Raw genomic sequence first — 461,373 nt, forward strand, 5'->3', positions numbered from 1 at the left:
GAGATCCAGAACATTCGGTATAACCGAAACTTCCACTTGATTGAAAATATCGAAGCAGGACTGATGGATTTCCTAGTTTTCCGAATGCTGCTACAGCCCCTTGTGGAGAATAGTATCTTCCATGGTTATAACGGAGGGGGAATTGAGGGGCCAATTACGATTCATGCGTACAGGGAGGACAGCATCGTCATCATCGAAGTTATTGATCAAGGAGAGGGAATTCCAGCTGATAAAATAAAACATATTTTAATCTCAGAACCGAGTGAAGAGGAAGTAAAAAGGAAAAGAATCGGACTGAATAATATTCATGGGCGAATAAGACTCCACTACGGAGATCAATTCGGGCTGGATATCATTAGCATACCTAAGGAAATAACCCGTATACGCGCTGTATTCCCGGCAGAATTGCCAAAAGGAGATGCATAATGGGGAGAGACTATACCTGCTTCATTGTTGACGATGAAGACCTGATCATTCAGCGATTGGAATTGTTTTTTAATGAACTCTCTCATAGGGATCGACGATTTGTTCTGGTGGGCAAAGCGAATAATGGGCTGAATGGGATCGAGGAGATCATAAAACTTAAACCGGATATCGTCATATCCGATATTGTAATGCCGCGTATGGATGGCATCTCCATGATTGAGGAGCTCAAGGCAGAGCTCCCCCATACCCAATACATACTTCTGACCGCCTATTCATCCTTCGAATACGCTCAGCGGGCGATTCAAGCCAACGTATTGGAGTACATTGTAAAGGTTCCGCTGCGGGAAGCCGATTTGAATCGAGCGTTGGATAAGGCAGCCGGAATTTTAAATGAGTTTGAGAAAAAAGAGGCGGAGTTTCACTCATTAAACGTATCCGTGCTTGAAAATAAATACAGAGTCCGCAAGCAATTTTTTAACGAATTGATCCGAGGTGAAATTCCTTCTCATCGGGCATCGGATTTTGCCAATCGCATGCAGTTTCATTTCTTTCAAGCCAACTATTGCTGTTTCATCGTTGAAATGAATACATATGAAAGTTTCCGAAACGAATACGCGGCCGCAGATCAAAACATCTTGAAGTATGCGATAACAAATATCATCGAAGAAACGGTGATGAATGGTAGCAGTGGCGTAGCTGCGGATCTGTCCGATAATCGTTTTATTGGCTTTTTATCTTGGGAAAATAACCGCAGTGATATGGAAACAGAATATGCTTGCCTATCCTTGGGAGGGCAGATCATCTCTCATTTGCATCAATATTTGAATAAAAGGGTGTCTGTCGCTTTTGGAAGTCCACACCGAGGCTGGGAATCGATCAAACAGGCGTACACGGAAGCTAAAAATGTGAGTGAGGATTTCTATTATCATACCGAAAAAGTTGTAAAAACACCGATGCATCGGTTCCAATACCATAATGACAAAAAAGCAGATTTTCAACAGAAGCTGGCTGATTTTCTTATACGCCTGAAGAGGAAGATTTCCAAGGAAGAGCTGGACAATGCACTTGCCGATCTGTCGCAATTTGTTACGGACCATAAAATCCACAAGTCCATCATGGCGCCAATGATTAGAGATTTGTACAGAGACATTACCGTAAAATTTAAATCGGGGAATAAGATGGCCACGGAAGTTCCAGACTTCCCCATGGAATTTATGGCTTTTCAGGAGCAACTCGCCTATATTGGCGACTTCACATTCGAATACGTGCATGCGGGCCAACTATTACATCGTGCAGAAATTATGAGTGCAATGCATTATATAGAGACAAACCTGAAACAACGTTTAACGTTGGAGGCAATTGCCGAGGAAGTGAATTTAGCACCATCGTATTTTAGTAGCTTATTCAAAAAAACAATGAACGAAGGCGTGATCAGCTACATTAACCGTAAAAAAATCCATCTCGCCCTCGAGTTGTTAAACGTTCGAGATTATTCATTATTAGAATTGTGCGAGGAAGTAGGCATCGTCAATGAAGGGTACTTTTGCAAACTTTTTAAAGAATATACGGGGGATACACCTAAGCAATATCGGATAAAAATGACACGGTAGGAATTCAAATAAGGATACAAAAAAATGTATGATTTTTTCGCGAAATCCTGTAAAAAAAAAGGGGGCAAAACCATTACCATGATAGGAGCATCTAATCATGGAGGTTATCAAAATGGAGCTTATGAAATCAGATGTAACCGTCATAGGTGGAGGAATTGCCGGGATATGCGCTGCCATTGCTGCCGCACGCCAAGGTCTGCACGTTTCACTTATTAATGATCGACCGGTTCTGGGGGGAAATGCGAGCAGCGAGGTCAGAGTTCACATTAACGGGTCTGCATATCTCGGAAATAGTCCATCCTATTATGCTCGCGAAGGCGGGTTGGTGGAAGAACTCAAACTAAAGATCTTTCATTATAATCCGTTATACAACAAAAAACTTATGCTTTCACTTTCGGATACGGTCTTGCTTGACATGGTGTATGATGAGCCCAACATTTCTCTATTTCTGAATACATGTGTGCATGAAACGGGCATGGAGAACGGCAGAATTCAATGGGTGGAGGGCCTTCAATTGGCTTCCGAAAGAAAATTTCGTTTTGAAAGCCCAACCTATATCGATTGCTCCGGTGATGGAATTGTTGGATACCAAGCAGGTGCTCACTTCCGATGGGGAAGAGAGGCGAAGCTTGAATACCAGGAGGAGCTCGCTCCAGAAGTGGCAGATCATTACACGATGGGTGATACGATTCTGTTTCAAGCCCGTGACGTAAACTATTCCGTTCCTTACAAAAGGCCAGGCTTTGCGTATGATATTACGAAGCTGGAGTTTTTTGATAGTATCAGAAAAGGATTAAATCATCGATCTTTTCCAAGGAAAATCAACGGGCTTGGCGGATTGTGGTGGCTGGAATACGGCGGACATATGGATATTATCAAGAATAATGAAGACATCGCATTGGAACTGCGGAAATTGGTATACGGGATATGGGATTATATCAAAAATAGCGGTGAGTTTGATGATGTAGACAACCTTATCCTGGATTATGTATGCCCGATTCCGGGAAAGCGGGAGTCGAGACGTTTTATAGGGGAACACATGCTGTCTCAGAACGATCTTACAGAAAAGACTCATTTCGAAGATGCGGTATCCGTCGGAGGTTGGTATATGGATCTGCATGCAAATAAAGGCATCTACGATGAAGGGCCGGCTACCGCGTGGAACTTTGTGCCGGGATTGTATAATATCCCTTTTCGCAGCTTATTTTCAAGCAATATTCCTAATCTCATGTTCGCTGGCCGTAATATAAGTGCTACTCATGTGGCTTTTGGGTCTACAAGGGTGATGGCAACTTGTGGTTGTATGGGGCAGGCGGTAGGAACGGCTGCTGCGTTATGCGTAAAATATGATACAGACCCTGCGGCCATCGTCAAAGCGCATATGGGTGAGCTTCAGGCGCAGTTGCTTCGCGACGGGCAAACAATTGTAGGGCTTCAAGAGCCGTTAGATCCTTATTTCGCAGACGGATTAACGATTCGTGCCTCGTCTCAGCGAAGCTATGAACAACTTCATACAACCGAAGAGATCTCCTTGGAGAAAGCGTTATGTTTGGTCTTGCCGATTCAGACACCCGTGGTTGAAAGCGTGCAGATCAAAATCAAAAATAGATCCGAGCATTCGGAAACATTGCAAGTGAAGCTGTTTGGTGGGGATCGAAAGGAAAACTATATTCCCACCAGCGAGCTGAAGGGCTACAACTTGGTGATTTCAGCGGGTCACGATGACTGGATTACACTGGACCTCAACTGCAAGAAGCCAGAAGACGACAAAATCTACATCGTATTGGAAGGTACGGCGAGCCTTGCCGTGTATGGCAATGAAGAGAAAATGACTGGAGCGGTGAGCTTCCTTTATAGACCGGAAGAGCCATCCAGGCTGAAGAAACTTAATAAGAGCATTTGCTTCAAGGATCTGCTACCATCCCAGGATATGTATAATCCCGCGAATGTCGTCAACGGCTTCTCCAGACCTTATGGTCTGCCGAACGGCTGGATTTCGGAACGTACGGAAGGACAGGAATGGTTGGAATTTGGTTTTGCAAGCCCCAAGAATCTGGATGAAATCCATCTTGTTTTCAATTCGCAGCTGAATTTGGAGCATTTCGATGATCCAATCGAGTCGTTGATTCAAGGTTATGATGTGACTTTAACTTTGGAAGATGGAAGCGAGAGTGAAATTAAAGTCCGTGGGAATTATCTTTCGTTGAACAAACATCAGGTGTTTGCACAAGGTGTAACCCACATCCGGTTTGATTTCTGTGCAACGTATGGTTCGCCTTATTATGAAGTGTTTGCTGTAAAACTTTATGCTCCTAATAACGCTAAGTGAGGGCGGGTGAAGTCGTGATGAAGGAATTTTTCCCACGAAGAGGGCTACCTAATGTCATTCAGAAGTTGGAAAATGGAGAAACCGTGACCATCGTTTATTTCGGCGGTAGTAATACACGTTCGAAAGGATATAGGGTCATGACGGCGGATTGGCTGCGAGGGCAATATCCCCATGCCGATATCCACGCTGTGAACGCAGGCATTGATGGGACAGGATCGGACCTCGGCTGCGCCCGTTTAGAGACAGATGTGCTTCGTCATCAGCCTGATCTCGTATTTGTTGAATTCGTTGGCAACGATGGCGGAGTGCCCGAATCCAAAGCGCGGATCGAAGGCATTGTCCGACAGATTCGCAAGCGGAGCTGGTTTACCGATATCCTGTTTGTATATACGGTTAAGGAGCGGGACTTGACCTCATTTCAATCCGGCGAGTACCAGAAGGGCGCTCTTATGCAAGAGGAAGTCGCCGACTATTACGGCATTCCTTCCATTCATCTGGGCGTAGCGGTCAGTCAATTGGTTTCGGATGGAAAGCTTATTTTTACTTCAAGAGCAGACGTGTCCATCCACGGAGCCGTTATTTTCACGCATGATTCGATCCATCCGACGATTCCCAAAGGACATCAGATTTACACCGATACAATCACCCGGTCGTTTGAGAAAATCAGAGAACTTCGAGATCACGTGGGAAAAGTCGAACATCACTTGCCGCAGGACCCCTTGGTCCCGGCCAATCCTTGGGAGTATGCAACCATGTTGCCACTGGATCGTCTTACTCATTTTTCCGCAGGGTGGTCTTACATGACCTCTGATGATTTTCCTTTAGTGCGTGAGTATGATTGGTTGTTCCCCGGATTATGGCGAGCAGTTGATGCCGGAGAGGCGATCACAGTGGAGTTTGAGGGAACCCACATCGGCTTATTTGATATCGGGGGGCCGGATTCTGGCCGATTGAAGGTGTCGGTGGATGGAGGAGAACCCTTCCTTATTGATCGATTCACGCTCTACAACGATCATAATAGAAATCAATATATTTTCTTGCCGGAGCTACCAAATGGGAAACATACAGTTCTCTTCGAGATCGATCACGAGAAAACTGACAAAGCGGCCGTGTTTGAGGCAAGTGGCAATGAACGAGGTATGGAACATGTTCGGCAACATCCAGCTTGGTATGATCAAACCGTCATTCAGCTTGGAAAGTTGTTATTGGTGCAGCCGCCTTTATAATTGATAAGTCCTCTTGCAACACTTGGAAGACCTATATTCTATCTGACTGCTACTGAGCAATCAATTAGGATGTAGGTTTCTTTTTTTACTTAAAATCGTATAAGAAATTCTTAAAATGAAAGAAATATCACCGTAATCTAACATGCTAAGATAAAAACGACAGAGCGGGATTAGGCAGAAGGGAAGGTTAAGTGCTTTTTTACGATCATTAGAGCAAAAGGTAACTCATTTTTGGAAGCGTTATCATTATGAGGAGAGGCTGTGAATTGTATGGTCAAAAGGAAGCTGTTTTTCTTCATCGTTTTCATGTTGACGGTCGTAGTTCCTTCCAGCCTGATCGGAATAAGGACCGCTTATGCGGAGACCTTACCTTATCAGACGATTATCATCGATGACGGGAGTATCAAGATCAATGATGTTGTGACACCTGATGCGGGTAACGAGAACAATGGATATGCGGCTCCAAATTGGACTACAAGCACAGGGGTGAAGGGGTATGATCTTTCCAGCACCAAATATACGAGTACAGCAGGCAGAAAGATAACATGGAATCCACGCTTGGAAGAAGGAACCGCGAAAATATCGTTCTATAAGCTGGATTGGGCGGATAAGGCTGATAGCAATGTAAAAATCGAAATTGTTCATAATGGAACAACGGATGTAGTCTTTATGGATCTAAGACCCTCATCTGGCGCTCCAGCAGGGTGGGTTGATTTGGGAGAGTACTATTTTTCTGGAGTTGGTGAAGAATTCGTTCAATTGACCCGTTCTACCGGCACCACAAACACGATCCTTACACGCGCGGATGCGGTCAAGTTCGAAGGGAATATAACGCAGAAAGAGCCACATAAGACAATCATCATTGATGATTGGAGCCTCACAATTGATCAGGTCGTTACGGTTGATTCCGGCAACGCTAATAACGGATTCTCCGCTCCATATTGGAGCACAAGCGCGGGAGTGAAGGGATACAATAATTCAAGTTCCAAATTTACAGACGCTGTAGGTAGAAGCATCACCTGGAATCCACGCTTGGAAGCAGGGACGGCGAGAATATCGTTCTATAAGCTGGATTGGGCGGATAAAGCAGATAGTAATGTGAAAATTGAGATTGTTCATAACGGGATTACGGATGTTAAGTTTATGGATCTAAGACCTTCGTCAGGTCCATCGGTTGGATGGGTGGATCTGGGGGAGTATGAGTTTAGTGGTGATGATAGCGAATTTGTCAGGCTGACTCGAACACAGCCTTCTACGGGTACAATTATTACGCGGGCTGATGCAGTCAAGTTCGAGGGGAATATCCGTCAACAAGCACCACCGCTCCCCCCGCTAAGAAGCCGTACCTTAGCGAATCTCAGTTACACAGAGAAAGGCAGCATCGAAAATGCGAACTATAAGGCAACCTTCTATGAGGCAGCATGGGATGAAGGTAAATCCATCGTTCGTGACATGTTCTACAAAAACACGGAGACAGGGAACTGGCTTCCAATCAATAATGAATCGGAAAGACTTGAGGAACAATGGGTTCTATTGGACGGGAACGCGGGCAGCCGAACCAATTACTACGATACGATGAACAAACGCTGGATTACATTCGACGAGGTCCATTTTCCAGACAGCCAGACGGCGGTATTAACCGATTCTGCGCATGGCAGTGATTACGATTTTGAAGTGAACTGGTCCATGGCAGGGGATAAACCAGATGTTTCTTTTGCCTTTACGCCTCGCCGCGACGGCAATTATGTGATTGGATATCAGTCCTTCACAACAGAGGCAGTCTCGGGCATCAATGAAGTGTTAAATGGATTCCGGTCACATGCCAAAATGGTAGGTACAGTGGAATCAACAAGTTTAAGAGAGCTGAGCGCTCCGATAAGCCTGGTTGAGAAAAATGATGGTGCGGGAAATCCATTAACGTATGGCGTATTTGTACCTTCGGCAGAGCTTCCGGTTGAATTTGAACCGACGGGAGGTGTTACGAAACAACGGCTTGGCATGAGCCTGGTTAACAACGAAGGCAGCGTGCAGCCAATTCTGTATGCGCCTCAATTAGGGACTTATTCGCAAATGACCGCAGAAAACACCTATCAATTTCATATGGGGCTAATCGCTCAAAAAAGCAATCTATATGAGTCCTACGTGGATATTCTTCGCAATGAGTACGATTATTCGGCATACCGGAAAAATGTGTCAGATCAATCGCTTACTGATGCGATGTTTAATATGATCGATTTGCTTAAAGTTGAGCCACAAGGGGACGACTCTGTGAATTATGTCCCATCACCCAGCGGGTGGTGGAGCCGTGCCAAGGGTTTTATTGATATCGAAAACGAGGATAGCGTCCGAACAAGCTCAAATGCGGTTCTTTTGGGAGCTTATTATTTGACTGGAGATGACCAGCTTTACGATACGAGAGCACTACCGTCCGTCCAGTATGGCGTATCACGAAATGGTATCGGTTGGTCGCCAACGCAGAAAAAAGTATACGGTGTGCCTTCGTTATGGAAAATGGCTACTCTGCCGTTTGATGTTTCAAGTGTCACCGCTGTTCACCAGATGATGGGAACTACAGCTGGTATTGGGGCGCTGGCACAGGAAGAATACCTCGTACGTGACCCGGATCAGAAAGACCGCGGGCCTGTTATTCAACCCCTGATGATGTATCGGATGACGGGAGATGCGCAGTATTTGCAAGCTGCGAAGGATGCAGCCGACAGTTATATCACGCAACATATCGATACGCCAGCATCCGTCGATGTGAGTAAAAATGAGTTCATTTATTATTATAGCAAGCTGTGGATGGAGATCTTGGAGCTATATGAGGAAACTCAGGATCCCAAATACTTGGATGCCGCCTATAAGGAAGCCAAACGCTATGCAACAATGTTTGTTGCTCGTCCAGTTCCTGAAGGTAACGTTACGATTCCTCAGCCGGAGACATATAATTACGCCGAGTCGTTCCATTGGCCGGAAAGTGGTAAATTTCAATATCCAAGACTCAAGCTTCCCGAAGATATTGCCGGAGGTGTTCAAGCGGAGCGTTGGCTTGTTTCACCGAGCGGATTGACGTTTGAAGCAGGAAGTACAACCGGTTATTATCGGATGAATGCTCAGGAAGCTCCGTTCATGCTGAGATTGTCGCTCTATACAGGGGATGAACTGCTGCAGGATATTGCTCATAATGCGGTTATTGGACGATATTCCAGTTATCCAGGTTATTATTATAAAGGCTTCGCCGTTAGCCAACTTGAACCGGACTTTCCTCTGGAAGGCCCAAGCGGGGCTACATCCATCTATTATCACCATATTCCGGGGCAACTCGGGCAAACGATGGATTATTTGATCAGCGAACAATCATTGAAATCAAACGGGAGCATTACGTTTCCTTCCGTATTTGAAACGAATTTTTTATGGTTCAAATATCACCTTTATGGGAATAAACCAGGTCAATTTTATGGTAACTCCGACGTTTGGCTTTGGATGCCCAAGGGGATTATTAAGACCAACCATCCTCAATTGAATTGGATAACGGGTGAGAGCGGGGATAAATTCTACATCGGATTAAGCAATGCATCGTCTGAAGAAGTTCAGACTCCGATTGAATTGAATGAACAGATCATTGGATTCAACCCGGCACAGGATTATACCGTAACGATCATCCGCGACAATGGCACACCAGAGCAAACGGTAATGAGTGGCGGAATCATTCAAACCACGGTTTCAGGCAAGGGCATCACCGCGATCATTGTAGAAGGACTTAACATTAATGTGCCGCTGCATCAGGTTAGAACGGCTGATACATCGGGTGCAAGCTATTTCTTTGATACCCACAGTCCAATTGATGCGGTTAAAGGCATGCTGATGGTTAAGCCCGACGAAACGGTTTATGATGCTTATGTGCAGGCCAAAACGACAAAACCAGCGACAATCCATTATTCCTTGGATGGCGGGGCCACGTACACGACCATCCCAGATACGATATACCCGATGGAATGGTCGATACGAGTGAATGATTTATCCCAAACTTTCACGTATTACGTGGAATCGGAGGGGAAACAGACCCGCAAGCGGACACTTTATCTGCCGGATCAGGTTTCGGAAACTCCAGTCCAACCCGATGGGCAGGATAGTTCAACCATCATCGTGGATAATACGGAGGCGGAGACAGAAGGCGTCTGGATAAGGGATACGACAGCTAACGATTATTATTATGATAACTATGTGTATGCCAAATCTACGACCGGCACAGCAACAAGCAAAATGAGATGGCGGCCTGAGCTGCCGGAAAGTGTCACTTACAGTGTGTATTACAAGATTCCGCAAATCACGGCTGCGAGTGAAAATTGGGCAACAAATGCCTCATTTACCGTTTATTATAGCGGAGGCTCCGAGACGGTGACAGTTGATGAGACAACAGCGAATGGTACTTGGGTGCACCTGGGGGATTATCCTTTTGTTGCAGGCGATAGCGGGTACGTGGAATTAACCAATAAGGCCAACAAGTCCAGAGTCGTTGCCGATGCAATCATGTGGGTGGACCCAAACAGGATACCGCAATTGGAGTCTGCTGTGATCCTGTCCGATCGGAACGAGCTGCAGATGACTCAAACCGCACAACTGAGCGTAACCGGCTATTTGGATAACGGTTTGATCGGTGATCTAACACATGCCGATGTACAGTATTTCGTTGATCGTACGGATCTGGCTGAAGTGAATAGCAGTGGGGTGTTGACCCTTCTTAATCTCGATGGGAACACGGATCACATTGAGGTATGGGCTACGGTCACGATTGACGGTGTGACCTTAACCACAGCACCTTTGAATATCACGATCAGGGACCTAACGGTTATCGTGGACAGTACAAATACAACAGGGTTATACACGACAGAAGGGTCGTGGAGCCAAAGCAATTTAGCCGGATACAAAATTGGGGTTAAATCCCGCTATTCAACAGTTCAAGGATCATCAGCAACGTGGAAAGGCGAGTTTCCAGAGGGGAAATATACGGTCTCGATCTACAAACTTGTCCATACGACAGCAAACGATAACAATGTCAAAGTGGAAGTGAAACATAAAACGGGTACCGAGGTCACCTATATCGATGCAACGGCCGGCTCATCGGGTTGGGTTAATTTGGGAACGTTCGACTTTACGGGTGACGGTAGCGAGTATGTCCGGTTAACCAGAGTTTCGCCTACCACGGTAGACCCGCCAACGCTTCCTGCGGATATGATCTATACGAGGGTTGACGCAGTTATGTTCGAACGGCATTCCGATGATTCGGAGCAGCTTGCCAATGAGCCGCCAGTTGAATCGACACTTTCTGAATAAGGGCAGTGATTTATGAATGGAAGTGGAACAACGGTAAGTGATGTTATACAAATTATTGTAAAATAACATAAAGAGCCGAGTGGATCAAAACGATCCATTTGGCTCTTTGTGTCCAAGTGCAAGAAAGTGTGGTTACAAGGGAAGGCAGTCGGCCACCTTCCTCTTACCACCCATTAATCACTTAAGTTTGCCAAATCCAACTTTTTTGGATGCTCGTAAAAAAATTGCCGCGTTCAGATTATGTTTCGTCACACTCAAAACGTTTCTCTAGACCCACACAAATCTTCAATGGTACCATCATACACGTGCTTGAATTGAAGATTGCAGGAGGATATCATGTGGATCAACTTAAATACGATAATTTAAAGCTGGGGGAGCGCGGAGCTATCATCAGCATTATCGCCTACATATGTTTGACCGTATTAAAACTGATCGTTGGCAGTATGGCCGGATCAGAAGCGCTCAAGGCGGATGGATTAAACAATGCCACCGATATTGTGGCCTCAATAGCTGTACTGATCGGTTTGAAGCTTGCCCAACGCCCAGCCGACACAGATCATACATATGGTCACTGGAGAGCAGAGACCGTTGCGTCACTTGTTGCTTCTTTCATTATGATGGCAGTAGGTTTACAAGTACTGTTTCAAGCCATTGGTTCTGTGTTTCAGGGTAAACATGAATCTCCGGATATCATCGCTGGGTACACAGGCATTTTCTGCGCAGTTATCATGTATCTGGTCTATCGCTATAACAAGAGACTTGCTACTCGTATTAAAAGTCAGGCAGTCATGGCTGCAGCTCGAGATAATATCTCCGATGCCTGGGTGAGCACCGGTACGGTCATTGGGATCGTGGGTTCCCAGTTCGGCCTCCCATGGCTGGACCCTGTAACGGCTGTCATCGTAGGTTTCCTGATCTGCAAGACCGCTTGGGACATTTTCAAGGAAGCCACACATCATCTGACGGATGGTTTTGATGTTGAACTGATTCAGGAGTACAAAAAAACGATTGCCGGAATTGACAGCGTAGAGACAGTTAAAGACGTGAGAGCGCGGAACTATGGCAATAACGTTGTAGTGGATGTTGTCATAACAGTTGATGCTGAGCTGGATCTTCAACAAGCACACGATATCTGTACAGACGTAGAGAACGAGTTAATGGAGGAACATGACGTATACACCGTTCACGTTCATGTGGAACCTGATACGTTGGAAGAGTGCATTTGATAGCAAGTTTATATAAGAGAGACTCAGCAAAGGAAAAAAACCAGTGAGCTTTACTCATTCACTGGTTTTTTGCTGATTTCAATTGTTCATCACTAAAAGAATACGCGCGTTATTTATCCCATACATGACTATCTCGGCAAATTGTAGGTAATCAGATTGTTATATTTATCCGCATGTTTCTGTTCGTCCAGGATGATTCCCCACACCGTGTCTTTATATATGCCATAAGGGAGACCAAACCATATTTTTCTATACTTTTCCACGGCGGCCAATTCACCCTGAAACGCCTTTTGCAGTCCGGCAAGATAAGAGGTGACCGTCTCAACCGGCTCACTGCTTACGCCCGTAATCTCCTGACCTGTCAGATCCTTGTACATGTGGCGGAACATTTGATTATGTCCGCGTTCATCATTGCGGATGCTCGTGATGATGGCAGCCTGATTGGCATCAGGTGACATCTGAATCAGTGAATCATAGAATATCTCATCATTTCTTTCTCCTTGAACAGCCGTTTTGATTAATTCAAGTGCTTCGGCTGATGATGTTGCCCATACCGGAGTAAAAGTGTACCTGTAACCATACGGATATGCCACATACATTACGAATCCCTCCAAGACAAATATGAGTTAAGATATGCACGTATGCCCATCAGCGTTAACCCATATCATCTGCCCTGCCTTATTAGTGGAAAGCTTCAGTAAAACTTCACTTGGTATACCTCAATATTTTACTGTAACCATAAGCAAGAACAAATGGCAGGAGGTATGACAAAAAGGTCCAAAGAATGTTCCATCCATTAAAATAAATGACATGCCCCATTATTTTGGCAACCCATTCGATTAATGTCAGCGACAATGATGCAACAAGAATCGCCAACCATGGCTTGGCGCCTTTTTCTGAAATCATATACATCATCAGGCAACCAGCGATCGGATAGACTCCAAGATCCATTGGAAGAGCAGCCAAGGATTGATTATGAGTATTCGGCAGAATATTCCAGAAGTAATTAAACCCGATATTGTTGATGGATGCTGAAATAGCCACACCAAGTGGATAATATAGAATAAGGATTGTAAAGTTCCGACGCAGAATCCATACACCCAATATAATGGGAATGACCATACCCAACAGAATGTTTCCTAACATGCCATTTTCCTCCAAAGCTTTGTTACTTCTGTAGTTTCACTATAAGCCGCATCAGCATTTATCGGATTTTTCTCACTTCAATACAAGTGGTGTTGTATAAGGTAACCAACTCCATGGGATATAATGCATATTAGCAAATTCGGAATAGGCGTACGCCTTACTCGAAGTGAATGGACAAGTTTCGGTCATGAAAAAAGAAAAGTATAGAACGGCTACGGTTAAGGATGTTCATAAAAAGGTAGAGTGGCATATCAATAAGGATTTTATGAAAAAAATCCCTTCTCTTCGGATGAAAGAAGAGAAGGGATGATCCTAAACTATTGAATTATTGTCGAATTATTGGTGCTTGCTGAGAATATCAAATATGATCTTGGCATTATCTGTGTTGTCGATCAAACCGGCGAAGCGATGACTTGCCGGACCGTAGGCATAGACCGGAACATCTTCACCTGTATGTCCACCTGTTGTCCAGCCGGTAAATGAACGGTTATCAATAATCGCTTCAATAGCATTATCAATCTTTGTTACATCCGCAGTTTGGGCTGCTTCTTTCACCGATTGAATCTCTTCAGGTTTCAACTCCAGTTTCAGATAACTTTTCAGTGTTTCTTCAACCGAAGCACCTTTTGCAATTTGTGCTGCCATGAAGTCAGGTGTACGCAGTGCAGCTTTGATCGGGTCTACGAAGAAGTTGTACTCTCCGTCTTTTCCAAGCGTAAGTCCACCTGTGGAGTGGTCGGCAGTAGCTACGACAAGTGTTTCACCGTCTTTTTTGGCAAAATCAATAGCTGCCTGAAATGCTGCTGCGAAATCATCCATTTCACTCATCGCACCAACGATATCATTATCATGTCCTGCCCAGTCGATCTGGCTGCCTTCGACCATTAGAAAGAATCCTTTGTCGTTCGAACTGAGGCGATCAATCGCTGTATTGGTCATCTCAGCCAATGATGGAGTTGCAGCAGTACGATCAATCAACTTGTCCAGACCTCCGTCCGCAAACAGTCCAAGAACTTGTTGATTCTTATCAGCGAGGAGAGAGGAACGATCCGTCACATAGCTGAATCCGGCCTTCTGGAACTCCTTCGTCAGGTCACGACCCTCGCGTACAAAATTGGATTTCCCTCCACCCAGAAGTACATCCACCTTATGCTTGCCATTAATCAACTCATCATAATAATCGTCCGCAATAGCATCCATATTTTTTCGACTGATATCATGGGCACCAAATGCAGCTGGTGTGGCATGAGTGATCTCCGACGTAGCCACGAGTCCGGTGGCTTTCCCGTTTTCTTTTGCCTGCTCAAGTACGGTTTTGACCTCCTTCTGCTCAGGGTCAACCGCAATGGCCGCATTGTAGGTTTTCACACCCGCCGACATGGCCGTTGCTGCGGAAGCGGAATCCGTTACATTTTGTTTATCATCATCCGGATAGGTCATTTGTGCTCCAACCAGATAAGGGTCGAATACGGTTTTATCCATGCCCTTTGTCGAAGGATCATCTTTCATATAACGGTAGGCAGAAGTATAAGAGCTCCCCATGCCATCCCCAATGAGGAAGATGATGTTCTTGATTTGTTTTTTCTCCACACTTACAGCTTGAACGGCACTTGCTTGTCCTGCAGACAAGAGAGTAGAAGCCGATACAGCCAGAGTCAGCGCTACCGCTGGTAATACTCTTTTGGATAATTTCACAATGATTCCTCCTCGTAATATCTCAACAACAAAAATGAATGCATGAATCTATATTCATTTGTTCATCATTAAGAAGATTAGCATTTATATGTAAATGAACACCAAGAACTTTGTTTACCAGAGGTAAAATAAACAAAATAAAGGGGATGTGATAATTCTTTGCAGGAGGAGCAAGTCAAACATTCCAATCAGGGCAATATATTTCCGGCGAAAAATTCACATGATCTGCAACATACGAGATTATAAAAATATACTCATTCTACTGTTTTTGAAGTATGATACAACATAAGTAGAACGCTTTCATTTTTATATTACTGTTAATATAAAATCAATTTCATTTTCAGGAGGCTCTTTACCATTGACCAAAACAACTCCAAAATATGATGGGTATCTCTTTGTACATTTTATTGGCGAACAACCAGACGGAGAGCAGGTTTATTTCTCCTATAGCGAGGATGGCCTTCACTGGAAGGATCTTAATGGCGGCTCACCTGTGCTGTTTTCAGACCTTGGAGAAAAGGGGGTACGGGACCCGTTTCTGGTTCGTTCAGTCAAGGATAATAAATTTTATCTGATTGCTACGGATCTCCGCATCGCAAGCGGCAAAGGATGGACTCATGCCGTTAATGCCGGGAGCCTTGACGTAATCGTATGGGAATCCAGCAATCTCGTAAACTGGTCATCCCCATGGAACGTTACACTAGGTGTTGAGGGCGCTGGATGTGTCTGGGCACCAGAAGCTGTGTATGATGAAATGGCAGATGAGTTTCTTGTATTCTGGGCTTCTGCGACGCAGGAACCACAGGAGCAAGAACGAAAACAAAAAATATACAGCGCTCGTACAAAAGACTTTCGTACGTTTTCTGCATCAGAAAAATACATTGAGCGGGATAATCATATTATTGATACAACGATTCTTCCTGCGGATGGCTCTTATTATCGATACTCCAAGGATGAAACAACCAAAAACATACGGGTAGAAAAAGGAGACTCTCTCGACAAAGGGGCATTTGTTACACTTCAAGCTCCGGTACTGGAGGCTATGGCAGGTGTGGAGGGACCTCAAATCTTTAAATTCAATGACCGGGAGGAATGGTGCCTGATTGTTGATCGATTTGCTGAAGGCAAGGGTTATCTTCCTCTGCTGACTACAGATCTGGGAAGTGGAGAATTCCGAATCGTCCCTGATGGTGAATTCGATATGGGAACGACTCAAAAGCGGCATGGAAGTGTCCTGCCAATCACAGCTGAGGAGTGCAGCCGGCTTCTCGCGGCTTTTGGGGATGGTCATCAGGTGCTTCCCGGACAATATGCCGATCCTGATGTCGCACAGTTTGGGGATCGTTACTATATGTATCCGACAACAGATGGTTTCGAGGGGTGGTCGGGGACACAGTTCAAAGTGTTTTCTTCTTCTGACTTGAAGCATTGGCAAGATGAAGGTGTTATCCTTGATCTGGGAACAGAGGATGTCGCCTGGGCAACCGGTAATGCCTGGGCACCGGCAATAGCCAACCGTAACGAAAAGTTCTATTTTTATTTCTGCGGCAAAATGCTGAACGGCGAGAGTGCCATCGGCGTTGCTGTAGCAGATACACCGATTGGTCCATTCCTGGCCGAGTCACAGCCTTTAATCACAATGGAGCAGTTGAAACGTCTGGGCATTACTATGGGCCAAGCTATTGATCCCTCCATCTATGTCGAAGATGATGGAAGACCGTATCTGCTATTTGGCAATGGACATGGTGCCATTGTGGAGCTTGGTGAAGACATGATAAGTGTCGTTGAGGACACAATGAGCAATCTGGCGGGCTTGCATGATTTTCGTGAGGCGGTTACCGTGCTGAAGCAGGGTGGACTATACCACTTTACGTGGTCCTGTGATGATACAGGCAGCGAAGACTATCATGTGAATTACGGTACGGCAGAGCAGTTATACGGTCCAATTACCTATCGATACCCAATCCTGAGCAAAAATGTCGAGAAGGGCATGCTGGGCACAGGGCATCACTGTATATTTAATGATTCCGAAACAGTTCAATACCGGATTGCCTATCACCGTTTTGTCACGCCACTATCCAGATTCTCCTCTGGAAAGGGTTATCACCGCGAAATATGTATGGACCCGCTTCTTTTTGGTAAGGACGGACTGATTCAGCCTGTTATACTCTAAAATAAGCAATTCAATTGAATCGCTATTTAATGAAGGCTTGATACAGCATGAATGCCTGTCAAATGTCGCTTTTAGCGGTTTTGGCAGGCATTTTTATCATCCACCTGGAACAAGCAAAGCCGTAGGGTTGAGCGAGTATGCGACTTATTGAACGCATTCAATCCAGAATACATTTGACAGGCGAATCAATAAATCGTATTATTACGATATAACGATTTAGGAGGAATACTTTTGAACACTCCCGCTTTTGACAGTAATAACATTAAACAGTTCGATGAACCAGCTAATCTGCTGAAAGCTTTGTCTCACCCCATTCGTTTATGCATTGTGCGGGGACTGATGATGAAAAAAAAATGTAATGTTTCTTATATGCAGGAATGTCTGGATCTTCCCCAATCAACAGTCTCACAACACCTCCAGAAACTTCGCAGTGCAGGTATTGTTGCTACGGAGCGGAATGGTCTTGAAGTGAACTATGTGCTTGCCGATCAACGGGTTGAACAGATTATCAAAACTTTATTTGAAAAGGATGATTGTGAATCATGAGCAAAAGAGTACTCATTGTTGGCGGTGTAGCTGGAGGTGCATCTGCAGCTGCACGCCTTCGCCGTCTGGATGAACATGCCGAGATTATTATCTTTGAGAAGGGACCCTATATCTCATTTGCCAATTGTGGTTTACCTTATTATATAGGTGGCACAATCGATGATCGAGAGCGTCTGCTGGTGCAAACGCCAAAAGGGATGGCAGATCGCTTTCGTATCGATGTCCGTACAAGAAGTGAGGTCGTAGCTATTGATTCGCAGAAGCGAGTGGTTAAGATACAATCCCAGGAGCGCGGTGCATATGAAGAAAGTTATGACGAGTTGATATTGTCACCAGGTGCAAAACCGATCATTCCCGATCTGCCGGGTAAGGACAATCCGCTAATTTATACCGTACGAAGTATTCCAGATATTGATCGGATCAAAGACCAAGTAAGTTCGTCTAACAACAAGTCTTCGATTGTCATAGGCGGTGGATTTATAGGTGTGGAAATGGCTGAGAATTTAAAGGAAGCTGGTCTGGATGTAACGCTGATTGAGGGGAACGCACAAGTACTCACACCCTATGATACCGAGTTAGCAGCCGCATTAGCACAGGAAATGGAGAATCATGGTGTAAACCTGCTGTTTTCCAAACGTGTTCAGGGATTTCATTCCCTGGAGCAGGGCATAGGGGTTGAACTTGCCGATGGTCATGTGTTGACAGCTGACATGGTTATTCTTGCGATAGGCGTAACGCCGGACACCTATTTTTTGAAAGATAGCGGCGTTTCGCTGGGTGCACGTGGACATATTATCGTAAATGAAGCCTTGGAAAGTAGTGTGCCACATATCTATGCTGTTGGAGATGCCATCGAAGTAACGGAAACCATTCATGGTACGAAGGCAACGATACCACTTGCCGGACCTGCCAACAAACAAGGCCGTATTGTTGCCGACCGTATCGCAGGGCTTCCTTCTACCTATAAAGGGACACAAGGTACGTCCATTATCAAAGTATTTGGAATGACCGCAGCTACGACAGGCAGTAATGAAAAAACACTACAGCGCCTGGGCGTGGACTATCAAACCGTTATCGTACACCCTGCTTCTCATGCATCGTATTATCCGGGTTCAAGCGCAATTACTCTTAAACTGCTGTTTACTCCTGAAGGCATAATTTTAGGCGCACAAGCAGTCGGTTATGATGGAGTGGATAAACGAATTGATGATATTGCTGTAGCCATTCATTTTGGAGGACATGTCCGGGATTTAACAGAGCTTGAACTGTGTTACGCGCCTCCTTATTCGTCTGCCAAAGATCCCGTGAATATGGCTGGATATGCAGCAGAGAATATGATTACCGGACGTGTTCAGACGTACACCTATAATCAACTGGCTGATCGTCAGCCGGGGCGGTCGATACTTCTGGATGTACGCAGTGAAATTGAGCATCAAAATGGTCATATTCCGGACTCAATCTCTATTCCAGTTGATGAGCTTCGTCAACGTTTAGATGAATTAGACCCATCCAAAGAAATTTGGCTATACTGTCAAGTCGGCTTACGTGGTTACACTGCTTCGCAAATTTTGCGTCAGCATGGTTTTAGTGTAAAAAACTTGAGTGGTGGTTATAAAACATACCGTCAAGCCCAGTTTAAGCCTGCTACATTTACTGCTGCAAAAAAAGACCGTCCTGAACCTGTGGAAAAGGAGTCTATTCCCACTGACTCAACACAGCCGCAACGTATTGATCATGAGTTGAACGTGTGCGGATTAAGTTGTCCTGGTCCGCTAATTCAGGTTAAGCAGAAAATGGATCAACTCTCGAACGGGGAAACACTTCGCGTGAAAGCTTCCGATCCAGGATTCTATGAAGATGTCAAAGCATGGGCGACAATGTCGGGTTCCACAATCTTGCAGTTGGAAAGACTGAAAGGCGGTACGATTGAGTCTGTCATTGCTAAAAATACAGCACAACCCGTATCCGATGCCCCAATCAGCGATCCTGCCAGCACGATGGTTGTTTTTAGTGGTGATCTGGACAAAGCGATCGCTTCACTCATTATTGCAAATGGGGCAGCAGCCAGTGGACGGAAAGTAACCCTATTTTTCACTTTTTGGGGATTGAGTATTATTCGCAAGCAGCAGTCGCAGAAGTTATCCAAAAATATGATCGGCCGTATGTTTGATATGATGTTACCTCGCGGGAGCCAGAAGCTTGGCATGTCTAAAATGAATATGCTTGGAGCAGGCCCGAAAATGATCCGTGGTTTGATGAAAAAACATCATGTGCCGTCGTTGGAGGAATTGATTGAGAGCGCAATTGCACAAGGAGTAGAGATCGTTGCCTGCCAAATGTCCATGGATTTAATGGGAATTCAGCGTGAAGAATTAATAGACCAAGTCAAAATTGGTGGCGTAGGTTACTATCTTGGACAAGCATCACAAGCCAATCATAATCTGTTTATTTAAAAAAATTAGTAATGCTGAGCAGGATAATTGAATGCGTACCGAGAGAATGCCACGATGAGTGGCATTTTTTTGTTCAAAAAAAATGAACGTTTCATTCAGAAACGGTTCTTTGACTTACATTTAACAGCAACATAGAGTGATGACAAGGACGGTGGTTGATTTAGCTAGGCAAATGAGAAGCATATACACCCTTGACTTTCCCCTGTACGGGAAACTATATACTCGCATTATGTTAAAAGATTGGAGATGATATGTTGTTCAAAATCAGTGCGTTTTCCAGGCTAAGTAGGGTCTCATTAAAAACACTGCGTTATTATGACCAGATTGGCATACTTAAGCCGAGAAAGGTAGATCACGATACAGGTTACCGTTACTATTCCGCAGATCAGCTTCTCGAGCTTAACCGAATCTTCATTTATAAAGAATTGGGGTTCACGTTGCCACAAATCACACAGCTGTTACAGGAGCATATTACATTGGAGAATATTCAAGGCATGTTTAAGCTAAAAAGAAGCGAAATTCAGCAGATTATCGATACGGAACAAGCCAAACTCGTCCGGATTGAGGAACGCATGCAGCTTATAGAGGAAGAGGGGCACGTCGAAACTGGACAAGAAATTCTAATCAAAGAGGAGGGTGCTCGGCAGTTTCTTTTTCAGACAGGGTGTGGGAGGGAAGAGGAGATCCCGAGTTTATTTCGTCAGTTTGATCAGTCATTAACAAAAGAAATGCGCCAACTGATTGACGGTCCTCAGGTTGTTTTGTGGAAAGAAATCGCAGGACAAGAGGAAGAGTTCGAGTTTGAAATAGGTTACTTCTTAACCTGTGATCTGCGCTCACCTCCCGACCCATTTCAACTGCGGACTCTTCCTGCCGAGCCCATGATGGCCACCATAGCTTATCGTTCCAATGCCACCTTTGCCTGTAAAGCCTGTGTTCATCTAGCTACATGGATTGAGAAGAATAACTATCAGATCAAGGAGAACGGAGCTGGTAGGGAATTATATTTACCCTTATCTCAAGAACAAGATGTACAGTTTATAGAAATACAAATTCCAATATTAAATAGATAACTGAAGAATAGATAACTGAAGAAGACGGAGTGGATTAAAGTGAAAAATAAATGGATTATATATATCTTGGCATTGGCTGTTTTTCTGATCGGAACCCTTGAATACATTATTACAGGAGTCATAGAAATGATCGCCTCAGACTTGAGCGTATCTACTTCCGAAGTGGGTTTACTGGTGACTGTATTCGCTCTGGCAGCGGCCATTATCGCTCCGATTCTCATTGCAATTACAATAAATATGGATCGCAAGAAGTTACTGTTGTCCGCCCTCAGTGTGTTTATTGCCAGCAACGGACTTATGCTTGTTGACCTTTCTTACGAAACTTTACTATGGGTGCGAATTATTCAAGGGGCTAGCGGAGGAGTGGCTACCGTAGTAGCAATGGCCGTATCGACACGACTGGTTGAAAAAGAAAAAAGGGGCAATGCCATCGGCATCATTTTGATGGGGCTAAGCAGTTCGCTAGTGCTCGGTGTCCCATTGGGCACATTTTTTAGTGAAATGTTTGGATGGAGAGTTCTATTTATATTCATTGGATTGTTAAGTGTTCTTCCATTACTTATTATCTACAAAAAGGTTCCGGCAATCAAAGAGGAAGAAAAGATCACCCTCAGAATGCAGCTCTCCATTTTGAAAAATCCACTCATTCTGACTGCCTTGCTTATTACATTATTGTATATCGGCGGCTATTCGACACTGTTCACGTATATTACGCCTTTCTTGCAAGCTACATCCACTCTTTCTATGACCGAGATAAGCGGTGTTCTGTTTCTCGCGGGAATTTGCAGCTTTGTCGGATCAAAAGTGGGCGGACAATTGGCAGATGCAAAGGGATCAAAGTTTACAATTTGTCTAGGCCTTCTGTTACAAGGCGTAACTCTTCTTTTGTTTGCTCTAGCTGGAGTTAATCTTATCATGTTAATCTTGGTTTTAATGATTTTTATGTTAGCAACGTGGAGCATATCTCCGGCCCAGCAACTATATCTGGTTACACTGGCACCTCGTAATCCCGACATTGCCCTTAGCGTAAATACGTCATTTATCCAATTTGGTTTTGCACTGGGATCTGGATTAGGTGGGATTGTGATCAGTCGTACATCTGTCCTGTACTTAAATTGGTTGGGGTTTGGAGCTGTAAGCATTGCTTTACTTCTTGCCATCTTACTATTTAAGAAATCGAGAAGCAGGACTGGAACGCCAGATCCAGTGTAATTTCAGTGATGGGTAATTCTTGCTTATGAGTAAAATAAAAAGAGGATCTCTTCAGCATTCACTGCTCAAGAGATCTTTTTGGTGTATAACAAGGTTATAACGAGAATCACGTGTGATTTGCGTATCACAATATGATAATTGATCAATCATGCTTGAGAATATGTCATTGCATCATACAGTCTAAAACCTTAACTTAAAATGACAGCAGAGAACGCTAACAACCTCGATGACGTTTATACCGATTGGATGGCTAAGGTATGTGTAAACGCGTATTGGACAGAGTGGGAATTTTTCCATAGATCTAAGTACATCCCCCTTAAAAGTGAGATTTATATCCCAAATCTGTTAAGTCAGCCGGGACACCTTCACGTCGTTTATGAAACTGTTTAGGCGAGGAACCGGTCATTTGTTTGAACTGCCTGCAAAAATGCTCGACATTACGGTAACCGCATCGATCGGCAATCTCTGCAACCGTATACAAATGATGTCTGAGATATTCTTTGGCCAAACGTATTCTGCTATGAATAACATCCTCCATACACGAGAGGCCAAACGATTTCTTGTACATCAACTGCAGGTACCCCGGGCTGACGTTTATGATCTTCGCCATTTCTGATATTGTCCAAGGATGGCTGGGACGGTTATGAATTGCCGTTCGAAGCTTCAACAGAGGATAGTGCTGAGGACTAATATCCTCTTGGACACAAGACTCAAGCAATTTATTGAACAAGGTTCGCAGCAGACAATTGATGGATGATTCCCGGTAATCGTTCTGAAAAGAATGCTCTGCAACAAGCAATTGGAACAGCTTATGACAGTATTCCGGATCATCCAGTGGGAAAGGTGTGCCTGGCGGAAGGGAGGTATCGGTTACAAACGGTTCATCACTTTCAAAACGAATCCAATCATTTATATAGCGCTCTGAACAAGCCCGATAATATATTTTTTGATACGGTTTGAAAAGTACAGCACAATGAGCCGGGTATTCCTTAAGTTGTCCATCAACCCAAAACTGGGCAGGGGTCTGTGTAATGACTAATAACCAGGCATCATGCCCTTCAGGGATATCAAAAACAAAATGATTCTGATGTACCGCGTCACATTCAACGTAAAAAATAGATGTCATGGTTCTTCCCCTTTATATTTAAGTTGTAGAAAAGAATAACCCATACACTACTTAAGCTATTTTCTATTATACGAGAGTTATCTTTATTTCATAGAACGAATGTACTATTACAATTATATGAGGAGTGTAGCTGGAATGAACAAGCAGGGGTTCAACCCATATCTTCCATCCTGGGAGTACGTACCTGATAGTGAGCCTTATGTATTCAATGAAAGAGTGTATGTGTATGGTTCACATGACCGTTTTAACGGACATGCCTTCTGTCTGAACGATTATGTATGCTGGTCTGCACCCGTGAATGACCTGGGGAATTGGAGAAATGAAGGGGCGATCTACCGAAAAACAGATGACCCGTTGAATCCGAATGGCCATATGTGCTTGTATGCACCAGATGTTACGCTGGGTCCTGATGGGCGGTATTATCTGTATTATGTGCTGGATAAGGTACCCGTTGTTTCGGTGGCTGTATGTGATGCACCTGCCGGTAAATATGAATTCTACGGTTATGTACAATATGGCGACGGCACTCGTCTGGGTGAAAGAGAAGGGGACGAGCCCCAGTTCGATCCCGGCGTGATGACTGAAGGACAGCACACTTATCTGTATACCGGCTTCTGTGCGGCCGGAGACCAATCAAGACATGGCGCGATGGCCACGATGCTAGGTCCGGATATGCTGACGATTGTGGAAGAACCCATATTCGTAGCACCGAGCGAGCCTTACAGTGAGGGCAGCGGTTATGAGGGCCATGAATTTTTTGAGGCGCCTTCCATTCGGAAGAGAGGTGATACCTACTATCTGGTGTATTCTTCTATCGTTATGCATGAATTATGTTATGCCACCAGTCGATTTCCAAATAAAGGATTTACATATCAGGGCGTCATCGTAAGCAACTGTGATCTCCATATCGACTCCTACAAACCTACTGACAAACCCATGTATTATGGAGGCAATAACCATGGCAGCATTGTGGAGATCAACGGAGACTGGTATGTCTTCTATCACCGTCATACCAATGGGGACGCATTCAACCGGCAGGGCTGTATTGAGAAGATATCTTTTGCAGAGGACGGCAGCATTCCTCAGGTGGAAATGACCTCCTCTGGTCCAAGTGGGAGACCGCTTGAAGGAAAAGGCGAGTACCCCGCATATCTTGCATGTAATCTTTTGACCAAAGATGATCAGAAGTACACTGGAGGTTTTGGAGCAGGAGCCTGGCTGGACAGCCGCTTTCCAAAGATCACCCAGGATGGTAGAGACGGTGATGAAGAAGTCGGATATATCGCCAATATGGTTGAATCCGCAACGGCAGGTTTTAAATACTTTGATTGCCGAGGAATTCGCCAGGTCTCGATCAAGGTACGGGGATATTGTCACGGGGTATTTGAGGTCAAAACCGCATGGGACGGTCCTGTCCTGGGTACAATCCCGGTACATTTCACCAATCATTGGAAACCCTATTCAGTCGAGATGACCATTCCGGATGGTATACAAGCTTTGTATTTTACGTACAGAGGTTCTGGAAGTGCAAGCCTTGCATCATTTATTTTAGCGTAATCCTCAAACACATGATCTAAGCAATCCAGACAAAACAAAGCAGCTGCTGGTCATCCAGTAGCTGTTTTGTTGACCGATCAGCCTATGCGGCTCAGATAGTTGGTTTTTTTATGATTAAACTTTTAGTCATCCGCATCGTTGGCTTCTCCGGCCTGTTGCGAATGGCTGCGATATTCGCTTGGCGCGATGCCTGTCCACCGCTTGAACTGGCGGCTGAAATGCGCATTGGTCTTATAACCCAGCATCATCGCAATATGGTCTATGTTCAAGTCGGTTTGCTTTAACAGCCGCTGCGCTTCGTTCAGAAGGGTTTCGGATAGAAACTTGCGTGGAGCGATGCCGTATACCTCCCGAAAAATACGATTAACCTGTGACGGGCTTATGCTCAGCGATTTGGCAATGTCCTGAATCCAGGTTCGATCGCTCTCCTGAATTTCCCCGTGAAGATGGATATACCTTACCGAATCCTCAATGTGCTCAGCAATCTGATGGGCAATGGTTTCTTTTCTCGACAACGTAACGGATGCTTGCTGAGATAACTGACCGACCAGGGAACCGAGCAGTTCAAACACGGCGGCGTGTACCTTCATTTGTTTGGAGGAAGATAGCGAGCTAGACAAATGCTCTGTAGCCAAACTATACAAGGTAGACAGGGAAGGGGAGAGCCCCAGAGCCAAATTCGAATTTGCCGGATAATAGATGTCTTTGCAACGGTTAAGTTCTCTGCAAAAGGATGTATCGTGTATGCTGAAATGCACAGAAAAATAAGTGAACCCCTCTGGTCCGGCTCCGGTGCAAGAGTGGGTCATACCAGGCCGGATGAACAGAAGGTCGCCAACCGACTGCCGATAAGACTGCCCGTTGACAACCATGTTCATCTGCCCGTCCATCATCCAGTGCACTTCATACATTGAATGTTCATGAGACGGATAAGTCCAGCTGGAATCTACTTTTCTTGCATGCAGCCCCAATAATTGAAAAGACATGCGAACATCGGGCAGACGCCCTAAATACACAGCATCCAAAAGCTTGGTCACAGCAAACCAACCCCCTTGTACTATTCTATATACCAACATCCTGTCATCGGATTGTCCTCGTAAATTATCTTTAGTTTAATGGATCTAACCTCATCTTAACAGAAAAAAATGCGTGAAAAGGGTAAATCGTCGGAGTGATTAGAACATCGTCATGAACCATAGCGGGTGCTATGGTAGTATTATCAACCCGATGGGGAAAAATGGAGGCAAGCTTGAATGAGAATTATTCGATTTCTGGACGGACAACAGAAGTGGCTGGCAGCCGTTACGGATGATGAACAAGCGTATCGTTTGCCACAAGCAGATTTTATGACTTTGATCTATCAAGCAAGAAAGCAGGGGATTTCTCCAGTTCAACTTGTTGAAAGCGCTTTTAAACCGTTAAACAAGTTAACTGACGATTGGACTTCCTTACATCTACTCACTCCATTGGAAGCTCCGGAAGTATGGGCCGCGGGTGTGACTTATCAGCGCAGCCGGGAAGCGCGAAATTATGAAGCAACGGAAGGCAAGCTGGATGCAAAGACCTTTTACGATAAAGTTTACGATGCCGAAAGACCGGAGATCTTTTTTAAATCTACAGCAGCCCGCACCATCGGGCCCAATGAGGCTGTCACACTTCGCAGCGATTCCAATTGGCAGATCCCGGAGCCTGAGCTGGGGTTGGTGCTTGCCGCGGATGGCAGCATTGTGGGATACATCGTTGGTAATGACATGAGCTGCCGCGATATTGAAGGGGAGAATCCGCTGTATCTACCGCAAGCAAAAATGTGGCGCAATTCCTGCTCGATAGGGCCAGCCATTCGTCTAGCGGAAACGGTGCAAAATCCATATGCGTTCAACATCGTCTGCGAAATATATCGCGAAGGTGAAATAGTTGTCAAAAGCGAGGCAAGCACAAGTGAGTTAAACCGAAAACTCGATGAGCTGGTCTCTTTTCTGGCCAGAGATAACGATCTCTTTGACGGTACGGTGTTATTAACAGGCACAAGCATCGTGCCACCCAATGATTTTACACTTGCACCCGGGGACCGCATTGAAATATCCATTAGCGATATCGGGACACTTATTAATCCAGTCATTTCAAACTAATGTACAAGGAGGATGAATGCAATGACCACATTTCAGGTAGAGCAGACATACAGCAATTACATTAACGGAGAATGGGTGAAGGCGACATCCGGTGAAACCGAACCGAGCATCAACCCGGCGAATCGGAAGGAGGTAGTTGGCTACGTACCCACCTCAGGCGTAGAGGATCTGAACCGGGCTGTTGCAGCCGCGAAGGAAGCAGCAAAAGATTGGCGGAGGTTATCGGGCGCGGAACGCGGAAACTATCTATTTCAAGCAGCCAATGTGCTGGAACGCCGGGCCGATGAAGTTGCAGAGGCGATGACCAGGGAAATGGGCAAAACACTCCCAGAAGCTAAAGGAGAGACACTGCGCGGTGTAGCAATCTTAAGGTATTACGCCGGAGAAGGCATGCGAAAAACCGGGGATGTCATTCCATCAACGGACAGCGAAGCACTGATGTTTACGACTCGCGTACCCCTTGGCGTTGTTGGGGTTATTGCTCCTTGGAATTTCCCGGTAGCCATTCCGATTTGGAAAACGGCTCCGGCCTTGATTTACGGCAATACGGTTGTGTTGAAGCCTGCTCAGGAAACTGCGGTCACTGCGGCTAAAGTAATGGAGTGTTTTGAAGAGGCGGGCATTCCGGCAGGCGTTCTTAATCTGGTATGCGGCAGAGGCTCAGTGATCGGATCTGCACTTGCTGAGCATCCGGATGTGGGCGGAATAACGTTCACAGGTTCCAATGAAGTGGGCAAACGGGTCGGCGGCGCAGCACTGGCACGTGGGGCCAAGTATCAACTTGAAATGGGTGGGAAAAACCCGATTATTATCGCGGCTGACGCTGACCTGGATTTGGCTGTGGAAGCCACGATCAGCGGTGGGTTGAAATCGACCGGGCAAAAATGTACGGCCACCAGCAAGGTCATTATTGAACGAAAAGTATACGATGCCTTCAAAGAAAAGCTGCTCTCGCAAATCCAGGAAATTCGGCTGGGTGACGGCATGTCTTCTGGAAGCTGGATGGGTCCATGTGCAAGCGAAGGACAGCTCAATACCGTGCTGAGTTATATTCAAAAAGGCCAAGATGAAGGTGCCGTTCTGCTCACTGGTGGAAAAAGAGGGGACGGTCCGGGATTAGAAGAGGGATTCTATGTGCAGCCGACCGTATTTGAAGGGGTCGAATCCCATATGTCCATCGCCCGGGAAGAAATTTTTGGCCCGGTTCTGGCCTTGATTGCGGTAGATTCCCTGGAGGAAGCCATCGAAGCGGCTAATGATAGCGATTATGGCTTGAGTGCTTCCATCTATACACAGAACGTCGGAGCCATGTTGTCTTTCATCCGGGACATGGATGCAGGACTGGTCAGAATTAATGCAGAAACAGCCGGCGTAGAGCTGCAGGCTCCGTTTGGCGGAATGAAGATGTCAAGTTCACACTCCAGAGAACAGGGGCAAGCGGCTATCGAGTTTTTCACGGCCATCAAAACGGTCTTTGTGAAGTCATAAACTGTGGGAGGCTATCATGTACGAACAGATTACGTCGATTATGGGAGAGACCGCGTCCAACTGCTTCGATATCATAGCACATGCTCCAGGGGCTGCCGGACGTCTGCCTTTAACGGATGATTTGCTGCGGAATGCTCCAAGCGGCGACTTGTTTGGCATGTCCCAGAATGTTGGAATGGGCTGGAAGCCCGGGGAATTGAACGGAAAACAATATCTGATCTTAAGTACGCAAGGTGGCATACGCAATGAAGATGGCAGCCCGGCAGCACTCGGTTACCATACGGGTCACTGGGAGGTCGGCCTGCTGATGAAGGCTGCCGCAGAAGAACTGTCAAGCCGGGGAGGAATCCCGTTTGCTGGATATGTCAGCGATCCGTGTGACGGCAGATCTCAGGGGACAACCGGCATGTTTGACTCGCTTCCGTACCGGAACGATGCCGCTATGGTATTTCGCAGACTGATTCGCTCGCTGCCAACACGTAAAGGCGTGCTTGGTGTCGCCACTTGTGACAAAGGCCTTCCAGCGATGATGCTCGCGCTTGCCGGCATGCCGCAATTGCCTGGCGTAATCGTTCCCGGTGGCGTCACACTTCCGCCTACCGATGGAGAGGACGCCGGTAAAATTCAGACCATCGGTGCACGGTACGTCAACGGGGAACTTTCTCTGGAAATGGCGTCGGATTTAGGATGCCGAGCTTGTGCTACACCGGGAGGAGGCTGTCAGTTTCTAGGTACCGCGGCTACAGCCCAGGTTGTAGCCGAGGCAATGGGTATGACAGTGCCACATGCCGCGCTTGCACCTTCCGGGCAGCCGATCTGGTTTGAAATGGCGCGCCAATCGTCACGTGCACTCATCCATATGGAGTCTCAGGGGATGAGGATGGCAGACATCGTCACGGATGCATCCATTCGCAATGCGATGACCGTCCATGCTGCGTTTGGAGGATCGACCAATCTGCTTCTTCACATACCGGCGATTGCCCATGCAGCGGGTTTAACCGTACCCACGGTACAGGACTGGATACAGGTCAACAAAAATGTTCCGCGGCTGGTTAGTGCCCTGCCAAACGGACCGATCTTTTATCCGACCATACGTGTCTTTCAGGCAGGAGGTGTACCGGAGGTCATGCTACACCTCAGACAGCTTGGTCTGTTGGATGAGTCTGTACCAACGGTTACAGGTACTTCATTGGGTCAGGTACTGGACTGGTGGGAATCGTCGGAACGCCGTCATCTCATGCGGAAGCAGTTAAAAGAGCAGGACGGCATCGATCCGGACAGTGTCATCATGAGTGTAGAACACGCTCAGCGGCTTGGAATCTCATCGACTGTAACATTTCCAACCGGGAATATCGCTCCAGAAGGTTCTGTCATCAAATCCACCTCTATTGATCCTGCTGTGCTGGATGAGCATGGCGTATACCGTCATCGTGGCAGAGCAAAGGTGTTTACCACCGAACGTGAGGCGATCCATGCGATTAAGACCGGAGGTATTCTGGCTGGCGACGTTGTTGTGCTTCTCGGGCGAGGTCCATCGGGAACCGGGATGGAGGAGACGTACCAGCTTACATCTGCGCTTAAACATTTGCCTTTTGGCAAATACGTGTCACTGATTACGGATGCCCGGTTCTCCGGTGTTTCCACCGGAGCGTGTATTGGTCATGTTGGCCCCGAAGCGCTGGCAGGCGGACCGATTGGCAAGCTGCGGAACGGAGACCTGATTGACATCGAGGTTGATCGTAACACACTGGAGGGTAGCATTAACTTTGTCGGAGAAGGAGAGCTGGCGTTTTCGCCGGAAGAAGGTGCTCTCATCCTGGCACAAAGGCCCTTCCATCCGGATATGAGACCTGATGAAGCTTTGCCGGATGATACAAAGCTCTGGGCTGCATTGCAATCGGTCAGCGGTGGGACTTGGAGAGGGAATGTATATGATGTCGAGCGGATCATAACCGCCCTGGAAGCCGGCAAAAAAGCGCTAGGCTGGTACTGATATCCACCTTTCTTATATCTGTTGTTGTACAGATCATCACTTTCATACCGGAGGTTTCTTCCATGAATAAGATCCAGAAAATGATCACCAATCCCATCCTTCCCGGTTTCCATCCCGATCCGTCCATCTGCCGAGCAGGGGAGGATTATTATATCGCTACTTCCACCTTTGAATGGTTCCCTGGTGTACGGATTCACCATTCTCGGGATCTGGTTCATTGGCGACCCATCGCTTCTCCGCTGACTCGTGTAACGCAGTTGAACATGGAGGGCAACATTAATTCCGGAGGCGTATGGGCACCCTGTCTTAGTTACGACAACGGTGTGTTTTACCTGATCTACACCGATGTTAAAAGCCGGGTAGGCGCTTTTAAAGATACCCACAATTACCTTGTGACAGCAACGGATATCGAGGGCCCTTGGTCCGATCCGGTGTATCTGAACAGCAGCGGTTTTGATCCTTCCCTGTTTCATGATGAAGACGGGCGTAAGTGGCTGGTCAATATGATATGGGATCATCGTAAGGGCAAAAATCGGTTTGCAGGCATCGTTCTTCAGGAATATTCCGTCCAGGAACATAAGCTGATCGGACCGGCCGTTAACATATTTAAGGGAACAGAATTAGGCCTGACCGAAGCACCCCACCTGTATAAACACAACGACTATTATTATCTCATTACGGCTGAAGGTGGAACCGGTTATGAGCATGCGGTTACCTCAGCACGTTCCCGTACGTTACAAGGTCCTTATGAGGTCGATCCTGCCAATCCGATCCTCACTTCATACGGCAGACCGGATTTAGCTCTGCAAAAGGCAGGCCACGGTAGTCTGGTCGAAACGCATACCGGCGAATGGTACATGGCTCATCTGGTCGGACGACCCGTTCAGCACAAATATTGCATTCTTGGACGTGAGACCGCACTTCAGCCATGTACGTGGAGTGAGGACGGCTGGCTGAGACTTGCGAGCGGTGACCGATATCCGGAGGTTCAGGTGCCTGCACCGATGAACCAGTCCCATCCGTTTGAGCCGATTGTTGAAATGGATCATTTCGATCACTTTGAGCTTCGGCATGATTGGAATACACTTCGCATTCCACCCGATTCGACTTGGCTCAGCTTGACGGAACGCCCCGGTTACTTACGCTTGCACGGCATGGAGTCGATGAGTTCAACGCACAGGCAAAGCATGATCGCACGGAGACTTCAGGCCTTGGAGTGTGAAGCCGAGACGTGTCTGGAATTTGCGCCGGACCATCCACAGCAAATGGCAGGATTGATTTTGTACTACGATACCCAGGACTATCTCTACTTACGTGTAACTTATCATGAAGAGAAAGAGCACTGCCTGGGGATTATTCAGTCCAAATACGGGGTATACGACGAACTGCTGGAGGATATTCCGCTAGATTCGGTGAGCACGCTCCGTTTAAAGGCTGTGGTGGATCAAGATCGCGCCCGCTTTTATTATTCGTTAAATAGTGATTCATCCTGGAATACAGCAGGCGAGTGGGTTGATATCACACATCTGTCCGATGAATCTCCGGAGTATATCCGGTTTACGGGAACCTATATCGGTCTTTGTGTGCAGGATCTAGGTGGAACCCGAAAACATGCCGATTTTGATTACTTTAAATATAAAGAAACAAAGCATGCAGCTGGTGTATTGGAAAACATGTGACGGTCTTTTTGGAAGGAGCAGAGGACCATGAAATGAAATTGGGTAGTATAGCAGCAGAATAGAGGAATACATGCTCACAGAAGAAATGGATGATGGGATAGTGCGGGGCGGTAAGGCTGCGTGGAATTGTGACGATTCTGCTGGGGCTGGACTTCGAGACACTTCGTACATTAACATAGATGGAGTGAGTCAATGATCGGTACAGTAATGTACCGTTTTTTTTGTGTTTAGAGAGATTGTTTTGAGATAGTACTTGATAGAGGTGATCAAGCATGAGTGATTATTCGAAAGACAAACCGTATACAAGCTCCCGATCTGATATTCAAAATGTTCTGCGTGATTCTCGTCTGCCTGCTTTGATCTGGGGTATTCTGATTTATTTTTCTGCATTGTACTCCCAGCTACCGATGTTGCCCACATGGTTTGAATTTATGATGTTTACAGCTCTCATTCTGGTTCACGTTCTGCTGCATTGGTATGCAGGATACGTTGTCGATCGAAGACCCTGGATTTATTTTGTGACACAAGGATGTATTGTCTGGGGGTGTGCGTTATTCATGCCTAATGCTCATTCTCTCATTTTTGTAAGTCTATTGACGGCTTTGGCCGGTCAGAGTATTGGCGTATACGCTCAACGGATGAAGGTGCTTCTGGTATGTACCTTTTACTGTACCTTGTTTTCTGTCTCCCTGGTTTGGCTCGGGACTACCGAGGATTTGCCATCTACAGTACCATCGCTCTTCTTCATCATGTTTTTCGTAATCGGCTATGCTGCTTTGTTCTATAAACAAGTTCGTGCCAAATTGCGGACCCAGTCGTTTTTACGTGAGTTGGAACGAGCGCACAGGAAAGTTGAGGAGCTAACGATTGCCAATGAACGTCAAAGGATGGCCCGTGATTTACATGATACCTTGGCACAAGGGCTGGCAGGTCTCATCATGCAGCTTGATGCCGTAGATGCGCATTTAGAAAATGATAATAACCACCGTGCCCACGAGATTGTTCAGTTGTCAAAAGCCCAAGCCAAGCGCACGCTTTCAGAAGCGAGAAGCGCAATTGACGACTTGCGTTCGTATTCTGCAGAGGTCATAAATATTTCTAAAGCGGTGAAGGAAGAGGCTGAACATTTCTCACAAATGACAGGGATTCGTATTGTCACTCGGTTATCGATGCCCCATCTGGTGGTGCCGAAGTTGATCTTCGAACATAGCTTACATATCATCCGAGAATGCTTGGCCAATACAGCTAAATATGCTAATGCTACGAATGTAGAAGTCGTGGTTGCTGCGCGGGAAAACGAAATCGAGCTAAGCATAACGGATGACGGAATAGGGTTCGATACCAACCTCATCGAGAAACAATGCGGTAGTTATGGTCTAATTGGCTTATATGAACGAACCCGAATTATGGGCGGGGAGATCGAAATTGAAAGCGGAAAGCAAGGAACCCAAGTTTCTGTTCGCATCCCATTACAACAGGAGGAAACCAACGTATGACAATCAAGATTCTTATCGTGGACGACCATTTCGTCGTTCGGGAGGGACTTAAGCTGATCCTGGAAACCAATCAAAGGTACGAGGTAGTTGCAGAAGCATCTAACGGTATGGAAGCGATTCGATGGGTAGATACTTACAAGCCGGACATTATTCTATTGGATCTAAACATGCCTGAAATGGGTGGCCTTGATACCATGACAGCGCTCAGAGCTAAAGGAATGGATATACCGATCATTATTTTGACTACATATAACGAGGATGAAATGATGATCCGCGGGCTGGCTTTAGGTGCTAAAGGGTATTTGCTAAAGGACACGGGAAGAGAGATGATATTTCGTTCGATTGATGCAGCGATGCGGGGAGAAACGTTGCTACTTCCGGAGATCAGCGAGAAAGTATTTGCTCACAAGACATCAGAAAAGGCGAAAGAATCATCCTCGACGAGGATATCTCTCACAGACAAAGAGCTAATCGTGCTTCAAGCAATTGCCCGTGGCTCTCGAAGTAAAGAAATCGGCTTTGATATGGGCATATCCGAACGGACTGTAAAGACTCATTTAACGAGTATCTACAATAAATTGGGTGTGGATTCGAGACCGCAGGCCGTCGCCGTCGCGGTGGAGCGTGGAATATTGCATTTATAATCTAACATTTCATAGATTTGCCCGATCGTACACTGGGGACTTGCCCTTTTGTACGATTTTTTATTTTTCTCCTCCGTTTATGATAGTTGCATGAATACAAATTGGAGGAAAAATGATGAAAAAAAGACTGACAACGATTCTGGCAACTGTTATCTCACTGACCATGCTATCCGCCTGCAGTAGCACTAGTAGCGGGACTTCCACACAGGAGGAAATTCCGAAACCTGAAAATAGCGTTGCTTCCGCACAGAATGAGTTTCCGAAACCGATGGGAAGTTATACGGTCGGGCGTACACAGATGGACTTCAAGTACACAGCATCAGACCATTCAGAAAGAGAACTGACGGCATTATTTTTCTATCCGTCCGACAGTAATGAGGGCAAGCCGACGGCAGAATATGCATTTCCGGAGTTTCATTCACTGAGGGATAAGCTTTTGGTTAGATTAGGGGGCACAGCGGGTGGTGAGCAGCTTTTTGATTCCAATTTCAAGACGTGGTCTTACGACGATCTGGCCTTGTCTGAAAAGGAAAAACAATATCCGGTTTTATTCTTTGTTCATGGCGCAGGCGCTTACCCACAGCAAGGCACTTTGTTCGCTCAAGACCTGGCAAGTGCTGGCTATATTGTGGTATCCATTGGCCATGCCGAAAGTGGTGTGTACAAACTTAAAGATGGACGAACGGTTGGGTTGTCAGAGAAATTTATGGACGAAGTAACGAAATACGGAATGGAAGCGGCCACCCTAACACCACCTGAAATTGTGACTGAGAAGCTTGAGGAAGAAGAAGCTATTGAAATTGCTCGCAAATTAACTTCGGCGCCTGAAGCAGTCAAGTTTGCAAAATATGCCGTTTTACAGAGCGAGGATATTCGATATGTTGCAGATAACTTGTACAAAATGAATACAGGTGACATGGAATCCATATTTAAAGGCAGATTACAGCTTGATCTCGGTATGGGTGTGTTCGGACATTCTTTTGGAGGAACGACAGCGGCAATTGTTAGCCGTGACGATGACCGATTTGTCGGCGCTGTAAACCTTGACGGTAATATGTTAGGTGCCTTGGATAGCGATTTTAAGAAACCTTTCATGCAGCTTAGCACCGTGCTAGCCTATAACACGAATGCATTTCTCCTTGAATCCAACAGTAAGGACACCTACTTTGCCATTATTGATAATGTAGTCCATGGTGACTTCTCCGATTCCTTGTTTACAACTACGGATAAAAAATCCAGAGGAACCCGAGACGCGATGGAACAGCGCAACATCATCACTTCTTATACAAAGGCGTTCTTTGATAAATATATGTTGAAAAAGGATACGGATATTGACAGCCTTACCTTTGACGGCGTAGAGATGATTAAGAAACCTCAAAAGCCTTAGTATTGATTTGCCTGGAGTTTTCAGAAGGGGTAACGAGAGAAGAGGGCGGACGGATTTAACCGCACGAGATTTAACTCCGAACTCTTGAAACCAAAATGGTAAAAAGACCATACGTTCGTGGAAACGTTAAGGTCTTTTTATCGTTTTGAACAATCGAAGAATTCTTAGCCTATTTGTTCAATACTCACAACCGTTCTAATGGGTGGCGAGGGTTCTAGTTGGTCAAAGCCAGCAGTGATTCTTACTCTTTGCCCTACTTCAAATGTTTCATATGTTTCTCTATCGACCAAATAATACGAAGCTTCCTGGTCTTGTGCTAGTTCTATAAAATCCTCAAGATTTCCATTCTCCAGGTCTTCCTTACTTATATTTTGTAGTACAAGAAATTTGTACTTGTCATTTTCATCTGTTTTAAATACTACAGTGCCATCGAAAACTGGATAATTCTCTTTCTCATCCTTGTTAGAACAGCCCGCAAGTATAATCATACTAATGAATATAAACAATATTATTTTTTTCATAATAACCTCCTTGATTCCCCTTGCTTTTAAGTATACCCTATATAAAAAAAGCAAATTATTACTAAAAGGTAATTCATACGAAAAAAGTATGAAACATGGCATGAGGACCCCTTTAAATAAATAGTTCCTAGAGTAGAAAAAACTAAAAAGAGGTCACGATGATGGATATCCTAAAATGGATTCAAAGCTGGTATTATGAAAACTGTGACGGAGATTGGGAGCATTCATACGGTGTGCGAATTGATACGGTGGATAATCCTGGTTGGTCTGTCGAAATCGATTTGACGGATACCTATTTAGAAGATGCGCCATTTGATTCGATTGAAGAAGAGAGAACTGAAGAAGATTGGTTCTACTGTATCGTGAGAGATGGAGTGTTTCACAGTGCAGGGGGAGCAAAAAATTTAGAAGAGATGCTTAATTGCTTCAAAAATTGGGCTTCAAGTTTGGATAGAAGTTAATAATGCACTTACCATCGGGAGTAATCTAAGGAGAGAACCAGATGTATCTAAAAGGATTCAATTTGGATTTACCGTATATTGTAGATGATGAAAATATTGAATCTATAATGAAAAAACAAAAATGTGAGTACAACGAAGCTACGAAATTAGATTATGCGTTGAATTGGAAATGGAAAAGACGCTCTTTTAGTTTGGAAACTCGCTGTATTACAGCGATGTATGAACGTCTGTTGGGGAAATACAAAACGAAAGATTGTTGGAAAGTCCTAATAGAGTGTGTAGAAAACATTACGGATGAACGTATTGTTAACGTTTCTGGTGTGTGTTCGGTACCGATCCAATTTAGTTTGAATGACTTTAGTGGAAAAAATGAGTTGGAGAAAAAAAAGGCTACGCTTCGCCTGCTAATGGAAGGCATAGAGAAACTTGCTCTAAGTAAAAATTGGGATATTGATCCGTTTAAGGAGATAGCTTTGCAAATAGAGGAGTTAGATTATGTAAATGAATGGACTTGGAAAAAAGACGTGAAGAGCCCTAATAAAAAGTACAATGCTAGAGTCATTTGTCATCATAATGTAGATAGCATGGATATATTCCTATCTATTTTACAACGTGATGATGGTACGCAAGTACATTTAGAGAAGGTCATATCAGAACAACCAGATGAATTTGCCTATGCTGAACATCTAGGTGAACTTACATGGATATCTGATTTTGAAGTTGCTTTAATTAATAAAAGAGGTACTGAAAAATTTTCTGCAACCCTAGAACATTAATTATTTTGCCTCTAGAAAACATTGTCGAATCCTCTATTAAGAAGACTATAACAAAATCTGCAGTAAAAGCAATCAAAAAGGGAACGTCGTCTGCCGCAAAGAAAATGGGATGGTCAGGAAAACAAGTTAGACTTACAGAGTAGCAAATGATGATAAGGTTTCAACTTCATTGCGAGGTGAAATCAAAAGTGATCTAAATATAATATGAGCAAGAAACACAAAAATGTAAGAGTCCTCAGGGGATACCAATGCAGCATAAACGTGGTTACAAGGTAAGAAGAGGTTACGAAAACAGTGTTTAAAATATTCAAAAACTATAAGATGTAATACAGATACGATATCAAATGAAAATGATAAAACATGATTAGGAGGAAATATGAATCAAAAAGAATTGGAATCTGTTATCAATCGCCCTGCAAATATTCGTTATGAATACTTCATCAAAAAAGTAGTAGATACAGAGGAAGTGTGGGGTCTTTATGAGAATGGATGGTCAGTTACTGAAGATGAGAAAGGCAACAAATCACTTCCATTTTGGCCTAAAAAAGAATTCGCGGAGTACTGTGCAACCGATGATTGGGAGATTTATTCAAGTGAACGTATTGATTTGTACGAATTCATAGACGAATTTCTGCCAAACTTAAAGACAGAGGGTTACAAACCATCAATATTCTTTAATAAAGTTGATTCTGCTGTACTAGATGTCGAGATACTAATTGAAGATTTGAAGGCAGAACTCGAAAGATATTAATCTCATTTGGACAAATTTAAGCTACGGACAATACCATTGTGTCATCTCCGATTGGACAATAAATAATTGTGATTTGTGAAATTGGCTATTCAATAAGGATTGCTGTGATGCATATAAGGTAACATATAGTCCCATTAGAAGTCGCTAATATAGCGACTTTTTATGTATGCATCTAATTTAATCAACTTACTCGAGATCATGATTCAAACGTGTTACCGACATAATGAAAAGAGTGAATATGCGTTTTGGTGAGTTCAATCACGTTTTTGATAAATGCCTCGCGTGACTCACGATATCCGCTTAATATCCAATTGTTCAACAGCCCAAAAAAACCGTAGGCGGTATAGTATTTGAAATAGTCCATGTTAACTGGCGAGTTGTTGATCGTCTCAAAGACAAATTGCTCCTGATAGATTTTGAGTATGGTTTGTGGAAAGCCTGTATGTAAACCAGGTAACGTATCATCGTATTGAATCAGTTCGAAGAAGTCACGGTGTTCGTAGATATAATCCACGATTTGAAAAGATTCGGCATCCAGCTTGTTTGTTGAAACCTTTTGACCGTGCCAATAGGGTTTACCTACTGCGCCCCTCAATCCTTCGAGTGTCATACTCAACAACTCTTCGGCGAGAATATATTTATCCTGGTAGTGTAAATAAAACGTGCTGCGATTATAACCCGCCTGATCAACGATGTCTTTGACAGAAACACCATGGAATCCTTTTTTCTTAATGAGCTGAATCAGAGCAGTTTTTAGGTGCTCCTTGGTTCGATTACGATGTTGAGATGTCACAATAAGTTCATTATTCATTCAAGAAAACTCCTATAAATATAGACATAGTTTTATAAAGTGTCTACGAGGTAGACACTTGGTCACATCTTAATGATTGGATTGTTACAATTTTAAGCATAGAATTAGTTTTGTAAACATCATATAGCACTATTTATATAGGCGCTATTCAAAATATTATACTGGGGGATTTATTCATGGGCAAACTTCAAGATAAAGTTGCAGTCATCACAGGAGGAGCATCCGGGATTGGTGCAGCGACAGCTCGCTTATTCGTTTCCGAAGGAGCTAAAGTGGTCTTGGTGGATCTGAATGAAGAAAAAGGCAAGGCGTTTGAGCAGGAACTGAAAGCGCTTAAAGCAGAGGCTCTTTTTATTAAAGCAAACATAACAAGTGAAGAAGAGGTTTCTGAGATTTTCAAACAAACCGTAGAAGCATTTGGTCAAGTCGATATCGTATTCAACAATGCGGGAATTGGACGTGTTCATCCGACGCATGAGCTTGATTATGCCGAATGGCGCAATACGGTCAATGTTGATCTGGACGGCGTATTCTTGGTCGCTCGTGAATCGATCCGCGAAATGCTGAAAATTGGCGGAGGCACAATCGTTAACACGGCGTCCATGTACGGATGGGTTGGTTCGCCTGGTTCAGCAGCCTACAATGCAGCTAAAGGCGGCGTTGTGAATCTGACTCGTTCACTCGCGCTCGAGTATGCTGAGCAGAATATTCGGGTGAACTCCCTTTGCCCAGGCTTTATCGATACACCGATTATCCCGGAAGAGAGCAAGCAAGCACTTTCTGCGGCAACACCGATGAAACGTCTGGGTCAAGCAGAAGAGATGGCCAAAGCCGTTCTGTTCCTAGCTAGTGACGATTCTTCATATATGACAGGAAACAGCTTGATCATAGACGGAGGATACACCGCTCAATAATTGCAGCAATTGTCGAAGCACACAAGAAAGAATATAGTTCCATTAAAAGTCGCTATTCTAGCGGCTTTTTTTATTGTATTGGTATAAGAGCAGTTCCCGAGCCAAGGACATCTAGCAAACAGCGAGTTTAGCTACTCATAATAGATGGCCTCATAAGGAAACTCTAACTTATTCAAACGATATTCTTTGGGAGACATGGACATATATTGACGAAAAACTTTGCCGAAGTAGCTGGGACTCTCAAAGCCGCAATGTTGGCCAATTTGAGAAATCGGAAGTTCCGTTGTGCGGAGTAGCCGGATTGCAACCTCAATGCGTCTGTCTTTGAGATAGGCTAACGGTGATGTTTTCTCGGATTTCTGAAATAACCTGCACAAATAGTGTTTATTGATATCGCAATGGCTGGCTAGAAGATCCAACGTCAATGGAGATGCATAATTCTCTCGAATGAACTTTTTACATTTCTCAATTGTTGTTATGGAAAGGGCACCGATATCCTTCTCCGCATCCCGACTCGTCTGTACCAGGATAAGCAACCACCGATAGACTTGCATGGACAAGCGATACTTGTCCGTAACTTTCTCTTGATGAATCAAATTGATAATTTGCCATAACTCTTGAATCAAGGGAGAGTCCGCGTTTCGTCGAATGACATGTCCCTCATTATCATGCATCATATCCCAAATTCGGTTAGCTTCATCCCCGCGAATGTTGATCCATATAAATTCCCATGGTTCGTTGTTCTCTTGTTTATAGTAATAGCAATGTTCTCCTGCGATTTTGACAAGTAGGGCATGCCCCTTCGGTAAAGGGAGCGTTTGATTGTCAATATCCAGATAACCCTGGCCATTAAGCGTGTATTGAAAAACGACGTGCCCCGGGTCCGGTCTATCATCACTTGGACAACAATATTCCTCGCTAGAAACGATCTGCCATCCAATAGAGTCCAGTGTCATGATTGATGTATCGTCATTACGAAAAGCATAAGAAACCGTATGAACCATCGTTTCATCTCCTTCCTAAAAAAGTCAATTATCTTATATAATACGTCACATTTTTTAGATTGTCTGTCTTTTTTTAGACCTGTAAGATAAATGTAAGCGGTAACATAAAAAGGAGGTGGCTGTAAATTGTGTTCATATGACAACAAGCTGGGCAGGATCGAACTGATGATTCTAAAAATGAATTTTTAGATAAGGAGGAGTTAATCGAATGATCCGAAGAACTGTTTCCATCCAGAAATCGATGTTTGTATCTTTTTTAGCACTCCTTATGGTTATTTCACTGGCTGTTCCTCCGGCACCGATGCGTGCAGAGTCATCATCAAACGGCCTGCCGGGTCGCCAAGCAGAATACCTGAACCGGAGTTTGGTTGCGGTTCTTGTAGACAACGGCGTTTTTTTAAGCTGGAGGTATTTAAACAACGACCCAGATGATATCGCTTTCAATATATATAAAAATGGAACCAAAGTGAACGCATCACCCATAAGCGATGTGACGAACTATGTGGACACCACTGGTTTCGACAGCTCGCAATATCAGATCTCCACCGTTATTGAAGGCAAAGAGCAGATGCAGCCGGAGGTTGTATCAGTCTGGCATAACGATTATCTCCCTATCCCGCTCGATAAACCGGCCGATGGCCGGACTAAGGATGGTGGAACTTACTCCTATTATGCAGGAGATGCTTCCGTAGCTGACTTGGATGGGGATGGCGAATATGAAATTGTTTTCCTGTGGAGTCCGAGCAATTCCAAGGACAATTCGCAGGCCGGTTATACCGGCAATGTCTATATCGATGCTATCAAACTGGACGGCACAAAGCTGTGGAGAATTGACCTGGGAGTCAACATCCGCGCCGGAGCGCATTATACGCAGTTAATGGTGTATGACCTCGATGGCAACGGAAGGGCTGAGGTTGTTGTCAAGACGGCGGACGGCACAAAGGATGGCCAAGGCACAGTCATTGGTGATGGCACGAAGGATTATCGCAACGACGGCGGATACATATTGTCAGGTCCAGAATATCTCACACTGTTTAACGGTGAGACTGGCGCGGCTGTATCCACTGTGAATTATGATCCGCCAAGAGGCAACGTCAACGATTGGGGTGACGGCTATGGCAACCGTGTAGATCGGTTCCTTGGCGCGATTGCTTATCTGGACGGTACGAAGCCAAGTGTCGTGATGAGCCGGGGTTATTATACCCGCACAGTGCTTGTTGCTTATGATTATGTTGGCGGGGAACTCGTCAAACGCTGGACGTTCGACACAAACGAAGCAGGATCACAATATCAATCACAAGGCAACCATAATCTAAGTGTGCTGGATGTCGACAAGGACGGCAAGGACGAAATTATGTTTGGCGCCTTGGCCATTGACGATGACGGCAGCTTGCTGTACAGCACCGGACTCGGACACGGTGATGCTATGCATGCCGGCCAGCTCAATCCGAACCGGGAGGGCTATCAGGTCGTAAGTGTGCATGAGCATTCGGATGCGGCATACGGACTGGAGATGCGCGATGCGGCAACAGGTGAAATCCTTTGGGGTGAGAAAACAGGTTTTGACACCGGTCGCGGGATGTCGGCGGACATTGATCCGAACTATCCGGGTTACGAATCATGGGCCACGACCGTTACCAACGGGCAAAGTGTCCCAGTAACCAATACTTATTCAGCTGCCGGAGAGGCTATCTACACTGTGGACGAAGGGCCCAAAACCGCCAATTTCGCCATCTGGTGGGATGGAGATCTTCAGCGGGAGCTATTGGACCATGAGTGGGATAATAGCACAGCCAAAGGAATTCCGCTCATCTATAAGTGGGATTACCAAAACAAAAAGCTGAATGAAATCTTCCGGGCAACCGGTACGTTAACGAACAACCATACCAAAGGCAATCCGGCACTTCAGGCGGACATTCTGGGCGACTGGCGTGAGGAGCTTCTGCTGCGGAGCGAAGATAGTTCGGAGTATCGTCTCTACACAACGACCATTCCTTCAGACTATCGCATCCCTACGCTGATGCAGGACCCTGTGTATCGACTTGGCGTAGCCTGGCAAAATGTAGCCTACAACCAGCCGCCTCATACCGGCTTTTATCTTGGAGCGGAAGCTACAGCATTCCCTAAAGCCGATCTGGCGCTGACTCGCGAAGCTGAAATGCCGGAGCCGGTCTACCGCTTTAATTTCGGTACAGAGACTGCGTCAGGAAGTACGAACATACAGGATACGCTCTACGCACAAGATCCGGGATACGGCTTCAAGGATACAAGTGGTGTTACGGTAGGGGCAAACCAGGTTTCGGTCGCGGCAGGCACGACATTTGCCGTTGATCTGCCCAATACAAACTATAAGGTGACGCTGCGATTGGGCAATGATGCAAATGACTCGAACGTTGGAGTCAAATCCGAATTCGTCCAGAAGCTCGCCGTAACCAATGTGACAGCAGGAGCACCACTGGAGTATTCCTATGATATTGCTGTGGTGGATGGACAGCTCGATCTTATATTCACGGGTACAGCCATAGACATCCAAGACGTCATCATCGAGAAATATCCAGAGAAAGCGGCTGGTGCGGCAACAACGATCTATATGGCTGGTGATTCAACCATGCAATCTTATAGTGAAGCGCAGGCTCCTCAAGAAGGATGGGGCCAGCAGTTCGGACGTTATTTCTCCAATGGGGCAGTCGTCGTGAACGATGCGATCGGTGGCCGAAGCAGTAAATCCTTTATGGTAGACGGTCGTTTGGATACAATCCTGCAACGAATTAAGCCGGGGGACTTCTTCTTCATTTCCTTTGGTCATAACGACGCTAGTGCAGGGATACCGGACCGGTATGCATCCCCTGAGGATTATAAGATCTACTTAACTCGTTATGTAAACGGTGCCAAACAGCGCGGCGCTACACCCGTATTGCTCACTCCGGTTGGACGCAGAGATTTCAACACGGTGACTCAGGAGTTCAACGTCAGCTTCCCAGCATACGTGCAGGCTGCCAAAGAAGTGGCAGAAGAGCTTGACGTGCCGCTGATTGATCTGAGCAAGTTAAGTATTGCGTACTACGACAAAATTGGTAATACAGCTACGGAAAAAGTATTCCTATACGCTAATCCGGGTGAATATCCGAAATACCCGAATGGAATCAACGATAATACCCATTTCAGCAGCTATGGTGCACAGAAAATTGCCGGACTCGTTGCTGGTGCAGTCAAAGACATGGAGCTGAGTATCTCATCACTGGTCATTGACCCAGATATTACCGAGCCAGAACCAGAGCCAGAAACCCAGCTCTATGAGGAGGATTTTGAAGGCGACGCTGCCAACTACCAGTATGCGATGGTCAATGCTACGGGTATCGCAGGAACCATGGCGGGAACGGTAGTTGAACAGTCCGGAAATAAGGTACTATCCGTCGCGGGTTCCGGATCGGGCAATCGGGCCAAGGTATTCCGTCTGTTTGATGCCGTGAACGGCGATCAGGTGAACGTGAACTTTGACTGGCAATCCGGTAATGTGAGTGCATATCCATCAGAAGGTCACCTCACAATACAGGATTCTAACGAAAATGCCCTTTTCACGCTGTTTACCAAAACCGGAAGCACCAAAATTCATTATTATGTCGGTGCATATAATCCGGACTACGGCGCGGGTGATACAGCCATACCTGAAGGGGGAACGGCTACAGATATTTCCAAGAACCAGTGGGTCAATGTGGATGCTACCGTTAATTTTGCCGAGAAAACACTTGATCTGACATTAACGAACCTAGCGAATCCGACACTTACACAAACGATTCAAGATATCCCACTGAGTTCCGCCGCATATGCGGACAACGTCAGATCCATGCGGTTCCTGGGCACGAGAAAAGGCGGTGGAGGCACGTTGAACTGGACTACCCAGATCGACAACGTGCGAATTGAAGGCACTCAGCTCTCTTCAGAGGGTGGCGATCAGACTGCATTGATCGCTCTGTATGATGAGATCAAAGCACTAGATCTGTCAGATTATACAGATGCGTCGAAGGCCGTGGTGAACCGGGCTTTGGTAGCTGCGGAAGCCATTTTCAATACGGAAGCTACCCAAGCTCAAGTTGACCATACGTTTAACATGTTAACTGTTGCGAAGGATTCTTTGACAAGTGAAGCGAGCGAAGAGATAAACGAATACAAATTTGACTTTGGTTCTGGTGGCGCAGCCGACGGATACATTAAAGTAGATGCCAAAAGAGCATACATCGAAGGCAACGGGTACGGCTTTGCTGATACTGCACTGACCAAAGATGAGAACCGGGAAACCGGAGATTTGCTTAAGGAAGATTTCACACGAGTAAATGGTACCTCTTTCCTGGTGGAAATGGAGCCGGCGAATTACCGGGTAACGATGACCATCGGAGATGCAGAGGAATCAACCAGCGCAAATGTCGTTGTAGAGCAGATGACAAAGCTGCCGCTGACAAGCATTGCCAAGGGCGAATTCAAAGAAATCACGTATGACATTGCCCTGATCGATGGGGTGTTTAACTTCAACTTTACCGGAAATGCACCGAAGATCAATGCGATGAAGCTGGAGCGCCTGCCAGATCACAGTGCAAGCGATAAACCGGTTATTTATCTGGCCAGCGATTCGACTGTGGCCAATTACGCGGAAAACTATCGTCCGCAAGCAGGCTGGGGAGAAACATTGGGTGGATATTTTGATCCAAATGAAGTCAGTATTGATAACCGGGCAGTTGGAGGTTTGAGCAGCAAAACCTTCCTGGTCGGTGGATATCTTAACGATATTTTACTCGACATTCAAGAAGGCGATTATCTGTTCATGCAGTGGTCTCATAACGATTCCACACCTTCACGTCCAGAGCGTTATCTGACACCAGAGCAATTTAAGGTATATCTGAAAGAATACATTAACGGTGCTCTGCAGAGAGGGGCAATTCCAGTTCTGGTCACGCCAGTGAATCGTCGTGATTTTACCGGAGAAGTGCTGAACAAAAGCTTCCCGGAATACGTACAGGCGATGAAAGAAACGGCGCAGGAAACGGAAACGCTTATCATCGATCTGAACCAAGCCAGTTGGGAGCATTTCCAGGAGCTTGGCACTGAAGGAACCAAATCGATATTCATGTGGGTAGGCACAACGGAAGACAATACACATTTGCAAATGAACGGTGCAATCAAGGTTTCTGAACTCGTGGCACGTCTTGTGAAGGAATTGAATACTCCGCTATCTGATTTTGTCACGCTGGAAGGGGAATCTCCGGAACAGAAGGCTCCGCATACTACGGCAACTGTGGAAGGAGAATCGCAGAACGACTGGTATACTTCTCCAGTCCAAGTAACCTTCACAGCAAGCGATGAAGATTCCGATATCGAAGGGACCTATTATCAAATCAATGGTGGCGAAACGGTGAGTGGCACACAGTTGACCCTAACTGAAGAAGGTACACATACCATCACCTACTGGAGCGTCGATGTTGACGGTAACAAAGAGAGTGAACAGTCTTTGTCCATATCCATTGATCTCGTACCTCCAACCATTGAAATTCATGGTCAAACCGAATACACCATTGATCAGCATGTGGAAATTGGCTATACAGCCTCCGATTCGGTATCCGGTGTGGAAGAACCGGAGGGTGTGCTTCTCGACACTCCTGCGTATACACTGGAACCCGGCCTGAACCAGGTTACGGCAACGGTCTCCGATTTGGCTGGCTGGGAACAGACGGTAGAATATCGTTTTGGCGTTATTGCTACATTCGACAGCCTGATCAATCTGACCAACGTCTTTGCAGATGAATCGACTGATCCTAATGCTGGTGTTCTTGCTGATCAGCTCACAAACACGTTGGAGCAGGCCAAACAGGCAGCAAACAATCGTGAAGGAGCAAAAGCGCGTCAATTGCTTGTATCCTACGGTAATGACGTTCAAGCAGCTAGAGGAACCGTATTTACGGATGAGCAGGCAAGTGTGCTGATTAAGTGGGAGGAATGGCTCCATCAGACAACGCCACTTGCAAACGGTGCCCCAGGCACTCCGGTGTTATCTGATAATAATGGTTACGACACGGGGCTCAAAGACGGCGACTACACGATCACGATGAATCTATGGTGGGGTAATAACGGCAATCAGTTCAAACTGTATGAGAACGGTGAATTGATTAAAGAAATTTCTCTGGTCGATCAATCCCCGTCCGCCCAATCTGTTCAAGTTGATATTACTGGAAAGAAAAATGGCACCTATATCTATACTGGAGAATTGATCAATGCACTGGGTTCAACCATGAGTGTTCCACTGACAGTCATCGTCACGGATGCTTCCCCGGGGCAAGCTGTTCTGTCGAACGACAACTGGGACGGTGACGGCAACTATAATGTCACAATGAATCTGTGGTGGGGAACAAACGCAACCGAATACGAACTTTACGAAAATGGTGTATCGATTGACACACAAATGCTGCAATCTCATTCTCCTGGTGCACAGTCTGCGGTTACCTCAATCTCTGGAAGGGTACCTGGAATCTACGAGTATGAAGCTGTACTTCGTAATTCTTCAGGGGAAACCAGATCACACAAATTAAATGTGACGGTACGAGAGTAGACTGAAATGTTCGAGCATTCCATTAACAAGAAGTGATACAACTGAAGTAAGGTACGCATACAAAAGTGCTATTCCTCATCATTTTGAGGAGTAGCACTTTTTATATATGCACAGTATGAAAGCGTTTGACTTATTTGAATATCAATCTATAATGATGAAAGGAAATTGGACTTGGACAGGATACAGACAGCCTGTCCGCTTGAATGTATATTCAGAGCAAGCTTCCATACGCAGGAGGCTTGCTGTTTCATTTTCAGAAGGAGAATAGGTTCCCATGACACTTAAAAAAAGAATATTTTTACTGTTCTTTCTCAGTGCGTTTATCCCCTTTATCAGTATATTTGCGATTTCTTATTATACGATCGACTCCATTTTCGCAAATAAGATCGATGATGGTATCCGTAGCAATTTACAGCAGGTGACATCCTCATTGGAGAATTCCATCACCAATCTGAATCATGTGACGCAACAATTATCTTACAGGGGTACTTTAGGCAAAAGAATGGATGAATTCTTGAATCCGTCCTCCGATATCTTCGAACTGATTGAGGCCAGGGACGAATTAAAAAACGAGTTAAGTGTTGTGACCTTCACCAATCCTAATATCGGATTGACCCTATATTACTTTCAAAAAGAAGGTACTACTCAGTTCGGCAACTTTCCGATTAAGGATCGTTTCTCTCCTGAGTCTCTGCCTGTGCTCTTCCAAACCTATGGCATTAAGTACTATGGCCCCCATATGAGTATGAACCGATTTGATGATCAACTCGTTCTGTCTGCTATGCGCAAAGTGCAACTATCCGAGAGGAACGACGTGTTCATTTACGTAGAATCAGGCTTTCGCCTCACTCAAGATATCTTGGGCTACAATCAATACAACGGCGCATTATCTCATCTCATCCTGGATGGTGAGGGAAACATTGTGTACAGTGAAATACCGGAAGCCATGAAGGTAGGGGAGAATTTCTCCAGCTTAACAGTAGATCCTGCCAAAGACGGGATATCCCGCGGGTATCACTGGTTCAAGGAGGATTCCTCACAGAAATGGAGTGTCGTATCGGTCATTTCGCAGTCTCAATATCAACAGGAGAAAAACCAGTGGTTGCTTCAAATTTTGCTGGTCGCTTTATTTTTCCTCGGCTTTACCGTGTTTCTCGCTTGGCTTCTGTGGAAGATGGTCTACAAACCACTCGGTCTGTTTCATTCGGAGATCAATGGAATGTCCAAGAATCCACAAACAAAAGGGAGCCGAGCTCGCACTCAGATTCCCGAATTTGATTTTCTGTTGGGTGAATTTTCGAATATGCAGCATCAGATTGGTGACCTCTTCAAGGAAGTTCAGCAGAAAGAGAAGATTCGTGCAGACCTGGAAGTGGAAAAGCTACTCTATCAGATCAACCCGCACTTTCTAATGAATACGCTCGATACGGTACACTGGTTGGCCGTCATGAACGGACAAGGGGAGATCGACAAGCTGGTACAATCGTTGAACAAGCTGCTCTATTACAATCTAGGCAAATTAGGGCAAGTATCCACTATGGAAGAGGAGATCGATGCCCTAAGACAGTATCTAATTTTGCAGCAAATTCGCTATGACTTTGAATTTGACGTCCGCATTACTGCAGATGAACAAGTACTTCAAATTCCTGTGCCCCGCTTTATTCTGCAACCGCTGGTTGAAAATTCGTTATATCATGGATTAAGTGACGAAGGTTTTATTCAGATTGAAGTGACATGCACTTCAACGTTGAACATTATGATACAAGATAATGGTGCAGGTATGACTGAGGAAACCATTCATAATCTGCTGAACAATCGTGAAGCTGAACAACAAAAAGTAGGGATGGGCATCGGTCTCAATTATGTTCACCGCATGTTAAAGGCACAGTACGGGGACCAAGCACAACTGGTGATCGAGAGTGAATTGGGAACAGGGACAAGCATACTGCTCGTATTGCCTATTAAAGGAGAAGATATCTCGGCATGATTAAGGTATTGATTGTAGATGATGATAAGCTGGTACGCAAAGGCATTAGCTCTGCGATGCCATGGAACGAGTTCAACATGGAGGTTGTAGGAGAGGCCAGCAACGGGGCGAAAGCGCTGGATTTCCTAAAAACCCAACCAGTCGATCTGATGCTAACGGATCTTGCGATGCCCGTCATGTCAGGGATTGAACTGATGCGAGCTGCGAGGCAGCTCTATCCAGAACTTCATATTGTTGTGTTAACACTGCATCAGGATTTCGATTATATCCAGGAAGCGCTAAGACTCGGAGCCATCGATTATATAGCCAAAGTGCAGCTGGAGAAAGAGCAATTCGAACATGTTCTGCAACGGATTCATACCCGAATTAACGGGTTGACAAGCACGATAAGAAAGATGCCATCGCTGGATGAAATCAATGTCCATTATCGAAATGTGTATGCACTTGTTTCACAGGATCGTAAATCAGAGCAGAAGTGGCCAATGGAGCTAACTGCGCATGAAGATGAGATTAGATGGGAGGTTGAGCGTAATAGCTGCATGTGGGCTGCACCCCCGTCCGAAGAGGATCAACTATTTCATCAATTGAAGGAAGGCCTGCATCACGTTCCCCAGTGTACGTTGTTAGTTTTGTCTGATGTACAAGAGCGAACATGGTCGCAAATCAAAAACTGGATTAGGAATTATACAGAGACGACTTTATTCTATGCGTACAATCCCAATAACCAAGTCATTACCATTTCCATGAATGAAGAAGATACATTTTCAAAAGAACCGCAGGATGAGGACCTTGACCGGATTAAACAAAGTTGGTTCCAAACCCCATGGACCCACCATGACAGTTACTACAATCAACTCATTGATCAGTTTATATCCTTACGATTACATAAAGGTCAGTTGATGGGATTGCTGTACTCAATCGTGATGGAATGGAACCACCTTTTTGCCCAAACTACGCTTGGAAGAATCGCGATGATCCATTCTTTCGAGTCTTGGTACGAGGTTGAAGAATGGATCAAACAGACTGCTGCAAGCATTCGCAAGGCTGATGAACAGACTTCGTACTCACAGGAAATCATCGATGCCGTGAAAAAAGCAGTGATGATCGTGCAGCAGGATTTGGAACAGGCCTATACAGCTTCAGGTCTCTCCCAACAACTCAATATCAGCCGAAGTTACTTCAGTCAATGTTTCAAAGATCTGATGGGGAAAACCTTTAATGAGTACTCCCGCTTCATCCGGGTAGAGAAATCCAAAGAGTACTTGCTCAATACGAATAATACGATTTTCTGGATTGCGGAGCGAGTGGGTTATACGGATGAAAAATATTTCAGCCGGATTTTCCGCGAACTGACAGGTCTTCTGCCAAGCGAATATCGGCAGCTAGGTAGAGGAAATAAATAGCCGACAGCTTCCTGTTTTAGGAGCTGCCGGCTTTTGTTTTGATCGAGAAGAGGGGTAGATAGACAAATGTTAGTCAGTAGGTAGGGTAAATGATCACAAGTTAACCATACTTCATCATACGGACTGAAAACTGTAACCATTTCTCTATCCAAACGGACGTGTAATCCCTATCTCGATTGGCCTTCACTTCATTTTATAATGAAAGCGCAAACAAATATATTGAACATCAGAATAAAGGGGAATCGAACTAGATGAGAACAAAATGGTCTATGAAAAGCAAACGGGTGACAAAGCGTCTGGCCGTGCTGTCCATGTCCGCCTTGATGGTTGCAGCCCTAGCGGCATGCGGAGGCACTTCCAATCCTCCTACTGCAGAGGAAGCAGGCAAATATGAGGTAACGCCTGGAGATCCGTTCAGTGCCTATAAAGACGAAATTACCGTAACCATGGGACGGGTAACCACAGCCAACCCAAAACTGCCGACTGGTGATACCTATGAGAACAACGCATATACTCGGCTGGTCAAAGACACGTTTAACGCTCAGATTACAGATCAATTTGAAGCCAATGGTGAAGATTATAGTCGTCAAGTATCGCTTGCCATCGCATCCGGGGAATTGCCTGACATGATGCGTGTTGATTCCAAAGATGAACTGAAAGAGCTGGTGGATAACGACCTGATTGAGGATCTGACATCCATTTACGATCAATATGCCACGGATAATATCAAGCAAATGTACGATTCCTACGACGGCCGAGCATTAGACAATGCAACGATTGATGGACGTTTGATGGGACTTCCGGCGACTTCCCTGGATTCCGCACCAACGATGGTTTGGGTCCGTCAAGATTGGCTGGATCTGCTGGGGATTCAACTTGATGCAGATGGAGACGGCGCCATTTCGCTGAATGAGGTGGAGCAAACAGCACTGGAATTCCTGAAAAGAGATCCTGGTCAATCCGGGAACCCGGTAGGTATTCCATTTGTGAACACGATGAATACAACAGATTATAATGGCTCTGCTTATACGATGCTGGGTGTGGCCTCAACCGAGGGAGCCTTCCCGCAATATTGGATGAATGGTGAAGACGGCAAAATCGTGTATGGTTCCACAACAGAAGAAACGAAGAAAATGCTGGGTACCATGGCGGATTGGTTCAAGAATGGTATTATCGACCCGCAATTCGGAACCCGCACGTTTGATGATATTACCGCACTCTACGCCAATGGCCAAAGCGGTATTGCCTTTGGACCGTGGCATATCCCTGACTGGGGACTGATCAGTGCAAAACAGATGGATAAAAATGCGAAATTCTCGGCTTATACGCTGGAAGATGCAGACGGCAAGGTCAACGTGGCGCATGCCAATCCATCCAATCAGTTTATCGTGGTGAGAAAGGGTTATGAACACCCTGAACTGGCCGTTAAGATTGTAAACCTGTTCTACGATAAACTGGCCAATGATAAAGATGCCGCAACAACCATGCCGGAAGCTGCCAAATATCAGGAGACCGGGGTAGACGGATCTACGAGACCTTTTAATATCGAAGTCAACTCGGCTACATCGCTGCTGGATGATTACTCTGATGTTGTTCGAGGAATCAAAGGAGAGATTTCCCTGGATGAGGTTCGCACTACCGAATCGAAGAACAATATCGGAAGCATCAAAACCTATTTGAGCGACATGGATACGGATGATGTGACTGCTTGGTCAAAATATCATTCGCGGATCAACGGAGTGGGACTAATCGACAAACTGACACAAGAAAGCAAATTTGTATGGATGACACCTGCTTTCTCTGGCACTACACCAAGCATGAAACAGACGTGGGCCAATCTGACGAAGTTGGAACAGGAATCGTTTATCAAAATCATAACGGGTTCAGAATCGCTCGATTACTTCGATACATTCGTGAGCAACTGGAAGAAACAGGGTGGTGATCAAGTCATTCAGGAAATTGAAGACGAGATCGCATCGAAACAATAATATCCATGAAAAGTGGAAGGGCTGCGATACGCAGCCTTTCTTCAACGAAAGGGGTTCATCCATGAAACAGGGGAATTTGAAAGCGCGAGGGCGGCTCGGCCCAGGTGCCATGTACCATATGATGATGATTCCGGGCATTTTATTTTTGCTTGTATTCAGCTATGTTCCAATGGTCGGTATCATTACAGCGTTTCAGGATTATATACCGGCCAAGGGCATGTTCGGCTCTGAATTTGTAGGCTTGAAGCATTTTATGTATATGTTCAAGCTGCCGGATATCGCGCAGGTCGTCAGCAATACGTTGGTGATTGCGATTGGCAAGATTCTGCTCGGAACGATGATGGCCATCATTTTTTCCGTTTTATTAAATGAAATTCGTATCAAATACGTTAAAAAATCCGTGCAGACGATTGTTTATCTGCCACACTTTCTATCCTGGGTTGTTCTGGCATCCGTCGTTGTCAACATGTTCAGTCTGGATGGTATTGTGAATCAAATGTTGGCATTTTTTGGCCTCGAAAATATTAATTTCCTTGGCAGTAACACCTGGTTCCAGCCACTGATTATAGGAACTGATGTATGGAAAGAATTTGGTTACAGTTCCATCGTCTATCTGGCTGCCATTACGTCCATTGATCCCGGTCTGTATGAAGCGGCAGGAATGGATGGAGCCAGTTGGTGGAGAAAAGTATGGCATATTACATTGCCAGGCATGCTGCCTATTATTCTGCTCATGGGCGTAATGAGCTTGACCAACATTCTGAGCGCCGGTTTCGATCAAGTCTATAATCTGTATAACCCGGTTGTCTATGAGTCAGGCGACATTCTGGATACTTATGTCTATCGGATCGGTCTTGTTGGGCGACAGTATAGCTTCGGTACAGCTGTTGGTTTGTTCAAGTCCGTAATCGGCATTGTTTTGCTCTTGTCTGCCAACCAGTTAGCCAAAAAATATACGGATCGAAAAATATTCTAAGGAGGCCAAACCTGTGTCCTATTCTGCAAACTTCAAAGATCGAATTGGCCGGTTTGTCATCTATGCCATCGTCATCGTGCTGGCATTGGTCTGCCTTCTTCCGTTATGGAATATCGTCGCCATTTCATTCAGCAGCAGCGAGGCGGTATCCGCAAATGCAGTAGGTCTCGTTCCGGTCAATTTTACAACAGCGGCTTATACCAAAATTATTGATGATGCACAGTTCTGGCGTTCCTTTGGCATATCTGTTCTACGTGTCGCGCTTACTCTTGTGCTTAACATGATTTTGATTATTTTAATGGCTTATCCGCTATCCAAATCGAAGAGGGATTTCAAAGGCAGAAACATTTATATGAATATCATGATTTTTGCCATGTTGTTTAGCGGAGGCATGATTCCGAGTTACCTGCTGATCAAAAACCTGGACATGCTGAATACGATATGGGCACTCGTTCTGCCAGGCGCTGTCCCCATATTCAGTGTCATTCTCGTGATGAATTTCTTCTCCGCTGTACCTAAGGCGCTTGAAGAAGCAGCATTCATCGATGGAGCAAATCCCATTCAGGTCTTGTTCAAAGTGTATGTCCCTGTGTCCATTCCTGCGCTGGCGACAGTCGCCTTGTTCAGTATCGTGGGTACATGGAATGACTTCTTCAGTGGTTTGATCTATATGACCAAAGTTAGCAATTACCCGCTAATGACCTATATTCAGTCCCTTAACGTGAATATTGCCGATTTGCTTCAAGCTGGCACCAATTCCAGTGAACTCAGCAACCTGACTGAAATTTCGAACAAAAACCTGAACGCAGCCAAAATCGTAGTTGCTGTTATCCCGCTATTGCTGATTTATCCCTTGCTGCAAAAATACTTTGTGACTGGCATTGTCGTAGGATCGGTCAAAGAATAGCCTTAGAAAGGTTGAATGGAACATGGAAAATAAAAAATGGTGGAAAGAAACTGTTGTATATCAAATATATCCACGCAGCTTTCAAGATCGAAACGGTGATGGAATCGGAGACTTGGAGGGCATTGTGTCTCGATTGGATTATTTGCAGCAACTCGGCATTGGTGCGATCTGGTTATCACCTGTCTGCAAGTCTCCTCAAGATGATTACGGATATGATATTTCAGATTATCAGGACATCGATCCGATGTTTGGGTCTTTGGAAGATATGGAAACGTTAATTCTTGAAGCCAAGAAACGAGACATTCGGATCATCATGGATTTGGTGTTGAACCATACCTCGGATGAACATCCCTGGTTTCTAGAAGCCAAAAAAGGTAAAGACAATCCTTACCATGACTACTACGTCTGGAGAGATGGTGTTGAAGGAACGCCTCCGAACGACTTGGGGTCTACCTTCAGTGGTTCAGCCTGGGAATGGGTGCCTGAGATCGGGCAATATTATTTGCATCTTTTTTCCGTAAAACAGCCTGATCTCAATTGGGAAAACCCCAAAGTCCGGCAGGAGATATACAACATGATCAATTGGTGGATCGACAAGGGTGTGGGTGGTTTTCGACTTGACGTGATCGACTTAATTGGTAAAGAACCGGATTTGAAAATTACGGGAAACGGACCTAATCTGCATAAATACATCAGGGAACTGAGCAAGGAGACGTTTCAAAAAACAGAAGACCTGCTTACGGTTGGAGAAACATGGGGCGCCACTCCGGAAATCGCCAAACTGTATAGCAACCCAGACGGCAGTGAATTTTCAATGGTATTCCAATTTGAACACATCAGTTTGGATGAACAAGAAGGCAAAGGAAAGTGGGATCTTAAACCTTTGGATGTGATGGCATTAAAAAAAGTGCTGTCCAAGTGGCAAACGGAGCTCAAGGGTGATGCTTGGAACAGTCTGTTCTGGAATAACCATGACTTGCCTCGAATCGTATCACGTTGGGGAAATGATGGAGAATTCAGAGTTGAATCAGCTAAAATGTTGGCTACCCTTCTTCATGGCATGCAAGGTACGCCTTACATATATCAAGGTGAAGAGCTGGGTATGACGAATGTTCAATATGCGATCGAGGATTATCGGGATATTGAATTACTCAACTTTTATAAGGAAAGAATGGGGAAAGGTTATCCTGAACAAAGCGTGATGGAGTCGATCTACGCCAAGGGACGTGATAATGCACGCACACCTATGCAATGGGATACTTCAGATAACGCGGGTTTTACACAAGGGGAACCTTGGATTACGGTGAATCCAAATTATAAGCAGATCCATGCCGAGGAAAGTTTGAATAATCCCGAATCCATATTCCATTATTACCGGAAGTTAATTCAATTACGAAAAGATCATGAAGTCATTGTATATGGTGATTATGAGCTGATCTTTCCAGAGAACCCAGACGTGTTTGCATATACCCGAACGCTGAACGGTACGACAATTCTTGTGGTATGCAATTTCCAGGGATATACGACTGAACTTCCCCTTCAGGAGCAATTGACAGGGTCCCATCGGCTTTTGATAACTAACTATACAGGTGAACTCTCGGAGAGCGAATTACGTCCATATGAAGCCAAGATGTACCTTATCCATGATTAAAGCATAATACGTTATATAATGTTCAGTTCTCAAGAAAGAAGGATTGTATTCAATGAAAAGAGTATGGTGGAAAGAAGCAGTAGCTTATCAAATCTATCCGAGAAGTTTTATGGATTCCAACGGAGATGGGGTTGGTGACATCCAGGGGATCATATCTAAACTGGATTATATTCAAGATCTCGGTATTGATCTGATATGGATCTGTCCGATGTATAAGTCACCTAACGACGATAATGTTTATGACATCAGCGATTACTGTTCCATTATGGATGAATTCGGCACGATGGCGGAATTTGATCAATTACTGTATGAAGTTCATCTTCGCGGCATGAAACTCATTATGGACTTGGTGATCAATCATACAAGTGACGAACACCCGTGGTTTATTGAATCCAGAGCTTCGCTGGATAACCCCAAACGGGATTGGTACATCTGGAGAGATGGGAAGAATGGGGACGAACCGAACAACTGGGAGAGCATCTTTGGCGGTTCTGCTTGGGAATATGATGAAGTCTCCGGACAGTACTATCTCCATCTGTTCTCCAAAAAACAACCGGATTTGAATTGGGCAAATAAAGAAGTTCGGAAATCCATATATGAAATGATGAATTGGTGGCTGGATAAAGGGATTGATGGTTTCCGTGTGGATGCAATCAGCCATATTCACAAAGAAGAGGGCCTCTTGGATATGCCAATCCGAGAAGGCGTCAAATACATCTCCTCTTTTGAAAAGCATATGAATGTGAAGGGAATCCAGAGTTATCTGCAAGAAATGAAAGAGAACACATTATCCAGATATGACGTCGTGACTGTTGGGGAAGCAAATGGAGTTAAGGTAGAGGACCAAGAAGATCTGCTGGATTGGATCTGTGAAGTCAGAGGGAAATTTAATATGGTCTTTCAATTCGAACACCTGGACCTTTGGAAAAACAGTACAGACAGGCAACTGGATGTTCCCAAACTGAAAAACGTCTTGACCAAGTGGCAAAAATCACTGGAAGGCGTCGGCTGGAATGCTTTATTTATTGAAAATCACGATCAGCCTCGCAAAGTTTCATCTTGGGGAAATGATACGGAGTATTGGTATGAAAGTGCCACAGCACTTGGAGCCATGTACTTTTTCATGCAAGGCACACCTTTCATATATCAGGGGCAAGAGATAGGCATGACAAACGTGGCTTACCCATCCATAGCGGATTATAACGACATAGCCGATCGGAATTTATATCAGATCAAACGCGAAGAGGGGATGTCGCATGAGGAGATCATGAACATCATCTGGGCTTCGAGTCGCGATAACTCCAGAACACCGATGCAGTGGTCTTCGGCCAAAGAGGCCGGGTTTACCAGTGGAACACCATGGCTGAAGGTGAATGACAATTACATTAATATTAATGTAGAGAAACAACTCCAGGAACCACGTTCTATTCTTCAATTTTATAAAGAAATGATTCAGCTGCGAAAAGAGCACGATACGCTGACTTATGGGATCTATGAGCTTCATATGCCGGATCATCCGAGTGTATATGCATATACACGTACACTGGCAGATCAACAGGTGCTGGTAGTAATCAATCTTTCTGAACACATGGTGGAGCTTGAGGAAGATGAGCTTGGCCTCAACTTCTCAGAGATCTGGCTTACCAACTATGAGAATGGCTTGCTGCCACTGGTGTTGCGACCGTTTGAAACTATTGTTGGATTAAGCGATATAGTAAAGTAAAGTAGGATACGTAAAAAGAAAAAGGCGCCTATATCATTCAGAAAATGATATAGACGCCTTTTATTGTTGTATAACCACATGAAAATTAGCTGCGAATATTCGTTTTATTGATGGAGAACATCCGCGTATTCGGAAATACGTTCGAAACGTCCCTTGGCAAACGGACATAGAGGTAAAATCTTAATACCGTTTTCCCGCGCGTATTCCACCATAGCTTTGATAAGTTCATCGCCAAGCCCTTGTCCTCGGTAAGCATTTTCTACCAAAGTGTGATCAATTATGTATAGCTCTGGACTCGAGATTACATAGGTCATCACCGCAGCAATGTCACCGTTATCTTGAATAAGGAATCTTTTATTGGCAGGTTCATGTTCTACGTTATGCATGTTCATCCTCTTTCTTTGTTGAATATTCACCGTCCAGAAGCTTATACGTCAATGCTCCGCTTGGACATGTGTCAATATGCCGGGCAATGGCCTCCGAAGTGTCACCATCAGGATCAACCCAAGGACGCTTGCTTAAATCAAAAACAGCAGGAAGGCCCTTTACACAAATACCGGAATGAATGCAAACATCCGAGTTAAACATAACCTCGATATCTTTACCGTAATATAATTTCTCTTTAACCATAATGCATTCACATCTTTCACTGTTGAGTTTGAGTTTGTTTACAGATCGATATCCCAGGCATCCATGGTAAGTCATGTCTGGCAGGCTCTTAATGTTCGAATTATAAATGAGGAATCATTATTAAGTCAACGTGACGAATCTCCTAATTCGTTGGTGGAAGCTGCTGATCAGAACCCTGAGTCCTCCGAAAAATTAACGCTCCAAGAAAGTTACGTTTCCGGCGGCGATTCTAAATTGTCATCTAACAACACCCTTAATGAGATTGGGAAATTATTTAGTGACTTCGATCTGAAATTGATCGGAATATGATTTGAGGTTGCCTGCAAGACCAGCGAGTTCCCCGGAGATGTTCGACAGTTCGTTTGCCGATCGCTGCTGCTCCACAGCACTAGCCGTGACTTCTTCGGCCATGGCTGAAGTTTCCTCGGTTGCGGAAGCAATATAACTGAGATTCTGTTCCAACTCCTGACGAATAGAGTGCATGTCCATCGTCCGGCTGTCTAAACTCTGAGCCAACTCATGCACTTCGGTCGATAAGCGGCTAACCTGTCCAAATGCCTGGAGACAATCAGCGATCTGTTTCTCCTGTTCTTTAACAGCTACCATATTTGCATCAAAATGACTGCCCATCCGATGTATCTCTTGAACAAATGAACCCAGGATCTCATCAATCTCCTGGATCGAACGTTCGGATTGTTGAGCGAGCTGTCCCATTTCCCCAGCAACGACTGCAAAGCCTTTACCCGCTTCTCCAGCTCGGGCAGCTTCAATTGAAGCATTCAGGGATAGAATTTGAGTTTGTTTTAAAATGTTGTGAATTTGACCGCTAATAGAGGAAGCGAGTTCGGATTGAGTCGTCAGAGACCTGGAAATATCCTGTTGATGCTCAACACGCTTGGCATTCTCTCTGCCCTTCTCAAGTAGAACCTCATGTTCACGTGTAACTTGTACTTGAACAGAAGATAGCTGCTCTGAAGTATAAGTAAACTGTTTCACATATGAACCTACTTCATCCATTATTTTGCCCAGATTCTCTGAATGCTGGACGGAGTGTTCTGTCTCTTCAGCCTGTTTCATTGAACCTATGGCAATCTCCTCAATCGCTCTGGAAAGTTCTTCGCTCTGACGCTGGTTTGTCTGAGCGGTTTCCGAAATATCTTTTGATGACTGCTGTAATGTATTTGATCCTTGCTGTATTCCCATCAGAATGTTCGTCAATTGGGCAACCATGATGTTAATCAAATCACTAATGTCACCGAGTTGATCATTGGACATATGTGTGGATACGACTGTAAGATTCCCATCAGCAACCTGCTCGAGACTTGACTTAATATCGCGTACTTGTCTAAGAATACCTCGTACTACGAATAACATCATGACCAAAGAAAGAATCAGTACAACCACAAAAATCGGGATTATGGTCCGATAAGCATTATTCACAGATGTCGCGGAGACTTGACTCACTGCTTCAGCAGAAATATCAATGCCCAGATAGCCAATGACAGTACCTTGCGAATCCTTGATTGGTGTAAAGGAGGACAATAGCTGTCCCCAGGTTGGATCATCTACAATGCCTGTTGTGACGACTTCACCACGTAACAAGCGTTCTTGAATCTGGGGATTGAATTCCATTGCAGTGCCGTAAGGACTATACTCTGTATCATTCCAATCCGCTCCATCCACGGTGTAAATCCACCCGTCCGAAGTTTTGTTATACATATAAACATACAAGGCTCCCGATTGAAGCCTAACTTTAACGAGTTCGTCCCTAAGACTTTTATATTCGTTGCTCTCCTCTGAAGCAGTAGAAGATAATGTCTTAATTAATTCCGACTCCTGACCTAGTTGAGAGGCGGTATTCACAGCCAGCTGCTGATTGTTATGCTGCATGGTCATTAATGATGCATTTTCACTGGAGTCGATGGTGGCCCATATGATTAGACCGCCCATGGCCAGTAGCGGAACCAGAATAATCAAATACAGTTTGAACCTTAAATCCATCTTTTTTTTGCGAGTCTGTCTCACGTACGGTTCCCCCTTGGATGTAATAAAGTAAATATGGTTATTCGTATAACCCCATACTATTTATCGTAATATTGAAGGGGGAAATGAAGACTAACACTAAATTTGTATATACATATACGTAGGAGAATATGATCATTTGTAGTACCAGTGCACTCAACCCGAATGTAGAAGTTACGTCTTGCATCAAGAAACGTTGTCATTAACCAAAAAAAGCTCCACCAGCTTTATGCCAGTGGAACGCTTAATTTTTCTCTAAGACATTCTGTTCAATATACAAATATACTCATGGATGCTCATTGCAGAAACGGTCGATATAATCGGAACATTGCCCAGGTTCATCTTCCATAACGAAATGACCTGCTTTGGGAATGACATGCAGGCAGGCATGGGGAATATCCTGGACAAGCCTCTTTGCATAAGCGAGGGGCTGCCATTCATCTTCTTCCCCCCATAAAATTTGAACGGGAACCTTCAGCTTGGGTAAATCTGTTCCATAGGATTCAGTATATTTTGCATTATAGTGAGCTACCTGATGGGAGAAAAAAGAGGCTTTGCCCAATGAACCTGCATGAGGTTCCAGATATGCATCCAGTGTATCGCCAGTCATAAGCTCTTTATTATACACTGCCATGGGTAATTGTTTCTTTAGCATGGTATCAAAATCAGCACGGGGCATTTGTTCAACCTGTTCAAGCTGTTCTTCAATAATTTTCTTCCAGGTTGGTGAGGGCCACGAATCATAGCTGGGCATGTTGAGTAACGTAAGCGATTGTACACGCTCAGGTTGTTCCTGAGCCAGTTGGAGGCCAACAATTCCACCTAGATCGTGGGCTGCGACATGTAAACGATCCATTCCAAGTTCGTCTAAAAGCTGACTGAACAGCGTATATTGTGCTGCCACAGAAGTATCTGCTTCGAGTGGTCTTTCGGATGCTCCATATCCCAGAAGGTCATGAACGTAGACTTTGTATCCTTTTTGAACCAGAGCGGGTATTACTTTTCTCCATTCATAGCTATAAGAGGGTGTTCCGTGAAGGAGCCATATGGGAGAGCCTTCTCCGTATTGCTCATAAGCGATTCGATATCCATTAATCAAGATGGATGACGTTGCTGCTGTTTGCATAGTGATTACTCCCTTCCATAAACGATTGAGATTAAAAATGAAATGGGCTCTTAATGAGCTACATTGAATATAAACGATTGCTTTCCATTAGTTAAATTGATAGTTTATATGTAAACGATCAGTTTTAATGATGTTAAAAAGAAGGGAGCCAATGATGGAAATACGTCATTTGGTCACATTTATTACAATTGTGGAACACGAGGGATTTACCAAAGCTGCTGAACATCTTGGATACGCGCAATCTACAATTACATTGCATATTAAGGCGTTAGAAGAGGAGATTAACTACCCTTTATTTGATCGAATTGGTAAGCGGGTTATTTTAACGGAGACTGGGAAAAAATTGTTGCCACATGCCCAAAAAATGCTTGACCTGTATCACATGATTAAGGAAGTGACTGCTGCACAAGGGGAATTAACGGGTAATATCGTGATCAGTATTGGGGAAACGTTGTTGATTTATCGTTTTCCACCTATTATTGAGGAATTCAAAAAATTGCATCCTCATGTCAATATCGAGTGGCACCAATTAGATTCCGTATATTATAAAGAGAATTTGATGCAAGGTAAAAGTGATATTTCCTTCATGCTGGGGACAGAGGTGCATGACCCCAATCTGTACAGTGAGAAATTGGCTGAGGAGCCCATGATGCTGCTGTACCCCAATTCATTTGAGCTACAACGGGACATTGTACGAAGCAATTTACTTTTTACCGAAAGAGGTTGCGGTTATCGCACATTGTTTGAACAATGCATTGAAGAGTATCAGATTGGGATTACTTCCAATATTGAATTCTGGAGTATTGAAGCTGTGAAACAGTCGATATTGAGCGGCATGGGCATATCCTTGTTACCTCGAATTACGGTAGAGAAGGAGCTGAAGGAGGAAAAACTTTCAGGTCAGCAGTACAAACAAAATCTAGCTACACAGTTGCTGTATCCCAAAAACAAGTGGATCTCTCCCCAAGTAGAAGCATTTATTGAGATCGTTAGAAAGCATGCCTCCCTCTGGTGAGCTCATTTCAACTGTCCTTTATAGCCTACCACTGAACCGTTGGATTGCTTCCTCGGTCACCGGCGTGAAGAGATTAACCAGATTACCGTCAGGATCGCGAAACAGCACAGCACGATTCCCCCACGGCATTGTGGTAGGTTCCTTTACCCACTCATCGACAAACGGCTTCAAGCGCTCGTATTCGGCATCAACATCGTGGACGTGGAACTCAATAATGACAGTACGATTGTTGGCTGCCACAGCGGAACCAGCGCCAAATAGTTGCACCGTCTGGGAGTGGCCGATCGCTAGAGTGCACGATGGCATAACGAGTTCGGCAAAGACAGGTGCAGGGCGTTCCGCCGAAACACCCGTGATTTTCTCATAGAACTCGACGAGACGATCCACGTCATCAGTAATGATACGCAAAGAAGCAAAATTCACGAGATATCATCCTTCCTATAATAAGTAATACATTTTGGACCAAAAACACTTCGCATTTACTTCTACTCCTTTACAATTGCTTACTCCAACTATACAAATACACTACTGACAACAGTATGTCAGTAGTGTTTTACGAAGAAACCACCGTCCACTAGCCATCATTCTATAGAACGTATTAGAGTTTCAAAGTGAGGGTAAGTGCTAAAAATCGATTGTACTTGGTGGTAAACAGTGTTACTCTAAAAGTCTGTGTTCGACAATATATTTAATATTAGCCACCAATTTAGTTGTAAAGAAAGGTAACACTATGATAAAAGTTGAAAACCTATCCTTCTCATTTCCACAAAAGGAACTATATAAAAACATTTCATTTACGTTTGAAGAGGCACAACATTGTGCTTTTATCGGAACAAGCGGCAGTGGAAAAAGTACATTGATCGATATCCTGATGGATCCGGAACGATATTTGTTCGAGGGCAAGTTAGAGATAGACCCCGATTGCAGAATCGGGTATGTGAGTCAGTTTTTGCAAGTAGATAAAACAAAAGAAATGACCGTTTTTGAATATATCGCAGAAGAATTCATCAAGATACAAGATGAAATTACAGCAATTTATGCGGAGATGGCCACCACATCGGATATGGATTCCCTGATGGAAAAGCTTCAATTGGCTTTGGATGCCTTCGAAGCGATGGATGGGGATAATTTCGAAAAAAACATCAATAAACAATTAAACCTTGCCAACCTCATGAAGCTCAAAGATCTTAGTATATCAGCCGTAAGCGGCGGGGAATTCAAACTTATTCAAGTGATGAAGGAAATGCTGAATCGTCCCGACTTCATGATTATGGACGAACCCGATGTATTTTTAGACTTTGAAAACCTGAACGCGCTAAAAAAATTGATTAACACCCACAAGGGAATGCTGCTGGTCGTTACGCACAACCGGTATCTGTTGAACCATTGTTTCAACAAAATCATACACCTTGAAAACACAGAGCTCCAAGAGTTTGACGGGCGATATATCGATTATAACTTCTCACTGCTTCAGTCTAAGATCGAACTGCAAGAAATCGCAGTTGCTGAAGCTGAGGAGATTGAGAGATACGATCACATCATCGACAATCTTAGAGAGATCGCCACGTATAATTCGGAAGCCTCCAGAGGAAGAGCGTTAAAAGCCAGAGTCAAGTTTCAAGAGAGATTGGAAGCACGTCGAATAAAAGAACCCTTTGTCGATATCAAACAGCCGAATATCCGTTTTGGGATTGATAAGGAAATGGAAGATACCGTTGTGGTTAACGTCAATAACTATAACGTTTCCTTTGACGAGTTGCTTTTGGAAAATGTGAACTTTGAGATCAAATCAACAGATAAAGTAGCCCTGATCGGTCCTAACGGTACCGGGAAAACGACATTACTTCGAGAAATCTTTAAAAACAATCAGGATTCCATTGAAATAAATACCGATGTTAAAGTGGCCTATTTATCTCAGGTTCAAGGCGAAATGTTAAAAGATTCGAATACCATACTAAATGAATTCATTGATTCCGGCTTTCAAACGTATGATGAAATTAGATCATATCTTCCAAACTATGGCTTTGAAGGAGAAATCCTTGATCAAAAGATTGAATCTTTATCTGGTGGAGAAAAAAACATGCTTCAATTGGCTAAAGTTTCTGCCAGTCAAGCCAACGTATTGCTCCTAGATGAACCGACAAGCCATCTGGACATCTATACACAAATCGCATTGGAGAAAGCCATTGAAGACTACAAAGGTGCGATTATCATGATTTCTCATGATTTCTATTCGGTTGTAAATGGTATGGATTATGTTTTGATTATCGAGGACAAAACGATTAGTAAAATGAGTATAGAAGAATTCAGACAGATGATTTATACGAGTCATTTTAATGAAAACTATCTAGAAAATGAACAAAAGAAAAAGTCTGTTGAAATGAAAATTGAATTGGCTTTAAAAGATACTAATTTTGAACTTGCAAAGAGTTTGGTTGATGAGCTAGAAAAGCTGATTAAGTTGCTTTAGACAAGGTGAATATTCCATAAATCTAAATCCCCCTGTATGTGGATTAATCCGCATACAGGGGGATTTACTTCTAGAAACAGCTAAACGAGCTGATTCGCTGCAGATCAATGCCGGTGTATAGCCAGAAGAAGCCATTCCAACGGAAGCCAGCCACCGAATTTCTACCTACAAATACCGGGTACATCCAGAAGCCGGGACCACGATCCGGCCAAATATATGTGTAACGAAACAGGCAGCCGGATATGGCTCTTGGATCTACCGCATATAACGAAGCGGGTTGCTGTGGAATGAATGATGGTGGCGGCCCTGTAGGTGCCTGCACGCCTTGTGGTCCGCCGCCTCCACCCCCGGGGAACGATGGCGGACCAGGAAATCCGCCGGGTCCTCCTGGTCCTCCGGGACCCCCAGGTCCGCCAAACCCTCCACCAGGTCCAAAAGGAGGTAAAAATGTCATATCACATCACTCCTGTTCATTAGTCTAATGTATTGTATGTAGGCAATTGAGCAGGGGAATGGGTGAAAGCCTATAAAAGGCCGCTAATTTGGTCATAAGCTTGTCAGCTAGATAGTAAAAAAGACAACAGAATTTGCCCAAAAGATATTATGTTTTATTAAATCCAACAAGGAAAAGCAAGCGTACCACGTCCTGATTGTACATTGGATACATTTTCACCGTTTATAAATTGGATAAAGACAGAAAGAGACCGCACTATAATAGTTACGGTCTCTTTCTACTTATTTTAAGTATGTTTTTTTATGAAGTGAAGTAATGTTTGTCCTAATGTAGTTAGAATTACGCCCTTACCTTCACATTTTGGACAAGGCACCATTTGGTCCTCCTCATTAACTTGCTTTTCGCCATTACAATGAGGACAAGAAAGTTCTAAATCATCTGTTGATATAACGACCGACACCTTTTAGCACCATCCTGTCATTTAGATTTAATGTGGTGTAAATTCAATTCGCTTTTTTTATAGTAGCTAATGTAGGATTTTTTTCAATATGTGCTGATATAACATGGGTGTAAATATGTTGCAGAAAAATGTCGAATAAAGTGATTGCTAACTAATTTATTGTGTGATATTATGATCCAGTAAACGTTTACATCGATAACGAATTGAATATTAGCAGTGTTTGGCTGTTACTGGTAAAGCAGGCATGACCAAAATGATTTTGCATTTTCCTTATGTGAGTAGGGGAAGGCATATCGTTTTGGTCTTTTTTATATCCAAATTCAGAAATGAGGCATTGGTATGGATTATCGCAAGCTGGGACAAGAGATAACGGAATTGGTTGGGAAGAAGGATAATATCGCTCGGCTTACGCACTGCGCAACTCGACTTCGGTTCGAACTGCACGACATCTCCAAAGCGGAGACAGAAAAACTCAAAGCACTTCCAGGTGTCATTACTGTTGTGAACAATGGTGGACAATACCAGGTCGTTGTGGGCAATGAGGTGCAGCAGGTCTACCGAGTTATCACTCAGCAGATGGGTTCAGCTACCCGAAGTGCGGAATCCAAATCGGATTCTGGCAAAAATAACGGACCAAAACAAAAACAGAGCTGGATCTCCAGATTCATCAGCGTGATCTCAACAACATTTACTCCGGTAATTCCGGCAATCATTGGCGCGGGTATGATCAAAGCCATATTAGCCGTACTTGTGCTGACAGGCCTCGTAACGACGGAAAGCCAAAACTACTATATCCTTAATACCATTGCGGACGCGGCTTTTTATTTCATGCCTATTCTGCTGGCTTATGGAGCTTCCATTAAATTTGAAACTAGTCCCATTCTGGCGATGACAGTTGCCGGCGTGTTGTTACACCCGGGATGGAGCGCCCTGATGGCGGAAGGAAAAGACGTGTTTTTCATCGGTGTGCCAGTTCGACTAACCGATTACGCGGGCTCCGTGTTGCCGATTATTATCGTCGTTTGGCTCATGTCTTATATTGAACGTTTCGCGGATCGGGTATCGCCCTCAATGATCAAATTTTTCACGAAACCAATGATTGTACTATTGATTACAGCACCACTTGCATTGGTGGCGATTGGGCCTTTCGGAACGTACCTGAATGATCTGGTTGCGATGGGTGCAGAAGCGATTAATGCCAGAGCCAGTTGGCTGATCCCTTTGTTAATGGGAACTTTGCAACCATTCCTGATCGTAACAGGTACCGCATGGGCCATGACGCCGATTGCAACTAGCCAACTGACCAAAAATGGATATGAAATGATCAACGGTCCCGGAATGCTCGCGTCCAATATTGCTCAAGGTGGGGCCACCCTTGCTGTAGCATTGAAAACAAAAAACAAAAAACTGAAACAGCTCGCTGCTTCATCCGGTTTCACCGCTGTGCTGGGTATCACGGAACCATCCTTGTACGGTGTAACGCTGAAACTGAAGAAACCCTTAATTGCCGCAATGATCGGTGGTGGTGTAGCAGGGATATACGCTGGTCTGACCGGATTAGTACGTTATGCCTTCGTGTCTCCAGGGCTTGCCGCGTTACCTGCATTCATTGGCAGCAATCCGATGAACATCGTTCATGCCATTGTGACTTGTCTGATCGCTTTTATCGTTACCTTTGCTCTGACATGGATCATTGGTTTTGAAGATCCAGTGGACGATGAAGAAGAAGGAAATACCAACGTTAACGATGACAAGACACTTTCCGGGCAGCCTGTTCAAGACAACAGCCCAAGCACACAGTCTTCTACAATAACAAATGTTAATGTACCGAGCCAAAATGAATTACGCCCACTTACGATCGCCAGCCCGATGCAAGGGGAATTAGTCCATCTAGACCGTGTACCAGACGATGTCTTCTCTTTGGGATTACTGGGTAAGGGTGCTGCCATTATTCCTTCCAAAGGAGAACTGTATGCACCAATCGCAGGTGAAGTTACGGCTTTCATGGACTCCAAACATGCGGTCAAATTAAACGGTTATGATGGAGAAGAGGTGCTCATTCATATTGGAGTGGATACCGTCAACCTAAAGGGGAGACATTTTGACTCTTCCATTAAAGTAGGGGATCGCGTACAACGGGGGGACTTGTTGATCCGCTTTGATATCGATGCCATCAAGGCAGAAGGGTATGAAGTCATAACCCCGATCATTATCGCCAATTCGGAGCGTTTCTCGGATATTAAGCTGGAGAAGCAGAATCCTGTGGAGGTTGGAGCAACCATTATCCACCTTTCGTAACAACCGTAATATGGTCCCGTCATATATCATGATCAACTTTTAAAATGAAGGAGTGCTTGAGATGTTATATCAACAGATCAAACCATTCCCCAATGAATTTCTGTGGGGAGGGTCTACCTCGGCCTATCAAGTGGAGGGAGCCTGGAACAAAGATGGCAAAGGCCTGTCCGTCATCGATATGTGTGATCATCCGGCTGGAACCGCCGATTTCACGGTTGCGAGCGATCACTATCACCGATTCAGAGAAGACGTGAAGCTTTTTGCAGAGCTGGGCCTCAAAGCATATCGTTTTTCAATTGCATGGACTCGAATCTTGCCTTCAGGCACAGGGGCTGTTAATGAGAAGGGACTCGATTTTTATCACCAATTAATTGACGAATTGCTGCTCCATGGTATTGAACCCATTGTGACCATGTACCATTTCGACTTACCCTACGAGCTTGAGAAAACCGGAGGGTGGAACAACCGGGGGACGATCGATGCCTTCGTCGAGTATGGGCGTATCTTGTTTGAACATTACGGGCATAAAGTGAAATATTGGTTGACCATTAATGAGCAAAATACGATGATTCTCCATCCAGGTGCTATTGGTACACCAAAAGGCGGACGTCTGCCTTCCAGTAAGGAACTGTATCAGCAAAATCATCACATGTTTGTAGCTCAAGGCAGAACGATGCGACTATTTCATGATATGCTCCCGCAAGGCAAGATTGGTCCTGCATTAAACATGACTTCCATGTACCAGGCAACTTCCAAACCAGCAGATGCAATCGCTGCACATAACTGGGAGACGATTCGTGGATGGGGTTTTCTCGACTTATCGGTGTGGGGACAGTATAATCCATTATTCTGGAGTTATTTACAGGAACGCGGCATCGAGCCGGTTATTGAGCAGGGTGACATGGAAGATATCCGGTCTGGCCGCCCCGATCTGGTAGCAATCAACTACTACTCGACGGCAACCATTGCCGCCAGTATGGGCGATGCGTCGGATGTTACAGCTCGTGCAGGGGATCAGCAAATTATGCTTGGTGAGCAGGGAGTATACCGGGCGGCGGAGAATCCTTATACCGAAAAAACAAAATATGGTTGGGTCATCGACCCGGTTGGCCTAAGGCTGACATTGCGTAAGGTATGTGAACGGTATGGTCTCCCTATTCTAATTACGGAAAATGGCATTGGAGCCCCGGATGTACTTGAGGCAGATAACACCATTAACGATACGTACCGGATTGATTTTATCGAGAAACATCTGGAACAGATCAGACTGGCTCTAACAGATGGAGTAGATGTGATTGGTTATTGCCCTTGGTCCGTTATTGACGTGGTAAGCACACATCAGGGGTATGGGAAACGTTATGGAATGATCTATGTAAACCGCGGTGAACAGGATCTGAAAGACTTGAAGCGTTTGAAGAAGAAAAGCTTCTCGTGGTATCAAGAGGTCATTAAACAGAATGGCAGATGTATCGGAAATTCGGATCAGACGGTCACGAAAGAATAAAGGATCGTGATGAATGCATGAGAGTAATCAAAATATTAAATAACAGCTTGCTTCTGACCAAAGATGAACAGGGACAAGAGATGATTGTCATGGGAAAAGGGTTGGCATTCAAAGGCAAAGTCGGCGAGCGACTCGATGAAGAGCATATCCAGAAACGATTCATTCTGCAAAATAATCCGTCTGCCCAGGCTTACGTACGAACCATCGAAAACATGCCAGAAAAACATGTGAATGTCATAAACAAACTGATTACCAATGCAAAAGAAAAGCTGTCTCTTGACGATCAAATCTTCTTTACGCTTATGGATCACTTGTCATTTGCCATTGAACGATGGAAAAAAGGTGTAGCATTACAGAATCGCATGTTATGGGAGATCCAGAGGTTTCATCCTGTCGAGTTCGAACTGGGGGTTGAAGCTGTTCATATGTTGAATCTAGAATTGGATATTGAACTACCGGAAGAAGAAGCAGGGAATATCGCTTTTCATTTCGTGAATGCCCAAACACATGAGCAGAATATGGAGCGCACGATGCAATCCGTTAAGATGTTAAAAGATATTTTTAACCTGATACAATACACCTTTGATATGCAATTGAACAAAAACTCCATCCATTATGTGAGACTTGTCACACATTTGCAATTCTTCATCCAGCGTTTACAAGAAGGACGTCTGGGCAATTCGGCGAAAGATTTTATATTTCAGCACATGGTGAAGGAGCATCCGCTTGAATACAAATGCGCGGAGATGATTAAAACCTACGTGCAGAATATGCTGGATATCTCCATATCAAACGAGGAATTATTATATTTGATGATTCACATAGCTCGAATTGTGCAGGAGGATCAGGGTCACGAGGGACGATTATAAAACAAAGTTTATATGCCTGTTAGTGAACAGAAAAAAGATACTTTCTAACGATGACCGTTTTCTCGTATTTTATCGGGAAACGGTCTTTTATTTTTGCAAATATGTAGCGGTTTTTTGATATCCCTTGCGAACGAACTCCAGCTTCCTAAACCCACATAAGATTACCAAGTGATAACATTTTATTGTAATTATTGTAAATTTGTTATATGTAAGCGCTGTCTAAAGAGCTATAATCTATTTATCTGGATGTTAATCCGTTCAGAAATACTTAGACCAAATTAAGAGGAGGAATTGTATGAAACGGTTAGGCCAATGGAATATAACGGCCTTGGTTCTTGTGCTGGTACTCGCCATGCTTCCATTTACGAATGTCTCACATGCAGCCAAAGCAGTTACGGAAGTGGAGGGAGGTCATTTGAGCACAAACTTTGAAGACGGTACACTTCAGGGATGGACTCCACGTGTCGGTAGCGAAAGGCTGACAGTGACACAGCAGGAAGCACACGAAGGTCAGTCCAGCATGCTGGTCGCCAACCGTGAGCGTTCCTATCATGGACCGATGTTATCCATGAAGGATCTGCTTAAGCGTAACCAAGAGTACGAAATTGCGGCATATGTAAGACTTACTCAGGAGCCCACCACGGATCAAACACTACAGCTCACCACATATAAAAAAACAACTTCCGAAAGCTGGAACCCAATCGGTAGCGTGAAAATTGCCAAAACAGAATGGAATACATGGCACAAGATCACCGGAAAATTTCAGTATAGCGATGATCCCACTGAATTGAATTTGTTCATCGAAACACCCTACATCTCTGAAGATAGCGTAGATACGTTATCGTTCTATGTGGATGATGTATCATTTACTCTGGCCGAGCAACTGGAGATTGAAGAAGGTATTCTGTCTCTGAAGGACCTGTATCAAGATGATTTCCCCATTGGTGCAGCGGTGTATCGCTGGCAGTTGGAAGGCGCATACGGACAACTGCTCACAAAGCACTTTAACAGCTTGACCGCAACCTATGAGATGAAACCGAAGTACATGTCTCCTTCCGAAGGTGTTTATGAGTTCGAGGCAGCCGATCAATATGTTCAGTTCGCCGAGGAGCATGGTATGGGCGTACGCGCACATGCGTTGTTGTGGCATATTGATGCAGCAGAGTGGATGTTCAAGGATCCTCAGGGTAACCCTGCGAGTCGAGAATTACTACTTGCCCGGATTCAGGATTACGTTGAAACCGTCATGACCCGATACAAAGGTAAGATCTATGCCTGGGATGTGGTAAACGAGGCGATTGCGGATAGCAATGGTGATGCCAACGGTTTACGTAAAAGTCCCTTTTATGAACTAATTGGTCCGGATTATATTGAGAAAACCTATGAATTCGCTCGTGCAGCCGATCCGAATGCCAAATTATATTACAACGAATACTTCACGGAAATCCCTGAGAAAAGAGAGCATATGTATCAGTTGGTCAAACGACTGAAAGAGAAAGGGCTCATCGATGGTGTGGGTTTGCAATCCCACTATAACCTGGAATCCCCGCCCATCAAGGAAATTGAAAAAACGATCAGCATGTTCGCCGAACTTGGATTGGATATTCAGATCACGGAACTGGATGTGGATAGCGGAATTCCATTTGGTGAAGAGATGTCCGATGAAGTTGCAGTAAAGCAGGCGTATCGATATAAGGAACTGTTGGATTTGTACAAAAAACACAAAGACCACATTTCTTCAGTTACCTTATGGGGACTCCAAGATGAGAAGTCTTACAACAACCAGGCTATGCTGTTTGATTCAGCCCTTAAGGCCAAAAAAGCATACTGGGGACTTGTGGATGAATCCAGCTTGCCTGTGTTGACACAGAGAGCCGTCTCACTTTCGGGTAAACCGGATATCAAAAAACAGTCACAAGATCCGCTCTGGAACAAAGCGGTGTCTACTCCACTGAAGGGTGACTCTGCGGGATCAGCCAGTTTCCGCACCTTATGGGATCATAGTAACCTGTATATCCTCGTGGATGTTCAGGATGCGAAGGCAGATGTGAATGACAAAGTAGATATCTTTGTTGATCTCAATAATGGCAAGACCACTTCATATGAAGTAGATGACCGACATGTAATCATTAAGCGGTCGGGCAAAGCTGAGGGCGTGGAGAAGCGTTCATATCGTGTACGCGAGACCAAAGCCGGATATCAGGTTGAATTGTCCATTCCGTGGGGTGGTATCCAAGTCGGATCAGAATATGAAGCCGGATTGGATATCCGTGTGACTGATGGCGGTTCAAGTGGGACACAACCTTATAATCCACTGTACTGGAATGATCGAACACAATCTCAGGAACAGGATACAAGCAAATACGGCGTGATTCAGCTTGCCCCTATGCCCAAATCTGCACAAGCTGTACAAGGGATTGTTCAGATTGATGGGAAGAAAGACACATCATGGAATAAGGCTGCACCGATTGAAGTAAACCGGTTGAACCAAAGCGAAGGTGCAGAGGCAGTGGCTCGCGCAATGTGGTCAGGTGAATATCTATACCTGCTGATCGACGTCACTGATCCAAACATCATCACAGATAGCATCAACCCATGGGATCAGGATTCGGTTGAGATTTTCCTGGACGAGAATCACCAGCGCACACCGTATTTTCAATATGATGATGCCCAGTTCAGAATCAGTGCAGACAATGTAGGAACCTTTGCAGGGGGTGCCTCACCTGGACGCCTTGTAAGTGCTGTGAAGAAAACAAATAAAGGATATCTCGTAGAAGCCCGAATCCAGTTACATTCACTGACGCCCAAAACAGGAAATGTTCTCGGTTTCGAGCTTCAAATTAACGACAACCAGGGCGGAGGTAAGCAGAGCGTAGCCAAGTGGAATGATACGACCAATGAGAGCTGGAGAAACACTTCCCAGTACGGAATACTCACTTTTGTCGGAAAGAACAAACTCGGACATTAAACCATCGGCAGTAGTTGCAAGAATAGAAAACATCATAACAGTGGCTAAAACTCAACCATTGTTGTGATGGTTTTCATCGTTTACATACGTCACCAAAGGTGATGAGGGGCGATACAATCTGCCTTGACTATATTTAACAGCCCTTGATATACTAAATGGATGTTATTTTTTCTTTTATGGGAATAAGAAAGTAATCAACTACATACAACCGTTTGCGAGGGAGCCTTAACCGGCTGAGAGGGTGTTAAACCGACCTTACCTGACTTGGATAATGCCAACGTAGGGATGCAACGATGAAACACTGTACTTGGGTAGCTCATGCGAACCCCCTTGTTTTAGTGTATTTGTCTGCGAAACATCCTATGGATGTTTCGTTTTTTTGTTTTTAATACGTACATTATGAATTGGAGGAACACATGTTGACTATTTCAGAGAGACTATATCAGGCAGCACAGCCCGTGTGGAAGGAATGTCTCGAGCATCCCTTTGTTAAAGGAATCGGAGATGGTTCCTTACCGGTTGAACAATTTCGTTATTATTTGCTGCAAGACTACTTGTACCTGTTCGATTATGCCCGTGTATTTGCACTAGGTATCGTCAAGTCGCACGACCCCAAATTGATGCAGTTTTTTAGTAAAAACGTAGATAACATCCTGAATGGTGAAATGAAAATTCATCGTTCTTATATGGAGCGATTAGGAATTACAGAGGATCATGTGTTCCAGGTAAAACCTGCACTGAAAAATGCAGCCTATACTAACTATATGCTCTCTATTTCCCATGCGGGTGGCATAGCAGAAGTACTTGTATCCATTCTGGCCTGCTCATGGAGCTATGCGGAGATTGGTCAAGTCCTTGCTCAAAAGCCAGGTGCAGCTGATCATCCTTTTTATGGAGAGTGGATCACAGGATATGCTTCCTCTGAATACAACAGCAACAATCAATCCCTAGTGACGTTAACGGATAAGCTATTAGAAGGCTGTAGCGAGGGAACGTACCAACGGATGGAAGATATTTTCGTGATGTGCAGTCGCTTTGAGCTTGATTTTTGGGAGATGTCATGGAGGTTGGAGCCTTGAGTTCACTAATAGTTAATTCAATTAGCGAGCAGCGTCCATAAACAGTCTCAGGATGAAAAATAAGTAGATTTAAGTAAAGGAACGCTTGTATATGCGTGTTTCGTGACGATGCCAAAAAAAGGGCGGAGTGTATCCGCCTTTTTTATTGTTGAAATTCTTGACACAGGAACATTTTGTTCACTGAAGTCTCTAGCTAAAATCAAAAAGGGTGTCAGGACGGAATGTTCATAGCAGTCTGAATATTTTTCAGATCGAGCTGAATTTGCTCTGCAATATGGTAAGGGTGGTATAAGCCATGCTGCACCATGTAATTTGATATCTTTTCATGAGAGTCTATGGCTTCATCGAGCTGTTTCATCAAAATTTGTTTGATTTCGGGGGTGGCACATTCGGTCACAGCCATGGCGTAGTTTCTGACACCGCTCTTGGCGTTCATCAAAAAATCCATTGCGATCACGTCATCGGTCAGCGTATTAAGACCAGTCATGTGTTCTAATATTGGGTTCATTTTTTTATCTCCTATACAGTCGCTTTAGACAGCACTCCACCGAGCTCCTGAAGCTGCTGTTGTGATAATGTCGCATCTTGTTGCAAAATTTGCTTGAGCTCCGGGTCGGTTACCAGAGCTTGCATGGTCTTGGATTTTGTCATGCAAACCGTCTTGAACGCAGCTATTTCATGCACCTCGAGCATCTCATGCAAAGCGTATGTGGAATCCATTCAGATTGTCCTCCCATGTATCAATTCATATTTAAGGCTTTAAGATGACTTTAATGCAATCGTCCGTTTTTGTATCGAACACTTCATAGCCCCGCTTGGCCTCGCTGAGCGGAATGACGTGCGTAACAATGTCCCCAGGGTCCACTTTGCCAGACGTAACCAACTCGTACATGTATGGCATGTAGTGAATGACCGGAGCTTGTCCGGAACGGATATTCACGTTTCGCTGCATGATGTCACCGAGCGGGAATCCGTTATAACGTCCGCCGTATACACCAGTGACTTGAATGGTGCCACCTTTGCGGACAGCCTGAGATGCAATGATAAATGCACTCATGGTGCCGCCTTGCAGTTTCATACCGCTGGCTAGAAATTCAAGATCGCTCATCTTGCCGTCCATTCCTACCGCATCAATCACGACATCGGCGCCGCCTTTGGTCATTTCCTTGAGAGTGTTCCCAATATTCTTATCCTGTTCGAAGTTTACGATTTCCACATTGTTTGTTCGCTTTGCATGCTTTAAGCGGTAATCGACATAGTCGACGGCTATGACCCGCTTAGCTCCTTTCAGCCAGCAGAACTTCTGGGCCAGGAGTCCGACCGGACCGCAGCCGAGCACGATGACTGTATCACCATTCTTAACGCCGGCGTTATCTACGCTCCAGAATGCCGTCGTCATGGCATCGGCGATCAAGCTTAGCTTTTCGTCCGGTTGTTCGCAGTTTTCAGGGATCTTAAAGTGGGTAAAATTGGCAAATGGGACCCGTAAATATTCGGCTTGCCCGCCGGGATATCCGCCGGTCGTTCCGGAGTAGCCGAAATATGCGCCCATATCCCCGTGTTCGTTTGAATTGTCACATTGGCTTTCCAGCTGATTTTTGCAAAAAAAGCATTCTCCGCATGCGATGTTAAACGGAATGATCACACGGTCACCTTTTTTTACCTTGGTCACGCCAGGACCTACTTCTTCTACGATCCCCATCGGCTCATGCCCGATGACATAGTTTTCCTGAAGGTTAGGGATCATCCCGTGAATAAGATGAAGGTCAGAACCGCAAATGGCGGTACTGGTGATCTTTACGATCATATCGTCCGGTTTCACAATCTTCGCATCCGGCACCTCTTTGACCACGACATTTTTAACCCCTTGATACGTTACCGCCTTCATGCTTTATGTCCTCCAATATGTTCATCTGGGGTCCGATCAAACATCCCTTTACGTGACGTATCACCCGGGAACAGATTCATCTGCCCGATCATCACCGTATTTTTCGCCGAAAGCTGATCGAGTTGGTACTGTTCGTTCAACTCATAAGGATGAAACCATTTTTTGCGCATCATGAGCTCCGAGATTTCTTGGTGCATTGCAATCCCCTGCTTAAGATGAGTATGCAGCAGGGCTCTTACATCCGGTGAAGCCGTTTCCGTCAGGGCGATGGACAAATTACGTACACCCTCCTTGGCACGAAGAAGGAAGTCCATGGCAAAAGTCATATCTGCCATTTCCGGCATATTCAATGAATTAATCGGATCTAAATAATCGGTATTCATCTGAGTTCCCCTTAATGTGTTATAGGTGTCGGATTATTTGGAACGGGTGCTTGGAAAGGAGCTCTTGCGTAGATTGCTTGCAGCTCAGCGATCTGTTGTATGGATTGAGTTACGTCTTTCTGCATTAAGGCTTTTAGCTCTTGGTCAAAGACCAGGCCTTGCATAAGTTTCGACTTAGCGATGCAGAGCGTTTTGAAGTTTAACGCTTCATGCAGTTCCATCGATTCGTGCGGCGCTAGCGTTGGATTAGCCATTCAGAAATGATCCCCTCCTTTTTCATCAAGATTAGATTTTCCAATGCATCGGATCTTATACTAATATGGATCACCGGAGAGGTAAGATCCGAATATTCCCATACAGTCGCAGGGATATAAACAAAATCTCAATCCCATACTTATTTCTGTTTAAATGAATGATCTTACTCATGGAAGGAGGAGTCACGGTGCCCAATAAAAACAAAATTGATCTAGCAACCGAAAACGCAAGAAAACCAGCAGAAGATGCACTTAACTCGAGTGGTAGTAATACGCTGGAGCAGCATGCATCTAACGCGGTTTCTGAGGTGCAGACGGCTTTAAATCAGGCAATAAGCTCGTTAAGTGAATCTAATGTGGCAACAAATTCACAAGCGTTGGAGATTGCCAGGCAGCAATTGACCCGAGCAGAGGAATTTTTAGATCAAGCGATAACTTCAGCCAATGCATTAGGTTTACCGGACCAACAATAAAACCTTTTTGGTACTGATAAGCTTGGCAAAGTTTTGCGTTGACGATCGGAGGAAGCATTTTTCCTAGAGCACATATAGTTAACGTCAACATGCTTCGGCTTACGCCGAAGTTTTTTTGTATTTTTAAATGTATCGGACAATTTCAAAATCGAGGTAAAAAAAGAATGATTAAGGGCCAGGCATTAGAAAAAGTCTTGAACATAATTATAGGTAATATCTATTCAACTATGTTGAGGAGGACATCATACAGCCTATGTTACCTATGGAAGAATATTTTGGTAAGTTAGAACTCGTTCATTCCTTTTACGGGGCTATGCCTACAGGCGTTAGTGTATCCGAGACCGGGCGTACCTTTATTTGCTTTCCAAAATGGGGAGATGACGTTAGATTTACGGTAGCGGAAATTGTTGATGGTCAGATGCAACCTTATCCTAATGAAGAAACGAATTTGATCAACCCATTGAATATCGTTATGTCCTTCATCAGTGTCCAAAGTGTTGTTGCAGATGGAAGGGGAACCCTGTGGGTACTTGACACGGCTGCACCAAACTTTTCAGAGCCTATTAAAGGCGGCGCAAAATTAGTCGCGGTAGATTTAGAAACAAATACAATTAGAAAAGTATATACATTTGCAGATGATGTAGTCTTGCCGACAACGTATCTAAATGATGTCCGATTTGACTTTCGTGTAGGAAAAGCAGGTTTCGCATATATAACGGATTCTTCTTCCAATGGTCCAGGCGCTATTATCGTCGTAAATTTAGAAAACGGAAATGCGTATAGACGGTTGCATGGAGCAAGCTCGACCTCACCCGATCCATATTTTGTGCCAAAAGTGGAAGGTAAAATTTTGATGAATCGAAACGCGGATGGTTCGACATCTCCGTTTCGATTGGCCTCTGATGGTATAGCCATTTCCCCTGATGGAAAAATGTTATTCTATTGTCCATTAACCAGTCGCCAGCTATACTCGATCTCAACAGAATCGTTAAGAGACAGAACGATACCGGATTTTAAGTTAAGTGATCTTGTGCAGTATTGGGGAGAGAAGGGCGCATCTGATGGGATGATCACGGACGCTAAAGGAAACGTTTATGCTGGAGATTATGAAAACGATAGTATTCGAAAGATATTGCCGAATGGAATCATGGAAACCATCGCCCATGATCCCCGAATTTTATGGCCAGATACGTTTTCTATTGGTCCGGATCAATACTTATATGTGATTGTGAACCAATTACATAGGCAGGCGAGATTTCATTATGGAAGAGACCTGCGACAAAAACCGTACATTTTACTACGTTTGAAAATTGATGAATTACCTGCTCCTACCTTTTGATATACATCCCACTTTTCAAAGCAGATTTTAATAGCAGATTATTCAGTTCATTTTGCGGGACCGTAGGCCCTTTATCTAAGGGCAATATAGTAATTCTAATGAACTTAAGATAGGGACAGGTATCAGTTGATGCCTGTCTTTTTGTTTTTTGTCGCCCAAGAGGAAAGCCGGAGACAGATACAAAGGGTAGGGTACCATAATACACTCATTCGATTAAGATTAATCTGGTAGCATGTTGTTCCCGATATTGCTGTTAAACTACAAATTGCCGGTCGTATGATTTTTCGATTACAGGACAAGATATTAACCTTATCACCATTTTATTACTTTGATAAAGGAGACGACCATGGTTGAAAAACACGAGCCTCAAATGAAAAATCATCAAAAGTCTACATGGCTTGATGATTTAAAACAGATATTAAACCATATGGAAGATGCCGAAATCATTGAGCACAAAATAGGTACGAGTGCTTCAGTCCATCTTTTATTTATAAAAACGTTAATAGATCAAGAGCGTTTAAACGAGGCGATTATTCAGCCACTTCATCAATCAGGCGGAAATTCGCTTTCTTCATGCATAATCAATTCTGATGTTTCAGAAGTTATATCGATCGAAGATGCTGGGCAAAAAATAATGCAAGGATATATTCTTCTATACGATTCAGTCAACGATCAATGGCTAGGCATACAGTTGGAAAATCCTCTTGGCCGGGCAATTGAACCTTCCCAAACGGAAACGGTTATATATGGAGCGAAAGATAGCTTCAGCGAACAAATCGATAATAACATTACAATGTTGCGCAGACGTTTGCCTATAACGACATTAAAAACGGAAAGCTTCACTATAGGATCACTGAGTAAAACAAAAGTTGTGTTAATGTACATAGACGGAATAATTAATCCGGAATTTGTTTCCCTTGCAAGAGAGAAAATTGAAAGTGTGGATTTCGATCAGTTTTTAGACTCCGCACAGCTTGCAGCTTTTATTGAAGATCATAACCATACGGTCTTTCCCCAGTTTCTACAAACGGATCGGCCGGATGCCTGCGCCTTCGCCTTAGGTGAGGGTAAGCTGACTTTATTAGTCTCCAATTCACCGTTTGCTTTAATTTGTCCCATTACATTATTCCATCTATTCCAATCGCCAGAAGACTACTTCCTTCGTTGGCCGGTAGCCAGTTTTTTACGTTTAATGAGGTATGGAAGTTTTATTATTTCTTTGACGATGATTCCTTTTTATGTTGCGTTAACGACATTTCATTACCAAATGGTTCCGCTGCCGATTCTCTTCGTATTATTGGAATCGAGAAGCAAATTGCCCTTTACTCCGTTTGTGGAAGGAATTTTCATGATCGTAACGCTGGAAATCATCAAAGAAGCAAGTTTGCGAATGCCGACCAAAACCAGTCAAACTCTAGGGGTTATCGGTGGTATTGTCATTGGACAAGCGGCTGTAGAGGCAGGCTTTGCAAGTAAAGTATTAATTGTTTTGATGGGTATATCCGCTATTGCTTTCTTTTTAGTTCCCAATTATCAAATGACAAAATCCATGGTTCTGTTGCAATTGCTTCTTCTTATCCTTGCATCGTTTCTTGGGCTGCCAGGAATCGTGGTCGGGATAATCGGCATTCTTGCGCATCTCCATGCATTAACGTCATTAGGTCAACCTTATTTAGCGCCGCTTTCACCTTTTTATGGGAAGGATTGGATTGACCTCTTTATTCGCGGGCCTTTGATTTGGATGAAAACGCGTCCGCATAATCTAAAACCACTACAGAAATGGCGACAGGAGAAGATGAAGAAATGAAGACTTTATCCCTATTCAATCAAACTTCCACCCTTGGCGGCATCCATTTCCTTTTATTAGTTAATCGAACGCAAATGCATTATTTTATTTTAATCATGCCGGTTTATTTGGTTCATTCCTATATGGTTTGGGGAATTGTCGCCTTGGGGCTACTGTCCCAACTTAATTTGATGATGCTATCCAAATGGTTTACTTCCAGTTATGCATCGAAAGGCTATCAAGGATTTGTACAGCTTTTTGGGAAACGGGCGGTTCAAGTTTTCGCAATACTTGGTTTTGTAATAATACTGTTAAAAATTTCAATCATCACACTGGGTTACGTTGAAATGCTCCATAATTTTATATATCCATCAATGAATAAAAAGTGGCTGATCCTAGTTATTCTTTCGATCAGTTTATTTGTGGCTTCACATGGCATGGAAAAAACATTGCGTTTTGTCGTTATCGCCTTTCTTTGCGGGGCGTGGATCTTAATCATGTTTATTCCCTTTTTCTTTCCAACGATTGCAAATTACCGCGATTTGTATCCTCTAATCCCCACCGAATGGTCAGGACATTCATGGCAGGGCTTGTTGTTTATTTGGTCGGCATTTTCCGGTCCAGTATATTTGGCCTTTATGGTTCCATGGTTAAGCTCCAATAAAAAAATATCAAAATATCTTGTCATTGGAAACATGCTGACGATTATGGAATATTCATTATTGTTCATTGCTTCGGTATTGTTTTACGGTTCAAACTTTTTAAGCAAGATCAACTTTCCGGTAGTATATATGGGAAGTTACATTCAAATGAGTGGTTTAGAACGAATCGATTACATCCTTATCTCTTTCCATATGTTTAATTATGTATTTGACATTTCAATTCTTTTGTTGTGTTTATATGGAGCTGGAAGAGTCTTTATGAAGAAAATGAACAAAAGCACAACTCGGATCGGATTATTGTCGAGTTGGTTTGTCATTTTGATAAGTATTATCATAATGGATCAATGGTTATGGCAAACGGTTCCGGGTCAAAAGATGTTACTGAACATTCAAATCTGGCTTGGTGCATTCATTTATTTACTTGTTCCTACGATCCTTTTCACTATGGTTAAACGAAAGGAGAGTGTGTAGGCATGATACCATACAAGCATTATGGTTTATTGGCGATTGTAAGCCTTATGTGGATGACCGGTTGCTCTTCTCCATATGCCGAGAACAATATGATCGAAGAGATCGCTCCGGTAGTTTTCTGGTCGGTTGACAAGGGAACGGAGGGAAAGTTTAAAATCAGCACTTTAGTACCACCACTCATCAAAGAAAAAAAACGATTTCTCTCCAAGGAAGTTGATCTGTTAAAGCAGGGAGGCAAGGAGTTTAATTTAATTTATTATCGGGAATTAAAACAGGGGCAGCTGCGAATGTTATTAATCAATGAGGAACTGGCCAAAAAAGAAGGCATTGAAAAGCTGATCAATACGATATTGGTTGATCCCGATATTTCAATGCGTGTCTATTTATTGATTGTCAGAGGAGATTTTGATGAATACATAAAAAATCAATTGACGAAGCAAGAAAACCAAGATTATTTTCTTTATCGGATGTTAAAGCATTACGAGGAACATAACCAAGGTGAAATGAGCATTGTCAATATTCATCAATTCATGAAGATGTTATATTCCCCTCTTAAGGATCCGATCCTGCCGGTATTTCATGCGGATAAGAACAATTTCAATTACGTAGGAACGGCCTTCTTCCGAAATGATAAAGAAGTAATGGTTACTCAAGACGTAAGTGATGAAATTTTTCAACTTCTGGATAACGATCATTTCTTAAAAGTCTTGGCCATTCCAAAGTTATCTATCAGTTTAGGACGTGTTCGATCCAATATTCGCATGAATCTATCGAGTGATTATTCATCCTTGTCTTTACGTGTGGGATTGAAAGGAAGAATTGAGGAATACCAGGGAGAAAAGAATATTCAAAGCGAGGAACAATTGGAACATTTAATTCATGAGATTGAGGTATACCTTGAGGAACAAACATCAGAATTATTAAAAAGTATGCAACGGTTGAAAGTGGATCCCTTAGAGGTCGGAACACATTCACTTAAGCCGTTTTCTAAAGAACTAACGGAAGAGCAATGGTTAAAATATTGGGACAATATGAAAATTAATGTTGACTTCGATATCAAAATACAGCCTTTGATTAATGTTGAACGGCTGTCGTGATTTAAAAGATGCCCCCTACATGATCAAATACATCATTGTGGGGGCATCTTTTTGTTCAAATCATGTACAAAGAGAGCTTATTACTGCAGCCCGTGGCGGACAAGCCATTTGGATATCTTTAGAAAATGGAAAGTCTAATGATCTTATCGTCAACAATAACAAAATGATAATCCAATAATAGCGGATCGGGTAGACCCGTCTTATCGTAGGTACCATCCAGCTTGCATGTTAACACAATTTCATCACCTATTTTTTTGGCTTTTGTTGGCTCTAACGTTACATTCGCCGCGAAATGGTTTTGATCACTCCATTTCCGAATCGCCTGTTTGCCATTTCGCTTTTTTCCTTCATCCATCACAACGGCATTTTCTGAAAAACAATCTACAAATACTACTGGGTCTGGCTTGTTAGATGCAGTAATGTATTTGGCAATTACAGACGGTAAATGATTGAGATCCATATTGTTCTCTCCCTTTATTAATTAATTATTAGACGGTAGGGATAGTTCCCCCATCTATGACATATTCACTACCTGTAATAGATGCTGCTCGGTCTGAGACCAGAAATGCGACCAGCTCAGCGACTTCTTCAGGAAATCCTGGCCGACCAATTGGAATACCTCCGAGTGAAGTCATAAGTTGTTCAAGGGCACTTTCTCGACTTCCGGTTTCAGTTGCGATCCGATCAATTAATGCGTCAGCTGCTTCTGTCTGAATAAACCCAGGAGACAACGTATTTATGCGAATTCCTTGTGGGGAAAATTCATTTGATAATCCCTTGCTATAATTAGCCAGCGCGGCTTTGGCAGACGCATAAGCCAATGTAGTTTCATATAAAGGCAAACGTCTCTGGATGGAAGTGAAATGAAGAATAACGCCTGAATTATTTTCTAACATAAGTGGAATTAAGCCACGATCAAGTCGAACTGCTGCGAGTAAATTCCAATTTAATGTATGAAGCCAATCCTCATCACTCAATGCAAGTGCGCCTCCTGGTGGTGTCGTTGATCCACCTACGCAATGGACGATAATATCGATACCTCCAAGTTGCTCTTTTACTGCTGTAATTATTTGCTCTACACCTTCAGGTGTGGCGACATCTGCTTGCACAAATTTGACCGAATTTGGCAAGTCAGCAGATAGGGAACGGGCAGTAGTAAGAACTGTAGCTCCGCCGTTTGCAAGTCTTTTCACAACTGCTTGCCCCATTCCCTTTGTTCCTCCGGTTACAAGCACCCTTTTACCTTTAAATTCTGATACAGAGAACTCAAATTCTTTATGCATAACTATTCCTCCTAGTGATGGTATTCGATGATTAATTTGAAATTGCTCTGTCTCTAAACCTTAATGTGTTGTTCGAGAGGAGCTAGAACTAATACTACACTTGCTACTTTCATAACGTCCAATTTATTATAATAATAGAAATGATGAATATTATTAATATATGGAGGGTTGTTTTAATGGAACTTACACAATTGGAATACTTTATGACCGTTGCACAGCTTGAACATATGACCTTAGCCTCCAAAAAACTCGGTATTACTCAGCCAGCGTTAAGTCATGCAATTGCCAAGCTTGAAAACGAGATAGGAGCTCCTTTATTTGAGCGAAATGGACGAAATATTAAGCTGAACCGAAACGGTACTATGTTCTCTAAATGGATTGGTAGAGCCCTACATAATATTGAAAATGGTCTAAGAGAAATCGAAGAGTGGTCCAATCCGGATACTGGTGTGATTACGTTGTCTTATCTAAATATTCTCGGTGTTGAATTGATCCCTAGCCTAATTCGAAGTTATCAATTGAAGTATCCCAAAGTTCGGTTCGAATTGACACAAGGGAACTTAGGAGATATTGATGAACATCTGGAGCAAGGATTCTCGGATATTATGATTACATCGAGGGAATCTACTTTGAATAATCATCACTGGAAGACGATTAAAAATGTTCCTTTATACATTGTTGTTCCCTCCCAACATCGTTATGCAGCTTGTAGCGCTCTTAGTTTGGCAGAGCTGTCTGGCGAGCCATTTATTGGATTGAAAAACAATTGTGGATTAAAAGCAACGATCATATCCCGGTTCCGACATACCGGATTTTTTCTTGCTTCGGCTTATGAAGCGGAGGACCTGATCACTGTAGCCGGTTTTATAAAGTCGGGTCTAGGTGTATCAGTACTACCTAAGACGTTGGGGTTGATGTTAGATGAATTGGTCTGGATCCCTATTATTGATGAAGGATGGTACTGGGAAATAGGATTAAAGTGGAGAGATGATCATAATATTTCCCCAGCAGCGAAAAGGTTTATTGAATATGTGGATACTTTACATCAAGGAGAATGACCGTCAAATTTTTTAGTTTTGAAAAGAAATTCTGAGAAAACAATCATACTTTATTGTATTTGAACACAAGGAAAAAATCCTTTTACAATCATTGGCAGTACGTTATAATACAATCACCAGGTAGATTGCCCAACAAAAAAGTGAAATATTGTAATATCTAGTCACACCCGGCTCATCATAGTTCTTTGAGCCGCATAACACAACATAATAGATATCGGAGGAATGGTTATGGTCAAGAAGAAAATTTCCACAGCCCTCAGCGCAGCTTTAATTGTTTCTATGCTGGCTACTGGCCTAATAGTCACTATCCAAGGTAACACAACGTTAGAGGTAGCGAAGTCAGCAGGGGATAAAAAGGTTGAAGTTGTTAAAGCATAAGCGAGCCGTTAATTTATTTAGAACATGTTAAGAGACAAGAGCATATTCCTATTGAAGTCGCTATTTTAGCGGCTTTTTTTGTTTTATCGGTAATATTAGGTTTAATACTAACGATATTTTGCTGAACAAGTAAAGAGAAGTTTAGATACAACCTTTTTTTACATTTGTAAACCAATGGGTTTGAAATAATAAAGAAATGATTAGATTAACTTAACTAAAAAATTGTTATTTTCTATAATCAGCCATAAATTGTGCAAATGTAAACCAAAACATATATATACATAAAAAATAATGTTCATTTATACAAAAATACTTTGACAAATGAAAACAGGTGGCTTATTTTGTTAATAAGGAATGCATATTACTTCTTTGAGATTTTAAATAGCCTTAAGGGAGCGTGAATAAAATTAAAAAAGTACATCTATCAGGTGAAAATAATATCAGCAAAGGTCCAGAAAACTTTATTTATAAAAATGAATATAGACCGCAAATACATTATTCCCCTAAGGAAAATTGGATTAACGATCCTAACGGAATGGTTTATTACGAAGGAGAATATCACCTTTTCTACCAATATACTCCCCATGATACGCAGCCTGACTTCGGCAGAATGCATTGGGGGCATGCAGTAAGTAATGATTTAGTACATTGGGATGAACTTCCACCAGCCATCTCGCCCGGGGTAGATGGAGCGATCTTTTCGGGAAGTGCGGTAGTCGATAAGAACAATACAAGCGGATTCTTCAACGAAGCAGGATCAGGATTGGTTGCAATTTATACTAATAATGATAACAGCACTCAACCCGGTAAACCGCAGGTTCAAAGCATCGCTTACAGCAAGGACAAAGGTAGAACCTGGACAAAATATGAAGGTAACCCTGTTTTATTCCCCACGGAGACGCTAGACTTTCGAGACCCAAAGGTATTCTGGCATGAAGAATCTTCAAACTGGATAATGGTTCTTGCTGTTAGCGACCGTGTAGAATTTTACACATCTTCGAATCTTAAGGATTGGTCTTATGCAAGCGGTTTCGGTTCTGATATTCCGGGCATCCATCGTGGAATTTTTGAATGTCCTGATGTTTTTAAACTCCAAGTGGATGAGGACCCTAATACCACTAAATGGATTCTGACACTAAGTGTCGGAGATAGAAATGGCGTAAATCCAAACGATTCAGAACCACCCGCAGGCGGTTCTGGCATGATGTATTTTATAGGTCACTTTGATGGTAAGGCTTTTACACTAGATGAAACATTGGAATCATTCGATACAATCCAATGGATAGATTACGGATCTGACTTTTACGCGGCCGTGACCTGGGACGGTATCCCGAATGAGGATGGGCGAAAGATTTGGGTCGGCTGGATGAATAATTGGCGTTATGCTTCCACTCTTCCTTCTAAAGAATGGCGTGGTCATATGTCCATCCCACGTGAGATTCAGCTCAGGACGTATTCGGAAGGACTTCGCTTAATTCAAGCACCCATAACTGAGTTAAATCAACTCAGAAAATCAATTCTGTCTCTACAAGACATTACGATTAAACCAGATATGAACGTTTTGTCTGCTGTTTCTGCTGCAAAGATGGAAATTATTGCGGAATTCGAAATCGGTAATGCAATAGAATTTGGGTTCAAGGTGCGAAAGTCTTCCTCTTCCAACCAGGAGACAGTCATCGGATATAATGTCTTGGATGAGGAGTTGGTTGTCGATCGAACGAAGTCAAACGCTGTTGATTTCCATCCCGATTTTGCTGCAAAACACAAGGCCCCCATGAAGCCAGAGCATAAACGGATACAGTTGAGCATCTATGTTGATTGGTCAAGTGTAGAGATCTTTGGCAACAATGGGACAACTATCATTTCAGACACGATTTTCCCCGACTTGGGAAGTAGAGGGCTGGAACTCTATGCCATTGGCGGAGAACTAAAGGTCGTGTCGCTTCAAATCAATGATCTCGTAAGCATTTGGGAAAATCAGAGTGTTTAGAATTTAGTAATGGCTTGATTCCCCTTAATGGTTACTGCGCGGTTTTGGGCAACCAAACTGAACTGGTTGTCCAAAACCAATTAAATTTGAACCAACTTCACAATATTATTAGAAAAGAGGGTATGGAATGAAAGATAAATCTAAATTCGCAATATGTCTTCTGATGGCAACGGGATTAACTCTGACTTCAAACGGTATTTTTACATCTAAATCAATTGCGGCTAGTGCTGTACTTGCTGATCAGGAAACAAATAAACAGGCAAAGGAGGAGCTTGATATTTTTGAAAGCGCATCCAAATCGAATACCAATCTGATAGGCTGGCAAGTGAAAGGAAAAGGTGGATTAGAGGATACTTCAGAAGGAATCTTGCTGACTTCACAGCCTAAAGAAAATGTAATGGCCATCTCAGAGACAGTGTCCGATGATTTTATCTATGAAGCTGATGTCATGATCAGGGATACGAAGGCGGATGCAACATTGTTGTTTCGATCTAATGAGGATGGATTTAGCTCGTACATGCTACAAATCGTTCCGGAAGCAGGTCTGATTCGGTTAAGAGATGCAAAAAATGGAGATGGGAAATTAAAGGAGGAGCGTAAAGTTTCTGTTGAAATGGGGCAAATCTATCATCTCAAAGTGAAGGCAGTGGGTTCCTCGCTAAAAGTATATTGGGGCAATCAATATAAACCATTAATTGATGTTCAGGACATTTCGTATCAAAGCGGACAGCTTGGACTCCATGTATGGGATGGATCCGCCTTGTTTTCGAACATCGTGGTGAGCGATCTGAAAGGTAATTTGGGGACGGTGATTTCTAACAAGGGAAAATGGCAGCCTGATATCAACGGCAAAAGAGGGACGGTAGAACAGGGGAGTATAGCACAGCAAATCTATAACAAAGAGGCGACTGATATGGTTTATGAAGGGAACATTACCCTTCGTCCTGATTCTATTGCAGCTCTCGCATTTCGATCTTCAACCGATGGAGCTGAAGGATATGAAGCTACTCTTACGAAGGAAGGAGATCAGGTCCGTGTAAGTTTGACGAATACAAAAGGAACAGTAATTGCCAGTTCGCAACGTACTTATCCGAGTCAGATGGGAGCCAAACATCATGTGGAAATCAAGGCAAAAGGAGATCGAATTCAGGTCTTCCTGGACGGATACACTACGGCCGCGATTGACGTGAAAGATTCAACCTACAGGAGTGGAAGTACCGGAATCGTCGTAAAAAAGGGGACGGCTTACTTCCAGGATACTTATGTGACGGAACTGAGCCAATATTACAATGAGATATATCGTCCACAATATCATTACACGCCAATACGTGGTTCAGCGAGTGATCCGAATGGACTTGTCTACTTCGAAGGAGAATATCATCTCTTCCATCAGGATGGAGGAACATGGGCGCATGCGGTAAGTAAAGATATGCTGAACTGGAAACGGCTTCCGATTGCACTTCCCTGGAATGATCACGGACATGTCTGGTCTGGGTCGGCTGTTGCGGATATGACAAATGCATCTGGTTTATTCGGAGATTCAGGAGGCAAGGGCCTTATTGCATATTATACTTCCTTTAATCCAGATAGCCCGAATGGGAACCAGCGTATAGGTCTGGCTTACAGTAAAGACCAAGGTCGTACTTGGGAGTATTCGAAGGAACGCCCGATTGTGATCGAGAACCCGGGTAAGAGCGGAAATGAAGCTGGGAATTGGGATTTCCGCGATCCGAAAGTGATCCGTGATGATGAGAATAACCGCTGGGTTATGGTTGTGTCCGGAGGAGATCATATTCGTTTCTACACGTCAGCGAATTTACTTGACTGGACATTGACAGATAATTGGGGATATGGGGATTACGTACGCGGAGGCGTATGGGAATGCCCGGTTTTGTTCCAACTTCCGGTAGACGGAACGTCACAGAAGAAGTGGGTTATGATGATCAGTACAGGAGCGAATCCCAAAACAGGTGGATCAGATGCCGAGTATTTTATCGGTCATTTAACAGCTGATGGTAAATTCGTGAACGATAATCCGGCGGGTAAGGTGTTAAGAACAGATTTTGGTAAAGAATTTTACGCTTCGATGTCTTTCGCTAACATGCCTGATCATCGCACAGTGATGATGGCGTGGATGACGAATTGGGACTATCCGTTCGCTTTCCCAACGTCCAATTGGAAAGGTGAACTAACCATTCCGAGAGAAGTATCATTGGTAACAACCAAAGATGGAATTCGGATGGTGCAAAGTCCAATCGAAGAATTGGAATCACTGCGTAAACCTTTGTATTCTGCTTCTAACAAGTCGGTGAGTCCTTCTTCCGGGAATCTGTTAAAAGGTATTATTTCAGGTGCTTACGAAATTGAAGCTGAAATTGAAATCCCTAAAACCAGCACAGTGACCGAGTTTGGCTTTAACATTCGTGAAGGTGCAAATCAGAAGACGGTCGTGGGTTATAAGGCAAGTGATAGTCGTATGTTTGTGGACCGAACTGCATCCGGTGAAACGGATTTTTCTAATCTTTTCAGTAAGAAACATGAAGCGCCTACGCAAATGGAGAATAATCGGATCAAGATGCGTATTCTTGTGGATGAATCTTCTGTTGAAGCCTTTGGTAACAACGGCAAAGTCGTCTTTTCAGATGTAATATTTCCGGATCCTGCTAGTAGAGCGATGAGTTTTTACGTGAAAGGTGGGAATGTGAACGTTGTTTCCTTGAAAGTGCATCAGCTTCAATCTGTCTGGAATGAGGACATTCCTTCAAAAGCTCAAATAAAGATGGATACGAGCGTTCGGGAACTGGGGGTAGGCGAGTCGGATACACTGGAGGCGATGGTCGAGTACGGACCAGGTCTAGGCGTTCAACCGCTTAAGTGGAATTCCAGTAATAACGAAGTAATAACCATAGATTTGGTAGACAATTCACATGCAGTTATTAAGGCAAAAAAAGAAGGGGAATCCACAGTCACTGTATCTACTCCGAATGGTAAAGCTTCCAGTAGTGTGCTCGTTAAAGTCTCAGGTGGCGAGTTCCGGACAAACCTGAGTGGATGGACTAAAGATCTGTCTGCTGCTTCATGGTTAGTTAGTGAATATGGGATTCGTGGTAAATATTTTAGCGATGCGAATTATATTGCCAAAGAGAAGGCTGGGAATTTTACGTATGAAGCAGACATGTTGCTCGGTGAAACAGGAGGGGCAGGTTCTATTTTGTTCAGGGCTAGCGAAGATGGTCGCAGTGGTTATTATCTGAATCTAGACCCTAACATGAAGGCCATTCGTCTGTTCTATAAAATCAATGGAGGATTTGAAGAACGTCAGGTTCTTGCAAAAGTACCAACGTTCATTCAGCCAAATCATACGTATAAGGTGAAAATAGAAGCGAATGGTCCGCATATTGTCGTTCACGTGGACAGTCAAAAAGTGATAGATATCATGGATGGTACTTTTGCAGAAGGCCACTTTGGACTGAATGTATTTGGCGGCTCCGCATCTTATCAGAACGTCAATGTGAGCAACGGTGAACCTGCAAACATCACCAAGTCCAGTCTTATAAATGCCGCAACACAGAAATCCATTTATACCGTGAACCTTGTCAACGGGGAGCCGGTTACCTTGCATGATGCAAGTGCAGCTTCCATCCAGAAGTGGGTATTTGTTCCGACAGGTGACGAAGCAGGTTCGTATTCAATTCGTACTACGGCCGGTCAGACACTTGATCTGGATATAGGGCAAAACAAACTTCAGCTGTATCATTACTTAGGGTACAACAACCAGCGTTGGGTCCTTCACGAGAACAAAGACGGATCCGTTCATATTACTTCAGCTCATCATCAAAAAGCATTAGAAGTATCGGAAGATGGGACCGAACTCTTCCTAAGTGAACTGAATCCATCACTTGATCGACAAAAGTGGATATTAACGAAATAATAAATTTATTCCATGATGGCGTATCTCATAGATATTCCAATAAAGAAATGTCGTGGGACGGGAACATGTTCAATTCAAGTCGCTATTATAGCGGCTTTTTTCTTTTAACGAAACGAGAGGGATCAATCATATATTATATTTTTTCCTTCTTCACTTAGTTTTCTCAAAGATGTAATCATGTGATTAATCTCTTCTTCAGAGTGTCTTTCCCATGAAGCTAATTCAGCTATTATTTTAAGTGGCGATTTAGATCGATATGAACGTGTTGGGTTTCCAGGAAACTTTTTATCAGTTACGTTTGGATCACTTTCAAAATCTCCTAAAGGTTCTACAATGTAGATTCTTTCTTTTGCATTAGATCTTGCCAATTCAGCACCCCATTTGGCAGCATTTAATGTTGCAGTAAAGTATATATGGTTAGAATTTTTTTCTTGGTAATTTGATAAGAACTGTGGTTCTAATAAATCACCAATTTGCAGTTCTGCTTTTGTACCATGAAAAAAAGGACCTTGGTCTATGATCACTTTTTTGTCATCCATAATGATCCACCTCTTTTTTAGTTTTGTATTTAGCAGTATAGTGTAGGAATTTCAAAAAAAACAGTCTATAAAAACATAAAAAATAACGGTATAATTTAAGTAGAGAGAACGATACTGAGTCCAATAACCCAAGTTTAAGAAAGCAGCCGATCAGCGTGATCGGCTGTTTTTGTTTAACTAACGAGCAGGTTAAAAGATAATCCGTTCAAGGCAGGTCTCTGTCCTGGATTATAGAGTAATGTTGTAATGTCAGAGAATATAGTTGATAAGCATTATCATTCATGATATATTGTTAACCAATAAACTAAATATAAGAATTTATTTAGAATAACTCTATTTTTAAAAGAATATTTTTGTTTACAAGTAAATAAGGAGCGATCAAAGAATGATCTCAAAAGATCGAACAAAACAGTTGCTTTATGACCAATTTATCCGTTTTTTACATGTGTATGAGAACCACAAGGATACAGAAATCGAGCATTTCCTAAGTATCGCCCAGCGTGAAAGCATCGAGAAAATCCCTCAGCATTTGACCGCGGTTCATATGATAGATTGCATAGGCAAGCATGAGCCAATTAACAACACGGGTATTGCCGAGGCAATGAATTTGTCCAAAGCAAGTATCACCAAAATTGGCAACAAACTGCTCGAGGAAGGATTCGTCAAACGTACGAAAATGAACGACAACAAAAAGGAGAGCTATTTCCGGTTGTCACCGCAAGGCAAAAAGATCTTTGAACTGCATGAACGTCTGCATATACATGAGGCTGAGCGCTTCTATCGTACTCTCGACAAATATTCGGAAACGGAGCTAAAAGTAATCCATCAATTTCTTCAAGACAGCAGTATAAATATTGAATCCAGATAGAACAAAGGAGAGTGAAGCATATGAGTCTGGCGGAATTGATCAGGGAGCGCAGGAGTATTCGTAAATGTAACTCTACGCCGGTGGACCAGGAGTTGGTTGTTGAACTACTGCGTAAGGCTATACGGCTTCAACCATTTGTTGAGTCTGGCTCATGGCGTGTAGTATATGCCGGAACTCCAGAAGCACGCAAACGGTTGGTGGACTGCATGCTGGAACAGATGTCACAAAGCAAGCTCGGCAAGTTGATTCCAGGGAAACTTCTGGATGTTTTTAAAAAGAGATTTACCGATATTCCTGCCCACGTCATTGTTATGTCGACTGTAGGACCGAATCGTCTGACCAATGACCGCAATTATGCGGCTGCCTGCGGGGTGATGCAGAGCTTCCAACTGCTGGGCTGGGAACGAGGGTTAGGAATGTTGTGGGATACAGAGTCCATGATTCAGCATGAAGGGTTCTTCAATGGAATTGGCTTACGTGAGGATGAAAGATTTGTTGGTATTCTTCATATAGGGTATTACGACAAAGCGCCAAGAAGTCGGAAAAGAACACCAGCCGAGCAGAAGTGGACCGTATTGCGAGGACAGTTTACATAGAAGAGGAGGATATGAAAATGAAATTGTCAGATTTGGAAGGAGACATGGACGGTCCGAGTGCGTTTTTGGATCAACCGGTATCGCAGGATCTAATCCTTGAGTTGCTCAATCATGCCGTATGGGCGCCAAATGATGGCCTCCGAGAGCCGTGGCGATTTATCTTTGCTGATAACCGGTATGGGGACATCATGCAGGGATTACAGGAGCCTGCCCCTGCATATCTTCTGGTGTTGGTGAAGGAAGAGGCGGATCAATATAAGCGGGAAGAGGACTTTGCAGCTGTCTGCTGCCTAATTCAGAATTTCCGCTTGCTGGCTCATGAGCAAAGTCTGGGTGTGCGCTGTACCTTGCATGACTGGATGTACGACCCGAGCCGTACTGAAATGTTTGGTGTACTAAGTAACGAGCGCATTGCTGCGGTTCTGGAATTGGGATACGGTGCAAATCAGTGGAAAGGAAATACGAAGTTACCTGAGACTCAACTTCATTTTGAACTGCTGTAAGGTGGGAACGATGGGATGAGACTCCAAATGGAAAAAATTGTTTTACAATCATTGTCAGTACGTTATACTACAATCATTAGGTGAATTACTCAATAAAAAAGTGAAATATTGTAATTTATTAGTCACCCACGGCTCGTCATCGTCTTGAGCCACTTATTACATAATAAATATAGGAGGTATGATTATGGTCAAGAAGAAAATGTCCACAGCACTCAGTGCAGCTTTAATCGTTTCTATGCTGGCTACTGGCGTGATAGTCGCTATTCAGGGTACAACAACGTTAGAAGTAGCGAAGTCAGCAGGGGATAAAAAGGTTGAAGTCATTAAATAAAGCATACGTGAGACCTGCTAGAAAGTTAAAAGAACCTCATCTCGGTTAACCCGGCTGAGGTTTTTTTCTGTATCATTAGGCATTGAAAAAATGCAGACCTAAGTCCGTGAACGCTTGACCACCATTTACCTTGACGCAAAGTCCAATCTAATGTATACGGAACTGGAAATGACCAACCAGGAAAAACGGCAATCCAAGCAGTCACAATTAGTTACTTACTACAAAACACCAGATAACGAGTATTAACAGCTCAACATTACGAGAGGTGAGGGAACGCTTAACGCAGGGAAAGATATTAACACTTGGTACCGATTTAACCGTTGGCAATAAAAGATCATACTTCATGAACTTGAATACCAACTTAAGCAAAATCATAAATAGTGGGACAGTTCGAATCAATCTGTATATTGGACCTCTGTCAAGAAAGTGGACACTTACGCTACGGATCTTGCGGTAAATTGCTGTGCAAAACGGGCAGGGGAAAGGTACCCCTACACCAAAACATCATAATTGATTGAGCTTGCTTTCAGGCTCCTCACCATTTTCTACACGTCTTATATTCTTTATAAAGAACTCATATCTTGTTTTATGAAATTTCCGACCATCAGGCATTCCTGCTGTATGGGGAGTAAGTATCACATTACCCAGATTCCGGAGCTCGCTGTCAATCGGAAGCGGTTCAGATTCAAACACATCCAGGCATGCGCCTGAAATATCCCCGTTTTTTAATGCATCAATCAAGTCTCTTTCGTTGACAATGCCTCCGCGGGCTGTATTGATAAAAAGAGTGGTATTTTTCATTTTTTTGAATGCCGCTTTGTTGATCAGCTGTTTGGTTTGCTCATTCAAGGGTACATGTACACTGACTATGTCCGATGTACTTACAAGAGTATCGAAATCCGTCATTTTCACAAAACCATCAGATTGTACAATGGCATTTCTCGCATACGCCAGCACATTCATGTCAAAAACCCTGGAAAACGCAGCTACTTTTTTTCCAATAGCACCCAAACCGATAATCCCAATCGTTTTGCCCTTTAATTCACTCCCTGTATAGTCCAATTGATTTTCATCCATCTTGTTTTTCATGAAAGTATCAAGAAACGGTATGTTTTTATAATAAGACAATATCAGTGCCATGACGTGCTCGGCCACTGCCTGTGCATTCACTCCTCCAGCATTGGCCACCCAAATGCCGCGCTGTGTACAGGCAGGGACATCCACATTATCAAATCCTGCACCTGTCTGTACCAATTTTAATTTTTTTGCGTTAGAAAGCAGACTGTGATCCACTTTAATATGTTCAGGAATGATTACTTGGCAATCTTCAATATGATGCAGCATTTCTTTTCCGGGCGGAACAATTACAACGTTCCAGTCTTGCGGAAAACACCTTGCAATATTTGATTTTGAGGTCTCGCTAAAATAGCCAACGATGAGAATTTTCATTGCTAAACCACCTTTCATAAGCTATACCATTCTTCAAATAAAATCGTTGATGCTCGTCATTTTATCCTTTTAATACAATTTTATCAATAAAATCTCATCACGTTCTATTGAACGGGAATGGAAAAGAATCTAGATAAACAATATACTAGCTATATAGTTTTTTTTGTTGAGGTGAATAGTTCTAATGTCATTCTGTTGTGGATCGTCATACTCGGAATTGGTGGAGGTTTCGCCTTTAGTTTGGCCATGATGTTTTTCGGGTTGCGTACTGAAAATGCGCATCAAGCAGCGGAACTATCTGGCATGGCCCAATCGATCGGATATCTTCTTGCCGCAATCGGTCCAGCCCTTATAGGATATCTGCACGATGCAACAAATAGTTGGAACCTGCCACTTTTCATTCTTCTTGGGGCTTCGGTGTTACTCTTTGTAGTTGGTATAGGAGCAGCAAGTAATCAAAAAATCAATACCATGAAATAATAAAAAGCCCGCAATGACGCGGGCTTTTGTTAGTTTTAACATCAAGTATACATTACCTGCCGGAAATTTCATTCAACGAGATTTCTTGTTCCTCCAGCAGTCGTTTCAGCTTTTGGCGCTGCCGTTTTTCCTTCTGACGGCGCTCTTTGTCCTCAGCCTTTAGAGCCTTGAGCAGGGAGAAACACATACCGATAAGGACAATAGCGAACGGCAATGCGGTTACAATGGATGCCGTCTGGAGGCCAGTTAACCCCCCGCTGATTAGCAGTACTACCGCGATGGAGGACTGCATAATTCCCCAGGTTAATTTCACTCTTGTACTTGGGTCCAGTTTGCCATCTGAAGTGAGCATGCCCAGTACAAAGGTAGCTGAATCAGCCGACGTAATAAAGAAGATCATGATCAGCATTGTGGCGATGAATGCCACGATCGTGCCCAAAGGCAGCTGCTCCAGCATAAGGAATAAAGCGGTTGTCGTATCTTCCTTGACAGCCTCCGCCAGATGAGCGGCATTGAACAATTCCATGTGAAGTCCTGTTCCGCCAAAGACGGAGAACCAGATAAATCCGAAAAGACTTGGAATAACCATGACGTAAATTACAAATTCCTTTATGGTTCTTCCTCTGGATACCCTTGCGATAAAAGTGCCGACAAAAGGAGCCCACGAGATCCACCATGCCCAGTAAAATAACGTCCATGCTCCAATCCAGGTTTCTCTTGAGAACGGCGTCAGTCTCAAACTCATGTTAATAATATTCTGCATGTAACTGCCCAAGGTTGTTGTGAATGTGTCAAATATAAAAGAAGTCGGTCCAGTCACCAATACAAACAACATCAATAACAAAGCTATAACGAGGTTGACGTTGCTCAGAATCTTAATACCTTTATCCAGACCGGAGGTTGCCGAGATTAAAAACAGTACGGTTACAACGATGATAATGACAACCTGAGACAGAGTCGAGTTAGGAATACCGAATAAGTGATTCAGACCCCCGCCGATCTGAAGAGCACCCAATCCAAGCGAGGTCGCAACACCAAAGATGGTGGATATGACCGCCAGAATATCAATAACCTTACCAAGCCAGCCAGCAGCAAGACGCTCACCGATCAGAGGAATAAAGGTGGAACTGATCAGCCCTTTGTATCCTTTCCGGAACTGGAAGTAAGCAAGTGCTAAGCCGATGACGGTATAGATAGCCCAAGGATGCAGCCCCCAGTGGAAAAAGGAATAACGCATTGAAAGTATGGCTGCTTGCGTTGTTTCGGGTACCGCCCCCTCAGGTGCAGATAAATAGTGGGACAGCGGTTCAGCAACTCCCCAGAAAACCAGCCCAATGCCCATACCTGCGCTAAACAGCATGGACAGCCAGGAAACCGTAGAATACTCCGGCTCATCATCGTCATCCCCAAGCCTAATACCGCCAAATCGGCTGAACGCCAGATAAAAAGCAAAGATCAGGAAGAACAGTGTCGCTAGCAAATAAAACCAGCCAAAATTCTGAATAGAGAAGTTGTAGGCAACATTAGCCACATCCGCTAGCTGATCAGGAGCGACGGCTCCCCATATTGCAAACAGTGCAACGATGATAATTGTGATTGTAAATACCATGATGAGACCTCCATTATGTAAGCTTCAGCCAACTGTTTCCTTAGTATGTGCTAGTCTAACTTGTAATATTTCGAAAAGCTAGCTGTTGATAAATTAAAACAAACCGCCATGTAATGAAACACTCAGCGGTTTGTTTTGATCTTGCCTGAATAATATATGGCCTATAATCTCTTGTTAATCTGAGATATTGTATCATCTCATCTAACTAGTTTTATTCATTTATGAAAAGAAATCTGAAGAAGGCTGACTGTCATTGTAAATTTACAGATCCTTCAGATTAAATTGCATGCGTGTAAGCATGTCGGTCATCATTGCAACTTCTTCTTCACTGAAATCCAGTATCATCTGATGAAGAAACTGGTTTCGATCCTGCTTGAAATTGGCGATATGCGTTAGCCCTTGTTCTGTTAACCGGACGAAGGTTTCCCGATGATCGTCAGGGTTTCTTCTTCGTGACACCAAACCGTCTGCTTCCAGTTGCTTCAAATGGCGTGTAACAGCAGCACTGTCAATATGAATGGCCTTCTGCAAATGGCTTTGTGTAACTTCTTCATGAAGATAGAGATGATACAGCAGAACGTATCGTGAGGAACTGATCCCCGTACAACGTTCAAATTTAGGTTTCAACTGATTGCTTATATTTTTAAGTAATATTAATAAGGTTTCTTGTTCCAGCGAACAATTCATGTTTGCCCCTCCTTGAATGGTGCAGAATGTCTTGAAAAGTTTCATGTAACAAGGGCAGATTGCTTCCAAGACATTCAGCAACTAAAGGCAACTATATCACAATGTGGAGAATACTCGCACTATCGCTTTGAATCATGCCCAAAACGTGGTCTCTTCGGCTGGCATACGGTAGGAGGTGTATCCCTCGCTTGCAGCTTTTCCAATTGTCAGTAGCATGACTGGTACATAGCGTTCTTTATCCAAGCCAAACACTTCAGCAATTTGATCTTTTTCATAACCACCGACTGGATTGGTGTCATACCCATGTGCACGGGCAACCAGCATCAATTGCATGGAAACCAGACCGGCGTCAAGCATAATGACATCGTTCATTTCAGCATCGGACATGTTGTTATAGATCGGTTTGAATGCCTTCAACTGAAAGTCCTTAACATCTTGTGGCATTAAGCCATGCTCAACAGCTTTTCCATAGATGTTTTCTGCATAATCGAAGTTGTTTTTGTCCGCAAACACGGCAATGACAGCAGAAGCTTGAGCGACTTTTTCTTTGTTAAAGCGAGACAGTGGGACGAGTTTTTCTTTTCCCTCTGGAGTATCCACCACAAGGAAGCGCCAAGGCTGCATGTTGATGGAGGAAGGGGCAGTGCTAGCTTCATTGATGATTTGAGTCATTTCTTCCCTGCTGATTTTTACGGATGAATCGTATGTCTTAATGGAGCGGCGTCCATAAATAATTTCGTTAAAATCGTTTGTTTGTTGGTATGGTTTCATAATAGTTACTCTCCCTTTATATTTTGTTGAGCTATCAATGTTTGACTAGTCAATTGTTGATAAGTCAAATATAAACGAAAACTAAGTCCATCTCAATAGTTTTTTTTATGTAAAATCATAACAATAAAAGCAACATTTCCAACGATTCTAACTTAACTTTTGCATAATTTTATCCTGGTTGTTTAAAAATGAGTAAGGGTAATATGCATGAACCCCAGTGACTAGATACAAATAAATAATCGGGAATAACATGTAAAAGGATATTAGCTTAGAGGAGTGATACAAAAATGAAAGCAGTTGTGATTAATCAATATGGAAGTAAAGAAGAGTTAGTTGAGCAGGAAGTGAATAAACCGAGGGCAGAAGCCAATCAAGTGGTTGTAAAATTAGAGGCTACATCCATTAATCCAATCGATTGGAAATTAAGAGAGGGTTACTTAAAAGAAATGTATGATTGGGAATTTCCTATTATCTTAGGCTGGGATGTAGCTGGGGTCATAACTGAAATTGGTTCAAACGTTACCAAATGGAAAGTTGGGGATCGAGTATTCAGTCGTCCTGATACAACACGTTTCGGTTCGTATGCTGAATATACAGCAGTTGATGAGCACCTTCTGGCAAAACTACCTGATTCAATCTCATATGAGGAGGCTGCGGCTGTACCTTTGGCTGGTTTAACAGCATGGCAGGTACTGTTTACTCATGGCGATCTAAAAGAAGGTGAAACTGTACTTATTCACGCTGGAGCTGGTGGTGTAGGTATGTATGCCATTCAATTAGCAAAACATGCCGGCGCTCATGTTATTACAACAGCAAGTGAAAAAAATCATGAACTTCTTTACTCGTTAGGTGCTGATCAGGTCATTGATTACAAAAAGGAAAACTTTGAAGAGATTCTAAAAGATATAGATTTAGTGTTTGACACGATGGGTGGAGAAGTAGCTGAGAATAGCTATAAGGTGCTTAAGCCAAATACCGGAAGACTAATTACCATTGTTGGTGAACCCAATCATGATACTGCTAAGTCTCACAATGTATTAGCAAAGGGGATTTGGCTACAGCCAGATGGTGATCAATTGCAGAGAATGGCAGAGCTGATGGAAGAGAACAAGATAAAGTCAATTGTAGGGGCAACATTCCCGTTTAGTAGACAGGGGATTTATGATGCACATGCTTTGAGTGAAACTCACCACGCTGTAGGTAAGATTGTCATTACATTTTAAAAAAGAAGACTGGGAAAAACCGCTAAACATTAAAATTGGCATCTGTCGAGGGACAAAAACATATTCCTATTAAGTCGCTATCTTAGCGGCTTTTTTATATTATCAGTACAAGTTCGTGTCCCGAGCCAAGGACAAGAACTTGTACTGATTGTGATTTAAAAGATTTATGTAAGCAAACTTTGCGTCTCTTTAATAAAAGCGGCGATAGCAGGAGAGATCGCTTCCAAGGAGGGGACTGCTAATCCTATGACACGGTTAATGGAACGGGTAACGGTTTTACCAGGATATTAGCTGGCACAGCCGGTAGTATCATCGAAGGCAATCGTATGGCTAACGCCCGATTGGCTGGTATTTTTCATTTTACACTCGAAGGGCAATTCATTATCATGGATTCAATAGAGCAGATGGAGGTGGGTCACGACGATGATAAATTTGCGAGTCGTTCATTTTATACTGACAGGTTTCTCCATTCAAGTTGGAGAATTCGCGCATGTAACCCTTGAAGATTATTTGCGCCTGACCGAGAATTGGGGGGATGTTCATGATTGAACTGATCAGACACGTTATGGAAGACATGAACAAGCAGCTTGACCGTATCGAGAAGAGTTTGAACTTGCTGAATGATGAACTCATTTGGATAAGAATAAAGGGCTCCATGAATAGCGTCGGTAATCTTTGTTTGCATTTGGCAGGTAACGAATATCAGAATTTCGTTAGCGCGATCGGCAACAGACCGTTCATCCGGACGCGAACCCGTGAATTCACGAAGGACGGGGGAATATCGAGAGAAAAGCTGATTCTTCTTCTTCGGGAAACCAGAAAGGAATCGGAAAATGTTGTAGCTGCGTTATCGAACGACGATTTGTCCCGAGAGGTTATCATTCGCTATGACCGTGAGGATTGGAACCGAATGCATCGAACGAATAGGTGTACTGAAGAAACCTACGATACAAGAGTAATCGGTCGTCTGCTTATCCAGGTATCGGCACACTACGGGTATCACGCAGGACAGATCGTTGTGCTTGCCAAGATGCTGCAAGATACGCAAGAACATGTCACGGGTCAGTACCATTGAGGAGGGCATAGATGGTCATGATCAGACTTGAACCGTTCAAACATCCCGATTCGACAAGAATGGTTCTAACGAACTGGAAGTCGAGAAAACGGAGGATAAGCTTCTGACGAAAGTCCACGCCAACGTGAATCCAATGCTGATGTCCCATGCGATCGCCAACCTTGTGGACAATGCCATCAAATATTCAGGCAGTCCATCGCTAATCGAATTGAAGTTGGAACATACGACAAGCGAGATAGTTATACGGATACGTGATCAAGGTATCGGCATCGAGGGCGATGAGCTGGAGAGAGTGCAGGAACGTTTTTACCGGGCGAAAAATGCAAGCACATCGAACGGTTCAGGTCGATGTAAAAGAACGAATACCCTTTAAAGTCGCTATTTTAGCGGCTTTTTTTGTTGTGAAGAAAAGGCACAAGTGCTTTCGTGGCACAGAGAAGTGGATGACCAAACCGTTGAAATTGTCGGTCTATAGGAGTGAGAGAAGGATTAGGATATAAGGAATGCAATTCTCTCCTGTTCCTAAAACGTAAAGAAAGCGGGGTGAAATAAATGGCCATTTTATCAACTGGACCGATTGAGAATAATCCGGTCAGTGGTGTAAGACCAACACAACAGCTGACCATTAATATTGATAATAGAAATTTGGTTACGAATGCAATTGTTTTGATTCAGGGTTATTACCTAAACGGAACCAGAACGGAATATATACTCGAATTAATTAGCGTAAATCCAAATCAAGCCATAAAAAAAGATTATTTTGCAAACCTAGACGTATTTGAATTTGTCTTTACAACGAGTGGTTTAGCAGAACAACAAGTAGAAATTTCAGTTTGGGGAAAAAACTCCATGGGACAGCTCGTAACGCCTCACCGTATTGTATCTTCAGAATTGTTAGAAGACAATGGAGCCACGGGAATCACAGGCTCAACCGGCGCAACTGGGGCCACGGGCGTAACTGGAGCTACGGGGAACACAGGTTCAACCGGTGCGACTGGGGCAACGGGCGTAACTGGATTAACTGGAGCTACAGGGAATACAGGCCCCGATGGAGGTGCAACTGGAGCAACGGGCGTAACCGGAGCCTCAGGCATCTCAGGCGCAACCGGCGAGACAGGAGCCACGGGCGTAACCGGAGCCTCAGGCATCACGGGCGTAACCGGCGAGACTGGTGCAACGGGGGCAACCGGAGCCACAGGCATCACGGGTGCAACCGGGGAGACTGGTGCAACGGGGGTAACGGGAGCCACAGGTATCTCAGGCGCAACCGGCGAGACAGGGGCAACGGGGGCAACCGGCGTAACGGGAGCCACGGGCATCACTGGCGTAACCGGGGAAACAGGGGCAACGGGCGTAACCGGAGCCACGGGCATCACGGGCGCAACCGGGGAAACAGGGGCAACGGGCGTAACCGGAGCCACAGGCATCACGGGCGTAACCGGGATCACAGGTGCTACTGGGGAAACTGGTGCAACCGGCGTAACGGGAGCCACGGGCATCACGGGCGCAACCGGGGAAACAGGGGCAACGGGCGTATCTGGGGCCACGGGGATCTCAGGTACGACTGGGCAAACAGGCACAAGTGGGGCAACAGGTGCAACGGGCTCAACTGGGGCCACAGGGAGCACAGGTGCAACCGGGGCAAATGCCACAATACAAAATGGATTATTTAATGTTAGCGTACCTTCTGTTGCAAATGCGACAGCTATTTCGTATACGACTGTATTTATTAATGGCACTAACATATTACACCCAACAAGTACTACCTTTGTACTGGCATCAGGGCACATTTATTTGGTTTCGTATACGTTTAGAGGAACGAGTTCTGTAATTGGGAACGTTACGGTTACACCAAGAATTAATCTCGTATTTCAAAGTCGGTTTTCAGGGAGAGCAGTTACAGGAACTTTAGATGCGAATGTAAGTGTATCGGGTACGTTTTTAGCTGATGCTACTTCAACTGCGCTTACAATCGATTTTCTTTATAATGGGTCAGCAACAGCTACATCTACAGATGGTTCTGTTTCAATTATTCAGGTTCAGTAACTGGGTGGAAAATGAGAGCATAAATTTTGTTAGTTTAAAACCAAAGGAGTGGAGGTGGATGAATATTTCTGCCTCTAATCATTTGGAAAAAAGGAGAATAAAATTTTATGGCTATTTTATCAACCGGACCGATTGAGAATAATCCGGTCAGTGGTGTAAGGCCAACGCAGCAACTGACAATTAAAATGGATAATCGAGATTTAATCAATAGTGCCGATGTTTTGATTCAAGGATACTATCTAGACGGAGCTCGAAACTTATACGTAAACGAACTCATTAATGTGAATCCAAATGAAGTAATAACGAAGAATTATGATGGGAACTTTAATGCTTTTGAATTTGTCTTTACAACGAGCGGTTTAGCAGAAGATCAGACGGGAATCTCGGTTTGGGGAAAAAATGTAGAAGGGCAACTTGTAATTCCCCATCGCATTGTATCTTCAGAATTGCTAGGTGCAAATGAAGTAACAGGACCACCAGGAACAACGGGAGCTACGGGATCTACAGGAGCCATAGGACCCACTGGGGCTACAGGAGTTACAGGAGCAACAGGAGCCCAAGGTACGATTGAGCCTAATGCGACCATCGTGGGAGTAGAACCCAATGTTAGCTCTCAATTTAACGAATTAAGAACCAATGAAAAAACGCCAATTATTGAGTTGACTTCTGTATATGGCTTATCCAACCTAAGAGACATTGTTTTAACATTGGGCGATGCTACAGTCGGAAGTAATAATACGGAATTTCAATTAACTACAACTATATCCGGATCTGACATTGCTATCCTTCAAAGCTCGGAGAGAGGAAGGTATGAATCAGGCTTAGCGGGAGAAATAGGAATTGGTACTCGTTTACCAGCTCCACCGACAGGGACCCAAGTGGTCAGATGGGGCGCTTTTGACGATCAGAACGGCTTATTCTTTGGACAGAGCGTAGCGAATGGAATATTTGTAGCGATCAGAAGAGCAAGTGTTGATACTATTATTCCTCAAACATCTTGGAATGTGGATAAATTAGATGGAACAGGTCCGAGTGGCGCGACGCTTAGTTTATCTAAAGGGAATATATTTCAAATCGTATTTACATGGTATGGGTATGGAGTAATCGAATTTAGAGTTGTCATCCCTGATCCTACAACTTTAGCACAAGAAGTAATTATCGTTCATCGCTTTTCCCCCAATGGGCAAACCAGTCTGGCCGATCCTAATCTTCCTCTACGTGCGGAGATCTTTAATAATGGCACAGAATCAGAACTCAATTTATTCGTTGGAGGAAGACAATACAGTATATTGGGTAAATATAATCCCGTTTTCAGGGTTACTTCCGAAAGGAGAACTGTAACTGCAACAGGGTCACTCACACCAATTTTGTCTTTCCAGAGAAAGACATCCTTCCCGCCAGGTTCAGGTAGGGCAAATTCAGTGAGTATCAAATTAGAAAGTATTGATCTTATAACTACAGATGATATTTACTATCAGATCATATTAGGCGGAACGATTAATGGAGGCTTCGTAAACTTTCCAACAGCAACGACTAATATTCCAACTTCGGAAACAGCTCTTCTAATCAACAACACACTAACGACAATAGCGGATGGTCAAGTCCTATTACAAGGCTTAGTAGCCGGAGTTGCGGGAAGTGTCAGAATATCAGCTTCTTCTTCATTATTGGATTTCCAATTACCTGACTCTGAAATTGTGACTTTAGCCGTAGGAAATTTAAGCGGGGGTACTAATCCTGTTACTGCCACCTTTAGTCTTACTGAAGAATGGTAAAAAGTAATAGAAAAGGAGGGATTCACTTTTCCCTTTCTGCGAAGGAGGAACTATCTTGTCAGATATTATTATCTCGAATATTGGTCCGAATATAAGTTCGCAATTCGATGAGCTGATTGTATCGGAAAAAACCCCAATCGTGGAGTTAACATCTGCATATGGTCTATCCATTCTAAGAGATTCCGTTACAACCACTGGGGATGGTACGGTTACCAATGATGCAACGGAATTTAATCTAAGCAATACCACTAACGGAACAGATTCGGCCATTCTAGAAAGTGTATTACGAGGTAGATACGAGCCAGGATTCGCAGGAGAGGCCGGAATCGGCGTTCGAATACCTATACTGCCGATAGGCAATCAGATTGGAAGATGGGGATTCTTTGACGATCAGAACGGGGCTTTTTTTGGAGTAAATAGCACAAATGTATTCGTGGTCATACGGCGAGGAGGCTCCGATACAACATTTCCTCAAAGTTTATGGAATGTAGACCGATTAGATGGAACAGGTCCGAGTGGAGCGACGCTTAGTTTATCTAAAGGGAATATATTTCAAATCGTATTTACTTGGTATGGATATGGAGTAATCGAATTTAGAGTGGTCATCCCTAATCCGTCGACTTTAGCGCAAGAGGTAACTACCGTCCATCGATTCTCTCCAACAGGTCAAACGAGTTTTATTGACCCCAATCTTCCATTAAGAGCACAAATCGATAATAACGGAACTGCAGAAGCTTATACCCTTTTTGTAGGAGGAAGACAATATAGTATTATCAGAAAATATGATCCTACCTTTAGAGTCACTTCGGAAAGGAGGAGGGTTACCAATCTCACATCAACACTAACACCCGTCCTATCATTTACAAGAAAAGCAATCTTCCCTTCGGGATCAGCTAGAACGAACTCTGTTCAAGTGGATCTAGAAGAAATAAACATTATCTCATCCGTAGATCTTAGTTATCAAGTACTTGTGGGTGGAACTCTCGACGGAGCATTTATTAATTATCCAACAGCTACAACGATCATTCCCGATAGCGAAACAGCTCTGTTGGTAAACAACTCTTCTACGACGATTACTGGGGGGGAAGTCGTTTTTCAAGGAATTACAGGAGGCGGAACAGGAGGAAACAGGATATTAGCTTCTTCAGAACTATTCGATTTCACGCTTCCTGAAAATCAGGTCGTAACATTAGCTGTATCAAATATTGGTGGGGCAGGCTCAAATATAGTTGATGTGGTATTTAGTGTTGCTGAGAGCTGGTAAAACCTCAGGTCATAGTGAAATACATTAAATGTTGGAAAGGGGTAAGAGAGAATGATTTTATCCACCGGTCCGATAGAAAATAATCCTGTTAATAGTGTAAGGCCGACACAACAGTTGACGATCAAAATAGATAATCGCAACTTAGTCGATGGCTCAAATATCTTGATTCAGGGTTATTATTTGAATGGAACAAGAACACTATATGTACTTGAGTTAATTTCTATCAATCCTAATCAAGTCCTAACCAAAAATTATTATGCAGACTTTAATTCTTTTGAATTCGTCTTTACAACAAGCGGTTTAGCAGAACAACAAGTTCAAATTTCAGTTTGGGGTAAGGATGCTGCCGGACAGCTTGTCTCGGCGCATCGCTTAGTAGCTTCTGAACAACTTGACGAAGCATAAGAAGCAAGATAAACGGCGGGCTGAGTTAGATAAAACAAACTCGTCAAAGCACTTTAGAGAAGAAATGAAGAGGATGGTGGATCTGTCTTTTGGCTCAATGGATGAAATCAGTACAAAAATAAAAAAAGGACCGTAAGTGTTCATCTTCCATCGATGAATGCTTTCGGTCCTTCTATGTTTATCCTGCACTAATGAATGACGGGATCGGTTTTCGCCTCTCTATGTTAACGTCTTCGGAAGGCTCCGCCGCGTGCCAGAGCGAAAAAGATGAGCAGGGCAATAATCGAGCCAACAATGGCGGGAATAATATGAAATCCGCCAATCACCGGCCCCCTTGGTCCCAGCAATTCCGTTCCTAACCAGGAACCGATAAAACCCGCGATAATGTTCCCAAGTACACCGCCCGGTACGTCCCGCCCAATTAAGTTGCCGCTTAACCAGCCAATAAGTCCACCAACAATGAGTACCCAGAGCAGATCCATGGATTGTTCTCCTTTCTTCGGGTTTATTACAAGTTATGTTGGGTTCGTTGGAATATACCTTATCTTCCTGTTGGTGGAGGAATCTAAAGCGCCTGTGCTAAGATGGGTTAATAATTGATTAAAGCTGGTGAAAACAAGGCTAGATAGGGGTGTACAGTTGAAGAAAATCCTAGTCATTGATGATGAAATTGCAATTCGAGATTTAATTGAGCTTGTACTGAGAAGAGAAAACTACGTCGTTCAAACGGCTGAGAACGGTAAAATAGCCTTGCAGCTGCTGGATACTTTTCAGCCGGATCTGGTGGTGCTTGATTTAATGCTGCCTGACTGCTCTGGATATGACCTGTGCAAGGAAATCACCGGGAAACGTGCCGTTCCTGTGATCATGCTCTCTGCCAAAAATGAGGTAATCGACAAGGTGTTGGGACTAGAGCTAGGGGCGGAAGATTACATGACCAAACCTTTTGACAATCGTGAATTGCTCGCTCGGATCAAGGTCATTCTGAGAAGAAACGAGAGCAAGGAGGAATCAAGTGAAGGAACAGAAGTGAAATCTACACGCATCATTCATGAAGAGCTGACATTTGATCTGGAAAGCCGCAGGGTGCTAAAAAACGGTGTACCCGTGTCTTTAACGGCCAAAGAGTTTAAAATTCTGGAAACGTTACTCAAAAGGCCAGACAAAATCTTTACCCGGGATGAGCTGCTGCAGATCGGATGGGGATATGATTTTATGGGAGACAGTCGCAGTGTGGATATGACCATCATGCGATTACGGAAGAAGCTGGAGGATAACGCGGACGAACCGAAGTATGTCAGGACGATCTATGGATTTGGCTATCAACTTGGAGGTGGCGAGGCCTGAAGTATGCAACCCGGTTACTGCTGAATTATTTATTTTTCTCCGTGCTGTCCTTTGGCATCATCATTTTTGCGGTGAATAAAGCCATCGATTACTACAGCTTCATTACCATTGAGAAACAGATGATGGAGAAGGCGGATCTGTCCGAGTTGTCCTTCCGTGAGGTGTTATCTCAGCATAGGTCATCTTCAGGAGAGCCCCAGACCAAGGAAATTGTCAGACTCGCTCTGGAGAAGCTGAAAGCTTCAGGCAAGGAAGTACGTATCTATGACAGCTCCAAGCAGTTGCTGGGCTTGGCTGTGGATGGCATCATCATTAATGATGGCAAACCTCTTATTTTCGAAAAGAATATTGAGAAAGCCCTGAGCGGCAGTTATGCCTACACCGTAACGGAAGATCATCTGCTTTATTTCGCGACGCCCATTCAGGATCAATTCTACGAGAACGCTTATGTGTATGAGTTCGTGGAGGACATTTCCTACTTTTATGCGATTATGGATCAAATCCGTTATATCCTGTTTGCGGGTGCAGGCGGATTTATTGTACTGATTACGTTATCCAGTCTGTGGATTGCCCGCAACACAACCAAGCCGATTAAACTGTTGCTTGACGCTGCGCAAAGTTTCTCTAGGCAGGAGTTTCGGAGAGTTCATCTAAACCGTAAGGATGAGCTGGGCATGCTGGCAGATGGACTGGATTCCATGGGGCGGCAGCTTCATGATTACATTCAGTACCAGAGGCAATTCGTCTCCAACGTATCTCACGAGTTAAAAACACCCTTGGCAGCCATTCGTGGTTTCTCTCAATACTTGGTTGAAGGGGAGAACGAGGACAAGGAGTTACAAAAAATCTATGCTCATCTGTTGCAGGAATCAGATCGGCTGACGCGCTTGATTAATGAACTGTTGTTGTTATCCCGATTCGACAAGGCTGGTTCTAACGAACTGGAAGTCGAGAAAACGGAAATAAACGAACTGATTCAGCAAGTCGCAACGAGTATGGGTGCCAAGGCCAAAGATAAAGGAATTGAGATTATGGTTAGTAAAGTGGAGGGAGGATCAACAGATGGAGGTCTGACAAAAGTCTACTCCGATGTCAATCCCATGTTGATGTCCCATGCCATCGCCAATCTTGTGGACAATGCCATCAAATACTCAGGAAGTCACTCACAGATTAAAGTAGAGATGGAGCATACGCCAAGTGAGGTGGTTATACGGATACGTGATCAAGGTATTGGTATCGCGGGCGATGAGCTGGAGAGAGTACAGGAACGTTTTTACCGGGCGAAAAATGCTAGCACAGCGAACGGTTCAGGTCTTGGGCTTTCTATTTGCAAGGAGATTGTCGAGCGGTTTAATGGTTATATTGACATGGAAAGTCAAATCGGGGAAGGAACAACCGTTACGATTGTGTTGCCCCGTGCGGAAACACAATCGTAAATAATTAACGTTACAAGATTGGTACATTTCTGTTATGAGACTAACAAATGTTTTATTTATAATCACTTCATAAGAACAAATCACACATTTATGGAGGGATCATGATGAAATTGATAAACAAAGCAACAGGTGTTATCGTACTAGGTGCTCTACTAACGGTGGCATTAGCGGGCTGTCAGTCCAATGATGCTACGCCCCCAGCAACCGGACAGAACACAGCGAATGAACAAAGCAAAGGCGAAGGAGCAACAAATGCTAATGCTCCTGCTTCCGAAAGTTCTGAAGAAAAGGGGACTGAAGCTATTAAGGAAGGTTCGATGGAGAAGGAAGGCAATGTGGTGCTGAAGGAGCTTGCTTTTGTCTATAATGAGCACACCATTGCGATTTCGGATACAGCGAATGAAGATCAGATGGAACAGATGCTGGGCAAACCGGATAACCTGAAATCTCATACGTACAGTGCCGACGATGGAACAAACATGGATACGTTAATCGGTTTTACAGAAAAGGTCTATACGTATCCTGGTCTGGAGATTAAAACAATCAGTATACCAGAGGGAAAACAAGACTCCATCTTTCATATCGAAATCACAGATCCCAAGTACGCGACAGTGCGAAACATTAAAGCAGGAGATAGCCTGGATACACTCAAAAACGCCTACCCTGAGGGGAAACTGCTTGGTGATGGAGCCCCTAATGAGGAGGATGACTTCCGTTACGAGCCATCCAATTATGTGGATGTGATGTCGTTCCATATCAAGGATGCCAAGGTGGAGAGCATTCAGATCTACAGCCTTCTGGACTAATATTTAGGAATCGATGTTGGTAAGCCATTCATACGATTCACCTTTTATACCTGAATAAAAATGAAAAGTTAACCCTCATACTCCTGAAAAGGAGCATTGAGGGTTAACGTAGTTTTAGGACTTTTAAATTAAGCGCTGCTTGGGCAAATGCAGAATAACGTTGAATTGATCACCATGAATTTCGATTTTGATCTCCCCGCCGTGCAGCTCAACGATACTTTTCACAATGGACAGCCCTAGGCCGGAGCCTTCTGTCTGGCGGGATTCATCTGCTCTTTTGAAACGTTCGAACAACTCTTCCGCAGCAAAATCAATCTCATAAGCAGCAGTATTTTGAATTTTGAATAGCACCAGATCATCAGACTCATCCAAATAAATATAGATTCTGGTTCCCGGAAGCGAATATTTCTGCGCGTTGCCAATTAAATTTTCGAATACACGCCAAATTTTATTGCCGTCCAAATGTGCATGGATCGGGAATTTCGCAATCCTCTCCCGAATCACAGGCGACGCTTGTCCCATACTGGTGTTGGACTCGGCAATTGCCTGTGTCAACAATGTCGCGACATCGACGTACTCAATATCCAGCTCTACTGTACCACTGGCCATCTTTGAGATTTCGAACAGGTCTTCAATCAACAGCTTCATCCGTAGCGCCTTCCGGTCCAGGGTTTCAATATAGGATCGGGTGGTCTCTGTAGACAGATTTTCTTTTTTTAATAAATCAACATAGTTGATAATAGAAGTAAGTGGGGTCTTCAAATCATGTGATACGTTGGTAATCAGCTCTGTTTTTAACCGTTCGCTCTTCATTTGATTCTCCAGCGCGCTTTGATACCCGGCTTTCATATTGTTAATATAACCAGCAAGCTTGGATAGATCATCCTTGCCGGTATCCTGAATTGTGTTTTGAATATTTCCTTCGGCAATCTCTTTGCTCCCGTTGATAATGGCGATGAATCTTCTAAGCTTGGAAAGTATATATGGAACCAAGAACAACACGTAGAGCAACAAATAAAGTAGAAGCCACCCCTGTCCGTAATATGTGACTGCCTGCCAAATACAAATGCCGGCTATCGCGGTTAGCAAAAGCATCATGATGAGGCCAAACGTTAGTCTCCCGTTTTGTAAACTGGCTCTAAGACCGGTTCTCCAAATATGAAAGTAATCCATCAGCAGACTGCCATGCCAGAAGGAACGCCTACTATGGGGTGCCTTAAAATAAAGAAACAGTCTGCTTGCCAGCAGGCAAAGAATAATTAAGGCAAGCAGTGTCTGGATATAACTTGAAGTTGAATAGCTCAGACTCAACCCCGTGTATGAATACCTGTTTATGAGTACGAGGCTCCATAGAATCGCGGCGACAATGATGACAATAAGGTCGATTGGAACCTTCCGATCGGCTTTATTTTTTCTCGATTTTGTATCCAATTCCCCATACCACCTTTAAATATTTTGGGTCTTTGGGATTGATTTCAATTTTTTCACGAATGTTTCTCACATGTACGGCAACCGTATTCTCTGAAGTGAAGATCAGTTCATTCCACACGCGCTCATAAATCTCTTCGATTGAGAAAACCCTACCCTTGTTCTCCATCAGCAGCTCCAAAATTTTGTATTCTTTCGGGGTCAATCTGACGTCCTCTCCATCTATCTCAACAGTCTTCGAGCTTTTGTTCAGCACGAGTCCTCTTACTTGAATGAGCTCATCCCCGTTTGACTGGAAGGAACCTAAATTCGTAAACCGGCGCAGCTGAGATCTGACTCTAGCGATCAGCTCTAGAGGATTGAACGGCTTCGTAATATAGTCATCAGCCCCAACGTTGAGTCCCAAAATCTTGTCGCTATCTTCTGACTTGGCGGAAAGCATAATGATCGGTATATTTTTGTTTTCACGAATTTTAAATGTCGTTTTAATTCCATCGAGCTGTGGCATCATGTTGTCCATGATAATAAGATGAATGGTTTCTTGTTCAAGAATTTCCAGCGCCTCCAATCCGTTAGAGGCAGTTAATACATCCACATCTTCGCTTTTCAAATAAATAACAAGCGCTTCTCGAATTTCCGGTTCATCGTCTACAACAAGAATGTTATTTATAGCCATTAATTCTCACCTTCATCACGATATTTCTTATATTTACTAATCCGGAACTCATGTATCCCGAAAATTCAACATGGCCGGGGGGAGCGTCTGCAAGCATCAGCTCCGCTGGTGATTCTTCCTGATCCGTGTAAAATCCATGCACCCCGAACCTGGACAGAATCTGCATAACCGGTCTGCTGTTGACGGTGTGAACATAGCTTTTTACCCCAAACTTATGTAGTGTTGGAACTAAATTGGGGTTTAGATACACACGGTATACAGGCATGGCAACCGCTGTCAGTTGTTTGTCCCTTACGAATTCTACAATACTTTCGGCGGAGGCGCCAGTTTTGTAAAGTGAATATATTTTGTTTGGAAAGGGGTGGATTCCCATAACCGTGTCATACATTTCCGGGCTGAAAATTTCAGGTATAATCCGGTTGAGCAGTGCAGGATCCGTACGTTGAACCTCATTGACTAGATGCGCAAACTGCTGCTGAATTTGCTCTTTGCTGCCTGCTTTCGTATCCACAATTAAGTCAAAATCAGGATATTGCTGCATCAGCTGCAGTATGTCCGGCAGTGTAAGAGGGTGGAATCTTCCCATAATAAGCGAGTTTTCAAACTGAAGCGTTGTTACGTTTCGTCCGCGATGAGCGGCCAAATCCGGCTGTAGCTTCTGCGACCAATCATGTCTGGCTACAAGTTTCCCGTCCGTCGTCTGCACCAGATCAACCTCGAACAAACGGTACCCTCTATTGTAATTGGTTATAAACGCCTCATAAGAATTGGTGTAGCTAGCCCCGTTAACTCCACCAAATGCATGTGCAATAAGCCTATTCTCCTGCCAGCCGCTGGTGCCAAATGTAGAGTCCGGCTGATTCTGACCTGTCCTAACAAGCCCCCAGTTGAACCAGATCATTCCTGCCGTAATGACTATGAGTAAGGTTAACATCATCGTTTTCTTCATTCGTTGTGCTCCTTCGTTATCCCGATGTAAGACATACTACAGGACGCAAATGAAGAAGGAGTCGTATAAAAACGAAGGAATTTATGAAGTTTTTACATTTCACTACCAAACGAGATTTCTTCACTGAAGAGAAGACATTCACAGTCACAACTTTCCGCCTAGTCACGCCCACCGTATGACCCCGAATGAAATGAAATTGGTACTTCAGAGTTTAAGAAGAGTTTTTTTGGTAATCAACAAGTATTAACAGATCTGAATTTTCAATTTGAAAAGGATAAATTTATGGCCTTACCGCTGGCAATACTACCAACTCTCTGAACACCGATGCAAACATCACGATGTTAAATAATTATTATCGCTTGTTTGATGCATCTCGCACTGACGATCGGGCTATGAAGGACTTGTTATCCCTGTTCACGCAGAATGCTGAAATTGTTTCAAACGGTAGCAGTCGTACAGGATTCGAGGTGGTTATTAAGACTTTTTATGAATACAATAAAGACATTAAACATATGTGGGATGCATGGGTTCTTCAGCCCGACGGCAGTTATCGAACTAACTGGGCAGTATGCGGGCAAGCAGTAGATGGCACGGTGTATGCGAAGGCGGGTATAGATATTATGCGTGTGAACGAGTCAGGGCAGATCGTGTATCTGAAGAACGTGCAGACGACTGAAGATGCTTACAATGAATATAACTCGTAAGATGAATATAGGTGGTTGTTACTTCATAGGCCTCTGGTAAGCAACCATTGCTAGTTTGCTACATAGTAACCCATTTTTTTGATCAGTAGACATAATTTTATCGACTTATATTTTAGATTCACAGCATCTGTGGCCTTCAACCGAACTATCCTAAAACTAAAGAAACCGATGGGACTTTACATAAGTAAAATGCCCATCGGTTTTTATTTTATCTCAACAATAAGATACCTTCTTATTCTGGTGGTGAAAATAGGTCAGGCTGGATAACTTGGCTAGGTACGTCGCGTAGAGTGAGCTTCATGCTAGTCTAACATGATTTTCTCGTTAACCATTTGATAGTAATACTCATCCATCTGTCCTGCCGTAACATCTTCTTCAAGATGATATATCCACCACGTGACAAGTAAACTAATGACCCCTGAATGATATTCGGCTAAGAGTTCTATGGGGGGTGAAAATGGTTTACCTCTTCTTTTTAGTTCCAGAAAATCTCTTCTGGATATATCTCCGATATAGTTTTTGAAAAAGTCAGTAAATCCCTTGTCATTCTTCTGGTTTTGAACAATCGGCTCCAGTAAATTCTCCAACATGAATCTAGATAGGCTTTGCAAGGGCTGCCGAAGCCGATCTTCTATACTCATTTGTAAATAATCCTGAAGAACCCACGTGAGGGTAGCGGATAACAGCGCAAATTTATCCTCAAAATGTTTGTAAAACGTTGTACGGTGAACCATCGCTTTATCACATATCTCATTAATCGTGATATTGCTGAATAGTTTGCCTTGCTCAGATAACAGATCTCTAAAGGCCGTAATTAACAATTTATGAGTCCTGGCAACTCTTAAATCAAGCTTTTTTTCATTGATTTTCATCTACACCACTTCCATATCGTAGTTTAACTATATGCCATCGCTATATTGATTCTTACTATAAAAGAAATTTTGATTATATATTGGTATTATAAGTAATATTTTGATTGATCTACAAGTGTAGATTAAAATCTAATTTCTAGAAAGGATGAATCTTCGGTGTCTGACATGAAAAAAGCTGTGGTGATCGGAGCAGGGATTGCTGGATTAATTACTGCAAGAATGTTAGCCGATTATTATGAGGAAGTATGTGTGATTGAGAGGGATGAATTCCCTTCGGAGCCAAATAACCGGCAGGGTGTACCTCAATCTTTTCATCCACACCGTGTACAACCACGCGGCGCGCTGATTATGGAACATTATTTCCCAGGTTACAATGACGAATTGATAGCATTGGGAGCGATCTCTTCACACGATGAGAAGCTTATAGTTACTAATCGATACGGTACATTAGTTAACAAGGAGGATCCTTCTTCATTCAAAATTGCATCGTGCAGCAGAGCTTTGCTGGAATGGGTGCTGCGCAAACGACTCCAGGACATTTCTCATGTAAGCATCTTAACCAGCTTGGAAGTTACCGGGCTAATGGTCTCTGAAGATCAGCACTCCATTACAGGAATTTACACAAAAGAAAGAAAAGGAGAGAAGCGAGAAGACCAACTTCCAGCGAATATGGTTATTGATGCCTCTGGTCGTTCCTCCAAATTGATCAGATGGCTTGATAAATTAGGGTTGAATGTGCCGGAGCCGGAGGTGCTGAAGGTATCTCTTGGTTACAGCACTCGTTATTACAAAATAAAATCCTCTATTCCAAATGAATTCGTGATGTCTGATTCAGATCCTGAGCAAGGTATTCGTGCAGGCATATTTACGCGCATTGAGGATGATATCGCTGGACTCATTCTTTTCAATGCTGGAGGGGAGGAGTATCCTTCAACTCAGCCAGAGGAGTTTCAAGAACAACTCAAGCATCTATTTGCTTCAGATAAAATTGTGGAGTTGATGGAACGGTTGGAGCCTGTGCAAGGGCCGCGCGGATATCGTATATCCGAGTCTATTCGTCAGCATTTTGAACTCATGGAAGATTGGCCATCTGGTTTACTCGTCCTTGGTGATGCATTTTGCAGCTTTGATCCAATTCATGGACAAGGCATCACCGTTGCTGCGATCGAAGCTGAGACTATAGGGAAATGTTTGGAAGCACAGCGCTTGCATCCCGATCCGCAGTTTGAACGGAACGTATTGCTGCGTATGCAGCAGGCCATCGATCCGGCTTGGTGGCTTAGTTCCGTGGCTGACCTGCGTTGGAGAGGGGTAGAACATGGTGGGCCTTATGAACTGAAAGGAGTAGATTTTGCTCAGAAATATATCAACTTATTTACGAAGAAAGCGATGAAAAAAGCGGATCAGGAAAAAGATAACCATCTCTTTTTTATGCAATTCCTGATGAATGCTTTGATCCTTCCTCCAAGTGAATATTTCAAAGCGGATGTCCTGGACATGATTTTGAACGACAATGGTTCAGAAGAAGAAATGGAATTAAGAGCAGCGCTTCGTGTCCAGGATCCGGAATTGTACCAGCAAAAATTAGATGAGGTAATTCCATTATTCCAACTGGACTATGATGAAGAGATTAAGAAACTGCTGGAAACTCTTCAGCCTGCGATGAGCTAATAAAACAACTTAAAAGCTGTATGTAGGGGTGATTACAACCACCACAACTAATAGTCGAGAAACCCAGGTGATTCATAGACCTTGGGTTTCTTTCGTGTTTGAATGAGGACGTACAATTGAATAACGAGGTGACGCTGCTCGCAAGTGAGGAGGCTGCACCCTGTTTGACCGGAGCCATTCCGCTTATTAAAAGTAAAGTTACCCTCGAGCTAGCATGCAGCAATCCTTTGAAACACTGCGTTACTTTTATGTTACAAATGTGAATCTGTGATACCTTGAACTAAATACGAAATAACATATATTTTATGAATTAATCTATGTAGCATAAGTTGTGCAAACAAATACATGATAAAAAAACCGATAAAGCGGGATTCGTTTTTTATCCAGATCAGCTGAAGGTTTAAAAGAAAGGTGGGCTTACCAAATGAGTCAAACATTTCAATTTCCTAATGGTTTTTTGTGGGGCGGTTCCGTCTCTGCGAACCAAATTGAGGGTGCATATCTAGAGGACGGGAAAGGACTATCCATTTCGGATATCATGCCGCACGGCATTCAGACACCTCCAACAACAGAACCAACAGAGGAGAATATGAAGTTAATCGCAATTGACTTCTATCATCGATACAAGGAGGACATTAAACTCCTTGCCGAAATGGGTTTCAAAGTTTTCCGCACGTCTATCGCCTGGTCCAGAATCTTCCCCAAAGGGGATGAACTTGAGCCAAACGAAAAAGGCCTCCAATTTTACGACAACCTTTTTGACGAGTGCCGGAAATACGGAATTGAACCTCTAGTTACGATCTCTCATTATGAGACTCCTCTACATCTCGTTAGGGAATATGATGGCTGGGCGAATCGAAAAATGATCGGTTTCTATGAACGGTATGTGCGAGCCATTTTCGACAGATATAAAGACAAAGTGAAGTATTGGCTTACATTTAACGAGATTAATTCTATTCTGGAACACCCGTTTGTGGGCGGCGGGATTAACACGCATGCGGATCAACTTAGCAAACAGGATCTGTACCAAGCGGTTCACCACGAGTTTGTTGCAAGTGCTCTGGCGGTTAAAATAGGGCATGAAATTAACCCTGATTTCAAAATTGGTTGTATGGTCATTGCTATGCCGATTTACCCATTGACTCCTGACCCTAATGATATGATCAAAGTGATGGAAGCTGATCATAAGAATACAGGTTTCACGGATGTCCATGTGCGTGGTTACTACCCAGGCTACATGAAACGTTATTTGAAAGATAACGGAATTACCATTCATTTTGAACCTGGCGATGAAGAAATTCTGAAAAATACCGTTGACTTTATTTCCTTTAGCTACTACCAAAGTAGTTGCGAAACGGCTGATCCAGCCAAGCAAATTAAAGGAGAAGGAAACCTGATTGGTGGTGTTCCTAATCCGCTCTTGACCGCGAGTGATTGGGGCTGGCAGATCGACCCTCAAGGCTTAAGGTACATCATGAATGCGATGTATGATCGTTATCAGAAGCCATTATTCATCGTTGAAAATGGATTAGGAGCCGTAGATGAACTGATTACGGACGGAAATGGTAATAAAACCGTTATTGATGATTATCGCATTAAATATTTGAAGGAGCACTTGCTTCAAGTTGCTGAAGCCATTCAAGATGGTGTTGAATTGATGGGATATGCATCATGGGGTTGTATTGACTTGGTTAGTGCAACAACTGCAGAGATGAAAAAACGGTACGGATTCATCTATGTGGATCGTCATGATGATGGTTCAGGAACATTGGAACGCTATCGTAAGAAATCCTTCCACTGGTATAAGGATGTCATTCAGAGCAACGGGATCAGCTTGTTTCGTGAATAGCGACAGCTGCTGATGTTGGAAATACGTTTATTACAGATTAGCGTACAGGCCTACAGAATAAATTAAGAAAGGGCCGCCAGTCAGCGGCTCTTTCTTAATTTAATATTGATATTTGAACGATTAGGGAGCAGAATATGAGAAAAAAAATGTTTTTAATAATTGCATTATTTGTTGCTACATTGAATTTGCGCCCAGCTATTAATTCTATATCTCCGCTGCTAGATACGATTCGGGAAGATCTGGGGATGAGCGCTGCACTAGCCAGTTTGCTAACTTCTATACCTGTACTATGTATGGGCGTATTTTCACCTTTTGCCGTCAAAGCAAGTGGGAGATGGGGAATAGAACGAATCATTGGATATTCCCTGATTGTGGTGGGAATCGGAATAGCCACTCGGCTATTTACACAGTCTACGTTCGTTTTACTTTTATCTGCATTAATCGTAGGTATCGGGATCGCTTCGATTGGCCCGTTAACTTCAGGTTTTATTAAAAAATATTTTCCCGATCATGTTCCATCTATGATTGCACTCTATAGTATTGCAATCACTGTAGGGGCTGCGGTCAGTTCAATGGTATCCATTCCTTTAGAAGCATACTTCAATTCTTGGCAGATAGCAGTAGGAGGGTGGGCAGTAATTGCCTTTGTAGCAGCGATCATTTGGTGGATCATGGTGAAGCCGCGATCTGAATCTGCTCATGTGAGTGAACGAAAAGAACGTCCGCAAATTAAACTTCCCTGGGGAAATAGAAGCGCATGGACGCTTACGCTTTCATTTGGATTAATGGCTATGTTGTTTTATTCTTTTACAGCGTGGCTCCCGTTAATGATTCAGGAAATGGGGTATAGCAAATCCTATGCAACGCTTTGTCTGACCATATTTGTTGTCATCCAAATCCCAATTAGTTTTGTACTTCCTGTATTATTGAAGAACTTTCCTTCAAGAAGAGTATGGATGGTTGGTGAATCTCTGTTCATGATTGTTGGTTTGATTTTATTGATGATGAATTTCATACCGATGGTTTCCGTTGTACTCTTTGGAGTTGGAGCAGGGGGCTTGTTCACTTTAAACCTGATGTTACCGATTGATTCTACAACCAATGTGAACGATGCAACTTCCTGGTCAGCGATGCAGCAATCTGCCGGGTATGTTATTGGAGCGATGGGTCCAATATTGCTGGGTTGGATTCATGATGCTTCCAATAGTTTCACACCTGCTATGATTGGAATGATTGTGATCATCATCCTAATGATTATGACGCAAATTGCAGCAACACGAGGAAAAAAAGTAATGGAAAGCGTCTAACGTAGTCATCCCATAGAGAGTCATTAAGACTGAAAAGAGAGCCTAGAGGGCTCTCTTTCTGGTGCGTGTTTATAAAAAGATCGAGTTCTCTCTCATAGCTCTAATTCTGTATTTACCATTTCTTTGAAAACCTCTCGTCCCAGCCATTCTAAAAGGAACGCAACAGGAACCTGAGTGGTGATGTTAGTGGATTCATAATACTCTTCTTTTACATAATAAGGGATATTCACATCTGATATTTTAGCCATGGTGGATTGGCGATTGTTTGTTATCGCCACAATTTTATTTTGCTCCTGCTTGATCCGTTGGAGATAAGGTAGAACATACGGGTTTTCACCTCGCGTAGATAATGCAATCGTAACGCTGTCTTTTTGCATTTTGATATGAACAGGATAATGAGGATCTTTTATGTACACGGAGCATATCCCTAGATTTGAGAAAAATCGGGCTCCATACTCACCCATTATTCCGGAGCTCCCGATACCAATAAAAATAACGCTACTGGCATTAGCAATTAACTTTGCTGCCGTTTGAATTTTTTCCTCCAATTCAGGAGCTTGAGAACGTTCAAAAAACTCATACACTGCATGATGTGGACTTTTCAACTCCTGCTTCGTTAGTTTACCCTTTTGGGAAATGAGCATCTTAAGTTTTACTTTAAATTCCGAAAATCCCTCACATTGATTCTTTCTGCAAAATCGCATAATGGTGGCTGTAGATACATGAGTTTCATCAGCCAGCTCTCTAATCCGCATGTACGCCACTTTTTCCATGTTCTGAGAAATATAGTTATATAAAGATAGTTCCAATTCATTATAGGATGAGATTTGTTCACTGGTGAACATGGATATGCACTCCCTTAGACCATAATAAAAATAATAGGTAACCTGCTTAGGCAGTATACATTACCTGTATTCAAAAAACAACACGTTACATTTTTGTTACAAAAATCATTTCGTGTCAAAGGAAACTAAACACTTAAACAATATATATTTTCTTCTCTGTTCTGAGTAACATGACGTTATAACATATGTTTCGCACTTCCATTATAACTGGCTAACGCGTCCATGGTCAGAGAACGAAGGTGGCAACGAATAAACCAACCTACCCTTAACTAGTTCTAGTTTCAAGCTTGTTGAGCTTCCTTAGTCTGCTTGAGAATGTCACAATAGCTGTCATATGAAAACATAATGAGTTTGTTTTGCCATCCTCAAAAATTTAGCTTTACTACCTTAATATACGTCGAAGGAGCCTTACATCATGGATAAACAACAATTGTCCAAAGATATTCTCAAACTGGTTGGTGGGGAAGAGAATATCGATCAAGTTACGCACTGTATGACTCGACTCAGATTCAATCTAAACGATAACAATCAAGCAGACAGAACAACGTTAAAAAACACACCTGGCGTTATGGGTGTAACGGAAAACGGTGGACAGTTTCAGGTGATTATTGGCAGTGAAGTTTCCGAAGTGTACAAAGCACTAGTGAACAATATGAGCATGAAGCCTAACGCAGAGAGTGCTCCAAAAGGCGGAAAGAAACAAAGGAATCCGATCAGCGCATTATTTGATTTCATATCGGGCATGTTCACGCCAATCCTGCCAGCAATTGCTGGCGCAGGTATGATCAAAGGGATCGTGTCCATTCTGGTGGCTCTTGGTTGGATGACAAATACAAGTTCAACCTATATCATTTTGTCTGCGGTTGGCGATGGCGCATTCTACTTCCTGCCCATTATTCTGGCCATTAGTGCTGCGAAGAAAATGGGGAGCAATGTTTATGTAGGTGCTGCACTAGCGGCTGGTCTCATGCATCCAACCATTACAGCGTTGCTTCAAGAGGGTAATACTTCGTTTGCAGGCATTACGGTTATTGCCACATCCTATGCATCATCGGTTATTCCCATCGTCATTGCAATCTGGATCGCTGCTTACGTGGAGAGAGCGATTGACCGCATCACTCATTCTTCACTGAAACTGATTGTTGTACCAACTGTTACGTTACTCATCATGGTACCACTAACCTTGATCGCGATCGGTCCACTGGGTGGCATTATTGGAAACGGTTTATCTGGGGGTATCCGATGGTTATTTGATAACGCATCCATTTTGGCAAGTATCTTGATTGGTGGCACAATGTCTGTGCTGATTATTACAGGCATGCATTATGCACTGTTGCCGCTTGCAGTTGGTTCGATTGCAACACTTGGTTACGATTTTATCGTTCCGTTAATGTTCGCAGCTAATATGGCCCAGGGTGGTGCTGCATTTGGTGTGGGCTTCAAGTCTAAAAACACCCAAACCAAATCACTTTCATATTCTACAGGACTGACCGCTCTTATGGGAATTACGGAGCCTGCCATGTACGGAATTAACATGAAATTCAAAAAACCATTTATTGCAGCGCTCATTGGGGGCGCAGTCGCTGGGGCGTTTCTGGGAACCTTTTCTGTTAAAGCCTATTTCATTAGCACTGTAGGTCTTCCGGGAGCTGCCTCATATGTCGGTCCAGACATTAGCAACCTGCTCTTTGCACTGATTGCTGCTTTAATTGCATTCGTTGTAGCTAGCGTAATTACTTATTTTCTGGGCTTCCAGGAAGAGTTACCTGCACCATCAGCAACGTCTGCAACTATACCTGTAGTAGCTGAAGACACTAAATTACAGGATGAACAAATATTCAGCCCTATGAGTGGGGAAGTTAAGCCACTTAGCCTGGTTCCAGATCCTGCTTTTTCAGAAGAAATGATGGGTAAAGGATTTGCCATTCAACCTTCAGAAGGACGTGCAGTTTCCCCAGTTAACGGCACAGTATTCTCTGTTTCTAAGAGTGGTCACGCTATTGGTCTCGTAAGTGATCTTGGCGCAGAGATGCTGATTCACATCGGGATTGATACGGTAAAGCTGAAAGGCCAATTTTTCTCGCCCAAGATTCAGGCAGGAGCAAAAGTATCCGTAGGTGATCTATTGATGGAATTTGACCGTGAAGAGATCGAAAAAGCGGGTTACAATATGATTACCCCGGTCATTATTACGAACATGGTTCAATATACCGATGTCCAATCGGCTGGGCGTACCACAATTAATGAAAAAGAATTGATGTACACAGTCAAAGCCTAATTTGGTGTTATTAATAGCGGCAGTGATTCCAAGTTATTTCTGGAACGCTGCCGTTTTTAAATAAAATAAAACACTGCGTTACTTTTGAGTAACAAATGTGATCTCATGTTAATTCAAACTAAAATGCCAAAATGTATATATTTATTTGAATAATAAAAGTAACATAAGTTTTGCAAAACAAAATTTATTACAGACCGATAAGTAGGAATACTCTGAATATGGAGAAATCTCTTACGGAGTTAACACTGAAAGGTGGAACACACAAATGAGTCTAACCATTCGATTAGCGGATGTTTTAATGTGGGAAGGTCTTTAGCTACTAATTCAATAGAAGGGTCTTATATAGAAAATGGTTTTGTCCCAGATGAGTGAATGTAGAATATTTATTTTAGTGAATAGTTAATTAATCTATTTTTCTAGAAATACAGAAATAAGAAGGTGCAATTGTTGAAAAATATGTGGAAAATATATTTATTAGCTGTAATTAGTTTTCTTAATGGCGCATCAGAGTATGTTATTGCCGGGATCCTAGACAAAATTGCTGAATCTAGCAACATTTCAGTTTCTTCTGCTGGACAGCTAATTACAGTGTTCTCTATAGCATTTGGCGTAGGTACTCCTTTTTTAATTGCTTTCACATCTAAATTAGACCGAAAAAAACTCTTAGTTTATGCATTAACTGTATTCTCTGTTATTAACATTTTAATTGCAACGATAACAGGATATGAGATGCTTATCGTAGCTAGAATTATTTCAGCACTTAGTGCCGGTGTTATTCAGGTTACGCTCCTTACTCTTGCTGCGGTTTTGGCTGATCCAGGAAAGCAAGGCAGTTCAATTGCTACAGTTATTATGGGAAATAGTACGGCATTAGTTATCGGTGTACCCATAGGTAGGGTTGTAGCTTCCCATTATGATTGGAACATCATATTTATTGGTCTTGGAGTAATAGGACTTATTCTCTTATTCCTAGCGCTGCTGATCATACCCAAAGTAGTTGCTGAAGAAGTTGTTCCTTTGCGTGATCAGTTTAAATTCATCATGCAACCGCGTATCGCAGCAGCGTTACTGATTACGTTCGTGTGGTTAGGCTCATATTCCATTTTATTTACGTACATTTCACCGTATCTCCTTGATATATTTAGTATGAGTGATCAAGGTGTAACGGTAGCCCTGTTTATATTTGGTATCGCTAGTGCTATTGGTTCCAAAATAGGAGGACTCAGTACAGATAAATGGGGCACATTCCGTACACTAGCTGGTGGCATGGTACTCCACGCCACTGCATTACTGTTGTTCCCGTTTATAGGCCAATCCATATTTCTTCTATATATATTACTTATTTTCTGGGCAATAGCAGCCTGGTCCTCAGGTACGCCGATCCAATTCCAGCTTATAAGTCTCGCTCCCGCTGCTTCAGGCATTGTACTTAGTTTGCATAGCGCGATTGGACAAGTTGGAATGGCTGCCGGAGCTGGTATCGGGGGTATTGCTGTCAACCACAGTTTGTTGAACTACATCCCATGGATCGGTGCGCTTGCCCTTGTGATTGGCATCGTAACAACGTTGCTTGATAACTCTCTATCTAAAAGAAAACAAACGAAAAAATCTTTGCAATAAATAAACACTTGTATCATCTTCGTTTGTTACATGCCTCTTAACGATGTATAAAACCTTCTATAACAATAAGAAAGCAGCTGACCCAAGTGATCAGCTGCTTTCTTTGTTTTATAATTCATAACTCATTAACCCAATGATAGTAGGTCCAACTGCACCAAAGTTTGATGTGATGGGATTAAGTTCGCAGCGAATGAAGCCGTAGACACGATCTCGTCAAGCTTATCGACGGTTTCCGCATACATTTTATGTACCGATTGAGGCGAGTACTAACCTCCAAGCCTTGTTACACCACAACTAACAATTCTCAAATTTGCATCTTTCATCTGATAATAGGAAAGTATTTATTTCATCGTATAGCAAAGTAAATCAACTGGAAGAAAATTATGTCGAGTTATTTAGAAGCATTTTTTATTTGGTCAATCATTAGGACTTTCGCATTCCATTCTCTAAATACAAATGAACAACAATCCTTAGCGGCAAATTTTCCAACAGTTATTGAAAACTATTTTAGGAAATATCTTAAAGGAGAAATTTTTTTGTTAAACTAAGGAGTAGGTTAGTGTAATTTCCCGTTTTAGATAACGTTATAATATAAACAGAGTTCAAGACATGAATACAATAAATGGAGGGGTAGGATTGAACAAGTATGTGTTACATATAGTTGCAAGTGTAGTTTGCATATTGTTACCTGCTGTTGGTCTCTTATATGTTTTGTGGGATAGCCACCAACCTAAAATAGGACCTGTAGGAGACGGAAAACCAAATTATCCTTCAATATCTCAATGGATATCTATTAGCTCTTCTTTTATTCTTGGAGTAGTTAATTTACCTCTTTCCATAATTCGATATAGACAAAAGGCTAAAGAAGATATTAAGAGTTAATGCTTTATTACGCTAACGTAGAAACTATAATTGAATAAGCGACGAAAATGAAGCTGCCTGTGTTAGACCGGCTGCTTCATTACGTTAACGAGCAGGATAGATGAATTTTGTGAATATACGCCAGGTATGCGAACGATAAAAACATAAACTTTTAAGATTAAAAGCATGCTACAGTCTTCAGAATCGCAGAAAAAAGAGGTCTAACCCGCCCGAATTTTATGGCTATCAGCCCTTCGATGGTGAAGTACCTTCATGTACAAGATACGATTATTATCCATTAAACCGGAAGGAATATCTCTTACATATCTTGAATCACGATAAATCTGAATTAAAGCTGGAGGCGAATGAGATGTTGGAATTAGAGTTTACGACTATAGAGGAGTGGGATGAAGCATTGTGGGCGCGGATGGAGCGAATCTATCATGAGGCTTTTCAAAGCGGCGCTAAGACAAAAGCGATTCTGCGCAGTATGCTGGACCGGAAGATTGGTTATTTACACACAGGCGTGCATCATGGAGAAGTGGTTGCGATGGCTGTTACTGGACTGGAGGGGAAGGTTGCGGACCGCATCCTGATCATCGATTACCTCGCGGTTGAACAGAAGTTGCGTGGGTGGGGCATAGGGACCTGGATGCTAGAGCAGCTCAGAGCCTGGGCGTTAAGGGAGCACCGGATCAAAGGTATGATTATCGAGGCGGAGTTCGGGACAACAGAGGCTCATCAGGAACGCATACAGTTCTGGCAACGCAACGGGTTCATCCTAACCTCCTATGTCCATCAATATAGAATGGTGCCAGAGCCGTATCAGGCAATGATGCTACCACTGGATACAAGTACGCATGTGCCTGATGATGGTGAAGCACTGTTTCGTTATATCAATGCTTTTCACAAGGTTGCTTACCGGAAGAGTTAGACCGCATTCAATGGACCTGCAGGAAAATACCGTAGAGATTAGGATGTAAAATGATCAGTTCTTGACTGCATGGTCAATAACTGATACATTAATCCCATGAGCAGACCAAGAGAATTTGATGTCGATCGTGTATTACACCAGTCTATGGAAGTGTTCTGGAATCAAGGCTTCAAAGCAACTTCTTATGAGGACCTTACGCGTACTACAGGAGTCAAAAAGCAAAGTTTGTACTGTGTTTTTAAAGACAAGCGATCGTTGTTTCTGAAGGCGCTGGCAATTTACCGTGAACAGGTTATAGCGAAACTGAAAGAGATTGAAGCCCTGGATTCGTCTCCCGTTGATAAACTGGATACCTTACGATATTCCCTTTTAGACGATGAAACTAGCTGCCAAGGGTGTCTAATTGTGAATGCATCACTCGAATTCGGAACAGATGACGAGCAGGTCACACGCGAAGCTGAGCTCATGGCAGAAGAGATTCAACTGGTATTAGAGAAGATCATAAGTAGTGGCCAGAAACAACAGTTAATTTCCAACCGGTATACGAGTATAGAGCTTGCATCTTATCTAAATAACACCATTCTTGGTGTGAGAGTTATGGAGAAATCAGGTTCATCCCGTGAACAGATCGAGACGGTTCTGCGTACTTCATTTGGCATGATCATGTCTTGATCTTTTTTTTGTGAAATTCTTGACTACGAAGTCAAAAATAATTGAAGGCGGATTAATACACCACGAAAGCTTGAAGGAGGTGGGGCTTTTCGAGAAAAATCGTGTATTGATTCATTTGGAAATAACGTCTAGCTGTTAACCAGGCTGATTGCTGTTTAACATCTCCTAGGTCAATTTATATAAAAAAAACGAAATATGTGGAGGTTATTATGAATTATTCTCAATCCGTAGAAGCATTGTTCCAACCTATAGAGTTAGGTCACTTGAAGTTATCCAATCGGATCGTGATGGCGCCGATGACGCGTCAATTTTCTCCGGAAGGTATCCCGGGTTCGAATGTTGCGGGCTATTACCGCCGCAGAGCAGAGAACGCAGTGGGGCTTATTGTGACAGAAGGGACAATAATTAATCATCCGGATGCATCCAATCAAGCCAATGTGCCGCACTTTTATGGTGAAGCTGCAATGAATGGTTGGGCACATGTTGTATCTGAAGTACATGAAGCTGGTGGTCGAATTATTCCACAGATCTGGCATATGGGAGCCAAAGGTCATGTTAATGATTATTCGGAAGCTGAGATTGCTACAATCGTTCAGGAATTCGCAAAAGCAGCCTCAGAAGCGAAACGCGTTGGGTTCGATGGTGTTGAAATCCATGGAGCACACGGCTATCTGATCGACCAATTCCTGTATGAGAAAACCAACTCTCGTACGGATCGTTACGGTGGAGATATGATGGCTCGCACACGTTTTGCAGTTGAAGTGATTGAGGCTTGCCGTAAAGTAGTGGGATCGGAATTCCCTATTGTACTGCGTTTATCTCAGTGGAAGACAGATGATTATCAGGCTAAATTGGCTGAAACACCGGAATTACTGGAGCAGCTTCTCGCACCGTTAGTTCAAGCTGGAGTCGATATCTTCCACTGTTCCACACGCCGTTTCTGGGAACCGGAATTCGAAGGGTCTGATCTGAATTTTGCTGGATGGACCAAAAAACTGACTGGTAAACCGACAATCACTGTTGGATCGATTGGTCTTGATGGTGACTTTACAAGTCTGTTCACAGAAGGTAAAGGCGCAAGTAACGCCAGTATCGAAGGATTGGTACAACGACTTCAGAATAATGAGTTTGATCTGGTTGCTGTAGGCCGTGCTCTTCTAGTCGACCCTGAATGGGTTAAGAAAATTCAAGAAGGACGTACTGATGATCTGGTTCCATTCACAAGAGAGGCGATGACTGTACTTACTTAATTGTAGTTATAATCCTTAGGAATATGTATTAATCAAACACACCTTCAAGATCATCTTGGAGGTGTGTTTGTAATGGCAACCAGAGTGAGTTATCCGGTGGAACTAAAGATGAACGCCATAGAGATGAGACTGGCAGAGGATGCAAAAGAAACATCGGAATAAGGTCCTCAACTTCATTATTGCTGGTTCCTTAATTTCTACATCATCACTCAACAACACCACTGCTTGGGGGGAGCTCTCCCTCCGAAAGATCAACGCTTCTCTTCACTGAATTCCCAATGCAAGTGACGATCTATTCATTAGCGCTAAGTGACAACAAGTGTTTTAGATTGTCATCAATAAATTGATTATCGGCACTGTTGATTCCACGACCGGCAAAATGGCCCCAGATCGATTGGATTGGTTTCAAGACAGCATTAGGTATACGCTTAGCTTCGTATTCATTATCGGCCGCTGTGCAGAAGAGATCCGTGCTTCCCGGCATGATACAGGCATAAGCTTTTATGCTCTGAAGTGCTTTATCAAAGTCTCCGTTATAGGAGGGGGTTGCACTGATATCTGCATGTTGTCCTGTCCATAACATGGCCAGAACATTATGCGGATCCATATTCATAAAGCTATATTCCCAAACACCAGCTACAAAATCCTCCAATGTGTCAAATCCCATCTCACGGTATAGCTCTTCTCTATAAAATGCATGTGATAGTCCCCATCCCGCATACACCCGACCAACGGCACGCATGTCTGTAGAACTTAGTTGGTTTAATTTACTTGAGTCGAAGCCGACTGCGGATAGCAGTGAAGCTTTCACGCCTTTCAGGACCACAAATGTGTGAGGCCAAGGTTTGGCGATGCCTCCGAAAGGTGCAATTCGTTCAACCATCTCCGGGTAACTTGCCCCCCATTGAAATGCCTGAATGCCGCCCATCGACCACCCGACGACGAGAGCAATCTTTTCAATACCGAATTTTTCGGTCAGCAGTTGGTGCTGGAATCGAACGTTGTCATAGATGGTTACCTGTGGAAAGTTAGCCCGATCGAATGGAGGAGGCGTGTTACTGGGAGAGGAAGAGAGCCCATTGCCCAGCAAATTGGGAACGATAATAAAATATTTCTCTGGATCCAGTGCCATCCCGCTGCCAATGAGCCATTCATTCTGAATATGCTGATCTCCAAAAGCCGTTGGATAGACAATAACATTGTCTTTCTGTTCATTTAATTTTCCGTAAGTTTGATAAGCGAGATAAGCGTTTGGTAACGTCACTCCTGATTGTAAGAGTACATCACCCAAATTAAAAATTTCATAATCCATCGTATAATTGCTCCCTTCAAAATGAAACACCACAGGTTCACTGTGATCTCTTGTACTCAGTATAGAGCTGTGATACTCTCAATAAAAGTGAATAGAATTCAAGATAGTATTCAATAAAATTGAAAGATGAAGGAGGGATCATTGGATGGAATTGCGTCAACTGAATACGTTTTGTACGGTTGCAAAAACATTGAATTTCACGCGGGCAGCAGAAGTGCTGAGCTACGTTCCTTCCAACGTCACGATGCAAATTAAAGCATTGGAAGATGAGCTAGGTGTTCGCCTCTTTGATCGGTTGGGCAAGCAACTCGCGCTCACAACTGCGGGTAAACGCTTTTTAACACACGCCCAAGGCGTTCTCGAAAAAATGGACGAGGCTCGTAGTGCTGTCCATGATAATGAAAAACTAAGTGGAACCTTAACGATAAGTGCGAATGAGGTTATTTGCTCTTATCGGCTTCCACCTGTCTTCCAACGGTTTCGTTCGCAGCATCCGGGAGTTCGCTTAATTTTCCGCTCAGTTCCGAATCAAGAGCTCAAGCAAACGCTCTTTGAGGGGACCACGGATATTGTTTATATGTTGGATGAACCCATTCGCTCGAGTGGACTTTCCGTGGAACCTTTGCTGGAAGAACATTTCCGATTGTTAGCTGCTCCAGATCACCCACTCGCCAAACGAACTGTGCTGCAATTGGAAGATTTTCATGATGAAGTGTTCCTGACAAATGAGAAGGGTTGCCCCTATCGAACGATGTTTGATCGGTCATTTGAGAAAGAGGGCATTGATAGCATTACATATTTAGAGTTTCAAAGTGCTGAAGCCATTAAACAATGTGCAATTTCAGGAATCGGTATTGCCTTTCTTCCTGAGATCGTCGCGGAATCTGAAGTTGAACGTGGAGAACTTGTTGTCCTCCCCTGGCAAATTCCGGACTTGCAGGTATATACACAGATGTTGTGGCATAAAGACAAGTGGCTTTCACCAATGATGTTATCTTTTATAGAAGCAACCAGGGTAGTGTTTGGTTCACAGAATGAAAATAAGACCGTATAGCTTATGTATGAGACATCAAACTGTTAAGCACAGTAAAACGCTGTTGAAAGTGAGGAGACATTATTTATGATTCCATTAGTATATGACCAGATTAACCATTGGGGAAAAGACGATGAATTTTTCCTTGCATTGTTAAAGAGATTACAAGTAGAATCTATAGCTGACCTGGGCTGTGGAACAGGAAGATGGACTACTCATCTTGTTCCGTGCGGTTATAAAATTACCGCTATAGATCCCAATGAAGAAGCGATTGAAATAGCGAGAAGTAAAGATAATTCTGAAAGTGTGGAATGGATTATAGGTGATAGTGCGGATTTACAAACCAATACCTATGATGCGGTAATTATGACAGCGAATGTTGCACAGGTATTTCTTACAGATGATAGTTGGAAGCGAGTAATCTCAGACGTATTCCGATCCCTAAAAATCGGGGGTCACTTTATTTTTGATACAAGAAACCCTTTGGTAAAAGGATGGGAAGAATGGGAGAAGGACAAAACTCCTGACTTAGCTAAAGATAGACTAAGCGGAGATCCTTTAGAAATTTATACAGAATATGAAGGGTTTGAGGGAGATACTTACACTTTCTATGAAATTGTAAAAAATACTAAAACAGACAAAGTGTTAGTGCATGAAAAAATGCAGCTGAGGTTTCGAAATCAAGAAGAATTCGATGAGTCGCTGAAACAAATCGGTTTTTCAAAAATTAAAACATATGGTGATTGGGAATTCAAACAAGCAAATTCTGAGAATAGATCGTTTATTTTTCATTGTGTAAAATACTAAAATAACTACAAACATGCTTCATTCAAATCCATTCAATGAAATTTGTTCATATATGATGAACTGGAGTATGATGGGGGAAGGCATTGCTGATAATTATCATATAATCAATGCCAAGTATAGAGTGTAATTTGATATCGGTCTAAAGCTTTTGGACCCGGCTATACAACACCATACTTCCTTGAAGGGGGACATCTGTTTTGGATGAGCAGTTTCTAGATTTATTGGCCGAGAAGTATGATACGGAAGAAAAAATCATAACAGAGATCATCAACCTTGAAGCGATCTCCAATCTCCCGAAGGGAACCGAGCATTTTGTCAGTGATTTGCATGGGGAGTTTCAGGCTTTTCAGCATGTACTACGAAACGGTTCGGGTACCGTCAAAGAGAAAATCAAAGAATTATTCCGGGAGGTTTGGACGGATCAAGAAATCAATGATTTTGCGGCGTTGGTTTATTACCCGGAAGAAAAAATACAGCTGGTTATAGGGGAACTGAGCAATAAACAGGCTTTGAACCAGTGGTATAGACTAACAATTGAACACATGCTTAAGCTTATTTCTTATGCCTCTTCCAAGTATACACGCTCAAAATTGCGTAAAGCTCTGCCGGAGCAATATGTATATATTGTAGAAGAGCTTCTATACAAGACGGATTCGACCAACAATAAGGATCCTTATTACGAGGAAATATATCGGCAAATTATATCCTTGGGCCAGGCGGACAATCTCATTATCGGCCTTGCTTATACGACACAGCGCCTGGTGGTTGACCATCTTCATGTAGTTGGAGATATCTATGACCGGGGGCCGTACCCCGATAAAATTATGGATACGCTGATCAACTACCATTCTGTAGACATACAGTGGGGGAACCATGATGTCCTCTGGATCGGAGCCTACGCAGGTTCTCTGGTCTGCCTTGCGAATATTATTCGGATCTGCGCCAGATACGATAATCTGGACATCATTGAAGATGTATACGGAATCAATCTGCGCCCACTGCTAAACCTGGCGGAGAAATATTACGAAGACAATCCGTCCTTCAGACCTAAGTTACAGGCTGGACATAATGTATCGGAGCAGGAAATTCTGCAGATCACCAAAATTCACCAAGCCATTGCCATGATTCAGTTTAAACTTGAAAGCCCGATTATCAAGAGACGCCCATACTTTAATATGTCTGAAAGACTTTTGCTGGAGCAGATTGATTACGACAACAATGAAATCAACATCTGCGGTAAAACGTACCACCTAGAAAACACCTGTTTTGCAACCGTAAATCCGCAGAAGCCCGAACAATTGCTTGAGGAAGAACGCCAGGTGATGGAAAAGTTGTTGTTTTCCGTTCAGCATTCCGAAAAGATGGCCAGACATATGAATTTTCTCATGAAAAAGGGCAGCCTTTATTTAAAATACAACGGGAATTTGTTAATCCACGGCTGTATTCCTTTGGATGAAGAAGGAAATATGGAAGAAATGCAGATTGAAGACAAGACATATGCGGGCCGTCAATTGCTTGATGTTTTTGAAGATTATTTACGTTACGCCTTTGCGCATCCGGAAGAGACAGAAGATCTGGCGACGGATATGGTATGGTACATCTGGACAGGAGAATGTTCCTCGCTCTTTGGAAAGAGAGAAATGACCACTTTTGAACGGTATTTTATCCAAGATAAAGAAGCACATAAAGAGAGAAAGAATCCGTACTACCATTTACGTGAAAATGAAGATATCTGTCGAATAATCTTGCAGGAGTTTGATTTGAATCCAGATCATGGACATGTCATTAACGGGCACACGCCAGTCAAAGAAATTAGTGGAGAGAGCCCTGTTAAAGCAAACGGAAAAATGATCGTGATTGACGGCGGTTTTTCCAAAGCCTATCAATCCACAACGGGCATTGCCGGATATACCTTGTTGTACAATTCCTTTGGCATGCAGCTCGTCGCCCATAAGAAATTTAATTCAAAAGAAGATGTGTTATGTAACGGAACGGACGTGTTATCTCTAAAAAGATTGGTGGACAAAGAACTGGAGCGGAAGCTGGTGAGGGAAACCAATGTCGGGGAGAAACTGCTGCGGAAAATCTCAAATTTGAAGGATCTACTAGAATATCGCTACATGAAATGAAACGATTGCTAAAAGTACACATTCGGATCAACCGTTTGAGTGCAATATGACATAGACGCTCGTATTGGGCAGGGAAGTAATAATACCCTGCCTGTGCGAGCCTTTCTTTTGTAACATGCGATTTAACAACAAACTTTATGACTTAACAGTTGAACTAACGACGGATTTTCAATTGGTGGAGGGAGAAAGATATGGACTACAATTCACGGAATGAAGCGGTTTTTGAGACGAAACGGTTCCGTAACTGTACCATAGCGGCGGGTCGTCGTCATACCGTTGCTCTTAAATCTGACGGAACAGTAACAGCTGTGGGTGATAATAAATATGGTCAATGTAAGGTAAGCGATTGGTGCGATATCGTCGCAGTTGCGGCTGGTAATGTTCATATGGCTACGAACACCGGTAATGCACATACAGTTGGTCTTAAATCTGATGGTACGGTAACAGCTATAGGTTGGAATAAGCATGACCAATGCGATGTAAGCGATTGGCGCGATATTGTAACCGTTTCGGCAGGTTGGTGCCGTACGGTTGGGGTTAAATCAGATGGCACCGTGGTTGCGGTGGGGCGAAATAATGAAGGGGAATGCAACGTGAGCAACTGGCGCGATATTGTATCGGTCACGACGGGTGACTGGCATACAGTCGGTTTAAAAATAGACGGAACGGTAACAGCAGTTGGTAACAATAAGTATAACCAATGTAGCGTAAACGACTGGGGCGACATATTGGCTGTTTCGGCGGGGTATCTTCATACGGTTGGGCTCAAATCGGATGGCACGGTATTGGCTGTGGGTAGAAATAATAATGGCGAATGCGATGTAAGCGAATGGCGCGATATTGTAGCAGTTGCAGCGGGGAGTTATCATACTGTTGGTCTTAAGTCCGACGGTACAATGGTTGCTGTGGGTTCGAATAAACATAACCAATGTGATGTACGTGGCTGGCACGGAATTAGAGCTGTTTCGGCGGGGTGTGCCCATACGATTGGACTGAAATCGGATGATACGATGGTTGCTGTGGGTGATAATGATTATGGACAATGTGATGTAAGCGGATGGAGTAACATTCAACCATAAATAAAGGAATTTTATATCGTGGGACAAGATCATGGTCCCATTGAAGTCGCTATTTTAGCGGCTTTTTTGTTTTATCGGTCCAAGTTTTATTCCCAAATCAAGGACAAGAACATGATCCGATTACCAATCAGCGTATAAATAATCGGTTCTTCTCTCCATAATTCATTGATCTAACGAGAAAGATAGTCCATATAGGGTATGGGGGTATAAAAATATGTTGACTAATATAGGGTAGGGGGGTATTGTATTGTACAAGAGCTTGATGAGACCTGAAAAACTGGCCTCGAGAGTTTAGCCCATCGTTTAGGTCAAACTAAACCAAAAAATCACCCACAAGAAGGGACGAAATAAGATGAAAAACATTGTTTTGAATGTACAAGGTATGAGCTGCCAACATTGTGTAAACTCCATCGAAGGTGCTCTGAAAGAAATTGGAGTGAGTGGCAAGGTGAACCTCAGTGATGATTCGGTTGAAGCGACGTATGATGAAAATCAAGTCTCCTTGGAGCAAATTAAAGAAGTTATTGAAGAGCAAGGCTACGAAGTAGCGTAAGTAATGGACGATGAGGGGAGTGAGTTATTGTGGCAACAGCAGCGGCTCAGACAAAACAGTCGAGTATACAAATTACAGGTATGACCTGTGCAGCTTGTGCAAACAAAATCGAAAAAGGCCTCGGTAAGATGGACGGGGTCACATCAGCAAATGTTAACTTTGCTTTGGAAAAGGCGAGTGTAACGTATGATCCCACGAAAGTGGAAATGAAAGAACTTGAGGAAAAAATCAAAAAACTTGGATATGGTTCCGTATCAGAGGTTGCGCAATTCAATCTTGAAGGCATGACCTGTGCAGCATGTGCGAACAAAATTGAAAAGGGCCTGAACAAATTGCCCGGCGTGACTAACGCTTCAGTAAACTTCGCCATGGAAACGGCTCGAGTTGAATTTTCTCCTGGTGAAGTTTCCATCGAAGACATGAAAGACAAGGTAAGAAAACTCGGTTATACAGCGATCGTCAAACAAGACGGTACCAGTAACGGTGCAAGTGACCATCGTGCGAAAGAACTGAGTAATCAAAAACGGAAATTACTGATTTCGGCGATTCTTTCCTTGCCGCTGTTGTGGACTATGGTAGGTCACTTCTCGTTCACTTCATGGATCTATGTACCGGATTTGTTTATGAATCCGTGGTTCCAACTAATTCTGGCTACACCAGTACAATTTTATATTGGTAGACAGTTCTATGTGGGTGCGTATAAGGCTCTCCGAAACGGGAGTGCCAACATGGATGTTTTGGTATCACTTGGTACCTCTGCAGCCTACTTCTATAGTTTGTATTTAACCATTCAATGGTCAAGTATGGCTGACGGGATGCATCATGGTCCATCCCTCTATTATGAAACGAGTGCGGTCCTTATTACACTGGTTCTTATGGGTAAATTGTTTGAATCACTTGCGAAAGGCCGAACATCAGAGGCTATTAAATCACTGATGAGTCTGCAGGCGAAGACGGCATTAGTGGTTCGGGATGGCAAAGAACTTACCATTCCAGTGGATGAAGTCATTGTAGGAGATGTTGTGCTTATTCGTCCAGGAGATAAAGTACCTGTAGACGGAGAGGTGCTGGAAGGAATTTCATCTGTAGATGAATCCATGCTTACGGGTGAAAGCCTTCCAGTAGAGAAAAAAGTCGGAGATGCTGTGATTGGAGCTACGATTAATAAAAACGGTATTCTTCGGATCAAAGCAACCAAAGTAGGTAAAGAAACCGCTCTTGCACAAATTATTAAGGTTGTTGAAGAAGCTCAGGGATCAAAAGCACCAATTCAGCGGGTAGCCGATGTGATCTCGGGCATATTCGTCCCGATCGTTGTAGGGATTGCAATAGTTGCTTTCGTGGTTTGGTACTTCTGGGTTACACCAGGCGATTTTGCAGGTTCGTTAGAAAAAGCAATTGCGATTCTTGTTATCGCATGTCCTTGTGCACTTGGACTTGCAACCCCAACATCCATTATGGCGGGGTCTGGTCGTTCGGCTGAACTAGGGGTGTTGTTCAAAGGCGGGGAACATCTGGAACAGACACATAAAATTGATGCGATCCTTCTGGATAAAACCGGTACTGTTACAAAAGGTAAACCTGAATTGACTGACGTCGTCGCTCTTGGCAATGAAAATGAATTCCTGAAACTTGTTGGAGCTGCAGAGAAAAATTCTGAGCATCCACTTGCAGAAGCCATCGTTGTGGGCATCCAGGAACGAAATATCGAACTACCAGGAACTCAATCCTTTGAAGCATTTCCGGGTTTCGGAATCCAAGCAATGGTTGAAGGTAAACAACTGCTCGTGGGTACACGTCGACTGATGGAAAAGTATAATATCGATGCAAAAGCAGCTTATCATTCGATGTCACGTTTGGAAGAAGCAGGGAAAACTGCGATGCTGGTTGCCATTGATGGTCAATATGCAGGTATGGTCGCTGTGGCAGACACAATTAAAGAAACGTCGAAAGCTGCAGTGAGCCGTCTGAAAGAAATGGGCATTCAGGTCATTATGATTACAGGTGACAATGAACGGACGGCAAAAGCCATCGCTGCTCAAGTAGGTATTGACCACGTTCGTGCAGAGGTCTTGCCTGAAGGAAAAGCGGAAGAAGTTAAAAAACTTCAGTCTCAAGGTAAAAAAGTGGCCATGGTTGGCGATGGTATCAATGATGCACCGGCTTTGGCAACTGCAGATATTGGTATGGCGATTGGTACGGGGACAGATGTAGCGATGGAAGCAGCTGATGTAACACTCATGCGCGGCGATCTATCCAGTATTCCTGATGCTATCTACATGAGTCGTAAGACCATGCGCAACATTAAGCAAAACTTGTTCTGGGCACTTGGTTACAACACTTTAGGCATCCCTATTGCAGCTATCGGTCTGTTAGCACCATGGGTTGCAGGCGCAGCGATGGCCTTGAGTTCGGTATCCGTCGTTCTGAACGCCCTGCGATTGCAACGCGTAAAAGTACGTCACTAGTCAAAGTACTAGAATAGGAGCGAACAAAATGATGAGGAGGAGTAAAAAAATCATGCTAATGTTAACCGGTGTTTTAGCTTTCGGTGTGTTGTCTGCTTGCGGAACCCCTAAAGAAAGTGCACATACAGATGGACATGGTGGTATGAATCATACTGAGATGAATTCTGAAACTGAAGGTGCGAGTCATGATCATGCAAGGCCTCATGCTGATTCAACAGCAAGTGCCCTTAAAGCCTCGTTCTCCTTTGCATCAGATGTGAAGGCCAATGAAAATTCGCATCTGACAATCCAAATCACGGACGCCGATGGTAATCCGGTTAATGAATTTAAAATGGTTCACGAAAAACGAATGCACCTTATCGTGGTGAGTAAAGATCTTTCTTACTTTAATCACATTCATCCTGATTATAAAGGCAATGGAAAGTTTGCGATTGAAACTTCATTTCCAGTCGGTGGCGAATACAAAATCCTTGCCGACTTTGTTCCAAAAGGTGGAGCGAGTACTGCACTCAGTGAATGGGTGAACGTTGGGGGACAAGAAAAAGCCCAAAAGCCTGTTCAAGCGGATTCCAACCTTGTAAAAGAAGTGGATGGTAAAAAAATCGAACTTTCATTGAGTACCAAAAAGGCCAACAACGACGTAAATCTGACCTTTAATATCATGGATGCGTCAACGAACGAAGGGATCAATAATCTGGAACAATACCTCGGTGCTGTAGGTCATGTTGTTATCCTTTCTGAGGATGCAGAGCAATATCTGCATGTTCATCCAACAGAGGAAAAGGCAACAGGTCCAAAAGCGGAGTTTATGACCTCCTTCCCGCATAGCGGAATCTATAAAATCTGGGGCCAATTCCAGCATGATGGGGAAGTCTTTACAGTACCTTTTGTCGTAGATGTAAAGTGAGTAGAGAGGTATGAGCATGGGAGATCAAATTAAAATAGCGATTAGTCCAGCAATCCAACTTGGTGGAAGCTTATTCACTCCAGAGCAACTAGTTAAAATTGGCGAAATTATTGGTCCCGATTCAAAAGTGGAAATGACACCTTTTAAGCAACTCTACGCAGAAGTATCGATTGAACAACGAGATCATATCACAAATGAACTTGAGGATCACGGTCTTGAAATAAACCCTGCAGGATTTGTAACCAAAAGTCTGATCGCTTGCAACTTTTGTAGAGGTGCAGAAGAAACAGGCTTGGAAACAGCCAAAAATTTAAATCAGGCCATTTCCGGTATCGATACGCCTACACCACTCAAGATTGGATATGCTGGATGCGCCTTAGGCACAAGTGAACCGTTGATTAAGGATATTGGGATCGTAAAGATGCGCGATAAGTTCAATGTTTATGTTGGTGGCGAGTCGAAGGGGCTTAAGCCCTCCTTCGCCAAGCTGCTACATTCCGGATTAACGGAGGATCAGCTTATTCCTTTCGTTACCGCAATTGTTGATTATTATAAGATGCATGCAAAAGGCAAAGAAAAGTTCAGCAAATTCGTTAATCGAATGACACTGGAAAACTTGAAGTCTAAGACGCTTGAAAGGGGGTGAAAACAGTGAAAGAAGCAACTGTAAAAATTCAAGGTATGTCTTGCCGTTCTTGTGTATCTAAAATTGAAGGTGCAATTAGCGCTCTTGGCGCTGAAGGCCACGTTAATTTTGAACAAGGAACAGTAGAACTTCGATTTGACGAATCTAAAGTTCAAATCGCTGAAATTGAAGAAGCGATCCGTAAAAAAGGATATAACATCGGAGCGTAATATATATTGAAATACAAGGGAGAGTAATTGGGCATGACGGAATCCATTCAGATTTATTCAATCCCAACCTGCAGCGATTGCAATTATGCTAAACGTTACTTTAAAGAGCATGAGCTTCCCTATACGGATTACAATTGTGAAGAAGATGCCAAGTACGCTGAGGAAGTCTGGAAGTTGACTGGAAAACAGGTTGTTCCAACCATTGTCATTGGAGATAAGGTGTTTGTAGGCTTTGCCGAAAATCTAACTGAAATCAGCGAGTTAGTTAAATAACTGTTAGGACCCCGGTCAACTTCCGTCCGGGGTTATTCTTAATAAAAATATACCTTTGACTGATATATCTTTGTAGGAGTGGAGGGTATAATATGCTTACAAAATGCAGTAGATGGTTGCCCAACCGATTCAATCTTGGTTGATGACAAGCCGTTCTCTTAGCACGTACCATGATACTTCTTGCTCCCTTTACATAGGGTAGGGGGGGATGGTAATGTGTAATAAAGGAGTTGATCTACATGGATGATACGATACTTGAGGACGCCTCATGTGACCATACATCTTCAAACGAGCGGAAAAGCCATCATTCGGAGAGTACAAAGCGAAAATTAATTAGCCGGTTGAATCGGATTGAAGGGCAAGTGCGTGGAGTAAAAGGAATGATTGAGAAGGATACGTATTGTGATGACGTGTTGCACCAAATTGCCTCCATTCAATCCGCGTTGAATGGGGTAGGAAAGCAGCTTTTGGAACATCATATGAAGAGCTGTGTCATTGAACGCATTTCAGAAGGCGATCACAACGTTTTGGATGAACTGATGATCACTGTAAATAAGTTAATTAAGTAAGCTAGGATAGGGGAGATATCCTCTTGTTTTATTCAGGCAAATGCCCCATCAGTACTTCAAATGACCATATTGACAAATCTAACACCTTCCACTAAGATAATCGTACAAGTAAATAATGAATATAATCAGGATTGTTACTGATCAGCAGGCAAGACCGATTAATATGCAAACATGTAGAGTATAATTACCATGTGTGCACTATTAATGGTCTTTTTTATTTGCTAAATTCTGTTAACGTTTCATTTTAAAAGGAGATTCGTATGAAAATCACGCGAATTATTAATAATAATGTCGTCTGCGCTGTAAATGAGAGACGCCAGGAAATGATGCTTCTAGGAAGTGGCATTGGTTTTCAGAAGAAAAAAGGAGACGATGTGGACACAGAGAAGATTGAGAAAGAATTTTTCCTGAAGTCCAAAAATGTAACTGGCAAATTATATGCCCTGCTCGCGCAGATTCCGATGGAGTACATCCGTGTGTCCGATAGTATTATTCAATATGCCAAGCAGTCCTTGGATAAAGAGCTGAATGAAAATATATATTTGACGCTAACAGACCATATTAACTTCGCCGTATCACGCTATAAACAGGGAATGAACTTCAACAATGCGTTATTGTCTGAAATTAAAGCATTCTACGCCAATGAGTATCGAGTGGCTTTGAAGGCTTTGGATATGATTAATCAAGAATTCAACATTACGTTGCCTGAAGATGAGGCCGGCTTTATTGCGCTTCATATCGTCAATGCAGAGCTCGGATCTGAAATGGAAGATACCATGAAGATGACACAATTGATTCAAAAGGTCTTAAATATTATTCGTTATCAGTTCAAAATTCACTTTAACGAAAGCTCCCTTCACTACTCCAGACTGATCACGCATCTAAAGTTTTTTGCCTATCGTCTGTTTAACAATACGGTGATGAAAAGTAATGATAACGATTTCCTCAATATTATTAAAGAAAAATATAAGCTAGAGTACCAATGTAGTCTAAGAATTGCGCAGTTGATTCGGGTAGACTATGGGAAAGAATTAACCGAAGACGAATTGGTGTATTTAACTGTTCATATCAAAAGGGTGACTGATGAAGAAAGGGATTGACCCATCATCGCTCCATAATGACTATACTAGGATTGTTACTGGTGATGCAGGCAAGACCTAGAGTTCCATCGTGTATAGAGCATATCTATATTCGATAGAACTCTAGGTCTTTTTTTGTAGAATAATGCATTGAAGGGGGAACAAAAATGAAACATGAACAAACGGCTACCGACATTCTAAAACTTGTTGGTGGTGAAAAAAACATTGAAAGTGTTACACACTGTGCTACCAGGCTGCGCTTTAACTTAAAAGACGAGTCGATTGCAAACAACGAAGCACTGAAAAACGTACAAGGAGTTGTGGGCGTTGCCAGTAGTGGAGGTCAGTATCAGGTCATTATTGGTAATGAGGTCAACAACGTCTATAAAGCCCTTGCGCAGCTAGGGAACTTTACAAGCAAGAATGATGCTCCAACTGTGAAAAAAGGAAAAGTTTCTACTGTTCTGGACACGATTTCCGGAATCTTTACACCCATCCTACCGGCGATGATCGGTTGTGCCATGATTAAGGCAGTTCTTCTTATTTTGAAAACCTTTGATCTCGTTGACCTTGACGGTCAATTTAATACGATTATGACTTTCGTCGGGGATGCGGCTTATTACTTCTTGCCAATGCTGCTCGCTTGGAGTGCTGCTGTTAAACTTAAAGCTAATGTGGGTTTTGCGTTAACCATTGCGGGTATCTTGTTACATCCTAGCTTTTCGGCATTGATGTCTGCAGGTGAGCCTGTTACGTTCTTGGGTCTGCCTGTCACACAAGCGACGTATTCTTCTTCCGTTATTCCAATTATTCTAGCTGTATGGATCCTGTCATATGTGGAACGATTTGCTGAAAAGTATTCTCCTTCCGTGATCAAATCCATTTTGAAACCTTTAGTTGTAATCCTTGTTATGGCGCCTCTAACATTAATTATTCTAGGACCATTGGGTGCGATTGCCGGTAACTACCTTGCTTCTGCTGTATCCTATGTCAATACACACGCAGGATGGTTAGTGTCTGGTATTATCGGCGGGGCATTCCCATTCCTGATTCTGACGGGGATGCACTATAGTTTGGGACCCGTTGTCCTCACTGCTTATGCACAGACAAAAACCGATGGCATTGTTGGCCCAGGTATGCTCGTACACAATATAGCTCAAGGTGCAGCTGCGCTCGCGGTCGCATTAAGAACCAAAAATAAAGCATTTAAACAAGTTGCTTACTCTACTAGCGTAACTGCGCTGTTAGGAATTAGCGAACCTGCATTGTTTGGTGTAAATCTACGGTTAAAAAAACCACTGATCGCTGTTGTCATTGGTGGTATTGTAGGCGGAATATACGTTGGCTTGTTCGGTGTAGCTCGATCTGCTCTAGGCATTGCCGGCTTGGCTACGTTACCAGCATTTATCACTGATAATCCATGGAACCTAATCCATGCGGCAATTGGTCTGGTCATTGGCTTTGTTGTTACCTTCTTGATGACGCTTATTTTAGGATTTGAAGATGTGCCTGAGGATGGAGAGGATCAACGAACACCAGCCAATTCATCTTCAACAAACCGTGTGCCTGTTGTTAGTGTTTCTGAACATGTACTCACAGCACCAATGACTGGTCGAGTTCTAGAGTTATCAACAATAAAGGACGAAGCCTTTGCAACTGGAGCTATGGGAAAAGGGATCGCCATTGAACCTACAATTGGAAAGCTTGTTTCACCAGCCGATGGTGTCATATCCGCGGTATTCCCTACCTTCCACGCAATGGGTATTAGCTCGAATAATGGCGCTGAACTCCTCGTTCATATCGGCATGAACACGGTGAAGCTGAAAGGTGAACATTTCAAGGTGCATGTACAAGAAGGTGATGAAGTAAAAGCTGGGGATTTACTTATCGAATTCGATACAGATGCAATAGCCGCCAAAGGTTATGATCTGACTACACCTATTATTGTTACGAATTCAGATGACTTTACAGATGTAATTGGTATAGATAAACCATCGATTACGATCGGGGAAAAACTAATTAAGATCATATAAGGAGGAATTTCCAATGAAGAACACAACCGTATTCCCAGACTCTTTTATGTGGGGCGGCGCAACAGCGGCGAATCAATACGAGGGTGCCTGGAACATTGATGGTAAAAAAGCAAGTACAGCAGATATGATGACGGGTGGAACGCATACTATTCCAAGACGGATCACTAAACACATTGAGGAGGGTGTAAACTATCCTTCCCATGAGGCAGTAGACTTTTACCATCATTACAAAGAAGATATCCGTCTGTTTGCAGAGATGGGATTTCGATGCTTCAGAATGTCCATTGCTTGGTCCAGAATATTCCCCAACGGGGACGATGTAACGCCAAATGAAGCAGGACTTCAATTTTACGACAAGGTGTTCAGTGAACTGAAAAAGTATAATATTGAACCTATCGTTACGATCTCACATTACGAAGCTCCGTTTGCGCTAACAGAGAAATTCAATGCCTGGGCTTCCAGAGAGATGATCGACTGCTACGTACGGTATTGTGAGACCATTTTCACCCGTTACAAGGATGTCGTGAAGTACTGGATTACATTTAATGAGATCAATAGTTTAATTGTTCCAGCAGGTGCATATATAGCAGGGGCATTATTAGTTGATGATAGTGGTGTATTTAACAATACGGTTGTGGATAGTACGCAATTAAGATTCCAGGCTTTACATCATCAATTTATAGCAAGTGCAAAAGCTGTCAAACTTGCTCATGAGATTAATCCGGCGCTCCAAATCGGTTGTATGATTAATTATAGTCATGGTTACGGAAGTACATGTAAACCGGAAGATATGTTGAAGGCTCTGAGAATGGATCAGATTAACAATATGCTGAGCAGCGACGTGCAAGTTAGAGGGGAATACCCTGACTTTGCCAAAAGATATTTTAATGAGAACAATATTCAGATTGAGATGGCAGAAGAAGACGTAGAAGTGCTAAAACAAGGCTGTGTTGATTTCTATAGCTTCAGCTACTACAAGTCTCATGTAGTGGGTACCCGCCCAGAAGGTGATGAGACCCAGGGGAATGTCTTTGGTGGATTCAAAAATCCTTATTTGAAGGCAAATGATTGGGGATGGCAAATCGATCCAGTTGGACTTCGTTACGTACTCAATCATGTGTACGATCGGTATAGAATCCCTATAATGATCGTTGAAAATGGTCTGGGAGCGGTTGATGTCATCGAAGAGGATGGCTCTATCCATGATACGTACAGGATCAATTTCCTGCGAGATCATATCGAACAAATGAGAGAAGCTATCCTCGATGGCGTTAATCTTATCGGCTACACGGCTTGGGGTTGCATCGACATCGTTAGTGCCTCAACTGGCGAAATGGAGAAACGCTACGGATTCATTTATGTAGATAAGGATAACGAGGGCGGAGGTACCCTGAAAAGAAGTAAAAAGGACAGTTTCCACTGGTATAAAAAGGTGATTGAATCCAACGGGGAAAGATTGAATTAGGAAATATAATTTGCAATCGAACGAAAGATGATCCAATCTTTAAATTCCATCAAATAGACCAAGTACTTATCACTTTGTGAGACAAGTACTTGGTTTTTTGTGCATCAATAATAAAACTAAAAATTAATTATTTGGATGACTAAAGTGGCTGACAATATCCAGTCTACAGTTCATTATGGTGTCCTAGGGTTTTCAAAATCTAAATATAAATATTTACCTCTTGCATAAAGAACATGTGTTCGGTCTATAATATATACAAACATACGTTCTTAAAAGTACAGGAGTGATTACAGTGTTGACTAAGCAACGAACCATTATGCTCATTGATATGCAGAGCTTTTATGCTTCAGTCGAAAAGGCAAAAATGCCTCAATACAAAAATAGACCATTAGCTGTTGCGGGAGACCCCGCAAGACGCTCTGGAATTATCCTTGCCGCTTGTCCACTAGCCAAAGCGAAGGGTGTGTCTACCGCGGAACCACTCTGGCAGTCTCTTCAGAAGTGCCCTGAACTGATCATTGTGAGACCACACATGCAAGAATATATCGAAGTATCCACTCAAATCATGTCCATTATTGAAGAGTTCACCGATCTGGTCGAACCGTACAGTATAGACGAATTATTCGCTGATTTTACAGGGTCTATGCATCTATTCGGTAATGATCCAGTCGATTTGGCCAAGCAAATTCAAGACAAAATCTATAATGAAACAGGCGTTTACGCGAGAGCTGGCATTGGTGAAAACAAAATCATCAGTAAATTATGCTGCGATATAATCGCTAAAAAAGCAGAGGGGGGCATTTTCCGCTTAAAAAAAGAGGAGTTACACCTCCATATTGGAGATAAGCCCATCCGCGATATGTGGGGGATAGGCTCAAGAATGGAAAAACATCTGTGGAAGATGGGGATCCGAACCATTAGAGACTTGGCGAATACGCCTCTTTCCAAATTAAGAAGTAAGTGGGGCGTTAATGGAGAAGTCATCTGGCGAGTCGCAAATGGACTCGACAATTCGCCGGTAACCGTCAACACGCACAGTACACAAAAAGATATCGGAAACGGAATGACCTTGCCTAGAGATTTCACAGAGGCTTGGGAGATCGAAGTGGTTATTCTCGATATCTGCACAGAAGTATGCAGAAGAGCCCGCCAAAAGGGACTGATGGGTAGTGTCGTGTCCGTAAGTGTGTCTGGAGCGGATTTTGACCACCCCACTGGTTTTCACAGGCAGGTTAAACTGTCTGATCCTACAAACATAACCATTGATGTATGCAAGATAGCCAAACGCATATTTCATCAACACTGGGATAGGCAACCTGTGCGCCGTGTAGGCGTGTCCCTGTCTCAATTATCCAACGCGGATACATATCAACTATCTTTTTTTGATGATCAAGAACAGAAACGGGCCATTGATCAGGTGATGGACGACATTAAGGATCGATTTGGCGACATTGCCATTCTACGAGCAAGCTCCATTACGGCTGCGGGTCAAGCGATCGATCGAGCATCTAAAATTGGGGGGCATTATAAATGAGCAAAAAACTGGAGGCCAATGGATTATGGGAATCGAGCCGCATGATGCTTCCACAACATAAAGAACGGATTATACAGCATCGTACTCAAGTTCATTATCTAACGAAACCGCTGATCCATGAAGATGAGTGGGAGATTATTACACAAAATATAGATATGTCGCTCAATTATACATTGCAAGCCACCTTTGCAATATTTACTGAGTCAGGCAATCGGTATATACACGGGATCGTCACTTCAGTCAGTACCTTTGGAAAGAAAATCAAAATTGAAATGGAGAATGGATTTGAATGGGTCGATTTTGATCAATTGGTCGCTGTAAAACTTGAAGAAGGAGGCGTGTAAAGTGCGACAGACTTTGGAGGAACTTTCACTCGTAAAGAGGGTAGTGGAGCTCCCTTATCTGTTAGGTGCTCTGGAGGTAGATAAGCATAAAATATACGCTTCAAACTTCAAAATGAAATCTGTGTATGTTGACTACCTGGACGGTACCCAAAAGAAAATAGCTTTAGAAATGTACAAATCAAAGCAAAGGCTAAAGGAACATCATATAAAAATCATAGATGAAGTGAGATCTGAGCTGAGTTTAACGGTAGATTATTCCGTAAGAGGTTACCTTCATAAAATGACACTATTGTGGAGCAAAGTGAAAGTGGATGTAACCTTAATGCTTACCGAACATATGAACGTTGATATTACTGAATTGCCCACATGAACATAGAAAATAAGAGTCTAACTTATGGGTGCGGCAACAAATACGAGCAGATCTTTCGGTAAACCGGGAATCACAAAAAAGATAAATAAAGAGGCAGAGTAAACTATGTTTGGATGTCAAAGATAAAAAACTTCATTATTATAAATCTGCCCCTGTATTCAGTAAGGACATTCAAAAGAAAAGCCACGAAGGAGGAGGAATAGCAGCAGGTTTAAGACAGTCGAGAAATCAGTAGGATGCCCAATTTCCCGGTTCGCTTGTGGGACGTAATTTTCAAGTCGTCATTTCAAGTAGCATGAGAAATTTTAAGATAAAACTCAAGAGGAGAAGTGGGCGTAAAAGTAATTGAGGGGATGGTAGCGTCATGCCAATTGAAATCAAAGACATTGTGTCTAAGAAAATATTAAGTGAAGTAAAAGGTTATCTAGATATTGGTTTTACTCATTCACTAAATCCCTATACGGGTTGTGCATTTGCTTGCGAATACTGTTACGTCAGAGAAATGCCTATTCAAAAGTTTAAGGATATTCCTTGGGGATCGTGGGTGGATGTCAAGAAAAATGCAGCAGAAAACTATCTAAAGGAAGTCTCTCTTCTAAGACGTAAAAATAAACCCATAAGTATATTCATGTCATCAGCCACAGATCCTTATCAACCTGTAGAGCAGAAGGCAAACATTACAAGAAGCCTGTTGGAAGAAATGGATAAAAACCCACCAGATTCACTTCAAATTCAAACTAGAAGCCCGCTGGTTGCCAGAGACCTTGATATACTGCTGAAATTAAAGGAAAAATGTAGAATTATGGTTTCAATGACAATCGAGACAGATCGCGAAGACGTGAAACGAATTTTTTCGCCCTATGCTCCTGGAATAGATTTACGAGTTAAAGCCTTGAAAAAGATAAATGATGCAGGGATACATACACAAGTATCTATTTCCCCTGTGCTACCTTTTTCACCTAATTTCGCTAACATGTTACAAGGCATAACTGATCGAATTTGGATTGATACGCTATTGATTGGTGATGGTCAAATGGGGATGAGATCTAAGCGGTTAGGGATGCCACAATTATTTGAGGCGAACGGCTGGGAGAAATGGTACGAGAAAAGAATTCATCTGAAAGTCGAAAAATATTTTAAGGCAAGGTTTCCATCTGAAATTATTCATGTATCCAAAAACAGTGCATATCCATTTTGATTTTAAATAGCCATTCATTTAATGAGGATCTTGCCCGTTTTTTCTTCATGCAATAGAAATATTGCAGAAACTGGTGTTCGAAGATCAACTCTCTCATACGAGTCAATGGAGGACGTATGAGTCCTCCATTGATTTAACTTGAAGATGTAGAGGGATTCATTCTATTTTGAAATGACCGTGGAGTAACAATTTGACATCATTCACTCTGATGAATATCGTTTGGAAGTTCATCATTGAGTTTCTGGTACCCGAGCCCCCATGTTTCCATAGAGAATATAATTGGCTTCAGTGAATTTCCTAAATCACTTAAGCTGTATTCGACTCTCGGAGGGACTTCTGCAAAAACAGTACGAATGACAATTCCGTCCTCTTCCATTGAACGTAAATTTTCAGTGAGAACCTTTTGACTGATCTCCGGGATACTTTTACGAAGTTCTCCGAATCGATGAGTTCCCTTCAAAAGATCCCTCATAACCAATAACTTCCACTTGTTACCTATCAATCCAACTGTCGTTGCGACGGGACACAACGGCAACTCTTTTTTTGAAATCACTACATTATCACCTCCAATAGTTACTATTAGGTTCCTATATAACAAAAAGGTGCCTACTTTCAAAACAATACATTGCTTATATTATAATTCTGTCGATGAAAAATCAAATGAAAGGAGGGGAGTTTGCAAGAGAGTTTATGCAACTGAGTGACTATTTTTTGAATCATATGTTAACGTTCTTGAATTCTTGGAGACAGCATTTAGAGATCAGTTTATTGGCTCTGCAACCTAAAGATAAAATACTAGTTACAAAAAGGTTCCTATGCAACATTAAGGTGCCTACTTACCAATTATCTAAAGTAGAGATAAAATTTTAATGAAGGCATATGCTCACGAAAATAGAAAGGGGTTTAAATATGACGATTACAGAAAACAAACAATTGATGTATCGTTTCACGAACTTCATTAATACGGCAAGCAAGGAACTTGCTGAAGAATTGATTTCTCCAGATGCTGTTTTTTATGTACCTATGCAAAAAGAACCAATGAATGGTCCAAGTGGTTATCTCTCCATAATTCATATGATGAGATCTGGTTTTTCCGATATACAATGGACTGTTAAGGAGCTGGTAGCAGAAGAGGAACTAATAGCAGCTCATTTTGTCATGAAGGGCACACAAGACGGAGAGTTTCTCGGGTTTCCACCAACGAGCAAAAAAATCGAAGTAAATGCAATGAATTTTTATCGGATCTCTAATGGCCAAATTATTGAAGAGTATGGTCAACCCGATATGCTTGGCTTGCTTCAACAAATAGGGGCAATTCCAAAAGCATAATTAGATTAAAGTCGAAGAGGGACTGCATTTTTGCAATCCCTCTTCTTAGTGATTTTACAATTAGGAAATATAAACTACTAGTTTTAGCCTAGTTTTTGCGAACCATTGAACCACACGGATTTGATTGACAAAGTATCTGAAATATTAGTGATCGGATCACCGTTTATGAGAATAAGATCAGCACGTGCACCTTCGGTAATCCGGCCACGATCTTGTAGACCAAAGCAACGGGCCGGTTTGGAAGTAGCCGACTGAAGAGCTTCGATCGGAGTGAACCCAGCCTTCACCAGCAGCTGCATTTCGTGGTGAACACTGGCCCCATGAGCAAGGCCACCAAGGTTCGGAACGGGAACCGGTGCGACATCCGTCCCTACAAGAATATCAACTCCGGCACGGTGAAGATCCATCACATTTTTAAAGCTGTTCTCCATGTTACCTTGTGGGAATGTATTGAAGCTTGAGTTCAAGATATCGATCCAATCCGGACTTAATTTGGAATGAACTCGTGGATCATTAGCCAATTCCGATGCCGGATTACCAATAATCGATGAATTTAACACCAAGCACGGTGTAACAAAAGCTCCAGAATCTGCTATGGATTTAACCAATTCGGACGTGTACTCGGGTCTGTCGATAAACAAGTGCCCCAAACCGTCGACTCCAAAATCGATGGCTGCTTTCGATGAAAGAGCCGTCAAAACGTGGGCAATGACCAACTTATCGAACTTGTGGGCTTCAGTAACGGCTGTTTTTAGAATCTCGTCACTTAGAACAGGCAGGCCGGGTGCACCCATAACCGTTCCCTCTTCAATCATGATCTTAATATAGTCAGATCCATTCTCCACTTGGGTATGCACATGTTTGATCGCTTCTTCAACCGTTGTCACTTGAGGTATTTCGTCGTGATCGTGAGCGTAGGCGGCCAACATTGCTTCCCGGTCTTCCTCCGATAACTTCTGTAGTTCCTTTAATACGAATTCAGGTATTTCATCTCCATCAGGTAGTAATTCATCTGGGTGCCCACCAGGAGCGGTAATCGCTGTACCAGCAGATCGGACGTCTGCGATGTCATCGACATTTTTTAGCTGAATTTCGCGCCCTCTTTTCGTAAAATCGCCGTTCATTTCGAGTTCTGTTGTAACACCGAATTTTAAGGCATCTCGTAATCCGCCAATTGAGGTATGGACATGTGCATCAATCAGACCAGGTATTAATGTCGCATTTTCTCCATCGATAATTGTTGCATCGCTTGGGATGTCTCCGCCCACTGAAATAATGGAACCCCCTTTAATGACAATATGTCTGGGAGCAATAATCTGATATCCATCAAAGATTCGTACATTTGTAATCGCCGTAATTTCTTCTAACCCAGCATTTTGATTTAATTTCTCCATCATAACTCCTCCTAATGTGTTTGTGTTTCAACACTTCGGAGTATAACTGTTAGATATCTAACAGTCAATAGTCTAACTTTTGTTTGACAAGCCTACTGGGATCACTGTATATTTTAGCTACTTACAATTAGATTCCTAACAATTACAGAGGGGACGATGGACGGTCATGCATTCCCGAGAAGATACGCCTTATATGGAGTTGTTTCAAATTATCGGTCTTAAGTTAAAGAAAAGAGCGGATGAGAGTATAAAAGAGCTAGGATTAAGTTCTCAACAAGGAAAAGTAATCGATTATATTTATGAGAATCAAGATAATCATATTATTCAAAAGGATCTTGCAGATCGGTTTCATCTGCGTGGGGCAAGCGTTACAAGCATGCTTCAAGGTCTAGAGCAAAAAGGTTTCATCGAACGTAAAATCCCAGCCAATAATGAACGGCAAAAAAATATTTATGTATTACCAAAAGCGGTTGACTTGATTGAAGACTTCAATAACTCATTTCAAAAAGTGGAGGATGAAATCGTTCAAGTCCTTAATGACGAGGAGAAGCAAATCTTAAAAAAATTACTGATCAGAATTAATGAACGCATATAATAGACGGGCAGGAGAGGTAACTGGTGGCCATAGAACACTGATGACATTGATTTCTCATCAGGAATTATTACTTACAATGGAACGGAAATCTTGGATCAAGAAGATATTTTTCAAGTCAATACTGCATCGTTTGAAAATCTTTCTATTTAAGGCGGTATATTAATGAACAAACTTGAAATTAAAATATCTAACTATAATCCCAAGTATGCTGAACATACAGTGAAAATGTGGAGAGATAGTAAGGAACGGGCAATTGGTCAGGCTGAAACCCATAGCTTCGAAAACCATCTATATTTTTTAAATCATATACTATCTAAACAGTATCAAATAGATTTAGCGTTAATTGATGAAAAAGTAGTTGGAATGATTGCCTATAGTGAAACTGAGATAAGCCAACTTTATATTCATATTGATTATCAAGGGAATGGAATAGGGCGAACCTTGCTTAATAAAGCAAAAGCACAAGCAAATGGAAAATTAACTTTATATACATTTGAAGTGAATAAAAATGCCCAAAGATTTTATGAGAATAATGGGTTTGAAATTACTGATAGAGGACAAGAAAATGAAGAGAATTTACCTGATATACGATATGAATTGAAGTTGTAAAAATCGAATATAAAGTTACATTCAAAAAAGTGAACAGTCTGCAGGTTAGCTGGATGCTTGACCACCCAACCAATTCACTGGAAATGTAATCCCATGTATTTATCTTGACAGTAATTGAGTCTGACTCGTAATATTTGAAGTGGAGATGTAGGAAAGGGGACTCGTCGGACAATGTGGACTTCCTTGTAATGGTTATCTAAACTGGATCGCACGACTTGGTGTTTTGGTTATAACCACACACCTGGTTTGTGATGCCGATCCGCAATCATTCAAGGGACGCGAGGAACCGTTTGAATCAAACCCGGGCGCGGATACTTGATGTATCCGCTTTTTGTTATACCTAGGATAATTCCATCTCCAATGAAAAATGGTTTTCTCCCTCCCTTATTAAACGGAGGTAATAAAATGACCAAACTATACGGAAAAACCGCTATTGTGACAGGCACAAGCCGCCCCGGAGGTATTGGAACCGCTGTCTGCCGCACGTTGGCACAAGAAGGCGCTAATGTGTTCTATACCCATCTGTACGATTACGATAAAACAGAGAATCCGGGGGATGCTGACAAAAACTGGCCGGATCTCTTTGCCGAAGAACTTCGCTCCTATGGCGTTAAGGCAGCGCATATGGAGGTCGATCTTACCGATCCCAATTCTCCAGCGCAACTGCTTGATGCATGCCGATCGGCTCTCGGGCTGCCGACCATTCTCGTCAACAACGCTACCTACAGTGTAGCAGCTGATTTCCGTCAATTAAATGCATCATTGATCGATGCGCACTGTGCCATGAACATTCGAGGTACATTCATGCTATCGGCCGAATTTGCGCGTATGCTGGAGGTTGAATTGGCCGTCCATCAGGACCTTTGCGGCGGCCGGATCATCAACCTCACGTCCGGTCAAGGTAAGGAGCCGATGCCTGGCAATCTCGCTTATGCCGCAACAAAAGGCGCTGTCTCCACCTTTACCGAATGTCTATCTGCTGAACTGGCTCCGTTTCACATTACTGTGAATGCGGTTGATCCCGGGCCTACTGACACGGGTTGGATGTCAGAAGAAGTGAAAAAAGCTTTGCTACCGGAATTTCCGATGGGCAGGATCGGTCTTCCTGAAGATGTATCCCGTCTGATTGCTTTTCTGGCAAGCGACGATTCCCAATGGATCACCGGACAAATCATTCATTCTAGAGGTGGTTTCTAATTTCCATAAAACCAAAGGAGGCCGCCGATCAACAGGATCGGCGGCTTTATTCGACTACCGGGTGGATACTATGCTTTGTGAAGAAGATGATGCAACGGTGGCGAAAGAAGCTTTACGTCAATACCCAATCAATTGGGTAAAAACTTGTCGTCTCCGCCTGTTAACGTCTTCGAAACGCTCCAGCGCGCGCCAGAGCATAGAAAATCAAGAGAGCAATGATCGACCCGACGATCGCGGGTATGATATGAAATCCACCCACCACCGGCCCCCTCGGTCCCAACAGTTCATACCCTAACCACGATCCAACAAAGCCAGCAATGATATTTCCAAGTACGCCTCCTGGCACGTCCCGTCCAATCAGATTTCCGCTTAACCAGCCAATTAGCCCACCGACAATAAGTATCCAGATTAAATACACGAATTGGTCTCCCTTCCATTGATTTATTACAAGTTATGTTTCGTTAGGGGGAATGTTGCGGATCATCTGCGAATCGACCACTAAACCATTTCCATTTTAATCCAAGGGTAGTAAAATCGGTTGTACCACCACTAGTATGAATGCTGTTGCAGATGGGGAAGGAGATGGCCAGTATAGAAAGGAGGCGCTCAGGTGTTTATGTTTCGAAGTCCTTTTATTACAGCCTTGTTGATGATGTGTCTGATGTCAGGCTTGACTGCTTGTTCTGAGTCAGAGCAAGCGGAAGATAAGGGTGCTTCGACAAAGGCTGACTTCACGGAGCAGATACAGAGCCTTAATCTGAATCTGGAAGAACCGTCATGGAAGCTGGATACCACCCCCGTGAATCTAACGTGGTTCGTTGGAGCCGAATGGTACGGGCACACTTGGGGTGAGAGCCTGACTTCCAAATATGTCACCCAAAAAACAGGGGTCAATATCGAATTTGAAGTATCAACTGGTGAACCAAGCGAGATGTTATCACGAATGTTGACGACCGGTAGTCTGCCGGATCTGATAACCATCGGCTCCTGGGAGAGTGCGGTTAACAAACTTCGGGAGAGTAATCTCGTCTATGCCCTGGATGAGCTAGCCGACCAGTATGATCCTTACTTTTACAAGGTAGCAGGTGATGGTGCTCTACAATGGTATCGGCAGGAAGACGGCCATACCTATGTCATTCCCAATGATGCGTACAGTCCCGAACAGATGCGTTCAACCGGCTTGACGGGAGCGAACCAAACCTTTCTCGTACGTAAAGATCTGTATGAGTCGATGGACAAACCGGACCTTACCACACCGAAAGGTTTTCTAAATGCATTGCAATTGCTGAAGAATCAATATTCTGTTTATAAAGGCCAGCTAATCAGTCCGTTCTGGGCACAGGGGAATGCATCCTATGGGATGACCGAATATTTGCAAAATCTGCTTGCGATCCCCCATGAACAGAACGGTAAAGTATACGACCGAATGACAGATCCGGATTATATTGAGTGGCTGAAAACATTTCGTATCGCTTACGAGCAGGGCCTGATTAATGTTGATTTTCTGGTCGACTCCAGTGCACAGGTGCAGGAAAAAACCAACCATGCCCAATATTTTATGATGATTCGGGAATGGACAGACATATCGGACCTCAATTCGAAATTGGAAGTCCTTACGAATCAGAGTTCATACTATATTGCTGTAGATGGACCCCGGAGCAGCAGGGGAGAATCCGCGAAACTGTTTCCTGGCAGCATGGATGGCTGGATGGTTACGATGATTAGCAAATCCACGGAAAACCCTGAACGGGCCATCCGATTTTTGACCTATCTGGCCAGCGAAGAAGGCCAAAGGGATATATTTTTGGGCAAAGAAGGTGAAACCTGGGCGATGAAAAACGGCAAACCGCAGTTGACTGCGGCGATGGTTCAGTTGTATGACACGGATAGGGAGCGGCTGGAAAAGGAATATGGCATTATGGATACCTACTGGATGCTGCGAAACCCTGCTTTCGTTAACAAGTGGAGACCAGAGAATGCCCCATCCATTAAGCAAATGGAGGAGTTCGCCAACCAACAGGCCGATCTGGACAGCGGCATCTATAAGGGACTAGATCCTATAGGGGATTCCGATATCGCGTTAGCCTGGTCACGTATTTCTCAGAATTGGGAAGAAGTACTGCCAGAACTGATTACAGCGAAGGATGAAGCTGCCTTTGACAAAATTTTTGAAAATTTTCTGATACGCCGTGTGAACTATGGCTTTAACCAAGTAATGGAATACTGCCAGGCTGGACTGGAACTGCGGAAAACCAAGATAGCCAGATAACCATTCCCTACTACATCGTTAACTATCAGCTAACTAGTAATATATGGTATAACCAAGGTGGTGAATACATCAGAATGAAATACCTTCTAACGAGATTGAGGAAACTTTATCGCAATGCCCGTATATCCCAAAAGCTGTTTCTGGCATTTAGCCTGATGATTACCATACCTGTTATTTTGATATCCTTTGTGTATATCCGCATGCAAGAAACCCAGCTATATAAGGATGCTATGGCAACGGGCAACAGCCACGTTTCATGGCTGAATGAACAATTGCGCAGAAGAATGGACATGATTGAGAACGCTTCCAATACAGCCCTTACTCAAAAGTCATTTGTGGATTTTATTCATTCCAATATGCTTGTGGATGGACTGCGTCTGGTGAAGTTTAAGCAAAACCAGTTTGAGCAAATGCTTAATATCATTCAAAGCAATGCGATGATCAGTGAGCTTAGCTTTTACGTTGATAACCCAAACTTGTATGAAATCTGGCCTGAAATCTATCATTATAAGAAATTTTGGCCGCAGGATTATTGGATAAAGCTACGGGACGAAGGTGGTGCGGCTTACCGTTTATTTTCTTTTAGGGATGGTGAACACACATTATCCTACTATCGTCTGGTTCGCCTTCAAGGACAGGAACAAAAACGCCCTAGTATTATGGAAGTGCGAGTCCCGCACAGCATGTTTTTCAGCGACCTGCTCCAAGAGAGCAAGGGGGACTTCTTTTCGGTGTTGATGAACGCAAGCGATCCTCCCCAGTATGTTTACAATCCCCAGCATGAGTTTTCTGAGAAGTACGGGCAGGGGATGGAGGAGATCCTTGGCAGTATTCATCACCAGCTGGATATATTGCCGCAGGAAAGCCCGCTTCAGGTTAAGGTGGGAAATCAGAGCTTCTATGCATTGTATCGATACATCGCTCCGTTGAACACTTATGTGGTCGAGATTGCTTCCCATCAGGCATTGATGAAGGGGCCGCGCAGTTGGTATGTATTTGTGGTAACGATTACATTATGTGTATTGCTGCTGATTATGCTACTCGTATCCCAAACGACACGGCGTATTTTCCGGCGGTTGGACAGCGTACTGGTATCCATGCGTCAGGTACGGAAAGGCGAGCTGGATGCAATGATTGATACAGGCCTTGATGAGAACGAAAGAGGGGATGAAATCGATGAGGTGGCGGTGAATTACAATAAAATGTTACATGAGGTCAAACGTCTAATGACACAGGTCGTGGATAAGCAGTTAATTGCCAAAAACGCACAGTTGCACTCCCTGCATTCACAGATTAATTCTCATTTTTTATATAACGCCCTGGAATCGATCCGTATGGTGGCAGAGGTACAGAGGCAGCCTGCTATAGCCAATTCATTGGTGTCGTTGGGCTCCCAACTACGTTACAGCATGCAGTGGCGTAGCGATACCGTTGCTCTTCGTGAGGAGCTTGCCAATATCCAAAGTTATATTGAATTTATCAACTTTATGGAAGGTGGCAGTATCGTTATGACGGCGGATCTTCCTCAGGAGATACTTCGCTATGCCATTCCCAAGATGTGTATGCAGCCCATCGTTGAAAATGTAGTTCATCACGGGGCACCTTCAGGCGGCAGGGTAACTATAGAGATTACCTTTTCTGTGGAGAATGACAGTCTGCTTTTCATTAACATAAGAGATGACGGAAAGGGGTTAGAGCCTGAGATGTTACACCGTCTTCAGGCAGTACTGAGGAGCGAATCGGATACACCGATGGTTACTAGCAGGAGCGGACTTGGTTTGGAAAACGTGAATAAGCGATTACAGCTTCATTATGGCAAGAATTGCGGTCTTTGGATTGATAGTGTTCAAGGTGCATATACCTGTGTAACGATACGCTTGCCTTGGGAAAATGTAAATCTTGGAGGGTGGTAGAGCATGATTAATCTCCTGATTGTGGACGATCAAAAACACATTCGTGACGGCCTGCAGGCCATGCTGCATCAATTTCCTCTGGAGCTGAACAACATATACTGTGCCGCGAGTGGGATTGAGGCGCTGTGCCTATTGCGGCAGCATTGCATTCACATCGTTATTACCGATATTAGGATGCCGGATATGGATGGGTTGGCACTCATGGCTCAAACCAAAGAGGAATACATGGATGTGGAATACCTCATTATCAGCGGTTATAGTGATTTTACATATGCCCAAAAAGCGATCGGGCTCGGGGCAAAGGGTTACTTGCTCAAACCTTTGAAGCGCGAGGATCTGCAACATTCCCTGGAGCATGTATGGCAAGAGATCCAGACACGGCAGGCACTTACGCATAATATGCAGCGTGTATCCCGTCTTGCCCAAGAGACCGATCGTAAAGAATTAAGAATGTTTATGCAAGGTGCGTTATGTGATGACGCATGGATTCTTCAGATTGAGGAACAACATGATGCGTTATGGCGTAATTATCGTCTAGCCCTGCTTCGGGAAGAAGTTTGCATTAACCAGGCCGGAGCCAGCAGCGCCCATAGCATGGAAGCCATTGCTTATCGTGTGTTTGGCAGACAAGGTTGTATTTGCCTACAACATCGCCCATACCTGATCCTTGCGGTGGATGCGTCCATAGATCCAAGTGTTTTGCCTGCAGCACTCAAGGAAGGAAAGATCGATGCCATAACAGCCATGACTAACCCGATTCAGGGGTTAAAAGAACTACCCGACAGCTATACCCAAGTGCTTGAGCTCTATCGCCACAGTTACCTGTTTCCTGATCAGTACAGTATCTCCCCAGCACATATTGAGCATATGGAACAGCAGTGGCAACTGCCCTATGAAGACTTATATGAACTGTTCCAGTCGGTTGGAACAGATAACAGCGGAACAATTACTCAGGGTATTTCTGCAATATTTCACAAAAAGGTGCTGCAACGTTATCCTATTCGCTATACCCAACAGCTCTGCGCCGCCACCGTTCAGATGATGGAGGAATACGAACGAGTTATCCACCCTTATATGGGGGAAGAAGTGCTGGATCTTGAATCCTTGCGTAATCTCTTTGATTATCAAGGGATGCGTGAGTATATACAAGCACTGCAACAGCAGCTGCTTCGGTTGAATCAGTTATATTATGACTATAAGTGCAGCTATCGCCATTCGCAGGATCTAAATGAAGCTATTCGTTTTATACACGAGAGTTACCACAAACCGCTGGACCTCGCGATGGTATCCAATCATGTATCGCTTAATTATGCTTATTTTTCAAATCTGTTTAAGAAGAATATTGGTAAAGGTTTTGCTGAATACCTACGAGATGTGCGTCTGGATAAAGCGCGGCGGCTTCTCGCCGAAACCGATCATAAAATTGTGGAGGTGGCTGCTATGGTTGGATATGAAAGCTACAAAAGCTTTACACGCGCGTTCCGACTTGTGATGCAGATCCAACCCACAGAGTACCGACAGATGATGCGGCAGAAGGCAGATTGAATCAAAAGCCAAAAAAATGGGATACCACAAAAACAATTGTACCTTTTCAGCGAATTAACCTATTCGATAGAATAAAGATATCCCTTCATGTAAGCGATTTCCTTAATGCACATGGATTGGGAAAAGCTATTATTCTATTAAAGGAGGATAATTATGAAACCATCTCACTTTACGGCGAAACGGTTTATGAAAAAGGTACTCGGTATGTTCCTTGTGGTTGTGATGCTGGCTAGTATTGGCATACTGCCAACTTCAAAGGTTCAGGCAGCGGGAACTACCGTAACCTCAATGGAGTACTTCTCACCAGCAGACGGGCCTGTTATTTCTAAATCTGGGGTTGGCAAAGCCAGCTACGGATTTGTTATGCCTAAGTTCAATGGAGGCTCCGCGACATGGAATGATGTTCACAGTGATGTGGGCGTTAATGTAAAAGTGGGAAACAACTGGGTTGATATCGACCAGGCAGGCGGTTATATCTATAACCAAAACTGGGGGCACTGGAGCGATGGCGGCTTCAATGGTTATTGGTTCACCCTCTCCGCAACAACCGAGATTCAACTGTACTCCAAAGCGAATGGTGTTAAGCTGGAGTATCAACTTGTATTCCAAAACATCAACAAAACAACCATCACAGCGATGAACCCGACACAAGGTCCACAAATCACAGCAAGTTTCACAGGCGGTGCAGGCTTTACATATCCAACGTTCAACAATAATCCTGCGGTCACTTATGAAGCTGTTGCGGATGATTTGAAGGTGTATGTCAAACCTGTAAACAGCAACACTTGGATTGATATTGACAATAACGCAGCCAGCGGCTGGATCTACGATCACAATTTTGGCCATTTCACTGATGGCGGAGGTGGGTACTGGTTTAACGTAACGGAGTCGATCAATGTCAAATTAGAATCAAAGACTTCTTCGACTAATCTTGTTTATACCATTACGTTTAATGAACCTACAAGAAATTCATATGTCATTACGCCATACGAAGGAACAACCTTCACAGCAGATGCGAATGGTTCCATTGGGGTTCCGCTTCCCAAAATTGATGGGGGCGCGCCAATCGCCAAGGAACTAGGCAACTTCGTATACCAGATTAACATCAATGGGCAATGGGTGGATTTGAGTAACTCCAGCCAGAGCAAATTTGCATACTCCGGTAATGGGTATAACAATATGTCCGATGCCAATCAGTGGGGTTACTGGTCCGATTATATCTATGGTCTTTGGTTCCAGCCAATCCAAGAAAATATGCAGATCCGTATCGGATATCCGCTGAACGGACAGGCGGGTGGAAATATTGGCAACAACTTCGTCAACTATACCTTCATCGGCAATCCAAATGCCCCGCGTCCGGATGTATCTGATCAAGAGGATATCTCGATCGGAACGCCAACCGACCCGGCAATCGCGGGCATGAACCTCATTTGGCAGGATGAATTCAACGGAACTACGCTGGATACAAGTAAATGGAACTATGAAACAGGATATTATCTTAACAACGATCCCGGTACTTGGGGATGGGGAAATGCAGAACTGCAGCACTACACAAACAGCACCCAAAATGTATATGTACAGGATGGAAAGCTGAATATCAAAGCCATGAACGACAGCAAATCTTTCCCCCAAGACCCGAATCGGTATGCACAGTATTCTTCGGGAAAGATTAACACCAAGGATAAACTGTCCTTGAAATACGGCAGAGTCGATTTTCGTGCCAAGCTTCCTACAGGTGATGGTGTATGGCCAGCACTGTGGATGCTTCCAAAAGATTCGGTATACGGCACTTGGGCTGCATCAGGAGAAATTGATGTTATGGAAGCGAGAGGCCGTCTGCCTGGATCAGTAAGCGGTACTATACACTTTGGTGGACAATGGCCCGGGAACCAGTATTCGGGCGGCGATTATCACTTCCCGGCGGGGCAAACTTTTGCCAATGATTATCATGTATACTCGGTAGTCTGGGAAGAGGACAACATTAAATGGTATGTAGACGGCAAGTTTTACTATAAAGTCACTAACGAGCAGTGGTATTCCGCAACTGCACCGAATAATCCCAATGCACCTTTTGATGAGCCGTTCTACCTCATTATGAACTTGGCAATCGGTGGAAACTTTGACGGCGGCCGTACCCCGAACGCCTCCGATATCCCGGCGACGATGCAAGTGGATTATGTACGCGTGTATAAAGAACAGTAATAAGAACAGTAATTTGCGATTTCGGATACAGCGAATGAAGATCAGATGGAACAGATGCTGGGCAAACCGGACCTGAAATCTCATACTCTAAAATAGGCTTACGACCGATTCCCAATATTTCTACCTGGGAATCGGTCGTTTAAATTTAGACTTGATACTGTAGTTCATCGGCTGCAACTCTTGTCGAAGGACAACATCATTAGGAGGAAATATGAATCAGAAAGAATTTGAATCAGTCATCAATCTCCCTGCAAATATTCGTTATGAATACTTCATCAAAAAAGTAGTGGATTCAGAAGAAGTGTGGGGGCTTTATGAGAATGGTTGGTCAGTTACTGAAGATGATAAAGGTAATAAATTACTTCCATTTTGGCCTAAGAAAGAATTCGCGGAATACTGTGCAACTGATGGTTGGGAAATTTACTCAAGTAAAAGTATGGATTTGTACGAGTTCATAGACGATTTTCTACCCAATTTAAAAAAAGAGGGTTTTAAACCTTCAATATTCTTAAATAATGCTGATTCTGCTGTATTAGAAGTCGATATACTAATTGAGGATTTAAAGACAGAACTTGAAAAATACTAACTTAAAACCTCAACGAAGGAGTTTGGAAAACCGTGAAAAATAAGAGACGTAAACGAATAAAATTGGGTGATATCTACGCTATACCTCTGCCTAACGGTAAGTTTGCCTTTGGGAGAAGGCTTAAAGATGCCAGCATTGCAATCTATAATGTGATAAGTGACACGATAGAAGAGATACCTCAAGAAGAGGAATACCAATTTATCGTGGGTGTATATGATGATGTACTGAAATCAGGTGATTGGCCGGTCGTTGAGAATCGTCCGTTCCCGAATGAAGAAGAGGCGTGGCCCCCACCTGCCTGTATCATTGATAGGATATCAGGAGGGTATGAAATATATCATTTGGGAGAGATTAGACCTTCTACTCGCGAAGAAAGCGAAGGATTAGAGATTGCGGCTGTTTGGGAAGCCCATCATATTGTTGATAGAATAATGGGAGATGATAAGTGGCACCGAGACCCGAATAAATAGTGTACGAGTATACCATCTTTGGTTCCAGAGTATCAGGTGTAGCGGTTTGAACAGCTTTTTCACTTTCCAATACAAACATTAAATCACGGCCTACATACGTTTCTATAGGGGTAACACCAAGCGCTCCAACCATTTGCTCTGTTAAAGTAAACTCTTCTCGCATCTTATATAAACAAAATCAACCGAGCAAAGCCCTCCTTTTACAAAGAGGACTTTGCTTGTTTTGCATTCAGAGGTAAGTAACAATGCAAAGTTAACTTGACACATAATGCAAAGTGAACTATGCTAAAAATGCAAAGTAAACATTGCAAGGACGTGATCACTTGAAGACAAGAATTGCAGAACTGCGTAAGCAGCATAAGCTGTCACAGGAAGAGCTGGGACGAATTGTTGGTGTTACCCGGCAAACCATCACCTCTCTTGAAAGGGGAAAGTATACGGCTTCCCTTATTCTTGCTTACAAAATTGCCAATTTTTTTGGACTCGCCATTGAAGACGTTTTTGATTTCAGCGAAGTGGAGGAAATGTAAATGGACAAGTACAAGATTAAAGTAAAAACTCGCAAAAACGTACTGTCACTGGTAGCGGCTGCTACCCTATTGATCTATGTAGGACTTATATTTTACCGAGGTGGACTACCCGATTTACCTAGTTTTATAAAGGGATTTCACACAGGAGCTTTTATCGGGGTTGAAGTGGCCGTCGCTTTTTTCCTCGTCAGGTATATAAAAGCCAGTAATAATGAAGCCGAGCTGAAGAAGCAGTATATTGAGGAGAATGACGAGCGGAGTGTAATGATACTCCAGAGAGCCGGCACACTCAGCACAGCAATCATTCTCATTGGTATGGGCATTGCCTCCGTGATCGCCGGTTTCTTTAATCCCTTGATATTCTATACCTTACTAACTTGCTTATTATTTGTTTTAATCGTATTTTTTGCACTGTGGATGTTTTATGCGAGAAAAATTTAAGGTTTAGATCAAAGCAGTGGAGAGAGGTGAATGTTTACCGGATATCGATTTACGGACAGGTTATTTTCGGTATATGGTATTATTTGTTTGATGGAGTAAACTAAAGCTTGAGACAAACATCAGTCAGTGTTTTCCAAAAAAAAGGTAAGCATAACGATCAAAGTTTTAAAAGGGAGTGAACTATATTAATATACAGCATCCCTATTTACGACAAATTCAGCTTAAGCGGCAACAAGTACCCACCTATAATCGTTACCCCTTTGATTTGGCAGTCATTCGAAACCTAAATACTCTTGATTTCCACCCCAAGGTAACCTATATCGTAGGTGAAAATGGAATGGGCAAATCAACACTGATGGAGTCCATTGCTGTCGCATGGGGATTTAACCCGGAGGGTGGGACGATCAACTTTTCCTTCTCAACCCAGGCTACTCACTCGAACTTATATGAATATATACAATTGATTAAAGGTCCGCGACGCCCGAGGGATGGCTTCTTTTTCCGGGCAGAAAGTTATTATAATTTAGCCACAACGATCGATGAGTTGGACAGTCAGCCTTCATTCGGTCGCCCTATTCGCCCTATTAAAGATTCGTACGGTGGCAAGTCCTTGCATGAGCAATCGCACGGAGAGTCGTTCTTTTCCACTTTCATTCATCGGTTCGGAGAGAATGGATTATATATACTGGATGAGCCTGAGGCTGCACTGTCTCCCCTTCGCCAAATGGCGATGCTGACACGAATCCATGAACTTGTTTTGCAAAACTCTCAATTTATAATTGCGACCCATTCCCCAATCCTTATGGCATATCCAGATTCGATTATTTACAATCTAAAGCCAGATGGTATCGAAGTCCAAGTATTGGAAGAAACCGACCATTATATGATTATGAAAGAGTTTGTGAATAACAAGGATAGGATGCTCAGAGAGTTATTCGAGTAAGCTAAAGATTAATTCCACTGCTATCCTATAGAATCTAAAAGCTTAAGAGAGATCGTTACAAAGAAAGCGATCTATTGTCGAGATTAAGCTAACGAGAAACGTTAGCTTAATCAAACTTAATAAGGCATCAAATTGATCATCTGCTGATTTCAACTAGCGGACTGACAACAGGGATCGTTGCAGAAATGCTAACGATCCTTTTTTGTATATGTTTACGTATGAGTATTTAAATCACGAAAAAGGGCTCCTCCGTAGATTAGGACGCCCCAAGTGCAGGTCAGCGATCACGTACCTGGATATAAAGGGAAAACAGTGGGTGTTGCCCAACAAAGTGACGTTTTTATTTTTCACAGTCCGATCGGTAATTTTGGTGATGCTGAGTATCTACATGCTGTAAGCTTAGTAGAAGTGACTTTGTAGAACCATTCGAACGCTCTACAAAGAGAAACAACGGGTCGAACAGGAAGAACGGTACAACTATATTGGACTTTTATGGAGAAATAAGGATATAAAGCTACTGCTTCTATATATTTTAAAACAGAAGATTCTATTTTTTAGCATGGGTGCTTGTAGGGGGGGGATGCATGTTTCATTATTTTCTGAAGATAAGCAGAAACATTGTTAGGATTGCAACTGCGAAGCATTCGTCCTAAATCGAGGAAGTATAAATATACTATTCTCTATTTTCATCATCTAATCGCCGACGAAATATCAAAGCCGAAACAGCAAATATAATAAAAGATAATGTTGAAGCAGCAGTAACCATCTTCAACACACTTCCTATCGGGGGGTTAAACAACAGAGCAATTGAGATGATTAAAACAGCACCTGTTAAACCCATTCCCAAAATCGAGATCGCTAAAATCTTGTTCATCAAATCACCTCACAGGTTGAAATAGAGTTTCTCATTGCATAATAATAGTTTAATACATGATGAATTAGTATAGAATGTAACAAAAAGTATAGCAAAGATTTAGTAGCGATTGCTTCCGAGAATGGGGAAGCAATCGCTATGTTTTTTTGCAGATTTTTTTATTTTTTTGTCCGCCACATGTGTACAAAAAATAAAAATGATGATACATTGAATTTAGTTTATTTCCTTTTATAACAGGGTTTTTTCGAAGAATACTGTGTCTCCTGTACGAGGACATGCGTATATCGAGGAGGGAATGGAATGTCAAGTCAAGCATTGGACCAATTTTTAAGTTCGAACATCGAAGATCTAAAGACTAAAGGTCTATATAACGTCATTGATACGCTGCAGGGTGCAAATGGTCCTGTTATTCGTATCAACGGAAAGTCCTTAATCAATTTGTCTTCCAATAACTATTTGGGACTGGCAACAGATCACCGCCTGATTGATGCTTCAGTTAAGGCGTCGCAGACATACGGGGCAGGCGCAGGGGCTGTGAGAACAATTAATGGTACGATGGATCTTCATATTGAGCTTGAAGAAAAACTGGCCCGTTTCAAAAAAACGGAAGCCGTTATCGTGTATCAATCGGGATTTAACTGCAATATGGCTGCTATATCCGCGGTAATGGACCAGCATGATGCGATTTTATCAGATGAGCTGAACCACGCTTCGATTATTGATGGCTGCCGCCTGTCGAGAGCCAAGGTGATTCGCTTTAAGCATTCGGATATGAATGATTTAAGACAGCAGGCGAAAGATGCCAAGGAATCCGGTCAGTACCATAAAATTATGGTCATCACCGACGGGGTTTTCTCCATGGATGGTGATATAGCAAAGCTGCCTGAAATCGTGAAAATAGCAGAAGAATTCGATCTGATTACTTATGTGGATGATGCCCACGGTTCTGGCGTTCTCGGAGCAGGTGCGGGAACCGTGAAGCATTTTGGATTGTCCGACCGCATTGACTTTCAAATTGGTACTCTTTCCAAGGCGATTGGCGTTGTCGGCGGTTATGTGGCGGGTAAAAAACAACTGATCGAATGGTTGAAGCTGAGAAGCCGTCCGTTTCTGTTCTCGACATCGCTACCTCCGGCTACAATCGCTTCTTGTAGCGCTTCTGTCGACATTTTGATGAATGACAAAGAGCTGATCGAGAAGCTGTGGGAGAACGGCAGTGATTTGAAAAATGGCTTGAGCCGGCTTGGATATGATGTAGGCCAAAGCGAAACGCCGATCACACCTTGTATCATTGGCGATGAAGTAACCACCCAACAGTTCAGCAAACGGCTTTATGAAGAAGGCGTTTACGCCAAGGCAATCCTGTTTCCGACGGTTCCGAAAGGAACCGGAAGAATACGCAACATGCCGACAGCTGCCCATACCAAGGATATGCTCGATCAGGTGATCTCCGTTTATGAGAAAGTTGGCAAGGAAATGAAGCTGATTTAGCTACATTCGCGGGAGTACATTTCGGGAGGAATGTCTTATGAACAAGATTTTGGTGACCGGAGCACTGGGCCAAATCGGTTCTGAGTTAGTTGTTAAATTACGTGAAATTTATGGTGCGGATCACGTCATTGCTACGGATCTCAGGTCATCAGCCCACGAAATTACCCGATCCGGGCCATTCGAGCTGCTGGACGTGACGAATGATAAGGCGATGTTCGAAATCGCCAAGCGGTACGAAGTTGATACCGTCATCCATTTGGCTGCGCTGCTGTCGGCTACCGCAGAGGAGAAACCGCTACTTGCCTGGAATTTGAATATGGGTGGATTGATGAATGCACTTGAAATATCCAGGGAGCTCGGCTGCCAATTTTTCACTCCAAGCTCCATTGGATCTTTTGGTCCTTTGACTCCGAAAGACAATACCCCTCAGGATACGATCCAGAGGCCCAATACGATGTACGGCGTGAACAAAGTGTCCGGCGAACTGCTTTGTGATTATTATTTTCACAAATACGGCCTGGATACTAGGGGACTGCGATTCCCGGGTTTGATATCTTATATGACGCCTCCCGGCGGAGGAACGACGGATTACGCCGTGGAAATTTATTACGCAGCCGTGACGGCTGGCCGGTATACATCTTATATCGCCAAGGACTCAAACATGGACATGATGTATATGCCGGATGCCCTGAACGCTATCATCGATTTGATGGAAGCGGATTCTTCCCGGTTGATGCACCGAAATTCATTTAATGTCACGGCAATGAGCGTGGATCCGGAGGCGATCGCTGCAGCGATTCGGGATGAGCTTCCCGGCTTTATCCTCGATTATGACGTTGATCCGAAGAGACAGGCGATTGCCGATAGCTGGCCGCATTCCATTGATGCAACGGCAGCGAAAACAGAATGGGGATTTCATGCTCGCTACGACTTGAAGGCCATGACGAAGGATATGCTTTCACATCTAAGCGAGAGACAAATGCTTCGCAAGGCTTAAAGTTATTATGAATTCGATCGAAGAGTGACATCGCTAAAAAAAGCAAGAAAGGGGAACTTATAAAAACAAAAACAGAACGAAACTGTCGAGGGACAAGAACATTGTTCCATTAAAGTCGCTATTACAGCGGCTTTTTTTGTTTTAAGGACAAGAACATTGTGTCATTTCGAATTAGGTATCTATCTAAATAGCATCATGATGAAGATCATGTGGCAAGAAAAAAGCACATGAATTTAAGAATTCGCGTGAATAACGATTTTTTTATTAGAAATAACGTTTTTCCGGTAAAGACCAATCAATCTGCGCCAACCATCGGGACGCGAATATGTGCTTACGAACTCGTCGATGTCGGTTTCGTAGATTGCTCTTGGTATCTCACGCTCATGCTTAGGAACACGAATTGTGGCTTCTTGGCAGAGGTAGTAATTCAAATGTTCGTGTCCAAATATGATTGTCATGTGGATTCATGACAGGCTCATGGTACTTGGAAGCGTTGAGAACGCCGGAGTAAGGACAGTACCGTTATCTTCGTATCTGACTGCAAACATTATTCTATGCCTGCCTAGTTCTGACAGATCTAAGCAGGGAGTCGAGCCAGATCAGATTCGGCAAGAATAGCCTTTCTGTTCATATCATACTAGTTTATTATCAAGTATCCTTCAGCAAGTCAACCATGTTAGAATAGTGAATTTCACTCAGTTGCTCGATAAAGTTATCTACCCTGTAGTTCTCCGGTTCAACTATCCAGAGACAAATTACTCCTACCAATCCAGATATCATGTATTCGATGCCAATTTTTATCTTCTCATCGTGGCGATGATCGCCGATTCCCGAAAAAATGATCGTTTTAAAAGCCTCTTTCAAGTAAACGGAGAAGTTTGGATAAATATTTTGAGTGATCATTGTCTTAAAAAATATCATATTGGCTTCAATATCGTCGAAAATCGTTTTTAACATGGTAGCAAACATATCTTTATCCATCTCATGAATTGAACTCACTTCCAGGCTTAAGCAAGCATTTAAACTCTCCACGTTTTCCTGAAATAACTTCTCCATGAATTGAGGTTTATCTACATAGTGCAAATAAAATGTGTTGCGATTTATCATCGCTTCTTTGGCAATGTCCTGCACAGTAATTCGTTCATAGCCTTTGGTTTGTACTAATCTCAGAAACGCTTCTTTAATGGCTTTCCGCGTTTTGAGAATGCGCAGATCCACTTTATCTTTACCCAATTCGTACTTCCCCTCCATAAATAATAGTCGGATTTATCAAAAGTGATGTTTAATTAACAGATTGAACAATATCAACCATTGAGTCGTTTAAGTGTACGTTTTACAATCAAAACTGTCAATTGAACTCACTAACTCATTCATAAAAGGAGAATCATAAATGAAAACACTGGCGATTATTGGTGCAGGTAAGGGATTAGGATTATCTATTGCGAAGAGCTTTGGCAAGCGCGGCTTCCAAGTGGCATTAGTTGCAAGAAATGCTGCAAAACTGCAAGATATGGTGGATGAACTGAAAGCGGATGGTATCGAGGCATCTTATTTCGTAGCAGATATTTTTAACAAGGAACAGATTGCACAGGCTATGACCAACATGAAAGAAAAGTATGGTCAGATTGATGTGTTGGAATTCAGTCCAACAGCAGGCAATTATCCTCCCACTTCTGTATTGGAGCTAACGGCGGAGAACGCCAGGGACGCATTTGAGGCGAATGTGGTTAGTGCCATCCATGTCGTCAATGCTGTTCTCCCTGCTATGCTCGCCAGGAAAGAGGGAGCCTTGCTCTTTACCTCAGGATTATCCGCCATGTACCCTGTGTCCATGATGGGGAATATCGGTATTGCTCTTTCAGGGTTACGCAATTATGTTGCTAATCTTCATACTTCATTGTCTGCTCAAGGGATTTTTGTGGGCCACCGCTCATTAGGTTTATTGATCAAGGAGTCAGGTACCGGCGCAATTAATGATCCGGATGTAATTGCAGAGATGTGGTACCAGGCCTATGTAGAGAAAAACGTATGGGAAGAAGAGTATCCTGAGGGGGTTACCCCCGAAACCATTCTGTTTTAACATTGGTGATGATTTCAGCAGGTCATAACATACAGTTGTAACCAAGTAGATGAGCTTGAGAACTAGGCATATATTTTGTGCTAAGAGACGCTTGAAAGAGATGAAGAAGTCGCTAATTTAGCGGCTTTTTTGTTTATCGGTACAAGTTCTTGTCCCGAGTCGAGGACAAGAACTTGTACCGATTGCCGATTAGATAAACACCTAACTAAGTTTCATGCAATTTCATTTAACAAATGTGTAGGAAAAATAAACTAATTGTCCAGTGAAAATATAGTATTTTCTTAGTGTTTAGGTTAAAGATAAGTCCCTGTTTAAGCACTACATGCTACACGCGTAGGTTCTTTAATAAATGATTGGAAATGGAATATAAAAAGGAGGACGTAACCCGCGAAGGCGCGGAGGGCAGTGCTTAGACTTTCATGAATAAAAGAGGTGTCTGGGGTATTATATGTAATTATGGGTTATGAAATAAATGGATTATTTGAAAAGAAAATGGGGGAATCAAAATATGGAACGTAAAATTCAACTAATGGAAACCTACGTAAATATCGACTTTGGAAACTCACCCTTTTTAAAATTAGATAAAGGGTTGCAAATTCCATACTCTTTAATCGAGGGAATAACAACAGGTAGACCAATACCCAAGGCTTTTAAACTATATGGTGCTTTATTAGGAGAAAAAAGAAATGGGTTATTTAGATCAAATGGTGGTTATCAACTCCACTTTTTTGAAAATGAGCTTGAAACTCTTCATTTAGATTTGAATAGCTTGAAAGTTGGTATGTTCAAAATATCAAAGTTGATCATTGGTGTTGAAAATCCTGAAGAAATAAGTGAAAATATTTCCGAAAGAGTGCAGTGATAATAAAGGAAAAGTGTATTACGAACGTGAGACGGTGGAACTTCGAGAAAAAAGCTTACGAGCTCAAAAACTTGTGAAGACATATAATGGTTGCGATCCAGAGGAGAAGAAATAATATGTGCGACAAGACAACGCAAAAAAGATCACTTCATTGTAGAATATAAGAATTATGAGATGGGCGGGAATTGTACATTTTTTCGGGGGAAGTTCTTTATTATGTGTACTAGGAAAGAATAAGCGGAGCTTATACAATAACATTAGAGATTGTAAACGCTTGCTTTTAATTCTGAGGATGCAATCAATGAATTACCGTAATCCCGTATATGAAGGATTCTATTATTCCAATACCAAAGGAGATGCCTTATGAATCAACAACAACTACCTAAGCCCCACCAACCGCTCGTAACCCACATCTTCACTGCTGACCCGTCCGTCCATGTCTACGAGGGCAAAATCTACATCTATCCTTCCCATGACCTCGATCATGACGAGCCGAGCAACGATAACGGCGACCAGTATAAAATGGAAGACTATCATGTCCTCTCGATGAACAACTTCGATTCCCCGGTGGTTGATCACGGCGAAGCGTTGCATCTGAGAGATATTCCGTGGGCCTCCAAGCAGCTCTGGGCACCAGATGCCGCTTATAAGAACAATACCTATTACCTGTTTTTCCCGGCACGGGATCATGACGACATCTTCCGTCTGGGTGTGGCAACATCAGAGTCTCCGGCAGGCCCATTCATGCCGCAACCGAATTATATGGAAGGCAGCTTCAGTATCGATCCGGCCGTATTGGTGGATGACGACAATCAGTCATACATCTATTTCGGCGGACTCTGGGGTGGCCAGTTGGAGAAATGGCAGACCGGCAGCTTCGTGCCAGATGCAGAAGGACCTGCTCCTGACCAGCCGGCGCTTGGACCGCAAGTTGCACTGCTTAGCGACGACATGCTGTCCTTCCAAGGCAAGCCTGCCGAGATATCGATTGTCGATGAAGACGGGAATCCGATTCTGGCTGGGGATGAGGAACGGAGATATTTTGAAGGCCCATGGGTGCATAAATATAACGGCTATTACTATCTGTCCTACTCTACAGGAACCACGCATAAGCTCGTATATGCGATCGGCAAGAACCCGATGGGACCATTCACGTTCAAGGGCGAGATTCTCTCTCCGGTTATCGGCTGGACAACCCATCACTCCATTGTGCAAGTTGAAGACAAGTGGTATCTGTTCTATCACGACAGCTCCCTGTCGGAAGGCGTCAACCACAAGCGCTGCGTTAAATATTCGGAGCTGAACTACAACGAAGATGGAACGATCCAGAAGATCAATCCTTATCCGGGTGCGGAGTAAGTTAGCTGGTTAGCGGAAACAGATAAGATTACAATATAAGGCATAATACATGAGGCAGCTCCTGACGGGGCTGCTTTTTTGATAGGAGGAGGATCAGTTGTTTCACTCAAACTTGGAGAAAATCTCTGCTGAACAAAGAATACTTCAGCAGTATACTGATTGAATTAATAAATTTATCTTAATTAAACATAAAGCCTTCTTTCCTTCGGAGAGAAGGTTTTTAGTTTAATTAGAATTTTGTTGACACATATAATATCCTAATGGCTTTATCCAGTTGAATGCGTGAAGCGCGTGTCGACGAGTTTTAGTAGGGAACTTCTTTTCCTGTGGAGGGACAAGAAAATAGTCCGATTAACGATTAGATGAGTATCAAAATAAAAAAGCTATATAGAGGAGAGTGGGCTTTAACTTGGGTCAGTAGCGCTACAGGGAAATACTTAACCCATAGAAAGGGATGAAATAGTTGTTTACTTAGATACTTATTGTGTCTTATAATTTTCACAAAGATACAAATCGTATCCTAAAAAGTTTGTATCGCACAAGTAATGTAAGGGTGCTCGCATCTTGGTTCCAGTCGGTTCCAGTTTTTGTAGAAAGAGGGGATGACCGATGGAAACGAAAAAAACGCCTTGGCAGGCACCGGAATTAGAGGTGCTGGATGTGCAGCAAACGATGGCTGGCTATGGATTCAGGCAAATTGATTGGATCGAAGAACATGATGCAGACCTATATGATCCATCGTCCTGATGATCATACTTCAAATTGAAAATCGTATTCTTGCTCAAAAGGTCGCCTGTGGGCGGCTTTTTCGATGCTCAGATGAGGGACAAGAACATTGTACCATTCCAGACCAAGACGACTATGATTGATATTGAGCAGCAGCTAAATAAGGCGTAGCCAGCCTCCTGTTGATGTAACATTCGTTCGAATACGTTGCGAAATTCGTTACGTCGCTCGACAAACATTGTCCAATTGAGGCCTCCACGAAAAAATGATTTCTCCAAAAACGGCTTATACAGACAGTTCATAATATATAACGGAACCTGTTCTTTCAAATCCAGTGGTTGAAACACATGTGATACATCATCGTAAACGGCTCTTCTTTTGTCAGCTTCAAATGGACGGAGGTGAAGGAGTCAAAAAATACTCTTCTCTAAATACGATTGAATTGTGCATGATCAGATTCCCTTCGCTTCGTAAGTCATTTGGAAGGAAGCATTGCTTACGGACAGTATGTCTGTATTTTTCGGCGCATTCAACCATATATTGGATTCGTTTATTATGTTAAAGAGGTTCTACACCATTTATAGCGTTGTGAGAGGGGAGTGATCATTTTGAATACTTCTAAACAAATGATGTCTCATAATTCCAATGATCGTTTTAGTAAACTTGGAATTTATAGCGTCCAAAGTGTCTTTATTATTCTGTTCTTGCTGTTAACCCCTATCTACTATTTGAACAAATGGGACTTTAAACGTCACAAAAAGCGGAATCCTTTCTACACCAGTAAATTGGTTCGATTGCAAGAGCGTTATCCGATTTTCTACGAATTGGCCATGTACGTTCAAAATTTTCCTATTCCTCGTAATGTTTACAAAGTTTTACCCCCTTTAAAGGGCGATGTTCTTCAGGTGGGCTGTGGTACAGGTTTATTGAACAAGTATCTTCGCAAGCAGAAGGATGTTCGTTTTCTTAACATGGATCCGAATATAAATGCTCTAAAACTTGGAAAGAAGTGGGGAAGGTTTAATTCTTATATCCATGCTTTCATTGATAAACCGACTTCTTTACCTGATCATAGCTGCGATATGATTTTGTTTGCAAGAAGCTTTCATCACATTCGCTATCACAAAAAAGCCTTCATAGAGAGCTGCAGACTGTTACGTGACGGTGGATCTATCATTATTGCGGACCCGGTTGTTCTCAAGTCTCTTTCAGGTTCTGTAACGGACGGTGGTTATATGGCGAACTCTTCGATTGATGGTGTGATTTGGAGATTTACCAAAGAAACATTAATTACTCACATAGAGCGCTGTCTTCCTCCTGAATTAAAGATAGAATCAGTAACCGAAACGAGACAAGTGCATGTAACGAATTATAATTTATTTGTACCTCAGACAGATATCGTAGTGGTACTGCGAAAAAGGGAGGCTGTATACAATGACAACTAAATTTATTTATGGTGTTTGAAATCTGCAGCATTATTCAATGTTTATCCGTTGCTCAGCCAGAAACATGTCTTGCGGATAATATAGCTAAAGGTATCTCTCCACAGAGGTGCCTTTTTTTGTTTTTAGGAACCAAGTCTTGTCCCAAGCTGAAGACAAGATCATTGTGTAGGCTGCAACGTTTGTCGTGTCAAGGGAAGATGAGTTGCACGGGAATAACGGCGTTCTTAGGAGAATAGATATCATCCATTTGTTCACGTAACAGCTTTACGGCTGTTCGTGCCATTTCCTGTTCATCCTGCTGCACATAAGCTACGCCTGAAAGATGTGGATTATCAAAAGATAGCAAGTCGATATTTGAGTGAACGTTCAGAAGACTGATCGCGGCGGATGTAAGGCGTGCTGTTTCTTCAGTCAAGGAAAAGGCTGCCGAAATTCCACTGTGGTTCTGCAAGAAGTTGCTTACATAGTCCAATGCTTGCTCGCTGCGTAGAATGTCGAGAGGGATGTGACACCACAAGCTCTTGTCAATCGAGATGCCTTGATCTGTGTACGCCTGCTCAAAGCCGAGCGTGCGATCCTCGACGGCTGTATTGGCATTTTCAGGTGAGATGAGCGCAATCTGCTGATGACTCTTGGATAACAAATGGGATACAGCTTTATACGCACCGCCGTAATTGTCGGATGTAATGGTGTACGTCTCAATGTTGCGCAGATAGCGGTCGATGAACACACACGGGAATTTATCGAGCGACAGACGCAGTAATGATTCGTTATACTTCTCATCTTCTGTTGGAAAAACGATCAACCCCTTCACACCGAGCTCCGTTAGTGTACGAATGACGTTTGATTCGATAGAGGAGGACTCGCGCGTGATGCTTAGTACCATGCTGAGGCAGGCTTCTTGTAGGAAGTGTTCCGTGTAGTCAACGAGCTTCTGAATGACACGGGTTCTCATCGTCGGAATGATGAAGCCGATGAGCGGCATGGAGCACGCGCTGCTTGGGGATGGCGAGAAATTGATGCTAGAAACAACAAGACTAGAAGAGACGAATGAGCCTTTGCCTTGTACGCGTATAATTAATCCTTCGTCAGCTAGTAGGGTTAGGGCGTTCCTGACGGTTATTTTACTTACTCTGAATTCGTCCATTAGTTCTTGTTCAGAAGGAATGCGGTCCGTTGGCCGAAGCTGCCCTGATTTAATTTTCTGTATAATATTTTCTCGAATTTGTTTGTAGAGCGCCAGCTTTTTCAAAGAGTAGCATCTCCCCATAAACTTTATGATTTTATAATCAATTGGTTATATAAAGCTTATTTCATATATATTATAATACGGCTTGTAAAGCGCTTACAATATGGAATCTGAGAAATTGTTGCGAAGGGGTCTTTTCTTTGAAAGGTTAGAATTATGTTAAGGATGGTGGTGCCAAGATGGGTTGTAACCGCTTAAATTAACAGAACTAACCAGTCAGCCGACTTTTCAAATGCATAACAAAAAAGAGAGGATGACGAACAAATGAAAAAACGCAGTGCTTTAATCTCCATCGTTACTCTCCTGATTATGTCACTTGTTTTTACTGCATGTGGTAGTCCTTCTGGTTCAAAAACGGAAACACAACAATTAGGCGCTAATGCCGGTGAGAATGCAACAGAATTATCATTTTGGACATTCGCAGATTTGCACGGCAAGCATTTGGATAAAATGCTGGGGTTATGGAACCAACAGAACCCAGACAAACAGATTAAGTTGAATGTAACGGTTATGCCTTACGATGATATGCACAACAAGCTCTTATTGGCAGTTACAAGCGGAAAAGGTGCTCCTGATATCGCGGATATTGAGCTTGGTCAATTCCCTAAATTCTTGGAAGGTGACAACGTTCCCCTGGAATCTTTGAATGATGTATTTGCACCATACAAAGACGTTGTTGTTCCTTCACGTGTCGAGATTTACTCCAAAGCCGATCAGGTTTATGGCTTTGATTATCACGTAGGTGCTACGCTTGCTTTCTACAACACTGAAATTCTCGAACAAGCAGGTGTTGACTACAAGACAATCAAAACGTGGGAAGATTACAAACAAGCAGGTATCAAGGTTTACGAAAAGACTGGCAAGTACTTAGGTACTGCTGATACATCAGCTTCGTGGCAAGCATCGCTGCTACTAGCTCAGCAAAATGCCGATTTTACAGATGAAAATGGTAATCCAAAAGTGAACTCGCCTGAAATGATTAAAGCGTATGAAATGTTAGTCGATCTGCAGAAGAACAATGTTATTCATACGATCCCTGGCGGACAACCCGACACAGAAGAAGCAAAAGGTGAATATAACAAAGGCAACTACGCAAGTGCATTGATGCCTGAGTGGTACATGTCCCGCTTTGTAAACGAAATGAAAGACCTTAAAGGTAAGTATGCAATAGCTCCATTGCCTGTATTCGAAGAAGGTAATCCTCGTTCCGTTGGCTTAGGCGGTACTGGCACAGTTGTTACTAAGAATGGTAAAGACGTTCAGTTGGCAAAAGAATTTGTAGCCTTTGCTAAGCTTTCGAAAGAAGCTACTACAGAAATCTGGAATACACTTGGATTTGACCCAATCAACATGGAAGTATGGAAAGATGATGCAGTTACGAAAAACCCTGAAAATGAATACGTCCAATACTTTAAAACAAATGCATTTGATACGTTGAATGAAATCAAAGACGAAATTAGAGCGATTAAGTCCGTTAAAGCTTCACCAACCATCGGCAATATATTCAATACGGTTACTTTGAATGCTATCTTTGAAGATGGCCAAGACGTGAAGGAAGCGTTGGATGAAGCACAAGCAGCAATTGAACAAGAATTGAAATAAATATAATAAGTAAATGATTTGATTAAACCTGTCGGCAGGTACAGTGGTCGGCAGGTTTAACCATAGTCAAGGGAGATTGAGAATATGATAAAGAAATTTGTATACTCTCAAAAAGTTGCACCTTATGTTTTTGTATTGCCATTTATACTCATATTTTTGATATTCTGGTTTTTTCCGCTTGTAAATTCATTCGTAATGAGCTTTCAAGATAGGATGCTGGGACAGGATCCTAAATGGATTGGTGAAGCAAATTATTCGAAATTACTTACTGATAAAGTGTTTTTGACATCTATTAAAAATAGCGTTGTGTACATGTTAGGAACCTTAGTGCTGTTGATTCCTTTTCCCATGTTATTCGCCGTTATGATCAACAGTAAGTTAATGATGGGAAGAGAGTTTTTTAAATCTTCTTTCTTTCTCCCTGCATTGACATCTGTCGCAGTTGCGGGTACCATTTTCCGCCTTACATTCGGTGAGATGGAAGGTTCATTAATGAACAGTTTCCTAGGTCTATTTGGTGTAGAGCCTATCAAATTTTTGAAAGACGGAAATTGGAGTATGGCAGCACTGTTAATCCTCGCATGTTGGAGATGGACAGGCGTTAATATGCTTTACTATCTATCGGGTTTGAAAAGCATTGACAATGAATATTATGAGGCTGCTTCAATTGACGGTGCATCTGCTTGGCAGAAGTTTAGAACGATCACAATGCCATTATTGAAGCCGACCACGGTATATGTTACAACAATTAGTGTTTATGCAGGTTTAGCAATGTTTACCGAGAGCCTGATGATGTTCAACGGTAACAAATCACCCCAAAATATTGGCTTAACCATTGTTGGATATCTGTATAGACAAGGGATTGAGCAGAATAAGCTGGGTTACGCAGCTGCAGTTGGTATCATTCTGTTAGTCATTGCTATGGTTATCAATTTAACGCAGTTAAAATTTAGTGGAATGTTCAAAAAGGAGGAGGATTAAAGTGGGCAGAAGTCAGACGAGGAGTGATTTCATCTCTAGAATAGTAATTATTTGTTTATTCATTATACTATTCGTTATAATTATGATCCCATTCTACGCAGTGGCCCTATCTTCCTTTAAACCAGGTGAATCATTAGTTAGATATGGTCTTAACCTAAGTTTGGATTTTGAAATCATGAGTTTTGATAATTTCATCTTTCTGTTTACTGGAGAACATGATTATTTTGTGTGGTTTTGGAACAGTATGATTTTAACAATCGTTCAAGTGATTTTAACACTTTTTGTAAGCGCATTTGTTGCATATGGTTTTGCAGCATATCATTTTAAAGGTAAGAACTTCCTCTTTATATGTGTTTTACTCATTATGATGGTGCCTTTCGAAATACTGCTGGTTCCTTTGTACAGCCTAATTAATGATTTGGGAATGGTGAATAGCTATTCGGCAATCATTCTGCCCGGTATAGCCAATGCCGCGACAATATTTTTCTTCAGGCAATATCTACGAAGCATACCCAAAGAGATTATTCAATCTGGGCGGGTTGATGGTGCAAACGAGTATGCGATTTATTTCAGACTAATTATGCCGATTATGAAGCCATCGTTTGCAGCAATGGCCATATTGAATGGTATGAATAGCTGGAATAATCTATTGTGGCCATTCATGGTGCTCGGAGATCAGAGTAAATATACACTTCCAATCGGTTTGAAAACGTTGTTAACTCCTTATGGCAATAACTATGACTTATTGATCGTGGGCTCCTTCTTCTCCATCATTCCAATTTTCATACTATTCATTGCTTTTCAGAAATATTTCATAGACGGTATGACTGCAGGCGCTGTTAAAGGGTAATCTATATTATGATGAAACAGGTGATAAGATGGAAATCCAACTACGAGCGTCACACGACATTCAACCATTAATTGAACAGAGAGCTGATCCTTTTATTTACAGACATTCGGATGGTTATTATTACTTCGTAGCATCCGTTCCGGAGTATGATCGGATTGAAATCCGTAGAGCCCAGAACCTTGAGAAGCTTGTTACATCAACTCCTGTAGTGATCTGGAGAAAGCGCGAGAATGGTATCCTTAGTGCCAATATTTGGGCACCCGAACTGCATTTTATTGATGACAAATGGTACGTGTATTTCGCTGCCGCATACACGACGGAAACGAATGAAGGCTTGTTCGACCATCGGATGTACGTGCTAGAGAATGAAAATGACAATCCGCTCGAAGGCAGTTGGATGGAAAGAGGGCAGGTTCGTACCGAATGGGAAAGCTTCGCCCTCGATGCCACTACCTTTGAGCATAATGGCAGCCGTTATTACGTATGGGCACAAAAGGATCCGAATATTGAAGGTAACTCTAATCTGTATATATCTAAAATGAGCAATCCGTGGACGTTCACTGGGCCGCAAACGATGATTTCGATGCCGGAATATGACTGGGAAATCATTGGTTATAAAGTAAACGAAGGCGCGGCATTTCTTCGCAAGGATAATCGGGTATTCCTCTCTTACTCGGCTAGCGCCACGGATTTCAATTATTGCATGGGCTTACTTGAAGCCGATGCGGATGCTGATTTGCTCGATGCCAACTCATGGCGCAAGTCGCAAACAGCGGTTCTCTCGACAGATGAGAGCATCTCAATGTATGGTCCCGGTCATAATTCCTTCACGGTGTCAGAGGACGACGAAGAGACGCTATTTGTGTTTCACGCAAGAACGTACAAGAACATTATAGGAGATCCGCTGTACGATCCGAATCGCCATACATTTGTGACGGAGCTTTTGTGGACGGCTGACGGCAGACCCGATTTCCGCGGTTCTGTTGCAGCACTTGCACGTTCTTTACAATGAACGAGTGTCCCAACAAGGTTGGTTGATGGATTTGAGTTCGTTTATCCAACTTGCCAAAGAGAGACAGTTAGAACATCGAAGGCACCCTACTGGGTGCCTTCGACTTCGCTCAACAGATAATACTTCGAACAACAGTTCTGACTAACGACTTGAAATATCTAGGGGAACAAACAAATGTATTGTCTAAAGAAATTGAGGCGAGTTATGGAAGAAGTTGCAATCTAAAGATTCGGGAAACGATAGCTCAATAAAACCGAGGATAGGGCAGGTTATAATCAAACTGCTTAGCAACTTTTTTTGTTTTAAGGAACCAAGTTCTTGTCCCAAGCTAAGGACAAGAACAAACCGACCAGATTTACACATGATAACGGCATCATTTCGATAATAAATCTTTTACCATTAGATAATGCGGAATTCCATCTTCCATAAATACATCGGAAGTAGTCTGGTATCCTAGCTTGTGATAAAATCCCTCTGCATGTGTCTGTCCGTGTAATTTAACTTTGGATATTCCTTTATTTTCTGCAATTTCTTCCAGTGATGTAACGATTAATTTACCGAGACCATATTCGCGATAAGGTTTTAAGATACATATTCGATCTAATTTACCTACGCCATCTCGAATAATAATTCTGCCTGTTCCGGCGGGTAGTTCATTAAAATAGACCAGGATGTGCTCACACTGTCCATCTAAATTATCATAATCATCAAACTCATCTTCAATTGGTACATTTTGTTCTTTCACAAACACTTTTTCTCTTATTTGAAAAGCGATGTTGAGCCCCTCAATTGAGTCTATTTTTTTTGATTTCATTTCTTATAATCCTTTCAGAAATTCATTTTCTAATTAAAAACAAATTAAACATACTTTTAGAATGATTATAAACGATATTTTTTTGTTGTAAATACAACAAAAAAAGGAGGAGCTAAAGGACTACGACAGATCATTAAAGACTCCTAGATACCGAGTGTTAAATTACCAGTTGCCTTATCATTTGTAGTGAGCGCTTGAGTGTACAACTCAATGATTTTTAAAGCATACGGCAGGAATTGATGACCATACTGAGTAAGAACGACTTGTTTACCCAAGCGATCAAAGCTAGGTTTTCCAAGTTCAGTTTCCAATTCTTTAATATGCGTTGTGACAGAAGACTGAGCATAACCTAGTTGATAAGCTGCTTTCTTAAATCCCCCTTTTTCAACGATGGTCTTTAAGGTAATTAGATGACGAAGTTCCATAATCACATCCTTAATTAATTGCTCTTAATAGGAGGTTTTATTATGATTTTAATTGAACTTTGGAATCATTATAAGGCAGATAAACGAATTCAAGGGTTGAGCCCTCAAGATGTTGGTTTCTGATCTAGGGGATGTCGATATTTCGGGAGTAACTCTAAATCTCCTGAAGGAATACTTAGCAAAGCAATCTGATCGTCTAAAACCAAGCAGCCTAGGGCACGGTATCCCTTTTGTACGTTCCTTATTTTGCTTTGCACATGAAGAAACCTATCTATCTAGCAATCCTTCTATTAAACTGCATGAGCCAAAACATGGAGAAGCGGGTATTTAAGTTTTTGATGGAAGAAGATGTGATTCATTTAAAGATCTCTTGTCAGACCTTACGGGAAGGAGTTTAAATTAAAATAGTATGCCTTCATAAACTGTTAAGAATTGCTCTCTATAATTCAAACTGTAAGCATTAAAACAAATTATTAGGAGGGCATTAATATGAAAAGAAAGAGTTTGAAGTGGGTTGGATCAACAGCATTATCACTTGTACTGGTAACTAGCATATTACCAGTGGCAGGGGCGACTGGTGTGTCTAAAGTTAATAGAGTTACGGAAGTGAATGGAACTGTGACTACAAAAAGTGAGAAAAACAATGTATATGTAGAGAGTGAGTTCGCCACGCTAAAAAGAGTTGTATTGACACAATCTGAAGCTTTTATGCACTTCAATTTTGATGATTTTCCAGAAGGAGACATGCCTATGCCTGAAGGAGGCATGTCTATAATGAATACGGATCCGGCAGAGGCACAGAAAAAGTGGGAAAAAGAGCGTGAAGATCTTAAAAAGGTTCTTGAAAAATACGGGGTTGAGGTTCAACGTCCACGCCTTTTAAATGAAAAAGAAAAACAACTAGGGGCTGTGAAAGATGGCATTACAGGTGGCGAAGGAGTAACTAATTTCTTTGTCAGAGATCCATTCTTCACAATCGGAAATCATCTAATTGAAGGTTCATTTAAATCGGCTTACCGGAGACTTGAGGTTTTACCTGTTAGAAGTATTCTGGATAAGGAAGCAGCCCAAAATAACGTTCCGCATGTAGCTGTCCCACAACCAGACGTTTCTAAAGGAATCAACTCTGCTGCCGGTCCTTACCTTGAAGGTGGAGATATCCTCGTGTATGGAAAGACTGTATTTGTCGGTAATTCTGGTCTAGCTTCAAACAAAGCCGGTATTGATTGGCTCAGAAACTATTTGACACCATCAGGTTATAAGGTGGTTGAGGTGAAGCTAGAACCTGGCACATTGCACCTGGATTGTGCTATCAGTTTTGTAAGAGATGGATTAATGATTGTTAGCATGGATTCGTTAGCCAATGGGCTCCCAGAAGAACTTAAAAATTGGGACAAAATCGAAGTGAGTTACAAGGATGCTCAAGATTTGGCAGTAAATGGATTGCCAATCAGTAGCAAAGTATATGTTACGGACATTGCATTCAAAAATACAATTGGAAAAGAGCTTGAGAAAAGAGGAATCAAAGTAGAATATGTTGATTACGAAATTTCTCGTTCTTTCGGCGGAGCTTTCCGTTGCAGTACACAGCCATTGCTCCGCACGGATAGCTAAAAGTTAAATCAAGTATGAGGTGAACTATGACAAGCCGGATTTTAGTGGTTGAAGATGATCAGGAAATTCGTGATCTGCTACGTATGTCTCTTGTCCGTGAAGGTTATGAAGTAACAACAGCTAAAGATGGAGAACAGGGAATTGAATTAGTAAATGAGTCATTGGATTTGGTGATTCTGGATATTATGATGCCTGGAATAAACGGACTGGAGGCTTGTATACGAATCAGAGAACGATACAATGTTCCTATTCTTTTTCTAACTGCTAAATCCGGAACTTTGGACAAAACGGAAGGTTTGCTTGCCGGTGGAGATGATTACTTAACTAAACCTTTTTCTGTACAGGAGCTTCTGGCAAGAGTTATTGCTTTGTTGCGTAGGTATACGATTTATCAAGATAAAAAGGATTATGGCGAAACATTTCTTATCGGAGGACGCTTAAAAGTAAGTGAACAATTTAACGATGTATGGAAAGGCAGTCAGAAGATTGAGCTTTCCGATCTGGAGTACGGTCTACTTAAACTGTTGATGACCAGAAGAAATAAAATTTTCTCTGCCCAAAATATTTATGAGAGTATTTGGAAGGAACCTTATTTCTACAGTTCAAATAATACGGTAGTAGTACACATCCGAAAATTACGATTGAAAATCGAAGAAGATCCAGCAAAACCAGCGTATATCTTAACGGAATGGGGAAGAGGTTACCGTTTTGGCCACTCATAAACTTACAATAACTAAAAAGTTGACTGTTTTAATAATTATTGCTCTCACCATAAGTGTTCTTTGTTTTTTACTTTTGCAGTCCATAAGCAATCGGGTTATGGATCATTATTTTACTTCTGATGAGCGTTTAAAGTCCGAATCTCAAGTTTACGTCCAAAAATTTTCAGAATATGTTTCAGCAAACGATCTGTCAACGACAGATCGTATTGCGTTTTCAGACTGGATTAAAAGTCAGAAGAGTAATTTATTTTTATACGTATTTCAGAACCAGGTGCTTCAATATGATTCCTTGTACCATGCTGATGACGAAGGAGCATATGGAAGTCAGCCTGAAACTGATTATGATCGACGGAACTCTTACCCAGTACAATTTAAGGATGGGACAGGTAACGTTTCAATCTATGGATTTTATTTTTCTCACTACTATAATGTGGCCTACATGCTTGAAATATTGCTGTCCGCAATGTTATTTATAACCATTGTTTTATTAGGAATACGTAGAGGGATCAAATATTTACGCACAATTAATAATGAAATTCATATCCTTGAAGGCGGCTCATTAGACTATTCTATAACGGTACGAGGGTATGATGAATTGGCGATGATTGCGGAAAGTATAGAGGAACTACGTAAAGCATTTTTAGGCAGGTTAGAAAGGATAGAAAATTTGCAAAATGAGAGTAGAAATCTTGCAACCGAAATGTCTCACGATATGCGTACGCCACTGACATCTCTCATCATGTATTTAGAGTTTGCCCGTAATACACCAGAAGATTTATGTGTAGAAACAAGGTATCAAATCGAGAGTGCGTATCAAAAGGCTCTCCAACTTAAGAATCGTACAGACGATCTGTTTTCATATTTTTTATTAGATAAAGAGAGGGAGGCAGACTTAGTAACCCTTTCAGTTCGGGAATCAATTCATGATGTATTGTCAGATATTACAGCTGTACTTCGAGCGGAAGGATTTCAGGTACTTGTAAATGCCTCCCCTACGGATGTCATAATTATTGTGGATATGGAAAATATTGGACGTGTATTTGATAATTTTCTGTCGAACATACTAAAATATGCAGATCGAGAGCAAAAAATTAATTTATTTACTTATATAGAAGATCATCATTTTGTGATTTGTGTAGAAAACAAATTAAAAATAAAGAATGAATCTGTAGAAAGTTATAAATTGGGTGAAAAAATCATAGAAAAAGTTATGCATCGGATGATAGGACAATTCTCTTCATCTGAAGATCAAGAGAATTACAAGATTATACTGAAATTTAAAATAAGTCGAGCTTTTAATTAGCTGCCTAAAATTGCATGTAACGTGTTTTCGTAGATCTATCACGTTGACTGTATTCAATTCGTTCGACGATGAAGTTATGCGGGGGTTGTTACGACAAAACGGGTAATTCTGTTGGAAGAAGGTACAGCAGAGATGAAAGGGCTAATGGGCAGTAAAGGGGCTCAACGAAGCGAGCACTGGAAATCTGCCATAAGATCCAGCCACAACTCATGTTCACCTTTATAATTGGACTGATGAAGTGAAAGAGCTGAAGGTACTGGCCCATGCTGAGCGATCGACGACAGGATGCCCTGACATCACGAGAATCAACATTTTTCCAGCCCATTCCAAAATGAATTGTCGAGGGACAAGAACATATTCCCATTGAAGTCGCTATTTTAGCGGCTTTTTTATTTTATCGGTACAAGTTCTTGTCCCAAGCTAAGGATAAGAACTTGTACCGATTGCCGATTAGGTGTATATCTAAATAATCAGCATATGCACTTATTTGTGAACAACTATAAGAATAATGTTACATTAATTAAATCCAAACCCCCGAGTTAGCTGTCTATATAACAGGAGGTGAACGACAATGATCGATGCACAGCAACAAATCAACGCCGCACAAAACGGAGATCACGATGCCTTCGTATCTCTTATAAAGGATCGAACGGATAAGCTGCACCGAGTGGCTCGCCATTATGTACGGGAGTCCAAAGATGCGGAGGATATCGTTCAGGATGCCCTCGTTAAGGCTTATGAGTCACTGCAAACGCTGCAGCAAGCCGAAGCGTTTGAGAGCTGGCTTACCAGAATTGTGGTGAACCGGGCGCTCAATCATTTGAAGAAATCCAAGCGTGTTTACCTGAGCGAAGACCCGCAGGCGCAAGAGCCATTGGTCGTTAATGATATCGATCAAACCCTGGATCTGGAGCGTGCATTGGCCAGTCTGAATCCGAAGCTGCGTCAGCTCCTGTTCTTAAAATATAAGAAGGACCTGACCCAACAGCAAATCGCCCATCTCCTGGATATGCCATTAGGTACTGTAAAAACACAATTACGGAAGGGGCTGGAACATTTGCGCAACGAAATGGCTCAAGATTTTCTCGAACGAGACCTGGATACATTACGCCTGCAGTTAAGACAACAGGCAGAGCACCAGTTTGCCGTTTCACCGGATTATGATCTGATCGTCAATGACTATCAAGAGAACACCGGGAGGGGAACAGGGAAGGGAGAAGCGGGATTCTTATGGGTTAAAACGGGGAGTGATGACGCCGTTTCTGCCACGCTCTCCAGGGACGGCAACTTGCTGGACTATGCCATTTCCTGGGCCTCATTGGACAACGAGACACGGATATCTGAGGAGGAGCTCAAACAGCAGGCAGAGCAATTCCTGGAAGATCATTATCCCGGCGCACTGCGTGATTTTCCGTATTGTGAGATGGAGTGGATGGAAGGGATGTTTGTGTACACACGACAGCAGAAGGCGATGGGGCTGCCACTTCCTGAGACGGGATGCCTGATTATGGTTCATCCCAGCGGTCGCGTGGTCGGATTTAGGTACTTTGGAACCGTTCCAGGGCCAGCACTCCCAACCATGATCACACCAGAAGAGGAACAGATGGCGTGTATGAAGGCGAATTTTTTGCTACATGTGGAATATTGCGTATTGGACAAAGCCGTGTACACGGATGGTGACGATCAGGTCCATCTTGTTTACGCCCCCCGAAGTAGAGGACTAATCTATACTGCATCATCACAGGAGGAAGTTCCGACAGCCTATAGGGCAGAAGCTGTCCCCTCTGACCCAAGAACTCTGGACGAGTGGCCAGGTGAGTTCCCGCCCGCACGAAGCCTAGAAGAGTGGATTGGCGTAAACAACGACCAATTTCAGTTAGTACAAGACGACAATATTGGCTCGAACACCAAGTTGATGGTGTGGAAGCAACAGAATGAAGAGCGTCCAGCCAAGAATGACCGGTCTTGGAAGGCCTATTGGGCTGATCAGATGGAGGGAGCGGTCAAGGCGCGAGTAGACAGCCAATCCGGACAACTGATTGACTTTGTTTCGCATGGTAAGCCAGATCAACTAGCTCCATTAACCTGGGATCGAGACGCATGTATAGAAGTAGCTATGGACTATGTCCGAGGACTAGCAGCTGAAATGTTGCCGTATCTCAAGCTTCTAACTGAAGAGACCGACGACGAAGATAGTTTGGAAATCATTCGCTTTGGTGTATATGTTCAAGACGTATCTGTCAGGGATGAATGCTATCAACTAGCTGTTGACCGCTCTAATGGGAGGGTCAAAAGTTTGATGTCCCCCTCCATAGGGCCAGAACAGTTAAAGAAGCTGGAGACCGTGCCTTCATTTGATTACCAGACAGCTATCCTCCGATGGACGGCACAGGCCAAGCTGCGTCTGCAATGGGAACGGATGCACAATGCTAGGGCGGAAGAGGCCCCGTACGAACTAGTGTATCAAATGATTGGTAGCGAGCACGAGCGGACGCCCGAAGTGCTTGATGCGCATACGGGGAAGTTATACGAAAATACTTTTTACTGACAAACAAAAACATCTAGCCCGAAACTAAGGGCTGGAAGGCATTCAAAAGCCTGCGGACGTAGAACAGCATTTTAAAAATAGACGTTTAACACAACGTTCTATCATATTAATTGTGTCCATTGAATTTTAAAAACGCCGAACTCGGAATATGAGTTCGGCGTTTTAGGTAGATTATACGATGGAGGGGTGGGAGTTAAATGTCGAGGGACAAGAACATCGTCCGATTGCCGATTAGATGTGTACTTAAGTAAAAAGTACATAAGCCCTCATTAGTACCAAATAATTTTATATAAGAACATTCACATTAAAATATATTACTTATGTAACATTTCTCAAAGAAAGACTCTTAAATTATAGTCTCTTTTTTGTCTCAGACTCTCAATAAAAACAGGTAGTTATCTGGATAAACTTAATTGAGCGAGTAAATGAAATAATAATTGCTTCTCGATCGTGTATGCGATATATTGCATATAAGAATAATTGTAATGAGGATGAAAAGAATGCCAATACCTAAAGATTTTTCCTTACCAGTCCGTATGTCCGCAAAAGAAAGAGCGTTTTCTCAGATTCAGCGATGGATCATTGATGGAACACTGCAACCAGGTGAAAAGCTTATTGATGCGGAAATGGCTGAATCGCTTGGAGTCAGCCGGACACCGATTCGGGAGGCATTTCAGTTACTCGAAGTTCAAGGCCTAGTGTCCATGCATCCAGGAAAAGAAACAAAAGTAACGAATATTGAGAAAAACGATATTTTTAAGATGTATTCAACGATGGCTGCTCTTCAGGCCTTAGCTGCTGAAATTACCGCCAAAATTATTGTTCCAGAACAGATTGAGAAACTAAGATCCATAAATTTGGAATTCGCAAGTTCCATTAAGAATGGCCAAGTTTATCAGGCTATGGAGGTGGATGAGCAATTTCATAATTATATTGTGGAGCTCTCAGATAATCCTTATGTAGCTACATTTAATACATCTCTTCAGATTCACATTAGGCGATTTAAATACGTATTTTTAAAACAACCTATTACGGCTACACTAGCTTCAGTTGAAGAACATGATCAGATTATTAAAGCTTTTGAAGGCAAAAATAGCAACGATGCCCATAATTTAATGAAACAAAATTTTATTCGACCGATGCAGGAACTGAACGAAATACTTTGAAATGAGGGAAGAAACATGGAAAATAAAAAAGATCTTCGCATTCGAAGCAAGGTAATCAGTGAAGGTGCTAACCGGGTACCGAACAGAGCGATGCTGCGTGCAGTTGGATTTCAAGATGAGGATTTTAAAAAGCCAATGATCGGAATAGCAAGTACGTGGAGTGAAGTAACACCGTGTAATATGCACATCAATGATTTAGCGGTGCAAGCTAAGCGGGGCGCACGTAATAACGGCGGTGCCCCACTAATTTTTAATACGATTACCGTTTCTGATGGGATCTCGATGGGGCATGGCGGGATGTTGTTCTCGCTACCAAGTCGGGAAGCTATAGCTGATTCGATTGAAATTGTGACCGGAGCCGAGCGTTTTGACGGCGTTGTTGCAATCGGTGGGTGTGACAAGAATACGCCTGCATGTTTGATGGCTATTGGACGGATGAATATTCCTTCTGTTTATGTATATGGAGGAACCATTCAACCTGGTAATCTCGACGGTAAAAAAGTGGATATCGTTTCAGCTTTTGAAGCCGTTGGGCAATATCAAGATGGAAAAATAACAGATGAACAATTGCATAAGGTCGAATGCAGTGTTTGTCCAGGTCCAGGGGCTTGTGGGGGGATGTATACCGCTAATACGATGGCCGCAGCTGCAGAAGCAATGGGTATGTGTTTGCCTGGTTCTTCTTCGACATCAGCTATCTCAGCGGATAAAGCATTGGAATGCGAAGCAGCCGGTAAGCAGGTCATCTCACTTCTTGAACAGGAAATCTACCCAAGAGACATTATGACGAAGAAAGCATTTGAGAATGCGATCACCGTTGTTATGGCTCTAGGGGGATCAACCAACGCATTTCTCCATCTGCTAGCTATTGCGCACTCCGTAGAAGTGGATTTAACCTTGGATGATTTTGAACGAATTCGCTTGCGTGTTCCTCATTTGGCAGATCTGAAGCCAAGTGGTCAGTATGTCATGCAGGATTTGAATGATATTGGTGGTGTTTCCGGGGTAATGAAGCTATTGCTCGCTGAGGGATTACTTCATGGGGATTGCCTCACCGTAACTGGTAAAACGTTGGCGGAGAATTTAGCGGAAGCTGCTCCACTACAGAATGATCAAGAGATTATACGTCCACTCAATAATCCGCTTAAACCAAATGGACCACTGGTTGTGCTTCGAGGAAACCTAGCTCCTGAAGGCGCTGTTGCCAAAATGTCAGGCATGAAGATACAACAGTTTTCCGGACCGACAAAGGTGTACGATAGCGAAGATGAAGCGACAGAAGCGATCATGAATGATGAAATTCAAGAAGGGGACGTATTGGTCATACGCTATTGTGGACCGAAGGGTGGACCAGGTATGCCTGAGATGCTTTCCGTTACAGCACTCATTGTAGGGAAAGGTCTCGGTGGGAAAGTTGCTCTCATAACAGATGGTAGGTTCTCGGGTGGCTCGCATGGATTTGTAGTCGGCCATGTATCCCCTGAGGCACAAGTAGGTGGACCGATCTCTTTGCTCCAAAATGGAGATATTATCACCATTGATAGCGACATTCAGGAAATTAAGGTTGAAGTGCCAGAAGAAGAGTTGGCCGCTCGAGCGCAAGCTTGGGTACAACCGCCACTGAAAGTGAAATCCGGTGTACTTGCCAAATATGCTAAATTAGTTTCCTCTGCTTCAAGAGGTGCAGTAACAGATTTGATGGAATAGACAAATTAAACATTGATGCTACATATAAAATGGGAGGGGAGAAGCTACTACAACGAATGCATGAAGCGCGCTAAACAAAAAAACGCCAGCTTTAGAGATCAAGAATGTCGCAAGAAAAAGATGAAGAATTTAGTTTCATCATTTGAAAATGAAGTACACCCCCTAGAATAGACATTGGAAAAACCTCTGAGTTTAGCGATGAAATTCTAGGGGGTGTATTTTTGCTTGTACCGTTTCTCGACTTTCATTAATTGGGGGTTCGCTACGAATAGCAAGCAGGTTCCGGCTAGTGCAGGAATGTTTGGATGGTCTAAATATACCTGTCGAGGGACAAGAACATGGTCCCATTGAAGTCGCTAATTTAGCGGCTTTTTTATTTTATCGGTACAAGTTCTTGTCCCAAGCAAAGGACAAGAACTTGTACCGATTGCCGGAATTGACAAGAACATAGTCCGATTGCCGATTAGATGAATATCTAAGTATTCAGGTAAAGGTTTTATTGGGACAAATACACACTATACAATTGTCACATCACGATGAAGCAACAGCGTTTCTGAGGGTAAACACAGGCTGCCAAGCATTAAAAAAGCGAAATTTCGTAATGAAACTAGCTGTTGAAAGACACGAACTTGTTCCCATTTCCGATTAGATAAATATCTAAGTGTAGAAGCGAGTCTCTTTTGAGCGATTAACAGACTACGGGTTGGATTATGAATAAGAGACCAGCTTCAACGCTAGGAGAGACTTCCACTTGAACTGTAATCCCATTTGAAATAGATAAAACAAGTTCGTTAACAAGCACTTTAGCAAAGAAAAGGGGAGGAAGCCGAATGTGATTTTGGATCAAGGGGCAGATACCGTACTTAGTGCTGATTTGTCATTGTTAGGGACAAGAACTTGTACCAATTGGGCATATTAACTAATTTTTTTAAGAAATCAAAAAATGTTAATTTACGGAGCAAGTTGAGTGTGTGATAACATTGGTTTAACTTATGCCTGTTGGTGAACCAGGTGGACCTAATCTTGAACCAGGGGTTGATTCACTGGATCATCCTGCTTCTGTAAGCGAGAGATTTTTAGAAATTGGGAACAATGTATTTATGTGTTACAAAAAAGAAGACACAGGATTTGTAAAAATGCAAAATCCCAATATTGATTATGGAGGCGGACTAAAAAGTATTGCAACAGCTCTTAATGGTGACAAGGATATTTTTATACGGTTTTCTTCTTTAATCCCAATAGAAAATTGATGGAGTTAAATGGTAAACAATATACTGACGATTTAAAGTCGTTTAGAATGATACTTGATCATGTGAGACCGGCTCTTTTCTAATTAATGATGGTGCGGAGCCCGCTAATAGTGATGCAGGGTATATAACAAGAAGGTTATTATGAAGGGCGATTAAAAAAATAGGTATACAAGGAAGTTTTGTGGGTGAGTTGTCTGAAGTTTATATAGATGAAGCAATAGCTGTATGAAGAGTAGTTAGTGAACTCTTCTACAAGGTCGTAAGACGCCGACATCATTTAATCCACTCATGGATTGATGATATGAAAGACCGATTACAAACGTTAGAAGAACAAAAAGCATTATTGGAAGAACTCAAAGCATCGATACCTGATTCGATCACGCAAATTTTCAGTTTGAATACCAAATACAAGACCTAAAGGCTAAGTTAGAACGAGTAACCGGCAATAAGTTACCTTATCGATGTGCACAATGAGCAAACATCCGAATCATCTAACTCTGGGGAATTGTGATTTTTGACAGCCATAGTTTGGAAAATGAAACCTTGTCCATACAAAACCATAATGGTTATTGTTGGACAAGGTTTCTTCATATTTTCTTATATGGAGCTTACGATTCGTACAGATAACAAGAAGCTAGAGGGATAAGCTAACAGGACGTCGGCAACCCCAATATTAATTGGGTTTGTTTAATATCTTTAGTTTTATAACTGATCCTGGACTGGAAATGTCTGAAATAACTAATCCCGAGTCACTGTTATTCCACAACCTACTTGAAGGATTAGTACTCCCAGAAATAACTACACCATCTTTCTCGGAATATAGATCAGTACCATCACCAGAGTTAACGTCATTTTCCAAGTCGGAATTACCATCTGCTTGTAGAAGTGCACATTGATAATGTCTATTGGAGCTACCTGTCTGTAATTCATTAGAACCTAAAGTATCACAGTGATACACAGCCAGACCACTGGAAGGGAGATATTTATCTAGATTTAAATTTGTGCGATTTTCTAAAATAAAATATTCATTCTCGCTATGCGTACTATACATGCAAATTGTGTTATATTCACCATGCTTTATGGAAAGTTCTCCGTTTATCTCATTAAGATTAATAATATTAGGAGCCCACCCTACAAGCTCTCTTAGATAAGAACAAACTGGAGAGGGGGTATGACCATTATCTAAATGATTACCTGAACCCATTAGACAATACATGCCAATACCACTGCTCTTGATATTGTCTCCATCACGTTCACCATAATCATACATATCAGGGAAACGTAAAAGTAAATGGCCTGTCTCATGACAGAATGTCCCAATACTTAGATCACTTTTATTCCTCCCCATACTTGTAAGCATATATAAATCAATTTTATATCCATTGTAGTTTAAATTAGCATTACCATTGTGGGGCCAGAGGTTCCCTTCATAACTTGTTCTGCCCGCATATAAAAAGTTGATGGAGTCTACAATTTTAGAATTAGTTGAATCAACTGCAGAAAGGTCAACATTGAGATCATTTATTATTATATCTAAAGCATCTTTCACAAGAAGATTACGTTTATAATACTCTACTGTATTAGGCAAGGTTATAGGTCCAATAACCGTGTTTTTATAGTCGAGTTGGTTAGATGATATAATTTTGAAATATTCATTTACCGAGCAATAATTTCCATTCTCCTTATAATTCTCTCCATTTAACATCTCATTAATATCGTCGCTGGTGACAGTAGATTTGAGGTCTTGGAAATCAACGAGTACTGTCAACCCATTAATATTCCCTTTAGCGAGGGACCTTCCTTCGAGAAGTCCCTTATTTGGCCCTAAAGTTTTATTCGTATTGTTTTCATGTGGATTACTTTCACTGGAAATAAGTTCATTGTATTTTTTATTGAATTTACCATTTTTTACAACAGAATTTTCTAATAAGTGCACTTCTAAATCAGCTGGTGGAGGAGAAGTAATATCTATTCCATTTGAAGTCAGAGCACCATTTACCAAGGAAGCATAACAAAACTTTTGTAACTTATCATCATATATAGCTGTATAACCCTCCAGTGACTCATACCGCGCGTAAAACTCATCTCCATACACTCGAAGTTTTATTTCATTATTGTTCTGTGTAAAAGTTAAAATCTCACCATCTATGTAGCTCATCCAAATCTTACCTCCATAAAATTAATTTACTTATATGGTTCTCCATCTAAGAACATTTATTCTTAGTAAAATTAGTTATTACAGTTCCACTAACGTCTTTGTGTTTCCTCATCTATAAGCGCCATCAAAATTCAAATTTTCTTGACCTTTGTCAATTTCACCACTGCCAACAATGTATAATTTATGATCTGTTTATTAATAATAATTTTGCGAATATATTGAATTAGGAGGATGGATAAAAACTGAAAAGATGGCATCACGATTAAAGCTATCTTATAGTACTACTAAACACTTAGAGGAATGGAACAGCTTAATTTGGGTTATCCACATTTGAAATAGCAAAAAAGGATAAAACATACGGATGGACAGTCAGAAGAAAATTTCTTTGTGAAGGTGGTATACAACTGTGGCGATTTTAATTAGAGAATATGATGCACGATTGCGATCAATGACAATTGATGCTGATCCAGATAATCCAGAGAATTTTGTTACTGATGATTATATAGATTTTGGTGTGCCTATTAAATCATGTTGGACCGCATTAAACACTTTCAGTATTGATTTGCCTAACTACAAAGATGAGTCTGGAAAAATAATAAACATTTCAAGTAGCAATCTGACTGTAGGATTGCTTGTAAGAGAAATAAATAACACATTTGCTAGGATCAATACAGTAATTTCAATGAGATCACCTGAGCTAATTGAGAAAAAGTTAAATATTACAGGGCTAGTTAGTTATATCGCTTTTGCAGAAACAGTCGATTAAAAAACACAGTTTCCGTTAGATGTCTCTAGATTAAATGACGGTTATGATGGCACGCATATACGTGCCATCAATGAATCGCAGCTTTTTCTAGGCAACATGAATTCGTCAAGAGGAACTTTATAAACCCAAGTTGCACAGGATCTTCCTGAATCTGAATTAAGCAATGCAAAAGTATTCAAGTGGTTTTGACATAAATCTAAAACTCATTGTGAAGCTTGATTTTAAATTTAATAAGGAGGAACTTACTATGGCAAAACTTAAACAATTTGATCCACCTGCTTTTCTGGAAGACATGAATGAAGAACAAAAGAATCAATGGAGTGATTACATATCAACAAGATTTGACGTGTGCATTTCAGAGGTCGAATCCGAAGTTGGAGTCGGAAAATGTCAATTTTACAACCCTGTAAAGATAGATACTCCAGAAAATTACCTTACCAAAACAATCCGTTGGAAGGCATTCCCAAAACTGATCGCGGACAAATATCAAGATAATTGGGAGCTAGCTTATAAAGAAGCAGAGGAGACGTTAATTCAGAATGGAAAGTATATTTATCGCCCACAGGATGAATATTGTGAATGGCATGTAGAACGTGATGAACAAACGGGTAGGCTCAAACGTGTGACGTTTACATGTGAAGGAGAAGAATATTGGAAGTCCCTGGATCAAGATAAAATTGTAGAACTTTACAATCAATATATAAAAAATGGAATCTCTAAAGAAGAGTTATTTATGAATGAAGAGTATAACCCTTACAATGCATGGAATACCGAAAAAGGCAAGATGCATTTAACTCATGAGTCCAATACACTTTCAGCTGAAATTAATATCGCTGCCCGTGCTACTGTTCTCCGAATAAAAGACGGCAACGAAATAAAGGCATATGATGAGTTGATTGAGTGTAGTGACTATGGAAACGCAGGACGTGCGAGCGATCCACTTATTGGGGGTATCATAAATGATTTCGCACGAGATAAGTACTTTATAACCATACAAAATCCTGTTGCTCTATATATTGATGATTTAGATACAAATGGGTGGAAAACTAAGTCTGGTACCGATCCAAAAACATATTGGAAAATAATCAGAGGACAAGATGGATCTAGTGGTGAGGAAGTGCTAGGAGTCAGGGCGGTCTATGAAATTCCAGATGGAGAAGAAGTTTTAATTGACGATAAACCGATTCGTTACGGTGGTCAGGTTGCTCGGTTCATTGATATTAAATTAACGGGCATTGTATGCCGTAAAGGCGAGGCAGACAATGTGCAGCATCAGTGTCCAGGAAATACAGCTGCAGTAGCTGAAATGATGATACATCCAACAGATATGCAGCGCAGTAGACGCAATTAAATTATGAAAGGTTGAGATGGATGGTAGAGCAATCTGAACCGGTCTTGGATATACAGGATATCCAAGGAAATATTTTAGCCGGATTTAATAAAGACTTTCAGAACTTTCTATTTCTCAAGATCATCCAGCCTCAGCAGACTAAAAAGTGGTTGAAGGAACTTCTACCCGAGATTTCCTCTCTGGAGGAAGTTTTGCGTTTTAATAATTTATTTAAGTCGATGCGTGAAAGACTTGGTGGTCGAGATCCACAAGGACTAACATCAACCTGGATAAATGTCGCATTCACTTATGTTGGACTTGAAAAACTAGTTCCCGATGAATCAGTACATTTTACAAGCGAAGCTTTTAAAGATGGCATGCCGAGAAGATCTCTTGGAGATCGTTTGAACCCGGAACAATGGGAATATGGAGGATGGAACAACTATCCAGACTTTGTACTAATCGTTGCTAGCGATAATGAAAATTTTTTGCAAGAAAGAGTAAACACTATAAAGAAGATGATTTCCGAAAATGTAGGACTTCGCTTAATTCAAGAAGAAGTAGGACGAGTTCTACCAGACAAGCCAGGGCATGAGCATTTTGGGTTTAAGGACGGGATCTCGCAACCAGGGGTAAGAGGGCGAATCTCTGATGGTGATCATGATTACCTGACTCCAAGACTCATTGACCCTGATGAAAAGAGATCTCTTTCATTCTCGAAACCAGGAGAACTGCTCATTTGGCCAGGGGAATTTGTATTTGGATACCCAGCACAAGGAGCAAGGCCTCACCCTGATGATGATATCCAACCCCTACTCAAGGGACCTGATATGTACATTAATGTACCAAAATGGGCTCGTAATGGTTCATATTTGGTTTTCCGACGATTACGCCAAGATGTAAAAGCATTTCAAGATTCTTTAAAACAAATTAAAGTGCAGACCGGACTATCGGAGGATCTCATTGGAGCCAAATTAATGGGACGATGGCCAAGTGGTGCTCCTATCATTCGTTCTCCAGAGCACGATCAAGAAAATATAGGAAAGGATGCGTATGAAAGCAATCACTTTTCATACAATGAAGTGGAGCCCCCAATCAAAATGAGTAAGGAAGTAGGCGGACGAGTAATAAGTGGCGCAACGAACGATAGACTTGGAGGAATATGCCCTTTTTCAGCACATATACGTAAAGTCAATCCTCGGGATATGGGTACTGATTTAGGTTCTGCAGAGCAAACACTACTTAGACGCATTATAAGAAGAGGTATTCCATTTGGAAGATCGTTTAATGAGGTGCCCGAGGAAGAAAGAGGATTATTGTTTATTTCATATCAAACATCCATAGAAAGACAGTTTGAGTTCTTGCAAAAAACTTGGGCAAATAATAAGAAAAATCCTCCGGGCTCTGAAGGAGAAGATCCTATAATCGGACAAAATACATCAACTGATCGGAGTAGAACATTTGTATTAGAGCACAAAACACTAAATTTACAAGAGTTTGTAACGATGACAGGTGGGGGTTACTTCTTCCAACCTTCAATTAGTGCAATTAATGAGATTATCACTAAACACGTATAAGGTAATAGCAACAACTTTAAAGCAAATTACTGTTATGGTCGTTCACCTTAACCTGGTAATGGTCGTTTATTGTCGAGGGACAAGAACATTGTCCCATTGAAAGTCGCTATTTTAGCGGCTTTTTTATTTTATGGGTACAAGTCTTGTCCCAAGCTAAGGACAAGAACTTGTACCGATTACCGAAAAAGACAAGAACTTGATCCGATTGCCGATTAGATGAATACCTAAACATTGATCATATGCACTTAAAACCGATCAAAGTTCAGACATAATTTTTGACGATGATGGATCAGGGGAAATTGCTGATATTGTTTCTATTAAAATTGATATGCAGCATAGAAAAATTATATTTCATCTTTATCATTGTAAGTATTCACACGGAGAGCATCCCGGTTCTCGTGTCTCAGATCTATATGAAGTTTGCGGCCAAGCTGAAAAATCAATTGTTTGGAATGATAATGTATTAGAAATAATACAAAGAATGATTGAAAGGGAAAATTCGAGACAGAAAAGCTATGGTGAAACACGATTTGAAAAAGGGAACTTACAAACTTTAAATATGTTAAAAAAGATGGTGAGAGCTGGTTATGAAACAGAATTTGAAATTTCTATTGTCCAACCAGGAGTATCAATATTAGCGATCACAAACTCTATGAAACAAATTATCCTAGCAACAGATACTTATTTAAAAGATACGTTTGGTTTACGTTTGACATGCTTTTTTAGTAATTAGTTGGATATTTGTGGCTTACAAAGACATAAAAAAGAGCGTGCAACTGTAAGGAGTTGTACGCGTAGTTTATATTTTATAGGATTAGAACCGTTTAATATATACAACTGGGTAGTAGAATTTTTAGGTTTAGGACAAGCTGGACTTAGATGGCTTAATAAGCCAAACCCATAATCCTTTCTAATTAGAAAAAGTCTATAACTTGCGAAATAACTGCAATCTCTAAAGGTATCAACATTCAAAACTGTCTCTCCGATATAAGGAGTAATAAAAATTGGAGGTATAAACATAGCTTATGAGAATCAATGCAAAATCTATACTACTCTTTCTTAGTATAATTCTCTTATTCTGTGCGTGCTCAGAGAAAGCAAGTAGTAGTCTCCATGTTGAACTTTCCGTAAAAGAAGATTTCGATAAGGATAGCCGACTCCTTTTCACCGGCACCACTAATTTACCAAATAGAATGAAACTTGTTTTATCTATAACAGGTGAAGATGGATTCTCAGCTCAGAAAGAAGTTGAAGTCAATAATGGTAAGTTAGAAAGTGAGTTGATTTCTAATAATGGAGCAGGGTTAGTTCCTGGAAAGTATAGCCTTCAAATCACGTCTCAAGCAGGTATCATACAACCTATTTCAGTTCAAAACATAATTGGTAAACAAGGTGAGAATCTTGAGGGTGAATTTGTTTTGTCCCAAGAGACTCTTGGAAAAATGATCGGATATACGTATTCTTTTAGCACGAGTGATTCTCAGACCGCAGCGACCGAGAGCGAGAAGGTTTGGGATGAGTTAAATGGCTATTTAGCCACAGGACAATACGCTCTCATAACGGAGTTTATTGATAAGATCCAAACAACAGATCAGGATCTCCAGATGATGTATCACTTTTCAAAATATCATATCTATGGCCAAGCTGGAGATGATAAAAAAGCATTAGAGTCCTTATATAGCATCCCTAAGAACTATAAGGGTCGAAATGAGGATTTGATTAATTACTACAAATATTTAAATGATTTTTACAAAGATGAATCTCCTTTTAGCTTTAATGATTACGTAGCACTCTACAGAAAAAACCGAATTACCCCAACCTCCTTCGCATATTATGCAACTAAAAGTGAACAATTCGGTGATACTAAAAACAGTGATGCTGACACAGTTTACAATTATATGATGAAGGAGTTCGATATCTTAACGGATTACGGAAACAATTACGTTCCTGAAATACACGATCCCATTATACTTGAAAGAGCTAGTACACATTTTGGAATGACATTGAGTCAAGTAGATGAGATTTTTATGAATCGAGCAATGCAATTACCGTAATTTGTAGCAAATCACAAAAACGAGATCTTCTTATGTGAAGATCTCAAATGTTATAGCTTTAAAAAGTGGAATGTATGAAACACGCGAAACAAAAATCTGCCAGCCATAGGATCAAGGATGTCGCCAGCAAGATTGTGCTGAGAGAGGATTAAAGGGTGTCGAGGAACAAGAACATAGTCTCATTGAAGTCGCTATTATAGCGGCTTTTTTTGTAGAGGGACAAGGACATTATTCCATTGCCGAAAAGGACAGGAACTTGGTGTCATTTCGGATTAGATAGTAATATCGAGGATGGTTTACAAATAGGCCATCTTGGACTGTCACTAAGGTAGATAGGTGATATCCGTCAGAAGAGCGAGACCAGGGATTCTTTTCATGCAGTCTCTCTATAAAAGGTTAGGTAATGTTAGGTGCTCCTGAGCCGCCTTAACCATCCGTTTGAATGGTTTGGGTTTCAGATGAAGACAGACCAAACCGAATTTCTTTATCAATCTGCGAATTCGTTTGAGATTATACACGATACCAAACTCATGATGAGCGTCATTTTGCTGGAACGTGAACCTTTCTTAAAACCTGGGCGATGAAAGGCTCTCTTCACCCATTTAAAGACATCTTCATCGCGCTGAGCCTGCTTTAAGCGTACCATCTGCTGCTTGAAGATAACGATAGTAGCCGGATCTGGAGACCCCTAAAAGCTCACAAAAGTACCGGGTCATCCGCTTCAAACCTTGGCCTACGGCTTGTTAACAGAGTTCAAAATCTTGATTTTCATAATACTACGATCACAAATTCTATCTATAACCTTGAAATATATGGTATTGTTGTACTAGAAATTAGAAGGAGGGTAGACCTAATGGACTATATTATTTTTCTGCTGATTATTGCTGCAGTTTTTGTGTTGTCTATATTAATTCTCATCTTGTCGAGAAAACAAAAGACTATCGTTGTATTTGATAAGGAGGATTACGATCTAAGAGATATCACTTTAGGTGATATTGATAGGATGGGTGACGGCTCAGGTTTTGAAATGTACCTATACAGATTATTAATCGAGCTAGGCTACTCCGGTGTATATAAGACTGTGGGTAGTCGTGACTTTGGAGCTGACGTAGTTTTTACTGATCCGGATGGAGTCAGAAATGTCATCCAAGCCAAAAGATACGCTGTAGAAAATCCGGTAGGCATTAGTGCCGTTCAAGAAGTCTTCTCTTGTATGAGATACTATAAGGCCAAAAAAGCGGTTGTCATTGCAACAACCAGATTCACAGATTCATGTGAAATGCTGGCAGGTATCAATTATGTGAAATTGATTGATCGAACTGACTTATCCAACATTATTGAGGCCTTCAGGGCTGGTGACACCCTTGAAGCACGTAAAATAATCGAAGCGGAACCCAGAAGGTTACTTGAATCCTGGTCAGAGACAAATTCAACTACGCTGCATGAAGTTCGTAAGGATTACAAGGCCGAGAAGTATGTAAAAAAAGTGATGAGTAAATGAGAATATATATTATTATCCATGGGAAGAGGAGGAAGGGATATTGGGAAAGTTTATAGCGTTTAAGTTGAATAAAGGTGACTCGTTCTATTTAGAAATAAGAGTACATAATTAAAAGAAATCGGTAATGGTAGATGGTGGAGATGAATCAGAGTGGCTAAACACTTCAAAACATAGTAGGTAAGGATAAAGTAAATGCTACTGTGTGCACACACAAAGACAGTGACCATGATAAGGGAATAATAGCAATCTTAGAAAGTATCAGCTGTGATGAGGTTTGGTTGCCATCAGAATGGGGAGATGTACTTAATCATTTCACCAGAAGTAAATTGTCAGTACAGCCGGCATCACGAACCCTGATCCTTACCGGGTTAAACTCTTCATGGCCAAACTCACATACCCACGATGCTCAACGATGAGATTCTGCAGTTACATCGTTCGGTGAAATCCTTTTATTTTTCTTTGTATCCCACTCTGCAGCTTTGTGGCTATGAGAAATCGAAAAGGAGACGTTTGTTTGTGCTGACAAAGTATATTCACTCCTAGTAATTGCAACTTTTAGTCAATCATTCTCTTCTCTGATCCATAAGTATAGGTGAGTACTTGAAACTTTAACAAGGGTTATGTTTCATCAGTTAAGTAGCCGATAATATTTATTATATATGATGTATAGCAAGTAAACTATTGGAAAAGTGGGGTATGTATATGAAACGAATAACAAATGAGAACTTTTATAAAGCTGATGAACTTTTTAGTTATTTTGTTAAGCCCAATCTACAGACAGGTGAAGAACAAAAAATTACGGAGAGTCACTTGATAGAGTTGATCGATAAGCTTGATCTTAATGAACATATTGTTCCAGACATAAAAGAGATGTTAGAAGTATCTAAAGCTCTCTTTGCCTACGGTTATTTATATTGGAGTTTCCTGACACTATCGCTGGATCAAGCATTTAAGGCTTTTGAGGCTACCGTTGCTCATGTTCACGAGAAGGTCTATGGATCAAATTACTCTGAAGGTAACCGTGTGACACTTTCAGCTATGATTGACAGATTGTCTAAGAGAAGAATTATAGATACTGAACAAAAGTATAAATTCCATAACATAAGAAAATTTAGGAATATGCAGGCTCATCCATCTTTTCAAGCGCAGCTTGGGTTGCCTTCCTATGATGTACTGAAAAATCTATGTACAGAAATAAATTCCTTATTTCTTATTTTACATAATCGTAGTCTTAGTGAGTAATTAAAGCTGAGTTAAATAAAGAGGAGAGATCTGGGTCACATGGTCACGCTTATAACTGATTTTAAGTTTTACTGGTAAATGCGAAACATACAAGCTGAATATGTAATGGAGGAGAATAGATGAGTTATCTAAGTGAACAAGATTTCAGGAGACTTTGGAAAAGTGCTCTCATATCCGTTGACACATCTGCATTGCTTTTTTTACAAGAATGTAATTCACCGCTTTCTAAATATGCAATGGACACTCTACTTTTTATTGAAGATCGTATTTGGATTCCTTCCCATGTTGCTAATGTTGAGATGGATCCCCAACTCAATTATACCGGTGAAATAACTGGTTCAATTAGAAGTCTAAATAATTTTGATAGGGAGTTCGATAAAACTATCTCGGCCATAGATGAAAAATTTCAATCGCTACACAAAAAACTAGATGAACAAGGTCATGAGTTGCTGTCAGATTTAATTGCTGAAATCGATATAAATAAAGTTTTGTATGATGCAATCAGCAAGTTCAAATTAAATGTAGCTTTATCAACCGAAGAGAACAAAGATTTCCTTCAATCAAAATTGGTACAAGTATTCCAAAAGTCACTTTGTTCTAGAACTAGCACTGGGTTTACTGACGAAGAGGTCTCAGATATTGAACAAGAAGGTACCATACGATATGAAAATAGTATCCCGCCAGGATACAGTGATCGAAACAAAGCCACAAATAAATTCGGGGATTTAATCATTTGGAAGGAATTATTAAAAAAGTCCAATGAAGAAAAAAAACCTATTTTGTTTATAACAAGAGATAAAAAAGAAGATTGGTTCAAACTAACAGATAACAAGATTGTAGAAGTACGAGAAGAACTACGTAAAGAGATGGAAGCGAACAATGCCGAAGTGTTTGTCATATACTTCAATGATTTTATTAAAATGAGTCTTGAATTTGTAAGCAGAAACTTCGAGGAACTACAGGAGAAAGTTGATAATCAAGAATATGAATTAGCTGAGCAAATAGAAATTTATATTAACGAAAATATGCACGGAGAAATTGAAGAAAAGCTTACAAATATAGAAAGTATCGAATATAATTCAGACTTTATTGCAGTGGATGTGGTTGAAGATATAGAGATTAATAATTATATGAATGATATTGATGATGAAATAGTGATTATTAATTGTAAGGTGAATTTTACTGTATATGTTGATCATAATTATTATGTTGGTAGTAGAGAACCTAACATTGAGCTTCCTAGTGTAATAAAATGTCAGGTAGATGCAAGGGTTTATATTGAAATTTTTTCTGGTACACATAACGATCAAATTAAATTAATTGATATTGATTCACCTTACATTGAACTGGATGAAGTTGAAGTGATCAGTTCAACTGATCCGCTAGGTCATGATGAGGATTATGATGATGCATTTCAAGAAGATACAGAACCCTACGAAGACCAGGAACGTACTGATGAACTTGAGGCAGAATTTGAACGAAATAAGGAACAAAAAGAATCAGCTTTTGCCAATGAGGAACACATTAGCGTGGAAGAAATTGAAGCAGATCTTGAAGAACGTATTCGACAAAAAGAAGCTCAAGATGACTACGAAGAGAGGTTACGGGAAGAAGAAGAATAGTTTCTATTCATAACCCAGAGAGTTCTTTTCCGATATTAGATGCTAAAACTCCATTAGTAATTCATTCAGTACAATTGAAGCAAGAGATTCATTAAAAACTAATACAGCGGGCATCACATGTTAACTGATGTATTCACATTTCAATTTTCACTTCAGTAGTAATCTTAATTACGTGTATCATTCTTTGCTTGAAAGGGAGAGATCTATATAAAGTTGCCGTTTATAAATCAGTATTTTCTGAACAATACTTATCAACCTATTATTAGGAGGATGTTTTAGCATTTATAAATGGAATTAATCTCCTTTTGATAATCAGCTGCTTCAGGCCACCCCTCATTTATCAGTCTTATATTTATAACTAGGGATGACTGATAGTGAGATTCTTATGTATTCCAGTGTCTTCGTTTCTATTTTTTCATTAGCTTACTGATCGCAAGATAAAAGAAGTTCATAGGAAAGTTTCGTTATTATATGGTTTAGCTACGTAACACGTATCTCTTTGTTGATAATAGGCATAGGGATAAGGCACATGAAGACTAATCATTGGTCAGTTAATTTGGCAATAATATATTTGATTCTTATTTCGATTGTTAATATAAGCATCTCAATTTGGTCGTCTATTGAATTTAATCAGATAACACAAAATTTCAACGAAGCATCAAAAAATTCAACCGTCACTCGAGAAGCTGATTCGTTAATTAAAACGGCTGCGAGTGCTCTTATTTACATTTTGCTAAGCGGATTTGCGATGTTATTTACAACTATTGCATTGTTATTTCCAAAACGCATGATGGATTTAATTGAGAAGGTAGTTGATGACCCTGATGCTGACTTTGATTCGATTTATAAATTCAGATTAGTAATGGTTCTAGCTAATAGCAGTATTCTCATATTGGATTTTTATGGAATAGTCAGTGCATTCAAATATCTGTAAACCTTTATGTCAATATAGCAGATGTATTTGAATTTTAGGCTCCAGTTCACTATTCAGGCGTTCAAAGTGAAAACGAGCAACACTCATAGAAAACACCTAGTTTCCTAGGTGAAGGAACTAATTGTTAAATAATAGTAGTATCCGAACGGAACTATACTAATATGGGAGTGAACCGTATGGAAGCACCAGCGACTACAGGAACTGTTTTTTTTGAGAATAAGGTTACTATTTTATTAAACAATATAGGTCCAGATTTAACTCAAGTAATAGCGGGTAATCTATTGAGCCATGAGGGAGAAATACTCATTGTCGATTATTATGGAAAACCAAAGAAATCTACAAATCCCAAGATCGAAGTCTGAACATGACATCTGTGTCAGTTAATGTTTTGTTTACTTCGTTAATGGAGCACACTAATTATAATTACCTCGTAATTAATGGAGTTGAAAGGTTAATCAAATCCTTTAATGGAGATGGATTATTTATAAGAAAAATCGCAAATCAGCGAATTAGATTCTTTCAACAACATCAACTTGACTGGAACTGGCTGTCGAGTTTTGTAAAAAGGCTAGGTGATTTGCTAAATGAAAAGAAAGCTATTGTTTGTCTTTATGTAGAAGAGGATTGATATTCAAAAGAAACTGCTTGAGGAAATGCAAACTGTATACATATGTACAAAATACGAGTTTTGTGAAACAGTACTAATGATTTAAAAGCTGTACAGTGATTTTTACCCCTGTACAGCGAATTCTTTATATTTTTCGAGTTAATCCCAAACTACTTCTGTTCCTGCTACAAAGTCATGAATCGCACGTCGATCCTCACGCATACCGACCATAAAAGCACTCACAATAACTCCGATACCCAAAGTTAATACGTACACAAGTCCAGCTACAACAACTCGCATCAGCATCGTACCAATTTTTGGCGGTTCGTGTGTATCGTATTGGCGGATTCGAATTCCACATATACGTTTGCCTATGGTTCGACCATACCAGTAAACTGGTAATAAAATTGAGTATAACGCACTAAGCAGTTTGGCAATCGGCTCATCCGTATCAAAGTTGCCCGTCAGCACACCTGCAATAATCACTAACGGAATTGAAATAATAAGACTATCCAATACACCTGCTCCTAATCTAATCCAAAAACCTGCTTTATACAAAATGCTTTCCTCCAAACTACAATTTTAAACTAAACGGCTAATTTACTTCATGAACTCCCTTCATTAAAATATCTAACTTTATGTACACAACTCAAATAGTATAACAGAAAATTTTACCTTTTTACGATAAAACTCCTATTTCATTTTACTTGCACCCTTTGTGAATTTTACAACAAAATATCGAATTAACTTAACCGCTGACCATGATCACTATTTACTCTTACATAATCCTTTCTAATCATGATCACTATTTACTCTTACATAATCCTTTCTAATATTGTATTTAGCTACTGAGCCCCCAATGAAAACACCATAATAATTATGTAAACCAAGAAAGCTACTCAACATTTGTTAAGTAGCCTTCTGTTCGTTCTGCATCTGCCCTCTTCGCCAAATCTTATTCTCTAAAAAAGCATAGACTAAACCGGCGATGGCAAATATCCATATCGATGTCATTCGGTTCAGATGGTATCCATTCACGAAATATGGATTGTACATGAGATCAAAAACCCACAGCCCGCCCCATCCAAACCCAACCATATAGATGAAAGTTCTCACCATAGGAAAACGTACATATTTCCGCAGCAGCCATGAGATCGGGCTAATAATAACAACATAAAAAGCGACTAAATAGTGACCGAATCCCAGGATAAGCGAAAGAATATATATTACTCCCCCTGCATTGCGTAAGCCGTAATACTCTGTCGTTGTAATATGGTACCCTTCAACCCTTTCAAGAACGAGATATGCAGTCAAGCTTATACCTATAAATATAAGTCCTAATACCATGTACCGTTGAACCGCGTTCACCAACATCAGATCACCCCAATGTCTAAACGCAGCCAGAACCGCTCAAGTTACATGATTTCGAACAAAATACACAATTCCACAATTACATAGGCGTTATTAGGTTCTGTTAAATGTTAAATTTAATCTATCGTTTCAATGGCTCTAATCCAACGACTACTTCTTACTTCTGACCTTCCAGAATCATCGTACCCAAACGGTCCATAAGCTCCATTCTCCCCATCGCTGTGTACGAATAATTATAATTATCGACATTAGAGATTTTATAGATCTTTTCATTCTTCACTGCGTTCATGTTATTCCACACCTTACTATCGACCATCTTGTTCTCACTATTCTCCATCAATAACAGACGATCCGGATTAACGGTAGCCAGAGCCTCCAGTGCGATCTGTTTACCGCCCCAGCCCTCTGGATCAGGGATACCCTCTGTGCGCTTCTGGCCCCATTCACCGTATAACATCTCAGCTGCCCCTTTATTGGAATAGATGACCAGGTTGTTTGGATATGTCTCAATTACGGCAAAGGATTCACCATGTACAGCCGCCTCCAGCTTTTGTTTCCACTCTGCAGATTTCGCATCATACTTGGCCAGATATTCATCTTTCTTGCTTTCTTCTCCAAACGTATCTGCCAAGAATGTCAGGCGTTCTCTCCAATCATAGTAAGAGTAAGGCAATGCAATTGTAGGTGCAATTTTAGATAAAGTTTCATATTGATCCGTGTTAAAATCCTTTCCCAGAATAATCAGGTCCGGATTAGCACCCGCTATAGCTTCAATGCTGAACGGTGAACCATACCAGCCCAGATTAACGGTATCTGCACTCAGTTGATCCTTAATGGTTGGAGTGATTTCCTCCGGGTTACCGTAATCCGCACTCATCGTTGCAACAGGTGTTTTCCCAATGATCAATAGCTCTTCTGTAGAACCGGATAGATCAACAATACGTTCTGGATTCAAAGGGATCGTAATTTCTTCTCCATTCGGGTTGGTAATCATTTTGGTCGTTGCTTGTGTGGTTCCCTCTGAGGAGCTCGCCACTTCATTGGTGGTCTGGGTCGTTCCACAGGCCGCCAAGGTGAGCATACAGCATAGTGCAATCCATACAGGAATTCGTTTAAACATCGTCGTCATTCTCCTTTTATGTCAGTTCAAGAGCTACATCAGGCTTATTTACTTCATTAATCTCATCGAACTCATGATCCGTTCAATTTTACATGCCAGCCTTCTGCATCCTGTTGTAATTGCCACAACCGAGCGTAGATGCCTGAGTGATCTAACAAATGCGCATGCGTTCCTTGCTCTACGAGCTGACCTTGGTCCAATACAAAGATCTGATCGGCATTCTGAATGGTCTTTAATCGGTGCGCAATCAAAATAACCGTCTTGTCCGCGACCAATTCATTAATCGCTTGCTGCACGGCGGCTTCGTTCTCCGGATCAAGTGAAGCTGTAGCTTCATCGAGCAATACGATTGATGCATTTTTCAACAAGGCACGTGCAATGGAAATCCGTTGCTTCTCCCCACCAGATAACGTCGATCCACCCTCGCCAACGAGCGTATCGTACCCTCGAGGCAGACTGGAGATAAACTCATGACAACAAGCTCTGCGTGCTGCTTCCTCAATCTCGAATTGCGAAGCGTCTTTCTTTCCTACACGAATGTTGTTGCCGATCGTATCCTGGAACAGATACACGTCCTGGAAGACCACAGAGATATCCTGCAACAGCTTCTCGGGGTTCATCTGATCAACGGGTCTGCCACCAATGCGAATGGTTCCTTGCTGTACATCCCAGAAGCGGGCAATGAGACGTGTGACTGTACTCTTACCACTACCGGATGGGCCAACCAAGGCAGTAATGGTATGCGGCTCAATCGTAAAGGACAAGTCTTTCAACACAGGCTGCTGGTCATCATATCCAAAGGTCACCCGGTCGAATGAAATCGCCTGATTGGGCTGTACATCTCCCGTTCCTGCCATCGGGGCCTCCTGCTGCACATCCATAATGCGTCTTGCACTATATGCAGAGTACCGCATCTCCCCATAACTCATCAGTACAACCGTTAACGGTTCGAATACCTTTGTACCTACCAGCAAAAATAACAGAAATACCGGTAGGGACAACTCACCACCAGCAAGCAAATAACTGCCCACTAGAATCATCCACGTCATCCCTGATCGTGCAAGCAACATCGCGCCCATGATCATCGGTCCCATAATACCTTCTAACCGAATGGAAGCTGATTTCAATTCGTCAAAAGAACGACGCAGCCGTTCAAAACGTTTGCCCCCCATATTGTGGGCCTTAATCTCACGAATACCGCTCAGATACTCCTGCAGCCGATTGGCGGCTTCGTTTTTGGCTCGAACATGGTTCTCACTCAGTCGTGCCTGAATCGAATCCGTAAGCCATAACAGAGCCACACCTAAGGGAACCGCAACAAACATGGCTACGGCCATTCTCCAATCCACCAACAGAAGTCCGCCAAAAGCAAGTACCGGAAGCACAATCGCGCTGATCAGCTGCGACAGATTGTGAGAGATCGTATGCTCGACCTGACCATAATCACTCAGGATCAGGTTCGTCAGATCCCCAGGATCACGTTTTCCGAAGAATCCCAGCGACAGATGGCGAATATGTTCGGCCAGCTTTAACCTTCCTGAGGCCGCGAGGCTGTATGCTGCCCGATAGGTCTTGTCATAGAGCGAAGCATAAGCCACATACTCCACCAGAAGCCAGGCAAACAGGATGCAGCATACAACCCACATTCGGTTGATATCCAGTCCTTTGTCTGGTTCAGCGAAAGACTTATAGATCGTATTGAATATATCCACAAGCAGCACCGCAGGAACAATCTTTGCAATCCCGTCCAGAATCGCTGCAATTACCGAAGGTAGCAGACTACGCGGGTTACCCCCAGATATATTGTATAAATAATTCTTCATCGTCCTGCACCTCCAAGCTTCCAGGAAGCCGCACTGATATGGGCCTGCCACATGTGCTCATATACTCCGCCTAATGCACGCAATTGATCATGTGTCCCACGCTCAGCAATTGTCCCTTGCCGGATCACAAGAATTTGCTCTGCTGCACGAATCGTTGTTAGACGATGAGCAATAATCAGTACCGTTTTGCCTTGAACCAATTGGGCCAGACCTTGCTGTATCTTGTGCTCATTCTCTGCATCCGCGTAGGCCGTCGCTTCATCCAAGACCAGAATGGGAGCATTTTTAAGCAGTGCTCGTGCAATTGCAATTCGCTGTGCTTCACCGCCAGATAGATACGTACCGCCTTCTCCGATTTTGGTGTCATATCCGGCATCCAGTTTCTCAATGAATTCATGACAGCAAGCAGTTTGAGCCGCAGCTATAACGTCCTGTCGTGAAGCTGATGTATTGCCCATCCGAATATTTTCTTCAATTGTATCGTAGAACAGATGTACATCCTGAAATACAAAGGACACGGTATCCATCAGTTTCTCCGTACCCATCTCCTGAATCGGAATTCCACCAATCGTAATCTCACCTTCCTGTACATCCCAGAAACGAAGCAATAGATTCGCAATGGTGGACTTTCCTCCACCAGAAGGTCCGACAAGTGCGGTCATCTCTCCTGCGTTGGCTACAAAATCAACCTGATCAAGTACAGGTTTATATGCTTCGCTCTCCTTACGTTCATAAGCAAAAGATACCTGACGAAAGGCAACCTCATATGTATCCGGAACTTTGGGCAACTCAGGTTCTTGTACAACCGACTCGGCAAACACCGATTCTATCCGTTTCTGTCCTTCCACAATCTCTCGCATCCCACTACCCAGATACATCAACTTCAATAACGGAGCAGATAGACTCGGGGTAATGATTAGAAACAGAATAAACGTGATCGCAAACGACTGATTGCCTGCATTTCCACTCGACAGCAGAATACCCAACGGAACGATGAAGGTAAATAACGAGATCATGATTACAAAAAACAGCCCGTAGGATGTTTTACACAAATCAGTTATTTTCAACGAAATATCCCGGTACCGCGTCACCGCCTGTTTAAACGTTAGAAACGAATCAGCTGTAATGCCAAATACTTTCACCGCCGGCATACCTCTCACGTATTCAACACCCGTCGCATTCATCTCTTCGATGGCAAGTTGAAAATCACGATAAGCCTGACGGCCTTTTTCGCTGCGGAAAAGGCGACTTTGGAGCCAGAACCCTATTCCAATCGGAACCAAAAGCGTCAGCGCCATGCGATAATCGAGCCAGAACATATATCCCAAGAGCATCAGTGGAATAACGATCGCACTTACCAGGTCCGGCAACTGATGGGCGATAAATTTCTCGATTTTCTCCACACTGACTTCGATGATCTTCTTCAGCTCACCGGTTGCCGTCCGGGTGTGATACCCCATGGGTACTTTGGCAACATGCTCCGCAAGTCTCACTCTGAGCTGGTACAAAATGTTGAACGCAGCAATGTGTGAGCACATCCCCCCGATATAGAGCGCAACAAGCCCTGCAATGAGGGCTACGAATGCGACGATCCCCCAATAGATCAACAAATCTTTGTCCATGGCAGAGGGTTGCCCCGCATGCGTTAGCAGTTCCTCGACGATCTTATACACTCCGACAAAAGGAACAATCTGCAACAGACTCGACAGGGTCGAGAAGATACTTGCTGTAATCAGCAGACCTTTGCGCTCCTTCGTTACTTGCATTAGTCCCGACACTTCAGATGTGTTGTTCATCTCACCCCTCCTGATATTAATAATCATTCTCAATATAGCTCAGTGCTATATACGCACATTAATATCTCATAGAGCCCTGAATGATCACTACCTCTTCACGGAGCAATAATACCTCATCACGGATTATTGTTGTCTCACAGCATCTTATAAGCCCTATTGGACATATGACCTCGTCGCGTAACTTGAGAATGACTGGTGAAGTATTTACATTCTCGCCAAGCAAAGAAAATTGTTGTTGGAGAAAGTTTTCGTTTTTGATTGTATAGATAAATATGACTTCTTTGATCTGTAACTCCCGTAATATTTTCCATTTCGTATGGATAAATATGTGAAGGAGTTACTTACATCATTTAACTGCCGCCTATTGAACTCAACTATAAGTATGTTATATTAAATTTTATAATGCTATAACAGACAAAAGGAGTGATGCAATGCAATCGCCAGTATTAACTATTGGAGAACGGTTAAAAGAAATACGAGCAACGAGAAATCTTACACTTGAAGATGTTTCTAAACTTACTGATGTAAGTAAGCCTATGCTTGGACAGATTGAAAGAGGACAGTCTTCACCAACGATTACAACTCTTTGGAAAATCGCAGTCGGCTTAAAAGTTCCTTTATCTTTATTATTGGAAGAGCTAGAAGATGAGTGCAGTGCGGTTGATATACGGTCCAAAGACGCTATCATTGAAAATGATGGAAAAATGAGAGCATTTCCTGTTTTTCCTTTTGACCCTACACGTAACGTTGAAATATTCTATATCGAATTTGATCCTGGGTGCCACCATCCATCTGAAAGGCACCTTGAAGGTGTGGAAGAATATGTTTTTGTGCTACAAGGTATGTTAGAGCTGGTAGTCAACACAAAAAAAATTGTTTTAAAAGAAAATCAAGCACTCCGCTTTCGTGCTAATGTTTTTCATTCCTATAATAATCCCTATCAAGAACCATGTGTCATTTACAACATGATTTTTTACCCAAGAACATAGGCAAGTTTCATCTATGATCTTCTAGAAAATATTTTAAAATGAGGTGTGATGATTATGGCAATTGAAAAAGTAAAAGATTTTTTTAAACAATATGGTATGGATTCTGAAATTATCGAATTTGAAGTATCTAGTGCAACCGTGGATTTGGCTGCAACTGCATTAGATTGTGAGCCAGAGAGAATCGCAAAAACACTTTCTTTTATGGTGAATGGACAAGCTGTTTTAGTAGTAGCCGCCGGTGATGCAAAAGTGGATAACAAAAAATTCAAAGAGTATTTCAAAACAAAAGCAAAAATGCTTTCTCCTGATGAAGCCATTGATATGGTTGGTCATGCCATTGGAGGTGTTTGTCCATTTGCTATTAAAAATGAGGTTTCTGTTTGTCTAGACATATCTCTAAAACGTTTTGAGACAATCTATCCAGCTTGCGGGAGTAGCAATAGTGCTATTGAACTTACCATAAAACAATTAGAAAAATACTCTAGTTATTCAGAGTGGATTGATGTATGTAAAGGATGGAATGATTGATTTATAGTAGTTCTATATGGGGTAGCGCCAACATTTTGACTGTTATATAAGCTAAGCATCAGCGGACATTTGCTTAAAGCAGGAAAAATTCGCTGTCTTTGCGCCTTAACGTCCCTAGCGTATATTTTCGTTAAAATGTTGGCTGTACCCTCAATCACTCATGGAAAGCTTTCCAGAACGAACCTTCTGTATTAATGATGTCCTTGATCTGGACAAAAGGAATCGTAAACGTTGGAAACCCTGCCGCATAGGGAGCGATGTCATATGGATTGAAGTAGAGATGTAGAGCATCCGCTGTGACAAAAAACGGCTGATCCGCACTAATCCCCGTATAGGTGTCCGGAAACACATACGAGTATTGAGGATCATTTTTGATCTGATCCCCCACAATCTGGCTCAACACTTTTACATAGTCACTATTCGGTTTAAATAAATCCTTCAACTCATACAACTGACCATTCGTCAGATTAATGATTGCATAGATCATCGTAGGCATACCATGCGCTGCACCAGCCGGGTAGTTATAACCTGTGAGTTGCAGTTGTAGCAATTGCTGCTGATAAAACGTTATATCAAAATCACCTGTATACGTATAATCCAGCTGCTGATCGGCAGGGATCGGTTTAACTTGGGAGAGTTGCTTCAACTTGGCATTCAGCGCAATTTGCTCCGCTTGGTTCGTTAATCCCTCCACCTGCGGATAATATACGAGATAGTCCCTGTTCGGCTTATATTTCTCTTCGCGTACACGGTACGGCGGATGAAGTGGAACGATTGTATTTTGCCGCCAGATGATCTGTCCGGCCCGGTTCACATACGATAAGCGCTGGTCTACATAGGCCTTAATCAGATCTGGTGCCACGACCTCCAGCGTACCCGAACCTTCTACATGTGGATACCCAGCGGCAGGTCTTCCACTCAGATCCAGCAGATAGGTTTGTCTGCCATCCGATGCGGAAGCAAGGCCATTTTTGTAATTGCCTACTTCGCGATATAGGAACTCCGTAAGTCTTCTGCCATTGGTATCTGCAATCGCGTATACAGAGCCAATATACGGCTGCTCCGGATTAATTGCTTGCCCTAGCGCATAACGATGCTCGCCTAGTTCGCGGATGTCATTATAGGCGGGTTGAATGATAAACGATCCCTCCGTATTAATAACACCGTAGATCGATTTGTAGTCCTCTGCTGTATTAACGATCGCTTGCCCGTTGTTAAAAGGAAATGCCGATGAAAATTTGGGCTGAATACGAATATTACCCCGTTCGTCGATGTACCCATATTTGCCCGAGCCCTCTTTTTGAAAAGCGAGCAGTCCATCCCCTAGTGGTCCCACATAGGCATATGGATACGTTGCGAGCCGATGTCCATTGCGATTAATGAGTGCATATTCATTGTCCTTAATCTGCACAACCGCTTTACCATCTTGAAAATCATTCGCAGAAGCGAACTGTGCAGGTATCACCTCATTGCCCGACGCATCCAAATAACCATACCGACTCACCGATCCATCTGCCTGACCAGGATTAGAATCGTAAAATAACGCTCGACCGTCGTTCATATTTGAGATATACGGGTACGCCCGTTTGGTCAGGACTGTACCTTGTTCATTAATCATCTTAAATCCTTGAGAATCAATTGTTATCGCCCGTTCTTCGGAAAAGGAATTGATGGAATCGTATACAGGTTGAACGACATACTGCCCCTGAAGATTAATAACGCCGGCACGACCGTCCTTCACAACCACAGCCAATCCATTCGGCTGAAACTCTTGCGCGTCATCCAGAACCGGCTCAAGCCGAATGTGGCCTTGGGAATCCATATACCCCGAACGCGTCCCACTTGTGGTTCGAACGGAGACTGGATATAACCATGTCGTTACCCGGGCATGGCTTATAGGGACCATCGCCTGCTTAATTTTCTTTTCCAGCTCTTGTAGTACCTCTCTGGAAGGATACGCTTCCGGGAAGCTGAGTGCCTTCTGAACTGAAGCGAGAGCTGCCGGATACTGGCCCGCGTGGTACTGAGCATCCGCAAGGTAATACCAGTAAAAGATATAATCAGGATATTGCTGGGTTAGTTTCTCGTAATATTGCACCACTTTTGGATAATAGGTTGCATATACGTCCGGTGCAGGAACCCATTTCCCATTCTGCCATCGGATAATCTCCACACGATAGGCTTCACCTGTGTCATGTATCCAGAGTGCAATCTCCACTTTCCCATCTCGACCATGCGGACCAGGCATATCTATAATCTCTGCATAGCTATAGTATAGATCGTCAGGCGCCAGATCTTTGAGCCCTGATTCGGTCCACTCATATACGGCAAGCTTAGACCAAATAGAACCAATCCGCCAACCGATAATGAGATTGTTCCTTGCCGTTGAAGTTACAGGGGCTGCAGTCATTAAAGTCACCCCATACCCCAATCCCTTAATTAGTGCCATCTTGATCCAATGTCCTTGAACAAATTTCAGAATGAGCAAATACAGCTCACCATTCATCTGATAGACTGCAGCAATCTCCGGCATACCGTCACCGGTAAGATCGGCCGCATAGATCGCTGGATGTTGAACAGGTTTATCAATAGTGACGACCGTTGCGCCAGCCGGAATGTGTTGATTCACAATTTGCGTTAACAGCGGTTCGCTCATGGACATCTCAGTTTCCTCCCTTATGACCGCATTCGCCTAATGGTATGCGTCATAAATCGGGATATGACATGTAATTCATTTTATATAAGTAGAACTAAAGAATATTCTCACTTACCACTCCGATAACAGAACAACCTTCTGATTGCACTTATCCCCAGATTTTTAATTCACTTTTCATATTATCTATCTTGCAAAGTTACTTTCTCTCCATTGATTAGCAGGTAGCTCACATCATTCACCGGAATGGTCTTAGGGGATATCCACTTAATGAGATCCTGATCCAGCTGGAGGAAACCGGATGCGCCAGTCAACTTTGTACCATCCTTCAGGTGCACTTCAATACTCAGATCCTCCATCCGAATCATACTCAGTGCCTCACCTGTAAGTGTGACACCAACCGGGGAAAGAGTAACATTTGCCTGTAAGCCTCCATTTGTATCAAGCTGAATGTTTCCTGTTTTACTCAAAGCATTTTGACTCAAGTTAAAGGTCGTTTTCCAATTTCCCTGCACAACTTCACTTATGCTCGTAAAGCTGCCTTGAATTCTCAGCTTATCTAAATTGTCAACAGCAGACAGATCATACACAAACTCCTCATAATCTCCTCCATACCCGACCCCATCTTTCATATAATGTCCATAGCTAATGGAATATTGGGGAATATCGAGCTTTTGACCTTGCTCATCCGTGAAGTAGAAATATCCATGATTATACTCGCCTATCTCATTATTCGGATTAATCTGAATGTGTAACTTGCCCTCCACAAAACCTATATTGGAAATATGCATCCAATCAATACCGGAAACGGGGACATTCGTTACATCCTGATGCAGTACCGGAATTGGATCATTTTCCAATTGAAAATCGGTTTTACCTCCCAAGCCACTTATACGATCTTGATCCACGATATCATAGTTATTGTTTTGCTTTTCTTGTAACAACTGCTCCCAGTCCACTTGTACGTTGTAACCATCTTGTCGAGATGCACCTGACATCAGCGTATTAATCTGAACGGTAATCCGATTTTTGCTGACTTTTCCTTGAATGAGGAATCGGACAATAGCCGTTTTGTTCGCATCATCATAATGAATAATCTGAGCGTTGTTTGCATTACCTCCGGTTACTCTGTAATCATATACATCCAGTGTATCGTCAATGCGATGACCCGTCAGATCCGATAATGAAACATAGATTTCCGTTGTATCTCCGTCCCTGACAGCACCTATAACCTCCATTCGAATCCCTTGATCTTCACTCACCTGATGAACAGGCTGAAGAATGCCAATCCGATCTGCACCTAGAAAATGAAGAATAGAAGGCAGGTCAATGATGCCCACCGATGCAGCTGCACCTGTAACAAGACATAACGATAACGCAGCGGTTACAGGAATATAGATGGCTTTGCGATACTTTTTTCTTTTATTCATGGACTTCTTGGTCTGTGCGGATGGATCGGATGGATATAATACAGGTGGATAAAATGATGAATCTGATCTCGTAACGGTTGGTGGTTCATTCATCGCCATTTTATCATAGAACAACTTTTTAATATTAAAGAGGTTCTGCTCAGTGAATTCTTTTTCGGATTTTCGCATTTGATCGCCTCCTTTATTTCCTGTTCATCCACCATGTCCTCAATCGTTGCCTGGAGCGATAAAGCTTGTTATGGACTTGCCTAACGTGTAGGGACAATGCTTCCGATATCTCATGGGGTCTCTGTCCTTCATAAAACCGACGTTTCATAATCTCCCGTTCCGGTTCTGGAAAAGATTCAATCATTTGATTAAGTTCCGTATACGTCTCTTTACTGATCATCTGAACCAACAAATCATCCGTTTGCACCGAATGAATCTCCTCTTCATATGTAAGCTCAGTTCTTCGATTAAATTTCCGGTAGCGATCAATCGCTTTATGTTTTGTGATTGTTGCAAGGTAATTTTTCAGGCTACTTCGCCCAGACTGGAATGCATCCGGATTCTGCCAAAAAGCAAAAAATGTATCTGCTACGCATTCTTCAATCTCTTCTGTCGATGCATGATGTAGGATGGAATGAGCAATCTTCCATAACAAACCTGCGTAGTGGTTCATCACCCATTCCATGGCTTCAGGATCACGATTCGCTACTGCCTTCCGTATCTGTTCTTCTTCCACGATTAGATGTCCCCTCCCTTCCATGCTCATATGATCACGAGTGCTCGTGTTGATCCGTGCTTCCTACCTATATTCGTTTGGCAAATGACTTTTACTTACTCCACGATAAAAAAAGATTTGCAGTGACCTTGTGGTCTTCTACAAATCTTTTTTTATCCTATAATACATCTTGTAATACATCTTGTTTATTACATCATATCGCTCTCATGGGTCTTCGCTTGGAATACTAACCAATATTACGCCTCTTCTTGCACACTCAATTGTACATATTGGGTGAGACGACAATACTGAAATAACAGCAACTCTTCATTACCTTGTCCAAGAGCCACGCTACGCCCTTCCTTGATGAGGTGATTCAACAACTCATGCAGGAAACTCATCTGCAACCGCAAGGATTCCGCTGCGAGCTGCTCAAGTACCTCAATATCTCGGATCGTAAACTGAGATAACCCGCGCAGCAGCAACTCTTCTGACCAGCCGTTAATTCTCTGCATGAACTGATTATATTCTTCCAAGTCTGCCCATCCTCCCATTACCGATATCCAGTTTCAGACTGAGCACCGTTTTGCCCTTCAGGAAACTGATTGGGCTAATCCGTTTTGGTTCCACACGCACAAAGGCATAGAAGTGTTCAAGCGATTGGGAACCATATCCTGACTCCAGTCTTTGGATCATCGCCTGCCAGTCAGATGAATACGGGAGAGTGAGTGCCAGTCTTTCCCCTTCGGTATTCTCAACCGTCAGGACAAGCTCCTGCGTTTGTTTGACAAAGTTATGGTCCACGATTCGAGCAACTTTGATTACAGCCAATCGTTCTTTGGGAGCAGCAAACAAGTCGAACGACCGCGATTCCTCTTGAAGTACAGTCGTTACATCTTGCATGGTTTTGCCCAGATTCAACGTTTCCACACCCGTTCGTGGCAAAATCGCAAGCTTGGCACCTTCCCCGGAAGAGATCCGGCGTTCTTCATTCACTTTAACTGAATGGAATTGAACTTCTTCACCGACGAACTGGCGAAAGGTCAGATTAGGTAGCCATGGTGTGAATGCACCATAATGCTCTGTATACGAGAACTGCTGATCATCATAATATACAGCACGTACATCGCTATAGGTGTAGATTTCCTCATCATCGAAACAATAGAAATAATAGGTGATTCCACGGAAACCGGATCGTGTCTCCCACGCGTCAGCTCCCAGTCCATACAGATGAAGTGAAGGCACCGTATAGTATTTACTTCGAAAACTGCCAATGAGCTGACTCTGCTGAATGGCAGACACCTTTTCTTCTTCAAGAACCTGGAGTGCAAGATACAGCTTGCTTACCCGATCCAACATGGATTGCATGGAGAAACGTATATGTCTGTTGAAAAACAACTGTAGTTCTCCTTGAATCCCTCGTAAACTGCGTTCTATGTCAGGCAGGTTGCCACTATGAGCTGCAATTGCCAATGTCTCCAGTTGTGCCATATAGGACTGAGGAAGGCGGGCCAGTCCCGTCTTCAACAATCCTGCCAGCATAACCCGACATTCCTGCACTGTCTGAAGAGAGAACTTGGCCTCGTACACCCGTCCACTTAATGCATCCCTATCATCCAGACCTTTAAAGTTCCGGTACCGTAACAAAGCTTCAAGCTTGGCCATTTTTCCGGCTGTCTGCTTCACCTTACATAGTGCTTTTGCAAGGTTCGGTTCCTCCGTAAAAGACACCTCGATATTCTGGGTGGTCAGATGAACCGTAAGAAGTGAATCTTCAATGATCTTAATTTCCTCTGGGTATCTCAGTCGGAAAACAACTTCCTCAATCATGGAAGAACTATACGATTTAATTAACACGGTAAGGTCAGACTCCGTCATCCAGCGGAAGCGAGACTCGATCTCACGTGATACTGTATGCGGAATTTCGCTTGGATCGTCCACATTTGATACTAAGTTTGATGCTGATTCTGTTACTGATACGTTTTTTGGTACGTCCAACGGATCATTATCCGATATCCCTGAGTCCTTATCCAGCGCATGCTTCTCGTCTGCATTCATTGAATCCTCTGCCGTATATTCCCGTTGATCATACAGAATTGCAATAAGCACATGCTTGCAGATATGATCGGCCGGGCAGGAGCATTCCCAATGATCCAGCGTATTTTCAAGCGTACATTGTGTCCCGTCACTGAGCTGACAACTCACAGATGATGCATTCCATGTGTACGTTACACTTACACCATTGTCCAACTCTTTCAAAGACCTTTTGTACAACCCCTTGTTGGCATACCGAATCAAATAATCCTCCGTACACAGCTTCGAAAAAATCCGGAATTTTTCCTTGAATCCATTCACGTCATCAACGCCCCGTTGCTCTCAGAATGTCGTAGATCGTTTCACTGAACACGCGACCTGGAACGTTGCCTAGAGCAATGGATTTGTTGTCACCATAGTAATAATATTGCTTGTTATTCGGTTTGAAGAAATGAAGGGATTCCAGGGTAATGTCATCCAATCCCTCGTAATACGTGATGCTCGTACCACTGAACTGCAATTCCGCAACAAGATCTCCGTACTCTTTATAAAATTCATGATACCAGCCGCCGTCCTGAGCCGGTCCTTTGATCCAGCCGTATTTCTCCAGTGCTTTGGGGAAAGCCGTTGGTGAGAAATCAGACTCGGGCAGTTGATCGTATTCATTCTTCGTTTTATCCTCATCTTCTGGCTGGTGAATCTCACGATTCAATTGCTCGAATGGCTGCTTGATCTCGTAATCCTCCAACTGCGTTGTCCAACCTTCAAGCGTTGCCTGATCCAGTTCCAACGGGTGTATAAGTCCCACTTGCGCATCCGAAGGCAGATCGACCTCATCTTCATCCACAGAATTGAAGGTGCCGTCCTCCATATAACGGAAGGTGCTGATCAGAGCGCCATCCTCATACGTTCCCCAGATCAGACCAACAGCAAATTTTTGCATGATTACATTTTGTACAAACAATGCTTTCCACTCATCGGCAGACCACAGACGTTGCTTGGACAATGACTCTTCCAGACGCTGCGCCTGAATGTTAACCATGGATTTGAGATCTTTTTTCAGCTGTGTGAAACGTGCCTTGGACTGCGCTGCCAATTCAGGATCATCTTTCTGTGCAGGAGCAGGCAGACTCTTCACGGATTTGCCCGTTTCTTCATTTAAGACAACGACTTGTAAGTCTCCATTGACCTTAACCAGGAAGGAACGCTCTCCGTAACTCAGCTGCATGGTTCCTTTTTCATCAAAACCAAGTGTGGTGACCAGCCGATCCTCCAGTTGTTCCGAGGTAAGTCCCATATTATCGGCTGCAAGTTGCAATGCTTCTTCTGCTGCACCTTTCACCTGACGGTTCTTCACGCCACGTTTGATCTTGTCAATCGCCATAAGAGCGGATGGATCTTTCAGATAAGCGAGCACTTTTACAGCATCTGCTGCAATCGCGCCACGACTGTTTTCTGTCCATTCCTTAATTTGCGGAGCCAGAATATTCACAATGTGAATATCGCCAAAGAGTGCTGATACATACATCACCCATTTCTCTTTTGCAGGAGCACCTTCCTGAATCCAGACCTGGAGCAGTTCACTTGCAAAACGAGCGAGCGATGCCTCACTTACGTAATCTCGTAATTCATTCAACCGTTCATTAGGACCGGATGTATGATCCAATGATTGGACCAAAGCATACTGTTTAATCCGGTCATCTAAAGGCTGATTGTCTTCAATACGTATCAGTGAAGGGAGATCTTTCAAGGACAACCAGCTCAGTCTCGACAACTTTTTGGCATCCGCCTGATCAGCGAGTGCAGCATGGGCATACTCTGGACTTAGATCTGCGGTATCTAGCAGAATTTGGATCAAGCTCTTCCAATCGTCGGACTTCTCTTTCTTCAAAAGTTCACCGTACAGTTCCTTGCTGTTTTCCAGACTGCGGATTGCAGTCAGAGCCATTTCTTTGATCGCCACTTTTTTCTCCGAGAGGTATATGAGCGTATACAAGTCCTGATCAGGAATTCGGTTGAATTCCGCTAACGCCACGCCGTTGGCCTTTTTGGAAGAATCCTGCAATCCGGCACGAATCGCTTCGGCCAATATTTTCTTCGATAACTCATCACGCTGTTCAAAGGTAATCTCCAGAATTAAAATGCGTGTATCTGTTGGCAGTTTCTTGTACTGTGTCAGTGCATAGTCCAGATTCTGCTGAATGATTCGGCGGTATTCGTCATGCGGCATCGATTTGTATCTGTAGTCGGTCATGCCATTAAGTGAGATCAGGCTGGTTAGCAATTTCTCACGTTGCACCTCAGGGTCTTGCCCGTAACGTTGAAGCAGTTGCTCTCCACTAAAAGCGTATGAATTGTACATGTCCGAGATAATATCCAGTGTCCAATCGGGATGAGTGGTCAGGATTGCGAACCTGCGCATCGCCTCCGAATCCAAGGGCAGAAAACTAATACTAATGAGGTTGTGAACACGCTTCTTATCCCGATTCAGTTGATTAAACAACCCGCGACTATTTGGGTCCTCCCAATATTCCTCCAGGGTGTTTTCCCCACTTAAGTATCTTGCAATCGCAAGTCCTTGACGTCCCCCGTCCAAAGGATGCCGAAGAGCGTTAAATACCGCTTGCTCCAGTGACCCCTCCGCATTAGGCAATGTCAATCCTTGATCCTCCATGAATTTCTGAATGCAGAGTTTGAGGAATGGCGGTTTGATAATCTCGTATGCTCGAATCGCTTGTTCAGGACGATTCGCGATCGCGGATTGTAACATGTTCCAAGATACCGTGTACGAATTAAGCTCGTCCCGCAACATTTCAACCAACTGATAAGGTTCATCCAGAGGCACAAGTCCAGCAAGTAGATCATTTGGACTCTTGGCTCTAGGGTCCATACTCAGCAAGTAACGGCGAACTTCAAGTGGATAAATCTCATGTAATTGATGTACTGTGTGAAGCAAAACATGCCCAATCTCACTATTTGTATCAAGGAACCGTTGTTTACCTCCACTAATGTTAATCAGGTACAACAAGGCACCACTCACAAGTACCATTGTTTGATGGAATACTGTGTTTGAACATTGCTCTTTTGAAGAGAAAGACGTATTGGGATACAGTTCAGCTATGAGCTGACTACGCTTCTCCTTGAGGAATTCATCCTTCAATTCTTGGGAAGATCCGTTATGCTTTCCTTGAATATTACTGACCACTACAGGTTCAATCAACGTATGTAACTCGTCCCGCAACTTATCTGCATCATTAGCCATTACATGTTGAAACAACACTGGTAACGATTGAACAGAAGATTGAACCTCTGCAAGATGAGAAGCCGTGTCACTGAGTCTTGAATATAATTGCAGCAGCATTAATGCATTAATTACATCCCGGTAATCCCCTTGACTGTCCGCTTTTTTGGAATCAAAAAGCCACTGGGCACGCTTTAATTTACTCTTTAATTCAGTCAAAATTTCGTTCTCGCCTGCAAACTGTTTGATTTTCTCCAACCGAGACAACAATCCATCCATGCGATCAGCGCTTTTGCTCTTCCCGCTTAATCCATAAGCTTCGGAGTCATTTCCCATACAGACAGTAAAGGCATCCGTTCTCCATGAATTTCTTTTGGAATAATTGGATTCCAGATATATCACAATAGCCCCGGCACGGTAAAAGATATCTCCGTCGTCTTTTTTGGCAAGCTTCATGAGCAGATCAATCGTTTGATACACATAATGACTCGAATTTCCCAACATATCCGGGAACTTGTCTGTCGTTCCCAAGACGTAATCAATAATTTCGGAGCTTCGATCTGTTTTTAATGAATACTCGTTTGAACAAGTTACTGCGAATTTCTCCACCAAAGTTTCAACTGCGCGGTCTGCGGTAAGCATTACACATTCCTCCTTGAATTTAAGTGATGATCTCGCCAATCCAATCCGCGAGTTCGTTAGGCGTAATTGCTGCTACATGTGCCCCCATATTGGTTAATGTCTGTGCGGCATGTTTGTTATAGACTGAATCCCCGTTAAAATCGAGCGCGGTGAGAACCAGTAGCTTGCATCCTGCATCGATAATATCTTTACAGGCTTTATACATTTGCGCTATCGGGTACCCTTCCTCCAGATCACTGACCAGAATAAAGATGGTTTTGCCTGGATTATCGATTAACGTCTCGCCATATCGCAACGCTTTCGTAATATGTGTCCCCCCACCGAGCTGTACATTCATGAGCACGTCTACGGGGTCTTCCAGTCTATCGCTCAGATCAACAACCTGCGTATCAAATATGAATAATTTCGTGCGAAGCGCATTCAAGCGGTAGAAGATGCTGGCCATCACCGAACTGTAGATGACTGAATCCAGCATACTGCCACTCTCGTCCACACCAATGATGATGTTCCACTTGTTATGGGGCTGGATATTCCCGTCGAAATATAGACGATCAATTACAAACCTGCGCTTGTTTTTATCGTAATTCTTCAAATTCTTGGTGATAGTTCGCTTGAAATTCAGATTGCGCAAAGATCGTACTGAACTCGAGGTATAGCGACTGCGCTTGCCCATGATACTCGCTCGGGTCTGAGATTCCAGCTTACTACGCAGCTCTTCAACCACGGTTCGCACGATATCCTTGGCGCTCTTTAACACCTCACCTTTCATCCGTCCTTTGAACTGCATAATGTTCTTGAGCAGATTCATGTTGGGTTCAAGGGATTCAAGCAACTTTTTGTCCGTTAACAATTCTGTCAGCCCATAACGATCAAGCGCCTGTTTTTCCAATATTTCGACCGTTGGTTTGGGGAATAGATCCCTGACCTTGTGCAGCCATTTCGGTACAGTCAGGTTAGACGCACCGCGTCCTCCCTCTTTTCGATAACCTTGTTCTTCACCGTATTCACGGTTATAGAGATACCCCAGAATCTCATCGATTTCCGTATATTGAAATTCAGCAGAAGTGTATTGGTCTGTATTACACAACCCTTCTTCCGCCGATTCACCGAGAACCAGACGCCATCGATTTAAAGTTTCAGCAGAATGTTGATCCCCTCGTTTGCTTCCATCCGGATTGGAACTTTCATTGATTTCTCCGGTTTCGTCCGTTGTCCGATTCGCTTCATTCATATTAGCTTCCATGCAGCAAACTCCTTTCGAAGCGCTTCATCCCACGTCTTGGACTGAATCAGCATCTGTTCATCGACCGCAGGCCTCAACATCTCCTCTGGTTCAACCTGATGCAGACTCGCCACCCGCTCCGCAATCAAGCCCGTCTCCATGGGTGTAAAGTAGGTGAATGCCAGCCTTAATTCCGGTACCATACTGATGAAGTCGTCGTAGGATAACTGTTCAATCAAATAATTCAACTCAGACAACAGCTGATCTTCATATAAAAAAGCGTCACGTGCTACAGTGAATACTCCCTGTAAAAAAAGTGCCGTTTGACGGGTCTGATCCGGTGTACCATGGATATACCCGCGAGCACGATCAACAATCTCATCCCTGGGCCTGTCACCGAGCCCTGAGGAAATAGCCACACACACACCCTCCAGCTGAGCCGGAAGCTGCTGATCCGACAGAAGCTCATTCAGATGTATTCGGAATGTCTCATCCTGAAAATACCCCTCTGATGACTCCGCGAGCATAGCTAACAGCTTCAATCCCTGAATAATGGCTTCATGTTCATCCGAATTGGCTCTGGAGAGCTGTAACAACTTGTCCACGGCGTTTCTATAAGCTTCGGATACCAGATCAGGGAGATGTTGCTCGTCAGATAATCCCAGCAACCTGCGGTGTTGATGAATTCGGTTCAAGATATGCAGACTGTTACATAAGGATAGAAAATTCCCGTCGGTTCTCAGCGCCGAGCGCACCTGTTCATAGAGTTTCATCGCTGTGTCTTGAAGCCCCATGAGCAACGCTTGAAGCATGAGTCGGGCAAGTTCACCGCTATGATGATCCGGTATTTCTTGCATCTGTTCTTCCATTTTGCGTGTGGCTGCTCCAGCAAGTGTTCCGCCATAGAGAGAGTTTTCTATCAATCTGGCTTCAATACGGGATGAGTACATATAAACCCAGGTTTCGCGAACAAGATTCATATCACGCTCTGCGATCCAGTCCGGCCCCGATTGCCGTTTCGCAAATTCCGGAACCAGATAGGTGATGCATTGAATCAATTGGCTTATCTGACGATGCTCCGGTTTCGCATACAGATCCAGCACTTTCTTGTGTTGACCTGTTGTACGAATCTGCAGTTTGTACTCTGTACAACGCGCCTTGAAGTCCTCCACGATGGGAATACTGAATGAATTGGGAGCCACGCTTCCAATGACGTCTCCAGTCAATAACTGCTGCAGCTCTTGCAGCGGTTTATCGGTCGCCAAGGTAAGCTCCCCCTTCACAAAGGAAGAGAGTGCTGCATCCATCAACTCATAGACGCCGCCTTCCCTTTTACCCCGAAGCCCGGCAAGACCTTGAATCATGCTGTACGCCTCAATCGCATCACTCGTTGATACATGTTCGTGACCATCCCGTAATTGGCGCATCAGCCGGGATAACAAGTCCAGAGCCGTTAGATTATACGGTGTACTCTTTTTGCGAAGCAGCTGGTTCCAGATCTGATCATAATAATTCACATAAGGCATGCCGCTCGCATATCCATTGAGCCGATCCGCCTCAGCAAAGGTATAGACCATCGGGTACATTTGTTGGTGAACCGTATCTGGATTAACCGCACTTTGTTGAGACGTTCCTGGTTTACCTTGTCCATCCAAACGTTGGTCTGTATGTCGTTTATTCATTTCTGGCTGTTCCAATTCCGATTCATGTTTCTCTGACATCAACAGTCCATACGTATGAAACCCACCGGTAATGACAAGCACACGGTCATGCTCCTGCACCGCTTGTTGAATATGTTGTTTCATATGTGCTTCTCTTGCCAGATCACCTGAAGACTGTAATCGTTCCGTGGAATAGCACATTCGGGATAAAGTACAATACGTGAATACATCCTGCACGAATGCCTGAGTGGATTTTTCCAGACCACCAATTTCAAACACCTTTTCCCACAATTCATCAAAACTGCGACAGTTTGTTTTTTGGCATAATCGGTTAATGAAATCAGACCCCGCAAGCAAGGTTTCGTCCTGAATAGAGATCTCCTTTTGTTCTGTCTGGCCGGATTTGGATGCACGATTGGAGAAGTGTTGATAGTCCAAATCAATAAACTTCGCTGGAATGTCCAGCCGTTTTGCTTCTTTCAAAGCTACATATTCAGGCGAATACCGAAGCATCGGATAATAGCAGGCTTCTCTCTCTAGTTCACTCTCATAGGTATAGTACAGACTGACAGGAGGTATCGTTGCCTCATCACTCAGCACTGAAATTAATGGATTACCGCTCTCCGGTCCTTCGATCAGAATGATATCCGGCTTGTACTCCCCAATTAATCGTAACAAGTGATACGAACATGCAGGGCTATGGTGTCGTATTGGATAATAGACCGTAGGATTACTTAGGTTATACACCTGGGATTCGAACAAGGATTGTAACTGATCAACATCAGGGTCCAGAACTGCTGTTAACCGATCCATTTTCTCTCCTCATAATAGTCCTTCCACATTCCCTCTTCTCTGGAACGCTCTTTTACGACCTTGGAGAAGTAGGTTTTGAGAATGGACAGATCCTTGTCGTTTTCCTTTGCAATGGTCCCTAGCATATTCTGCACCAACCGATCCAGCCCAATAGCTTTATCTTCGTAATAATAGGAAGTCATCGCACTCTGAACATAGACAGACACCGCTTCCGCCGTACTCATGGATGCTTGAGGGGTATCGAGCTTGTATCCTTCCCGTGTCATGCCGGTGCGCAGTTCCATGAATGTTGTAGCCAGCAATTCAACCACATCCGGGTTAATTTCAATATCAATTCCACTATGTAACAACAGGCTTCGTGCCTGGGATTCAATGATTTTAGCTTCCATCTTTACGTTATGAATGGGCTTGATTGTTTCAAAATTGAAGCGACGTTTCAATGCACCGCTCATTTCGTTAACACCTTTATCCCGAATATTGGCTGTAGCAATGACGTTAAATCCCGGTTGGGCAAACAGTACACCACCATCCAGTTCAGGAATGCTCATGACCTTGTCACTGAGAATACTGATCAGACTATCCTGCGCTTCAGCCGGACAACGTGTAATCTCTTCAAAACGGGTAAGAATACCTTTCTTCATGCCGTTATATAACGGTGATGGCACAAGTGCCGCTTCCGAAGGGCCTTTATCAAGCAACATGGCGTAATTCCAGGAATACTTGATCATATCCTCTGTTGTGCCTGCTGTACCTTGAATCGTGTTTAGACTGGTACCGGAGATCGCTGCGGTCAGCAGTTCGCTAAGCATGGTCTTGGCTGTCCCGGGTTCTCCCACGAGCATTAATCCTCGATTGCCTGCCAGAGTAACCACTGCCCGTTCAATTAACACGTCATTGCCATAGAATTTGCGGGTAATCGGGATCTCTTCTCCATTTAATAACGCGGGCTTATCCCTGCCAATAATAAAATCGCGCACATAGGCGGGAGATAACAGCCAGTTCGGGGGACGTTTCCCCTGATCTTCCTCTCGCAGCGCGCGTAATTCAACCTCGTATAATGTCTCGGCGGGTGGTTTAAGCATCTCCATCGTCAAGGTGTCTCCTCTCACATAAACAGATCGTATGTTCTTATTCCTATCATTTTATCACAGCACTCCAGCAACTACCCTGTAAAACGATAAAAATGGTTGAAACGTCCTTCTTATCAGCACTCTTCCTAAGTCCATGGACATAGCCTCTAGCGCAAATATGAAGGTGAAACATCCTTACAACCGTGCCAACACACTGGTTTCGGATCCGAATCAGCATGCTTATTACCCATGTATACGCATTGTAGGTCATATGACCTTAGGATTCATTAAACTTTCGATCATGTGTTTCAACCAAATGAAGCCGATTATTACAAAGAAGACACAGGCCATCAGCAGCCTGTGTCTTCTTATATGTCCAAATTTCACCCAACATCTATGAATTTTGATCGAAACGAACCAATCTCTCAGAATTCCCTACTTACATTCTACGCCCGCATGAAGCGGAATACAGCTCGTACCACTCATAACGGGTAAGCTCAATATTTGTTGCATCACGACAGGCCAGAATACGTTCTGGTCGAATCGAACCAATGACAGGTTGAATCCCTGCTGGATGCTTCATTAACCAAGCCAGTACAATAGACTCCGGTGTAACTCCACGCTCCTTAGCCATTCGATCAACCAATTGAGCCGTATGCTCAATCTCAGCCCGCTGTCCCTCAACTACCCTGCCAGTAAATCGCCCTTGAGCAAGGGGACCCCAAGCTTGCAGTTGAATATGCTCTGCCTGACAATATTCCATCGTGCCATAGGGAAACACGTTGTCTCTGGCTTGAGGACGATTTACCGTCACACCAGCCTCTACGAATCCGATTTTGTCCAGACTCATCTCCAGCTGGTTCACAATCAGAGGTACTTTACTATGAAGCTGAAGAAGACGAATCTGTTCAGAACCCATGTTGGACACACCAAAATGGCGCACTTTACCGGAATGATGCAGCTCAGCCAGTGCTTCTCCAATCTCTTGCGGATGGGCAAGTGGATCAGGACGATGTAACAGCAAAATATCCAGATAATCGATTCCGAGCCGTTCCAGGATACCGTCCACACTCGCCAGGATATGTGCACCTGAGGTGTCATAACGCTGTGGCCCTTCATCATCACCCACAAGACGTATACCACACTTCGACTGTATAATGATCTGTTCACGCAAACCGGGAGTTTCCGATAAAACTCGTCCCAAGACATGCTCTGCCTTACCACGTGTGTAAATATCCGCTAGGTCAAAGTGATTAATGCCTATTTCGATAGCTGCTTCTACAGCTCGATGACCTTCTACGACAAGATCTGAAGTAATGGGGAGCCCATCCCATTCACCCCCAAACCGCATACAGCCAAGAACCATTCGACTTGCCGGAATCTGGTGGTGATGCAAAGGAAGTTGTGCGTAAGACATGTCAGCGTTCACCTCATTTTCATTTTTACCAAGCATAATAACCGATTCTCTCTACCATGTCTTCTTCCATCTTCCTCTATTTTCCTGCTCTATCATCCATATGAAGAAAAAACAAGGTTTCAAAAGCTTGTGTATTGAATATATAGAGGGTGCAGGTATTATGCAGGAATATGAGAGGAGATGCTGCATTTGAATCCGAATGAATCCAACGAGTCCTCAAAGCCAGCGTTTTTCACGAAAGAATTCACGCATAACCCTTACCCGGTATATGAAATGTTAAGAAAAGAGGAGCCTGTTTTCAGACTCATGTTTCCTCACGGGGAATTCGGCTGGATTATTACGCGATACGAGGATGCAGTCCGGATCCTGAAAGATCCTCGCTTCAGCAAAGATATGGTCCGACGTTACGGCGCTGACAATCAAAGCATCTTCTCCAATAATATGTTGTTCTCCGATCCGCCGGATCATAAACGTCTTCGGGGACTTGTGCAGAAAGCATTCACACCCAAACTGGTCGCAGACATGCGGAGCCATATTCAGGACATTGCTGATGAACTGCTGGACAACCTCCCGTCACAGGAAAAAATGAATCTGATCGATGACTTTGCCTTCCCGCTGCCCATCATTGTCATTAGTGAAATTCTGGGAGTCCCTCTTGAGGATCGTGACAAATTCCGCATCTGGTCCAATACGATAATTGATGCTTCCATAGCCGAGAGCGCCGAGCTGTTTGAGCAGCATGCCAGAGAGTTTACGGATTACCTGACGGCCTGGTTTGCGAAAGTTCGCCAAGATCCCGGCACTGATCTGATCAGCCAGCTCGTCATTGCGGAAGAATCCGGGCAGCAGTTAACTGAACGAGAACTGCTTGGCGTTGTCTCCTTATTAATTATTGCCGGTCATGAAACAACCGTGAATCTGATTGGAAATGGGATTCTCGCCCTGCTGGAGCATCCGGAGCAACGCGAACTGCTCATCAACCAGCCCGAGCTTATTCACAATGCCATTGAAGAGATGCTTCGCTATAATGGACCGGTGGAGTTCAGCACATCCCGCTGGGCTCTGGAAGATATTGAATTCCGTGGACAACGTATCGCTCAAGGTGATCTTGTCATTGTTGCGCTTGATTCCGCCAACCGGGACGAACAGCAGTTTAAGGATGCTGATATTTTCGATATCACACGCGAGAAGAGTTCGCATCTGGCTTTTGGCAAAGGCATTCATCTCTGCCTTGGAGCACCGCTTGCTCGTCTGGAAGGTGAGATTGCAGTCAGCACACTTCTGAATCGTTTTCCAAATATACAGCTTCAGGCAGATGTGAATGAACTGGAATGGAGACCAGGTATGAATGTTCGTGGTGTCAAGGAAATCCCGGTTCAACTAAAATAATGGCTAAATATGAATAAATGAAAGTGAGGCACATTACATCATGGAAATGAACACCTTGGTATGGATCGTTTTGCTGCTTCTGATCTTTGTGTTACTGGTCAGAGTCACCAGCCTGCAACGCAAATTAAATGAATTGAAAAGAGATGTCGAGCGTCTGGAGAACGGTTCAACCGGCAGCGTCCGATCCGACTTCAATTACACCTTGTCGCCGAAGGAAGCACCTCCTTCCCATACAAGCCAACCAGCCCAAACGGATCTGGATCAGGAACTGCTTACACTTATACAACAAGGGAAAAAAATTATGGCGATCAAACGACTGCGTGAAGCCAGAGGTCTTTCGTTGAAGGAAGCCAAAGACTATGTTGATTCTCTGGATCGGTAATATACAACTCACATAACTCTCGGGGGAAGTTACTCCAGACTTTCGGCTGTTAACACAGACGCAGTAGAAAGTATGGAATCTTCGTCCGAGAGTTTACTTTTCAAACAACATATGCTACTGTTATTTCTATATTACTAGAAATAAGAAATAAAGACGAAAGGACCGATCATTATGCAATCAAACTCAAATGAGATTGAACAAGTTGTCAAAATTCATAAAGCGCTGGGCGAACAAACACGCTACAAAATCATTCAGATTTTATCGGGCGAAAGCAACCTGTGTCCTGCCGATCTGGAGAGCCGCCTTGTTACGGTTGCCCTATCGACTCTGTCTCATCACCTGAAACAGCTGTCCGATTGTGGTCTGCTTACATCGCAAAAGAAAGGTACGTATATCTACTACAGCCTGAACACGGAGACCGCACAAAAGTTTGTTCCCTATCTGCTAAATAAATAAAAAAATTTGAGTCATATTTCTATATAATTAGAAATATTGAAACAATGTACAATATTTATTAGTAGAACTAGGTCACCTAAGTTAACGCTTATGCCATTATTCATTATCTAAGTTGTAGCATTACCATTCGCGCAGATGGGTTGCATTCAGAGCATTCATGTCTTGTTCTATCGTCTTTATTTCTATATTTCTAAAAATATAATAATAATCAGAAAGAGGTTATGTTTCCATGTCTTCTACGCTCAAAATCTATGTTCTTGCCTTGGTCAGTTTCCTTGTGGGAACGTCCGAATATGTCATTGCCGGCATTTTGGATCGCATTGCAGATACCATGAATATCTCTTTAATCGCTGCCGGACAGCTCATTACGATTTTTTCACTTGTATATGCGCTAGGTACACCTGTCATTATTGCATCGACTTCACGCTGGGACCGTCGCAAGCTGTTGTTATACTTCCTCGGTCTATTCGTTGTGGCTAATGTTCTTGCTTACCTGTTGCCGGGTTATGGACTGTTCGTCGCAGCACGAGTGTTGATGGCTTTAGGCGCGGGTGTTGTTGTTATCACGGCATTAACGGTTGCTTCCCAAATAGCGGCGGAGGGCAAACAAGCTAGTGCAATCGCCACAGTAATCACTGGATTTACGGCTTCTTTGATTGTTGGCGTTCCGCTCGGAAGGCTTGTGGCTGCATCTTGGGATTGTTGGCGTTCCGCTCGGAAGGCTTGTGGCTGCATCTTGGGATTGGAAGCTTGTTTTTGCCGGTATCGCTGTTCTTGGCGTTCTCGCCATGCTGGTAATTGCGGCCGCCATTCCGCCTTCCAAAGCAGAAGCGCCTGTTCCGCTGAAGAAACAACTGTCTTTGCTCAAACAGCCACGAATTGTTTTGGCACTGCTGGTGACATTTTTCTGGTTAGGTGGTTATTCCATTGCCTACACGTACATTTCACCTTACCTTGTATCCGTTTCAGGAATGAGCGAAGCACTACTCAGTTCAGCTTTACTCGCATTTGGCATAGCAAGTCTGATCGGTTCAAAAGTTGGAGGGTTCAGTGCTGACCGATTGGGTGTCAAACGAACGCTGATCACAGGCATGACATTGCATATCGTAAGTCTGGTCCTGTTGAATATAACAGCAAGCTCTCATCTCGCTGTCTTCCTTGTTCTGATTTTGTGGTCTTTTGCCGCCTGGTCTTCGGGTCCAACTCAGCAATATAACCTGGTCACCATGGCTCCGGAATCCTCTGGCATTATGCTAAGTCTGAATAGTTCGGTTATGCAATTAGCCATGGCTGCCGGCGCAGGTATTGGCGGAATCGCGGTCAGCAGCGTTTCATTATCATCCATTACCTGGATTGGCGCTGTCGGGGTTGCTGTTGCCGTCATCATCGTTATAGGCTCGTATCGTTCAGGATCTGCGAAAAGTACACACACCGATACATCTCACAACGCTGCCTGATATGAGTTCGTAGTATAAAAGACAAACCAAAAAGAGAGGCACTGTATGCAAACAGTGGCCTCTCTTTAACCATTTTAACGGCTATTCTATTACCGATAAGCAGAACTCTTATTGGGCCGTAACTGCACCATCGATCGGATATACTGCACCATTGATATAAGGCGCTTCATCTCCAAGCAGGAAGGAAACCAAGTTCGCGATCTCTTCCGGTCTGCCCAGACGTCCGGATGGAATGCTGTCAACAGTTGCCTTGAACACTTCAGGATTGTCTTTACCGAACTGAATGACCATCGGTGTCTCAATTGTACCTGGTGCAATCGCATTTACACGAATGTTGTCCTTGCCATATTCAATCGCAGCTGTGCGGGTCAAGCCCACTACGCCATGTTTGGTTGCTGCGTATGGTGCAACTGCGGGTACACCAACAATACCGGCTGTGGAGGCCGTGTTCAGAATGGAACCCCCACCTGTTTTGAGCATTTCAGTAATTACATACTTCAACCCGTAGAATACACTTCTCAGGTTAATATCAATAATCTGGTCAAACTGCTCAATCGTATGTTCAATCAGCTTAATACCAGGACCTGCAATACCTGCATTATTAAAGAACATGTCGATTCGTCCGAACTCTTCGACTGTTTTTTTCACATAATTCTCAACTTCAGGTGCTTTACTTACATCTGCTTGTACAAAAATAGCTTTACTTCCCAGCTTCTCAATCTGCTTAACCGTTTCAAGACCTGTCTCTTCGACAAGATCCACAACGACAATGGATGCACCCTTCTCAGCCAGCTTCAATGCTGCTGCTTGGCCCAATCCACTTCCTGCTCCAGTAATAATGGCTACTTTTCCTGCGTGACTCATGTTGATCTCCTCCATGTATGTGTGTCATCTTGTGATTGGATCGATGAATACGATATGAAACGTACTTACATGCAATGATGCAATATGTAGGTCAAAAATGGCATAAAACCTTCCTGACTTTACCTATTCTAATAGACTTTCGATATAAAAACAAATCATATAATATGTATTCATACTATATCACTTGTCACATATTCAGCATTTTTATTGAAGGAGCATACAACTATAACGTCTTGTTGCATGCTCCTCTTTTACATATACAATACTTTTTAAGTCAGTATCTCTACAACTTCAAACGGTGCATATCCGCTTTTTGAAACACTTTAACGCAGCAAATTCGTTTTTGCCAATTCAATAATTTCGTCCCCTCGTCCGTTGAGCACGGCTTTCATCATCCATAAGGTGAATCCTTCCGCCTGTTTGAACTCAATCTTCGGAGGTAAGGACAATTCCTGACGATTCACCACCACGTCAATCAACACAGGACCTTCATGCTGAAGCGCACGCTGTACAGCTCCTTCGAGTTCATCCGGATCCTCAACCCGAATACCTTCCATGCCCATGGCTTGAGCAACCATCGCAAAGTTGGGATTGACAAGCTCTGTTCCCGATTCCAGGAATCCGGCAGCTTTCATCTCCAGCTCAACAAAACCGAGTGCTCCATTATTAAACACCACAACTTTAATCGGCAGATTATGCTGTTTCAATGTCAACAGATCACCCATCAGCATCGTAATACCGCCATCACCCGACAAAGAGATGACTTGTCTGCCCGGATCAGCGACCTGAGCACCAATGGCCTGTGGCAAAGCGTTTGCCATCGTACCATGACTGAATGAACCGAGCAGTCTGCGATTACGAGACATCTCGATATAACGGGCCGCCCATACTGTCGGAGTACCGACATCACAGGTGAAGATAGCATTTTCAGCTGCGGCATCACTAATGACCTTGGTCAGGTACTGCGGATGAATGGGCTTTTTACCCGGTTTTCCAACGGCCAGCTCGTCCAGATCTTTGCGTACTTTCACATAACGATCCACACTTTTACGCAGATGTTTGTCACTGTGTTCTTCTGTTAGATAAGGAAGTAAAGTTTCAATGGTCGCTTTCACATCCCCACATACGCCGTAATCCAGCTTCGTGCGCCGACCCAGATGGGAAGATTGAATGTCGACCTGAAGGACTTTTGCATCTTCGGGATAGAATTGACGATATGGGAAATCCGTTCCCAGCATTAATAATACATCACAGTCCATCATGGCATGATAACCGGATGAATACCCAATTAGACCCGTAAGACCCACGGAATAGGGGTTGTCATACTCCAAATATTCCTTGCCTCGTAGTGCAATAACCATCGGGGATTTCAAGCGATCACAGAGCTGCATAAGGGGTTCCCGAGCGCCCGCGCAGCCTGCACCGCACAACAACGTAATTTTTTTGCCTTGATTCAGATACTCCGCCAGTTTCACGAGTTCCGGCTCAGAAGGATGTACCACGGGGTTGGTTGCGTGATACACATGCTCAGGTACAGGAAGATCCGCTGCTTCAAGTCCTGCTACATCCCCCGGCAATACAACGACGGACACACCCGAACGTGCAACTGCTGTCTGAATGGCCATCGTCAGAGAACGCGGCATCTGTTTGGCTGTTGTAATGACTTCACAATAATGACTACATTCCTGAAACAGATACTCCGGATGGGTCGCCTGAAAATATTCACTGCCAATCTCGTCACTTGGGATATGTGCAGCGATAGCGAGTACAGGAACACGATTGCGGTGACAGTCATACAGACCATTAATCAGATGCATATTACCAGGACCACTGCTACCTGCGCAGACAGCGATACTTCCACTGACCTCAGCGTCCGCCCCAGCAGCAAATGCAGCTACTTCTTCATGTCGTACATGAATCCATTCAATCTTCCCAGAACGACGAATGGAGTCGAGTACCGCATTCAAGGAGTCTCCAACAATGCCATATATACGTTTGATGCCAGCGTTCAATAAGGATTCAACCAGAACGTCCGCGACTGTTTTTTTCATAAGTGATGGGTCTCCTTTAATTGCTCATTTTGATTATGTTTCCACTCGGTTAATATACCTATTCTTATACCCCAATCTTTCGAAAACCGAACCAACTCAATATGTATGTCTGGATATATGAAACAAAACCAGCCCCTTAAACCTTTATTCCAGCTATAGCAAAATGCCAAAAAATCCGCTTGTCGAATGACAAACGGATTACGGTTAAACTCAGTTAATTCATTTTTATGTGAAATCCCCGAATTCAATCAGACACTAGATAGCAGGCATCACATTGCCACCACTAACCGGGATATAGGCACCTGTGATAAATGAGGACAGGTCCGAAGCGAGAAAAGCTACCGCATTGGCGATTTCCTGATCTTCACCCCTGCGCTTCAGCGGCACGGTACGCGTATATGCCTCATCATGTCCAGGCTCACTGGACCGATCACGTTCACTAATTGTCCATCCAGGTGCAACCTGGTTTACGGTAATCTGATACTCACCAACCTCCTTGGCAAGTACGCGATATACACCGTCCATTCCACGCTTACCAGCGGTGTAGGCCGATTGATGAGCGAAATTTTGCATCGCACATTCTGTATTGATACCAATGAAGCGACCGGCTCTGACGTTTTGCATATGCGGTATGAAAGCTTTGGCAAGATACACACTTTGCATGACACAGGATTCAAACTGGCTCAAGTAATCTTCAGGAGACTGTTCCAACACCGTTGTCCATTCATATTGAATGACCGCATTGGCAACAACGATATCCACTCCGCCGAGGACAGACTGAATCTCATCACGCATCCGAAATGCTGTATCCCGCTTTGTAATATCTCCCTGTACAATAACAGCCTGACGACCGAGTGCTTCAATCTCACCTTGAAGCTCCCGAGCCTTGGTATCATTATTTATGTAATGTAGAGCCAGATTGGCGCCACAGGCTGCCAACGTGCGGGCGATGACTCTCCCCAGCTGTCCGGTTGCGCCTGTAACCAGAGCCGTTTTTCCTGAGAGATCCAATTGCATAACAGCGAAAACCTCCTTGAATCCATTTGGTCGAAAACGATTTCGGAAATATGTTACTTTTGTTCATTAATTACGCATTATTCAGAGAGATATACAGCATTGTTCAATGCTGTATATGGTAGTTCAACTTTTTCCCTATATGTGGAGACTATTAATTATGATGTTGAATGAGATCAATTTCCTGGAAGCGACTGACTTCCTTTTCCCAACGCTCTTCTACATATTGACGGTGAACCGGGTGATTGTTATATGCATCATACGCAGCCTGATCCACAAAGACCATCGAGAAACTGTAGTCAAACTCATTCTTCTCACTTACCTGTTTCAGAACCTGAAATTGCTCTACCCCAGGAATGACAGCCAGTGCATCTGAACTTTCCTTCAAAAAGGCTTCGGCCTCCGGTGTATCTTTACCCGCGTAAAGTGTAAACGTTACCATATGTGTGATGCTGCTCATCTCTATTTCCTCCTCCAATATGTTCGTACTCGTTTCCTAGTGTACATCCGAATGTGTTGTAAGCGCAATAATTGGTTGAATTAATTTTTAATGTACACAAAAAAACCTCAGGACAAATCCCGAGGTTTTTTTGTAATGTATGGACAAACTTATTTGGTGATGTTGTATTTACGGTTAAATTTATCAACACGGCCACCGATATCCACGTTTCTTTGTTTACCAGTGAAGAACGGGTGGGATGCGGAACTAGTGTCCACACGGATTACTGGGTAAGAGTTACCGTCTTCCCATTCCATAGTTTCGTTAGAGAACTTCGTGGAAGAACTCAGGAATTTGAAATCAGCACTTGCATCGTAAAAAATTACGAGTTGTGTCTTTGGATGGATGTCAACTTTTGGCATAATCTATTTACACTCCTTTAATATGGGTACTTCTTTAGAATCAAACTACATTTTATTATACTCTTTTTTTGGACAAAGTACCAGCAGGTTTTGAGGAATAGCTAAAAAAAATATGATATCTGTGATTTTGCACCTAATCAGGTGTCACGCCGTCCCTTTCTCCAGTACATTCAACATGTACTCCAAAGCCTCCAGTTCATCCCTGCCTCTTGTCTGTAATCTGACAACACTACCATATCGAATGGGTAGTAACGCCATTCCAAGCAGGCTTTTGACATCTACACGATGCTCATGCTCAGACTCCATATACGACAAAATAATATCCGAGGAAAAACGCGACGCTTGAGAAGATACCGACATCAAATCATCCCGATGAAAATCAGCGTGTATCATAAATTCATGTACTCTCACAACCTTCAGTTCCTTTCGCTAAGTACTTATTCACCAATATGGTGTGTATCCATTTATATATTAAAATCTTCATGAATTATACCATGTTATGGGAGCTTGACCCATACTTTTTTGCAAAAAAAACAAAAAAAGAGTCCTGAACCGCAGGACTCTTCCAGGTTGTTCTTACATACCATTCGGATATACCATGACCTTCAGACTGCCGCTTTTATTGTGTAATGCACGCTCCATCGCTTGCTGTGTCTCTTCGAGTGAATAACGATCTGTAATCAGGGACATCACGTCATGCTGGCCGGAGCTCAGAAATTCAATTCCTGCCGGATAAGTATTGGCATAACGGAATATGCCATAGATATCAACTTCATTGTCCGCAATAAATGGAACATTGAGTGCGATCTCGTCCTGTGCAGGCAGGCCCACAATCGCAAGTTTGCCTCCACGTCGAAGTGAATACAGAGCAGATTGTAACGCCTTTGGATTCCCCGCTGTTTCCCATGCGGTATCAACACCCACACCACCTGTTAACTCGCGAATCACAGCCAGCGCATCTTCATTCCGCACATTAATGGTATGAGTGGCACCCATGCGGCGAGCTGCTTCCAGCCTAACTTCCTCCAGATCCGTTACAATGATCTTCTCTACACCGAAAGATTTGGCAGCAGCCACAGCCATGAGTCCAACGGGACCCATACCCATAATCGCCAGGGTTGTACCCGGAGCCAACTTGCTGCGGCGTGCAGCGTGAATACCAACAGAGAATGGCTCGTTCATAGCTGCTTCCTCATAAGACAGATGATCCGGGATCGGGAATACCATATCTTCACGTATCACCATGTACTGTACAAATGCCCCATCCACCGGAGGGGTCGCTAGAAATTGTACATCCGGACACAGGTTATAACGACCTTCCTTGCATGCCGAGCAACGTCCGCAAGTCACCCCAGGCTCAATAGCAACTCGATCCCCTGTTTTCAGACGGGATACGTTCGAGCCAACAGCAGCAATGATCCCCGCACACTCATGACCCAGAATGATCGGTTTCTCCACCACAAATCTGCCAATGCGCCCATGTTCAAAATAATGCACATCCGAGCCACATACCCCGACAGCCATTACCTGGATTAACACCTCATCCGCTGCCGGTTGCGGGACGGGTTGTTCCTCAATAATAATGTGTCCTGGCTCTGTCATGATAGCAGCTTTCATGGTCTCGGGCAGTTGATGTTGTCCCATACGGTTCTCCTCCTCATGTATGTCCATGCTGTCTATTGTACATCAAAGAAAACAAGGTATCTTCTTACTTCCTTCCTAATTACCAAGTTCATCTGCATCCGCAATTCCACTCAATAGATAGTTCGACCTTGTTCATCCGCTATGCCGCTCTTGCGATAGAAGTACGTATTGATCATGTCCCGCCATTCCTTGGCATGTTCGGCCTGATTGTCCTGTAATGAAGCAACTTTGCTGAAAATGACTGGGTCGATTTTACCCTCCAGCCCTCTCCATGTCTCGGCTAACGCCTCTGCCTGCGCAACACCTTCAAAGTGTGTATCATAAATATGCTGAATGACCGTTTTACCCGAATGCAGAACATGGGTGTATGGCACGTGATGGAAAAATAAGATCAGCTCATCCGGACAGGTGTCTACGGACTCATAACGATCAGCATTCTCAGGGTGATACTGTGACGTGTATCCTGTACCGCTGTTCACGGTTCGATCTACACCAATGCCATGACAATCGGCAAAGTGATACGTTCCCCATTTGGAATACTCGTATCCATCTACATTCGGCCCGTAATGATGTTCCGGGTTAACCATCCAGCCCACACCGAGAGGCGCCGTATAATTCTCATAGATATCTAGTGAAGTCAAAAGCATGCCCGTAACTTGCCGCACAACTTCGTCTTCATGTCCAAAAGTGAGTCTCACCCACTCATCGGCAATCTCTTCCGCGGACAGCTCCGGGTTCCACGCAAGTCTTCCATATCCATATAGATTCGCCTGCGCGAGTGGATGTCCTGTCCAACAGGCATCTGCACCAATATTGGATACTGCGGCGAAGCCACTGTATGGTCGTTTATACAGAGAACCGTCCGCGATTCGCTTGATCTCTGAACCTTCGCCTTTGGCGTATGTGTCAAAGTCCAATACTTCTTTCCACTGGGGAACCAGATAACAGAGATGACGTTGTTGCCCCGTATACTCCTGTGTGATCTGAAATTCAATCACCTGATTTGTATTTTCCATGGCGCCGAACAGCGGGGATACTGCCTCTCTCACCTGAAAGTCCATCGGCCCGTTTTTGATTTGCAAAATGACATTTTCGGCAAAACGCCCGTCCAGCGGCTTAAAGTGGTCATAGGCTGCACGTGCACGGTCAGTGGAACGATCCCGCCAGTCCTGCTTGCAGTTATAGACAAAGCAACGCCAGATGACCAATCCACCGAATGGCCGAAGGGCTTCAGCCAGCATGTTCGCACCATCGGCATGATCACGGTTATACGTGAACGGTCCCGGACGATTCTCGGAGTCTGCCTTGATCAGGTAACCGCCAAAATCCGGAATCGCTGCGTACACCTTGGCCGTTTGAATGTTCCACCATTCCCGTACCTGCGCATCCAGCGGATCAGCCGTACGTAATCCACCAATCTCAATTGGACTTGCGTAGTTGGCGCTAAGGAACAGTCGAATACCATACGCTCTGAATTCAGCGGCAACCTTCGCCACATCACTAAGATAACGTTCCGTCAGAAACAGACTCTCACGGCGGTGTACATTGACGTTGTTGATCGATATGGCATTGATTCCCGTGGAAGCGAGCAAACGTGCGTAATCCCGGATGCGTCCCAAGTCCAGCGTGAATTCCCCGTTATCATAGAAAATGGATTCTCCTGCGTACCCACGCTCAATGCTGCCGTCCACGTTATCCCACTGATTAATCATCCGTAGCGCATTGGTTGGCTGCTCTGTAATGAAGCTCCACTTACTCACAGCGTCATCCGCCTTACTTGCAATTCCTTGATCCATTGTCAGTTCCCGAAGCAGATGGAATGCACCATACAACACACCTTGAGGAGTCTCTGAACCAATGACCAGTACACCCTCGGTCTCGTTCTCACGAATGATGTACCCTTCTCCTTGAACAGTTGAACGCTCTGTCTCACTGAACGACCCAGCCACGGAATCGCTCCCTGTCCAAGTGCCGATTCGTATTGCGGGAGCGGAAGCGAGATTGTCCCGTTCATTTTCCTGAGCATCAGACAGATGACTGACCGACGGTTTCACGCCATATAACCTCTCCAGTCCCCGTGAAAGTTCGGTCAGAGCTGTTGTGATCACTCCATGGTTCTCTTCCGCCAGTATAAGTTTGCTCCATGCAGGAGCCGTCTTTTTGGTAAACTCATTCGCTCTTGGCAATTCAGAGTGATACCCCAGCCACGCATCGTACTGTGGACCCGACAAAGCAGATTGAACGACGGATTGGCTCATTGTACCGCCTCCTTGCTGGCATAGATCTGCCCAAGGTGATTCCCTTTTCCTTCGAGTAGCCATAGGATCGACGTTACACCACGCGGATAGTACTTGCTGCCAACTGCCACACCAGACAGGATCTGATCACTCCAGCACCAGTAGGATTCCTCCGGATGCAGCAGCCAGTTGACATGAGCCGCGTCTGCAGCCTTGCCTGTCTCATTCCATTCCACACCCAGCAGCTCTCTAGCGATAAACTGGGACAAATAGATTTTGCTCAGCCACGAGTTATTGCTTGTTGAGGACAGTTTCCAGCCTCCATCTTCGAACAGACATGTTCCCGGTACAAGAACCGTCTTCAGATGAGTTTGGAGTGCTTTCAGATAAGGTCCAAAGCGACCATTGACATCCAGTGCTGCTTCACAGCCTGTAAAGTACGGGAACACCAAACCTTCAATCGCCGGAATGATTCGAGAATCATTATTTTCTGCAATAACAGCTGGAATGTAGCCGCCATCAGTCAACTGTGCAGCAATACTGGCAGCGCAGCGATCCGCTTGAAGCCCTGCTTGATGGGACAGATCGGCCAACTTCTCAGTTGCGAACAGCTTCTCCAATGCAACATAGACCGCCCAACATTTACCCGCCAGATAGATATTATTGCGAGACTGACCAAGTGACACATCCAGGCTGTCGTAAGTTGTAATTTCCGCTCCACCTTGGGTACGGCTGCTATCCAGACCCATCAGACCGTTACGCTGCTCTGCGTCGGGATGGTCCCGATTAAGCATGCTTTCGAAGCAATCTTGGATAACAGGCAAGATGTTTTTCACAAAAGCTTGATCCTGTGTCTGTTCAATGTATACTGTCGCGCAGCAGAGCCAGTTCACCAGCTCCTCGTGGCTCATCTGTGAGAAACAGTCGTCAATGCCAACCAGCTCATATGCCGAGTGTCCAGGGCGTGAGAACACATTGGCAACACCAATATCATGGGTAAAGGTGATTCCGCCCGGATATAACTTCTCTTCCCCCGGGAAACGAACCTGATCCGTATAACTGTATCGTTTCACAAACCACTCCAGCTCATTACGCACCGTCCATGGATTCAAGGCAAGCTCGAAGTACAACTGATCAGCCGTCAGATCAAGTGTGTTCATCATCCGATACTCCCCTTCGTTCACCACCCAGAGTGGCTCACCATCGGCATCCAGCAGTTGAGTACTGGCATAATAGCTGTGAATGGAATGAGCAAGCATGAATGATTGATCTTCGGTCAAAGCAGTCGATCCAAGGCGCTGTTCAACCTCTCCACAGGATGCAGTCAACTCACTGAAGCGTTGAAGTGCATACTCTCCTGCTGCCTGAATATCGGAGAAGTACCGCGTATACCAATACGTTGTGTCCATTCCGGTCGTCACAATGCCCCCGCGATAGAAACATACTGCGAATTGATACGTACGTTTCTCTCCAGCCGGAACCTCCATCAGTAGTGCAGCGGTTGAGCCAAGTCCAAATGCCAGATTCTCCCGATGTTTCTCCTGCAACAGTTTCTCCAACGTAAATCCGCGTGCGGGCCACAGTCCGTCATCTGCTGACATAATCGCTGTAAGTCGACCTTGTCCCACACCTGTGATGGAGCCACCTTCCGGTCCTCCAATCAGACGCATCGCAGAGTACGGATCATTGCCCTGATAGCCAAAGTAGGCTTTGCGGGATTGTTGACCTTCCGTATTGTCAATCGTCATCTCAACCAATACGGCAGGTACGAGTGCATCCATTAATTCTTCACGATCCCCATTCGTTGGATCAGGTACTGGACGTACAGGCGAGTAGATACGGAACGTCAGATCTCCAGCAGTCCACGTATCCGTACCTGAGGTAAATTCACGGGTAATATCTTCATCGCGAAAAGCCGTAATAAGAGGTTGTGGAACTTTGGTCGCTGTTGTCGACGCAGTGTCCCCATTCTCCAACTTCTCTACATCATAGCGGCTGCTCTCATCCTCGGAAGCTTCATAAAAAGGAAGCGCCTGATAATGGTCGCCATCGCGAGATTGTAATCCAATATATACATTCTGGTCAGCCGGCTTGCCGAGTTCAAGACCCAGCCCGCCTTTGGCTCCTTTGTAACCCAGTGTAAAACTCGCAAAAGCACCAATCGGTGCGTGATGTGCATTATAAAAGATGGATTTGGACGTATTCATGAATCATAACCCCTCTCAGAATGGTTGCATACGTTTTCATTAGCCCCATCCTAACACGTGGTTCCACCTCCGACCATGATCAAATCAATCGGATATTTACCCAAATCAAGCTGATAGACTATAATAGATTAAAGCGGTTACACAAAAAAATTCCATTAGATATACGTGCGTAATCAAAATCACATTTTTTGAACAACCTCATATGAAGGGGGATCTTCCATGTCTTCAACGTATTTGCCTCCTACTTTGGGAGAAAGTGTCCATGAAGTTTTTTATCCAGATGTACAAACAACGGTCAATCTGTTTGCCATTCATTTACGAAGTGTGGGTATGGACTGGGATTATCCGGCACATGAGCACCCTCAATATGAATTGAATTATGTCACGGAAGGCGAGCAACGCATGATGGTGAATGGTACCCTATACATTCAAAAGGCTGGCGAACTGCTCCTGATTCCTCCGGGAAGCATTCATTCCAGCCAGAGCCATAACGGCAAGGGATTCACGTATTTTTGCATGCATTTTGACATTGATGATCAGTTGTTCCTATCGTTGCTGGCGCGCATCAAACAAGTGCGATTTAGTAGCGATAGTCCGGTTACACAGCAGATTGAGCCGGTTCTGCGCAAATTGATGTCATCTGCGGATGATGAAACAGCAAATACGATGGTACAGCGTATGCAGCTGCAATCTGCGGTATTTGAACTATTTGGCCATCTGTGGGAGGCGGTCTCGAAAGAGGCAGCTCACTGGTTTACCGACGGACACGAGAAGATCGAACTCGCCCACCAGATTCGTAATCGGTTGCAAGGCCTGATGAGTCAGCAATTCAAACAGGGACACGAGTCCAACGGTCACTATGGCATTGATGATATTGCAGCAGAGCTGGGCATCAGTTCTTCTCACTGTAATCGCGTGTTCAAGCAGGTGTTTGGTCAGTCTCCACGTGCTGTATTATCCCAGTTGGTTTTGCATGAAGCGAAGCTTCTTCTGGGCAATCCGAAGCTGTCCGTTCAAAATATTGCCGTCATGCTTGGTTATAAGGATATTGCCCATTTCAGTCGTCAATTCAAGCGCTGGTCCGGCATGTCACCCTCCCGTTACCGACAGGAACAGCCTGCTCTGGAATAGGTCCAGTAGCAGGCTGTTTGTCTTTCTTATTTATTTCAACAAACGCTTAATCAGCTTCAGCTTGTTATCATACGGTGGATACAGAATCGGCAGATTCAATTTGGTGCTTTTTTTCAGTACACTTTTGAGATGAGAGAAGGTTTCGAAGCTGTACTGCCCATGATACGAGCCAACACCAGAATGACCAACACCGCCAAACGGCAGACGTGGATTCGCTACATGCGTGATGGTATCGTTAATGCAGCCGCCTCCAAAAGAAACTTCGCGCAGCACTTTGTCCTGAACCCGGGTGTCGGAAGTGAACAGATACAAGGCGAGTGGTTTCGGCCGCTTTACGATTTCTACAATGGCTTCATCCAGGTTACGATAACTAATGATCGGCAGAATCGGTCCAAAAATCTCATCTTCCATCGTTGCTGCATCCCAGGACTCCGCATCAATCAGTGTAGGTTCAATGAAGCGATCTTCCTCATCCGAAGCTCCCCCATATATCACTTTGGCCTGATCCCGCTCAATCAAAGTCGTCAGACGTTTAAAATGTCCCTTGTTCACGATTCGCCCATAGTCCTTGTTGTGCTGGATATCCGAACCAAAGAAAGACACGATTGCTGCCTTCATCTCTGTAATTAACGGTTCCTTCACGCGCTCATGCACAAGTAAATAATCGGGTGCGATACAGGTCTGTCCTGTATTGAGCAGTTTGCCCCATATAATGCGCTCAGCTGCTACTTTGATATCCGCCTGTTCATCAACGATGACCGGACTTTTGCCTCCCAGTTCTAACGTAACGGGAACGAGATTTTTGGCAGCTGCCTCCATCACAATCTTACCAACCGGTACACTGCCTGTAAAAAAGATATAGTCGAATGGCGCGTTAATCAGCGCTGTTGTTGTATCTTTTGCACCATCGAGCACTTGTACGTATGCCGGTTCGAACACACTCGCAATCATTTCACGTACAACAGCGGACACCGCAGGTGTATTCTCTGACGCTTTGAGCACGGCTGTGTTACCTGCTGCAATAGCACCTACCAATGGTTCGATTAAGAGTTGAAAAGGATAATTAAACGGTCCGATAATCAGAACCGCCCCGTAGGGTTCGGGTATGATATAACTTTTCGAACCAAGGAGTGCCATTTGCGTTTTCACTTTAACGGGTTTCACCCATTTATTGACTTTACGAATGGTGTGTGTGATGCTATCCATCATAAATCCGATCTCGGTTGTGTAGGATTCAAACTCACTTTTGCCCAAATCCTGATAGAGAGCTTCTGTCAGTCTGGATTCGTACTTTTGAATGGCCTGCTTCAGTTGGGTCAGACGGGCAATTCGAGCTTCTGCCGATCTTGTGGCCCCGGAACGAAAGAACTGTCGTTGCTGCTCTAAAATCTGTTCAACTTCCTGACTGGTTACTTCCTGTATAGTCGTTGTCATATATACATACTCCTCTATTCATTATTGATCAAGCGTTTAAACTTACGAACCTATAAGGCACATGCAAAAGCATGTTTTATCACGATTAATCTACAGACACTCTTCTTCCAAAGCAGCTACCAGTTCCTTCAGCAGTTCCACCGATGCATTCAATGAAGCCGAATAATAACGCTGTGTGCCCTTCTGTTCCACAGATATAAGCCCTTTCTCTAACAACAGCTTGAGATGATGAGATATGGCTGGCCGGGATAGGCTGGATTGTTCGGTAATTTCATTCACCGTCATTCTGCCCTTCTCGGTGAGTGTCAGCAAAATGGATTGACGATGGTTGTCACTTAACACCTGAAATAACGGAATACAGGTTTGAAAAACGCTAATTGCTTTTTGTCCCATGGTTTCACCTCTATACTATTTCTTCTTCATTGTTTCTACGTCTATTTTATCTGTTTGATGTCTGTTGGTTTAAACATTCGAACCTAATGACTGAATTGTACTCTTTAATCACTTGAACTGCAAGTGAACCATCAACTAAATTTAATATAATGCTTATAAAGCGCTTCCATACTACCATACAAGTATGGTAGTATGTCATTGAAGGAGTTGAAGTTGTGGAATATACCCCAAAGTTATCATCCAAAGCCGGTTTGTTGCCTGTTGCGAGCAATATGTCTTCCATGAATAATAAGCAATCTTACTCAACGCGAGATGTCGTTTACTTCACGCTGAAACAACTCATTTTGAGTTTGAAAATGCCTCCGGGAACAGCTATTTCTGAGAAGGAAATTTCGCTGGAGTTCCAGGTAAGCCGGACACCTGTTCGAGAAAGTTTTGTAAGACTTGCACAGGAAGGTCTGCTGGAAGTGTATCCACAGCGTGGCACATACGTCTCTCTGATTCAGGTCGATCTCGTTGAGGAAGCACGGTTCATGCGTGAACAGCTCGAACGAGCCGTAATCAGGCTCGCCTGCGAGAACTTTCCGAACGAACAGATGGTCGCTCTTGAACAGAACCTTGCGTGGCAACAGGAATGCAGGGTCAAACCGGATGATGAACGAATGTTCCAATTGGATGAGGAATTCCATAGCACTCTTTTTGCAGGCTGCAACAAAAGCAACACCTGGACTGTTATCCAGCAGATGAATGTACATTTGAATCGAAGTCGCATGTTACGCCTGTCCTCGGACCACCAGTGGGATCACCTGATTGAACAGCACCGGTCTATGGTCAAGGCCATTCAGCAGCATGATGCCGACACAGCAGAGCGACTGATGCAGGAACACTTGCATTTAACTGTCACCGATTTGGCTGTCCTGCAGGATACATATCCGTCCTATTTTCAATGACTGAATTTTTCTTCCTACTATTCATGATGAGGTGAACGTGATGAGAATGGTTTTTCGCTGGTTCGGCGAAGGCAATGATACGGTAACGCTGGATCATATCCGGCAGATTCCGGGTGTTGAAGGTATTGTGTGGGCACTGCACGATGTTCCTGCTGGCGAGGAATGGCCAATGGACAAAATACTCGCTGTCAAAACAGCAGCAGACAAGGCCGGGTTACATCTGGATGTCGTTGAGAGTGTGAACATCCATGAGGATATCAAGTTGGGCCTGCCATCAAGGGATAAATACATTGCGAACTATATTAAAACAATGGAGAAACTGGCTCAAGTTGGTGTGAAGGTCATCTGTTACAACTTTATGCCGATCTTCGACTGGCTTCGCACGGATATGCACAAGGAAATGGAGGATGGCTCAACTGCCCTCTTCTATGAGCACAGTAAACTTGCAGATATAGAACCTCTAGAACTCGTTCGACGCATTACGGAAAACTCCGCACTCACCATGCCAGGTTGGGAACCGGAACGATTGCAGTATTTAACAGGTCTGTTCGAAGCCTACAAGGATGTAACCGAGGATCATATGTGGGAGCACGCACGTTATTTCCTGCAAGAGATTATGCCTACAGCCGAACGGCTGGGGATTCGAATGGCCATCCATCCAGATGACCCGCCATGGCCAATCTTTGGATTACCAAAGATTATTACAAGTCAGGAGAATGTTCGGAAATATTTGAATCTTTATGATAGCCCTTACAACAGCGTGACACTATGCAGTGGCTCTTTGGGAGCGAATGCTGATAATGACATTATCGGGATGATACACGAGTTCAAGGATCGGATTCCATTTGCCCACATTCGTAATGTCAAAATCTACGAAAACGGCGACTTTATTGAAACGTCACACCGCAGTCAAGATGGAAGCGTCGATATTGCGGGGGTTGTTGAGGCTTATCATGATATCGGTTATGAAGGTTATGCAAGACCCGACCATGGTCGTCACCTCTGGGGAGAACAGTGCCGACCTGGTTATGGACTCTATGACCGGGCTTTGGGGATCATGTATCTCTGGGGCGTCTGGGATTCCCTGCAAAGGAGGGCAAAAGCATGAGTGAACACCAATATGAACGCTCATCTCGTCTTGAAGGCAGAACAGCTGTAATCACCGGAGGTGCTGGAGTATTATGCCGCTCCATGGCGGAAGAACTCGCTCGGCACGGTGCAAGTGTAGCCATCCTGAACCGCACGGTGTCCAAGGGACAGGAAGTTGTATCTGCGATAGAAGCTGCCGGTGGCAAAGCGATTGCTATTGCCTGTGACGTAACCCAGGCCGATAGTGTGCAAGCAGCGGCAGATGCGGTGCTGGAACAGCTCGGACCATGTGATATTCTGATCAATGGCGCGGGTGGCAATAACGCCAGTGCCAACACCACGAATGAAATTTTCAGATTGGAAGATCTGGAAAAGAACGATGTCACTACATTTTTCGATGTAAGTGTAGAGGGATTTCGTCAGGTGATGGATTTGAATTTTGTCGGTTCTCTCATCCCTACTCAGATCTTTGCAAAACATATGATAGAGCGCGATGTTCCCGCTACTGTCATAAACATTTCTTCCATGAGCGCCCCATCGCCCATGACGAAAGTTCCTGCGTATAGCGCTGCGAAGGCAGCCATTAACAACTTCACGCAGTGGCTCGCCGTTCATCTGGCCGAATCCGGAATTCGTGTCAACGCTATTGCACCCGGATTTTTCCTGACTGAGCAAAACCGTAATCTATTACTGCAACCAGACGGCTCACCAACGGAACGTTCCAGTAAAATTATTGCTCATACACCCATGCGCCGCTTTGGCAAACCGGAAGACCTGCTTGGCACATTGATGTGGCTTGCGGATGAAAGACAATCCGGCTTTGTCACTGGCACAGTCATTCCGGTAGATGGCGGATTTATGGCGTATTCCGGTGTATAAGGATTAACGTGTAAATGAATCAGTTCAACTAATATAGAGAATTTATAGAGACCGAAGCTTGGGATACATACCCAGGTTTCGGTTTTTTGCGTTCAAGCATAAGATCCTCCAGCATAGGAAAAGCTTGTTATAATACCTGTTCGAAAGCAAACTTTTTAAACAACCTCTTAATACAGCTACGGTGAAATAAAGGAAGGTGATACATACATGATGGAAGAAACATGGGTTGTTGCTGTACGGTCTATTATTGCCTTTCTGACCCTGATCATCTATACAAGGGTACTAGGAAAGCAGCAGATGGGTAACTTGACGTATTTTGATTACATTAACGGCATTACAATTGGTTCCATTGCGGGTACGTTTGCAACCGATCTTTCGTCCAAGGCGTGGATTCATTTTGTGGCCTTGACCATTTTCACAATCATTACGATCATCTTTCAGTACATTACACTGAAGAATCGAACCATCTCTAAACTAATGGACTCTGACCCCACATTGATCATCCAAAACGGTAAAATTCTTGAACAGAACCTGAGTAAAATGCGAGTCAAATTTGATGAATTGACCATGATGCTGCGGCAAAAGGATGTATTTGATATTACGACTTTGGATTATGCGATTCTGGAGCCGGATGGTAGCCTCTCGGTTGTTTTGAAACCTGAGAATCAGCCTGTAACCGCCAAAGATATGCATATGCACCCGCCCAAGAGCAAGCTGATGACCGAGATTATCATTGATGGCCTGCTGATTAAGCAAAATCTGGAGGAAAGAAACAAAGATATCAACTGGCTCAGCGAGCAGCTTAAGAAACAAAAGATCACGATACAGGATATTGCTTTTGCCGCCATACTGCCCAATGACAAATTGTATGTTGATCTGTTCAAGGATAAAATCACCGAAAAAATCGATATGGGCGATTATGAGGGGCCTTTCTAAACTCTTCACATCAAGGAGGCGGTTGAATGAAAACGCGTTTCTGGCTGTTATATGTGCTTCCGATCTTCCTCATTCTTGTGTTCGTTGCAATTATGGCTAGCGGATCCTTTCTCAAAAAGCCCTTTGGCACCGATGATCGCTTGCTTGAATCTATACAAACGTTAGAGAAACAGGTTGAGAGCAAAAAATGGACTGAAGCCAAGTCTCAAGTTGATTACGCAATGAAGGCCTGGGATAAAGTCGTTAACCGCATTCAGTTCAGTGTGGAACGTGAAACGATATATGATATTCTGGGCACGCTTGCTCGGATCAAGGGCGGCGTTGCGGCAGAGGATGATAAGGCGATTATGGAAGAGATTTATTACTTTTATGTGTTATGGGATAATCTTGGAGATTAGGTTCAATAATCTTTATTATCAGACTTTAATATCAGATGTAAGTCCAAAAAGAAAAGGCACTTTCCTTTCATAAAGAAAAGAAGTGCCTTCTTTGCTTTTATATAACTTTATATCCGTTACGCTCTTCGTAATCCCCGAGACCGTGACGATCGCGAAGTACCTTCTTTGCGGAAAAAGAGACTGAGTGCTCCCTTGGCACACCATAGTGCAAACAAAGCAAACAGCGTTCCCCAGAATAGCGCCGGAAGGAATGTCTGCTGAGCGAGATTCGCCGCATCCCCTGCCCGTGAAGGTTGAGTCCAGGACATCAGTCCAACGTATACCGCACTAACAACCGACTCTTCCAGCGTAAGAAACGCCAGTAACAGATAATAGAACTTCACGATCTTGGCGCCAAAAATCATAATGACAACGTTCAGTACGATGAACCCGGTCAGCCATAACATGCCGAACTCCCCTCTTACATATAACAGGAGCGACACCAGAGCGACAGCCGTCATAATACCAAGTCCCCACATGTGCAAGCCTTTGCGGTATAAGTAAAACAACAGTAAGGCGAACAGAGATGCACTGATATATCCCGCCAGAGAAACCAGGATCGATCTGCCTGGCGTCAGCATGGAAGAGTAAGTTACACCACTATGATCAGCGTATAATTCAATGCGCAGCACTTTGCCGGACAATACCAGTGTCATTAGTGCATGACCGAATTCGTGAATCATCGTATCCAGGTTACGGAACAAGGACGAAAATGGGATGAATCGTGTAAGAAAGACGGAGCCTAGTAGAAAAAGTATCGTTTTGACCCACTTATTCAATCGTGTTAAACCTCCCTTACCTTCAAGTAAACAAGCCTATTCTTTATACTACGCTTTTTTCACTCGATTCGTTTCGGCTTCCGAACTGTAAGGCACAGTGCTCCATCCACCAGCAGAAGCTCCGATTGTGTCCAATGAAAAAAGAAGATAGATCATAGCGGCCCTTTTCGGCCTCTAGCGTAACGAGCAGTCGATTCCGCATCCGACGGAGAGCATAGTGCACGAATTGATCTGCAACCTCACTTTGTATCAGGGTAACATAAGCATAAAGGGAATGATCGACAGGTTCATCAAGCGGACTCACCCCTGCACATGAAAATTCCGTCCTCACGCCCGCACTCTGAAGTATGGACAATGTCTTCACAAGCTCGGCATCAACTTCAACACCGTTCCAAATCTCTGTTTTCTTCGCGGATACCGTATGTTTATCACGTTCCGTCCAGTGCATCAGCTCCAGCTTACGCCGTCTCCACAGATGGGCAGGCTGTTCACTTAACAGCAATTCATGTTCCTCATTTAAATTCATGCAATGCGTCCTCCTGTTCTCCTCGATCCGGTCACCTTATTCAACAAAGCAGAGAGCACATCACTGTGCTCTCTGCTTTGCAAAAAGGCAAAGGAATGGCGGTCCATTCCTCAGCATGTTGTATTATTGTACCTTTTTCGGTGAGAGGCATCAAATCGATCTTTTATTATTCGTTCAGCGCCAGTTTCAGAGCCTCCAAATTTTGTCTCATCACGCTAATGTAGTCCATTCCCGCCGCAATTTCTTCCTCGGTGAGTCCCTCTATCGGGTTCAGTACAGCCGTTTTGGCCCCCACTTCACTTGCGATCGTCTCAGACACTTTGGATGAAACCAGTGTTTCGAAGAAAATCGTTTTCACCTGATGCTCTTTCGCAAAATCAATGACAGATGCCATCTGTGCTGCCGAAGGTTCTTGCTCAGGAGACAATCCTGCGATGGGCACCTGTTGCAATCCATATTCCTTGGCAAGGTAGCCAAATGCAGCGTGTTGTGTGATGAAATCTTTGCGTTTGCTATCCGTCACAGCCGCCTTGAAGTCCTGATCCAGTGACTCCAGTTGAGCAATGTAAGCATCTGCATTCTGCTTGAACTGTTCAGCATGTTCCGGGGCAGCCTGCGCCAAACCAGCTTCAATATTGCGCACTTCCTTTACAGCCAATGCAGGTGACAGCCACACATGGGGATCGAGTCCACCATGATCATGTACATGTCCTTCTTCTGCCTCGGCGTCATGATCATGATCGTGTTGTTCTTCAGCAGTTGCTTCATCTGCATGATCGTGGTCATGTTCTGTTGCCTCTGAATCTTCATGATGGTGATCATGCTCTCCACCTTCAAGAAGGTTGATGCCCTTGCTTGCTTCCGCTTGAATGAGTGAAGTGTTACTCAGACTTCCGGTGACCTGATCAATCCATGATTCCATACCGGCACCGTTGTATACAAGCACATCCGCTTTCTCAATGCTGGCAATGTCCTGTGGTGTAGGCTCCCAATCATGGGGCTCCATTCCTGCTGGAACGAGTGTATGCACATCGGCCAGATCACCTGCCACGTTTTTGGTGAACTCATACATCGGGTAGAAACTGACCTGCACGTTTAATTTTGCTGCTTCACTCTCGACTGGAACGGAAGTGCCCGTCGAAGCTGTATTTGTATCAGAAGCGGATTTTTGTCCGCAGCCTGCGACGATAAGTGTAAGACTAAACAACAATCCGAGCGTAGCTTTTTTACTGAATTTCATGTGATGTATTCCTCCTAGAATGGTTGACCAGAATGACGTGCTGTGATTTCGTTTCTTTACGGTGACGCTTGCGGTTGTATCGTGCAATCAGCTTTTGCGCTGATATTCCAGTCAATAGGAAGACCAACAGGATGAGAGCAATCGTTCCTCCCGGTGGTGTATTTAGATGGTAAGATGTTGTCAGTCCGCTAAAAATACCGATTACCCCCGTGATTACCGCGACGATCATCGCTGCTGTAAAACTGCGAGACACTCTTAGTGCCAAGGCAGCAGGCAATACAATAAGAGCAGAAACCAGCAACACACCAACGATGGGCATGGCTGAAGCTACAGTCATTCCTGTCAGAATGGCAAATGCAAACGATAAACCTCTCACCTGAACGCCTCCAATGGAAGCTGTCTCTTCATCAAACGTAAAGCTATAGAGCGGTCTTCGGAGTAAGATGAAAAAAAGTAAACCAATGACACATACTCCCGCCATCATCCACAACTGCATATCGCTAACCGCGACAATAGATCCAAATAAGTATGAGCTGAAGGTCTTGGACAGATTGGTTTTGAGACTCATCAATACCACAGCAAGAGCCAGCCCCGAAGTCATGATGATCGCCACAGGTACCTCGCTGTAGGTTCGGTAACTTCGCCGCAGTTGTTCAACCAGTAAGGCACCGATAATTGCAACGGCGAATCCGCAGATCACCGGGTTAAGATTCATGACTGAACCGAGCGCCACCCCTGCGAGTGAGACATGGGATAACGTGTCTGCCATTAGGACCTGCCTCCTGAGCATCAGATAAACCCCGAGAATTGGAGCGATGACTCCAATCAGTCCACCTGCCCAGAAGGCACGTTGCATGAATTCGTACTCAAACACTGCCATTCCTCACTTTCTTGCCGCTCCAGAGTAATCGTACGATCCAATCGATTCCCCATCTCTTCCAGTCCGTGAGTAACCATAATAATCGTTAACCCATGAACATCAGCATAGTGGCGCATCAGATTGTAAAATCCTTCACGGCTGTGGCGGTCCATTCCCGTTGTTGGCTCATCCAGTACCAGAACTTGCGGTTGCCCAGCCATAGCTCTGGCAATACAGATCCGCTGCTTCTGTCCACCAGACAGCTCACCGACGCGTGTATTCCGATATTCCCACATGCCAACTTCCCGCAAACTGCGTTCAACGATGGCATCCTGCTCTGCTGTGAATCTGCGGAATAATCCCAGCCTGGTGTAACACCCGGACCGGACCAGTTCATTCACCGTACTGGGAAATCCACTATTAAACGATGCCACCTGCTGGGGCACATAACCGATATTGGACTTGTTCCCACGTTTCAACTGCGGACTCATATGTATCGTGCCGCTCCAGGGCTTCAATAGCCCCAGCAGCAGCTTTAACAGGGTTGTTTTGGCAGAACCATTGGGACCTGTGATGCCTATGAACTCTCCCACATGGATATCCAGCGACAGTTGATCAATGACCGGCTCTTTGCCATATCCAAATACAACATCATGCATGGAGGATAGTATCATGCCTTTCCCTCTTTTCGTAAATATTACGATTTAAAAATAACAAAAAAATTTTATCTGGTTTCCCGGTGGATCGTCATTTTCTTCAAACGTGGGGAGTACTTCTTCATCTCAAGTCTCTCTGGATGGTTACGTTTGTTCTTGGTTGTTGTATAGTTGCGGTCCCCGCACTCGGTGCAGGCTAAAGTTACAATGACTCTCATGGTTGTTGCCTCCTCTTATTTAATCGTAATTATTACTATTTAATGATATTAGTCTATGGCTTTTCTTTTGTCAACTCTATATCTGTTACAGTAAAATTTTGTATGCACAATATAATTTCATATGATATACTGCTTTGGTAGCATTATACTTTACCTACGGAGGAACTAGATGAAGATCAAAAAATCAACTTTTATTGGGTCATTGGTAGCATGCAGTTTGGCTTTCGGTGCCCTGGGTGTAGCAGCTTCAAACGGAATTCAAGATATTGAAGCAGCACTCGACAGCAATATTAGCTTTAAAGTAAACGGTCTGTCTTGGACACCCAAGAATGAAGCTGGAGACAAACTGAATGCACTGGTATATGACGGTGATGTATACTTGCCTGTAAATACCACAGCAGAAGCACTCGGAGCCAACGTATCTCTGAATGTTAGCAACAAAGTTGTAAGTATCACTAATTCAGGTAACAGTAAGTCTAGTAGTTCAAGTAATAACAGCAGTACAGGTACCAAAGGTTCTGAAGATTCAAGTAAACCAAGTAGTTCAAGTAACTCAAGCACTTCTGGCTCAATCAAGATGACTGGAACTGACGCTCAGATGATAGTCAAATTGCAGAAAGAATCTTTAACATTGATCAAAATGTATGGTAAAGCACTTAAAACAGGTAGCACTAGTGAATTTGATAAATACATAGATGCTAAAGTTATTGAAAATCCCGAGATCGACATTTTTGATCTGGGTAAGCAATCCCAGAAAGATAAATTTAAGACTACAGTCAAAGGTATCATTGCAGCAAATGATAAAAAAACGCTGACTAAATATGCAGATCAGTTGATTAATGTGAAATCAGCTGATTTTAAAGTGATTGCAATGGATGATAAAACCAAAACAAGACACAGTTACAAAGCCATTTATTATCCACAAGGATGGACGGGTTCCTATGGAGTGTACCTTACCTTTGTGTTTAGTCCGCAAAAAAGTGGCAACGGTGATTTTTATCTTGGCGATTTGTACTTTAGCTAAAGTCATTAATGCAATATAATCATTGATCTTCAGGGGCATTATTGCACTTGAAGATCTTTTCTTTTCACTTCAACTCCACGCTGGAAAAGGATCTTTCAGTTCACGCCAGTTCATCAACATCTCCTCCTCTGTAAGAAGGGTCTCATCCAATGTACGTTCGATCTCCGCCCGGTTCATATCGATGCCGATAAATACTAATTTGGTTACCCGGTCATCCCACTCATCATCCCAGTCCGGTATGCTTGGCAGCGTGTCGCCAAAATGAAGTTGCCTTTCCTCCTCACTCATCGCACCTACCCATATTCCTGCTGGCGCAAGCTGCTTCGATGTGCCTGCATGACTGAAAGAGATCGCCATATGGTTTCTTGTCGCCAGCCACATCAGACCTTTGGATCGCACGATGTTATCTGGCCATTTCGCAATCCAACGCAGTAAGCGTTCCGGGTGGAATGGACGTTTACGATGATAGACAAATGAATGAATTCCATATTCTTCAGTCTCCGGCGTATGTTCCTCTTTCATTAATTCGCGGATCCAACCCGCGGACTGGCTTGCTTTTTCAAAATCAAAACGTCCCGTATTCAATATCTCTCTCGGATCAATCTGCCCATGTGTTGTTCGAATGAGCTTGGCTTCCGGCTGCATGGCGTGTAGTGCCTTCTCAAGCTTCGTCAGTTCTTCCTCCGATACCAGATCACACTTGTTCAGAATCAGCACATCACAGAATTCCACCTGATCCGTCAGCAGATGAACGATTCCGCGAACATCGTCCTCCCCCGCTTCCTGTCCACGATCCTTCAGTGTTTCTTTGGAATAAAAATCACGCCAGAACTGGGCAGCATCAACAACCGTAACCATCGTGTCGAGACGGGTGAATTTCGTCAAATCAATGCCGAGTTCCTCGTCGATATACGTAAACGTCTGCGCAACAGGTACCGGCTCACCAATCCCAGTGGATTCAATCAATATGTAGTCAAAAGAACCATCTAGCGCCAGCCGCTCGACTTCTTTCAGCAGATCCTCCCGCAATGTGCAGCAGATGCAACCATTGGACATCTCTACAAGCTTCTCATCAATGCGCGATAATCCTCCACCATCTCGTATTAAACCCGCATCGATATTAACCTCACTGAGATCATTGACGATGACAGCAACACGCATCCCCTCACGGTTATGAAGCACATGATTGAGAAGTGTCGTTTTGCCTGCACCCAAATATCCACTCAGTACGGTTACTGGAACCCGCTGTTGAACCTGTTGATCTGACATTTCTGCTTCCTCCACTCTGTTTAAGTTGTAATTTTAATCGTAATTATTACTATTAAATAAGATCAATCCGAACTATACGCAGTTTTCTTTTAGTTGTCAACTCTAATATGATGAAGAATCTTGATTAATCGTAAAAATGTTGATTAGAACATAGGAATGATGTATGTTGCTGCACGTACAAGCATATATTTTAGCAAAGTCCTAGTTGTGGAGGTCTGTTTCATGAAAATGGCAGCCAATTTGAAGCTCCTGTCCTTCCTGATCCCTTGTGCATTTCTTGTTCCCGTGTTGATCACAATGGCTCCAGACCTGAAGGAAGCATGGAACAGTGAAGCTTTGCAAAATATGAAAACCGTATTCATAGGTATTTTCCTTGAAGCCGCACCTTTTCTGCTCATGGGTGTACTATTGTCCTCGCTCATGCAGTGGTTCGTATCCGAAGAAATGGTCCGCAAACTCACACCCAAGAATCCGATCGGCGGTGTGCTGGTTGCAGGACTACTCGGTATTATTTTTCCCATCTGCGAATGTGGCATGATCCCGGTAGTAAGACGGTTGATGCACAAAGGCATGCCAGCCTATATCGCAGTGACATTCATCTTGAGTGGTCCCGTAGTCAATCCCATCGTATTTACCGCAACCTTGCTCGCCTTTCCCTCCCATCCTGAGATTACCATTGCCCGCATGGGACTGGCCTTTGCTGTAGCAGCTTCCATAGGCATGCTTGTGTATGTGTTTGTTCGTCGAATTCCCCTTCGGATGCCAAAAGTCGCAGCGACAGAGGTTAAGACGCATCCTGGTTTTAAAATGGCGCAACCTCACGCGCACGCAAATGCACATGATCACAACCATGTGAAAAACTGGCGCAGCTTCTTCATTCACGCCGGAGACGAATTTGTCGATATGAGCAAATATCTGGTGATCGGTGCCTTGATTACAGCCTGCATCCAGACATTCATTAGCCGCAGCGATCTGATCTCACTTGGTAATGGTCCTGTTGCCTCCTATGTGTTCATGATGGGATTTGCTTATGTACTGTCTCTCTGCTCCACTTCTGATGCTTTTGTGGCTTCTGCGTTCTCACATACATTTGCACTGGGGCCGCTGGTATCCTTCCTTGTGCTTGGTCCAATGCTGGATTTCAAAAGCACCCTGATGCTGCTCTCCACCTTCCGTACCCGGTTTGTTATTGGTCTAAGTCTAGCCATTATTACGCTTGTCTTCGCCGGCTCGTGGTTGATTAACCTGCTGGTATAAAGGTTGAGCAACATACTTCATGACCTGAATGGTTAATCCCATGAACTTTCATACTGACTATGAATAGAGATGAGGTGATGATTATGAACCACACTATCTATACAATGAACAAACCTCCTGTTCCAAGGTCACACGTCATCCAATGGCATAACCTGATCCGTGCAGGCTGGATCGGCGGGGTGGCAGTGTACATTATTCACTTGAATTCAAGTGATTCGCTTCATTATTATCTGGCACCCACGATGCAAAAACTGCTGCTATGCTGTCCTGTTCCCTTATTGTTTATTGCTGTTATCATGGCCTGGCATGGACTGTTCAGTAGTAACGAGGTTCATTGCGATTGTGAACATCCACCTCCTTCCGGTTTCCTACGCAGCTCGTTGGTATATGGTCTGATTGCCATACCCTTATTGCTGGGGTTTCTGTTACCTGACCGGGCTCTCGGCAGCTCCATGGCTAGCCAAAAAGGCATGTCTCTCACCTATGCCCCTCCCGAGATTCGTCGCAAAGAACCCTTACCGGATCCTATAACGCAATTAACTGTACAAGATCTCACACAACAAACAACGGCTGTTCAGTCTGCATCAGCTACCAAAGTACAATTCGTCCCTCCAGATGAGTACAGCCGCGAATTCGCTGAGTTGGCAGAGATATTGTATGTTGAGCCCGTCATTAAAGTTTATCCCGAGATTTTCTCTGAAACACTCGGGACAATCGACATGTTCCAGCGACAATTTGCAGGAAAAGATATCTCGTTAACCGGGTTTGTCTACCGTGACAAAAGCATGGATCATGAATCACATTTTGCACTGGGACGATTTCTCGTCATGTGCTGCCCCGCTGATGCGGCCCCCTTCGGTGTAATGATTCACATGCCCGACGCGGATAGCTTTCCTACAGACAGTTGGGTACAAATCGATGGCAGCATAGGCTCTGCACAGGTGAACGGTAAGGATACGATTGAGATTCGGGCCACAAAGGTGACACCTGTATCTGAGCCATCCACGCCTTATATTTATACCAACGCGGATTCGGTGATGGCGTATGATAAGCTTAATAACAATTAAGAAGAACTGATAGGCTATAAGAAACCTAAAATAATGAAACAAAAAAACACACTATACATTTCATAGTGTGTTTTCAAGTCTTTATTTGGTGAAGCTTCCCAACCACTCATTCCAAACTTGCTTGTTGGATGGTTTGCCGGAATCATTTAATTTCATATACTCCAGTAGCTGGTCCAGGTTATTCGAATGATTAATTCGGTATTCTTGTATGAATTGCACCATGGCTTTATATACAATAAGATCAAGCGGTGAATAAGTAGGCGTGTCATTGTAACTTCCCTCTCCATTACCATTCCCACCTCCATTAACCGGTTCTTCTGGAGGTGCCTGAGTTACGGAATCCGCCTTTGTAAACGTGCCTGTGTCTCCAATATATGTAGGATAACTAATGGCGATTTCTCCTGTTAAACTGTTTCCGACCCGACCAATGTTTGGTTTTTCGAGAGTTGTTATTACACCTTGGTTATTAACGATTCCTTTAAGGGCGGGAAGGGTTAGTCTCGTTGGGAATTCTTCAGGGAAGGCTAACGGTTCATAACGCGTGTAAGGATGCTGATGCAATCCAAAACGAGGCTGTACCGTTTGATATGTAGGCTTGATACCTAACTCCTTCACCGCTTCGCGATAAGCCACAAGCGCGTTGGGAAACTTCTTTTTTAATAATGGGCTGTCACTCGGAATTGTATAAGGTTCATTAAAATTTATATTTATTGCTCCATGATAATCTATCTGAACTCCTCTAAGGAAAATATCTTTACCAAACGCATTTTTTATGAATCCTAAGTCTCGATAAAACCCTGTATCAGCCATTCTGGCATCAGCAATTGAATTCATAATAACCGAATTAATTGTAGCAACTGTATCTATTTTATTGTTTGAAGCATTAATCAGGGCTCCTGCACCGAAGTATTCATTCCATTTTTTCACCAAATAAATCTGCGCATCTGAGGACCATTGTAGACTGTACTTTCTATTGGTACCCCATAAATCGCCGTACCCCTGAATGGAGGACGTAATTTCTAATTTTGTAGATGTATCTGCATCTTGCCATGCCTGTTGTCCAAATTGATGAACTTGCTCCATAATAACGGGATCAATACTTGTTGCATTTCCCGCTGCTGCTAGGAGTGCTGTCCCCCCCATTGCATGATTGCTCCCGCTTCCAGTTCACCATAAGCAAAGTTTGAATTGGCTGCCTCTGCTTTAAATTGAACTGTCGCTACAAACAATAAAATGAAAACGTTCAACACAATAAATGTTCTTCTAAATAATGTTTTCTGAAAATTCCTAAACAACTTAAATTCCTCCTAAAGTATGTACTTGCTTAAAAACCTAACATTTTATCCTTTTTAACGAGTGGAATTTAGCTTTCTTGAGATGCCTCGTATCTCAAAAGAGCTATTATTGATGATCATTATATTAACCTGATTCCTACCCTCCTCAAAAGGAAAAATATAACTTAAATATTATCTCAAATATTGAAGTAAGAGTAAATATAATCTCACAAAATATAAGGTTCATATCTAATATTTCGTATATAAAAAAGCCCCAAAGCGATGGATTACATCGCTTCGAGGCTTTCATGTTCAGTCAGACATGAGATTACATCTCGTCTGCTCGGAATGTATTATTCCGTTACGATATCATGAACCAATACAGGAGCATCGGCATGATCCGCAATCGTAATGTTTTCTTTGATCTTCGCGATGACATCTGCTACGTCTTCACGATTGGCATGGATTGTAACGAGGGACTCACCAGCTTTGACTGGATCACCGACTTTTTTGTTCAGCATCAGACCAACCGCGAGATCGATCTCGGACTCTTTCGTTGCACGGCCTGCGCCGAGTAGCATTGCTGCAGTTCCGATTTCGTCAGCGACGATTCCGGCAACATAGCCATCTTTGTCTGCTGGAACTTCAACCAGATACTGTGCTTGAGGCAAGCGCTCTGGATGATCCACAACCGAAGCGTCTCCGCCTTGGTTTGCCAGGAAATCTTTGAATTTCTCCAAGGCTTTACCGTTCTGGATCACTTCTTTCAATTTCTCCTCAGCGTGCTCCAAGGAATCTGCCTTGCCAGCAAGGAATACCATCTGACGTCCAAGTGCCAGACACAGTTCTTCCAGATCTTTTGGACCTTTACCTTGCAGTGTGAGGATGGCTTCTTTTACTTCAAGCGCGTTACCAATCGCCAGACCCAGTGGTTGGGACATATCGGAGATAACAGCCATCGTTTTACGGCCAACATTGTTACCGATGCTTACCATGGCATGCGCCAGTTCTTTAGCATCTTCCGTTGTTTTCATGAATGCACCAGCACCCGTTTTAACATCCAACACGATCGCATCTGCACCTGCTGCAATTTTCTTGCTCATGATGGAGCTGGCGATCAGTGGGATGGAGTTAACGGTAGCTGTTACGTCACGCAGTGCATAGAGCTTTTTGTCTGCAGGCGTAAGGTTACCACTTTGTCCGATAACTGCAACCTTGTGTTCGTTTACGAGACGAATGAACTCTTCTTTTTCAAGCTCTACGTGGAAACCAGCAACGGATTCCAGCTTGTCTGTTGTACCACCCGTGTGACCAAGTCCACGTCCGGACATTTTGGCAACCGGAACATCCAGCGCAGCAACAAGTGGAGCGAGTACCAGTGTTGTTGTATCGCCCACTCCTCCTGTGGAGTGCTTGTCTACTTTGATGCCTTCGATAGCGGACAGGTCGATCGTTTCACCCGAATTCACCATCGACATCGTCAGATCGGCGCGTTCCTTGTCTGTCATATCTTTGAAGAATACCGCCATCGCCCATGCGCTGACTTGATAGTCCGGGATTTCTCCTTGTGTGTATCCTTGAACAACAAAATCAATCTCAGCCGTTGTCAGTTCTTTTCCGTCGCGTTTCTTAGCAATAATGTCTACCATTCTCATGATGATCTCTCCTTGTGTGTGTATTGATTGTATTGAACACTTTGTTGTTAGTCGTTACGGCTCCGGATCGTTCCTTAGATCGCTGTTGTCTCCAAGTTTTTTTGATTCCATTTGTAATGGAGAAAACTCGGAGACAAAGGCGAACGCTTCGCTTCTTCAGAATCGATTCCGGTTCCTTCACTCCGTGCTTAAAACAAAAGTTTCGATTAAAATCAAATGATTATGAATAACAATTACAGTGTGATTGCTGTGTCCAGGGCAACTACCATCATGTCGTTGAACGTTTTTTGACGCTCTTCGGCAGATGTTTCTTCGCCTGTCAGCAAGTGGTCACTTACCGTCAGGATGGTCAGTGCGTTAACACCAAACTTGGCAGCGATGGTGTACAATGCTGTTGTTTCCATCTCTACGCCGAGTACGCCGTGTTTCATCAACTTCTCGGTTACGGAACGGTCATCGCGGTAGAAAGAATCGGAGCTGAATACGTTACCGACGTGAATTTTCATACCTTTAGCTGTTGCACGGTCATATGCTTCTTTCAGCAGGGAGAACGTAGCAATTGGTGAGAAGTCATATCCACCGAATACGTGTTTGTTCATGCTGGAATCTGTACATGCTGCTTGTGCAAGGATGACGTCACGTACATGTACATGCTCCTGCATACCGCCACAAGTACCCACACGAATCAGGTTTTTTACGCCATATTCGCTGATCAATTCGTTAGCATAGATTGCGAAGGACGGAATTCCCATCCCTGAACCTTGCACCGAAATCCGGTGTCCTTGATATGTACCTGTGTAACCGAGCATTCCACGAACTTCGTTGTAACATACAACATCTTCAAGGTACGTATCTGCAATATATTTCGCGCGTAAAGGGTCTCCTGGCAAAAGGATCGTTTCTGCGATATCCCCGGGTTTTGCTCCAATATGTGTACTCATGAATGAATCTCCTCCAGTTATACAAATTAGTCTATTATGATGGCAGGACCGGAGCAGCCGCAGCTACTCCGACCTCCCCTATCCAGTTTTTGAAAAAGTTATTTCAAATCTTTCAGGAAGCTGGTGCCGTATTCCGGCATTTTCACTCCAAAGTTCTCGGCTACGGTTGCGCCAAGGTCAGCAAATGTGCTGCGCAGATCAAGCTTTTTGCCCTCGCTGAAGCGCGGAGAGTAGGCAAGCAGTGGTACATATTCACGTGTATGGTCTGTACCGCGGTATGTTGGATCGTTACCATGGTCAGCTGTGATCAGCAGCAGATCATCATTGGTCATTTTGGCAAAAATCTCTGGCAGCCGTGCATCATAGTCTTCAAGTGCCTGAGCATAACCTTGCGGATCACGACGGTGACCGTACAGGGCATCAAAATCAACCAGGTTCAGGAAGCTGAGTCCAGTGAACTCTTCATCCATCGTTTCAGACAACTTGTCCATGCCATCCATGTTAGAGACGGTACGAACAGCCTTAGTTACACCTTCGCCATCATAGATATCTGCGATTTTACCCAAAGCAATCACATCAAATCCGCTATCTTGCAGTTCATTCATAACCGTACGACCAAAAGGTTTAAGCGCATAGTCATGACGATTTGCAGTACGTTTCCAGTTACCCGCTTCACCTACAAATGGACGTGCAATAATGCGGCCGAGCATATACGGATCTTCTAGTGTAATTTCACGGCAGAACTCACAGATCTCATACAGCTCTTTCAGTGGAACAACGTCCTCATGTGCTGCAATTTGCAGAACCGAATCCGCGGATGTGTAGACGATGAGCGCGCCAGTTTCAACATGCTCTGCACCCAGCTCATCCAGAATTTCCGTGCCGCTGGCCGGTTTGTTACCAATCACCTTGCGGCCCGTTTTCTCTTCAATACGCTGAATCAACTCATCGGGAAAACCATTCTCGAACACACGGAAAGGTGTATCAATGTAAAGACCCATCAGCTCCCAGTGACCTGTCATAGTATCTTTGCCTCTGGATGCTTCCTGCATCTTGGTGTAATACGCTTTTGGTGCATCCGCTACAGGGACACCCTCGATCTCTTTAATGTTGGACAGTCCGAGACTGGCCATGTGAGGCATTTTCAGACCTCCGCGTTCACGTGCAATGTGACCGAAGGTATCTACATCAAAATCATCAAATTCTGCTGCATCCGGCGCTTCGCCGATCCCTACAGAATCCATAACGATCAGATGTACTCTTTTGAATGTTGACATAATCTAAGCACTCCTTCCAATAATCCGGTTTACAAGAACAGTCCAGTAATGATCGCTGACAGCACGCTGACAAGCGAAGCACCGTAAAGCAGCTTCAGACCGAAGCGGGCGACCACATTACCTTGCTTCTCATGGAGTCCCTTCACCGCACCAGCAATGATACCGATGGAGGAGAAGTTGGCGAACGACACGAGGAAGACAGATACGATACCCGTTGTTCTGGCAGACATTGCAGTCTCCTTCAAATTAAGCATAGCTACGAATTCGTTGGATACCATTTTGGTTGCCATAATACTTCCTGCCTGAATCGCTTCTTTCCATGGAACACCCATGATGAAGGCAAATGGTGCAAACACATAACCAAGTAGCTCTTGGAACGAAATGCCAAGCACCGCGCTGAAAATTCCGTTAACAAGTGCAATCAAGGCAACAAAACCGATTAACATCGCAGCTACGATGATAGCAACTTTGAATCCATCCAGGATGTATTCGCCGAGCATTTCGAAGAAGGACTGTTTCTCCTCTTCCTGTACTTCCAATATATCTTCTTCCTCTGTAACCTCATAAGGATTCACAATCGAAGCAATGATAAAACCGCCAAACAGGTTCAGTACAAGAGCTGTAACCACATATTTCGGCTCGATCATGGTCATATAAGCACCAACAATCGACATCGATACCGTGGACATCGCCGAAGCACACAAGGTGTACAGCCGATGTTTTGGCAACAACCCAATTTGTTTTTTTACAGAAATGAACACTTCAGATTGCCCCAATACAGCCGAAGCAACCGCGTTATATGATTCCAGTCTGCCCATTCCGTTGATTTTGCTTAATACCAGACCAATATATTTTATAACAAAAGGCAAGATTCGGATATACTGCAATATACCGATAAGGGCGGAGATGACAACAATCGGCATCAATACGCTGAGGAAGAACGGTGCCCCCCCGCTTTCGGCACCTACAGTAGTCAAACCCCCAAATACAAATGCGATACCTTCATTCGCATAGTCGAGTAAACTTTTAAATACGGTCGCGAAACCGCCAATTAAAAAAGTACCCACTCCTGTATTCAACAGAGCATAAGCTAGTATAACTTGCAAAACAATCATGATAGCCAGCGGCCGGTAACGAATCTGCTTTTTGCCGTTGCTTGCGATATAAGCCAGTCCAAAAACAACGAGTAAGCCGATAATGGCAATTAGAAATTTCATTTGATTTCTCCTTTGAAGGTAGTTAAGCCGGATGTGAAAATTCAGCTCAAAGGTTTTTCATGCATGTAATGAAATAAACCTTTCAGAAAACAAGTAAAGCGCTTACAATAAATTCGTTTTATATCAGTTTTCAGGCTAAAAAAATAAAAAGGCTTTTTCAGGCTTGAACCTTGTTCTCCATATTAATGATTAACATGAAGAACAAGATTAATCCCGTGAGGCAAAGCCTAGATGTTATCTAACGAGTCAGATTACAACGAATTAGTAAGACGATGAAGACTGTTCGCCCTGCATAATCTTCACGCCAGAACTAGCACCGATACGAGTTGCACCCGCTTCGATCATTTTTTGCATATCTTCCAGGCTACGTACGCCACCGGAAGCTTTAACGCCAACATCAGGACCTACAGTACGACGCATCAAAGCGATATCTTCTGGCGTTGCTCCACCTGTGGAGAAACCTGTAGAAGTTTTAACAAAATCAGCTCCAGCTCGCACAGCTGCCTGACAAGCACGTACTTTTTCTTCATCCGTCAACAGACAAGTTTCAATAATAACTTTCACCAAAGCTTTACCCGCAGCCGCTTCAACAACAGCACGAATATCTTGTTCAACGAAATCATCTTTGCCATCTTTCAAAGCACTGATGTTGATGACCATATCGACTTCAGTTGCACCTTTAGCAATCGCATCTTTCGTTTCGAAAGCTTTTGTCTCCGATGTAGATGCCCCCAAAGGGAAACCAATAACGGTGCAGATATCTACGCCAGAACCCTGCAACTGCTCAGCTGCATAAGCAACCCAGCCTGGGTTAACACATACGGAAGCAAACTGATATTGCTTTGCTTCTTCGGTTAACTTGGCCATTTCACTTTGCGTTGCGTCCGCACGAAGCAACGTATGGTCGATCATTTTAGCTAATTGTGGTGTAGTCAATTGAATCTCTCCCTTATCTGAACTAGTTATTTTCTATACCCTTACACTAACATGAACATATGTAAAAATCAACTTGAACTTTTGTTCATAGTTACACTTGCATTTCTTCTTCGTTATATTTTCTTCCTAAAAAAGCAAAACATCCGCCCTTTTTGCGTGGCAGATGTTGTCATCCATATTCATTTGAAATTAAAATCGAAGTAATGCCTGCGCTGTGTACTGATCCGTGACCAGAATATTAGCGTAATGACCTTTGAGCGCGGCGTGTATGGCTTCAATTTTGCGTTGTCCCCCGGCGACAAGGATTGATTTTTCCTTATTTCTCAACTCGGCTAGATCAATTCCAACGGTTCTGCTGTTAATCTCTTCACTGATCAACTGACCTTCCGCGTCGAAAAAGCGTGAACAAATGTCACCTGCACCGGAGTTCATCAGCAATTGTTGCTCTTCTTCATTGAAGTAACCGAGCCTGAACAATAATGCATCTTCCTTCACAGTACCCACGGTAAACAAAGCAATATTGGCCTGTCTGCCGAGTTCCACGATTCTGCCGATATGTCGATCCGCTTCCACCATGTTTTTTACTTCAATGTTGTCGAAAATAACAGGCAGCGGCAGATACCTTGGTACCGTATGGAATGCCTCAGCGAACAAATGAACAATCTCAGCGGCATACGTATTGACATGGGAGTGGCTTACGCCCCCCTTCAATTGCACGACTTCGACACCTTTAACCTGCTTGGGACGAAGCTGGCGTGCTACAGCATGCATGGTTGTTCCCCAAGTCACCCCGATAATATCTGCATCCTGAACCGTCTCTTGAAGATAATCCGCTGCTCGTTTACTGATATGCTTCTGTATTTCCTCATCACTCTTCAACGGGGTAAAACACACAAGTGCCGTATCCAGATCATATTTTGACTTAAGTTCTCCGGCAATGATGTCGATATCCTCCAGCGGGTCCATAATTTCAATCCGGACATATCCACGATCTTTGGCGTACTGAAGTAACCTTGATACGGTTGGACGCGACACGCCCAACCTTGCGGCAATATCCTGCTGGCTATAATCGGACTGATAATACAATTTCGCTGCTTCAATGCTTAATCGTTGCTTCTCCAGGTCCATTCCCATGTGCGCTCATCTCACTCATCCTATTGTCTTTGGAAAATAAATACTCGTCCTGTATATTATACATGGATTGAGTATCTGGTCACTATAAAGCATCCAATTCAGTATCATGATCAATCCATTCATATCTTTTCTGACGTATAAAACAAGGGAAACGATGCATACTACTTCGGTCGCTTCATCGTTGCCAAGCTTACTTCACCCCATTAATCGCACAGAGAGGAAGAACTACATGTCTACCTTATTGTATATTACTGCCCATCCTCATGATCATGAAACCTCCTTCAGTATGGCTACAGGTAAAGCGTTTATTGATGCGTATCGTGAAAGTCACCCTTCTGATGAGGTTGTTCACCTCGATCTGTATCGCTCGGATATCCCCCATATCGATGCGGATGTCTTCAGTGGTTGGGGCAAACTGCAATCGGGTAGTGATCTGACTTCCGAAGAGCAGACCAAAGTAAGCCGTTTGAATGAACTGTCGGATCAATTTGCCTCAGCAGATAAATATGTTTTTGTAACCCCGATGTGGAACTTCTCGTTCCCTCCTATTCTGAAGGCTTATGTGGACTCGATCTGCGTAGCTGGCAAAACATTTCGTTATACCGAACAAGGTCCTGTCGGACTGCTGTCTGATAAAAAAGCACTGCATATTCAGGCTCGCGGCGGCATTTATTCCGATGGCCCAGCGGCTCAGATGGAATCCGGTCATCGTTACTTAAGCATTATCATGTCATTCCTCGGTGTGCCGAAGCTTGATGGCATTTTTGTTGAGGGGCATAATCAATATAAAGATCGTGCAGATGAGATCAAGCAACAAGCTATCGAACAAGCACGCACTTTCGCAAAACAGTTTTAATAGAAGTAGTTCAAAAAGTCCGCTTTTGATTACGAAGGATGCCTAATGGCATCATCAGCATCGAATATGGAATTCAGCCGAAATGTCCGTTGCTCACGTAGTTTTCCCTACGCTCCGCTACTCCATTTCTAGCTTCATCCCATCTTCTCGGTACTGAAAACCGACCTTTTTGAACACTCACTAAAGTGTAGTAAACAATAAAGCAAAAACAAAACCCGCGTGCGACCTAGGGGATGATCCCAGGAGACACGCGGGTTTTCAATGTATAATCAACCTAGAGCTTACTGATGTCCAGCACTGGCACGGCTCATGGTTTCAAGTTTACGTGTGATCGCATGACGGTCTACTTTCAATCCCCAGATCATTTCAATAATCTGTTCTTTCTCCTCAGGACTGTCGGCATGCTTCAATTGCATTAACAGATCATGCATTTGTTCATTAATGCCTTCAAATTGAATCCATAGATCCTGTCTTACCTCTTTGGAATCCAGATGATGATTCGCATCGACTTCTTCCTTCAATGCTTGCAGAATAGCATCTTTCCATTCGTCATCACCTAGCTGTTTCGCAATGTTCAGGAGATCCAGATAATCGTCAACAAGAAGTGAGTTCAATTCAGCATGTGTTTTCATCGTTTATTGCATCCCCTTTTCGTCTATTTACCAAGTATTATACTCGGTATTTCAGGATATGCAATAGCTGTCGGAAAAAGTTGATTTATGTAGCCCGTCCCTTCAACCTGTGAACAAGCAAATTACACAAGACAAAACCGCTCAAAACATACACACCGATCATCCCCACAATGCCTATCCACCCAAGATGACTGTAAAGCAGTCCACCTCCTGTTCCACTTACGCTTGAACCAAGATAGTAGAAAAATAAATACAACGCATTGGCTTGAGATTTGTGCTGATTGGCCACAAGTCCAACCCAGCTGCTTGCGATGGAATGACCGCCAAAGAAACCGAAGGCAAACAGGGCGAGTCCGATAATTTTGACCCAAAGCGCTGGATGAACGGTACAGACTGCACCAGCCAGAATAATTCCCAGCGCGATTCCAAGCACATGTGACCTGCCGTACCGATCTGCCATCCTGCCCATCCAGGTACTGCTGACTGTGCCCATCAGATATACTACAAAAAGACTTCCAACGATAGACTGGCTAAGATGATAGGGTTCACCCGTTAATTCAAAACCGATATAGTTGAACAGGGTCACGAATCCCCCCATCAGGAGAAAACCGAGTCCATACAGGCATAACAGCCTTGGATTGCGACATTGCGACCACAAAAGAGGTATTGGATTTTTGAATCCGGGTGCAGCTTTGACAAAATGACGGGATGGCGGGATAACAAGCCAAAAAATAACGGCTGCACACAGTCCAAGAATACCAATGAACCCCACAGCAGCGCGCCAACTGAACCAATCTGTCACCACACCGCTGATGAAACGGCCGGCCATGCCTCCGATCGAATTGCCGCTGATATATAGGCCCATAGCATAACCAAGACTTCTAGGTTCAATTTCTTCTGACAGATATGTCATGGCTATCGCTGGCAACCCCGCGAGTGCCACACCCTGGAGAATACGAAGCAGAAGAAGCTCCGTATATCCCGGGCTGAATGCGCTGAGCAAAGCAATAACAGAAGATATCACCAGTGCCGCTGTCATTATAAAGCGTCGGCCCACCGAATCAGATAAGGACCCGATGAACAGCATCGTCAGTGCCATGGCGATCGTTGTAACGGATAACGTAAGACTGGCGTGTGCCGGCGTAATTGAGAATGCATTGCTAATCTCAGGCATCAGGGGCTGGAGGCTGTAGAGCAAAGCAAAAGTGACAAAACCTCCGGCGAACAGTGCAAGGCTAATGTTACGAAACGTCTTAGTTCCCTGCTGAATCATGGATGTTCCAACTTTCCCAGTAAGAAAGCTTCTTGGATCGACTGTGGTCTGATCGCCGGTCAGCGAAGCCTTCCATCTATCGTTATTTAGTGAACAATTTCCGCTCCATATGGGTCAGAAACTCATAACCATCTGGCGTTACAACAATTGTATCCTCGATTTGGAACCCACCAGCACCTAGCTCGTAATAGGGTACCTCAACACATAACACCATACCGGACTCCAGTATCCGCTGGTCACCCGGGGAGAGGGTTATATCGTCGTACAGTTCCAACCCGATGGCATGTCCGACATGCTGACGTCGGTAATGCGGAATCCCCTCACGCTGTACGCGAGATACTGCCGCATGGAATACTTCCGACGCCTTGACGCCAGGGCGCAGCGTTTCAAGTGCCGTCTCCCATCCACTTTTGACCGCAGCAAAATGTTTTTTCATCCAAGCGGTAGGTTCCCCTGCAACAACCGTGCGGCCCGTATCTCCCCAGTATCCTTCCAGCTGCAGGCAAAGATCGAAACGGACCTGATCTCCAACCTCAATCATATGAAAATAATTTTCGATGAGTGGTAGCGCACTACGTGGCCCTGCCCCTACCGCTGTCATTGCCGGAGTTCCACCCGCTCTCATCACAGCCAGACGATAATGATCGGCAAGTTGCTTCTCATGAACACCTGCTGCAATCAGGTCAATTAGTTCCTGCTCAATCCGTTCATTTAATTGGGCAGCCTGACGAAGTTGCTCGATTTCGAAAGGTGTCTTGACCAGACGGATTTCTCGGAACAACTTATATGCGGGAATTACCGGTCTGTCAGGAACCTCCTCCTTGATTCTAGCCAGAATATCGGGAGCGATCCGCATCTCATCGATTCCAATCGGCTGATCTTCGATCTCAAGCTGTTTTAATGCAGCCTTGAGTGCTTCAACAGGACCCGGATGAATAACCGTCGTTTGCAGAAGAGAATAAAAGAGATCAATGTCGTCAGTGGAAGGTTTGCCTTCAATTGAACCTTCCACAAAGAAATCACTGTAGGCAAATATATCTACCCCCGTAATACCGAACTGGGCTACAACGCCTAACCGATTCGTTGGAATGACGATACAAGGCTTAGCAGATCTGTCGGCAGGTAAAACCGCATAAATCTGCATGGTCCAGTTGCTTGCACGCAGCTGGGACCCGATGACATACTGAATGTTCTCTGGAGTTGTTGCGATCAGGGCGCTTAGCCCCTGAGTTTTCATCACTTCTTCCGCCCGGTCCCTGTTCAGACTTGAGCTATGGGATAGATGCTGTGAATTATTCATTTTGATCCAGTCCTCCTTTTGTTTTCCTGCGACCAAACAAACTTTCAAGTCCTGGTACAGAGCGCAACACTAGTTTAATCGTCATAAACAGAGCCAGCGCAAACGCGATCAGAACTACAGACACCACGGCTATCGTTGGGTCCTGCCATTTCTCCATATACAGGAATAGCTGTATTGGCAACGTGTAGCTGTCCTGACGGAGCAACAACAGTGCAGCCTCGACCTGATCAAAAGTGAAGACAAAAGCGATTGACCCTGACAGAAGCAGGGATAGTCGGAGCTGTGGCAGCGTAATTGTGAAAAAAATGCGTATCGGCCCAGCACCAAGGTCCGCGGCAGCTTCCCGATGAGCCGGGTGCAGATTGGCTAACGCACTGCCAACAATAGTGAGCACAAATGGCAGCACAATGACCGCTTCACCCAAAATAAGTGCAAACAGTCCGCCTGCAATATGCATTTTTGAGAATAAAATCAGGTATGCAGTACCCAGCGTAATTTTTGGCATAACCATTGGAGATACAAAAAATGCCCTTAAGATACCAGAGCCCGGGAAAGGGTATTGCACGATTGCTAACGCAGCAAGCGTACCTGTAATCAAAGCCAGCAGAACCGCCCCTGTAGAAGCAATAAGGCTGTTCTTGAATGCATCGAGAAACTGGGTCTGCTCACTCAGATTGGCATACCACTTCAAGGTTAGACCTTCCGGGGGAAATTTGCTGGCTGAACCTGAGCCTACAGATGTCAACATAATCATCAGCAGTGGCAGCAGCAAATAAATCGCTACGGCACCCACAAAGATGTAGAGTAACAGCTTGGTGCCCCTGTTCGACTTAACCATACGCCTGACCTCCCTTGCGGGAACGACGGAACATCAACGTTTCTGCTCCTTTATTCACAAGCAACGAAACAACAATGGAAGACACAAGTAAAAACAGGCTGGCAACCGCAGCCATCGGCCAGTTGGTGTCCAAGGTTCGCTGATATATAAATACCGGAAGTGTCATGACTCTTCCCCCGCCGATCAGCTGAGGTGTGGTGAATGCGGTGAGACATAGCGTGAACACAATCTGCACCCCGCTTGCAATGCCTCTTGCCGATAAAGGCAGGGTAATGGTCAGGAATGTTCTCCAGCTGCCCGCCCCCAGATCCTGAGCAGCTGCCTTTAAGGAAGCGTCACTTTGGGACAGTACATTTAGAATCGGAAAGACCATAAATGGCAGGAAAATATGGACAAGGGCCACAACAACACCTGTCTCGTTGTATATCATGCTGAATCCTTCCTCGGTTAGCCCCAGACGGATGAACAGCCAGTTCATGAAGCCCTGTTTGGACAACAAAAGCTGCCATCCGTAAGAACGCACAACGGCACTGACCAGTAGCGGAAGAAACGTGAGCAGCAGCAACAATTGCTTCATGCCAGGCTTCTTTAGACCCGCAATGCAATAGGCCAGCGGATAGGCAAGCAGAAGACTCCATAGCGTAACCTTGAAGGCAATGCGAAACGTTGTGCCAATCAGCTTCCAATAATAAGGGTCGGACAGAAACGCACGATAGGCCCCCCAATCCCAGCCCCGAATAAGCTTTCCATTCTCATACATATCAAAGCTATATCTGCCAAAGATCAGCAACCCGCCCAGATACACGATGCCCATCAGAGCAAGCGCAGGCAACAGAAGCAGCAACCGGGTTACCCATGTGCGGTTTCCAAAGGAATACAGATTCACGATCCGTTCCGCGATCCGGTTCATATTCTTGCCCCCTGTACACGGTCATCAATGGGTTCGGATAACAAGAGCGCGTCCTCTGGATCAAAGCCAATTTGTATTGGCTCACCTGGACTATAACGTGAAGCTCCCCGCTGATGCAGCACACTGGCCTGAACCAGAAAACCTTCAGCAATCTGCACACTGTATCGAATATTTGCTCCGCCATACACCGCTTCAATCACGTGTCCATCCAGCTTGTTCAGGCAATGAGTTGCATCTTCTCCAAGTCGAATATACTCATTGCGGATTGATAAGGAATGTCGTGCTCCCGCTTTCGGTACAGCATTGCCATCACTGACTTTCACCAGCAATGGCTTGCCGAAGCATTCCACCCGAATTCCATTCACATCATGTCCCAGTAATTCCGTCTCAAAGAGATTGGTATCTCCAATAAACTTGGCCACGAAACTATCGGTCGGTCTTTCATAGATTTCATCAGGGGTTGCGTATTGCAGCAGCCTTCCATCGCGCATAACGCCAATTCGGTCAGACATATTCATGGCTTCGCTCTGATCATGCGTTACAAAGATAAACGTTCCGCCGAATTCACGCTGGATGCGTTTCAGTTCACGCTGCATATCGAGACGCAGCTGCATGTCCAATGCAGAGAGAGGTTCATCAAGCAGTAGCACTTCGGGTCTGTTGATCAGTGCGCGAGCAATGGCGACGCGTTGTGCCTGACCCCCGGACAGCTCGGATACAGCACGCCTGCCATAGTCTCCGAGCTGGACCAGATCAAGCATTTCACCTACCTGCCGTTGGATATCGACTTTTGGTAACTTCTTCACCTTTAGGCCATAGGCAATGTTGTTGAATACATCCATATGAGGGAACAGCGCAAGCTGCTGAAAAATCATATTGCTATTGCGTCCATAAGCCGGGATGCCAGTAACATCCCGACCTCCCAGCATAATGGTGCCCTGATCCGGCTGCTCAAGTCCGCCAAGCATGCGCAGCAGTGTTGTTTTGCCACAGCCACTCGGACCAAGCAAGGAAACGAATTCACCCTTTTTCACTTGGAGTGTTACTTGATCAACGGCGGCTCGCTTACCATAAGTCTTCGTGACTTCCCTTGTTTCAATGGATATGGTCTCTTGTCCGCTGCTCATCTCTGATTCCCTCCCATCCATTCCGGGTTCATAACAGAACCCGGAATTATTGTGTGCCTGGCAACAATCCTTTTATTGAAGTTTTGTTTTCACGAGACGGTCCCATAGTTCTTTCCAGGAAGAGCTGTTCTGTGCAAGCACATCCCAGTCTGGATTAATACCATTACTTTGCGTTTCCACGGAGAATGAAGGATCATCCTTGTACTTGTCCGGAACTGCAGCTGTCGTACTGGTTACTGGCGTACCCGTTGCTTCTGCATATTGTGACAGCGCCTCCGCGCTCAACAACTCGTTAATAATTTCATTTGCAACACGTGCCTGCTCAGGTGTTGAGCCCTTCACTACCTGAAGTGTGTATGGGAAGGAGATGGCACCTTCACTCGGATACGCTACGGCAAGTGGAGAACCACCATCAATCCATGTCTGTGCAACCTGTGCACTGAATGGGGCAATGAGCGCATCACCTGACTCCAGGAGTGCCTTCAGCTGATCATTGGATGAAACCAATGTGCCAATCTGGTCACTACGATCTGCCCAGAACTGGAAGGCTGGCTCGGGATTTTCATAGGATGCGCCAATCTCTTGACCTTTGGCAGCAATAAGTGGGGAGATATAGGAATAGAACATATAGTCCCAGAGCGCAGTTTTCCCTTTGAACTCCTCGTTATCCCATAGATCGTTCCAGCTGGTAGGCGGCGTTTTCACCAGGTCTTTGTTATACACCAGGGCGAAGCTTGAAACGCCCCAGACCACACCTTTATTGTCTGGCTTGTGGAAGGACTCCGGAATATCCTTAATATTGGTCACAATGCTGGTATCCAGTGGCTCCCACATGTCATCATTCAATCCTTTTGCCGTCGCATCTGCATTGAAGTAACCGAAGTTAACAATCGGATTGTTGGCATCAGCCTGCTTGCCTGCAACCATCTTGGGGTACATTACCGAATTGGAGGATTCCTCAAAGGTGACTTCAACGTTGGGATGTTCTTTCACATACTCGGCAACCACTTCTTTCGGAACGACATCCTGATTGGAGCCAGCCCAGATAAACATCGTCAGCTTAACTTTGTCTCCGCTTGCTCCTGAAGAGTCGCTCTCTCCGGCAGTATTACTTGAGCTGCCTGCTCCACCGCAGGCGGAAAGCACCAATGTACCGGCCAGTGTCAGAGAGGCGAGGCTGAGAAAGCGTTTTTTGTTGGATTTGAACATGCAAATTCCCCCATCCATGTAGTTGGTTTTACCGATAAGACAGAACTAGATAGTTTCCATATACTTGATCAATGCAACCCTATTTGCTGGCGTAAACCTTCCATAATGTCGGATATCTCCCGTGGATCTACAGATAGGGAATCCTTATACTTCTCCTCTACAACGCCCATGGTCTGACGCTTCAGGTAGTCTCTTAGTGCAAGCGGAGCATTCAGCAAGGCCTGATTCAGTGTTACCTGCATCTCATCGCTCCATATGTCTTCAAATTGCTCCCGCGCCTTGCCAAAGGCGAATTCCTCCTGCTGCCGTGGTCGCTTGGCTCGCATTTGTTCGGTATCGCTCTCGTTCAGCTCCAGGCCGTCAATCACAACACCATATAACTCAAGAGCTTTCTCCGGGGATACCAGCCCACTTCTTACATCCTCCAGAACTAGGCGTGGTTCACGTTCAAGTGGATCACCATATCCGCCTCCGCCTTGCGACAGGAACGTAACCGTTTCTCCAGGTTGAAGCAGCAGCTCATCAATTCTTCCCAGATGATGCTCACTTGCACGTCCAGCATTAAGAATCGCTTCTCCATGTGAACCTACGCCACCACCGAGCCTGCCCCAGGGCTGGAACTCCATACGCTCCATGTTTCTGGCCGTCATCACGGTATCCGGTGTTAGAATTCTGACACATAAATCAATTCCGCTTCCGCCACGGAAGGTTCCTGCACCCGCCGAGTCAGCACGAAGACCATAATGCTCAATCAACACAGGCATCTCGGATTCCACCGTTTCCGCAGGAATATTCCGAAGATGACCGACCGCAAAATCCATGCCATCAATGCCGTCTTTCATCGGCCTAGCTCCCGAACCTCCGCAGATCGGCTGAATTACGCCCACCTTTTTCTTGCCATCGGATGCATCTGTCATCGCCATCATGACGATGCAGGCTTGTCCAGCTCCTGCCGCGGGAACCATACTGCCCTGAGCTTTCCCCAGTGCTCCCGTGATAACGTCCATCAGCCGGATAAAGGTCGCAGCACGTGCCCCAACTGCTGCCATCGGCTCCGGGTTTAGTACGGAAGCAGGCGGCGCGTAATTTCGCACCATACGAATCATGCCCGAATTCCAAGGAATGGTCGGATCGAGCGTACGGAAATAACGAATGAGTGCGGGCACCAGCATGTAATGGCCCTGTTGGTTGTGGGTAGGAATGTTGAATGAAGCCCTAACCTGAGGATCGGTGCCGCTAAAGTCCAGATGAATGTCACTACCTTCAATCGTCATCTTGCAACGCAACCGAATAGGATATCCTCCTGGTCCTTTCTCCAGATAGTCCCAGAAGTCATAGGAACCGTCCGGGACATCTTGCACGATAACACGTGCCTTCAGCTCGGCATATTCCAGCAAATGTTCGATGCCCTGCTGGATTTTTCCCACGCCATATCGTGCAATGAGTTCCTCAAGCCGTTGCTCTCCCCGATTCAATGCAGCCATAAGCGCTTTGAGATCACCGAGATTTTGCTCCGGAATTCGGCTGTTGTCCATAAACATTCGCAGGATCTGCTCGTTGAGAACACCAGCTTCATACAGCTTGACTGGTGCAATTCGAATGCCTTCCATATGAATATCGTAGGCGCTGGGAGATACGCTCCCCGGTACCTTGCCGCCCACATCGGATGAATGGACAAAGCACATGCCGTAAGCAATGATTCGCCCTTCGTGAAAATAAGGCTTGATGAGATGAATGTCTGGAAGGTGTGTGACCATGCCTTTGGTGGAATAAGGATCATTACATATGACGAGATCCCCTTCTTTCCAGTCTTCTATACTGTTAATGGTCGCAGCAGCAGGGATGCCCAGGGACAGATTGTAACCCGTCTCCAGCGGCGATCCGAACGTTTCCCCGGATGGAGTTAAGAGGTAGGTTCCAAAATCGCCAGTTTCTTTGACAAAAGCGGTGAATCCTGTGCGCAGAACAACATTTGCCATTTCTTCCACGGCAGCTTGAATTCGATTGTTAAAAATCTCAAGAAAGACCTTGTCACCGATCATGCTTCCACCTCCCCAATCACGTTCCCATGCACATCCCGGTATACCTTATATCCTGGCGGAATAAAGATCGTTGTATCATATTCCTCCACAATAATGGGCCCGGGGATGGGGGCATCCACCGATGGAATTTGTCCCCTTTTCAGTACCTTGGCAATCTGCTGTACATGGTCAAAGGTGATGAGCCTTTCTTCCGCTACACTCTCATCAAATGGCAAATTTGCCGGATCTACCGTGTTATGGGTAGGTAAAACACCAACAATGGTTGCTCTGAGACTTACAAACATGACCTCTGCCTCTGGCTGACTAATGCCAAACACGTTTTGGTAAGATGTATGGAATTTAATCCCTGCCTTCTTGGGATCTTGAATTTCTTCCAATGTCAGCGTGACCTCAAGATCAAAGGCCTGTCCCTCATATCGCATATCCGCACTGTACAGGCAATAAATATTGTCCAGCTTGACACCACCACGGGCTTCCTCATCTACCCAGCTACGTCCCAGGTTTTCCAATTCAGCAAAAAGAGAGCTTAATTCACCAGACTCCAGAGTCTGGGTACTTTTGTGTAACGTATGAACGAAATCATTGCGGAGATTGGCAACCGTGCAGCCCATGGCACACAATGTTCCCGGAGATGGCGGGATCAACACTCTGCCGATACCTACCTCACGTGCCATCAGAAAAGCATGCATCGGGCCGGCTCCACCATATGCGAGCAACGTAAAATCGCGGGGATCAACGCCCTTGCGAGCCATGAGGGGAGAAAACTGGGCGTACATATTGGCAGTTGCCACATCAAGAATGGCTTGTGCAGTCTGTTCGGCATTCAGTCCAAGCTTCTCTCCCAGATTGCCCAGAGTACGCTCTGCAAGTTCGGGATACAGACGCATTTGTCCGCCAAGGAAATGGTCAGCATGCAGGATACCGAGCTGTAGATAGGCATCTGTGGTTGTCGGCTCTTCTCCCCCGCGCTGATAACATGCCGGACCGGGATTGGCTCCCGCGCTGCGCGGTCCAACCTTGAGTACGCCTACGGAATCAAGCCAAGCAATTGAACCACCACCAGCCCCAATCGCTGTTACATCAACAGCGGGAATGATGACAGGAAAGTCTCCAACCTTGTTCTCAGAAGAATAACTCGGTTCTTTGTCAATAAGGGCAACATCAACACTTGTCCCACCCATGTCAAATGTGATGACCTGATGAATGCCCGCTCGTTCAGCAATATGGGTCGCGGCGATTACACCGGAAGCAGGCCCGGACAGAAGCGTACGTACCGGCTCATTAGCCGCTCTGGCAGCCGTCATAATTCCACCGTTGGACATGGTTGACAGCAAGTTGGCTTTGAGGCCGTATGCCTGGATCCCTTTTTGCAGACGCAGGAAGTAAGACCCCATCCGTTCACCTACATAAGCGTTCATGGCCGTTGCGAGTGTTCGTTCGAACTCACGCTGTTGTGGCCAGATGGCGCTGCTTCGGCAGATGAACAGTTGCGGATAACGTTCCCTGATCAGATCTTCCGCAAGCTGCTCATGAGCGGGATTCACATAAGCATGTAAAAAGCTAATCGCCAAAGCGGTAACGCCATCCTCCACCAGCTCATCCACCGCTTGCAACAGTTGTTCCTCATTCAGTGGCTGGAGTATGCCCCCACTCGCAATGACCCGTTCATCGATTTCCTTAACGTGATGTCTCGGTACTAGTGCATCGGTCTTGTCACCATACAGATTGGTTGTATCCTCAAGTCGCAACCGGCGGATTTCAAGAATGTCACGGAATCCTTTAGTGACCAGCAGACCTGTAACTGCGCCATTTCGCTCAATCAACGTGTTGACGCCAAGCGTTGTTCCATGCACAAACAGATCAATCTCATGAATATTCACGCCACTCGCCTTTAACTGATCAAGTGCGTTAAAAATCGCCTGTTCAGGAGCTACTGCAATCGATGGCGTTTTCAGCGCCGCAATCACCCTGCCCTGATGGTCCATCACCAGCGCATCCGTGAAAGTACCTCCGATATCTATGCCTAGACGGTAGATTGTGTCCACAAGCTCAACTCCTTTATCACCGGGTCTGTTTCTAAGGAATGTTATTGGTTTTGCATGGCGAAATAACGTTTGACATCATCGATCATTTGGTTGATATGATTCACCATTGCCGCTTCAGCCTGCTCCGGAGAGCCCGCTACAATAGCATCCAGAATCTGCTGATGATCCACAACTAATTCGCTTCCTACTCTCCGGCGAATATACGCGGTTTCCAGAAAATCGCGGCTTGTCTCCCATACCAGTTCAACGGCGTGCAGAAGAATTTGGTTTTGCGCAGCATAAGCCAGCAATCTGTGGAACTCCCGGTCCTCCTCGTATGGTATAATATTCTTGGAAAGCAATTCATGCTGGTTCGCAATCGATGCTTGCAACAGTACTATGTATTCTTTCGAGGCACGCTGTGCTGCGAGGGAAGCGATCTCCCGTTCAAGAGCCCTTCTGGCAACGAGAACATCTAGCAGAGCCTTTTCCCCGGAATGGTTCAGCATCTGAATTAACTGTGAATTCACGCTTTGTTGCTGCAAATCTTTTTCCAACGTCTTCATTCGATCCAGACCATGTTCGGTCAAAGTTCTTCCCTTTCGACCTTCCAGAACTGTAAAACCTTCAACATCCATCTCCATAAGTCTTCTTCCGATGGTTGCCTGACTCAGACCATACGTTTTGCCCAAAGTATGAACCAACGTACTGGCCCCGATGGGAGCATTAGCGTCTCGAAGCTGCTTTAGCAGTTCGTATTCCAACTCCATTTCGTTTAGCTCAGGACCCACTGATCTCACCCCTCTTAGATACTTAATTGTTTTTTAATCTTCTTCGTAGTTGTTACTCACTGATGATTAACGTTAGTATACCTTGCAGACATCATAATTTCAACAATTCTCATCGAAATAGTGCGAATTATTCCCTCAGCTATACTGTGCACCTTTTCAATTCAAAATCAAAATTAAAAAAGAGCATTTCACATCCTTTATTCCAGCGTTTATCTGGAGGATGCAATCTGCCCTTAACGTAGCAATCTTTTAAGATCACAAATGTAATCATTAATACTCAAATCAGGTATCAGGACTTGAGTTGTTGCAATAACTGCACACGGTAGGCTTCACTTTCAAGCGATTGAATTTCCTTATATTCTTCGGCAGTAAGCACTTTGGGTTCCCCGGCTACTTTGGCGATCATATATACTTTCGCACTTTCTTCCACCACCTGAGTGCGGTAATAGGCTTCGCGGAGGTTTTTACCGGTCGTAACCAATCCGTGATTGACGAGAATGAGTGCCGTATGTTCTTCTACCTTTGCTGAGACTGCATCGGCAAGTAGTTTCGTCGTTGGTAGAACATATGGAACAAATCCGATATCACCTACCAAGGCGGACTGATCAGGGAACAAGTGTGGCAATTCATCGAAAACGAGACTAAGTGCGATCGTGTATGCCGGGTGCGTATGCACAATGGCTTGGATATCAGGATTCACACGATAACTGTACAGATGCATCAATACTTCGGAAGATGGACGTGTTGATCCCGCACGAGTCTCTCCTGTCTCGATATCAATGGCGATCCATTCGTCAGGCTCCAGATCCTCAAGTGCATAACCACTCGGAGACAACAACATTGTTCCCCCAGAGCGAGCGCTCAGATTCCCACCGGGTCCTACCACCAACCCTTGGGCAACTGCTCTACGTGCATACTTCGTCAACTCTTCCCTTACTTGCTGTTCAGACATGTTGCTCACCACTCCTCATACTTTTCTTTTTAGCATTTTGCGTCAATGCTCATTGCATTGAATCTGTTCATTACCTTTTGATTTGATTCAGACTTTGGTAGTTTTCATAAGCTTCCTGCCACAGCTCTGTATCCTCAGGCTCATAGGTCTCGGGGGAAAAGGAAGCAGCCATGACCTCCCGTACCTCGGCCAAGCTACTCACTTCTCCATGCGCAAGGAATTGCAGCATGCAATTCCCGGCTGAAGTCGCCTCTGCCGGGCCTGCCACTACCGGGACACCGGCTGCATTGGCTGTAAACTGGCATAATAGTCGATTGTGCACACCGCCACCAACCATATGAATGACACGAGGTCTTGTACCTGTAATCAACTGCAATTCATCCAGCGTCTGTCTGAATTCCAATGCAAGACTTTCCAGAATGCAGCGCACAATCGCTCCAGTCGTTTCAGGCACAGTCTGTCCGGTGAGACTGCATTGTTGCCGTATTCGTTCAGACATATTTCCTGGCGCCAAATACACGCCATCTCCCGGCGATACATAACTTTGATGCGGCGTTGCCAAGGTAGCCAATTGAATCAGTTCTTCATGTGTAAAAGGTTGATTCTCCCGCTCCCACTGTCGTTTGCATTCCTGTAGCAACCACAAGCCTGAACGATTTTTCAAGGTGCGTACTTTTCCACTTACCGTCCCTTCATTGGTGAATCCTAATGCACGACTTCGGTTATCCAATACAGGTGTATCACGCTCCACCCCCATAAGAGACCAGGTACCACAGCTGATAAAAGCAAAATCCGAATCCATTGCAGGAATCGCTGCCAAGGCAGATGCCGTATCATGTGAGCCCACAGAGACTACCTGCATCGGTCCAGTCCGTAACTCGGCGCACAACTCATTTGTTAGATCGCCCAGCACGGTACCCGGTTGAACGAGTTTTGGAAATAATGTTTCCGGTATACCGAGACGCCCGATCAGATGTTCATTCCAACGCGCCTCGCCTGCATGCAACAGCCCGCTAGTACTTGCAATCGTATACTCACAAGCCTTCTGACCGGATAGATAATAGTGAAATAAATCCGGCATAAATAACATGCGCACATCCGTACGCAAACCTTCGGCCTGCTCTCGTACACTGCCTAGTAGTTGAAATACTGTATTGATCTGCTGCGGCAAAACGCCGGACATGGCATACAGTTCTTCATCTTTCACCATGTGCAGAACTTCTTCCATCCACTGTGCGTTGCGTGCTTCCCGATAGTGACGCGGGTTCGAGCACAACCTTCCCGCACCATCCACCAGTCCATAGTCCACTCCCCACGTATCCACTGCTATAGAACGGACCGATGGAGAGACGCCTTGCGTCCCTTTCACAATGCCTTGTTTTAATTCATGAAAAAGTCGCAAGAAATCCCAATACAGTCCATCCCCCAGTTGCACGGGTTCGTTGTTGAATCGATGCACTTCTTGTAACGAGAGTCTGCTTCCATCAAAAGAACCCCGGACTACGCGTCCACTCCCAGCGCCGTAATCGGCAGCAAGCACGTGTGTTGCTTGATCGCCCATTCTTTCAAGCCTCCTTAACTCTACGCGATAAGCCGTATTCGAGTTCTGAACACAGTTTTCAAGAGAACGCCATGTTACCTCATTTCACAAGGAACATGGCGTTTGACAGGAATGGAACTTTATTTAACGATACAACGGGCCAAACACACTGCAAGCACGGTAGTCTGCGCCCTCCGGCTCACTTGTGCCGAACAACCCCCATGCACGCGGACGGAAAATTTCCGTTTCAGGTACATTATGCATATTTACCGGAATGCGAAGCATGGAAGCAAGCGTAATCAGATCAGCACCGATGTGTCCATACGAGATGGAGCCATGGTTAGCGCCCCATTGATTCATGACCTCGTATACGGAAGTAAAAGCTCCCGCTCCAGTTAGAACAGGAGCAAACCAGGTGGATGGCCAGGTTGGATCTGTCCGCTGATCCAGCGTATCATGTACATCTTCAGGCAGATCGACCGTGTAACCCTGAGCGATTTGCAGCACTGGTCCCAGTCCTTTGACCAGATTCAGACGTGTCATCGTTACAGGCATGCCGCCTTTGGTCAGGAAATCCGCTGAATAGCCGCCCCCGCGGAAATACTCTACGGATGCCGGTCTCCACGATGTTGCTTTCAGGCAGTCCTGAACTTCCTCATCTGTAATTTCCCAGAATGGCTTGAGTACAGGCTTACCATCTCTGGACTGTTGTCCAGTGCCATCCAAGGCTGCCGAACCAGAGTTGATTAGATGCAGAATGCCGTCCTTTGCGTTTCCTTCCAACTGGTGCCCCGTCACACGCTGTACCGAATCCGGACTCCAATACGTCCGCACATCAGCAAAGATCTGTGCCGTATGCGTCAGCAACGAACCGAATAACATCGATACCCCGTTCAGGCTGTCATTCTCCGTTGCAACCAGATAAGGCGCACGTTTGCCATTCCAGTCAAAGGAAGAGTTTAATATCGACTCCAGAAAATCTCCGTTAGGTGAATGATCCGTCCACTGCCGTTGCCCTTGGAAGCCGGATACAATCGCGTGGTGACCCATCGATTCCTCTGTAAAACCAAGCTCTGCCAATCTTGGGTTGCCCGCCATCAAGTCACGCACGATTTGGGTCATTTTCACAACGGTTTCCCATTCGTACTCTTTGCGTTTGCGATCCGTTTGCAGATGGGCAGCGTTGTTGTCCGGACCTTCGTTACAATTCTCCTTCACCCAGGCCAGTGCGAGCTTATACTCCTCGGGGTCATAGATTTCTTCTTCGATACGACGAGTCAATTCGCTCATATCCACATATTCGTTCCTCATGCCCAGATACTCTTGGAAAAATGAATCGTTCACAATCGAACCTGCAATCCCCATGGATACCGATCCAATGGACAGATACGCTTGCCCTTTCAAGGTCGCGGCTGCAAGACCCGCGCGGCTGAACCGGAGCAATTTCTCACGCACGTCCTCGGGAATTGTTGTATCCCCGCCGTCTTGAACATCCTCTCCATAGATTCCAAAGGCAGGAATCCCCTTCTGTGCATGAGCAGAAAGTACCGCTGCCAGATAGACTGCACCCGGACGTTCAGTCCCGTTAAAACCCCAGATGGCTGTAGGAATGGATGGTGACATATCCATCGTTTCCGTACCATAACACCAGCACGGTGTCACGGTGATCGTTACGCCCACGTTGGAACGGCTGAATAGTTCTGATGCTGCGGCCGCCTCAGCTACTCCGCCAATACAGGTCTCAGCCACAACACACTCCACTGCGGACCCGTCAGGATAACGTAGTTCTGCTGCAAGCAACTCGGCAACAGATGTCGCCATCCGCATCGTTTGTTCTTCCAGTGACTCCCGAACGCCTTTGCGTCTTCCATCAATCGTGGGACGAATACCAATCTTGGGGAAAGCCTGTTTATAACGATAATCCTGATGTGTCATACTGGAATGTCCTCCTTCAATTCGTTTCATAGAATTTGGGTTGAATTGAGAAACCTTCTGTCTGATTCATATGCATTGATTGGAATGAAATAATGAAGGAAATACAACCGATACCCGAATGGTATACAAGAACTGCATACACAGATTGCCAAGAGCCTTATTTTAGTTTGAATGCGTTTACATATTTAAAAAAATAACAATAAACCATTTCATTAATTAGCTATGTATGTAGTTCCTCTATTCAAGAAAATGGAACGTGCATGAGCGAATTCAACGAAATGGTTTATGTAGTAAAGACGTTCAGAACCCTTTAGGGTTATCGGTAACCCTAACATAGCACGAGCCTATCTTGCTGTCAATTGACATTATCCTATAGAATGGTAAGACTAAGTTGCGGAAAGGTTAGATTCTAATGATTACCATTTACGATATTGCCAAAAAAGCCAACGTCTCCGCCATGACGGTCTCCAAGGTCATTAATCATACAGGCCGTATAAGTTCCGCGACACGTGAACGTGTGCAACAGGTGATCGACGAACTGGGTTACATCCCGAACTCCAATGCACGCAGCCTTGTGCTTCAACGAACCCAGATGCTCTCCCTGCTTATTACGGATATTACCAACCCTTTTTATACAACACTGGCGCGTGGTGCTGAAGATGCAGCCCATCTTCGTGGGTACCGTCTTTTATTCGGCAATAGTGACGAGGATTACAAAAAGGAAAAGGATTATGTAGATGCGATTCTGTCTACTCGTGTGGATGGTGTACTCTTTGCCCCAGCGGGAGATCGTTCTCTCCAACATCTGAAACAGCTGCAGGAACGTCACATTCCGTTTGTCTTTCTAGACCGCACCGTACCTGGCATTACGTCAGATATCATTGCTGGAGATAGCCGGGAAGGCGCGATTGCTCTGATCCGATATCTGGTGCAATTGGGCCACCGGCGCATTGCACTGGTCAATGGTTCTTCGGAGGTTTCTACCGCCAGACTGCGGGAGGAAGGTTATATAGCGGGTTTACGAGAGGCCGGAGCTGATATTGATCCCGAGCTTGTGCTTCGAACCGGGTACCGGGATTTCAGTGATGTAGAGGGACTCGATCGACTACTCTCTCAACCAAATCAACCAACAGCCATTTTTGCAGCCAACAACATGCTGGCGATTGGGGTCATTCGGCTTTTGCGCAAACGGGGACTACGTGTACCAGAAGACATTTCTGTTGTGTGTTTCGACGATCTGGATCTGGCTTCTGCCTTCGATCCTTTCCTGACTGTAGCTGCACAGCCAGCATATGAATTTGGGTTTCAGGGCGTACAGATGCTGATTGACCGAATTGAGGGTAAGTCCCCTTCCGAAGCCCAAACCGTCATTCTACCGTCAGAACTGCGCATACGGGCTTCAGCTACTGCTCCACGTAAGCAAAAATAGAGTTAAGCGCGTGAGTTGACTAAATATTATCGTGTAAATGATTAGTCCAACTTATCTGGATTAGGTCCTGTTCAAATTCGAAAAATGTACAACATAAACAGGGTGCACCGGAGATTACGCTCTGGTTGCACCCTGTTTGAAGTTCATTCGCTGAAATAATCCGTCGTTCGAGCCGTTTGGTTCGTCTGTTTCATTCAGACTCGTCGTTTCCTTCAGTTCCATCCGAGCCGATATTCTACCGCTCCGACTGTAATGCAAGAGCGACCTCACGAACGAGTCCCGGGAACCAGTCCATCAGAGCTTCGAACGTATATCCCGCTTGTTCAGCTTTGGTCGTCTCCATCGTCCATGATTGCTCAATTCCGAAGGGTGACATGTCCTCTTTCACCGTTTCCGTGAGGATCTGGGACTGCATGCCCGTGACCGTCTCGATCAGATGTATCATGGCTGACAGCGTAATCGCACCCTTGGAAGCTGCATTCACCGGACCGGTAATGGACGAATGTCCAAGCCAAGCGAGAAATCTTGCCGCTTCTGTGGAATTGATAAATCCAATCTCCGCATCCGGATTTGGCATGCCGATCGGTTTTCCTTTTTGCACATGTTCAATATGAAAATGAAGTCTTCTCGTATAATCATCAATCCCGAGTACAATGGGAATGCGCATCGCCACAACCGGGAAATCCGCTTCCTGGAAAAATACAGCCTCCGCAAGCCGTTTGCCTTCTCCATACGAAAAATCCTCCGCACTCCCATACTGCAATGGATATGTATACGGGTCAAAATCCGTTTCCTTAAATCCAGGTCGGGGATCACCGTATACCGAGAGTGTGGATGTAAGAACGTATCTTTTGGTGCGTCCTGCAAAAGCTTCACATGCCGCTTTCGCCGCATCTGGGGAATAACAGATATTGTCGTACACGACATCCCACATGTCTGTCTGCGCAACCTCTGCCAGAGATTCCGGGTCTTCACGATCCATCTTGATTCGGTTTACTTCGGGTCCGAAGTCAACATCCGTTTTACCACGAGTTGCGACTGTGATCTGAGACTTTCCTTCCCACAACAAGTGATCCACCAGACGTTTACCGAAAAAACGTGTACCCCCAAGTATAAGAACTTTATTCATCCAAAAAACCTCCTATCTTGTTCGATTATGTTTAACAATTTGAAGCATGGTATGAGCATTCCGTTGAAACTCATATGAAGTTGGTTCTTCGGATACCGTACACCCACGTTCTTCGAGTATTAATTTCAACTCATCCATGTGCTTGTAACGTTCGCCAGACAGATCCACTGTTGGAAAAATGCGAACCTCTCGTTTGCTCACACGCAGCAGCTCCATTATGGTTGCAACATGAAAATCAACATCCAATCGATCCGCATAAGTAAACAGGAAATGGGCGGATAACGTCAGATCGAATTGTTCATCGGCAAAGGGTAGATCCGGGAGCACAGACGCCACATAACGGTCAGGAAACATTCTCATATCTGCGATGCAATCTGTGATGGCACGAGTTCGTTCTTCCTTTAACCCCTGGATTGATCCAAATTGATCCCACACATATATCCCTTGCACGGGTTCCATCTGTTTCATCGTATGCTCAATGTCCTGAAATCCCTTTACTTCAAGCTCGTCGATCTCGTATTCGTAGGCAATATCCACGGCCACGGGATCAGCACCCAACTTGCGCACCTGGCTACTGAACGAACATGCTCCACCTGGACAATCCAGAATAGACTTGCCATTAATCTCGTCCACCTTCAGGTTGAACATCTTCATATATTCTTCGAAGGTTCTTCCTATGAAAACGATCTGTTTCAGTTCCAAACCTCCAGAATCATTGGACTGCTGATCTTCTCTACTGTTCTTCTGCACTTCTTTACTGTTGCTCTGCTCATCTCTGCTCATCTCGTCTCAGCTTCCTTTCCTGCGCTTGAATCAATCGTTAGGGAACACAAGCCCAATCTGCTTCCGAATCTGATCCATAACCTGCATCGTCACATAAGAGCGTTCATACGTGTTCATGTCAGACTCCTTTTGGCCCTGCTCAACCAGATTCACGAACTCCTCCACTTCATAATACATCGCCGGATGGTTTTGTTTGACTGTGAGCTGCTCCACCGTACCGTCATTGTAACGTATCTCTGCATGTTCCGGTGAGCCAATCTTGTCAATGATGATGCTGCCAAGCTCACCCATGATTTCGCTTGGTAGATGAGAGTTGGAGATTTTGGAGTATGTAACGACCGCATCCATCCCATCATAGTCCAGCAGCACACTACCTTGTCCATCCACGCCAGATTTCAGCATCATCGCTTGGGATTGAACCCGGTTAGGTTCACCGAACAACGTAATCAATGGATAGAGACAATACACACCGAGATCCATTAACGCCCCATTAGCGAGTTCAGGCTTGAACGCGTTCAGGACAATCCCCTCTTTGTACTTGTCGTAACGCGAAGAATACTGAGAGTATCCTGCTACGTATTTGCGGACAGGACCGATTTTATGCAGGCTCTTCTGCACCATTTTGAACTGGGGAACAAGGGTCGATTTCATCGCTTCCATGAGCAGAACCTCGTGTTCTCGTGCAGTATCGATCATACTCCGAACTTCGGCGCTATTTGCAGCCAGAGGTTTCTCGCACAATACATGTTTACCGTTTCTCAGAAAAAGCTCAGCCTGCTCCGCATGAACCGTATTCGGTGTTGCGATGTAGACTGCATCAATCACATCACTTGCCGCCAACTCTTCCAGATCGGTGAAGCGGTGTTCAACATCATATTTATCTGCGAATGCATTAGCCTTATCTTCAGTTCTTGAATACACGGCGGTTAATTTGAATCCTTCAACCTGTGCTGCGGCTTCAAGAAGCCTTTCTGTAATCCAGTTGGTACCCACTACTCCAAAACGAACCATGCTTACCTACCTCTTTCATCTATAAATTTCATTTGAGATATAAACCACTTCCATTCTGTATATTGTAGCTCATATTTCGTTCAGATTGAAGGAAGGAGCCATATCCCCAAATATTGATATCTTGCTTTTTAAGTTTAAACTTCGTCATTCCCTTGGAATCAGGGGTATAATTAAAGATGAGGTGATCACCGTGGAAAGTCCAGATCAAGATCGCATACTGCCCAAATCTATAGATGAAAAATACTGGCACGCCATCATCCACAACGATAATTCTTATGATGGAACGTTCTTTTACGGTGTGCAGACAACGGGTATCTTTTGCCGACCTTCTTGTAAGTCCAGAGCACCCAAAGCTGAAAATGTGCTGATATTTCAACATGTTGAAGAAGCGTTAGCATTAAAGTTCAGACCCTGCAAACGTTGCAAACCTACAGGAGAGCGGGTACCTGATCAGGAGTGGATATACGGGATCACGGATTACATCGAACATCATTACGCCCAACCTCTAACCTTGGATGTCCTAGCCACTGTAAGTCATGGCAGTCCATATCATCTGCATCGTGTGTTCAAGCGGATTACAGGCCGCACACCGGTTCAATATATTCAGGATAAACGAATTACCGAAGCCCGGAAGTTGCTTGAACATACCGGACTTACCGTCACCGATATTGGCCGCCATGTCGGTATACCTAACTCAGCTTATTTCATTACTGTATTTCGCAAACACACAGGTCTCACACCTGCACACTACCGCGAAAGGCATGAGAACTTATGAAGACAAATCTTACTTACAAAGTACCCAAAACGTTACTCAACAAGGGGACAGGGTTCCTTAATGGCTATACACATACAATGAATCCTTACACAGGCTGCGCCTTCGGTTGTTCTTATTGTTATGTCAGACAGATGCCTGTCTCCCTATTTCGTAAAGAGGATTGGGGAAGCTGGGTGGATGTAAAACAAGAGGCCTCCCGGGTGTTCGCCAAAGAGTTGCAGCGTGCCCAGACCAAAGGGAAAGTCACTCTGTTCATGTCATCCAGTACCGACCCGTATCAACCCGCCGAATACAAGGAGTGTATCACGCGTTCATTGCTTGAAACCATGTTACAGCATCCGCCCGATTTTGTATTAGTCCAGACCCGCAGTCCACTCGTTACCCGGGATATAGATCTGCTACAACAGTTAGGTAACCGGGTTCGGGTCAGCATGACGGTGGAGACGGATCTGGACGATATGCGCAAGCATTTCAGTCCTTCCGCTCCCCCGATTGCAGGCCGATTACGTGCACTGGAACAGTTGCGGGATGCCGGAATACCCACGCAGGTTGCGATTGCTCCCGTATTACCCAGCAGTGAACAGTTTGCTGCCATCTTGAGACCTCTGGTTCAGCGTGTATGCATTGACGATTATTTCATGGGCGATGGCAGCGAGGGCAAGCGAACCCGGCGACTCGGCATGGAGTCGATTTATCAAGAAGTGGGGATGGAGCACTGGTATCATCCAGATGCGTATCAGACTGTGGTTCAGCGGATGAAAAACGTTTTTGCCGAGGATGAGATTTGGATCAGTCAGGCGGGATTTGAGCCTTAATCGGCTATACAAATTGAACTAAAGAATATTTACACTGGTCACTCCGATGACAGAACAACCTTCCGATCGCTGTTATCCCAGATTTTTTTGATTTAATAAAAAACAGCCCCTTTCCTTGTTCGAAGGAAAAGGGCTGTTCGTCATGATATAAAGCATAATGGCTATCTTATTTATCCAATGTATACAATGGCAGGTCCACCGGCAACGCAGCCGGGCGCTGACATGAACTTTTCATCTGGTAGAACGTCTGTTCATCCGATGAATCGTGGAATGCCCACATGGCCTCAAGTACGTGGTATGCCAGTTCCCCACTCGCACGGTGTGCACGTCCACTATGTGCTGCATAGGCCATATCTGCCACACCGATGCCGCGTGTATTTTCCTGATATCCTGGGAGAAGTGGAACTTCCGTCCATTCATGTTCACCTAACAAACGGTAACGAACTGGACCGCCGAAGGTATTGGGATCAGGTACCTGCAATGTACCGTGCGTGCCATATATCTCAATCGGTGGCAATGCACTTCCGCCAAATACGTCAAAACTTGTAATCAGTGTGCCAATGGCTCCCTGTTCAAACTGTAACAGACCGGTAACGTGAGTTGGAATTTCGACGGGAACCGTCTGACCTCTCTTTTTCTCACTCGTAATCGTCCGTTCTTCCATGGCCTTACCTGTCATGCCTGCAATTGACTTGATCGGTCCCATCAGTTGGACCAATGCCGTGAGGTAGTACGGACCCATGTCAAACATTGGCCCACCGCCTGACGCGTAATAAAACTCCGGATCTGGGTGCCAGTGCTCATGACCACGGCTCATCATAAATGCGGTCGCCGCCACCGGCTTGCCGATTACCCCTTCTTCCACCAATTGAAGTGAAGTCTGGATACCTGAACCAAAGAACGTTTCTGGTGCACAGCCCACAAGCAATCCTTTACGCTTCGCTGTTTCGAGCACGGCCTGCCCTTCTTCACGGGTAACCGCGAGCGGTTTTTCTACATAAACATGTTTGCCAGATTCAAGTGCCCGCAAGCATACATCCGCATGAACGGAAGGAATCGTCAGGTTGATGATCAGCTCAATCTCGGGATCAGCCAAGATTTCGTCGACGCTGTATACGTTAGGCACGTTATAGGCTGCTGCCTGCTCCTCGGCACGTTTCCGGTCGAGATCCGCAACAGCAACAAGTTCCAGCACCTCGAACCGGTGACAGTTTTCCATATAAATACCGCTGATTTTACCGCAGCCAATAATGCCTACTTTCATTGTTTTCATACCTGGGGCTCCCTTCGCCGTGGATCAGAAATGGTTTATCCATTGAGGATGAATGGTTAACACTGAAGTTACGTTTGCAATCCAACTACAATCTCATTAGTTCTGGTTGTCCGCCATACCTGTGTACACTTCGGTTGATGCACTTACTCGACTCTTGGCAAGCTCTTTGCCTGCTGCTGTCCATTTGAATCCACTACGCATCATTTCAGTCACGGGTTTCATGTCTACAATGTCTGCATGGTGTCCCAGGGAGTTGTAGAATACCCGCCCTGCGCCCCAGCGTTTCGTCCAGACAACAGGCATATCTACGGGGCCATTCGCTGCATGCGGACCAGTCACCACTGGGAAACGAGTTGTTGCCAGCACTTCCACTGCCGGATCTACGTGCAGGTAGTACTGTTCACTTTTTACCTGAAAATCTTCAATATGATCCAATAACGGGCTAGAGCCGCGCTTCATGTTCACCATATACTCCACACCATCGTTACCTGGATGGGCAACCCATTGTCCACCCGTCATAAACTGCCAATCTACGTTATTTCGGAAGGCATCACACATCCCGCCATGAAGACCAGCCAAGCCCACACCGCTCTGGACAGCCGCTGATACGTTATTGACCAGTTCCTGCTCAATCTGTCCCATCGTCCACAACGGCACGATCAGATCCAGACCCATCAGCTTCTCTGCATCCGCATAAGACTCCAACGTATTCGAGACTTCAACCTCAAACTGCTCTTCCTTCAAAATACGTTCAAAAATCGCTGCTACCTGCTCCGGTTCATGTCCATCCCAGCCGCCCCATACAATCAGTGCTTTACTCATCGTTTATTCACTCGCTTTCGCCTAGTTTTATGTGTTCAACCTTATTTCTGACGTCACTGTCTTGCTTGCTCACATCTCTTCAAGCGTCACCCAGCGCCGTTCTGTTACCGAACGTTCTACTGCTTCCAGTACAGCCTGACAAGCGACCCCGTCGTGGAAACTCGGTGATGGTTGGCGTCCTTCAGAGATCGCTGTCACCAGCTCCAGCATTTCATGGGTGAACGTGTGCTCGAATCCAATCGTATGTCCGGCAGGCCACCAAGCTTCAGCATATTTATGTGCCGGATCGGTTGCCAGTACACGGCGGAATCCCTGTACGTCCTCTTCATCCTTTGTGAAATAGACTTCCAGTTCATTCATCCGTTCAAAATCAAATCGTACACTGCCGAGACTGCCGTTAATCTCAAACGAGTTTGTACTCCGATGCCCCGCTGCAAAACGTGTAGCCTCGAAGCTGCCCAGCGCACCTCCTGCGAATCTTGCCAGGAACAACGTAGCGTCGTCGACGGTCACTTCTCCTTTCGGTGCATCCGCATTCGAACTGCCCTTGGCACTCAGCCCGGTCATCTCTGCTGCAAGTGGTCTTTCTTTGATGAAGGTTTCGCTCATGCCGATGACTTCCTGAAATTCACCAACAAGGAAACGAGCCAGATCGATTAAGTGCGCGCCCAGATCCCCATGGGAACCGGAGCCAGCCACTTCTTTTTGTAAACGCCATACCAGCGGGAACGAAGGATCCATGATCCAGTCCTGCAAGAAAAAAGCACGGAAATGATAGATCTTACCCAGTCGTCCGCTCTCCACCAGATCCTTCGCTAATTGCACCGCTGGTGAGAAACGGTAGTTGAACCCGACCATATGTGCGACTCCAGCATCCTCTGCTGCCTGAAGCATCTCGCGCGAATCCGCAAGCGACAGGGCCAGTGGTTTCTCACAAAACAGATGTTTGCCCTGACGAGCTGCTTCCAACGCAATTTCCTTATGGGCATCACTTGGCGCGTTAATATCAATCAGATCGATATCATCCCGCTTCACTAGTTCACGCCAATCAGTCACACTTTCGGACCAGCCGAACTGATTCGCCGCCTCTTGAACTCCTTGCTCGTTACGTCCACAGATCACAGACATCTCAGGCTGCAACGGAGCAGACGGGAAAAACATCGGCAGACTGCGATAGGCATTACTGTGGGCCTTCCCCATAAACTTGTATCCAACCATTCCGACACGAAGACGATTTGACATGATCATTTCCTCCTTTGGAATAATAAAAAGTCTTTCAATATGTGTACCAATAAACTATTGACGGATAGAAGAAGCACGGATAATCAGTTCGGTAGGCAACAACGCTCTCGCAGATTTGGGTACCGCTACAACAGAGTTATTCGCTTCATGTGTATCACCCACAGACCCATGCATAAGCTTCGATACTGCAAGTTCACCCATCTCAAAAAATGGAACCCTGACGCTGCTCAGCGGCGGAACCGCCATCTCGGCGGCATCGGAGTCGTCATAACCCACAAATGCAGGAAAATCCGCAGGCCCTATTCCCCGCTCACGTAAACCATGCATGACACCAATGGCCATCCGGTCATTGGCCGCAAATACAGCATCAATCTCATGTAGGCGATCTGCTACAATCGCTGCCGCCTCAATGCCACTTCTTCTACTATAATTCCCTTTAAGCAATAGACTCGGCTCCAGCTCCATACCTGCTTCTTGCAGGCCAAGACAAACGCCTTCCATTCGCTCCTGGCTGTTGGAATAGCTGTCTGGACCATTGAGAAAAGCGATTTTGCGATACCCCTGATCCGTAAGATGACGTATGGCAAGTCTGCTTCCTTCCACATGATCCGCATCCACTTCCGTGAACGATTGGCCCTCAAAATGCTGATTCATGACACAGAATGGGTGTCCTTCCTGATGAAGTTGCTGCATGGCCGCCAGTTCTTCATGATCATCTCTGGCACCAAGGATAATGCAGGCATCCACTTTCTGACGCCGGAACAGATCCGTATAATTCATCACTTCACCGGGTGTTCGGAACATAACCAACAGGTCCATGCTATTGTCTCTGGCTTTGCTACCAATCCCACTCAGCATTTCCGAGAAGAAATACGCCGAGAACAGATGCGCCTTCGGAACATAAGGTAATACCACGCCAAGGTTTCCGCTTTTACTTCTGGCAAAACTGCGAGCAAGCGCGCTGGGCACATAGCCTAACTGTTCGGAAGCTTCAAGAACCTTGCGGCGTGTCTCTTCTTTAATAGGACCTACCCCATTAAGCACCCGGGAGACCGTCGCCTCGGAAACACCCGCAAGATCAGCCACTTCTTTACGAGATGCCATGAATTTCACCCCCTTCTAGCTCACCTATTAATGATGTAATAATTAAAAATCGATATTTATGTACGCGCGTACATTTTCTCATGCCATGTAACCGTTGTCAATGCTTTTGACACAAAAAATAATGAGAGCTCGGGTTAATCCAAGCCCTCATTATTATCTTGCCAGAGATGGTACTTTCATTGAATCCGTGCCCTGTAATCTTAGGGGTTCAAGTTACTTATCAACCTTAAATACAACGATTTCAGTTGATCCTGTTTGTTCAATTATGGGGAGTGCAGCTCACAACGTCGTTGTAACGCCAAGATCAACGGAGGATTGACTAAACTCAGCTTGCTCCATCGTTTTCGCATGACTCGGAATGCGATCCGAGGGTTCTGGCGTGGATTGGAGCTGTCTTACTTTGTGCAACACTTCTTTGTTCGGCAGGAAGTGTTGGGAACGAATAAACCGAATTGTTTTGGTTTTGGCACGCATAACTATCGAATCCGTCTCGGCACGATCATCCGCAAGATATCGTACCCCTCCCAAGATCTCACCTGGCGTCACACCCGTTGCGGCAAAAATGACATCCTCCGTGCCGATCATATCCTGCATCGTTAACACTTTGTAGGGATTATCGATCCCCATCTGCAAGCAGCGCTGGAATTCGTCTGCGTTGGCAGGCATCAGACGACCTTGGATCTCACCCCCAAGGCAAGATAGCGCTGCGGCAGCCAGCACACCTTCTGGCGCTCCTCCAGATCCGACATACAGATCAATGCCCGCCTCCGGGAAGGCCGGTGCCATCGCACCCGCAACATCACCGTCACTGAGAAACTTGATCCGTACGCCAACCTTGCGTAGCGTCTTGATGGTACTCTCGTGTCGCACACGATCCAGAATCATCACAGTGAGGTCCGAGATGTTTTTGTTCAATGCAGCAGCGGCTTTCTCCAGTGTGACTTCAACCGGGTCTTCAATGCTGACCTTGCCTACAAGCGCAGGCCCTACCGCCAGTTTCTCCATATACATGTCCGGTGCGTGGAGCAGGTTACCTTTTCCCGCCACTGCAATAACCGATAGAGCGTTGTTTAGTCCTTTGGCCACGATTTCTGTACCTTCGAGCGGGTCTACAGCCACGTCAACCTCAGGCCCCTCAGCGTTGCCTACTTCCTCGCCGATGTACAACATGGGTGCTTCATCCATTTCTCCTTCACCGATTACCACCGTGCCGCGAATGGACACGGAATCGAACATGGCGCGCATGGCCAAAGTAGCCGCTTCATCTGCACTGTTCTTGTCGCCTCGTCCCATCCAGGGTGCTGAAGCTAACGCAGCCAATTCTGTTACTCTGACAATTTCCAACGCCAGTTCGCGTTCCATTTTTCCCACTTCCTTTCCAATTTCCAAAAGCATAACGTGAAAGCGGTACTAAATCCATCGCAAATCCATATGAAATTGATCTATAATCAGCGTAGTAGCGCCTTTTTAACGATTTATAACTTATTTATCCAATTAATATATTGATCGATTTCGCTCCTTTTTTCGGCTGGTTTTAAGAGTCCAATCCACCTGATTTCTCACTTGAAATATTAATTTTAATTTCCATTTTCCGCTCGAAAACTGAATAATTCAACATTGTGAATTAACACGCTGTTTCATGAGCAAAAAGTTCTTTTAACATGAGGTATATACAACTTATATACTGATTATTAAGAACGTAACGCTATCTAACAAACTACGAACGAAAACGATTTTCGGCTGACTGTCCAAACGTAGAAATAAACTAATAAATTGTGTTGATGACCCTTGAGATCAGCCTATTACCTTCACGATTATTGAGCAAAATTATACTGCCAGTTATGTATTAATCAGGCCTTTAACTTTTACTAAAGCCATAGATGCAGCTTATGAAGGTCATCGAAAATAATAAGTTTACATAATATTTATTATGTATTAACATTCGTCGATTTCTTCATTTAATGATTCAACGGTTCTGACAAAACATAAAAAAGCCTGAAAGAATTCTGCTCAATAGCATTTTTCTCCCAAGCTTTTCACTCGATGATCCAGTTACAATATCTTTTTGGTCATTATAAAATCAATCTGTTTCTCATCTCCCATGTAAAAAGCATGGGCTCCTGTCTGTACAAAACCCACCTTTTCATAAAATGCAATGGCATTTTCATTTTTCTCCCACACGCCTAACCAGATATTCGTTTTGTGTTGTTCTGTTGCCATCTCTATGGCTTTATGGAGCAGTACCTTACCCAAGCCATGTTTTTGGAACTCTTTCTTGATGTACACACGCTCGATCTCAAGGGATTCCACACCCATATTCTCCGTCTGAGCATCATTGATATTCACCTTCATGTATCCTGCCACTTTATGGTTGACATAAATAAAAAGAAATTGTGAATCCGCTATGGACAGTTCAGTTTCTAATCGCTCCCGATTAAACGCCTTTTCCAGATAAGCTTTCATATTTTCGGGTGAATTTTGCGCTTTAAACGTTTCATTAAACGTCTCATAACTAATCTCCTGCAGTTCACATACATGTTCAATGGTACATCTCTCTATACGAATCGTCATCTATATTCACATTCCTTTAACAAGTTAATCGTTTGTTGCAAATGCACTAAAAAAGGGTTACATTAAATTTAGCTCAATTTTGTTGTATTTGCAACATAATATCAAAAAAGAGGTTGAATGAATTTGAAATATGTACTTTTTGTCGCAGGTATTCTCATCTTAACACTTGGCATTTCCCTTACCATCCAATCTGAACTGGGCACCTCACCGTTTGATGCGCTTCTGGTAGGGCTGTCACATCATGTAGGGCTTAGTGTAGGAAGCTGGGAGGTCATCATTGCTTTCCTATTAATTGGATGTAATTCGCTTTTGAAGCAGCAAAAACCCGAGTTCCTGGGTCTCGTCACTGCATTCATTACTGGTGTGGGGATTGATATCTGGCTTTATGTATCTGATTCCTTGATCACACCCGAAGTTTGGTACAGCAAATTAATGACTTTTGTCATTGGTTTAGTGATCATAAGTATCGGCACGGCAATTTATTTACAGACCAATTTTGCACCCATTCCGATTGACCGCTTAACATTAATCTTGCATGAAATCACTCAAACACCCTTATTTGTATCGAGAACGTTCATTTACCTTGTATTTTTAATTCTGGCGTTTCTGCTCAGTGGGCCAATCGGGGTTGGAACGTTGATAACCGTATGTTGTGCAGGTGTACTTCTTCAGTTCATTATGGGCCATACGAAAAAGATAATAGATCGCATATTAACAGACGTGGATACGTCGTCACATACTACAAGTGAAAAAGAACATTCCGTCTAATCGGTGTACACCTTCTACACCATAAAAAGGCTGAATCAGAGGTTCAAACCCTGATCCAGCCCATTAAACGTGCTATCTACCTTTACGGCTCAATCCCCCATACCAGCTGACCGTTCACATACCCGGTAACCTTATCATGGTTTGCGAACTGACTACCGGTTGCCTTGAACGAGTAATCGTTAGTCTGAGTGTAATTCGACCAATTATTTTTGGAAAAGCGCGTTTGAATCTCTGCGCTCTGGCCCGCATTCAGTGATCCCGCCGCACTTGTAAAACCCACTTCAAGATAATGATCCGCTCCGGTAACTGGAGTCGCCAGTTTAACGAAATTGCTCGTTACATTCGCACTGCCCATACTGGCCCAGTCGGACCAGAAACTCTGAGCTTCCTCCCCGTCAATTGTATAGTAATACCGAAGTTTTACATCACTTAACGGAATATCCGAATTGCCTGAGTTGACCAATTTGAACTTGGGTGAGACGCCGTTGGTGGATGCACTTGTATTGCCGTTAAAAGATTGAATCGTCAAATCACCCGCTGGCACAGTAACCGTGCTATCTACGACGTTCACCGTTAACACAGCGTTATTTCCTCCATTGAAGTGAAAGGTCAATACGTTCTGGCCCAGCGGTAGTGTAGCAAGATAGGATTTGTTCAGAACAACAGCAGAGCTGGATGCTGTATAATTCTGACCTGATACAAGTGTAACATTCCCCTTTGTGATGCCTGTAAGCTGACGGCCGTTTAAGGTGAGAGATACGGTAATATCCTGTGCTGAATTCGTCGCTTTATCAAATGTTGCATTCACAGGAGAAATCACAGCATTTGTACCCGGTGTTGAATCCACAATTTTGACTTTTAACACAGGGTCCTGACCTTGATTAAAGTCCAGAACAATCGAATGCTCGCCAACTGGCAGGGTTGCCAGATAAGCTTTTTTCAACAGCAATGTGCTTCCGTTCAAGGTATAGTCTGTCGTTGCGGTCAACGCATTGTTACCTGCCCGGAGAGCAGTTAGCGTATTGCCGTTTGCATTCACGGTTACGGTTTTATCGCTTTGATTGGGTGTGTATTTGTCAAATTCGACGTTTCCAGGTGTGATGGATGCACTGGGATTGGGATTGTTAACCTTTAGATTTGGCAGCTCATCCAACGTAATGACATAATCACTTTGATAAAGCGTTTTCAATGTTGCCGGGTAATTAAAAGCAGAACTCATCAGATGCTCGCCATACCAAGGACAGAAGTACAGCCATCCTGATTTCTCCTCTGTAAGATTTTTCACACTTGGAATCGTGTCGTTCTCCGTCATGGCTACCATTTTCGTACCGTTCGTCAACTCAACAAGCTTATAGAAAATCGAGGTAATCGCATCTTCATTCGGTACGCCGGACAAACCGTCATAACGGTTGTAGATCGTATTGTATTTATCATATCCGACAAGATCTACCTGATCATCGCCCGGATACCAGGCAGGAGAAGTGCTGTATACGTAGCTGTTGTAGGTCCAGATCAGATTGTGCAAGCCATACGTCTCGGTCAGTTCGGTATACAGCAGATCCCATAGCTCTTTGTACACTTCTGCGCCTGCCGAAGCCCACCAGAACCATGCACCTTCCCCGTTCAGCCCGCCGTTGCCTTCTGCTTCATGATACGGACGGAAAAGCACTGGCACATCGTTATCTTGCAAAATCAGCAATTGTTCTGCCAGATCCTCGATGGTCATCATCACGTATTGATACTCTTTGGTACCGGGAATTACCGCATTGGCTGTATTAAAATTCGTTTCTGTTGGCTTGTAGGTCGCCTCTTTCCAATCCACAAAGTCCCCAAGCTCATACGTATTGAAATTACGAGGCACATTGATATGCCAGGAAGCTGTTGCAATACCTTCACGGTTATTCACCCAATCAATCATACGATCGGTTGTACCGTCCTCCCAACCATACAACGGATTATAGTTCATCAGATCAAAGCCACGGATTGCCGGATACTTTCCAGTAAGATCATGAATCCACTCGAATTCAAGCTCTGTATCTCCGTCATTCCCTCCTCCGTAGATCTCTTGCTGACCAGAAATAATGTTGTTTCCGTATACCTCCGTTAAATAATTCATCAAAATTTGAGTTTCCGGTGTAGCTTCAGGATCAGTGAGAACTGGCTGCACATTCAGGGGATCCAGATCAGCATGATCCACTGTAAAAGTATCAAAATACGCGAAGCCCCAGCCAGCCTTCAGTTCAATCGTGTTGGCACCCTGATTCAGCTTGTGAAAGCCAAAATCGAAGTCTGACCATGTTGTCGTGTAAGGCAGCATGTACGCCCCTTTCGTAACACCATTTACGATTAAATTTTGTGACCTGCCATCTGCACTGAGCTCCTGCATATATCGTGTGGAGATCGCGTACATGCCGGTTTCCGGGACAGTTACTGTGAAGGTTAATGTGCCAGAGTTCTGCATCCAGACAAATCCGGCCCCTGAGAATCCGGGCTTGGGTTGCCCATAGATTGAAGTAACCACTTGAAGATCCGGGGTGAGCTGCGCATCTTCGCTTTCGATGGTGAACAATGGTGTGTCTGCATGAACGGGCGCTGTCATTAATCCAAGCAGTAGGACCAATGCCAGCATCATTGCGGTTGCCTTTTTGAGCAAATTTTTCATCAATTCCATCTTCCTTCCCAAGTGAAATATGATAATGAAATGTCAATGAACCCATTCATGATGGCGCTTTCATTTTAAACATAGCATGCGCATCAATTTTTGTAAATATATGGTTTATTTAAATGTTTAAACTTCTTTTGTACCAGTACTTTGAACATTATATCTCCTTTCTCTCTTCCGACTTGATAATTGACGAAAACGGTTCATAATCCAATCAATTTAGCGTATGAAACTTCATCTCACATTAGATGTGTACTTGAAAGAAAAACTGATAAACAACAAAAAAAAAGCATTCCTATTCGGATGCTTTTTCACGTATGTTTCTTCAATTGTCCTTGCTTATATCTTCGGCCTAGATCCCGCCTCAACTTACGGTTTCCTCGGCAGACGTTTCTTTTACCACACAGCGTTCCCCTGCCTTGCGTACCGCCCGAATAATGCCACCGTAGCCGGTACAACGACACAGATTCCCGCACAATCCCGTTTCAATCTGTTCTTGAGAAGGCTCAGGATGTGCATCCAGTAATGCCTTGGTTGAGATCACCATGCCCGGAGTGCAATAGCCGCACTGAAAGCCACCTTCCTCCACAAAAGCCTGTTGAATCGGATGCAGAGTGCCTTTCTCCTCGCCGTGCAGACCTTCAATCGTCATAATGTCACTGCCTTCACATTGATAAGCCATGACAAGACAGGAGTTCACGGGTTCTCCATCCATCAGAACCATACATGCGCCGCAGCGACCAACTTCGCAGGATACTTTGGTACCCGTTAGTTGCAAATGAGTCCGAAGCACATCGACAAGTCGGGTCGTTTGCGCGATCTCCAGATGTTTCTGTTCGCCATTCACAACGGCTGTCCAGTGATTCTCAAGTGGTTTACTCATGATGGACTCACTCCTTCCTGCAAAGGTACATTTAAAGGTCTGACCAGTTGTTCCCTCGGTACAGGAAGACGGTTAACCCATACGCCTGTCGCCTGATGAATTGCGGCTGTAATGGCCGGCGCAAGCGCAACGGAGCCTATCTCACCGATCCCCCTAGGGCCAAATGCATCACCTTCGGGTAAGTCTTCAATAGCCTCAACCTCCAGATTGGTATGAATATCCTGAATGGTTGGGATCAGATACGTGTCGAGGTTCGTGGTTACATAACGGCTGTCCTGCATGACCGCATCCTCCGTTAACGTGAATCCAAGTGCCATGACACTCCCGCCTTCAATCTGTCCGATATAACCCATCGGGTTGATAACCGGGCCTGCCGCTACAACATGGCGCGTATCAAGAAGCTTGGTTTCTCCGCTCAAAGTATTTACTTCCACCTCTGCCGCAACCGCCGCATACGTATACAAATAATGCCCGCCTACCACGTTGTCTGGCGTAGTTGGGTAATCAAACTTTGTATCAAAAATCCATTCATCGGCTTCGCCCTGCGTCGCGAGTTCGGCATACGAGATCACTAAGCCTGATGAAACTCCCTGTTTCGCCAGGTATTGAGATGCACCTAAATAACTACTTTCAGCAGTTTGATCACTTTCAGTCCCTCCAGCAACGATATCAGCCACTTCAGTTCTTTCAGCCTTCTCGCTCTTTCCTGTTCTTTGCACATCTGTTTCTACTTCTGAACTTTCGGCAGGAAGCTGGCCTTTGCGCCATATACCACCAGGTCCTGTTAACAGTTCATCTGCCGGAACGCCTGACATTTCAGACGCGACAGCGAGAACACGGGAACGAAATGGAGTCTGCAAGCGTTGAAGAGCCATCCATGCCATCGTTGTTGAACGTGAAGCTGTACTTGATCCGCTGTGGGGCACACGATCCGTATCGCCGATGATAATACTGAGATCCGATGTACTGCATTGGAACAGATCACATAACATAATTTCCAGCGTTGCAATGAGCCCCTGACCAAATTCCTCGTAGCTGAACGCCACCTCAATCTTGCCTTCGTTGTTCAGGGACAGGCGGCCTCCTGCAGGATCTGGAATGCCATAACCCAGCCCTGCACCATGCATGGCGATGGCTGCTCCGACTCCGCGTTTGATCCACGGCGGCAGAGCAGGATCTGCCGGGGGACTCTGATGTTTTTGCCACAGTTCGGAGCGATCCAATGCCTCCCACACTTGGGACAGTCCATCCGTAACCAGAATGCGTTGATTCAGTGGTCCAGGATCATTCTTTTCCCTCATATTACGTCTGCGGAACTCCCAAGGGTCCATGTTCATGATTGCTGCAAGTCGATCCATCTGGCCTTCCATGGCAAAAATCGCCTGATTCCCGCCAAATCCGCGAAACTCACCTGACAGCCCGTTATTCGTATATACAGATACGCCTTCCACATCCACATTTGGAATAGCGTACGGTCCAAGGCAATGCTCGGTACAGAAGTTCAGTACGGGTGCACCAAGTGTGGCGTACGCTCCGGTATCTGCTGTTATACGGACACGATGCGCTTGGATGATGCCTTCTCGACTCATGCCGGTCTGCATTTCAATCTTCATTGGGTGACGTTTCAGTCCTGCACGCACGGATTCTTTACGAGAATTATGCATTTTCACAGGACGTCCGCATCTCAAGGCCAGTAGTGCACCATAGGGCTGTACGTTTAGTTCATCTTTTCCGCCAAACGAACCACCAATCGGTGAAGACACCACCCGGATATCTTCTTCAGGACAACCAATAATGCGTGCAAGCTGCATCCGGTCTTTATAGCCATGTTGCGTTGCCGCGTATACATTCAGCCTTCCCTCTTCATCCGGGACAAACAGGCCACCTTCTGTCTCCATGTACGCATGCATCTGACGAGGCGTATAATACGTCTCTGTCACGATATGATCACACGTGGCAAAGGCTTGCTCAACATCTCCGCGTTTAATCTCCGTCCGATGCAGCACATTACCTGGACCATGCTCATGCAGCTCTGGTGCGCCGGGAGCCAATGCAGCGTCTGTACTATTCAGCGGAGTGAGTTCCTCATACTCTACACGGATCGCATCCAGTGCAAGCGCCGCACGTTCCGGGGAATCCGCAGCAACCGCTGCAATGGCGTCCCCAACATAACGAACAATATCCTCGCAGAACACAGGCTGATCCGGGGTCGCTATGCCAAAACGATTCAGACCAGGCACATCTTTGGAGGTCAAAACCGCATAGACACCTTCCAACGCCTCAGCTTCCGAAGTATCTATAGACAATAGACGAGCATAAGGATATTCGCTTCGCAATACTCTGCCATGGATCATGTCAGGTAACGTCATATCCGTCAGATATTGAAGTTGGCCTGTAACTTTGGGTGCCCCATCTGGCCGCAGGTGCCAGCGTTTCCCGCTCTGTTTCCGATTCAGCAGCATGATGCCTCTCCTCCTTTCCTTGATCGAAGTCTTCTATTCGTGAAGTGCTTCCCATAGCCCGGCACCAAGCATGTTGCCTGCGGTCTGTTTGCGATAATGTTCCGTTGCAAATACATCGCCATACGTCGTAAATTCGTCAGTCACAGCAGCTGCAAGAGTTGCTGCTTGCATGACAGTAGCTTCGCTACCAAGAAGCTGTTGTTCCGACTTCAGAAGTCGCATCGCCATGCCTGAGCCTCCACCAGCCGCAATCGCAATCTTGGTCCAGCGGTTATCCAAATCAATCTCACCGTATAACGCAACCGTCACCAGCGAAGCACTGAACGTCTCCCGTCGACCCAGCTTGCGGTAAAAGGAAACTTCTCGTGCAGCAGGTCTGTGCTCACTGTCCACATCAAACATAGATGACGGTCTCATCGGGATATGAATCGAGATTAATACGTCCCCTGGATTACGGCTGCCATCCCGTCCACCCTGAAGCCAGGAAGACACACTGCGGATCTCAATGCCGCTGTCTGTCAACCAGTGCAGCTCCGCATCATATACAAGCAAAGCAGGCAGCGTATCCCCTACTCCGGACACAATGTTCCCGCCAATGGTTGCCACATTACGAATGGAAGGGGCCGCAATTGCATTCACCGCTTCTTGCAGGATCGGCAGATGATGCAGCAACGCTTGTGCAGCACATTCCTTTAATCGGGTCATTGCGCCAATGACCATCTCATCTCCACGAATAGATATACCGCTCATTCCAGGAATACAACCCAGACTAATCATGTGTTCAGGCGCTGGAACCAAGCCACCCTCCCACTGGGTTCGTAACAATGTTCCACCTGCCGAGAAACAACATATCCCCTTGAGTCTACTTCTCAACGTTTGCAGTTCTTGCAGGTTCTCAGGCTGCCATACCGATGGCATGGCTCCAGAACCGTATGCCGGTGTTACCATCGCTGCATCCCCTTTCTCTCTCTTCCTTGGGCAGGAAATTCAACCGTCTGATCCAGATAATTCTTCAAATCATATGAGAGTTCAGCAGCAACGTCAATTACCTTTACATCGTTTTGGATAAATGTATAAAACCTGCGTTTTATTTGTGCTTGATGCATCATGATCTATCGAAAGCCAACATTGGCTCTCTTTCACCATACTTGAAAAGAAGACAAACAGGCCAACCAGAATGCTTGGCTGACCTGATCATTTCATTAAATTATACATAGTCATTAATCTTCTCCTGTTATTTAGTCTGCCTTCCCGATTCATATACATGACTCAAAATGCGTTCCAATTCCGGTTCTGTATCCGCATCCCAGAAACTAGTCTCAGACAGAAGTACATGTACACCTGAATAGTTAGCGCTGCGCATAATCTTGCGTGCCCCCTCATCTCCATGCAAGGATAACAGAGGGCCAAACATATGGGAGCGAAAAGCAACGGGCGGCTTGCCTCCCTCACCGTCGGTAGCTGCGACATAGTCACATAACTTGTGGGTAGCCAGTTCTGTAGTCACCCGATTAATATCCTGCGTCTTTAATAAAGGCTGATCACCCAGTAACATGAGAATGCCCTCCGGTTTGTACTGCATGGCCGACAATACGCCAGAATGAAGAGAATTGGCCATACCGCAAGCATAGTCAGCACAGGCCACAATTCGAAGTCTTGCTGTGGGATGATAGGCATACGCGGCAGAATCAAACCATTTTACAGGCAGCCATGCCAGCGAATCTTCCGGTTTGACCACACAGACCACTTGATCTAGCTCCGAATTCAGCGCAGCTTCCAGTGACCAGCCAGCCAGGGACCTCCCGTCTGGCATGACAACCGAGAGTTTATCCCGACCAAGCCGACGACTCTTACCTGCTGCCAGAACTATGCCCGTCATTCGCATGCACAACGCTCCCCTTCTGCACCTCAGAACTCAATGAAGAAACCTTATGTTTACATGAGATCAATTCTGCTGCAATGCTGATGGCAATCTGTTCGGGACCGTCTGCTCCGATACTCAAACCAACGGGAGAATGCACATATTTCAACGGTGGTAAGCCATCCAGCAGACGGGCTGTTCGTGTTTTGGAACCCATGATGCCAAGGTACGTATACTCACAGTCCACTAACATCTCCAGCAGTTCACGTTCGCGAGGAAAGTTGTGACTCATCAGAATTAAATAATCCCCTTTGTTTACGTTTAACAGAGGCATGATCTCACATGGGAAACCCAGTACAAGTTCGGTTCCAGGGAATCGTTCCGAGGTGCATAAAGACTCTCGCCAATCGGCTACCACAACACGGAATCCTGCGGATTGGGCGAGTCTGGCAACAGGTATAACATCATTCCCGGCTCCGATGATAATTAGGCGAGGTTTAGGCGTGTACAGTGAAGTGAGTTGCTGTGGAAGGTCCCAGGGATTCGTTGAAATCCCGTCATTTGTAGGTATTTCAGCATCAGTATCAGAGATATGTTGTGAATCACCGGATAGATGGGAAGAGTGAGTTCCATTTGACGTAGCAGTTACCATGTCAGGCACAAGCGTAAGGCGAGGTATGTCGGGAGAATGTTGTTTTGATGCCGAATGTTCATGCTTGATATTACCACTGCTGTGCTGTACCTCAATTTGCAATGAAGCTGGATTATAATTCGCCACGCGATCATGAAGAGGGACGAGCGAAGGACGTAAGATTGGCTGGCGCCGTGTACTTGTAGGCTCAATCCGTTTCCATCCATATTCAACCCTTGTGTAATCATCTTGGAACGTTCGGATTAACGTTGTTGTAGCCCCGGATTGCAGACACTCATGCATCTTCTGCAAAATATGTCGGAGTTCACCACACACAGGTTCAAGCAACACAACAACGAGTCCGCCGCACCCAATCGTCTCACCCCAAGACAGATCATCCTCGGGACGCATGTCGTATTCCGCGAATTCCATCTGGTTTGTATCCAGCACATGGCTCACCCGGGCCTGAAGATCACTCTCCAGACATCCCGGACTGATACTGCCAACCATTTTGCCATCCTCAGTCAACAGCATAGAGACTCCCTGCTTACGGTAAGCATGACCCTCTACCTTAATCGCTGTTGCGAGCACGCAGCGCGTTTCACGGGCTGCAATTGCACACAGATCATGCATTTCCATAGCGGTCCCCATCCTTTCTGGAATTGCATAAACTTCCTTCGATCAGATACGTTTCATCAATCTCGCAATACTCTTATCCGACTCACGCAGCACAATGCCACGATCAATCGTCTGAATCTTACGATTCTTGAGTACAATGCTACCATCGATAATAACGGTATCCACACAGCTACGTGTTGCGGAATACACTACGCGGGAATAGACATCCGTCTCATAGGAAGGGTATGTGTGGAAATCATCCAGATCCAGCAGCAGCATATCTGCCTTTTTGCCCACTTCGAGACTGCCAATTTCCTTCGACAAGCCAAGCACTTCTGCTCCGCCCATGGTAGCCATGCGTAATACGGTCCGAGCATCCATCACCGTTGGACCATGAGGAATCTTCTGCATCAGGGCCGTCAGGCGCATCTCCTGAAACATATCCAGATTATTGTTGCATGCGGCACCATCTGCCCCAATCCCAACCGCGATCTGCCGATTCAGTAGATCCGGAATATCTGCTACCCCGGAGGAAAGTTTCATATTTGATCCAGGACAGTGAGTGACTTTGACACCACGTTTGCGGATGATCTCCTTCTCTTCCTCACTCAGCCATACACAGTGTGCCAGTACCAATCTGGGGGTCGCCAGACCGATATGATCGAGGTATACGATGTTACGCATTCCGCGTTCGTGTTCTACCAGTTCAATCTCTCCGCGATTCTCGGAGGCATGGGTGTGGACTTTGACATGATATTTATTCGACAGGTCGCGCACCTCTACCAGCAATTCTTCGGTACACGATACAACGAAGCGTGGACAGAAAGCATACTGAATGCGACCTCCGCCAAACCCGTTCCATTTCTCCAGCAGATCCACACTCTGTTGTAGCGAAGTTGCTGTATCCTCACGCAGGGGTTCCGGAACTTCGTCTCCATGATCCATCATCACTTTGCCAGAGATGACCCGGATGCCGCTCTGTGCCATCGCCTGAAACGCCGAGTCCGTGTGATGTACCGTCTCCATATCCAGAATGGTCGTGGTTCCGCTGGAGATCAATTCGCCGAGTCCAAGCATTGCCGAATAATACACGGACTCCTCATCATGCGCTGCTTCCAGCGGCCAGATACGTTGACGGAGCCAATCCATCAGTTCCAGATCATCCGCACGTCCACGGAACAAGGTCTGACACAGATGAATATGCGTCTGGATGAAACCTGGCAACAGCACTTTACCACGAGCATCAATGACTTGGTCAGCTTGCATGTCGATGTGCGCTGCAATCTCCTTGATTTTATTATCCTCGATCAACAGATCTCCAATGAACACTTCCTCTTCTGCATTCATCGTCACAAGCTGTGCACCTTTCAGCAGGATCGTTCCCATGCCAATCTCCCCTATCTGTGTCTGTCTATATATTACAACTCATACATATTTACACTTGCACTCCGATGACAGACCAATCTTCCGATCGCTGTTATCGTGTAAATATCTAGTTGAACTTATAAATGTCCAATGTAGCTGTTACCACCCAATAGCCATACCATCACCTCTAGGGTCTGCTGCGCCACTAATCATGCCGTCCTCACGAATGACAATGCCTTGCGACTGTCCCATAATGCCGTCCCACGGCGCTCTCGCTTCAACGTTATGTCCCCATTGGGCAAGGGTTGCACATACGTCATCGTGATATCGGTTCTCCACACGCATCGTATCGCCTTCTTCGCCCCAGGTACGTCCATACACCCAACGCGGCAGGCTGATTGCTTCCTGAATGTTCAGCCCATAATCAAGCACTCCGGTAAGCACAGATAATTGTGTCTGCGGCTGCCCTTCTCCCCCCTGTGTACCCACGAGCATATAAGGTTTGCCATCTCGTGTAACAAGGCCCGGCATGAGGGTGTGGAATGAGCGTTTGTTGGGTTCCAGAACGTTGGCATCCCTCAGATCTAAGGAGAAAAACGACCCCCGGTTCTGCATGATAACCCCCGTATCCCCCGGAACATACGCTGCACCGAAGTCAAAATACAGGCTTTGGATGAATGAAACGGCATTGCCTTCGCTATCAACAACCGCTGCATACGCGGTGTCCTGACCTATCGTTTTGGACAAAAACGGCTGTGCCACAGGTGGAGCAGACTGAATCTCATTCCACAATTGGTCTCCGTAATCCTTGGATAACAGATGATCCAGCGGAATGTCCCTGAAATCCGGGTCCGTCAGATAACGATCACGATCACGAAACGCCTTTTTCACCACTTCCGCCATCAGATGATAGAATTCCGGTGAGGTACGTGCTACAGAGGACAGATCCGTATGCTCCAGCATATTTAACATCATCAGCATCGAGAATCCCTGCGAGTTGGGCGGCATCTGATGAACTTCATAACCACGATACTCCGTGCTAACGGGTTTCACCCACTCGCCCCGATGCCCTGCAAAGTCTGCTGGGGCAAGCATGCCCCCATCCTCACGAATAGCCGAAGTCAGACGATTCGCGAGTTCTCCTGTATAAAAAGAGTCTCTTCCACCCGTCTGAATCAGACGAATGGAGGCAGCAAGATCAGGCTGGATCAGCAGCTCACCTTCCTGCAAAAGTGTACCCAAAGGCGCAAATACCGCTCGCAGCGGTGTATGCCCCATAATGAAATCTTCATCCCTTTCCATCCACAAGCGGAGATTCCGGGATACAGGGCATCCTTTTTCCGCATACTGCGCGGCAGGTTCAAGCAACTGCTCCCACGGTAACTTACCGTACCGTGACCAGACTTCCCACCAGGCATCCACCATTCCCGGAACTGTGATGGCACTAAGCACACCACGTTGAGGGATGGCATTCATGCCCATCGCTTTGAACGTATCCGCATGAATGCCTGCGGCTGAGCGGCCACTTCCGTTATAGGCGGTAATCTCACCGCTGGCTCCGTCATGAATCAGGAAGAAGGCATCCCCGCCAAGTCCGGTCATATGCGGATATACCACACCCAGAGCTGCACTGACCGCAACAGCGGCATCATAAGCATTCCCGCCCTGCTGGAGGATGGAGCTTCCCACTACACTTGCCAGATAATGAGGAGAGGTGACCATAACCTCTCTGGAGATTGGCATCTGATTTAACATAAGGCACCCTCCTTCCCTGCATACACATCCAATGCGGCCTGCACCGCTTCACCGGCTGGTAATACGTGACGATGACGGAGAAGAACAGCTTCCAGCGCTCCCAGCACATGAAGTACGTTCTTGCGTTGGCAGCTGAATCCCATTGTACCGATCCGCCAGATCTGCCCTTTCAACGGTCCAAATGAACTGGCAATCTCAATGCTGAAATCGTTCAGTAACATGCTGCGCACCGACTCACCATCGATCCCCTCCGGAATCGTGATACAAGTGACCACCGGAAGTTTACTGGACATATCCCCATACAACTGTAGTCCCATTCCCTGAATTCCAGCAACCAACGCACGTTCATTCACCAGATGTCTCTGGAACCTTGCCTCCAATCCTTCTTGCAGCAGAATACGTAATCCTTCGTGAAGACCGTAGAGCATGGAGGTAGCTTCTGTATGGTGGTTCAACCGTGCTGAACTCCAGTAATCCTGCAATTGGCTCAGGTCAAAATAATTGCTGGCAATCGTGCGGCCTTCTGCCCTCGCACTGGTTGCATCTCGCAGTCCGCGTTCAACTGTTTTGCGGCTCATCAGTTTCTGCTCCACTCGACTGTTGTATGTGAGAGGTGCCATCCCTGAAGGAACAGACAGGCATTTCTGCGTACCACCCATTACCGCATCCAGATGCCAGGCATCCGTCTCTACCGGAGTCCCACCAATGGTTGCTACAGCATCTACAACGAGTAAAATATCAAGGTCGCGACAGGCTTTGCCAATCTCGGCAAGGGGCTGCATCTGACCGGTGGAAGTCTCACCGTGAACCATTGCAACCAGACTTGGTTTATGGGTATGGATCGCCTTGATCACCTCTTCCGGATCAAATACCGTTCCCCATTCCGTTTCAAAAAAGACAACCTCTGCACCGCAACGTTCCGAGATTTCAACCAGCAGATGTCCGAATCGCCCGTAGATCGGAACGAGAACTTTGTCACCGGGCTGAATTAGGCTGACCAACACAGCTTCTATCCCTGAACGGGATGTACCATCAACTGGATAACACCACTCGTTATCTGTCATATACAGCTCTCGCAGCATCGCCATTGTCTCGTTCATCAAGGATGTGAACTCCGGGTCAAACTGCCCCAGGATCGGAAAGGATAATGCTCTTAGCACACGCGGATCAACCTCAACGGGTCCCGGGGTCATAATGGTCCGCAAGGACGGAGATAACTCTTTATAGTTGGACATCTGCATTCAACTCCCGTAACCGTATTTATAGAGTAGCCGGACCAGAACCTGAAAACCGTGAATCAGGTCTGCTTCAGCTGTATATTCAAGTGGATTATGACTAATACCGTCCTGGCTCGGCACAAAGATCATGGCCGTCGGACAAGCCGGCTGAAAAATCTGCGAATCATGTCCCGCGCCGCTTGGCATTAACCAGTAGGACAACTGCTCCTGCTCACAGGTATCCTGAATGTCTGAGATCATCTGTGCGTTCATGGGAATAGGTGTGACGGATAGATGCTCTTCCCAGTCCAGTACAAGCTGCTGCTCGGCTGCGATACGACTAAATGCCTGGAGCATATCCTGCCAACAGCGATCAATACTCTCCTGCCGGATATGGCGGATATCGAGTGAAAACACCGCCCGTGCTGCAACTACATTCCCAACACCCGGATCGGCCGTGATTCGCCCAACCGTAGCTACAAGCGGTTCTCCTGCATCCAATGCGACACTCCTTACCACAGTAATCATCTCGGCTGCTCCGGCAAGTGCGTCTTTGCGCCAGGACATCGGCGTCGTTCCTGCGTGATTCGCTTCCCCGCTTACGGTAATACTGAACCGCTTCTGACCTACGATATCGGATACAACTCCAATCGAATGTCCAAGACGTTCCAGAACCTGACCTTGCTCAATGTGAAGCTCAATAAAGGCACCGTAATTTTTCGCGGCAGGTCTATATGCACTATCAGGTCCAAAACCCGCATCCCGGATCGCTTGTGCAAAGGTAACGCCGTCTTGATCCTTCAGATGCTCTACATCTTCCAGAGCCGTTATTTCTGTTATACTGCGTGAACCCCAATACGCAAAAGGGAATCGACTTCCCTCTTCTTCGCATAACGATACCACTTGAAGTGTTCGCTTCGGTGCTCCAAAATGCTTCTGTAAATACTCCAAAGCAAGAACACCAGCCACCACACCGTAAGCACCATCATATTTGCCGCCATACACCACCGTATCAATATGTGATCCGGTCACAATCGGCAATTCTTCAGCACCAGTCGCTGATTCCTTACCCTCACTCTTGAGTGTGCCATACAGATTACCGGACTGGTCAAATTCGGGAGACAGCCCTTTCTCCTGCATTTTGGCTGCAAGGGCACCTTGTGCTTCACACCAAGCCGAGTCATACAACAGTCTTGTAACGCCGCCCTGTGCATCCGCGCCATATGTCGACAGCCAGTCAAGCATGGCTTGCAGCTCCACCTGTTCCACATCCGGCAAAGGAAGAGGTGCATTATTTGTACCGGATGACCGGTATACTCCAGATTCTGTCATGGCGTCTCCTCCATTCCCGCTTCGATGGGACTAGAAGAGTAAGCCACAATGTGTTGCCCGAGAGGCACAGGAGATAATCCGGATTCCGAGTTATATACCCGTTGCCCACGGCAAAATACGTCTGCAATCTGACAGTTAAATGTACGTCCCACATAAGGGCTCTGTTTATGCGTATAGAGCAGATCCTCCGTGTTCAGGGTTGTGCTTCTCTCCCAGTCAATCAGAACGAGATCTGCATCCATGCCAACTGCAATCTCCCCTTTACTCTCCAGACCAAGCCTTCTGGCAGGCTGCAGGGAGAGTACTCTTCCGAGCAACGGGAGGTTTATATTACGCTGAAGATGTCCGTCCTCCAGCATGATTAGCAGTGTGCTTTGTGCACCGGATATACCGCCCCAGATTTCAAAAAAGTTATCGGATTGTTTCATGGATGGCGGACATGGAGAATGGTCTGAAGCAATAACATCAATTAATCCTGACGTCAGTGCATCCCATAACAGCTCCTGTTCGGAAGAGCTGCGAAGCGGTGGAGCGCATTTCGCTACAGCACCCAATCGGACCACATCCTGATCAATTAGCGTCAGATAATGAGGGCATGTCTCCGAAGTGACATCCTGCCCACGCCGTTTGGCCGTTGCAATCAGATCCAGTGCTTCCCGGGTGCTAATGTGCACAAAATGCAGCGCACACCCGGTCTGTTCACCGTATCTCAATGCCCGCGCAACCGCGACGACTTCGGCTTCAACAGGACGGGACCGGACATAATCCATCGGTTCAGTCTTTCCCTCCGCAATGCTTTTCGCGCCGAGTTCGGCAACCATGCCTTCGTCCTCTGCATGAAGTGCCAGCACACGTTTTAATGTTGCAATTTCATGCATTCCGTCCAATAGCGTGTGGTCATCGGCTCTGGCAAAGATGTCTTCCCCTTCGCCTCCCGGCTCAGACATAAATGCCTTGAATCCGGCAGCACCCAACCCTGCCAGTGGCGCAAGTTCCTCACGATTGCCGGGAACCAAACCTCCCCAGAAGGCATAATCAACATAGGATTGGTCTGCCGCTGCTTTCATTTTCATCTCCCATGCTTCCGGCCTTGTGGTTGGTGGTACACCGTTAAGCGGCATATCGACATAGGTCGTGATTCCCCCTGCGGCAAGGGCTGCCGAACCCGATCGAAATCCCTCCCAACTGGCGAGTCCGGGTTCATTGAAGTGTACATGAATGTCCACGACACCCGGCATCACTGTAAGCCCCTCAGCTTCTATGATGCAAGTCGCTTCACCAGCGGTCAGCCGCGTGGATAGTTCCGTTATTTTTTCACCAGTTATGCCAATATCCAGTTGCTCTACCCGATCTCTCAGCACCACCCGGGCCCCCCGGATGATGGTATCAAATGTTGTCATGTGGATGACCCTCCCCCTGAATCAGAACCGGATGTGTGCATGTTCAGCTTCCCCGGTATGTACTGTAACCTCCTGGAGCAATCAATAATGGAATATGGTAATGGCTTAAGCCATCAGATACGGCAAAACGAATCGGAACAATCGTCCATAATGCCTGGCCTAGCTCCTCCAACGAACGCTGTGCGTAATAACTCTCGACATGGAATTGAAGCTCATATATGGCTGGCTCCAACTTGCCACCATCCAACAGCGGTGCATCCAAACGTCCATCCGCATTGGTCACCGACTCAGCCACTTTTGTCTTGCTTTCCTGCTCCCCATCCCTCTTCAGGGTATACAGCTCGATCCGAACACCCGCAGCAGGCACGCCTTTGGATGTATCCAGCACATGAGTTGTAATTCGTCCATCAGACAGCGCCATTAGACGTCACCTGCTTTCCCGGAGTCACGGCCGTCTGTTCCCAGATCATCCCTTGTCATCGAGAAACCCTGGAATCCATATGGCGGTCTCGGCTCGGTAAACACTTTGCCTTCCCCCTCGTTCACTTCCTCCAGCACTGTCTCCCATGTCCGGTTGTTGGACTCAAATGAAACCTCACTCAGTTGCTCGAATCGACTTAACAACCTTCGTCCAATCTGGTAGATCAGATGTTGAATGGAAGCGGATCGACACTCATGAAATACCGCAGCAGCCAAATCTCTGACCTGTTCCGCCGCTACATACCGTCCACGCTGATCGTCCATGCCATCTCTCGGATCTTCATAACGCCAATTGATGTTCAGAAAAATAAATAACGGTCGATCCCATGTCTCTGGAAGAGTGGTATATTCATCCTGCATGAATCCGGCAAATTCACTGCCTTTGACCTTGATCAGTCTCAGATCGGCTACACCACTGAAATGGTTGCTGAGTTCAATCGAGTCTCCTGATCGTTCTGCTTCCACAGCAGCTGTCGCCCGATCATTCTGCGAATAACGAAATACGAGCGCACTCGGTCGATAACTTCCTTCTAATCCAATGGGTATATCTTCAAACGGAATCTGGTCCGCTGTCATCTGAACCTTGCTCATCTGCGGATACGTCTCCAGGAAACGCCGACTTACCAGCGCAAGAAATCCTTCCACCGTCGCTCCTGTGTAATCCGCTGCATGTTTGAGAATGAAATTTTTCATCGAATCGGTTGCGACCACCAGCGAATTATCCCCTTCTGCAAAAGAAGGCAAGAATTCATCCCCCTGCACAGCCACCTTGATGTTCAATCCAAACAGAATATTGCTGCGTCCCATAAAAGGAGATTCCGGAATGGACTGGATACCCGTCAACGGTTTGGCGTAGGAACGGTACATCCACACATCCCCTTTACCGTAATACATCGTCCGCTGCTGCACTGTGGCTGGCTTGCTCACGAACTCATGTTCATGACCGATCTGTGCAAGCCACTGCTCCAAACGAATGCCCGCAATTTTGAATACTTCCTTCATTGCAGTCTCGAATTCTTCTTCCCTGCCTCGGCGATGACGTTGCCGCATGGATTCGAGGACGGAACTTGCGGTATGGCCTTTAACGGCCAATATGAATGGAAAGCCAAATTGGCTTGTATATACTTTGTTTAATTGTTGAATTTCGTTGAATTGTTCCTGTGAAAGTGAATCCAGCCCTGCACCAGCCTGCTCCTGAACGGAGTTGCTGCTCATGCTGATTCGCGCTCCAAGATCCGGGTGATTTCGAAGCAACTGCAACTTCACCTGGTCATCCGATGCCTGAACCACGTTTTTCATCACTTTCATCATCTGTTCAAATGAATCAAAAGGTCGTAAAAGCCCGGCTCGCTCAGCCACCCATGGTGATTCCTCAAATAAGCCCCCAAACGTATGCACAAACTGTGTGATAGACCAGTTGTTAACAAGTTTAATTAAGTCGCTCATGTTAGAACCTCCGGTCTGTTGTGGATTATTGTTCTTCATTCTAAGTGCCGTTCAATGTCGCGACAACAATATTTACGCAATTTTGTAATATAACATAACATCAGAGTTGTGATTTGTTTGCTGTGCACGGGAAGAGCAGCTTTAGTTACCCTTAAACATGAAAAAACCGCACTCCATCAACGGAATGCGGTTCTTGGGGGTCTAACCCGGTAGCATTGTCATGTTGCACAATGTGCGGTCTAGAGTTGGACATTGTGCGGTCTTGCAGCTGCTTTGTCCCGCACAAACTTGCGGAAGGTGAATACCAGCTTTAACTTAAGAAGGTCATTCGTTTTCTTAAAGTCCATTTGCAGCAAGCTGCCGACTTTCTCCATCCGATAGGTAACGGTGTTGCGATGCACAAACAGTTGCTTGGCAGCTTCATTGATCAGTCCGTCATTCTCGATAAAGGACTCCAATGTATTCATCAGCACCTGATTGGGATCACCATCCCTGGCAAGTAGTGGTTCGAGTACTTTATTGCAGTAGTTCTCCATGATGTTATCCGGTACGTGTTGGAACACATAGGCAAATTCGAGCATTTCAAATTGCAACGCACGGTCTTTCATGCCGAATCGACGAGCCAGTTGTCGAGTATCCAGACACTCCTGGTATGCTTCACGGAGCGATTTGGGCTCATGTTTCATTTTGCTGATCCAGAAACGCGGAGCCGGTGCTCCTTTTGCTTCTTGCGCTGCCAGAACATCACCGAAACGGCTCAAGAGAAAACTTGACAGCTCCTCTCCATAATCTCGCCCTGTTGGACAGGTGTAGATGGACAGAATGCCATCTTCGATCTGAAAATGCTGTGAGGCCGTGAATTGCATCAGCGGATTGTATTGCAACTCACGATGAATCTGTTTAAGCAACTTTCCCTCGGCAAACAGAGTCGGCTCAAGTGTAATCAGTACGCACTGATAAGTTCCCTGGAATAGATGTACACCTTTGTTTTCACTCAAAGTGGTCAATTCCTGAACAGTCATTTTGTTATCCAGATACTGTGAAAGCAGTGTACGCATCTCATCTTGCACAGTCGGATTAATATGCTCGCGATAAGTCATATCCATATAAAATGCCAGTACATCCGCAGCCTGTTGGAACAGCTCTTCCTCCGCTCTAAGTGATAAGGCTGAATCGGTAAACACAAGCAACGATCCGTATTCTTCATCATTTTGCTTGATGGGTACGCGATGACAACTTCCCTGATTCCATTTCACTCGGTGCATGACGGATTTCCAAGGCCAGCCTTGGGTTACAGCATCCCCTGCAATGCCTTCACTACCATATAGCACATGCCCACGTGAACCAATGACAGCAAGCGGATAGTTCAGCACCGTGGCAAGTTCGGCAAATACATTCCGATGTGGCTGCTGTTGCAGTGCAAACTGCATTAATTTTTTCTGCTTTTGCACAACCTCATGCAGCAATCGGTTGCTACGTTCATGTTCAGCCTTGAACAAGGCATTCATCTGGTCGGAGAAGGTGAATTGAAAGGGGAGCTCAAGGAGTGGCAACCGAAGCCGATCGGCTTCCTCAACAATACCTTGGGGAATGGACTGCCAGAAACGTCCAAGTTTGATGCCGAGTCCTGCACAGCCGCGTTCATTCAAACGTCGCATCAAACGTAATGCATCCGTTTCACTGTCTTTCATAATAAAAGCGGTGGTGAACAACATTTCTCCGGATTTGATCCAATCCGCGATATCAGGAGCGTCCATGACGTTAACGGATTTCATCATCCGTGAAGTCCCTTCTCCACCCGCAACCAGTTTGGCCTCTGACAACGGGTACACCTGTAAAGCCTCTTTAACCGTAAGTTGCATGGACACTACCTCCCATATATATAACACAATATTATGTCATTCTGGTTAACGAAACTAATTCTCGCATTTTTCTTCTAAATAAATCCATATTCATGTGTTTAACTTTTATTTGTTGTTAAGTATTATAACATCAATTTTCCGAATAAAGCTTACACGGCAAAAAATAAAACCTATGACCTAATTACAGCGCACTTTCCTGTAATCGGCATAGGTTTTTAGATCAGATTTCCATGGTTTCGTGATTCATCCATAATTTCATACGGGATAATACATCTTTGATATTCAGTGGTTTGCTGAGATAGTCCGAAGCACCTGCTGCAATACATTTCTCCCGATCCTCTTTCATGGCCTTGGCTGTCAGCGCAATAATCGGAAGCTGAGTCAGACCAAGTCGTTCACGGATCTGGCGAGTTGTCTCATAACCATCCAGTTCCGGCATCATAATATCCATCATGATGATATCAGGCTTGACTCCTCCACGCTCCAGCAATTCCAGACACTCGTACCCGTTCTGCGCTGAAATGACATTCATACCGTATTGCTCAAGGGCGTTAGCCAGGGCATATACATTACGTATATCATCATCAACGACAAGTACTTGGCGTCCGCTGAGCAACGCTTCTTCCAGAGGTGTCAATAAAACATCCGATTGTCCGGAAGTGATTGAAGGAAGCTTATTGATCTCAGGTGTAGTGGTAGCCACCTCATCCAGGAACAACCGCGATGCATTCATAGTCTCAGGTTCATCTCTTCGCAGTGGCAGGAATAGCGTGAACACGCTGCCCTGCCCCTCACGACTTGTTGCCGAGATCGAACCCCCCAGCAAATTCGCAAGCGATTGAGAAATAGACAGGCCAAGTCCGGTTCCCCCGTATTTACGTGCTGTAGCTCCATCCGCCTGTTTGAAAGCATCGAAGATCTGCACGAGTTTGTTATCCGCAATTCCGATCCCTGTATCACTGACGGAAAAAGCAATCACGTCGGTCTCTTGATCTTTCAATTCAGGATGAGCCAGACTCATTTTGGAGATGGTTAAGGCAACTTCACCCTCACTGGTGAACTTGAATGCGTTTGAGAGCAGGTTTCGGAGAATCTGATGCAATCTCATCTCATCCGTCACGATCGTTTCCGGTAAAGGACTTTGGAGCTGAATTCGGAAATCTATTTTTTTCTGTTCCGCTGTTTTCAGGAAATACTGGTTCATAACTTCAGGAACACTGCCCAGATAGACATCATCGAAATCCACTTCCATCTGTCCGGCTTCCACCTTGGATAGATCCAGAATATCATTGATCAGATTCAGCAGGTCTTTTCCTGATTTGTGAATGACTGAAGCATAGTTCTGCTCTTCACTATTCAAGTGTTGATTTTTATTTTCAGACAATATCTCAGATAAAATCAACATGCTGTTGAGCGGTGTCCGCAGTTCATGGGACATGTTCGCCAAGAATTCGGATTTGTACCCCGAGCTCGTTCGTAACTGATCTGCCACAACCGAAAGTTCATTGGCTGATGTCTCTGCAGCACTCTTCTGTACTTCCAGACGATCGTTAAGCATATGAAGTTCTTCGGTCTGCATCTGCAGTTCCTCCGTCTGAGACAACATCTCTTCGGTCTGAGCCTGAAGTTTCTCCGATTGTGCCTGTAATTCTTCATTTAGAACTTGTGACTCATCATATAATTGCTGTAATTCCATGCGAGTGACGGTAGAGTGTAGGGAAACACTAAAAATATCCGTCAGTTCTTGCATTAGCTTCATATCATTCTCTTGCAACGGCTTCATTGAAGCAAGCTCGATTACCGCAATCGTTCTGCCTTCGAACAGGATCGGGACTACAGTAAGTGATGTGGCAGATGTATACCCAAGACCCGAAGAGATTCGGATATAGTTCTGGGGCAGATCATTCATGCGTAAAACTCGCTTCTCCACAGCACTTTGACCTACAAGCCCCTCACCCGGGGCAAGCGACACTTTACCGAGCGAACGTTCTTTCTCTCCATCCCCAGCATATGCAGCCACGCGCAACAGTCGATTGTCTTTCCAGTAATATAAGACGCTATAGGGAACTTCAAACAACACGGCAAGCTCGTTCAGGAACAAGCGGGACAATCCTTCCAGATTGGTCGGGTTCTGTAAGAGTGTGGCAATGCCTGTAATCTGGTCCTTGACCCGATTCTGTTCCTGTACTTCATCCAGTAATTTGTTGGTTTCGTGGCCCAGGTCTCCCACTTCATCATGTGTGCGCACCTGAATTCGCTGCTTCAGGTTTCCACCTTTGGAGATATCACTGATGGTTTGCATAACATCTCGCAACGTTTTGACGATATTTCCGGATATCACAATCGCAGCTGCAATGGATAATGCTGCAATAATACCCCACAGCGTGTACATAATCGTCAGCAGTGTGGAGCTGCGTCTGGCAAGTTCAGTAACCCTCGCCTCGGTCAGAGCGATCTCTGTATTACGGAAGGTTGTAAGTTGAGAGCGCAGCAGATCAATTTCAGTTTTACCCGGATCAGATTGAAAGAATGCAACAACTTTCGCTTGATCCCCTTGCTTTTTCAAGTCCACCGACGGCTCCCCAGCGATCTCAATCCAGCGTGTAATATGAGCTTTGATGCTTTGCAGACTCTGCTGCTGTGAAGGATTATCGCTAATGAGAGCATTCAACTGATCATAGTTGGAACTCCACTGGGATAGGCCTTGGGAATAAGGCTCCAAGTAACTTTCATTACCTGTAATCATGAATCCACGCTGTCCTGTCTCCATGTTCAAGACATTTTTTTCAATCGCGTTGGTCAGATTATGTACTTCCAGATCATGATGGGAGATAAAATCATTTTCCTTCTGTAACACATTAATTTGGGCCGTAAGCACTAACAGAACAGCTCCAAACAAAAGCACAACCACAAGATAGCCCAATAAAATTTTGGAGCGTATCGTAAATCTTCTCGTTTTTGACAACGCGGAAACCTCCAAATATATACGAATCCCATAATTAAATTAAAACTGGTGCATATGTAGTTTATATGTATACGTATAGTCTGACAAGCTTTAAGTTCATCGGTAATCATAAGAAAAACGACCTGCTTGTGCAGGTCGTCCTCTTCAGTGATCTATATTGCTCATTTTGGCTGATTTTAGGCCTTTGGAGCGATCATTTTGGCTGGATCGACATATTGATCAAATTGCTCTTCGGTAAGCAGGCCCGTTTGTAACGTCGCCTGTTTCAAAGACAAGCCTTCTTTATGTGCAAGTTTCGCGATTTTGGCTGCATTCTCATAACCAATATGCGGGTTAAGCGCTGTAACCAGCATAAGCGAATTGTTCAGATTATGTTCAATCTGATCCAGATTAGGCTCAATGCCCACGGCACACTTGTCATTAAACGCAATAATGGAGTCCGCCAGGAGTTGCACGGATTGCAAGAAGTTATAGATGATAACCGGTTTGAATACATTCAGTTCAAAATTACCCTGACTTGCCGCGAAACCAATCGCTGCATCATTACCCATGACCTGCGTAACCACCATAGTAATGGCCTCGCTCTGAGTTGGATTGACTTTACCCGGCATAATGGAGCTGCCTGGCTCATTCTCAGGAATACGGATTTCGCCCAATCCACTACGAGGGCCACTGGCCAACCAGCGGACATCATTGGCAATTTTCATCAAATCAGCTGCAAGCGCTTTAACCGCACCGTGCGCATACACAACTTCATCATGACTTGTAAGTGCGTGGAATTTGTTTGGTGCAGATACAAAATCTTTCCCCGTATGTTTGCCAATCTCCTTGGCAGTGAAGTCCCCAAAGTCCGGATGTGCATTAATGCCCGTTCCGACAGCTGTACCGCCGATCGCAAGCTCCTTCAGATACTGTACGCTTTCACGGATCATACGCTCACTCTTGCCCAGCATGGCTTCCCAACCACTGATCTCCTGACCAAGCGTAATTGGTGTTGCATCCTGGAGGTGGGTACGTCCAATCTTGATAATATCCTTGAATGCATCCGACTTGTCTGCAAAAGTGGCTTTTAATACCGCGATTGCTGGCAAAAGTTGATCCTCAACAGCCAGAACACCTGCAACATGCAGAGCCGTTGGGAATGTATCGTTGGAGCTCTGGGACATGTTCACGTCATCATTTGGATGCAGACGCTCTTCCTTGCCCTTTTGCTCCAGCAGTTGGTTCCCCAGATTGGCAATCACTTCGTTCACGTTCATATTGGATTGTGTTCCGCTTCCCGTCTGCCATACTACCAGTGGGAAATGGTCATCAATTCGGCCTGCAATAATCTCGTCTGCTGCATAAGCAATAGCATCGGACTTAGCCGCAGATAATTTACCTAATTTATGGTTACTGGCCGCAGCACTTTTTTTCAAAATGGCAAGGGCACGGATAACTTCCATCGGCATATGTTCACTACCAATCGGGAAGTTCTCCTTGCTGCGCTGCGTCTGAGCTCCCCACAGCCTGTCGGCTGGTACTTTCATTTCGCCTAACGTATCTCTCTCAATGCGGTATTCCACTTGCTTGTCCTCCTCCAAAAAGATGGTTTGGGTCTCTACAAAGCTTGTGTATCTCGTCATATTATACATGATTTGCGAGCAGGTTTTCACCTTTTCGACAAAATTGTAAGCGTAGCGCAAAATGAGCGTGAATTATTTTTGTGACGCAATTGGATACAATCGGCTGCTCTGTTCGAATAGTTCACCTGGTTCCAAACCGATCAATCCGATTTCTTCTGCAGGTATGCCTTCAACATTAGGAGCGTTAACCAGGTTCATCTGTGGTTCAGGACAGAAGAATTCGCCACCCATGTTATTGTTCCAGATCATCCAGTGCTTGTAGGAGGTACCCACATCGTATACCAGTTTGTCTCCAGTACGGTTGTCCGTAAGTTCCATATAGTTACGTCCATTCTGCGGTTCCGCAGTGTAATGATTATCCATGGCAGCAAAGAACGGACTAACCCCGTCTTTCTTCAATTGTTCTTCCTCAGGTGTAAGCGGTTGAAATTGTCCTGTTGGCAGAGAACGCTCATTCAATTCACGACGTTGTCCAATCGTAACTTTAGCCGTGTAATCCGAGGCTTGACTGTCCGGTGCAAAAGGTACAGCAATCGCCGTGTGGAATGCAAACAAATTCGGCATATATTCAGTCCCGTTGTTGCGGACGATCAATTGTTGCTGAAGTCCTTGGCTGCTCAAAGAGTAACGAAGCGTCACCGTAAACGTAAACGGCAGGTACTGATGGAATGTATGTCCTTCTTTCACGTCCTGGCTAAGCAACACATAACTCTCCAGCTGATCAGAACCGTATCCCTCAACCTTCCACTCGGCATCATGCAAAAATCCATGCAAATGGTTACCTGTAGCCGGTTCGTTCACAGGCAACTGATAGACTTTACCGTTCCAGGGGAAGCGTCCATCCTCATAACGGTTCGGTGGAGAAAGAATCGGAATTCCATAGACCGCAGGTGCAGCCATAAACTCATCCATCTGGTCCTGATTCGGTTCTCTCAAGTAACGAAAACCCTTTTCTGTATCACGAAAAGCAACGAGGTTGGCACCCACGCTAGGAATAACTGCCGCTTCAAACTGATTAAAACGAAGCCAAACGGCCGGAATCCCTCCAAATTGTTCTTCAAATGCTGCATTTTGCTGTGTCATCGTTATATGTACCTCCTGCATACTAAGGTTATATTATACGGCTCGACTATATCATGCCCGAGCGCAAAATACCAATCTATGATAGAGAACAAATTCATAATAGAAAAACAAAAAAGACAGGAAAAAGACAGCTGCAATACGTTACGGCTGTCTCTGCTGTCTTTCATATGATGGTTCAATTAATCCACATATTTGCCATGATCCGGCACAGTGCTCTCTTCAAAGTCCAGATCAAGCCGCTTCAAGGATTCACTCAGCATATCTCCGCTCAAGGCATGCCCGTGCCCGGTAATCGCAAGTTTCGGCTCCAGGTGCCTGATATGCTGGACAGATTGATGAGCAGCCTGCCAATCGGTTGTGAAATAGGAAGGCGGGCCATGCAACTGTTTGTCCTGAAGCAACACACTCCACAGCGACTCCTGCTTCACTGTGATGATTGCATCTCCCGCAATTAACAAACGGTCTGCTTCCCGAAACAGCGACACATGTCCAGGCGTATGACCTGGCGTGTGCACCCACTCCCATCCTGATAGACCTGGAACGGAATGATCTTTGGGTAGACTGAATATCCGATCATCCAGATTGATTGCCTCATTAGGATAAGCGAATGACAACCTGGACATTAGACCTCCACCTACAGAAGGGTCCGCTGGCGGGTAATCTTTTAATCCCGTTAAATACGGAATTTCAAGCGGATGAGCATACACTGGCACACCCCAGAATTGTTCCAGTTCAATAACGGTTCCTACATGGTCGAAGTGACCATGCGTCAATATGATCGCAGACGGCGGACCTTGAAATCGTTCTGTTGCAACCTGAACAATATGATCTGTGAACCTCGCCATTCCGGTGTCCACGAGGACCCAGTTCCTGCTTCCTGGCTCTCCGATGAACACGACATTAACGAATAGTGTACGTAGACTGAGAATATCGGGCGCGACTTCTTCAAGTCCCGTCAATCCTTCTGTAATCAGATTGTCAGATGCCATTCACGGTTACCTCCCATTAGGCGGATTGTCTCTCTGGTTCCATTCATCTCGTAGACTTCCCTTTTCTGGATCATCTATTCAACATTTCCAATAAAATAGACGGTATACACCCTGTTTCGGGCATACACCGTCTAGTATAGTCATCGACACAACACAATAGAACAAGAACATCTCGGCCAGTTATGCCGGAAATGCCTCCAAAGCAGCATCGAGCAATTGATTATACAGATCGTCATCATTCTCAAGCAACTCGTCCATACGCAGTAACTCTTCTTCATCACCGGATTGCTCCGTGAAATGCAAGCTATAGTCCCAGTCTTTTCCGTTCTTGCTCATGAAGGTAATCTCATATACTGACTTTTCGCCTTCTGTGCGGTAAACGGTATTTCCCACGTATCCTTTTTCACCTTCACGGCGCATTTCAGTACTTATAATTTCAATATTCACAATCATTCTCTCCTTTAATCTTTCATCTACAGTCGGTCTCCAACATTTCTGGTAAACCTAGTTTGGTAATTATTATTGGTTAATTGTACAATATATAACGTAGCAACGTATACCTTATTCAATGAAGGAACCATTCTGAGTCCTTACATAGTTGTAATGAGGACTATAATAGCCAACAAGCTACGATATTATTATCACATTGGAGGAAAAAATAGCATGAATACTTTTGAAACGAATCTGCAGCAATATGCTGAACTGGCTGTACAAGTTGGTGTCAATGTCCATCCTGGACAAACGCTCGTGGTTAACGCTCCAATCTCGGCAGCACATTTTGTACGACTGATTGTCAAAGCAGCTTACGGTAAAGGTGCGAAATTGGTCAAAGTAAACTGGAGTGATGAAACCGTTACACGTCTTCATTACGATCTTGCACCTGATGAAGCCTTCTCCATTGAACCGAAATGGTTTGCAGCTGAAATGACTGAACTGGTTGAAGAAGGTGCCGCTATTCTGCACGTCATCGCTGAAAATCCGGATTTGCTGAACGGTGTAGCTCAGGAACGCATTATTACTAGCCAAAAAGTGCGCGGCAAAGCGCTCGAAAAATATCGTTCTTATCAGATGGCTGACAAATTCAGCTGGTCTATCGTGGCCGTTCCTTCTCCGGAATGGGCAGCTAAAGTGTTCCCGGATCTGCCGGAAGCACAACAAGTGGACCGCCTGTGGGATGTCATTTTCAAAACAGTACGGATCGGTGAGCAGGATGCTGTTGCCGAATGGAAAACCCATTTGCAAAACCTGGATTCCCGCGCTGATCTGTTGAACAACAAAAAATACAAGAAGCTTCACTATACAGCTCCAGGCACAGACTTGACCATTGAACTTCCAGAAGGTCATATCTGGGTATCCGGTGGAAGTGTGAATGAGCAAGGACATGTCTTTATTGCCAATATGCCTACGGAAGAAGTATTCACGGCTCCGCTGAAAACGGGTGTTAACGGTACAGTGCGCAGCACGAAACCACTGAGCTACGGCGGCAACCTGATTGACGGTTTCTCACTAACATTCGAGAACGGCCGAATTGTTGACTATACCGCCGATCAAGGTCTCGATGCACTCAAAAACCTGATCGAGATAGATGATGGCGCACACTATCTGGGTGAAGTAGCCCTCGTTCCACATCAGTCCCCAATTTCCGATACCAATATTTTGTTCTACAATACTTTGTTTGATGAAAATGCCTCCAACCATTTGGCGATTGGTAATGCCTATGCCTTCTGTCTGGAAGGTGGTAAAACGATGTCCAAAGAAGAGCTGATTGAACGTGGCATGAACTCCAGTCTCACTCATGTAGACTTCATGATTGGATCCGGAGAAATGAACATTCACGGCGTGACCTCCGAAGGTACGGAAGAGCCGATCTTCCTGCAAGGAAACTGGGCATTTTAATCCCGTTTGATGTGATTTAGGAGAGAGGAGATTACTCCTCTCTTTTCCTGCGTCAACAGGTCAAAAATTCAACAATTGGAGGGAACTCATATGTTAAGTTTTGAACAAAAACTGGATCGTTACGCTGAACTGGCTGTAAGAGTAGGTGCTAACGTGCAGCCAGGACAAGTATTTGTCATCTCTGCGATGATTGATACCGCTGAATTTGTACGTTTGCTGGTACGTAAGGGATATGAAGCTGGAGCCAAGCAGGTGATTGTAAAATACGGAGATGAAACCGTCAATCGATTGCGGTTTGAGATGGCCCCTGAGGAATCCTTCCAAGAGCCGCCGAAATGGCATGCAGCGGAGCTTGAAGAACTGGCAGCCAATAATGCAGCCTTCCTGACCGTATTGTCATCCAGCCCAGACCTGATGAAAGGTATTGACCCGGAGCGGATTTCCACCCATCAGCGTACATATGGTCAGGCGATGGCCAAGTACCGTCAGTATCAACAGGCGGATAAAATGAGCTGGACGGGTGTGGCTTGTCCTTCCCCCGATTGGGCAGCCAAAGTATTCCCGGATCTCCCGGCATCTGAGCAGGTTAGCCAGTTGTGGGAAGCCATTTTCGCTGCGGTGAGAGCCGATCTGGAAGACCCTGTAGCGGCTTGGGAACAGCACATTGAACGACTGGAGACCAAAGCCGTTGCACTGAATAACAAGAAGTACCAAGCATTGCACTTCCTCTCCCCAGGGACGGATCTTACTGTCGAGCTTCCAGAAGGTCATATCTGGGCGCAGGCAGGTAGCGTGAATGAGCAAGGCACCCCTTTTGTCGCGAATATCCCGACAGAGGAAGTATTCACCGCTCCAGCCAAACATGGCGTTAATGGCAAAGTGTCCAGCACCAAACCGCTCAGCTATGGCGGCAGTATCATTGATCGTTTTTCACTCACATTTGAGAACGGACGTATCATTGATTTTCATGCTGAAGAAGGTCAGGATACGCTGGAAAGACTCATTTCCATGGATGAAGGATCTCATTACCTCGGCGAAGTCGCTTTGGTTCCCTTCCATTCACCGATCTCTGAGAGTGGCATCCTGTATTACACTACATTGTATGATGAGAATGCGTCGTGCCATCTTGCGATTGGCAGTTCCTATGCATTCAATATCGAAGGTGGCAAAACGATGTCTCCTGAAGAGCTTGCAGCCCGTGGTATGAACACCAGCATCACCCATGTGGACTTCATGATGGGCTCTCCCGAGACGGACATTTACGGTATCACAGCAAACGGCGAACGCGAAGCCATCTTCCTTAAGGGAGACTGGGCGTTTTAACTGATCACGGAGAGTTATCTCCTACTAATGTATTTTCACTGAACAGTCGAAAAGGCTGTCTTGCAACCATGTATTCATGGTTGGCGGGACGGCCTTTTATTAATTTTCAGCCAACTTTCCCGCATGTTATACATACTTCCCTCATCTGGTTTTTCCCGGACCAACCTCCCATTGTATCGTTTCCATATTATGTTGTAAAATGTAATGATACCAATGTTTGTGGATTGTTCACCAGAAAGGAGAACATCATGGCCAATCGGCTCCAGTTATTACTAGCCTCAGATTTCCATAATTTAGGCTTTGCACTTCAAGAAGAAGTGTATTATGAATATTATAATATGGTACATGGTCTTATCGTTTATATCATCAAGGAGCGTGCTGCAGCAGAAGATATTATTCAGGAAGCTTTTATCAAAATCATTAAAAACAAACCCATCTTTGAAGACGAGGTCAAACTGAAAGCCTGGCTCAAGGTTGTCACACGGAACACAGCTATTAATTATCTGAGAAAAAATAAAAATAACCGTAACCAATTGGATACGGATAGTGTTTTTATAGATATGGAGACGATGAATCAGACCGCAGCTTCCGTGGAAAGCATGGTAGAAACGCAGATGATGGAAGAGTCCATTGAATATTATCTCAGACAGCTCAAACCGGAATATCGTGTATTGGTGGAGTTACGGTGGAAAAAAGGTCTCTCCTACCGAGAGATGGCCGAACTGCTGGATACCTCCGAAGACATTGTGAAGCAACGTTTGTTCAGAGCCCGTGGCAGTATCAAGAAGAAATTACATAAGGAATGGGGTGGAAGCATTGAGCAAAGGCAAGTCCGATAAAAACGTGGAGCGATTCGATTCAGAGCTGGAAGACGAATATTTCGACGCTGCGTTTGACCTGGCTTTTGATGAAGCTTTCCATCAGGCCGTCTCTGCCCCTTCCGCCTCCCATACCGAATCCATGCAGAAATCCTGGCAGAAGGTAAACAGGGAAATTAACAGAATCGGTTTACGTAAAAAAAGAATACGTACCTTACGACTTTCAGTTGTCGTAGCTGCGTCCGTGACCATCGGAGCCGTTATTTTCAGCCTGCCGTCCGGTACGCAAGCGGTATCCCCTTTTGTGCAATCCATCAAGGATTGGGGCAATGGCATGAAATCCATTATCATTGAGGATCGTACGACCCAACTGGGGGCTGATCCGTCAACAGCCAAAACGCCTCCACCACCAGAAACCAGCTTGGACGACATTCTTAAAGTACAAGAAGAAGAAGCTCTTAATACACCTTCGTATGAGTTATCGAGCCATCTGTTTCGTCCAGTACTTGTTACGGAAGAGATCGCACGCGAAGGGTTCATGGGTGACTTTCTGTTATCCAAGGCCATTCCCAAGCGATTCAACAAGGTCAAATTCGAACTCGTGATCGATACTGAAAACCCTGTGAATCCAGACGATTATTATGAGTCCACACAAATGAGAGTTCAATATACCAGTGAAGGCAAGAGCATAGAGGATGAGATTATCCAGTTTGATTATGTCCATGTCATGCCTGGGGAGAAAATTGAAGGGGCCATGCTTCGAGATATGAGCACCGTAAAGCTGGCGGATGGCTCGGAAGCACTGATGTATATCGGCCCACCCTATAACTCCTTTCAGTGGATGATGGGTTCCAACAATATGAGTCTGTTTGGCACCCTTTCGGAAGAAGAAATGACTGCTATTGCCAACGATTTTCAAGAGCAGAAGTTTCCAGGCAGCACCCGTCGATAAGATCAGAATAACACGGTGCCAGAGACATGTTTGCTTGTATCCGTGGTACTTCCATCATACGCTGTATGAATACTGGTAACGCGATAATAATATCCTGGCATAACGGTCCAATCCGATGCGGCATTCAGTAAGTTTGTATTCGTTGCATTGTTGGAATTCGTTTTAAAAGTTACCCATGCTGTTCCTGTCCAGCGCTCAAGTCGATAATCTACGGAAAGTGTCTTCATTGCTGTATATGTCATGGTCTTGGTATTGACGATAGCCGATAGTCCACCCCCAGGAATGACTGCACCGACCGCTTGATAGAAATGTCCAAGTTCTCGAGTGGTAGCAAGCGAATGGATGGATGGTTCTGGCGGTGGCGGAGCTGTAAGGGCACCAGAGGACACGTTGATCATCGGGCTTGCAACGGCTGGTTCGGACGTAGGTATAGCCAGGATTGTTGGCACCATTAACAAGGCAACAAGGGTTATTTTTAGTATAGATGCTGCACTCTTTGTTTTCATTTTCCGCATTTGATCCATCCTCCGCTTCCATACTTGATTTTGTGTAAGGGTATAAACGGACGGATCGGGTGACAGGTTTCAAAAAAAAATTAGACGCTCCGATGTTTCTGTCGGCAGCGTCTTTTATCTTTGTATACATCTCCAGCATGGTTGAAACCTAAATTATTCCAGCCCGTATGTATTGGGTAATGGATACACGAAACCATATGAACCAACCAGATTTGCAAATGAGGTGTAAAACTTGAGTAAATTTCAATCCAAATCCAGAAGGCATCGTCACAGCTCCAATCCGAATGAACTACATATCGAAGTTTCCGGCTCGTTCAAACGTTGGCTTGTTATCTTGGTGAGTGCACTTACCGCAGGGACCTTAATATATTTCTTGGCTACAGCTCGGGAAAGCTGGATAAGCATGGGGATTGACCGCTATGTATTGCCCTTTATGATCTGGGGACTTGTACTGTCCCCCATCCTTGCTTTTCTTTTCCTCAGGCAGAGTGTCCGAACCCTTTCCCATGTCAAATTTTTACGTGTTTTCGGGATTGCTTTCTCCCTTCTGCCTCTGGTACTTCTGTTTTATGTGTTACCCGTAACACTTGGCATGGTGAATGATCACCTGACCCAGTTTAAGCAAAATCCCGTGTTATCCACCACTAAGGTGGGGGACTACAATTCTCACGAGGTTACTTTTGTCGATACGCCTATGTACGCCATCATCACCATTAAGACACCGACAACAACCCAATCCACTCGAAAAAAGCTGAATATCCAGCATGATCTGGCTCCGGGAGAGAATGTTTACGTCACTTATAAGCGAATTTCTATCGAGAATAGCTTGGTCACGGAGAACCGTTATGCCGATATTGTCATTCATGCACCCAAAGAATCATGAACATGCAAAGAAGCTGTACGATGACCATTACGTCACCACACAGCTTCATCTGTTACAATTTCGATCTGGCTACGCGCCTTCTTCTTCAACCAATAGTTCCAGCTTAATCACATTTACTCGGGAAATCCGCTTATGTTCTGTCTCTTGAATGACAAATACATAACCCCCATACTCAACCGATTGACCAACCTCAGGTGGAATGGCATCTACTCTGGAGTACAGCCAGCCCCCGATGGTATCGTAATCGGCACGATCCATCTCCAGTCCGAATCGTTCGCTGACTTCTTCAATCAGCATCAATCCATCAATAGAGTATTCCATCTCATCCACTTGTTCAATGACAGGACGCTCATGGTCGAATTCATCCTGAATCTCGCCTACGATCTCTTCCATGATATCTTCAAGTGTAACAAGCCCGGAGGTTCCCCCGTATTCATCAATCAGAATCGCAATCTGTGTCTTGCTACGCTGCATACGCTTGAGCAGATCACTGATTAGCGTGGTATCTGGCACAGCCAGGATGGGCCGGATCACGGAGATGGTATCCGTAAGTTGGGATCGCATCAGATCCTTAATGTGAATAAAGCCGATAATATGATCCTTGTCTCCGTTATATACCGGATACCTTGTTCGCATACTCTCACTGGCAATCTCCAGATTTTCCAGCATGGACTCATTGGCATTCAGACAGATCATTTCCGTCCGCGGAATCATAATTTCACGGGCGGTTGTATCCGTAAAATCAAATATATTATCAACAAGTGCTAATTCAGTGTTATCAATTAAACCGCTCTTATTGCTTTCTTTCATCAGAATGCGTATTTCATCTTCGCTATGTGCGGAGTCCATCTCCGAAGCTGGTGCCATTCGGAACAGTCTCAACAAGCCGTTAGCCATACCGTTCAGTGCCCATATGAATGGATACATTAACTTGTAGAAGAACGTTAGCAAAGCCGCAGACCACAACGTGATCGTCTCAGACTTTCGAATCGCCATCGTTTTGGGAGCAAGTTCTCCCAGTACAATGTGCAAGATTGTAATAATCACAAATGCAATGGCAATAGAGATTCCATGAACGTAGACTGGCCCCAGTCCAAATGCGGTAAACACGGGCTCTAACAGATGTGCAATTGCCGGTTCTCCCAGCCACCCTAGTCCCAGTGAAGCCAAAGTTATACCTAGTTGGCAAGCTGACAGATATGCATCCAGATTACGTACGATATTGGAAGCATAGATGGCATTTTTGTTGCCTGTTTCCACCAAAGCCTCAATCCGGCTTCCACGAACCTTCACCATCGCAAATTCCGCCGACACAAAGAAACCATTCATTAATACAAGTAAACCAATGATTACTAAATTTAAAATACTCGGTAAGGGGTCACTCAAATTTTCATCCTATTCGCCGTCATTCTTCGGCAAATAGGTCCACCTCCTTCGAAAATGTAGGATATTTGCCATTCTGCCGCTCATATGCAATTTCAACTTCCCAATGCTTCCACCTCCACCTTGTTCTGTCGAATAAAAAAGATATGCTTCTTTTATTATATAATTCTAAACTACACAGTCAATCCGTGTCCTATGACAACGAAATGGCACAAACGCCTTTTTTCTTTAACAAAAGTCTCGATTACGCTGTTTTTTTAACATTTCACAAACAATGATCTACCAGAACCAAACCAAAGAGAGCATCCTCGCTCATGCTTCCGCATGGCTGGATACTCTCTTTTTGTAATACGTTATTTCCTCAGATTCTATCCGTTAATTACGATGTCGACTCAATCTCCACTACAGTTTCTGAAGCGGTATTCCAACGCCATCTGGCTAGTTTCCCGCTTGGGTTATGCAATCCACCGATCCAGAATTCATCCTGCTTCAGCAGCGCCCAATCGACTTCTCCATTCAACACCTGAATTCCCAGCTCCGTTAGCGACAGGACTCCGTCACGGAATTTTTCATCATGCTGCTTGAAATTAGGGAAAGTGGTTGCACCGGTCATCTGAAGAAGGGCATGAGGTCCTTCTGTCATCCGCTTCAGATGTGCCCAGTATTCAAGATCACCCATCCCAAGAATATGCAGCTTGTCCCCTACCTCGCGAAATAATGGATACGGATGCTCCACACCTGCTCTTATGGTCTCCAGTGTTGTCTGTTCAATGAGTCCCAGACCGTTCGATACAGATGGCAGACGGGACAAATGTGCCTTAAAGGCAGCTTTCGCAAAGGGTAGCGCAGAAGTATCTGCCTGCAGGTAATCCAGATGATACCGGAAATCAGTCGACGTATAGGCTTCCCAGAACTGTGCACCGGCTTGTAACTCGTTTTTCTCAATCACATGCCAACTGCCGGACAGACGTTCAATTTGTGTGGAGGTAAGCTGTCCAAGTCCTCTAAAGTGCTCAATCTCTGGATACGAGTCAATACAGAGCAGATTCAGTTTCGTATTCTGGAGTGCTTGTCCTTTGAAATAATGCAATAGATACGATAACATCGTCTGATCATAGAGATCGTATTCGAACCATAAGACAATTTCCTTGTATTGTTGAAACGAATGTAACTTGCGTTCAAGTTCCTCAATCTTCAAGTATTCCGCCTGTGGAATGCCCAAATGCTGTTCTAACACGGATGCCCGATTCTGCCGCTCCTTTGTATCTCCCATCTCTTTGGCTACCGGGCCGAACGTATACAACTCTCTCCATACCAGGATGTCTCCCTGAATTCCACTCTCTCTTAAACGATTGGCAGCATGATCCCCATTCATAATGTGTAACAATCCTTTTCCCCCTTCATACAAGTCACTGAATACAGAGACCAGATCCCTTACTGGCATAGAGCGCTTGAGTTTGGATCGGGCATCGAACAGTCTTTTCTTTAATGCAGGTACCTTCACCCCGAGGAAATCCGATATTTCCTTGAGCGAGTATCCTTCCAAATAAAACAGTTCAACAGCAATCCGCATCGATGATGGCAGTATTGCAATGGAATCACGCAGCGTACGATGCATTTCATTTTGCACCGCTTGTTTTTCCGGATTATGCGACTGATCCTCTTCATGGAATACATGCTCCAGCTCCTGAACTGGGATCATGGTATGCTGCTTGCGTCTTAGCCAGCGATAACACTGCCTCTCCACGATTACCTTGAACCACCCGGGAAAAGCCTCAGGAGCTTCCAACTTGGACAGATTGCCAAAGGCTTCAGTAAATGCTTCCTGTACGACATCTTCAGCCCAAAATGTATCTCCTAAACGATTGTAGGCAACAGCAAGAGCCATCCCGCGATATTGAGACATCAGTTGTGCGTAAGCTTCGGTTTCGCCCTTCATCGCTCCTTCAATCCATGAATTCAATGCTATGGACTCCCTTCATATAAGCATGCTGCTTGTTCTATTCATGTATAAGTGCCATGTTATCGCCAAAAGGTTACGTATGACTTTAAACCTATAGTAACCTTCGTATATATGTTTATGTAAAAGCTGTCCTGTCTGCGGATTACCTCCACATTCAGGACAGCGAAATAAATCAGTATGTGTTAGACATGTGACATGTCAGTTATCAATCAACATGATGAAGTGCCAATGATTATCTGCTTGGAGCTTGCGGGTAATTGCCTACCACGCCCGGATATTGATACAACAACGGCTCATCAAATGTAGCATAGTCGAAGTTGACCATCAACAGCATGATTCGTCTACCTGTCTTTGGGTCACTGATGATAATATGGTCACGTCCCGCTGCTTCAATGATACCTTGGAATATGCGAGCGTTCCATTCTTTATTGCCTTCATATGTCATGTAGAACGTACCGAATTTCCCAAGGTTCAAACGTAAAATATTCTCAATGTATGACTGCTCAAACTGTGGAGCAGTTGTTGTAATCACTGCACCCGTTGGTGTCATTGGGCTTCCACTGGATACGAGTGGCGGTACACTTGTGGAGCTTGGTGATACCATCCCTGGCGTTGGTGACATGGCAGGCATTCCGTTACCGATTTTGTAAGACGTACCTTGAACCTGAGAATTGGCTTGTTGACCCAACACGGAATTCGCTTGCTGACCCAGTGTTTGAGTTGTTGGTTGATAAGGCTGATTAATCATGGTGATTCCTCCCAAAATTTAATATACTTCCGGACAGTCATCGCCTGTCGGACTGAAGAAACAATGCGCTTTGAAACGTCCTGTATTTTGCTGGTCATACCACGTTGGTGGGCAGTCGCCCACAGGTCGGAAAAACCACAATGAATTGCTCGCTGGCCAGATGCGCTCTCCATTGATCACCCGTTGTGCGAGACGAATCTCGGACTGTCTTGCCCGTTGGTAAAAGTACCCCTTCTGTGTTGACTCGTAGCCTCCTGGATTCTGGAATACCATACGATTGATATCGCGAATATCCTTAAAGTCCAGACAATCCACCAGCACCCGGTTCACACCTACATTGCCCACAAGCAACATACCCTGATCGCCGTCACCTTCAGCCTCTGCCCTCATGAGCCTAGCCAGCAGCTTGACGTCCTCTGAGTTGGCTTTAATAACAGCCATAGTCTGTTTCCTCCCTTGTTTCAGCTGTTCATCACCGTACATCGTATTGTGCAGGAGCCCATTCGGTGACACGATTCCATCTTTTTTCCATAAAAAAAAGCCCGGAACCTCACCCAAGGTGAAGTCCCGAAGCAACTCGTTTCTTATAATACTCGCCTGTTTAAGGCTTGGCTTCAATCCAATAATCATAGGCATGAACAATGTTACCTTGGTAAGCCTGATGTTCGGCCAGCAGATCCGGAAGCTTGGCAAGCTGAAGTTCCATCTCCGCTGCCCCTTTTTCATAAAAAGAAATATGAGGACCTTCGTGGTTCTGCTTCATTTCTACCGAAATCATTAACCTTTTTCCCAAACGATCCGCGATCTCCATCTCCTGACTCACAACAGCAGCAATCCCATTGGAACCTTCGGCGTTGTTACGGAAAGCCATCAGCGACACATGATCGAGTGTACGGATCATAAATTCAGTCACAGATGTATCCTTTCCTGGCAACGCGAAGCTATCCAACCATACAGCAAGGTCTGCGCTTGTTTCGAGATCACTATCCTTCTTTGTTTCTTCCTGGAAAAATGTAATGTTGGCAGCCCATTCGGTCAATAAGGTGTCCCGACTATTCTCCCACTCTGGCAATGTGTAAGGCTCAATATCCAGATGGATGCCTTCAAATCGTTCATCCGGCTCGGATTCGGCATTATAGTTTTTCACATAATCAATCAAGCGCTTAATGCGTGGACGATTCTCCTTCTTACCCCAGATCGGATGTCCACCCATCGCATGGATCTCAATGCCCTGCGCTTTTGCCCGTTTCACAAAACTGCGATAGCTGGAATAGGGTTGATCCAGGTCCAACCTGACATACAACCAGTTAATATTCTGCTCTCTAGCAAATGCTAGTATGTGCTCTCCCCCGTCATTCGTCACCTGAGAGGCCTCCCAGATATACGTTCCCCGAATCTCTGGCTGATTGGATGGAGTCTCCGGTGATGGCAGTTCCGAGGGCTCCAGTTGTCCCCAGTATACGATGTCATGTACAGCAGAACCTGCGTAGGAACTATGCTCGCCGAATGCGGAGGCAACTTCTTCAATAACACTTTCCAGTTGTGCTGCACCTTTCCCGGCAAATGACGTGAACTCCTCGCCAGGCATGGGCTTGGTGTTCAACCCAACCGTCACGCTCACATTGCTGGCATCTGCCCAGTTCATTTCCTGTTCAATCAAACGTATGATACCATTGTTCCCTTGCGCGTTATCACGGTAAGCGAGTAAAGTGACATGCTCCACTTGTTCAATGAACCAACGTGACAATGGTTCGTTATCTGCATCCTCAGAAACTCTATTTCCTGTGACGGTATAGGAATCCAGCCAAAATGGCAGGTCAATATTCACTGCAACTGCGCCATCCTGTCTCACTTGCTCAAATAACAGATTCATATTGGCTACCCAGGATTGTACCAGTGGCTTAGCATCTTCTTTCCAGGCTGGTAACACATAGGGCTTGATATCCAGATGTATGGCATCAAATTGTTCGTTGGGCTCAGCAGCTTGATTGTAATCACTTACCCAAGACGCTAATCTGAGCATGGGGCCTTCACGGCCACTGAGTGCCCAGGATGGATCGCCTCCCAGCGCTTCAACCGCAATACCTGCACGGCTTGCTTGGGCTATAAACGTCTGGTATACCTCTTTGGACAGCGCCATGTCTACATTCACGTACAGCCTGTTTATCTTATGTTTAGCTGCATTGGCCAACAGCTCATCTCCGTTGCTAACAGACTGTGCCTGCCATACCCAGGCCGCCCGTATATCTGCGCCGTCTGCTTCAGCAGGTGACTCATTCCCTATCATTATCATCCCTCCGATCAGCAGTAACAGCCAAAATACCTTCCGGGATTGTTTCCCGAACATATACTCCCTCCATTCCTCTACTGTTGTAAAATCACATTTATTATAGCAACCGAGTTATTAAAAACAAATAAGCCCAAGTGCTTAACTTGGGCTTATTACTCTTATGTTGGATAATCTTAGGGCTTGCCCGAGTCAATCCCGGTTCTAGTCCTCATATATCATTTTTCGGGTCATGCCTCCATCAATAACGAGGTTGGTCCCTGTGACAAAGGTATTGCTTGGGTCAGACAAATATAGACAAGCACGGGAGATATCCGAAGGAACACCCACACGACCGGAGGGATGCTGTTCATGATCCTCCTTTTTCAATTTCTCCACGTCTCCTGTCTCAATCCATCCCGGACTGATACAATTGACCCGAATTTGGTCCTTGCCCAGTGAGACCGCCAGCGCATGTGTCAGAGCTACAATCGCTCCTTTGGATGCGGCATAAGCTTCGGTATCCGGCTCAGACATCAGTGCACGGGTAGAAGCCATGTTGATAATGGCACCCCCGTGTTCATTGCTTTTCATATGTTTGGCTGCTTCCCGACTCGCCAAAAAGCAACTTCTCACATTGGTATTGAGTACATCGTCCCATTCTTCCAGCGTCAGCTCATAGGGTGATTTCCATTTGGCGAGTCCTGCATTATTCACCAAAACATCAATTTGTTTGAATTCTTCCACGGTTGTCCGAAAAAGATTCGTAATATCCTGCTCGCTCCGAACATCACATTGGACAAAGATGGCTTCTCCGCCTTCATTACGAATGGAAGCTGCGGCTGCGGCACCCTCGGCTTCCTTGTGATCGGCAAGTACAACTTTGGCTCCAGCGACCGCATAAGCTTCAGCCACACTTCGTCCTATCCCTTGAGCGGCACCGGTTACAACAACGACCTGATCTGTAAATGACATATTGATTGCCTCCTCTATGGTAATGATCTTTTGATCATAATCTCATTAAGCCTCTTCTTATATAAAAACACGTTAGGCCCATTAAGAAACGCTTGTCCAGTAAATAATCAAAAAAAGCTCACGCCATTCTGGCGCAAGCTGCTCAGTTTAACCCCGTAGGCGTTCAGAATATACGCGATTATATCGCTCGAAGCCTACATAACGCGTTCCTTTGAACGAGAGCCGTCCTTCATCCCCCTCAGCGCACAAACCATACTCTTCGCCATTGACTTTGAATTCGAGCCGATCTCCACTTTCTACTTCAAAGGTGACGTAGTATAACGTTCGTGCTGTACTACCCGGTTCAGATTGCGACTGACTCATCTTCATCCGTCTGCTGGTGATACGTGAAGGCACGGTCAATAGCGGCTCCGAGTTGTTGCGTCCCCACTTCCATACCTCCTTTCCCATCGACAGAAGGACTATACCTATAATCAGAACAAATACAACCGGAAAGACGGTTCCAAACAAATCAAACATCCAGGATGATTCAATGCCCATGTCTCTCCCTCCGTTCATACAACTTAGGACAGCCGGAGTCTTGACCCGTCTCCTGTAATGTATATGCACGTAAACAAGGAACTTGTTATCCGGATTGAAATCCAACGATGTGAAGGGAAAAACCCTCCGGCAGAATACCGAAGGGTTGCTTCAGACGAAAAATAAGTACTATTTCATTATCTAATACATGCTTAACTAGCAGCCCTGTTTTACTTAAAGGTTGTTGCAAATCGTTGATCCGACAATATAACCTGATTAACCTGTCCCTCTTTTGTCAGCATAAACGATGCACGATAGATAGCCAGATCATCTTTTTCCGCTTGCAGCGACTTCTCATCCAGGAATGTTTCCTTCTGAATATGATAGGCATAATCGATATTACGTTCAGATTCGACCAAAACATGTTCCTTGCCATACAGATCGAGAATCTCTTGATGTGTCATCCCCGCCTCTGCCCCGCGAGCCGTCTTAAAGTACCCTTTCGAATCCTTATTCAGGATTATACTAACGACCTTGGCATCCCTATAGCCAATCGTGATCCCTTTATTGTATTGATAGGATTGACCCACACCGGTTGATGTTCCCTCGCCGAGAATTTTCTCCGTCTCTTCCTGACTCATTCCATACGTAATCTTATCCTCACTGTCGGTCTTCGTCACAGCCAGATCCTGTTCTGAAAATTCATTTGGATTGAATTTGCTATTGCTGCAAGCCGTGACCATGATTAATAATAATGCCGCAACAACCCATGTAATTTTTCTCCAGTGTCCATTCTTCATGTACTCACCTCTGATGTTTTTCCAATATTTTATCATATTATCAACTGAAAAAATAATTAGTAGTGACGTTTTCACCATTCCTCGCAAACAAAAAGAGTATCCGATATGTAGTTACTCCTGTACCATTATCCGCTCCAACTGAGATAACAGCCTCAGGTAAAGCACTGCTATCTCAGTTCAAGCAAACCCATGTTACCCTTGTGGATGCATATTTAATAAAGCTGAGGACAATTAGCTAGCCTGTTAACTGATTCACGCTAATTGTGTGATCACAAGATGTGCCGATACAGGTCTTGTTCCGCCCGCAAGTGGCGTGATTGTTAATGCAGTAGCATTACCAGCCGGGTTCCGCACGGTCAGAATAGAATTAATCACGGTTGTCTGCACTAAAGCCATACCCACAATCTGAGACGTTCCCGTTGCTCGCCCAACTACAGTAGGAGCCAAATCTGCCCCATTGAGAGTTAAGATTAATTGACCGGCTTCATTGATGCTCACCTGGAACAAAATCTGATACGTACCAATGGCTGCCAGATTGAATGAACTAGGCCCCGTACGGGCGATAGTTGTTCCACTTGTCGGCCCATCCTGAGGAAAGCTTACATCAGTACCGGGAGCAACCGTTGCTGCATTATCAGGTGGCATCAGTGCGAAAAAGTCAGCAAATCCCAGTACGCTTCCGGCTGCTCCTGTTGCACCTGTACCTCCCGTGGCTCCAGCTGGACCAGCTACTCCTGTCGCACCCGTCGGGCCTACTGCTCCTGCTGCACCGGCTGGCCCTGCTGGGCCTACCGCTCCTGCTGCACCGGCTGGGCCTGCCGGGCCTACTGCTCCTGCAGCTCCTGTCGCACCCGTCGGCCCAACAGCTCCAGCAACACCTTGAGGCCCAATTGCCCCGGCAGGTCCAGGATTACCCTGCGGACCTTGTGGCCCTACGGCCCCTGCTTCTCCCGGAATCCCCTGTGCTCCCATAGGTCCAGCAGGCCCGACCGGACCTTGAGAACCTACCGCTCCAGCAGGACCAGGCTGTCCCTGAGGCCCTTGTGGACCAGGTGGCCCCCCTGCTGGTCCTTGAGCTCCAGTTGGCCCTTCAACCCCTTGTTTACCTGGAATACCTTGTACGCCCTGTACGCCTTGTATACCTTGTGGTCCTGTTGGGCCAACGACAGTAGGGGTAGATATATTCACTTCTGGAGGCGGACATTTTACTTGAACGAACTTTTTGACCACTTTCAATCGGCGTTCTTTTCTTTTAACTTTACACGGATGGAATGTTGCTTTTTTTCTCTTCATACGTTTCTTCACTTCTGAATGACTCACAGTGTGGACACCTCCCTATAGACATGGTTTAACGTACGTATGTAGATGAAAAGATGCGTGGACGAACAACCATTTTAACCAAAAAACTCCGCTAATTATCAGGTAAAACAATAAAATCAGTAGCAACTGCCTATACGTTTGATCTATTTTGTTCAAAACCATTAATTGAGTCGAGCTGGTTTACGTGAGGAGATTTGTTCAAAAAAACTCATGCCATTTGGGCATGAGTTGCTTGGTTTAACTAAGCAGACGTTCCGAATAAAGCAGATTAGTTCGTTTAAAGAAATATATCTTGTCCCTTGAAAGAGAGCCGTCTTAAATCTGCATCGGGTGTACGACGATATAGGAGTTTTGAGAAAAAGGTAACCACGACCTCCATAACATGTTGAGTTCATTTATGCTGATTTTTCGATTGTAATATTCTTCATTACAATTAATCTTGTGGTCTAACGATTCTGCCAAGTAAAAATGCGTTTCATCATAACCAACGACGGGAACAAAATGTAAATAACGTTGTTTGGGATGTACTCTAATAAATAAAATAACAGGCACACCTTGGCTGATCTGTTTTTTCAACGTATTCACATTTCCTCGTAAGTACATTGCCTGATATCCTAGTTTTCCGAAAAAAACAACGACCGCTTTGGGATATACCGTCCCATCCAGTAATTTGCGAGGATAGGTTTCATAAAGCTTTGTTCCGTTGGACTCCAAACCGAAATGTCTCAAGACAAACGCACTGGAAAATGCAGCGCATTCGTAGTTTTTCTGAATATCTAACCGATTTGAAGATTGAATGTAATATGCGCTTGGCACATTGACTGTGTACATGCGATCTTTCTTAGGGAAACTGAAATAAAGGGAGATCACCCAGAGAATAATCAACCAAAGTAATACATTGAGAAACAATTCGTGACCTCCTTCGTCTCATCAAGATGTCTTTTAAATGTTCATTCAACACACCAGTTCTTTAAAACCCATTCTTTAATTTGTTCAGCTACTCCCTCTACTGTAACTTCTGTCGTATCAACTGTTTGCATTGGCGGGTCAAACGCAGTTTCCGAATTCTGGAGTAACCAATTGGCAAAATTCTTGTGATCTTCAACCAGGTTCTCGTCCCACCCACGGGCTCTTAAACGCGTCTCGCGAGTAACATCGTCACAATGCAAGTTCATATATAGAATCCGATCAAATCGATCTATGTAATCCGACGATGCAATGTTTTCCGGAACCATCGTTCCGCATAAAACAGTCCCTCGTCCACTTAGCGATATGTTATACGCAATCCTCAACCAATTCTCTTTGGCAATCTGCCAATCCACGTTATCGATGATATCCATATCAAAGACGTCAAATTCGGGAAGTTGCTTGCGAACAAGCGAAGAGATCGTTGTTTTTCCTGTTCCACTTGCGCCTGTCACTATAAAAAGCGGTAATCTTCTCATAACTCGCTCCTTGAGTTAAAATAAATTTTGATTTATTACGTTCTCCATTGATCTGCTTTCAACCCATAAATAATCCTGTTTAAATATGCACCGTTAATATATTCGTAATCCCTTAATTCACCTTCACGTTGAAAGCCTAATTTTTCAGGAATTGCGCGGCTTTTGAGATTATCTGTTGCTACGCCAATTTCAACTTTATTTAATTCAAGTTCATCAAATGCGTAATCAATTAAATTTTTAATCGATTTTGTAATAAGTCCCTTACCCTCATATTCCTGACCAAGCCAATATCCTATTTCAGTCTTCTTGTTTTCTTGATCAATGTACAAGTATCCAATAGAACCAGCAAGCTCGTCTCCACACCAGATTCCTAACCAATAACCATCATCTTGAGCATAGCGTATACGTGTTCCCTTGATGAAATTTCTTGAATCCTCTTCTGTTAATGTCATACTGGGGAACTTCAACCACGCTCCTATATGATCCCTGTTTCGATCGATCAGATTATATAATTGGGGTGCATCTTTCATTGCCAATAGTGATATATAGGTAGCAGTATCCATTTGATATTTAAACATAGCCCACTCTCCGATTCATTTCATTTAATCACCGTTTTCTTGCTTTAATGACAAAGGATACAGGTAACATCTTCGCTCTTTTAAGGAGACTATCGCTATTATTATGTAATTGCATGATATCCTCATCAGATTCTTCTATCATTTGTTCAATGACAAATCCCGCTTTTGCTAGAGCGTTGACATAGGTTGATATTTGACGATCAGTTAAAACTAATTCTCCCTGACAAAAATCAGGAGACACCGCATACCAAGATTCAGCAGAATATGACTTATTGAAAACAAATCTATCATTTTCTTCAACGACACATCTATGAATTGGATGAGACCAGCTGAAAATAAAAATGCCATCTTTCTTTAAATAAGAAGCGATTCGGCTGAAAGTACCTTCAAGATCGGTTGTCCAACCTATGGCATAAATCGAATACACAGCGTCAAAATAATTAGTAGGAATCCCACATTCCTCTTCCATGGGTGAACATATCAATGTTGCAGAAATACCGTAAGTCCTCAAGAGTTGTTGTGTCTTTTCTATCTGTTTCTGGGATATATCCATCCCCCACAGTTCATCTGCTTTGCGATCCCCATGATACTGCAAGGATTGACCATTTCCACAGCCCACCTCTAACATCTTTAATCCTGAGACATCTCCAAAAAGTTGGTGTTTTTCTTCTGAGATAAATGCTCCATAATGTGGAAGCACAATTGCTCTCAAAAAGTCATTCCCTTTTGTATCCCAATAAAAGCTGTTTGTTTCATAAACACTGTACTTGTTCATCTGATAGTCTCCTTTATACACCACATTCAGAACATCACTTGTTACCTTCGTTGAAATATGTAATCTCATTGCCATTAAGTAAGCTTTTAAAGCCGTTCTTGTAGTAAGGCATAAGCTCATCTGCCCGTGTTATATCCAACCATGCAATCTCAGAGATTTCGTCTGGTCTTGATATCTCTTCTCTCCCTCCGACGATTTCCGCTCTGAATGTGATAAAAATGGCATGTTCATTGATTTCTTCAAATTTACACTCGTTTATTGCTACAATACCGTGGACGCCAACATCAAGCCCTGTTTCTTCTTTGGCTTCCCTGATTGCTGCTTGTTCCCATGTTTCATCGGCTTCAACAGCTCCACCAGGCAGCGACCAGCTTGAACGCCCTACATTTATTACGGCAAGCACTTTAGACTTGGATGGATTGGTTAGTAGTGAGTAAACTACATCGACTCGTTTCATAGATTGAACTTCCTTCCTGGAATTGATCTTCCTATGTTTTTGATATAAAATTCATAGCCTCAAGATACATAAACTAGCACACCCATGTACATCAACTAAGTTGGTCTATACTCTCCTTGAAAATTAAATTGATAGCTTTCATCTACACGGATATATCCGAGAATACAATGTCCTCTTTCTCTGTATAAAACGCTAGAGTAGTTTTTATTGTCTGTGTTCCCCTCTGCAACCAATAATTGATCACCGTCACAGGCCAAAACAATTCCAATGTGATCGTGAGAATTATCCGTTAAGAGCTTCTCATAAATGACTATATCACCACGCTCTGGTTCAAATCCTTCTTGCATATCCCGATAAAAGAATCCTGTTTCAGCTAGCTGAGCCCAGTCTAACCAAGCACCCACCCCAGCTAATCGATACATTCGATTAGGATATCTAATAGGGAGTTTTATTCCAACTTTCATACAACAATGATATACGAATGCGGCACACCAATTGGCTTCAAGTACTTTACAGATATCAGAATCCGGCCAATACCTGCAAATTTCCTGATATCGTTGATCCCCTGAAGTACCAATAATATTTTGCTTTGCCAGCGTTTCTGCGAAATCAGCTAACTTAGAACGCCGCTCTTCAGTATTTATGTGAACTGTTTGCACATTAACATTAACGTCTGCTTTTATATTCTCCTTCGAAATCCCCAATTCAGTAAATACATTCTGTATTCTACTTATCTCTGCCTTTGATAAGTTTCTATTTGGATTCTGGAAGTATATCTGAAACAGTATGGCATCTTTAATAACTTCTTCATATGGGCCATGAACTAGATGTGTATCTTCCTGATAGAAGATTGACTTAAGAATGATAGACAATTCATCTGTCGTAAAAATTTCAGCACTGCGACCAGGAAAGTCTTCGATTCCTGTTTTGTAGAAATAAAAACCGTGGAGTAACCCTGCAATCGCAGTAATTTCCGAATCCTGTACTCTTTTCATAGCAAGCATGGAAGCGAAATTAGAAACCCCATAAAGATGAGCCAACATACCTTCCTTGTTAATACTTTCCTCAAGAAGCATTTCATGAACGAGACTACGAACAGTGTCCAGCCGTTTAGATTTCTTTCCTGAACTCAAACTTTGGCCTCCCTACCTTTCTTGACTGGGTCATATTCGGCTTTATTCCTAGACCCATATCTATGATGAATCTGCAATTAAAGGTAATTTTAGAGAATACACTGTAATATGTAACACGCTTAAATATTATTCTTATCACTGAACTCAATGCAAAAAGGTTGCATCTCAGATTTTAAACAATACTCTATTCTTTCTCTGAAGTTTTTCCATTCGACTTTTAAAATGGCTTCTTCGATCGGAAAGAAACCAGACTCTAAGCTCTCCGATGATGTGATTAATTCTCCTCCTATTGGTTTGGCTAGGAATAATGTATTACATATTGAATTTTCAATATTTTGAAATATTCCACAGAATCTGATGATTTCAATGTCGATTCCGGACTCCTCTTTCGTTTCTCTGACCGCAGCTTGACTTAGGGATTCTCCTTCTTCTACTTGACCACCTGGCATTTCCCATCCTCTTCGTGGTCCTCTAATAAGTAATAATTCATTTTTGTCGTTTATCACGATAGCAGCGGCAGATAAAATATGTTTTGGAGGGCTCATTTATTCAACTCCTTCTAGAGAGATTAATATACGTTTGAAGAACAATTTATTGGCACACTAAAAGAAGTTATATATCCCATCTTCAAAGTAATTATATTCTTCATCCGTTATTCTTAACTTTCCATACCCGTTATAAAATATTTCTCTATCTCTTTCATTATCAAAAGCATTATGTTTCGGTCTAATGGCTAATGCTACATCATATCTTGGATCGCCATAAGCTGCTCCTGCCCAGTCAATAACTCCAACAATATTGCAATCATTAACTAGCACATTATCTATAGTAAAATCTCCATGGATGAAAGTGTTCTCTATTGGTTTTGGTCTTGCTTCTTTCAACTGTTGAAGTAGCTCTGCTGATCCGTCTACAGCAAAGTGAGTTAGATTATATTCTGCTTTATTAAGCATTGTATCTAACCAAGGACTGTCATTGTTCAATAATTCAACAGGACAAGAGCATTCATGTATTTTCTTTAAACAAAGCCCAAAGTTAAAAATCGCTTTTTCTTTACTTTGGAGGTCAGGCATCTTAGAGAGAAATTCTCTTAAACTTATTCCATCAATATAATCCATCAGAAGCCATCTCGATGTGTTCTCAGTATGAAATGAATATACCTTTGGAACAGGGAGTCCCGTATGGTAAAGGTATTGGAGCACCTTATATTCATCGGATAACCATTCATTATAAAGATCGTTTTCTGTCTTCTTGATGATGTACTTTTGATCAAACGTATCCAGTATAGCCACAGTAGAAGTATGACCTTGCTTAGGAAAAGTGATTTTCTGGACTTCCCCTATATGTTCTTTTATTTCAATTGGGAGATCCTGAATATTCATAGTTTCATCCTTTCTACTATCTCATGCTCTTTCTGATCATGTTCTCGTCGATAATTAAGCTCTAAAAGTACAAATCCCATCCCATAATAAAAGCAGCAAATAGGAAAGCCGACATGCCAGACATGATGTATACCGCCTTTTGCTTTTTACTATAGCTTCTTTTCAGCAGTTTGTAGAACAACAAGACAAGATACACCACAGCTAGAATCACATAAACCAGGTTCAAGATGAGATGTATGCGCAATGAAGAATAGGGGGAGAAGCCTAAGGCGCGCATGAACAATAGGATCGTATTCAAAATGAATGCCAGACTGGCGATATTAATGACAATATGATATTTATCGAACCCTGTACCGGGTCTTTCCCAGTTGTTTAATTTGTATTTGGATAACCGAATAAAATAGCCAATTATCGCTCTCAAACTGAGCAGGATCGCAATTGCAAGAGCAATAAAAGATGCTTTGATCAAGTTTATCGTTAAGTTGGATACGGGCAAAAAGTCATTATAAGGAATGGAGGCCTTCTCAATAGCACCGTTACTCTCAACAACATTTGCAAAGTTACTAAGCTCAAATGTTGTATACTTCTGCAGACTTAACATCGAATATGCCTTTGTAAAACCGGAAACGACCCGTCGCGCAGGCAGATAATATCCTCCACTCTCAGATTCAACTGAATTCGTGCTGAAACTACTTCCATACACCTTCTGGACAAGACCAACGTTATAAGCCATTTCATTTGACTGGTTTGTCATGACTACTAACCCAAAATTAGATTCCGGGTCAAAAACAAATTTACTTGAAAATCCCGCCGTACTTCCAGCGTGTTCCAGTGCAGGCACCCAGTATTCCACTTCAAAGAAGCCATGTGCAATTCGTGGAGTTGAAGTCCCATCGTAATATAGACTTGTTGACAGCATCTCGTCTAAGGTGTCATTGTTCGCAAATAATAAATTACTACGATCCACCGGCATTAAGGCTGCAAGAAATCTAGCTGCATCCTCTGCTGTGCCCATGGCGCCCCCCGCAGGGTACAAGCTTATGTATGCTCTATTCTTAGAGATGAGTTTCAGATTCGTAGTGTACCCCTGAATCTCGTTTCTTCGTTTCAAGACGTTTAAATTATCATACTGTGACGGGTGAATCGAAGTGTCTTTCATATTCAGCGGTTTAAATATATGTTCGTTGACATATTTGTAAAAGGGTTGTCCGCTTTGTAATTCAACGATGTAAGCAGCCATAGCCGTACCATAGTTTGAATAAGCAACGACACTCCCAGGTTTATCGATCTGCCTCGGTTCAAATTTTTGTAAAGCTTCACCTAATTCCACAATATCACTCTCGGATGAATACCATAAATCGATCAATCTATCCTCCCATCCTGCGTTATGATGCATAAGGTTGATTAGGGTAATGGGAGCATCGTATTCAAGATTCTTTAGAAATCCTTCCGGCAAATAGTCCTGAATATCGGTATCCAAATCAAGCTTTCCCTGTTCTACAAGCTGCATAACACTCGTCCAAACCAATAGTTTAGAAGTTGAACCCCATTCAAACACAGTAGAGGTGTCTGCTTTTCTCTGTTGCTCAATATCTGCGTATCCATAGGCCTTATTCACAATAGTCTCACCGTTCTTGATAGCTACAACCGAAACGGCAGCGGTATTCTTCTGATTAGTAGCCACATATGAATCTATTGTTTCCTCTAGCGAAGACAACGCAATCCTGGAGGGCGTTGTCTCCACATTCTCTACCTCAGCGTTTACAGGTACCGCACATGTCGTAATGATGAATGCAAGTATCAGAACACAAGCGATTACTTTATTAACATAGTAATATCTTCGATTAATCTTCATTAGCCACTCTCCTTCAAATTTTTTATTCATTGTAGAGTGTTAGTTCTATGGATTAAATAGCGCTTAATTCATTTGTTGAAATGAGGAAGTCTCAACCAGTTAATTACCAAGTAAGAAGTGATGAAGTACCAAAGCTTGAATAACTTAGTAAACTGCTGATCGGTCGGAAATATGCCGTTTTTTCTCCAATCTGTAACAATATCTTTACAACTAACATTTTCTTGTGTGTTTATTCCGTTAATACTTTTGATTTGGTGACTGCTGTGACGTGAATAAGGGCCAAATAAATCAGAAGCATTAAACATACCAAAGAAGCACCCCTTATAATGAGAATTACTATGAATTTGTTTATCTAGCGAATATACCAAATGGTTTACTTCAGGTCTGATAGACTTTTTATCATATAAGCTTTTGTTTCGAGTTATATCCATATTTATGGTCTCTAGAATATTGCTTAGCCTTTTAATAAAATCAGATTGTGTGTAACTATATAAGTTAGCCCATTCATACAGTACTATGCTAATTTCTTTTTTTACTATTGCACCCTTAAACAGATAAGAACTATTGAATATGTCTTTATTATTGATCGTAACTTTTTCAAATGCGGACAAATTATATGTTCGAAGAAGCTCGGTCATCTGAATTGCCCATAAATACTCTTGAAATGAATTTGCTTCTACGTAATGTTCTTTTCCTTTGTTCATGATATGATTTGCATACTTCAAAGCTCTTGAATCAGCGATTTGAACATCTTTCGTTTCTAGCACATTCTCTATGTCGCTTATATTAATATGCTCCCCCTTTTGTACAACTTCTTTAGTAACCTGATGACTCCAAAGGTGTCCTAATTTAGAGTGCGCTTCATAGTAGCTTAGGAACACGCGATGTAATGAAAAAAAATTACTTTCACCTACACTTGAAATCATGTTATCCACATCTTTATGATGAACCCGAAATAAGCGCTTTTGCTTGGTAGCGTACCCATCTTCTACATTAATTGTTTCTCCATCCTCAAAATCAATATAAAAAGAATTTAACGCAGGTAATGTATCAAAATGAGCAGAAACAATAAGTCCGGAATTTTCTGAGGATAATCTATGCAAGTTAATTTCTCCTTTTAATTCGTAAATTCAATTCCAAGTAGATTCAATTCATTTATACTAACTTCATGCCCCTATAGTTTTCGTGCCTTTATCACAAAGGTTGCAGGGAGCATCTTTGCTTTAGTGGCAAAATCATCATTTTGCAGTTGCATTAATTCATTAAAGTAACATTTTTTTAAAACAATTCTATTCTCTTCTGCAGCAACACATTTGTGGATGACAAAAGTTGTCCTTTGGTATCCCAAAACAAGCCATTGGTTTAATAAATACTACGTTTATCCATGTCACCTTCCTCCAAACTAAGATTCAATAAAACAATTCCACATTTTGAGTAATTTACCTTAATTATTTCTATAATAACCCATGCTGCAATATTTGCGAAGTGAATTTAAAAGCGCATACATTTCTCTCCAAATCAAAAAGAACCCTCCCGCAGGAGCGTTCTCCGTGATTGATCCGTGTATCATTAGCCTAAGCGTACATTAGATCCATATACCCGCGAGTTACATCTCCACCTTCGGCTGGTTCGGGTTGGTCTGCCTGTGCGTGTTCTGCCATGCAAGCCTTCACTGCTTCCTCTGTTGTACAACGATTCGCATCGTCACATGTGTAGCATAATTGAAGCATATATCTGGTTAATTCATCCGCCTGCGTGATTTGAGTTTGACCGTTGGTTCTCATCTTCATCACTCCTTCTCTTGTTGAGTTAAATATATCACCTTCTAACATATTTATTTGTGATTTATTTCACAAACTAAGCAAAAAAAGAAAAGGAACCCCTTAGGCTCCTCTCCTTTCTCCTATCTATTCACATCGATAACACTCTACTTTAGAGTACTTTCCAATGTCCACCGCCGTCCACCGTTTGCAATAACAACGATCTTTTGGCATCTGTATTTTCAACCAGTATCCAGCCAAGCTTGGAGGTAACCATCTGCATCTTCACAATCTCAGGATAGTCTTCGAGAATTTTCTCCAGTACACTGCTTGCAGGAAGAGCACTCCACGTTTTGCCCGCATCCTTGGTGTGGTAGGTTATGCCCTTTTGCATCGCCCAACCTTCAGATGCGTTCAGAAATACTGGTGAAAGGTTACGATTCGCACCTGTTTGTTTGTTTAAAGTGAAATTGGACAGCTTCCAGCTCTTACCGCCATCGGTGGTAAAGAATCCATTGAATGTTGTGCTCTCCCCTTGAGAACAGGACATTGACATCCAGGCTGACTGCGCTTCACGTCCAAAAAATTGTGGTGAACTAACACTGAAATTACCACACCCGTTGAATTTGTTTCGATCAAAGAAGGATGGTCCAGTATTCCAGTTCTCTCCGCCGTCTGATGTTACATACAACTTCGGTGTGCCGAACTCCAGCGCTGTTAAGAAACCATGCTTTGGATCCGAGAAAGTCATGCCCGTGGTGTATCCACGTTTGGAAATCTCTTCTGCTTCCTGTTTGCCATCTTCATCACTGGAAGACATCCGATTCCAGGTAATTCCACCGTCCTCGGTAAAGTAAAGTTTCTTGTCCTGTTTACCAATAGCGGTATCGACCGTGGTGAGAATCCAGCCTTTTTCAGGAGATACAAATGAGATCGCAGTCACTTTATCCGTCTTGGACAGAGAAGACAGACTCCATGTCACGCCCCCATTGTTGGTGCGAAGCACCATGGTATCTGTTCCACCCATACCTTCACGAACAATCCAACCGTGCGCACGATCTACAAAATAAATGCTTTGTCCATATTTAGGGTTAGCCGGAAATTGTACATTTTCCGAAGGTGAAATATTGGTCCAGGTCTTTCCCTGATCCTGAGTGTAGTACAGGCGCAGCGCATTCCGCGTCACCCCCCACGCCAATCCTCCGTTGTCATTGAGCAACTGAAAATCGGTCAAACGGGTCTGTATCTGGTACTTGGCCATGTCTGCAGATTCTGTACTATTCACAGGGGGAACGACAGTTAACGTCTGCCCTGTATTCCCGGCGTCCTCCTGCTGCTGCGGAGGTTCTGCTACCGGAGGTTGATCTGAGTCGGTGCATGCAGCCAATACAGCTGCTATACCTATAGACAGCAATGCTGTCTGCGCGATTTTAATCCATTGCGAACGCAAGTGGGTTCCACCTCTCTCATCCAATATACAGGCGCGCATGCCTGTCCTATGGCGTTTTTATTTACGATTCATCAGAATCCACTGCTCCTATTCTACCACAAACCTTATGTAAAAGGCTCATTGCCCACTCATGGTCGGCCCGCTCCCTTTTTCCAGCTCATACTCTGGGCTATAGGTCGCACATTTATTACCATTAATTTCATCCTAAACTGTTTTTCGACGGAATAATTGGTAAAAAGACATGAAATGTGAACTATTTTATAGACAACACTCGCTTTATATTCTCTAATCCCTTAATATGGATGGGAGTATAACCCAAAAAGGAGAGGATATTGAACATGACAAATAGTGCAGCTCTGAAACCAAGTCGTGTCGTGATTGTAGGCATGGGTGCGGTGGGAACAACAACGGGATACACGCTAATGTTGAGACAGCGTTCGTCCGAGTTGGTATTTGTGGATGTGAATCATGATAAAGCAACCGGCGAAATGCTGGATATGAACCACGGTCTTCCATTTACGGGAGGCGTGAAAGTATGGGCTGGCGATTATTCCGACTGCAAAGATGCAGATATCATTATTATTACAGCGGGTGCTTCCCAGAAACCGGGCGAAACCCGGATTGATCTGCTGAAGAAAAATGCAAGCATTTTCAAAGATATTATTGAGCGTATTACTGAAGTGAATTCTCATGGTATTTTACTGATTGCAACCAATCCTGTAGATATTTTGTCCTATACTTCATGGAAACAAAGTGGATGGCCTGCTTCCCGTGTCATCGGTTCAGGTACATTGCTCGATAGCGCACGTTTCCGTTACCTGATTGGTAAAAATAAAGGGATCGACCCGCGTAGTATTCACGCACACATTATTGGTGAGCATGGAGATTCCGAAGTACCGGTATGGAGCCTGGCTAACGTTGCAGGAACAGATCTGGAATTGGATGAAGAAACACAACAGGATATCTTCGACCGTACCAAAAATGCAGCGTATGAGATTATTAATGCCAAAGGAGCGACTTCCTATGCAATCGCCCTTGCTCTGGACCGCATTGTAGCTGCAATTCTCGGCAACGAAGGCTCCGTTCTGAACGTATCCACGTACCTTGAAGATTACAATGGTGTATCGGATGTTTATCTGGGTGTTCCATGTGTTGTCGATCGCAACGGTGTGCGCGAAATTCTGCCTCTTCCGTTGAATGAAACCGAAAAAGTGGCTTTCCAGGCTTCTGCTAACAAATTAAAAGAACAGATCGCTGGACTCGAGTAATTCAATCGCGCAATCATTCATATCGTGAACGATTCAGCACGTTAAAAGTTGTAAATTAAGATATCTGTCTTAGCCAAAAGGGCCATTTGTTTCTTCTAAAGAGAAGAGGCGAATGGTTCTTTTGTTTGATTTCTATTATAGGCCTATTTAGATTTCAGATATTAGTTTACATAATATTAATTATGTTTAAATATCCACCATCCAAATCAATAACAAAAAAAGCCTGTCACTTGGACAGACTACTTTTCGGATTAAATATTGGCTTTTTTCTTCTAATATGTCGGAAGTTTTACGTCCAGCAGAGCCATAGCCTCTTCTTTCTCCCTACTGGTGACGTGTGTGTACACGGTTGTTGTTTGAATCGATGCATGACCAAGCAGTTCCTGTACCGTACGCAAGTCGGCTCCACGCCGTAACATCATGGTCGCGAACGAGTGACGCAGCTTATGACTGGAGTAGTTTTGACGTTGATTGGCTGGTGATTCCTGCTGGAAGCGTTCAAAGGTTTCCGTAGATATGAGCTGGATGCTGCGAATCGACAGTCTCTTCCCTTTTTGCGAGACAAATAGTGCTTCCTCTTTTGGCCGCCAAGGATCGAGACGCTCAGCCATCGCTTGAGATAATACTTTTGCCACAGTCTCCGGTACAGGGAGTGAGCGCCATTTACGACCTTTACCAAATACATCTAATGTACGCCGCTCCGCATTATAGTCTTTGCAATCCAGAGCATGCACTTCTCCAACCCGTAATCCCATATATCCCATCAGTAGAAAAACAGCCAGATTACGTGTACGATACTTGCCTTCTACCGACTCCAGAAAACGTGTCAGCCCACTTTCATCAAGGAAAACAGGCGCACGGTTTTTCTCGGTTTTGGATTTTTTGATCCCAAACGCCGGATTATTCGTTAACAATTCGAGTTCAATGAGGGACTTGTAAAAACAGTTCACCGCCGCATGTTTGCGATTTCTCGTGGCATCACTAACCCCACGCTCCCGCGCGCGGGACAGAAAAGACAACACATGCAGCTTTTTGACCTGCTCCAGTGACTTTCCTTGAATGGAGACCAGGAATTCCACCACGTCACCGGTGTATGATTTTACCGTATGGCCTGTATATCCGGCGTCCTTCATCCATATGTGAAAAGCTTCTAGCTCGTCCGCATATTGCTCCTGAATCTCCTCGGTCATCATCTGTCTACGTCACCTCAATTCGGTTCTTTATAAATTGACTAAGATTATTTACACGGGCACTGCGATGACAGAACAACCTTCTTAAGCTGAACAGAGCCCCTAGGCTTCATCCACAATGACAACGTCAATTAGTGGAATGATCGTTTCGGGTTTGCCTTGACTGCGAGTAAGTACAAACGATGGCAATGGATTCTCGTGCAACCCATTCACGGATTCACAGATCTGAGTATACAGATCCATATGCAACGTCTCGCCTTCACCCGCCACATCAATAACAGGCCAATCATTCTGCACACAGGCAGGCCAATAAGCCAGCTCATTCGCAGGTACGATACTTAATTGCTGAATGGACGGATCAATACGGTAGATCCCTTGCCGTTCAGGTTCATCGCCCAGCTTGTCCACGGCGAGTATTCGAGCAGACTGCTCATCTGGTGCAGAATAGAGTGAATAACACCACGGAGTCACGCCCCAGGCGATCGCCATCAGCCCCTCATCCAGCAAAGTATCCGACAAGTTTCCTTCAGCAAATTGTTCGATCAGATTATGGTTACCCGGTCCTATCAGTGCCTCTACACGTTCAGCGAGTCGAGGCAGGTCAGCGAGAATAAATCCTCCTCTGCCGTAGGAGTCAAACACATGATGGTTTCTGCTCCACACAGCTTGAGATGGGGAACTCAACGACGCTGCATCTGCCGGGAAAAGCGATATATATACGGTGATAACTTGCGCATACTTAACCATTGCAAGTTGTTCTGGTTCGAGTGTACCTTCAGCAATACGAGGTGTTTTCATATGCAGGGAGATTCGAAGTTCGTATTCCCCCTCTGTAAATGCTGCCCAACTAAGATTAACAGACTGTTCAACGCCTTCAATAGATGCAATGGAGATTGAGCTATCCGGTTTCAGGTTAACAGCATACTGCACGTATGCCAGCTCCTGACCATAGATGATATTGGCATCCTGACGATTGACCGGTGAATCCAACTGTTGTGCAATGACAGATACTTTACGTCCATCCTTCAGAAGGCGCTGCGGATCAATATCTAACTGTAGGTCACCTGCACCTCCTGATTGTGAAACAACTAATTGTGCCTCTGCAAGTACGGATGAGTCAGCTAATGCAAATCCAAAAGCTGCATTTTGATGATCTGAATTCGTATGTAATGGTGTGTTCATGATACATCCCCTCTCTTATGTCTGATGGCATGTCACATCCCCAAATATATTTCATATTTGGCTTAGCCGCAACCCCGCCCCATGATTAAGTTGGTTACGTCCCTTATTACTTACCCATATATGAAGAAAATTCCAACCTTCCCCTGCTGTTATCTTCCTTTATCTTTCTATATAAAAAAAATCCCCATGCCGCTTCGCCTAAGCGATACGAAATGAGGAAAAATGAAGATGTTCTCGGTTAAAGACGTTCTCAACTAATCTATTTATCCTTTGCTCTGAAAGCACTCTCAATCCGGCGTGCCGGATTCAGATGACTGTAATGCCTTCCATACGCAAAGTAGATAATTAATCCGATGATCAACCAAGCAAAAAACGTAATCCATGTCAGCGCTGCAAGGCGTGTCATTAAGTATACACAACCCAAGGCACTCAGAATCGGAATCAGTGGCACAAGTGGAACGCGAAATCCGCGTTTGAGATCCGGGTTATTTTTACGCAATACGATAATGCCCAGACTTACAACTGCAAAAGCAAACAACGTTCCGATGTTCGTAAGCTCCGCCAAATGTCCCAACGAGATGAACCCGGAGAACAGAGCCACGATAATGCCCGCAACCCATGTCCCTACCGCTGGTGTCTGACTCTTGCCACTAACTTTGGAGAAGACAGGTGACAGCAGGCCATCACGAGACATGGAATAGAGCAGACGTGTCTGACCATACATCATGACCAGCAATACGGTCGTAATGCCGGCAATCGCTCCAAGAGATACAATCCAAGACAATCCCTTCAATTGAACAAATTCAAATGCAAACGCAACTGGATCACTTACATTCAACATGTTATAAGGCACAATCCCTGTGAGGATCAACGATACAACGATGTAGAGAACGGTACAGATTGCCAGTGACGCAATAATTCCAATCGGCAAATCCCGTTGTGGCTGCTTAACTTCTTCTGCCGCTGTGGAGACCGCATCAAATCCGATGTAAGCAAAAAATACGGTTGCTGCTCCAGCTGTTACACCTGAGATACCAAAAGGCAAAAATGGCTGCCAGTTAGTTGGCTCTACATAGAAAACACCTACACCAATGAAGATCAGCACAACAATAATTTTAATCGCTACCATGATGCCGTTCGCACGAGCCGCCTCCTTCACCCCTCGGGTAAGCAGAAAAGTGATAATTAACGTAATGACCGCAGCTGTGATGTCAAAATAGGTTCCCTTTTCCGGGCTAAACGCACTCGTTAGCGCATGGGGTAACTCCAGTCCGAATCCGGACAATAACGTTTGGAAATATCCAGACCAGCCACTGGCTACCGCCGCACTAGCAAAACCATACTCCAATATCAGATCCCATCCCAGAATCCAGGCAATAACTTCACCAAAAGCCGTATAGCTATACGTGTACGCACTACCCGATGCCGGTATGCTTGATGCAAATTCCGAGTAACACAATGCCGCGAATGCACATATGATACCTGCCAGTAAAAATGACAGTACAAGTCCCGGGCCGGCATACGTTGCGGCAGCTACACCAGTCAACACAAAAATCCCTGTGCCGATAATCGCACCTACCCCGAGTGTGGTTAAGTCCAACGGACCAAGCGCCCGTTTCAATGCACTGCTGTTATCGCCCCCGGAGGCAATTGGTTTTTTACGAAATAATGAAGATCGTTGTTTGTTCTCACGCATAGTCATGTTCCTCTCGTCATGAATCTTGAATGTGCAATATGTGCTATGGATGTAGCAGCGATTGGATGGCTTCCCATCTGTTCTATGAAAAAGTCATTTGTTCTATCTTATCGATCACCTATAAAAACCTATCGAATTCTACACGTTATCGCGTTGCTTGGTTAAATTTATTTTTGTAGATCACTTATTTTGTTCTTTTTCCGCGAAATTTATCATGATCTGTTGCACGTGGTTGAATATGAAAATGGATTTAAAACAAAACTGCGTATAATTTATATTATGCGCAGTTTTTATGAGCCTATTTTCCCGCGAAAAACATCTTTGGTTCATTGTTATCTGAAGTTAAGAAAAAGAGAGCTCTTTTCGTCTTTTTCCGCTGTATCTTCCTCCCTTATCCTGTCTAATTCCACGATATGAAGGCATGTAAAAGAGCCACATATCATTATGCGGCCCTTCATTTCTTACTATAGGTAGAGGTGTATATAAAAATACAAACTGACTTCATTTCAGGTTTTTATGAAAAAGTAAATTATGAGAAAGCAATTCTCTCTGCATCTGACATCCGGTATTGGGTTAACAAATAATCTTTGCTCTGCATCGCCGCATGACGAATCGCATCCAGATCAACATTCAACAGCTTACCCTCTCGCTTCACAAGTCTACCTGCCACAAAGACCGTATCCACGTTGGATGGATTGGCAAATTGCACAACAGCGCCGATTGGATCATGAACGGGGAACATATTCAGATCGGTGGTACGAATCATGATCAGATCCGCTTCCTTCCCTGGGGTCAACGTACCCACCTTCTGCTCCAATCCCAACGCTTGGGCACCAGCTGAAGTTGCAAATCTCAGCACTTGGCTGGACTGCAAGTTCAACTCACCAGGCATCTCACCCTGCTGCAAAAGTTGTTCATTGGCTCTGGATCGTTCAGCTTGAAGTGCGAACTTCATCTGCGAGAACATATCTCCGCCTGTAGACGTCACCACATCTACACCAAGTGTAGGTGTTCCCCCATGTTCAAGAAAATAGCCGGTGGCTGGATATCCATGCCCCATCATCATTTCAACCTCAGGTGTGACCGACAAGGAAGCGCCGCTATCTGCCAGCATTTTGTATTCATCCATGCCCATGGTGTTGCCATGAACGATATTCACCCGTGGACTTAAGAGTCCCGCTTCGTACAAGTGGCTAATCGAGCGATCCACAGATCCCCAACTGCCAAATCCGGCATGCATGGAACAGATCGCATCCAGTTCTTGTGCTAGCTCGATCTCTTTCACGGTTGTATCCCAATGACTGAACTCCGGACCACGAATGGCAAGCCCATAAGTAAGCAATTGATCCCGTGATGAAAAATAACGTTCTTTGACTCTTCTCACATCATTATTCGAATACGTGAGTTGACTATCCCGATTCCAGTAGTCCGTCTCACCAGGTAATCCGTGAGCAAATACCGCCCGAATGCCAGCATCCTGAAGTCCACGAATCAGTTCATCCGTATGGTCAGGGGAATATGGCATGCTCCAATCCATTACTGTCGTCACTCCTGCGTTAAGCGCTTCCAAGGAACCGAGCAGGTTGGCAATATAACTATCTTGTGGGCGGAGCTTGCTTCCCATCGCACCATAATAGAGATTTTGCAAATAAACTGGTAACGACCAGTTGGTTCCCGCTGTTTTGACAAGTGATTCCCACATATGCCGATGCGTGTCCACCAGCCCAGGCATAATAATCATCGATGAAGCATCAATGATCTCCGCATCCGGAATATCCAGGTCGGGCTGAACCGCCATGATCAGTGAATCCTGAATCAGAACGTCCGCCCTCTTATACTGTCCAATTTTAGCATCCATCGACAACACACAGCCATTTTTCAACAGATAACTTGTCCGCACAAGAAACATCTCCCATCTATTTTGGTTTGAAAGACGATCACATCCTGCTTACGAATCTGTACTGCTTCTGACTATTTTTTCGCTAGTATATATACATTATATAGTTATTGTTAGTATTTATCAATTTTGGAATTTGCGTTTCGCCCGAAATCTTCTGACCTTCATCAGATTGCCACACATCTTATCATCACAGTACTTCTGTGTTCTGCTTCGGGTATCATCATAGAACATCCAGCGACAATCCGAATTATCACAGATCCGAATCCTGCCGCCTTCTCCCTCCACCAAAGTCATGGCAAAATCAGCAGCTACCTCAGCCATAACCTGATGCCAATGTGTTTCTACAGCTACCAGTTTGAGTTTCAGTTCCTGATCAATTGTAGTCAATGTCCTTCTCACATGCCCTGATTCCATAACGCCGTTCAACCATTGTTTTTCTATATCCGTTAATGATGCTCCAGAAGATAAGCGGGCTCCAAGAGCTATCAATTCATTCCTGAAATTTCTCATCGACAACTCCTCTTCTGGAGATGCAGGGACAGAAGCGTTAAGTTGCCATCGTTCCAGAAAATCTTGCTGCCAGTTCGCCTTCCCAAGTCTGTCCTCCGATCGATCTCCCCCACGCCAATCGTGATAATCGCTGTTTACAAAATCGGTCCATAATCTGTCCATACATATACCTCCGTTCATGTAACCATCTAAGTAAATAAAGAAGGTTACAACTCATCTTTGATGTGTTATATTAAGTGTAACCTCATTAATCAGTTTTAGCTAGTTACATCACCTATCACAATTATACGCAAGGAGGAAAAGGCAATGACGAACACAACAGCACTAGATGTGTTACTTATTCAAAAGGATGATACTTGGGATCAATGTAATTGGATTGTACCTTTGTCGAAATCCTTGGAGGGCCTTACAGCAGAACAAGCAGCCTGGATTCCACCCTCAGGGGGATTAAGCATCTGGCAGTTGGTTAACCATATGTATTATTACAACCATCGCTTATTATGTCGCATGCAAGGTAAGGAGCCTACCCTTCCTGCTGTAGACTCCAATGAATACACATTTGGGAATCCGGGAGATGCAACGGATGCAGCTGGTTGGAATACACTGATGCAGGGTACAACTCGATTAGCCCAGCAGTTGCGAGATCAATTAGCTGCACTACAAGAGTCTGATCTTGAAGCCGCATATATGGACTCCGAAGAGAAATGGGCACACGAACTGGCTCGCTGGGTACTCCATGATGCGTATCACGCAGGCCAGATCGTGCTCCTTCGCAGACAGCAAGGAAGCTGGAAAATCGTTTTCTAAAAAAAATGCTTGAACTGCTAGCGCTTACAGGAATAAGATGAACTTATTAATGTTACAGCTTGTTCAACACACTATATAATTGAATAGGATCTTCGGGGTAGGGTGCAATTCCCAACCGGCGGTGATGTTCTTCGGAACCAGCCCGCGACTCGCTAATTGTTCTTAACGAAGGACATTCAGCGACTGACTTGGTGTGAATCCAAGGCCGACGGTACAGTCCGGATGAGAGAAGATCAACACATTGACATGCCGTTCACGGGAAGGCCTCTTTCCTGACGCATGTCCTTGGATGAGCCCCCGTTTATTTGGTATATACCAAAACGGGGGCTTTTGTCGATTTTGCCAACTGAAGATTCCGTGTTCTGACGAAGGAGTCCTGAATATGGAAAAGACATCAGCAGCATCACCTGTTTACCGCAAGGAACGAAGTAATACCGGATTCTGGCTTGTAGTTCTCGGCGCCGCCTTATGGGGTGTCGACCCACTCTTCCGCATTATTTTGCTAAATACAATGACATCCACGCAGATTGTACTGGTGGAACATATCATCGTCAGTCTTATTGCCATTCCCGTACTGTGGAAATTTCGGGCTGATCTGAAAAACCTGCGTGCTCGCCACTGGATTGCCGTGATTTTTATCTCATGGGGAGGATCAGCACTCGCAACGGTATTGTTCACCATGGCACTAACACATAACGATCCGAATACGGTGCTTTTATTGCAAAAAATGCAACCACTCTTCGCTATCGTGCTGGCTAAACTGTTATTAAAAGAAACGTTGCCACGTCGCTTCGGTGGATTGTTCTTCATAGCATTAGCAGGAACGTACCTGCTTACATTTGGCTTCACATTGCCATTAGGTAACTGGGACAACTGGATTCATGCTGGAAGCTTGTTATCCCTTGGGGCTGCTGCCTTATGGGGAGGTTCAACCGTTATGGGACGATTGATGCTGGGTCAGGCGCGTTATGAAACGGTCACCTCTCTTCGTTTTGTCGTTGCTCTCCCGCTCCTGATCTTTATGACGTGGAACGAAGGCGCAGCATGGACGTTTCCGTCCGGAACGGGTGAACAGACCGCTGTCATCCTCAACATTCTCGGTCAGGCATTGTTACCAGGTTTGCTCAGTCTTCTGTTGTATTACAAAGGTCTGTCGTCAACCAAAGCCTCTGTTGCAACTCTCGCAGAACTTAGCTTCCCGATGGCCGGTGTGTTGGTGAACTGGATTGCTTTCCGTACACTGATTACATGGGAGCAACTGCTTGGTTTTATCCTGATCTGGGTGGCCCTCTTCGCCATTTCCAGACAGCAGGAAAGATCATCAACTGCGGCCGATGCTGCACCGAAGCTGCGTACAGAGTAAGTGGATATATCTGAGGTCCACATATAAACAAATAGTCAAATATAAAATAAAACCATTGCACATCAAATTAGATGAGCAGTGGTTTTTTATTTCCATGACTCGATATTACTCGTTCATTTTCTCAATTAGTAATATGAGCTATTAACCCTGTGCTTTATTTCCATATCGCAAATGCAAATCCCCCTCTTTTCCCTCCAACCTCATAACGAGTATGCATATCATCGCACTACGATTCTTCTATGTTTTGTCTTTTGTCTAATCCGGTGGTACGATGACATATGGAATAAACAGATGAATTATATTCAGAGAGGAACGATCATAATGTCTTCATTCTCATATACCTCCTACGACGCCGTAGGTTTGGCTGAACTGATCCGATTCCGGGAAGTATCCCCGGTTGAAATGCTTGAAGCGGCGTTTGCACGCCTTGAAGAAGTAAATCCGCAACTTAATGCGGTTATTCGTACATATGAATCTCGTGCACGGGAGGAAGCCGGTTTGGTTCGACCTGGAGAACAACCTTTTGCCGGTGTTCCCCTGCTCCTAAAAGATATCTCGCAATCCTTGGAAGGTGAATTTCTGACTTCAGGCTCCCGTTTGTTCAGCGAGCATCGTGCATTGCGCAATTCCAATTTTGTCACTCGACTCCGTGATGCAGGCTTTATCTTCATAGGACATACCAATACGCCTGAATTTGGTTTGAAAAATATTACCGAGCCCCGTCTTCATGGTCCCACTCGCAATCCATGGAATATCAACCACTCTCCAGGTGGTTCGAGTGGTGGTGCCGCTGCTGCTGTAGCTTCGGGTATTGTTCCTCTTGCCGGAGCCAGTGACGGAGGAGGTTCGATTCGTATCCCGGCTTCCTTTAGCGGATTGTTTGGATTAAAGCCAACCCGCGGGCGCACACCTGTAGGACCGGGAGTTGGTCGTCAATGGCAAGGCGCATCGATTGATTTTGCCCTCTCTCGCTCGGTTCGGGACAGTGCTGCATTGCTTGATACGTTACAAGTCATTCAGCCCGAAGCTGCGTTCCATGCTCCACTCTTTCCAGGCAGTTACTTGGCTGATATGAGCTATCCACATCAACGCAAACTGAAAATTGCATACACAACGGATTCGCCCGTGGGAACACCTGTCAGCGCAGAAGCCAAAGAGTCTGTATACAAGCTCGTTCGCTGGTTGGAAGATCAAGGTCATCATGTTGAAGAAAAACTGAGTCCAGTCAATGGAGTTCGGTTGATGGAGAACTATTACATGATGAACAGCGGTGAGATGGCTGCGATGATCTCTTCCATGGAACGATCCATGGGCCGGGCTCTGACCTCCGATGATATGGAGATTGAATCTTGGGTTCTGGCTGAAGCAGGCAAAAAGGTGTCCGCTGCGGAATTTGTACATAGCTTAGCTGAATGGGATGTAGCTGCAGCCCAGATGTCCACTTTGTTCGAGCGTTATGACTTCTACGTCACACCTGTTAATGCTTTTCCTGCGCCTAAGATTGGTGAATTAACGCCTCATGACGAACAGATTCGTAACCTAATGCGGATTAGTGAATTGGACAAGACCCAGCAGCAGCAACTCATCTATGAAATGTTTGAGCCAAGTCTTACGTATACACCGTTCACCCAGCTTGCGAATCTGACAGGTCAGCCTGCGATAAGTGTACCTCTGCATATGACACCTGAAGGGTTGCCAATGGGCGTTCAAGTGATGGCAACCAAGGGACGCGAAGATTGGTTATTACATCTGGCTGGACAGCTTGAACAATCAGACCTCTGGATCGGGATGAGAGGTAATCCACTGTTCCCAGCATAAAGGCATATAATGTGGTTTGTGTTTAAATTCACCATTGGATGTTCCTGCCTGAGTAGAGTACGGCGCCATAACAGTGCATGAAAGCTTCATCTGCTCCGCATACTGAAAGCAAAAAGTAGCGGAGGAATGTGACGGATGAATACGAATCAGCGCCATAAACAGTCTTATCGTATCCCAGCCAAAACGGGATATGCCCTGAAAGTAAGCAAGGGTTCTTTACTACGCATAACGGATCTGGAGGGACAGCAAGTCATTGATTTTGTGGCATATGATGCTACGGATGCTAACCATCGCTTGGATCCCGGCGTGACAATGGACGTATTGCGTACTTATCGAATTAAACCAGGACAATTTGTATATTCCAATCAGTATCAACCTTTACTCAAGATTGTCCGTGACACCGTTGGGGTACATGATTTCTTCAACTCTGCTTGTCGTCCAGAGATGTATGAGGTGTTATACGACAAAAAGGATCACGCCAGTTGTTATCACAATCTGAACACGGCACTAGAACCCTTCGGAATCTTACCGCCGGATCAACACTATCCATTTAACCTGTTTATGAAGTCCGTTGTAGACAGTGAAGGCAAGATTGATGTTGTAGCTCCCGACTCTCGTGCAGGTGATTATATCGAGATGGAGGCATTAATGGATCTCACAATTGGGCTCTCCGCCTGTCCTTGTGAGGAAAGCTCATGCAACGGATACAACTGCACCCCTATTCAATTGGATGTGGAACTTTAACAGAATGACAAGGCCTTGACGCAGTATGAGATAAAAGTAGTTTGTTCTAATTCACTCCTTGCGGGAATACGATGACTTGTACCCATTTTCTGTGACGACTGGTACAATTCATCGAACCCGTTAAGGAGTGAACGTGTTTATGTCTGTACTGTTCAGTTATATCATTCTGGGAATATCATTGTCCGCTCCAATCGGTCCGATTAACGCCGCCCAACTCGACCGTGGAGCCCGCCACGGATTCATGCATGCCTGGATTCTAGGACTCGGAGCTATGTTTGCAGATTTGGTGTATATGCTGCTGATTTATTTTGGAGTTGCCCATTTTCTGGACACGCCGTTCATGCGCTCTTTTCTCTGGTCATTTGGCAGTTTTATTCTGATTTACACGGGAGTGGAAACGCTCTCGAAGCTAAAGCAAGGCATTCAGGGTACATCTACTGCGGAAGCAACTGTTCGAAAATCATTTATATCCGGATTTTTGATGGCCCTGTCCAATCCACTGAATATTTTATTTTGGCTTGGGATCTATGGCTCTATTCTCGCGACAACTGTGAAACATACGGATACCGCTCATTTGCTGCTCTACAGTTCAGGCATATTCATTGGTATTCTGGTGTGGGATGTCATTATGGCTGGCATGGCCAGTCGATTCCACAAACATAGCAGTGAGAATGTATTGCGCTGGATCTCTATCATTTCGGGAATCTGCCTGATCGGATTTGGTTTGTATTTTGGGTACGAAGCTGTACGTTCCATATTTTTCTGACAACAAAATCAGGCTGGACAGTCACCCAACTTCCCCCACATTAATACTGTAACGGTATCATGTGGAATGGAGTTGGGAATCAATGGCGGAGCTGTATAGTGCCGACGAAATAAACACCTTGTTTGAGCGTCTTCCATCTTGGCAGCAGGACGCTTATTCGCAATTTGGTAAAATGATCGCCGACGAAGATAATACGTATCCATGTGTACCTGGACGAATGGGATTTCTGTCAGGACATTTGAGGTACGGATTTACGTGTGACCCCCGATCTGAACATGCTGCCGAAGATATGGCCGATCTGCTTAGACAATATGGTCCTGTCTCCAGAGACACCGGTCATTACGCTTCCATGGTTGTGATCTGTGAGACGCCAAGTGATCTGAAAGATCATACAACGGTAGAGCAATATCAGACGTTATTCTGGCAAATGCTCAATCGGGTAAGTTCACACGATACCGAGCCGTGGCCGGAACATATTTCAACCGATCCTCATGATTCATCATGGGAGTTTTGCTTTGGCGGAGAGCCTTACTTTTGTTTTTGTGCAACTCCTGCACATGAACTCCGAGCCAGCCGGCATTTTCCTTATCTCATGTTTGCTTTTCAACCACGGTGGGTATTCGAATCCATTAATGACAACACCCCTCTTGGCCGTAAAATGAAAACCTTAATTCGCAAACGTCTCGCTGCATATGATGCTGTACCTGCTCACCCTTCGCTGATGTGGTATGGTCAGCAGGATAATCTGGAATGGAAACAGTATTTCCTGCCTGATGATGAGCAGACACCTTCCAAATGTCCATTCATGCGGATGAAGCAAGCCTTAGGCAAGTTGACGAAATAATCTTAAAGCACTCATAATCCGTTGTACGACCTCCACGAAAGTTGCTGAGAGTTGCTTATGGTTTGGATGGTGCTGACTGCGATGCTTTCGAGCCACGTACCTTATGAACAACATACGTGATGATCCCAAGGAACACCAAAAGTCCCACACTTGCCAGCAGACCCGTTCTGCTGGCTTTTTCCATCGCTGTCCCAGCCACAGCAGCTACAATTAATACTATGGCAATCCATACTTTGATGCGATTCCACTTCACGGGCTTCATTTTTTTAATGTACGTGATGCAGATGAGCAGCCATGTATACATTAATACCAGACTACCTGCTGTCGTCACATATTCAAACAAACTCTTGGGCATCCATAATGCCATCAAAGTAGACAGGACTAATCCAGCCGCTGTGCAACACAATGCCTGAAGTGGTATGTCCTTTTTTCCCCAGGTCTTCGTGAACAGTTTTGGTGCATCTCCATCTTCTGCGAGTTTCACCAACATGGACGTAATGGCATATAACGAAGCCACCATCGTCGAGAATCCGGCTATAATCAGAATTCCGTTGAGAATGTGGACCACAACAGTGAATCCAATGGTTGCCATGGCTTTGACAAGCGGACTTTCATCTGGAGTTAACTGAACTGAAGGCACAAGCAACAGGATCAACGCAATTGCAATCACATAGAGTGTACTCACCGATAATAGCATCACTCGACCTGATTTCACTGCATCTTTTGGTTCTTTCAGGTTAGCTGCCATCAGGCCCATAACCTCGATCCCGGCAAAAGCAAAGAATGCATAAATGAAACCGGTCCATACCCCTTTACCCCCATGCGGGAACCATTCATTCTTCAATTGCTCGGGTGTGACTTTTACAGGTAACCAACCCAGACAAGCCGCTCCTGCTATAGCTATAAATGCAACCGTTGCAGCAAGTTTGATTACAGCAAGAATATTCTCCGTTTTGGTTAATCCCTTTGCTCCCAGTGCAGCAATGAACAGACCTATAGCGGCATAGATCGCAACAAATGCCCATAGCGGAAACTTGGGAAACCAGAATTGTGAGAACAGCCCAAGTGCCGTTAATGAGCTGCCCATGATGAGCATTTCAGAGAACCAGTACATCCATCCACTACCAAAACCAGCCCAAGGTCCGAATGCTTCGCCCGCATACGTTCGAAAAGCACCTTCCTTAGGATCATCTGCCGTCATCTGCGCCAGCGCACCAAATACAAAGTAAGTGCCCGCAGCAGCGAGCAGCAACAATACAAGTACAGATATGCCGGCCCAATGAATCGCCAGACTGGTCCCTAGAAAAAATCCCGTTCCCAGTGTGCAACCCGCGCCAAACAAGGATAGGCTGACCCAACTTAGTTTTTCGTCGTCGTTTTTACGGTGTTGCTGACTTTTCATGAAGTTCCTCCTTCTGCCTTATCCCCTTACGATTTACAGGTCATGGAGGTTTTATGTCTGTATTACCAAAAGAATTATTATTAGTTTACATAATAATTAATATGTTAAGATTATTCTGATAATGAATTTAAGGTGTATGCTTTTAGAGATTATTCATAAAGATATATTTTCAATTTGATTAAAATTCGCAAAAAAAGGGGTTGACTTCAATCGCTTAGAATGGTTTTCCTTTTAAACTTGGTGGTGCGTGAATGTGGCATATGAGAGATGGTAACTAAGGTGAGAAAATGATCTCTCTATTGTGAATTTTTCATATGTTGAAATATTATAACTCAGTCGTTATTTCTTTTACATTGAACGTAGATTGCCTATTTTTCGTATTTTCTCAATATCTTCGTCGTTTTTTATAAATTTAGTCGCTTATAAGAAGGGATATTTCCTGGGATTTTTCCTCTTTCATCCTTTGTCACCCGTTTTGAACTAAGCTGACGTATAGACATTATTCCCTAAAATTTTTCGCAGCCCCTGATCCGAAAGTTATTGTGAATTTTTCATATGTTGAAAATATTTTATGTTGGTCATAAAAAAGCCGCCATATGGCGGCTTCGCTAATATTTCTGACTTAAGTCCGGCCAGTCCAATCTGCTCCGGCGATTTCTTTCCATCGTGCTCTAATTTCATCATACAATTCCTGTGGGAGTTGCCCTTTAGCCACAAGATCAGCATTTTGTTGCCAGCGATTGGGCTTGGCTGTTCCTACAATAGCTGTGTCTACACCTTCGGTACTTAGCGTAAAACGCAGTGCTGTTTCCACCGCTGCCTGGGCATCTTCACCCAGAAAACCATAGTTCAGTTCACTTAAGCGCTTCCAGTATATAAATGGATAAGCCTCTTCCGAAAGTGTATCATACGTCCAAGCCGCATTGGCAATTGGTCTTTTGGCGATGACACCCATGTTTCTTTTTCTTGCCTCAGGCAACGTAAGATCAATTGCTTCCTGATCTGCGATATTTAATGAAGTCTCCAGGCTGTCAAATACTCCGGTCTGAATCGCATATAGCGCATCTGTTGTATCCCCACTGTATCCGATAAACCTGGTCTTACCTGATTCCTTGGCACGCTGTAGCACTTCGATCACTGCTCCTTGTCGGAGTACTTCTTCGGAGCAGCTATGCAAATGGATAACATCCACATAGTCCGTTTTCAGCCTTTTCAGACTACGGTCAATCGTTTGCTCCAGTACTTTGGCATCCCAATCCGGACCTTCGATCCCGGCAGCATGTCCACATTTGGTGAACAAATAGTAGTCATCACGCCGATATGACAACACCTCGCCGATTAATTCCTCGCTGTCACCGTAACATTCAGCCGTGTCTATCACGTTTAATCCAGCATCCAGGGCACTATTCAGCAATGTCGCTACATCCGTTTTGGATACATTTTTTCCTATTTCCGCTCCGCCAAATCCAAGTGTACTTACGTTCATGCCAGTATTACCGTACTTGCGCGTTTCCATGGTTATCTTCCTCCAAGTTCAGTGAATTGGGTACAGATAAATAGAAATACAGATTAACTTCAACTTCCCTTATGTTATTACCCATGATTTGGTTATGCCACCCACTTTTCCAAACTGCAACCAACTTCATTTATTTAAAAGCCATAAATGGACATTCCACCGTCAACCAATAACGTCTGACCCGTTATGTATCCCGCTGCATCTGATGCCAGGAATACAACCGGCCCTACCACTTCTTCCAGTTCTCCCACTCGCTGAAGCGGTGTACGGCTTACAATTTCCTGCAAATACTGGGGATCATCCAGCAGTTTTTCAGTCAGAGGTGTTCGGAAATACCATGGCCCTACTGAATTGACACGGATTCCATACTTGCCCCATTCCAGTGCGAGCACTTTGGTCATATGAATTAACGCAGCTTTGGTCGCGCCATATACAACCCCTGTCCGCAAAGCCGTGTGACCGCCTACCGAAGAGATGTTAATGATCTTCCCAGTCCCACGTTCTTTCATATGCAGACCCGCCAACTGCGAAGCGAAGAAAGCCGATTTTAAGTTTGTCTGCATGATGGTCTCCCACTGCTCGTCCGTTACTTCAAGTGCTGGTGTCCGTATGTTCATACCTGCGTTATTCACCAGAATGTCCAGACTACCCATCTCCGAGATTGCCTCTTGAAACGACTCTTCCATTTGTTCTTTTGATGTCACATCCGCAGTCAGAGCTAGCGCTTTACGCCCTGTCTGTTCATAGATGTAGGCTGCTGTCTCCTCAATTTCTTTCATCGTTCGGGATACAAGTACAACGTCACTGCCTGACTGGGCAAGTCCAATCGCAATTGCTTTTCCGATCCCTCTCCCTGCACCTGTCACCAGTGCTGTCTGTCCATCGAGATGGAATGTGGGTACGTTCATGTCACTCACTCCTTCATCAGATTCTTTATTTCAGCATTCAAGCAGAATGCTTTATATGTAGGTAAACCCCGATGGGAATCAGGTTACAAAATACTGGCTTGGATTGCCCAGTTCCGGATGGAACTTTTCTCGAAAGCGGCCTCCGGTATAATCCCCTATAATTTTTCGCCAGAACGCCTGCGCAATGACATTGTTACGAACCTGGGTCACTTTCCATCTTCCTGGAAAACGTTTAAACAGCTCATAGGCTGCCCGAGTGCCCACCCCACTGCGCCGATATTTTTGCATCACAAAAAACTCAGTCAAATAGTAGTCATTATCCTTACTACCAGGCTCCAATTTCTCCACCAGAGCAAACCCTGCAGGTGCCCCATCACTTGTAATCAAAAAAGGAAACTTGCGGTCCTCTTCTGCCCAGAATGCCTCCAGACCGGGATATTCCGGAAAAATGCCGTTACTGTCCACATCAATATTCAGGTATTTGGTAAAATCATATAGATAAAATTGCATTAAATGCCGAATCACCTGACTGCGTTCCCGGGGAACCAGTTCTATTTTCATATTCATCCGGTTCACCTCCTCTGCTCTACGTATACTAATTACTTTAAAGGTTTACGCGCCGAAGGGCAAGGAAGCATACCCTACTTACTGCCTGCTTTGGTGAACAAGCTGTGAGCATGTAAATTATGGTACACTAGAGCATAGAATACTATTAAATTGAATATTAATCTTATATGTTTTTCACATGGAGGTGTCGAACTTGACCAACGTGCAAAAAGAGATTGATCGACGCAAGCTGGATGACAAACTACCTTCCATGCCTTGGTTCGTTCAGCAATTCATGGACTACAAGCTGCCTGACCTGTCCCCCTCTACCCTGCTCGAATATCTGAGAGATTACGAAGCTTTCTTCGGATGGTTGCGAGCAGAGGGGCTATCCGAGGCAAGCTCTAATAAAGAAGTTACCTTGACTGAACTGGAAGTCCTTCGCATGGATTCGGTTACCGCCTATCGGTTATTTCTTACAACCAAACGGGAAGGAACCAATTCCAGAATTACCGTATCTCGCAAGCTCTCTTCCCTTCGCTCCCTTTTTCATTACCTGAGCCAGATTGCGGAAGATGAAGACTTTTATCCTTTGCTGAAGCGGAACATTATGGCCAAAATCGAGATCAAGCGTACCCATAAACCCAAGGACACCGCTGCCAAACTCAAAGGTAAAATTCTGGAGGAAGAGGAGCTGCTGGAATTCATCGGCTATATTCTTGAAGGTTACGCTGTCGATATGGAGAAGAATAAGCAGGCCCTATACTCCCATGAAATCAACAAAGAACGGGACGCCTGTATTGCCAGCCTGATTCTGAATTCCGGCTTACGGGTGTCGGAGGTCGTGAACCTGAACGTCGATGACCTTGATCTGAACAACAAACTCCTGTATGTCTATCGCAAAGGTAACAATGATGAGACGTACAAAACTCCCGTTTATTTCAGGGAACAGGCCAAGGACGAACTCGCAACTTATATGAACCTGCGGCAATCACGTTACCGCACGCCCAAGCGGGAGAAAGGTCTGTTCATTGCTTTGCGTAACGGAGATTCTGAAGGCAGTCGAATGACCAAAAGAGCGATCCAGGCTATGATCATGAAATACGCCAAACGTTTTGGCAAACCTTATCTAACCGTGCACAAATTACGCCACTCATTCGCAACCGACTATTATTTGCAAAATGATATTTACAAAACGAAGGAGCAGCTTGGACACGCTTCTACGGAAACGACCGAGATCTATGCTCACCTTACCGACAAAACGATGTCCGAAGCCATCGAACGCCGTACTGACGACGGGATGTAACATCCCGAACATAATAAAAGCAGCAAACCACATCAAGGATTTCGATCCGAGAAAGGTCTGCTGCATTTTTTTGTTTTTTTGCATCATTCAAGGAGAAGAGCACAAGCAGAAATAATTTGGTTTACATAATAAAAATTACGTTATATTCAAAGGGGATCAATCACGCTCTCTGTACATTCAATCATATCCAGCGATCATAATATCCCACTTTTGACGTTTCTACCATTAGACTTCACCATTCTGCCTACACTCGCTCTCAACCATCGCTAGCAACGCTTTGGCTATATCCTCCGTTTCATGAACCGAGTACCATGTTATATCTCTGCTTACGGTACTCCGCTCTATAAACTGCTCTGAAGGTAACCATGAGATTATACCCACTACCCCTTTAAGTTGATTAACCAAGGTCAGATCTTTCTCTTCTCGAACCATCACAAATTTGGGATAAGAAACATTCTTGAATCCTTCAACAACAATCCAATCATAATCCGATAGATAGCTCAGCATATCCTCCAGCTTGGTTGCCTGTCGCTCCATAATCGCAGTACGTTTCTCTGACATGATAACCACCGCCGAAGCCCCAGACTCTCCAAATCGATAAGAATCCGTTCCTTCTTGATCCATCTCAAAATGATCATGACCATCATGCTTAATTGCTGCTACTTTAAGTCCCATAGAAGAAAAGTGCCCGATCAGCGCGGCTGTCAGGGTTGTCTTGCCTGTGTTTTTGTATCCAACAATCTGTATGATATGTGGCTTTGTATCACTCATTGTAGTCATCCACCACTACCTCACATGACCTGAGGGCAGTTTGAGAATACGTACCTGCTCACCCGCAGGAATGCCTTTTTTCTCAGGTGGAACAACAATCAGGCAATCACTGTCCTTAATGGTGATCATCACGCTGGATTCATCTACACGGGCGGCAGCCGGTATTGCGTACACCATGCCGTTGCGGATCTCCGTGCGTCCACGGACGAACCGTGTGAAATTATTAACTTTGGTGTACTCTTCTTCCAAGATCGCAGTCCATTCTTCCATATAAGGATGAGCATCCGCCTGCATGGAACGTATGGTTGGACGAACAAACAAACCAAAACCTACAAAACAGGCCCCCGGGTTACCCGAAAGTGCAAAAAGCAATTTATCTTTATATATAGCAGCTGTGGTCACACTGCCTGGTCGCATCGTCACTTTGTTAAACAACATCTCCACATGTTCTTCCAGCACAAGTTCGCCCATAATATCATAATCCCCGACGGATACACCGCCTGTGGTCACCACGATATCATTATCTTGAATGGCTTCTTCCAGTTTGGCCCTTGCCGTATTCACATCGTCTGCAATAGAACCGTACATCACAGGCTCTCCACCTGCTTCAACAACCAGAGAGCGCAGCATGTAACTGTTGCTGTTCCGAATCCGACCTGGTTGTAATGGCTCATCTACATCAAGCAATTCCGTGCCGGTTGCGAATATCGCCACCTTTGGACGTTGAAATACAGGAACTTCTGCTATGCCAAAAGTAGCTAACACGGACTGCTCTCCTGCCCTGATGATCGTTCCTGCTTCGAGCAGTTGCTGTCCCTCTTGGACTTCCAGTCCGATTGGGGTGATATTAGCACCCGACAATATGTGCCGTTTCAATGCAATCCACTGTTCTCCATTCTCTACCTTGCTCTCGGTCATCTCCATCATAACTACCGCATCCGCACCTTCCGGAACCTGTGCACCCGTCATGATGCGAGCCGTCGTACCTGAAACAATGGTGTGATCCGAGGTGTAGCCGCAAGGAATTTCATCAATGACTCGAAACCAAACTTGATGATCACTCGATGCATCTATGGTATCTGTACTGATAATCGCGAATCCATCCATACCCGATCTCCTGAAGAATGGATACGGATGGGGGGCCTGAATCGTCTCTGCAAGTGTGCGGCCATGAGCAGATTCAAGGTGAACTTTCTCTATGGAGCCTACAGTAACTCTTGCAGCTATTTTGGCCTGGGCATCCGGTACCTGTACAGCTGTACGATTGAATTTGGCAGTTGTCATATCATGTGAATGTGAGTTCATTTTCAAAAGTATTCTTACCTCCTAAAGACTATCATCTTTTAAGAAAGTGTAGCCCGAATACTGTAAGATAACAAGTACATCACTTATTGAATGCTGTGACAAAATCTTATTTCTTACAGGTGTAACATTCCTTGACCTATGTTCAACATGAAAGGCATCTTGTCTGCCCATAATATAAGTGACAAAGGGAGGCGATGATCATGAGTAATCGATGTGAATTATGCGGAAGAGAACCTGTGAATACGACCGTTCATCATCTGACACCGAAAGAAATGGGCGGAACATTTCTGCCAACGGCCAACCTGTGTATCCCCTGTCACAAACAGATTCATTCGCTATACACCAATCGCGACATTGTAACCCTTGGTCTCACTGATCTGCAATCCTTGAGACAGGATGAACGAATGATTCCATTTATCCGCTGGATTCGCAAACAGCCTGCTACAACGATTCCCCGTGTACGTAAATCCAATCATGTTCGCAAATTGTAAACCAAAAAGAACAGCTCCAAGGTAAATGCGCGGATAGAGATAAATCCGTCATACCTTTTCCTGTTCTTTTTGGATTGAACTATATGTTGGGCAGCCAAGCTTATAATTAAATCATTATCTTCGCCTCTTAATTCGGCCGCCGCCCACTCTGGTTTTTGGTTTTTTGTAGGATTTCTTAGGTGAATCAAACAACCCACCACTACTCTTGTTGCGATCAATGGTTCCCTTGCTCTGATCCTTGTTACGGTTGAATAATCCTCCGCCAGATCCCACGCTTGAATCTTTATCGCTTCCGCGCCTTGTAATCGTACCTTTCCGATCAACAGTAATAGGTGGAGCAAGCTTCTTGTCATTACTTGTTGGTGCACGATAAGATCCTGCACTCGGTTTATACGTATCTTTATTGGTATATCCTCGATAGTTGCCATAACCTCGCCCGCCAAAAGAATCGAACAGATTACCAATTAATGTAGCGGTGAGGTAACCTTGTAAAAAAGATGAATCGTAGTTCTGCCGAACATATTCCTTGGAGTCCACCTCAACCAATGTATCCTCCGGCTTGTTCGGGTCTTGTTGCAGGTGATAATACTCGTCCTGATACACGAGGAACATACGCTCTGTATTCTCTGCCGAGATTTGATCCGGTTGCCGCTGGTCAGACAATTCCTGAGCCACTTCCGGAACGGTACGGTCCGAAGCCCGGTACACATAGGACGTTGAGTTACCACTGCCGTTAACCGATTCAAGCGGATATGTGTCCTGAACAGAAGGCGCTGCTCCGCACGCGGACAACAGAGACATGACAAGGCTGAGGACCAGCATTAATTTTAATCCATGTGCCAAGCGTTTTTTCATTGGAACCTCTCCTAGCTCGAATGAATCACTTTGATATCCGCAGGAAGAATGGACTCACCCTCATACAGTGTAAATCTTCTGTCTTGCCACTCCACGCGAAGAAGCATATTATCATCCGACTGATACTGCCATACCAATTGTTCTCCAGCCTGGCCATATGGAGTTCTACCTGCCGTTGATACCATGCCTCCATACTCTTCCTCCAGATGATATGCGCGCCCATCCAGGTCCAGCAATGTAGGCACCTCATCAGGCGCATCAAGCCTGCCATCAATTGGTGTATATAGGGCGTAACGTGTGAGTTCCCGTTCTTCGATATGCAAATATCGAAATGCGGTACCATCCTGTAGCGTGAGCACAACTGCATTTCGAGCACGATTTTGTACCCGACCAACGACTTCATAAGTGACCAGAGAAACCTCACAGATATCACCAGGTGCAAGCTGAAGCATCGTTTTCTCTGCCTGCGGTGGTTCAGGTTTCGTTAGTATTCCTTTAATTCGTTTCCATACACTCATGAGAATTACTCCTGTTCCTTATCTTATAAACAAGCTGCAATAATCAGTGCGCCCACGATATGTAAAGCGCCAGAGAACAACCCGTACCCTGTCTTCCCTTGCTGAATTCCCGTATCCAGATCCAGGTTGGCCCATTTGCGAATCATAAAGTGTACAACACTCTCCAGAATCAACAAAATGATAAAGGATACAACGGAGACCAGCAGTGCTTCTCCCAGGTGACCGGCCGTAGAAATGGACGTAGCGAGTACATATCCTTGTGCAAATAATTTCATAACCATACGTGTAGTAACGGCCATATTGCCAGCCTTAACTTCAGCAAAATCCTTATATTTCGTGAACAGTGAATCAACATACATCAGGACAAACAGCAAAACCGAACCAGATCCGGTCCAGACCAGCATCGCCAAAATGTTCAAATCCATTTACACAGCCCCCACATATCAACATGAACCGCATTTAAAAGCGAAGGAGAAATACTCTTCTCCTCCGCTGGTTAACCTTGCTGACAACCAAGGTATTAGTTCTTATTATCGTACTGTTTCATCAATGCTGCGAGTTCATCTTCAACAGCCTGATCTTTACCCAACTTCTCGAACTCTTCATCCAAAGATTTTCCTTTGGAAGACATTTCGTTACTTGCTTCAGCCTGTGCTTCCATCTGCATCATTTTCTCTTCCATACGCTTCATACCAGCACTTGCAGTATCAGAGCCAAACCCATTCAACGCTTTGTTGATTTCCGTTTGGGCTTTTGCTGCATTGTAACGGGCTACCAGTGTTTCACGTTTGTTCTTCATTTGAGTCAACTGCTTACGCATTTCGTCAAGCTTGCCACGCAGGTTATCTGCAGAAGCCTTGTTTTGGTCATAGCTGGTTTTGTACTCAGCCATCTTCTCTTCAGCAGCCTTTTTCTCTTCCAGGGCACGTCGAGCCAGATCCAGATTCTGAGCACGTGCCGCCGTATGCGCCTGCTCTTCACGTTTCTTCACAAGAGCTTCCTGCTCTTCGAACAACTGCTTGAATTTCTTCTCAATGGCGATCTGTTGAGCTACTGCTTTCTCCGCATCTTCCAGATCCTCTTGCATGTCACGGATATATTGGTCCGTCATCTTGATTGGATCTTCCGCCTTGTCAATAATGGCGTTGATGTTAGACATAGTTAGATCACGCAAACGTTTGAAAATGGACATTATGTTATTCCTCCTAGTCGATATTACATCGTATATAAACATACATACGTAACAATCTACAACTCGTTTCAATTTTAGCAAATAAAATCAAAACATTGAATGGTTCTTATGTCAGGAAAATCGTTTATCTTTGTTCAGATGATCCTCCATCAACCTCTCTGCAGTCTGCACGATTTCGTCGATCTGCATCCGCGTGATGGAATCAAAATGGATACCCATGATCACCGTAACGGTTACTTTCAGCTGCAAGGCAGCCTTTCGGGCAAGCCGCTCACACAGCTCTTGTTCTTTATGCCCAGGAATATGTACTGTCATCCCGCTTACGCGCTCATGATCCACGTAGAACGTGGCTACTGCGCCAATATGTGCCTTTCCTCCGGTAACGAGAAAAACCTTATCTTCTCCTGCTTCAATCACCTGTAAACGTATGGATTTCAAATCATATGTACTCATACCCATCCACCTATCCTTTTCTATATGTTATATATGGAGGAATTATGGCTGTCATGAGCTAAATCGGCAATGAAACTTCTCACACTGCGCATATTTTATGGAGCTCCCGGGCATACCAAGGAGAACGTCATTTTGGAAAAGGAGGCCGTTATTATGCGCGTACGCCTCATTATGCTAATGGTTATCGTTATTTTTCTCGGAGGATATCATGCTCCAGTTTCATCGCGGGATGTTTCAAGCCCGCCAAGTGAATCCGTATCAGGTTCGGATTCTGCGGAAGAAGAACAACTGACATTGGGACAATTACGTCAAAAATATGCCGATACGTTCAAAACCAATGGTCCTTCAACCAAGAAGGTTGCACTGACTTTTGATGATGTACCTGATCCACGATTTACTCCACAAGTGCTGGATGTATTGAAGAAATACAATGTCAGAGCTACATTCTTTATCGTGGGTAGTCGTGCTGAGAAACATCCGGATCTGGTGAAACGCATCGTTAAGGAAGGGCATATGGTTGGTAATCACAGCTACAATCATCCTGAATTCAGTAAGCTGTCGATGAATGCCTTTCGCAAACAAATTTTACATACCGGGGATATTATTCGACGTTTGGCAGGATATACGCCCAAGATGATTCGGCCGCCTTATGGAGACATTAATGAAGAACAGCTGAGATGGGCTGCCAAACAACACTATAGCATTGTGAACTGGAACGTAGACTCCCTGGACTGGAAAGGCCTTTCAAAGGAACAGGTGAAAGATAACATCCTCTCTGCCGTGAAACCTGGCTCCATCGTTCTGCAACATGCTGGAGGCGGTGTAGGATCAAACCTGAACGGCACGATTGAGGCTTTGCCTGAAATCATTGAGGAATTGCGTAATCGGGGATATGAACTGGTCACCTTGGACGAAATGTTGGGATTGCCAAAGGCCAAAGATTAAGATGAACGTGATAGAAAATAAATTAGAATATTAAAAGGGTGCTGTTCAATCGCGAATTAGCGACTGGCAGACACCCTGTTTGAATTCATTTAAAATGTTATTTTCTCTCTACTTCAGAATGTACAGCTCGATATCCTGAAATCCAAATGAGCTTACAGACTGTTTGCTACCGGGGATAAAGATATCAATCCGGTGACCTTTGATTGCACCACCCACATCCCGCGCTGTGGCTACAAAAGCCTGTTTTGGCAATCCTGGATGGCTATGACCAGTTACCAGTACTTTGGTTCCGAGTGGAATTACACTTGGATCAACTGCAATCGTGCCCAGTTCAAGGTCATTTCCGAAATAATCGACTGCACCCCATCCTCCATTTTCAGACGGATCTGCAGAGTATGCCGTTGCTTTCACGTTAACGGCTTTGCTGTAATCGAATGTTTTACCCCAGGCTTGAACCACTTTGTTATCTGCGTTAACGTCCAAACTTGCTGTGGTAACTGTTTTGGCTGGGGTCTTGCTCTCCGTTGCCGCAGCGGCTGCAACATTGTTTGCCTTACCGGGAATCGTAATTTTCAAACCACCATAAATGTTGTAAGCCGAAATGTCGTTGTTTGCTTTAACCAACGTGTTGAGTGCTACTCCATATTGTTTTGATAAGGTGTAGAAGGTATCCCCTTCTTTGGCCACATGAACTGAATCGGCGTGAGCCGGAACGGCTTGAATGAGCATTGCTGTTGTCATTAATGCTACTGCTGTTTTGGCTATACGTTTCTTGTTAATCATGGTCTTCCTCCCTCATTGTGCCTGCGAAGTTAGTTGTCGGATTCGGATGAGGAGCCCACCCTATAGGTTATTCGTTACATTTGAAACGTTATGTACCCAATTCACCCCAAGCAGTGTGCTGTAGATCTTCCCCCTGCACAATCTGCATCGTTACATCCCCCACACTCCCTGTCCGGAAGTTTCGGCAGAGTTCAATATATCACAATTTTGTAACCTGAACTTGTAGTAATTCTTACCAAATGGTTTTTAGCATGTCATCAACTGTAAGAATACTGGATAATTCAGAAAAGTTGGCGAACCGACTTCTTTATATTTGGTAACAGAAAAGTTACTTTTCCGAATCCACACGTGATTATTATCCATAAAAAAATAGCGTTACCGACTCGAAGTCAGTAACGCTATTTGATCACATCGTTTAGAGTACTTTCGCAAGAAAATCACGTGTACGTGAATTTTTGGGTGCTCCAAACACCTCATCAGGTGTTCCCTCTTCCACAATAACCCCGCCATCCATGAACAGGATTCGGTCTCCCACTTCACGTGCAAAACCCATCTCATGTGTTACGATGACCATCGTCATTCCGCCTTCTGCAAGACGTTTCATGACATCCAGCACTTCACCGACCATCTCAGGGTCCAGTGCCGACGTAGGCTCGTCAAACAGCATCACATGCGGCTGCATGGCCAATGCTCTAGCAATGGCGATCCGCTGTTTCTGTCCACCAGACAGCTGATTCGGGAATGTATCTTTTTTATCGTACAAACCCACGGTGTTAAGCAGATCAGAGGCAATTTTCTCCGCTTCCTGAGTGGATTGTTTCTTCACTTTAATCGGAGCAATCGTGATGTTTTGCTGTACCGTTTTGTGTGGGAACAGGTTGAAGTGCTGGAACACCATGCCCATTTTCTCACGAGTTGCGTTAATGTTATGCTTGGGGTCCGTGATTGACACGCCTTCAAAATCAATCTCTCCTGAGGTAGGCTGTTCCAGCAGATTCAGACAACGCAAGAAAGTACTTTTACCTGAACCGGAAGGACCGATGACCACGACAACCTCACCTTTGCCAATCGTCACGTTTATGCCCCTAAGCACATCGTTATTTCCATAAGATTTGTGTAATTGTCTAACGTCTATCACTTGCACTCAACTTCCTTTCCAGTCGTCCCAGCAGCTTGGACAAAATGAACGTCATTACAAAGTAGATGGCTGCTGCAATTAGAAACGGACTCAACCCTTGGAACGTAATGTTCTTGACCACGCTAGCCTGATACATAATGTCCACCATACCGATAACGGAGATAATGGAGGATTCTTTGATGATAGTTATGAATTCATTACCGATCGCTGGTAATACAGCTTTGAAGGCTTGTGGCAATATGATATAACGCATCGCGGCGCCTCTTCCCATACCTAATGAACGCGCTGCCTCCAACTGACCACGATCCACACCTTGGACACCTGCACGGAAAATCTCCGCCAGATAGGCACCACTATTGATTGAAAGTGTAATGATACCTGCCTGAAGTGCAGTGAAGTTAATGCCAAAGCTCAGGGAAAAACCATAGTAAATAATCATCAACTGTACCAACATCGGTGTGCCACGGATCACTTCAACGTAAGCCGTACCAATCCAGCGCAAGATTGCAACGTCATGCAAACGGAACAAACAGATGATCAATCCAATAATTACCCCGAAGATAACCCCAAGTGCAGACAACAGAAGTGTGTATCCTACACCTGTAGCATAGAAACTTTTGTACTCCCAGAATACTTGGAAAATATTTTGTGATTTGTTCGCTTTATCCGCCATCAAGAGGCTGGCGTCCGTCACCATCTGATTGATTTTATCTTCGCTTTTCAGTCGCTCCAGTGTTCCATTTACTGCAGCTAGCAGCTCGGTATTACCTTTACGAATCCCGATTGCCGCTTCTGCTTGCTCTTCGTCCGGAACAGCAGCAGCAAGTCCAATGATATCGTCCAGATAACCTGCAGCAACGGTATCTTCAACGATTGCCGCATCAATGCGTTTTGTTTGCAGTTGAAGCACGATATCCGAGATTTTATCCAGCGCAGTAAGCTTCGCTCCTGGAATACTCTGTCCGATCGTTTCCTGAATGGAGCCTTTCTGAACGCCAATCTTCGCATTTTCAAGTTCTGCCATAGTTGGATATTTGTCTTTATCCACATTGCGAACCATAATCACTTGTTTTGATTTATAATAGGTGTCGGAAAAATCGATACTTTTCTTCCGCTCATCCGTCGGCGTCATACCTGAAATCACCAGATCAACACGCCCGCTCTGCAATGAAGGCAGGAGACCGTCGAAGCCCATATCCTCAATCACAAGCTCAGCGCCAAGATCTTTGGCAATCTCTTTGGCGATCTCAATATCGAAGCCGACGATTTCATCTTTGCCATTAATCACTTTATGGAATTCGTATGGTGCAAAATCGGCACTTGTACCGAGCACCAGCTTTTTACTGTTTGAATTATCTGTAGTTCCACTTGCAAGTGCCACAGGAACGGCAGTCGTCAGCAGAATAACAAAGGTCAACAGCATCATGGTGTAACGACTTATTAATTTCAACCTTTTTCTCTCCCCTTACAATACTTTGTATGCTTCTCATGTTGATGACTGAGTCATTATAAAGTACAATGCATGATTATGCAATGCATTTTGACAATACAAATCTTGACTTGTTTCTGAAAAAATAAAGCAAACATGATATAATCAATGAATTATTTTCATTTTTGCATAAGGAGTTTACTAATGACAGCTAACAAATCACAAATTCTGACGGTTATTGATCAATATGCTTCCCGTTTTAAAGCCATTTCATCATATATCGGTGCCAACCCCGAACTGGGAAATGAAGAGTTCCTTGCTTCTGCTCGTCTAAAAGAAGAACTTGTCTATCACGGGTTCACTGTAGAGGCTCCTATCCTTGGACTAGACACAGCTTTTATTGGAACCTATTCAGCCGCTAAACCCGGCCCTACCATTGCGTTATTGTGTGAATATGACGCGTTGCCGGAGATCGGTCACGCTTGTGGTCACCATCTGATCTGTATGATGAGTCTTGGAGCTGCAGTTGGGCTGAAATCCATTCTGGATGAAGTAGGTGGAACGATTAAAGTGTTTGGCACCCCCGCTGAAGAGACACGTGGTGCCAAAGTACCGATGGCGGAAGCAGGTTTGTTCGATGACTGTGACGTCGCTCTCATGGCGCATCCATATTATGCCTACGAAAAGTCAGGCAGCTCGCTGGCTATTGATGCTGTGCAATTTGAATTCCATGGCCGATCTTCACATGCCGCTGCAAGTCCGCACGAAGGTATTAATGCACTTGATGCTGTCATTCAAACGTTCAACGGGATTAATGCATTCCGTCAACAAGTGAAAAGCACCGTTCGGATTCATGGTGTGATCAACAACGGAGGTCAGGCAGCAAATATCATTCCTGACTATGCTTCTGCGCAATTTTATGTACGGGCAGCAACTCGTAAAGAACTGAATATCCTCACAGAACGTGTGATTCAGATCGCTGAAGGTTCTGCTCTCCAGACAGGATGCAAGCTGGTGACATCCAACTATGAAACGTCCTATGACGAGATGGTTACCAATGAAGCATTCTCAGCTGCGTTTAGTCAAAATCTGATGGAACTTGGGATCCCGCAAGAAGAGATTGTGAGTGGTAATGATCACGGCTCTATGGACATCGGTAACGTTTCCCTGAAATGTCCTGCAATTCATCCCTACATTCGTGTTGTAGACGAGGTGCATACACTGCACTCCATAGCCTTCCGTGACCTTGCACTTCAGGAGCGTGCGCTGGATGGCATGATTCTGGGAGCCAAGGCACTTGCAACAACAGCCTATGACGTACTGAGCCAGCCAGAGCTGCTTCAAACCATCCGCACGGAGTTCGAGCAAGCTATTCGCTAAAATTCACTTTCAACATGTTATATAGGGGTGCCCTGAACAATCTTGAATTCCAAGCTGTTTAGGGCACCCTTTTTTCTAAATTAGCTGTAAGTATATTCAGCACAAAGCTGGAAATGCTGTGAAAGAAACCTTTGAAAACGATGAAAATAATACATTTTATTACAGTAAATGTGATTCGTTTGCTGACTAACTTGGTTAATTATAACTATAAGTGCGTGTTCAAAAGACCGGTTTTCAGTACCGAGAAGATGGGATGAAGCGGTCTTTTGAACAACCTCTATAACTTATCCTATATTCAGGAGGTGCTGTCATGCTGCTCGAAGCCATGTATCATGTTCCTCGTGACAAATGGGCTTATGCCTATAATTCGTCTACCATACATCTGCGCGTACGAACCAAACGTAATGATGTGCAATACGTGACTGCACTGACCGGAGATAAGTACGATTGGAATGGAACGTACAAGGAAATTCAATTGGAGAAGGCTGCTTCAGACAATATGTTTGATTATTGGGAGGCTGCCGTCAAGCCACAATTCAAACGTCTCACTTATATATTTCGGATAACTGCGGGTTCAGAAGATGTTTTTCTAGCGGATAATGGAATTCATTATGAGACCCCCTATCCAACGGGAGGATATTATGAGTTCTCGTATATACATGAAATTGATGTGTTTAAGGTGCCCGAGTGGGCCAAAGAAGCCGTCTTTTATCAGATCATGACGGAACGGTTTGCTAATGGAGATCCCAAGCTGAATCCAAAAGAAACCCATGACTGGGGTGGCAAACCTGAGTTGGACAATTATTTTGGTGGAGATTTGCAAGGTGTGCTGGATCATCTGTATGACTTAACTGAACTTGGAGTGAACGCCATTTACTTTACCCCGTTATTCCAGGCCAATTCCTATCACAAATACGACACGATTGATTATAAAAAAGTCGACCCCCATTTCGGTGATAATGCCCTGCTTAAACAATTGACAGAAGAATGTCATCGCCTGGGTATACGTGTCATGCTTGACGCGGTGTTTAACCATTGCAGCGAAGACTTCCCTCCTTTTCAAAACGTTCTCCAGAATGGAAAAAACTCTAAGTATGCCGATTGGTTCCACATCAATGAGTATCCGGTTCAGATCAAGGACGGTATACCAACCTACGATACATTTGGTTTCTATGGCAACATGCCCAAGTTCAATACAGCCAACCCTGAGGTTAAGGCATATCTACTTGATGTAGCTGAGTACTGGATCAAGGAAATTAAGCTGGATGGGTGGCGTCTGGATGTAGCAAATGAGGTGGACAACCATTTCTGGCGTGATTTTCGCAAGGTTGTTAAGGCAGCGAACCCTGAAGCCTATATTGTTGGTGAAGTATGGAGCGACTCCTTGACCTGGCTTATGGGAGATCAATTCGATTCCGTCATGAATTATCCATTTGCCGACAAAGTGCTTCAGTTCTTCTGTGGTTCAATGGACGGTTATAACTTTGCCAACGAGATGGGTTCACTTATTATGCGCTATCCGCAGCAAACCAACGAAGTGATCTTTAATATGCTGTGCAGCCATGATACTCCTCGCCTGCTCACCCGGTTAGGAGAAGACAAACGCCGATTAAAGTTGTCGGTTGTATTTCTTTTCACCTATATCGGTACACCTTGTATCTTCTACGGCGACGAAGTTGGGATTAGTGGTGATGCTGACCCGGATTGTCGAAAATGTATGGAATGGGACCCTGCCAAGCAAGACAGAGAACTGTATGATTTCTATCGTCTGATGATTGATTTACGCAAAAGCAATGAAGCCCTGCGCAAAGGACGCTTCCGATTCCTCAAGGCGGATCACAATGATCCCTGTATCGTGTACGAGCGTGTGGATGACAACCTTCACTTTACCGTATGGATGAACAATACACCTCAAGATCGAACGCTTTCTCATCCCATGGAAACAAAAGACTGGAAAGATGCATTAACTGAAGAGCCTGTGTTTCCAGCCGATGGAATGATGAACATTAAGCTTGACCCCTATGGGTATCGCATTTTGTACAGACAGCTTGATCCGGCAACTATCCAACACAACTGAGGTTTAAATTCTAAACAGTCATATAAAAGAAAAGAAAAACACTTCCACCGTCTCAGATGATACTTCATTCTGAACTTTTGGAAGTGTTTTTCTTTATTTGATTAAAAAAAGCCACAGCATGATATGCTGTGACTTATTCATGATTGCATCAGTTTACAGGGTCAAGTGTGATCCGACGATAAATGTCCATATATTCTTCAGCTGAGACGTTCCAACTGTATTCTCCGCCCATTGCATTTTTCACAATTTTCTTCCAATGTTCTGGCTGTTTGTAGATCTCCTCAGCACGCCGAATGGTACTCATCATGTCATGAGCGTTAAAGCTTGTGAATGAGAAACCATTACCTTCTCCAGTAAACTCATTGTATGCCTGCACAGTGTCGTTCAGACCGCCTGTTTCCCTTACGAGAGGCACACTCCCGTACCGCAGAGCCAGTAGCTGACTAATACCACATGGTTCGAACCTCGATGGCATCAGGAAGATATCACTGCCTGCATAGAAACGGCGGGATAACCCATCGTTAAACGTGATCTGTGCAGACATTTTGAGCGGATAACGATTCGCGGCTTCACGGAACCAGTGTTCATACATAGGCTCTCCTGTTCCCAATACCGCGAATTGAATGTCATCATAGTACAGCAATTCATCAAGGATACGGCAGACCAGATCAAGCCCCTTAGAGTCGACGAGTCTTGTCACCATCACCATGAGTGGTACATCAGGACGAACAGGCAATCCAAGTTCCTTTTGCAGTTCAATTTTGTTCTCCGTTTTCTTGGACAGACTTGTTCTGTATTTCACTGGAATTTTGGTGTCCGTTGCCGGGTTGTAACTCTTGGTATCAATCCCGTTCACAATCCCGCTGAAACGATCTCCAAGTGAACTGAGCAGTCCGTCCAGGCCGTATCCATAATAAGACGTTTGCACTTCCTGTGCGTATGTTGGGCTTACGGTTGTCACATGGTCAGCGTACACAATTCCTGCTTTCAAGAAATTGACGTTACCGTAATATTCGGCTCCATCCACGGTGAAATATCGATCGTCCAGCTCAAGGATATCACTGAATAACTCATGCGGGAATACCCCTTGGTACAACAAGTTATGTATGGTGAATACCGTACGAATATCACTGTAGAATGAATCATGTCTGTAATGGGCTTCAAGCACCAAAGGAATCATTCCTGCATGCCAGTCATGACTGTGCAACACGTCAGGCTTGAATTCAATCTGTGGCAACACTTCGAGAACTGCACGGTTGAAAAAGGCGAAACGTTCGCCATCATCCATATAACCGTACACTCCATCACGCCCAAAATAATACTCATTATCCACAAAATATACTGGAATCCCATCATGAACAAGCATTTCTATCCCACAATAGGGTCTGCGCCAGCCAAGAGGCACATCCGTTGTAATTACGGGCTGTAACGCGTCTTTATACTCATCGGGAATACCCTTGTACTTAGGCATAATCACCCGCACATCTGCCCCGCTCTTCTTCAAAGCAAACGGGAGAGCACCGATTACGTCAGCAAGGCCTCCTGTTTTGATAAATGGATGTACTTCAGCAGCAGCAAATAGAATATTCATGCCTTTGTCCTCCTCTTCGGTTTGAGCGTGTTGCTTTCCTTTTTATTCTTCGTTTTTGAACTGACGGAAGTTATACTCGCAGGTGATTCATCCGTTTTCCGACGTGTGTTCTTTTTTAGAATCACGATGCTAAGCGGAGGTAATACCAATTCGAGACTATGCGGATGCCCATGAAAAGGAATCTTTTCGGTAGGCAGTTGCATATCATTAGTAATGCCTGAACCGCCGTACACGGAATGGTCACTGTTCAGAACTTCGGTATACATACCGGGACGCATGACACCAATCCGGTAACGCTCCCGCTTGACCGGCTGAAAGTTAATGAGCACAAGGAGTGTATCCGCAGGTTTTTTTCCTTTGCGTACGTATGAAATGACACTCTGGTCCTGATCGTCCGGAGTGATCCATTCATAACCGTCCAAGGAATGATCAAGCTCCCACAAAGCTTTTTCACTCAAGTACAGGTTAGACAGCTCACGCTCAAACTTATGCAAATTGCGGTGACTGTCATAATCCAGCAAGAACCAATCCAGTTGATCCTCATCTTTCCATTCGATGAACTGGCCAAAGTCTCCACCCATAAACAACAGCTTTTTCCCTGGGAAAGTCATAAAATAGCCCAGAAAAGCACGCATGCCGGCAAATTTCTGCTCATAGGTTCCTGGCATCTTGTCGAGGAGCGACTTTTTGCCATGAACAACCTCGTCATGTGACAGAGGTAGCACATAATTTTCAGCAAAGGAGTATACGACCGGGAAAGTCAGCAAATGATGTTTGGAAGGACGCTCATGAAAATCAGATTCCATGTAATCAAGCGTATCGTTCATCCAGCCCATGTTCCATTTGTAGTTGAAACCCAGACCACCTTCATCTACAGGTAAAGTTACCATAGGCCATGCACTGGATTCTTCAGCCATCATCAATGCATAAGGGAAATACTTGAACACCGTCTCATTCAGCTGCTGCAAAAAGGCTACAGCTTCCTTGTTCTCCAGACCACCTTCATCATTGGTACGATATTGTCCTGGCTGCTTCTCAAAATCAAGCCGTAGCATACTCGTAACCGCATCAACACGGAGTCCGTCAAAATGATACATCTCCATCCAATATAATGCATTGGAGATCAGAAATGAACGAATCTCAGGTTTCGAGTAGTCAAAGCTAAGTGTGCCCCAGCCCGGCTTCTCTGCTAACATCGGATCTGCATACTCATACAAAGGCGTACCATCAAACATACGCAACCCATGAGCGTCTTTGGCAAAATGTGCAGGTACCCAATCCAGCAATACGCCAATCCCGGCCTGATGTAGTGTATCCACTAGATACATCAGATCTTTTGGATGCCCATAACGACTGGTTGGCGCATAAAACCCTGTGTTTTGGTAGCCCCACGAAAGGTCATATGGATGCTCACTGAGGGGCATCATTTCAACATGTGTATATTTCATTTCTAATAAGTAAGGAACAAGCAAATCAGCCATCTCGCGATAACTATAGAGGCTTCCGTCTTCTTTACGCTTCCAGGTTCCCATGTGCATTTCGTAAATATGTAGAGGTTTGTTATACATGGCACGTTGTTTGCGTCTCCAGGCTCCATCATTCCATTTGTACCCTTCGATTGAACTGGTGACAGAGGCTGTCTGAGGTCGAACCTCTGCTTGAAACGCATATGGGTCCGCTTTGAGCAATTCTGTTCCATCTTCCGTTAATATACGGAACTTGTATAAAGTTCCTTCGCTAATTTCCGGAAAAAAACGACTCCAAAATCCTGATTCGGGTATCTTATATAAAGGTTCCTTTTCGCCTTTCCATTCATTGCGGTCCATAGCCAGTCCTACTTCTAAGGCGTTTGGTGCCCACACGGTAAAGCGATACCCCTGAAGGCCATCGCAAGTCTCAGGTTGCGCGCCCAACATTCGATAACTGTGATGAAGGTTACCTTCATGAAATAAATAAATATGCTCCGGCAATATGTCCGGGTGTGCTAACGGTTGAATGGCCAAGAGATCACCTTCTTCTCAAGAAAATAGATATAACAGTAACCATTACCCCATTCTAGCCAAGTTGAAAAGAAAAATGCGGTGAATTAGAAAATGTTGTTCATTTTCAGAATTTTTACAGTAACAATCGTTTCATCTGCTCTACTTTGCGTTAATGATGTACTACAATGCACAATATTTTGGGAGGGAAACGATTATGTTTAATAAAGATTGCATCGCTATGCTGTTGGCGGGAGGAGAAGGGAAGCGATTAGCCCCTTTAACCTCGAGTATCGCAAAACCCGCTGTACCGTTTGGCGGGCACTACCGGATCATCGATTTTCCTCTCAGTAACTGCGTAAACTCAGGGATCGATACTGTAGGAGTATTGACGCAGTACCAAGCGGAATCTTTACACGATCACATCGGTGGAGGAGAACCATGGGGACATGGTAACTCAAGTGAGGCAGGAATCTCCTTGCTTCCATCTTATCATACAGGAAATGACGAATACTTGGGAACGGCGGATGCTATTTATAAAAATATCGACTATATCGACCAACAAAACCCCGAAAATGTTCTAATTTTGTCGGGTGACCATATTTATCATATGAATTATCGCGATATGTTGGAGGCTCATCAAGCCAATAATGCCGCAGCAACGATTTCAGTTATGGAAGTTCCATGGGATGAAGCACATCGCTTTGGAATTATGGCTGCCGATGCTGATTTGCGTGTAACCGAGTTTGCCGAGAAACCGGCTGAACCAAAAAGTAATCTGGCTTCAATGGGCATTTACATGTTCAAATGGGATTATCTGAAACGCCATCTCTTGCAAGATGCGGCTAACCCTGAATCCAGCCATGACTTCGGTAAAGATGTTATTCCTCAAATGTTGAACGAAAATAATCCCCTCTTTGTCTATAACTTTAATGGTTATTGGAAAGACGTAGGTACGGTTAAGAGCCTATGGGATGCACATATGGATCTGTTACACAACGAGGAAGACTGGAGTCTGCAAAAAGAAAACTGGCCGATGTTTACTCGCGACTGGCGCACCAAACCAAGTGCTTACAAAGCAAGACATACAAAGATCGAACATGTTACTTCCATGATTCACGACTCTTGTGCAATCGAAGGTCGTTCAGAACGTTCCGTTATCTTCTGCGGCGCAGAAGTGGGTAAAGGCTCTGAAGTTAAAGACAGTGTCGTTATGCCTAACGCACGCATAGGCCGTGGGGTTCACATCGAACGTGCCATCATCGGTGAAGGTGCAATAATCAAGGACGGTGCAATCGTTAAAGGTACGGCGGATGAAATTGTGGTCGTTGGACCTAACGAGATCGTCTCTGCCAAACCGGCTGTCCGTACGCAACCTGTTCGTATGTTGAAAGAAGTATATGAGAAAAGTGGGCGCCTGCGCGCTGGTGAACTTTCTTCATAATGAAGTAAACATAAGATGAAAAAGGCGAGCCTCAGATGGCTCGCCTTTTTTTGGTGTTGATATGGATATTATAAAGCGTACATGCTCGATCATCAGATAGAAAAATCTCTTATCTTTTGAAACCTTAAGACTTTTCTAGATCTGATTTTGTATCGCTAGCATCACTAGCTGTTCGCTCATCTGTGACTTCAGCATCACCAGACGCGGTTACAGATTCTTCTGGACCCATCTCCTCAGCCACAGCCGGTAACGTAACCGTAACGGTTGTACCAGATCCAAGTTCACTCTGCATCGTGATCGTTCCCTCATGCAGTTCTACCAGTTCTTGCGTAATCGCAAGACCCAGTCCCGTTCCCCCATTTTGATGATTCACCTGGAAGAAGCGGTCCCGTACTTTGATTAGGTGTTCTTCACTAATTCCGATACCGGTGTCCTGAACAGCTGCAATGATCTGACCATTCTCCTCTTTGACCGACAAGAAGATCCAGGAATTCTCATGTGAAAATTTGATCGCATTATCCACAACATTCAGGAAGACTTGTTTCAGTCTGTTACCGTCTCCATGGACATTATAAGCACGAGTCTCGTCCGTTTCCAACTTGAGATGGACCTGTTTTTGTTCCGCTTTGGCCCAGACATTCAACATCGTTTCCTGTACAATTTCACGAATGTTGACGGTTCCTTTGACCAGCTTCATCTGATTCTGCTGCAATTTGGAGAAATCCAGCATCTCTTCAACAAGTCCAATCAGTCGTTCGGTTTCCTTGGAGATAATACCCATACCGATACGGGTTTCTTCCGGATCATAACCGCCTGAATCGAGTGTCTCACTCCAGCCCTTAATACTGGTCAAAGGTGTTCTTAATTCATGTGAGATCGAAGAGATAAAATCATCCTTGATCTGATTACTCCGCACAATCTCATGTGCCATGAAGTTAAGTGTTGATGCCAATTCGCCCAGTTCGTGCTTATAATTCCCCTTAACCCTTACATCCAGCCGTCCTCTAGCCATTTGGGCAGATACTGCGGTGATGTTGTTAATTGGACGTACAATGGAATTTGCCATACCAATACTGATGATCAACACTATAGCAAGCACGCCAACACCGACGGCAGCGGCGAGTAGTCCCATATTCAACAGCTTTGAATTCACATCTTCAAGTGATGTCAGATATCGAATAACATAAGTATTTTCGCCGCCCAGATCAAACTTGTGTGAAACGGCCATGACGGATTCTCCAGTACCTGGTTGTCTTCCAATCCAGCGTCCCATATCCCCATTCAGAGCCTGCATAATATCACTGGTTTGGAGCACAGCACGGTCAGATTCAAAAGCAGTCGAACTCGCCAATACGCGCCCGTTCAGATCCAAAATTTCCAATTCAGTATTGGACAATGCCAAGTTCACAAGGAGTCTAGACAGATTATTGCCATCCTCCGTAGTATTCTCACGAGCGATCGGCTCGAAAAAGTCCTTTGAATTAGAAATGTGGGTACTAATCGTATTGTAGATACTCTCATAATAATACCTTTGAACTGCCAACATAAATACGAATTCGACCAACAGCAGAGCGAGAAAAACTACAAAGAAATAATGTAGTACGATCTGCCGTGTAATGCCTTTTTTAATCATTGCTCCCGGCCCTTCCATTTGTACCCGTGACCCCATACAGTCTGCAGGTATTCGGGCTCGGAAGGATTGTTCTCAATTTTTTGACGCAGACGACGAATGTTGACATCCACAATTTTTGGATCACCCATGTACTCTTTGCCCCATACGTGATCTAACAACACATCGCGGCTGAGCGGTGTATTTTCTTTTTCCAGGAAAAACTGAATCAAGGAAAACTCCGTTGGAGTCAACTCAATGGCTTCATTCTGTTTTTTGAATTGCTTCGAGATCAGGTCCAGTGAGAATGGCCCGGACTGGAACGTAACCTTTGCCGCAGTTTCCCGATGCACGTTCACTCGACGCAATAAAGACTGAATACGTGCAATCAACTCTGTTGGGCTGAAAGGCTTGCTGACGTGATCATCTGCACCAACGGAGAGTGCGTACACTTTATCCTGTTCCTGAACTTTCGCGGTCAAAAAGATGATGCCCAGACGTTCATTGGTTTCACGGATCCGTCGACACACCTCAAATCCATCAATACCTGGTACCATAACATCCAGCAGAGCCAGATCAATATCCGGTACTGTCTGCAGTATGCGAAGCGCTTCATGACCGTCACCCGCTTCAAGCACTTCGAATCCGTTTCTCTTTAAATTAATCACTATAAAACTGCGGATGGATTCTTCATCCTCAAGAATAAGTACTTTACTCATTAAGTTCTCCCTTTCTATTCAGCTGAGAAGTATTGCTCAGTGCATCTTTACCCGCCTCTGATTGTGCTACCCGTGAAGCAATAACCCGATCTTTGGTACGCGTAATTTCCTTCCAGCTTTTACCCTTCTCCTGTTCCCACTTGGAAAGGGTGAAATATTTGATCTCTGCTACGGTTTCGTCCGTATCAATCATTTTAAATCGAATATATTTTTCCTTCTCCGATTTGGTGTCAATAGTGATCTTACCGTACCACTCTGGCTTGAGATTTAGATGGAATAAATCAGCATCATCTCGGAATTGGAATGAGACAAATTTCTTGCTATCTTTGCCATCCCACTGATAATAGGTGTAAAACCACAACCGAGAGTCAAATACGTAATGCTCCCAACCTTTTGGAGTCTCTTTGAGCCCAAACTCAATAATACCATCATTATCAACATCACCGCTTAAAATTTTGTCATCTCTATACGTTTGATCCGGTGATTTGAAAGCATTGACTAACTTGTTATCTTTAACATACATAATTTGCGAGAAGGAACTCCGATCATCCAGCTCGGCATCCAGTACAATGCCCATCTGTCCTTTGGCAATCTCTCCGCCCAGAGCATTATAAACTTCTTTAACGGTATAATCGGTCTGCACCCGATCAACTTCCTTGAAGCTGCCATCTTCGTACTGGTATAACGCAATCGTTGCAAAACCGCTGTTGTTCAGCGAAATGATAACAAAATCACTTTTACCATCTCCGCTCAAATCCAGCGTGTTCCCCTGCGCATCATCAATGATATATTGATTATACGGAACTCCACCCAAGACCTGCTCCAGTGCCCCGCCCTTGTAGGAATATGCAGTCAGGGCTTTCTGCTCCTGCAGGCTTACACCAAGAATAATATCCGGATTTCCGTCATTCGTAATATCCAATACTTTAAAGGATTGCAACTCATTTCCCGGCACATCAAATGTAAGTTTTTTAACCCATGTGCCTCCCTGCTCTTCCAAAATCATGCCATGGATTCGCACATTCTCATTTGGTGTCTCATAAAAAACAATCGCTTCCCGAGTTCCATCCCCATTCAGGTCTTCCACCCGAATCATGCTGGTATTATTCATATCCTTGGGACGAATCAATGTACTCTCTGGCGGCAGTTTAACCTGAACCACGTTGTACAGTTTCTCCTTATCGGTGGACATCATTGGTTTTCTCATCAAACCCTTGGGGTCACTTATGACTGTGCATCCGCTTAGAACAGAACCAAGCATAATTGCCATAGTTCCTGCTGCTACAAAGCGTCCCCACCGTGAATTAAACAATCTCATCACTCTTTTCAATAGTTTAAATCTGGTTTTTTTCTTGCTGTGTCAGTCTTCGTCCACGAATATCAAAAGCAATCTTGCCTTCTGCCAATCCCCAGATCCGTGTGGCATGTTTCTCAGCAAGTTCAATAGGCAGTACTGCAATGACTGTTGCACGTTCTTCTTCACATAATTTGCGCAGCGTTTCCAGCACCGAATCTGCTGTGTGAGGGTCAAGACCAATCACTGGTTCATCCGCCAAAACGACTTTGGCACCGTGAGCAAGTGCTCTTGCAATAGCAACACGCTGCTTCTCGCCACCACTGAGCTTCTCTGCTATTTGATGTGCTTTATCAAGTAATCCCAATCCTTCGAGATAATCCATAGCACCCATATAATCATCGGAACGTACCATACCGGTTACCATTCTCCATACAGGAGTCTGACCTGATCGTCCGATTAATACATTTTTAAGAGCCGTACGTCTAGGAAATAATTCTGGATTTTGTTCCAAGTATGCCCATTCCCGTTTGATTTTCCGTTTTCCGGACCAGCCTTCTTTCAAAATCTCGGCGCCATCCACCGTAAACCGGCCGGAATCCCATTTTTCCATCATGGCCAAACATTTAAGCAACATGCTTTTACCGCTACCGCTTGAGCCAACTACAGCTATCATTTCACCCTGTTGCATATCAAATCGAATATCCCGCAGAACGGGAACGCGGTCCACGCCAACGGATTTACTCAAGTTCTCTACTCTGATCATCGCGATGTCTCCTCTTGTCCATGTTTTTCCCTACCACTAGTGTACTCGGAAATGGACATCAATTTCCATGCGAACACCAGCTTCTATTTTAACACAGATTCGAGCTCAGGTTTACGACGAAATAATATACCTGCCACGCCGAAAAGAAGGTACATGATTCCGAGCAAGGTGAACATGCTTCCGGGTGAAATCCAGTTGATCATCTGACCACCCAGATTCGGTCCAATAATACTTCCAATCGTGAAATGAAAAGACGCCACAACGTTGGCTGCAGGCAGCAACACTTTAGGCAGAATATCTGCGGCATAGGCCAGGCCCAGTGAGAAAAAGGAGCCGACCAGGCCGCCTGCGATTGTTAACAATACAAGCGTCCACCAGAAATGCGTACCTGCCACTGGAACCAGCATGAAGATGATTCCCCCGCTGATGCCCGCAAACATCAATATCTTCTTCCGCCCATATCGGTCACTCAACATTCCGAGAGGTAATTGAAGGAACAAACCTCCAATCCCGATAAAAGGAAGTAACGACGAAATCTGATTGGTATCGAATCCAATACGTAGCCCATAAACGGGGAAGTTACTATTCATACCCGCTTCCATATATCCGTATAAGAGTGCTGGTAAAAGTGCATACCAGGCCCATGCCAGACTACGACGGAAGCGACGTTCAGGCAGTTGGCCATGCTCTGCTTTTTCCGGTTTTGTATCCGGAAGCTTCATTAATACCAGTATAAGCACTGCTGCTATACAGATGAACAAGACCCAGAAAGGGACAGCATCACCGAAGCCAAGCAGCTTAATTCCCAGCGGTCCAATACTGAAGCCCAGCCCGTAGGACATGCCATATAGTGATATGTAGCGTCCACGCTTTTCAGGTGCAGTAACAAGTAGCACCCAGAGCTGAGCCGCATAATGAAGTGCGCTGTCTCCTATTCCAACGATCAGACGCAATATGAACCATATTTTAATATCTGGTAAATACGGAAATAGTATTAAAGGGACCATGACTAATATCAGGCCACCTACAATCAACTTTTTGAAACCGAATGCACCCAGTAGTCTCTCCGCAACGAGAGTCATGGCAAAAGAGCCAATGTACAACGCGGCGGCGTTTAATCCGTTTAAACCTGGTGAAACCCCTTTTTGCTCCAAAAAAATCGAAAGCACAGGTAGCAAAAGCCCCTGACTTATTCCCGCCACCACAATAACCGTAATCAAAATGAGATAGTTGGCTGTCGAGTGTGATAGTTTGGGACGAGTAATCGATGACACGAATTCATTCCTCCTGCGAGCACACAAAGAAAAATCGCCATCGCTGACGACTTTTGTATGTTATACATATGGTTTTAAACTGCTATTCAAAGATCAGGGCTTTGCCCCGGACTTGAACATTATAGTGGACAACGCCCTGCAAAACAAGCCATAATAGAGGTTGTTCAAAAAGTTCACTTTTGATTACGAATCATGCCTAGTGGCATCATCAGCTTCGAAGATGAATTTCAGCCGAAATGTCCGTTGCTCACGTAGTTTTCCTACGCTCCGCTACTCCATTTCCATCTTCTTGGTACTGAAAACCAGACTTTTTGAACACGCACTAATCGTACTTAAGTCGCTGCGTACATTTAGATGTGACGGGAGGATTCTGCAACAATATGGCTTATCATGTGACAATTGATGTTTCACCGATATATGAAATGCTCAACAGCTTTCTGGTTTATGTCACGAAAAAATGGATTCAGCATCTGGATATTGGTCCTGAATGGATTCTGGAAGTGGAAGGCAAACTAAGTTCCAATGTACGAGCTGCGCTCGCACCTGCTGCCACTTGGCCTTTTGATGATTTTGATGTTTTGTTTGCATGGGCAGCCTATCAAAATGATACATCGGAGAATCGTGATTTCCTGGACATGCTTGCCGGAATGACAGCGGAAGACCTGTTTGCACGTGTTTCTCCTCTTCTGCCGGCTCTTACAATAGAAGAATCTACGCGCATTCGGAACAGTTATGTCCCATTATTGCGACTATGGGATGAACACTACTGTCAGAATATGAGCGAAGATCAGCGTGTGTGGCTGGAAGAAGATGCCGAAGAAAAACGCATTTTGCTTGATAAAATGGGCTCTGAACTGCTTATTGAATATGCTACAGCGGGCGTTCTTGTTGAACCGATGCCTGGACTGAACGAAGTCATCCTCTTCCCAACGGTTCACAATCGTCCTATTAATATGTACTGCTTCTATGAGGGTATGATGATCATGCAGTATCCCGTAGATGCACCTGAAGAGAACGAAGACCAGCCACCAACATGTCTTTTACGTTTCACCCATGCGCTGGCTGATCCCGAAAGACTTCGCCTGCTTCGTTACGTATCGGATGAACCCAAATCCCTCGCTGAGATGTGTGAAGAATTGGGTAAAGACGAAGACACGGTCAAAGACCAGGTTATGGCGCTACGCATCGCAGGTCTGCTACGGACCCATCTGCTCGGAAGTAACCGTAAAGAGAAATACAGTATTCGGCCGGATGGCGTATCTGAATTAAATATGTTCCTGGAATCCTATATTCGCATTTAATTTAGTTGAACCATTGTGGATTTACTGGCTACAAGGAGTGAGTTAGATCATGAAAATAATGAAACAACATATTTTGTTTGACCTTGATGATACACTCGTATATTGCAACAAATACTTCAACCTGATTTTGGGAGAGTTCTTTGAGAATATGCAAGAGTGGTTTGATGGACATTCTCTGACAACACAAGAGATTCGGGAAAAACAGCTGGAGATCGATGTAACCGGAGTGAACAAGCTTGGTTTTGCGAGTCATCATTTCCCGCAATCCCTGATTGATACCTATCGTTATTTCTCCGGCAAGTTCGCCAGATTAACCTCTCCCAGAGAAGAATCTTATCTGAGCAAGTTGGGTATGAGTGTGTACGATCAGGAGGTTGAACCCTACCCTCATATGGTTGAAACGCTTGAGAACCTCAAGGGTGCTGGACACTCCCTCTACTTATATACCGGCGGCGAAACCGTGATTCAGCAGCGCAAGATTGATCAGATGAAACTCTCAGCTTATTTTGATGATCGGATCTATATCCGACAACACAAAAACGTCGAGGCACTGGAAGGCATTCTGTCTAATGGTCCGTTTGATCGTCGTGCAACATGGATGATTGGCAACTCACTACGCACAGATATTATGCCTGCGGTAAAAGCCGGAATTCACAGCATTTATATCAAACAACCGAATGAATGGCAATACAACATCGTAGAACTTCAGCCTAATCCGGAAACGTCGATGTATACCATCACTGCACTGGAAGAGGTACCAAAAGTCATACACGAAAATATACAACAGCAGCAACAGAAAAGGACCCTTGGATAAGGGTCCTTTTGCTGTATGTTAACTGTTAACTAAGATCAAGCATCCTGCTTCTCGCCAGATAATTTGCCTGTTACCACATCTTGCAAAATAATACGTGCTTTCACCGTACTCCCGTCTTTTCGTTTGAACGACAATACTTGTGTACTGCCCTTCTCAATCAGCGATTTTAACATCGTACTGGTGATTTTTTTGCCTGCATACTCTTTCCAGACCACAAATGAACAGCCTTCCTTGAAACGTGAGCATCCATAACCCTTCTTGCCCTCTATAATCTGACCCGAGCAGCCAGGAGAAGGGCAAGGTGCCAGTAACTCTCTCACTCCAGATGAGCTCGCACTTGAGGACGGCGCCTTGGTGGTCGTGCTTTTCCCACTGCCAACTCTCGATGAAGATGCCGAAGTCTGACGGGACGTTTTTACAGTTGAACCGCCACTAGCCGTCTTGGCTGATGTCCTTGTATTGCCTGCCTGGGTTCTGGCTCCCTTGCCTTTCCCCCTGCCTGCCCGTGAATCTTCTCCAAAAGCATCTGCTGGTGCTGGGGCTTGTACACGCACTTTCTCAATGATGGACAAGGTGAATTTCTTAACGTTCTCCATGAACTTGTCCTGACCCGCCTCACCTTTGGAAATCTGATATAACCTTCTTTCCCATTGCCCGGTCATCTCAGGTGAAGTTAACAGATCTACACCCGCGCGACGAATCAACTCAATAGCCGTTCTGCCTTTGAGCGTTAACTGCATTTTCTTCCCTTGCAGCGTAATGTAACCTACGTTTTTGAGGCGTTCAATTGTAGCCGCACGTGTAGCCGGAGTACCCAGGCCACTATCTTTCATCGCGTCTCGCAGCTCTTCATTCTCGATCTGCTTGCCTGCACTCTCCATCGCTTTCAGCAATGTTCCCTCGGTATAACTCTTGGGAGGCTGGGTCGCCTTCTCCTTGAACTCACTCTTCGTGCATTGAACAGGCAATTCAGGTTGCACACTAAAAGCCTTGTCCGTCCACTCTTCAGCTTCCTCTTCCTCATTGCCGTTTTTCTTGGTCTTCTTCTTGCCTGCACCGCCCTGTTCCTGATCTCCAGAACCGAGAACCACTTTCCATCCGAGGGACAACAGCTCTTTGACAGATGTCTTAAACTGATGTTTCTCCACTTCGGTGAGCACGGTATGTTGCTTATACTCTGCCGGAGGATAAAAGTGAGACAAGAAACGTCTGACAATCAAATCATAGATGTTCTGCTCATCCTTGGATAAGGTACCTGGTCGCTTCAAAGTAGGTAGGATCGCATGGTGATCCTCAACCCTGCTCGGATTACATACCCCTTTATTATTCTTATGAACAAGCTCCGGCTTGGCCCCCTGCGCAAGCTCACTATAGGTACCATTTTTAAGCAGGTTTAGTGTTTTTTGCATACCTTCAATATTCTGTTCTGTAACATAGTTGGAGTTTGTCCGCGGATACGAAATTACCTTGTGTTTTTCATACAAGGCCTGTGCGATATCCAGTGTTTTTTTGGCTCCATACCCAAACTTGGCATTGGCTTCACGCTGTAAAAGGGTCAGGTCATACAAACGATACGGATACTCCTTCGTCTGCTTCGCTTCGTATTTGGTAATCTGCCCTGTCTTGCCCTTCACACTGGCTGCAATGGCCTCTGCTGCCTCCGCATCGGTCAACTTATCTCCCTGACGCAGTCCCCGGTACTCAACACCTTCCTGCCGAAACCAGGCGGCTACTTCATAAAAGGTCTGTGACTGGAACGCTTCAATCTCGATTTCACGATCGTAGATTAGCGCGAGTACCGGCGTCTGCACACGGCCTACAGACAACAATGCATTATGGCGGGTTGTAAACGCCCGTGAGGCATTCATCCCGATCAGCCAATCGGCTTCACTTCTGGCGCGAGCAGCATGGGTCAGATTTTCAAATTCAGAGGCATCCTTCAGACCATCAAAACCACGTCTAATGCTCTCTGCCGTCAAATCCGATATCCATAAACGCTTTACAGGCTGACGCAGCTTCAATTGCTGTTGTATGAGGGCGAAAATGTACTGACCTTCTCTCCCTGCATCGCAAGCATTAACGATCGCTGAAGCCCGTTTTGCCAGTTCTCCAATCATTTTAAGCTGATCTTTAGTCCTCGGATTGGGTACAATCTTGAACTGATCGGGTATGATCGGGAGGTCCGCTATATTCCAGCGTTTGTACTTTGTATCATAGGCATCCGGTTCAGCCAGTCCAAGCAAATGCCCTATCGCCCAAGTGATGATGTAATGTTCACCCTCCAGATACGTGCGATTGTTCTTGGCCTTTGGTTCTATGACGGCGGCAATGGTTCGACCCATGTCGGGTTTTTCCGCTATAACCAGTGTCTTCATCCGTCCATCTCTCCTCCTTCACCGTCCGCATGACGGCAAAAAGGGGCATTCCGCCGACGGAAGCCCCTTGCTTCTGAAACTCATTATATCAGATTTTGGATTCGGGAGCACCTTCCCGAAATGAATTATCCTGCTGCCTGTTCCTTTAATACATGCTTTTGTCTGCACTCTTTGCATACTCCTTGGAAATCCAGACGATGATCCGTAACAGCAAAGCCATACTGACGCTCGATTTGTTGTTCCAAACGAAGCAGACCATCTTCCATAATCTCTTCCACTTTACCACATTCTGTACAGATCAAATGATGGTGGTGATGGGAACCGTCTGTACTTCGCAGATCAAAGCGCGCAGCGCCGTCACCAAAGTTAATCTTTTCAACGACCTGAAGGTCACTCAGCAGTTCGAGAGTGCGGTATACGGTAGCCAATCCAATCTCAGGGAACTGCTCCTTAACCAGCAGAAATACTTCCTCTGCGCTAAAATGATCCTTTTCATGTTCAAGCAATACACGTACAGTAACTTCCCGTTGTTGTGTTAACTTATATCCTTTTTCAACCAATTGATTTTTAATGTGAAAGATCTGTTCTGAAATGGACTTGTCCCGGTTACTTGCCATAGCAGGTCGCACCTCCGATTTATATTCATTGAAATTTACTTTTATCGTACGGATTCATGGTTTCAGTTAATCCTTATTTATAATCATTATAATATAATAATAAATCTTTATCACTTAAAAAGCAATGATATTGCTCACACTTACATGAAATATGTAGTCAAATTGGTTAAAATAACAGCAAACAACCCTCGCTGATCGCGAAGGTTGTCATTGATATCTTGTTCTATACTTTACACCAGAACCGAAGCACCCATCAAGTATTTGTCCACTTCACGAGCAGCCTCCCGGCCTTCATTAATTGCCCATACAACCAAACTTTGACCACGACGCATGTCACCTGCTGCAAATACTTTATCCACATTGGTGTTGTATTTGCCGTAACGTGCCTTAACGTTTGTGCGACGATCTGTTGCAAGTCCCAGTTGCTCTACCAACGTTTGTTCCGGTCCATCAAAACCAATGGCAATCATGGCCATCTGAGCCGGGAATACACGCTCTGTACCGGGAATCGGCTGATAAATTTTGCGACCAGTCTCATCCACAATACGCTCGATCTGTACTGTATGCAATTCTTTGAGGTTCCCCTCATCGTCTCCGACAAATTTCGTTGTCATGATGGAGAACTCACGCGGATCTTGACCAAACAACGCTTTGGCTTCCTCTTGCGCATAATCAAGTGTGTATACGTTCGGGAATTGTGGCCAAGGATTATTAATGCGATCACGCTCCATAGGCGCTTGTGTATGCGTACCGAATTGAGTGATCGTACGACAACCATGGCGCAGCGATGTAGCCACACAGTCAGATCCTGTATCACCGCCACCAATGACGATAATATCTTTATCTTTAGCGGACAGATATTGACCATCTTCCAGATTGGAGTCCAGATAACTCTTAATACTGCCATTCAGGAAATCCATTGCGTAATGAACGCCTTTTAAGTCGCTGCCTTCAATATTGAATTCACGCGGCTTCGTTGCACCACCGCACAATACAACAGCGTCATACTCATCCACCAGCTGTTGTGCTGCAATATCTTTACCAATCTCGGTGTTCGTAATGAATTGAATGCCTTCTGCTTCGAGCAGATCAACACGACGTTGAACTACGTTTTTATCCAATTTCATCGTTGGGATACCGTACATCAGCAATCCGCCGACACGGTCCGAACGCTCATATACGGTTACCGAGTGTCCTGCTTTATTCAACTGAGCCGCAGTAGCCAATCCCGCTGGACCTGAGCCTACGACAGCTACACGTTTACCCGTACGTTTTTCAGGAGGTTGGGGAACCACCCATCCTTCTTCGAAACCTTTTTCAATAATAGCTTCTTCAATGGTTTTGATGGTTACAGGCTGACCAATTAAGCCAACTGTACATGATCCTTCGCAAGGAGCTGGACAGACGCGACCTGTAAACTCTGGGAAATTATTCGTTTTGTGAAGGCGCTCAAGTGCTTCTCTCCACAGTCCGCGATATACAAGATTATTCCATTCTGGAATCAGGTTATGCACGGGGCAACCTGACGTGCCACCAATCATATCTATACCTGTATGGCAATACGGGGTACCACAATCCATGCATCGTGCACCTTGTGTTCTGAGCTCTTCTTCAGCCATGTGTTTATGAAACTCTTCCCAATCCTTAATCCGCTCCGCTGGCTCACGATCTGTTGGCAGTTGACGTTTGTATTCCATAAATCCAGTAGGTGTAGACATCTTACGTTTTCCCCCATCCGTTCTTGTCTTAATCCCTTCATGTGCATGGTTCTATATGAAATGGATTACTCATTACTTGAGTTTTTGTCTATTGTATCACAAAATCTTCTCGAAGATATTTCAATTATAGTAGCATTTACTGTGCTGAATATTAAATGGATTATCCGCATAATTATTTGTATTTTATACATCATATCTTTCAAGTCTACCCATGGTCAATACCCTTATTTTGGTGTTAAATGTGATTTTGAACTGCGAAATCTGGTGTGTGTTAAAGAAATAAAAGGTCGAAACGTTAAGTAAATGTCAGATAATTTGTCATCAAATCCAACATATTTTGCTATAAATCGTTCTCAATTCCGAATATCAGACCTGTTTTAGGGCTTCACAACGTTAAAACCCCAAAACTTTTACACTTTTTTACTGTTTAATGCTTGGCCGTATGTATAATATACATAAATACCAATTACTCATGTGATATTAATGTTATATGTATTCGAGTTTAAACAAGTGACTCATTTTTTTTATAAAGAAAAGACGCTGTTCACGAATATTTCGCAATCAGCGCCTCTCATCATACAAATACGACCGAAGTCAGGAATTTCTTATGTCATATTTACCGTTTACGTTCGTAAAATTCGAATGTATACGCATGAACATTTTTTTCATCCTGTTCGCCTTCAATCTGTTCAATCAGTTCCCATTCGGACCAATCCACTTCAGGGAAAAACGTATCTCCCTCAAAATTCTCATGAATTTTGGTCACCACAAGACGATCTGCAAGTGGCAGGAACTCACGATACACTTGGGAACCCCCAATTACGCACAGTTCCTCACCTTTGGTTACACTCAGACCCTCCTCAATCGTATGTACGACTTCAGCCTGTTCCACCTTGTAGTTCAGATCTCTTGTCACTACGATATTACGACGCTGAGGAAGCGGCTTACCGCCAAAAGATTCCCACGTATTACGTCCCATGATAATGGTTTTGTTCAGCGTACGTTGTTTGAAAAAGGCCATATCCTTGGGTAAACGCCATGGAATCGAATTATTTAATCCGATCACACCGTTCTCCCCCATTGCCCATACCAATTCAATACTCAAGGGTAATACACTCCTTCAATCCAAGTCTCTTGTCGAGATTGAACACATAATTAGACTGCAATTGGAGCTTTAATGCCCGGATGATGCTGATAGTTCTCAAACTCAAAATCTTCAAACTTATAATCAAAAATAGAATCCGGCTTACGCTTGATTACCAGCTTAGGTAAAGCATAAGGTTCACGCTCCAGCTGCGTTTTAACCTGATCAACATGGTTAGAGTAGATGTGAACATCCCCTCCAGACCAGATGAAATCACCCACCTCAAGATCACATTGCTGAGCGATCATATGAGTCAAGAGCGCATAACTCGCGATGTTAAACGGCAATCCGAGGAACGTATCCACGGAACGCATCGTAAGCATACATGATAATTTACCCTCTGCAACGTAAAACTGAAACGCAAAATGACAAGGTGGAAGCTTCATATTATTGATCTCAGCCACATTCCATGCGCTGACAAGGTGACGACGTGAATCCGGATTATTTTTGATCGAATCAATGACTGCGGCGATCTGATCAATTTTTTCTCCGTTTGGGGCTTCCCATGTACGCCACTGCGAGCCGTATACCGGACCGAGATCCCCATTTTCGTCCGCCCAGTCGTCCCAGATCTTCACACCGTTTTCTTTCAAATAAGATATATTGGTATCGCCACTCAAAAACCATAACAGTTCATGAATAACCGATTTGAGATGAATTCGTTTGGTTGTTACCAGCGGAAATCCTTCGGAGAGATCATAACGGAGTTGTCTGCCAAATACAGATTGTGTTCCTGTTCCTGTACGGTCTCCTTTATGCACGCCGTTGTTCAGAATATCCTGCAATAAATCGAGATAGTTTTTCATGTTGAAATCCCCTCACTAAAGAATATTTACACTTACCACTCCATGACAGAACAACCTTCCGATCGCTGTTATCCCCAGATTTTTTTAATCTCCTTTTCCAAAGGTAAAATCCGGGGATAAAGGCGAAGCGTATGCTTCCGATGTAGCTTTCCTTCAGAAAGCTTTTAGCTCCGCTTCTTCAGGTTTTTTCCGTCCTCTACGTTCTCGTGTAAAAGGTTAGTTTAACTAAATATATAGACCGCGATTGGCTTGGAGCCACATCATGACTGATCATTACTACAGTGTACCACAAATTGAGTTGTTGGATAAAATCAATTCACTGAAACTTATGAGCGTGTAAATTTTCATCATATCACATACACGAGTATTTTATATTTCTCGACTCTTGCTCAGAAAAAAGAGACGAATAACGCGTTAACGTCATTCGTCTCTTCTGATATACGTATAATGCCGGACGGATCCGAAGCTTAGTTGATCTTAACGGGAGATGATGTGGATCGGGTGACCCATAACCAATTCCGCAGCTTCCATCACGATTTCGCCCAAAGTTGGGTGAGCGTGAATTGTGAGAGCCAGATCTTCCAAAGTAGCGCCCATCTCAATTGCCAAACCAAGCTCAGCAATCAAGTTGGAAGCTTCCAGACCTACGATTTGGCAACCCAATACAAGGCCGCTTTCTTCGTCAGCTACGATTTTCACGAAACCTTCAGCGTGGTTCAAAGATACAGCACGGCCGTTACCCGCATAAGGGAACTTGCCTGCTTTTACTTTGTAACCTTTTTCTTTAGCTTCTTTTTCAGTGTAACCTACGCTGGAACATTCTGGATCTGTGAACACAACAGCTGGCATACATTTGTAGTCAACTACAGATGGTTGTCCTGCGATTGCTTCAGCAGCCACTTTACCTTCATAAGAAGCTTTGTGTGCCAGAGCCAGACCAGATACGATGTCACCGATAGCAAAGATGTGAGGAATGCTGGTACGACCTTGGTGGTCAACTTTGACAAATCCACGCTCGTCAACGTCAACACCAATCATGTCGAGACCCAGTTCTCCATCTGTGTTTGGACGACGTCCAACAGTTACCAGCAGGTAATCTGCAGTTACTTCTTTGGACTCACCATTTACAGAGTACTTAACAGTTACATCTTTATCCGTTTGCTCAGCACTTTCAGCTTTTGCACCCGTTACGATTTCGATGCCTGTTTTCTTCATGTTTTTAGCCACGAGGCTAGTCATGTCTTTATCGAAACCTGGCAGTACTGTATCCAAACCTTCGATGATTGTTACTTTTGCACCGAATTTGGAGTACATTTGACCAAGCTCAGCACCGATATATCCGCCACCGATAACGATCATGCTTTTTGGTACTTCAGGCAAGTTCAGAGCTTCTGTCGAAGACAGAATGCGTCCACCAAATGGGAAAGGTTTCAGTTCGATTGGACGGGAACCTGTTGCAATAATTGCATTTTTAAATTTGTAACGTGGAGACTCGTGGTCATTGAATACACGAGCTTCGTTTTCGTTGATGAACATGCACTCACCGTTGAAAACTTCAACTTTGTTGCCTTTGAGCAAACCAGCTACGCCGCCAGTCATTTTCTTAACAACGCCGTTTTTGAACTCTTGAGTTTTGCTGAAGTCCACTTTTACGTTCTCAGCAGAGATACCAAAAGCTTCACCGTGAAGTGCAGACTCATATTGGTGTGCAGCAGAGATCAGGGCTTTGGATGGAATACATCCACGGTTCAAACAAACACCGCCCAGTTCGGATTTGTCTACGATCAATACGCTTTGGCCCAGTTGAGCAGCGCGGATGGCAGCTACATAGCCGCCAGGACCCGCACCAATTACTAATGTGTCGATATTGAGAGAAGCGTCGCCTACTACCATATCTTACACCTCCATAACAAGCAGCTCAGGGTTAGCGAGCAGCTGTTTAATGTAATTCATAAAGTTTTGTGCTGTTGCGCCATCGATGATACGGTGGTCAAAGCTCAGGGAAAGAGCCATTACAGGTGCTGCAACTACTTCGCCGTTTTTGATCACTGCTTTTTCGCTGATGCGTCCTGTTCCGAGAATAGCAACTTCAGGGAAGTTGATGATTGGAGTGAAGAACATACCGCCAGCAGAACCGATGTTACTGATGGAGATTGTGCTTCCTCTCATTTCATTCGCGCTCAATTTGCCTTCACGACCACGAGCAGCCAGATCACGGATAGAATCAGCAATCATCCAGATGGATTTACGATCAGCATCTTTGATAACAGGAACGATCAAGCCGTTGTCTGTATCTGTAGCAATACCGATGTTGTAGTATTTTTTGTAAACAATTTCGTTAGCTTCTTCATCAATCATAGCGTTCAGAGCCGGGAATTGGCGGGAAGCCGCAACCAGTGCTTTAACGATGAATGGCAGATAAGTAACTTTTGTTCCTTTTTTCTCTGCAATTGGTTTCATGCGAGTACGGAAAGCAACCAATTCAGTTACGTCCACTTCGTCCATGATTGTAACGTGAGGTGCTGTGTAAGCCGATTTAACCATTGCATTAGAGATCGCTTTACGGATACCTTTAAATGGTACGCGCTCTTCTTCAACGTGTTGATCAGCTGCAGCTGCTGGTGCTGCGGATTTTTTCTCTTCTTGAGCCGGAGCTTCGGAAGATGCCGCTGCGGAAGAACCGCCACCGTTTTTGAAGGATTCAACATCTTCTTTGGTTACTTTACCGTTGTTGCCAGTGCCGTTAACCTGAGCGATGTCTACACCTTGTTCGCGAGCAAATTTACGCACGCTTGGTGTTGCCAGAACGTCTTTGGCAGGTACTGCCGGAACGCTGTTGTTGCCGCCTTCTTTAGCTGCATCCGAGCTGGAAGCTGCTGCAGAAGAACCGCTTGTGTCAGCTCCGCCTTGAGCTGCATCTTTCTCTTGCTCGCCTTGATCGCCAGCAGGAGCGTCGTCTTGCTCAGGAAGTTCGCCTTCTGCATCGATGATCGCTACAACTTCACCAACGTGGCAGACTTGACCGTCTTTAGCGAATACTTCTGTAACTGTTCCGTTAACCGGACAAGGTACTTCTACAACCGCTTTGTCGTTCTGTACTTCCATGATGATGTCGTCGTCAGTTACTTTGTCACCGACTTTGATGTGCATCTTGATGATTTCGCCTTCGTGCAGGCCTTCGCCCAATTCAGGGAATTTATATTCAAATTTAGCCAACTGAAAAACCTCCTTGATTATGTGCTCAATCCTGAAAACAACCCTTAACTCCAAGAAACAACTGTTACTGCTAATGCAAATAACTGTTACTCAAGGGGCTAATGGCTGTTTACAGTGCAGCTTGCGCTGCGGTGTGAATCACCATACTGCGCCTTGCGGCATGTCAGATGATTAAATTAGAAATTTACGACTTTGTTAACCGCAGCAATGATACGCGCCGGGTTAGGCAGCCATGTATCTTCGATTTGTGCAAATGGATATACAGTGTCCGGACCAGCTACACGCAGAACCGGAGCTTCCAAGTGCAGGATTGCTTTTTCATTGATTTGGGCAATGACTTCAGCTGCAACACCTGCGCTCTTTTGAGCTTCCTGTACAACAATTGCACGGTTTGTTTTCTTAACGGAAGCAACGATAGTATCGATGTCGATCGGGCTAACCGTACGAAGGTCGATAACTTCAACTTTGATTCCTTGTTTTTCGAGTTCATCTGCTGCTTTCACAGAAGTGTGAACCATCATACCGTAAGTAATGATCGTTACATCAGAACCTTCACGAACAACGTTCGCTTTGCCCAATTCAACAACGTAATCTTCTTCAGGCACTTCTGCACGGAAAGCATGGTACAAGTTCAAGTGCTCCATGAAGAATACAGGATCGTTATCGCGAATAGAAGCGATCATCAGACCTTTTGCATCGTAAGGGTTAGAAGGAATTACGACTTTGATACCTGGTGTTTGCGTGAGCAGACCTTCCAGGGAATCTGTATGCAATTCTGCCGCTTTTACGCCGCCACCGAATGGTGTACGGAATACGATTGGAGAATTGTATTTTCCACCGGAGCGGAAACGCATACGAGCAGCTTGCACTACCATTTGGTCAAGGGCTTCGAAGATAAAACCAACGAATTGGATCTCAGCAACCGGACGGAAGCCTTGTACACCCAGACCTACAGCCAGACCACCAATAGCGGACTCAGCCAATGGTGTATCAAATACACGCTCTTCGCCAAACTCTTTTTGCAGACCTTCCGTTACACGGAAAACACCGCCTACATTACCTACGTCTTCACCGAAAAGCAGAACGTTAGGATCACGTTTCAACTCCACGCGAAGCGCATCACGGATTGCTTCTTTCATGTTCATTTGTGCCATTTGCTTCATTTCCTCCTTAAACATTGACAGTTCACATTTGAATTCGTACATGTATACCGGGACATTAAAGTCGCGGATGTTTATGCTTTATCGGAAAAAACTTATTGGAAATCAGCTTTTTGCTCTTCCAAGTGCTTAGGCGTTTGTTCGAACATGCTGTCGATCAAGCCTGAAATCGTCATTTTCTCGGTTTTTTCCGCTTTTTTGATCTCTTCATTTACTTTAGCTTTTGCTTCTTCTTTCACACGTGCTGTATCTTCTTCAGTCCAAAGACCTTTTTTCTCCAGATATTTAGCGAAACGTGCGATAGGATCTTTAGCAGACCATTCTGCCTCTTCTTCTTTTGTACGATACTTGGAAGCATCATCCGAAAGGGAGTGAGGACGGAAACGGTAAGTTACTGCTTCGATCAATGTTGCGCCTTCTCCGTTACGTCCACGCTCAGCAGCTTCCTGAACAGCTTTGATAACAGCGAAGATGTCCATACCGTCAACTTTAACACCTTTGATACCTGCTGCTACCGCTTTGTGAGCGATGGAAAGAGCTGCAGTTTGTTTAGCAAAAGGAGTAGTGATGGCATAACCATTGTTTTGTACAAAGAAGATAACAGGCAGTTTGTATACACCAGCGTAGTTCAGACCTTCATAGAAGTCACCTTCAGAAGAACCGCCATCACCTGTGTACGTGATAACAACTTGTTTTTGTTTCTTCAATTTGTAACCCATAGCGATACCCATTGCATGCAGAATTTGTGCACCAATGATGATTTGTGGCATCAATACATTAACGCCATCTGGAATTTGTCCACCATGTTGGTGTCCACGGGAGTACAAGAATGCTTGATAAAGAGGAAGTCCGTGCCATACGAGTTGCGGAATGTCACGATAGCCAGGACATACAAAGTCTTCTTTTTCAATTGCAAATTCACTACCAACCATTGTCGCTTCTTGACCAGATACTGGAGCATAGAAACCAAGACGACCTTGACGGCCAAGGTTTACTGCACGGTCATCCCAAGTACGGGTAAATACCATGCGGTACATAATTTCTTTTAATTGATCATCGGAAAGTGTAGGCATCATGTCTTTGTTAACAATTTCGCCGTCAGGAGACAGCACGGACAGAGCTTCTACATCCTCTGTATACACTTCATAAGGAACCTTGCTCATTTTTTTCTTCACCTCAACAAAAAATTTGAATATCAAGTTCCGCTGTTATAATATTATTATACACCTGTTTCACTCCATACGTCAAAGAAATCCGTAATTTTTTTATGTTTCCTGCCGGATTGTATGTATAACAGGGGCTTAATATTGGTATAACAGCATAATACATGATTGCGTGTTTGACCTAACCCCGCACAAGGGTAATCTTACCGTATTGCGCGGTCGAATGCAAAAAATTAACCGAGAAAGGTGACGTTTTATGACGGATTCCCGCTATTTGAAACGCACGATTGTGAAGGAAGAGATTGAAAGTCGCTATCTCGGAGAGAAGCGAACGCTCCGTATTTACCTTCCTCCGGGCTATAACGAATTGCTTAGCTACCCTGTCGTTTATTGTCAGGATGGCGAAGAATTTTTTAATTTCGGACGAATTGCTACAACAGCTAACCAAATTATTCTGGACGAAGGAGCCGAACCTTTCATTATTGTAGGGGTTCAGGTCGATGTGTCTGTGAGAACGCAGGAATATGCTCCATTTGGAGATCGGTTCAAGGCATATACCACTTGCTTCGCTGAAGAGATTATTCCCTATATAGAAGAGAAATATCCTGTGCGCCGTTCTCCGCAGGAACGCATTCTTGCCGGAGACTCGCTCGGTGGCAGTGTTTCGCTTCATCTTGCTCTGTTATATCCGGATCTGTTTACACGTGTGATCAGCATGTCTGGTGCCTTCTACTCTGCTTCACAGGAGATCTATGCCGCAGCTGAAGATCTGTCTTGGCTCTCGATCTGGATGATTGTTGGCTTGCAAGAGACTGATTTCGAGGCAGACACGGGTACGTATGATTTTGTTCAATTAAACCGGGATACTCGAGAATTACTGGAAAAGCGTGGTGCCCTCGTCTCCTATCAGGAGAAAGACGGAAAACACCAATGGGGTTTTTGGCAGAAGGAATTGCCCGAAGCATTACTTTATTTTCTCCAGGAAAGATAAAAGGACCACTTTAACAAGCGGCTGAAATGCCGCTATTTTTTTTCATTTTAATGATACCGCTTACAATTGTAACCTGAAAAAGAAGCAGGATATCCTGCTTGCTTTAAGTGCTCTAATCCTGCTTCTTTGTCCAATTACAAATTAAGCATGAATTCCGTTTACTTTTTAGGCTAAGGAATGTTCCGCTTCAATCTTACTCAACAGAACATCGCAGCCTGCGTTAACCAGCTCGTACACCTCTTCAAAATTGCCTGTGTGATATGGGTCAGGTACTTCTCTGAGTTTTTCCTTAGGAAGCATGTCCATGAACTTGATGATGTCCGCCTCAGCTCCGCCTGGAACGTTGCGCACATTATCTGCATTGGAATTATCCATACACACAATGTAATCAAATTGAGTAAAGTCTTCGCTGGCGAACTGTCTTGCTGCCATGTTGGCATAAGAAATCTGGTACGAATCAAGCAATTTTCGCGTCCCTTCATGCGGAGGTTTACCAACATGCCAGTCCCCTGTACCCGCAGAGTCCACACGAATCTGGTGTTCAAGCCCCTTCTCCAGGACTTTGTGACGCAAAACGGCTTCAGCCATTGGTGATCTACATATATTGCCCAGACATACAAACAAAACATTAATCATATTAATCCCCCTTGCTTAACGTACCTTGAAGTACCGACGATGTTGGCTGTGTCACAATGTTCTCCGGCTGAGGACTGACGTTTCCGGTCTCAGATGGTACGAGCGAACGACGTGGCAGTTTCCATTTATAATGTACAGAACACATCCGGAAGAACACAACGGCCGCAAAACAAAATAATAATCCAGCATTCGTTGTTAACCAGCCCATACCTATAACAAAACCGGCTGTCATTGCCCATACAGCATAGATTTCGTCACGCAATACAAGCGGTTTACGTCCAGCAAGCACATCACGAATAACGCCTCCACCAATACCGGTCATTACTGCTGCAACGATAACTGCGCTAATAGGATGTCCCATGTTCGCCGCGTAGAGCGCCCCTTGAATTGCAAATGCTGCGAGTCCGATTGCATCAAACAGCGCCTCTGTTCGCTTCCAGTGACTAATCCACTTGAGAGGTAATATAAACGCAATCGCTACTGATACTAGGGCTAACATAATAAGTGATCCCTGACTCCACAGTGTCGTTACAGGTATACCTATAAGTACATTCCGGATAATCCCGCCTCCGAATGCCGTGACAAGTCCAAGCACTAGAACACCCAGAATGTCATACTCCTCTTCCATTGCCACGAAGGCACCGGACATTGCAAATGCGATAGTGCCTATAATGCTGAATACTTCAAAAATGTGTAAGTCCAACCTGTTCAAACCTCACTTTTCAAGTCATCTCCATGTCGCTCTACCCATTGTATCCGCGAGCACTGAAATTGTGCAACCACATTTTGTGGATTATACTGGTTTGGTGAATATATTTGTACAGGTTCCAACATTATATTTGAACAATGGACTATTTTTCTCTGAATTAGGAAGGATGAAATAAAATGACGGCGAAACGGATTATTATTTTTACAGGCGGAAACTTATCTGTAGAATTACTTCAGGAAATACGAGAAGATGATATGATCATCGCGGCCGATCGCGGTGCATTATTTTTAATTGAACACGGAATTCAGCCACACATTGCAGTAGGAGACTTCGACTCCATTAATGAAGAGGAACGTATCATTGTAAGTAACAATAGCATTCGGTTCATTACATGCGACCCTGTTCACAAAGATCTTACTGATACAGAAATGGCTTTTGAGACAGCGCTAGATTACGAACCTTCTCACATCTTAATGTTAGGTGCTACAGGTACACGTATGGATCACACACTCGCCAATGTACATATTATGGTTCGCGCGATGCAGCATCATATCTCCTGTGCCATTCAGGACAAGCACAATTACATGACACTGACCACATCCAAAGCTGTGGTTGAGGACCGTGACTATAAATATGTTTCTCTGCTCCCCTTGACTCATGAAGTTACTGGAATAACTCTAGATGGTTTTATGTATCCGCTAGATCAAGCCACCATTCGCATGGGACAATCCTTGGGTGTAAGCAACAAGCTCTTAGGCTCCTCCGGTACAGTCACTATTGATAGCGGCTTATTACTGATTATTCAGAGCAAAGATTGAATCTATTCGTATGCTTCATAGTTATTTATTACGTTTTTGTAACCAGTGATTCAATCAAGAAAATAGGTTCACACATAATAAAGACCCTTGATATTCAAGGGTCTTTGTTGTTTCATCATTATTCTTCATTCGTCAATGATTAATTTTTTGACATTTTTAATCATATTTTAATAAACATACCCAAACCATTGTGGTGCAAGGGATTACACTCCCCTATCCAATTTCTAGGCTGTTACAAAGCTGTTATACTCGCTCTAGCAACTTAACGAAAACGAATTTTGGAGGTACTAACTAACATGAAAACAAACATCTTTGTCCAAAAGGCCGTAACCGTCGGGTTGTGCGCTACACTAGGTTTTGGAGCTGTATTAATGACTAACGCACCTGTTGCACAGGCAGCAACTGCTTCTGTATCCACAGGTCAACAGATTGTTAACTATGGTAAACAATTTACTGGAACTCCATATAAATTTGGTGCTTCAACCTCAACAACCAAAGTTTTTGATTGCTCTTCTTTTATGAAATATATTTTCAAAAAGTATGGTGTAGATTTGCCGCGCACTTCCGTGAACCAATCCAAAGAAGGTAAAGCTGTGTCTAAAGCTAATCTCCGTGTCGGAGATCTGGTATTCTTCTCCAGCGGTAGCCGTTCTACCGGTTCCAATGTCACTCACGTAGGCGTTTATGCGGGAAATGGTAAGATTCTGCATACGTACGGATCTCCAGGCGTAACCCTCTCTGATCTGGACTCTGGTACTTGGAAGAGAACGTATGTTAAAGCTCGTCGTGTACTTTAGATTCACATCATAGCTAATGAGTAAGGACCGGGGGTATTATCCGGTCTTTTATTTTTACCCTCTTTTTGCCACACTTTAAACTGGTGATTCATGGAACTAACCTTCGTAATCTAATTTTTATCATGCAACATATAACCGATCCCACGCACAGTATGAATCAGTTTCACACTTCTTCCCTTATCCACCTTAACCCTCAGATGTTTGATATACACATCCACAACGTTGGTATCCATCGCATACTCATATCCCCATACTTCCCGCAAAATATCACTCCGGGTACATGCTTTATTCACATGCAGGGCCAGAAATTCCAGCAATTCGTACTCTTTTGGTGTTAATGTCAGGTATTCACCCGCACGATTTACCCGTCTTGAACGCAAATTCACTTTAAGATCATGTACTACAATTACTTCTTCGCCCTCTGGTGTTGCATTCGCAAAAACACGCAATAAGTTTCGTATTCTGGCAAGCATTACGGTCATGTGGATGGGTTCCTCCATCACGTCATTAGCTCCATAATCCAGCCATTCCACGATGAACTGAGGAGATGCATTTGAAGTAATAACCAGTAGAGGTATAACCTGACCTTTATCTAACCATCGTTTTAATTCTAATTTCTGATCCTTGCCACAATGTTTCGTCCCCTCTTCCCGGTCTACCAGGATGATCAGGTTAATATGCAACAACGAAGGCTCGACGGATTGGTTTAGTTCAGACCACTCCATTCGTTGCACTTCATACCCTTCGCTACATAAAACATCCTGAATAAGGCTGACCTGCTCTCCTGCTCCAATCAGCAAAATGGCTGTTTTCACTCTTTTTCACCCGGCCTGTCTCTATCCCCACCGCTCGCAGCAATGGTTGGTACAGATAGCATGCCGTAAAATGAAAAAGTCCATTCCCTCAAGGGAACAGACTTTGCTTCTTTCTTGCTTTAACCAAAGTAGCGATGGACAAGCGTACGTGCTTCAGCTGTGTCTTTTGTTCCGTGTACGAGGACACGTCCATCTTGGAAAATAACCATTCTATGGACTCCTGTTGTAAAAGAAACCAGAAACGGATTGGATTCCACTTTTCCTTCTTGAAGCCTGTTCAGGCGATCTGCTGTATGTTGAAGATCCAGATTCATGCGCCTTGCAGGTCGGATCTGAACGGTGTCCCTGCCACACAACACATCTGTTTTCTCCAGATTGGACGCAGAAAGATATGGATACGTTGCCGAAGTACCGCAGGAAGGACAGTCTTGCTTTTTCGCACCATCCACATTGATGGATATGTATTCGTTCCTCCACACGTCAAATGACAATAACTTACGTCTCAATGCATTTGCATTGCCACTAAGTAACTTCATCGCTTCTGCGGTCTGATTCGCCGTTACCATCTGTACGGCTTGAGGTATGATGCCAGACGTATCACAGGTATCTCCACCCAGAGGGACTTCACCCAGCAAACAATTTAAACATGGCGTATCTCCGGGCATAAACGTATAGGTAATACCATAACTACCTACGCATCCACCATAAATCCAGGGAATACCGTGCTTCTGTGCCATATCATTAATAAGTAGTCGGGTATCAAAGTTATCCGTTGCATCCATGATCAAGTCTGTATGCTGAACGAGTTCTTCCAACTCATCTACTCTGACGTCCAACACTTTCCCTTCCACATGAACCGTGGAATTAATGGCAGATAAACGTTTTTCCGCCGCCATTGCCTTCGGTATCCGCTCAAGCGCGTCCTGTTCTACATATAATTGCTGCCGCTGCAGGTTACTCCACTCCACATAATCACGATCCACAATCGTTAAGTGTCCGACTCCTGAACGAACTAACGTTTCTGCAATTCCTGTTCCGAGTGCGCCAGCGCCTACAATTAAAACTCTGCTGCCCTTTAATCTGGCCTGGCCTTCCTTGCCAAGTGGCGCGTACCGTTCCTGTCTGGAATAACGATCGGCCTGCTCGGAAGATGTTATTTGATCTGTCATGTATGAACCATTCCTTCCACCGGACTACTGGCTGCTGCATAACGCTTTACGGGAATCATGCCTGCCTCATATGCCAATCTACCGGCTTCTACCCCCAATCGCATCGCTTTAGCCATGCTCACTGGATCCCCTGATCCGGATACGGCTGTATTTAACAATACGCCATCGGCACCAAGTTCCATCGCATAAGCAGCATCTTTTGGGGAGCGCAATCCTGCATCCACAATTACAGGTACAACGGCCTGCTCAATGATGATCTCAAGGTTATAGGGATTGATGATACCTCTACCAGCTCCGATGGGAGAAGCGCCAGGCATTACAGCATGTACGCCAAGTAATTGTAGCCTTTTGGCCAGAATGACATCATCCGAAATATAAGGCAATACCGTGAAGCCCTTTTCCAGCAAAATTTCGCAAGCCTTGTACGTTTCAATCGGATCTGGGAGTAACGTCATTCCATCTCCGATGACTTCGACTTTTATCATATCACAAAGTCCTGAAGCCCGCGCAAGCTCGGCAATCCGCACCGCCTCTTCCGCAGTGGAAGCCCCTGCCGTATTCGGAAGAAGTGTGTATTTATCCAGATCCAACGTATCCAGGAAATGCTTCTGGTTACGCTCTTCCAGATTCAGACGACGAACAGCAAAGGTCAAAACTTCCGTTTCAGATGCTTCCACAGCCTGACTTTGCACTTCCAGATCCGAAAACTTGCCTGTTCCAAGCAACAATCTGGACTCAAACGTATATTTACCAATGTTCAACATCATCAACCGCCTCCTACAAAATGTACAATCTCGATTCGATCGCCTTCTCTTAATGCCGTCGTTTCATGATACTCACGCGTTAAAATATGCTTGTTCAGCTCTACAACTACAGTCTTGACTTGCAAATCAAAAGATTGGAGTAATTTATCCACACGATTCAATCTGTCTTCAATCTCCATCCGTTGACCATTAACGATGATATTCACTGCACCACTCCCTTTCTGTTCAATCGCTCAGGGCTCAGCGCCTCAATTCCGAGTTCTTCTGAGCTTTTGCCAGCGAGCAACTCAGCGATAAGCCTACCTGTTATCGCACTAAGCAAGATACCGTTGCGGTAATGTCCAAAGGCGGCAAACAACCCGGGTATACTCTTGCAAGCACCTATATAAGGCAGTCCATCGGGAGTTGCCGGTCTTACGCCTGCCCACGCTCGTATAAATTGTGCTTCCTTCATCCCAGGCACCCAGTGGGTAGCCGCTGTTAGCAGCTTCTGAACACCCTGTACAGAAACGTTCAAATCCGTTCTGCCTGGCAGACTGGTTGCCCCAAGCCAAACCTCTCCATTGGCTTTGGGAACAATATAGATATCCTCTGCATACACCGTTCTATCAGGTCTGTACCCTGCATGTTCATCTGAGAACTGAACGGCGGCTATTTCACCTTTTACCGACCACACAGGCAAGCTCAGATTCACATGTCTCATCAACTCTTCACTCTGTAATCCAGCCGCTATAATGACATGTTTGCATTTCATCTCACCGATCGATGTGGTGATCCCCTGCACACCGTGTTCGTTTGCTTGCACACGTATATCCTGTATGTCCTCCATAACCCGTGCTCCCAATGCTTGAGCGGATTCAGCATATGCCTTCGTTAGATGGACAGGAAGAATCTCACTCTCGTAAGGTCTGTAGTAGGCTCCATACGTATCTCTGTTAAGCCATGATGCCTCCTGTTGCACAACGGAACGGTCCCACCACACCTCATCAGCAGAAGCAGACAACGCAGACTTCCGATTGTTCTTATAGCTACTTAATTCACTGTATGAACGAAAAGGAGTTAGGAATCCCTGGCGTTGCAGGCCAGTCTCTACCTCACTGAGTGTAGCCATTAGCTCCTGTTGCTCGATAAGTAACTGTCTACTCTGCCTGGCGAGCTTAGCCATCAAAGGATGAGCAAAATCCTCACTGTCTGCTGCCAGCATCCCAGCCGCTGCGCAAGAAGTCCCTCCTGCAATCGCCGAACGCTCCAGTAACAGCACATCCTGTCCACGGGAAGCAAGTTCATACGCAATGGCACATCCAACAACGCCTCCGCCTACAATAATCGTTTCTGCATGAATTTTATCCGGTCTAGCAGTAATGATCTCTTTCATCATCTCATCTCCTTGATTCAGCGGCTCAGACTTTCTGTAGCAACGATAGCCTGCCTTAATAATGCAGCAGCCCGATCCGGGGAATCGCTCGCCCACACATTCGAGATCACAGCGACTCCCTGTGCGCCTGCAGAAAGAATAGCGTGAATGTTTCCCGGTTCGATGCCCCCAATCGCCATGACAGGAATGGAGACACCAGAGCACACTTCAGCCAGAGCATATAATCCTCTTGGTTCAAGATCAGGCTTACTGTTGGTTGAGTAGACATGCCCGAAGAAAAGGTAATCGGCTCCCCGTTCTTCAGCGATTTTTGCCTCATCGATTGAATGAACAGATACACCCAGACGAATTCGCTGGACATTGCTTATAACAGCAGGGTTGTAGTTACGTATAGCCTCTTGCCCCCAATGTACACCGCCATAGATGTCATTCTGTGGTGGCAGTTCTGAACCATTGATAACGATGCGACAAGATGGAACGCCAACACCACGCAGACTTTCAGCCCAACCGATCTTTTGTTGCCACGAGAGTTGTTTCTCTCGTATATGGATGTAGTCCACCCATGGCCAAACGTCCTTTGCAGCTTTTACAAAAGATGCTTGATTCCCTACACCCGTAGATACAACATGCAGTTCAAATGATCCGTGTACACGTTCATGAGAAATTACCGTACTTTTCATCTCCTTCCATACGTGAATGCTATGAAAACACAAAAAAGCCACTCCCGTAGGGGAGTGGCTGCGTATTAATTATAGGACCAGATGACTGACTGATACATACAGTTCATTTCGTGCAATAAAGCTATAGACCTTATAGCCATAACGTTATACACGCAACTGCATGTTTCAATTTACTAAGCAAGACGGTTGAATTCTTTCGATTGCCGTTTGCTCACGTCATTCACTGAAACGCGCTCGCCACTTCCCTACGCTGGTATGATCCAGATCAGGTGCAAAGGGTCCGGAATCGCATTCTTCCATCTCAGCCGCATCGTGCGGCCCCCCTAGTGTTCATATGAAGTTGTAGCCTATATTACCATAGACGGATTTTTTTGTCACCGTTCATTTCTGCTGAACGTTGCTTGAATCGTCTAGTTTTTCTCAGACCATTCTTCGACATTCCATGTTTTGGTGACCCAACCCTCGTAGAAATCAGGTTCATGAGATACAAGTATCACTGTTCCCTTGAATTCTTGCAACGCACGCTGCAACTCAGCTTTGGCCGTTACATCCAGATGGTTCGTCGGCTCATCGAATAGAATCCAGTTGCTTTCACGCATCAAGAGTTTGCATAAACGAACCTTCGCTTGTTCTCCACCACTCAGCATGTTAAGCGGACGGGTAATGTGCTCATTTTTCAACCCACAGCGAGCGAGATGACCCCGGACTTCATTCTGGGTCAAATGTGAAAACTCATTCCAGACATCCTCAATCGGCGTGATATTTCCAGCACGGACTTCCTGCTCAAAATAGGCCGTTTCGAGATAATCTCCCAAGAAAGTCTTTCCACTGAGTGGAGATATTTTTCCCAGGATGGTTTTCAACAGCGTCGATTTACCCACACCATTACAACCTACGATGGCAATTTTCTCACCACGTTCAATTGTCATTGTCATCTTAGGCAGCAAAGGATACGTATATCCAATTTCAAAATCAATGCCCTCAAAGACCGTTTTGCTGCTCGCACGGGCATCCTTGAATTTGAACGTTGGTTTAGCTGCTTCATCTGGACGATCAATACGTTCAATTCTGTCCAGCTGTTTCTCCCGGCTCTTCGCTCGACCTGAAGTTGAAGCACGTGCCTTGTTACGCTGAATGAAATCTTCCTGCTTCTTGATGTACTCTTGCTGCTTCTCGTATGCATCAATATGCTGGGCTTTATTCATATCAGCCATCTCGAGGAACTTGTTATAGTTCGCTGCATATCTCGTTAATTTGGCAAATTCCAAATGATAAATGACATTTACGACTTCATTCATGAATTCCGTGTCATGGGAGATTAAGAGAAACGCGTGTGGGTAGTCCTTCAGGTAACGTGACAGCCATTCAATGTGCTCTACATCCAGATAGTTGGTCGGCTCATCCAGTAAAAGAGCTGTAGGTTTCTCGAGCAGAAGCTTGGCAAGAAGCACCTTGGTACGTTGTCCACCACTTAGAGCTGCGACATCTCGATCAAGACCAATTGCGGATAAACCAAGACCATTGGCCATCTCTTCCACTTTTACGTCAATCAGATAAAAATCGCCCTGTTCCAGTTGTTCCTGAATATCGCCCATCTCTTCCAGCAACTGCTCCAGCTTATCTGGATCTGCATCTGCCATCTGGTCCGTAATATTCATCATTTCTTTTTCCAATTCAAGCAACGGAAGGAATGCATCCTTAAGCACGTCACGAATGGTTTTGCCTGGCGTAAGCTTCGTGTGCTGATCCAGATATCCATAACGGACCTTAGGTGTCCATTCCACTTTTCCACTATCTTTAAGCAATTTACCGGTAAGGATGTTCATTAATGTGGATTTACCCACACCATTGGCACCAACAAGTCCTACGCGCTCTCCGGCAAGTAAACGAAACGATACATTTTTAAATAACGTGCGATCTCCAAAATTGTGACTTACGTTCTCTACTGACAATAAACTCATAAGATGAGGTTGCTCCTATCTATTAGACATTACTTTTGTTATTGTTCCGAAACCCTATTCTAGCACAGGTCCAGTCTTTTCTGAAAGTAATGTAAACAGTTCAGGAACCTCTTACATGATTTTGTCATACAGGCTAACCTAACGATTAGAGCATTTATATTCGAAATAGCCTTGTGCAGCTGCTTGTCTTGCGTCTGTGAACACCTCTTCAGCACGGTAACCATTACCACATGTGGAGGGGTAATAGTACCTGATACCCGTTAAAGGATCTACCCCACCTACGATGGCCGTTTTCTTCACAAGTCTGCCTCCACCAATTGCATAATTGTTAATCTTCTGGTCACCCACACCTATACCTTGGATAAAGGCCATAATCCCTGTATCGTTAATGGAGTTGTACCAATCTTCCTGCGCAATCAGGGGCATCGTAAACGTATAGGAAATACCGTTCTTTCTGGCAAACTCATTATGGCGGTTAATCACATCAGCCAGATCATCCTGTACAGCAGCCACAATCCGGCTTTGTCTAACTTGTTCAAATACGCTGGTATTCTGAAGTAAAGGAATCTGTGTGCTTGAAGCCAGTTCTTTTTGAAATCCTTCAATCCATTTCCCTGCGTTTGCGTCATAGGCATATACGTAGTCGTCCAGTGTAAAGTTAATACTGTTACCATTAGAATCTGAATATGTATAAGGTTTCTTGGGGCTCCACACTTGCCTTAAAGAATCTTCACGGTTACCTGTCAACTCTGTTTCTGTGGACAACATATAATAGCCATCATAATCCAGAATAACCACGGCAGGAATGTAATTAAACATGTTTCGAATAGCTGCGGGATCATCCTGAATCCCCATATTCAAAGCCATCGTCTGCGTAAATGTCAACAAGGCAAGCTCTTTGTCCGCTTTAACAAACTTGGTTGAATCATAACCGGCTTCATCATTTTGCTTCTCATTTTGATGCATCACTGCACCTGCATCCATGACTGCAGTTTGAAGTGCAGATCTGTATCGTTGGCCAAGATATTGAGCCTCCTCGGCATCTTGCGTATGGAGTGAGATGATCCAAAAGAGCGGGAAAAAGATCAACACAAATACAATGGATAGTTCAGTAATCTTCATTGAGGACCATACCTCCGTATGTTACAAATACTGCTGAAGCCTGAACCGTGCCACTCAACCATTCACGAATGAGCATGGAAGGTGTACGATTTGTATTTTGGAGCGTCACGGTGAAAAAATCCCCTGTCGTCAACGTATATCTTCGGCCAGGATCATCAACCGGTATCACACCTGAGGATGGGAATAGTCTTTCTCGAATCTGAGCTGCATAATATCCATCCTGCACCACTTCATAGGTCCCGTTAAAACTGTTATTGTCCATCGGGTCTATATAGTGAGGTACATATTTCTTATGTAAATGTTCCATCGACACCTCATACACATTGCCCGTCTGGGCCAGTTGCTCCTCAAAATCAGCCAACATTCGAGGTGAAATATACCCTTTCGTTCGGACAGCATCAACAAAACGTGTTACATTCTGAACAGTCGTTATACGTGCTATATCATCCTGCCGATCGGCTGTTTCAGCAGCTGGGTACACATAGAGCAGAAGGACTGCGAGCAATACGGCAAGCAGCTTGGATGCGGCATTAATCAATTCACACTCGCCTCCTTCCAAAAAACAATCTTGAGCAGTTCTCCAGTTTCATTTCGTATAAACTCTGGTCTGTAGGTGGCATCGAGCTGGACAGGAATCGTCGCTGTTTTGCTGACAAGTGGATCGATCACATACGAAGTCCCATCTACCTCCACAGGAATGCCTGTGCCTGTCATCTGTCTCACGGTATGCAACACTTCCGCACCATTATACTGATACGGATTAGTGGTACGCAGTGTTGTTGTCAGCCGACCTTCCATGCCTGCTGTTGTCTGTACTCTGTCGTTCAAGGCCGCTGATAAAATCTTAACATTCTGTTGCCCGTACAGGCAGGCTGTCACAAAAAGGACAACCGCCGTACAAAACAACATGAGATGCTGTGTATTCCGGGACATGTTATACCAACTCCTGTCAGGATTGCTGGAAGATCAGCCCTCTTACCACGTTAGAACGGTCTTTTACGATAATGGCTTTGAATTTACCACTTGGATTTACATATTGATTGTCTTTTTCACTCATGGTTTGGTTAATAATACCCACCTTATCTTCAGGTCCAATAACAGAGCCATAATCCGCATTATTGAGATCCTGAGAAATATTCAACTGATTACCGTACCATTGACCAGCTACATTTTTACCCGTAATCACTTTAATACCAAACTGTTCCTTGTCCGCATATTTACGTAGTGCGTTGGTTACCTGAGATCCACTGATGGTTGTTCCGTCATACACCGTAAATGCGGCCTGAGACAACTCGGTCTGGATATCAGCAAAATTGTTCTGGGCCGTCTTGGTTGCCTCCTGAGCCGAAATAAACAACAGAACTACAATTGTGATCAAAGCGATTGTTAAGAATATCCCTGCTGCCACCTTTAAAGCGCTTGATGCATTGTTCATGATAAATCCTCCCAAGTTATAAGTTATTAAACTATTTCAGACTGTCACACAGATGAATTGTGCTACAGTTTCTGAATTTGCTCATAATAAATGCTCATCTGCAAGAAACTCATACCGACCAATGGAATGACCAGATACAAAAAGATAAGGGCGTACATAGGTGTAAATCCGATGGTTCTGCCCCATGATGCTTTGACATCTATCATTTTGCTGTATTCCTGCTTGCGTTGTTCAAAATAAAATTCCATCATGCTCTCGAGATCATCGAAGGCTTCACGTATTGAGATTTTGCCAAGGGCAAGCTGTAATTTATCAACCAGTCGCTGGAACTCGGGCAAGCCCGCCTCTTCCTTTAATTGTTCAAGTGCAAGCTCTGGTCCATGTTCAAAATGCAACAAACATTTTTGGAGCGGGCGCTTGAAAATGACGGCAAATCGATTTAGCCACTCCAATATCTCCTCGACTGACATCCGGTCCATCTCACGCAAAATGGAAATCACTGTCTGGAATTGATAGATTTCATGTCGCATATCCAACCTTCGCATTTTCCGCTGAAATAACATGAGCCATACGGGCATGTAGTACCCCGCTGCACCCATGAGAATGGCTATAATCATTTCCCACCAGCGTACATATTGTTTGTTATATACCTCAAGTTTCTGCATAATGCGCGTGATGGTCTCATTCTGGGTATCATGGTCTAACTGAACTGGAGATAACTGCTGTAACGCTTTGGAGACTTCTTCGTATGTAGCTCCTCGGTTCATTTCTACACTTTCCAGCACGGATTGATCCAACGCTGTTTTTTCCTCAGCTTTCCTGAGATCCGCTTCAGCCATTGCACCAAACATTCGATCATCGCGAATTGGATCATACAAGATGTGGTTACGTTCAACCTGGTGCAACAGCAAGATGCAACCCATTGTAAGGACCAAACAACCTGCGAATAACAACACTCGTCGAATGGCAAGCCATTCGTATTTCAACTCTGAACTGCTCTCCCTCATGAGCCGTATCGTTTGACTGTACTGTGTACTGCCAGGTTTCGCCGCAAACAACATCGCCAATTTCCGTATGAAGATTTGCTTGTACAGAAACTGATCCAACCATGAATGCTTATGCCCTGACCGATAACGGGTCTCATCGTATTGCTGGAGTCTTTGCAGAAGCAAATAAGCAAGGATGATGATCACATAGATCGATATTTTGGTAACAAAACCGATTTTGCTGCGATAAAATTCATCCATCGTTGGGAAACTGACTCTAGCCCAGCGTTCGATCGGAGCGGTGAATAATACCGGAGCGAGCGCGATGATATTAAGTCCTTTGAGCAGGTAATCCAATTTATCACGCCGCAAAATCTCCAGATGAATCTCCTGAGTCAGATTACCAAGTCCCTTGAGATAGATAGACCCTTGTGCTCTGTCCTTATCCCCGAACTCCATGACCATATAGGAAACGCCTGCGAATCCTTTGAGAAAACGGTTGGGAGCCACTTCATAATAACGCTCAAGTGCTTCATTTGGATCTGGAGAAGTTAGAGCTTCGTAGATCAGTCTTACCTGTTCTGCTGCTTCTCCTGTACCTGCTTCAGCGGCTTCATAGAGCGCTTCCTCAACCATGCCATGCTGATGATACCGATGCCTTACATCTGCAAAGAGATCCAACATCTGCACCAGCAACCTTTTCTCCATACGACTAAGGCACATATCCAATACCAGGCTGTTTAGTACCACAGCACAGAGCACGGACAGTATTACAAAAGCGATACCCGGCTGCAGAAGAAACAGAATGACACTTATGCCGCCATAACCTCCAAGAATAATTAGAACCACTGTCATCGTCAGCCTGCGAAGTGAGGGCTCATCCCCAACATGGCGGAATGAAATACGTTTCTGCACCTGTAGAATATAAGCTGATAGCAATGGCACTTTCATTCCAAGACGGTAGGACTGCAACAAGATTGATCCCAGTCCTTTGAATCCCTTCCCGCTAGGAACAAAAATCACGCCGGATTGACTTGTTGAACCACCTCCTCTGTGACGTAACATACTTAAAACCAGAAGTGTAATCAGCAAACCCCCTGCACAAATACTTAATACGAGGAGCAAAATCCATTTAATTGTCATGCTGATCACCCCAGTGTTGCTTCATAAACTGTTCGAACTTCTCAGCATCCTGTAATGTCATTTGTTCTCGCATATCCACCATGCATCCAGAGGAGATTGGAGCTGTTGCAACATACGCTCCATCTCTGTACTCCACAACATTATGAAATGTAAAACCTGCCCTCTCTTCCACGCTATCACCTTGATTCGCACGAGGAAGACACTCCGTAATTCGTTCGATATATCTTCGTCCCTCAGCATCTTTCTTCATATGAACATCGAAGTTGATGACACTCACAACCTGCTCCTCAGCAATATGCTCATGCTGGAACATACCTGTCTTGAGCAAGGAATTTCGGAGGGAGAAGACCAGATCACGAAACGTTTTGGCATGGTGGGTAAACAGGGTGAACAGACTGGCAACCTGAGACATTTGAATCATCCATGCGGCCACCTCATCACTCGCAACCTCACCGAGTATATTGACGGTACCATCCGTTTTTTTCTGCAAATCAAGCCCTTGTTGACCTGAAATGTGTTCAGTCTCTCGGAAACTCAAAATATTACGTCGGCTATAGATCCGTCTTAATTGAAGTTCAAACGCCATCTCCTGCACCCGAAGGGTGTACGATGCATAGATGTGTTTGACCATAGCCATAAGCAACGTCGTTTTACCAGAACCCTGTGCACCGGTTACAGCTGTAATCCGGCTTCCTTTCATCAGGTATTGAAGCAATGTGATTGGCAGATCTGCGTTGTTACCCGTAATCAACTGTTCAAGTGAGGCATTCGGAATATCGAACTTCCGGACGAAGAACGCCCATGATTCTGCAAAAGGAGGACGAACCACAACGACACGAGAGCCGTCTTTCATCTCATTCACTTTGTATCCACTTGCTTCCGACAACTGTCCGGGATAATTGTATTTGTATATATTCTGGCATACCCTTTTCAGTTCACGGATGCTTCCGAATGACAGAAAGGATAGATGAATGGACTTACCTTTATAGAAAATCCAGACACTTTCCATGCCGCTAAGCGGTTCTTCATGTGCATCATCCTCCAGTCCTTGATCCAGCAAATCATTCCATGATGCCGGTTTTCGAAGTCCCATATTATGAACAGCATCAAGCATACCGCTGACACCACCACTAACACCGTCAATACGTTGGTCCCTTATCTCATCAACAACCGAGAATCCTTTATAATGTTGGTAGATACGTTGCACGATGATATCCGTCTTTTCTCTGAATCCAAGCTCTCGATATTCGCACTCGAACACATACTGAATATCCTCCTCAGAGATATAATAACTTCCTCCATCGTCCGTACCTTCCTCCATTCTCAGTCTGCCAAGATCGTAGGTATCAATCATTCGGGAGAGTGCATCCACACCGAATTGCTGTCGGTACAGATAAAATACAATTTCGAATCGGTCCTGGATCGTCAGCAAATCTGGTTCTGCAAACAAAATAACTTCATCCACATTTGATTTGTTCAGCCCTATGCTTCGGGTCAGGAGATCCCCTATCAGATTTTTGACATACGTTTTGTCGCTGATACTGCCTGAGACACAGCCCTTCAGTGCTTTTCTCATCTCGGCACGCTGATTAATTCTTCGACGATATTCTTCTTCATGCAGACCCGCATCCGCGAGCTGACTATGACTAAGCTCATGAAGTGAGTTCTTCACCTTCTCAATCAACATGTCAATCGTGAATGATTCCTGTTCAGGAACACGAGCACTCTTTGCACGAAGAAACGTTCTATACTTGAACCAGATATAAGTCAGGCACAGAATCAAAATCAAACTTATCCATATGGTATTCCAGAGCATCGGAGGTTCACGCTCCCCTTTCCAGCCTCTTCAGAACTGTGCGCATACCTGCACCGTCCATAATCAGGCGAGCGAGTTCGCTCATGCTTGCAGCAAAACTCCCTTTACGAATATCCTTATCCTCAGTCAAACTTTCCAACTGCAAGTATCTAGCGACATCTCGCCGATTCATTGCATCCAAGTATCCGGTTGTGTACGGTATCGCAGACATCGTGCCTTTGTATCTGAACTGGCGCCGAATATTGGAAAGCGTTGCACGGGAATGCGAATCGTATTTGTTAATGACAACATGTATATTCTTATTGTTCATTCGTTCTGGCAGGATCTTTTCAAAGAACAACTCCAGATTTCGCATATTTTGATCGAGATTAATTACAACATAGTCCGCCAGCTGTAGCTTGAGCTGTGAATCAACACCAGCATGATCTGCATCCAGAAGAACCAGATCGTAATACTCGTTAGCTACATTTAGTAGCTTTTTCACTGTCTCACCATGTTCCTGCGGGGAACGTTCCATCTCATCAATTTTTCCGGTTAGGAAATCAAGTCTTTCCTTCAGAAGTGGCTTGGTATAATCCCTGAGATTGTGCTTATTCAGACTGCCGCTCGAATGCAGCCGTTCAATCGCATCCCAGCCACCCTCTTCAAAGGAGAACATAAAATCCGCTGAATCCGTATCTTTGGATGGTAGAGCAGCTTCTGTGCCAGTTCCTGCAAAGCCTGCATTAACAAGTAACACTCTTGTCCTGTAGTGAAGTGCCATCGCATAAGCACTAATTAATGTGCTTGAAGTGCAACCTGTTCCTGCAAAAGGGCTCCAAAAGGTAATGGTGCTCATGCTCTCATCCTCTCTGCTTCTTTCATCGCACGGCGACTGCGAACACTTTCCCAACCTGTTAACTGCTCGACCACGCGACACAACGATTTTTTGTAATTTCGTGACAGAGGTCCAAGATGAACCCGGCGATGATGCTCATTCTCAAGCTTAACCGCAGCTGTTAACTCATCCCACGGAAGCACTAAGGATTCTCCTGTCCACACAAATGGACTGCCTTCCAGATACGCCCATAGATAACGAGCTTTAAGCTTGCAGTCAACCCCGTTAATTAAGAGCCGCTGAAATGACAGCTCACCAGGTAATGACTGTTCTTCAAGCAACCGCTTCAACCATCCCTTGCCACGTTCCAGATTGTAACGCTCATAATCACTCACCCAGACTCTTACATCAGCGGTTAGCCAGAGATTACGTGAAGCAAAATGTGAGGTCTCCATGTCATATAACACATAGTCATAACTATCCAATCGCTCGCCATTTACTTCAAGATGATTCTCTACTGCTGCTGAAGTAACAAAATGACAAGCGATATCAAATCCTTCAAATTCCGTAATTCGCAAAGACTGCTGACTGTCACCTACACCGTACCCATACTTCTGCTGTAAGGTTCCATCTACGAGCAAAACCTTGTTGCCTGTCGAAGCCAGTATCTTGCAAAGATATAACATCAGATCATTCTTCTCACATAAACCCGCAAAGATCCATGTATGCATAGATGTTACAACCCCTTTCTTTTTCTTAAACTCCCTGTTATCTGAATTATTCTAAATTAAACCTCGGATTTCACTCTATTCTCCACCCGTTAGCAAGCTCTGTTGTTCTGTTTGTGAAGCATCAGCAGGATCATTTACGCTTCCAGAATTAGCTCCTGCTCCGTTTCCTGAACCATCATTCCACATCACTCCATCCGACGTTGCCGGATTATTTGATGATGGACGACTGTTATATGTAACTGAGGATTGTGCCACATCCTGTTCAACCCCTTTTGACGGTGCTGTCATGGAGGCGGCCAGTGAACTTTCAAGCGAACTTCGCACCTGTCTGGATAACTCCTGCTCGGCTCGTCGAACAATATTCGGATCACTCTCCAGCAGTTTTAACACTTCTGAATTGGCAGGATACGTCGCGATTGCAGGTGTCTGAAACTGTGGTTCTACATAGGTTAAGGCATAGATTGAAGCTTTATGTAAATAGGCATCTACAATTGCACTTGAGAGTGACAGAATTTCTTCCTCCGTCATCGTAATCCATAAGGTAGCTGCATTGAGTCGTTCCACTTTTTTCTTCGATAAGAGAACATAGTCTTGTCCGGTAGGGAATTGGATACGAACATCAATAATATCTCCCTTAACAAGTGAGGACGGCAGTAATACAACTTGCAGCTCTCGATTTCTTAAATCAGGCGGAGCCGGTACATCCTCATACACCATCTCGGTGGTAATGGCAGTTCCTTTTTTCAACTCTATTTTGGCCACTTGGCCTTCCATCTGCTTGGTACTGGACCAGAGGTTTCGCGGTGCTTGTGCATCCGGAACAGCAATGAGCTTCAGATCCTCCGGTAATATCGGTTCACCTGCTTCAATATCCCGAATCGTAACCCATCCTTGTGCTCCCGAATCCCATTGTTGCTTTAATTCAGCTTCCTTTTCCTCATATGCCGATAAATAACGGGCTTCTACAGCTGACCTGACATCCCCCATCGTTTTGACATTGTAAATAACATATCCTCCGAACACCAACCCTACAGCTCCTGCTCCGATAAGTCCGGCATAGATCAGTTGACGGCTTTGTTTTCTTAATTTAGACAAAAGAGGCTCTCCTTTCGTAATCTTCTAATCATGTACTTTCCTTCTTGAAAAGAATGAACGTTTCTTGGGCTGCTGTGCCATCATATGCATTAAAATATGTGAAAACACTTTATCCATCTGTGCGTCCTTGTCAAAAGGATCAATATGTAACGGCAGACCATATACACTCGATGTATCCAGAGCTTTACGAATGCGCTGAACTGCTTCACTTGCTGCCAGGGGCAGACAATAGATCCATTTCTCTCGTGGATACCGATGATGTGATCGAATAAAGGCGCCAATCTCGGCCTGTCTCCATTCGGCACCTGAGCCTATAACAATGGGAAGATCTGCACGCAGGAATTCTTCCAGCCGGTTCTGGTCATGACCACTACCGAGATCCATCACGATGAACTGATAACTCCCCCCAAGCAAAGACAAAATATCCGCTCGCCCGGATTGTTTCCAATAATGCACACCATCCACTGCAAACTGTCTGCCTGCTGGCACCGGTTTACCCGCTTGAGCGATTTGTTGAATCCTTGCAAAAGATTGAGAGCGAGGTGACATTTCAATCACAGCTACTTTGAAGTTTTGCCTTTCGAGATAATGACTGATAGCTATAGCCGTGTGGGTAACCCCTACACCAGATGAAGCACCAGTCAAGGCAATAACTCTTGTTCCGCCATTCAAGGTCATCGTTGTATCTCCACCAGACGTTGTCCCACCGGGTATTCGGAGCAATTCCTTCCGCACCTCATCGGCAGATTGGAATCGCTCTTCGGCATTATACCTTAACAGTCTTCTCGCCACAGGGATGTATGTCCGTGGAACATCACTTCGGATAGAGCTTTCCACACCCTTAATCCATTCCGTATACGCACCACTTGTCATAAGATACAGGAGCAATGCTCCGAGTCCATAAAGATCTGAACGCGCATCGGTCTGACCCGCGCCATACTGTTCTGGAGCGGCAAAACCAGCGGTTCCCAACTTAACGGTATCTTCAGCACTTTGCGGTTTGTAACTTCTGGCGATACCAAAATCAATTAATCTTACTTCATGTTCCGGCGTGATCATGATGTTTGAAGGTTTCAGATCCCTATAGATCACAGGTGGATTCAGATTATGCAAATAACTCAACACATCGAGCAATTGAAGTACAAGCTCCGTCAACTGCTCCATCGGGATCTTCCCACGACACTGCTTGAAATACTCACTGAGCGTTAACCCGTCGATGTATTCCATCACCAAGTATGTGTACCCGTCTTCATCCGGGACAAAAAAATCAACAATTTGCGGCAATCTTGGATGGCGAAGTGATGTCAGAAGAGCGGCTTCCGTCTCCATACTGCCTTCATATGGCATAATCGTTACACTTTCTTTAATTGCCCATATCTTGCCCGGCAACTTCAGATCCTCCGCCTCGTATACATGGCTCATTCCGCCTGTTCCCAGAATGGATACGATACGATATCTACCTCCCAGCAGGCTTCCGCGTTCCAGCCTGGCCGGATGTCTCATACCAATTCCTCCTTCAATACACAACAAAAAAGGGAAAGCTTCACCGAAGAAGAACAGACCGGATATCCGGTTTCGTTCACTTCGGGATGCTTTCCCTCAGGTTTGTTATGGTTAATATTGGTATCATTATAGTACAGGCAGGAATAGATTGTAAAGCACAAAATTTAATGAGCTTAATCGAATCAATTTCATAATGCCTTTAGCTACTTTAATCAAAGCTAGATCTCTTAATATTTGACCATATAAAGTGTAATTTCTTCTCGGTTATGGAACAACTGCTTGGAACGTTGAATCTGCATCCGCGAACGCTCAAACGTATCGATGACATCTTTAATCATTGCCAACGGTTTTTTATGCAATAACTTCACGGTAACAATCGCTGTTCCTCCGGGTTGCAGGCTATATAGAAGATCCGATACAAGTCGGCTCATCAGCTTCGGACTCCAACTCATGTCACATACGAGTAGATCGAACTCTCCTTCGCGGAAACGAACATCCCCTGCATTCTTTTTCAAGAAAGTCAGTTTGGGTGATGCCAGCAGCGTTGCATCCATCTTCGCAGGATCTACCGCCGTTACTTCAAGCCCACGTTCAAGCAGGAACGAGGTCCATCCACCTGGTGCTGCACCGATATCAAGTGCTTTATGAAATGAAGTAAAGTCAATGCCAAACGTTAGCTCGGCTTCAAGCAATTTGAATTTGGCCCGCGAGATCTGCCCATCTTCTTTTTGAAAACGTACGGCTCCCCCGCTCCAGTCTGACAGGTTCTGTTCAGGTCTGGATATGCCGGCATACAACATATCATTCGTTGCAAATACAGAAATGACATATTCAGCATCACGTACAACCCATTCACAGTCTAGCTCATCCAGCTTTTCAGTTAGCAGTTGCTTCAATGCGGCTGCATTTTCTTGCCAAAAGGCCCCTTCTGTCTTCCGTACCTGTAGCACGACAGAGGCACCGTTCAATTCCTTATGATTCAACACAAATGCAATCAATTTCTCAATAGACTGCTCCGAATCTTCAGTATTCTCCTGAAACTGAACAGGTTGAATATGACGTAAAAACGTTGGATACTCTGCCCACAGCTTATCTGCAACTTCTTCCTCCGCTACAGGCAGACCCGCAAGCAGTATTTCTCCTGGTACGAGTACCGTGCTCTTCACCGCACCAAACGTACGGCGCAACTCTTCCTGAGCATAAGGGGCAAAGCCATGATTGGCTGTGCAGATAAAACGGGAGAAGTTGCCTTCTTCCCAAGACGATTGTGTACTCAAATTGTGTTACCCTCCAGAACGTACGCGTATCCACGGACGAGCATTATCCCACTGGATATCGACCGGAACATCGTACGTATGCTTAATTGTATCTTGTGTCAAAACTTCATGTTTGGGGCCAGCTGCCGCAATACGTCCATCGCGGATCAAGGCCACATGTGTAAATAAAGGTACGATCTCTTCAACATGATGTGTTACATACACAACTGTAATGTTACGCTGGCGCAGACGATCAATTTCAGCCAGCATTTTCTCACGTTCATATAAATCTAGGCCGGCACAAGGCTCGTCCATAATCAGCAATTTTGGCTCGGCCATTAATGAACGAGCGAGCATGACTTTTTTGCGCTCCCCTTGGGATAACGTTCCAAGCGGGTTGTTAGCCAGGTTGGCAAAACCCATGTCATCCAGCAAACTCATTGCCTTTGCTTTTACTTCATCAGGAATCGTCTGATAAAAACGCAAAAAAGCATACGCTCCTGTAGCGACGACTTCCCATACCGGATCTCTTGGCGTGAGTTTCTCAATCAAAGTTTGGCTGATATAACCGATTTCCTTACGTACTTCCCTGACGTCACATTGTCCATACAAATTACCGAGTACTTCAATACGTCCCTGGCTTGGAAACATATATCCGTTCATCATTTCCAACAACGTTGTTTTGCCAGAACCATTCCGACCCAAAATAACCCAATGTTCGCCTTGTTCAATGCGCAAATGTACGTCATCCAAGATTTGATTCTCTTCTCGTCTAAGTGAGACATGTTCCATCGAGATTATACTCATTTCAGCACCGCCTTCCGGATCTCCGAGAGCAGATGCTCCACAGAGCTCATCCGATAAACCATTTTTGGAACATCTTGCTGGCCGTCAAATAGCATCACTGCTGGAACGCTTGAAATTTTAAATTGTTGTACAAGTTCAGGAATGTCATGAATGTTCATTTCCAATAAAATACCTTCTGGCAGCATGTGCTCTACTACCTCTAACATACGGCGGGCTGCCGCACATGTCCCACATAAAGGGGTATATATAAATACAGCCTGTGGCATGCCTTCCCATACACTGCGCATTAACATTTTGGATGTAATTGGCTTCATTAACTTTCTTCTCCCGCGGCAACACGCAGCATGACCTCACCCGTCATTGGCCCATTATGAATGGTTACCGAATCCGGTTTATTGCTATATAACATCTCGTACATCTGGCGTTTCCCAAACATACTGGACGTATGCAAATAGATCTCACGCGGAAATAAACCTTCTCGTACAATAGATGCCGCGACCTCACCGCCATTGGGCGAATCTGGACCAAGCTCATAATCCAGAGACAAAATGTCCACGTCACCTTCTCTTAGCAGCATCAGGCACTCTTCTGCATTCGTTGCCAGAACAAATCCTTTCGGACATGCCCGATAGTCATCCAAAAAAACATGCATACAATCGCTCCTCTCCCCATTATAACCAGGAACGCATGAGCGCTATATCATCACGGTGCGTTCCATCTTCGCCCGTTTCTGTCTCGAGCACAACAACCGCATTTTGGAACTCAGGCGCCTTTAACAATGCTTTCATTGATTCATTTCCGATATATCCCTGTCCGATCCTCGCATGTCTATCCTTACACAAACCAGACGCATATTTGGAATCATTAAAATGGACAGCAGCAACATTATCCCAATACCCGAGCATCCTGCCCTTATCGAGCATCGCCGCTTCGTTGCCTGACGACCACAAACCTGAAGCAAAAGCATGGCATGTGTCAAAACAAAAAGCAATATGCTCCGGATATCGGCTTAATTTGCGAATCTGTATCATTTCTTCCATTGTCGTGCCCATCGGGCCATGATCACCTGCCTGATTTTCAATCAGTACCTTTGAGTGTCCATTCCAATTCTCCAAGGCGGTATCCAGACAATAAATGAGGTTCTGATAACCCTCCAGCGGATCGTTTGTTTTGATATGTCCAAAATGGACCACCGTCCCAACAGAACCGCAAGCATTCGAAATTTCAAGATCATTGCGAATAGAAGCTATTGTAGCATGAAACCCCGCCTCTCCACGGGTCATGCCCAACGCCGGATTCGTGGGATAGGGTGAATGTGCAATCGATGCAAGTCCCTGCTGTTCACACCAATCCCTGCACTGCTCAGCATCCTTGAGATCCAGACTTTTCAGGCCAAGACTACGCGGGTTCTTCGGAAAATATTGAAACGCCGTTGCCCCCATCACATGTGCTCTCTTGGCTGCCTGAAGAAATCCGCCTCTGGTGCTGACATGTGCCCCGATTCCGGTTTTAGGCTTCATGCTGGCATTTCGGACAGAAGAATGCCTTCTTGCCCGTAATTTCCACTCGTTCAATCGTTCCCCCGCAGCGCGGACAAGTCTCGCCTTCCCGATCGTACACGCGACATTGCTCGTCAAAACTTCCTGTCTTCGTATCCCCTAGCATCAGCGGCATTTCCATATAACCGCCCTCAGAAGCTGCTTCACGCAACACAGACTGCATCGAATGGAACAAACGCTCCGTCAACTCTGGTGAAGTCGCGATGTTCTGCGTTTTGGAGCTTGGTCTCAGACCGGCAGCAAAAGCAATCTCATCCGAATAACAATTGCCAATCCCCGCAATAATATGTTGGTTTACCAATGTTGTCTTGAGCGTACCCCGGCGACCTTTCAACAGAGAAGCAAAACGTTCCACATTCATCCGTCGATCTAAAGGTTCAGGTCCAAGATCAGACATCGCCTCTTCGGTTTCTTTCGAAGTAAGCAGATGTAGATAACCCAAGCGCAGTCCAATGAAAAATAAAATGTGATCGCCAAACTGAATTTCCACTTGCGTGGAACGATCAGGACGTTCTTCTTCCGTGCCCCAGAAAATCATACCACCCAACATGAGGTGCAGTACCAGACGTTTGCCATTAGCCAAGTGGAAAATCAGATGCTTCGCTCGGCGCTCAACAAATATGATGCGATTACCTGTAAGTTCATTGATAAACAGATCAGGCTCCGTATTTATCGTTTTATCGCGGTTAATTACAACACCTGTAATCAGTAGATCAAGTATTTTCTCGGACAGCAAGGTCCGGTAATTTTCCATTTCCGGTAGTTCCGGCATCGTACATTACCCCTTTTTGGAAGCTTGGTCTGCCTCTTGCGACAGCCACTCCATCAATTTATGCAAATCTTCAAACACATGATCAGGTCGAGCCTTCGCTGCTTGAATGTGTCCATCCATATTATCCCGTGTTGTCACACCGGTAAGGACCAACAGCGTCTCACATCCTGCTGCCACTCCAGCAGCAATATCGGTTCGCATATTATCTCCGATCACTGCCACTTCATGAGACGCCAGGTTTAGCCGGCTAATGGCTGACTTCATTATAACACTCGATGGTTTGCCTATGACTGTAGGATGAACTCCGGTCGCGGCTTCAATTGCTGCTCCAATAGTCCCCGCCCCAGGTGTCAGTCCATCATCGGAAGGAAGCTGCAGATCCGGGTTGGTCATGATGAATTTTGATCCCGCATTAATCCACCTTAGCGCCTTGGTCAGTTTATGATAGGAAAATTCACGATCAATCCCCTGTATCACGTAATCTGGTGCATCTTCCGTTAGCTGTAGTCCTGCTTTTTCTATGGCTTCCAGCAGTCCTGCTTCTCCAATACATGCCACTTTTGCACCCGGGGACTCTTCAGCAACATATTCAGCAGCCGCCACAGCAGAAGTACATACTTGAGACGCGTCGGCAGGTATGCCCATCCCGTTCAGATGATCTGCCACACCTTGTGGTGTACGGGAAGAATTATTTGTTACGAATAAATACGGCTTTCCTAGCTCTTGCAGTGTTCGAATAAGCTGATCGGCTCCTTCGATACGATGTCTGCCATGATAGAGCGTACCATCCAAGTCAATCAGATAGGCCTTAATCACACACAGCACTTCCTTTCTTCATTCCATTAACGTTTCATGTCCTTAATCAATTACCTCGAACTTGACCGCGAACCTATGTATTCAGGCAAAAAATAATGGCTTGCTGACATATGCACACAACAAGTCGAACCGGATCGAACACCGACGGTTTAACTCGCGCGTCTTCTGTACAAGCTTGTCATTTCCTGCGCTTTCCCGGAAAATAATTTGAATCATTTCCCTCTTCATATTGCCCATCCTACACGCTTTCTGACCAGATTGCAAAAGGGACCGCGGGAGTTCCTCTCCCTCAGTCCCGTGCAATTACCCGGATCTTTATATGACGTGTTTAGCCGTGCACTGGTTCGCAATCAGGGTTAAGATTCTTGCTTGCGATGCACGACAGGAATAAGCTGGTGTTCGTTTGCAAGTCTGGTATTCGGGAATACGGACTGCGCCTCTTCCAAAAGTGGCTGAAGTTGATCCTCATCCTTATAGCGTGAACTGAAGTGAGTCATGATTAGTTGCCCTACATTGGCTGCTCTAGCCGCTTCTGCCGCTTGTTTAGAAGTACTATGATAGTACTCATGCGCTGTATCGGCCAGATCATGCATGAATGTAGCTTCATGTACAAGTACATCTGCATTGATGGAAAGTGGCTGTACGTTGTCACATGGACGTGTATCACCCAATATGGTGATCACCATACCACGCTTGGGCGCTCCCAATACATCTTCTGGACGAAGCGAATCACCGTTATCCAGCGTAATGGTTTCTCCACGTTTCAGTCGGCCGAACAATGGGCCTGGCTTCAAACCATATTCCGCCAGTTTGGCTGGGTCCAGGCTTCCTGGACGATCTTTTTCGGTAATCCGGTATCCATAACTGTCAATCCGATGCTCAAGCAAAGCAGCTTCCACGATAAAACTGTCATCCTCGAACAGGACACCGCCCGTATGTTCCACGATATTCAGATCATAGTTAACCCGGGATTGGCTCAGCTCCATTGTTGTACTGATCATTCGTTCCGTACCTGGCGGACCATATACGGTTAATGGTGTGGTGCCACCTTGATAGGCTCTGCTCGAAAGCAGTCCTGGAAGTCCAAATACATGATCACCATGCAGGTGAGTAATGAATATTTTCTCCAATTTGCTTAGTTTAAGCGGAGAACTTAAAATCTGGTGCTGCGTTCCTTCCCCGCAGTCAAACAACCACAAAGCTCTGCGCTCATCCAACATGCGTAGCCCAATGGAAGTTACATTCCGTTGAAGCGTAGGTACACCAGCATTAGTTCCCAGGAAATATAGTTCCATTCTGGATCGCACCTCTTTCTGTTGCCAGCAAAAAACCTCCGACAATGCGGAGGGCTTTGCCTGACACTCTACTGAATTTATGCCTTCTCTACATTAAAATACTTGGCTTGCGGATGGCTGAATACCATCGCTGATACGGAAGCTTCAGGTTCCATCATGAAACCTTCCGTCAATTCCACACCGATATCCTCAGGCTGCAGCAACTTGAACAACGGCCCTTGGTCTTCCAGATCCGGACAAGCCGGATATCCAAAAGATACCCTGATCCCTTGATAGCGTGCACCATGACGTTGCTTCATGGTCATCTGGGCAGAATCCGGGAATCCCCATATATCTCTCATCATATGATGCACACGCTCAGCTAATCCCTCTGCTACTTCAAGCGCTACGGATTGCAGAGCATGTGAGCGAAGGTAATCCCCTTGATCTTTCCACGCCGTGGATAGTTCACGCACACCGTGTCCGGCCGTAACAACCATGAAACCAACGTAATCCATCTGACCGGATTCAACAGGTTTCAGGAAGTCGGACAGGCACAGGAACGGCTCGACTTTTTGACGTGGGAACGTAAATGTATGCAAAATATTACTGGTGTCCTTTGGATCATAGATAATGACGCTGTTACCACTGGACTGAGCCGGGAAGAAACGATACATGGCATGCGCCTGAATAATCCCGTCACGAACAGCCTCTTGCATGATATCATCCACGACTGCTTTCAGGTCGGTAGCCTTCTTATCACCTGAAGCAAGCAGTTGTTCTACTGAACCGCGCAACCCCAGATGATGTCCAAGCAACATCTGCATGTTCACGTATGGCAGGATATGTGATAAAGGATAGTTACGCATCGTATGCCGATCCAGATCAGGCGGGACAAGAACCGGATGATCTACAGCAATATCCGAACGCTCCACTCGCGTAAGCTCTGGAAGAGCCTGAACAGCTACAGCACCTGAAGAATCAGCTTCTTTCTCAGCTTCCATCTCCAGTTGCATCACTTCACGTGAAACGGGATTCATCAATTTGTTCGCCAGATCCAGACCATCCATCGCATCTTTCGCATATACAACCATTCCGTTATATTCAGGACGGATACGATTTTTGGTGAATTTACGTGTTAGCGCCGCTCCACCAACCATAATAGGCACATCAATACCTGCTGTTCGCAAATCCTGAGCGGTAAGAATCATCTGCTGCGCTGATTTTACCAATAGACCCGAGAGGCCGATCGCATCGACTTTTTCTTCTCGGTATGCCTCAATAATACGTTCTGGTGGTACTTTTATACCCAAATTAATGATCCGGTAACCGTTATTGGACAGGATGATCTCAACCAGGTTCTTACCGATGTCATGCACATCGCCCTTGACCGTGGCCAGAATGATCTTGCCTTTAACCGAAGTTTCGTTCTTCTCCATGAATTGCTCCAAATATGCTACAGAAGCCTTCATAACCTCTGCACTCTGCAACACCTCAGCTACAATCAACTCATTGTTGTTAAAGAGACGACCTACTTCCTCCATCCCCCGCATCAGTGGACCGTTAATCACTTGAAGTGCTGTATATTTGGCAAGTGCCAGTTCGAGATCTGGCAGCAATCCTTCTTTACTTCCTTCTACTACATATGAAGCGAGACGCTCTTCTAATGAAAGGTTCGAGATTTTTTCCTTCTTCTCAACCTTCTTGTTACGGAACGCCGCTACAAACGCCGCCAGAGTATCATCATTCGTGTTATATAAAAGCTCTTCCGAGAGTCTGCGTTCTTCTTCAGGAATGGAGGCATAACGCTCCAATTTCTCTGTGTTCACGATCGCATAGTCAAGACCTGCTTTGGTACATTCATATAAGAATACTGAGTTCAGCACCTCACGGCCCGCTTCAGGCAGTCCGAATGAAATGTTACTGATCCCGAGGATCGTATGACATTCTGGCATCGCTTCCTTAATCACTCTTATACCTTCAATGGTTTCTTTGGCTGAACCGATGTACTGTTCATCTCCCGTACCTACCGGGAACACCAACGTATCGAAAATGAGGTCTTCTGGTTTGAGACCATATTTGTTCACCAGCAAATCGTAAGAGCGCTTGGCTACGTCAAGCTTGTCTTCCCGACTAATCGCCTGACCCCGTTCGTCAATCGTTCCGACAACTACTGCACCACCATATTTATGAAGCAACGGCGTAATCAGCTCAAATTTCTCTTCGCCATCCTCAAGGTTAATGGAGTTAATTATCGCTTTACCTTGTGAGTACTGGAGGGCCAGATCAATTACTGAAGCATCTGTCGTATCGATCATGAGAGGAACCTTTACTTTTTTTACAACCAATTCAAGGAACTTCACCATGTCTTCAGACTCTTCGCGGTCTGGGTCTTGTACACACACATCGACAATGTGCGCTCCATTTTTCACTTGAGCACGTGCAATTTCCGAGGCTTCTTCATATTTTCCTTCTACAATGAGGCGTTTGAATTTCCGTGATCCCAGCACATTCGTACGCTCACCAACCATGTATGGACGATTGTCCTGTTCAATGTAGATCGGTTCTATACCAGACAATGCCGGTGGATGTGTTCCGTTCATTTCTCTTGGGGGGTACTGAGCAAGTGTGTCGCGCATCGCCCGAATATGTGCAGGGGTTGTCCCGCAACATCCACCAGCGATATTCAACCAGCCCTGTTCGGCAAAAGCACCGATCTTCTGTGCAAGCGAGTCTGGTGACTCATGGTAATTACCATTCTCATCCGGAAGACCCGCGTTCGGGTAACAACTAACGGCAACCGATGCCATTCCAGAAAGTGAACGAATGTGATCACGCATGAACTCCGGACCCGTAGCACAGTTTAGTCCTACCGAAATTGGGTTAAGGTGTTCTAAGGATATATAAAAGGATTCGATGTTCTGACCTGCAAGGGTCGTTCCCATCGGTTCAATCGTTCCTGATATCATCAGGGGCAGTGTAACGCCACTCTGTTCGAAGGCCTGCTGAATTCCAATGCTGCCTGCTTTTACATTGAGGGTATCCTGTGAGGTTTCGAGTAGTAGCGCATCAACGCCTCCCTCTATTAAAGCAAGCGCTTGCTCCAAATAACTGTCGATAAGTTCCTGGAACGTTACTCCCCCAGTTACAGACAGTGTTTTGGTTGTTGGTCCCATCGCACCTACCACATAACGTGGAGATTCAGGTGTAGAGAAACGATCAACCGCAGCTTTCGCAATTCTGGCTGCTTCCAGGTTGATCTCGCGTGCCCGATCCTGAATATCGTACTCAGCAAGCACAACGGATGTGGCACCAAATGTATTGGTTTCAATTAAATCGGCGCCCGCCTCCAGATATTCTTCATGAATGCGCTGGATCAGTTCTGGACGAGTAAGCACTAACATTTCATTACATCCATCCAGATCTTCGCCGCCAAAATCTTCGCCAGTCAGATCAACTTGTTGAATCATGGTCCCCATTGCACCGTCGAGGATTAATATTCGTTGTTTTAATGCATCGTGTAGACTAATCTTATCCAATATCTTCACCCCCGCAAAACGTTAGATCTTAGTTTAACAGAAACTAACTTAATGTGAAAGATCGGGTTTGGTCCCGAAAGATGGCGGGTTTGCACGAATATGAACGGAATTTGAGAATCGACAAAAACAAAGCAATCCGATATAATTCAATTAAACCAAGTGGAAAAGAGGGAAAGAACATGGCTGAAATTGTTATCCGAAATACGAACGAACGCATCACTGGTGACGAAAATGTTCGAAATTTCTTAAACAAATACGAAGTATTATATGAGAAGTGGGACGCTTCCAAACTGAACACTGATCTGCAAAATAACTTTGGATTAACTGATGAACAGAAAACCGAGGTTTTGGAAACTTACGATTATGAAATCAGAGATTTGGCTGCACGTCGCGGGTACCAGATCTGGGATGTCATCACGCTGTCCGAACAAACACCAGATATCGAAGAAAAGCTCGCCAAGTTCGAAGAGATCCACACCCACGCTGAAGATGAGATCCGTGCAATTGTTGCTGGTAAAGGAATCTTTGTTATCAAAGCTACAGATGATGTGGGCTACTTTAATGTAGAACTGTCTCCTGGAGACGTTATCTCTGTACCTGAGAATACACCGCACTTCTTCACTTTAATGGAGAACAAACAAATTATTGCTGTACGTCTGTTCATCGAAAAAGATGGCTGGATTGCAGATCCATACCCTGATCCTACATTTATCAAACAAGCCTAACACTCTCGTGTTACAACTCGCTTAACCAAAACCCCTGTTCAATTGAACAGGGGTTTTCGCATATGCATGTGGAGAGTAGTGTACAACATCGGTGCATTATATAAAATAATGCGGGTATTTCGCCTTTATCGATTCCTGTTCAATAACAACGAGTCTAAGATGAGCTTCCATCACCTGAACAGCTTGCTCGGTCTGACGCTCTGTGATAAGACGATAAATCTCTTTGTGCTGGGAGATAATGACCTCCAGGTTGGAGTCCTCCGCTAGACGTAATAAACGCAACCGATTAAACGGAATATTCAGTTGTTGCAACATTTTCCATGTTCTCAGCTTACCCGTGCCCTGGAACAAAATCTGATGAAACTCTTCATCCAGTTCAAAAAGCCGATAGAAATTGTTTTTTCCTATACAGACTTCCTGCATTGCAATGTTGGTTTCAAGTCGAAATCTGTACTCTTCAGGAAAAGAAACACAAGCCAAAGTCACGATTTCCTTCTCCATCTTCTCCCGCATAAACCTGCCTTCTTCCACATGCTCCAGATTAATATGAGAGACGATCGTTCCACTCTGGGGAATAATGTCCAGCAGTTCTTCTTCAGCAAGCTTCATGAATGCTTCTCTCACGGGTGTTCTGCTCACCTGCAGTTCATCTGCAATCTCTTTCTCTGAAATCTTGGTACCCGGCTTAAGTTCCAGGTGAAGAATTCGTTCTTTTAACAGGTTATATGAATATGCCCGGGTCGAGCCTCTAATTTTTTGATTAAGTGACATGCCTAGACCTCTTTCTATCAGCCGTATTCATTCATCTTAGCACAAATTACCGTTCCACTTATATATCGGTGTGAAACGGTAATCTGGCCAACATCAACTATATTATTGCTTGTTTTCTTTGTAGGCTTTGTACGTGTCATTTGCCAGCTTCAGATAATTAGATAACCCTTGACTATCCAGCTCTTTGGCAAACGTATCGAATTCAGACAAGTCTCGCTCACCCAAGATAAATTTAAGTGTATTTTGATCCGAATAATCTTTCAGTGGTGTACTCAGAAGTGTCACCCGTTCACGGTCCTCTGAGGAGTAAGGAATTGGTGGTTCTGCCGGGATCACTTCCTTGGTATCCTTCATGTCTTGCTGGAATTTCAACTCTTCTTCACTAAACATCGATTGCAGCAGATCTGTCGTACCACCGTAGGCAAATACTCCACCAGAGAATCCAAAGTCAATACGCAGATCCTTCGTGCCTTTAGGATTCAAGCCATTGTAGTTCACATCTTCTACCAATTTACGTTTTCCTTCCTCTTTGGTAAATGTTTCGCCTTCAACGCCCCATTTGGCAAACTCTTGACCCTCATCACTGTAGTATAACCAATCCACAAATTGCATAATGGCTTTGAAGTTTTCGCTTTTTTGAATTTTCCCGGATATCATGACACCGTTTTCAAGTCTGGAGCCAGACATTAATTGCCCTTTTGGCCCACCAGGAACTGTAATCTTCGCAACAGAGTATTTACCTTCTCCCAGCGTTTTGTTCATATCATTTCGGTGCAGCACCACCGTTTGGGAATTACCATTAATCATGAATGATTTGCCGGATACAAATTTCTGTACAGCCTGATCATCATCCTGCGTGAAACTTTCTTTGTCCAGCAATCCTTCGGATACCAACTTGTTAAAGTACGTTAGCATTTCCTTATACTCCGGTGTAGTAGCCGTGTACACAAATTGATCCTGATCTTCCTTATACGTCAATCCGTTACCAAAACCCCATCCAGCCTTGGTACCAAAGCCGGTAGCCGCAATACCTAATGTGCTATTAAATTTGAAACGGTCCGAGAACGGAACGGAATCCGGGTACAGCTCTTTGAGTTTCTTTGCAGCGTCATACAGTTCATCCCATGTGGTTGGGATAGCAATGTTATTTTCTTCAAAAACATCTGTTCTTACGATTAATGTATAATCTGGCCATACTTCTTCATGCAGACCCGGGAGTACATAATACTTGCCATCTTCCTGTCGAAGTCCTTCGATTTCTTCTTCCAATCCCCATTTTTCCACTTTATCCTTGAAGTTGGGCATCAAATCAATATAATCACTAACGGGCAGAATCGCACCGGAAGATACAAAAGCAGATTCTTCACCAGGATAGGTCTTTGGAATAACCAGCGGTGCATCACCAGAACTGATTAGAAGAGATCTCTTCTGAGAATAGTCACTCATAGGAACAATCGTTGGCTCAAGTGTAACACCAGTCATTTCAGTCATCTTTTCGAAAAGCAACCAGTCTTTTTTGTACGGATAGGTAGGTTGATCACTATATAGTATGGAGAGATTAAATGGCTCGGTCGCCTTGAATGTATCCCCTACATTGTACGTCTCCATCGCTGCCTTGGTTTGAACTTCTGTGACGTCACCTCCGGCTCCATTACCGTTGCTACATGCTGCCAGAACAACGGTCATCATTGATGCCAACACCATTTTACCAACAAACTTACGTGGCTTTTGATTCATTTAGGTTATCCCCCTGAATTTGGTTTAGGTTGACCTTGACTTAAAACTTTTTAATCAATAAAAAGCGAAGCGCTCGCCTACAAGCTTTCTGAAAGAAAGCTTCATCGGAAGCATATGCTATCACCGGATTCTCCCTTTTAAAAAGGGAATCGAAAAAATCTGGGGATAACAGCGATTGAAAGGTTATTCTGTCATCGGAGTGTTCCGTGTAAATCATCTGTAGTTCAATTTATATAGCTGCTACGTATTACTGTTTAACAGACCCTAACATGATACCGGTTACAAAGTATCTTTGGACAAATGGATAGATGGTGAGTATCGGCAAGATGGTTAATACCATCGTTACTGACTTAATATTGGCAGCAATCTGTGTCAGGTTATCAGCTGAGGTTGCACCGGCAGATGCCCCACTTGTCGCTCCTGCAATCATATTGCGCAAATAAATGGTGACAGGGAACAGTTCTTTTTTGTCCAAATACAGAAAGGCTGGGAACCAGGAATTCCAATGACCTACTGCGTAGAACAGCACCATGGTTGCCATAACGGCTTTACTAAGCGGCAATATAATGCGTAACAAGATCCCGTAGGTGTTCAAACCGTCAATGGAGGCAGCTTCCTCCAGTTCTTCAGGCATATTTTCAAAAAATGACTTCATGATCAGCATGTTGTATATGCTAATTGCGCCAGGAACAACAAGTGCCCACATGGTGTTGTTGAACCCAAGGGAATTAATCAACACATAGTTTGGAATCAATCCACCACTGAAGAACATGGTAAATACGGCGAACATCGTCAGAAACTTGCGACCCATCAACCTCTTTTTGGACAGGGCATAGGCGAAAATAGTCGTCATAAACATGGAGATTAATGTACCTACTACAGTATAGATAATCGTATTTTTATAATTCGTCCAGAACATGCTGTCACGTGAGATGGTCTTGTATGTCTCCACATTGAATCCTCTTGGGAACAAACTAACCTTACCCGAATTAATATAGGACTCACTACTGAAGGATTGTGCCACGACATTTAAGAATGGATAGAGCGTTATAAATACCACGAACAGCAGAAAGATGACATTGAATACTTTAAATACCTTGTAAGATCTGGATTCCTGCATGGTGCTCCTCCTTTACCATAAGCTTCTTTGTGTCAGTCTGCGTGAAATGGCATTTACGGAGAACACCAGAATCAGACCGATCAGCGATTCGAACAAGCCAATTGCGGTAGCATAACTGAAGTTACTGGATTCCAGTCCAACCCGATACAGGTAAGTGGAGATCACATCAGATGTCTCGTAGATAAGCGGATTGTACAAGAGTAAGATTTTTTCAAATCCAACTGCCAGGAAATTACCCATGTTCAAAATCAATAACGTCACAATCGTTGGCAAGATCCCTGGTAACGTTACATGAATCGTTTGCTTCCACCGATTGGCACCATCGATACGCGCAGCTTCATACAAAGAATCATCAATGGTTGTCAGTGCAGCCAGATACAGAATCGCTCCCCAACCCATACCCTGCCATACCTCGGAAGTGATATAGATTGTTCTGAACCACTCAGCCCGCTGCATAAAAGGAATATTGTCTCCGGTGAAGAAAGCCACCAGTCCATTAATGGAACCATTCACTGCTGTCAGCTGCAGGATCATACCCGCAACGATAACGATAGACAGAAAATGAGGCAGATAAGACGCGGTCTGTACAAACTTCTTGAATCGTTTACTCTTCACTTCGTTAAGCATCAAAGCAAAAATGATTGGAACCGGGAATGTAAAGAGCAATGCAAGTCCGCCCAACATCAGCGTATTACCGAATACTCTCCAGAAGGTAGGGTCCTCAATAAACATTTTGAAGTATCTTAATCCAACCCACGTTTCTCCAAATATACTTCCCCCGGGAACAAAACGTCTGAACGCAATCACATTACCAATCATCGGCCCATATTTAAAAATAAGGAGATAAATGATGGGAAGGATTAATAGTGAATACAGCTGCCAGTCTTTGCGGAACAAAGTTGCTGCCGTTCGTAATCTGCTCTCTTTACGTAAAGATGTCATGGTTAACGTTGTTTTAGCGGTTTCCGACTCCATGTGTTTTCACTCCGATCCAGGACTTGATAAGTAAGAGTAATTCATGTACAGTTCCCATCGTTTCTCCTCTTGTAGAAGACAATAACTCCTTTAACTTCCCCCCCACTACCAAATAGATAATTGCTGAATGTAAGCGATATCAATTTGATGTATTATGTAGAATCACACAATCCAAAGTGCTTCACATCATTAATTAGCACTTACTAAGTGGTGTGATCTCCAAATCGGAAGAAGATACTCTGAAATATTAAGCGCTTACAATCAATCGAAAATAATAAGCAATAACTCCCTGCCTCCATTTAATGAAGTAAGTCAAAAAGATATTGCTTTATGACAATATAAATACTAGTCATACTAGTATGTTAGTTACATTCTAATCCAGCTTCCCTCTAATTTCAATAACTTTTAGCAAAAAAAATAGAGATCTCTTTTAACAAGGTAATTTACTCAACAAGCTCAAATAAAAAAACATTGGTAACTTCAAGAACGACATCATCGTTCATTGAAGCTTCCAATGTTTCAGGGTGCTGAGGAAAGATGTTATAACTGATTCCGCTTAGAAATTAGCAATAAGCTGATTTAATTCTGATAAATGTGTTATTTCATGGTCTGGCGCATACGTTTCATTGTTGGTCTTATGCTCACGGTTAATCCATACGGATTGGATGCCAGATGATAAAGCACCACGAATATCAGTCGTTAACTTGTCTCCAACCATCATGCTCTCTTCGGGTTTAACACCCAGTTTACTCAAAGCATGTTCAAATATCGACGGATCTGGTTTTCCTTTTCCGAAGTTACCCGAGATAATAATCTCATCAAAGAAAGGAGTTAATTCAGGTACACCATCCAACTTCTCTTGTTGCAAAGCAGGACAACCGTTCGTTAACAGCAACAGTTTGTACTTTCCTTGTAACTGACGCAAGGTATCCATCGTTTCTTCGTATACATGAGGTCTGGATCTCCGTTCTACTCCAAACTGCTCGGCAAGTTGTTCAGCAAGATCTTCCCGATCTATACCCAACTTCAACAAGCCACGAAGCCAGGATTCTTTACGGTAAACTGGAGCAAGTTGTTCCAACTGACGGAACTCAGGTTGATCCCCACCAGTAAAGTTAGCCCAAAGGCCTTCAAACGGATTGATTCCAATCATTTTAGTAAAAGGAAAGGTTTCATATGATTCATACAGTCCACGTGCCTCATTACGAACAGCTTCTTCAAGTTCTTCTGGTTTAACCCCAGTCTCTTTCGCTGCGATTAGACAAGTCTCATGAAAAGATTCTCGAACACTACGCTCATCCCATAATAAAGTATCATCTAGGTCGAACAAAATCGCTTTTAACGCCATTCCGATCATCTACCCCTTTATGCAATAATTACTTTTCGACGGTTTCCACGGTGATCTGGTGTGCTTTTGCAAACTTCAGCAAACGTTCTGCAATCGCATCTGTATCGTAACGGTTCAATAACTTGGTGAACACCCATCTTTTCCCGCGACTGTTATGTTCGATAACAACTGTACCTGGTTCAATTCTGAATTTGACGATATCGTCAACCCCAATTGAACGTTCACGATTACCCTTCGTCGTTATAATCCGATTACTGCTAATCTTGATGTATGGACGACGAAGCATGAAGATGACTGCCAAAAATACGTAAAGCAGCATGGTCACCCAGTCCCAAGTTGTCATTGGAGCTTGCACAAGGAACGTGCTCATAAACAGATACAAAAAGGCGAGACCAATCAAAAATATAGGGAACAAAAGACTGCGTCCCTTAAAGACTTCTTCACCTGGTGTACCTGTGATTGGTTGACCACTTTTTTTGCGTTGCTGATTTAACTGCTTGGAATTTTTCTTAACCGTTCTCTCGAACGAACGCGACATGAGAATCCCCCTTATGTGTCTTTGTATCGGCTTACATAATTGCAAACCAACATTTCCCCCTATAAATTGCACACTCAAAATAACAGGAAGAAACCTAAATATCATAATGATATCATTAGGTTTCGTTAGTGTTTGAGTTTGCCTTGGTGGCCTTTGTCATTCTCATCATCAACAATCTCAATGGTATCCAGTTGTTGTCTGAAATTGCTGCGAATATTACTCAAATAAATCTCTCTTAGCTCGGCACGTTCAGCAAGCTCTTCCTCCGACAATCCAGTGGACTTTTGCTTACGAGCCAATTCGTTAATGCGTGCTACCAGACTATCTATATCCAAGCTTGTCCCCTCCAAAAATACAAAGTCATATTAACTTTGCCATTATAAAGGCTGCTTGTCAAGCTGACACGCGCTAACACTCATTGATGTGCATTTTATTCTGCAAATTGCGGTAGAGCTAGTACTTGTCCCACTTGGATGGAAGTTGTATGAAGTTGATTCACTTTCTTAATTGCTTCTATATATATACGTGTATCCATATTCGTCGGTTTATGTTCCAAAGAAATACTCCATAATGTTTCCCCTTGTGAAACAGCTATCTTTCCTCCAGGCAGAACATCATTCTCATTGCCGGCAAATACAGTTAAAACGGTGCTGCATCCAATAAATATAATCATAGAGGTAATGACTACCTTTAACATCCATGAAGAAATCTTGAAACGCGCTAAAACCTTCTTGTAGTTCCCTATGTTAGACTTCACCAGTTCCGAATTCATTGGTTCATAAATGCTTTGATAAGTAGAATATCTCATTAAATACCCGCCTCCAAACGTTTGTTCCTATCTGTTGGAATCAATATAACACGAACACTTGTTTTGTTCAATAGATTTTTAGAACAATTGTTCGCTTCTTTTTTGAAGGAGAAATATCTTATTTCAAGTCCTTTTACAAAACATTTGCAGTATTATGCTCTGACTTTTGGACAATTTCTGTTCTATAAGCTAAAAAACACTGATTTAATGCTATTTTATTTAGAACTTATGTTTGTACGAACGGAGGTTCTATGTTATAATTTTCCCAAACGTTACTAAAATGGGGTTGATACGGTATGTCGAAGATATCCAGCAGGCAGCAGGCTATTCTGGAGTTTATACGAAATGAAGTCCGGTTGAAGGGGTATCCTCCTTCCGTACGGGAAATTGGTGAAGCGGTTGGACTGGCTTCCAGCTCAACAGTACATGGACATTTGGATCGTTTGGAGAAAAAAGGTTTGATCCGACGCGACCCTACCAAGCCAAGAGCCATTGAGCTTTTGAGCCAAGAAGAATCTGAGCATTCTCATCAATTTGCTCATAGCGTTGCACGTATTCCTGTTGTTGGTAAGGTTACAGCCGGGGTTCCAATCACTGCAACCGAGAACATTGAAGACTACTTCCCTCTTCCTACACATTATGTAGGCGAACAGAAAGTGTTTATGCTTTCGGTAGTCGGAGATAGCATGGTGGAAGCTGGAATCGTTAACGGAGATTACGTTATTGTCCGTCAACAGCAAACTGCTGATAACGGTGATATCGTCGTTGCAATGACTGAAGACGATGAAGCTACAGTGAAAACGTTCTATAAAGAGAAAGATCATATTCGCCTTCAACCGGAGAATGCGACCTTCGAACCTTTACGTTTGAAACATGTTAGTATTCTGGGTAAAGTCATTGGCCTTTTCCGAGATATTCATTAATATTTAACTTGAGTAACAAAACTAGATGTAATGAAATACGAAAGAGGTTATCCTGATCAACAGGACAACCTCTTTTTTTCATGTTTTTGTTATTTTAGCGGCTAATTATTCACTGCGTTTCAGAACACTCTTGTGATGCGAGAACACATCAAAGCTCTGTTGTCCGTGATATGAGCCCATACCGCTCTCTCCTACACCACCAAACGGGAGGTAGTGTGAAGTCATATGAGAAAGTGTGTCATTAATACATCCCCCACCGAAGGATACTTGATTCAGAACCTGATCCTGCAGCTGCTCATCCTGTGTGAAGAGATATAGCGCCAATGGTTTTGGCCGGCGAACAATCTCATCTAGCATAGGATTCAGGTCACTGTACGTAAATACAGGAAGAATCGGACCAAAGATCTCTTCTTGCATGACAGCTGATTCCCAGTTCACATCTCCAAGTACAGTCGGCTCAATGAGCAACTGCTCTCGTACAGAACGTCCACCAATCAGCGTTTTGCCATCTGTTAGGAATTTCGACAACCGATCAAAGTTACGCGAGTTAACAATATGCGGGAAATCAGCGTTCTGTAACACATCGTCCCCAAATTTATCTTTGATCTCTGCGCCAATCAGATTGATCAATTCGTCATGAACTTGTTCATGTACAAGCAAATAATCCGGAGCAACGCAAGTTTGGCCTGCATTAAGGAACTTACCACGAACAATACGCTGTGCCACCAGCTTCAGATCTGCATCGTTATGGACAATAGCAGGACTCTTGCCCCCTAGCTCAAGGGTTACAGGAGTCAGATGCTCCGCAGCTGCCTTCATAACAATGCGACCAACACCCGTGCTTCCTGTGAAGAAAATATAATCAAACTTCTCTTTCAACAATGCTGTGCTAGCCTCGACTTCTCCTTCCATAACCGCAATATACTCCTGAGGGAAGATCTCTTGAATCAGATCATACGTCAGACGAGATACGGCTGGTGTTAATTCAGAAGGCTTGATAACTGCACAGTTACCGGCTGCGATTGCTCCAATCAGTGGACCAAAGGCCAGTTGGAAAGGATAGTTCCAAGGTGCAATAATAAGAGCCACTCCGTATGGTTCAGGGTAAATGGTGCTCACACCATCCGGCATAGCCGAATTGGTTGGGACTTGTTTTGGTGCAGCCCATTCCTGCAGGTGTTCTAATGCAAAATCCAGTTCACCCAAAACAATGCGAATCTCGGAACCGTAAGCTTCCGCCTCAGATTTGTTCAGATCTGCCCGAAGTGCATCTTGAATCCGTTGCTGATACTTTTCAATTCCCTTTCTAAGCTGTTGAAGTGCATTAATCCGATACTCGATATTTTTAGTTTGTCCTGTATAAAAAAATGTACGTTGTTCTGTCACAAGTTGTTTAGCCTGATTCATATTAACATCTCCAATTAATTATTTAAAATTAAATTGTTCAAAATTTAATTAAAGTATACCTCTTCTATATGAAACTTTCAACATACAAATGAAACATCCATTTGTATGTATTTGAACGATGGTTGGAATTTTTATAGAGTGAAAGCTAGTATTCCCTCCTATTCGTGGCTATCAGAATTTCTAAGGAAGTTTGATTAAAATCTTTTGATTCAGACAGTTTAATGCACTGTAGAAAGAATTCTAATCTCAGTTTCTCTTTAATAAGTTAGTAAATAAATGACAATCGTTTTGCGCTAAAACAAACATGAAGTGATTCAATTCATCAGATGGAGAGGTTTAGTTACCATATATAAAAAACTCCCCTTTCATTATGAAAAGTGAGTTTTGCGATTATCTAAATCGACGAACAAACGTGTTTTGTTATATAAATGTAATCCTTGGTTACAAATAAACACAGAAATGTGGGCTGGTGAAGAAGAATTCAGGGGACATTTTTGGGCATTTTGTGGGCGCCTTTTTTTCTTATTATAATGAAGAAACTCATTTCAAATACTCATTTTGATTGCATTATTACTCTGACATTAAAAGCAATAAATTATAGCGCTGGTTAAATTAAAAATCTCCTAAACAAAATATTAAACTTATACAAATATTGTAAATTATAAGCTCACAATTCATAAGCGATACAATCCCTTTAATTAACCGAGATAATTTCGGCTAAAGAAATCGAGCGGAACTCACCCTCTAACATCAACTTTATTTCACACCGTACAAAGTCTAATCCCACAACTACTCCTGAAATCGGCTCTTCAAAGAAAGAGTTAAATAATTTCAAATAAACCGTCTACTACTATTATAAGAGCCAACTAGTACCTAACTGGTCCGCTGTGTTTCCTGATCGTCCAAATCAGGGTTGCCGCGGCTCTCTGTGTTCAGCCATAATCAACCTGGATGTCTCACAATCCGTTATCTATCAGTCTGCTACGCATGAAAGCCCCATAATATTAGCCCAAAAATCGATGTTCCCAGAAGTTCGTGTGCGGCCTACCTTAGGACGTTCTCCCCACCCAGCCTTCTAAGATCACTTTGTAGGACATTTCAGACCATCCTCCAAATGTATAGTTTTCCGCTCCCACAAGAGCGTCAAGAGCAGCCATGACGTTCGTCTTATGTTTACCCGTTTCGGCTATAATCTCATGTATAGTAGGAAACCTACGCCGTCCACCTTTGTACTTATCTAAGATCCGGAGGACCTTTCTTTAACAATCCTTTAACATATCAATCACCTCACCAATACTATGTGAGAAAATAAGTTCGTTTTTAACATTAAATTCAGAGATATCTGCAATTATATACAGAAACATTTACCTAGGTCTGATAGACTATGTAATAAGAATATTAATAGGAGGATTATTAGTAATATGAAAATAGTACCAGGAATTTTGCTTATTTCCGCATTTTTAACACTTGCAGCTTGCTCACCTCAACCTAATGCCGATTTAAAAAGTGATGGGGTCGTCGCAAATGAAGTGGAGTCCACTGTGTCGCAAACAGAACCAACAGAAGAGTCAAAAGATGAAATAACAACAGATTCTGTCAATGAGGAACAAGAAATTACTGCAACTACAATTAAAAAAAATGATACAGTAACGATAGACGGGTATGCGGAGCTTTCAGTCTCTAAACAAAAGTTTTCTAAAAAGATTGAACCTTCAAAACCAGGTAATTTCTACACGTACTACGAATCAAAGGAAGAAGATTCTACATATTTTGCACTCACTGTAAAAGCTAAAAATTTATATTCTACTGGCATTGATGCAGATGAAATAGCAAATGTCACCTTGATATATGATAATCAGTATGACTACCCTACATTCAGCACTGTTGAGGAAAAAGGAGGAGAAGACTTTACTTATAGCAACATCACTAGTGTCAATCCTCTAAAAACTACAACGTTATATTATCTAGCCGAGATACCGAACGAAGTCGCTGATAGTGATAAACCGTTAAAAGCTCTGATTAAGGTAAAAGACAATACTTTTGAATATACCATTAGATAATTAAAGGCCCTCCCACATATTTGATGGCAGGGCCATTTTTTCGCATAAATTAGAACGTTCGTTCTTTAATATACAACAAAATTTCCTAGTCATTTGGACCAGGTACATTTATAGTAGCATTCATGGTAGAGAGTAGTAACATCATCCCCAGTTTACTATGAAAATATTCTTAATCAGTTGGAGGAATTTTTGGAAGTTACGTTAGTAGATCTGTAGGGTGTGAAATACAAATCACAACGTGATATATGTCATAATTTTACATTGAATTATATGGTATTTTTAGAAAGTAAAGTTTTATAATTCATTCACAAAAATTTAGGAGGTATTTACATGAAAAAGAAACTAGCCACAATTGGAGCGCTCACTGCTATTGTAGCAAGTATTGCTGTTCCAGCATCACTTGCTTCTGCCTCATCTTCTGTTCAAGGTTCTGTAACTGCACAAAGTGTTACGATTCAGGCGACGCAAAAATATGTGAGATATTCAGATGCTAACAATAAGTATGGAGATGCGAAGTATGTTCCAAAGACATATACTTATGCTGATGGAGTTTGGTATGGAGTACTCAATCTAGCATCTACTACCAACTCAAACGGATTATATTACGGAAACTATGAAGGTTACGTAACGAAAATGGAGTAATTTTGTCATCATAATAAAATTCACGTATATAAATATAACAATAATAAAAGAAGGCTTCTGAATTCAATCAGAAGCCTTCTTTTATTACAGGGACATCTAAATGACCCATCAGAATAACCGTTGGAGAATAACTACCTTTATTATTCACTTACCTCAAACGTCAGAACCCGATCATATAAGATCTGGTCCTTATTGCTCTTGAAAGGCCCTTTCTTATTTTCATGCTTGTCAATTGCATAAGATGTTTTTCCGCTTCCAGCTTGTTTTGCTTCGTACCAATCGATAAAGCTGTTAACTTCTTGCATAATCAGATCGAACTCTTTTTCTAAGCCGGTAGTCATGGTCCCACAAGGATAGCACGGTTCCCTGAAGGTTGTTCAGGTTCAACTGCAGGCCCTTGAGGAGTGGCAGATGCCTCATTGGAAATTCAGATTCAACACTATTAACAATAGCACTCACTCCAAAATAGTATGTAGTTCCATTAGTTAGTCCCGGAATAACGAAATTCCCAAATTGATCTTTTGTAGCTTTTACTTTTTCTGTAACTTGCCCGATTCGATTCAATAATAAATTATGTATTTTTCAACGTTCTGAGGAGCCATGTATGGCCTCCGTTTTTGTGTCCTGAATTCGTACTATTTCGGAAGTATCTACCGCCCATAATCTTAATGGATAACAGGTTATATCCTTTTAATGGAGCGCCATAATCAATGAGTTGCTCAGGATCCACTTGGATTCCTGCAGATGGATACGCGTACCTGAGTCAAGGCTGCTGTGAGGAAGTCTTGAAACTCGTTTCAAATACTCACTTTGATTATATTACTACTCTGACATTGACCGCAAGATATCTAGTCTATATGACGCTGGTTAACTCGAAAATCTCCTAATTAAAATAACATGCTTATACAGATATTATAAAGGTATAAGATCGTAATTCTAAAGCGATACAATCTCATTAATTAACAGAGACAATTTCGGCTAAAGAACCCAGCGGAACTCATCCTCTAACATCAGCTTTATTTCACACCGTGCAGAGTTTAATCCCACAACTATTCCTGAGATCGGCTCTTAGAAGAATGGGTTAAATAATATCAAATCAACCGTACTACTTCTATTATAAGAGTCAACAAGTACTTCACTGATCCGTTGCATTTCCCAATCGTCAAGTTCCGGCTTACCACATCTCTTCTGTTGCTCACACTGAGCCAACCATGCCTCTCTGTGTTCAGGCATAATCATTCTAGATGTCTCATACAATCCGTTATCCTTCCGCCTGCTACGCATGACAAGCCCCCTTAATATTGAGTCCAATAGTCAATGTTCCCAGAGGATGGTGTGTGGTCTACCTTAGGACGTTCACCCTCACGTTCCCAACCCTCAAGGATAACAATATTGGCCGTATCCGACCTGTTATCCCAGTGTATGTATCCCGCAACCACTAGAGCGTCCATAGCAACCATGACGTCTGGTTTATGCTTGCCCGTTTTGACTGTAAGTTCATGGATAGTAGGAAATCTACACCGTCCACCTTTGTAGTTATATAAGATCCTAAGGACCTTTCTTTGATAATCCGTTAACAAGTAAATCAACTCGTGAACACTATATGCGAAGATAAGTTCTTAACGAAACAAGAAAAAAGCCCCATCAGCATAAGTGGACGGAGCATTCCTCATTAGTATTCACTTACCTCACACGTAAGTACAAGATCGAATATGATGTTAGTCCTTGCCGCTCTTGAACGGGCCTTTGTTATTATCTTGCTTGTCAATCGCGTATGATGCATTTCTGCTTACTGCTTATTTTGTTTCATTCCAATCGATGAAACTATTTACTTCTTGCATGCTCAAGTCAAATTCTTTTTCCAGGCCGGTAGTCATAGTTACAACGAGGATCGCACGATTTCCTGTAGGTTGTCCAGGTTCTGGATCAGGAATCGTTGCTGGATTTGTGGGTTCATTTTTATAAATGTAAATTTTTAGGGCTGTCTTCAAAGTACTACTTCCATTAGTACCACCAATAATAAAATATCTCCATTGACAGTTACTGCTACGCTTTGATTTCTTGGGGTAGTTAAATCTTTGAATGATCTAACTTCGTTGGTTTCAGGATTATATACTTCTACTCTTGATTGTGAGTTAGTATTGTTAAGCCCACCTAATACATAAATTTCCCCATTATAAACAGTTGAAGGTGCAGAAGTAGTAGCTGTTTTAAAGCTAATTATTTTTGTCCATGTGTCATTAGCCACAATATACTCGTATATTGCCCTCGACATCCCACTAATGAAACTGGTTCCTTCGCCATAAGCATACATTTTTCAAGTGTATAGAAAAATTTTACATTTATAATGTAAATATATACTATTAAATAGAAACATATTCCAATTATAAGGGTGATACAAATGAAGAAAAAGCTTATGATTGGTCTTTTAACCGTCGTTACATGCTTAACTCTTGGCTCTACATCTTTTGCAGCTAGTGATATGACCAAAACTTCAAACAATACCACAACGGAAAATGTGAAAGTAGCCCCTTATGCTTCGATGGATATTTATAGAGGAATAATCTACAAAAAATCAGATTACCCTGATGGTAACGACATACCAAATAAAAATTATTATTCTGAAGGAGCCTTATCTGGTTGGATAACGCTAGTTGAGATCAAAAGCCTTACAGGTGTAACTTGGATTGCCTACTATCAAGGAACCATTAGCTAACCATAATAAATTTCAGAACTCCCTCCTATATTTGTGAAATTTAGGAGGGAGTTCTGATTCTAGTAATTGTGCTTTATCGACTAATGTACGTCGATTATATTATCAACTCTGCCAATGCATTTGAAGGAGAATACATATGAACGCCAATGGAACCTAATCCCGATCCATTACCGTCAGGTGACCGTGCTATACTTGTAATTACAATGACAACAGGCTTGGAGAAAGAATACGATCTTCCAATGATTGATGTAAATGCATTCCTCAATTGGTATGATGCTCATGATGTAGGAGTTGGTCCGGCCAAAGGATATGTCCATTTACAAATAAATGCGCCATAGGTTTAATATGAACAATCTGGTTTATCGCTTCAAGATTATCTGGATTTTTGGATCAACGATTATAAATAAGGAAGTGTTCGGAAGAATACATTGGGGAAAGATACCACCATGACCTTGATCTGGTTCTATGTAGGGAAGATGGAAACTTCATGCCTAAATCATCATTGTTCAATGCCTTCTCCCGCATCTTACAACGTTGTGATCTCCCATCCCTCCCCATTCACTCTCTCCGACATACCTGCGCTGTTCTTTTACTTGAGTCCGGGGCAGATATGAAATTCGTTCAAGAACAATTAGGTCACGGAAGTATTCAGATCACATCAGATGTATATGCCACATCTCAGGCAAGATCCAGAAAAGCAATATAGATAGATTTGAGAAATTCACTGAAAAAATTTTCGAATAGAAAAATATTTTGTGGGCACTTTGATTTTTCTTTAAATATATATGTACTTGCCCACAAAAAGAAAAAACCCTCAGCGCTAGAGCGCCAAGGGATTGAGCTATTAGTACAAAGTAATATATTGATCGCGTTCCCATTGGTGGACTTGTGTGCGGTTTATGTACGTTAACTTCATATGATTGTATATCTCAATGAAAACGGGCTTTATAGGAATAAATACAGAAACACACGGTCAAAATTGATCATAAGTTTTCATAAGTTGGGGGACGTCCCCCTAATCCTATATGAATCAAGCATACGGCTTTATTCAAAATAGAAATTGCTTATTTGGAACATATATGTAGAAGAAAAAACTGAGTCCCTGGGATAATTGCTTGGGCTCGATCAATTATAAACTTGCCTAAGCGATCTCTTCAAG

General features: G+C 44.1%; 403 protein-coding genes, 5 pseudogenes and 4 riboswitches (1 of these 412 running past the window's edge). Of the genes and pseudogenes, 184 read left to right on the forward strand and 224 right to left on the reverse strand.

Going from position 1 to position 461,373, the window contains the following annotated elements; genetic code table 11:
• From NST38_RS15915 to NST38_RS15940, 6 genes are all read left to right on the forward strand, one after another.
• Positions 1-426, forward strand: partial view of a sensor histidine kinase gene (locus NST38_RS15915; RefSeq protein WP_076253144.1) — the 3' end only. It extends 1,314 nt beyond the left edge of the window; 426 of the gene's 1,740 nt are visible here — the last part of the coding sequence; the start codon falls outside the window, past its left edge; the stop codon is at positions 424-426.
• Positions 426-2,036 carry a response regulator transcription factor gene (locus NST38_RS15920; protein WP_076253145.1) on the forward strand — a complete coding sequence of 537 codons (1,611 nt, stop codon included), beginning with the start codon at positions 426-428 and terminating at the stop codon, positions 2,034-2,036. Before NST38_RS15915 ends, NST38_RS15920 begins: the two co-directional genes overlap by 1 nt.
• 97 nt (positions 2,037-2,133) lie before the next feature.
• The gene (locus tag NST38_RS15925) at positions 2,134-4,365 is read left to right on the forward strand and encodes an FAD-dependent oxidoreductase (RefSeq protein ID WP_076253146.1); all 2,232 of its coding nucleotides are present in this window, start codon (positions 2,134-2,136) and stop codon (positions 4,363-4,365) included.
• A 17-nt stretch (positions 4,366-4,382) separates the two neighbouring features.
• Positions 4,383-5,591 carry an SGNH/GDSL hydrolase family protein gene (locus tag NST38_RS15930; protein ID WP_076253147.1) on the forward strand — a complete coding sequence of 403 codons (1,209 nt, stop codon included), beginning with the start codon at positions 4,383-4,385 and terminating at the stop codon, positions 5,589-5,591.
• A 270-nt stretch (positions 5,592-5,861) separates the two neighbouring features.
• Positions 5,862-10,925 carry a golvesin C-terminal-like domain-containing protein gene (locus tag NST38_RS15935; protein WP_341344016.1) on the forward strand — a complete coding sequence of 1,688 codons (5,064 nt, stop codon included), beginning with the start codon at positions 5,862-5,864 and terminating at the stop codon, positions 10,923-10,925.
• 338 nt (positions 10,926-11,263) lie between these two features.
• Positions 11,264-12,151: a cation diffusion facilitator family transporter gene (locus NST38_RS15940; RefSeq protein ID WP_076253149.1), complete on the forward strand. Its 888-nt coding sequence runs from the start codon at positions 11,264-11,266 to the stop codon at positions 12,149-12,151.
• 128 nt (positions 12,152-12,279) lie between these two features.
• Here the strand turns inward: NST38_RS15940 and NST38_RS15945 are convergent, their stop codons facing one another.
• A complete protein-coding gene (locus tag NST38_RS15945; protein WP_076253150.1) occupies positions 12,280-12,750 on the reverse strand; it encodes a ferritin family protein in 471 nt (156 codons plus the stop codon).
• A gap of 106 nt (positions 12,751-12,856) precedes the next feature.
• Positions 12,857-13,297: a CBO0543 family protein gene (locus NST38_RS15950; protein WP_076253151.1), complete on the reverse strand. Its 441-nt coding sequence runs from the start codon at positions 13,295-13,297 to the stop codon at positions 12,857-12,859.
• 187 nt (positions 13,298-13,484) lie between these two features.
• Between NST38_RS15950 and NST38_RS15955 the strand changes: the two genes are divergently transcribed.
• Positions 13,485-13,607: a hypothetical protein gene (locus NST38_RS15955; RefSeq protein WP_256720127.1), complete on the forward strand. Its 123-nt coding sequence runs from the start codon at positions 13,485-13,487 to the stop codon at positions 13,605-13,607.
• 26 nt (positions 13,608-13,633) lie between these two features.
• Here NST38_RS15955 and NST38_RS15960 read toward each other — a convergent pair whose 3' ends face one another.
• Positions 13,634-14,998 carry an alkaline phosphatase gene (locus NST38_RS15960; protein ID WP_076253152.1) on the reverse strand — a complete coding sequence of 455 codons (1,365 nt, stop codon included), beginning with the start codon at positions 14,996-14,998 and terminating at the stop codon, positions 13,634-13,636.
• A 352-nt stretch (positions 14,999-15,350) separates the two neighbouring features.
• Between NST38_RS15960 and NST38_RS15965 the strand changes: the two genes are divergently transcribed.
• The 5 genes from NST38_RS15965 (at position 15,351) to NST38_RS15985 (ending at position 22,449) form a co-directional block, all read left to right on the forward strand.
• Positions 15,351-17,165: a family 43 glycosylhydrolase gene (locus NST38_RS15965; RefSeq protein WP_076253153.1), complete on the forward strand. Its 1,815-nt coding sequence runs from the start codon at positions 15,351-15,353 to the stop codon at positions 17,163-17,165.
• A 231-nt stretch (positions 17,166-17,396) separates the two neighbouring features.
• Positions 17,397-17,711: an ArsR/SmtB family transcription factor gene (locus tag NST38_RS15970; protein ID WP_036615511.1), complete on the forward strand. Its 315-nt coding sequence runs from the start codon at positions 17,397-17,399 to the stop codon at positions 17,709-17,711.
• Positions 17,708-20,164 carry an FAD-dependent oxidoreductase gene (locus NST38_RS15975; RefSeq protein ID WP_076253154.1) on the forward strand — a complete coding sequence of 819 codons (2,457 nt, stop codon included), beginning with the start codon at positions 17,708-17,710 and terminating at the stop codon, positions 20,162-20,164. Before NST38_RS15970 ends, NST38_RS15975 begins: the two co-directional genes overlap by 4 nt.
• A gap of 254 nt (positions 20,165-20,418) precedes the next feature.
• Positions 20,419-21,237 carry a MerR family transcriptional regulator gene (locus tag NST38_RS15980; protein ID WP_076253155.1) on the forward strand — a complete coding sequence of 273 codons (819 nt, stop codon included), beginning with the start codon at positions 20,419-20,421 and terminating at the stop codon, positions 21,235-21,237.
• A 39-nt stretch (positions 21,238-21,276) separates the two neighbouring features.
• Complete coding sequence (locus NST38_RS15985) at positions 21,277-22,449, forward strand: MFS transporter (protein ID WP_076253156.1); 1,173 nt, start codon at positions 21,277-21,279, stop codon at positions 22,447-22,449.
• Between the two features lie 316 nt (positions 22,450-22,765).
• On the opposite strand, the gene NST38_RS15990 is transcribed toward NST38_RS15985, so the two are convergent.
• Positions 22,766-23,575, reverse strand: coding sequence for a helix-turn-helix transcriptional regulator (locus tag NST38_RS15990; protein ID WP_076253157.1), 810 nt, complete (start codon positions 23,573-23,575; stop codon positions 22,766-22,768).
• 135 nt (positions 23,576-23,710) lie between these two features.
• Here NST38_RS15990 and NST38_RS15995 point away from each other — a divergent pair, with 135 nt between their 5' ends.
• Positions 23,711-25,132: a family 43 glycosylhydrolase gene (locus NST38_RS15995; protein WP_076253158.1), complete on the forward strand. Its 1,422-nt coding sequence runs from the start codon at positions 23,711-23,713 to the stop codon at positions 25,130-25,132.
• A 122-nt stretch (positions 25,133-25,254) separates the two neighbouring features.
• Here the strand turns inward: NST38_RS15995 and NST38_RS16000 are convergent, their stop codons facing one another.
• Positions 25,255-26,169, reverse strand: coding sequence for a helix-turn-helix domain-containing protein (locus NST38_RS16000; protein ID WP_076253159.1), 915 nt, complete (start codon positions 26,167-26,169; stop codon positions 25,255-25,257).
• A gap of 216 nt (positions 26,170-26,385) precedes the next feature.
• On the opposite strand from NST38_RS16000, the gene NST38_RS16005 reads away from it, so the two are divergent.
• The 7 genes from NST38_RS16005 to NST38_RS16035 all read left to right on the forward strand — a co-directional run bounded on the left by NST38_RS16005 (position 26,386) and on the right by NST38_RS16035 (position 35,948).
• Complete coding sequence (locus tag NST38_RS16005) at positions 26,386-27,261, forward strand: fumarylacetoacetate hydrolase family protein (protein ID WP_076253160.1); 876 nt, start codon at positions 26,386-26,388, stop codon at positions 27,259-27,261.
• A gap of 21 nt (positions 27,262-27,282) precedes the next feature.
• Entirely contained in the window at positions 27,283-28,749 is a 1,467-nt protein-coding gene (gucD, locus tag NST38_RS16010) for an alpha-ketoglutaric semialdehyde dehydrogenase GucD (protein WP_036671416.1), read from the forward strand.
• Between the two features lie 16 nt (positions 28,750-28,765).
• Positions 28,766-30,742, forward strand: a complete 1,977-nt coding sequence (locus tag NST38_RS16015; protein ID WP_076253161.1) for a YjhG/YagF family D-xylonate dehydratase — start codon at positions 28,766-28,768, stop codon at positions 30,740-30,742.
• A 62-nt stretch (positions 30,743-30,804) separates the two neighbouring features.
• Positions 30,805-32,421, forward strand: coding sequence for a glycoside hydrolase family 43 protein (locus NST38_RS16020; RefSeq protein WP_083684768.1), 1,617 nt, complete (start codon positions 30,805-30,807; stop codon positions 32,419-32,421).
• Positions 32,422-32,693: 272 nt separating this feature from the next.
• Positions 32,694-33,917: a sensor histidine kinase gene (locus NST38_RS16025; protein WP_076253162.1), complete on the forward strand. Its 1,224-nt coding sequence runs from the start codon at positions 32,694-32,696 to the stop codon at positions 33,915-33,917.
• The gene (locus NST38_RS16030) at positions 33,914-34,561 is read left to right on the forward strand and encodes a response regulator (protein ID WP_076253163.1); all 648 of its coding nucleotides are present in this window, start codon (positions 33,914-33,916) and stop codon (positions 34,559-34,561) included. Before NST38_RS16025 ends, NST38_RS16030 begins: the two co-directional genes overlap by 4 nt.
• A gap of 115 nt (positions 34,562-34,676) precedes the next feature.
• Positions 34,677-35,948 (forward strand): alpha/beta hydrolase, encoded by a 1,272-nt coding sequence (locus NST38_RS16035; RefSeq protein ID WP_257467834.1) that lies wholly within the window; start codon positions 34,677-34,679, stop codon positions 35,946-35,948.
• Positions 35,949-36,112: 164 nt separating this feature from the next.
• Here the strand turns inward: NST38_RS16035 and NST38_RS16040 are convergent, their stop codons facing one another.
• Complete coding sequence (locus tag NST38_RS16040; protein WP_076253164.1) at positions 36,113-36,469, reverse strand: DUF3221 domain-containing protein; 357 nt, start codon at positions 36,467-36,469, stop codon at positions 36,113-36,115.
• 161 nt (positions 36,470-36,630) lie between these two features.
• On the opposite strand from NST38_RS16040, the gene NST38_RS16045 reads away from it, so the two are divergent.
• The 3 genes from NST38_RS16045 (at position 36,631) to NST38_RS16055 (ending at position 38,457) form a co-directional block, all read left to right on the forward strand.
• Positions 36,631-36,930 (forward strand): immunity 53 family protein, encoded by a 300-nt coding sequence (locus tag NST38_RS16045; protein ID WP_076253165.1) that lies wholly within the window; start codon positions 36,631-36,633, stop codon positions 36,928-36,930.
• 41 nt (positions 36,931-36,971) lie between these two features.
• Positions 36,972-37,706 (forward strand): hypothetical protein, encoded by a 735-nt coding sequence (locus tag NST38_RS16050; protein WP_076253166.1) that lies wholly within the window; start codon positions 36,972-36,974, stop codon positions 37,704-37,706.
• Positions 37,707-38,082: 376 nt separating this feature from the next.
• Positions 38,083-38,457, forward strand: a complete 375-nt coding sequence (locus NST38_RS16055) for a DUF2750 domain-containing protein (RefSeq protein WP_076253167.1) — start codon at positions 38,083-38,085, stop codon at positions 38,455-38,457.
• A gap of 196 nt (positions 38,458-38,653) precedes the next feature.
• Here NST38_RS16055 and NST38_RS16060 read toward each other — a convergent pair whose 3' ends face one another.
• Positions 38,654-39,268, reverse strand: coding sequence for a TetR/AcrR family transcriptional regulator (locus tag NST38_RS16060; protein WP_076253168.1), 615 nt, complete (start codon positions 39,266-39,268; stop codon positions 38,654-38,656).
• Positions 39,269-39,444: 176 nt separating this feature from the next.
• Here NST38_RS16060 and NST38_RS16065 point away from each other — a divergent pair, with 176 nt between their 5' ends.
• Positions 39,445-40,182: an SDR family NAD(P)-dependent oxidoreductase gene (locus NST38_RS16065; protein WP_076210575.1), complete on the forward strand. Its 738-nt coding sequence runs from the start codon at positions 39,445-39,447 to the stop codon at positions 40,180-40,182.
• A 131-nt stretch (positions 40,183-40,313) separates the two neighbouring features.
• On the opposite strand, the gene NST38_RS16070 is transcribed toward NST38_RS16065, so the two are convergent.
• Positions 40,314-41,186 (reverse strand): AraC family transcriptional regulator, encoded by an 873-nt coding sequence (locus NST38_RS16070; RefSeq protein WP_076253169.1) that lies wholly within the window; start codon positions 41,184-41,186, stop codon positions 40,314-40,316.
• 208 nt (positions 41,187-41,394) lie between these two features.
• Here NST38_RS16070 and NST38_RS16075 point away from each other — a divergent pair, with 208 nt between their 5' ends.
• The 8 genes from NST38_RS16075 to NST38_RS16110 all read left to right on the forward strand — a co-directional run bounded on the left by NST38_RS16075 (position 41,395) and on the right by NST38_RS16110 (position 58,416).
• Positions 41,395-47,781 (forward strand): rhamnogalacturonan lyase family protein, encoded by a 6,387-nt coding sequence (locus NST38_RS16075; RefSeq protein ID WP_076253170.1) that lies wholly within the window; start codon positions 41,395-41,397, stop codon positions 47,779-47,781.
• A gap of 274 nt (positions 47,782-48,055) precedes the next feature.
• Positions 48,056-49,768, forward strand: coding sequence for a sensor histidine kinase (locus NST38_RS16080; protein ID WP_076253171.1), 1,713 nt, complete (start codon positions 48,056-48,058; stop codon positions 49,766-49,768).
• Positions 49,765-51,171, forward strand: coding sequence for a response regulator transcription factor (locus tag NST38_RS16085; protein WP_076253172.1), 1,407 nt, complete (start codon positions 49,765-49,767; stop codon positions 51,169-51,171). Before NST38_RS16080 ends, NST38_RS16085 begins: the two co-directional genes overlap by 4 nt.
• A gap of 251 nt (positions 51,172-51,422) precedes the next feature.
• Positions 51,423-53,159 carry an extracellular solute-binding protein gene (locus NST38_RS16090; protein ID WP_076253173.1) on the forward strand — a complete coding sequence of 579 codons (1,737 nt, stop codon included), beginning with the start codon at positions 51,423-51,425 and terminating at the stop codon, positions 53,157-53,159.
• Positions 53,160-53,220: 61 nt separating this feature from the next.
• On the forward strand, positions 53,221-54,135 hold the full coding sequence (locus NST38_RS16095; RefSeq protein ID WP_076253174.1) for an ABC transporter permease: 915 nt from the start codon (positions 53,221-53,223) through the stop codon (positions 54,133-54,135).
• Positions 54,136-54,148: 13 nt separating this feature from the next.
• Positions 54,149-55,042, forward strand: a complete 894-nt coding sequence (locus NST38_RS16100; protein ID WP_076253175.1) for a carbohydrate ABC transporter permease — start codon at positions 54,149-54,151, stop codon at positions 55,040-55,042.
• Between the two features lie 22 nt (positions 55,043-55,064).
• Positions 55,065-56,693 carry a glycoside hydrolase family 13 protein gene (locus NST38_RS16105; RefSeq protein WP_076253176.1) on the forward strand — a complete coding sequence of 543 codons (1,629 nt, stop codon included), beginning with the start codon at positions 55,065-55,067 and terminating at the stop codon, positions 56,691-56,693.
• 52 nt (positions 56,694-56,745) lie between these two features.
• Positions 56,746-58,416 (forward strand): glycoside hydrolase family 13 protein, encoded by a 1,671-nt coding sequence (locus NST38_RS16110; RefSeq protein ID WP_076253177.1) that lies wholly within the window; start codon positions 56,746-56,748, stop codon positions 58,414-58,416.
• 104 nt (positions 58,417-58,520) lie between these two features.
• Here the strand turns inward: NST38_RS16110 and NST38_RS16115 are convergent, their stop codons facing one another.
• The 4 genes from NST38_RS16115 to NST38_RS16130 form a co-directional block, all read right to left on the reverse strand.
• A complete protein-coding gene (locus tag NST38_RS16115) occupies positions 58,521-58,802 on the reverse strand; it encodes a GNAT family N-acetyltransferase (RefSeq protein WP_036615433.1) in 282 nt (93 codons plus the stop codon).
• On the reverse strand, positions 58,795-59,046 hold the full coding sequence (locus NST38_RS16120) for a (4Fe-4S)-binding protein (protein WP_036616061.1): 252 nt from the start codon (positions 59,044-59,046) through the stop codon (positions 58,795-58,797). The genes NST38_RS16115 and NST38_RS16120 overlap by 8 nt, the downstream gene beginning before the upstream one ends.
• A gap of 270 nt (positions 59,047-59,316) precedes the next feature.
• On the reverse strand, positions 59,317-61,071 hold the full coding sequence (locus tag NST38_RS16125) for a methyl-accepting chemotaxis protein (protein ID WP_076253178.1): 1,755 nt from the start codon (positions 61,069-61,071) through the stop codon (positions 59,317-59,319).
• 283 nt (positions 61,072-61,354) lie between these two features.
• Positions 61,355-62,194 (reverse strand): alpha/beta fold hydrolase, encoded by an 840-nt coding sequence (locus NST38_RS16130; RefSeq protein WP_076253179.1) that lies wholly within the window; start codon positions 62,192-62,194, stop codon positions 61,355-61,357.
• Positions 62,195-62,345: 151 nt separating this feature from the next.
• Here NST38_RS16130 and NST38_RS16135 point away from each other — a divergent pair, with 151 nt between their 5' ends.
• Positions 62,346-63,209 (forward strand): LysR family transcriptional regulator, encoded by an 864-nt coding sequence (locus NST38_RS16135; RefSeq protein WP_083684771.1) that lies wholly within the window; start codon positions 62,346-62,348, stop codon positions 63,207-63,209.
• 18 nt (positions 63,210-63,227) lie between these two features.
• Here the strand turns inward: NST38_RS16135 and NST38_RS16140 are convergent, their stop codons facing one another.
• Positions 63,228-63,632, reverse strand: a complete 405-nt coding sequence (locus NST38_RS16140; protein WP_076253181.1) for a VOC family protein — start codon at positions 63,630-63,632, stop codon at positions 63,228-63,230.
• A 307-nt stretch (positions 63,633-63,939) separates the two neighbouring features.
• On the opposite strand from NST38_RS16140, the gene NST38_RS16145 reads away from it, so the two are divergent.
• Positions 63,940-65,679 (forward strand): ABC-F family ATP-binding cassette domain-containing protein, encoded by a 1,740-nt coding sequence (locus tag NST38_RS16145; RefSeq protein ID WP_076253182.1) that lies wholly within the window; start codon positions 63,940-63,942, stop codon positions 65,677-65,679.
• Positions 65,680-65,749: 70 nt separating this feature from the next.
• On the opposite strand, the gene NST38_RS16150 is transcribed toward NST38_RS16145, so the two are convergent.
• Positions 65,750-66,133: a hypothetical protein gene (locus tag NST38_RS16150; protein WP_047843165.1), complete on the reverse strand. Its 384-nt coding sequence runs from the start codon at positions 66,131-66,133 to the stop codon at positions 65,750-65,752.
• A gap of 286 nt (positions 66,134-66,419) precedes the next feature.
• Complete coding sequence (locus NST38_RS16155; RefSeq protein WP_076253183.1) at positions 66,420-66,593, reverse strand: tryptophan RNA-binding attenuation protein; 174 nt, start codon at positions 66,591-66,593, stop codon at positions 66,420-66,422.
• Between the two features lie 339 nt (positions 66,594-66,932).
• Here NST38_RS16155 and NST38_RS16160 point away from each other — a divergent pair, with 339 nt between their 5' ends.
• From NST38_RS16160 to tenA, 5 genes are all read left to right on the forward strand, one after another.
• Positions 66,933-68,891, forward strand: coding sequence for a beta-glucoside-specific PTS transporter subunit IIABC (locus NST38_RS16160; RefSeq protein WP_076253184.1), 1,959 nt, complete (start codon positions 66,933-66,935; stop codon positions 68,889-68,891).
• Positions 68,892-68,952: 61 nt separating this feature from the next.
• Entirely contained in the window at positions 68,953-70,395 is a 1,443-nt protein-coding gene (locus tag NST38_RS16165) for a glycoside hydrolase family 1 protein (RefSeq protein ID WP_076253185.1), read from the forward strand.
• Positions 70,396-70,412: 17 nt separating this feature from the next.
• Complete coding sequence (locus tag NST38_RS16170) at positions 70,413-71,264, forward strand: PRD domain-containing protein (RefSeq protein ID WP_076253218.1); 852 nt, start codon at positions 70,413-70,415, stop codon at positions 71,262-71,264.
• Positions 71,265-71,559: 295 nt separating this feature from the next.
• A complete protein-coding gene (locus NST38_RS16175; RefSeq protein WP_076253186.1) occupies positions 71,560-74,232 on the forward strand; it encodes an endo-1,4-beta-xylanase in 2,673 nt (890 codons plus the stop codon).
• Positions 74,233-74,438: 206 nt separating this feature from the next.
• Positions 74,439-74,536: riboswitch (TPP riboswitch) on the forward strand.
• 112 nt (positions 74,537-74,648) lie between these two features.
• Positions 74,649-75,311 carry a thiaminase II gene (gene tenA / locus NST38_RS16180; protein ID WP_076253187.1) on the forward strand — a complete coding sequence of 221 codons (663 nt, stop codon included), beginning with the start codon at positions 74,649-74,651 and terminating at the stop codon, positions 75,309-75,311.
• Positions 75,312-75,522: 211 nt separating this feature from the next.
• Here the strand turns inward: tenA and NST38_RS16185 are convergent, their stop codons facing one another.
• The 5 genes from NST38_RS16185 to NST38_RS16205 are packed head-to-tail and all read right to left on the reverse strand — an operon-like array spanning position 75,523 to position 77,836.
• Positions 75,523-75,819 carry a spore coat protein gene (locus tag NST38_RS16185; protein WP_036615415.1) on the reverse strand — a complete coding sequence of 99 codons (297 nt, stop codon included), beginning with the start codon at positions 75,817-75,819 and terminating at the stop codon, positions 75,523-75,525.
• Between the two features lie 11 nt (positions 75,820-75,830).
• Entirely contained in the window at positions 75,831-76,031 is a 201-nt protein-coding gene (locus NST38_RS16190) for a hypothetical protein (RefSeq protein WP_076253188.1), read from the reverse strand.
• A gap of 31 nt (positions 76,032-76,062) precedes the next feature.
• On the reverse strand, positions 76,063-77,199 hold the full coding sequence (locus NST38_RS16195; protein ID WP_036615410.1) for a zinc-dependent alcohol dehydrogenase: 1,137 nt from the start codon (positions 77,197-77,199) through the stop codon (positions 76,063-76,065).
• Complete coding sequence (locus NST38_RS16200; RefSeq protein WP_076253189.1) at positions 77,196-77,582, reverse strand: spore coat protein; 387 nt, start codon at positions 77,580-77,582, stop codon at positions 77,196-77,198. Before NST38_RS16200 ends, NST38_RS16195 begins: the two co-directional genes overlap by 4 nt.
• 11 nt (positions 77,583-77,593) lie before the next feature.
• On the reverse strand, positions 77,594-77,836 hold the full coding sequence (locus tag NST38_RS16205; RefSeq protein WP_076253190.1) for a spore gernimation protein GerQ: 243 nt from the start codon (positions 77,834-77,836) through the stop codon (positions 77,594-77,596).
• A 188-nt stretch (positions 77,837-78,024) separates the two neighbouring features.
• Here NST38_RS16205 and NST38_RS16210 point away from each other — a divergent pair, with 188 nt between their 5' ends.
• From NST38_RS16210 to NST38_RS16230, 5 genes are all read left to right on the forward strand, one after another.
• Entirely contained in the window at positions 78,025-78,309 is a 285-nt protein-coding gene (locus NST38_RS16210; protein WP_076253191.1) for a hypothetical protein, read from the forward strand.
• Between the two features lie 253 nt (positions 78,310-78,562).
• Positions 78,563-79,648, forward strand: coding sequence for an L-dopachrome tautomerase-related protein (locus NST38_RS16215; protein ID WP_179087922.1), 1,086 nt, complete (start codon positions 78,563-78,565; stop codon positions 79,646-79,648).
• Positions 79,649-79,994: 346 nt separating this feature from the next.
• Positions 79,995-81,455, forward strand: a complete 1,461-nt coding sequence (locus NST38_RS16220) for a spore germination protein (RefSeq protein ID WP_076253193.1) — start codon at positions 79,995-79,997, stop codon at positions 81,453-81,455.
• A complete protein-coding gene (locus tag NST38_RS16225) occupies positions 81,452-82,567 on the forward strand; it encodes a GerAB/ArcD/ProY family transporter (RefSeq protein ID WP_076253194.1) in 1,116 nt (371 codons plus the stop codon). The genes NST38_RS16220 and NST38_RS16225 overlap by 4 nt, the downstream gene beginning before the upstream one ends.
• A gap of 2 nt (positions 82,568-82,569) precedes the next feature.
• Entirely contained in the window at positions 82,570-83,664 is a 1,095-nt protein-coding gene (locus NST38_RS16230) for a Ger(x)C family spore germination protein (protein ID WP_076253195.1), read from the forward strand.
• A 118-nt stretch (positions 83,665-83,782) separates the two neighbouring features.
• Here the strand turns inward: NST38_RS16230 and NST38_RS16235 are convergent, their stop codons facing one another.
• Together NST38_RS16235 and NST38_RS16240 are read right to left on the reverse strand one after the other, a co-directional pair.
• On the reverse strand, positions 83,783-84,124 hold the full coding sequence (locus NST38_RS16235; RefSeq protein ID WP_036615388.1) for a nuclear transport factor 2 family protein: 342 nt from the start codon (positions 84,122-84,124) through the stop codon (positions 83,783-83,785).
• 28 nt (positions 84,125-84,152) lie between these two features.
• Entirely contained in the window at positions 84,153-84,947 is a 795-nt protein-coding gene (locus NST38_RS16240; protein ID WP_036615385.1) for an SDR family oxidoreductase, read from the reverse strand.
• A gap of 176 nt (positions 84,948-85,123) precedes the next feature.
• Between NST38_RS16240 and NST38_RS16245 the strand changes: the two genes are divergently transcribed.
• From NST38_RS16245 to NST38_RS16260, 4 genes are all read left to right on the forward strand, one after another.
• The gene (locus NST38_RS16245; protein WP_076253196.1) at positions 85,124-86,005 is read left to right on the forward strand and encodes a LysR family transcriptional regulator; all 882 of its coding nucleotides are present in this window, start codon (positions 85,124-85,126) and stop codon (positions 86,003-86,005) included.
• 228 nt (positions 86,006-86,233) lie between these two features.
• Entirely contained in the window at positions 86,234-86,383 is a 150-nt protein-coding gene (locus NST38_RS16250) for a hypothetical protein (RefSeq protein WP_164783315.1), read from the forward strand.
• Positions 86,384-86,780: 397 nt separating this feature from the next.
• The gene (locus NST38_RS16255) at positions 86,781-88,373 is read left to right on the forward strand and encodes a glycoside hydrolase family 32 protein (protein WP_076253197.1); all 1,593 of its coding nucleotides are present in this window, start codon (positions 86,781-86,783) and stop codon (positions 88,371-88,373) included.
• 127 nt (positions 88,374-88,500) lie between these two features.
• On the forward strand, positions 88,501-92,304 hold the full coding sequence (locus tag NST38_RS16260; protein WP_076253198.1) for a GH32 C-terminal domain-containing protein: 3,804 nt from the start codon (positions 88,501-88,503) through the stop codon (positions 92,302-92,304).
• A gap of 122 nt (positions 92,305-92,426) precedes the next feature.
• Here NST38_RS16260 and arr read toward each other — a convergent pair whose 3' ends face one another.
• Positions 92,427-92,843 (reverse strand): NAD(+)--rifampin ADP-ribosyltransferase, encoded by a 417-nt coding sequence (arr, locus tag NST38_RS16265; RefSeq protein ID WP_047843187.1) that lies wholly within the window; start codon positions 92,841-92,843, stop codon positions 92,427-92,429.
• A gap of 385 nt (positions 92,844-93,228) precedes the next feature.
• Here arr and NST38_RS16270 point away from each other — a divergent pair, with 385 nt between their 5' ends.
• From NST38_RS16270 to NST38_RS16285, 4 genes are all read left to right on the forward strand, one after another.
• Complete coding sequence (locus NST38_RS16270) at positions 93,229-93,711, forward strand: MarR family transcriptional regulator (protein WP_017688279.1); 483 nt, start codon at positions 93,229-93,231, stop codon at positions 93,709-93,711.
• Positions 93,712-93,731: 20 nt separating this feature from the next.
• Positions 93,732-94,307 (forward strand): nitroreductase family protein, encoded by a 576-nt coding sequence (locus NST38_RS16275; protein WP_076253199.1) that lies wholly within the window; start codon positions 93,732-93,734, stop codon positions 94,305-94,307.
• A 17-nt stretch (positions 94,308-94,324) separates the two neighbouring features.
• A complete protein-coding gene (locus NST38_RS16280) occupies positions 94,325-94,810 on the forward strand; it encodes a nitroreductase family protein (protein WP_076253200.1) in 486 nt (161 codons plus the stop codon).
• 184 nt (positions 94,811-94,994) lie between these two features.
• Positions 94,995-95,141 carry a hypothetical protein gene (locus tag NST38_RS16285; RefSeq protein ID WP_179087923.1) on the forward strand — a complete coding sequence of 49 codons (147 nt, stop codon included), beginning with the start codon at positions 94,995-94,997 and terminating at the stop codon, positions 95,139-95,141.
• A gap of 504 nt (positions 95,142-95,645) precedes the next feature.
• Here the strand turns inward: NST38_RS16285 and NST38_RS16290 are convergent.
• Positions 95,646-96,608 (reverse strand): NAD(P)-dependent oxidoreductase, encoded by a 963-nt coding sequence (locus NST38_RS16290; protein WP_340386372.1) that lies wholly within the window; start codon positions 96,606-96,608, stop codon positions 95,646-95,648.
• Positions 96,609-96,767: 159 nt separating this feature from the next.
• Here NST38_RS16290 and NST38_RS16295 point away from each other — a divergent pair.
• A pseudogene (locus NST38_RS16295) lies at positions 96,768-97,070 on the forward strand (MFS transporter); the annotation flags it as partial.
• A gap of 52 nt (positions 97,071-97,122) precedes the next feature.
• Here NST38_RS16295 and NST38_RS16300 read toward each other — a convergent pair.
• From NST38_RS16300 to NST38_RS16310, 3 genes are all read right to left on the reverse strand, one after another.
• Complete coding sequence (locus NST38_RS16300) at positions 97,123-98,679, reverse strand: glycine betaine uptake BCCT transporter (protein WP_036671491.1); 1,557 nt, start codon at positions 98,677-98,679, stop codon at positions 97,123-97,125.
• 261 nt (positions 98,680-98,940) lie between these two features.
• Positions 98,941-99,366 carry a MarR family winged helix-turn-helix transcriptional regulator gene (locus NST38_RS16305; RefSeq protein WP_036671493.1) on the reverse strand — a complete coding sequence of 142 codons (426 nt, stop codon included), beginning with the start codon at positions 99,364-99,366 and terminating at the stop codon, positions 98,941-98,943.
• Positions 99,367-99,498: 132 nt separating this feature from the next.
• The gene (locus tag NST38_RS16310; RefSeq protein ID WP_036615355.1) at positions 99,499-100,137 is read right to left on the reverse strand and encodes a nitroreductase family protein; all 639 of its coding nucleotides are present in this window, start codon (positions 100,135-100,137) and stop codon (positions 99,499-99,501) included.
• Between the two features lie 287 nt (positions 100,138-100,424).
• Here NST38_RS16310 and NST38_RS16315 point away from each other — a divergent pair, with 287 nt between their 5' ends.
• The 8 genes from NST38_RS16315 to NST38_RS16350 all read left to right on the forward strand — a co-directional run bounded on the left by NST38_RS16315 (position 100,425) and on the right by NST38_RS16350 (position 107,925).
• Entirely contained in the window at positions 100,425-101,360 is a 936-nt protein-coding gene (locus NST38_RS16315; protein ID WP_047843194.1) for an NADP-dependent oxidoreductase, read from the forward strand.
• A gap of 423 nt (positions 101,361-101,783) precedes the next feature.
• The gene (locus NST38_RS16320) at positions 101,784-101,909 is read left to right on the forward strand and encodes a hypothetical protein (RefSeq protein WP_257467838.1); all 126 of its coding nucleotides are present in this window, start codon (positions 101,784-101,786) and stop codon (positions 101,907-101,909) included.
• Positions 101,902-102,435, forward strand: coding sequence for a DUF1572 family protein (locus NST38_RS16325; protein WP_101313845.1), 534 nt, complete (start codon positions 101,902-101,904; stop codon positions 102,433-102,435). The genes NST38_RS16320 and NST38_RS16325 overlap by 8 nt, the downstream gene beginning before the upstream one ends.
• A 133-nt stretch (positions 102,436-102,568) precedes the next feature.
• Positions 102,569-102,808 carry a sensor histidine kinase gene (locus NST38_RS16330; RefSeq protein ID WP_257467845.1) on the forward strand — a complete coding sequence of 80 codons (240 nt, stop codon included), beginning with the start codon at positions 102,569-102,571 and terminating at the stop codon, positions 102,806-102,808.
• Positions 102,809-102,987: 179 nt separating this feature from the next.
• A complete protein-coding gene (locus tag NST38_RS16335; protein ID WP_101313846.1) occupies positions 102,988-104,481 on the forward strand; it encodes a beta strand repeat-containing protein in 1,494 nt (497 codons plus the stop codon).
• 107 nt (positions 104,482-104,588) lie between these two features.
• Positions 104,589-106,256, forward strand: coding sequence for a hypothetical protein (locus NST38_RS16340; RefSeq protein WP_341344017.1), 1,668 nt, complete (start codon positions 104,589-104,591; stop codon positions 106,254-106,256).
• Between the two features lie 55 nt (positions 106,257-106,311).
• The gene (locus tag NST38_RS16345; RefSeq protein ID WP_341344018.1) at positions 106,312-107,520 is read left to right on the forward strand and encodes a hypothetical protein; all 1,209 of its coding nucleotides are present in this window, start codon (positions 106,312-106,314) and stop codon (positions 107,518-107,520) included.
• Positions 107,521-107,571: 51 nt separating this feature from the next.
• Positions 107,572-107,925 carry a hypothetical protein gene (locus NST38_RS16350; RefSeq protein ID WP_036671514.1) on the forward strand — a complete coding sequence of 118 codons (354 nt, stop codon included), beginning with the start codon at positions 107,572-107,574 and terminating at the stop codon, positions 107,923-107,925.
• Positions 107,926-108,149: 224 nt separating this feature from the next.
• Here the strand turns inward: NST38_RS16350 and NST38_RS16355 are convergent, their stop codons facing one another.
• Positions 108,150-108,407 (reverse strand): GlsB/YeaQ/YmgE family stress response membrane protein, encoded by a 258-nt coding sequence (locus NST38_RS16355; protein WP_024630063.1) that lies wholly within the window; start codon positions 108,405-108,407, stop codon positions 108,150-108,152.
• Positions 108,408-108,564: 157 nt separating this feature from the next.
• On the opposite strand from NST38_RS16355, the gene NST38_RS16360 reads away from it, so the two are divergent.
• The 3 genes from NST38_RS16360 to NST38_RS16370 all read left to right on the forward strand — a co-directional run bounded on the left by NST38_RS16360 (position 108,565) and on the right by NST38_RS16370 (position 111,514).
• The gene (locus tag NST38_RS16360) at positions 108,565-109,272 is read left to right on the forward strand and encodes a response regulator transcription factor (RefSeq protein WP_076250590.1); all 708 of its coding nucleotides are present in this window, start codon (positions 108,565-108,567) and stop codon (positions 109,270-109,272) included.
• Positions 109,273-109,313: 41 nt separating this feature from the next.
• Entirely contained in the window at positions 109,314-110,708 is a 1,395-nt protein-coding gene (locus NST38_RS16365; protein ID WP_101313848.1) for a sensor histidine kinase, read from the forward strand.
• A 104-nt stretch (positions 110,709-110,812) separates the two neighbouring features.
• A complete protein-coding gene (locus tag NST38_RS16370) occupies positions 110,813-111,514 on the forward strand; it encodes a hypothetical protein (protein WP_101313849.1) in 702 nt (233 codons plus the stop codon).
• 123 nt (positions 111,515-111,637) lie between these two features.
• Here the strand turns inward: NST38_RS16370 and NST38_RS16375 are convergent, their stop codons facing one another.
• Genes NST38_RS16375 through NST38_RS16385 form a run of 3 tightly spaced genes read right to left on the reverse strand, consistent with a single transcriptional unit; the run spans position 111,638 to position 114,567 of the window.
• Entirely contained in the window at positions 111,638-112,945 is a 1,308-nt protein-coding gene (locus tag NST38_RS16375; RefSeq protein ID WP_341344019.1) for a sensor histidine kinase, read from the reverse strand.
• Positions 112,920-113,618, reverse strand: coding sequence for a response regulator transcription factor (locus NST38_RS16380; protein WP_036613934.1), 699 nt, complete (start codon positions 113,616-113,618; stop codon positions 112,920-112,922). The genes NST38_RS16375 and NST38_RS16380 overlap by 26 nt, the downstream gene beginning before the upstream one ends.
• On the reverse strand, positions 113,605-114,567 hold the full coding sequence (locus NST38_RS16385; protein WP_340386378.1) for a phosphatidylinositol-specific phospholipase C/glycerophosphodiester phosphodiesterase family protein: 963 nt from the start codon (positions 114,565-114,567) through the stop codon (positions 113,605-113,607). Before NST38_RS16385 ends, NST38_RS16380 begins: the two co-directional genes overlap by 14 nt.
• 338 nt (positions 114,568-114,905) lie before the next feature.
• Here NST38_RS16385 and NST38_RS16390 point away from each other — a divergent pair, with 338 nt between their 5' ends.
• Entirely contained in the window at positions 114,906-115,271 is a 366-nt protein-coding gene (locus tag NST38_RS16390) for a nuclear transport factor 2 family protein (protein WP_256721204.1), read from the forward strand.
• 302 nt (positions 115,272-115,573) lie between these two features.
• Here NST38_RS16390 and NST38_RS16395 read toward each other — a convergent pair whose 3' ends face one another.
• Positions 115,574-116,143: a TetR/AcrR family transcriptional regulator gene (locus NST38_RS16395; protein WP_076317758.1), complete on the reverse strand. Its 570-nt coding sequence runs from the start codon at positions 116,141-116,143 to the stop codon at positions 115,574-115,576.
• 165 nt (positions 116,144-116,308) lie between these two features.
• On the opposite strand from NST38_RS16395, the gene NST38_RS16400 reads away from it, so the two are divergent.
• The 3 genes from NST38_RS16400 (at position 116,309) to NST38_RS16410 (ending at position 120,970) form a co-directional block, all read left to right on the forward strand.
• Positions 116,309-117,814, forward strand: coding sequence for an FAD-dependent oxidoreductase (locus NST38_RS16400; RefSeq protein WP_180361761.1), 1,506 nt, complete (start codon positions 116,309-116,311; stop codon positions 117,812-117,814).
• Between the two features lie 424 nt (positions 117,815-118,238).
• A complete protein-coding gene (locus NST38_RS16405; protein WP_341344020.1) occupies positions 118,239-119,663 on the forward strand; it encodes a glycoside hydrolase family 1 protein in 1,425 nt (474 codons plus the stop codon).
• A 134-nt stretch (positions 119,664-119,797) separates the two neighbouring features.
• On the forward strand, positions 119,798-120,970 hold the full coding sequence (locus NST38_RS16410; RefSeq protein ID WP_339187016.1) for an MFS transporter: 1,173 nt from the start codon (positions 119,798-119,800) through the stop codon (positions 120,968-120,970).
• 92 nt (positions 120,971-121,062) lie between these two features.
• On the opposite strand, the gene NST38_RS16415 is transcribed toward NST38_RS16410, so the two are convergent.
• A complete protein-coding gene (locus NST38_RS16415) occupies positions 121,063-121,815 on the reverse strand; it encodes a MurR/RpiR family transcriptional regulator (RefSeq protein ID WP_339187015.1) in 753 nt (250 codons plus the stop codon).
• Positions 121,816-122,230: 415 nt separating this feature from the next.
• On the opposite strand from NST38_RS16415, the gene NST38_RS16420 reads away from it, so the two are divergent.
• The 6 genes from NST38_RS16420 to NST38_RS16445 all read left to right on the forward strand — a co-directional run bounded on the left by NST38_RS16420 (position 122,231) and on the right by NST38_RS16445 (position 129,430).
• Entirely contained in the window at positions 122,231-124,093 is a 1,863-nt protein-coding gene (locus NST38_RS16420) for a beta-glucoside-specific PTS transporter subunit IIABC (protein WP_339187014.1), read from the forward strand.
• A gap of 456 nt (positions 124,094-124,549) precedes the next feature.
• Entirely contained in the window at positions 124,550-125,713 is a 1,164-nt protein-coding gene (locus NST38_RS16425) for an MFS transporter (RefSeq protein ID WP_257467846.1), read from the forward strand.
• A 636-nt stretch (positions 125,714-126,349) separates the two neighbouring features.
• The gene (locus NST38_RS16430; protein ID WP_076327461.1) at positions 126,350-126,595 is read left to right on the forward strand and encodes a hypothetical protein; all 246 of its coding nucleotides are present in this window, start codon (positions 126,350-126,352) and stop codon (positions 126,593-126,595) included.
• A gap of 307 nt (positions 126,596-126,902) precedes the next feature.
• Positions 126,903-127,508 (forward strand): GNAT family N-acetyltransferase, encoded by a 606-nt coding sequence (locus tag NST38_RS16435; protein WP_257467840.1) that lies wholly within the window; start codon positions 126,903-126,905, stop codon positions 127,506-127,508.
• A 96-nt stretch (positions 127,509-127,604) separates the two neighbouring features.
• Positions 127,605-128,180 carry a TetR/AcrR family transcriptional regulator gene (locus tag NST38_RS16440; RefSeq protein WP_036673614.1) on the forward strand — a complete coding sequence of 192 codons (576 nt, stop codon included), beginning with the start codon at positions 127,605-127,607 and terminating at the stop codon, positions 128,178-128,180.
• 209 nt (positions 128,181-128,389) lie between these two features.
• Complete coding sequence (locus tag NST38_RS16445; protein ID WP_174806470.1) at positions 128,390-129,430, forward strand: NADH:flavin oxidoreductase; 1,041 nt, start codon at positions 128,390-128,392, stop codon at positions 129,428-129,430.
• Positions 129,431-129,722: 292 nt separating this feature from the next.
• On the opposite strand, the gene NST38_RS16450 is transcribed toward NST38_RS16445, so the two are convergent.
• Positions 129,723-130,742 carry an alpha/beta fold hydrolase gene (locus NST38_RS16450; RefSeq protein WP_101313858.1) on the reverse strand — a complete coding sequence of 340 codons (1,020 nt, stop codon included), beginning with the start codon at positions 130,740-130,742 and terminating at the stop codon, positions 129,723-129,725.
• Positions 130,743-130,887: 145 nt separating this feature from the next.
• Here NST38_RS16450 and NST38_RS16455 point away from each other — a divergent pair, with 145 nt between their 5' ends.
• From NST38_RS16455 to NST38_RS16540, 18 genes are all read left to right on the forward strand, one after another.
• The gene (locus NST38_RS16455) at positions 130,888-131,796 is read left to right on the forward strand and encodes a LysR family transcriptional regulator (protein WP_076327456.1); all 909 of its coding nucleotides are present in this window, start codon (positions 130,888-130,890) and stop codon (positions 131,794-131,796) included.
• Positions 131,797-131,862: 66 nt separating this feature from the next.
• A complete protein-coding gene (locus NST38_RS16460; protein ID WP_101313859.1) occupies positions 131,863-132,582 on the forward strand; it encodes a class I SAM-dependent methyltransferase in 720 nt (239 codons plus the stop codon).
• 197 nt (positions 132,583-132,779) lie between these two features.
• Positions 132,780-134,711, forward strand: coding sequence for a fructose-1,6-bisphosphatase (locus NST38_RS16465; protein ID WP_076250556.1), 1,932 nt, complete (start codon positions 132,780-132,782; stop codon positions 134,709-134,711).
• Positions 134,712-134,902: 191 nt separating this feature from the next.
• Entirely contained in the window at positions 134,903-135,790 is an 888-nt protein-coding gene (locus NST38_RS16470) for an RCC1 domain-containing protein (RefSeq protein WP_076250554.1), read from the forward strand.
• 352 nt (positions 135,791-136,142) lie between these two features.
• On the forward strand, positions 136,143-136,343 hold the full coding sequence (locus tag NST38_RS16475; protein WP_047843207.1) for a cation transporter: 201 nt from the start codon (positions 136,143-136,145) through the stop codon (positions 136,341-136,343).
• A gap of 29 nt (positions 136,344-136,372) precedes the next feature.
• Positions 136,373-138,811, forward strand: a complete 2,439-nt coding sequence (locus NST38_RS16480; protein ID WP_256719998.1) for a heavy metal translocating P-type ATPase — start codon at positions 136,373-136,375, stop codon at positions 138,809-138,811.
• Positions 138,812-138,863: 52 nt separating this feature from the next.
• Positions 138,864-139,718, forward strand: coding sequence for a hypothetical protein (locus NST38_RS16485; protein WP_256719997.1), 855 nt, complete (start codon positions 138,864-138,866; stop codon positions 139,716-139,718).
• A 16-nt stretch (positions 139,719-139,734) separates the two neighbouring features.
• A complete protein-coding gene (locus NST38_RS16490; RefSeq protein WP_076250550.1) occupies positions 139,735-140,364 on the forward strand; it encodes a nitrite reductase in 630 nt (209 codons plus the stop codon).
• A gap of 5 nt (positions 140,365-140,369) precedes the next feature.
• Positions 140,370-140,573: a heavy-metal-associated domain-containing protein gene (locus NST38_RS16495; RefSeq protein WP_074095289.1), complete on the forward strand. Its 204-nt coding sequence runs from the start codon at positions 140,370-140,372 to the stop codon at positions 140,571-140,573.
• Between the two features lie 33 nt (positions 140,574-140,606).
• Positions 140,607-140,846: a glutaredoxin family protein gene (locus NST38_RS16500; RefSeq protein ID WP_074095290.1), complete on the forward strand. Its 240-nt coding sequence runs from the start codon at positions 140,607-140,609 to the stop codon at positions 140,844-140,846.
• A gap of 239 nt (positions 140,847-141,085) precedes the next feature.
• The gene (locus NST38_RS16505) at positions 141,086-141,415 is read left to right on the forward strand and encodes a metal-sensitive transcriptional regulator (protein WP_076250548.1); all 330 of its coding nucleotides are present in this window, start codon (positions 141,086-141,088) and stop codon (positions 141,413-141,415) included.
• A gap of 260 nt (positions 141,416-141,675) precedes the next feature.
• The gene (licT, locus tag NST38_RS16510; RefSeq protein WP_076250546.1) at positions 141,676-142,515 is read left to right on the forward strand and encodes a BglG family transcription antiterminator LicT; all 840 of its coding nucleotides are present in this window, start codon (positions 141,676-141,678) and stop codon (positions 142,513-142,515) included.
• A 146-nt stretch (positions 142,516-142,661) separates the two neighbouring features.
• Entirely contained in the window at positions 142,662-144,527 is a 1,866-nt protein-coding gene (locus tag NST38_RS16515) for a beta-glucoside-specific PTS transporter subunit IIABC (RefSeq protein ID WP_076250544.1), read from the forward strand.
• Between the two features lie 13 nt (positions 144,528-144,540).
• A complete protein-coding gene (locus NST38_RS16520) occupies positions 144,541-145,992 on the forward strand; it encodes a glycoside hydrolase family 1 protein (RefSeq protein ID WP_076250542.1) in 1,452 nt (483 codons plus the stop codon).
• 316 nt (positions 145,993-146,308) lie between these two features.
• Entirely contained in the window at positions 146,309-147,526 is a 1,218-nt protein-coding gene (locus NST38_RS16525) for a DNA polymerase IV (protein ID WP_076250658.1), read from the forward strand.
• On the forward strand, positions 147,523-147,870 hold the full coding sequence (locus tag NST38_RS16530) for a YolD-like family protein (protein ID WP_036673624.1): 348 nt from the start codon (positions 147,523-147,525) through the stop codon (positions 147,868-147,870). Before NST38_RS16525 ends, NST38_RS16530 begins: the two co-directional genes overlap by 4 nt.
• Position 147,871: 1 nt before the next feature.
• The gene (locus NST38_RS16535; protein ID WP_076250539.1) at positions 147,872-148,240 is read left to right on the forward strand and encodes a hypothetical protein; all 369 of its coding nucleotides are present in this window, start codon (positions 147,872-147,874) and stop codon (positions 148,238-148,240) included.
• A 364-nt stretch (positions 148,241-148,604) separates the two neighbouring features.
• The gene (locus NST38_RS16540; RefSeq protein ID WP_076250537.1) at positions 148,605-149,438 is read left to right on the forward strand and encodes an SPL family radical SAM protein; all 834 of its coding nucleotides are present in this window, start codon (positions 148,605-148,607) and stop codon (positions 149,436-149,438) included.
• A 196-nt stretch (positions 149,439-149,634) separates the two neighbouring features.
• Here the strand turns inward: NST38_RS16540 and NST38_RS16545 are convergent, their stop codons facing one another.
• Positions 149,635-149,991, reverse strand: a complete 357-nt coding sequence (locus NST38_RS16545) for a winged helix-turn-helix transcriptional regulator (protein WP_036613919.1) — start codon at positions 149,989-149,991, stop codon at positions 149,635-149,637.
• A 356-nt stretch (positions 149,992-150,347) separates the two neighbouring features.
• On the opposite strand from NST38_RS16545, the gene NST38_RS16550 reads away from it, so the two are divergent.
• Positions 150,348-150,767 carry an ester cyclase gene (locus tag NST38_RS16550; protein WP_076250534.1) on the forward strand — a complete coding sequence of 140 codons (420 nt, stop codon included), beginning with the start codon at positions 150,348-150,350 and terminating at the stop codon, positions 150,765-150,767.
• An 83-nt stretch (positions 150,768-150,850) separates the two neighbouring features.
• On the opposite strand, the gene NST38_RS16555 is transcribed toward NST38_RS16550, so the two are convergent.
• On the reverse strand, positions 150,851-152,161 hold the full coding sequence (locus NST38_RS16555) for an amidohydrolase family protein (protein WP_076250532.1): 1,311 nt from the start codon (positions 152,159-152,161) through the stop codon (positions 150,851-150,853).
• 166 nt (positions 152,162-152,327) lie between these two features.
• On the opposite strand from NST38_RS16555, the gene NST38_RS16560 reads away from it, so the two are divergent.
• From NST38_RS16560 to NST38_RS16570, 3 genes are all read left to right on the forward strand, one after another.
• On the forward strand, positions 152,328-152,756 hold the full coding sequence (locus NST38_RS16560) for a MarR family winged helix-turn-helix transcriptional regulator (RefSeq protein WP_076250529.1): 429 nt from the start codon (positions 152,328-152,330) through the stop codon (positions 152,754-152,756).
• Positions 152,757-152,918: 162 nt separating this feature from the next.
• Positions 152,919-153,365, forward strand: coding sequence for a GNAT family N-acetyltransferase (locus NST38_RS16565; protein ID WP_076250527.1), 447 nt, complete (start codon positions 152,919-152,921; stop codon positions 153,363-153,365).
• Between the two features lie 405 nt (positions 153,366-153,770).
• The gene (locus tag NST38_RS16570) at positions 153,771-154,562 is read left to right on the forward strand and encodes an SDR family oxidoreductase (RefSeq protein ID WP_076250525.1); all 792 of its coding nucleotides are present in this window, start codon (positions 153,771-153,773) and stop codon (positions 154,560-154,562) included.
• Positions 154,563-154,722: 160 nt separating this feature from the next.
• Here NST38_RS16570 and NST38_RS16575 read toward each other — a convergent pair whose 3' ends face one another.
• Complete coding sequence (locus NST38_RS16575; protein WP_036613911.1) at positions 154,723-154,980, reverse strand: GlsB/YeaQ/YmgE family stress response membrane protein; 258 nt, start codon at positions 154,978-154,980, stop codon at positions 154,723-154,725.
• 198 nt (positions 154,981-155,178) lie between these two features.
• On the opposite strand from NST38_RS16575, the gene NST38_RS16580 reads away from it, so the two are divergent.
• The 9 genes from NST38_RS16580 to NST38_RS16620 all read left to right on the forward strand — a co-directional run bounded on the left by NST38_RS16580 (position 155,179) and on the right by NST38_RS16620 (position 165,461).
• Positions 155,179-156,831 (forward strand): extracellular solute-binding protein, encoded by a 1,653-nt coding sequence (locus NST38_RS16580; RefSeq protein WP_076250657.1) that lies wholly within the window; start codon positions 155,179-155,181, stop codon positions 156,829-156,831.
• A 95-nt stretch (positions 156,832-156,926) separates the two neighbouring features.
• Positions 156,927-158,744, forward strand: a complete 1,818-nt coding sequence (locus NST38_RS16585; protein WP_179087848.1) for a sensor histidine kinase — start codon at positions 156,927-156,929, stop codon at positions 158,742-158,744.
• Between the two features lie 3 nt (positions 158,745-158,747).
• Positions 158,748-160,289: a response regulator gene (locus tag NST38_RS16590; RefSeq protein WP_076250521.1), complete on the forward strand. Its 1,542-nt coding sequence runs from the start codon at positions 158,748-158,750 to the stop codon at positions 160,287-160,289.
• A gap of 153 nt (positions 160,290-160,442) precedes the next feature.
• A complete protein-coding gene (locus NST38_RS16595; RefSeq protein WP_256719995.1) occupies positions 160,443-162,491 on the forward strand; it encodes a glycoside hydrolase family 16 protein in 2,049 nt (682 codons plus the stop codon).
• 211 nt (positions 162,492-162,702) lie between these two features.
• Positions 162,703-163,077, forward strand: coding sequence for a DUF2750 domain-containing protein (locus tag NST38_RS16600; RefSeq protein ID WP_076250519.1), 375 nt, complete (start codon positions 162,703-162,705; stop codon positions 163,075-163,077).
• Between the two features lie 32 nt (positions 163,078-163,109).
• Positions 163,110-163,547: an Imm26 family immunity protein gene (locus tag NST38_RS16605; protein WP_076250517.1), complete on the forward strand. Its 438-nt coding sequence runs from the start codon at positions 163,110-163,112 to the stop codon at positions 163,545-163,547.
• A gap of 323 nt (positions 163,548-163,870) precedes the next feature.
• Positions 163,871-164,077, forward strand: a complete 207-nt coding sequence (locus NST38_RS16610; protein ID WP_036613900.1) for a helix-turn-helix transcriptional regulator — start codon at positions 163,871-163,873, stop codon at positions 164,075-164,077.
• Positions 164,078-164,518, forward strand: a complete 441-nt coding sequence (locus tag NST38_RS16615) for a hypothetical protein (protein WP_036613899.1) — start codon at positions 164,078-164,080, stop codon at positions 164,516-164,518.
• A gap of 190 nt (positions 164,519-164,708) precedes the next feature.
• Positions 164,709-165,461 (forward strand): AAA family ATPase, encoded by a 753-nt coding sequence (locus tag NST38_RS16620; protein ID WP_370511418.1) that lies wholly within the window; start codon positions 164,709-164,711, stop codon positions 165,459-165,461.
• A gap of 673 nt (positions 165,462-166,134) precedes the next feature.
• Here the strand turns inward: NST38_RS16620 and NST38_RS16625 are convergent.
• Positions 166,135-166,335, reverse strand: coding sequence for a hypothetical protein (locus tag NST38_RS16625; RefSeq protein ID WP_076250515.1), 201 nt, complete (start codon positions 166,333-166,335; stop codon positions 166,135-166,137).
• A gap of 300 nt (positions 166,336-166,635) precedes the next feature.
• Between NST38_RS16625 and NST38_RS16630 the strand changes: the two genes are divergently transcribed.
• Positions 166,636-167,826 (forward strand): glycine C-acetyltransferase, encoded by a 1,191-nt coding sequence (locus NST38_RS16630; RefSeq protein WP_076250513.1) that lies wholly within the window; start codon positions 166,636-166,638, stop codon positions 167,824-167,826.
• Positions 167,827-167,863: 37 nt separating this feature from the next.
• Positions 167,864-168,823, forward strand: a complete 960-nt coding sequence (locus tag NST38_RS16635) for an L-threonine 3-dehydrogenase (RefSeq protein WP_076250511.1) — start codon at positions 167,864-167,866, stop codon at positions 168,821-168,823.
• A 648-nt stretch (positions 168,824-169,471) separates the two neighbouring features.
• Here the strand turns inward: NST38_RS16635 and NST38_RS16640 are convergent.
• Positions 169,472-170,056 (reverse strand): TetR/AcrR family transcriptional regulator, encoded by a 585-nt coding sequence (locus NST38_RS16640; RefSeq protein ID WP_051447337.1) that lies wholly within the window; start codon positions 170,054-170,056, stop codon positions 169,472-169,474.
• Between the two features lie 157 nt (positions 170,057-170,213).
• Between NST38_RS16640 and NST38_RS16645 the strand changes: the two genes are divergently transcribed.
• The 5 genes from NST38_RS16645 to NST38_RS16665 all read left to right on the forward strand — a co-directional run bounded on the left by NST38_RS16645 (position 170,214) and on the right by NST38_RS16665 (position 175,295).
• A complete protein-coding gene (locus tag NST38_RS16645) occupies positions 170,214-170,903 on the forward strand; it encodes an SDR family NAD(P)-dependent oxidoreductase (protein ID WP_076250508.1) in 690 nt (229 codons plus the stop codon).
• Positions 170,904-171,375: 472 nt separating this feature from the next.
• A complete protein-coding gene (locus tag NST38_RS16650; RefSeq protein ID WP_341344021.1) occupies positions 171,376-171,765 on the forward strand; it encodes a hypothetical protein in 390 nt (129 codons plus the stop codon).
• Positions 171,766-172,128: 363 nt separating this feature from the next.
• Positions 172,129-173,124 (forward strand): glycoside hydrolase family 43 protein, encoded by a 996-nt coding sequence (locus tag NST38_RS16655; protein WP_076250504.1) that lies wholly within the window; start codon positions 172,129-172,131, stop codon positions 173,122-173,124.
• A gap of 609 nt (positions 173,125-173,733) precedes the next feature.
• Positions 173,734-173,871 carry a paeninodin family lasso peptide gene (locus NST38_RS16660; protein ID WP_106427116.1) on the forward strand — a complete coding sequence of 46 codons (138 nt, stop codon included), beginning with the start codon at positions 173,734-173,736 and terminating at the stop codon, positions 173,869-173,871.
• A gap of 587 nt (positions 173,872-174,458) precedes the next feature.
• Complete coding sequence (locus tag NST38_RS16665; protein WP_076250501.1) at positions 174,459-175,295, forward strand: class I SAM-dependent methyltransferase; 837 nt, start codon at positions 174,459-174,461, stop codon at positions 175,293-175,295.
• 187 nt (positions 175,296-175,482) lie between these two features.
• Here the strand turns inward: NST38_RS16665 and NST38_RS16670 are convergent, their stop codons facing one another.
• Complete coding sequence (locus tag NST38_RS16670; protein WP_017688249.1) at positions 175,483-176,547, reverse strand: GntR family transcriptional regulator; 1,065 nt, start codon at positions 176,545-176,547, stop codon at positions 175,483-175,485.
• Positions 176,548-176,808: 261 nt separating this feature from the next.
• Between NST38_RS16670 and NST38_RS16675 the strand changes: the two genes are divergently transcribed.
• The 4 genes from NST38_RS16675 (at position 176,809) to NST38_RS16690 (ending at position 180,989) form a co-directional block, all read left to right on the forward strand.
• Positions 176,809-178,146, forward strand: a complete 1,338-nt coding sequence (locus NST38_RS16675; RefSeq protein WP_076250499.1) for an ABC transporter substrate-binding protein — start codon at positions 176,809-176,811, stop codon at positions 178,144-178,146.
• An 84-nt stretch (positions 178,147-178,230) separates the two neighbouring features.
• On the forward strand, positions 178,231-179,127 hold the full coding sequence (locus NST38_RS16680) for a carbohydrate ABC transporter permease (RefSeq protein WP_076250498.1): 897 nt from the start codon (positions 178,231-178,233) through the stop codon (positions 179,125-179,127).
• Between the two features lie 31 nt (positions 179,128-179,158).
• Positions 179,159-179,977, forward strand: a complete 819-nt coding sequence (locus NST38_RS16685; RefSeq protein ID WP_370511417.1) for a carbohydrate ABC transporter permease — start codon at positions 179,159-179,161, stop codon at positions 179,975-179,977.
• 28 nt (positions 179,978-180,005) lie between these two features.
• A complete protein-coding gene (locus tag NST38_RS16690) occupies positions 180,006-180,989 on the forward strand; it encodes a glycoside hydrolase family 43 protein (RefSeq protein ID WP_076250494.1) in 984 nt (327 codons plus the stop codon).
• 373 nt (positions 180,990-181,362) lie between these two features.
• Here the strand turns inward: NST38_RS16690 and NST38_RS16695 are convergent, their stop codons facing one another.
• Together NST38_RS16695 and NST38_RS16700 are read right to left on the reverse strand one after the other, a co-directional pair.
• Positions 181,363-181,803 carry a GNAT family N-acetyltransferase gene (locus NST38_RS16695; RefSeq protein ID WP_076250492.1) on the reverse strand — a complete coding sequence of 147 codons (441 nt, stop codon included), beginning with the start codon at positions 181,801-181,803 and terminating at the stop codon, positions 181,363-181,365.
• Between the two features lie 146 nt (positions 181,804-181,949).
• Positions 181,950-182,228, reverse strand: a pseudogene (locus NST38_RS16700) (LysR family transcriptional regulator); the annotation flags it as partial.
• Between the two features lie 109 nt (positions 182,229-182,337).
• Here NST38_RS16700 and NST38_RS16705 point away from each other — a divergent pair.
• From NST38_RS16705 to NST38_RS16740, 8 genes are all read left to right on the forward strand, one after another.
• Positions 182,338-182,559 (forward strand): hypothetical protein, encoded by a 222-nt coding sequence (locus NST38_RS16705; RefSeq protein WP_341344022.1) that lies wholly within the window; start codon positions 182,338-182,340, stop codon positions 182,557-182,559.
• Positions 182,560-182,717: 158 nt separating this feature from the next.
• Positions 182,718-183,842 carry a dimethylarginine dimethylaminohydrolase family protein gene (locus NST38_RS16710; protein WP_083684368.1) on the forward strand — a complete coding sequence of 375 codons (1,125 nt, stop codon included), beginning with the start codon at positions 182,718-182,720 and terminating at the stop codon, positions 183,840-183,842.
• A 26-nt stretch (positions 183,843-183,868) separates the two neighbouring features.
• Entirely contained in the window at positions 183,869-184,564 is a 696-nt protein-coding gene (locus NST38_RS16715) for a response regulator transcription factor (protein WP_036673666.1), read from the forward strand.
• Positions 184,551-185,867 (forward strand): sensor histidine kinase, encoded by a 1,317-nt coding sequence (locus NST38_RS16720; protein ID WP_076250489.1) that lies wholly within the window; start codon positions 184,551-184,553, stop codon positions 185,865-185,867. Before NST38_RS16715 ends, NST38_RS16720 begins: the two co-directional genes overlap by 14 nt.
• A gap of 571 nt (positions 185,868-186,438) precedes the next feature.
• Positions 186,439-188,415 carry a sigma-70 family RNA polymerase sigma factor gene (locus NST38_RS16725; protein WP_076250487.1) on the forward strand — a complete coding sequence of 659 codons (1,977 nt, stop codon included), beginning with the start codon at positions 186,439-186,441 and terminating at the stop codon, positions 188,413-188,415.
• A gap of 500 nt (positions 188,416-188,915) precedes the next feature.
• Entirely contained in the window at positions 188,916-189,581 is a 666-nt protein-coding gene (locus NST38_RS16730; protein WP_047843257.1) for a GntR family transcriptional regulator, read from the forward strand.
• A 15-nt stretch (positions 189,582-189,596) separates the two neighbouring features.
• Positions 189,597-191,288: a dihydroxy-acid dehydratase gene (gene ilvD, locus NST38_RS16735; RefSeq protein WP_017688240.1), complete on the forward strand. Its 1,692-nt coding sequence runs from the start codon at positions 189,597-189,599 to the stop codon at positions 191,286-191,288.
• Between the two features lie 992 nt (positions 191,289-192,280).
• Entirely contained in the window at positions 192,281-192,538 is a 258-nt protein-coding gene (locus tag NST38_RS16740; RefSeq protein WP_036673671.1) for a hypothetical protein, read from the forward strand.
• Between the two features lie 673 nt (positions 192,539-193,211).
• Here the strand turns inward: NST38_RS16740 and NST38_RS16745 are convergent.
• Positions 193,212-194,696, reverse strand: coding sequence for a M6 family metalloprotease domain-containing protein (locus NST38_RS16745; RefSeq protein WP_036673672.1), 1,485 nt, complete (start codon positions 194,694-194,696; stop codon positions 193,212-193,214).
• 406 nt (positions 194,697-195,102) lie between these two features.
• Here NST38_RS16745 and NST38_RS16750 point away from each other — a divergent pair, with 406 nt between their 5' ends.
• The 10 genes from NST38_RS16750 (at position 195,103) to NST38_RS16795 (ending at position 206,084) form a co-directional block, all read left to right on the forward strand.
• A complete protein-coding gene (locus NST38_RS16750; RefSeq protein WP_036673674.1) occupies positions 195,103-195,462 on the forward strand; it encodes a hypothetical protein in 360 nt (119 codons plus the stop codon).
• A 247-nt stretch (positions 195,463-195,709) separates the two neighbouring features.
• The gene (locus tag NST38_RS16755; RefSeq protein ID WP_051449947.1) at positions 195,710-196,813 is read left to right on the forward strand and encodes a hypothetical protein; all 1,104 of its coding nucleotides are present in this window, start codon (positions 195,710-195,712) and stop codon (positions 196,811-196,813) included.
• 20 nt (positions 196,814-196,833) lie between these two features.
• Positions 196,834-198,369: a Dyp-type peroxidase gene (locus NST38_RS16760; RefSeq protein WP_036673677.1), complete on the forward strand. Its 1,536-nt coding sequence runs from the start codon at positions 196,834-196,836 to the stop codon at positions 198,367-198,369.
• Positions 198,370-198,697: 328 nt separating this feature from the next.
• Complete coding sequence (locus NST38_RS16765) at positions 198,698-199,102, forward strand: hypothetical protein (protein ID WP_036673678.1); 405 nt, start codon at positions 198,698-198,700, stop codon at positions 199,100-199,102.
• Positions 199,103-199,394: 292 nt separating this feature from the next.
• Positions 199,395-200,423 (forward strand): hypothetical protein, encoded by a 1,029-nt coding sequence (locus NST38_RS16770; protein ID WP_036673680.1) that lies wholly within the window; start codon positions 199,395-199,397, stop codon positions 200,421-200,423.
• Positions 200,424-201,276: 853 nt separating this feature from the next.
• Positions 201,277-201,924, forward strand: a complete 648-nt coding sequence (locus NST38_RS16775; RefSeq protein ID WP_076250484.1) for a restriction endonuclease — start codon at positions 201,277-201,279, stop codon at positions 201,922-201,924.
• A 702-nt stretch (positions 201,925-202,626) separates the two neighbouring features.
• Positions 202,627-203,166, forward strand: coding sequence for a DUF4145 domain-containing protein (locus NST38_RS16780; protein WP_036673684.1), 540 nt, complete (start codon positions 202,627-202,629; stop codon positions 203,164-203,166).
• Positions 203,167-203,285: 119 nt separating this feature from the next.
• Positions 203,286-204,788, forward strand: coding sequence for a PIN-like domain-containing protein (locus NST38_RS16785; RefSeq protein ID WP_036673686.1), 1,503 nt, complete (start codon positions 203,286-203,288; stop codon positions 204,786-204,788).
• A gap of 529 nt (positions 204,789-205,317) precedes the next feature.
• Entirely contained in the window at positions 205,318-205,722 is a 405-nt protein-coding gene (locus NST38_RS16790) for a hypothetical protein (RefSeq protein WP_036673688.1), read from the forward strand.
• A gap of 176 nt (positions 205,723-205,898) precedes the next feature.
• Positions 205,899-206,084 (forward strand): hypothetical protein, encoded by a 186-nt coding sequence (locus NST38_RS16795; protein ID WP_036673690.1) that lies wholly within the window; start codon positions 205,899-205,901, stop codon positions 206,082-206,084.
• Between the two features lie 404 nt (positions 206,085-206,488).
• Here the strand turns inward: NST38_RS16795 and NST38_RS16800 are convergent, their stop codons facing one another.
• From NST38_RS16800 to NST38_RS16820, 5 genes are all read right to left on the reverse strand, one after another.
• Positions 206,489-206,887: an RDD family protein gene (locus tag NST38_RS16800; RefSeq protein ID WP_083677446.1), complete on the reverse strand. Its 399-nt coding sequence runs from the start codon at positions 206,885-206,887 to the stop codon at positions 206,489-206,491.
• Positions 206,888-207,238: 351 nt separating this feature from the next.
• Positions 207,239-207,676, reverse strand: coding sequence for a hypothetical protein (locus NST38_RS16805; protein ID WP_179087847.1), 438 nt, complete (start codon positions 207,674-207,676; stop codon positions 207,239-207,241).
• 181 nt (positions 207,677-207,857) lie between these two features.
• Positions 207,858-208,820 carry an ABC transporter substrate-binding protein gene (locus NST38_RS16810; RefSeq protein ID WP_256719994.1) on the reverse strand — a complete coding sequence of 321 codons (963 nt, stop codon included), beginning with the start codon at positions 208,818-208,820 and terminating at the stop codon, positions 207,858-207,860.
• A 71-nt stretch (positions 208,821-208,891) separates the two neighbouring features.
• Entirely contained in the window at positions 208,892-210,643 is a 1,752-nt protein-coding gene (locus NST38_RS16815) for an ABC transporter ATP-binding protein (RefSeq protein WP_076250474.1), read from the reverse strand.
• Complete coding sequence (locus tag NST38_RS16820; RefSeq protein WP_076250472.1) at positions 210,640-212,439, reverse strand: ABC transporter ATP-binding protein; 1,800 nt, start codon at positions 212,437-212,439, stop codon at positions 210,640-210,642. The genes NST38_RS16815 and NST38_RS16820 overlap by 4 nt, the downstream gene beginning before the upstream one ends.
• A 431-nt stretch (positions 212,440-212,870) precedes the next feature.
• Here NST38_RS16820 and NST38_RS16825 point away from each other — a divergent pair, with 431 nt between their 5' ends.
• Entirely contained in the window at positions 212,871-213,428 is a 558-nt protein-coding gene (locus NST38_RS16825; RefSeq protein WP_076250470.1) for a helix-turn-helix domain-containing protein, read from the forward strand.
• A gap of 54 nt (positions 213,429-213,482) precedes the next feature.
• Complete coding sequence (locus NST38_RS16830; protein WP_076250468.1) at positions 213,483-213,956, forward strand: YbaK/EbsC family protein; 474 nt, start codon at positions 213,483-213,485, stop codon at positions 213,954-213,956.
• A 154-nt stretch (positions 213,957-214,110) separates the two neighbouring features.
• Here the strand turns inward: NST38_RS16830 and NST38_RS16835 are convergent, their stop codons facing one another.
• The 10 genes from NST38_RS16835 to NST38_RS16880 form a co-directional block, all read right to left on the reverse strand.
• Positions 214,111-216,618: a WG repeat-containing protein gene (locus NST38_RS16835; protein ID WP_076250465.1), complete on the reverse strand. Its 2,508-nt coding sequence runs from the start codon at positions 216,616-216,618 to the stop codon at positions 214,111-214,113.
• Between the two features lie 173 nt (positions 216,619-216,791).
• Positions 216,792-218,207: a DUF4179 domain-containing protein gene (locus NST38_RS16840; protein WP_076250463.1), complete on the reverse strand. Its 1,416-nt coding sequence runs from the start codon at positions 218,205-218,207 to the stop codon at positions 216,792-216,794.
• A 13-nt stretch (positions 218,208-218,220) separates the two neighbouring features.
• On the reverse strand, positions 218,221-218,793 hold the full coding sequence (locus NST38_RS16845; RefSeq protein WP_083684365.1) for a sigma-70 family RNA polymerase sigma factor: 573 nt from the start codon (positions 218,791-218,793) through the stop codon (positions 218,221-218,223).
• Between the two features lie 206 nt (positions 218,794-218,999).
• Positions 219,000-219,278: a hypothetical protein gene (locus NST38_RS16850; protein ID WP_076250459.1), complete on the reverse strand. Its 279-nt coding sequence runs from the start codon at positions 219,276-219,278 to the stop codon at positions 219,000-219,002.
• Entirely contained in the window at positions 219,265-221,016 is a 1,752-nt protein-coding gene (locus tag NST38_RS16855; RefSeq protein ID WP_341344023.1) for a hypothetical protein, read from the reverse strand. Before NST38_RS16855 ends, NST38_RS16850 begins: the two co-directional genes overlap by 14 nt.
• An 85-nt stretch (positions 221,017-221,101) precedes the next feature.
• Positions 221,102-224,659 carry a DUF4132 domain-containing protein gene (locus NST38_RS16860; protein WP_076250455.1) on the reverse strand — a complete coding sequence of 1,186 codons (3,558 nt, stop codon included), beginning with the start codon at positions 224,657-224,659 and terminating at the stop codon, positions 221,102-221,104.
• 19 nt (positions 224,660-224,678) lie between these two features.
• Positions 224,679-225,902, reverse strand: a complete 1,224-nt coding sequence (locus NST38_RS16865; protein WP_256719993.1) for a VWA domain-containing protein — start codon at positions 225,900-225,902, stop codon at positions 224,679-224,681.
• Entirely contained in the window at positions 225,887-228,355 is a 2,469-nt protein-coding gene (locus tag NST38_RS16870) for a DUF5682 family protein (RefSeq protein ID WP_076250453.1), read from the reverse strand. The genes NST38_RS16865 and NST38_RS16870 overlap by 16 nt, the downstream gene beginning before the upstream one ends.
• Entirely contained in the window at positions 228,343-229,443 is a 1,101-nt protein-coding gene (locus tag NST38_RS16875; RefSeq protein ID WP_076250451.1) for an ATP-binding protein, read from the reverse strand. The genes NST38_RS16870 and NST38_RS16875 overlap by 13 nt, the downstream gene beginning before the upstream one ends.
• Positions 229,444-229,864: 421 nt before the next feature.
• A complete protein-coding gene (locus tag NST38_RS16880; protein ID WP_445933717.1) occupies positions 229,865-230,878 on the reverse strand; it encodes an aldo/keto reductase in 1,014 nt (337 codons plus the stop codon).
• A gap of 144 nt (positions 230,879-231,022) precedes the next feature.
• Here NST38_RS16880 and NST38_RS16885 point away from each other — a divergent pair, with 144 nt between their 5' ends.
• From NST38_RS16885 to NST38_RS16900, 4 genes and pseudogenes are all read left to right on the forward strand, one after another.
• Positions 231,023-232,231, forward strand: coding sequence for a cytochrome P450 family protein (locus tag NST38_RS16885; protein ID WP_101313861.1), 1,209 nt, complete (start codon positions 231,023-231,025; stop codon positions 232,229-232,231).
• A 40-nt stretch (positions 232,232-232,271) separates the two neighbouring features.
• Positions 232,272-232,613, forward strand: coding sequence for a ribosomal protein L7/L12 (locus NST38_RS16890; RefSeq protein WP_076250447.1), 342 nt, complete (start codon positions 232,272-232,274; stop codon positions 232,611-232,613).
• Positions 232,614-232,784: 171 nt separating this feature from the next.
• Complete coding sequence (locus tag NST38_RS16895) at positions 232,785-233,069, forward strand: ArsR/SmtB family transcription factor (RefSeq protein WP_036613842.1); 285 nt, start codon at positions 232,785-232,787, stop codon at positions 233,067-233,069.
• A gap of 229 nt (positions 233,070-233,298) precedes the next feature.
• A pseudogene (locus tag NST38_RS16900) lies at positions 233,299-234,526 on the forward strand (MFS transporter).
• A gap of 108 nt (positions 234,527-234,634) precedes the next feature.
• Here the strand turns inward: NST38_RS16900 and NST38_RS16905 are convergent.
• The 9 genes from NST38_RS16905 to NST38_RS16945 all read right to left on the reverse strand — a co-directional run bounded on the left by NST38_RS16905 (position 234,635) and on the right by NST38_RS16945 (position 245,404).
• Complete coding sequence (locus NST38_RS16905) at positions 234,635-235,390, reverse strand: SDR family NAD(P)-dependent oxidoreductase (protein ID WP_076250445.1); 756 nt, start codon at positions 235,388-235,390, stop codon at positions 234,635-234,637.
• A 323-nt stretch (positions 235,391-235,713) separates the two neighbouring features.
• Positions 235,714-237,441: a ubiquinone-dependent pyruvate dehydrogenase gene (poxB, locus tag NST38_RS16910; RefSeq protein WP_076250443.1), complete on the reverse strand. Its 1,728-nt coding sequence runs from the start codon at positions 237,439-237,441 to the stop codon at positions 235,714-235,716.
• Positions 237,442-237,696: 255 nt separating this feature from the next.
• Positions 237,697-238,458 (reverse strand): SDR family NAD(P)-dependent oxidoreductase, encoded by a 762-nt coding sequence (locus NST38_RS16915; protein WP_076250441.1) that lies wholly within the window; start codon positions 238,456-238,458, stop codon positions 237,697-237,699.
• Positions 238,459-238,609: 151 nt separating this feature from the next.
• A complete protein-coding gene (locus NST38_RS16920) occupies positions 238,610-238,915 on the reverse strand; it encodes a Dabb family protein (protein WP_076250438.1) in 306 nt (101 codons plus the stop codon).
• Between the two features lie 149 nt (positions 238,916-239,064).
• Positions 239,065-239,316 carry a type B 50S ribosomal protein L31 gene (locus NST38_RS16925; protein ID WP_036613829.1) on the reverse strand — a complete coding sequence of 84 codons (252 nt, stop codon included), beginning with the start codon at positions 239,314-239,316 and terminating at the stop codon, positions 239,065-239,067.
• Between the two features lie 144 nt (positions 239,317-239,460).
• Positions 239,461-239,727 (reverse strand): HPr family phosphocarrier protein, encoded by a 267-nt coding sequence (locus tag NST38_RS16930; protein WP_026081056.1) that lies wholly within the window; start codon positions 239,725-239,727, stop codon positions 239,461-239,463.
• A gap of 165 nt (positions 239,728-239,892) precedes the next feature.
• Positions 239,893-240,960 carry an NAD(P)-dependent alcohol dehydrogenase gene (locus NST38_RS16935; protein ID WP_076250436.1) on the reverse strand — a complete coding sequence of 356 codons (1,068 nt, stop codon included), beginning with the start codon at positions 240,958-240,960 and terminating at the stop codon, positions 239,893-239,895.
• 110 nt (positions 240,961-241,070) lie between these two features.
• Positions 241,071-243,218 carry an alpha-glucuronidase family glycosyl hydrolase gene (locus tag NST38_RS16940; RefSeq protein WP_076250434.1) on the reverse strand — a complete coding sequence of 716 codons (2,148 nt, stop codon included), beginning with the start codon at positions 243,216-243,218 and terminating at the stop codon, positions 241,071-241,073.
• Positions 243,215-245,404: a glycoside hydrolase family 52 protein gene (locus NST38_RS16945; RefSeq protein WP_076250432.1), complete on the reverse strand. Its 2,190-nt coding sequence runs from the start codon at positions 245,402-245,404 to the stop codon at positions 243,215-243,217. The genes NST38_RS16940 and NST38_RS16945 overlap by 4 nt, the downstream gene beginning before the upstream one ends.
• 219 nt (positions 245,405-245,623) lie before the next feature.
• Between NST38_RS16945 and NST38_RS16950 the strand changes: the two genes are divergently transcribed.
• Complete coding sequence (locus tag NST38_RS16950; RefSeq protein WP_076250429.1) at positions 245,624-246,535, forward strand: AraC family transcriptional regulator; 912 nt, start codon at positions 245,624-245,626, stop codon at positions 246,533-246,535.
• 30 nt (positions 246,536-246,565) lie between these two features.
• Here NST38_RS16950 and NST38_RS16955 read toward each other — a convergent pair whose 3' ends face one another.
• Both NST38_RS16955 and NST38_RS16960 read right to left on the reverse strand, forming a co-directional pair.
• Positions 246,566-247,969, reverse strand: coding sequence for an aldehyde dehydrogenase (locus NST38_RS16955; RefSeq protein ID WP_074095359.1), 1,404 nt, complete (start codon positions 247,967-247,969; stop codon positions 246,566-246,568).
• A gap of 90 nt (positions 247,970-248,059) precedes the next feature.
• Positions 248,060-248,362: an ArsR/SmtB family transcription factor gene (locus tag NST38_RS16960; RefSeq protein ID WP_017688208.1), complete on the reverse strand. Its 303-nt coding sequence runs from the start codon at positions 248,360-248,362 to the stop codon at positions 248,060-248,062.
• Positions 248,363-248,634: 272 nt separating this feature from the next.
• On the opposite strand from NST38_RS16960, the gene NST38_RS16965 reads away from it, so the two are divergent.
• The 5 genes from NST38_RS16965 to NST38_RS16985 all read left to right on the forward strand — a co-directional run bounded on the left by NST38_RS16965 (position 248,635) and on the right by NST38_RS16985 (position 252,614).
• Positions 248,635-249,312, forward strand: coding sequence for a GntR family transcriptional regulator (locus NST38_RS16965; protein WP_026081054.1), 678 nt, complete (start codon positions 248,635-248,637; stop codon positions 249,310-249,312).
• A gap of 40 nt (positions 249,313-249,352) precedes the next feature.
• Positions 249,353-250,420: a mannonate dehydratase gene (gene uxuA, locus NST38_RS16970; RefSeq protein WP_017688206.1), complete on the forward strand. Its 1,068-nt coding sequence runs from the start codon at positions 249,353-249,355 to the stop codon at positions 250,418-250,420.
• Positions 250,417-251,280: an SDR family oxidoreductase gene (locus NST38_RS16975; protein ID WP_076250426.1), complete on the forward strand. Its 864-nt coding sequence runs from the start codon at positions 250,417-250,419 to the stop codon at positions 251,278-251,280. The genes uxuA and NST38_RS16975 overlap by 4 nt, the downstream gene beginning before the upstream one ends.
• Positions 251,281-251,487: 207 nt before the next feature.
• Entirely contained in the window at positions 251,488-252,216 is a 729-nt protein-coding gene (locus NST38_RS16980) for a DUF421 domain-containing protein (protein ID WP_083684362.1), read from the forward strand.
• Positions 252,217-252,242: 26 nt separating this feature from the next.
• Positions 252,243-252,614: a DUF4363 family protein gene (locus NST38_RS16985; RefSeq protein WP_076250424.1), complete on the forward strand. Its 372-nt coding sequence runs from the start codon at positions 252,243-252,245 to the stop codon at positions 252,612-252,614.
• A gap of 116 nt (positions 252,615-252,730) precedes the next feature.
• Here NST38_RS16985 and NST38_RS16990 read toward each other — a convergent pair whose 3' ends face one another.
• The 6 genes from NST38_RS16990 to rpmG all read right to left on the reverse strand — a co-directional run bounded on the left by NST38_RS16990 (position 252,731) and on the right by rpmG (position 256,931).
• Positions 252,731-253,432 (reverse strand): M50 family metallopeptidase, encoded by a 702-nt coding sequence (locus NST38_RS16990; protein ID WP_076250422.1) that lies wholly within the window; start codon positions 253,430-253,432, stop codon positions 252,731-252,733.
• Between the two features lie 43 nt (positions 253,433-253,475).
• Entirely contained in the window at positions 253,476-253,958 is a 483-nt protein-coding gene (locus NST38_RS16995) for a hypothetical protein (RefSeq protein ID WP_076250420.1), read from the reverse strand.
• Positions 253,959-254,124: 166 nt separating this feature from the next.
• A complete protein-coding gene (locus NST38_RS17000; protein WP_076250417.1) occupies positions 254,125-255,198 on the reverse strand; it encodes a metal ABC transporter substrate-binding protein in 1,074 nt (357 codons plus the stop codon).
• Complete coding sequence (locus tag NST38_RS17005) at positions 255,185-256,078, reverse strand: metal ABC transporter permease (protein ID WP_076250414.1); 894 nt, start codon at positions 256,076-256,078, stop codon at positions 255,185-255,187. Before NST38_RS17005 ends, NST38_RS17000 begins: the two co-directional genes overlap by 14 nt.
• The gene (locus NST38_RS17010) at positions 256,024-256,731 is read right to left on the reverse strand and encodes a metal ABC transporter ATP-binding protein (RefSeq protein ID WP_076250412.1); all 708 of its coding nucleotides are present in this window, start codon (positions 256,729-256,731) and stop codon (positions 256,024-256,026) included. The genes NST38_RS17005 and NST38_RS17010 overlap by 55 nt, the downstream gene beginning before the upstream one ends.
• A gap of 50 nt (positions 256,732-256,781) precedes the next feature.
• Positions 256,782-256,931, reverse strand: coding sequence for a 50S ribosomal protein L33 (gene rpmG, locus NST38_RS17015; RefSeq protein ID WP_036613813.1), 150 nt, complete (start codon positions 256,929-256,931; stop codon positions 256,782-256,784).
• A 169-nt stretch (positions 256,932-257,100) separates the two neighbouring features.
• Between rpmG and NST38_RS17020 the strand changes: the two genes are divergently transcribed.
• Positions 257,101-257,955 (forward strand): stalk domain-containing protein, encoded by an 855-nt coding sequence (locus NST38_RS17020; protein WP_076250410.1) that lies wholly within the window; start codon positions 257,101-257,103, stop codon positions 257,953-257,955.
• A gap of 69 nt (positions 257,956-258,024) precedes the next feature.
• Here NST38_RS17020 and NST38_RS17025 read toward each other — a convergent pair whose 3' ends face one another.
• On the reverse strand, positions 258,025-259,224 hold the full coding sequence (locus tag NST38_RS17025; protein WP_076250407.1) for a GTP-binding protein: 1,200 nt from the start codon (positions 259,222-259,224) through the stop codon (positions 258,025-258,027).
• A gap of 222 nt (positions 259,225-259,446) precedes the next feature.
• On the opposite strand from NST38_RS17025, the gene NST38_RS17030 reads away from it, so the two are divergent.
• Together NST38_RS17030 and NST38_RS17035 are read left to right on the forward strand one after the other, a co-directional pair.
• A complete protein-coding gene (locus tag NST38_RS17030; RefSeq protein ID WP_076250405.1) occupies positions 259,447-260,481 on the forward strand; it encodes a permease in 1,035 nt (344 codons plus the stop codon).
• Positions 260,482-260,564: 83 nt separating this feature from the next.
• Complete coding sequence (locus NST38_RS17035) at positions 260,565-261,548, forward strand: TIGR03943 family putative permease subunit (RefSeq protein WP_083684359.1); 984 nt, start codon at positions 260,565-260,567, stop codon at positions 261,546-261,548.
• 81 nt (positions 261,549-261,629) lie between these two features.
• Here NST38_RS17035 and NST38_RS17040 read toward each other — a convergent pair whose 3' ends face one another.
• The 8 genes from NST38_RS17040 to NST38_RS17075 form a co-directional block, all read right to left on the reverse strand.
• A complete protein-coding gene (locus NST38_RS17040) occupies positions 261,630-262,691 on the reverse strand; it encodes a hypothetical protein (RefSeq protein WP_341344024.1) in 1,062 nt (353 codons plus the stop codon).
• Positions 262,670-262,843, reverse strand: a complete 174-nt coding sequence (locus NST38_RS17045) for a hypothetical protein (protein ID WP_341344025.1) — start codon at positions 262,841-262,843, stop codon at positions 262,670-262,672. The genes NST38_RS17040 and NST38_RS17045 overlap by 22 nt, the downstream gene beginning before the upstream one ends.
• A gap of 332 nt (positions 262,844-263,175) precedes the next feature.
• Entirely contained in the window at positions 263,176-264,477 is a 1,302-nt protein-coding gene (locus NST38_RS17050) for a pyrimidine-nucleoside phosphorylase (protein ID WP_076250401.1), read from the reverse strand.
• 233 nt (positions 264,478-264,710) lie between these two features.
• On the reverse strand, positions 264,711-265,418 hold the full coding sequence (gene deoD / locus NST38_RS17055; RefSeq protein ID WP_076250399.1) for a purine-nucleoside phosphorylase: 708 nt from the start codon (positions 265,416-265,418) through the stop codon (positions 264,711-264,713).
• Between the two features lie 98 nt (positions 265,419-265,516).
• The gene (gene deoB / locus NST38_RS17060) at positions 265,517-266,695 is read right to left on the reverse strand and encodes a phosphopentomutase (protein WP_047843308.1); all 1,179 of its coding nucleotides are present in this window, start codon (positions 266,693-266,695) and stop codon (positions 265,517-265,519) included.
• A gap of 29 nt (positions 266,696-266,724) precedes the next feature.
• On the reverse strand, positions 266,725-267,912 hold the full coding sequence (locus NST38_RS17065) for a NupC/NupG family nucleoside CNT transporter (RefSeq protein ID WP_036613804.1): 1,188 nt from the start codon (positions 267,910-267,912) through the stop codon (positions 266,725-266,727).
• A 261-nt stretch (positions 267,913-268,173) separates the two neighbouring features.
• Positions 268,174-268,824 carry a deoxyribose-phosphate aldolase gene (deoC, locus tag NST38_RS17070; RefSeq protein WP_076250397.1) on the reverse strand — a complete coding sequence of 217 codons (651 nt, stop codon included), beginning with the start codon at positions 268,822-268,824 and terminating at the stop codon, positions 268,174-268,176.
• 213 nt (positions 268,825-269,037) lie between these two features.
• Positions 269,038-269,976, reverse strand: a complete 939-nt coding sequence (locus tag NST38_RS17075; RefSeq protein ID WP_036613997.1) for a sugar-binding transcriptional regulator — start codon at positions 269,974-269,976, stop codon at positions 269,038-269,040.
• 235 nt (positions 269,977-270,211) lie between these two features.
• Here NST38_RS17075 and NST38_RS17080 point away from each other — a divergent pair, with 235 nt between their 5' ends.
• Positions 270,212-270,838: an FMN-dependent NADH-azoreductase gene (locus NST38_RS17080; protein ID WP_076250395.1), complete on the forward strand. Its 627-nt coding sequence runs from the start codon at positions 270,212-270,214 to the stop codon at positions 270,836-270,838.
• A gap of 281 nt (positions 270,839-271,119) precedes the next feature.
• Here the strand turns inward: NST38_RS17080 and NST38_RS17085 are convergent, their stop codons facing one another.
• The 13 genes from NST38_RS17085 to NST38_RS17145 form a co-directional block, all read right to left on the reverse strand.
• Entirely contained in the window at positions 271,120-271,470 is a 351-nt protein-coding gene (locus tag NST38_RS17085) for a hypothetical protein (protein ID WP_036613800.1), read from the reverse strand.
• A gap of 85 nt (positions 271,471-271,555) precedes the next feature.
• On the reverse strand, positions 271,556-272,743 hold the full coding sequence (locus NST38_RS17090; protein WP_076250393.1) for an MFS transporter: 1,188 nt from the start codon (positions 272,741-272,743) through the stop codon (positions 271,556-271,558).
• Between the two features lie 82 nt (positions 272,744-272,825).
• Positions 272,826-274,043 carry a M24 family metallopeptidase gene (locus NST38_RS17095; protein ID WP_076250391.1) on the reverse strand — a complete coding sequence of 406 codons (1,218 nt, stop codon included), beginning with the start codon at positions 274,041-274,043 and terminating at the stop codon, positions 272,826-272,828.
• A complete protein-coding gene (locus NST38_RS17100; protein WP_076250388.1) occupies positions 274,036-274,881 on the reverse strand; it encodes an ABC transporter permease in 846 nt (281 codons plus the stop codon). Before NST38_RS17100 ends, NST38_RS17095 begins: the two co-directional genes overlap by 8 nt.
• Positions 274,874-275,791: an ABC transporter permease gene (locus NST38_RS17105; RefSeq protein WP_076250386.1), complete on the reverse strand. Its 918-nt coding sequence runs from the start codon at positions 275,789-275,791 to the stop codon at positions 274,874-274,876. Before NST38_RS17105 ends, NST38_RS17100 begins: the two co-directional genes overlap by 8 nt.
• Complete coding sequence (locus NST38_RS17110) at positions 275,788-276,918, reverse strand: ABC transporter ATP-binding protein (protein ID WP_076250384.1); 1,131 nt, start codon at positions 276,916-276,918, stop codon at positions 275,788-275,790. Before NST38_RS17110 ends, NST38_RS17105 begins: the two co-directional genes overlap by 4 nt.
• A gap of 72 nt (positions 276,919-276,990) precedes the next feature.
• Positions 276,991-278,127: an ABC transporter substrate-binding protein gene (locus NST38_RS17115; protein WP_076250381.1), complete on the reverse strand. Its 1,137-nt coding sequence runs from the start codon at positions 278,125-278,127 to the stop codon at positions 276,991-276,993.
• Positions 278,128-278,195: 68 nt separating this feature from the next.
• Complete coding sequence (locus NST38_RS17120; RefSeq protein WP_076250379.1) at positions 278,196-280,169, reverse strand: hydantoinase B/oxoprolinase family protein; 1,974 nt, start codon at positions 280,167-280,169, stop codon at positions 278,196-278,198.
• Positions 280,166-282,214 (reverse strand): hydantoinase/oxoprolinase family protein, encoded by a 2,049-nt coding sequence (locus NST38_RS17125; RefSeq protein ID WP_076250377.1) that lies wholly within the window; start codon positions 282,212-282,214, stop codon positions 280,166-280,168. Before NST38_RS17125 ends, NST38_RS17120 begins: the two co-directional genes overlap by 4 nt.
• 41 nt (positions 282,215-282,255) lie before the next feature.
• On the reverse strand, positions 282,256-282,984 hold the full coding sequence (locus tag NST38_RS17130) for an FCD domain-containing protein (protein WP_256719991.1): 729 nt from the start codon (positions 282,982-282,984) through the stop codon (positions 282,256-282,258).
• Positions 282,985-283,273: 289 nt separating this feature from the next.
• Entirely contained in the window at positions 283,274-283,936 is a 663-nt protein-coding gene (locus NST38_RS17135; protein WP_076250375.1) for a class II aldolase/adducin family protein, read from the reverse strand.
• Between the two features lie 70 nt (positions 283,937-284,006).
• Positions 284,007-285,497, reverse strand: coding sequence for a rhamnulokinase (locus tag NST38_RS17140; protein ID WP_076250372.1), 1,491 nt, complete (start codon positions 285,495-285,497; stop codon positions 284,007-284,009).
• 123 nt (positions 285,498-285,620) lie between these two features.
• The gene (locus tag NST38_RS17145; protein WP_076250370.1) at positions 285,621-287,411 is read right to left on the reverse strand and encodes an L-fucose isomerase; all 1,791 of its coding nucleotides are present in this window, start codon (positions 287,409-287,411) and stop codon (positions 285,621-285,623) included.
• Positions 287,412-287,823: 412 nt separating this feature from the next.
• On the opposite strand from NST38_RS17145, the gene NST38_RS17150 reads away from it, so the two are divergent.
• The gene (locus NST38_RS17150; protein ID WP_076250368.1) at positions 287,824-288,840 is read left to right on the forward strand and encodes a LacI family DNA-binding transcriptional regulator; all 1,017 of its coding nucleotides are present in this window, start codon (positions 287,824-287,826) and stop codon (positions 288,838-288,840) included.
• 235 nt (positions 288,841-289,075) lie between these two features.
• Here the strand turns inward: NST38_RS17150 and NST38_RS17155 are convergent, their stop codons facing one another.
• From NST38_RS17155 to NST38_RS17165, 3 genes are read right to left on the reverse strand one after another with little or no spacing between them, the layout of a single operon-like run.
• A complete protein-coding gene (locus tag NST38_RS17155) occupies positions 289,076-289,969 on the reverse strand; it encodes an NAD-dependent epimerase/dehydratase family protein (RefSeq protein WP_076250366.1) in 894 nt (297 codons plus the stop codon).
• A gap of 12 nt (positions 289,970-289,981) precedes the next feature.
• Positions 289,982-290,752 (reverse strand): SAM-dependent methyltransferase, encoded by a 771-nt coding sequence (locus NST38_RS17160; protein ID WP_083684356.1) that lies wholly within the window; start codon positions 290,750-290,752, stop codon positions 289,982-289,984.
• A gap of 30 nt (positions 290,753-290,782) precedes the next feature.
• Entirely contained in the window at positions 290,783-291,763 is a 981-nt protein-coding gene (locus NST38_RS17165; protein WP_076250364.1) for a Gfo/Idh/MocA family protein, read from the reverse strand.
• Positions 291,764-291,953: 190 nt separating this feature from the next.
• Between NST38_RS17165 and NST38_RS17170 the strand changes: the two genes are divergently transcribed.
• Both NST38_RS17170 and NST38_RS17175 read left to right on the forward strand, forming a co-directional pair.
• Entirely contained in the window at positions 291,954-292,538 is a 585-nt protein-coding gene (locus tag NST38_RS17170; protein WP_076250362.1) for a bifunctional transcriptional activator/DNA repair enzyme AdaA, read from the forward strand.
• Positions 292,535-293,353 carry an SPL family radical SAM protein gene (locus NST38_RS17175; protein ID WP_076250360.1) on the forward strand — a complete coding sequence of 273 codons (819 nt, stop codon included), beginning with the start codon at positions 292,535-292,537 and terminating at the stop codon, positions 293,351-293,353. Before NST38_RS17170 ends, NST38_RS17175 begins: the two co-directional genes overlap by 4 nt.
• 166 nt (positions 293,354-293,519) lie before the next feature.
• Here the strand turns inward: NST38_RS17175 and NST38_RS17180 are convergent, their stop codons facing one another.
• From NST38_RS17180 to NST38_RS17205, 6 genes are all read right to left on the reverse strand, one after another.
• Positions 293,520-294,626, reverse strand: coding sequence for a Gfo/Idh/MocA family protein (locus tag NST38_RS17180; RefSeq protein WP_047843312.1), 1,107 nt, complete (start codon positions 294,624-294,626; stop codon positions 293,520-293,522).
• Positions 294,627-294,722: 96 nt separating this feature from the next.
• A complete protein-coding gene (locus tag NST38_RS17185) occupies positions 294,723-295,448 on the reverse strand; it encodes a ThuA domain-containing protein (RefSeq protein ID WP_076250357.1) in 726 nt (241 codons plus the stop codon).
• Between the two features lie 69 nt (positions 295,449-295,517).
• A complete protein-coding gene (locus tag NST38_RS17190) occupies positions 295,518-296,690 on the reverse strand; it encodes a Gfo/Idh/MocA family protein (RefSeq protein WP_036613779.1) in 1,173 nt (390 codons plus the stop codon).
• Between the two features lie 54 nt (positions 296,691-296,744).
• Entirely contained in the window at positions 296,745-297,794 is a 1,050-nt protein-coding gene (locus NST38_RS17195; RefSeq protein WP_036613777.1) for a LacI family DNA-binding transcriptional regulator, read from the reverse strand.
• Between the two features lie 279 nt (positions 297,795-298,073).
• Positions 298,074-299,156, reverse strand: a complete 1,083-nt coding sequence (glpX, locus tag NST38_RS17200) for a class II fructose-bisphosphatase (protein WP_036613775.1) — start codon at positions 299,154-299,156, stop codon at positions 298,074-298,076.
• A gap of 690 nt (positions 299,157-299,846) precedes the next feature.
• Positions 299,847-300,365: a GNAT family N-acetyltransferase gene (locus NST38_RS17205; RefSeq protein WP_076250355.1), complete on the reverse strand. Its 519-nt coding sequence runs from the start codon at positions 300,363-300,365 to the stop codon at positions 299,847-299,849.
• Between the two features lie 123 nt (positions 300,366-300,488).
• On the opposite strand from NST38_RS17205, the gene NST38_RS17210 reads away from it, so the two are divergent.
• Positions 300,489-301,133, forward strand: a complete 645-nt coding sequence (locus NST38_RS17210; protein ID WP_076250639.1) for a YczE/YyaS/YitT family protein — start codon at positions 300,489-300,491, stop codon at positions 301,131-301,133.
• Positions 301,134-301,215: 82 nt separating this feature from the next.
• Here the strand turns inward: NST38_RS17210 and NST38_RS17215 are convergent, their stop codons facing one another.
• The 20 genes from NST38_RS17215 to NST38_RS17310 form a co-directional block, all read right to left on the reverse strand.
• Positions 301,216-303,795, reverse strand: coding sequence for a X2-like carbohydrate binding domain-containing protein (locus NST38_RS17215; RefSeq protein ID WP_076250354.1), 2,580 nt, complete (start codon positions 303,793-303,795; stop codon positions 301,216-301,218).
• 364 nt (positions 303,796-304,159) lie between these two features.
• Positions 304,160-304,678, reverse strand: coding sequence for a (2Fe-2S)-binding protein (locus NST38_RS17220; RefSeq protein ID WP_036673756.1), 519 nt, complete (start codon positions 304,676-304,678; stop codon positions 304,160-304,162).
• On the reverse strand, positions 304,675-307,140 hold the full coding sequence (locus tag NST38_RS17225) for a molybdopterin cofactor-binding domain-containing protein (protein WP_076250352.1): 2,466 nt from the start codon (positions 307,138-307,140) through the stop codon (positions 304,675-304,677). Before NST38_RS17225 ends, NST38_RS17220 begins: the two co-directional genes overlap by 4 nt.
• A gap of 33 nt (positions 307,141-307,173) precedes the next feature.
• Complete coding sequence (locus tag NST38_RS17230) at positions 307,174-308,088, reverse strand: FAD binding domain-containing protein (RefSeq protein ID WP_076250350.1); 915 nt, start codon at positions 308,086-308,088, stop codon at positions 307,174-307,176.
• Positions 308,082-308,249, reverse strand: coding sequence for a hypothetical protein (locus tag NST38_RS17235; protein ID WP_179087845.1), 168 nt, complete (start codon positions 308,247-308,249; stop codon positions 308,082-308,084). The genes NST38_RS17230 and NST38_RS17235 overlap by 7 nt, the downstream gene beginning before the upstream one ends.
• 125 nt (positions 308,250-308,374) lie before the next feature.
• Positions 308,375-309,019: a nucleotidyltransferase family protein gene (locus NST38_RS17240; protein WP_179087844.1), complete on the reverse strand. Its 645-nt coding sequence runs from the start codon at positions 309,017-309,019 to the stop codon at positions 308,375-308,377.
• The gene (locus NST38_RS17245) at positions 308,991-310,271 is read right to left on the reverse strand and encodes an XdhC family protein (RefSeq protein WP_076250347.1); all 1,281 of its coding nucleotides are present in this window, start codon (positions 310,269-310,271) and stop codon (positions 308,991-308,993) included. Before NST38_RS17245 ends, NST38_RS17240 begins: the two co-directional genes overlap by 29 nt.
• Positions 310,272-310,313: 42 nt before the next feature.
• On the reverse strand, positions 310,314-311,636 hold the full coding sequence (locus tag NST38_RS17250; RefSeq protein WP_047843321.1) for a 5'-deoxyadenosine deaminase: 1,323 nt from the start codon (positions 311,634-311,636) through the stop codon (positions 310,314-310,316).
• A 138-nt stretch (positions 311,637-311,774) separates the two neighbouring features.
• Positions 311,775-313,370, reverse strand: a complete 1,596-nt coding sequence (gene ggt / locus NST38_RS17255) for a gamma-glutamyltransferase (RefSeq protein WP_076250346.1) — start codon at positions 313,368-313,370, stop codon at positions 311,775-311,777.
• The gene (locus NST38_RS17260; RefSeq protein WP_076250345.1) at positions 313,364-314,605 is read right to left on the reverse strand and encodes a pyridoxal-phosphate-dependent aminotransferase family protein; all 1,242 of its coding nucleotides are present in this window, start codon (positions 314,603-314,605) and stop codon (positions 313,364-313,366) included. The genes ggt and NST38_RS17260 overlap by 7 nt, the downstream gene beginning before the upstream one ends.
• A 6-nt stretch (positions 314,606-314,611) precedes the next feature.
• A complete protein-coding gene (locus NST38_RS17265; RefSeq protein ID WP_076250343.1) occupies positions 314,612-315,919 on the reverse strand; it encodes a M20 family metallo-hydrolase in 1,308 nt (435 codons plus the stop codon).
• Positions 315,916-317,319: an allantoinase AllB gene (allB, locus tag NST38_RS17270; protein ID WP_076250340.1), complete on the reverse strand. Its 1,404-nt coding sequence runs from the start codon at positions 317,317-317,319 to the stop codon at positions 315,916-315,918. The genes NST38_RS17265 and allB overlap by 4 nt, the downstream gene beginning before the upstream one ends.
• A 43-nt stretch (positions 317,320-317,362) precedes the next feature.
• Positions 317,363-317,740, reverse strand: coding sequence for a hydroxyisourate hydrolase (uraH, locus tag NST38_RS17275; RefSeq protein WP_076250339.1), 378 nt, complete (start codon positions 317,738-317,740; stop codon positions 317,363-317,365).
• The gene (pucL, locus tag NST38_RS17280; protein WP_076250336.1) at positions 317,740-319,245 is read right to left on the reverse strand and encodes a factor-independent urate hydroxylase; all 1,506 of its coding nucleotides are present in this window, start codon (positions 319,243-319,245) and stop codon (positions 317,740-317,742) included. The genes uraH and pucL overlap by 1 nt, the downstream gene beginning before the upstream one ends.
• A gap of 239 nt (positions 319,246-319,484) precedes the next feature.
• The gene (locus tag NST38_RS17285; protein ID WP_036613758.1) at positions 319,485-321,107 is read right to left on the reverse strand and encodes a PucR family transcriptional regulator; all 1,623 of its coding nucleotides are present in this window, start codon (positions 321,105-321,107) and stop codon (positions 319,485-319,487) included.
• A 220-nt stretch (positions 321,108-321,327) separates the two neighbouring features.
• Positions 321,328-324,072 carry a CHASE3 domain-containing protein gene (locus tag NST38_RS17290; RefSeq protein ID WP_076250334.1) on the reverse strand — a complete coding sequence of 915 codons (2,745 nt, stop codon included), beginning with the start codon at positions 324,070-324,072 and terminating at the stop codon, positions 321,328-321,330.
• 176 nt (positions 324,073-324,248) lie between these two features.
• Positions 324,249-325,637 carry a class II fumarate hydratase gene (fumC, locus tag NST38_RS17295; RefSeq protein ID WP_076250332.1) on the reverse strand — a complete coding sequence of 463 codons (1,389 nt, stop codon included), beginning with the start codon at positions 325,635-325,637 and terminating at the stop codon, positions 324,249-324,251.
• Between the two features lie 132 nt (positions 325,638-325,769).
• Positions 325,770-326,780, reverse strand: coding sequence for an aldose 1-epimerase (locus NST38_RS17300; protein WP_076250330.1), 1,011 nt, complete (start codon positions 326,778-326,780; stop codon positions 325,770-325,772).
• Positions 326,781-326,959: 179 nt separating this feature from the next.
• Positions 326,960-327,769 (reverse strand): MBL fold metallo-hydrolase, encoded by an 810-nt coding sequence (locus NST38_RS17305; protein ID WP_036673769.1) that lies wholly within the window; start codon positions 327,767-327,769, stop codon positions 326,960-326,962.
• A 180-nt stretch (positions 327,770-327,949) separates the two neighbouring features.
• A complete protein-coding gene (locus tag NST38_RS17310) occupies positions 327,950-328,222 on the reverse strand; it encodes a hypothetical protein (protein ID WP_036613754.1) in 273 nt (90 codons plus the stop codon).
• Positions 328,223-328,432: 210 nt separating this feature from the next.
• Here NST38_RS17310 and NST38_RS17315 point away from each other — a divergent pair, with 210 nt between their 5' ends.
• From NST38_RS17315 to NST38_RS17330, 4 genes are all read left to right on the forward strand, one after another.
• Entirely contained in the window at positions 328,433-329,665 is a 1,233-nt protein-coding gene (locus NST38_RS17315; protein ID WP_074095414.1) for an aminopeptidase, read from the forward strand.
• A 90-nt stretch (positions 329,666-329,755) separates the two neighbouring features.
• The gene (locus NST38_RS17320) at positions 329,756-330,988 is read left to right on the forward strand and encodes an aminopeptidase (RefSeq protein ID WP_076250327.1); all 1,233 of its coding nucleotides are present in this window, start codon (positions 329,756-329,758) and stop codon (positions 330,986-330,988) included.
• 248 nt (positions 330,989-331,236) lie between these two features.
• On the forward strand, positions 331,237-331,827 hold the full coding sequence (locus tag NST38_RS17325) for an RNA polymerase sigma factor (protein ID WP_076250324.1): 591 nt from the start codon (positions 331,237-331,239) through the stop codon (positions 331,825-331,827).
• Positions 331,796-332,758: a hypothetical protein gene (locus NST38_RS17330; protein ID WP_341344026.1), complete on the forward strand. Its 963-nt coding sequence runs from the start codon at positions 331,796-331,798 to the stop codon at positions 332,756-332,758. The genes NST38_RS17325 and NST38_RS17330 overlap by 32 nt, the downstream gene beginning before the upstream one ends.
• A gap of 2 nt (positions 332,759-332,760) precedes the next feature.
• Here the strand turns inward: NST38_RS17330 and NST38_RS17335 are convergent, their stop codons facing one another.
• Positions 332,761-333,273: a hypothetical protein gene (locus NST38_RS17335; protein WP_076250320.1), complete on the reverse strand. Its 513-nt coding sequence runs from the start codon at positions 333,271-333,273 to the stop codon at positions 332,761-332,763.
• Between the two features lie 232 nt (positions 333,274-333,505).
• On the opposite strand from NST38_RS17335, the gene NST38_RS17340 reads away from it, so the two are divergent.
• Entirely contained in the window at positions 333,506-334,156 is a 651-nt protein-coding gene (locus NST38_RS17340) for a hypothetical protein (RefSeq protein WP_076250318.1), read from the forward strand.
• A 69-nt stretch (positions 334,157-334,225) separates the two neighbouring features.
• Here NST38_RS17340 and NST38_RS17345 read toward each other — a convergent pair whose 3' ends face one another.
• The 21 genes from NST38_RS17345 to NST38_RS17445 form a co-directional block, all read right to left on the reverse strand.
• Positions 334,226-335,542, reverse strand: coding sequence for a hemolysin family protein (locus tag NST38_RS17345; RefSeq protein WP_076250316.1), 1,317 nt, complete (start codon positions 335,540-335,542; stop codon positions 334,226-334,228).
• A 376-nt stretch (positions 335,543-335,918) separates the two neighbouring features.
• Complete coding sequence (locus tag NST38_RS17350; protein ID WP_083684348.1) at positions 335,919-337,502, reverse strand: sigma-70 family RNA polymerase sigma factor; 1,584 nt, start codon at positions 337,500-337,502, stop codon at positions 335,919-335,921.
• A 232-nt stretch (positions 337,503-337,734) separates the two neighbouring features.
• Entirely contained in the window at positions 337,735-338,193 is a 459-nt protein-coding gene (gene gerQ / locus NST38_RS17355) for a spore coat protein GerQ (protein WP_036613981.1), read from the reverse strand.
• Between the two features lie 75 nt (positions 338,194-338,268).
• The gene (locus NST38_RS17360; protein WP_036613979.1) at positions 338,269-338,691 is read right to left on the reverse strand and encodes a cell wall hydrolase; all 423 of its coding nucleotides are present in this window, start codon (positions 338,689-338,691) and stop codon (positions 338,269-338,271) included.
• 160 nt (positions 338,692-338,851) lie between these two features.
• The gene (locus NST38_RS17365) at positions 338,852-340,537 is read right to left on the reverse strand and encodes a hypothetical protein (protein ID WP_143781233.1); all 1,686 of its coding nucleotides are present in this window, start codon (positions 340,535-340,537) and stop codon (positions 338,852-338,854) included.
• A gap of 204 nt (positions 340,538-340,741) precedes the next feature.
• A complete protein-coding gene (locus tag NST38_RS17370) occupies positions 340,742-341,491 on the reverse strand; it encodes a glucose 1-dehydrogenase (protein ID WP_076250310.1) in 750 nt (249 codons plus the stop codon).
• A gap of 147 nt (positions 341,492-341,638) precedes the next feature.
• Positions 341,639-342,031, reverse strand: coding sequence for a DUF2500 domain-containing protein (locus tag NST38_RS17375; RefSeq protein WP_076250308.1), 393 nt, complete (start codon positions 342,029-342,031; stop codon positions 341,639-341,641).
• 209 nt (positions 342,032-342,240) lie between these two features.
• Positions 342,241-342,810: a hypothetical protein gene (locus NST38_RS17380; RefSeq protein WP_076250306.1), complete on the reverse strand. Its 570-nt coding sequence runs from the start codon at positions 342,808-342,810 to the stop codon at positions 342,241-342,243.
• A 252-nt stretch (positions 342,811-343,062) separates the two neighbouring features.
• Positions 343,063-344,130 (reverse strand): collagen-like protein, encoded by a 1,068-nt coding sequence (locus NST38_RS17385; RefSeq protein ID WP_076250305.1) that lies wholly within the window; start codon positions 344,128-344,130, stop codon positions 343,063-343,065.
• Between the two features lie 315 nt (positions 344,131-344,445).
• Complete coding sequence (locus NST38_RS17390) at positions 344,446-345,039, reverse strand: C39 family peptidase (protein WP_076250303.1); 594 nt, start codon at positions 345,037-345,039, stop codon at positions 344,446-344,448.
• A 41-nt stretch (positions 345,040-345,080) separates the two neighbouring features.
• Positions 345,081-345,575 (reverse strand): AAA family ATPase, encoded by a 495-nt coding sequence (locus NST38_RS17395; RefSeq protein ID WP_076250301.1) that lies wholly within the window; start codon positions 345,573-345,575, stop codon positions 345,081-345,083.
• A 35-nt stretch (positions 345,576-345,610) separates the two neighbouring features.
• Positions 345,611-346,153 carry a GNAT family N-acetyltransferase gene (locus tag NST38_RS17400; protein ID WP_076250299.1) on the reverse strand — a complete coding sequence of 181 codons (543 nt, stop codon included), beginning with the start codon at positions 346,151-346,153 and terminating at the stop codon, positions 345,611-345,613.
• 28 nt (positions 346,154-346,181) lie between these two features.
• Positions 346,182-346,928, reverse strand: a complete 747-nt coding sequence (locus NST38_RS17405; protein WP_101313677.1) for a class I SAM-dependent methyltransferase — start codon at positions 346,926-346,928, stop codon at positions 346,182-346,184.
• 34 nt (positions 346,929-346,962) lie between these two features.
• On the reverse strand, positions 346,963-347,385 hold the full coding sequence (locus NST38_RS17410; protein ID WP_076250297.1) for an NUDIX hydrolase: 423 nt from the start codon (positions 347,383-347,385) through the stop codon (positions 346,963-346,965).
• A 95-nt stretch (positions 347,386-347,480) separates the two neighbouring features.
• Positions 347,481-348,518 (reverse strand): CHAP domain-containing protein, encoded by a 1,038-nt coding sequence (locus tag NST38_RS17415; protein WP_256719990.1) that lies wholly within the window; start codon positions 348,516-348,518, stop codon positions 347,481-347,483.
• 119 nt (positions 348,519-348,637) lie between these two features.
• A complete protein-coding gene (locus NST38_RS17420) occupies positions 348,638-349,063 on the reverse strand; it encodes an NUDIX hydrolase (protein WP_076250295.1) in 426 nt (141 codons plus the stop codon).
• A 57-nt stretch (positions 349,064-349,120) separates the two neighbouring features.
• Entirely contained in the window at positions 349,121-349,900 is a 780-nt protein-coding gene (locus NST38_RS17425; RefSeq protein WP_076250294.1) for a phosphotransferase family protein, read from the reverse strand.
• A 61-nt stretch (positions 349,901-349,961) separates the two neighbouring features.
• Positions 349,962-351,755: a serine hydrolase domain-containing protein gene (locus NST38_RS17430; RefSeq protein WP_179087843.1), complete on the reverse strand. Its 1,794-nt coding sequence runs from the start codon at positions 351,753-351,755 to the stop codon at positions 349,962-349,964.
• A gap of 68 nt (positions 351,756-351,823) precedes the next feature.
• A complete protein-coding gene (locus NST38_RS17435) occupies positions 351,824-352,858 on the reverse strand; it encodes a hypothetical protein (RefSeq protein ID WP_076250292.1) in 1,035 nt (344 codons plus the stop codon).
• 471 nt (positions 352,859-353,329) lie between these two features.
• Complete coding sequence (locus NST38_RS17440; protein ID WP_051447324.1) at positions 353,330-353,539, reverse strand: hypothetical protein; 210 nt, start codon at positions 353,537-353,539, stop codon at positions 353,330-353,332.
• A 148-nt stretch (positions 353,540-353,687) separates the two neighbouring features.
• On the reverse strand, positions 353,688-354,965 hold the full coding sequence (locus NST38_RS17445) for a WD40/YVTN/BNR-like repeat-containing protein (RefSeq protein WP_179087842.1): 1,278 nt from the start codon (positions 354,963-354,965) through the stop codon (positions 353,688-353,690).
• A 338-nt stretch (positions 354,966-355,303) separates the two neighbouring features.
• Here NST38_RS17445 and NST38_RS17450 point away from each other — a divergent pair, with 338 nt between their 5' ends.
• Entirely contained in the window at positions 355,304-356,233 is a 930-nt protein-coding gene (locus NST38_RS17450) for an L-lactate dehydrogenase (protein WP_036613729.1), read from the forward strand.
• A 272-nt stretch (positions 356,234-356,505) separates the two neighbouring features.
• On the opposite strand, the gene NST38_RS17455 is transcribed toward NST38_RS17450, so the two are convergent.
• The 5 genes from NST38_RS17455 to NST38_RS17475 form a co-directional block, all read right to left on the reverse strand.
• Complete coding sequence (locus tag NST38_RS17455; RefSeq protein ID WP_047843346.1) at positions 356,506-357,426, reverse strand: tyrosine-type recombinase/integrase; 921 nt, start codon at positions 357,424-357,426, stop codon at positions 356,506-356,508.
• A 99-nt stretch (positions 357,427-357,525) separates the two neighbouring features.
• On the reverse strand, positions 357,526-358,605 hold the full coding sequence (locus NST38_RS17460) for a hypothetical protein (protein ID WP_076250288.1): 1,080 nt from the start codon (positions 358,603-358,605) through the stop codon (positions 357,526-357,528).
• 259 nt (positions 358,606-358,864) lie between these two features.
• On the reverse strand, positions 358,865-360,301 hold the full coding sequence (locus tag NST38_RS17465) for an amino acid permease (RefSeq protein WP_076250287.1): 1,437 nt from the start codon (positions 360,299-360,301) through the stop codon (positions 358,865-358,867).
• A 529-nt stretch (positions 360,302-360,830) separates the two neighbouring features.
• Positions 360,831-362,201 carry an amidohydrolase family protein gene (locus NST38_RS17470; protein ID WP_445933718.1) on the reverse strand — a complete coding sequence of 457 codons (1,371 nt, stop codon included), beginning with the start codon at positions 362,199-362,201 and terminating at the stop codon, positions 360,831-360,833.
• A gap of 120 nt (positions 362,202-362,321) precedes the next feature.
• The gene (locus NST38_RS17475) at positions 362,322-362,873 is read right to left on the reverse strand and encodes a CGNR zinc finger domain-containing protein (RefSeq protein ID WP_076250283.1); all 552 of its coding nucleotides are present in this window, start codon (positions 362,871-362,873) and stop codon (positions 362,322-362,324) included.
• A gap of 144 nt (positions 362,874-363,017) precedes the next feature.
• Here NST38_RS17475 and NST38_RS17480 point away from each other — a divergent pair, with 144 nt between their 5' ends.
• From NST38_RS17480 to NST38_RS17505, 6 genes are all read left to right on the forward strand, one after another.
• Positions 363,018-363,518 carry a DinB family protein gene (locus tag NST38_RS17480; protein WP_036673799.1) on the forward strand — a complete coding sequence of 167 codons (501 nt, stop codon included), beginning with the start codon at positions 363,018-363,020 and terminating at the stop codon, positions 363,516-363,518.
• Between the two features lie 84 nt (positions 363,519-363,602).
• Positions 363,603-363,756, forward strand: a riboswitch (FMN riboswitch).
• A 144-nt stretch (positions 363,757-363,900) separates the two neighbouring features.
• Positions 363,901-364,881: a DMT family transporter gene (locus tag NST38_RS17485; RefSeq protein WP_047843351.1), complete on the forward strand. Its 981-nt coding sequence runs from the start codon at positions 363,901-363,903 to the stop codon at positions 364,879-364,881.
• A gap of 321 nt (positions 364,882-365,202) precedes the next feature.
• Positions 365,203-366,699, forward strand: a complete 1,497-nt coding sequence (locus NST38_RS17490) for an amidase (protein ID WP_076250282.1) — start codon at positions 365,203-365,205, stop codon at positions 366,697-366,699.
• A gap of 135 nt (positions 366,700-366,834) precedes the next feature.
• Positions 366,835-367,443 carry a DUF1989 domain-containing protein gene (locus tag NST38_RS17495; protein WP_076250280.1) on the forward strand — a complete coding sequence of 203 codons (609 nt, stop codon included), beginning with the start codon at positions 366,835-366,837 and terminating at the stop codon, positions 367,441-367,443.
• 139 nt (positions 367,444-367,582) lie between these two features.
• Positions 367,583-368,209, forward strand: a complete 627-nt coding sequence (locus NST38_RS17500) for a LysE family translocator (RefSeq protein ID WP_017688112.1) — start codon at positions 367,583-367,585, stop codon at positions 368,207-368,209.
• An 82-nt stretch (positions 368,210-368,291) separates the two neighbouring features.
• Positions 368,292-369,053 (forward strand): YqcI/YcgG family protein, encoded by a 762-nt coding sequence (locus tag NST38_RS17505; RefSeq protein WP_036613709.1) that lies wholly within the window; start codon positions 368,292-368,294, stop codon positions 369,051-369,053.
• 55 nt (positions 369,054-369,108) lie between these two features.
• On the opposite strand, the gene NST38_RS17510 is transcribed toward NST38_RS17505, so the two are convergent.
• From NST38_RS17510 to NST38_RS17525, 4 genes are all read right to left on the reverse strand, one after another.
• Positions 369,109-370,455 carry an amino acid permease gene (locus NST38_RS17510; RefSeq protein ID WP_076250278.1) on the reverse strand — a complete coding sequence of 449 codons (1,347 nt, stop codon included), beginning with the start codon at positions 370,453-370,455 and terminating at the stop codon, positions 369,109-369,111.
• 622 nt (positions 370,456-371,077) lie between these two features.
• Positions 371,078-371,971, reverse strand: coding sequence for an aldo/keto reductase (locus tag NST38_RS17515; RefSeq protein WP_076250277.1), 894 nt, complete (start codon positions 371,969-371,971; stop codon positions 371,078-371,080).
• Between the two features lie 134 nt (positions 371,972-372,105).
• Positions 372,106-372,879, reverse strand: a complete 774-nt coding sequence (locus tag NST38_RS17520) for an SDR family NAD(P)-dependent oxidoreductase (RefSeq protein WP_076250275.1) — start codon at positions 372,877-372,879, stop codon at positions 372,106-372,108.
• Between the two features lie 78 nt (positions 372,880-372,957).
• The gene (locus NST38_RS17525) at positions 372,958-373,446 is read right to left on the reverse strand and encodes a GNAT family N-acetyltransferase (protein WP_076250273.1); all 489 of its coding nucleotides are present in this window, start codon (positions 373,444-373,446) and stop codon (positions 372,958-372,960) included.
• A 178-nt stretch (positions 373,447-373,624) separates the two neighbouring features.
• Between NST38_RS17525 and xerS the strand changes: the two genes are divergently transcribed.
• Positions 373,625-374,731, forward strand: a complete 1,107-nt coding sequence (xerS, locus tag NST38_RS17530; RefSeq protein ID WP_076250271.1) for a tyrosine recombinase XerS — start codon at positions 373,625-373,627, stop codon at positions 374,729-374,731.
• Between the two features lie 225 nt (positions 374,732-374,956).
• On the opposite strand, the gene mobB is transcribed toward xerS, so the two are convergent.
• Together mobB and NST38_RS17540 are read right to left on the reverse strand one after the other, a co-directional pair.
• Complete coding sequence (mobB, locus tag NST38_RS17535) at positions 374,957-375,502, reverse strand: molybdopterin-guanine dinucleotide biosynthesis protein B (protein ID WP_076250269.1); 546 nt, start codon at positions 375,500-375,502, stop codon at positions 374,957-374,959.
• A gap of 15 nt (positions 375,503-375,517) precedes the next feature.
• Positions 375,518-376,807 carry a molybdopterin molybdotransferase MoeA gene (locus tag NST38_RS17540; protein WP_076250628.1) on the reverse strand — a complete coding sequence of 430 codons (1,290 nt, stop codon included), beginning with the start codon at positions 376,805-376,807 and terminating at the stop codon, positions 375,518-375,520.
• Between the two features lie 200 nt (positions 376,808-377,007).
• Between NST38_RS17540 and NST38_RS17545 the strand changes: the two genes are divergently transcribed.
• Positions 377,008-377,298 (forward strand): HNH endonuclease, encoded by a 291-nt coding sequence (locus NST38_RS17545; RefSeq protein WP_101313674.1) that lies wholly within the window; start codon positions 377,008-377,010, stop codon positions 377,296-377,298.
• A gap of 114 nt (positions 377,299-377,412) precedes the next feature.
• Here NST38_RS17545 and NST38_RS17550 read toward each other — a convergent pair whose 3' ends face one another.
• The 5 genes from NST38_RS17550 to lpdD all read right to left on the reverse strand — a co-directional run bounded on the left by NST38_RS17550 (position 377,413) and on the right by lpdD (position 380,316).
• On the reverse strand, positions 377,413-378,153 hold the full coding sequence (locus NST38_RS17550) for a DUF4247 domain-containing protein (protein ID WP_017688102.1): 741 nt from the start codon (positions 378,151-378,153) through the stop codon (positions 377,413-377,415).
• Between the two features lie 11 nt (positions 378,154-378,164).
• Positions 378,165-378,671: a DUF4178 domain-containing protein gene (locus NST38_RS17555; RefSeq protein ID WP_076250266.1), complete on the reverse strand. Its 507-nt coding sequence runs from the start codon at positions 378,669-378,671 to the stop codon at positions 378,165-378,167.
• A gap of 23 nt (positions 378,672-378,694) precedes the next feature.
• Positions 378,695-379,096: a DUF350 domain-containing protein gene (locus NST38_RS17560; RefSeq protein ID WP_036613690.1), complete on the reverse strand. Its 402-nt coding sequence runs from the start codon at positions 379,094-379,096 to the stop codon at positions 378,695-378,697.
• A 95-nt stretch (positions 379,097-379,191) separates the two neighbouring features.
• A complete protein-coding gene (locus NST38_RS17565; protein ID WP_076210133.1) occupies positions 379,192-379,863 on the reverse strand; it encodes a PspA/IM30 family protein in 672 nt (223 codons plus the stop codon).
• A 111-nt stretch (positions 379,864-379,974) separates the two neighbouring features.
• The gene (gene lpdD / locus NST38_RS17570) at positions 379,975-380,316 is read right to left on the reverse strand and encodes a prenylated flavin chaperone LpdD (RefSeq protein WP_076250264.1); all 342 of its coding nucleotides are present in this window, start codon (positions 380,314-380,316) and stop codon (positions 379,975-379,977) included.
• Between the two features lie 153 nt (positions 380,317-380,469).
• Here lpdD and NST38_RS17575 point away from each other — a divergent pair, with 153 nt between their 5' ends.
• Positions 380,470-381,261: a polysaccharide deacetylase family protein gene (locus NST38_RS17575; protein ID WP_076250626.1), complete on the forward strand. Its 792-nt coding sequence runs from the start codon at positions 380,470-380,472 to the stop codon at positions 381,259-381,261.
• Positions 381,262-381,369: 108 nt separating this feature from the next.
• On the opposite strand, the gene NST38_RS17580 is transcribed toward NST38_RS17575, so the two are convergent.
• The 3 genes from NST38_RS17580 to NST38_RS17590 form a co-directional block, all read right to left on the reverse strand.
• On the reverse strand, positions 381,370-382,044 hold the full coding sequence (locus NST38_RS17580) for a 3D domain-containing protein (RefSeq protein ID WP_076250262.1): 675 nt from the start codon (positions 382,042-382,044) through the stop codon (positions 381,370-381,372).
• A gap of 2 nt (positions 382,045-382,046) precedes the next feature.
• Positions 382,047-382,241: riboswitch (cyclic di-AMP (ydaO/yuaA leader) on the reverse strand.
• Positions 382,242-382,459: 218 nt separating this feature from the next.
• Positions 382,460-383,182: an amino acid ABC transporter ATP-binding protein gene (locus NST38_RS17585; RefSeq protein WP_076250260.1), complete on the reverse strand. Its 723-nt coding sequence runs from the start codon at positions 383,180-383,182 to the stop codon at positions 382,460-382,462.
• Positions 383,169-384,632 (reverse strand): ABC transporter substrate-binding protein/permease, encoded by a 1,464-nt coding sequence (locus NST38_RS17590; RefSeq protein ID WP_083684339.1) that lies wholly within the window; start codon positions 384,630-384,632, stop codon positions 383,169-383,171. The genes NST38_RS17585 and NST38_RS17590 overlap by 14 nt, the downstream gene beginning before the upstream one ends.
• Positions 384,633-384,815: 183 nt before the next feature.
• Between NST38_RS17590 and NST38_RS17595 the strand changes: the two genes are divergently transcribed.
• Complete coding sequence (locus NST38_RS17595; protein ID WP_076250259.1) at positions 384,816-385,991, forward strand: M20 family metallopeptidase; 1,176 nt, start codon at positions 384,816-384,818, stop codon at positions 385,989-385,991.
• Between the two features lie 310 nt (positions 385,992-386,301).
• On the forward strand, positions 386,302-388,068 hold the full coding sequence (locus tag NST38_RS17600) for an alpha-glycosidase (RefSeq protein WP_076250256.1): 1,767 nt from the start codon (positions 386,302-386,304) through the stop codon (positions 388,066-388,068).
• Between the two features lie 148 nt (positions 388,069-388,216).
• Here the strand turns inward: NST38_RS17600 and glgA are convergent, their stop codons facing one another.
• Positions 388,217-389,659 (reverse strand): glycogen synthase GlgA, encoded by a 1,443-nt coding sequence (glgA, locus tag NST38_RS17605; RefSeq protein WP_076250254.1) that lies wholly within the window; start codon positions 389,657-389,659, stop codon positions 388,217-388,219.
• A complete protein-coding gene (gene glgB, locus NST38_RS17610; protein WP_076250252.1) occupies positions 389,656-391,662 on the reverse strand; it encodes a 1,4-alpha-glucan branching protein GlgB in 2,007 nt (668 codons plus the stop codon). Before glgB ends, glgA begins: the two co-directional genes overlap by 4 nt.
• A gap of 193 nt (positions 391,663-391,855) precedes the next feature.
• Between glgB and NST38_RS17615 the strand changes: the two genes are divergently transcribed.
• Entirely contained in the window at positions 391,856-393,082 is a 1,227-nt protein-coding gene (locus NST38_RS17615) for a glucose-1-phosphate adenylyltransferase (RefSeq protein WP_076250250.1), read from the forward strand.
• Positions 393,083-393,206: 124 nt separating this feature from the next.
• Here the strand turns inward: NST38_RS17615 and NST38_RS17620 are convergent, their stop codons facing one another.
• The 5 genes from NST38_RS17620 to NST38_RS17640 form a co-directional block, all read right to left on the reverse strand.
• Positions 393,207-394,715, reverse strand: coding sequence for a sensor histidine kinase (locus tag NST38_RS17620; protein ID WP_036673821.1), 1,509 nt, complete (start codon positions 394,713-394,715; stop codon positions 393,207-393,209).
• Positions 394,712-395,410: a response regulator transcription factor gene (locus tag NST38_RS17625; protein ID WP_017688086.1), complete on the reverse strand. Its 699-nt coding sequence runs from the start codon at positions 395,408-395,410 to the stop codon at positions 394,712-394,714. Before NST38_RS17625 ends, NST38_RS17620 begins: the two co-directional genes overlap by 4 nt.
• Entirely contained in the window at positions 395,403-396,728 is a 1,326-nt protein-coding gene (locus tag NST38_RS17630) for a hypothetical protein (protein ID WP_124115250.1), read from the reverse strand. The genes NST38_RS17625 and NST38_RS17630 overlap by 8 nt, the downstream gene beginning before the upstream one ends.
• Positions 396,729-396,744: 16 nt before the next feature.
• The gene (locus NST38_RS17635) at positions 396,745-397,470 is read right to left on the reverse strand and encodes a phosphonate ABC transporter ATP-binding protein (RefSeq protein WP_036613671.1); all 726 of its coding nucleotides are present in this window, start codon (positions 397,468-397,470) and stop codon (positions 396,745-396,747) included.
• Positions 397,471-397,553: 83 nt separating this feature from the next.
• On the reverse strand, positions 397,554-398,744 hold the full coding sequence (locus NST38_RS17640; protein WP_076250248.1) for an MFS transporter: 1,191 nt from the start codon (positions 398,742-398,744) through the stop codon (positions 397,554-397,556).
• 380 nt (positions 398,745-399,124) lie between these two features.
• Between NST38_RS17640 and NST38_RS17645 the strand changes: the two genes are divergently transcribed.
• On the forward strand, positions 399,125-400,045 hold the full coding sequence (locus NST38_RS17645) for an ArsR/SmtB family transcription factor (protein WP_076250246.1): 921 nt from the start codon (positions 399,125-399,127) through the stop codon (positions 400,043-400,045).
• Between the two features lie 49 nt (positions 400,046-400,094).
• Positions 400,095-400,859: an HAD family hydrolase gene (locus NST38_RS17650; protein WP_036613669.1), complete on the forward strand. Its 765-nt coding sequence runs from the start codon at positions 400,095-400,097 to the stop codon at positions 400,857-400,859.
• 35 nt (positions 400,860-400,894) lie between these two features.
• Here the strand turns inward: NST38_RS17650 and NST38_RS17655 are convergent, their stop codons facing one another.
• The 9 genes from NST38_RS17655 to pdhA all read right to left on the reverse strand — a co-directional run bounded on the left by NST38_RS17655 (position 400,895) and on the right by pdhA (position 413,058).
• Positions 400,895-403,234 carry a type IA DNA topoisomerase gene (locus NST38_RS17655; RefSeq protein ID WP_076250243.1) on the reverse strand — a complete coding sequence of 780 codons (2,340 nt, stop codon included), beginning with the start codon at positions 403,232-403,234 and terminating at the stop codon, positions 400,895-400,897.
• A 125-nt stretch (positions 403,235-403,359) separates the two neighbouring features.
• The gene (gene fur / locus NST38_RS17660; RefSeq protein WP_036613667.1) at positions 403,360-403,851 is read right to left on the reverse strand and encodes a ferric iron uptake transcriptional regulator; all 492 of its coding nucleotides are present in this window, start codon (positions 403,849-403,851) and stop codon (positions 403,360-403,362) included.
• Positions 403,852-404,081: 230 nt separating this feature from the next.
• On the reverse strand, positions 404,082-405,569 hold the full coding sequence (locus tag NST38_RS17665) for a glutamate synthase subunit beta (protein WP_036673826.1): 1,488 nt from the start codon (positions 405,567-405,569) through the stop codon (positions 404,082-404,084).
• 616 nt (positions 405,570-406,185) lie between these two features.
• Complete coding sequence (locus NST38_RS17670; protein ID WP_076250241.1) at positions 406,186-406,674, reverse strand: dihydrofolate reductase; 489 nt, start codon at positions 406,672-406,674, stop codon at positions 406,186-406,188.
• A 50-nt stretch (positions 406,675-406,724) separates the two neighbouring features.
• Complete coding sequence (thyA, locus tag NST38_RS17675) at positions 406,725-407,519, reverse strand: thymidylate synthase (RefSeq protein WP_036613661.1); 795 nt, start codon at positions 407,517-407,519, stop codon at positions 406,725-406,727.
• A gap of 477 nt (positions 407,520-407,996) precedes the next feature.
• Positions 407,997-409,412 carry a dihydrolipoyl dehydrogenase gene (lpdA, locus tag NST38_RS17680; RefSeq protein WP_036613658.1) on the reverse strand — a complete coding sequence of 472 codons (1,416 nt, stop codon included), beginning with the start codon at positions 409,410-409,412 and terminating at the stop codon, positions 407,997-407,999.
• Positions 409,413-409,415: 3 nt separating this feature from the next.
• Positions 409,416-410,735: a dihydrolipoamide acetyltransferase family protein gene (locus NST38_RS17685; RefSeq protein ID WP_047843378.1), complete on the reverse strand. Its 1,320-nt coding sequence runs from the start codon at positions 410,733-410,735 to the stop codon at positions 409,416-409,418.
• Positions 410,736-410,911: 176 nt separating this feature from the next.
• Positions 410,912-411,889 (reverse strand): alpha-ketoacid dehydrogenase subunit beta, encoded by a 978-nt coding sequence (locus tag NST38_RS17690; RefSeq protein ID WP_036613653.1) that lies wholly within the window; start codon positions 411,887-411,889, stop codon positions 410,912-410,914.
• A gap of 101 nt (positions 411,890-411,990) precedes the next feature.
• Positions 411,991-413,058, reverse strand: a complete 1,068-nt coding sequence (pdhA, locus tag NST38_RS17695) for a pyruvate dehydrogenase (acetyl-transferring) E1 component subunit alpha (protein WP_017688072.1) — start codon at positions 413,056-413,058, stop codon at positions 411,991-411,993.
• Between the two features lie 256 nt (positions 413,059-413,314).
• Between pdhA and NST38_RS17700 the strand changes: the two genes are divergently transcribed.
• A complete protein-coding gene (locus tag NST38_RS17700) occupies positions 413,315-414,049 on the forward strand; it encodes an alpha/beta hydrolase (protein ID WP_036613651.1) in 735 nt (244 codons plus the stop codon).
• 165 nt (positions 414,050-414,214) lie between these two features.
• On the opposite strand, the gene NST38_RS17705 is transcribed toward NST38_RS17700, so the two are convergent.
• Complete coding sequence (locus tag NST38_RS17705; protein ID WP_036613648.1) at positions 414,215-414,685, reverse strand: low molecular weight protein-tyrosine-phosphatase; 471 nt, start codon at positions 414,683-414,685, stop codon at positions 414,215-414,217.
• Position 414,686: 1 nt separating this feature from the next.
• Entirely contained in the window at positions 414,687-415,388 is a 702-nt protein-coding gene (locus NST38_RS17710; protein WP_036613646.1) for a trimeric intracellular cation channel family protein, read from the reverse strand.
• A gap of 182 nt (positions 415,389-415,570) precedes the next feature.
• On the opposite strand from NST38_RS17710, the gene NST38_RS17715 reads away from it, so the two are divergent.
• Together NST38_RS17715 and NST38_RS17720 are read left to right on the forward strand one after the other, a co-directional pair.
• Positions 415,571-416,212 carry a thiamine diphosphokinase gene (locus NST38_RS17715; RefSeq protein ID WP_076250239.1) on the forward strand — a complete coding sequence of 214 codons (642 nt, stop codon included), beginning with the start codon at positions 415,571-415,573 and terminating at the stop codon, positions 416,210-416,212.
• Between the two features lie 296 nt (positions 416,213-416,508).
• Positions 416,509-417,009, forward strand: coding sequence for a C40 family peptidase (locus tag NST38_RS17720; RefSeq protein ID WP_076250238.1), 501 nt, complete (start codon positions 416,509-416,511; stop codon positions 417,007-417,009).
• Positions 417,010-417,119: 110 nt separating this feature from the next.
• Here the strand turns inward: NST38_RS17720 and NST38_RS17725 are convergent, their stop codons facing one another.
• From NST38_RS17725 to metH, 26 genes are all read right to left on the reverse strand, one after another.
• Positions 417,120-417,824, reverse strand: a complete 705-nt coding sequence (locus tag NST38_RS17725) for a response regulator transcription factor (protein ID WP_076250236.1) — start codon at positions 417,822-417,824, stop codon at positions 417,120-417,122.
• A 119-nt stretch (positions 417,825-417,943) separates the two neighbouring features.
• Positions 417,944-418,993, reverse strand: a complete 1,050-nt coding sequence (locus NST38_RS17730; protein WP_076250234.1) for a ThiF family adenylyltransferase — start codon at positions 418,991-418,993, stop codon at positions 417,944-417,946.
• Positions 418,990-419,757 carry a thiazole synthase gene (locus tag NST38_RS17735; protein WP_076250623.1) on the reverse strand — a complete coding sequence of 256 codons (768 nt, stop codon included), beginning with the start codon at positions 419,755-419,757 and terminating at the stop codon, positions 418,990-418,992. The genes NST38_RS17730 and NST38_RS17735 overlap by 4 nt, the downstream gene beginning before the upstream one ends.
• Positions 419,758-419,759: 2 nt before the next feature.
• Positions 419,760-419,963, reverse strand: a complete 204-nt coding sequence (gene thiS / locus NST38_RS17740; RefSeq protein ID WP_036613636.1) for a sulfur carrier protein ThiS — start codon at positions 419,961-419,963, stop codon at positions 419,760-419,762.
• Positions 419,960-421,132 carry a glycine oxidase ThiO gene (thiO, locus tag NST38_RS17745; protein WP_076250232.1) on the reverse strand — a complete coding sequence of 391 codons (1,173 nt, stop codon included), beginning with the start codon at positions 421,130-421,132 and terminating at the stop codon, positions 419,960-419,962. Before thiO ends, thiS begins: the two co-directional genes overlap by 4 nt.
• 17 nt (positions 421,133-421,149) lie before the next feature.
• Complete coding sequence (locus tag NST38_RS17750; RefSeq protein ID WP_076250621.1) at positions 421,150-421,812, reverse strand: thiamine phosphate synthase; 663 nt, start codon at positions 421,810-421,812, stop codon at positions 421,150-421,152.
• 225 nt (positions 421,813-422,037) lie between these two features.
• Positions 422,038-422,147, reverse strand: a riboswitch (TPP riboswitch).
• A 75-nt stretch (positions 422,148-422,222) separates the two neighbouring features.
• A complete protein-coding gene (locus NST38_RS17755) occupies positions 422,223-423,773 on the reverse strand; it encodes an ABC-F family ATP-binding cassette domain-containing protein (RefSeq protein WP_076250230.1) in 1,551 nt (516 codons plus the stop codon).
• 138 nt (positions 423,774-423,911) lie between these two features.
• A complete protein-coding gene (locus NST38_RS17760; protein ID WP_076250228.1) occupies positions 423,912-424,895 on the reverse strand; it encodes a hypothetical protein in 984 nt (327 codons plus the stop codon).
• Positions 424,882-425,433, reverse strand: coding sequence for a hypothetical protein (locus tag NST38_RS17765; protein WP_076250226.1), 552 nt, complete (start codon positions 425,431-425,433; stop codon positions 424,882-424,884). The genes NST38_RS17760 and NST38_RS17765 overlap by 14 nt, the downstream gene beginning before the upstream one ends.
• The gene (locus NST38_RS17770) at positions 425,430-425,828 is read right to left on the reverse strand and encodes a hypothetical protein (protein WP_076250224.1); all 399 of its coding nucleotides are present in this window, start codon (positions 425,826-425,828) and stop codon (positions 425,430-425,432) included. Before NST38_RS17770 ends, NST38_RS17765 begins: the two co-directional genes overlap by 4 nt.
• 16 nt (positions 425,829-425,844) lie before the next feature.
• Complete coding sequence (locus NST38_RS17775) at positions 425,845-426,330, reverse strand: hypothetical protein (RefSeq protein WP_017688056.1); 486 nt, start codon at positions 426,328-426,330, stop codon at positions 425,845-425,847.
• 62 nt (positions 426,331-426,392) lie between these two features.
• Positions 426,393-428,459, reverse strand: coding sequence for a hypothetical protein (locus NST38_RS17780; protein WP_076250222.1), 2,067 nt, complete (start codon positions 428,457-428,459; stop codon positions 426,393-426,395).
• Positions 428,449-430,275: an ATPase, T2SS/T4P/T4SS family gene (locus NST38_RS17785; protein WP_076250220.1), complete on the reverse strand. Its 1,827-nt coding sequence runs from the start codon at positions 430,273-430,275 to the stop codon at positions 428,449-428,451. The genes NST38_RS17780 and NST38_RS17785 overlap by 11 nt, the downstream gene beginning before the upstream one ends.
• A 7-nt stretch (positions 430,276-430,282) precedes the next feature.
• The gene (locus tag NST38_RS17790; RefSeq protein WP_076250218.1) at positions 430,283-431,113 is read right to left on the reverse strand and encodes a hypothetical protein; all 831 of its coding nucleotides are present in this window, start codon (positions 431,111-431,113) and stop codon (positions 430,283-430,285) included.
• Complete coding sequence (locus NST38_RS17795) at positions 431,110-431,823, reverse strand: hypothetical protein (protein WP_076250217.1); 714 nt, start codon at positions 431,821-431,823, stop codon at positions 431,110-431,112. The genes NST38_RS17790 and NST38_RS17795 overlap by 4 nt, the downstream gene beginning before the upstream one ends.
• A 75-nt stretch (positions 431,824-431,898) precedes the next feature.
• Positions 431,899-432,918 (reverse strand): SAF domain-containing protein, encoded by a 1,020-nt coding sequence (locus NST38_RS17800; RefSeq protein ID WP_076250215.1) that lies wholly within the window; start codon positions 432,916-432,918, stop codon positions 431,899-431,901.
• Between the two features lie 24 nt (positions 432,919-432,942).
• Positions 432,943-434,421 (reverse strand): serine/threonine protein kinase, encoded by a 1,479-nt coding sequence (locus NST38_RS17805; protein WP_341344027.1) that lies wholly within the window; start codon positions 434,419-434,421, stop codon positions 432,943-432,945.
• A gap of 227 nt (positions 434,422-434,648) precedes the next feature.
• Positions 434,649-435,698: an SAM-dependent methyltransferase gene (locus NST38_RS17810; protein ID WP_076250211.1), complete on the reverse strand. Its 1,050-nt coding sequence runs from the start codon at positions 435,696-435,698 to the stop codon at positions 434,649-434,651.
• Positions 435,699-435,704: 6 nt separating this feature from the next.
• A complete protein-coding gene (locus NST38_RS17815) occupies positions 435,705-436,484 on the reverse strand; it encodes an ABC transporter ATP-binding protein (RefSeq protein ID WP_370511415.1) in 780 nt (259 codons plus the stop codon).
• Positions 436,481-436,798 carry a thioredoxin family protein gene (locus tag NST38_RS17820; RefSeq protein ID WP_036613610.1) on the reverse strand — a complete coding sequence of 106 codons (318 nt, stop codon included), beginning with the start codon at positions 436,796-436,798 and terminating at the stop codon, positions 436,481-436,483. Before NST38_RS17820 ends, NST38_RS17815 begins: the two co-directional genes overlap by 4 nt.
• Positions 436,798-437,136: a cyclic-phosphate processing receiver domain-containing protein gene (locus NST38_RS17825; protein WP_017688046.1), complete on the reverse strand. Its 339-nt coding sequence runs from the start codon at positions 437,134-437,136 to the stop codon at positions 436,798-436,800. Before NST38_RS17825 ends, NST38_RS17820 begins: the two co-directional genes overlap by 1 nt.
• Before the next feature lie 19 nt (positions 437,137-437,155).
• The gene (locus NST38_RS17830; RefSeq protein WP_076250208.1) at positions 437,156-438,004 is read right to left on the reverse strand and encodes a deoxyribonuclease IV; all 849 of its coding nucleotides are present in this window, start codon (positions 438,002-438,004) and stop codon (positions 437,156-437,158) included.
• Positions 437,994-438,815 (reverse strand): Fpg/Nei family DNA glycosylase, encoded by an 822-nt coding sequence (locus NST38_RS17835; protein WP_076250206.1) that lies wholly within the window; start codon positions 438,813-438,815, stop codon positions 437,994-437,996. Before NST38_RS17835 ends, NST38_RS17830 begins: the two co-directional genes overlap by 11 nt.
• Positions 438,816-438,821: 6 nt before the next feature.
• The gene (locus tag NST38_RS17840) at positions 438,822-439,631 is read right to left on the reverse strand and encodes a TIGR01457 family HAD-type hydrolase (RefSeq protein ID WP_047843396.1); all 810 of its coding nucleotides are present in this window, start codon (positions 439,629-439,631) and stop codon (positions 438,822-438,824) included.
• A gap of 356 nt (positions 439,632-439,987) precedes the next feature.
• On the reverse strand, positions 439,988-440,926 hold the full coding sequence (gene rnz / locus NST38_RS17845) for a ribonuclease Z (protein ID WP_017688042.1): 939 nt from the start codon (positions 440,924-440,926) through the stop codon (positions 439,988-439,990).
• A gap of 77 nt (positions 440,927-441,003) precedes the next feature.
• Entirely contained in the window at positions 441,004-444,444 is a 3,441-nt protein-coding gene (gene metH, locus NST38_RS17850) for a methionine synthase (protein WP_076250204.1), read from the reverse strand.
• Between the two features lie 179 nt (positions 444,445-444,623).
• Here metH and NST38_RS17855 point away from each other — a divergent pair, with 179 nt between their 5' ends.
• Positions 444,624-445,169: a cupin domain-containing protein gene (locus NST38_RS17855; protein WP_047843398.1), complete on the forward strand. Its 546-nt coding sequence runs from the start codon at positions 444,624-444,626 to the stop codon at positions 445,167-445,169.
• Between the two features lie 96 nt (positions 445,170-445,265).
• Here the strand turns inward: NST38_RS17855 and NST38_RS17860 are convergent, their stop codons facing one another.
• The 8 genes from NST38_RS17860 to NST38_RS17895 form a co-directional block, all read right to left on the reverse strand.
• Entirely contained in the window at positions 445,266-445,940 is a 675-nt protein-coding gene (locus tag NST38_RS17860; RefSeq protein WP_036673866.1) for a GntR family transcriptional regulator, read from the reverse strand.
• Between the two features lie 102 nt (positions 445,941-446,042).
• Positions 446,043-447,677, reverse strand: a complete 1,635-nt coding sequence (locus NST38_RS17865; protein WP_076250202.1) for an ABC transporter substrate-binding protein — start codon at positions 447,675-447,677, stop codon at positions 446,043-446,045.
• Positions 447,678-447,924: 247 nt separating this feature from the next.
• A complete protein-coding gene (locus tag NST38_RS17870; RefSeq protein WP_036613592.1) occupies positions 447,925-448,797 on the reverse strand; it encodes a carbohydrate ABC transporter permease in 873 nt (290 codons plus the stop codon).
• Positions 448,798-448,809: 12 nt separating this feature from the next.
• Positions 448,810-449,739, reverse strand: coding sequence for an ABC transporter permease (locus NST38_RS17875; RefSeq protein WP_339177159.1), 930 nt, complete (start codon positions 449,737-449,739; stop codon positions 448,810-448,812).
• A 589-nt stretch (positions 449,740-450,328) separates the two neighbouring features.
• Positions 450,329-451,120, reverse strand: coding sequence for an HAD family hydrolase (locus NST38_RS17880; RefSeq protein WP_076250200.1), 792 nt, complete (start codon positions 451,118-451,120; stop codon positions 450,329-450,331).
• A gap of 28 nt (positions 451,121-451,148) precedes the next feature.
• Positions 451,149-451,658, reverse strand: coding sequence for a hypothetical protein (locus tag NST38_RS17885; protein WP_017688037.1), 510 nt, complete (start codon positions 451,656-451,658; stop codon positions 451,149-451,151).
• Positions 451,659-451,783: 125 nt separating this feature from the next.
• Complete coding sequence (locus NST38_RS17890; protein WP_017688036.1) at positions 451,784-451,993, reverse strand: DUF896 domain-containing protein; 210 nt, start codon at positions 451,991-451,993, stop codon at positions 451,784-451,786.
• Positions 451,994-452,088: 95 nt separating this feature from the next.
• Complete coding sequence (locus NST38_RS17895) at positions 452,089-452,466, reverse strand: LysM peptidoglycan-binding domain-containing protein (RefSeq protein ID WP_036613583.1); 378 nt, start codon at positions 452,464-452,466, stop codon at positions 452,089-452,091.
• 296 nt (positions 452,467-452,762) lie between these two features.
• On the opposite strand from NST38_RS17895, the gene lexA reads away from it, so the two are divergent.
• On the forward strand, positions 452,763-453,389 hold the full coding sequence (gene lexA / locus NST38_RS17900; RefSeq protein WP_017688034.1) for a transcriptional repressor LexA: 627 nt from the start codon (positions 452,763-452,765) through the stop codon (positions 453,387-453,389).
• A 105-nt stretch (positions 453,390-453,494) separates the two neighbouring features.
• Here lexA and NST38_RS17905 read toward each other — a convergent pair whose 3' ends face one another.
• A complete protein-coding gene (locus tag NST38_RS17905) occupies positions 453,495-454,796 on the reverse strand; it encodes an aldehyde dehydrogenase (RefSeq protein ID WP_076250197.1) in 1,302 nt (433 codons plus the stop codon).
• A 1,421-nt stretch (positions 454,797-456,217) separates the two neighbouring features.
• On the opposite strand from NST38_RS17905, the gene NST38_RS17910 reads away from it, so the two are divergent.
• The gene (locus NST38_RS17910) at positions 456,218-456,856 is read left to right on the forward strand and encodes a hypothetical protein (RefSeq protein WP_076250195.1); all 639 of its coding nucleotides are present in this window, start codon (positions 456,218-456,220) and stop codon (positions 456,854-456,856) included.
• 330 nt (positions 456,857-457,186) lie between these two features.
• Positions 457,187-457,498 (forward strand): hypothetical protein, encoded by a 312-nt coding sequence (locus tag NST38_RS17915; RefSeq protein WP_076250193.1) that lies wholly within the window; start codon positions 457,187-457,189, stop codon positions 457,496-457,498.
• A 140-nt stretch (positions 457,499-457,638) separates the two neighbouring features.
• Here the strand turns inward: NST38_RS17915 and NST38_RS17920 are convergent.
• From NST38_RS17920 to NST38_RS17935, 4 genes and pseudogenes are all read right to left on the reverse strand, one after another.
• Positions 457,639-457,883: pseudogene (locus tag NST38_RS17920) on the reverse strand (fibronectin type III domain-containing protein); the annotation flags it as partial.
• Between the two features lie 683 nt (positions 457,884-458,566).
• Positions 458,567-458,782: a YolD-like family protein gene (locus tag NST38_RS17925; protein WP_083684330.1), complete on the reverse strand. Its 216-nt coding sequence runs from the start codon at positions 458,780-458,782 to the stop codon at positions 458,567-458,569.
• Positions 458,783-459,170: 388 nt separating this feature from the next.
• Positions 459,171-459,417, reverse strand: a pseudogene (locus NST38_RS17930) (fibronectin type III domain-containing protein); the annotation flags it as partial.
• Between the two features lie 68 nt (positions 459,418-459,485).
• A complete protein-coding gene (locus tag NST38_RS17935) occupies positions 459,486-459,746 on the reverse strand; it encodes a kelch repeat-containing protein (RefSeq protein WP_179087841.1) in 261 nt (86 codons plus the stop codon).
• 153 nt (positions 459,747-459,899) lie between these two features.
• Between NST38_RS17935 and NST38_RS17940 the strand changes: the two genes are divergently transcribed.
• The 3 genes from NST38_RS17940 to NST38_RS17950 all read left to right on the forward strand — a co-directional run bounded on the left by NST38_RS17940 (position 459,900) and on the right by NST38_RS17950 (position 460,920).
• The gene (locus NST38_RS17940; RefSeq protein WP_076250185.1) at positions 459,900-460,214 is read left to right on the forward strand and encodes a hypothetical protein; all 315 of its coding nucleotides are present in this window, start codon (positions 459,900-459,902) and stop codon (positions 460,212-460,214) included.
• Between the two features lie 146 nt (positions 460,215-460,360).
• Complete coding sequence (locus NST38_RS31665; RefSeq protein WP_076250183.1) at positions 460,361-460,552, forward strand: hypothetical protein; 192 nt, start codon at positions 460,361-460,363, stop codon at positions 460,550-460,552.
• Positions 460,553-460,671: 119 nt separating this feature from the next.
• A complete protein-coding gene (locus NST38_RS17950; RefSeq protein WP_256720001.1) occupies positions 460,672-460,920 on the forward strand; it encodes a tyrosine-type recombinase/integrase in 249 nt (82 codons plus the stop codon).
• Positions 460,921-461,373 lie beyond the last annotated feature (453 nt).

The sequence above is a fragment of the Paenibacillus sp. FSL H8-0104 genome (genome assembly GCF_038050215.1).
In the GTDB taxonomy this organism is placed as follows: domain Bacteria; phylum Bacillota; class Bacilli; order Paenibacillales; family Paenibacillaceae; genus Paenibacillus; species Paenibacillus amylolyticus.

Excerpts from the sequence above, each read along its gene's own strand:
- NST38_RS15920 (WP_076253145.1), top strand. The coding sequence starts at position 426 with ATGGGGAGAGACTATACCTGCTTCATTGTTGACGATGAAGACCTGATC.
- NST38_RS15925 (WP_076253146.1), top strand. The coding sequence starts at position 2,134 with ATGGAGGTTATCAAAATGGAGCTTATGAAATCAGATGTAACCGTCATA.
- NST38_RS15930 (WP_076253147.1), top strand. The coding sequence starts at position 4,383 with ATGAAGGAATTTTTCCCACGAAGAGGGCTACCTAATGTCATTCAGAAG.
- NST38_RS15935 (WP_341344016.1), top strand. The coding sequence starts at position 5,862 with ATGGTCAAAAGGAAGCTGTTTTTCTTCATCGTTTTCATGTTGACGGTC.
- NST38_RS15945 (WP_076253150.1), bottom strand. The coding sequence starts at position 12,750 with ATGTATGTGGCATATCCGTATGGTTACAGGTACACTTTTACTCCGGTA.
- NST38_RS15950 (WP_076253151.1), bottom strand. The coding sequence starts at position 13,297 with ATGTTAGGAAACATTCTGTTGGGTATGGTCATTCCCATTATATTGGGT.
- NST38_RS15955 (WP_256720127.1), top strand. The coding sequence starts at position 13,485 with ATGAAAAAAGAAAAGTATAGAACGGCTACGGTTAAGGATGTTCATAAA.
- NST38_RS15975 (WP_076253154.1), top strand. The coding sequence starts at position 17,708 with ATGAGCAAAAGAGTACTCATTGTTGGCGGTGTAGCTGGAGGTGCATCT.
- NST38_RS15990 (WP_076253157.1), bottom strand. The coding sequence starts at position 23,575 with ATGACATCTATTTTTTACGTTGAATGTGACGCGGTACATCAGAATCAT.
- NST38_RS15995 (WP_076253158.1), top strand. The coding sequence starts at position 23,711 with ATGAACAAGCAGGGGTTCAACCCATATCTTCCATCCTGGGAGTACGTA.
- NST38_RS16005 (WP_076253160.1), top strand. The coding sequence starts at position 26,386 with ATGAGAATTATTCGATTTCTGGACGGACAACAGAAGTGGCTGGCAGCC.
- gucD (WP_036671416.1), top strand. The coding sequence starts at position 27,283 with ATGACCACATTTCAGGTAGAGCAGACATACAGCAATTACATTAACGGA.
- NST38_RS16015 (WP_076253161.1), top strand. The coding sequence starts at position 28,766 with ATGTACGAACAGATTACGTCGATTATGGGAGAGACCGCGTCCAACTGC.
- NST38_RS16020 (WP_083684768.1), top strand. The coding sequence starts at position 30,805 with ATGAATAAGATCCAGAAAATGATCACCAATCCCATCCTTCCCGGTTTC.
- NST38_RS16025 (WP_076253162.1), top strand. The coding sequence starts at position 32,694 with ATGAGTGATTATTCGAAAGACAAACCGTATACAAGCTCCCGATCTGAT.
- NST38_RS16030 (WP_076253163.1), top strand. The coding sequence starts at position 33,914 with ATGACAATCAAGATTCTTATCGTGGACGACCATTTCGTCGTTCGGGAG.
- NST38_RS16035 (WP_257467834.1), top strand. The coding sequence starts at position 34,677 with ATGAAAAAAAGACTGACAACGATTCTGGCAACTGTTATCTCACTGACC.
- NST38_RS16040 (WP_076253164.1), bottom strand. The coding sequence starts at position 36,469 with ATGAAAAAAATAATATTGTTTATATTCATTAGTATGATTATACTTGCG.
- NST38_RS16045 (WP_076253165.1), top strand. The coding sequence starts at position 36,631 with ATGGATATCCTAAAATGGATTCAAAGCTGGTATTATGAAAACTGTGAC.
- NST38_RS16050 (WP_076253166.1), top strand. The coding sequence starts at position 36,972 with ATGTATCTAAAAGGATTCAATTTGGATTTACCGTATATTGTAGATGAT.
- NST38_RS16055 (WP_076253167.1), top strand. The coding sequence starts at position 38,083 with ATGAATCAAAAAGAATTGGAATCTGTTATCAATCGCCCTGCAAATATT.
- NST38_RS16060 (WP_076253168.1), bottom strand. The coding sequence starts at position 39,268 with ATGAATAATGAACTTATTGTGACATCTCAACATCGTAATCGAACCAAG.
- NST38_RS16065 (WP_076210575.1), top strand. The coding sequence starts at position 39,445 with ATGGGCAAACTTCAAGATAAAGTTGCAGTCATCACAGGAGGAGCATCC.
- NST38_RS16070 (WP_076253169.1), bottom strand. The coding sequence starts at position 41,186 with ATGGTTCATACGGTTTCTTATGCTTTTCGTAATGACGATACATCAATC.
- NST38_RS16075 (WP_076253170.1), top strand. The coding sequence starts at position 41,395 with ATGATCCGAAGAACTGTTTCCATCCAGAAATCGATGTTTGTATCTTTT.
- NST38_RS16080 (WP_076253171.1), top strand. The coding sequence starts at position 48,056 with ATGACACTTAAAAAAAGAATATTTTTACTGTTCTTTCTCAGTGCGTTT.
- NST38_RS16085 (WP_076253172.1), top strand. The coding sequence starts at position 49,765 with ATGATTAAGGTATTGATTGTAGATGATGATAAGCTGGTACGCAAAGGC.
- NST38_RS16090 (WP_076253173.1), top strand. The coding sequence starts at position 51,423 with ATGAGAACAAAATGGTCTATGAAAAGCAAACGGGTGACAAAGCGTCTG.
- NST38_RS16095 (WP_076253174.1), top strand. The coding sequence starts at position 53,221 with ATGAAACAGGGGAATTTGAAAGCGCGAGGGCGGCTCGGCCCAGGTGCC.
- NST38_RS16105 (WP_076253176.1), top strand. The coding sequence starts at position 55,065 with ATGGAAAATAAAAAATGGTGGAAAGAAACTGTTGTATATCAAATATAT.
- NST38_RS16110 (WP_076253177.1), top strand. The coding sequence starts at position 56,746 with ATGAAAAGAGTATGGTGGAAAGAAGCAGTAGCTTATCAAATCTATCCG.
- NST38_RS16115 (WP_036615433.1), bottom strand. The coding sequence starts at position 58,802 with ATGCATAACGTAGAACATGAACCTGCCAATAAAAGATTCCTTATTCAA.
- NST38_RS16120 (WP_036616061.1), bottom strand. The coding sequence starts at position 59,046 with ATGGTTAAAGAGAAATTATATTACGGTAAAGATATCGAGGTTATGTTT.
- NST38_RS16130 (WP_076253179.1), bottom strand. The coding sequence starts at position 62,194 with ATGCAAACAGCAGCAACGTCATCCATCTTGATTAATGGATATCGAATC.
- NST38_RS16135 (WP_083684771.1), top strand. The coding sequence starts at position 62,346 with ATGATGGAAATACGTCATTTGGTCACATTTATTACAATTGTGGAACAC.
- NST38_RS16145 (WP_076253182.1), top strand. The coding sequence starts at position 63,940 with ATGATAAAAGTTGAAAACCTATCCTTCTCATTTCCACAAAAGGAACTA.
- NST38_RS16150 (WP_047843165.1), bottom strand. The coding sequence starts at position 66,133 with ATGACATTTTTACCTCCTTTTGGACCTGGTGGAGGGTTTGGCGGACCT.
- NST38_RS16160 (WP_076253184.1), top strand. The coding sequence starts at position 66,933 with ATGGATTATCGCAAGCTGGGACAAGAGATAACGGAATTGGTTGGGAAG.
- NST38_RS16165 (WP_076253185.1), top strand. The coding sequence starts at position 68,953 with ATGTTATATCAACAGATCAAACCATTCCCCAATGAATTTCTGTGGGGA.
- NST38_RS16170 (WP_076253218.1), top strand. The coding sequence starts at position 70,413 with ATGAGAGTAATCAAAATATTAAATAACAGCTTGCTTCTGACCAAAGAT.
- NST38_RS16175 (WP_076253186.1), top strand. The coding sequence starts at position 71,560 with ATGAAACGGTTAGGCCAATGGAATATAACGGCCTTGGTTCTTGTGCTG.
- tenA (WP_076253187.1), top strand. The coding sequence starts at position 74,649 with ATGTTGACTATTTCAGAGAGACTATATCAGGCAGCACAGCCCGTGTGG.
- NST38_RS16185 (WP_036615415.1), bottom strand. The coding sequence starts at position 75,819 with ATGAACCCAATATTAGAACACATGACTGGTCTTAATACGCTGACCGAT.
- NST38_RS16190 (WP_076253188.1), bottom strand. The coding sequence starts at position 76,031 with ATGGATTCCACATACGCTTTGCATGAGATGCTCGAGGTGCATGAAATA.
- NST38_RS16195 (WP_036615410.1), bottom strand. The coding sequence starts at position 77,199 with ATGAAGGCGGTAACGTATCAAGGGGTTAAAAATGTCGTGGTCAAAGAG.
- NST38_RS16200 (WP_076253189.1), bottom strand. The coding sequence starts at position 77,582 with ATGAATACCGATTATTTAGATCCGATTAATTCATTGAATATGCCGGAA.
- NST38_RS16205 (WP_076253190.1), bottom strand. The coding sequence starts at position 77,836 with ATGGCTAATCCAACGCTAGCGCCGCACGAATCGATGGAACTGCATGAA.
- NST38_RS16215 (WP_179087922.1), top strand. The coding sequence starts at position 78,563 with ATGTTACCTATGGAAGAATATTTTGGTAAGTTAGAACTCGTTCATTCC.
- NST38_RS16220 (WP_076253193.1), top strand. The coding sequence starts at position 79,995 with ATGGTTGAAAAACACGAGCCTCAAATGAAAAATCATCAAAAGTCTACA.
- NST38_RS16225 (WP_076253194.1), top strand. The coding sequence starts at position 81,452 with ATGAAGACTTTATCCCTATTCAATCAAACTTCCACCCTTGGCGGCATC.
- NST38_RS16230 (WP_076253195.1), top strand. The coding sequence starts at position 82,570 with ATGATACCATACAAGCATTATGGTTTATTGGCGATTGTAAGCCTTATG.
- NST38_RS16235 (WP_036615388.1), bottom strand. The coding sequence starts at position 84,124 with ATGGATCTCAATCATTTACCGTCTGTAATTGCCAAATACATTACTGCA.
- NST38_RS16240 (WP_036615385.1), bottom strand. The coding sequence starts at position 84,947 with ATGCATAAAGAATTTGAGTTCTCTGTATCAGAATTTAAAGGTAAAAGG.
- NST38_RS16245 (WP_076253196.1), top strand. The coding sequence starts at position 85,124 with ATGGAACTTACACAATTGGAATACTTTATGACCGTTGCACAGCTTGAA.
- NST38_RS16250 (WP_164783315.1), top strand. The coding sequence starts at position 86,234 with ATGGTCAAGAAGAAAATTTCCACAGCCCTCAGCGCAGCTTTAATTGTT.
- NST38_RS16260 (WP_076253198.1), top strand. The coding sequence starts at position 88,501 with ATGAAAGATAAATCTAAATTCGCAATATGTCTTCTGATGGCAACGGGA.
- arr (WP_047843187.1), bottom strand. The coding sequence starts at position 92,843 with ATGGATGACAAAAAAGTGATCATAGACCAAGGTCCTTTTTTTCATGGT.
- NST38_RS16270 (WP_017688279.1), top strand. The coding sequence starts at position 93,229 with ATGATCTCAAAAGATCGAACAAAACAGTTGCTTTATGACCAATTTATC.
- NST38_RS16275 (WP_076253199.1), top strand. The coding sequence starts at position 93,732 with ATGAGTCTGGCGGAATTGATCAGGGAGCGCAGGAGTATTCGTAAATGT.
- NST38_RS16280 (WP_076253200.1), top strand. The coding sequence starts at position 94,325 with ATGAAATTGTCAGATTTGGAAGGAGACATGGACGGTCCGAGTGCGTTT.
- NST38_RS16285 (WP_179087923.1), top strand. The coding sequence starts at position 94,995 with ATGGTCAAGAAGAAAATGTCCACAGCACTCAGTGCAGCTTTAATCGTT.
- NST38_RS16290 (WP_340386372.1), bottom strand. The coding sequence starts at position 96,608 with ATGAAAGGTGGTTTAGCAATGAAAATTCTCATCGTTGGCTATTTTAGC.
- NST38_RS16300 (WP_036671491.1), bottom strand. The coding sequence starts at position 98,679 with ATGGTATTTACAATCACAATTATCATCGTTGCACTGTTTGCAATATGG.
- NST38_RS16305 (WP_036671493.1), bottom strand. The coding sequence starts at position 99,366 with ATGAATTGTTCGCTGGAACAAGAAACCTTATTAATATTACTTAAAAAT.
- NST38_RS16310 (WP_036615355.1), bottom strand. The coding sequence starts at position 100,137 with ATGAAACCATACCAACAAACAAACGATTTTAACGAAATTATTTATGGA.
- NST38_RS16315 (WP_047843194.1), top strand. The coding sequence starts at position 100,425 with ATGAAAGCAGTTGTGATTAATCAATATGGAAGTAAAGAAGAGTTAGTT.
- NST38_RS16320 (WP_257467838.1), top strand. The coding sequence starts at position 101,784 with ATGATAAATTTGCGAGTCGTTCATTTTATACTGACAGGTTTCTCCATT.
- NST38_RS16325 (WP_101313845.1), top strand. The coding sequence starts at position 101,902 with ATGATTGAACTGATCAGACACGTTATGGAAGACATGAACAAGCAGCTT.
- NST38_RS16330 (WP_257467845.1), top strand. The coding sequence starts at position 102,569 with ATGCTGATGTCCCATGCGATCGCCAACCTTGTGGACAATGCCATCAAA.
- NST38_RS16335 (WP_101313846.1), top strand. The coding sequence starts at position 102,988 with ATGGCCATTTTATCAACTGGACCGATTGAGAATAATCCGGTCAGTGGT.
- NST38_RS16340 (WP_341344017.1), top strand. The coding sequence starts at position 104,589 with ATGGCTATTTTATCAACCGGACCGATTGAGAATAATCCGGTCAGTGGT.
- NST38_RS16350 (WP_036671514.1), top strand. The coding sequence starts at position 107,572 with ATGATTTTATCCACCGGTCCGATAGAAAATAATCCTGTTAATAGTGTA.
- NST38_RS16355 (WP_024630063.1), bottom strand. The coding sequence starts at position 108,407 with ATGGATCTGCTCTGGGTACTCATTGTTGGTGGACTTATTGGCTGGTTA.
- NST38_RS16370 (WP_101313849.1), top strand. The coding sequence starts at position 110,813 with ATGAAATTGATAAACAAAGCAACAGGTGTTATCGTACTAGGTGCTCTA.
- NST38_RS16380 (WP_036613934.1), bottom strand. The coding sequence starts at position 113,618 with ATGGCTATAAATAACATTCTTGTTGTAGACGATGAACCGGAAATTCGA.
- NST38_RS16385 (WP_340386378.1), bottom strand. The coding sequence starts at position 114,567 with ATGAAGAAAACGATGATGTTAACCTTACTCATAGTCATTACGGCAGGA.
- NST38_RS16390 (WP_256721204.1), top strand. The coding sequence starts at position 114,906 with ATGTTAAATAATTATTATCGCTTGTTTGATGCATCTCGCACTGACGAT.
- NST38_RS16395 (WP_076317758.1), bottom strand. The coding sequence starts at position 116,143 with ATGAAAATCAATGAAAAAAAGCTTGATTTAAGAGTTGCCAGGACTCAT.
- NST38_RS16400 (WP_180361761.1), top strand. The coding sequence starts at position 116,309 with ATGAAAAAAGCTGTGGTGATCGGAGCAGGGATTGCTGGATTAATTACT.
- NST38_RS16405 (WP_341344020.1), top strand. The coding sequence starts at position 118,239 with ATGAGTCAAACATTTCAATTTCCTAATGGTTTTTTGTGGGGCGGTTCC.
- NST38_RS16410 (WP_339187016.1), top strand. The coding sequence starts at position 119,798 with ATGAGAAAAAAAATGTTTTTAATAATTGCATTATTTGTTGCTACATTG.
- NST38_RS16415 (WP_339187015.1), bottom strand. The coding sequence starts at position 121,815 with ATGTTCACCAGTGAACAAATCTCATCCTATAATGAATTGGAACTATCT.
- NST38_RS16420 (WP_339187014.1), top strand. The coding sequence starts at position 122,231 with ATGGATAAACAACAATTGTCCAAAGATATTCTCAAACTGGTTGGTGGG.
- NST38_RS16425 (WP_257467846.1), top strand. The coding sequence starts at position 124,550 with ATGTGGAAAATATATTTATTAGCTGTAATTAGTTTTCTTAATGGCGCA.
- NST38_RS16440 (WP_036673614.1), top strand. The coding sequence starts at position 127,605 with ATGAGCAGACCAAGAGAATTTGATGTCGATCGTGTATTACACCAGTCT.
- NST38_RS16445 (WP_174806470.1), top strand. The coding sequence starts at position 128,390 with ATGAATTATTCTCAATCCGTAGAAGCATTGTTCCAACCTATAGAGTTA.
- NST38_RS16450 (WP_101313858.1), bottom strand. The coding sequence starts at position 130,742 with ATGGATTATGAAATTTTTAATTTGGGTGATGTACTCTTACAATCAGGA.
- NST38_RS16455 (WP_076327456.1), top strand. The coding sequence starts at position 130,888 with ATGGAATTGCGTCAACTGAATACGTTTTGTACGGTTGCAAAAACATTG.
- NST38_RS16460 (WP_101313859.1), top strand. The coding sequence starts at position 131,863 with ATGATTCCATTAGTATATGACCAGATTAACCATTGGGGAAAAGACGAT.
- NST38_RS16470 (WP_076250554.1), top strand. The coding sequence starts at position 134,903 with ATGGACTACAATTCACGGAATGAAGCGGTTTTTGAGACGAAACGGTTC.
- NST38_RS16475 (WP_047843207.1), top strand. The coding sequence starts at position 136,143 with ATGAAAAACATTGTTTTGAATGTACAAGGTATGAGCTGCCAACATTGT.
- NST38_RS16485 (WP_256719997.1), top strand. The coding sequence starts at position 138,864 with ATGCTAATGTTAACCGGTGTTTTAGCTTTCGGTGTGTTGTCTGCTTGC.
- NST38_RS16490 (WP_076250550.1), top strand. The coding sequence starts at position 139,735 with ATGGGAGATCAAATTAAAATAGCGATTAGTCCAGCAATCCAACTTGGT.
- NST38_RS16500 (WP_074095290.1), top strand. The coding sequence starts at position 140,607 with ATGACGGAATCCATTCAGATTTATTCAATCCCAACCTGCAGCGATTGC.
- NST38_RS16505 (WP_076250548.1), top strand. The coding sequence starts at position 141,086 with ATGGATGATACGATACTTGAGGACGCCTCATGTGACCATACATCTTCA.
- licT (WP_076250546.1), top strand. The coding sequence starts at position 141,676 with ATGAAAATCACGCGAATTATTAATAATAATGTCGTCTGCGCTGTAAAT.
- NST38_RS16515 (WP_076250544.1), top strand. The coding sequence starts at position 142,662 with ATGAAACATGAACAAACGGCTACCGACATTCTAAAACTTGTTGGTGGT.
- NST38_RS16520 (WP_076250542.1), top strand. The coding sequence starts at position 144,541 with ATGAAGAACACAACCGTATTCCCAGACTCTTTTATGTGGGGCGGCGCA.
- NST38_RS16525 (WP_076250658.1), top strand. The coding sequence starts at position 146,309 with ATGCTCATTGATATGCAGAGCTTTTATGCTTCAGTCGAAAAGGCAAAA.
- NST38_RS16530 (WP_036673624.1), top strand. The coding sequence starts at position 147,523 with ATGAGCAAAAAACTGGAGGCCAATGGATTATGGGAATCGAGCCGCATG.
- NST38_RS16540 (WP_076250537.1), top strand. The coding sequence starts at position 148,605 with ATGCCAATTGAAATCAAAGACATTGTGTCTAAGAAAATATTAAGTGAA.
- NST38_RS16550 (WP_076250534.1), top strand. The coding sequence starts at position 150,348 with ATGACGATTACAGAAAACAAACAATTGATGTATCGTTTCACGAACTTC.
- NST38_RS16555 (WP_076250532.1), bottom strand. The coding sequence starts at position 152,161 with ATGGAGAAATTAAATCAAAATGCTGGGTTAGAAGAAATTACGGCGATT.
- NST38_RS16560 (WP_076250529.1), top strand. The coding sequence starts at position 152,328 with ATGCATTCCCGAGAAGATACGCCTTATATGGAGTTGTTTCAAATTATC.
- NST38_RS16565 (WP_076250527.1), top strand. The coding sequence starts at position 152,919 with ATGAACAAACTTGAAATTAAAATATCTAACTATAATCCCAAGTATGCT.
- NST38_RS16570 (WP_076250525.1), top strand. The coding sequence starts at position 153,771 with ATGACCAAACTATACGGAAAAACCGCTATTGTGACAGGCACAAGCCGC.
- NST38_RS16580 (WP_076250657.1), top strand. The coding sequence starts at position 155,179 with ATGTTTCGAAGTCCTTTTATTACAGCCTTGTTGATGATGTGTCTGATG.
- NST38_RS16590 (WP_076250521.1), top strand. The coding sequence starts at position 158,748 with ATGATTAATCTCCTGATTGTGGACGATCAAAAACACATTCGTGACGGC.
- NST38_RS16595 (WP_256719995.1), top strand. The coding sequence starts at position 160,443 with ATGAAACCATCTCACTTTACGGCGAAACGGTTTATGAAAAAGGTACTC.
- NST38_RS16600 (WP_076250519.1), top strand. The coding sequence starts at position 162,703 with ATGAATCAGAAAGAATTTGAATCAGTCATCAATCTCCCTGCAAATATT.
- NST38_RS16615 (WP_036613899.1), top strand. The coding sequence starts at position 164,078 with ATGGACAAGTACAAGATTAAAGTAAAAACTCGCAAAAACGTACTGTCA.
- NST38_RS16625 (WP_076250515.1), bottom strand. The coding sequence starts at position 166,335 with ATGAACAAGATTTTAGCGATCTCGATTTTGGGAATGGGTTTAACAGGT.
- NST38_RS16630 (WP_076250513.1), top strand. The coding sequence starts at position 166,636 with ATGTCAAGTCAAGCATTGGACCAATTTTTAAGTTCGAACATCGAAGAT.
- NST38_RS16635 (WP_076250511.1), top strand. The coding sequence starts at position 167,864 with ATGAACAAGATTTTGGTGACCGGAGCACTGGGCCAAATCGGTTCTGAG.
- NST38_RS16645 (WP_076250508.1), top strand. The coding sequence starts at position 170,214 with ATGAAAACACTGGCGATTATTGGTGCAGGTAAGGGATTAGGATTATCT.
- NST38_RS16650 (WP_341344021.1), top strand. The coding sequence starts at position 171,376 with ATGGATTATTTGAAAAGAAAATGGGGGAATCAAAATATGGAACGTAAA.
- NST38_RS16655 (WP_076250504.1), top strand. The coding sequence starts at position 172,129 with ATGAATCAACAACAACTACCTAAGCCCCACCAACCGCTCGTAACCCAC.
- NST38_RS16660 (WP_106427116.1), top strand. The coding sequence starts at position 173,734 with ATGGAAACGAAAAAAACGCCTTGGCAGGCACCGGAATTAGAGGTGCTG.
- NST38_RS16675 (WP_076250499.1), top strand. The coding sequence starts at position 176,809 with ATGAAAAAACGCAGTGCTTTAATCTCCATCGTTACTCTCCTGATTATG.
- NST38_RS16680 (WP_076250498.1), top strand. The coding sequence starts at position 178,231 with ATGATAAAGAAATTTGTATACTCTCAAAAAGTTGCACCTTATGTTTTT.
- NST38_RS16690 (WP_076250494.1), top strand. The coding sequence starts at position 180,006 with ATGGAAATCCAACTACGAGCGTCACACGACATTCAACCATTAATTGAA.
- NST38_RS16695 (WP_076250492.1), bottom strand. The coding sequence starts at position 181,803 with ATGAAATCAAAAAAAATAGACTCAATTGAGGGGCTCAACATCGCTTTT.
- NST38_RS16705 (WP_341344022.1), top strand. The coding sequence starts at position 182,338 with ATGTTGGTTTCTGATCTAGGGGATGTCGATATTTCGGGAGTAACTCTA.
- NST38_RS16710 (WP_083684368.1), top strand. The coding sequence starts at position 182,718 with ATGAAAAGAAAGAGTTTGAAGTGGGTTGGATCAACAGCATTATCACTT.
- NST38_RS16715 (WP_036673666.1), top strand. The coding sequence starts at position 183,869 with ATGACAAGCCGGATTTTAGTGGTTGAAGATGATCAGGAAATTCGTGAT.
- NST38_RS16725 (WP_076250487.1), top strand. The coding sequence starts at position 186,439 with ATGATCGATGCACAGCAACAAATCAACGCCGCACAAAACGGAGATCAC.
- NST38_RS16730 (WP_047843257.1), top strand. The coding sequence starts at position 188,916 with ATGCCAATACCTAAAGATTTTTCCTTACCAGTCCGTATGTCCGCAAAA.
- ilvD (WP_017688240.1), top strand. The coding sequence starts at position 189,597 with ATGGAAAATAAAAAAGATCTTCGCATTCGAAGCAAGGTAATCAGTGAA.
- NST38_RS16740 (WP_036673671.1), top strand. The coding sequence starts at position 192,281 with ATGCCTGTTGGTGAACCAGGTGGACCTAATCTTGAACCAGGGGTTGAT.
- NST38_RS16745 (WP_036673672.1), bottom strand. The coding sequence starts at position 194,696 with ATGAGCTACATAGATGGTGAGATTTTAACTTTTACACAGAACAATAAT.
- NST38_RS16755 (WP_051449947.1), top strand. The coding sequence starts at position 195,710 with ATGGCAAAACTTAAACAATTTGATCCACCTGCTTTTCTGGAAGACATG.
- NST38_RS16760 (WP_036673677.1), top strand. The coding sequence starts at position 196,834 with ATGGTAGAGCAATCTGAACCGGTCTTGGATATACAGGATATCCAAGGA.
- NST38_RS16765 (WP_036673678.1), top strand. The coding sequence starts at position 198,698 with ATGCAGCATAGAAAAATTATATTTCATCTTTATCATTGTAAGTATTCA.
- NST38_RS16770 (WP_036673680.1), top strand. The coding sequence starts at position 199,395 with ATGAGAATCAATGCAAAATCTATACTACTCTTTCTTAGTATAATTCTC.
- NST38_RS16775 (WP_076250484.1), top strand. The coding sequence starts at position 201,277 with ATGGACTATATTATTTTTCTGCTGATTATTGCTGCAGTTTTTGTGTTG.
- NST38_RS16780 (WP_036673684.1), top strand. The coding sequence starts at position 202,627 with ATGAAACGAATAACAAATGAGAACTTTTATAAAGCTGATGAACTTTTT.
- NST38_RS16785 (WP_036673686.1), top strand. The coding sequence starts at position 203,286 with ATGAGTTATCTAAGTGAACAAGATTTCAGGAGACTTTGGAAAAGTGCT.
- NST38_RS16790 (WP_036673688.1), top strand. The coding sequence starts at position 205,318 with ATGAAGACTAATCATTGGTCAGTTAATTTGGCAATAATATATTTGATT.
- NST38_RS16795 (WP_036673690.1), top strand. The coding sequence starts at position 205,899 with ATGGAAGCACCAGCGACTACAGGAACTGTTTTTTTTGAGAATAAGGTT.
- NST38_RS16805 (WP_179087847.1), bottom strand. The coding sequence starts at position 207,676 with ATGGTATTAGGACTTATATTTATAGGTATAAGCTTGACTGCATATCTC.
- NST38_RS16810 (WP_256719994.1), bottom strand. The coding sequence starts at position 208,820 with ATGTTTAAACGAATTCCTGTATGGATTGCACTATGCTGTATGCTCACC.
- NST38_RS16815 (WP_076250474.1), bottom strand. The coding sequence starts at position 210,643 with ATGAAGAATTATTTATACAATATATCTGGGGGTAACCCGCGTAGTCTG.
- NST38_RS16820 (WP_076250472.1), bottom strand. The coding sequence starts at position 212,439 with ATGAACAACACATCTGAAGTGTCGGGACTAATGCAAGTAACGAAGGAG.
- NST38_RS16825 (WP_076250470.1), top strand. The coding sequence starts at position 212,871 with ATGCAATCGCCAGTATTAACTATTGGAGAACGGTTAAAAGAAATACGA.
- NST38_RS16830 (WP_076250468.1), top strand. The coding sequence starts at position 213,483 with ATGGCAATTGAAAAAGTAAAAGATTTTTTTAAACAATATGGTATGGAT.
- NST38_RS16835 (WP_076250465.1), bottom strand. The coding sequence starts at position 216,618 with ATGTCCATGAGCGAACCGCTGTTAACGCAAATTGTGAATCAACACATT.
- NST38_RS16840 (WP_076250463.1), bottom strand. The coding sequence starts at position 218,207 with ATGCGAAAATCCGAAAAAGAATTCACTGAGCAGAACCTCTTTAATATT.
- NST38_RS16845 (WP_083684365.1), bottom strand. The coding sequence starts at position 218,793 with ATGAGCATGGAAGGGAGGGGACATCTAATCGTGGAAGAAGAACAGATA.
- NST38_RS16860 (WP_076250455.1), bottom strand. The coding sequence starts at position 224,659 with ATGCTTACCGCAGACCGCGCAGTTGAAACTTTGGTGGAGAAATTCGCA.
- NST38_RS16865 (WP_256719993.1), bottom strand. The coding sequence starts at position 225,902 with ATGGAAGCTAATATGAATGAAGCGAATCGGACAACGGACGAAACCGGA.
- NST38_RS16870 (WP_076250453.1), bottom strand. The coding sequence starts at position 228,355 with ATGGATCGGTTAACAGCAGTTCTGGACCCTGATGTTGATCAGTTACAA.
- NST38_RS16875 (WP_076250451.1), bottom strand. The coding sequence starts at position 229,443 with ATGGAGATGCTTAAACCACCCGCCGAGACATTATACGAGGTTGAATTA.
- NST38_RS16880 (WP_445933717.1), bottom strand. The coding sequence starts at position 230,878 with ATGCTTGGTAAAAATGAAAATGAGGTGAACGCTGACATGTCTTACGCA.
- NST38_RS16885 (WP_101313861.1), top strand. The coding sequence starts at position 231,023 with ATGCTGCATTTGAATCCGAATGAATCCAACGAGTCCTCAAAGCCAGCG.
- NST38_RS16890 (WP_076250447.1), top strand. The coding sequence starts at position 232,272 with ATGGAAATGAACACCTTGGTATGGATCGTTTTGCTGCTTCTGATCTTT.
- NST38_RS16895 (WP_036613842.1), top strand. The coding sequence starts at position 232,785 with ATGCAATCAAACTCAAATGAGATTGAACAAGTTGTCAAAATTCATAAA.
- NST38_RS16905 (WP_076250445.1), bottom strand. The coding sequence starts at position 235,390 with ATGAGTCACGCAGGAAAAGTAGCCATTATTACTGGAGCAGGAAGTGGA.
- poxB (WP_076250443.1), bottom strand. The coding sequence starts at position 237,441 with ATGAAAAAAACAGTCGCGGACGTTCTGGTTGAATCCTTATTGAACGCT.
- NST38_RS16915 (WP_076250441.1), bottom strand. The coding sequence starts at position 238,458 with ATGCAATTGGATCTCTCAGGAAAAACGGCTCTGGTTACAGGCGCAACC.
- NST38_RS16920 (WP_076250438.1), bottom strand. The coding sequence starts at position 238,915 with ATGAGCAGCATCACACATATGGTAACGTTTACACTTTACGCGGGTAAA.
- NST38_RS16925 (WP_036613829.1), bottom strand. The coding sequence starts at position 239,316 with ATGCCAAAAGTTGACATCCATCCAAAGACACAACTCGTAATTTTTTAC.
- NST38_RS16935 (WP_076250436.1), bottom strand. The coding sequence starts at position 240,960 with ATGGGACAACATCAACTGCCCGAGACCATGAAAGCTGCTATCATGACA.
- NST38_RS16940 (WP_076250434.1), bottom strand. The coding sequence starts at position 243,218 with ATGAGCCAATCCGTCGTTCAATCTGCTTTGTCGGGTCCACAGTACGAT.
- NST38_RS16945 (WP_076250432.1), bottom strand. The coding sequence starts at position 245,404 with ATGAATACGTCCAAATCCATCTTTTATAATGCACATCACGCACCGATT.
- NST38_RS16950 (WP_076250429.1), top strand. The coding sequence starts at position 245,624 with ATGTCTTCAACGTATTTGCCTCCTACTTTGGGAGAAAGTGTCCATGAA.
- NST38_RS16955 (WP_074095359.1), bottom strand. The coding sequence starts at position 247,969 with ATGACAACGACTATACAGGAAGTAACCAGTCAGGAAGTTGAACAGATT.
- NST38_RS16960 (WP_017688208.1), bottom strand. The coding sequence starts at position 248,362 with ATGGGACAAAAAGCAATTAGCGTTTTTCAAACCTGTATTCCGTTATTT.
- NST38_RS16965 (WP_026081054.1), top strand. The coding sequence starts at position 248,635 with ATGTCTTCCATGAATAATAAGCAATCTTACTCAACGCGAGATGTCGTT.
- uxuA (WP_017688206.1), top strand. The coding sequence starts at position 249,353 with ATGAGAATGGTTTTTCGCTGGTTCGGCGAAGGCAATGATACGGTAACG.
- NST38_RS16975 (WP_076250426.1), top strand. The coding sequence starts at position 250,417 with ATGAGTGAACACCAATATGAACGCTCATCTCGTCTTGAAGGCAGAACA.
- NST38_RS16980 (WP_083684362.1), top strand. The coding sequence starts at position 251,488 with ATGATGGAAGAAACATGGGTTGTTGCTGTACGGTCTATTATTGCCTTT.
- NST38_RS16985 (WP_076250424.1), top strand. The coding sequence starts at position 252,243 with ATGAAAACGCGTTTCTGGCTGTTATATGTGCTTCCGATCTTCCTCATT.
- NST38_RS16995 (WP_076250420.1), bottom strand. The coding sequence starts at position 253,958 with ATGAATTTAAATGAGGAACATGAATTGCTGTTAAGTGAACAGCCTGCC.
- NST38_RS17000 (WP_076250417.1), bottom strand. The coding sequence starts at position 255,198 with ATGAAATTCAGTAAAAAAGCTACGCTCGGATTGTTGTTTAGTCTTACA.
- NST38_RS17005 (WP_076250414.1), bottom strand. The coding sequence starts at position 256,078 with ATGGCAGTGTTTGAGTACGAATTCATGCAACGTGCCTTCTGGGCAGGT.
- NST38_RS17010 (WP_076250412.1), bottom strand. The coding sequence starts at position 256,731 with ATGATACTATCCTCCATGCATGATGTTGTATTTGGATATGGCAAAGAG.
- rpmG (WP_036613813.1), bottom strand. The coding sequence starts at position 256,931 with ATGAGAGTCATTGTAACTTTAGCCTGCACCGAGTGCGGGGACCGCAAC.
- NST38_RS17020 (WP_076250410.1), top strand. The coding sequence starts at position 257,101 with ATGAAGATCAAAAAATCAACTTTTATTGGGTCATTGGTAGCATGCAGT.
- NST38_RS17025 (WP_076250407.1), bottom strand. The coding sequence starts at position 259,224 with ATGTCAGATCAACAGGTTCAACAGCGGGTTCCAGTAACCGTACTGAGT.
- NST38_RS17030 (WP_076250405.1), top strand. The coding sequence starts at position 259,447 with ATGAAAATGGCAGCCAATTTGAAGCTCCTGTCCTTCCTGATCCCTTGT.
- NST38_RS17035 (WP_083684359.1), top strand. The coding sequence starts at position 260,565 with ATGAACCACACTATCTATACAATGAACAAACCTCCTGTTCCAAGGTCA.
- NST38_RS17040 (WP_341344024.1), bottom strand. The coding sequence starts at position 262,691 with ATGGGGGGGACAGCACTCCTAGCAGCAGCGGGAAATGCAACAAGTATT.
- NST38_RS17050 (WP_076250401.1), bottom strand. The coding sequence starts at position 264,477 with ATGAGAATGGTAGACATTATTGCTAAGAAACGCGACGGAAAAGAACTG.
- deoD (WP_076250399.1), bottom strand. The coding sequence starts at position 265,418 with ATGAGTACACATATTGGAGCAAAACCCGGGGATATCGCAGAAACGATC.
- deoB (WP_047843308.1), bottom strand. The coding sequence starts at position 266,695 with ATGTCAACATTCAAAAGAGTACATCTGATCGTTATGGATTCTGTAGGG.
- NST38_RS17065 (WP_036613804.1), bottom strand. The coding sequence starts at position 267,912 with ATGAAATTTCTAATTGCCATTATCGGCTTACTCGTTGTTTTTGGACTG.
- deoC (WP_076250397.1), bottom strand. The coding sequence starts at position 268,824 with ATGATCGACCATACGTTGCTTCGTGCGGACGCAACGCAAAGTGAAATG.
- NST38_RS17075 (WP_036613997.1), bottom strand. The coding sequence starts at position 269,976 with ATGGACCTGGAGAAGCAACGATTAAGCATTGAAGCAGCGAAATTGTAT.
- NST38_RS17080 (WP_076250395.1), top strand. The coding sequence starts at position 270,212 with ATGTCTACCTTATTGTATATTACTGCCCATCCTCATGATCATGAAACC.
- NST38_RS17085 (WP_036613800.1), bottom strand. The coding sequence starts at position 271,470 with ATGAAAACACATGCTGAATTGAACTCACTTCTTGTTGACGATTATCTG.
- NST38_RS17090 (WP_076250393.1), bottom strand. The coding sequence starts at position 272,743 with ATGATTCAGCAGGGAACTAAGACGTTTCGTAACATTAGCCTTGCACTG.
- NST38_RS17095 (WP_076250391.1), bottom strand. The coding sequence starts at position 274,043 with ATGAATAATTCACAGCATCTATCCCATAGCTCAAGTCTGAACAGGGAC.
- NST38_RS17100 (WP_076250388.1), bottom strand. The coding sequence starts at position 274,881 with ATGGTTAAGTCGAACAGGGGCACCAAGCTGTTACTCTACATCTTTGTG.
- NST38_RS17105 (WP_076250386.1), bottom strand. The coding sequence starts at position 275,791 with ATGAACCGGATCGCGGAACGGATCGTGAATCTGTATTCCTTTGGAAAC.
- NST38_RS17110 (WP_076250384.1), bottom strand. The coding sequence starts at position 276,918 with ATGAGCAGCGGACAAGAGACCATATCCATTGAAACAAGGGAAGTCACG.
- NST38_RS17115 (WP_076250381.1), bottom strand. The coding sequence starts at position 278,127 with ATGTTCAAATCCAACAAAAAACGCTTTCTCAGCCTCGCCTCTCTGACA.
- NST38_RS17120 (WP_076250379.1), bottom strand. The coding sequence starts at position 280,169 with ATGATCGGTGACAAGGTCTTTCTTGAGATTTTTAACAATCGAATTCAA.
- NST38_RS17135 (WP_076250375.1), bottom strand. The coding sequence starts at position 283,936 with ATGTCTGAACAGCAAGTAAGGGAAGAGTTGACGAAGTATGCACGTAGA.
- NST38_RS17140 (WP_076250372.1), bottom strand. The coding sequence starts at position 285,497 with ATGGGCGATCAAGCAACACACGTGCTTGCTGCCGATTACGGCGCTGGG.
- NST38_RS17145 (WP_076250370.1), bottom strand. The coding sequence starts at position 287,411 with ATGACACATCAGGATTATCGTTATAAACAGGCTTTCCCCAAGATTGGT.
- NST38_RS17150 (WP_076250368.1), top strand. The coding sequence starts at position 287,824 with ATGATTACCATTTACGATATTGCCAAAAAAGCCAACGTCTCCGCCATG.
- NST38_RS17155 (WP_076250366.1), bottom strand. The coding sequence starts at position 289,969 with ATGAATAAAGTTCTTATACTTGGGGGTACACGTTTTTTCGGTAAACGT.
- NST38_RS17160 (WP_083684356.1), bottom strand. The coding sequence starts at position 290,752 with ATGAGCAGAGATGAGCAGAGCAACAGTAAAGAAGTGCAGAAGAACAGT.
- NST38_RS17165 (WP_076250364.1), bottom strand. The coding sequence starts at position 291,763 with ATGGTTCGTTTTGGAGTAGTGGGTACCAACTGGATTACAGAAAGGCTT.
- NST38_RS17175 (WP_076250360.1), top strand. The coding sequence starts at position 292,535 with ATGAAGACAAATCTTACTTACAAAGTACCCAAAACGTTACTCAACAAG.
- NST38_RS17180 (WP_047843312.1), bottom strand. The coding sequence starts at position 294,626 with ATGAAAACAATGAAAGTAGGCATTATTGGCTGCGGTAAAATCAGCGGT.
- NST38_RS17185 (WP_076250357.1), bottom strand. The coding sequence starts at position 295,448 with ATGAGTAAAGCACTGATTGTATGGGGCGGCTGGGATGGACATGAACCG.
- NST38_RS17190 (WP_036613779.1), bottom strand. The coding sequence starts at position 296,690 with ATGTCAAATCGTCTTCGTGTCGGAATGGTTGGATACAAGTTTATGGGG.
- NST38_RS17195 (WP_036613777.1), bottom strand. The coding sequence starts at position 297,794 with ATGGCATCTCGTAAAGAAGTGGCTGATCTTGCGGGTGTTTCCGAGGCG.
- glpX (WP_036613775.1), bottom strand. The coding sequence starts at position 299,156 with ATGGAACGCGAACTGGCGTTGGAAATTGTCAGAGTAACAGAATTGGCT.
- NST38_RS17205 (WP_076250355.1), bottom strand. The coding sequence starts at position 300,365 with ATGACGATTCGTATAGAGAGATGTACCATTGAACATGTATGTGAACTG.
- NST38_RS17215 (WP_076250354.1), bottom strand. The coding sequence starts at position 303,795 with ATGAAAAATTTGCTCAAAAAGGCAACCGCAATGATGCTGGCATTGGTC.
- NST38_RS17220 (WP_036673756.1), bottom strand. The coding sequence starts at position 304,678 with ATGAGTAAACCACTTGAGAATCACTGGACAGCCGTTGTGAATGGCGAA.
- NST38_RS17225 (WP_076250352.1), bottom strand. The coding sequence starts at position 307,140 with ATGCTGCTGAATCGGAAACAGAGCGGGAAACGCTGGCACCTGCGGCCA.
- NST38_RS17230 (WP_076250350.1), bottom strand. The coding sequence starts at position 308,088 with ATGGTAACACCGGCATACGGTTCTGGAGCCATGCCATCGGTATGGCAG.
- NST38_RS17235 (WP_179087845.1), bottom strand. The coding sequence starts at position 308,249 with ATGATGCATCAAGCACAAATAAAACGCAGGTTTTATACATTTATCCAA.
- NST38_RS17240 (WP_179087844.1), bottom strand. The coding sequence starts at position 309,019 with ATGACGGGCATAGTTCTGGCAGCAGGTAAGAGTCGTCGGCTTGGTCGG.
- NST38_RS17245 (WP_076250347.1), bottom strand. The coding sequence starts at position 310,271 with ATGGAAATGCATGATCTGTGTGCAATTGCAGCCCGTGAAACGCGCTGC.
- NST38_RS17250 (WP_047843321.1), bottom strand. The coding sequence starts at position 311,636 with ATGGGAACGATCCTGCTGAAAGGTGCACAGCTTGTGACGATGAATGCA.
- ggt (WP_076250346.1), bottom strand. The coding sequence starts at position 313,370 with ATGTTAAATCAGATGCCAATCTCCAGAGAGGTTATGGTCACCTCTCCT.
- NST38_RS17260 (WP_076250345.1), bottom strand. The coding sequence starts at position 314,605 with ATGTCCAACTATAAAGAGTTATCTCCGTCCTTGCGGACCATTATGACC.
- NST38_RS17265 (WP_076250343.1), bottom strand. The coding sequence starts at position 315,919 with ATGACAGAATCTGGAGTATACCGGTCATCCGGTACAAATAATGCACCT.
- allB (WP_076250340.1), bottom strand. The coding sequence starts at position 317,319 with ATGACAACATTTGATACCATCATCCGGGGGGCCCGGGTGGTGCTGAGA.
- uraH (WP_076250339.1), bottom strand. The coding sequence starts at position 317,740 with ATGGCGCTGTCTGATGGACGAATTACAACTCATGTGCTGGATACATCC.
- pucL (WP_076250336.1), bottom strand. The coding sequence starts at position 319,245 with ATGAGCGACTTAATTAAACTTGTTAACAACTGGTCTATCACACAGTTT.
- NST38_RS17285 (WP_036613758.1), bottom strand. The coding sequence starts at position 321,107 with ATGCAACTTACGGTTAAAGAGGCTTTACAGGTGTACCCGTTGTCAGAG.
- NST38_RS17300 (WP_076250330.1), bottom strand. The coding sequence starts at position 326,780 with ATGACACAGCAAAATGCAGCATTTGAAGAACAATTTGGAGGGATTCCG.
- NST38_RS17305 (WP_036673769.1), bottom strand. The coding sequence starts at position 327,769 with ATGGCATCTGACAATCTGATTACAGAAGGATTGACGGGACTTGAAGAA.
- NST38_RS17310 (WP_036613754.1), bottom strand. The coding sequence starts at position 328,222 with ATGATTGTGAATATTGAAATTATAAGTACTGAAATGCGCCGTGAAGGT.
- NST38_RS17315 (WP_074095414.1), top strand. The coding sequence starts at position 328,433 with ATGAATACTTTTGAAACGAATCTGCAGCAATATGCTGAACTGGCTGTA.
- NST38_RS17320 (WP_076250327.1), top strand. The coding sequence starts at position 329,756 with ATGTTAAGTTTTGAACAAAAACTGGATCGTTACGCTGAACTGGCTGTA.
- NST38_RS17325 (WP_076250324.1), top strand. The coding sequence starts at position 331,237 with ATGGCCAATCGGCTCCAGTTATTACTAGCCTCAGATTTCCATAATTTA.
- NST38_RS17335 (WP_076250320.1), bottom strand. The coding sequence starts at position 333,273 with ATGCGGAAAATGAAAACAAAGAGTGCAGCATCTATACTAAAAATAACC.
- NST38_RS17360 (WP_036613979.1), bottom strand. The coding sequence starts at position 338,691 with ATGGCTGTTATTAAAGCCAACTCAGAGGACGTCAAGCTGCTGGCTAGG.
- NST38_RS17365 (WP_143781233.1), bottom strand. The coding sequence starts at position 340,537 with ATGATAGGGAATGAGTCACCTGCTGAAGCAGACGGCGCAGATATACGG.
- NST38_RS17370 (WP_076250310.1), bottom strand. The coding sequence starts at position 341,491 with ATGTCATTTACAGATCAGGTCGTTGTTGTAACCGGTGCCGCTCAAGGG.
- NST38_RS17375 (WP_076250308.1), bottom strand. The coding sequence starts at position 342,031 with ATGGGCATTGAATCATCCTGGATGTTTGATTTGTTTGGAACCGTCTTT.
- NST38_RS17380 (WP_076250306.1), bottom strand. The coding sequence starts at position 342,810 with ATGAAGAATGGACACTGGAGAAAAATTACATGGGTTGTTGCGGCATTA.
- NST38_RS17395 (WP_076250301.1), bottom strand. The coding sequence starts at position 345,575 with ATGAGAAGATTACCGCTTTTTATAGTGACAGGCGCAAGTGGAACAGGA.
- NST38_RS17400 (WP_076250299.1), bottom strand. The coding sequence starts at position 346,153 with ATGTTTAAATATCAAATGGATACTGCTACCTATATATCACTATTGGCA.
- NST38_RS17405 (WP_101313677.1), bottom strand. The coding sequence starts at position 346,928 with ATGAACAAGTACAGTGTTTATGAAACAAACAGCTTTTATTGGGATACA.
- NST38_RS17410 (WP_076250297.1), bottom strand. The coding sequence starts at position 347,385 with ATGAAACGAGTCGATGTAGTTTACTCACTACTAACCAATCCATCCAAG.
- NST38_RS17420 (WP_076250295.1), bottom strand. The coding sequence starts at position 349,063 with ATGAGCCCTCCAAAACATATTTTATCTGCCGCTGCTATCGTGATAAAC.
- NST38_RS17425 (WP_076250294.1), bottom strand. The coding sequence starts at position 349,900 with ATGAATATTCAGGATCTCCCAATTGAAATAAAAGAACATATAGGGGAA.
- NST38_RS17430 (WP_179087843.1), bottom strand. The coding sequence starts at position 351,755 with ATGAAGATTAATCGAAGATATTACTATGTTAATAAAGTAATCGCTTGT.
- NST38_RS17440 (WP_051447324.1), bottom strand. The coding sequence starts at position 353,539 with ATGAGAACCAACGGTCAAACTCAAATCACGCAGGCGGATGAATTAACC.
- NST38_RS17450 (WP_036613729.1), top strand. The coding sequence starts at position 355,304 with ATGACAAATAGTGCAGCTCTGAAACCAAGTCGTGTCGTGATTGTAGGC.
- NST38_RS17455 (WP_047843346.1), bottom strand. The coding sequence starts at position 357,426 with ATGATGACCGAGGAGATTCAGGAGCAATATGCGGACGAGCTAGAAGCT.
- NST38_RS17460 (WP_076250288.1), bottom strand. The coding sequence starts at position 358,605 with ATGAACACACCATTACATACGAATTCAGATCATCAAAATGCAGCTTTT.
- NST38_RS17465 (WP_076250287.1), bottom strand. The coding sequence starts at position 360,301 with ATGCGTGAGAACAAACAACGATCTTCATTATTTCGTAAAAAACCAATT.
- NST38_RS17475 (WP_076250283.1), bottom strand. The coding sequence starts at position 362,873 with ATGGACAGATTATGGACCGATTTTGTAAACAGCGATTATCACGATTGG.
- NST38_RS17480 (WP_036673799.1), top strand. The coding sequence starts at position 363,018 with ATGACGAACACAACAGCACTAGATGTGTTACTTATTCAAAAGGATGAT.
- NST38_RS17485 (WP_047843351.1), top strand. The coding sequence starts at position 363,901 with ATGGAAAAGACATCAGCAGCATCACCTGTTTACCGCAAGGAACGAAGT.
- NST38_RS17490 (WP_076250282.1), top strand. The coding sequence starts at position 365,203 with ATGTCTTCATTCTCATATACCTCCTACGACGCCGTAGGTTTGGCTGAA.
- NST38_RS17495 (WP_076250280.1), top strand. The coding sequence starts at position 366,835 with ATGAATACGAATCAGCGCCATAAACAGTCTTATCGTATCCCAGCCAAA.
- NST38_RS17500 (WP_017688112.1), top strand. The coding sequence starts at position 367,583 with ATGTCTGTACTGTTCAGTTATATCATTCTGGGAATATCATTGTCCGCT.
- NST38_RS17505 (WP_036613709.1), top strand. The coding sequence starts at position 368,292 with ATGGCGGAGCTGTATAGTGCCGACGAAATAAACACCTTGTTTGAGCGT.
- NST38_RS17510 (WP_076250278.1), bottom strand. The coding sequence starts at position 370,455 with ATGAAAAGTCAGCAACACCGTAAAAACGACGACGAAAAACTAAGTTGG.
- NST38_RS17515 (WP_076250277.1), bottom strand. The coding sequence starts at position 371,971 with ATGGAAACGCGCAAGTACGGTAATACTGGCATGAACGTAAGTACACTT.
- NST38_RS17520 (WP_076250275.1), bottom strand. The coding sequence starts at position 372,879 with ATGAACGTACCCACATTCCATCTCGATGGACAGACAGCACTGGTGACA.
- NST38_RS17525 (WP_076250273.1), bottom strand. The coding sequence starts at position 373,446 with ATGAATATGAAAATAGAACTGGTTCCCCGGGAACGCAGTCAGGTGATT.
- xerS (WP_076250271.1), top strand. The coding sequence starts at position 373,625 with ATGGAGGTGTCGAACTTGACCAACGTGCAAAAAGAGATTGATCGACGC.
- mobB (WP_076250269.1), bottom strand. The coding sequence starts at position 375,502 with ATGAGTGATACAAAGCCACATATCATACAGATTGTTGGATACAAAAAC.
- NST38_RS17540 (WP_076250628.1), bottom strand. The coding sequence starts at position 376,807 with ATGAACTCACATTCACATGATATGACAACTGCCAAATTCAATCGTACA.
- NST38_RS17545 (WP_101313674.1), top strand. The coding sequence starts at position 377,008 with ATGAGTAATCGATGTGAATTATGCGGAAGAGAACCTGTGAATACGACC.
- NST38_RS17550 (WP_017688102.1), bottom strand. The coding sequence starts at position 378,153 with ATGAAAAAACGCTTGGCACATGGATTAAAATTAATGCTGGTCCTCAGC.
- NST38_RS17555 (WP_076250266.1), bottom strand. The coding sequence starts at position 378,671 with ATGAGTGTATGGAAACGAATTAAAGGAATACTAACGAAACCTGAACCA.
- NST38_RS17560 (WP_036613690.1), bottom strand. The coding sequence starts at position 379,096 with ATGGATTTGAACATTTTGGCGATGCTGGTCTGGACCGGATCTGGTTCG.
- NST38_RS17565 (WP_076210133.1), bottom strand. The coding sequence starts at position 379,863 with ATGTCCATTTTCAAACGTTTGCGTGATCTAACTATGTCTAACATCAAC.
- lpdD (WP_076250264.1), bottom strand. The coding sequence starts at position 380,316 with ATGAGTACATATGATTTGAAATCCATACGTTTACAGGTGATTGAAGCA.
- NST38_RS17575 (WP_076250626.1), top strand. The coding sequence starts at position 380,470 with ATGCGCGTACGCCTCATTATGCTAATGGTTATCGTTATTTTTCTCGGA.
- NST38_RS17580 (WP_076250262.1), bottom strand. The coding sequence starts at position 382,044 with ATGATTAACAAGAAACGTATAGCCAAAACAGCAGTAGCATTAATGACA.
- NST38_RS17595 (WP_076250259.1), top strand. The coding sequence starts at position 384,816 with ATGACAGCTAACAAATCACAAATTCTGACGGTTATTGATCAATATGCT.
- NST38_RS17600 (WP_076250256.1), top strand. The coding sequence starts at position 386,302 with ATGCTGCTCGAAGCCATGTATCATGTTCCTCGTGACAAATGGGCTTAT.
- glgA (WP_076250254.1), bottom strand. The coding sequence starts at position 389,659 with ATGAATATTCTATTTGCTGCTGCTGAAGTACATCCATTTATCAAAACA.
- NST38_RS17615 (WP_076250250.1), top strand. The coding sequence starts at position 391,856 with ATGTTTAATAAAGATTGCATCGCTATGCTGTTGGCGGGAGGAGAAGGG.
- NST38_RS17620 (WP_036673821.1), bottom strand. The coding sequence starts at position 394,715 with ATGATTAAAAAAGGCATTACACGGCAGATCGTACTACATTATTTCTTT.
- NST38_RS17625 (WP_017688086.1), bottom strand. The coding sequence starts at position 395,410 with ATGAGTAAAGTACTTATTCTTGAGGATGAAGAATCCATCCGCAGTTTT.
- NST38_RS17630 (WP_124115250.1), bottom strand. The coding sequence starts at position 396,728 with ATGAGATTGTTTAATTCACGGTGGGGACGCTTTGTAGCAGCAGGAACT.
- NST38_RS17635 (WP_036613671.1), bottom strand. The coding sequence starts at position 397,470 with ATGATCAGAGTAGAGAACTTGAGTAAATCCGTTGGCGTGGACCGCGTT.
- NST38_RS17645 (WP_076250246.1), top strand. The coding sequence starts at position 399,125 with ATGGCTTATCATGTGACAATTGATGTTTCACCGATATATGAAATGCTC.
- NST38_RS17650 (WP_036613669.1), top strand. The coding sequence starts at position 400,095 with ATGAAAATAATGAAACAACATATTTTGTTTGACCTTGATGATACACTC.
- NST38_RS17655 (WP_076250243.1), bottom strand. The coding sequence starts at position 403,234 with ATGAAGACACTGGTTATAGCGGAAAAACCCGACATGGGTCGAACCATT.
- fur (WP_036613667.1), bottom strand. The coding sequence starts at position 403,851 with ATGGCAAGTAACCGGGACAAGTCCATTTCAGAACAGATCTTTCACATT.
- NST38_RS17665 (WP_036673826.1), bottom strand. The coding sequence starts at position 405,569 with ATGTCTACACCTACTGGATTTATGGAATACAAACGTCAACTGCCAACA.
- thyA (WP_036613661.1), bottom strand. The coding sequence starts at position 407,519 with ATGAAAAACTATCTCGATTTATTGCAGGATATTCTGAACAACGGCGTG.
- lpdA (WP_036613658.1), bottom strand. The coding sequence starts at position 409,412 with ATGGTAGTAGGCGACGCTTCTCTCAATATCGACACATTAGTAATTGGT.
- NST38_RS17690 (WP_036613653.1), bottom strand. The coding sequence starts at position 411,889 with ATGGCACAAATGAACATGAAAGAAGCAATCCGTGATGCGCTTCGCGTG.
- pdhA (WP_017688072.1), bottom strand. The coding sequence starts at position 413,058 with ATGAGCAAGGTTCCTTATGAAGTGTATACAGAGGATGTAGAAGCTCTG.
- NST38_RS17700 (WP_036613651.1), top strand. The coding sequence starts at position 413,315 with ATGACGGATTCCCGCTATTTGAAACGCACGATTGTGAAGGAAGAGATT.
- NST38_RS17705 (WP_036613648.1), bottom strand. The coding sequence starts at position 414,685 with ATGATTAATGTTTTGTTTGTATGTCTGGGCAATATATGTAGATCACCA.
- NST38_RS17715 (WP_076250239.1), top strand. The coding sequence starts at position 415,571 with ATGACGGCGAAACGGATTATTATTTTTACAGGCGGAAACTTATCTGTA.
- NST38_RS17720 (WP_076250238.1), top strand. The coding sequence starts at position 416,509 with ATGAAAACAAACATCTTTGTCCAAAAGGCCGTAACCGTCGGGTTGTGC.
- NST38_RS17730 (WP_076250234.1), bottom strand. The coding sequence starts at position 418,993 with ATGACAGATCAAATAACATCTTCCGAGCAGGCCGATCGTTATTCCAGA.
- NST38_RS17735 (WP_076250623.1), bottom strand. The coding sequence starts at position 419,757 with ATGTTGAACATTGGTAAATATACGTTTGAGTCCAGATTGTTGCTTGGA.
- thiO (WP_076250232.1), bottom strand. The coding sequence starts at position 421,132 with ATGAAAGAGATCATTACTGCTAGACCGGATAAAATTCATGCAGAAACG.
- NST38_RS17750 (WP_076250621.1), bottom strand. The coding sequence starts at position 421,812 with ATGAAAAGTACGGTAATTTCTCATGAACGTGTACACGGATCATTTGAA.
- NST38_RS17755 (WP_076250230.1), bottom strand. The coding sequence starts at position 423,773 with ATGAGTTTATTGTCAGTAGAGAACGTAAGTCACAATTTTGGAGATCGC.
- NST38_RS17760 (WP_076250228.1), bottom strand. The coding sequence starts at position 424,895 with ATGAAGATTACTGAACTATCCATTGTATTTGTGTTGATCTTTTTCCCG.
- NST38_RS17770 (WP_076250224.1), bottom strand. The coding sequence starts at position 425,828 with ATGTCCCGGAATACACAGCATCTCATGTTGTTTTGTACGGCGGTTGTC.
- NST38_RS17775 (WP_017688056.1), bottom strand. The coding sequence starts at position 426,330 with ATGAACAATGCATCAAGCGCTTTAAAGGTGGCAGCAGGGATATTCTTA.
- NST38_RS17780 (WP_076250222.1), bottom strand. The coding sequence starts at position 428,459 with ATGACAATTAAATGGATTTTGCTCCTCGTATTAAGTATTTGTGCAGGG.
- NST38_RS17785 (WP_076250220.1), bottom strand. The coding sequence starts at position 430,275 with ATGCTCTGGAATACCATATGGATAAGTTTGATTTTGATTCTGTGCCTG.
- NST38_RS17790 (WP_076250218.1), bottom strand. The coding sequence starts at position 431,113 with ATGAGCACCATTACCTTTTGGAGCCCTTTTGCAGGAACAGGTTGCACT.
- NST38_RS17795 (WP_076250217.1), bottom strand. The coding sequence starts at position 431,823 with ATGCATACATGGATCTTTGCGGGTTTATGTGAGAAGAATGATCTGATG.
- NST38_RS17805 (WP_341344027.1), bottom strand. The coding sequence starts at position 434,421 with ATGAGACATCCGGCCAGGCTGGAACGCGGAAGCCTGCTGGGAGGTAGA.
- NST38_RS17815 (WP_370511415.1), bottom strand. The coding sequence starts at position 436,484 with ATGAGTATAATCTCGATGGAACATGTCTCACTTAGACGAGAAGAGAAT.
- NST38_RS17820 (WP_036613610.1), bottom strand. The coding sequence starts at position 436,798 with ATGAAGCCAATTACATCCAAAATGTTAATGCGCAGTGTATGGGAAGGC.
- NST38_RS17825 (WP_017688046.1), bottom strand. The coding sequence starts at position 437,136 with ATGCATGTTTTTTTGGATGACTATCGGGCATGTCCGAAAGGATTTGTT.
- NST38_RS17830 (WP_076250208.1), bottom strand. The coding sequence starts at position 438,004 with ATGAAGCCTAAAACCGGAATCGGGGCACATGTCAGCACCAGAGGCGGA.
- NST38_RS17835 (WP_076250206.1), bottom strand. The coding sequence starts at position 438,815 with ATGCCGGAACTACCGGAAATGGAAAATTACCGGACCTTGCTGTCCGAG.
- rnz (WP_017688042.1), bottom strand. The coding sequence starts at position 440,926 with ATGGAACTATATTTCCTGGGAACTAATGCTGGTGTACCTACGCTTCAA.
- NST38_RS17855 (WP_047843398.1), top strand. The coding sequence starts at position 444,624 with ATGGCTGAAATTGTTATCCGAAATACGAACGAACGCATCACTGGTGAC.
- NST38_RS17860 (WP_036673866.1), bottom strand. The coding sequence starts at position 445,940 with ATGTCACTTAATCAAAAAATTAGAGGCTCGACCCGGGCATATTCATAT.
- NST38_RS17865 (WP_076250202.1), bottom strand. The coding sequence starts at position 447,677 with ATGAATCAAAAGCCACGTAAGTTTGTTGGTAAAATGGTGTTGGCATCA.
- NST38_RS17870 (WP_036613592.1), bottom strand. The coding sequence starts at position 448,797 with ATGCAGGAATCCAGATCTTACAAGGTATTTAAAGTATTCAATGTCATC.
- NST38_RS17875 (WP_339177159.1), bottom strand. The coding sequence starts at position 449,739 with ATGACATCTTTACGTAAAGAGAGCAGATTACGAACGGCAGCAACTTTG.
- NST38_RS17880 (WP_076250200.1), bottom strand. The coding sequence starts at position 451,120 with ATGGCGTTAAAAGCGATTTTGTTCGACCTAGATGATACTTTATTATGG.
- NST38_RS17885 (WP_017688037.1), bottom strand. The coding sequence starts at position 451,658 with ATGTCGCGTTCGTTCGAGAGAACGGTTAAGAAAAATTCCAAGCAGTTA.
- NST38_RS17895 (WP_036613583.1), bottom strand. The coding sequence starts at position 452,466 with ATGAGATATTCTACTTATCAAAGCATTTATGAACCAATGAATTCGGAA.
- lexA (WP_017688034.1), top strand. The coding sequence starts at position 452,763 with ATGTCGAAGATATCCAGCAGGCAGCAGGCTATTCTGGAGTTTATACGA.
- NST38_RS17905 (WP_076250197.1), bottom strand. The coding sequence starts at position 454,796 with ATGAATCAGGCTAAACAACTTGTGACAGAACAACGTACATTTTTTTAT.
- NST38_RS17910 (WP_076250195.1), top strand. The coding sequence starts at position 456,218 with ATGAAAATAGTACCAGGAATTTTGCTTATTTCCGCATTTTTAACACTT.
- NST38_RS17915 (WP_076250193.1), top strand. The coding sequence starts at position 457,187 with ATGAAAAAGAAACTAGCCACAATTGGAGCGCTCACTGCTATTGTAGCA.
- NST38_RS17925 (WP_083684330.1), bottom strand. The coding sequence starts at position 458,782 with ATGCGTAGCAGGCGGAAGGATAACGGATTGTATGAGACATCTAGAATG.
- NST38_RS17940 (WP_076250185.1), top strand. The coding sequence starts at position 459,900 with ATGAAGAAAAAGCTTATGATTGGTCTTTTAACCGTCGTTACATGCTTA.
- NST38_RS31665 (WP_076250183.1), top strand. The coding sequence starts at position 460,361 with ATGGAACCTAATCCCGATCCATTACCGTCAGGTGACCGTGCTATACTT.